Genomic DNA, 456,706 nt, shown 5'->3' with positions numbered 1-456,706 from the left:
GCGGTACCTCTCGGTGCGCTTCGGGAACGTGATCGGCAGCCGCGGATCGATGCTTCCGACATTCCGGAAGCTGATCGAGGCCGGTGGCCCCGTGACCGTGACGCATCCGAACGTGACCAGGTTCTTCATGACGATCCCTGAGGCGTGCCAGTTGGTCGTGCAGGCGGGCGGCATCGGTCGCCCCGGAGAAGTGCTGATCCTCGACATGGGGGAGCCGGTGAGCATTCTCGACGTGGCGAAGCGAATGATCGCGCAGTCCGGCCGCGACGTCGACATCGTCTTCACCGGACTCCGGCACGGCGAGAAGCTGCACGAGGAGCTTGTCGGGGAGGGAGAGGGCGATGAGCGCCCCTATCACCCGAAGATCTCCCACGCGAGGGTCGATTCCATTTCGCCTGCGGTGCTCGATCACGAGGGATGGGTCGCGCGAATGGACCTGACCGCGGCGGCTGAGGAGCGGGTGCAGTGACGCCGTTCGCGATCGCCCTGGTTGCGGGCGTTCTCGCACTCGTCCTGAGCATCCTGCTGCCGTACCTCGTGCGGCCCCTGCTCGTGCGGCTCGGCATCATGGACGTCCCCAACGAGCGCTCCTCTCACGAGCGCCCGGTGCTGCGCGGCCTCGGGTTGGCCGTGCTCATCGCGATGGGCGCGGCCGGCGGGTTCGCGGTGGTCGCGCAGCACACCGGAGCGGGGGACACGCGGCTCCTGCTGACGGTCGTCGTCGGTTCGTTCGCTGCAGGGCTGCTCGGATTCGCCGAAGATCTCTGGGGGCTGAGCGTGGGGGTCCGCAGCGTCCTGCTGCTGGTGATCGCACTCACTTCAGCGGTCGCGATCCTCGTTCTCGCCGGTCCCGGCCTCCCGCTCTGGGGAGCGCTGCTCCTGGCGATCTACGCGGTGCTCTTCATCTCGAGCTACATCAACGTCGCGAACTTCATGGACGGATTGAACGGCATCAGCGGGTTCCACGGCGTCATCGCAGGTCTGACGTTCGCGGCAGCAGGTTGGTTCCTCGGGCTTCCCTGGCTACTCGCGGCCGGCCTCGTTCTCGCCGCCGGATTCGGCGGCTTCCTCCCGTGGAACCTGACGAAACCCGGAGCGTTCCTGGGCGATGTCGGGAGCTATCTGCTCGGCGGTGCGACGGCGATCACGAGTTTCGCTGCGCTGGTGGCCGGGGTTCCGCTGCTGGCGACGATCGGGCCCATGGTGATCTACTTCGGCGACGTCGCGGTGACGCTCGTGAAGCGCGTGCGGGCCGGGCGCCGCTGGGATGAACCGCACAAGGAGCATACGTACCAGCGGATTCAGCAGCTGGGATATTCGCACGTGCAGGCCTCTGCGATGACGGCCGGCGCAACACTTGCCACCTCGCTGCTCGGACTCGGGTCCGTGTTCACCAGTACGGCGGGTGCGATCGCGCTGTTCGGTGCGGGTCTCGCCGTCCTGGTGCTCTACCTGCTGCTCCCGAGACTCCTGCCGCGTCGCGGCTGACGAGCGCGACACGCCCGGGTTGCACGGCGGCGTCCCCCGTGCGAGAATAGACAGGTTCAGTACTCCGCGCCTCGGTGCGGATCACTGCCAGGCAGTGCATAACCGCCCCGCTCGCTCGGGGTTCCGGTTAGGCCGCGGGTAGCGAACGAGACCTGCACGCCGTTCGGCGGCCAGACGTGAGTCCGGCCGCTTTCGTGCGCGCGGGGCCGCCTCGCCCGTCCATACGGGCCGGCCGGTTTTGACAGGTGAACAGAGACCCAGCACGAAGCGCGAAAGCGCTGCAGCCAGGGCGCTGGTACGTAAGACGTCCAATGCCACGACCTCCGGGTGGTGGTACGACGCAAGTAGAAAGTAGAGAGTCACATGGCGGGACAGAAGATCCGCATCCGACTGAAGTCGTATGACCACGAGGTCATCGACAGCTCCGCGCGCAAGATCGTCGACACGGTGACCCGCGCGGGTGCGACCGTGATCGGCCCCGTGCCGCTCCCGACGGAGAAGAACGTGATCGCAGTGATCCGTTCGCCCCACAAGTACAAGGACAGCCGCGAGCACTTCGAGAAGCGCACGCACAAGCGTCTCATCGACATCGTCGATCCCACCCCGAAGGCTGTCGATTCGCTCATGCGTCTTGACCTGCCTGCCGACGTCAACATCGAGATCAAGCTCTAAGGGGGGATCCGGACATGTCAGTAGTACGTAACGTGAAGGGTCTTCTGGGCACCAAGCTCGGTATGACGCAGGTATGGGACGAGAACGGGAACGTCGTTCCCGTGACCGTCATCGAGGTGGCACCGAACGTCGTCACCCAGATCCGCACCGCAGAGGTCGACGGCTACAGCGCCGTGCAGATCGCCGCCGGTCAGATCGACCCCCGCAAGGTGAACAAGCCGACCGCAGGTCACTTCGAGAAGGCCGGCGTCACGCCGCGCCGTCACCTCACCGAGGTCCGCACCTCCGATGCGTCGGAGTACGCGCTCGGTCAGGAGCTCACCGTCGACGGCACCTTCGAAGCCGGTCAGCTGATCGACGTCGTCGGCACCTCGAAGGGCAAGGGCTTCGCCGGCGCCATGAAGCGTCACAACTTCAAGGGCGTTGGCGCGTCGCACGGCGCGCACCGCAACCACCGCAAGCCCGGCTCGATCGGTGGCGCAGCCACTCCCGGTCGTGTCTTCAAGGGCCAGCGCATGCCCGGTCGCATGGGTGGCGAGCGCGTCACCGTGCAGAACCTCACCGTTCAGGCGGTCGACGCCGAGAAGGGTCTCATCCTGGTCAAGGGTGCGGTTCCCGGAGCGCGCGGTCGTCTCGTATTCGTTCGCAACGCAGTGAAGGGGGCGTAGTTCATGGCTACCGCTACCAAGCTCGAGGTGTTCGACGCTCAGGGCAAGAAGGCCGGGTCGGTTGACCTTCCCGAGACCATCTTCGGTGTCGACCCCAACATCCCGCTGATCCACCAGGTGGTCACCGCTCAGCTCGCAGCTGCGCGTCAGGGTACGCACAAGACCAAGAACCGCGGCGAGGTCTCCGGTTCGGGTGTCAAGCCGTTCAAGCAGAAGGGCACCGGCCGCGCTCGTCAGGGTTCGGTTCGCGCTCCTGAGCACCGCGGCGGCGGCGTCGTGCACGGCCCCGTGCCGCGCGACTACGCTCAGCGCACCCCAAAGAAGATGATCGCCGCTGCGCTTCGCGGCCTGCTGTCGGATCGCGCCCGCGCGAACCGTCTGCACGTCGTCGAGACGTTCGGCATCGCCGACAAGCCCAGCACGAAGGCTGCTCGCGAGTTCCTCGCGTCGGTCGCGCCGGGCAAGCGCGTGCTCGTGGTCATCACCCGTGAAGATGAGTTGACGGCGCTCAGCGTTCGCAACCTGGCGCACGTTCACGTGCTGTTCCAGGATCAGCTCAACGCCTACGACGTGGTCGTCAGCGACGATCTCGTCTTCACCAAGGCCGCCTTCGACGCATTCGTCGATGGCCGTGCCGCTCAGGAGGACACGAAGTGAGCTTGAACAAGTCCGCACACGACGTCATCATCCGCCCGATCGTCTCGGAGAAGAGCTACGGTCTCATCGACGCCAACGGCCAGTACACCTTCGAGGTGCAGCCCGAGTCGAACAAGACCGAGATCAAGCTCGCCGTCGAGGAGGTCTTCAATGTGAAGGTCGCCAAGGTCCGCACGCTGACCCGCAAGGGCAAGTCCCGTCGAACGAAGTTCGGTCTGGGCAAGCGCAAGGACACGAAGCGCGCCATCGTCACCCTGAAGTCGGGCTCCATCGACATCTTCACGGCTGCGCTGTAGAAGGGGCGAAGAGGAACACATCATGGCAATTCGCAAGTACAAGCCGACGACCCCGGGTCGTCGTGGCTCGAGCGTTGCTGATTTCGCTGAAATCACCCGCTCGACGCCTGAGAAGTCGCTGCTCCGTCCGCTCCCCAAGACCGGCGGCCGCAACAACCAGGGCCGGATCACCACCCGTCACATCGGTGGTGGCCACAAGCGCCAGTACCGCGTCATCGACTTCCGTCGTCATGACAAGGACGGCGTGGACGCCAAGGTCGCGCACATCGAGTACGACCCGAACCGCACGGCGCGCATCGCGCTGCTGCATTTCGTGGACGGCACGAAGCGCTACATCATCGCGCCGAACAAGCTCAAGCAGGGCGACGTCGTCGAGTCGGGTTCCGGTGCTGACATCAAGCCCGGCAACAACCTGCCGCTGCGCAACATCCCGACCGGTACGGTCATCCACGCGATCGAGCTGAAGCCGGGCGGGGGAGCGAAGCTCGCTCGTTCCGCAGGTGCGTCGGTTCGCCTCGTGGCGAAGGACGGCCCCTACGCCCAGCTGCGTCTGCCGTCGGGCGAGATCCGCAACGTCGACGCGCGCTGCCGCGCGACCGTCGGCGAGGTGGGCAACGCCGAGCAGTCGAACATCAACTGGGGCAAGGCCGGCCGCATGCGCTGGAAGGGCGTCCGCCCGACCGTGCGTGGTGTCGTCATGAACCCGGTGGATCACCCCCACGGTGGTGGCGAAGGCCGCACCTCCGGTGGTCGTCACCCGGTCAGCCCCTGGGGCCAGAAGGAAGGCCGTACGCGCCATCCGAACAAGGAAAGCGACAAGCTCATCGTGCGTCGCCGCAACGCTGGCAAGAAGCGTTAGTCGACAGGTAGGAGAGAGTAGAAGATGCCTCGTAGTCTCAAGAAGGGCCCCTTCGTCGATAACCACCTGTTGAACAAGGTGATTGTCCAGAACGAAGCTGGCTCCAAGAACGTGATCAAGACCTGGTCGCGCCGCTCGATGATCATCCCGGCAATGCTGGGACACACCATCGCGGTGCACGACGGTCGGAAGCACATCCCCGTGTTCGTAACGGAGACCATGGTCGGTCACAAGCTGGGCGAATTCGCGCCCACGCGTACCTTCCGCGGTCACGTGAAAGACGACAAGAAGGGCCGTCGCCGCTAAGCGGTGACGTGAAGGAGGAAGAGAAATGGTGGAGTCGACCGCACGTCTGCGTCACATCCGCATCACCCCCCAGAAGGCCCGTCGTGTCATTGACCTGGTCCGTGGGAAGAACGCTCAGGAGGCACTCGCCATCCTGAAGTTCGCCCCGCAGGCCGCAGCGGAGCCGATTTTCAAGCTCGTCGCTTCGGCGATCGCGAATGCGCGCGTCAAGGCCGACAAGGAGAACCTGCGTCTCAACGAGGACGAGCTCGTCGTAGCTCGTGCATTCGTGGACGAGGGCGCAACGCTCAAGCGTTTCCGCCCCCGTGCTCAGGGCCGCGCATTCCGTATCAACAAGCGCACCAGCCACATCACTGTCGTGCTGCAGACGGCTGATGAGCTCGCCGCCGTGAAGAAGGGAGCCTAGGTATGGGCCAGAAGATTCATCCCTATGGCTTCCGCCTCGGGATCACCACCGATCACGTGTCGCGTTGGTTCTCGGACTCGACGAAGGCCGGGCAGCGCTACGCTGACTACCTCGCCGAGGACATCAAGATCCGTCAGCACCTGACGAAGCAGCTCGACCGTGCGGGCGTGTCCCGCGTGGAGATCGAGCGCACCCGTGACCGTGTTCGCGTGGACATCCACTCGGCACGTCCCGGTATCGTCATCGGTCGTCGCGGCGCCGAGGCCGAGCGCATCCGCGCTGACCTCGAGAAGCTCACCGGCAAGCAGATCCAGCTCAACATCCTCGAGGTCAAGAACCCCGAGGCTGACGCTCAGCTCGTCGCACAGGGCATCGCCGAGCAGCTCGCTGCTCGCGTGGCGTTCCGCCGTGCGATGCGCAAGGGTCTGCAGGGCGCTCAGCGCGCCGGCGCCAAGGGCATCCGCATCCAGGTCTCCGGCCGCCTCGGCGGCGCCGAGATGAGCCGTTCGGAGTTCTACCGCGAAGGCCGTGTGCCGCTGCACACGCTCCGCGCGAACATCGACTACGGCTTCTACGAGGCGAAGACCACCTTCGGTCGTATCGGCGTGAAGGTCTGGATCTACAAGGGCGACCTGACCAACAAGGAACTCGCTCGTGAGCAGGCGGCCCAGAAGCCGTCGCGCGACCGCGGCGACCGCCGCCGTGCACCCCGTGGTGCACAGGCCGAGGCTGCACCCGCTGCAGCAGGAGCGGAGAAGTAAGCATGCTGATTCCCCGTCGAGTCAAGTACCGCAAGCAGCACCACCCGAGCCGCACCGGTCAGTCCAAGGGCGGTAACGAGATCGCCTTCGGCGAGTTCGGTATCCAGGCACTGACCCCCGCCTACGTGACCAACCGTCAGATCGAGTCCGCTCGTATCGCCATGACGCGTCACATCAAGCGTGGCGGCAAGGTGTGGATCAACATCTACCCCGATCGTCCCCTGACCAAGAAGCCTGCGGAAACCCGCATGGGTTCGGGTAAGGGCTCGCCCGAGTGGTGGGTTGCCAATGTCAAGCCGGGCCGCGTCCTCTTCGAGGTCGCCGGTGTCGATGAGGAGCTCGCACGCGAGGCGCTCACCCGCGCCATCCACAAGCTGCCCCTCAAGGCCCGCATTATCAAGCGCGAGGAGGGCGACGCGTAATGGCGATCGGTACCAAAGAACTGGCCATCACCGAGCTCGATAGTTTCGAGAACGAGCGGTTGGCCGAAGAGCTCAAGAAGGCGAAGGGCGAACTCTTCAACCTTCGCTTCCAGTCGGCTACCGGCCAGCTGGAAAGCCACGGCCGTGTTCGTCAGGTGAAGCGCGACATCGCTCGCATCTACACCGTGCTGCGCGAGCGTGAGCTCGGCATTCGTGCCACCCCTGCTGCTGCGCCCGCAAAGGCGAAGAAGAGCAGCAAGAAGACCGAGCAGGCGGATGCCGCCGCTGAGACGAAGGAGGCCTAGACATGGCTGAGGTCGAGAAGGAACAGCGCGGCTACCGTAAGGCCCGCCGCGGCTATGTCGTCAGCGACAAGATGGAGAAGACCATCGTTGTCGAGGTCGAGGACCGTGTGAAGCACCCGCTGTACGGCAAGGTGCTCCGCCGCTCGTCGAAGGTCAAGGCCCACGACGAGCAGAACACGGCCGGTATCGGCGATCTCGTGCTCATCCACGAGACCCGGCCGCTGAGCGCTTCTAAGCGCTGGCGTCTGGTCGAGGTCCTCGAGAAGGCGAAGTAAGCCCTCGGGCTTACTCAGTGAAGGAGTAGCAAGTGATTCAGCAGGAATCCCGACTCAAGGTGGCCGACAACAGCGGCGCCAAGGAGTTGCTCACGATCCGTGTCCTCGGTGGCTCGAAGCGTCGTTACGCCGGTCTCGGCGACACGATCGTCGCGACCGTCAAGGACGCGATCCCCGGTGGCAACGTCAAGAAGGGCGATGTGGTCAAGGCCGTCATCGTCCGGACGCGCAAGTCGACCCGTCGTGGTGACGGATCGTACATCGCGTTCGACGAGAACGCCGCCGTTATCCTCAAGGCCGACGGGGAGCCCCGCGGCACCCGCATCTTCGGGCCGGTCGGACGTGAACTCCGCGACAAGCGGTTCATGAAGATCGTCTCGCTCGCACCGGAGGTGATCTAGTCCTATGGGCGCAAAGATCAAGAAGGGTGACCTCGTCGAGGTCATCTCTGGCCCGTCGCAGGAACGCGGCGGCTACAAGGGCAAGCAGGGTCGAGTAATCGAGGTCCTGTCCGAAACCGATCGCATCGTGGTGGAGGGCGTCAACTTCGTCACCAAGCATGTGCGCGTCGGCCAGTCGGACCGTGGCACCCGCGAGGGTGGCATCGAGACCGTCGAGGCTCCGATCCACGTGTCCAACGTCGCAGTCGTCGACCCCGAGACGAAGAAGCCGACTCGCGTCGGGTTCCGCGTCGAGGAAGTCGAAAAGGACGGCAAGAAGAAGACTGTTCGCGTTCGTTTCGCGAAGAAGTCCGGGAAGGATCTCGCATGACCGAGACTGCAGCGACCACCGCTCAGCCCCGCCTGAAGCAGAAGTACCGCTCCGAGATCGTTCCGCAGCTGCGCGAAGAGTTCGGCTACGCCAACATCATGCAGGTTCCCGGCGTCGTCAAGGTCGTCGTGAACACCGGTGTCGGTGAAGCCGCTCGCGACAGCAAGGTGATCGAGGGCGCGATCGCCGATCTCGTGAAGATCACCGGTCAGAAGCCCATGGTCACCAAGGCTCGCAAGTCCATCGCGCAGTTCAAGCTGCGCGAGGGCCAGGCGATCGGTGCTCACGTCACGCTCCGTGGCGATCGGTCGTGGGAGTTCCTCGACCGCCTGGTGAACCTGGCTCTGCCCCGTATCCGCGATTTCCGTGGCCTTTCGCCGCGCCAGTTCGATGGAAACGGCAACTACACCTTCGGTTTGACCGAGCAGAGTGTGTTCCACGAGATCGATCAGGATAAGATTGATCGCGTGCGTGGGTTCGACATCACTGTCGTGACCACCGCGAAGACCGACGATGAGGGCCGTGCGCTGCTTCGCGCGCTCGGCTTCCCCTTCAAGTCGGAATAACTGAATAGTCCAAACGGCGAGGGTGCTCGGGAATCCCCGGGCACCCAATCCGTGTGTCACCCAGGTCATGCGTCGGTGTACCGGCGTATGAAACCAGGCGAGAAAGAAAGAGTCACTCATGACGATGACTGATCCGGTAGCAGATATGCTGACCCGGCTGCGCAACGCAAACTCTGCGCATCATGACGACGTTTCGCTCCCCGGCTCGAAGCTGAAGGAGCGGATCGCTGAGATCCTCAAGCGCGAAGGCTACATCCAGGACTGGAAGGTCGAGGCCGCACGCGTGGGCACGACCATCACCATGTCGCTGAAGTACGGCCCGAACCGCGAGCGTTCGATCGAGGGCATCAAGCGGGTCTCCAAGCCCGGCCTTCGCGTGTACGCGGGCTCGACCGAGATCCCGAGCGTGCTCGGCGGACTCGGCATCGCGATCCTGTCCACCTCCTCGGGTCTGTTGACTGACCGCGAGGCTGAGCAGAAGGGCGTTGGCGGGGAAGTCCTCGCTTACGTGTGGTAAGGCGTCATGTCACGTATTGGTAAGCTTCCCATCGCCGTTCCCGGCGGTGTAGATGTCAAGATCGACGGCCAGAAGGTCACGGTCAAGGGCGCGAAGGGCGAGCTCTCGCTCGTCGTCGCAGATCCCATCCGCGTCGCACTCGAGGACGGTCAGGTGCTCGTCACCCGCCCGAACGACGAGCGCGATTCCCGAGCGCTGCACGGCCTCAGCCGCACGCTCATCAACAACAACATCATCGGCGTCACCGAGGGCTACACCAAGCAGCTCGAGGTCGTCGGCACGGGATACCGTGTGCAGCAGAAGGGCACCGGCCTCGAGCTCGCGCTCGGCTTCTCGCACCCGGTCAACGTGGACGCCCCCGAGGGCATCACGCTCGCGGTCGAGGGCAACACCAAGATCACCGTCAGCGGGATCTCGAAGCAGGCTGTCGGCGAGGCCGCAGCCAACATCCGCAAGCTGAAGAAGCCGGAGCCCTACAAGGGCAAGGGCATTCGCTACGCGGGCGAGGTTGTCCGTCGCAAGGCAGGAAAGGCTGGTAAGTAACCCATGGCCGCTTCAGTATCCCGGGCTAAGGGTCGGTCGGCTGCGCGCGTTCGCCGCCACACCCGCCTGCGCAAGAAGATCGTCGGCACGGAGGTTCGCCCCCGTCTCGTCGTCAACCGCTCATCCCGCCACGTCTTCGTACAGGTCGTCGATGACTCGAAGGGTCTCACCCTCGCTTCGGCTTCGACCATGGAAGCCGATCTGCGTTCGTTCGACGGCGACAAGACCGCCAAGGCCCGCAAGGTCGGCGAACTCGTCGCTGAGCGCGCCAAGGGCGCCGGCATCGACGCTGTGGTATTCGACCGCGGCGGCAGCAAGTACGCCGGTCGCGTCGCAGCGATCGCCGATGGCGCTCGCGAAGGGGGGCTGACCCTGTGAGCAACGAAACGAAGGAGCAGCAAGTGTCTGCAGAGGCCCAGTCTGAGACGACGGCCGGGCAGGCCGCTCCGGCTCAGGATCACCGCAACGAGCCGCGCGAGCAGCGTCGCGGGAGCCGCGATCGCGGAACCCGCAACGAGCGCGGCGGCCGCGACCGCAACGAGAGCCAGTTCCTCGAGCGCGTCGTCACCATCAACCGCGTCTCGAAGGTCGTCAAGGGCGGCCGTCGCTTCAGCTTCACCGCGCTCGTCGTGGTGGGCGATGGCAACGGAACCGTCGGCGTCGGCTACGGCAAGGCGAAGGAGGTGCCTCTCGCCATCGCAAAGGGTGTCGAAGAGGCCAAGAAGAACTTCTTCCGCGTGCCCCGCGTCGGCAGCACCATCCCGCACCCCGTGCAGGGCGAGGCCGCAGCCGGTGTCGTACTTCTGCGTCCGGCAGCAGCAGGTACCGGTGTTATCGCCGGTGGCCCGGTGCGCGCCGTACTCGAGTGCGCCGGCATCCACGATGTGCTGAGCAAGTCGCTCGGTTCGTCGAACACCCTGAACATCGTGCATGCGACCGTTGAGGCACTGCAGCAGCTCGAGGAGCCCCGCTCCGTCGCAGCTCGCCGCGGCCTCGACTTCGACCGCGTCGCTCCGGCCCGCATCGTGCGCGCTGAGGCGAAGGCCGCGGCCGACGCTGCCGCGAAGGCAAAGGCAGGTGCGTAATGGCGAAGAGCCTGAAGGTTACGCAGACGAAGTCCGTCATCAGTGAAAAGCAGAACCAGCGCGACACGCTGCGGAGCTTGGGTCTCAAGAAGATCGGCCAGTCGGTCGTTCGTGAAGACACTCAGGCCAACCGAGGCTACATTCGCGCGGTCGCTCACCTGGTAGTGGTTGAGGAGATCGACGTATGAGCGAGAACAACGAGGAGCGTGAGTCGGTGCTGAAGGCGCACCACCTCCGTCCGGCTCCCGGTTCCAAGAAGGCCAAGACCCGCGTGGGTCGTGGCGAGGCATCGAAGGGCAAGACCGCAGGCCGCGGTACCAAGGGCACCAAGGCTCGGTACCAGGTCAAGGTCGGCTTCGAGGGTGGGCAGATGCCGCTGCATATGCGCACCCCGAAGCTCCGCGGGTTCAAGAACCCGTTCCGCACCGAGTACCAGGTGGTGAACGTCGCGAAGCTCGCTGAGCTCTACCCCCAGGGTGGCGACGTCACCGTCGAGGATCTCGTGGCCAAGGGCGCCGTTCGCAAGAACCAGCCCGTCAAGGTGCTGGGCAACGGCGACCTCCAGGTCAAGCTCAACGTGCAGGTCGACAAGGTCTCGAGCTCCGCTGAGCAGAAGATCGTCGCCGCAGGCGGAGCAGTGAAGTAACGGTCCATTCGGACCAGCAACACCCTCGGGGATCTCCCGAGTAGCGGGGGCTCGGCGGGGACGGCATTCATGCCGTTCCCGCCCACCCCCGCTGTCTTGTTTCATCCGCCAATCACGGCGATGGCTCGGTCACGCGGCACACGCCGTGTAGGCTGGAGCAATTGGTTCTCGTCGGTAGGCGAAGCCCCTTACGACGTTCCAGGAGGCAGATTTTGTTCAGCGCCATCGGACGGATCTTCCGGACACCCGATTTGCGGCGGAAGATCGTCTTCACGCTCGCCATCGTGTCGTTGTTCCGGCTCGGGTCATTCATCCCAGCACCGTTCGTAGACTTCAACAACGTTCAAGCGTGCCTGGTGGCGAACCAGAACCAGGGCAGCTCGGGCCTCTACGACATGATCAACCTCTTCAGCGGTGGAGCACTGCTGCAGCTGTCGATCTTCGCGCTCGGCATCATGCCGTACATCACGGCATCGATCATCACGCAGCTGCTCCGCGTCGTGATCCCGCACTTCGAGGCGCTCCACAAGGAAGGCCAGGCCGGCCAGGCGAAGCTGACGCAGTACACGCGCTACCTGACCATCGCGCTCGCAATCCTGCAGTCGACGACGCTCATCACCGTCGCGCGTTCGGGACAGCTCTTCGGCGCCGCCGCCAACCAGGCGTGCCAGAATCTCGTCTCCCAGGAATGGTGGGCGGTGCTGATCATGATCATCACGATGACGGCCGGTACCGGCCTCATCATGTGGTTCGGCGAACTGATCACCGAGCGAGGCGTCGGCAACGGCATGTCGCTCCTCATCTTCACCTCGATCGCGGCAACCTTCCCCGGCGCCATGTGGGTCATCAAGGAGTCGCGCGGCTGGGAAGTGTTCTTCATAGTTCTCGGGGTGGGCCTGCTGGTGGTAGCGGCTGTCGTCTTCGTCGAGCAGTCGCAGCGTCGCATTCCGGTGCAGTACGCCAAGCGCGTCGTCGGGCGCCGTACGTACGGCGGAAGCAGTACCTACATCCCGATCAAGGTCAACATGGCGGGCGTGATCCCCGTGATCTTCGCTTCGGCGATCCTGTACCTGCCGATGCTCATCACGCAGTTCAACCAACCGCAGATCGGCGAGGACCCGAAGCCGTGGGTGGTCTGGATCCAGAACAACCTGGTCTACGGCGACCAGCCGTTCTACATGCTCGTCTTCTTCCTCCTCGTCATCGGCTTCACCTTCTTCTACGTGCAGATCACGTTCAACCCGGAAGAAGTCTCCGACAACATGAAGCAGTACGGAGGGTTCATCCCGGGCATCCGCGCCGGTCGGCCGACCGCGGAGTACCTCAACTACGTGCTCACCCGCATCACCAGCGCAGGATCGCTCTACCTCGGTGTCATCGCACTGCTTCCGCTCGTCGCGCTCTCGTTCTTCGGGGCGAACCAGAACTTCCCGTTCGGCGGTGCATCGATCCTCATCATCGTGGGTGTCGGGCTCGAGACCGTGAAGCAGATCGACGCGCAGCTGCAGCAGCGCCACTACGAAGGGCTCCTCAAGTGACCGCAGAGACGACCGCGCGACTGCTCATCATCGGCCCGCCCGGAGCCGGCAAGGGCACGCAGGCCGGTCGCATCGCAGCGCGCTACCAGGTTCCGGCGATTTCCACCGGTGACATCTTCCGCGCCAACATCCAGGGCGGTACGGAACTGGGGCAGCAGGTGCAGGCCATCATCGAACAGGGCGAGCTGGTGCCAGACGAGCTCACGAACCGCATTGTCGCCGATCGCCTCTCGCAGGACGACGCGGCTTCGGGATTCCTGCTCGACGGGTACCCGCGAACAGTCGACCAGGTGCACGCCCTCGACGGGATGCTCAACGGCTCGTCGCTCGACGCCGTCGTGCTGCTCGAAGCGGACCCAGAGGAGGTCGTGGCACGTCTGCTCAAGCGGGCGGCGGTCGAGGGGCGCTCCGATGACACCGAAGAGGTCATTCGTCATCGCCAGGACGTGTACGCCGAGCAGACCGCACCGCTCATCGAGCTGTTCTCCAAGCGTGGCATCCTCGTCTCCGTCGACGGGCTCGGCTCCGTCGACGAGGTGTCGGAGCGGATCGCTGAGGGCCTCGCTGCGCAGCTGAACGCGCGAGTCGGGCAGTAGCCCTTGGCGCGTCGAGGCCTGCTGCGACGTTCGATCTACAAGACGCCGGCGCAGCTCCGCCAGATGATCGCTCCCGGTCGCGCCACGGCGGCCGCGCTCTCCGCGATGCGGGCAGAGGTCGCTCCCGGAATCACCCCGCTCGAGCTCGACGCGATCGCTGAGCGCGCCGTCCGGCAGCACGGCGGATCTCCGAACTTCATGCTGGAGCCCGGGTACCGCCACACGATCTGCGCGAACGTGAATGAGCACGTCGTTCATGCGATCCCGACAGATCGTCCGCTCGAAGCGGGCGACATCGTCGCTCTCGATGCCGGGGCAGTGGTAGACGGGTGGCACGGAGACGCTGCATTCACAGCGGTGCTGCCCGACCACGCCGACCCGGAGCGGACGTCGGCCAACCAGCATCTCAGCGATGTCACCGAGCAGGCGATGTGGCGGGGGATCGCGCGTCTCGCTTCGGCATCCCACCTCGGAGAGGTCGGAGAAGCCGTCGCCGCCTACGTCAGAGCCCACAGCAGTTTCGGGGTGCTCGAGGACTACATCGGTCACGGCATCGGTCGCAGCATGCACGAGGATCCTCCGGTGTTCAACGTGCCGACGCGCCGACGCGGACCGGAGGTGAAGCCGGGGCTCGTCGTCGCGATCGAACCCATCATCTCGGCCGGCGGGATCGACACCGTGGTCGAGAACGACGACTGGACGGTGACGATCGCCGACGGATCCATGAGCGCGCAGTGGGAGCACAGCGTCGCCGTGCACGAGCGCGGCATCTGGGTGCTCACCGCACCCGACGGGGGAGCGAGCGGTCTCGAGCCGCTCGGCGTCCGGCCCGTGCCGTTCGTCTAGGGACGCAGGAATCGCGTCCGCCACGACGCGACACTCGGCGAGCTTTACAAAAGGCGACACGCCGAGTACTCTTGATCTTTGGTGCTTTGCGCCTGCTTTTGCGTTCGCGCCGACCGTAGTCGGACCGCGGTCGGAGACGCAGAAGCTGAGCATTCGCATGACCAGTACACCTACGCAAGCGATAGTGAGGCTATGGCGAAGAAAGACGGCGTCATCGAGATCGAGGGACACATCGTCGAGGCTCTGCCCAACGCGATGTTCCGCGTCGAGTTGACCAATGGACACAAAGTGCTCGCTCATATCTCAGGCAAAATGCGTCAGCACTACATCCGCATCCTTCCCGAGGATCGCGTGATCGTTGAGCTGACGCCCTACGATCTGACCCGCGGCCGTATCGTCTACCGCTACAAGTAGGTCGCTGGGAAGTAACGACTCGCGGCACTCCGCGAGTACGAGGACAGCGATACACACGAAGGAACCATCATGAAGGTCAATCCCAGCGTCAAGCCGATCTGCGATCACTGCAAGGTCATTCGCCGCCACGGACGCGTCATGGTGATCTGCAAGAGCAACCCGCGCCACAAGCAGCGCCAGGGCTGAGTCCCTGCCGTCGCCGGCGGTTCTGCAGAACACACAACTGAATATCTGATCCAGCGCATCGAAGAACCTGCGCGGATCTCATGGAATCGGAACGCGCAGCGTCCGTGAGAGATCCGCGGTGAGCTCACCAGCCCGCCTCATTTCGAGCAGGGGACACCTCGGGCCGGAGGCCCGAACCCCCGATGCGCACCACACCTCCACGATCCGCAAGGAGAGCCAACATGGCACGTCTCGCAGGAGTCGACATCCCACGCGATAAGCGCGTTGAGATCGCACTCACTTACATCTACGGCGTCGGGCGCACGAGCGCGCTCAAGACGCTCGCCGACACCAGCATCGATGGCAACATCCGCGTCAAGGACCTGTCGGATGAGCAGCTGGTCGCGCTTCGCGATTACATCGAAGGCAACTTCAAGGTTGAGGGCGATCTTCGCCGCGAGGTCGCAGCCGATATCCGCCGCAAGGTGGAGACCGGCAGCTACCAGGGGCTCCGCCACCGGAAGGGCCTGCCTGTGCACGGTCAGCGCACCAAGACGAACGCTCGTACCCGCAAGGGCCCGAAGCGCACCGTCGCCGGCAAGAAGAAGTAACGCCGGTCCGTTAGACCTACACACAGAGCTTTTCAGGAGAACACTCAATGGCTGCACCAAAGACCGCGGCTCGCAAGCCGCGTCGCAAGGACAAGAAGAACGTCGCCGTGGGCCAGGCCCACATCAAGTCGACCTTCAACAACACGATCGTCTCGATCACCGACACCACCGGTGCCGTGATCAGCTGGGCCTCCTCAGGCGGCGTCGGCTTCAAAGGTTCGCGCAAGTCGACCCCGTTCGCCGCTCAGCTCGCCGCTGAGTCCGCTGCGCGCAAGGCGCAGGAGCACGGCATGAAGAAGGTCGACATCTTCGTCAAGGGTCCGGGCTCGGGCCGCGAGACCGCGATCCGCTCGCTGCAGGCCGCTGGCCTCGAGGTGGGTTCGATCAACGATGTGACGCCGCAGACGCACAACGGCTGCCGTCCGCCGAAGCGTCGCCGCGTCTGATCGGAAGGTCGCGCCGGCGCGAGCCGGCGCGACTGCCGCCCCAGTGGCGGCGATCCGTCGTATCCAGCACCGGCCCTCCCCGGTGCTTCAGCCCACTTCAATCCCGATACCGCATGAGTCATATAGCGGACTCCAGCGAAAGGATCACACACCGTGCTGATTGCACAGCGACCCACTCTGACTGAAGAATCGATTTCCGAGTTCCGTTCGCGTTTCGCCATCGAGCCGCTTGAGCCCGGCTTCGGCTACACGCTCGGCAACTCGCTGCGTCGTACCCTGCTGTCGTCCATCCCCGGCGCCGCGGTCACGAGCGTGCGTTTCGAGGGCGTCGCCCACGAGTTCACGACCATCCCGGGCGTGACCGAGGACGTCACCGAGATCATCCTCAACATCAAGGATCTCGTCGTCTCGAGCGAGCATGACGAGCCGATCACCGCGTACCTCCGGAAGACCGGCGCCGGCGAGGTCACCGCCGCCGACATCTCGGCTCCGGCGGGTGTCGAGGTGCACAACCCCGAGCTCGTCATCGCAACGCTCAGCGACTCGGCTCAGTTCGAACTCGAACTGACGATCGAGCGCGGCCGCGGATACGTCTCGGCCGCTCAGAACCGCAACGAGGACGCTGAGGTCGGCCGTATCCCGGTCGACTCCATCTACTCGCCGGTGCTGAAGGTCACGTACCGCGTCGAAGCGACCCGAGCCGGCGAGCGCACCGACTTCGACCGCCTGGTCGTCGATGTCGAGTCGAAGCCCGCCATCTCCCCGCGCGACGCGATCGCGTCTGCAGGTTCGACGCTCGTCGAGCTCTTCGGGCTCGCGCGCGAGCTGAACACCGCGGCCGAGGGCGTCGAGATCGGCCCCGCGCCGGTCGAGGTCGTCGCGGAGGGTGAGCTCTCGATCCCGATCGAGGATCTGGATCTCTCGGTGCGCAGCTACAACTGCCTCAAGCGCGAGGGCATTAACACGGTGAGCGAGCTGGTAGCGCTCTCCGAGGCGCAGCTGATGAACATTCGCAACTTCGGCCAGAAGTCGGTCTTCGAGGTGCGCGACAAGCTCACCGAGATGGGCCTCTCGCTCAAGGACGCGGTGCCCGGGTTCGACGGTGCGCAGTTCTACAGCTACGAAGACGACAACAACTAACGGTTCGGCACTGTCCGCCCGACCGCACACTTACTGGAGTAAATAATGCCCAAGCCCAACAAGGGCCCCCGCCTCGGAGGCGGCCCCGCACACGAGCGTCTGATGCTGAACCAGCTGGCTTCGCAGCTCTTCGAGCACAAGCGCATTCAGACGACGGAGACGAAGGCCAAGCGCCTGCAGCCCGTCGCCGAGCGCCTTGTCACCTTCGCGAAGCGGGGAGACCTGCACTCGCGTCGTCGCGTCATGCGTCAGATCCTCGACAAGTCGGTTGTCCACGAGCTCTTCACGGAGATCGCACCGCTCGTCGAGAACCGCGAGGGCGGGTACACCCGCATCGTCAAGACCGGATTCCGCAAGGGCGATCGTGCCCCGCTCGCCGTGATCGAGCTCGTGCTCGAGCCGGTCACGCCGAAGCCGAAGGCTGAGAAGCCCGCCGCTCCGGTTGCAGAAGAGCCCGCTGAGGAGACCACCACCGAGGCGCCCGCTGAGGAGACCACCGAGGCACCCTCCGAGGAGAAGGCCGAGTAGCCTCCTCGTTCGACTGTTCGAAAGCCCCCGTTGCCGTTCTGCGCACCGGGGGCTTTCGGGTTGCAGGGGCGCCGGTTGCCGTATCTCCCGCGACGGGGTTCGGTCAGCGGCGCGGCAACGCGTAGCCGATGCCCTCGCCGGGGCGCTGCAGCTCTTCGAGAGCGTTCTCCACGCAGTCGGCGTAGAGTTCGCCGCCGCTCGGGTTCGGGTGGATCCCGTCGCCCGCGAGCGCGGACGGCGGGGCGGCGGAGATCGTCCCCTCCCAATCGGCCACGACGACACCGCGATGGGTGTCGGCGTAGGCCGTGAGCGCGTCGTTGACGCCGGGAATCCACTCGCGATCCGCGTGCGCGTTGACGAGCACGATGAGCCGGTCGCCAGCCGACTGTCGCAGGCTGTCGAGTTCTTCGGGTCGCACGGGCCCGTTGGTCCCGAGGCCGACGAGGAGCACGGGGCGCAGGACGTCGGTACCCGCCTGCTCCGATGCGAGTGCGACGCCGGCTCCCATGCTGCGCGATACGGATGCGTCGATCGCTATGCCCGGAAAACGCTCCTCGAGCTCGGGGAGACTCGCCAGCATCACCGAGTCTCCGATGGCGCTCATGTCTGCACCGGCGGGAGCGATCGACTCGTCGGGCTTCGGCGAGCTCTCGCCCGCGGCGGCGGCACCTGAGCTCGCGTTCGGTCCGTCGTCGGCACCCGCTGCCTCAGACGCCTCCGACTGCGACGCATCGCGCGCGGCTGCGCCTCGTTCTACAGCATCTGCTGCTGAGGTCTGCGCGGGCGCCGTGGCGACGGCGAACACCGTGGCCGGCACGGTGAGGACCAGCACAGCAGCCACCACGGCCGGAACAATCCTTCGGCCTCGGACCGCTCGGTCGGGCCGCGCCAGGAGCATGAGTGAACGCCTGAGGCCGAACCGTCTCACGGGCTCCTCGATGTATCGGAACGAGAGCGCCGCCGTGATGAGCGTCAGCGCCAACGTCACGACGCCAACGATCCACGGCGATCCCGTTCCGAGGCGCGCTGCGACGAGCAGCAGCAACGGCCAGTGCCAGAGGTAGATGCCGTACGAGCGCTCTCCGATCCACCGCAAAGGCCGTGCGTCGAGCGCTGCACCGATCCATGCGCCCGGCCTCGTCACCGCCCACACGGTCAGGAGTGCGGCGAGGGAAGCCAGCTGGAAGCCCCAGGCGAAGCTCTGCTCGCCGCCCTCCTGCAGGGTCACCGCGAGCCAGCCCAGTACGCCGAGCCCGGCCAGGGCGATACCGGTCAACGCGAGCTGGGCGAACCGGCCAGGTCCCCGGTGCGGCAGCTCGGACGACCTTCCTGTCGTGAGGAGCGCGAGGGCCGCGCCGAACGCGAGCCCGAACGAGTGCGTATCGGAACCGAAGTACACCCGGGTCGGCTCAGCACCGCCAGCGGAGAGCGCGATCATGAGGAACGCGGAGGCCGTGCCGAGCGCGACGAGGGGGAGCGCGCGCAGCACGCGGCCCCGGATCCTGACGATGACGAGCAGCAGGAGCGGGAGAACGATGTAGTACTGCTCCTCGATCGCCAAGGACCAGGTGTTGCGGAAGAGCTCGGGAGCGTCTCGCGCGAAGTAGTCGGCGCCGGCCGCGATCGAGGTCCAGTTGCCGACGAAGAATGCGGCGCCCGCGATCTGACGTCCGATTCCGACGAGGAGGTCGCGGTCGACGAGCACCGCGACGGCTGTCGAGACCGCGAGCACCAGCCCGAGCGCTGGGAGCAGACGTCGAGCGCGACGTCGCCAGAAGTGACCGAGCCGGATTCGCCCCGTGCTCGCATGCTCTCGCAGCAGCAGCGTGGTGATCAGAAAGCCGCTGATGACGAAGAAGATGTCGACGCCCAGAAACCCGCCGGGCAGTGGGCCGGGGAAGAGGTGGTAGCAGAGCACGAGGCCGACCGCGATGGCGCGGAGACCGTCGAGCCCCCCGAGCCGGTCGGCGCGGGGGAGTGCACGTGTCGGAGGAGTCTGAGTCATAGTGTCGAGTGCGGCGCGGTCCCGGCCGGGGCGCCTCGGGCATCCAGTGTACGTTGCGCCCTGACCGGCACGCTGAGGCATCTGGCAGGATCGATGCATGCACCACTCTGCTTCGGTACGCCTGCGGCTCGATCTCTCGTACGACGGCACCGATTTCTCGGGTTGGGCCGCACAGCCGGGCCTGCGCACCGTGCAGGGGAGCCTGGAAGGCGCCCTCGCAATGCTGCTGCGGGTCGACGACCCCGCCTCCGTGCGCCTCACCGTCGGTGGGCGCACCGATGCAGGAGTGCACGCGCGTGGTCAAGTGGCGCATCTGGACGTCACCCCTGCGCAACTCGAGAAATGGACCGCGCGGCGCCGACCTGAGGAACCCGCCTGGGAAGCCCCCGAGCTCGCCCGCCTTCGCGCGCGGAAGCTGACCGGGATCGTCAGCCGTGGAGCCCCGGACGTCGTCGTGCACTCGGCGCACGTCGTCCCCGCGGCCTTCGATGCCCGCTTCTCCGCGCTCAGGCGCAGGTACGAGTATCGACTCATCGGGGCTGGAATGCGGAAGGATCCTCTGGTCGCGCGGTACACGGCCGAGGTTCCACGCCCCCTCGACTTCGACGCCGTGCAACGCGCGTCAGACGAGCTGCTCGGTCTCAACGACTTCACCACGTTCTGCAAAGCCCGCGAGGGGGCGACGGCCGTGCGCGACCTCCTGCGCTTCGAGTGGAGGCGCGCGGAAGACGGCGCGTACGCCGCTCGGATCGAGGCCGACGCATTCTGCCACTCGATGGTGCGTGCGCTCATCGGAGCGGTCGTCGCGGTCGGAAGCGGACGCATCGATCACGAGGAGCTCGTCGCGCTCCGCGATGCGCGCGCGCGGACGAGCCGCTTCACGGTGATGCCGGCACACGGGCTCTCGCTCGAGGAGATCGCGTATCCGCCGAACGATGCCCTCGAGGCGCGCGCCGCGGCGACACGAGCGCGCCGCAGCGCGATCGACTGAGCGGGCCCCGGCGTCCGTTCTGTGCTAGTGTTGATCTTTGGTGCGAAAGCACCCGATTTGTTGAGCCCTCCAGCCGCGCGCGCACCCCTCGGGGACCACGCACCGGAGTGGGATTCACGAACTCCTCCAATTCGACAGAAAGCAGCACACAAGTGACTCGCACGTATTCACCGAAGGCCGCCGAGCAGAAGCACGATTGGGTCGTCATCGACGCAGCCGACGTGGTGCTCGGTCGCCTCGCATCGCACGCAGCGGCTCTGCTCCGCGGCAAGCACAAGACCACCTTCGCGCCCCACATGGACATGGGCGACTACGTGGTCATCATCAATGCCGACAAGGTCGTGCTGACCGGGAACAAGGCGAAGAACAAGCGCGCCTACCGTCACTCGGGCTACCCGGGCGGTCTCCGTTCGGTCAGCTACACCGAGCTGCTCGAGAAGAACCCGGAGCGCGCGGTCGAGAAGGCCATCCGCGGCATGCTTCCGAAGAACTCGCTCGGCGCCGATCTGTTCCGCAAGCTGAAGGTGTACGCAGGTGCTGAGCACCCGCACGCTGCTCAGCAGCCCACCCCCTACACCTTCGGCCAGGTCGCGCAGTAATCGCGCCCCGAGACCTCAGAGAGAGAATTCACAGTGACTGAAGAGCAGACCGTGGCCACCGAGAGCTACACCACCGAGACGCCGGCCGGCCAGGCCGCCGTCGCGTCGCCCCGTCCCGCGCTCACCGTTCCCGGTGCAGCAGTGGGCCGCCGCAAGCAGGCCATCGCCCGCGTGCGCCTCATCCCCGGTTCGGGCACCTTCACGGTGAACGGACGCGAGTTCGCGGAGTACTTCCCGAACAAGCTGCACCAGCAGCTCATCACCGATCCGTTCACCGCTCTCGAGCTGAACGGCTCGTACGACATCATCGCTCGCATCGGCGGCGGCGGCCCCTCGGGCCAGGCTGGCGCGCTGCGTCTCGCGATCGCTCGTGCGCTGAATGAGATCGACGAAGAGCACAACCGCGCGACCCTGAAGAAGGCCGGCTTCCTGAGCCGCGATGCGCGCATCAAGGAGCGCAAGAAGGCCGGTCTCAAGAAGGCCCGCAAGGCGCCGCAGTACTCGAAGCGCTAAATCGAGGCTTCCAACACATGGGACGCCTATTTGGCACCGATGGGGTTCGAGGGCTGGCTGGCGTCGATGTGACTGCCGAGCTGGCCCTCAGCCTCGCTCGCGCTGCGGCTCTCGTTCTCGGGCGTTCTGCCCGGGGCGAGAGCCGTCGTGCTGTGGCCGTCGTTGCGCGCGATCCGCGCGTCTCCGGCGAGTTCATCTCCGCGGCAGTCTCTGCCGGTCTCGCTTCTGCGGGCGTCGACGTGCTCGACGCCGGCGTGATCCCGACTCCGGCGGCGGCCTATCTCGTGGCAGACACCGGCGCCGATTTCGGCGTCATGGTCTCGGCCTCGCACAATCCGGCAGCGGACAACGGGATCAAGTTCTTCGCCGAGGGCGGTCGCAAGCTCGCGGATGACGTCGAGGACGAGATCGAATCCGCGATGGACGGTCCGGTCGTGGCCGTCACCGGCCGGGAGGTCGGACGCATCCGCCGTTTCGCGGATGCGGAGGATCGGTACCTCGTGCATCTGCTCGGGACGCTCGAGGGTACGCGCCTCGACGGAGTTCACGTCGTGCTCGACTGCGCGCACGGCGCAGCGGCCGGCATCTCGCCCGACGTGTTCACCGATGCTGGGGCGCGCGTCACCGTCATCGGCAACGACCCCGATGGTTTCAACATCAACGACGGCGTGGGATCCACGCATCTCCAGCCGCTGGCCGCCGCGGTCATCGAGCACGGCGCCGATCTGGGGATCGCGCACGACGGCGATGCCGATCGCTGCCTGGCCGTGGACGCTGCCGGCGAGGTCGTCGACGGCGACATGATCATGGCGATCCTCGCACTGTCGATGGCGCGCCGCGGAAAGCTCGTCCGCAACACGCTCGTCGCCACAGTGATGTCGAACCTCGGCCTGAAGCTCGCGATGGCAGACAACGGCATCGACGTGGTCGAGACGGGCGTCGGCGACCGGTACGTGCTCGAGGCGATTAACGCCGAGGGGTATTCCCTCGGCGGGGAGCAGTCGGGTCACGTGATCATGAGCGATCACGCGACGACGGGCGACGGGATCCTGACCGGTCTTCACATCGCCGCAGAGGTCGTGCGCACCGGGAAGTCGCTTGCGGAGCTCGCCACCTGCATGACGGTGTACCCGCAGGTGCTCGTGAACGTTCGCGGAGTCGATCGCACCGGTGTGCACGGCGATGAGGTGCTGCAGCAGGCGGTGCGTCAGGCCGAGATCGCGCTCGCGGGCAACGGACGAGTGCTCCTTCGCCCCTCCGGCACCGAGCCGGTCGTCCGCGTGATGGTGGAAGCCGAGCATGCGGAGGATGCACAGCGACTCGCCGATGATCTCGCGGGCATCGTGCTCGAACGTCTCGCCGTCTGAAGCTTCGCACAACGCCGGCGCTCGACCCCTCCGGGGGTCGGGGCGCCGGCGTTTCTGCTGAGCGGGCCTCGGCGCTCCCGCGCAGCGCCGGTCGGAGCCGCGTCAGTACCAGTGCGGATCTCGCGCCTGCCAAGCGCCCCAGGCCGCGCACGGGCTCCCGTATGCCGCCTGGATGTAGGCGAGACCCCAGTCCACTTGCGTGTTGCCGTTCGTCCGCCAGTCGGGGCCAGCAGTGGCCATCTTCTCGGCAGGCAGAGACTGGGGGATGCCGTATGCGCCGCTGTAGGGGTTGAGCGCATCGGCGCGCCAGCCAGATTCCCCGTTCCAGAGCGGGACGAGGCAGGAGAACTGGTCGTCACCCCAACCGTAGGCGCCGAGCGACGAACGAGCGTGGGCCTGGGCGCCGGCCGGGTCGACGCCGACACCGCCGGCCGGATCGCCGCCGCCCGTGCCGGGATCGGTGCCCCCGGGTGACTCCGACCCGCCCGCAGGAGGCTCCGCCGGGGGATTCGCAGTGCGGTCGCGCTCTTCCTGCTGCCGCGCCGCCTCCTCGCGCTGCCGCTCCTGCTCTGCGGCCTGCTCGGCCACCTGCAGGCCGATCTGATACTGACGCTCCGCTTCAGCCGTCGTACCGCGCAGGGCGGCCAACTGGGCGTACATCGTCTCGCTCCGCTCACCCGCGCGTGCGACTGCGGCGTCCGAATCCTGCTGCGCCCGGTCCGCCGATGCAGCGGCAGCCTCGGCCTCGTCGGCCAGACGCTCCCGCTCGCGTTTCGCGTCCGCAGCCTGGTCGTGGAGGGATGCCGCCGAATTGACCTCCGTCTTCGCACGTTCCGCGATGCCGTTCCAGGTGCCTGATACCTGAGACGACATGCTGAACTTCGCCATGAACTCCTCGGGATCGGACGCGGTCGCGAGTGCGCTCGCACTCGCGAGCCCCGTGCCGTTGGTGTACATCCAGGAGACCATGCGGCCGACCGCCTCATCATTGTCACCGAACGACTGCTCGGCCTGCTCGATGCGCGATTGCAATGCCGCTTCACGGGCGACCGCTGCGTCGACCGCCTCGCGCGCCTCTCTCGCGCGGCCATGGGCACTCGCTGCAGCCGACGTCGCGGCCGTCGCTTCATCGCTGGACTGCTGCAGTGCACGCTGCAGACGCGCGTACTCGGCTTCGGCGGCGGCTTCGGAGTCCTGGGCCGCCCGCACCTCCGACCACGTGGGGTAGTCGCTCGCGCTGCCGTCGACGGCGATCGCCGGTATCGTTCCCGCGAGCACGAGCGAAGCGGCGAGCCCCGCGATCAGGGTGCCACGAATGGAACGATGATGACGCATAGCCTCCAGCGTAAACGATGCCGGGGCGCCGGAGCCTGCCGAGCCGCGAGGGGCTCCACCTACAATTTGCGCAGCAGCACCTTCTGCACGCGATGATCGGACTCCTTGCGGAGCACGAGACTCGCCCGCGCCCGCGTCGGCCTGATGTTCTCGACGAGGTTGGGCTCATTGATGTTGTTCCAGAACTCGTCGGCGATCGCGAGCGCCGCATCGTCATCGATGGTGGCGAAGCGCCGGAAGTGCGAGCTGGGGTCGGCGAAGGCGCTCTCCCGCAGTTTCAGGAACCGCTGCCGGTACCAGCGCTGAATATCGGAGGATCTGGCGTCCACGTACACGGAGAAGTCGAAGAGATCGCTGACGGCGAGCGGATGAGCCATCGATGCGGGCTGCAGCACGTTCAGTCCCTCGACGATCAGGATGTCGGGCCGGCGGACGACGGTGTACTCGCCGGGAACGATGTCGTAGACGATGTGGCTGTAGTGGGGCGCCCTGACCTCATCGACGCCGGCTTTCACCTGCGACACGAAGCGGAGCAGACTGCGCCGGTCGTAGGACTCCGGAAAACCCTTGCGGTGGGCGATGCCGCGTCGTTCGAGTTCTGCCGCGGGGTAGAGAAAGCCGTCGGTGGTGATGAGCTCCACCTGCGGCGTCTCAGGCCAGCGCGCCAGCAGATCCCGAAGGATCCTCGCCACAGTGGACTTGCCGACGGCGACCGACCCCGCGATGCCGATGACGAACGGGCTCTGGCGCTCCCCGCCGCGCTGCAAGAACCCCCGGGTGCGCTGATGCATCTCGCGCGCGGCGATCGCGTACTGGTTGATCAACCGGCTCAGCGGGCGGTACACCTGAGACACCTCCGCCATGTCGAGCGGTTCTCCGAGGCCGCGGAACGCTGCGATCTCGCCCTCGCTGAGCGGCATCGGAGTCTCCCCGGCCAACCGGGCCCACTCGTCGCGGCCGATCTCCGTGAACGGAGAAGTGAACTCGGGGCGGATGAGCGGGTGCGTGTCGGTCGTGACGGTTGCACCGGGAGGGGAGATGTTCTGGGTCATCGTGCATCAATGGTGCCACTAAACTAGGCCGCATGTGTGGAATCGTTGGATATGTCGGCCCGAACGACACGGTCGAGGTACTGCTGAACGGGCTTCGACGTCTGGAATACCGGGGCTATGACTCCGCCGGCGTGGCCGTCGTCGATACGAACGGATCGCTCTCCGTGCGGAAGCGCTCGGGCAAGCTCGCGCGCCTCGAGGACCTCCTCGAGGCGAGTCCCCTCGACGCCTCGGGCACCGGCATCGGCCACACTCGCTGGGCGACCCACGGCGGACCCACCGATGTGAATGCTCACCCGCATCTGGGCGACGAGGGGAAGCTCGCGGTGATCCACAACGGCATCGTCGAGAACTTCGCGCAGCTGCGCAGCGAAGTGGAGTCGGCGGGCGTTGAGCTGCTGAGCGAGACGGACACCGAGGTCGTGGCGGCGCTGCTCGGCCTCGAGGTCGCACGTCAGGGCGATCTGGAAACGGCTTTCCGCGCCGTGGTCGCACGCCTGCACGGCACGTTCACGCTGCTCGCGATGCACCGCGACGAGCCGGGCAAGGTCCTCGCGGCTCGCCATCACTCACCGCTCGTGATCGGCCTCGGCGATGGCGAGAACTTCCTCGGATCGGACGTCGCCGCCTTCGTGTCGTTCACCAAGCGCGCCGTCGCAGTCGAAGAAGACAGCATCGCGATCATCACGCCCGCCGAGGTGCGCGTGACCGACTTCTCCGGCAACACGGTCGAGTTCGAGGAGTTCGAGGTCGAGTGGGATGCTGACGCGTCCGACAAGGGCGGTTGGTCGTCGTTCATGGCCAAGGAGATCAACGAGCAGGCGGACGCCGTCGGCAACACGCTCCGGGGCCGCATCTCGAGCGCGGGGGTCGAGATTCCCGAGCTGACAGCGCTCGGCGACGACCGCCTGCGCGAGATCGACCGCATCATCATCATCGCCTGCGGCACCGCGTCGTACGCGGGGCACGTCGGTTCCTACGCCATCGAGCAGTGGGCGCGCGTTCCCGTCGAGGTGCAGCTCAGCCACGAGTTCCGGTACCGCGACCCGGTGCTCTCTGACCGCACGCTGGTCATCTCGGTCAGTCAGTCGGGCGAGACCATGGACACCCTGATGGCGGTCAAGTACGCCATCGAGCGCGGGGTCACGACGATCTCGGTCTGCAACACGCAGAGCGCGACCATTCCGCGCGAGTCGGACGCTGCGGTGTACACCCACGCCGGCCCCGAGGTCGCGGTCGCTTCGACCAAGGCGTTCGTCGCCCAGATCACTGCGATCTACCTCATCGGATTGCATCTCGCGCGTGTTCGCGGAACGTTCTCCGCTGAGGAGCAGACGCGAGCCGTCGAGCAGTTCGAGGCGCTGCCGGCGAAGGTGGCGGAGGCGATCGAGACACGCGACCAGATCGCACAGCTCGCGCACTGGATGGCGGACACGCGGTCCGTGCTCTTCCTCGGCCGTCACGTCGGGTATCCGATCGCACTCGAAGGCGCCTTGAAGCTCAAGGAGATCGCCTACATCCACGCGGAGGGCTTCGCCGCCGGGGAGCTCAAGCACGGCCCGATCGCGTTGATCGATCATGGTCAGCCGGTGTTCGTGCTGGTTCCCAGCCCGCGGACGTCGCCGATCATGCACTCGAAGGTCGTCTCGAACATCCAGGAGATCCGCGCCCGTGGCGCACGGGTCATCGCCGTGGTCGAGAAGGGCGATACCGCAGTGCTGCCCTACGCGGACGACGTCGTGCGGTTGCCGCTGGCCGACACCCTCTTCGAGCCGCTCCTGCAGGTCATTCCGCTGCAGTGGTTCGCTCTCGAGCTCTCGACCGCGAAGGGGCTCGACGTCGACCAGCCGCGCAACCTCGCCAAGTCGGTCACGGTCGAGTAGACGATCGGACGAGCAGGGCGAAGCAGGGGGCGCCGGGGCCGGAGAGCTTCGACGTGTGAGGAGCGTGATGATACTCGGAATCGGCGTCGACACCGTCGAAATCGCTCGGTTCGAGCGCACCATCGAACGTACGCCGCGGCTGCGTGCGCGCCTCTTCACCGGGGCTGAGCGCGACCGACCCGTGCGCTCGCTCGCGGCACGGTTCGCCGCGAAGGAGGCGCTCATCAAGGCGCTGGGCGGCTCCGATGGTCTGGGGTGGCACGACATGGAGATCGAGCGCGCGGACGACCGCGCGCCTGCATTCGTGCGAACGGGACCGCTGCTCGCCGTGCTCGAACGCAGGCGCGCCGCACTGCCGCACGTGTCGATGACGCACGACGGGGGATTCGCGACGGCGTTCGTCGTCGTCGAAGGGCGGACGGCGGGAGCGACGCGGTGACGGTTGAGAAGAGCGTCGAGGAACTGCATCACGTCTCCGATCCCGATGCCATGGGAGCGCTCGGCGCGCGACTCGGACGGGTGCTGCGCGCAGGCGATCTCGTGATCCTCACCGGCCCGCTCGGCGCGGGGAAGACGACGTTGACCCGTGGAATCGGCGAAGGGCTCGGAGTACGCGGTCCCGTGCAGAGCCCGACCTTCGTGCTCGCGAGAACGCACCCCTCGCTCGTCGGGGGTGCGCCGCTCGTGCACGTCGATGCGTATCGACTCGACGGTCCCGATGAGCTCGACGACCTCGACCTCGACTTCGAAGGATCCGTTGTGGTCGCGGAGTGGGGCGCCGGCATCGTCGACACCAGAACGGACTGGATCGAGATCGTGATCGAGCGCCCGGTCGGGGCCGACGATCCGGATCCCGTGTTCGAAGGCAACGCCCCGAACGCGGGGGCGCATGCTGAGATGGAAGACTGGTCGCAGACGCTGATCGAACCGCGTCGGATCACCGTCAGCGGGTACGGTCCGCGCTGGGCCGGAGGAGTGCTGGGATGAACGTGAACGCGCCGGAGCTCGGGGAGCACGTGCTGCTCGCGATCGATACGGCCATCGGTACGACCGTCGCACTCGGAGCGAGCGGTCGCATCCGCGTGGCGGTGAGCGATGACCCCAGGGGGCACGCCGAGGCCATCGGCCGACTGCTCGACGAGGTGTTCCGCGCGACCGGCACGCATCCTGCCCGGGTGACGGGAGTCGTCGCGGGAATCGGGCCGGGCCCGTTCACGGGACTCAGGGTGGGCATCGCGGCCGCCCACGCATTCGCGCTGGGGCGAGGCGTCCCGCTGCTCCCCGTGCAGGGCCACGCCGCAGTCGCGCTCGACGCGTTCGAACAGGGCGCTGCCGAGCACCTGCGCGTGGTGCAGGACGCGCGCAGGCGAGAGCTCTTCGTGACGGAGTTCTCCGCGCTCGACGAGGCCGGACTGCCCGTCGCCACCGCAGGTCCGTCTCTGCTGACCCGTGCCGAATACGTCGAGCGTCCGGGCGACATCTGGCCCGAGCGCATTCCAGCAGCCTCGCTCGTGCGGGTGGCGGCCCGCCGCCTCGCGTCGAACCGTCCGTTCGACGACGACCGTGCGCTCTACCTCCGGGCCCCCGATGTCGCGCAACCGTCTGCGCCGAAGCGGGTCTCGACATGAGCGCCCTCGGTACGAGCCCGGCGGACGCCGGCCCGGTGCTGCGCAGCGCGACTCTGGACGACCTCGACGCCGTCTGGTCGCTCGAGACATCCGTGTTCGGCGCCGAAGCCTGGAGCCGCTCGATGATGCGCGAAGAGCTCGTCGGCGACCACCGCGACTACCGTGTGCTCGTCGACGCGCGCGGTCGGGTGCTGGGGTACGCCGGCATGCTGGCGCTCGGAGCGGAAGCGGATATTCAGACCATTGCCGTGCATCCGGACGTGCGCGGGACCGGGCAGGGCCGTCGTCTCATCGATGCGCTGCTCGACGGGGCCGAAGCGCGCGGGGTGAACGAGGTGTTTCTGGAGGTGCGCGCCGACAACCCGGTGGCGCAGAAGCTCTACGAGAGCCTCGGATTCGAAGGGATCGGCACGCGACCGCGGTACTACCAACCCGAAGGCGTCGATGCCATTGTGATGCGGCTCGCGATGGGCGGGCGCACACGGAGCGGACGGGCGATGGAGGATCAGGCATGACGAGCACGGACCCGCTCGTTCTCGGCATCGAGACGAGTTGCGATGAGACCGGTGTGGGCATCGTGCGCGGGCGCACGCTGCTCGCCAATGCGATCGCCTCGTCCATGGACGAGCACGCGAGATACGGCGGCGTCGTTCCGGAGGTCGCTGCGCGAGCGCACCTCGAAGCGATGACCCCGACGATCGAGCGCGCCCTGACGGATGCCGGCGTTGCGCTCGAAGAGCTCGACGCCATCGCGGTCACCTCGGGCCCGGGGCTCGCGGGCGCCCTGATGGTGGGAGTCTCAGCTGCGAAAGCTCTGGCGGTGGCGCTCGACAAGCCGCTGTACGCGGTGAACCACCTGGTCGGCCACGTCGGCGCCGACCTGCTGCACGGCGACGGACTGCGCGGAGCCGTGGGCGCCGTCGGCGAGCTCGAGCTTCCGACGATCGCCCTGCTCGTCTCCGGGGGCCACACCTCGCTGCTGCTCGTGCGCGATCTCGTGTCCGACGTCGAGATGCTCGGCGAGACGATCGACGATGCCGCAGGTGAGGCGTTCGACAAGGTCGCACGCCTGCTCGGTCTGCCGTACCCGGGAGGCCCCGAGATCGACCGGGTCGCTGCGACGGGTGATCCCCACGCGATTCGCTTCCCGCGCGGCCTCACGCTGCCGAAGGATCTGGAGCGTCACCGCTACGATTTCTCGTTCTCGGGACTGAAGACATCGGTCGCGCGATGGGTCGAGAAGCGCGTGGCGGCCGGGGAATCGGTGCCGGTGGCGGACGTGGCGGCCAGTTTCCGGGAGGCCGTCGCCGACGTGCTGCTGACGAAGGCGGTCGCGGCCTGCCGCGACCTCGGGGTGCCGCGCCTCTTGCTCGGCGGGGGTGTCGTCGCCAACGCGCGCGTCCGCGAGCTGGCGACGGAGCGAGCTGCGACGGCCGGGATCGAACTGCGCGTTCCGCCGTTGTCGCTCTGCACCGACAACGGCGCGATGATCGCCTCCCTCGGCGCTCAGCTCGTAGCCGGCGGGCATGAGCCGTCCGGGCTCTCCTTCGGAGCCGACTCGACGCTCCCGGTGCAGCAGGTGCAGGTGCTCTGACGGAGAAGCCGCCTGTCAAGGCCGCTTCAGGTCCGGGAGAAAACTCGCCATTCGCTGAAGCTGAACGTTATCTTTGAAGGAAGAATGGGGGAATGCGCCTCATCGACGTTTGATCGAAGGAGAATCATGTCCGACAATCTGCCAGGCAACGACCGCAATTCGAACCCGGTTCCGCCCCCGCCCGCGCCGTCCGGCACCCCGAACGCGCACACTCCGAACGCGCACACCGCGCCGAGCGCTCCGGCGTACGAACCCGCAGCGACGAACCCCGGCGCTCCGGCATACTCGGGCGGTCCTGCTCAGCCGAAGGGGCTCGCGCTGACCGCGCTCATCCTTGGAATCGCGAGTCTCATCTTCTGCTGGGTACCCGTAGCCGGTGCAGTGGGCGGCATCATCGCACTCGTGCTGGGAATCCTGGCACTGCGAAAGGCACAGCCGAAGGGTCTCGCACTCACCGGCGTTATCACCGGCGCCGTGGCCGCAGTCGTCGGCATCATCGTGACGATCCTCTTCTTTGTTGGACTTAGCCTGCTCGGCGGCACGATGGATGATGCTCAGGAGGCCATCGAAGCCTGCCAGTCGGGCGCGGAGACCGTCGAGATCGCAGGGCAGACGGTTTCCTGCTCGAGCATCGACTACTGATCGACGACAGATCACCGAAGCCGGAGCGGTGGGCCGGGGAGTTACGACTCTCGGGCCCACTCTCGTTCATCGTCGGCGTCAGCAGCGCTCCGCGAGGAGCGCGCAGTGCTTTCCGGTCTCATCACGCGTGAGCAGCAGGGTGGCGTGCTCCGCTCCGCGCAGGCGCAGTCGCGCGCGCAAGGCCGCGGGATCGACGTCGGCGCCGCGCTTCTTGATCTCGAGCGTGCCGATGCCCCGCGCGGCGAGCGCCCTTCGCAGAGCCTTCTCCTTGACGGGCAGCCGTTCGAGCAGGCGGAAGGTCTGCGCGAACGGCGTTGCGACCAGTTCGTCTCCGGTGAGATACGCGATGCCGGCGCTCATCATGCCAGCACCCAGATGCTCTGCAAGCGCACCGATGAGACGCGCGCGAATCACGGCCCCATCGGGCTCGTAGAGATACTCGCCCATCGAACGGACGTCGACATCGGGAGCATCGCCAGACGCCGTCATCTCGTGAATCTCGCCGCCCCGGTGCACCAGTGCCGCGCGAGCGATCCCTGGTCTCGCGAGCGCGCCGAACCAGAGCGCGGTCTCGACGACATGCCCGTCGACGGAGACCCACTGGGCCTCTGCCTCTCCTGGAATGAGGTCTCGATCGAGGCCCGGACCCAGTTTGACGCCCGTCGGCATCCGAGATCCGATGCCGAAGGCGAAATCGAGCGACGGCGAATAGTCGTCGGGGGAGGAGAGGCGACGGGTCTCGCGGTGTCCAGCGGTGCGCCGCGCGGGATCGAGGAACGCTCCGTCGATTCCCGAGAGGTCGACATCGACGGCGTCGGCCGTGCGCACGCGAGGGGCGCGGCTCCCGCGCCGGGCGGCGACGGTCGCGAGGTTGTGCTCGGCGAGTCGAGCGGTGAACCCATCCAGTTCCACAGCCTCGGGAGCGATGCCATGCTCGAGCATCGCGATCGATTCCGTGCCGATGCCGCAGCCGAGGTCGGCCACCCGTTCGCATCCGGCGTCGCTGAACCGGGCCGCATGTCCGCGCGACACCGAGATCCTGCTCGCCTGCTCCAGCCCAGCCGGAGTGAACAGCAGTTCGCTCGCGAGGGGACCGAACTTCGCACGCGCCCGTTCGCGCAACTGCGCCTGCGTGAGGAGGGCAGCTGCTTCCTCGGGCGCTCGCCCGAGCGTCCTCAGGCGGCGATTGACCGCGTCCGGTGCGGCGCCGCTCTCGAGTTCGAGGGTCGCCTCGGCGAGAGCGGCGAGACCCTGATCGGTGAGGAGGAACTCCCAACCGGGCGGGGGCTCGACGAATGGGGGCGGCCCCGGAGCCATGCTCCGAGGCCGCCCCGATGCGCTCGGCGCATCAGTCATGTCAGTACGAGGAGTAGGAATCGAAACCTGACAGCGAGCTTCCCAGAGCCGCGAAGATGGTGAAGAGGAAGCCGATGTACACGACGATGAAGAGTGCGAGCAGCACGAAGTAGGCGTAGCTGATGATGAGCCCGGTCAGCGCGATGCCGCGGCCCGAATCACCCGTGCGCTTGATCTGGCTGAGCCCCATGTGCCCGAAGACGATTCCGGCGACGGGGCTCAGGAATGCGAAGATGATCGAGAGGAACGCGAACGTGTTCGTCTTGTCGAGGGTGGTCCCCGTCGGGATGGGCGCCGTCGACCGCGATCCGTACCCCTGCGAGCCGTACGCCTGCGAGCTGTAGCTCTGCGGCGGCTGGTACGCGGGGGGCTGCGGAGCGCTCGTCTGGGGCGGGGTCTGGCCCTGCTGGCCCGGGGTCGCGTCCTGGTCCAGGTGCGGCAGGGGAGTGGTGGGCTGCTCGGGGTACTGAGGCGTGGACATTGCTCCTCCATCGGTTGGCGTCGAATCAAGCGGGTGCGAGCCGCGGACCCGCTGGCGATGCCAGTCCAGGGCGTGATTCCATTCTAGGCACGGCGCACTGTTCGCTGTCGGCGATTCCGTGCCGCGACGCTGGCACTCCCCTTGCACGAGTGCCAACGGGAGCCATAGACTCTGGGTAGACGCGCTCGCATGGGGCGGGCGCGGAAACACTTCAGACATTGGAAAGAGGTCAACCGTGTCGGTCGCCATCAAGCCGCTCGAGGATCGTATCGTTATCAAGCAGGTCGAGGCAGAGCAGACCACCGCTTCCGGTCTCGTGATCCCCGATAGCGCCAAGGAAAAGCCCCAGGAGGGCGAAGTTGTCGCGGTGGGTCCCGGTCGAGTCTCCGACTCGGGCACCCGTATCCCGCTCGACGTCGCCACCGGCGACATCGTGATCTACTCGAAGTTCGGCGGCACCGAGGTCAAGGTCGGTGGTGAGGACTACCTCGTCCTCTCCGCTCGCGACATCCTCGCCGTCGTCACCCGCTAACAGCGGCGCTTCCGCAGCGGCCCCGCCGATCCTCCGGGATCGGCGGGGCCGCTGTCGTACCCGGGGGTGCGTCGGGAGTAGACTGCTTCGATGCAGCGGACACGTGCGGGACTCGGATTCGGTCTCGGCGCATATCTCTGGTGGGGCGCGTTCCCCTTCTACTTCGGACTCATCGCGATGGTCGGCCCCCTCGAGGTCGTGCCCTGGCGGGTCGCGACCACGCTGATCTTCTGCGTACTGCTCGTCACCGTCACACGGCGGTGGCAGCGAGTCGCGGTGATCCTGCGCACTCCCAGACTGCTCGGATGGTTCGCGCTCTCCGCGCTCTTCCTGTATGCGAACTGGCAGATCTTCATCATCGGCGTCATGACCGGCCATGTGCTCGAGACGTCGCTCGGCTACTTCATCAATCCGCTGTTCACCATTCTCATCGGAGTCGTGTTCCGCAAGGAACGCCTCAGCCGCCTGCAGTGGATCGCGGTGATGATCGCGGGCGTCAGCGTGCTGATCGCAGCAATCGCGTACGGCTCCTTCCCTTGGATCGCCCTCGGCATCGCGCTCTCCTTCGGTCTCTACGGGGCCGTGCACAAGCACGCGGGCGAAACGGTGGACGGCATCACCGGGCTCACGATCGAGACCTTCGCCACGCTTCCGGTCGCCGCGGTGCAGCTCGGCCTGATCGCGGCGACCTCCGGGTTGACGGCCTTCACGTTCGGCACCGGCATCACCACGCTGGTGCTGTTCAGCGGCATCGTGACCGCCATCCCGCTGATCCTGTTCGGCGAAGCCACCCGACGATTGCCGCTCGCGCACATCGGATTCCTGCAGTTCCTGACGCCGATCCTCGGATTCTTCTACGGTGCATTCGTCTCGCAGGAGGAGATCACGACGGGACGCTGGATCGGCTTCATCGGCGTCTGGATCGCGCTCGTGATCCTGATCGTCGACATGGTGCTGCAACTCCGGCGTTCGCCGACGGCGCAGGTCAACACGGCCCCGATTCCCCTAGACTGAGAGACGGTACGGGCGCCGCATCCCGGTCGCCCGCGAATCTCTGAGAGCCCCACCCACTACACAGATAGAGGTTCCATGGAACAGCGTGACCCCTTCGCGTTCACCGGTCTGACCTACGACGATGTGCTGCTGCTGCCCGCGCACACCGACGTCATCCCCAGCGAGGCGGACACCTCGACCCAGCTCACCCGGCGCATCCGGCTCCAGATCCCGCTGATCTCGGCGGCGATGGACACGGTGACGGAGACCCGCATGGCGGTCGCCATGGCGCGCAACGGCGGTCTCGGCATCCTGCACCGCAATCTGTCGATCCAGGATCAGGCCGAGATGGTCGACCGGGTGAAGCGCAGCGAAGCCGGCATGATCACGAACCCCGTGACGACCTCCGTCGACGCTTCCGTGGCAGAAGTCGATGCGATCTGCGGTGAGTATCGCGTGTCCGGTCTGCCCGTCGTCGACTCGAACGATGTGCTGCTCGGCATCATCACGAACCGCGACATGCGATTCATCGATCCGAAGGACCGCTCCCAGGTGCGGGTCGAGGACGCGATGACGCGCATGCCGCTCATCACCGGGCCTCGCGGGATCTCCCGAGAAGACGCGGCGGCGATCTTCCGCAAGCACAAGATCGAGAAGCTCCCGCTCGTCGACGAAGAGGGCCGTCTCACTGGCCTCATCACGGTGAAGGACTTCGACAAGGAAGAGCAGTACCCGCTCGCGACCAAAGACGAAGCAGGTCGGCTGCGCGTCGGAGCCGCCGTCGGGTTCTTCGGCGACGCATGGAAGCGCGCGAGCGCCCTCGTCGAGGCCGGCGTCGATGTGCTCGTCGTCGACACCGCGAACGGCGACAGCAAGGGCGTGCTCGACATCATCGCGAAGATCAAGGCCGACCCGGCATTCGCCGGCGTCGACGTCATCGGCGGCAACGTCGCGACGTACGCGGGCGCCAAAGCCATCGTCGATGCCGGCGCAGACGCGGTGAAGGTCGGCGTCGGCCCAGGGTCGATCTGCACGACGCGCGTCATCGCGGGTGTCGGTGTGCCCCAGGTCACGGCAGTGTACGAAGCGGCGAAAGCCGCGACCCCTGCGGGTGTGCCCGTGATCGCCGATGGCGGTCTGCAGCACTCGGGCGACATCGCCAAGGCGCTCGTCGCCGGTGCGTCCTCGGTCATGATGGGCTCCCTGCTCGCCGGTACCGATGAGAGCCCCGGGGATCTGGTCTTCGTCGGCGGCAAGCAGTTCAAGAACTACCGCGGCATGGGATCGCTCGGCGCTCTCCAGACGCGCGGCGAGCGCACGTCGTACTCGAAGGACCGCTACTTCCAGGCGGACGTGCCGAGCGATGAGAAGCTCATTCCTGAAGGCATCGAAGGGCAGGTGCCCTACCGCGGACCGGTCGGAGCCGTCAGCCACCAGATGATCGGCGGCCTGCGTCAGTCGATGTTCTATGTCGGCGCCCGTTCGATCACCGACCTCAAGGAGCGCGGCAACTTCGTGCGCATCACTTCGGCGGGGCTGAAGGAGTCGCACCCGCACGACGTGCAGATGGTCGTCGAAGCGCCGAATTACAAGCGCTGAGACGTGCACGGCGAAGGGCCCGGGTCGGTTTCGATCCGGGCCCTTCTGCGTGTGCAGGGCACGTCCCGGCCGCAGAATGCACCTCGCCCGGCTCCGGCAGCAGGCAGACGCGGCCCGCGCGCTCGGCATGCTCAGCCGCCGCCAGATAGACTGGGCGGGTGAGTAACGAGATCGAGATCGGCCGCGGTAAGCGTGCACGGCGCGTGTACACCTTCGACGAGATCGGCATCGTGCCGACGCGGCGCACCCGCGACCCGGAGCTCGTCTCGACCGCGTGGTCGATCGACGCCTTCCAATTCGACATCCCGGTGCTCGGCGCTCCGATGGACTCCGTCATGTCTCCCGCCGCGGCCATCGCGCTCGGCGAGCTCGGCGGTCTCGGCGTCCTCAACCTCGAGGGTCTGTGGACGCGTCACGAGGATCCCGAGCCGCTCCTCGCGGAACTCGCGACCATCGACGACGAACTCGCGGCGGTGGCGCGGATGCGCGAGCTGTACGCGGCTCCGATCCAAGCAGAGCTCATCACCGCGCGGCTCGGCGAGATCCGCGACGCCGGGGTCACGGTCGCCGGTGCGCTGTCACCGCACCGCACGGCTCAGTTCACGGAGACCGTCGTGAACGCTGGCGTCGACCTCTTCGTGATCCGCGGGAACACCGTCTCGGCGGAGCACGTCTCGCAGGAGGGCCGCGAACCCCTCAACCTGAAGCAGTTCATCTACGAGCTCGACGTTCCCGTCATCGTGGGAGGGGCCGCGACGTACCAGTCGGCGCTGCACCTCATGCGCACGGGTGCGGCCGGCGTGCTCGTCGGCTTCGGCGGGGGAGCGTCGTCGACGACGCGCGCCACACTGGGCATTCGCGCACCGATGGCGAGCGCGATCGCCGATGTCGCCGGTGCGCGCTCCGACTACCTCGACGAGTCGGGCGGCCGCTACGTGCACGTCATCGCCGACGGCGGCCTCGGCACCTCCGGAGACCTGATCAAGGCGATCGCCTGCGGCGCCGATGCGGTGATGCTGGGGAGCACGCTCGCGAAGGCGTCTGACGCACCCGGTCGCGGATGGCACTGGGGTCAGGAGGCGCACCACGAGGACCTCCCGCGCGGCAAGCGGGTGCAGGTCGGTTCGGTCGCGCCGCTCGCCCAGATCGTGAACGGCCCGGCGAACGTGGCCGACGGCAGTGCGAACCTGATCGGCGCACTGCGCCGCGCGATGGCGACGACCGGGTATTCGGAGCTCAAGGAGTTCCAGCGCGTCGGCGTCGTCTACGCCGAGCGCTAAGCCCCGCACCGTGTCTTCGCGCAAGCTGGAATACCTGGGTGAGCCGACGCTCGCCCAGGTGATGCGTCGGCCGAGCTGGATCCTCGCCCTCCTGCTGGCGCTCGGCGTCGCCGTCGCGTTCGCAGCGCTCGCGCAGTGGCAGGCGGGCATCGCCGTCCAGTCGCAGCAGCAGGACCAGGTGGACACCGAGTCGGAGCGGCCGCTCGTGAGCGTGACCTCCTTCGAGCAGGGGGTCACCGACGCCGCAGCAGGCGTCGTCGTGCATCTCGACGGGACGTTCGTCGCTGACGACTTCTCCGTCGTGTCACCGCGCGAGAACGGCGGTGCGAGCGGGGCGTGGGTCGTCGGCAACCTGGTGACGGACGGGCCCGACGCGGAGCCGGGCGCGCACCTCGCCGTCGCCGTGGGGTGGGCTCCTTCCATTGCAGAGGCCGAGCGGGCCGCCGATGCGCTCGCCGACGGCGACCAGACGGCAGAGACCCTCGAACTCACGGGCAGGTACATGCCACCCGAAGCGCCCCGAGTGCCCGACGCGAACGAAGACCCGATGACGATGCACGCCATGGTGCCCGCCGCGCTCGCGAACCTCTGGGGCTCCGTGGACGGGCCTGTCTACTCTGGCTACCTGGTGCTGCACGACGATGCAGGATCAGCCGCCGTCCTCGACGACGCGGCGATCGAGGCGATCGATTCCGTCGCTCCGCTGCCGGCCGACGCCGTGAACTGGCTGAACGTGTTCTACGCGATCGAATGGCTCGTGTTCGGCGGCTTCGCCGTCTTCTTCTGGTATCGCCTCGCGAGAGACGCGTGGGAGAAGGAGCACGAGATGCTCCTTCTCGAAGCGGAAACCACCCCCTGATCCTCCCACGGCACCTCGGTCATCGGTGTCGTTCGCCCGCCGTAGAATGGAAGCCATGCAGCTGCAGCCCAAGCCCGCCGACTACCCCCGTATTCGCAAAGCCCTGAGTTTCTACAAGGTGACCTCGGTGGTCACGGGCGTCATGCTGCTGATGCTCTGCGCCGTCATGGTGATGAAGTACGCGTTCAACGTGCAGCTGTACCTCTTCACCGAAGACGGCTTCGCGCACTTCTACGAGCTCGCGCCCGAAGGCCTCGAATCCGACTTCCAGGCGAGCGGATTCGACCTGTTCAAGGCGATCCTCATCGCGCACGGCTGGTTCTACGTGGTCTACCTCATCTCCGACTTCCTGCTGTGGAGCCCGATGCGCTGGGGCTTCATGCGGTTCCTCCTCATCGCGCTCGGCGGAGTCATCCCGTTCATGTCGTTCTTCCTCGAAGCCCGCATCGTTCGCGAGGTCGACGGCTTCCTCGATTCTCGCGAGAGCGCGCTCGCGCCCGACACTTCACACCCGACCGCTGCGGCATCGTCCGCCACCACCTCGAAAGGCTCACTGGAGCGATAATGGCGACACTGTCAGAACAGCCGGAGACGGATCACCGTCCGGTTCTCGTAGTCGATTTCGGCGCGCAGTACGCGCAGCTCATCGCGCGACGCGTGCGCGAAGCCGGCGTCTACTCCGAGCTCGTGCCCCACACCATCACTGCTGCGGACGTGCAGGCGCGCAACCCGCTCGGCATCGTGCTCTCGGGCGGTCCTTCGTCGGTGTACGAGGAAGGCGCCCCCGCATTCGACGCGAGCGTCTTCGATCTCGGCATTCCGGTGCTCGGGATCTGCTACGGCTTCCAGGTGATGGCCCGCGCTCTCGGCGGCACCGTCGGCAACACCGGCGACCGCGAGTACGGCGCGACTGATGCGCACGTCGTCGGTGACGGCGGGGCGCTTCTCGGCGGGCAGCCGAATGCTCAGAACGTCTGGATGAGTCACGGAGACGCGGTTCAGGCGGCGCCCGAAGGATTCGAGGTGCTCGCGAAGACCGCGGTGACGCCCGTCGCCGCGTTCGGTTCCGCCGAGCGCAAGCTGTACGGCGTGCAGTGGCACCCCGAGGTGAAGCACTCGGACCACGGGCAGCAGATCCTCGAGAACTTCCTGCACCACGTCGCCGGGATCGCGCCGGACTGGAACGCCGGCAATGTGATCGCCGAGCAGGTCGCGCGCATCCGCGAACAGGTCGGCAGCGCCCGCGTGATCTCCGCGCTGTCGGGCGGCGTCGACTCGGCTGTGTCGACGGCGTTGGTCCACGAGGCGATCGGCGACCAGCTCACGGCCGTGTTCGTCGATCACGGGCTGCTCCGCAAGGGTGAGCGCGAGCAGGTCGAGAAGGACTACGTCGAATCCACGGGCGTGCGTCTCGTCACCGTCGAAGCCGCTGACACCTTCCTCGGCCACCTCGCGGGCGTGACGGATCCGGAGCAGAAGCGAAAGATCATCGGCCGCGAGTTCATTCGCGCGTTCGAGCAGGTGCAGCTCGACCTCGTCGCTGAGGCCAAAGCGGAGGGCGAGCCCATCAAGTTCCTCGTGCAGGGAACGCTCTACCCCGACGTGGTCGAGTCGGGCGGAGGATCGGGCACCGCGAACATCAAGTCGCACCACAACGTCGGCGGCCTGCCCGAGGACCTGGACTTCGAGCTGATCGAACCCCTCCGTGCGCTGTTCAAGGACGAGGTGCGCGCGATCGGCCGCGAACTCGGCATCCCCGAAGCCATCGTCGGGCGCCAGCCGTTCCCGGGGCCCGGCCTCGGCATCCGGATCGTCGGCGAGGTGACGCGGGAGCGCCTCGAGGTGCTTCGCGAGGCTGACGCGATCGCGCGAGAAGAGCTCACGATCGCCGGCCTCGACAACACGATCTGGCAGTGCCCCGTGGTACTGCTCGCCGACGTGCGCTCCGTGGGGGTGCAGGGGGACGGCCGCACCTACGGGCATCCCATCGTGCTGCGCCCGGTCTCGTCAGAGGACGCAATGACCGCGGACTGGACGCGCGTGCCGTACGACGTGCTGGCGCGCATCTCGAACCGCATCACCAATCAGGTCCCAGAGGTCAACCGGGTGGTGCTCGACGTCACGTCGAAGCCGCCGGGAACCATCGAGTGGGAGTAACAGAACAGCCCGGCTTCGGCCGGGCTTTTCTGTTGCTCGCGCGAGTGGAAGTGCGCAGGGTGGCACTCGATCGCCGGCGATCGAGTGGGAGTAGCAGAACAGCCCGGCTTCGGCCGGGCTTTTCTGTTGCTCGCGGGAGTGGAAGTGCGCAGGGTTGCACTCGATCGCCGGCGATCGAGTGGCGGCGACCGATGCTCGGGGGCTGCGTGGGGTGAGCAGGGGTGCGACAGGGTCGCGAAAGCGCAGTTCGGCACCGCGCTCTGTCCGGCGTGCGCACGAACTGCGCTCTCGCTCGAGTGAGTACGGCCGGAATGCCGGAAGGGCCCATGCGCTGAAGGTCGAATGCCGGAGAGGCGCGAAGATGGGAAAGCCGGAGGCCCGAAAGGCCGAGCGCAGCCCCTCCCGGCTGCGGCGCCCCCAAGGCCAAGAACGACGAACGGGCCCGGCGCCGAAGCGCCGAGCCCGTTCGTGTGACGTGCGTATCGAAGAACCTGGTCAGTCGCCGCGCAGGATCGCGAGGATGCGCAGGATCTCCACGTAGAGCCAGATCAGCGTGACCATCAGACCGAATGCGGCCGACCATGCCCACTTCTCGGGGACGCGATTCTTGACGCCGTTCTGAATGAGCTCGAAGTCCATGACCAGCGAGTAGGAGGCGAGCAGCACGGCGAGCGCGCCGATCGCGACGCCCAGCGGGCCGCTGCGCATGCCCCAGGGGTCCTGATTCACGCCGGTGAGCATGAGCACGACGTTGACGAGGGAGAACGCGAGGTACCCGAAGATCGCGACCATGAAGATCTTGTTCATCTTCGGGCTGGTGCGCACCTTGCCGTTGCGGAACAGGATCAGGACCGTCGCGAAGACGGCCAGAGTGCCGATGATCGCCTGCGAGACGATACCCGACCACTGCGATTCGAAGATGCCCGAGATGCCCCCGAGGAAGACGCCCTGGAAGACCGCGTACAAGACGATGAGCGGCACGCTCGGCTGCTTCTTGAACGAGTTCACCAGACCGAGAACGAGGCCGATGATCGCGGCCGGGAGTGCGAGAGCCGGCATGAACCATCCGACGGCACCGAAGGCGAGCACGATGACGAAGAGCATGACGGTCTTCGAGATCGTGTTCTCGTACGTCATCGGCTTGTCGGATGGTGCGACCGGGGGATGCTGGATGCCCCCGTACGACGCCTCCGCCGCGGGAGTGTCGACACCCGGACGCTGGGTCTGCGCAGCGGGCTGTTCGTAGATACGGCGCAACTCATCGGCGGTAAGTGTCTTACCGTTGAGTGCCGGGTTGTTGCTGAGAGCCGGGTTGCTCATGCGTCAGGATCCTTTCCAGGCGTATGGGTCTGCTTCAGTGTATCGAGTCGGCGCTTCGGATCGGCTGTGACTCTTGGACGCCGTTCACCGAGAGCGCAACGGTCGCCTGCCCTAGGCTGAAGCCATGGTCAGCCTGGAACGCCGCCCGCTCATCATCGGCCATCGCGGAGCGTCGGGGTACCGCCCCGAGCACACGGCGTCGGCCTATCGTCTCGCGTGCGAGATGGGTGCGGATCTCGTGGAGCCCGACATCGTCGCGACGCGTGATGGCGTGCTCGTCGTGCGGCACGAGAACGAGATCTCTGGCACCACCGATGTCGCTGATCGCCTCGAGTTCGCCGACCGCCGCACGACCAAGACGGTCGACGGTGAACGGCTGACCGGGTGGTTCACCGAGGACTTCACCTGGGACGAGCTCGCCGTGCTCGGAAGTCGCGAACGCCTTCCGCAGGTGCGCCCGGACAACACGGTGTTCGACGGCGCCGAGGGGATCCTGCGCCTGCGCGACGTGCTCGCGATCGTCGATGCGCACAGTGCTGAGTCCGGCCGTGACATCGGCGTGGTGGTCGAGGTGAAGCACGCGCGCTTCTATGAGGATCGCGGGATCGATCTCGCAGAGATGCTGTGCGCGGAGCTCGCTGCGTGCGGCTGGGCGGATCGCGCAGACTTGCTGGTGATCGAGTCGTTCGAACTGGGCGTGCTCGACCGTTTGCGCGCTGCGGAGGTGCAGGCCGCCTTCGTGTTCCTCGCGGAGCGTTTCGGGTCTCCGGCCGACGAACCGGTCGGAGAGGCGCCGCCGCGCAGTTATGCGTGGTATCGGAGCGACGCGGGGCTCGACCTCCTCGCGGGGCGGGTCGACGGCATCAGCGTCGCGAAGGCGAATCTGCTGCGCGTCGGCGTGCTCGGCCAGGCTCTCGGGCCGACCAATCTGGTCGAGCGAGCGCACGCGAGGGGGCTCCGGGTGTTCACCTGGACGCTGCGTCCGGAGAACCGCTTCTTGAACCCGGCCTTCCGCAGTCATGCTCAGCGCACGGGGGAGGAACCGGAGGCCACGGCGCAGTGGGGCGACTGGCTCGCCGAGTTCTCGATGATTGCGAGCTCGGGCGTCGACGGCGTGTTCGTCGACCACCCCGATCTGGGCGTCGCCATGCGCGACGGCGCGGTGGCCTGAGACGTGCGCTGCGTGCTGGCCTGAGCCGCGCGTGGCGGTTCAGGCGGGCGTGCTCGTCCGCTCGCCCACGAGATTCTGCAGCATGAGGGCGCGCAGCTCGGCATCGCTGTGGCGGCGGTCGAGGAGGAAGCCGAGCTTTCCCGCAGCCGCTTCGAGCGTCATATCGCCGCCGTCGATGACGCCGGCCGCGGCGAGTTCACGGCCGACGGCGTAGCGGTTGAGGTCGACGCCGCCCGTCGTGCACTGCGTCACCGCGACGATGGGCATTGCGGCGCAGAGCTCTCGGAGGGTGCCGAGCATGCCGGGGCGAGCCATCGGGCCGTTGCCGCTGCCGTAGCACTCCAGCACGAGGCCCTGCGGGCGTCCGCCCACCGAAGCGCGCAGATCATCGGAGGTCACGGCGGGAACGAATCGAAACGCGAGTACGCGCGATGGCGCGCTCGGCACTGCGGATCCGGCGTCGACGGGCGGTGGCGCTGGCACGCCGGCGGCGCCCGCGGCGAGGGGAAGCTCTGCGCGGAACGCTGCGAGCGCGACGCTGTCGTGCTTGGTGGCCCGCACAGCCGGGAGCAGGTCGCCGCCGAACGCAATCGCGGCCGGTGAACCGGGCGCGGCCTTCACCGCAGCGCGGATGGCGAGCGTGAGATTGCCGATCGCATCGCTGCCCTCCTCGCCGTGGGCCAGCTGGCTGCCGGTGACGACCACCGGCACGCCGAGATCGCCGAGCTCGAACGCGAGCCGGGCCGCTGTGTACGCGAGGGTGTCGGTGCCGTGGGTGATGACCACGCCGCGGGGGCGCTGAGTGCGTACGCGGGCGCGCACCGCGCGTGCAATCTTCGGAGCGGTATCGGCGTCGGCGTTCGCGCTGTCGATCGCGGGTGAGAGATGGTTGACGCGGGCTTCGACGCCGAGCGGGAGGCAGATGCGCGCGACGAGGTCTTCGAGGATCTCGGGGAACTCGGGATCGGGCGCGAGGCCGCTGTCGGTGCGACGCATGCCGATCGTTCCACCGGTGGCGAAGACGAGCACGGACGGGCGCCGAGTGGCGGAGGATGACATAACTCCTATTCTGCGGGATCGGAGGGCGTTGGCCGTGCGCCGGGCCAGCGAGGCCGAATGTCGGAGGCGCCTCGTAGACTGGGGGCACGATGAGCGACTTCGAACTTCTCGACCCTTCAGGTCTCCCGGTCGGCGGCGGAACCGGCGCGAACGGCACGGCCGACGACCCCCTGGTCGACGGTCTCAACCCCGCGCAGGCGCGAGCGGTGACGACTCGTGGACCCGCGTTGCTGATCGTCGCGGGAGCAGGCTCGGGCAAGACCCGGGTGCTGACGCATCGCATCGCGCATCTCATTCGCGAGCGCGAGGCATGGCCGAGCCAGATCCTCGCCATCACGTTCACGAACAAGGCCGCGGCCGAGATGCGGGAGCGCATCGAGGGGCTGCTCGGAGACGCATCGCAGGGCATGTGGGTCTCGACCTTCCACTCGGCGTGCGTGCGCATCCTGCGTCGCGAGGCTGAGCGCTTCGGCTATGTGTCCGGCTTCACGATCTACGATTCCGCCGATTCCCGTGCGCTGCTGAAGCGCATCATCAAGGAGCTCGACGCCGACACGTACGGCTTCACTCCGGCGAACTCGGGTTCGAAGATCTCGAAACTCAAGAATGAGCTGGTCGACGCCGCGACGCACGCGGCGACGATGAACGAGAACGACCCTCGTGAGCGGCTGTTCGTCGAGATCTTCAGAATGTACGAGCAGGAGCTGAAGCGTGCGAACGCGTTCGACTTCGACGACCTCATCGGGCAGACCGTGCACCTGTTCCGTTCGCACCCCGATGTCGCGGCGATCTATCAGCGCCGCTTCCGTCACATTCTCGTCGACGAGTATCAGGACACGAATCACGCGCAGTATTCGCTGATCCGCGAGCTCACACGGCCCATCGAACCGGAAGAGGTCGAGCGCCTCGTGCCGCCGGCGCGCGAGCGCGAGCTCGACGCCTCCGGCCGCATCCCCGCCGCGAGCCTGACGGTCGTCGGCGACTCCGATCAGTCGATCTACGCGTTCCGCGGCGCCGACATTCGCAACATCGTCGAGTTCGAGCGCGATTTCTCCGGCGCCGAGGTCGTGAAACTCGAGCAGAACTACCGCTCGACGCAGAACATCCTGTCAGCGGCGAATGCCGTGATCGGCAACAACTTCGACCGCCAGGAGAAGCGGTTGTGGACGTCGGAGGGCGACGGCGAGCGCATCGTCGGCTTCACCGGGTACTCGCAGCACGATGAAGCACGCTTCGTCGCGGAGGAGATCGAGGACCTGCACCGCGCGGGCGTCGCCTACAGCGACATCGCCGTCTTCTACCGCACGAACTCCCAGACGCGCGCCCTCGAAGAGCTGCTGATCCGGTCCGCCATTCCCTACCGCGTGCTCGGCGGCACGAAGTTCTACGAGCGCGCCGAGGTGAAAGACGCGATGGCGTACCTCACGAGCATTGCGAACCCGTACGACCCCATCGCGTGGTCGCGCCTCCTCGGCGCTCCGAAGCGCGGGGTCGGCGCGATGGCGGAGGCCCATCTCGCGAACTTCCAGGAAGCCAACGGCCTGTCGTTCCACGAAGCAATGCTGCGCGCGGAGGAGGTCACGGCGATCGGCCCGAAGATCCGCGCGACCGTCCGCGGATTGGGCGAGATGCTCGTGCGGGCATCACGGATGGCCGCCGGTGGCGGTGCGACCGACGTCGCGGGTGAAGACGCCGTCCCAGCCCCCGTCGGCGACGTGATGAAGCTGGTGCTCGACGAGACCGACATGATCGAGAAGCTGCGGGCGAAGCGCGACCCGCAAGACGATGCCCGCGCTGAGAACCTCGAGGAACTCCTCGCCGTGGCGCGCGAGTTCGACGTGAAGCAGCCCGGCGCGGGTCTGCTCGCATTCCTGACCGAGGTGAGTCTCGTCGCCGCCGCCGACGACCTCGACGACTCGAGCGGCACCGTGTCGCTGATGACGATGCACACGGCAAAGGGCCTCGAGTTCGCAGCCGTCTTCATCACGGGAGTCGAAGAAGGACTCCTCCCGCACCAGATGTCTGTCGATGAGATCGGCGGCATCAACGAGGAACGCCGGTTGATGTACGTCGGCATCACGCGAGCGCGCGAGCGTCTGTACCTCACACTCGCCTCGACCCGTGCGACGTTCGGCGACGTCTCCGTCGCAATGCCGTCGCGGTTCCTGCAGGAGATCCCCGAAGGGCTCATCGACTGGCGGCAGTCGCCGGGCGAGGTGACCGGACGGGGCGGGACCGCTTCGCGCGCGCTGAACGCACCCCGCTCACCGGGATCGAACGGATCCTGGTCGCGCACCCGTACGGACTCCGCAGTGTCGTTCTCCGGAGGCGGAGGAGGGTCTGGATCGGCCGCAGTCAGCGAGCCCGCGAGCGGGAACATGCAATCCGCGCTCGACAAGTGGCGCGAACGGAAGCGACTTGCGAAGGAGGCTCAAGCGAGCGGGGGTGGCTTCCCGAACCTCGTCGACGGTTCGGTGAGAGACAACGGCGACCTCGAGCTCGCAACAGGAGACCGCATTCGGCACGACGAGTACGGCGACGGCAGGGTCACGGGAATCTCGGGCTCCGGAACGAAGCGCATCGCCCACGTGGTATTCGACACCGTCGGAGAGCGCAAGCTGCTCGTGAAGCTCGCACCGATCGAGAAGGTCGTCGAATAAGTAGGCGCCGCTCGTTGAATACCTGGGCGACGCAGGTTAGAACGCTGCGGCGCGAGGGAACGCGGCGCCTACGCCTACGCCGCGTTCGCGCCGAGCAGTCGGCGGAAGTCGGCCGCGATGCGCAAGAAGTCCGACTCGTCGGCGCTCACGTCGCCGCTCCCCGCCGTCCACTCGGCCATCTGCGCCGTCATCGCGCCATGCACGAGCGCGAGGGCCAGCGCCGACTCCCGCTGCGGCGAGTCCAGCTTCGCGTGCTCCGGGTGCGCCCGAAGCCACGCCACCGCGACCGCGTCGAGCTGGTAGCCCGATTCCAGAATCGAGATCATCATCAAACGCCCGGCCTCGTACTGCTCGGCGACGAGACGGCCTCGATCCCGCGCAATGTCGGCATTGACGCTGCGGTGGCCGATGGCCGCGAAGAGCAGACGGAAGAGACCCAGCGGAAGATCGTCTGGCGTGCTGTCGAGCACGGCGAACGCGGCTTCGCCGTCCGGGATGTCGATCGCTCGCCCGACGATCGCATCGTCTCGGGACGGGAAGTAGTTGAAGAAGGTGCTCCGAGAGATATCGGCGCGTTCGCAAATGGCATCGACCGTGACGTGCTCGACGCCGAGCTCTAGGGCGAGCTGCACCGCCGATGACTCGATGGCGTTCTCGGTGCGCCGGCGCTTGCGTGCTCGCAGGCCCTCGGGGCGGGCCTCCTCCGTAGTGCTCACGTGACTTCTCTCCTGCCGCGCCGACTCGAATACCCGCCCCGGAGCGGGGAGGCCGGCGGCCGCAGCGCGATCGAGTGTATTCTTCATCGCTGAGAGAACGGAAGATGTACGGCGAATGTTGCATCGAACCGAGAATCTCGCCATATGCCCCGATCGCGGAAGTGTGTACCCTATACCCGGACGGCTGGGGAAGACGGGGGATGCGCACGGCATCGAAGGGAGGGCGGAGTATGCCCTCGGCGACGGCATTCCTCCGCAGACACGACGCGCATTCGTGGTACATCACCTTCGCCGCCGTGCTCATGTCGCTCACGCTCGCGGTCGACCTGCTCTTCCCCGACTACATCGAGCATCGCGCGCTGAACTGGGCGCTGCTCGTCATCACCCTGACCAGTGCCGTGACGGCGCTCTTCCTGGGACGGCGCCTCCCGCGGTGGGTGGGCATCGTCGCCGTCTTCATCTTCCTGGTGGCCCAGGCCTACTTCCTGAGCCTCGCCGACGACCCGCAATCGGTGATCTCCGCGCTGCAGCAGCTGCCCATCGTCGCCTTCTACCTCGGCTGGTTCGTGCGGCCGCGTCTCGCCCTGCCGCTGATCGCGCTGTGCATGGCGGTGTTCGGGATCGTCATGGTCTCCAACCCGCTCTTCAACCCCGAGGGACGCATCGGCGCCCCCGTGGCGGTGCACGGCCTGCTGAGTCTGCTCTTCTGCTACATCGCAGGCAACTATCTCTGGCGTCGAGCGAAACGCGTCGACGCCACCGATGCGCTCACCGGAGCTCTCCACCGGGCCCCGTTCTTCGAGCGGGCAGCGGTCAGGCTGCGACGCCGCACCACTCCGATGTCGCTGCTGGCCATCGACTTCGACGGCTTCAAGCAGGTCAACGACGCGCACGGTCACGCCGCCGGCGACCGGGCCCTCGAAACGACCGTGAGCGCATGGAGAAGCGAACTGCGCAGCAGCGACGTCATCGGTCGGCTCGGCGGCGACGAGTTCGCGATCCTCCTCCCCGATACGGATCGCGCGGAAACGAGTGCCATCGTCGAGCGTTTGCAGGCCGCGTCCACGCACCCGTGGTCGTGGGGTGCGAGCGAGTACGCCGCCGGCGACGACCTCGCCGCACTCCTGCAGCGCGCCGACGCGGCGCTGTACGCGCAGAAGCGGCTGAAGCGGCAGGTGCCGCATGGATAGCCGCCGGCCCCGCGTGAGCGCGAGAGCTGTCGTGCGCGACGCGTGGGAGCGCTTCGACCGCAGGCAGACGCCGTTCTCGTACATGAGCGCAGCCGTCCCGCTGCTGCTCGCAACCGTCTTCGTCTTCGATCTCCTCCTGCCCCACCCGCACCTCAACCGATCTGCAGTCTCGCTGTGGCTCACCTTCTACATCGTGGCCACCGTGCTGCCGCTGGTGCTCGGGCGCCGGTACCCGCTCTGGGCCGGGCTCGTCATGTTCGCCGGCATCGAGTCGTTGTCGACCTACTTCCTCCTCGCCTCGATCCATGTGCACGCCGAGATCAACGCTCTCCTCGAGCTTCCGCTCATCGCGCTGTACATCGGGTGGTTCTACCCTGCGCTGCTCGGTCGCGCCCTCATCGGGCTCGGTGTCGTGCGCCTCCTGTTCATCCTGCACCTCAACCCCGACCTCGGAAACGGCGTATCCGACCCCAGGATGATGGTCGGCTACGCGATCCTCGTCGCGCTGTTCTGCTTCGAAGGGGCGAGAACCGTGCAGCGTCAATTGCGCAAGGAGGCGCGACTCGATTCCCTGACCGGGGCGCTGAATCGTCGCGGGCTGCAGCAACTCGCCGGGGTCGTGCGGCGCCGAGCGGCCCGCAGCGGCGAACCCGTCACCGTCGCCATGCTCGACTTCGACGATTTCAAGGGTGTGAACGATGCCGGTGGGCATCTGGCCGGCGATACCGCGCTCTCGGCGAGCGTGGATGCGTGGAACGAGCTGGTGGGCCGCCGCGGCACCACCGCGCGTCGAGGCGGGCTCGTCGCGCGGCTGGGCGGGGACGAGTTCGCGCTGGTCTTCCGCGGCGACGCAGCCGCAGTGGAGGAGCAGCTCGGGAGGCTCCGGACGGACTCCGATTTCTCATGGTCGTGGGGGATCGCGACGGCCCGCGCGGGCGAACCGCTCGACGCGGTGCTCGCGCGGGCGGACGCCGAGCTGTATCGCGCGAAGCCGGGAGGCGGTCGAGGGACGCCCATCACGCGATGATAGGCTGAGCACCGGTCGAGTTACCTCGACATCGAGACATTTTTCTGCCTCGGATCACCCCGACTCCCAAGCAAAGGACAGTACGTGGATCTGTACGAGTACCAGGCACGAGATCTATTCGAACGATACGAGGTGCCGGTACTGGCCGGCATCGTCGCCGACACCCCGGAAGAGGTGCGCGCGGCTGCCGAGAAGCTCGGCGGCGTCGTCGTCGTGAAGGCGCAGGTGAAGACCGGAGGCCGCGGCAAGGCCGGCGGCGTGAAGGTCGCGAAGACCCCCGATGAGGCGTTCGAGGCGGCGCAGTCGATTCTCGGACTCGACATCAAGGGACACGTCGTCGAGCGCGTCATGGTCGCCGCGGGCGCTGACATCGCGCAGGAGTTCTACTTCTCCGTGCTGCTCGATCGTGCCAACCGCTCGTACCTGTCGCTCGCCTCGGTCGAGGGCGGCGTCGAGATCGAACTGCTCGCGGTGGAGAAGCCCGAAGCGCTCGCGCGCATCGCCGTCGACCCGATCGTGGGCATCGACGCTGCGAAGGCGGAGGAGATCGCCCGGGCCGCGAAGTTCCCCGAGGAGCTCATCCCGAAGGTGGTTCCCGTCTTCCAGAAGCTCTACGAGGTGTACGTCGGCGAAGACGCCACGCTCGTCGAGGTGAACCCGCTCGTGCTCACCGGCGCCGGCGACGTCATCGCCCTCGACGGCAAGGTATCCCTCGACGAGAACGCCGACTTCCGTCAGCCGCAGCACGCTGAGCTCGCCGACAAGTCGACCGAGGATCCGCTCGAGGCGAAGGCCAAGGCGCAGGACCTGAACTATGTGAAGCTCGACGGCGAGGTCGGGGTCATCGGCAACGGCGCCGGGCTCGTCATGTCGACGCTCGACGTCGTCGCCTACGCGGGCGAGAACCACGGCGGCGTGAAGCCCGCCAACTTCCTCGACATCGGCGGCGGCGCGTCTGCAGAGGTCATGGCGGCGGGACTCGACGTGATCCTCGGCGATCCGCAGGTGAAGTCGGTGTTCGTCAACGTATTCGGCGGAATCACCGCCTGCGATGCGGTCGCCAACGGCATCGTCGGCGCGCTGAAGAAGCTCGGCGACGCCGCCAACAAGCCGCTCGTCGTGCGTCTCGACGGCAACAACGTCGAAGAGGGCCGCGCGATTCTCAACGAGGCTGCCCACCCGCTCGTGACGCAGGCCGCCACGATGGACGAGGGCGCCGACAAGGCCGCCGAACTCGCGAACGCCCGCTGAGCCGAGACGAAAGACTGTAGGAGAACCACCATGTCGATCTTCCTGAACAAGGATTCCAAGGTCATCGTCCAGGGCATCACCGGCGGCGAGGGCACCAAGCACACCGCGCGCATGCTCGCCGCCGGGACGAACGTCGTCGGGGGAGTGAATGCCCGCAAGGCCGGCACCACCGTCTCGCACGTCGACGCCGACGGGGCAACCGTCGAGCTTCCCGTCTTCGCCTCGGTCGCCGAGGCGATGGAGGCCACCGGGGCGAACGTATCGGTGGCGTTCGTGCCGCCGGCCTTCACCAAGGACGCCGCCATCGAGGCCATCGACGCCCGAATCGGCCTGCTCGTCATCATTACTGAGGGCGTGCCGGTGAAGGACTCGGCCGAGCTGTGGGCGCACGCCCAGGCGACCGGCAACGAGACGCGCATCATCGGCCCGAACTGCCCCGGCATCATCACCCCGGGCGAGGCGCTCGCAGGCATCACGCCGGCCACGATCACCGGCAAGGGCCCGATCGGCCTCGTCTCGAAGTCGGGAACACTGACGTACCAGATGATGTACGAGCTGCGCGACCTGGGCTTCTCGACGGCTATCGGTATCGGCGGGGACCCGGTGATCGGTACGACGCACATCGACGCGCTCGCCGCGTTCGAGGCCGACCCCGAAACCCGCGCCATCGTGATGATCGGCGAGATCGGCGGCGACGCCGAGGAGCGCGCCGCCGACTACATCAAGGCGAACGTGACGAAGCCCGTCGTCGGCTATGTCGCCGGGTTCACGGCTCCCGAGGGGAAGACGATGGGCCACGCAGGTGCGATCGTCTCCGGTTCGGCCGGAACGGCGCAGGCGAAGAAGGAGGCCCTCGAGGCTGCAGGCGTGAAGGTGGGCAAGACGCCGACTGAAACGGCGAACCTGCTGCGCGAGGCGTTCAACGCACTGTAAGCACCGGCGCATCTCTGCCAGAGCGGGGCGGTCTCCTTCGGGAGGCCGCCCCGCTCGCGTTCGGAAGGAGCACGGGACGAATCCGCGCAGTCTCCCGTAAACTGGAGAGGTTGTGCGCGAAGTCGCGCCTCCGCGCGCCCCCCGGCCGCGCCACTTCGAAAGGACCGCCGTGACCCGCCTCATCCGCACGCTCTCCCTCACCGCCGCCGCAACGGCAGCGATCGCCCTCGCACTCACGGGCTGCTCGACGCAGTCGGGCGGCTCGACCGACGAAGCGTCCGGCGAGGCGCTGCGCATGGGCACGCAGCCCTGGCTCGGATACGGGCAGTGGTACGTCGCCGAGGACCAGGGCTTCTTCGAGGACCGCGGAGTCGACGTGCAGCTGTCGAGCTTCAACGCCGACTCCGACGTGAACGCCGCGCTCGCCGCCGATCGCCTCGACATGGCGAACGTGGGCGCTCAGGCCGCACTGCAGTTCATCGAGGAGGGCGTGGACGTCTCGATCGTGCTCATGCTCGACTCGGCCACTGAAGCCGACGCGATCTTGAGCACTTCGGGCATCGATGATGTGGCGGGGCTCAAGGGCAAGACGGTGGCGTTCGAGAAGGGCGCCACGAGCGAGATCCTGATCGCCGAAGCGCTCGAGGAGGCCGGCCTCGACTTCGACGACATCGAGGTCGTCGAGTCGTCTGCTGACAAGGTGACGCCCATGCTGCTCGCCGGCCGCGTGGACGCCGGGGTGACGTACGAGCCTTACATCAGCGAGGCGCTCGGCTCGGAGGCCGGAGCCGAAGCCGTGGTGACCGCCGGAGAGTTCCCCGGGCTCATCACGGACGTGCTGGTCGTGCGCAACGACGTGCTCGACGAGCGTCCGGACGAGGTGCGCGACGTGCTCGCCGCGTGGGACGATTCCGTCGCGTACTACGAGAGCGACACCGAGGCCGCGCAGGGCATCATCGCCGCAGGGGTGGGCTCCGACCCTGCCGATCTTGAAACCGCCTTCGCCGGCGTGCACTACTACTCGCTCGCCGAGAACCGCGATCAGCTCTCGGGCGACTACGCCGACGAGACGCTGCCGGCTCTCGCCGAGGTGGCGCAGCGCATCGGGTTGATCTCGGGCGATGTCGACGCGACGAGCGCGATCCGCGCCGAGTTCCTCGGGGAGTAACCGGCAATCATGGCGGGACCCGTGAACACCGTTCCGGCGCTGCGGCGTCGGCGTGCGCGTATCGGACGACCGATCGGGCGCCCGGCGTACCTCGCGATCGCGAGCACGACGTTCGTGCTGCTCATCGCCGTGTGGTGGGCGGCCGGCGCGACGGGTCTCGCGGACCCGATGTTCCTTCCTGGCCCCGGCGCGGTGCTCGAGGCTCTCGGCCGGCAGGTTGCGAACGGCGAGCTGTGGAGCGACGTCGGGGTCAGCTCCTTCCGCATTCTCATGGGCTTCGTGATCGCGACCGTCATGGCGATCCCGGTCGGCACGCTCATGGGTGTGAACGCCCGGGTGGAAGCCGCGCTCGAGCCGCTCATGGATTTCATCCGGTACATGCCGGTCGTCGCATTCGTTCCACTCACGATCGTCTGGGTCGGCATCGACGAGAATCAGAAGTTCTTGATCATCTGGATGGGCACCTTCTTCCAGCAGGTGCTCATGGTGGCCGACGCGGTGCGGCGCACCCCGCGGACGCTGGTGAGTCTGGGGGAGACCCTCGGGCTGAGCTGGGGGCAACTGCTGGTGCGGATCGTCGTGCCGTCGGCGATGCCGCGCATCTGGGACGCGCTGAGAATCACGCTCGGGTGGGCCTGGACCTGGCTCGTCGTCGCAGAGCTCGTCGCCGCTTCAAGTGGCATGGGCTACCGCATCACGGTGGCGCAGCGATTCTTCGAGACCGACCTGATCATCGGGTACGTGTTCGTGCTCGGTGTGCTCGGGCTGATTCTCGATCAGGCCATGCGCGCGGCCGGTCGGCGCATGTTCGCGTATCAGGAGGGTCGCCCATGAGCGCTCAGCACCCCGCGTCGCCGAAACTGCGGGCGGCCGGCATCGTGAAGCGATTCGGGAGCGTCACGGCTCTGGAGGGCGTTGACCTCGAAGTCGGAACGAACGAATTCGTCTCGATCGTCGGCGCTTCCGGCTGCGGCAAGTCGACGCTGCTGTCGCTCATCGCCGGTCTGGAGGAACCGACGTCCGGCACACTCGAGGTGGACGGTGCTCCGATCACGGGGCCGGGCAGAGACCGCGGTGTGGTCTTCCAGCACGCGACGCTCATGCCGTGGCTGACGGTGCAGCAGAACGTCGAATTCGCGTTGCGCGGCGAGCGGGGCCTCTCCCGGGCGGATCGGGCGGATCGGGCTCGGGACTTCCTGGGCCTCGTCGGCCTCGACGGCTTCGAACGCGCACGGCCGGTCGAGCTCTCGGGCGGCATGCAGCAGCGCGTCGCACTTGCGCGCTCGCTGAGCTACGGACCGGAGATCCTGCTCATGGACGAGCCGTTCGGGGCGCTCGACGCTCTCACGCGCCGCACCATGCAAGAACTGCTGCTCGAGGTGTGGGAACGGCACCGCATCACCGTGCTCCTCGTGACCCACGACATCGGTGAAGCCGTAGTGACGAGCGATCGCGTCATCGTGATGAGTCCGCGTCCGGGCCGTGTGCAGCAGATCGTCGACGTGCCGATCGCGCGGCCGCGCACCCTGGCGTCCGAGCGCACCGTCGAGTTCCAGGAACTGCAAGACCGCATCCTCGGGCTGATCCACGGCGCCGAATAGCAGCGGTCACCTGCGATACGCCGCACGCAGCGCGGGCTCGAGCTCGGGGTACTGGAACGCGAACCCCGACCGGTCCAATCGTTCGGGCAGCACCCACCGGCTCTTGAGTACGAGTTCCGTCTCGGTGCGGATCGCGATCGCACCGACCTCCTGCGCCCAGCGGGGCAGCGGCGGGCCGATCGCGAGCCCGAGTACGCTGCGCGCCGTGCGCATGAAGGTGCGGTTGTCGACCGGGTTCGGTGCGCTCAGGTTCACGGCGCCGTCGAGCTCTGGATGCTGCTCCAGGAAATCGAGGGCCCGCGCGGCGTCTTCGATGTGGATCCAGCTGAACATCTGCGAACCGCCGCGCGCAGCGAACCGGTGCGCAGTGCCCGCGAGCCGACGAGCCCGGGTCACCGGCCAGCGGCCGTCGAGTTGCGATCCGCCCATACCGAGGCGAGCCAAAGCGCGAATCGTCGGAAGCACCCCACCGGAGCCGAGTACGATCGCGGTGCGCAGTGCGACGCGACGCGTGCGGGGCAGTGCATCGCGCATCAGCGCCGCTTCCCACGCCTGCGCGACGCCGACCGAGAAGCCCGAACCGATCTCGCCGCCGGCCTCGGTCATGGGGCGGTCATCGGCGTGCCGGTAGATGGTCGCCGTGGAGGCGTTCAACCAGACCGGCGGAGGGTCGGCGGCCGAAGCGATGGCCCGCGAGAGCCGTTGCGTGGTGACGACGCGGGATCGCATGATCTCGGCGCGGTTCGCAGCCGTGTAGCGGCAGTTCACGCTCTTGCCCGCCAGGCCGACGACGAGCGACGCGCCGTCCACTGCGTCGCGGAGTGCAGCGGCGTCGTTCCAGCTGACGTTCAATCCGGACCGACCCACCGTGATGACGTCGCGCCCGGCATCTCGGTACCGGTCCGCGAGATATCGGCCCATGAAGCCGCCCGCTCCGGTGATCACGACCCGCCCCTGCGGTGCGTCGGCGGAGCGTTGGAGCGGAGCGTGCGGCATGAGTGCCCGGCCTTCCCGTGCGCGATTCGAGAGCTGACCCCTCACCCTACGGCAGTGGGACCAGGGAATCCGGGGCACCGCTCGGAGTAAGATTCTGGCAATGAGATCTTTGGTGACCGCGGTGATCGCCGCAATCGAGGCGGTCGCCGTGGCGCTCGCCGGAATCGCCGTCGTCGCGGTTCCCGCAGTGCTGGTCTGGGTCATCACCTTCGGCCTCGCGGCCGAACCGGCGTCGGTCGCGGCCGACGTGACGGGCATCTGGCTGCTGGCGCACTTCGTGCCGCTGCACTTCTCGCTGTCAGCGGAGACGGCGCTCGGCCTGGGGCTCGCGCCGGAAGCGTTCAGCTTCACCCTGTCGCTCGTTCCTCTCGGCATCACGCTCATCTCGGTGCTGCTCGCACTGCGCGCGGGATGGCGGTTCGCCGGCCGTGGCGGGGTCGGCGCCATGGGCGTGCTCGGCGGCGCCGTCGGATTCGGGGCCGTCGCCCTCGCCGCAGCGGCACTCGCCGCGCCCCTGATCGAAGGCTCAGCGGTCCAGGCAGCGCTCAGCGCCGCCGCCGTGTACGGTGCCGCGTCGTGCGCGGCGTTCCTGGTGCGTGCCGGGCGCGACGGGCACCCGTGGTGGGAGTCGGGCGTGAGGATCGCGTTGCGCGGGCTCGAATACATGGGGGTCCGGTTCGGAGCAGCATTGCCGAGCCGTGCGGCCGAGATGTTTCGTCTCGCGGCGGCAGCGTTCGCGCTGATGCTCGGTATCGCCGCGCTGGGCTTCGCCGTCGCTGTGGCGGTCGGCTATGCCGATGTCACGGCGCTGGCGCAGAGTCTGCAGCTCGATCCCATCGGGTCGCTCACATTGTTCCTCGCGCAACTGGCGCTCGTGCCGCTGGCGATCGTGTGGAGCCTCGCGTGGATGTCGGGAGCCGGCTTCGAGATCGGCGCCGGAAGCTCGGTCACCCCATTCGAAACGCTGCTCGGCCCGCTCCCAGCCTTGCCCATGCTCGGCGTGCTTCCCGACGGTTGGGGTGAGCGCGGGGCGCTGGCCCCGGGAGTACTGGTCATCGCCGCGCTCGCTCTCGGCGTGCTCTTCGCGCGCCGACCCGGGATGCGCCGGGCCTCGTGGCCGGCCGCCGTGTCGATCACGGTGCTCGCCGCGGTGCTGTCAGGACTCTCCGTCGCCGGCCTGAGCGCCCTTGCGCGCGGGTCGATGGGGCCGGATCGCCTCGCGTCGAACGGCCCCGACCCCTGGCTCACAGGGGGGCTCATCGCGCTCGAGGTGGGCGGGGGCCTGCTCATCGGCGTCATCGCGGGACGCTTCGACGCGGCGAAGTTCCGCGCCGCGCTGCCATCCGTCGTTCCCGCAGCGGTTGCGTCGGGCGGTCTGCTGCCTGGCCGAGCAGCAGCCGCAGACCCTGCTCCCGGTGCCGGCGTCGGTGCCGGCGTCGGTGCCGGTGCCGACGCCGGTGGCGACAGCGACGACGTCGACTTCGAGACGGCGGTCGACGAGGCACTCGTCCTGGCCGCGGATCGAAATGCCGCCAGAGGACGGCGCGCTGTCGAAGACGCGACCGCCGACATGCACGAGATCGACGCGATGCGTACCGCAGGTGACGAAACCGACGCGTTCGACACTGCGGCCTTCGACGCCGAAGCATTCGGCACTGAGCCGACCCGTGCCGAGGCGAGCGACGGTCAAGAGTTCGGCACCGAGACGTTCGACACCGAGACGTTCGACACGGAGGCGTTCGATACCGAGGCGTTCGATACCGAGGCCTTCGTGCCGGCCGAACCGCTGCGTTCCGGCTCCGACGAGCCGACAGTCGATGATGCCTCGGACGAGGGCGAGGCGGAGTCACGACCCGACGCCCGTCGCGATTCCGACGAGCTGATCGACGAGGCGACACTCGTGCGGGCCTATTCGTGGGACGCGGAGGCGACGCCCAGCGACGACGCGGCGGAGGAGCCGAAGCCCGAACGTCGATCGGGTTGGCGGTGGCCGGGGCGAGGGCACTAGGGTAAGAGGGCAATCCACGGGAGTCCCGGCGCGCGGGGCTGAGAGGGAGCACGCGAGCTCCGACCGTTCACCTGATCTGGTTCATGCCAGCGGAGGAAGGACGCCTCAATGACGCCTACGCCCAATTCTCATCGTGTGCGGCACCGCGCACTGCCCGCGCTCGCGCTCGGGGCACTGCTCTGCCTCGGAGCGAGCGGATGCGCGAGCGGTGCGGAGCAAGCGCCGGATACGAAGACGGTGACGCTCGCCGTCCACGACTCGTTCCCGAACGATGATTTCGCTGCGGCCGCCAGCGCAGCGACCGGGTACGACGTACAGGTCGTCTCGGCCGGCGACGGGGGAGAGCTCACGAACAAGCTCGTACTCACCCAGGGTGCGCCCATCGCCGATGCGTTCTTCGGCGTCGACAACATCTTCGCCTCGCGTCTCATCGACAACGACGTGGTCGCCGACTACGCTCCAGCGCAGCTGCCCGAGGGCGCTGAGCAGTTCGCCGTCGACGGCGATCCGGCTTCCGGCCTCGTCGCAGTGGACCATGGCGCGACCTGCATCAATATCGACACCGCCTGGTTCGCGGATCAGGGGATCTCGGAGCCGCGAACCTACGACGACCTGGCGAAGCCGGAGTATCGCGATCTCACCGTGTTGCTCGACCCGACCGCTTCGTCGACGGGGGCCTCGTTCCTCGTCGGCACCGTCGCCGAATTCGGGGAGGACGGTTTCGCGGGCTACTGGCAGCGGCTCGTCGACAATGGAGCGCGCATCGAGCAGGGGTGGAGCGACGCGTATTACGGTCAGTTCACCCAGGGCGGCGAAGCGGGTACGCGGCCGATCGTGGTCTCCTACGCTTCGTCTCCGGCCTTCACGGTCGACGAGACTGGCACGGCGTCGAGCACTGCCGCGCTGCTCGACACGTGCACGCGGCAGGTCGAGTACGCAGGGGTGCTGAGGGGTGCTCAGAACGAGGCCGGCGCCGAGGCCGTGGTCGACTATCTCGTGTCGCAGGAGTTCCAGCAGACCATTCCGGACGCGATGTACATGAACCCCGTCGATGCGGCTGTGGAACTGCCCTCGGCATGGAGGGAATTCGCGCCGTCGCCCGCGCCGGGGCGGACGCACGACCTCAGCTCCCGCGAGATCGAGTCGGGTCGCGAGGAGTGGCTCAAAGCCCTGAGCGAGCAGATCGGCCTCTGATCATCCGCCCGACTGGCCGAGGCGCCCCACGTGCCGCTCTCGGCCCGTGGGGCGTTGCAGCGTGGACGCTGGCGGCGGCCCTGCCGCTCGCGTTCCTCGCCCTGTTCTTCGTTTGGCCGGTGTTCTCGCTCGTCGCGACAGGGTTCGTCGACGGGGGACGACTCGATCTGAGCGGTCTGCCAGAGGTGTTCGGCGCCGTACGCACCTGGCGGGTCATCGGCCAGACGTTCGCCCAAGCGGGGCTCGCGACTGCGCTCTCCCTCGCGCTCGGGGTACCAGCCGCCTACGCGCTCTACCGTCTCGATTTTCGCGGCAAGCGGGTGCTGCAAGGGGTGCTCACGGTGCCGTTCGTGCTGCCCTCGGTGGTCGTCGGCGTCGCATTCTCGGCGTTGCTCGGACCGGGAGGGCCGCTGGGATCGTGGGGGCTGGACCAGAGCTTCGCCGCGGTCGTACTCGCACTCGCATTTCCGAACGTCGGCGTCGTCGCGCGCATGGTCGGCGGGTTCTGGGCCCGCCTCGACGACACCTCCGAGCAGGCCGCGCGAGTGCTCGGCGCATCACGGGTGCGCGCCTGGTGCATCGTGACACTCCCCGCGCTCGGCCCCGCCATCGCGTCCGCCGCGGCGCTCGTGTTCCTCTTCTGCTCCACCTCGTTCGGCATCGTGCTCATTCTCGGCGGCACCGCCTTCGCGAACGTGGAGACGGAGATCTACCGGCTCACCGTTCAGTTCCTGGACCTCCGCGGCGCGGCGGTGCTGTCGATCGCCCAGTTCGCGATCGTGGCCGCCGCGCTCGCCGTGTCGGCGCAGTTGCGCCGCGCCGGAGAGCGCGCGGTCGTGCTGCGCGAGGAGCGGGGGCGCGGAACGCCTCCACGGCGAGTCGATGCTCCGGTGCTGACGCTGGTGGGGGCGACGCTGCTGCTGCTGCACGTGCTCCCGCTCACCGCTCTGGTGACGCGCTCGCTGAGGGACCGGGAAGGGAGGTGGACGCTGGCGAATTACGCCGCGCTCGCAGATCCGCCGGAAGCGCTGCCGATCGATGGCACGGTGCTCGAGGCCATCGGAGCCTCGCTCCGCATCGCCGCGGTGGCTGCCCTCATCGCTATCGTGCTCGGCATGCTGCTGGCCCTCGTCCTCTCCCGTCGCCCTCGCACCCGATCGCTCCGACGGGGCATCGAGGCCTTCGACGCGCTCGTGATGTTGCCGCTCGGCGTATCAGCAGTGACACTGGGCTTCGGTCTGCTCCTGACCATGAATCGGCCGCTCGGCATCGGGTTCGATCTGCGAACTTCGACCGTCTTGATCCCGATCGCTCAGGCCCTCGTCGCGCTGCCGCTCGTCGTGCGCACGCTGCTGCCCGTGCTCCGGGGAATCCCGACCGAGCTGCGCGACGCGGCGTCGTCGCTCGGCGCCGGCCCGCTCGCGATGCTGCGCACCATCGATCTGCCCCTGCTCGGACGTTCGGCGGGGCTCGCGCTCGGCTTCGCCTGTGCGACCTCGCTGGGGGAATTCGGAGCCACGTCCTTCCTCGTGCGACCCGGGGAGCAGACGCTCCCGGTCGTGGTCGCCGCGCTGATCGGCCATCAGGCACCCGAGAGCTACGGGGCCGGGCTCGCGGGGGCGGTCGTGCTCGGCGTGCTGACGGCCGGCATCATGCTGGCGGCCGAACGCTGGCGCACGGACGGGAACCGGGAGTTCTGATGGTGGATCTGGATCTCGAGGAGCTCGCCGACTGCGACGTGCTGCTCATCGACGGCCGCTCCGGCTCGGGGAAGACGCATCTCGCGGAGCATATGGTGCAGACGTTCGCGGCCCTGCGCCGGCCTGCGCAGGTGCTGCACGTGGAGGCGCTGTACCCGGGGTGGGATGGGCTCGCCGCCGGGTCGCTCGCGCTCGCGGCCGCGCTGCGAACGAGCAGCTACCGTGCGTACGACTGGATCGCGGCTGCATTCGGTCCCCGCGAGCGCATCGAACCGCGGGTTCCACTCGTGATCGAGGGATGCGGTGCGATTACCGCTGAGAACCTCGCAGCGGCCGAGAACTGGGCCGCCGCCGCAGGAGCGGCACTGCCTCGGGTGCGCAGCGTCTGGCTCGAGGTCGAGGCGGTGACGCGAAAGCGCCGCGCGCTCGCACGCGATGGTGAGGTCTACGCCCCGCACTGGGACCGCTGGGCCGCCCAGGAGGAGGAGCTGTACGCCTGGCACCGTCCGTGGGAGCTCGCCGATCGTACGATCACCATCTCCGCCTGCGACGACCCGATCGGGTGAACTCTACTCGCCGTCACGTATGACTTCGGTTGAATCGACGTCGACGCGGCGCCCATTGGCATTGGTCGGGCGCAGTCGGCCCAACGGGCTGCCACTCTCATCCACGAGAGTCGAATGCGCTTCGTCGTCGGCGAACGCGTGTCGCTCGCCCCACTGACGCATCGCCACGATGATCGTGAAGAGGTCGCGACCTGCCTCAGTGAGGACGTAGACCTGCCGGCGTCCGGAGATTGCCGTCTCTCGCTCCAGGATGCCGTGTTCGACGAGGCGGCGAAGCCGGTCGGTGAGGATGTTGCGCGCGACCCCGGTGCGCTGCTGGAAATCGGTGAATGATCGCGCATGGTCCATGGCGTCGCGAACGATCAGCAGGCTCCACCGGTCGCCGACGAGGTCGAGGGTCCGCGCGACCGGGCACGTGGAATCGGTCCACGTCATATTGCCGACGTGCCGTGCTGGGTTCATGATGCCTCCCGAAAGGTTGCAGATCGAAACCATTCTGACATACTCCAATCAGTTGCAAATTGAAACTGATTGGAGACGATGTGAAACGTGCGCATGGCCGAAGGCTGCTGCTCTCGATGGTGTGCTCGGTCGCTGTGTCGACGATCTACGTTGCCCAGCCAATGCTCGCGCAGATCGGGCAAGACTTCCGTGTGCCCGAGTCCGAGCTGGGATGGATCGTCGCGACCGGCCAGATCGGCTACCTCGCAGGCCTGGTTGTCCTCGTTCCCATGGGGGACATGCTCGACCGACGCAAGCTCATCGGAGGCCAACTCATCCTCGCCGCGACCGGCATGCTGATGGTCGCGATCTCAGCGACCCCGTGGATGTTGCTCATCGGCCTCGCCGTGACGGGGCTGTTCGCCGTCATCGTGCAGACCGCCGTCGCATTCGCCGCTGATCTGTCGACGCCGGCCGAGCGTGGTCGCACGCTCGGAATCGTCACCTCCGGGGTCATCATCGGAATCCTCGGGGCCCGAGTCTCGGCCGGGTTTCTCGCCGATCTGTGGGGGTGGCGAAGCGTGTACATCACGCTCATGCTGCTTCTCGTCGTGCTCTCGATCGCGGTAGTGAAGCGGCTTCCGGCAGACCACCGCTCGAATCGCAGGACCTACGGAGACGTGCTGGCCTCACTCGGGCACCTCTTTCGCGAGCCGCTGTTCATCTCGCACGGGTTGATCGCGTTCTTCCTGTTCGCTTCCTTCGGCACGCTCTGGAGCGCACTCGCGCTCCCACTGGCCGCCGCGCCGTGGCAACTCAGCACGGCCCAGATCGGCCTGTTCGGAATAGCCGGGCTCGCTGGTGCGCTGGGAGCTGCACGGGCCGGTCGTTGGGCCGACACCGGCCGAGCAGACCTCGTGACCGGTACCGCCCTCGCGTTGCTGGCGCTGTCGTGGATCGCATCCGGGCAGGCCACATGGTCGCTCTGGCTCGTCATCGTCGGTGTCATCGTCCTGGACTTCGCTGTCCAGGCCGTGCACGTCAGCAACCAGTCCCTGCTCGCCGCCGCCCACTCGGAGCAGACCAGCAGCACCATCGGCGGCTACATGATCTTCTACTCGCTCGGCTCCGCCCTCGGCGCCACCGCCACCACCACGATCTACTCCGCTGCGGGGTGGACAGGATGTGCTGTTCTCGGAGCGAGCTTCGCCCTCTGCGGACTGCTCACCTGGGCGATCGGTCGGCGCGCGGTGGCGAGAACGCTGCACGACACTGCGACTCGCGGATCAGGTCGCGCAGGCGCGACGCCGCAGGCGGGCTGAGGGAGGCTAGAAGGCCACCGGTACCTCTGCGTCCTCGAGCGCCTGACGCACCTCGTCGCTGTGGAACGCCTCTGCGAGTGCGGCGACCTCCGGCGAATCGGCGTTGTCCTCGCGGGATACGAGCGAAACGGCGAACTGAGGGTCCTGCTCCACGGCGATCGCATCCTCATCCGGTGTGAGGCCCAGCTGGCGGGCGAACGTGCCGTGCAGGAAGACGGCGTCGGCCTCAGGGTACGCCGCCGAGAGCTGCATGATGTCGACCTCCACGAAATCGAGGTTCTTGGGGTTCTTCGTGATGTCGTCGACCGTCACCGACCAGGTGTCGGCGTCTGCGTCGAGCTCGATCAGTCCGGCCTTCGCGACCATCTGCAGCGCCCGGGCGGCGTTCGAGGTGTCCTGCGGAATGACGATGCGGCCTCCTTCCGGCACTTCGTCCATGCTCGCGTGCGTGCTCGAGTACATCCCGACCACGGTCAGATACACGGGCTCGATGACCACGAGCGACGCGTCGTTGCCCGCGTTGAACTCTTCCATGAACGGCGGATGCTGCACGAAGTTGGCGTCGAGCTCCCCGTGCTGCAGCATCGAATTGGGCTGCACGTAATCGGCGACCTCGACGAGTTCGATCTCGTACGGTGCCGCAATCGCCTCGGCTGCGGCCTCCACGACGTCAGTCATCGGAGTGGTGGTCGCCGCGACCTTCAGCGTCCGCGTCTCCTGGCCTCCTCCCGCGCCCGAGCCATCGGCAGCGTCTGGGCCAGTGGCGCAGCCGGCGAGGGTCAGGAGAGCGGCGGTGGCGGCAGTGGCGGTGATGATCAGGCGATGGCGCATGGGGTGCTTTCTGTCAAGGATGGGGGATCGAGGGGGAGGGGCGTCCGCACCGCTCAGCGGTGATCGATCGCGCGGGAGACGCGTGTGCCGAGGCTCTGCAGCAGCATGACGCAGGCGACGATGAGCGCGATCGTGACGTACATGAGAGTGAAGTCGTACTGGTGGTAGCCGTACCGCATCGCGAAGTCGCCGATGCCGCCTCCGCCGACGACGCCGAGCACGGTCGAGTAGGAGACGAAGCTGATGGTCGCCGATGTGAGTGCGTAGACCAGACCGGATCGCCCCTCGACGAGGAGGAAGCGGAACACGGTCTGCGGAATGCTCGCGCCCATCGACTCCGCCGCGAGCAGCAATCCGCTCGGCAGTTCGAGCAGAATCTGCTCGGTGAGGCGGGCGTAGATGGCGACCGCGACGAAGCCGAGCGGGAAGGTCGCGGCCACGGTGCCGAAACTCGTGTCGAAGACGAGGCGCGTGAGGGGAATCATGAAGACGACGAAGAGCAGGAACGGGAAGGAGCGCACGATGGTGACGTACGCGTTGGCCGCGCTCCAGATCGCACGTCTCGGCATGACGCCGCCCGGTCGTGTGAGGGTGATCACGATGCCGAGCGGAGTGCCGAGGACGACCGCGACGATGATCGACGCGAGCACCATGTAGCCCGTCTCGCCCAGTGCTCGGGCGATCTCTCCGCCGTGCTCCCCGAAGACACGGTCGAGCTCGTTCCAGAAGTTCAAGATGCGAGCCTCGATTTCACGTGATCGAGGTATCGGGGCTCCCGGTGCTGTGCGACTCGGGGAACCTCGACGATGTCGAGCAGGCGTCCTCGCTCGAAGACCGCTGCGGCGTCGCACACGGCCTTCACCGCGTCGAGTTCGTGGGTGACCAGTGCGATCGTCGTTCCGAACTCCGCCCGGGTCGCCTGCAGCAGTTCGAGAATCTCCGCCGTCGTGTGCGTGTCGAGCGCGGACGTGGGTTCATCGCACAGCAGCAGTTCAGGGTCGGTGACGAGTGCGCGGGCGATCGCCACTCGCTGCTGCTGCCCCCCGGAGAGCTGAGCCGGATAGCGGTCGGAGAGCCCTGCGAGCCCGACGAACTCCATCATTGCGGTCACGCGCGCGGGGTCGCGGCGATGCTGCAGGCGCAGCGGGAGGGCGATGTTCGCGCGCACCGTGAGATTGCCGAGCAGGTTGAAGTGCTGGAAGACGACGCCGATCCGGTGCCGCATGGCGCGCAACTCTCGAGAGCCGAGCGCGGCGAGATCCGTACCGCTGACGATCACGCGTCCGCTGGTCGGCAGATCGAGACCGTTCATGAGTCTCAGCAGCGTGGATTTCCCCGCGCCGCTCTCGCCGAGCACTCCGAAGATCGAACCGCGAGGAATGTCGAGGCTGACATCGGAGAGCGCGTCGACCTCCGCCTCACCGTGAACGAAGCGACGACTCACGCGGTCGAAGACGACCGCCGTCGAAGTGGTCGTTGCGTCGCTCATCAGCTCTTCACCACGGTGCTTTCACGAATCGTATTAATTAGACTGGGTCTAACATAGAGTGCGCAGCCCGCAATCGCAAGTCACGTCAGGAGCACCATGCCGAGCAGCGAAACGACGCACCGAACACCCGAGCCACCGATCTACACCGCAGTGGCCCGCAACTCCGACGGCATCAGCGGGGAGAGCTTCGTCGACGGCGGCCTGCGCGTGCGCGTCGCGTCGGCGACCGCGGAGAACCGGGCGGGAGCCACGAACCCGGAGGAACTGCTCGCCCTGTCGTGGGCGACATGCCTGAACGCGGCAGCTCGCGTCGTCGCGGGGCCGGGCACCGACGTCGAAGCAACCGTGGAGATCTCGCTGCACCCGCTGGCCGACCAGGGGTTCGAATTCTCCGGAGCCGCCGAACTGCGCTTCGACGGCGTACCGCTCGACGAGGCGCACGCGCTCGCCGCAGCCGCGCACGAGCGCTGCCCGGTGTCCCGCATGCTCAGCGGTCGCTCGGCGGTACGGGTGACGGCCGTCGCGTAAACTGATGCGGTGCTGAAAATCGCGGTTCTCATCTCCGGTGGCGGCAGCAACCTCAAGGCGCTGATCGACGCGACCGCCGACCCCGATTTCCCGGCAGAGATCGCCTGCGTCGGATCGGACACCGACGCGCCCGGCCTGGAGCACGCGCGCGCCGCAGGGATCCCCGCATTCGTCGTGCGACCCCGCGACTCGGACTCTCGGGAGGCGTGGGGCGAGGTGCTCGCCGCGGCGATCCAAGAGCACCACGTCGGCACCGGCCCGCACCCCGGTCTCGTGGTGAGTGCCGGACTCATGCGTATTCTTCCCCCGGGCTTCGTGCGCGCTTTCAGTCCCCGCCTCATCAACACGCACCCGGCACTGCTTCCCGCATTCCCCGGGGCCCACGCGGTGCGCGACGCGCTCGCCGCCGGCGCCGAGCGCACCGGGGTCACCGTGCACGTCATCGATGAGGGCGTCGACACCGGCCCGGTGCTGCGACAAGCCGCCGTCGACGTCCGCCCCGGCGAGACCGAAGCCGAGCTCCACGAGCGGATCAAGCAGCTCGAACGCCCCCTGCTCGTGCAGACCGTGCGAGAGATCGCACTCGGAGAGCTCGCGCTGCCCGGCGCGCGGTGATCCTGCGCTCGATCAGCGCCTCAGCACCCGAATCGTATCCAGACTGCGAACACCGACCTAAGGAGTCCCGCCGCATGGCAGTTCAGAGCCACGACCCCAGCCTCTACGAGCACCGCGACGTCGTGCCCGTACGGCGCGCGCTGATCTCGGTCAGCGACAAGACGCGCTTGCTCGACCTTGCCGGCGCGCTCGCCGAGAACGGGGTCGAGATCGTCTCGACGGGTTCGACCGCTGCGACGATCCGCGAGGCGGGCCACGCCGTCACCGACGTCTCCGAGGTCACCGGATTCGCGGAGGCCCTCGACGGCCGCGTGAAGACACTGCACCCCGCCGTGCACTCCGGCCTGCTCGCCGACCTGCGCCTCGCCGACCATCGCGCGCAGCTCGACGCGCTCGGCTACGCGGCGTTCGAGCTCGTGGTCGTCAACCTGTACCCCTTCGAAGAGACGGTCGCATCGGGCAAGCCGGCAGCCGACGTCATCGAGAACGTCGACATCGGCGGCCCCGCGATGGTGCGGGCGAGCGCGAAGAACCACGCGAACGCGGCGATCGTCGTTTCGCCCGGACGCTACGACGAGATCATCGCCGCCGTGCGGGCCGGCGGAACGACGCTCGCCCAGCGCCGCTCGCTCGCCACTGAGGCGTTCGTGCACACGGCCCAGTACGATGCCGCCGTGGCGAACTGGTTCCTCGAGCAGGAGGACGCCGAGTGGGGAGAGGCGCCTGCCGCCGAAGCCGATTCGAGCGAGGCGTCGATCGACAGCATCTTCGAAACCACCGAGGGGTACGTCGGCTACGAGGTCTTCGGGCTCCGCGAATCGGTGCTGCGGTACGGCGAGAACAGCCATCAGCGGGCCGCACTCTTCACGGAGAACGAAGGATCGGGCATCGCACAGGCCGCGCAGCTCCACGGCAAGGAGATGTCGTACAACAACTACGTCGATGCCGACGCCGCGCTCCGCGCCGCGTTCGATCATGAGCGCCCCGCCGTCGCCATCATCAAGCACGCGAACCCCTGCGGCATCGCCGTCGCGCCAGAAGGTGCGGCCGACCCGATCGCCGCCGCTCACGAACTCGCGCACGCGTGCGACCCCGTCTCTGCGTTCGGCGGCGTGATCGCGGCGAACCGCATCGTCACGAAGGCGATGGCGGAGACCGTCGCCGGGATCTTCACCGAAGTCATCGTCGCTCCCGGCTTCGAGCCCGACGCCCTCGCCGTGCTCACGCAGAAGAAGAACGTGCGACTGCTGGTGCTGCCGGCCGACTACCAGCCGAACCCCGTGGAGCTGCGTCAGGTCTCAGGTGGGTTCCTGCTGCAGGATTCCGATCGCTCCTTCGCACCGGCATCCGAGTGGACGCTCGCTACGGGCGAGCCCGCTGATGCCGCGACGCTCGCCGATCTCGAGTTCGCGTGGCGTGCGAGCCGCGCCGTGAAGTCGAACGCCATCCTGCTCGCGCAGGGGGGTGCTTCGGTCGGTGTCGGCATGGGCCAGGTCAACCGCGTCGATTCCTGCCGCCTCGCGGTGGAGCGCGCGGGAGACCGCGCGCGAGGATCGGTCGCCGCCTCCGACGCGTTCTTCCCGTTCGCCGACGGCCTGCAGGTACTGCTCGACGCCGGCGTGCGCGCGGTCGTGCAGCCGGGCGGGTCGGTCCGAGACCCCGAGGTCGTCGATGCGGCCCAGGCAGCAGGCGTGACCATGTACTTCACGGGCGAGCGGCACTTCTTCCACTGATCCTCTGATCTGCGGTTTTTTCCTTCATTCATCTGGTGTGAGCAAGCCTCGCCTTCGTTGCGGCAGGGTGCTCGCCCCGGGGAGAATCGAGACGTGGAAATCGTCAAGGGAATACTCATCGTCTTGCACATCGTCGGATTCGGCGCGGTGTTCGGCAGCACGCTCGCACAGTTGTCGGCGGTGAAGGAAGCACGCGCTCGTATCACTCCTGGCATCTTGCACGGCGCGTGGTTGCTGCTGGCGACCGGCCTGCTGCTCGTCGGCATGGTCTACGCGACCGGAGGCCAGCCGAACAACGCGAAGATCGGCGTGAAGCTCGTCGTGCTGCTCGTACTGATCGCAGTCGTGCTCATCGGCCGGAAGAAGCAGCCCGTTCCGGGTGGATTCCTGGGCGCCATCGCCGGATTGTCGGTGGTGAACGTGGTGCTCGCCGTGCTCTGGCACTGATCGTCGATGAACGAAGACCCCCGGGAGGCTGAGCCTCTCGGGGGTCTTGCTGTGTGCCGGCGGGTCCGTTTGCGCCCGTCGCGCAGTGGATTCGGGTTCGTGCGGGTCGGTTGCGGTGGGGGTTAGTGCCAGCGTGTGCCCCAGTGGTGTGATTGGCCTGCTGGGCTGATGTGTTGGGGGATGCCTAGCGGGTTGGTGTCTTGGAGTGCTTCGGGGAGGAGTGCTTGGGGTGCGTTCTGGTAGGCGACGGGTCGTTGGAAGCGGGTGATGGCTGCGGTGCCGACGGAGGTGGAGGAGTCGTTCGTTGTCGCGGGCCAGGGGCCGCCGTGCTGTTGGGCGGGGGTGACGGCGACGCCGGTGGACCAGCCGTTGAACAGGACGCGGCCGACTTGGTTCGCGAGGGCGGCGATGAGGGCGCGTAGTTGGGGGGCGTTGTCGGTTTCTCCGGTGGCTTCGGCTTCGCTGATGTGGAGGGTGCCGGAGAGGTTGCCTTCGTAGAACTCGGGCATGAGGGCTGCGAGGTCGGTGCCGGTGGGGGTTTCGACGAGGATGGAGAGCGGGCCGAAGGATTCTTCGAGGAGGGTGTCGCGTCCGGTTCGGAAGTCGTCGAGGCTGATCGCGATGATGGTGGGGGTGGCCCAGCCCTGTCCGTCGTCGTCGAAGCGGATGCCGCCGGGGATCAGCGGGTTCGCTCCGGCGGTGCCCAGTACGGCGGTGCGGCGTTCGTCGTAGGATTTCGCGATGCGGGGGTCGAGGAGGCGATGCTCGGGGACGTCGGTCGTGTTGTGGGTGATGGCCTGGGGGAGTGCGCTGCCTGCGGGGATGAATGCGAAGCCGGGCTTGGTGCAGAGCTGGCCGGCGGAGCCTGCGACGCTGGCGAGGTAGCCGGTGGCGATCTCGTCGGCGCGTTCCGTGATGGCGTCGGCGGTGATGAAGATGGGGTTGACGCTGCCGAGTTCTCCGAAGAACGGGATGGGTGCTGGCCGGTTCGCGGCGATGTCGGCGAGGATGCGGCCGACGCGGATGGAGCCGGTGAAGGATCCGGCTTTGATGCGGGGGTCCTGCAAGACCTGCACTCCGGCTTCGCGGCCGTGGATGAGTTGGAAGGTGCCTTCGGGCATGCCTGCTTGGGTGAGTGCGCGTGTGGCGACTTCCGCGGTGGCGTCGGAGAGGTCTGGGTGGCTGGAGTGGGCTTTCACGATGAGTGGGCATCCTGCTGCGAGGATCGCTGCGGAGTCGCCGCCCATGACGGAGAACGCGAAGGGGAAGTTGGAGGCGGAGAAGTTGATGACTGGGCCGAGGGGGATGTGGGTGCGGCGGATATCGGGGCGTTGGCCGAGGGCGAAGTCGGGGTCTGCGGGGTCGATGCGGGCGTCGAGGTAGCCGCCGTCGACGATGGTGTCGGCGAAGAGGCGGAGTTGGACGGCGGTGCGGGTGACTTCGCCGGTGAGTCGGGCTTGGGTGAGGCCGGTCTCGCGGAGTGCGATGTGTACGAGGTCGGGTGTTGCGGTTTCGAGGGCGTCGGCGATGGCGACGAGGGCTCGTGCTCGTTGGGTGGCGGTGGTGGTGGCGAGGTGGGGTGCGGCGGTGGTGGCGCGTGCGATGACGGCCTCAAGATCAGGAGAAAGCGTGGGGGGTGCGGGGGTCATCGAGGGTTCCTCCGGGAATCGGGGTGGGTGGGAGAGGTGTCGGCCGGGGGCGTCGGCTGGATTGCCGCGCTGCCCCGGCCGGCGCTCAGCGGGAATGCGATCGGCCGTACAGGGCGACGACGAGCAGGATGATCGCCCCGTAGACCATGTCTTGCACGGCGACGCCGAGGTTGAAGACGACCACGAGCGTCGAGACCTGGCCGAGGACGAGGGCGCCTGCCAGCGTGCCGAGCACGGAACCGCGGCCGCCGAAGATCGAGGCGCCGCCGACGACGACCGCCGCGACCGAGCTCAGGAGATAGGGCGCACCCATCATCGTTTCGGCCTGGTTGTAGAAGCCGACGATCGCGATGCCGGCGAATCCGGCGAGCACGCTGCTCAGCATGTACCCGGTGATGCGGATGCGGGCGACGGGTTGCCCGGCGAGGTTCGCGGTGGCCTCGGACGAGCCGACGAGGAAGAGCGCGCGCCCCCATCCGGTCCAGCGCAGCAGCGCGTGCAGCACGAGCATGAGCACGAGCGCGAGCGGCACCACCGCCGCGATGGAGGAGCCGAGGAACGGGATCTTCTCGGCAGTGATCGACTTCAGGAATTCGGGAACGTTCGTGAGCTCCGAGAGGCTGAAGTTCAACAGCAGCACGCCGAAGAGCAGACCGTTCATCGCGATCGTGGTCACGATCGGCGTGAGGCCGATCCGTGCGATCACGAAGCCGTTGATGAATCCGATCACTGCGGACGCCGCGAGCGACGCGATGAGCGCGAGAACCGGGCCGAGGCTCGCATTCCAGGTGAGGAACGAGAGCGCGGCGAACGCGATCGTGTTGGGCACTGAGAGGTCGATGCCGCCCTGGATCACCGCGATCGTCTGCCCGAATGAGGCGATCGCGAGGATGGATGCGAAGGTGACCGTCGTGATCAGCCCGTCGAGCGTCAGCAGGCTCGGGCGGATCAGACCGCTGAGCAGGAACAGGGCGATGAACGCCGCGAAGACCCATGCGCTCGTCGGGACCCGCTTCAGCGCACTGGTCGCCTGCCCTCTGGCAGCCGTGGAGGATGCGTCGGTGAGCGTCTCAGTCATGGTGGCCTCCCTGCGCGAGCGACTTTCGCGTGCTGATGATGCGGACGAGTACGGGGATCGCCACGACCGCGAAGATGATGAGCGCGTTGATGATGTACTGCCAGTACGAGTTGATGCCGGCGAAGAAGAGCAGGTTTCCGACGAGGCCGAGGATGATCGCGGCGGCGATGGTGCCGAGCACGGAGCCCCGTCCGCCTGCGAAGCTGGCACCCGACAGCGCTACGGCTGCAATCGACGTGAGGAGGTACGGATCGCCGCTGCGCGGGTCACCGGTCACCGTCGACCCGGCGAGCAGCACTGCAGCGATCGAGGCGAGCACCCCCGACAGGACGAATGCGCCGAGGATCGCGAGCCGCGAGTTGATGCCGGCGGCCTGCACGGCGTCGCGGTTCGATCCGACGCCGTAGATCTGGCGGCCGAAGGCGGTCCGCTGCAGCACGAACCAGACGGCGACTCCGGCGATGACCAGCCAGACGATCGCCATCGGCAGGAATGGCAGCGCCTCTCCGCTCGTCACGTTGAAGATCGTCTCGCTGAGCGCCCCTCCCGGGCGATCGAGGATGGTGCGCGCGATCGCGCCGATGATGAAGGTGCTCGCGAGCGTCACCGCGATCGCCGGAAGTCCGCCGAACGCGACGAGGAGGCCGTTGAAGACGCCGCACGCGGCTCCGACGAGGACGGCGACGATCAGTGCCACGGGGCCGGGGAGCCCGGCGAGACTCGTCGCGAAGACCACGTTGCACAGGCTGATGACCGCTCCGATGGAGATGTCGATGCCGCCGATGAGTACGATCATGAGCTGCGCGAGCGCTGCGATCGCGAGCGGAACGACGAGGTTGGCCGCTGACTGCAGCTGGAATCGCGTGAGCAGGCTCGGGTTCACGGCGAGGTAGACGGCGATGAAGAGGACGAAGGCGACGACGGGCGGGGCCGCGCCCTCGTGGATCGATCGCTGGATCCAGATCGGGAGCGCGGTGCGCCGTGCGACCGGAGCGAAGATGGTGCCGGTGGTCATGAGTGTGCCGCCATTCCCACCGCGGCGCCGACGACAGCGTCAGCGGTGATGTCCGTTCCTACGAGTTCCTGCACCACGCCGCCGCGGTAGAGCACGGCGACGCGGTTGCACATGTGCACGAGCTCCTCGACCTCGCTGGAGAACCAGACGATGCCGACGCCCTGCTCGGCGAGCGCGACCATGGCGCGGTAGAGCTCCTGTTTCGCCCGCACGTCGATGCCGCGCGTGGGATCGTGCAGAATGAGCACGCGGCGTCCGCGATCCATCCATCTGCCGAAGACGAGTTTCTGCTGGTTGCCGCCCGAGAGCGCGCCGGCCGACTCCTGCGGTCCGCGGGTGCGCACGCTGAGCGCTGAGAGCACGCCGTCGATCCAGCCGCGCTCCTTGCGCAGCTGCGGTGCGCCGCCAGCGCCGAAGAGCCTGAGCCACGGAGCGAAGAGGTTCTCGCCGACACCGAGTTCGAGTGCGAGGCCCTCCGTTTTGCGGTCCTCGGGAACGTAGCCGATGCCCGCTTTGACCGCGCGTCGCGGGTTGAGGGCGCCGACCGGCGATCCCCCGATCTCCCAGGTATCGGCCGTGGCGGGCACGGCGCCGAACAGGGCCCGCAGGAGTTCGGTCTGGCCCTGGCCCTGCAAGCCGCCGATGCCGAGGATCTCACCGGCACGGACGCGGAGGGAGACGTCGGTGAGGCGCGGGGACTGCAGGTTGCGCACTTCGAGGGCTACGGGGGCGTCTGCGGCGACGACGGGTGCGGGAGGGAACTGCTTCTGAGTAGCGCGCCCGGCCATCATCGAGATGAGCTGATCCTCGTCCCACTCGCCGCGGGTGAACGTCCCGACCGGGGCGCCGTCGCGCAGCACCGTGCCGCGGTCCGCGATCACCTGGAGCTCCTGCAGGCGATGGGTCACGTAGATGACCGCGCTGCCGCCGGCTGTGACCTCGCGGATGCGGTCGAATAGCCACTCGACGCCGGGGGGCGTCAGGGCGCTCGACGCCTCGTCGAGGATCAGCAGCTTGGGTTGCGCCGCGATCGCCCGGGCGATCTCGACGAGTTGGCGATCGGCGAGGAGCAGGGTGCCGAGCCGGGCGTGCGGGTCGATGTGGGGGAGATGCAGCTGCTCCAGGATCTCTTTCGCCCGACGCAGAGCCTTCGCGGGGGAGTAGACGCGCGCCGTGCCCACTTCGGGGAGGGCGAGGTTCTCGGCCACGGTCCACTCCGGTACGAGCGCGATCTCCTGGTACGCGCACGCGATGCCCAGGCTCCGGGCGCGGGCGATGCTGCCGCCCTGCAGGGGGCGTCCGTCGATGGTGATGGAACCACTCGACGGGACGACCGCGCCGGAGAGCATCTTCGAGACCGTGCTCTTCCCTGCTCCGTTCTCCCCGACGAGTGCGTGCACCTCTCCGGCGTGGCAGGTGAAGTCGACGCCCACCACCGCCTGTACGGGGCCGTAGTTCTTATTGAGGTTCTGCGCCACGACGAGTGGCGCAGAACGGTCGGTCGGCGCCGCGTCTGCGGCGCCGACCGTACCCGTGTGCTGGGACATGCTGATGCTCCCGCCCTTTCGACCGATTACTGCTTCGCGAACTCGAGGTACTCTTCGAGCGTGATATCGAGACCGGGGAAGTCGTACCCGAGTTGGAAGTTGTCCGGCATATCCGGCTGGCAGAACTCCTCCGCGTTCTCGGTGGTGATCTCGGCCGGCGGGAAGTACTGCTCCTGCTCGATCTCCTCGCCTTCCAGCAGCAGCACGGCCTGTTCGAGTCCCTTCGCGTAGATCGCGGGGTGCCCGAACACCATGTTTCCGCTGAGCCCGGCTTCGGCGTTGTCGACGAGGGTGCAGGCCTCTCCGTTGTAGCCCGAGCCGCCCACGACGGGCACGAAATCGATATTGGCGTCGGCGAAGGCAGCGGGTACGCCCTGACCGCCGGTCAGGAACGAGTACACGCCCCCGACGTCCGGGTGGGACTGGAGGATCTGCGCCATCGTCTGCTGCGCGTCCGCCTCATTCCAGCCGTTCGCGCCCTCGGCGACGATGGTGGCGCCGCCCTCCTCGAGCACCTCCGTGACGGTGGGCATCGATGTGTCGTTGAGCGGCACGCCGGCGACGCCCTCGAGCACGACGACCTCCTTGTTGTCTCCGAGCTGCGAGACCAGCCATTCCGCACCGGTCTTACCGGCACTCGCCCAGTCGGTGGATACCGTGTAGACGTACTCGTTGTCGTAGGGGCCGCCGTTGGCGAAGACCGGAATGCCCGCGGCTTTCGCCTGGGAGATCGCTGCGTCGGCACCGGTGGCCGAGGCCGGATCGAAGAGGATCGCGTCGACGCCCTCGGCGATCAGGTTCTGGATCGCCGCGTTCTGCTGCGCGGCGTCGTTGTCGTTCGTGCGCACGATCTTGAGTTCGACCTTGTCGCCGTAGTCCCGAGCGGCGAGCGCTTGCATCGCTGCGAGCCCGGTTTCGCGCCAGGCCTGGCCGCCGAGTGGTTGCTGGAACCCGATGACGAACGTTCCGTCGTCGGACCCGTCCTCGGCGGCGCTGCCGCCGCCCTCGGCGGGTGCCGAGCTGCAGGCCGCGAGGCTGACCGAGAGTGCCGCAATCGCCGCGATGCCGATGCCGCGTGCGATGGTGCGTGAGTGCTGCATGCTTTCTCCTTTGAAATCAAACTGCGAGGTGCTGCGCCGCCTGGGGCTTCGATGCCGGGGACGTTTCCGCGTGGTTTCGAGAACGTGTTGACGAGCGCTGCGTGGTGACACTAACATCAAAATGGCAGCGCTGCCAAGAGCGCTAACATAACAAATGTGACATGATGGCCGCGGCGCCCAACGGCGCGAACTTCAAGGAGGAAGTGCAGATGACATCAGCGGTGACAGAGCAGACGGCGGAGTCGTTCGGCCTCGAACCCGACGCGCGGATCCGCTCGCGATCCCACGCGATCGGAGCAATCGGAGCAGGGGCGATCATGGCGGATCAGCATCTCGAGGCGTACCGGATCGCCGGGTTCCCCGTCGTCGCCATCGCGTCCCGCACCCGCGCGAACGCCACGGCCGTGGCCGAGCGATACGGCATCGAAACGGTGCACGACTCGCCGAGCGACCTGATTCTCGATCCTCGCATCGAAATCGTCGACATCGCCTTTCCGCCGGACACGCAACCCGAGCTCATCCGCCTCGCTCTCGCACAGCCGCACGTGCGCGCCATCCTCGCCCAGAAACCGCTCGCTCTCTCACTGGACGAAGCGATCGCGCTCCGCGACGAGGCCGCCGCAGCGGGGAAGATCCTCTCCGTGAATCAGAACATGCGCTACGACCAGTCGATCCGATCGCTGAAACAACTGCTCGATCGCGGTGCGCTCGGCGAACCGGTCTTCGCGGCCATCGACATGCACGCCGTGCCGCACTGGCAGACATTCCTCGCCGAGTACGACCGCCTGACGCTCGCCAATATGAGCGTGCACCATCTCGACGCACTGCGGTACCTCTTCGGCGAGCCGACCGAGATCTACACGGCCGGTCGACCCGACCCGCGCACCGAGTTCGCGCACACCGACGGAATCGTCGCCTCGACGCTGCGATTCGACAACGGAGTGCTCGCCGTCTCCCGCGAGGATGTCTGGGGCGGGCCGCGTCAAGCGGGTTACGACTCCGACTTCTTCATCTCCTGGCGGGTCGAAGGCACCGCCGGAGTCGCGCGCGGCACGATCGGCTGGCCCACCGGCGAGCCGTCCACGATCAGTTTCGCATCAGCGCACGAGACCGACGGGAAGTGGGTGTCGCCGGAGTGGGAGACGCACTGGTTCCCGCACGCCTTCATCGGCGTCATGGAGCAGGTGCAGCACGCGCTCGACAGCGGCGACGCCCCGGCGCTGACCGTCGCCGACAATGTTCGCACGATGGCGCTGATCGAAGCCGGCTACCGGTCGCTCGACGAGCGCCGGGCGGTGCGGCTCGACGAATTCACTCTCTGACACGCAACACACCCCACCAAGGAACGCAAAGGAGCACCTCCACCATGATTCAGATCGGCATCTTCTCGGGCTACTTCCCGTACGACCTCGAGACCACTGCGAAGAAGATCCAGGACCTGGGACTGAACGCCGTGCAGCTCGACCTCCACTTCAAAGACATCGACCTGTCATCCGGCCAGATCACGAAGGAGAAGGCGAAGCGCGTGCAGGACACGTTCCGCGACCATGACGCACCGATCTGCGCGATCTCCGGGTACACCAACATCGTGCACCCCGATCTCGACAAGCGCCGGTCGAACGTCGAGCGGCTCAAGGAGATCATCCGCAGCGCACGCGACTTCGGCACGCCGTACGTGATCAGCGAGTCCGGCACGTTCAACGCCGAGAGCGAGTGGGACCATGATCCGCACAATCGCAGTGAGGATGCCTACGAGCAGGTGCGCTCCGTGCTCACCGAACTCGCCCAGGAGGCGTGGGACCACGGCGCGACCTTCCTCCTCGAGACCTACGTGAACAACGTCGTCGGATCGGTGCGCGAAACGTCGCGGGTGTTCAACGACATCAATCATCCGGGGCTCGAGCTGCTGATGGACCCGACGAACTACTTCGACGCCACCAACATCGACGATCAAGCGGGGGTGCTCAACGAGGTCTTCGACACGCTCGGCGACCGTGTGCGCATCGCGCATGCCAAGGACGTGAAGCGCGCGGGCAGCGATAAGAGCGAGAAGCACGCGGACATCGGCGACGACGACGCGCTTGCGTCGCACACCTTCCGAGGCGTCGGGGAGATCGAGCTTCCGGCCGCCGGCCTCGGTTCGCTCGACTACGACCTGTACGTGCGCCGACTGTCGGAGCGCAACCCGAACATTCCGCTGATCATCGAGCACCTCGACGAATCCGACGTGCCCCGCGCGAAGGAGTTCCTGCGCGAGGTTCTGAAGCGGCAGGGCGTCTGAGCATGACGACCCCTGCAGCATCCGCCACCCGCTCCGCTCTGGTGACCGGAGCGGGTGGCGCCCTCGGGCGCGCGATCGCCCTCAGGCTCGGACAAGACGGCTTCGCGGTCGGCATCGTCGGCCGCGACGGAGAGACGCTCCGCGAAACGGCTTCCCTGCTCGACGAGCACGGGATCCGGAACCTCGTCGTCGACCTCGATCTGCGCGACACCCCGGCGATCGACGCAGCCGTGGAGCGCGTGGAGCGCGAGCTCGGGCCGCTCGAGGCGATGGTCAACAACGCCGCGATCTACCCGGCGACCCCGTTCCTCGACATTCCGCTCGCCGAGTACGAGGAGGTGCTGCGCGTCAACCAGATCGCCTACTTCGCAGGGTCTCAGGCCGCTGCACGGCGGATGGTGCCGCGCGGCACGGGCTCGATCGTGAGCATCGGTTCGATCACGTTCCACGGCGGTTGGGAGCACCTCGTCAGCTACGTGTCGACGAAGGGTGCGGCGGTCGGCCTCACCCGTTCCCTCGCGCGCGAGCTCGGGCCGACCGGCGTGCGGGTGAACGCGGTCTCGCCGGGCGCCTTCCCCACGAAGGCGGAGGAGATCAACGGCGACCCGGAGACCTACAACCGCACGGTGATCGAGAAGCAGTCGATCAAGCGACGCGGTCGCAACGAGGAACTGGCGTCCGTCGTCTCATTCCTGGTCGGCGACGACGCCTCGTTCGTGACGGGTCAGACGATCAACGTCGACGGCGGATGGGTGATGGAATGAGCGCGCGAGACTGGTACGGCGACGCCGTGCAGCAATCCACGAGCCACCTGCGGCGGCGCACCGGAGACCTCGCGGCGTTCGCCGAGATTCGCGAGGTGGTGCGGTCGAACGGGCAGGAGCGCGGTGTGCGCTCCCTGCAGATCCGCAATGCCGACGGACTCGAGATCGAAGTGCTCATCGACCGCGCCTTCGACATCGGCGACGTGCGGTACCGGGGCGTTCCGGTCTCGTGGCGCTCGGGCAACGGGTATCGTCACCCCTCGCTGCACGAGGTCGAGTCGGAGGACGGCCTCGCCTGGCTCCGCACACTCGACGGATTCCTCGTCAGCGGCGGGCTCGACCACGCCCTGTTCGGCGGTGAATACGACGCGACGCATTACCACTACCCGCCGAAGCAGACCGTGCGACACGGCCTGCATGGGCGCCTCAGCTCACTGCCTGCACGGCTCCTCTCCGTCGACGAGGAGTGGCAGGAGAACGGCGGAGTGCTGCGCGTTCGGGGAGAGGTCGTCCAGGCCACCTCGTTCGGCGAGCACCTGCGGCTGCGTCGCACCATCGAGGTCGATGTCTTCGGCAGCGGCTTCCGCATCGACGACGAGGTGGAGAACCTCGGGTTCGAGCGCACTCCGCACATGTTCCTGTACCACATCAACGTCGGATGGCCGGTGGTCGACGAGGGCTCCGAGTTCCACGGGGCCATCCAACGCCACGTCTGGAAATCAGACTCGGTCGACGAGCAGGGCGCCCCGCACGATCGGCTCATCGCGCCCGAGCGTCACTTCGTCGAGCAGGTCTGGGAGCATGAGCTCTCGGCCGGCCAGGACGGCAGGCATCGCGTCGCACTCCTCAGGAGCGACGGGAATTTCGGCGTCGAGATCGACTGGGACGCTTCGGCGATGCCGCACTTCTTCGAGTGGCAGAACCTGCGCGAGGGTCAGTACGGCGTCGGCCTCGAACCGTCGACGCATCACGTCAGCGGAGAGGCGGCCGCACGTGAAGACGGAACGATGATCTGGCTCGAGCACGGCGAATCCCGGACGTATCGCACATCGATCACCCTGCTCGACGGGCCAGAAGCCACTGCTGCCGCGCGATCGCGCGTGCAGTCCATCTCCAGAAAAGAGGCAACCGCATGACCACCCCATCAGGTGTGCTGAGCGGCTATCGCGTGCTCGACTGCTCGATCGCGATGGCAGGACCGTTCGCGGCCCAGCGCCTCGGCGATCTCGGGGCAGACGTCGTCAAGGTCGAACCGACGACGGGGGAGTGGCAGCGCCACACCCCGGCCGGCGGCGTCACGGGCAACAAGGTGAACGTGTCGTTCCTGTCGCTCAACCGCAACAAGCGCTCGCTCGCACTGAATCTGAAGAACGAGGAAGGGCGCGAGCTGCTGTACCGGCTGGTCGCAGAGGCCGACGTCTTCCTGCAGAACTATCGCCCGGGAGTCGCGAAGCGACTCGGAGTCGACTACGAGTCCCTGCGCGCCATCAACCCGTCGATCGTCTACGTCTCGATCTCGGGGTACGGCGAAGACGGCCCGTACCGGGACCGGCCGGGTCAGGATCTGCTGCTGCAGGCGATGTCGGGGGCCATGCTCTCGACGGGGGCCGTCGGTCAGCCTCCGCAGGCCGCCGGACAGTACCTCGCGGACGCCGTCACGGCTTCGACCGCGTTCGAGGGCGTGCTCGCGGCACTGCTGCATCGGGAGCGCACCGGCGAGGGGCAGCTCGTCACGGTCAACATGCTCGACGCGATCACGACGCTGCAGATGCAGGAGCTCTCGGTGTACACCGTCGGCAACGTGCCGCAGAAGCGCACCGCGCAGCCGCACGCGCACGTGTACATTCGCTCACCCTACGGCTCCTTCCGCACGCAGGATGGGTACATCGTGCTCGCGTTCCCATCGCTCGACGTGCTCGCCGATCTCTTCGACGACGACTCGCTGCGCGGCCTCGATGACGAGCACGCTGCGTGGAGCATGCGCGACGAACTCTTCGCCCGTACCGCCCAGGCGCTGGAGCGACGCACGAGCGCCGAGTGGTTGACCCTGTTCGCCGAGCGAGGCGTGTGGGCCGGCCCGGTCTACTCGTACGAAGACCTGGTGAACGATCCGCAGATCGCCCACAACGGCACCTTCGTGGAGTACGAGCACCCCACGGAAGGGCGCGTGAAGACCCCGGGTTTCCCGTACCGGTTCTCGCTCACCCCTCCCTCGGTCACCCGCGGTGCCCCGCAGACCGGTGAGCACAGCCGCGAGATCCTCGCTGGCATCGGGGTATCGAGCGCCGACGTCGACCGCCTCGTCTCATCCGGCGTCGTGGCACAGCTCGACGAGGCCCTGGAGACGCCGTGACCGGCTTTCGCGGACTCACGTGGGATCACCCCAGGGGCCGGGTCTGGCTCGAAGCGGCGTCCGTGCTCTGGCGCGAACGCGGTGTCGATGTCTCCTGGGATGCGCAGCCGCTCGAGGGGTTCGAAGCGCACCCGATCGATGAGCTCGCTGCGGAGTACGACCTCATCGTGCTCGACCATCCGCACATCGGCGACGCACTCCGCAACGGAGCACTGCAGTCGCTCGAGTCCGTGCTGGGCGATGACGATCCGCTGTTCTCCGAACGCTACGTCGGGCCCTCCCTGCGCTCCTATCGGGGCGATGGCGGCACCTGGGCGCTTCCGATCGATGCTGCGACACAGGTGAGCGCACGCGACAGCCGTCTCGTGGCCGCAGCTCCTGAGACCTGGGAAGACGTGGAGCGCCTCGCAGCCGACGTTCCCGTGGCCTTGAGCCTCTCCGGGCCGCACGCGCTGCTCACATTCTTCTCCGTGGTCGCGGCACTCGGAGCTGCACCCGTCGATGAGGCGGGCGAGGCCTGGGTGCCGGATCGCGAGGCGCTCGATGCGCTCGAGGTGCTCCGCGCGGTGCAGGCGCGGTCGGCTCCTGGCTACGACCGGATCAATCCGATCGGTCTGCTCGAGCGCGTCGGCTCCGATGATCCCCTCGCCTTCGTGCCCCTCGTCTACGGGTACGTCAATTACTCGCGCCGCGGGAACGAGGCGCCCGTCGCGTTCGGGGACGCTCCTCGCGCGGTGCGGGGCGGTCCCATCGGGTCGATGATCGGGGGCACGGGCGTCGCGGTCAGCCGACGTGCCGAGGTCACCGATGGCCTGCGCGAGTACCTCAGGTGGCTCGTCGCTCCGAGCACCCAGCGCCGAGTGATTCCGGAGTTCGAGGGTCAGCCGGCGCTCGCCGGGGCATGGGCGGATCGCGAGGTGGACGATCGCGCAGGGGCGTTCTATTCGAGCACTCGCGACACCATCGAGGCCGCGAGCGTGCGCCCGCGCTACGCAGGCTTCCCTGCCGCTCAACTCGCCGGATCCGAGCTGGTGCGCAGCGCCCTCTCGGGGGAACTCGCACCGCGCGAGGCTCTTGCGCGCCTCGGAAGACTGGCTCGTGATTCACGCGCCGCCGCACTGAAAGGGAACCGATGAACGCCATCACCGCCATCACCGACTTCGCCACCGATCAGGTCGGGGTCGCGCTCGACGACTTCGTGCTCACCGTCACCCTGCAGCGCCCCGAGAAGCTCAACGCCGTCACGCCCGACATGTCGCGCACCCTCGAGCAGATCGCGCACGCGGCGAACGACGATCCGAGCGTTCGCGTCGTGATCCTCACCGGCTCCGGCGACCGCGCCTTCTGCGCGGGCAGCGATATTCGCACGCTCGACGACTACGCGACCCCGTGGCAGTTTCGAAATCGCATGGACTACTGCGACGCGCTGCACGAACTGCGCAAGCCGATCATTGCGGCGATCAACGGGTACGCCCTGGGGGGCGGGCTCGAGACGTCGTTGATCTGCGATATCCGCATCGCGGCCGAGACGGCGCAGTTCGCAGCGCCGGAGGTGAAGCTCGGCTGGATCGGCGGGGGCGGCATGAGCGCATTCCTCTCGGCGGCCGCAGGCCCGAGTAACGCCGCCGTCATGACGATGACCGGGGACATGATCGATGCCGCGACCGCCTTGCGCTGGGGCATCGTGAGCGAGGTCGTGCCAGGGGAGCGTCTGATGGAGCGAGCTCGCGAACTCGCATCGACCATCGCCTCCCGGCCGCCGATCGCCGTCGAGACCGCGAAGGCGAACATCAGGGCGGCCTACAACCTGCCGCACGACCAGGCGATGGCATACGAGCGCGACCTCCAGGCCATCACGTTCGCCACGGAGGACGCGGCTGAGGGGCGCCGCGCCTTCGCCGAGCGCCGCGACGGCGTCTTCCGCGGACGCTGACCAAGACCCGAACGAACAGGATTGATCATGACCGCATCGACCGCACCGCTGACCCGCTCCTGGCCGGCGAGCCTCGCCGAGACCCTTCCGCGCGACCACGCCTCGGCGACCCTCATCGGCCGCGTCTGGGATCCCGCGGTCTCCGGCCCCAGCCCCGTGCTCGTGACCGCCGACGACGTGTACGACCTCTCGCATGCGTTCGCGACGGTGAGCGACCTCATGCTCGAAGCCGATCCAGCTGCGGCGGCGCGGCGCGCGGCGGGAGCGTCGCTCGGATCCGCCGACCGCATTCTCTCGGCGACGATGCAGAGCGAGATCGACGAGGTGACGTTCCTGTCGCCGATCGACCTGCAGTGCGTCAAAGCGGCCGGTGTGACCTTCGCCGTCTCGATGATCGAGCGGGTCATCGAAGAGCGTGCACGGGGAAACGCAGACGAGGCGGCACGCGTGCGAGCTCAGGTGCTCGACGTCATCGGCGGCGATCTCAGCGCGATCGAGCCGGGCTCCGACGAAGCCCTGAAATTGAAGGACTACCTCATCGAGCAGGGGTTGTGGAGCCAGTACCTCGAAGTCGGCATCGGCGCTGACGCCGAGATCTTCACCAAGTGCCCGGTGCTCGCCTCCGTCGGCACCGGCGGCGAGATCGGCGTGCTCTCGACGTCGAGCTGGAACAACCCCGAGCCCGAGATCGCGCTGATCATCGATCCCGCCGGCCGCATTCTGGGGGCGACGCTCGGCAACGACCTGAACCTCAGAGACGTCGAGGGGCGCAGCGCCCTCCTGCTCCCCAAAGCGAAAGACAACACCGCCTCCGGTTCGCTCGGCCCGTTCATCCGGCTCTTCGACGCCTCATTCTCACTCGACGATGTGCGCCGCGCCGAGGTGCAGCTCAGAGTGGACGGCGCAGATGGATTCGCGTTGGAAGCCCACTCCGATATGACGCAGATCAGCCGCGACCCAGCGGACCTGGTGCGCCAGCTGCTCGGCCCGCAGCACCAGTACCCCGATGGCGCAGCGCTGTACCTCGGCACCCTCTTCGCTCCCACGGCGGATCGGGGTGAAGCCGGTGCCGGTTTCACCCACCATGTCGGCGATGTGGTGCGCATCTCGTCGCCTACACTGGGGACACTGATCAATCGGGTCGCGCACAGCGAAGCGTGCGCTCCGTGGGAGTTCGGCGTGGGGGCACTCATGCGAAATCTGGCGAGGAGAGAACTGCTGAGGTAAGCGATGCACCCTGATGGCGAAAAGCGGTCGAGTCGGCGGTCCACCCGGAGCGTGACACTCGCCGAAGTGGCGGAGCACGCCGGCGTCTCGCCGCAGACCGTCTCGCGCGCGATCCGCCAGCCGGGGGTCGTCTCCGAAGACACGCTCGAACGCGTGCAGGCGTCGATCCGATCCACCGGTTACGTGCCGAACCTCGCAGCGAGCAACCTCGCCTCCAATCGCAGCCGAACGATCGCCGTGCTGATCCCCGCAGTGTCGGCCTCCGTCTTCGCGGAGACCGTGCAGGGGCTCGAGACCGTGCTCGCCCCGCACGGGTACCACCTCTTCATCGGCACGACGGAGTACAGCCTGCAGCAGGAGGAGGAGATGCTCCGAGCCTTCCTCGGACGCAGGCCGGACGGAATCGTGCTCGTCGGCACCGAGCATACGCCCGGCGCGCAGACGCTGTTGAGCGCGGCCCGCGTTCCCGTGGTCGAGTCGTGGGAGCTCACGCAGCACCCCGTCGACTCAGTCGTCGGCTTCTCGAACTACGCGGCGATGAGTGCGCTCGTCGAGCACGTCCACTCGCTCGGGTACCGCTTCCCCGTGCTCGCAGGTCAATTCAGCGGGGGCGACGTTCGCGCACTGCGACGTCGCGCGGCCTTCGAGGACGGGATGCGGCGCCTCTTTCCGCAAGTGCCGGTGCGGATTCTCGACTCTGGGACGGCCGGCGTCAGCATGGATGCCGGCCGCGACCTCTTCCGCCAGGCGCGCACTGAGTTGCCGCAAGCCGACGTCATCATGTTCTCGAGCGACGTCTTCGCCGCGGGAGCCCTGCTCGAGGCGCTGCGCTCCGGAACATCGGTTCCCACCGAAATCGGCATCACGGGCTTCGGCGGCTTCGACGTGGGGCGGCATCTCGTGCCCACGCTCACCACGATGCTCGTGCCGAGCCGCCGAATCGGAGAGGAGGCCGGGCGCGTGCTCCTCGAACGCATCGAGTCGGGCCAGAAGCCGTCATCCTCCACGATCGTCGATGTCGGTCATACCCTGGTGGCGGGGGAGAGCACCGCGCAGCAGTAGGGCGCGCCCGATGCTGGCTCGAGCGCTCGCCGGCGCGGGCGCGCAGGGGATCCGTGCTCGTGCGGGTCGGTCTTGGCAATGTGGTCCGCTCCTCGCGGGATTCCCTGCATGAAGCACGTGCATCCCGAGACGGAAGCCCCTCCTCGGCTTGACCTCAAGTGCACTTCAGGTTTTACGGTGGTCACGTGGCCCGATTTCGGGCCCAACGACCCGAACGAGGACCGAGTGACCCGAGCGAGGACCCAGCAATGACTTACGTGATCGCCCTGCCGTGCGTCGATGTGAAGGACAGGGCCTGTATCGACGAGTGCCCCGTCGACTGCATCTACGAGGGCGAACGATCGTTGTACATCCACCCCGACGAGTGCGTTGACTGCGGCGCTTGCGAACCGGTGTGCCCGGTCGAGGCCATCTACTACGAAGACGATCTGCCCGACGAATGGCAGGACTTCTACACGGCGAATGTCGAGTTCTTCGACGAGATCGGATCGCCGGGCGGCGCAGCCAAGACGGGGATGCTCGCCTTCGACCATCCGATCATCGCCGCACTCCCACCTGAGGGGGAGTTCGCATGACCGTCGCAGAGCCGCGCATCGCCGTCGTCGGGGCGGGACCGGCCGGGATCTACGCCGCCGACATCCTCCTCGACCTCGCGCCGACCGCCTCGATCGATCTATTCGAGAAGCTTCCGGCCCCCTACGGGCTGGTCCGGTACGGGGTCGCCCCGGATCATCCGCGCATCCGCAAGATCACCGATGCCCTGCACGACGTGCTGGTGAACCCGCGCATTCGCCTGCAGTGCAACGTCGAGATCGGCGTCGACGTCGAGATCGAGGAACTGCGGGCGGCCTACGACGGGGTCATCGTGGCGACCGGCGCCGACCTCGACGTCCAGCTCGACATCCCCGGGATCGACCTCCCGGGATCTTTCGGCGCCGCCGACTTCGTCTCCTGGTACGACGGGCACCCGGACGCCGCGCGCACCTGGCCGCTCGAGGCGGAGTCTGTCGCGGTGCTCGGGGCGGGCAACGTCGCGCTCGACGTCACCCGGATCCTCGCGAAGCACTCCCGCGCGCTGATGCACACGGACACCCCGGATACCGTGCTCGATCAGCTCGCAGCCAACCCGCTCCGCGATGTGCACCTGTTTGCTCGGCGGGGCCCGGCCGACGTGCGCTTCTCCGCGATGGAACTGCGCGAACTCGCCGAGCAGGACGATGTCGACGTGATCGTCGACCCGGAGGAGCTCGTCCTGGACGAGCACGCCGAGCGAATGGTGGCGCAGTTCTCACAGCGCCGCATCGTCGTGCGCACCATGACCGAATGGGCCGCGCTCGAGCCGGCGAGCCGAACGGCCTCCCGCCGCATCCATCTGCATGTGCGTCAGCGCCCCGTTCGTCTCCTGGGCACGGACCGCGTGACCGGTATCGAGATGGAGCGCACCGCGTCGGACGAGCTGGGTCGGATGGTCGGAACCGGCGAGCTGCTGCACTACGACGTGGGAGCGGTCTACCGGGCCGTGGGCTACCGCTCGACCGCGGTCCCCGGGATGCCGTTCGACGCGGATCTCGGAGTCGTTCCCCACGCCGAAGGGCGAGTCGTCGATGCGGCGGGAGAGCCGGTCCCGCGGTTGTATGCCACAGGCTGGATCAAGCGCGGGCCGGTCGGGCTCATCGGATCGACCAAGTCGGATGCTGCGCAGACCGTTCGTCACCTCGTCGCCGATCTCGCAGCGGCCGAGCCCGTCTCGCACGATGCGGAACCGATCGCCCGGCTCGGCCGCGCCGTGGACCTCGACGGCTGGTTGCGCATCGACTCCGCCGAGCGCGCCGCCGGAGCCGAGCGCGGACGCGAGCGGACGAAGATCGCGGATCGCGCGGAGATGCTCTCCCATGCCCAGCACCAGACATTGACGGAGGCCGTCCGATGACCACGACACCCGAGCCCGCACCGGTCGGCGAAGCACTCAAGGCCGCGTTCCGCACGCACCCGGCCGGTGTCGCGATCATCACGGGTTCCTCTCCCGACGGCCCCGTTGGGCTCACGGCGTCGAGCGTGGCCTCGGTCGCGGTCGACCCTGCTGCGATCATGTTCTCGGTCACGAGGGCCACCGGGTCGGCAGGAGCGATCCTCGGCGCACGCACCTTCGTCGTGCACCTCATCGACGACGAGCACTCCGACCTCGCGCAGAGCTTCGCGATCAGCGGCTCCGAGCGTTTCACCCCAGAGCAGGGGTGGTCGGCGCTGGAAACCGGGGAGCCGCACCTCGCCTCGGCGCGGGCCGCACTGCGCTGCCGAACCCTGCAAACGGTCGCCGTCGGCTCGTCGACCGTCGTGATCGCAGAGGTGCTCGAGGTGCTGGCCGGCCCGCAGGGGCGCCCGCTCGTCTATCTCGATCGCCGCTTCCACGCCCTCCCGCACGACCCCCACCACTGACCCATCGAAAGGAAGACGACATGCCCACTCACTACACACTTCCCGAGCTGCCCTACGACTACGCGGCGCTCGAACCGCACATCTCCGGCAAAATCATGGAGTTGCACCATTCCAAGCATCACCAGGCGTACGTGACGGGCGCGAACACCGCGCTCGAGCAGCTCGCCGCAGCGCGCAGCGCGGGCGACCTCGCGAACGTGAACAAGCTCGAGAAAGACCTCGCGTTCAACCTCGGCGGCCACATCAACCACTCGGTGTTCTGGCAGAACCTCTCGCCCGACGGCGGCGGGACGCCCGAGGGCGAGTTCGCCGCAGCACTGGTCGACGCGTTCGGGTCGATCGACGCCTTCCGTGCGCACTTCACTGCGACGGCGCTCGGCGTGCAGGGATCCGGATGGGCCGTGCTCGCCTGGGACAGCGTGGGCGCCCGCCTCGTGATCTTCCAGCTGTTCGACCAGCAGGGCAACGCCCCGCTCGGGGTCACCCCGCTACTGCAGCTCGACGTCTGGGAGCACGCCTACTACCTCGACTACCTCAACGTGCGCGCCGACTACGTCAAAGCCTTCTGGGAGCTCGTGAACTGGCCCGACGTGCATCGGCGCTTCGAGGCCGCCCGCGCCGCGACCCAGGGCCTCATCGTCGCGAGCTGACCCTGCTGCGTCGGAGCACCGATCCTCGATCGACGAAGACCCCCGGGAGGCTGAGCCTCTCGGGGGTCTTCGTCGTGCACGGATTCACGCTCGCGCAGGGAATCGGCGCCCGTGCGGTCTCCGGCTGGGGGTTAGTGCCAGCGTGTGCCCCAGTGGTGTGATTGGCCTGCTGGGCTGATGTGTTGGGGGATGCCTAGCGGGTTGGTGTCTTGGAGTGCTTCGGGGAGGAGTGCTTGGGGTGCGTTCTGGTAGGCGACGGGTCGTTGGAAGCGGGTGATGGCTGCGGTGCCGACGGAGGTGGAGGAGTCGTTCGTTGTCGCGGGCCAGGGGCCGCCGTGCTGTTGGGCGGGGGTGACGGCGACGCCGGTGGACCAGCCGTTGAACAGGACGCGGCCGACTTGGTTCGCGAGGGCGGCGATGAGGGCGCGTAGTTGGGGGGCGTTGTCGGTTTCTCCGGTGGCTTCGGCTTCGCTGATGTGGAGGGTGCCGGAGAGGTTGCCTTCGTAGAACTCGGGCATGAGGGCTGCGAGGTCGGTGCCGGTGGGGGTTTCGACGAGGATGGAGAGCGGGCCGAAGGATTCTTCGAGGAGGGTGTCGCGTCCGGTTCGGAAGTCGTCGAGGCTGATCGCGATGATGGTGGGGGTGGCCCAGCCCTGTCCGTCGTCGTCGAAGCGGATGCCGCCGGGGATCAGCGGGTTCGCTCCGGCGGTGCCCAGTACGGCGGTGCGGCGTTCGTCGTAGGATTTCGCGATGCGGGGGTCGAGGAGGCGATGCTCGGGGACGTCGGTCGTGTTGTGGGTGATGGCCTGGGGGAGTGCGCTGCCTGCGGGGATGAATGCGAAGCCGGGCTTGGTGCAGAGCTGGCCGGCGGAGCCTGCGACGCTGGCGAGGTAGCCGGTGGCGATCTCGTCGGCGCGTTCCGTGATGGCGTCGGCGGTGATGAAGACGGGGTTGACGCTGCCGAGTTCTCCGAAGAACGGGATGGGTGCTGGCCGGTTCGCGGCGATGTCGGCGAGGATGCGGCCGACGCGGATGGAGCCGGTGAAGGATCCGGCTTTGATGCGGGGGTCCTGCAAGACCTGCACTCCGGCTTCGCGGCCGTGGATGAGTTGGAAGGTGCCTTCGGGCATGCCTGCTTGGGTGAGTGCGCGTGTGGCGACTTCCGCGGTGGCGTCGGAGAGGTCTGGGTGGCTGGAGTGGGCTTTCACGATGAGTGGGCATCCTGCTGCGAGGATCGCTGCGGAGTCGCCGCCCATGACGGAGAACGCGAAGGGGAAGTTGGAGGCGGAGAAGTTGATGACTGGGCCGAGGGGGATGTGGGTGCGGCGGATATCGGGGCGTTGGCCGAGGGCGAAGTCGGGGTCTGCGGGGTCGATGCGGGCGTCGAGGTAGCCGCCGTCGACGATGGTGTCGGCGAAGAGGCGGAGTTGGACGGCGGTGCGGGTGACTTCGCCGGTGAGTCGGGCTTGGGTGAGGCCGGTCTCGCGGAGTGCGATGTGTACGAGGTCGGGTGTTGCGGTTTCGAGGGCGTCGGCGATGGCGACGAGGGCTCGTGCTCGTTGGGTGGCGGTGGTGGTGGCGAGGTGGGGTGCGGCGGTGGTGGCGCGTGCGATGACGGCCTCAAGATCAGGAGAAAGCGCTTCGTGAGTCATGCATCGATCCTTCGTTGTCGGGGCATCAGTGCTTGCGGGAACCGCTGCCATTCTTTCAGGCGCGACGTCGAGTCGTGCCGTCTCTCGTGCACAGTCGATGACCGGTCTACCGTGCGGGAGGGGCATCAGCGATCGTGTTCGAAACGTGATCTGTGCCGCATCGGCGCCGACTATACAATGTAAAATTGTACAGGACGTCGAAGGTGACGTCGTCTGCACTTTCAGCGATTCAATGACGTATCCACGAAAGGAAGTCTTGATGTCTTCACGACGTTCAGCATCAGCACGGCTCGCCGCCACCGGGGCTCTCACGCTCGCCTTCGGGCTCGCGCTCTCCGGCTGCTCGGGCGGTCTCGCCGGCAGCGGCGACGACGGCGGGAGCGAGGATGGTCCGATCAAGATCGGTATGCTCGCACCGTTCTCCGGTCAGGAGGCCGCATTCGGCGACTACATGAGATTCGGGGCTCAGCTCGCGATCGACGAGGTCAACGGGGATGGCGGCATCGATGGTCGTGATCTGGAGCTCGTCACCGAAGACGACGGCTGCGATCCGACAGCGGCTGTCGCAGCGGCCAACAAGCTGGTCACCGCGGGAGTGAAGGGCTCGGTCGGCGGATACTGCTCCGGTGCGACACTGCCCACGATCCCGGTCTTCACCGACGCGCAGGTGCCGATGGTGATCCCCGCCGCGAACTCGAACCAGCTCGTCGGACAGGGCGCCTTCATGATCAACGGGACCGGCGCGCAGCAGGCCGAAGCAGCCGTGGAGTACATCCAATCGGTCGGTGCCGCCCGTGTCGCAGTGATCGACGACAATACCGACTACTCGGTCGACCTCGCCGACTCCGTCGAGGAGCAGGCCGAAGGGTTCGAGATCGCGAAGCGGGAGTCGGTCAATCCTGACGAGAAGGACTTCTCGGCGAACGTGAACAGCGTGCTGGGTGCGGACCCCGATTTCATCGTGTGGAGCGGTTACTACCAGGCCGGCGGTCTGCTCGTGAATCAGCTCCGCGGCGCAGGCTACGACGGTCCGATCCTCGTCGGCGACGGCTCCGTCGACGCGCAGCTCGCCGCGATCGCCGGCGACGAGAGCATCAAGAACGTGGTGGGCACGTTCACGAAGACCCCCGACATGCTCGAGGGCGGCGACGCGTGGATCGCCGACTACGAGGAGGTGTCGGGCGGGGCCGCTCCGGGGCCGTACTCGATTCAAACCTATGAGGCGGTGAAGACGATGGCCGAGGCCTTCACCGAGGCCGGTGGTACCGAATTCGAAGCCGTGACGACCGCGCTCGATGAGCTCGAGGGATTCCCGTTGCTCACCGGCGACCTGACGTTCGCTGACGACGGCTCCCGAGAGGGAGGCGGCTTCGTCATCGTCGAGCCGACCGGTGACGGTGGCGCGTTCGTGCTGAAGGACGACCTGCAGGGCTAGCGATGAGCAGCCGGACGGACGGTGCGCCGTTCGTCCGGCTCATCACGCATCGGCAACCCAGGGAAGGCATTCATGTTCCAACTCATCTGGAACGGGCTCTTCGTCGGCTCGTTCTACGCGCTCGTCGCACTCGGCTACAGCATGGTCTACGGCATCATCAAACTCCTGAACTTCGCGCACGGCGATCTCTACATGCTCGGCTCGTTCCTCGCGTTCGTGGTGCTCGGCGGCTTCACGGGGCTGTTCGGCCTCGGCTCGATCCCCATCCTGCTGCTCGTGCTGCTCATCACGATGCTGCTCACCGGCGGAATCGGCGTGCTCATCGAGCGCATCGCCTACCGTCCGCTGCGGTCAAGTCCGCGCCTGGCCGCACTGATCACGGCGGTGGGCGTCTCGTTCACCCTCGAGTACGCCGTGCGTCAGATCTTCGGGGCGAGCCCGCTCGTCTTCCCGATCCGGCTCCAGGGCGCCCCCGTCGAAGTCCTCGGCGCGCGGATCACCATGCCGCAGCTCGTCTTGATGCTGGTCGCCGCGATCCTCATGTTCCTGCTGCAACGCTACGTCATGCATTCGCGGGAGGGCCGCGCGATGCGCGCGATCGCCCTCGATCAGAAGGCGTCCCTGCTCATGGGCGTCAACGTGAACCGAGTCATCTCCCGCACATTCTTCATCGGTTCGGCGCTCGCGGGAGCCGCGGGGGTGATGGCCGCCGCGTACTACGGCACCATCGACTTCCTGATGGGGTTCGTCATCGGCCTCAAAGCGTTCACCGCGGCGGTGATCGGCGGCATCGGGAACCTCTACGGCGCGATGCTCGGCGGCGTCGTGCTCGGGCTCCTCGAATCCTTCGGCACTCATTTTCTCGGAGGTCAGTGGCGCGATGTCTTCGCATTCGGCTTCCTCATCCTGTTCCTCGTATTCAAACCGACCGGCATTCTCGGCGAGCGCGTCGTGGAGAGGGTATGACCATGGCCCGACCGAAGACTCCGCGCCTGCAGGCGCCGAAACCCACGCTCGAACGCCCGCCGGCCATCCGCGGGCTTCTCGCTCCCGAACGCTTCATGAAGGTGCTCGGGATCGTGCTCTTCGCCGCGGCGGCGATCCTCCCGTTCGTCACCGCGACGCCGTACATCATCTCGATCCTCACCTCGGCCTTCATCTACATCGTCCTCGCGATGGGTTTGAACGTCGTCGTCGGCTACGCGGGACTCCTCGATCTCGGGTACATCGCGTTCATGGCCGTCGGCGCCTACACGAGCGGGATCCTCACGACGCAGTTCGGGCTCTCGATGCTCGAGACGATCCCGTTCGTGGTGATCGCCTGCATCCTCGCCGGCGTCATCATCGGGGGCCCGACCCTGCGCCTGCGGAGCGACTATCTCGCGATCGTGACGCTCGGGTTCGGTGAGATCATCCGGATCACGGCCAACAATCTGCAGATCACGGGCGGCCCGAGCGGCATCCACGGCATCCCGACGTGGTCGTTCTTCGGGTGGTCGTTCTCCGACGGCCTCGACATCCTCGGGATCCATTTCAATGCCAAGGTGCTGTTCTACTACTTCGTGCTCTTCGTCGGCATCGGGGTCGCCGTTGTGGCGGTGTCGCGCCTCGGCAGAGGGAAGCTCGGCCGCGCATGGAAGTCGGTGCGAGACGACGAAGACGTGAGCGAGGCGATGGGGATCAACGGGTATGCGACCAAGCTGCTCGCGTACATCATCGGCGCGGTGTGGGGCGGGTTCGCCGGAACGCTGATGGCCGGCCATCTCTCGGCGATCGCCCCGAACAGCTTCGAATTCCTGTACTCGGCGCTCGTGCTGATGGCTGTCGTGCTGGGCGGGATGGGCTCGACGCCCGGCGTCATCATCGGGGCGCTCTTCGTTTCGCTCGCCCCCGAGTTCCTCCGCGAGTTCAGCGAGTGGCGCTTCCTCCTGTTCGGCGTGCTGCTCGTCGTCGCGATGATCTTCCGCCCGCGGGGCATCTGGCCGGCGAACGCCATACTGCCGTTCTTGAAGAAGCGGCAGATTTCAGAGGTGCCGCCGACGGAGAGCGTCGGCGTGGTGGGCGTCGTCGAGAACGCGGGTGACACGACCGGCAGCCCCGCCAGCGACCCTGCAACAGCACCGAATGACGAGGAGGGACGACGATGAGCGACACCTCACAGCTGACCGAGCCAGGGGCTCGGCCGAGCGGAACCGCGCGGGTGCTGCTCGAAGTCGCCGACCTCGCGGTATCGTTCGGCGGGATCAAAGCCGTGGACGGTCTCTCGTTCTCCGTGCACGAGGGCGAGATCGTCTCCGTGATCGGGCCGAACGGAGCGGGGAAGACGAGCGCGTTCAACTGCATCTCGGGCTTCTACCGGCCCGACCGGGGCACGGTCGTCTTCGACGGAGAGTCGATCGCGCGGCGCAAGCCGTCGGCGGTCACGCAGCTCGGAATGGCTCGTACCTTCCAGAATGTGCGGCTCTTCAAGGAGATGAGCGTGCTCGACAACGTGAAGACCGCGATGCACGCGCATCTGCGTCAGAACGTCTTCGACGCGATGCTGCACACGCCGCGCTACACCCGCAGCGAAGCGCAGTGCGCGGAGGATGCGCGCGGCTGGCTCGACTTCGTGGGATTTCGTGCGGACGACGAGTTGCTGGTGACCCAGCTGCCGTACGGCGAGCAGCGGCGCGTCGAGATCGCGCGGGCGCTCGCGACCCAGCCGAAGCTGCTGCTGCTCGACGAGCCCGGCGCCGGCCTGAACCACAGCGAGAAGATCGAACTGATGCACCTGATCCGCAGGATTCGCGATCTCGGCGTGAGCATCGTGCTGATCGAGCACGACATGGGGCTCGTGATGCAGGTCTCTGAGCGGATCGTCGTGCTGAACTACGGCACCGAGATCGCCGATGGCACCCCGCAGCAGATCAAGCAAGACCCCGCGGTGATCGCCGCGTATCTCGGCGAAGAGGAGGACGCATGAGCGACTTGGTGCTCGAGAACATCGACCTGTACTACCACCGCGTGCACGCACTGCGCGACCTCAGTCTGACCGTGCGCGAGGGAGAGATCGTGTCGCTCCTCGGGAACAATGGAGCCGGAAAGACGTCGACCCTGTCGATGATCTCCGGTCTCGTGCGCGCCAAGACGGGCCGGGCGCGCTGGGGGGATCACGACCTCCTGCGCATGCAGCCTTGGGATGCGGTCGGAGCCGGGCTGCTCCACATTCCCGAGGGGCGGCGCATCTTCTCCACGATGACGGTGCACGAGAACCTGTTGCTCGGAGGCTACCTCGTGAAAGACCAGAAGGTCATCGCGCGGAGAGCGGAGGAGGCCTACGAGCTCATGCCGAGGCTCGCCGAGCGTCGCGGGCAGCAGGGCGGCACGCTCTCCGGCGGTGAGCAGCAGATGCTCGCGCTCGGGCGGGCACTCGTCGGCGGACCGAAGCTCCTCCTGCTCGACGAGCCCTCGATGGGATTGGCGCCGCTCATCGCGAAGCAGGTCATGGAGATCGTGCAGCGCGTGAACGCCCAGGGCACGACGGTGCTCCTGGTCGAGCAGAACGCGCGGGCGGCTCTGAAGATCGCGCATCGGGGCTACGTGCTCGAATCAGGGCGCGTGACGATGCAGGGGTCGGCGGCGGAACTCGCCGCGGACCCGAGAGTGATCGAGGCGTACCTGGGGGCCTAGGAGCGCTGGGCGCGGCCGATCCCGCTCACTCCTCGACGTCGAGGAGTGCGGAGAGCGGGATCGGTTGCGCGATCGGCCGGTGATTCGTCTGTGCAAGAGACGCGGCGGAATCCCGTGCGCCCGCCCGAGAGGGAGCGGGCGCTCCGGCGATGCAGGTGACTGCGTATCCGCAGACACGACCCTGGCACCAGCCCATCCCGGCGCGCGTCACACCCTTCTGCGTGCGGGAGTCCTCGCCCGAGAGCACTTCGCGGGCGTGGGAGAGGGCGCCGTAGCGCACTTCCTCGCATCGGCAGACGATCGTGTCGGTGTGGAGGCGCTGCTCCCAGCCCTCGGGTACCGGATGCGCGAGATGCATCGCCTCCGCGAACGAGCGTTGACGCCGCATCGCCCGAAGCTCCGCCGTCGTCGCGCTCCCGATCTCACCGGTTGCGTCTGCGGCGGCCGCCCGGCCGGCGACGGTGCCTTCGAGTACCGCGAGCACTGCGCCGCCGACCCCGGTCAGTTCACCCGCGAGGAAGAGCCCCGGCACGGAGGATCGCTGGTTCTGGTCGACGACCGCCACCAGTGAGCCGTCCGCGTCGAGCCTCGTCTGGGCCCCCAGTTGCACGGGAAGCTCGAGCTGCGGCGTGAAGCCCCATCCCAGTCCGACGGCGTCGACGTCCTCGATGATGCGGGAGCTCTTCGGCTCTACTTCCCCCGACCGCCCGATCCGCGCGGTGCGCACGGCCTCCACATGGGAGTCTCCGAGAATCTCGGTGATGACCGTGCGACGTCGATACGGAATGCGTCGACGCAGGAAGGTGGCGATGTACTCCGCCCCTTCGGCGCCCTTTGCGGGGACACCGAATGCGCGATGGGCTCGAGGGAGCCAGCCGACGAGCGACGATGATTCGAGGACGGACGTGACGCGGCCCCCCGAGTGCGCGATGTTCGAAGCGACGGGCAGGAGGAACGGGCCAGTGCCTGCGATGACGAAACGGGAACCCGGCAAGGCGCCGTTCTGCTTGATGAAGGCTTGTATGCCCCCGGCTGCCATGACGCCCGGGAGGTGCCAGCCGGGAAGCGGGATCTGCCGATCGTACCCTCCGGTCGCGAGCACGAGCGTGCGCGCCCGAACGGTGGTCGCGGCGCCCGCGCCCGGCCCGTACGAGGGAGCCAGCCGAAGCGTGAAGCAGGGCACCGCATCGGGCGAAGCCGGGGGCGTCCGCTGCACCATCCACACGCTCGTCGCGGGAATGTAGCGGATCGCCCCGGCACCCATTCCAGCGTCGAACCGCGCGCGCAGCGCGAGGTACTCCTGCCAGCCGTGATGCAGGGCGCCGTCGTCGTCACCGGCGGCCTCACTGCGGTGCCGCCAGTATTGGCCTCCAGGTTGCTCAGCACTGTCGATCACGATGACCGATGCCCCCGACTCGGACGCGGTGGCAGCCGCAGCGAGCCCGGCGGGTCCCGCTCCCACGACGATGACGTCGGCGTGCGGCTGCGATGCCGTGCGGCGCAGCGGTGGCGCGATCGGATCGCTTCCCGAGAGTCCGGTCTGGTCGCTCATGCGCGTCCTCCGCCGGCAGCGCGCGTGTCAGCGGGCGGAGCGGCGTCAAGCCCCGCGGGTGCCTCTCCGCCCGATTCGGGAGTCGATGCTCCGGTGGCCGAGCGGACGTCCATGCCAGCGCGCAGGGGGATCATGCAGGCGCGTTGTCCCGACTCCCCGTCGACCTCGACCAGGCAATCGAAGCACACGCCGATGCCGCAGAAGATGCCCCGGCGCTCGCCATCGCGCGTGCTGCGCCACGACGTCCGGCCGGAGGAGATGAGGGCAGCAGCGATACTCGCGCCGCGGGGCGCGAAGATCGGGGCACCGTCGAACGCGGCGACGACATCGCCGGCCGCTTCCTCGGGAGCGGGATCGGGGCGGGCTGCGGCGCGACGGGTTCGCCGTGTCATGCCGATACCTCCTCATCGAAGCGTTCGGGGCGGAAGGGGTGCAGGGGGAGTTCGGGAGCGTCGCCGGAGAGCGCCTGGGCGAGGAGCTTTCCGGTGCCAGCGGCGAGTCCGATGCCGGCGCCCTCATGGCCTGCGGCGTGCCAGAGGCCGGGCGCGCGAGGATCAGGGCCGATCACGGGCAGGTGATCGGGGCAGTAGGGCCGGAACCCGTGATAGTGCCGCAGCATGCGCGTACCTGCGAGGAAGGGGAACAGTTCGATCGCGTTCCGTGCGATGGAGCGCAGCGCCGGCACGCTGACGGTTCGGTCGAACCCGACGCGCTCCCGACTCGAACCGATCAGAATCGTGCCCGCCGGCGTGCCCTCGACGACGGGTGAGGCCTGCAGGCCGGCGTCCGCGCTTCCGACGTTGTCGACGTATTCGGCGGCGTACACCTTGTGGTGCACGCGGGGCGGCAGCGGTTCGGTGACCAGAACGAATCCCCGTCGTGGCAGCACGGGCACCCGCACTCCTGCGAGGTCGCCGATGCTGCCGGCCCAGGCGCCCGCCGTGTTCACGATGTGGGCCGCGCTGAAATCCCCCCTGGGGGTTCGAGCACCCACGACCCGGTCGCCATCGCGCAGCAGCGCGGTCACCGGCGCGCGGGTGACCAGCTCGGCGCCGAGGCCGCGGGCGAGCCGGAGGAAGGTGGAAGCCGCGAGGATCGGCTGCACTTGACAGTCGTCCGGGTAGTACGCGGCTCCGAGCGCACTCTCGGTCACGAGCGGCTCGTACTCGCGCAGTGCTCCGGGATCCAGACGCTCCGACCGGATCCCGAACGCGCGCTGACTGGCGGAGAAGCGCTCGAGCGAGGCCAGGCTGGACTCGCGAGAAGCGACGATGATGCCGCCTTTCGCCTCGAACTCCCAGAAGCGCCCGAATTCGGCGAGTTCGCCGCGCCAGATGTCGAGTGAGTAGTGGGTGAGCTCGAGCTCGGGGCCGAGCTCCTTGTCGCTCACGAGGATGTTGCCCTCGCACCGGGAAGTCGAACCGCTGACCGGGAGCTCCCGTTCGAGCACGGTCACCGAGAGGCCGGCTCGGGCTGCGAAATACGCCGTGGCGCACCCCATGATTCCCGCTCCGATGATGAGCACGTCGGATGGGCCCCGCGTCACGTGTCCCGCCTCCGCGTCAGTTCATCGGCGCTCGGGCCACTCTCCGTCCCCGTCGCCCACAGCGCCCGTGCATGACCGATGTGCTGACGGAGCAGATGCTCGGCTGCGTCCGCATCACCTCGGTGCAGCTGCTCGACGAGATCGTGATGCTCTTGCGCCGAGGCTGCGAGCTGTCCGTCCCGTGCAAGGGCGATGAGCCCGTACATGCGGGTGCGCAGACGCAGCTCGGTCGCGAGAACGACGAGCTGCTGATTCCCCGTCAGGGAGAGCAGTCGGGCATGGAATGCGCGATCGAGCTGCAGGTACTGCTGCAGATCTTCGCGTTCTGCCGCCGCTGCGCACGCTTCGGCGACCTCGCGGAGTGCCGTGCGCTCCACGTCGGTGACGCGACCGGCGATGAGGTGCATCGCGGGGGGCTCCAGCAGCAGTCTGACCTGGGCCAGGTCGTCCAGGTCGTCTTCCGACATGCGCGTGATGCGAAAGCCCTTGTTCTTCACGGTCTCCACGAGGCCTTCACGGGCGAGATCCATCATCGCCTCGCGCACGGGAGTGGCGGACACGCCGAGTGCCTGCCCGAGCATCGGCGCTGAGAAGAGCGCGCCTTCGGCGAGCTCTCCGGTGATGATCGCCGTGCGCAGCCGTTCGAGGACCGTCTCGCGGAGGTACCGGGGTCGCGCGACGCGCTCGACGGCGGGCGTCGAGCGAACGGCGACGGCGGGATCGGACGTCGGCATCACGACGCTCCCTCGGCCCGTGGAGGCGCCGCGTCCCTCCGGGCGGCGGATTCGAGCACCGCAGACGCGCAGATCAAGTCCTCCCAAGCCATGCCGACGCCGGTGAACACCGCGGGGCGGCCGGGGGTGCGCCGCATGTCGCCGGTGACGAGATCCCGCAGGTTGGCGGGCGCACTGGCGCTGCCCCACACCTCTGCGTCGAGGGCGGTGAGATTTCCGTTCTCCCGCTGCGCGGACGCGCGGCCTTCGACGACCAGATCGGAGCGTTCGATCAGCGCGTCATCGAGTTCGCGCTTGTCCGTGCCGTGGGTCCCGTTCGCGGCGACGACGGCGTGCTCGGCGACCAGAGCGCCGTCGAACAGGGGCGTGCTCGTCGATGTGGTGCACAGAATGATGTCGGCCTCGGGTACCGCGGCCTCCGCGCTGCCGGTGCGATTGCGAATGGAGACTCCGCGGGTCTCGCCGGCACCCGAGAGTGCTTCGATCATCGCATCCACTCGCGCCGGTCGGCGCCCGACCACGTCGAACGTCGCGTCGGGAAACGCGGTGGCGGCGGCCCGAATGTGCGCTGCCGCCTGCACCCCGGCGCCGAACACGAGGATGCGCGGATGAGGCGCGGGCTCACCTCCGGGCGGCGCGATCGCCACGAGATGCTGCACCGCGAGCAGCGCGACCGCGGGGGTGCGGATCGCCGTGAGGGAGGCTCCCTCGAGGATCGCGAGGGGCTCAGCGGTGTCTGACGAGTACACGATGTACACCCCCTGAATCTTCGCGAGACCGCGAGCGGGGTTCTCAGGCGCCACGGTCAGGGCTTTCAACCCGCTGAATCGGGTTCCCTGGGCGGGCATCAGCAAGAATTCGCCTCCGGGAAAGTCGCTGAACAGGCGCGGCGCGTCGCGCTCGGGATCGACGTCGTCGCGCAGCGCAGCGCGCAGTGCCGCGATGGCGTCGGGGATCGGCAGGAGCCGCGTGATGTCCGCAGCCGTGAAGTAGGGCAGCGCTGCCGATGCGCCGCTCACAGGAGGAAGCCGTTCGGGAACGGGTCGCTGGGGTCGAGGAAGTACTGGGCGGTGCCGGTCACCCAGGCGCGACCTCGAATCGTCGGGATGACCGCGGGGCGACCGCCGACCTCGGTCTCGGCGATGAGCGTGCCGTGGAAACGGGAACCGATGTAGGAGTCGTTGATGAACTCCGTGTCGAGCGGCAGCTCGCCGCGGGCGTGCAGCTGCGCCATGCGGGCGCTCGTTCCCGTGCCGCAGGGGGAGCGGTCGAACCAGCCCGGGTGGATCGCCATCGCGTGGCGGGAGTGCTGCGCCGTCGAACCGGGTGCCTGCAGATAGACGTGGTGCACCCCGCGGATGTCGGGGCGCTCGGGGTGCACGGGCTCGGCCGTCGCGTTGATGGCATCCATGATCGACAGGCCTGCGGCGAGCAGCTCGCTCTGGTTGCGGCGATCCTCATGCCACTCGATGCCGAGCCGTTCGAGCTCGACGATGGCGTAGAAGTTGCCGCCGAAGGCGAGGTCGTAGCCGACCGCGCCCAGGCCGGGCACCGCCACGATCGCGCCGAGGCGCTCGGCGAACGACGGCACGTTCGTGATCGTGACGTGGTCGGCGTGCCCGTCGGTGACGGCTACTTCAGCGACGACGAGACCAGCCGGGGTATCCAGCCGGATCGTCGTCGTGGGCTCCGTGACGTCGACCATTCCCGTCTCGACGAGCACGGTCGCGACACCGATGGTGCCGTGCCCGCACATCGGCAGACACCCGGAGACCTCGATGTAGAGCACTCCCCAATCGGCGTCGGGGCGCGTCGGCGGCTGCAGAATCGCGCCGCTCATGGACGCGTGCCCGCGCGGCTCGAACATGAGCAGCTGACGCACGTCGTCTCGATGCTCCATGAACCAGAGGCGCCGCTCGGCCATCGTGTCACCGGGCAGCACGCCGACGCCCCCGGTGATGACCCGTGTCGGCATGCCCTCGGTATGCGAATCGACGGCGTGATAGACGTGACTCGTACGCATGTGCGCCCTTTCAGTGAACGAGGCCGCGTTGCCCCTGGAACTGCGTGCCCGCCTCGCGCTACCTGTCGTAGCCCTTGGCGATGGCGGCCCGGGTATCGGCGACGATCCGGTCCGCGACATCCTGTGGAAGCGCGAGGCGCGGGGGGCGACTCGCGCCGCCCTTGCGACCCACGATGTCCATCGACAGCTTAATCGCCTCAACGAACTGCGTCTTCGAATCCCAGCGCAGCAGCGAGTGCAGGTCGCGGTAGATCTGCTGGCCGCGCTCGAGGTCTGCGTAGTCGCCCGACGTGCAGAGTCGGTAGAGCTCGACGCACGACTGCGGAATCGCGTTCGGGTACCCCGACACCCAGCCGACTGCGCCGGCGAGCCCCACTTCGAGCACGGTGTCGTCGGTGCCGATGATGATGTCGATCTCGGGGGCCAGCTCCTTGATCTCGTAGATGCGGCGGGGGTCGCCGGAGAACTCCTTGACGCCCACCATGTTGCCGGCGGCATGGATATCGGCGATGAGTTCGGGCACGAGGTCGACTTTGGTGTCGATCGGATTGTTGTACCCGACGATCGGCAGGCCGACCTTGCCGACCGTGGCGTAGTGGTGCTTCACCTGTTCGTGGTTGGCTCGGTAGGTGTTCGGCGGGAGCAGCATCACGCACTGAGCGCCCGCCTCGGCGGCCTGCTCGGCCCAGTGGGCCGATTGCAGGGCGCCGTAGGCGCCGACGCCGGCCATGACGGTGAAGCCCTCGGGTGCTGCTTCGACGGCGGTCTTGACGACTTGCGCGCGTTCGGCTTCGGTGAGGTTCTGATATTCCCCGAGGGAGCCGTTCGGGGCGACGCCGTCGCAGCCGTTCTCGGCGAGCCAGGCGACGTGCTCGGCATAGGCGTCGTAGTCGACCGAGAGGTCGTCCGTGAAGGGGAGTGCGGTGGCGACGATGACGCCGTGCCAGGGCTTCTGCTCGGTCATGGGGGTCCTTTCGGGCTGCGATCGAGTCACTGCAGTGTGACATTGCACACGGTACCACGCTCGGGGGCGGGTCCGTCAACTGCGATTTCCGCCGGGGGTGGAGCCGGTGGGCGGATCATCGGCCTGCATGCGGAAGCGGCTCAGTCCGCTGGGCGGCCCCGGGTGCGCTTCAGGGCCGCGAGGAGCAGGTGCATCGGCAGTACCGACTGCGGATCCGAAAGCGACACGCCCGTCTGCTGGGCGCGCGCCAACCGTGCCTGCAGTGTGTTGCGATGGACTCCGAGGCGTTCGGCCGCAGACGAGACCGAGCCGCGGTGATCCAAGTACGCCAGCACAGCATCGACGAGCTCATTCGTCGCGGGATCGGCGAGAAGGTCGGGGAGCAACGTGCTGGCGAGTTGCGCCGCGAGAGGACCCGGCAGCACCCGCGGGAGAATTTCCGCCGTGATCTCTGAGAACTCCACGATCGCAGGAACCGAGAGCGCCTCGTTCGTGGCCAGACGTGCCGCAAGCGACGCCTCGCGAAGCCCACGTGCCGCATGCTCGATGTCCGTCAGCACGTCCGACACGCCTGCGGCGAGGTCGAACGCCTGCAGGCGCAGCCTGTGCGATCGGAGCTCAGCGACGAAGCCACTGCGCGAATGCTCATCCGAGCTCGGAACGAAGCCGAACCAACCGTCCTCGATCCGTGCGAGCGGGAGTTGCCCGAACACGTCGTTCCACAATTGACGCACTGCAGCGCCCATCCGGCCCTGAGACGATGAGGCGAAGAACACCACGAAATAATCGCCGTCGATCGACCATCCCAACTCGGCCGCGACGTCACTCCCGACGGAGTCGATCGCGCCGCCGGGGGTGATGAGACCGGTCAGGGCCGCGACCGAGAGCGTCGGCAGCGAGGCCTCGGTTTCACTCAAGCGCTCTTCAGCCAGAAGCGCGCGAATCGTCGGCGAGGCCGCCGCGAGCACCTGCTCGGCTCGCATCCGCTCGGGGTCCTGCGTCTCCGCGACGAGGTGGTCGGGGCGGGGCCGAGATGAGAGCGGAACGCACACCCGGGTACTCCCGGGATGAGGGTGCGGCTCGGCCGGTGTGCTGAATCGGACTGCGCCCCCGTCCAGACGGACAGCGACGCGAGCGCCCTCCAGCTCCGCAGAGATCGTCGCCAGGGCTGCAGGAATGTCAGCTGAGAGGGAGACTCTCGTCGCGAAGCGGTGCAATCGAGCCAGAGAATCGGCTCGCGCGACCCCGACGTGGATCGCCGTTCTGATGGCCAGGGTGCGGATGTCGATGTCGGTGGTGAACAGTGAGACACCCAGACGCTCCGCCAGATCGATGACACTCCCGGTGAACGCCTGGTGCGGCACGATGAGGGCGCAGGCTCGGCGTTCCCAGGCGTAGCGGAGTGCCGCCGAGATCATCCATCCGCCGCGCGCCACCTCCTGAGTCAGCATGATCAGCGTGTCCGGTCCCACCGACGTCATCTCCTCGATGTCGGTGACCAGTGCGAGCTCGCGCACCGGGCTGCGCGGGTCGGCGAGGTGCAGGGTGACGAGATCTTCGAAGTCCGAAGACTCTGCGAGGTCGCGGAGCTCGACGAGCCCGTGCGAGTTCGGTCGCATCATCTTCCTCCTCGCGCCCGCAGCCACAGGTGCAGCGCGTCCGGTCCGACGAGGTCGATCCCGGCGGGCGTGTACCACTGCGGTGCGCCGGGGAGAACGACGATGTCGAGCGTGTTGCCGACCCAGAGGTCGTCCAATCCCGCGACACTCGCATCCTCGGGCCTGAGCATCGTGATGATGTCGGGCATCACCGCGACGACGGCGCCGTCGACCATGACCATGAGCAACTCGTTCTGAATCTCCATCTGCACGATGCGCCCGCTCGTCTCCTCGATGAAGACGACGCTCGACGGCATGTCGGGCTGGCCGGGCGGAGCCGGACGCGACAGGCCAGCGACATCTGCGACCCGTGCCCGGATGATGCGCCTCACCCCCTCGCTTCGTCTCAGCGCAGCGTGCTTCGCCGCCGTCGGCTGTGCAGCTTGCAGTACCGCTCCGATGCGTATCATCCGTGACACGCTTCCCAGAATGCCGGCCCTGGCGAGTGTTCCTGCCGTCATCGGGTACAGCGCGGTCGCCGCCCATCCGCCGAACTCTCCGGCCAGTGCACGCACGAGTCGCTCGGCCCGACGAGTGTCCGACACCTCGAGCAATGCCGAATCCCCGGCCGGACCCGTTGCACCGATCGGTCCAGCAGACAGGCCTTCCAATGTGAACACCGATTGGTAGAGCAACGGGAACACGCGACCCATCGGATCCGCGTCCACTACGGGTCGCCCGGTCTGCAGCGACGTCAGGACGGGAACGAGTGAGTTGATGTTCGCGGCCGCGAGCGGGATGAAGCCGGCGGCCTCTCGTCCGAACGCACGCTCGACGAGTGCGAGGCTCGTCAGGAATTCGTCCCCGACCGGTCTGAGATCAGAGAGCGGGAGCCCGCTGTTGACGAAGCCGAGTGCGATGATCAGATCGTCGTTCTCGAATGTCTCCACCGATCTGAGTTCCGCCTCGGTCTCGTGCGAGCGCATGTGCGCGATCGTGCGATCCATCTGCTCGGTGCACCAGTCGTGGTCGGCAGCGCAGCCGAGGAAGAGGGCGCCGGCACGCAGGTGGGAGACATCCTGCTCATCGAGGCGCACGCGCTGCACCTCCCGTCAGAATGGAGCCCGTGCTCTCGCCGGCGATGCCGCGCACCCGCACGGTCACCACGCGCGGATGCTGGTAGGCCGTCGCGATCACTCTGGATTCGGGAATGCGGATGCTCGCGGGAACTGCACCGAGGGATACGAGCCGCGCTTCCACACGGGCGCGGGCGTTCGCGAGCGCCTGCTCCATCTCGGTCGCGTTGCTGACATCGACCACGCGGTTGGCCCACTCGGAGAGCGGGGCGCACGCTGCTCCGAGTGCACGAAGACTGTGGTCCGCGTGGGAGTGGGCGGAGAGGCCGAGTGGGCTCGGTCCGCCGGCGCCGTGGGTCACGAGGAGTGGTCGGTCGGCGCCACCGTGCAACTCGATATCAGTGACACCTCTCACATTGGCGGCCTGGGTGGAGACCGCAGGACCGGAGGCGCGGTGCGTGGGGACGACGGTCGGAACTCCATCGATGATCTCGCCGAAGAATGGCGCAGTTCCGTCATCGACGATCAGAGCACCATCGTCGATGCCGCACAGTGCGGCGGCCCCGATGAGCTCCGTTGAGCGCCCGGCGTGCAGTGCATGGATGGGCGCCTCTGAGAGTTGCGCGATCGTCGTCGATCCGCCGTCGTTCGTGGTGACGTAGAGGCGTGACAACGGCGCCGCAGCTTCAACCGCGAGCACCAGTGAGGTGCCGAGAGCTGCCGCTCCGGGAGTGAGTGCACTGTTGAGCACGGCGGTTCGTTCGCGTACGGCGATGGCGCTGCTCGAGAAGCGATGAGAGAACTCAATGCTCGCCGGCTCGGAGTGCTCGAGGAGGATGCGTCCGGCGGTCTGTTCGTGGGACGGGTTCACGAGCGACCCGACGCCCGAGATGACGTAGTTGGGCGCCCGCCCGGCTGAACGAGCGATCCGTATCAGAGCGGCGGTATCGAGCGGGACGAGTTCGTCTCCGAGGATCGTATGTCCTCCTGAGACATGGACGATCCGCGTGCGATACCTGTTCTCGGCGGAGTCCGAGAGTTCATGGCCCGCATCGACCGGAGGCCGAGGGGCGATGCGGACGACGATGAATGACGCAGAGCGGTTCGGTGTGAGCGCGTCGCTCACATCGATGGTGATCGCCTGTGGAATCGGATTCGTGCCGGGACTCGCCGCCCGGCGTTTCAACCGCCGGAGAATGTCGGACACCATCTCGGAAAGTTCCGCTCCCCGCTGCTCGACGCGCTCCTCGTGGATCTTTCCCCGGTCGTCGATCAGGATTCCAGTCGTGCCACTGGCGGTGGCCGCCATGCCAATTCGCATTTCTGCATTCTACGCGCCGTCTGGATTGTGCATGATGCACAATCTCTGCGCGCGCCGCCGGAGTAGGTTATCGCTGGAAATCAGGAGCCCCCTCCTCCATGAACGACGACGACGGAGTACGAGTTCACCACATGATTCGAAGCATCCTCACTCTGCAACCCCGCACCGGCCGCTCGGAAGAGATCGTGCGCCTCTACCGAGCGCAGGAGATTCTGCAGCAGTCGCTGGACCTCACACGAGCGATCTGCTCGGAGATCTCCGTCGCGATCGACGGCAGTGGCGAGATCATCGTCAGCGCCCTCTGGCCAGATGCAGCGGCCTATCAGGAGTGGATCGATCACCCCGAGCGCGGCAAGCGCGTCCCGCAGCTCCCGGAACTCCTGGAAGGTGCCGAGGTCGGTGTCGCGAAGCTCTACCGCGTCGATCACGGCGTCGGGAGCGAGTCGTTCACGGACGAGTAGTTCCTCTTCCGCCCCCTACCACCCGACCCACTGAAGAAAGCAGATTGCAATGATGCACCTCTCCCGAATCGTGGCCGGCGCCGGAGTGCTCGCCCTCGGCGCGTCCCTCGTCGCCTGCAGCGCCGACTCCGGTGCGAGCAGCGACAGCTACTCGATCGTGTTCCTCGCCTCGTCCTCGCAGAACGGCTACAACCAGGCGGTGTACGAGGGCATCGAGCAACGCGCGGCCGAGCTGTCCGACGAACTCGGCATCACCATCGACACGAAGATACAAGACGGTCAGTTCGACGCGAATACGCAGCTCTCGCAGCTTCAGAATGCAGGGACGACCGGTCAGGCCGATGCGGTGGTCGTTGTGCCGCACGACGGGCCCGCCCTCAATGCGGCATTTCCCCTCGGCAGTGATCTTCCGGTCGTGAGCGTGCTCAATCCCATCGGTCCCGACATCAACGAGATGGAGCCCCAAGTCGAAGGCGTCGTGTCGACCGTCGCCTCCCCACCGGCGAACGGCGCTGAACTGCAGGCTGAGACCGTCGTCGACTACTGCGCCGACATCGATCCGTGCAAGATCGGCCTGCTCGCCGGCCTCTTGAACTCGCCGCTCGACATCGAGCGCGTCGACGCGTGGAAAGGCGTACTCGAGCAGCACGACAACATCGAGATCGTCGGCACCGTTGAGGGCGCGTACGATCGCGACCAGTCGCTCACCGCCGTCAGCAATCTGCTGCAGGCGAATTCGGACATCAATGGAATTCTGAGCAACGCCGATCAGCAGACGCTGGGCGCGCAGATCGCGCTGGAGAACGCGGGCATCGATCCGGCATCCGTGTTCCTGACGGGAGGCGGTGGCACCGTCGAAGCGGTGCAAGCGGTGCGCGATGGTATCTGGACGAACGACTTCCTCAATTTTCCGGTGTCAATGGGGTCGGCGGCCCTCGAGCAGGCCGTCAACGCCCTGCGCGGCGAGACGGTCGAGAGCGTCATCGACGCGGATTCGATCATCGACATGGGCCCGATCGTGACCCGCGAGGATCTCGAGGCAGCCCCCGATTACACGGGCGAGTGGAATGGCTGAAGCGACTCGCGACCGCGCGCAGGAGGTGCTCCTCGAGCTGCGGGGCGTCGATAAGCGGTTCGGCGCGACCCAGGCGCTCGACGACGTTTCGCTCGAGATCCGAGGCGGAGAGATCCACGCGTTCGTCGGGGAGAACGGCGCAGGGAAGTCGACGCTCGGCAAGATCATCGCCGGCGTGTACGCCGCTGACGCGGGCGCCGTCGTCGTGAACGGCTCAGTCATCGACAAGTGGAACCCAGCCATTGCGCAGAAGCAAGGCGTCGCCATGATCGCGCAGGAGCTCGCCCTCGTGCCCGACCTCACGGTCGCTCAGAACGTCTTTCTCGGAGCGGAGCAGCATCGCTTCGGAATCGAGCGTCGCAACCTGAACGAGCGATTCGCCTCGCTCGACGCCGAGACCGGCTTCGGGCTCGATCCGCGGATGCGAGTGCGGGATCTGCGGATCGCAGATCAGCAGAAGGTCGAGATTCTCCGCGCTCTCGCGCGCAACGCGCGGATCATCGTCATGGACGAGCCGACCTCCTCGCTCACCGCGCATGAGATGTCCCAGTTGGAGAATCTGATGCGCGCGCTCCGCGACCGCGGGTGCGGCGTGATCTACGTCTCCCACTTCCTCGATTCCGTGCTGGGAGTCGCCGACCGCATCACGGTCATGCGCGATGGCCGTCGCATCGAGAGCGTGCAAGCCAGTACCGTGGTCAAGCACGACATCGTCACCTCGATGCTCGGAAGGGAGCTCGAGCAGGCGTTCCCCGAGCGCGGTGCAGCGCCTCCCGCGTCGATCCCTCCAGTACTGCGCGTTCGGGACCTGCGCACCGAGACGGGAGGCGCGGCAATGAGCTTCGATGTGCGCCCCGGCGAGATCGTCGGCCTTCTCGGCCTGGTCGGCAGCGGTCGCACCGAATGCCTGCGCGCCGTGTTCGGCGTCGACAAGACGGCGGGCGGCAGCGTGGAGCTCGGCGGCCGGGATTGGACGGGGCGGTCACCCCGGGAATCGATCGAAGCGGGGCTCGTGCTCGTCTCGGAGGACCGACACAAAGACGGCCTGGTGCTGCAGCGCTCCGTGCGCGAGAACATCGCGCTGTCGAGCCTGAGCGCGCGCACGCGGTACGGGATCGTCACGCGGGGCGCCGAGAAGCGCGTCGCGAAGGACCTCGCCGAATCATTGCAGATGCGGCCACCCGACATCGAGCTCCCCGTTTCGTGGTTCTCGGGCGGCAACCAGCAGAAGGCCCTGCTCGGCAAGGCGCTCGCGGCGCAGCCCCGCGTCGTCATCCTGGATGAGCCAACGCGAGGCGTCGACGTCGGTGCGAAACGCACCATTTACGATCTCGTAGCCCGACTCGCCGCCGAGGGCATCGCGGTGCTGCTGATCTCCTCCGAGCACGAGGAGATCATGGAACTCGCCCATCGCGCCTACCTGGTGTCGGGAGGGCGCACGTTCGACGAGATCATCCCGGAGCACACGACTGTCGAGGATGTGCTCTACCGACTGTTCAATGTGACCCCCCGAGAGGAGACGGCAGCGTGAGCGAAGCCGCCAACACCACAGCGACGCGCACCCGCGCCCGAAAGCAGTTCTCGCTGAAGGAACTCGCGATCGAATACGCGGTGCTGCTGCTGCTGGCCGCAGTGCTGATCGCGCTCGCGATCCTCTCGCCGTCGTTCTTCACGTTCGGCAACATCGTCAACATCTTGAACCAGAATGCGCCGCTCGTCATCATCGCAGCCGCCGGCACGTTCGTCATCATCTCAGGGAATTTCGACCTCTCGACCGGCGCGATCTACAGCGTCGCGGGGGTGGTCGCCGCCTGGCTCGCGGTCTCGATCGGGAACGTGTGGATCGCGTTGCTCGCGGCGCCGCTCGTCGGGTTGGTGCTCGGAGCATTCAACGGGGTGGTCATCACCCGGCTCCGGGTGCACTCGTTCTTGGCGACGCTTGCGTCATCGATGATCTTCACGACGCTTGCGGTGCTGATCACCGGTGGAAGCCTCATCACGGTGACGACCCCGGGCTTCACGGCACTCGGTCGCGACCGTGTCGGCGGTATTTTCGTCGCCGTGTTCGTGATGATCGCGGTCGTTGCGGCGCTGTGGTTCCTCCTGTCGCGCACGGTCTTCGGTCGGCGGGTCTACGCGGTCGGCGGGAATGCTGAGGCCGCGGAACTCTCCGGCATCCACGTCGACCGCACCCGCATCATCGTCTTCGTGATCAGCGGCCTCGCGGCGGGAACCGCGGCCGCGATCGGGGTCTCCCGCATCGCCTCGGGTCAACCCCTCGCGGGCGCCGGTCTTGAATTGAGCGCCATCGCTGCCGTGATTCTCGGCGGTACGAGCATTTACGGCGGCGTCGGCGCGGTCTGGAGGTCGGTCGCAGGCGTGTTCCTCATCGCGATGATCGGCAACGGGTTCGACCTGCTCAACTTGAACCCGCAGCTCAAGGACATGGTCACCGGATTCATCATCCTCGCGGCAGTCGGCCTCGCCGCATCAGGCAGAGGAAAACGCTAGCCGAACCGATCCCCCCCCCCCCCCGCATTCGGCGTGCAGCGCGCCTCCTGATTTCCGGATCTCGCAGCATCAGGACGCATCGTTGCGCCCGAATGCCACCGGGTCACCCCGCACACCACCCTGGAAGGACTCAAGATGACAGCACATATCCGCATCGCAGTCGATGTCGGCGGCACCTTCACCGATGTCGTGAAACTCGACCCCGGCACCGGAGAGCTGAGGTTCGAGAAGGTTCCCACGACTCCGAGCGAACCCACCTCCGGAGTGCTCTCCGCATTCGACAAGGCCGGCGCCGATACCCGCGAGGTGTCGACGTTCAACCACGGCAGCACGCTGGGACTGAACTCGCTGCTCACCCGGACGGGAGCCCGCATCGCCACGGTCGCCACCGCTGGGTTCCGGGACGTCTATCTGCTCGGGCGCACCGACCGGCGAGTCATGTACGACATCGCCTACCGAAAGCCGGCTCCATTGCTGGAGCGGTACGACACGTTCGAGGTGGTGGAGCGCAGCATGTTCGACGGGTCCGTCGCGATACCGCTTGACGAAGAGGACGCCAGGCGAGTTGCGCGTGAAATCGGTGCGCGCGGATACGAAGCTGTGGCCGTCGCGTTCCTGCATGCGTACGCCAACCCGGACCACGAGCTTCGCATGCGCGAGATTCTGGCCGAGGAGGCCCCCGATGTCGAGGTCACCCTGTCGCACGATCTCTCTCGGGAGTACCGCGAGTACGAGCGCACGAGCACCGCGGTGCTCGATGCGTACATCAAGCCGATCATGCGCAGTTACCTCCGGGCTCTCGAATCAGAGCTCGATGAACGGGGTTTCGACGGCCGGTTCCTGATGTCTCGTTCCGGAGGAGGCGCTATGACGGCGTCGGCAGCGCGAGAGCAGCCGGTCAACCTCATTCTCTCGGGTCCTGCCGGCGGCGTCGTCGGCGCGGCCGCCTTCTCGAAGCTCATCGGGCGGCCCAATCTCATCACGATCGATATGGGTGGGACCAGTCTCGATGCTTCGCTCGTGCAGAACGGCGCTCCCGTGCTCTACCACGGTGCCGAGTTCGAGGGGCTGCCGATCAACACGCCGTCCCTGTACATCCATACCATCGGCGCGGGCGGGGGGTCGCTCGGATACCTCGACGAGGCGGGCGCACTGCAGGTCGGGCCGAAGAGCGCCGGTGCGATGCCGGGGCCTGCGGCGTACGGTCGGGGAGGTACCGAACCGACCTTCACCGATGCTGCCCTGGCGATCGGCTACCTGGGCGTCGACACCCCGCTCGGGGGCGAGCTCGCGCTCGATCGCGAGCGGGCGCTGGAGGCCCTGGCACCGATCGCGGCGGAACTCGAACTGACTCCGACCCAGCTCGCGCGCGGCATGGTGCAGATCTCGAACACGAAGATCATGGGCGCCGTGCGAGCGATCACCATCGAACTCGGTCACGACCCGCAGGATTTCGCGTTGCTGTCGTTCGGCGGCGGGGGCGGTCTCGTCGCGGTCGACGTGGCGCGTGAGCTCGGAATACCGGAGGTGATCGTGCCTCCCGGTCAGGGGGCGTTCTCGGCCCTCGGTATGCTCATGGCCGACGTGCAGCATGACTATTCGAGGACGAGCATTCAGGCGCTCGACGAGCTCGACGCCGAAGCAGCCGATGCGCTGTTCGCCGGAATGGAGGCGGAGGCGCGCGCCACCCTCGCCGCAGAAGGATTCGCCGAGGATCGCATGCGTTTCAACCGCGTCGTCGCCGTCCGCTACTCCGGGCAGGAGCACGCGGTGACCGTCGACTATCCCGTCGAGAGCGCCGATCCTCGAGTCGAGATTCGCGGTGAGTTCGATCGGCTGCATCTGCGGCAGTACGGGCACACGATGGACGACCCGGTGGAGACCACGACCCTGCGTCTCGGTGCCGTCGGCGTCGTCGACAAGCCTGAGATCCCGAAGATTGATCGGCGCAGCGGCGACGGGCCGCGAACGCGGGTACGTGAGGTCGTGCTCGAGGGGGACCGCACCCGCGACTACGCGCTCGTGGCTCGCGAGGAGCTCTTCGCGGGCGACGTCATCGACGGCCCGGCGGTCATCACCGAGCACACCGCGACGACCGTGCTCCATGCCGGAGACCGACTCGAGGTCGGCGCGTACGGCGAACTCGTCATCTCGATCCAGAACGAACTGAAGGAGGTCTGACATGGCCGATGCGATCACGACCGAGATCATCAGGCACGGACTGCTCGCGGCTGCGGAGGAGATCGCCCGCAATCTCTGCCGCACGGCGTACAACACCGTTGTGTACGAGATTCACGACTACGGCATCGGGCTGCACGACGTGCGCGGCGACGTCGTTGCCGATGCGCCGGGAATCGCTGTGTTCACGCGCGGCAACGACGCGGGCATCAAGCATTCGATCGAGTTCCTCGGGGAAGATGCGATGGAGCCGGGCGACGTCTTCATCATCAACTACCCGTACTGGTCGAGCGCGCACACGCTCGATCCGCTCGTCTTCGCGCCGATACACGCTGAGGGGAAGCTCATCGGGTACGCCTCGTGCCGGGTCCATGTGACCGATCTCAACCAGAAGGATCCGGGGTACGTGCTCGACTCCACGGACCGCTCGCAGGAGGGCCTGGTGCTCCCGTCCTCGAAGTTGTACCGCCGAGGGGTGCGCAATGACGACGTGTTCAACGTGATTCGGTTCAACAGCCGGATGCCCAAGCACACGATCGGCGATATCCAGGCGCAGGTCTCCGCAGTGGTCACTGGAGTGCGGCGCACGCAAGAGCTCGCGAGCAAGTACGGGGTGGCGGTGCTGACTCAGGCCATGGAGACCATCAACGCGCACGGGGAGCGTCTGGCGCGCCTCGCCCTCGCGAAGCTGCCGAAGGGAACGTGGAGCGCGGTCGACTACGTCGACGACGACGGGATCACGAAAGACGAACTCGTCAAGCTGCAGTGCACCGTTACCGTGACGGACGATGAGATGGTCGTCGATTGGACGGGGAGCGCTGAGAACGTGCGGGGCCCGATCAACCTCCCACCAGGACAGACGGAGGCGCTGTCGAGCTTGATCTTCAAGTCGCTCACTACGCCCGAGTCTCCCGTCGTCGCGGGCAACTTCGCCCCGTTGCGCGTCGTGACGGTGCCCGGCTCGGTGATGCACGCGGTGCCGCCGATGCCGACGTTCACCCTGTGGACGGGCCTGCTCGCCGGCGAAGTGATTCTCAAGGCGCTCGCGCAGGGCATGCCGGAACTGGTGCCGGCGTGCTCGGGCGGCGACGTCTGCTCGATGATGGGGCTCGGTGTGAATCCGCGAACCGGCGAACCATGGCAGGAGGCGACGAACGAGGCGGTCGGTTTCGGCGGAACGGCGACGCACGACGGGGAGGACGGCATCATGCACCTGTCGGAGCCGGGTTGCCGAAACAACCCTGTGGAAGTGCTCGAGGCGAAGTCCTCGATGATCATCGAGCACTACGGCTACCGCGCCGATACCGGGGGTGCCGGCCGCTTCCGCGGAGGTGTGGGCGTGAGTCGCTCGTATCGGTTTACGGCGCCCGCCACCGGTATCTGCCTGGTGTACAAGACCAAGACCGAGCCCTGGTCGATCGATGGGGGAGCCACCGGCAAACCGAACCAGGTCGTGCTGAACCCGGGCACCGATCGCGAAGTCGTGCAGGGCGGCAGTTACAACCACCTCGATGCCGATGACGTGCTCGTCAACGAGACCGGCGGGGGAGGAGGGTACGGCAACCCATTCGAACGCGACCCGGAGGCCGTCGCTCACGACGTACGCAATGGATTCGTGTCCCACGAATCCGCAACGCGCGATTACGGGGTAGCGGTCACCGAGCAGTTCAGGGTCGACGCCGTTGAAACGGCGTCGCTCCGGGCGGCCGTTTCCGCGTAGCAGTATCCGGGCCGCCGAGCCTCGGCGGCCCGGATACTGCTCCGATAGCGAGCACCAGGCAGTCGAACAAGCGAGTGGAAGGGGCGCGCATGCGCCAGGGAAATCTGACAATCATCGGTGCACGCGTGTGGAATGGTCGCGGCTTCGATGAACGGGACATCGATATCGTCGACGGGTTCGTGAGCGAAGAACGCGCAGCCGGTGGGCCGCGCGAAACGCTCGACGGCTCGGGCACCTGGGCTGTGCCGGGGCTCATCGATGCGCACTTCCACGCGTACGCCACGAGCATGGACGGATTTGAGAACGAGCGGGGACCGTTGAGTTTCGCAGCGATCAACGGCGCCCGTCGGCTGGAGAGCGCTCTGCGACGCGGGTTCACAACCGTCCGCGACGTCGCCGGGGGCGACATCGGACTCGCCAGAGCGATCGATCGCGGGCTCATCCCGTCTCCCCGGTATCACTTCACGGGTGCCGCGCTCAGTCAGACAGGTGGCCACGGCGACCCCCGAGCTGCGCACATCGACGTCTGTTTTTCCCACGGGCACATGTGCGAGGTGGTCGACGGGGTCGACGCACTCCGGGTTGCAGTCCGCGAGCGCCTCCGAACGGGTGCGCACGCGATCAAGATCATGACTTCGGGCGGCGTGTTCTCGCTGTCGGATCCGATCCGCGTGCCGCAGTACTCCGCGGAGGAGATCCGCGCGGTCGTCGAAGAGGCAACCCGCCGCGGGAGCTATGTCGCGGCTCACGCTTACTCTCCAGAGGCGGTGCGGCACTCGATCGAGAACGGCGTGCGATCGATCGAGCATGGAAATCTCATCGACCTTCAGACTGCGGAGCTCATGGCCACGTGCGGCGCGTTCCTCGTGCCGACGCTCGCCGCCTATGATGCTATGGACCGCCGCGGTGCAGAGATCGGCCTCAACGCGACCTCGCTCGAAAAGAACTCCGAGGTACTCTCGAAGGGGCAGGAAGCCGTGCGACTTGCGCTCGCCGCAGGAGTTCGAGTCGGGTTCGGGAGCGATCTGATGGGTGACCTCGAGGACGACCAGCTGCAGGGCGTGCGGCTCCAAGTATCGGCAAGCGGTGCTGCCGCCGCACTTCGGTCGATGACTCAGGTGAACGCAGAGCTGATCGGGGACCCGGCACTCGGGCACCTCCGGGCGGGAGCGTACGGCGACGCGGTCCTTCTCGCCGCCGATCCGTTGCATGAACCGGCGGCATTGTGGGAGGCGGACGCCCGGGCGGCGGTGGTGCAGGCGGGTCGCAGAGTCGCGTAGCTGCGATCAGCGCAGCACGAAGCCTCGGCCGAGGTCGTCGTCGAAGTCGAGGAAGAAACGGTGCTCACCGGTGCGGTGCGCCGTGCCCGATACGAGCGGGATGACGGCCTCGGGGTGATCCATCGCCGGTTCCCATCGCGCCTCGAACGCGGTGTCGATGATGGAGCGGTGCTCGAGTACTTCGTCCGCGGCGAGTTCGCCTGACGCCGCGAGTAAGGCGACTCGCGCGCCCGTCCCGGAACCGCACGGCGAACGATCCACCTCGCCGTCGGCGAACACCGTGACGTTTCGCTGTCGCGGCCCGGCATCGCCGTCGCCGAGATCGTCCCACAGGATCGTTCCGTAGACGCCCGACAGCCGATGATCGGCTGCGTGCTGGGCCTCCGGGGCATCGTTCAGCACCCATTTGACCTCTCGACCGAAATCGATCAGGGAGGAGTAGTGCTCGGGTGAGACCGACAGGCCGACGTCGTGCGCACGCACGGACGCGTAGATCGCCCCGCTGAAGCTGAGGTCGACTCGAACGCGCCCTCGCGAGGTCGAGATCTCGACGTCGCGTGCGATGACGTGCGACACGACGTTGCGGAATGTCGCACGGACGAGACGCCCCTCCGAACGCTCGACCGAGGTCACGACACGCCCCGACGGAACGTCGATCCGCACGTCGGTCACACCATCCGGATCGCTCTCCACGAGTCCGGTATCGGTCGCCCAGACCCCCAGCGCGATGGATCCATGACCGCACGCGGTCGAGAAGCCGTCCTGATGCCAGAAGAGAACACCGAAGTGCGCTGCATCCTGATCGGCCGGGTCTGGCGGGACGACGAATCCTCCGTACATGTCGGCATGGCCGCGGGGCTCCCGGCAGAGGAGCCCGCGCACGCTGTCGGCCCCCGCATCGTCTGCCATCGCGGCGATGCGACGGTCGGCGACCGTCACTCCGTCCGGCACCGGTGCATCGGCGTGAACGATGCGAAACGGTTCTCCGGCCGTGTGATAGTCGGTCGTCGCGATTCCGTTCGGCATCAGATGACCCCCTCGCTCAACCGGCTGGGCGTACCGAAACGGTGCGCGGTAATCGACACGGCCTGTTAGCGCAGGTGCGGCAGCATCTCGACTCGCCCGGCGCCCACGACGGGCCCCCCGTAGACCGCGATGTCGGGCTTGCCCTGAGCCGCGGCTGCGACCTCGCGGACGACGTCCGCTCGCGACTCCTCGGCGACGATGCGCACCCGCGCGCCGGAATGCGGGCCCCGGCGCGCCGCGAGCGCGGCCACGCGGGCCTTCCACGCGGCGGTGTCCTCGAAGGCGATGCGCACTCCCACTGCTTCGAGCGCAGCGACGATCGGGGCGGGGAGGGCGACCGGTGTGCTGAGCTGCGGCTTCGCCCCGGCTCCGATTCCCGCGGCGACCGCGCGCAGCACCCGCGCGGGCTGCGCATCGGCGGCCGCGCGGATCACGACGGAGGTCGGCAGATATCTCAGCACATTGCGCTCGACGCCGATGCCGGACGCGTCGCGGCGAGCGCCGAATTCCTGCTCCCACGCCACGGCGTCCGAACCGAGTGCGGCTCGCAGCCAGGCGAGGTCAGCGCCGCAGATTCCCGCCTGCTCGGCAGCGGTGACCAGGCGAGCCGCGGCCGGGAGCGGAGCGCGAAGCGGTGCCGTGCTCACAGCATCGACCCAGTCGCCGAGGCCGTAGAGGTAGCTCGGGCCGCCGGCCTTCGTGCCAGCACCGATCGCCGACTTCTTCCAGCCCCCGAAGGGCTGCCGCCGCACGATGGCCCCGGTGATGCCGCGATTGACATACAGGTTGCCCGCCTCGATGCGGGCGAGCCAGTGTTCGAGCTCGTCGCGGTCGAGCGAGTGGAGTCCACTCGTCAGCCCGTACTCGATGTCGTTGACGATGTCGATCGCTTCCTCCAGCGTCTCAGCGGTCATGATGCCGAGGATCGGGCCGAAGTACTCGGTGAGGTGGTATTCGCTGCCGCGCTGCACCCCGTCGCGCACTCCGGGCGACCAGAGCTTGGCGTCGCCGTGTCGATCCACGGCGAGCGGGTGATCCGAGAGGATCGGCTTCGGTTCGATGGCCCAGCGCTGGCCGGGTTCGAGTTCCGTGAGTCCGCGCAGCAGTTTGCCCGTCGGCGCGCCGATCAGCGGCCCCATCTGGCTGGTGAGCGCATCGGGGGTGCCGACCTTCAGCGATCGCACCGCATCGAGCAGCTGCCCGCGGAATCGCTGGGATCGCGCGACGGAGCCGACCAGTACGACGAGTGAGGCGGCCGAGCATTTCTGGCCGGCGTGCCCGAACGCCGACTGGGCGACGTCGCGGGCGGCGAGATCGAGGTCCGCGTTCGGCGTGACGATGATGGCGTTCTTGCCGCTCGTCTCGGCCAGGATCGGGAGGTCCTCGCGGAGGGCGCGGAAGGTTTCGGCGGTCTCGTACGCGCCGGTCAGGATCAGCCGATCGACGCGCGGGTCGGAGACGAAGCTGGATGCGAGTTCGCGGTCGCCGAACTGCAGGAGTTGCAGCACATCGCGCGGTACTCCGGCCTCCCAGAGCGCTTCGACCATCACCGCGCCCGAGCGCGCGGACTGCGCCGCAGGCTTGATGATGACGCTCGCACCCGACGCGAGCGCGGCGAGCACTCCTCCTGCGGGAATGGCCACCGGAAAATTCCACGGCGGAATCACCGCGACGAGTCGTTGCGGCACGAATCGGGCGCCGTCGACGTGTTCGAGGTCTTGACCGAGCGCCGCGTAGTAGTGCGCGAAGTCGATGGCCTCCGACACCTCGGGATCGCCCTGGTCGAGCGTCTTGCCGCACTCGGCGCCCATGACTTCGAGCAGTTCGCCGCGTCGCGCCTCGAGCGCCTCGCCGGCGCGGTGCAGGATCCGCGCCCGCTCGTCGGCGCCGAGCGCTTGCCACCCGGATGACGCCGCGCGCCCGCGTTCGACCGCGGCGTCGAGCGCACCGGCGTCGGTGATGCGCGCAGCCGCGACCGTCGCCGAGCCCAGGTCGGAGTCGATCATGCGTTCGGCGATCGACCGACCCCACGCGCGGTTGCCGGGGAGATCTGGGTCGGTGTCTGGTGTATTGCGGAATCCCTCGGCGCCCGCAGCCACTCGCTGCTCGATGCGTGCGGTGGTCGCTGGATCGGCGAGACGCTCAGGCACGGGTGCGTCCGACTCGGCGCCGCGATCCTGAGTGCGATTCGGCGACGGCACCCGGTAATGCTCCGGATCTCCGTCCGCGGTGATCGCCTCGAGATCTGCGAGTGAGGCCGAGAAGCGCTCTCGTTCGCGCTCGAACAGCTCCGCACGGTCGTGCAGCTCGAAGACGGCGGACATGAAGTTCTCGGTGCTCGCTCCCTCCTCGAGACGACGGATGAGATAGGCGATGGCAACGTCGAACTCCTCGGGGTGCACGACCGGCACGTAGAGCAGCAGATGCCCCACTTCGCGTCGCACGGCTTCGGCTTGTCCCGTGGCCATGCCCAGCAGCATCTCGAACTCGATGCCCTCCGTCGCGCCACGACGTTGCGCGAGAAGCCAGGCGAGTGCGACGTCGAAGAGGTTGTGGCCGGCGAAGCCGATGCGCACGTTGCGCACGCGGTCCGGGTGGAGCGCGTAGTCGAGCACCGCCTTGTATCCCGTATCCGAGGCCTGCTTCGTCGGCCAGGTCGCCGACGGCCAGCCGTGGATCGCGGCGTCGACGAGTTCCATCGGGAGGTTCGCACCCTTGACCACGCGCACCTTGATCGGAGCACCGCCGCGCGCTACGCGCTGGGCGGACCAGTGCTGCAGCCGCATCATCGCGCCCAGCGCATCGGGCAGGTACGCCTGCAGCACGATGCCGGCCTCCAGGTGCGCGAATTCGGGCCGGTCGAGCAAGCGGGTGAAGACCGCGAGGGTGAGATCGAGGTCCTTGTACTCCTCCATGTCGAGATTGATGAACTTCTGCGGGGAAGCCTGAACCGCGCGTTCGAAGAGCGGGAGCAGCTGCTGCTCGATGTGATCGACCGCTTCGTCGAACGCCCAGTGGTTGTGCGGCGAGACGGTCGCGGAGACCTTGATCGAGACGTAGTCGATGTCGTCGCGGGCGAGCAGTCGATGCGTGCCGGCCAGGCGACGTTCGGCCTCGCCCTGGCCGAGAATGGCCTCGCCGAGCAGATTCATGTTCAGTCGCACGCCGTCGCGGGTGATCTTGCTGATCGCGGGCCCCAGCTTCGCGTCGCTGGCATCGATGATCAGGTGGCTCACGAGTTGTCGCAGCACGCGCCGCGCGATCGGCACCACGACGCCAGGGAGCGGGACGGCGAGAGCGCCGCCGGCGCCGATCGCTCCTCGCATCGGCGCGGGCAGGAAGGAGGGGGTCATGGGCACGAGCTCGCGCAGTTTCTTCGCGGCGACGGCGAGATCTTCCGGGCGCACGACGCCGTCGACGAACCCGACCGTGAAGTCGAGCCCGTTCGGGTCGCGGAGCACGCCTGCGAGGCGCGCTGCCGCTGCGTCGGTCGGGATCTCCGCGGCCTCCGCCAGCCAGCGTCGCACGAGCGAGATCGCCTCATCCGCGAGTTCCTGGGGGCGAATGTCGTCGGCGGTGCTCATGGTCGGCCTCTCTGGACGGGGAATGGGACGCGGCGTCGCGTCGATGCGGCGCTCTGGACTCGTCCCGTCCAGTCTCCCGCGCAAAAAGCGTGCAGTACAGCAACGGTTTCTGTGGAATAGTGTGAAGCACAACTTCCGATTCCGAGGAGTGCCCGTGCTCGAGATGAAACGGCTGCGCCTGCTGTGGGAGCTCGACTCCCGGGGCACCGTCGCCGCGGTGGCCGAGGCGTTGAACTACAGCCCCTCTGCGATATCGCAGCAGCTGGCGCTGCTCGAGCGTGAAGCCGGCGTGCCGCTGCTGCGCAGGACGGGTCGGACGCTCGAGCTCACGCCGGCCGCTCAAGCGCTGGTCGGCGAGACGCACGAACTGCTCGCCGGGCTCGAGCGCGCGGAGGCCGCGCTGCACCGCGCGCACGCGGAGGTCGGCGGCACCGTGCGCGTCGCGGTGTTCCAGACCGCACTGCTCGCGCTCATGCCCCAGGTGCTCAGGCGGCTGCGCGACACGCACCCCAGTTTGCGGATCGAGATGGTGCAGCACGAACCCGAGGCCGGTCTCGAGGAGACCTGGACCCGCGGCTTCGACCTCGTGATCGCCGAGCAGTACCCGGGGCACGCCGCTCCGCGTTTCCCCGGGCTCGACCGGCAACCGCTGGTGACGGACCGCATTCGCCTGGGGCTGCCGCTGCCGGGCGCCGGCGTCGCCGCGTTCGACGACGTCGAGCGGTTGGCCGATGCCGCCGCACTGCCGTGGGTGCTCGAGCCCGAGGGAGCCGCATCGCGGCACTGGGCGCTGCAGGCCTGTCGCAGCGCCGGCTTCGAGCCCGACGTGCGATACGAGACGGCGGATATGCAGGCCCACGTGCGTCTCATCGAGACCGGAAACGCGGTGGCGCTGCTTCCCGGCCTGCTGCATGCCGGGGCCTCACGAGCCATGCGTCTGGTCGACCTGGCCGACGACCCCGAACGAACGGTGTTCACGGCGGCCCGCGCCTCGGCGCACGGGCACCCTGCGCTCACCGCCGTGCGCGATGCGCTTCGCGAGGAGGCGGTGCTGCTCGAATCGGGGGGAGGGCACTCGCGCACGGCTGCGCCGTGAGGCGTGCGGGAGGGGCATGCGTCGGACGCCCCATCCCGCACCGCCTTCGGAACTAGTTCGTCTTCGGCTGCTGCTGCGTGATGCAGTGGATGCCGCCGCCGCGAGCGAAGAGCGGGCGCGCGTCGAGACCGATCACCTCGCGTCCCGGGTAGGCTTCGCGCAGAATCGCCAGGGCGCGATCATCGGCCGGATCATCGAATGCGCAGGCGAGCACCGCGCCGTTGATGACGACGTGGTTGATGTAGCTGTAGTCGACGTAGCCTTCGTCGTCTTGCAGCATCTCCGGTGCGGGGAGATCGATGATGTCGAAGCCCGCCGACGTGTCGTCGCGATAGCGATCGGCCACGTCGCGGTTCGTGCGCGCGATGATGTGGTCGGGGTGCGACTCGGCATCCTGTCGGTGCATGAGCAGGAGATCGGGGCTCGTGAATGCGGCGAGAATGTCCGAGTGGCCGCGCGTGCCGAAGGTGTCGTGATCCCGGGTCAGACCTCGGGGGAGCCACAGCGCGCTGGTCGCGCCGATCGTGCGCTCCAGTTCGGCTTCGACCTGCTCCTGCGTCCAACCCGGGTTGCGACCGGGATCGAGCTGCACGGTTTTCGTGATGACCACGCGGCCGGTTCCGTCGACCTGAATGCCGCCGCCCTCGTTCGTCATCTCGGAGTCGATGAGTTCCGCGCCGGCTGCTTCCGCGACGATGCGGCCGATGTGCTGGTCGTGATCCCACTGCGCCCACTCCTGGCCGCCCCAGCCGTTGAAGACGAAGTTCACGGCGCCGAGCCGACCATCGTCTCCGATGACGAAGCTCGGCCCGATGTCGCGCATCCAAGCGTCGTTCAGGGGTGCGACGATGCGCTCGACCTGGGAGGAGAGGTAGCGGGCCGCAACGGCCTCATCGCCCGGGTTCACGACGACCGTCACCGCCTCATGCTCGCTCGCGGCGTTCGCGACGGCCGCCCAGGTCGTGCGAGCCTCTTCGGCTTCGGCCTCGGTGTCTCCGAGGGTGTACCCGCTGGTCGGCCAGGCCAACCAGAGTCGCTCCTGCTCGTGTCCCTCGATCGGCATGCGCCAGGTGGTCATCGATACTCCCTCGTGTGAAAAAATGACGTCGCCCCAGTCTAATGGGCACCTGACCAATAACGGGATCAGGGCTGATCGCGTCCCGTCGCCCACAGCGTGCGTGCGTGAGAGACGTGCCGGGCGAGCACGCGCTCGGCGCCGGCGCCATCGCCGGTGGCGAGGAGGTCGATGAGTTCGTGATGCTCTCTGGCGGAGTCGGCCAGCCGCCCCTCGCGCGAGAGCGTGCCGATGCCGTACAGGCGGGTTCTGCGCCGCAGGGAAGTGGCGAGTTCCACGAGTTGGGCATTGCCGGTATAGCTCAGCACGAGCGCGTGGAACTCCCGGTCGAAGCGAAGGTATTCTTCGAGGTCGCCGCGATCCGTCGCCTCCAAGCAGGCGTCGGCGAGACTCCGGAGCTTGGGGAGATCCGCCTCGGGAACGCGGCCGGCGATGAGTCGCATGGCGGGCGGCTCGAGCAGGAGTCGGATCTGCGCGAGGTCGTCGAGGTCGCTCTCACTCATCGTGGTGACGCGGAATCCCTTGTTCTTCAGGGTTTCGACCAGCCCCTCGCGGGCCAGGTCCATCATCGCCTCGCGGACCGGCGTCGCCGAGACGCCGAGGGTGACGCCGAGCGCCGGGGCCGAAACCACTTCGCCCTCTGCGAGGCGGCCGGTGATGATCGCGGTGCGCAACTGCTCCAGCACCGTCTCCCGAAGGCTCAGGGGTCGTTTGAGGGGGACGAGCGACGAATCGCGCTCGTGCTCGGCGTCAGGGGTGGGCATGCGGGCTCCTCGGAGTCCAGAGCGGCGCAGTGCGCACGCCGTTCATACGGTCGGACCCTCATCTTCCCACGAGGGCTCCGGAAGTACCGGTGAGCCGCTACGCCGCCGCCGCTGCTGGGGCGCGCGCACGCGTCGAGCGCGCCCGAATAATTCATTCATGAATGAATGAATACGTGGAATATTCGCGATTGCTCGAGAAACTTGCAAGTTCATACTTGATGAATAAAACATGTAGGAGTAGGTTCTTGTCACGCGTCTCGGGATGAGATGCGCGATTGCTGTCGACGTACGAAGGAGTACCAGCGACCATGTCAAAGCACCATTCCGTTGTCGAAGAAGATGCGGACGCCGCGCACCTCGCGTCGCTCGGCTACACCTACGACACCACCTTCAAACGGGAGATGAGTTTCTGGGGAAACGTCTCCCTCGGGTTCACCTACCTGTCGCCGATCGCCGGCGTCTACTCGATGTTCGCGATCTCGTTGAGCCAAGCCGGGCCGCCGATGGTCTGGGCGCTCGTCATCGCTCTCGTCGGACAGTTCTTCGTCGCCCTCATCTTCGGCGAAGTCGTCTCCAACTATCCGGTGGCCGGAGGCGTCTACCCCTGGTCCCGGCGACTCTGGGGGCGGAAGTGGGCGTGGATGAACGGCTGGATCTACGTCGTCGCCTTGATCGGCACCATCGCCGCGGTCGCTTACGGCGCGGCTCCGTTCGTCGCCTCGGTATTCGGCGCCACGCTCGATGCCGGCGGCACCGTGCTGGTCGCCCTCGGTACCCTCGTCGTGGCGACGTTCCTGAACTTCTCAGGCACGAAAGTGCTCAGTCTGGCGGCGACCGTCGGCCTCGTCGCCGAGATGCTCGGCGCCGTGGTCATCGGCGGGTACCTGCTGCTGTTCGGGCGTCAGCACGACTGGAGCGTGCTCTTCGACAACCAGGGCATCGGCGACACAGCCCCGGGCGGGTACTTCGGTGCATTCGCGGCGGCCGCACTCATCGGCATGTTCGCCTACTACGGCTTCGAAGCCAATGGCGACGTCGCCGAAGAGGTGAAGAACCCGGGCGTCCGCGTGCCGAAGGCGATGCGCCTCACCCTCTACATCGGGGGATTCGCGGCGAACCTGCTCGCCTTCTCGCTCGTGCTCGCGGTGCCGGACTTCGCCGCCGTGGCATCGGGTGCCGTCGCTGATCCCATCGGCGCGCTGCTGACCGAGGCCTTCGGCCCGATCTTCCCGCTCGTCATGCTCGTCATCGCGATCGCTTTCATCTCGTGCATCACGAGCCTGCAGGCGGCCGCCAGCCGCCTGATCTACTCGATGGCACGCGACCGATTCCTTCCCGCCTCTCGCTTCCTGGCGACGTTCAACGAACGCCGCCACGTGCCGAGCAATGCCCTGATCGCCGCGGCGCTCTTCCCGGCCATCGTGATCGTGCTCTCCCTCCTCCTCGAAGATGCGCTGACCGCAATGGTCGGATTCGGCACCGTCGGCATCTACATCGGCTTCCAGATGGTGGTGTTCGCGGCGCTGCGAGCTCGAGTGCTCGGGTGGAAGCCGGCCGGAAGATTCCGACTCGGCGCTTGGGCGTACCCGGTCAACCTCATCGCGCTCGTCTGGGGCGTCGCCGCCGTCGTGAACATCCTGTGGCCGCGACCGACGGGCGGCGGCTGGGCCGAGGACTACCTCCTCATCCTGACCACGGTCGGCGTCATCGGGGTCGGCTGGATCTACATGCTGGCCTCGCGCGCGTACCTGCGCGGCGACGCGCCCGCGGGCGACGCGAGCGGACCCATTCGCATCAGCACCGCCGTCTGAGTCCGCGCGAATACCATCATCGGCACACACGGATCCGGGCGCCCGCGAGAGCGGTCGCCCGGATCCGCGGCGAAACGAAGGAATCCGAATGCGCGACTTGCGAGTCGATCCGGGATCGTTCTCCGAGCTCCACCCGGATCCCGGCCCCGACAGCGCTGCTCCGCGTCCCGACATCAGAATGGTGGTGTCGCTCACGTTCCCCGGCATGGACTGCGCAGCTCATGACCTGCAGGAGTCGTTCACCAGAATCGCGTTCGATGCCGTGCGCGCGGCAGGCGGCGTTCCAGCGCTGGTGGACTCGGCCGCGGAAGAGCTGATCGATGTCGGCGCTGCGCTCGACGGTGCGGACGGGGTCGTGTTCCTCGGCGGCGGCGACGTGGACGTTCGCTGCTACGACTATCCTGGCCCGCCGCCCGCGAACGAGTACGGAGTCGACAGGCGCGCCGATCAGTACTGCGTGAATCTGATTCAGGAGTCGGTGCGTCAGGATCTCCCGGTGCTCGCGATCTGTCGCGGCTCTCAGCTATTCAACGTCGCGTTCGGTGGAACGCTCATCCCCGACATCCTGGACTACTCGCCGCATCACGGGGCTGAGGGCTCGCCGCTGTTCGTCGATGAGCCCGTGCGCCTCGATCCTGATTCGAGGATCGCCGGGATTCTCGGGCGCACGGAGATATCGGTGCGCAATGGGCATCATCAGGCCGTCGACCGTGTCGCATCGCAGCTGCGGGTGAGCGCGCGCGCCGTGGACGGCCTGGTCGAGGGCACGGAGCACCGCACGGCGTCTTGGGCGATCGGGGTGCAGTGGCACCCGGAGGAACCGCAGGCGGATGTGGAAGACCGCGCCGCGATCTTCGGCGAGCTGGTTGCTCGCGCGCGCGGCCGCGCGAACGGTGATCCCCGGGGCCGCGACTCGAGCGGAGCCGCGGCCCCGGACGGGGCGAGGATCTAGGCTGACACCGAAGCGGCCTCGAGCACCTGCGGCAGCCACTCGAGTGCCGCTTCGCTCGGAACCTCCCATGAAGAAGCGTCATGGCGACCGTACGGTCCGACGCGTTCAGCGCCCTGAGCCGTGAAGCGCCGATCCAGGTGCTCGCTGCCCTGCGAGTACGTCTCCTCGTAGAAGAGATCGCCGAGGCCGAACATCGCGTATCGCACGCCCGCGAGTGCCGGCGGATTCTCGTCGAACGCCTGGGCGAACGGAACCGCCGAGTTCGGCAGATCGCCGGAGCCGTGCGTCGAGCACACGACCAGGTAGAAGCGATCAGGCGTGATCTCCGCCGGGTCGGTGTGCTGCAGGTCCTGCACGACGACATCGTCGTGGTCGGTGCGCAGATGGTCGCCGAGGTCTTCCGCGATGAGTTCGGAGTTTCCGGATTCGGTGCCGTAGAGGATGGAGAACTTCACGGGGTGCCTTTCAATCAGGGTTGGTTCGCGGGGGCGGTGCGCCGCGCGATGTCGATCATCTGTTCGTGCGATACGACTTTGCGTCGCACGCGGCCCTCGGGCGCGGTTCGGCGTTCGTGGGCATCGAGTGCGAGCCACTGGGAGAAATCGACGGCCCGCTCGCGAAGCCCGGCATCGAGTGCCTGGTATCCGCCGCTTGCGCGATTGCGAGTGATCCGTGCGCCGTCCGCGAGATCGGCCACGATCTCCTCGGCGACGAGCTTCGCCGAAGAACGATTCTCCGGAATGGCACCGCGTGATCCGCGCTGCGCCCAGCCGGTGCGGTAGAGCGCTGGAGCGATCCGACCGGAGTCGAGGTCCGGTGGCAGCGAAGCGATGATTCCGGCCGCGGTCGTTTCGCTCGCTGCGCCGGGTGCCGCGTGAGGATCGAATCCGATGGCCGTGATGACCGCACTGGCTGGCACCGTCACGTTCTGCCCCGCGAGCGTGTACTCGACCGCGCTCACGTGCTCGTCGCCCAGGATGCGGGACGGCCGAGCTCCGAAGCAGAACGAGACCGCGGGGCCGGGGAATGCGCCCCGTTGGCGCTCGTCGAGGGAAGCGACGGAGGCGAGGCGCGCCGCGCGCGTCCGATCATCCGGCGACTGCGGCGCGGCACTCGTCGTCGTCGCCGAATCGGTCACGGTGTACGTGGCGCGCGGGAGTGCCGCGAGTTCGCGCAGCATCTGCGGGTCGCCCTTGGAATCGGCTGCCGCGGCGCGGCTCAGCACCGTGATCCGTTGCGCGGGCGCGGCGAGGTACTGCTCGAGCGCTGCGTCGTCCACATCGCTGCCGACGAATCCGGAGCGATCTTTGACCAGGAAGCGCACCACGTCGAGTGCGACGTTGCCCGCCCCGATCACGACGACATCGCTGCCGAGGCGGGGAAAGCCCTCGGGATCGACCTTCGGGTGCGCATTCAGCGACCGGATGATCTCTCCGGCCGCGACGACGCCTTGGAGCTGTGCCCCGGGTGCATCGAGCGCACGGTCTCGCTGAAGGCCGGTCGCGAGCACCACGACGTCGTACAGCTCGCGCAGTTCGGCGAGCGTGACGTCGACGTCGACGTCGACGCCGCCGACGAAGTGCACTTCGGGTGACTGGAACAGGCGATCGAACTGTCGCGTGATCGCCTTCGTGTGCTGATGATCGGGGGCTACGCCGTAGCGGATGAGCCCGTACGGCGCTGCGGTGCGGTCGAAGATGGTCAACTCGGCGGTGGGAAGGGCGCGGTGCAGCGCCTGCGCCAGGTAGCACCCGGCTGGCCCACTGCCGATGATCGCGACCTGGGGGTTCGGCTGCGGCGTCATTGCGGCTCCTTTCCACGCTTTCGGGATGGCGAGCTGCGGTGCTCGTCAGAACTGTTCGGCAAGTGTATCTGAAAAAAGATGACGAGAGAATGTTTTACGTCGAAGGATGCAGTATGGGCCAAGAGTTTCACGCGGTCGCTTGCGCATTAAAACATTTATAAGTAACTTATTAGCACTCGCTGCGTCGCACGTCAGCGAAGCGAATTCGACGAAGGAGTACGAATGACCGCACAGCTGGAAACCGAGCAGGCGCCCTACCTCGACATCGCCGCTCCCGATTTCGCGATGAACTCGGAAGCGGTTCGCGCGGCTCGAGAGCGCAGCTGGTACGCCCGGACGAACTACGGTTTCGGAGTGCTGCGGTATCAGGAGGTCACCGAGCTGCTGAAGCACCCGAGCCTGAATCAGGGCAGCGCCCAGTGGCCCGATCACCACGGCGTCCACTCCGGGGTGTTCTACGAGTGGTGGGAGAAGAACCTCCTCGTACTCGAGGGCACCGAGCACGACCGGATACGCCGATTGCTCAACCCTGCGTTCTCGCCAGGGGTGGCGCGACGACTCGAACCGGCGTTCGCCGCGATCGCCGAAGAACTCATCTCCGAGATGATCGCGCGAGACGAGCGCGGAGAGCAGGTCGATTTCGTCGCCCACTTCGCCGAGCCGTTCGCCACACGGGCCCTCTGCGCGATGATGGGGCTGCCGCACGAGCACTGGCCCTTCATCGCATCCCGTGCGAACACCGTGGGCTACGCGCTCAGCGTCACCATCAAGGAGGACATCGAGCGCGTCGATGTCGCGGTGCGGGAGCTCTACGACTTCGTCGAGCAACTCATCGAAGAGCGTCGTCGCGATCCCAGCGACGACATGGTGTCGAAACTGCTGCAGGTGAGCCAGGGCGACGGCGACAGCCTCAGTGACGCAGAACTGCGAAATGCGCTGGTCCTGATGCTGTTCGGCGGCATGGACACGACGCGCAACCAGCTCGGGCTCATCTTGCAGACGTTCATGCGAAACCCCGGTCAATGGGAGAAGCTCGCCGCACGGCCCAAGGAGCTGACGCGCCCCGCGCTCGAGGAGGCCCTGCGCGTCAATCCGACGACTCGCTGGGTGACGCGGGAGGCCAACGAGGACTTCGAATTCAAGGGCCTGAGCATCGCCGAGGGCACGACGGTGCACCTCTTCACGATGGCGAGCGGCACCGACCCAGAGGCGTTCCCCGATCCGGAGATCGATATCGAGGTGAGCGGGCGGAAGCAGCATCACACCTTCGGCGGCGGCGTGCACAAGTGCATCGGTCACTTCATCGCCCGCGCCGACATGAGCGTCGCGCTCCCGATGCTCGCAGAGGCGTTCACCGACGTCTCCTGCCCCGGCGGAGACTCGTGGCTGCCGGATTCCGGAAATCACGGCCCGATCGCTCTGCCGATCACCTTCACCGTGCGATGACACCATCCGCGGTCGCGCTTCACCCTTCCAATGTCGAAAGGACCACCATGACCCACCTGACAGCCGACCGGCTGCATCCCTCCGAACTCGACGAGCCAGTGAGCGCGAGTCGCCAGACCTCCGCGACCTCATGGGAGACCGGCGGTCGGTTCGGCGCCGCGCTGCGCGAACTGCTCGACGACACCAGCGCGTTCGAACGCCATCAGCAGGCGAACCTGCGCCCGGAGGTCGTGGAAGCGCTCGCCGAGCGCATTCGGGCGACGGGCGTCAAGTACATCTACTACATGATTCCGACGCTCGGCAGCCGCACGGTCGCGAAGGTCGTACCCGCGGAGCACTACGAGCGCATGCTGCGCAAGGGCATCGCGTTCCACCGCACGGCGCTCACCGATCTGCAGACGAGTCGCGAGGGCGAGCTCATCGGCGGGGGAGTCTCAGCGCACGAGTTCTGGGCGCTCCCCGAACCGGAGACCTTCCAGGCGCTTCCGTGGGACGGCGAGGTGGGACGCATCTTCTGCACCGCCTACGATCCACCGCACCTGGGACCATCGGGCGGGCGGCTCATCCCGCTCGACACGCGCGCGCTCTTCGCCGCGGCGCACCGCGGCTTCACGGAACGCACCGGTCTCGAACTCAGGAGCGGACTCGAACCCGAGATGACCTGGACCGGGCCTGGCCTCGAAGTGGTGTCGAAGGAGGATCAGAGCCCGGCGTACCAGGTGGAGAACCTCGAGAAGATGCGGCCCGTCTACAAGAAGATCATCTCCTACGCGCAGGCGCTCGGATTCACGATGATTCAGGGCGACTACGAAGACGCCGGCCAGATCGAGCTCAACTGGGAGTACGACCGCGCCGAGCTCACCGCAGAACGAATGACGACGTACCGGCAGATCTGCAAGCAGGTCGCACGGGAACTCGGCCTGCAGGCGAGCTTCATGGCGAAGCCGTACAACGGCAAGATGGGCAACGGGTGCCACCACAACCTGAGCTTGTGGCGAGCCGGCGCCGACGGCGAGGAGAACGTGGTGGAGGACGGCCGCGTCGAATTGCACGCGACTGAGACGGCGCGGCGCTCGATCGCGGGCATGCTGCTGCACACGCCGGGTTCGATGCTCGTCATGGGGTCGACCGTGAACTCCTACAAGCGCTACTGGGACGCCGGGCAGTTCGCGCCGTCGGGCGCCGACTGGGGCCTCGACACCCGTGGCGTCGCCATCCGAATCTCCGCGAACGGTCGCATGGAGTACCGCCTCCCGGACGCGAGCGTGAACCCGTACCTCTCGCACCTGTATCTTCTCGCAGCGATCGAGCACGGCATCGAAGCCGGGCTCGAACCGGGCGAGCCCGGAGCGCCGAGCGCCCTGCTGCAGGACGTGGTGGTTCCGAACACCCTGGGAAGCGCGATCGATGCCTTCGAAGCCGACTCCTATCTCATGGGCGCGATGCCGGAAGAACTCACGCGCATCTTCCTGCAGCTGAAGCGGGATGAGTGGGCGCGGTACTGCGGCCAGATCACCCAGTGGGAGTTCGATCAGTACTGGGAGGCGATCCCGTGAGCGCGCGAGTGCTTCGGCTCGCCTGCATCGACTCGGAAGCGCTGCCGCTCTTCGCCAAGAGCCCGGACGGGGTCGAGCGTTCGGGCTACGAACCCGACGTCGCGTCGGCGATCGCCGAGCGGATCGGCGCAAGCGTCGAGTGGGTGATGCTGCCCTGGGAGGAGATGATTCCGGCGGTGCGTCGCGGAGACGCCGACGCCGTGTGGTGCGGGCAAGGGGAGACGGCCGAACGAGCGGCTCTCGTGGACTTCACGCGGCCGTACGCCGTGTTCAACGAGACGCTCCTGGTGCGCGCCGATGATCCCGCTCGTTCGGCCGATGATCTCGACGGGTACCGCATCGGCGCAATCGCTCACTCGACGAACATGCGCTTGGCTGAGACCTTTGCTGGCGTCGAACTCGTGAGCTTCGGCGCGAGCGATGACGTGTTCGGCGACATGATCGAGGCGACGCGGAGCGGGCGCATCGACGGATTCGTCGATGACGACGTGGTGATGGTGCCCCTCGCGGAAGAGGATCCCGACTTCGTCGAGGCGTTCACCGTGCGCACCGGCAATCGCTGGGGGGTCGGCGTCGCACCCGGAAACGACGCGCTGCGCTCGGAGCTCGATGCGGCCCTCGAGTCGGCGATCGCCGACGGGCAGTTGGAGCGCATCTGGCAGCGGTGGATGCCGTTGCTGCCGTTCCCGCTCAGCAGTGGGGCGGGACGGTGAGGCCGCCGCGCATCGGCATCACCGGAATGTGGTCGAACCGCATTCACGGCCTGAGGTTCGATGGCAGCGCCGTGTCCACCGCCGTGCTTCGCTCGGTGGTGCGGGCCGGAGGGGAGCCGATGATGCTGTTCGCCGAGAGTGCGCTGTCGGCGGAGGAACGACTCGAGGGGTTGGGCGGCCTGCTCGTTCCGGGCGGCGCCGACGTCGATCCTGCCCGGTACGGCTGCGTATCTGACCCCGCGACGGTGCCCGCCGATTTCGCCGCGCAGGATCAGTTCGAAGCTGACATGATGGCTGCGGCGATGCGAAGCGGGGTGCCGGTGCTCGCGATCTGCCGGGGATTCCAGCTGCTGAACGTCGAGTACGGCGGATCGCTGGTGCAGGATCTCCCCATCGAGAGCCGGCACCGCAACGCCGCGCATCCCGTCGCGATCGCGCCGGAATCATCGCTCGCGGAGGTGCTCGGAATGACGACCATCTCAGTGTCGTCCTACCACCATCAAGCGATCGATCGGCTGGGCAGGGGCCTTCGTGCGGTGGGGAGCGCCGAGGACGGCATCGTCGAAGCGGTCGAAGTGCCGGGTGCTGACCTCATCGCGGTGCAGTGGCACCCCGAAGACACCGCTGCGGGCGACGCGCAGCAGCAGGCGCTCTTCGATTGGCTGATCCGTCGAGCCGCATTGCACGCGATTCCTCATGAGGGTTCCACCGCGTCGAGCGGGAGAGCGGCATGACGCCGAGGACGGCGATGAGCCAGTCCGCCCCAGTGTCGTCGGCCGAGAGCACGAGCCAGGGGCGCATCCTCGTCATTCAGCATCAGTCGAACGCGGGGTTGGGAGCGATCGCGAGCTCATTCGAGTCGGCAGCAGCGCGAGTCGACGTCCGGAGCGCCGAGAATCCGGGCGCGATACCGGAGACCCTCACCGGATTCGACGGCCTGGTGGTGCTCGGAGGCTCGATGGGGCCGGAGGACGACGCCGTGGCCCCGTGGCTCTCCCGCGTGCGCGAGTTGCTGCGCGAGGGCGTCGCCTCTGGCGTGCCCACCCTCGGCATCTGCCTCGGAGCGCAGCTGCTGGCCGTCGCGCACGGCGGTCGAGTCACCCCGATGGCGCACGGGCCGGAGATCGGCCTCGACACGGTCACGTTCGCGGGACGCGGCGCGACGCCCGGCGAGGAGGACCCGCTGTTCGGACCCTTCGCCGGTGCTTCCGTGCCGGTCGTGCAGTGGCATTACCTCGCGGTCGCGGCACTCCCGAGCGCCGCGAGACGCTTGGCCTCGAGTGATCGCTGCCCGAATCAGGTCTTCGCTCTCGGCGGAGCTGCCTGGGGCGTGCAGTTCCACCCCGAGGCCTCGTCGGTGTCGGCCGCCGACTGGGTCATCGAAGACGCCGAGAACCTCGAACAGCTCGCGCTCGATGCCGCATCGATCGTGTCGAGGGTCACCGCCGCCGAGCCAGAGCTGCTGCGCGTGTGGGGCGGAGTCGCGGGGCGATTCGCCGGGATCGTGGACGCCCGGGTGCGCGCACAGCGGACCGGATGAGGTGCGGTGCTGCGATCGCGTCAGGCGGACGGAACGACGATGCGTAGGCCCGCGCCCGATGGACCGACGGCGACGCTGCGGAACCCATCGAGCTCGGGCGCTACGTAGTCGCCTGACACGAACCGGGAAGACGTGCCGAAGAGCACGGTGCCGCGCGCGCCGATGAGGGCGATCTCCGCAGGCGCGCGAAGCAGCTCGGGGAGCAGCGCGGCTTCGAGATCTGCGACCTGGAGGTCGTTGCCGACGGCTCCGATGCGAGTGCCGTCGATCTCTGCGGGAACGGTGATCGTCACCACGTACGCCTCGATGCCGAGGTAGTCGATGTACGGCCCGACGATCGCCGTCTCGCCGTCGACGAATGCGCGAGTGAACCACTCGTGGTGCGAGTAGTCGTAATACCGATCGGCACCGGGGACGACGCCGAACGAGTACCGGGCGAAGCGCGATTCCTCCTCGCGCACCCACCACTCCAGATCCCCGATCTCTGTGCCCAATGCGGACTGCGCGATGATGAGTCCGCACCCGTCGACCGTTTCGTCTTCGGCGAGGTATCGGACGGCGACCGATTTGAGTCGTTTCCGGGCCGCCTCGGTGATCTCGATGTGGCCGTCAGCATCGAGTGCCGTCACGTCGATCAACTGCGTCGCGAGTCGGGCCAGCCGATCGAAGCGTCGTGAGAACCAGGCATCGACCCGCTGAATCACCTCGTCGACGATTTCTGTCTCGGGCATCACCGCGGGCTCGCCTCCTGATTCGCCCCGCTCGGATCGTTCGCCGCTGCAAGGCGATTGAGCGCGATCTTTCCGTCGATGATCAGCTTCATGTTGCCGCGCACATGAGCCACGGCGAGTTCTCGCGCTCGGTCCGGTGCGCGCTGTTCGATCGCCATCACGATGTCGAGGTGCTCGGTGAACGCGCCCTGCGCGGACGCTCGACAGATCTGCCCGCACCAGAGGAACGGGGAGAGCTCCGACTGGAGTCTCTGCTCAGAGGTGAGCAGGCGCTGCGACTGGCTGAGCACGGCGACCTCGAAATGGAACCGACTGTCAGCGAGCGACCGGTCGCGCACGGTCCGCGCCTCCCGCGCCAGAAACGCGAATTCGGCGAGGCGCGTCCGCGCATCCGGCGACGTGCGCTCAGCAGCAAGATACGCGGCCATGCCCGAGACTGCGGCGTGCTCGTCGAAGAAGTCGCGAAGCGCCGTCGTGCTCGTACGGATGAGCGACGCGGTCAGTGTTTCAGGCGAGGGAAACGGGGATTGCACGACGAACGTGCCGCCATTCCGCCCGCGCCGCGTCTCGACGATGCCCTCGGCGCGCAGCTCGGCGAGCGCCTTCCGGAGCGTCGCGACGGCGATGCCGAACTGCCCGGCGAGATCGGCCTCGGGGGGCAGCCGCTCTCCGACGCTGAGCATGCCGACAGAGATCGCGGACGCGATCTTCTGCGCGATACCGCTGATCTGGGGGCTCACCGAGGCGCCGCCCGCACTCGGTGAGTCCCCGATCAGCGATTGGTGCACTGGAACTCCTAGGCGTCGCCGTCGAAGCGCAGCGCGCGGGAGATGAGCTCCTCCTGCTCCACCGCGTGCACCTTGGCCGAGCCCGTCGAGGGCGCCGCCGACGCCGCACGCGAAACCACGCGGATGCGGTCGTTCGCGAGCTTCTTGGAGAGCTCGAGCGAGATGAACGGCCACGCGCCCTGGTTCTCGGGCTCGTCCTGCACCCAGACGATCTCGGCGCCCTGGTACTGCGCGAGCACGCGACCCAGCTGCGTCGCCGGAATCGGGTAGAACTGCTCGACGCGAACCACCGCGACGCGCGGGTCGGGGCGCTTTTCGAGAGCGGATCGCAGGTCGTAGTAGACCTTGCCGGACACGAGGAGCACGCGCTCCACGCTCGTGGGCTCGGTGATCGCCGGGTCGTCGATCACTGGCTGGAACGAGCCCTCGGTGAAGTCCTCCACCTTCGACGTCGCTCCGCGCAGGCGCAGCATCGACTTCGGCGTGAACACGATGAGCGGTTTGCGCGGACGGGCGTAGGCCTGTCGCCGGAGCAGATGGAAGTAGTTCGCCGGCGTCGACGGGCGGGCGACGATCATGTTGTCTTCAGCGCACAGCTGCAGGTACCGCTCGATGCGCGCGGAGGAGTGGTCGGGTCCCTGACCCTCGTAGCCGTGGGGGAGCAGCATCACGACGGAGGACTGCTGGCCCCACTTCTGCTCGGCAGCGGCGATGTACTCGTCGATCACGGCCTGCGCGGTGTTCGCGAAGTCTCCGAACTGCGCTTCCCAGAGTACGAGCGCATCCTCTCGCTGCAGCGAGTACCCGTACTCGTAGGCCAGCGCGGCGTACTCGGAGAGCAGCGAGTCGTAGATCCAGAACCGCGCCTGCTCCTCGGACAGGTTGAGCAGCGGAATCCACTCCTGTCCGTTCGCGCGATCGTGGAACACCGCGTGCCGCTGGGCGAAGGTGCCGCGCCGCGCATCCTGACCGGCGAAGCGCACCGCAGTGCCCTCCATGAGGAGCGAGCCGAGCGCCAGCAGCTCTCCGAAGCCCCAGTCGATGCCGCCCTCCCGGCTCATCTCCAGACGCTTGTTGAGGAGCTGCTGGAGCTTCTGATGCACGATGAAGCCTTCTGGCTTGTTGGCGTGCGCATCGCCGATCCGCTCGATGACCGTGCGATCCACCGCGGTTTCGAGCTGCTGCTCGGAGCGGCCGCCGGATTCCGAGACCTCCGCGATGCCGCTCGTGTCCATGACCGGGATCGATCCGGTCTGAGCGGCATGGGTCTCCTGGAACGCCCGTTCGAGCCGATCCTGGAAATCCTGCTTCGCCTTGTCGTACTCTTCCTCGGTGATGTCACCGCGTCCGACGAGGGCGCTCGTGTACAGGCGGCGCGTCGAGCGCTTCGCCTCGATGAGGTCGGTCATGAGCGGCTGGGTCATCGAGGGGTCGTCGCCCTCGTTGTGGCCGCGACGGCGGTAGCACACGAGGTCGATGACGACGTCGATGTGGAAGCGCTGACGGAACTCGTAGGCGAGTTTCGCGACGCGCACGACCGATTCCGGGTCGTCCCCGTTCACGTGGAAGATCGGCGCTTGCACGACCTTGCCGATATCCGAGGAGTAGGCCGTCGAACGGGAATCGAGTGGGAGCGTCGTGAAACCGACCTGATTGTTGATGATGATGTGAATGGTGCCGCCCGTGCGGTAGCCGCGCAGCTGCGACATCTGCATCGTCTCGTACACGATTCCCTGGCCGGCCATCGCCGCGTCGCCGTGGATCAGGATCGGCAGGGTGGTGAAGGAGCCGATCGGCTTCAAGTCCTGCTTCGCGCGGACGATGCCCTCGAGTACGCCGTCGACCGTTTCGAGGTGCGACGGATTCGCCGCAAGATGGATCGGCACCTGCGTGCCGTTGGGGGCGGTGAAGACGCCGGAAGTGCCGAGGTGGTACTTGACATCGCCCGAACCGGCCTTCTGCGCCTGCGCCCCCTCGAACTCGCGGAAGATCTGTCCGTACGTCTTGCCCGCGATGTTGGAGAGCACGTTCAGACGGCCGCGGTGGGCCATCCCGACGTCGACGCTGTCGACGCCGTCCTCCGCCGCATCGATGAGCATCGCGTCGAGCAGCGGAATGACGGTCTCGCCGCCCTCCAGGCTGAAGCGCTTCTGGCCGACGTACTTCGTCTGCAGGAAGGTCTCGAAGGCCTCGGCCTCGTTGAGCTTCTCGAGGATGCGCATCTGCTCGTCGTGGCTCGGCTTCGCGTAGGGCACTTCGAGCTGATCGCGCAACCACAGCCGCTGCGCGGGGTCCTGAATGTGCATGTACTCGATGCCGATCTTGCGGCAGTACGAGTCGCGCAGCACGCCGAGGATGTCGCGCAGCGGCATGGTGCGCTTGCCGCCGATGCCTCCGGTGGCGAACTCGCGGTCGAGATCCCAGAAGGTCAGTCCGTGGGACTCGATCTCGAGGTCGGGGTGGGTGCGCTGCACGTACTCGAGCGGATCCACATCGGCCATGAGGTGGCCGCGCACGCGGAAGGAGTTGATGAGCTCCTGCACGCGCGCCGACTTGTCGACCGCGCCGACGATGTCGACATGGATGTCGGAGGCCCACTGCACCGGCTTGTACGGGATGCGCAGCGCGGCGAAGATCTCTTCGTAGAAGTTGTGCTTGCCGATCAGGCGCTCGTGCACGAGCTTCAGGAACTGGCCGGAACCGGCGCCCTGGATGACCCGATGGTCGTAGGTGCTCGTGAGCGTGATGGTCTTGGAGATGCCGAGCCGGTTCAGCGTCTCCTGCGACGCGCCCTGGAACTCAGCGGGGTACTCGAGGGCGCCGGCGCCGATGATGCTGCCCTGGCCCTGCATGAGGCGGGGGACGGAGTGCACCGTGCCGATGCCGCCGGGATTGGTGAGCGAGATCGTGGTGCCCTGGAAGTCCCCGGCCGCGAGCTTGTTGTCGCGGGCTCGCTTCACGAGGTCCTCGTAGGCGGAGAGGAATTCGTTGAAGTTGAGCGATTCGGCTCGCTTCACCGACGGGACCAGCAGCGAGCGGGTGCCGTCGGGCTTCGGCACGTCGATCGCGATGCCGAGCCCGATGTGCGCTGGCGTGACGATCGAGGGCTTGCCGTCCACCTCCGCGTAGCTGACGTTCTGGCTCGGGAACTCCTTCAGCGTCTGGATCAGGGCCCAGCCGATGAGGTGGGTGAACGACACCTTGCCGCCGCGGCTGCGGCGCAGGTGGTTGTTGATGACGATGCGGTTGTCGATCAGCAGCTTCGCGGGGATCGTGCGCACGCTCGTCGCCGTCGGCACCGCCAGGCTCTGGTCCATGTTCTTGGAGAGCGTTCGCGCCATGCCCTTGAGCGGGGTCACCTGATCGGCTTCAGGCGCCTCCTGCTCGGCGTTCGTGTTGCGCGCCGTGCTCGGGGCGTCGGCCGGGATCGGAGCGACGCGCGGCGCTGCTTTCGTCGTCCTCGCGGGTTGCGTCGGAGTGGTGATCGGGCTCGTCGCGGGGGCCGCACCGCCGGAGGGAGCCGGCGTCGTCGCCTCACCCGCCTGAGCGGCGCCGTACTTCTCGAGAACGGGCCACCATGACCGGTCTACCGAGTTCTTGTCGACTTGGAACTGCTTCCAGAGTTCGTCCACCAGCCACGCATTCGCGCCGAAATCTCCTGCGGGACCAGCTTGATTGGTGGTCTCCGTGCGCTCCGCCAAAGCGACTTCCTCTCGTTCGTGCAATGCCTGCAAGATTGATGTAGTCGGAGGTAATGGCTCCTGAGCCGTACCGGCAACAAGCCTACGCCCATCTCGGCGCCGGTGCCCGAATACTCTCAGCGCAGATTCCGGGTTCTGGTGGTAATCTCGGAGGGCTATGGACGTTGACTCTCGAAGACCTTCCGACCCTCCGAGTACCGGCCGCGCTGAGGCGCGGCAGATCGTCTTCTCCCGGAGTCGTGGATGAACGACTGGCTCCTCCTGCTCATCGGCGTCGTGCTGACGCTCGGGACGGGTGTTTTCGTGGCGTCCGAGTTCTCCCTCGTGGCACTCGACCGGCACGACTTGGAGCGCCGTCGCGGCGCCGGGGAGCGCGGGCTCGACCGCGTGATCCGAGGTCTCTCTCGCACGTCGACGCATCTCTCGAGCGCCCAGCTGGGCATCACGCTGACGACGCTGCTCGCGGGGTACACGCTGGAACCGGCGCTGAGCACCTTCCTCGGCGGCCCGCTCGCTGCGGTCGGGGTGCCCGAGGATCTGCGACGCGCCATCAGCGCTCCCATCGCGGTGGCCATCGCCACGGTGTTCTCGATGATCGTGGGCGAGCTCGTGCCGAAGAACTTCGCGATCTCCAACCCGCTGGCCACCGCTCGGCTCGTGATGCCGGCCCAGGCCGCGTTCACGACCACGTTGAAGCCAGCGGTGATGGTGCTGAACGGGAGCGCGAACGGTATTCTGCGCACGCTCGGCATCGAACCGCAGGAGGAGCTGTCGGGCGCCCGGTCCGCGCAGGAGCTCTCGTCACTCGTCCGTCACTCGGCGAGCGCCGGACTGCTGGAGGCCGATACCGCGACCCTGCTCGATCGCACCCTGCGCTTCTCGGAGCTCTCCGCTGGCGACGTGATGACACCGCGCCTGAAAGTCGAGAGTCTGCAGCGACTCGAACCCGCGAAGGCCGTGCTCGAGTTGTCGGGTCGCACCGGCTTCTCCCGCTTCCCGGTGATCGATGAGGATCGCGACGACATCGTCGGTGTCGTGCACGTGAAGCAGGCGGTCGCCGTGCCCCGAGCGAAGCGCGAGGACGTCCCGGTGGCGGCGCTCATGGAGGATGCGGTGCGCGTGCCCGAGACGATGCACCTCGACCAGTTGCTCGAGGAATTGCGGGCGAGCGGGTTCCAGCTCGCGATCGTCGCCGATGAGTACGGCGGGACGGCGGGCATCGTCACCCTGGAAGACCTGGTCGAGGAGATCGTCGGCGAGGTCGCCGACGAGCACGACCGGGCGGCCGCCGGCGTGGTGGGAACTGCTGAGCAGATGAGTTTCCCCGCCGACCTGCGCCCGGACGAGGTGCGCGAGCAGACGGGAGTCGAGATCCCGGAAGACGACGCCTACGACACCGCGGCCGGGTACGTGCTGCACGAGCTCGGTCGCATTCCCGAGGCCGGCGACGCCGTCGAACTGCCCGATGGCGGTACGCTGCGCGTGATGCGCATGGACGGTCGGCGCATCGCCCGTCTGCAGTACACGAGCGCGCCAGCGGCGCCATCGGCGGCCGAGGGGGAGAGCGCATGAGCGACTGGGTCGGAATCCTGTGGTTGGTGGTGCTGCTCGCCGCCAACGCGTTCTTCGTCGGCGCCGAGTTCGCCGTGATCTCTGCTCGGCGGTCGCAGATCGAGCCGCGCGCGGAGGCAGGGTCGAAGCGCGCGCAGACAGCGCTCTACGCCATGGAGCATGCGACGCTCATGCTCGCGACGAGTCAGCTGGGCATCACCGTGTGCTCCTTGCTGATCCTGAACGTCTCCGAGCCGGCGATCCACCACCTGCTCGAGGGGCCGCTGCATTGGACGGGCATTCCCGAGCAGGCGGTGACCATCGCGGCGTTCGTGCTCACGCTCGTCGGCGTCTCGTATCTGCACGTGGTCTTCGGCGAGATGGTCCCGAAGAACGCCGCGTTCTCCATGCCGGATCGCGCCGTGCTGCTCCTCGCGCCGCCGCTCGTCGCGATCTCGCGCCTGCTCCGGCACATCATCGCGGCGCTCAACGCCGTCGCGAACGGCGTGCTGCGTCTCTTCGGCGTGGAGCCCAAATCGGAGACGAACAGCACGTTCACGCTGGAAGAAGTGGCGAGCATCGTGAGCCACTCGACGCGCGAGGGCGTGCTGGAAGACCGCAGCGGTGCGCTCACCGCCGCCTTCGAGTTCACGACGAAGCGAGCGGAGGACCTGCTCGTCGCATCCGACCGCCTCGTCGTGCTCCCTGAGGGGTCGACGCCGGAGGACGTGGAGGCCGCGGTCGCCCGGCACGGCTTCTCCAGGTATCCCATCGCCGACGCGAGCGGCGAGCTCGTCGGCTACGTGCACATCAAGGACCTGGTGCGACTGGGAGAGGATCGCATTGCGCAGCCGATCCCGGCGAAGCGCATCCGCGAGATGGAATCGGTGCATGCGAAGACGGAACTCGAGGACGTGCTCGCCCGGCTCCAGGGCAGGGGCATTCATCTCGCTCGCATTCACGACGACGCGGGATCCGTCCTCGGGGTCGTCTTCCTCGAAGACGTCATCGAAGAGCTCGTCGGCGAGATCCACGACGCGACGCGCCGACAGCGTTTCGCCTAAGGCGGGCGGGCGTCCACGGCGCGGGCCGAAGCGACGCGAGGCCCGGCGCTATTGCGCCGTGAGTACGAGGTGCGCCGAGATCTCGTCGAACGGGAGCCCGGCCGTCGAGACGAGCAGATTGTCGGGGATGGCGAAGGTCACGTCGAACTGCGCCTGATCCTCGCCGAGCTCGGTCGGCTTGAGCTCGACGCTCGTGTTGGGCTGCGTGAGGCCCCCGACCGAGAGAGTGCCGACGGACGTCACGGTCTCTTCGATGTCGTCGCGTACGAGCATCGTCGGCCGGGTCTGCACGAAGGAGGCCTCAGGCATGTCGTCGATGACCACCTGGAGGTCGGCCGACATGATCATGCCGTCGCGCACGACCATGGTGCCCGTGGACGAGATGCGCTCGCCGAGCGCTTCGTGGAGCGAGGAGGCGCCGAGGGGCGCGATGAGGTTGATCTCGGTGACGTCGTACGTGCGATCCACCGGAACCGTCATGAGGTTCGAATCCGGGGCGGCGCGGAGTTCGGCGGCGCTCGCGTCGCTCTCCACCGCCGGGGCGCAGCCCGCGAGGCAGAGCGGGATCACGGCGGTGACGGACGCGACCACACCCAGAGCGCGCCAAGAAGAACGCGCGTGCACGATAGTCAAGCTGATGCTCCTCTTCCGGTGACGCAGAGACTCGGGCGGACGCGCCGGTCAGGTTATGGGGAGAGACTACGGCGCAAAGGTGGGAGGCCCCCGAGTGGCTGCTGCGAGGCCGTTCAGGCAGCGAGCAGTCGTCGGAGTTGAGCGCCGACGCGCTCGAACTCGATCAGAAACGCGTCGTGGCCGAACGGCGAATCGATGCGCGTTGCGCGCGACCCGTCGAGACTGCCTGGCGTGTGCCGCGCGATCTCATCCTGGCCTTCGAGCGTGAAGAGCCGATCGCTCGGGATGCCGAGCACGAGCGTCGGCACGTCGATCGTGGAGAGTGCGGCGCGCACGCCGCCGCGGCCGCGGCCGACGTCGTGCGAGTTCATCGCCTGCACGAGCGTGACGTAGCTGTTCGCGTCGAACCGTCGGGTGAACTTGTTGCCGTGGAAGTCGAGGTACGACTCGACGGCGAAGCGACCGCCGCCGCCGAGCGGACTCACCGCGGATTGCCACGCGCGACCGAACCGTTCGTCGAGCTCGGTATTGCTCCGGTAGTTGAGCAGGGCGAGCCTGCGCGCGGTGGCGAGGCCGTGGTGGGGTCCGACCCCGTCGGGGGCGTCGTAGTAGTTGCCGCCGCGGTAGAAGGGGTCCGAGCGGATGGCTTCGAGCTGCACGAGATTGAGGCCGATCTGGTCGGCGGTGGTCACCGGGGGAGCGGCGATGACCGCGATCCGCGCCGCGCGATCCGGGTGCGAGACGCCCCACTCGAGGGCGTGCATTCCGCCCATGGAGCCCCCGATGACCGCCTCGAACCGCTCGATGCCGAGGGCGTCGGCGAAACGGCCGGCAGCGGTGACCTGATCGCGGATGGTGAGGTAGGGGAACCTCCCGCCCCACTCCAGGCCCGACGGGTCGAGGGAGCCGGGCCCGGTCGATCCCTGACACCCTCCGAGCACGTTGGGGGCGATGATGCAGAAGCGATCGGTGTCGAGGGGTTTGCCCGGGCCGACGATCTCAGACCACCAGCCGTCGGTCGGGTGCCCGGCCGCGGCCGGGCCCACGAGATGGCTGTCGCCCGTCAGGGCGTGAAAGACGAGGATCGCGTTGTCGCGCCGCTCATTGAGCGCGCCGAACGTCTCGTATGCGATGCGCACGTGGGGAATGACACTGCCGGCCTCGGTCTCGAGTTCTCCGACCGACACGAATGAGCGCTCGCCGACGGCATCGCCGTCCCGCCATCCGCCCGAGATCGGCGGCCGCCCCATCAGCGCGCGCAGTTGCGCATCGGTGATGAAATCGGTCGGGAACGAGTCCTCGGGAGTCTGCCAGTCCATGAGCACCCATTCTGTCGTGCGCAGCCGGTGCGAGGGCGAATATTACGCGCTGCGTCCGCCCCCGCACCGCACCGTCTAGGCGTTCGCGGCCGACTCGGCCACGACCTTGCGAGCCGCAGCGAATCCCTGCTCCAAATCGGCCTTGATGTCGTCGATGTGCTCGAGGCCCACCGACAGACGCACGAGCCCGGGCGTGACGCCCGCCGTCAGCTGCTGCTCGGGTGTCAGCTGCGAGTGCGTCGTCGAGGCCGGGTGGATGATCAGGCTGCGCACGTCGCCGATATTGGCGACGTGGCTGAAGAGCTCGACGTTCTCCACGACCGCGCGGCCTGCGTCGACCCCGCCCTTGAGCTCGAACGCGAGCACCGCTCCCACGCCCTTCGGTGCGTAGCGGTTCGCTGCGGCGTACCACGGGCTCGACGGCAGGCCCGAGTAGTAGACCGTCGCGACGTCATCGTGGGAATCGAGCCACTCAGCCACCTCCTGGGCGTTCTGCACGTGGCGCTCGACGCGGAGCGACAGCGTCTCGATGCCCTGCAGCAGGAGCCAGGCGCTGAGCGGGGCGATCGACGCCCCGAGGTCGCGCAGCAGCTGCACCCGCGCCTTGATGATGTACGCGATCGCGTCGCCGACGGCTCCCGTGTAGCTGACGCCGTTGTACGAGGGGTCGGGCTCCGTCAGCCCGGGGAACTTGTCGGCGTGCTGCGACCACTCGAAGACGCCTCCGTCGACGATCACGCCGCCGAGGGTCGTGCCGTGCCCGCCGAGGAACTTCGTGGCGGAGTGCAGCACGATGTCCGCGCCGTGCTCGAACGGGCGCACCAGGTACGGGCTCGCGACGGTGTTGTCGATGATGAGCGGCAGGCTGTTCTCGTGCGCGACATCGGCGACCGCACGGATGTCGAGCACGTTGGAGCGCGGGTTCGCGATCGACTCGGCGAAGAAGAGCTTGGTGTTGGGGCGGACGGCGCGCTGCCACGCTGCGGGGTCGTCCTGATCCTCGACGAAGGTGACTTCGATGCCGAGCTTCGCGAGCGAGTACTTGAATAGGTTGTACGTGCCGCCGTAGATCGACGCCGACGACACGATGTGATCACCCGAGTTCGCGATGTTCAGCACGGCGAACGTCGACGCCGCCTGCCCGCTCGCGAGCAGCAGCGCGCCGCTTCCCCCCTCGAGCGCGGCGATGCGCTCTTCGACGACGGCCTGGGTCGGGTTCGTGATGCGGGTGTAGATCGGGCCGAGCTCCGCGAGCGCGAATCGGTTCGCAGCCTGGGTCGTGTCGTCGAACACGAACGATGTGGTCTGGTGGATCGGAACGGCGCGAGCCCCGGTCTCGTCGGGCTGCTGGCCCGAGTGGATCTGCCGGGTTTCGAATCCCCAGGCGCTCTGGTCGGTCATGATGACTCCTCGGTGAGTAGATTGCGATGTGCGAGTGAAGCTGCGGTGCGAGATGAAGTTGCGGTGCGGTCCGAGCGTACGAGACGCGTGCCGCGGCGGCAACGGAGCGAGTCGTATTGCGTAACGTGATTCGCGCCTCGTCAGCGCGCGTCGACCCGTCTGTTGCGAGCCGCGACGCCTCGCTAGGCTCGGAGCACGTACTGCCGAGCGGAAGAGGAGCGCATGCAACGTCGGGTCGTGGTCACAGGGGCGAGTTCCGGAATCGGAGCGGCGACGGTGCGCAGGTTCGCGGAGCTCGGCTGGGAGACCGTCGCCGTTGCGCGGCGGCTCGACCGTCTCGAGGCGCTCGCCGCCGAAACCGGTGCGCGAGCGATCGCGTGCGACGTGACGGATGAAGCGCAGGTCGCCGGCCTCGCGGCCGAGGTGGCGGACAGCGGAGGGGCGACCGGGCTCGTGAACAACGCCGGGGGCGCCTGGGGCACCGAATCCGTCGAACACGCCTCGAACGCCGACTGGCGCCGTATGTTCGAGGTGAACGTGATCGGATTGCGCTCGGTGACGGCGGCACTCCTGCCGGTGCTGCGCGAGGGCGCGCGGCAGTCGGGATGGGCGTCGATCCTCAACCTGACGTCGACGGCCGGGCATGACGCGTACCCCGGCGGGGGCGGGTACAACGCCGCCAAATACGCGGCGCACGCCGTGACGCAGGTGCTGCGCCTGGAGCTCGGAGGCGAGCCGATCCGGGTCATGGAGCTGGCACCGGGACTCGTGCACACCGAGGAGTTCACGCTGAACCGGCTCCGAGGGGACGCGGAGGCGGCGCAGAAACCGTACGCGGACGTGATCCCGTTGCAAGCGGAGGACGTGGCGCGGGTGCTGGTCGGCGCCTTCGAGCAGCCTCCGCACGTGAATCAAGACCTCATCGTGCTCAGGCCGGTCGCGCAGACGAGCGTGTTCCACACGCACCGGGGCGAGCTCGCAGCGCGGGACGACTGACCGGTGCGCCCGCTTTCGACCGCCGGCATGGCGACCGACTGGGCAACGGCCCTCGGCCCCGTCGCGGAGCAGTTGGCCGCCGTCGAGCGCTTCGTGCAGTCGGAGCGCGCCGCCGGCGTCGAGGTGCTCCCGAGCCCCGATCGCGTGCTCGCGGCGTTCGAGCGGCCGATGGCGGACGTCCGGGTGCTCATCGTCGGGCAGGATCCGTACCCCACCCCGGGGCATCCGATCGGACTGTCGTTCGCGACGTCCGCCGATGTGCGCCCCATCCCGCGGAGCCTCAGGAACATCTACCGCGAGCTCGCAGACGACCTCGGCGTTCCGCCGGCCGAGCACGGGGATCTCACCGCGTGGGCCGATCGCGGCGTGCTGCTGCTCAACCGCGTGCTCACGGTGCGCGCCGGTGACGCCGGTTCCCACCAGCGGAAGGGCTGGGAACAGATCACCGCTCACGCGATCACGGCGCTCGCCGAGCGGGGCGGGCCGCTCGTCGCGATCCTGTGGGGGAAGCCAGCCCAGACGCTCGGGGCCCTGCTCGACGGAGTGCCCTGCATCGAGAGCGCGCATCCGTCCCCCCTCTCGGCGTCGCGCGGGTTCTTCGGCTCCCGCCCCTTCAGCCGTGCGAACGCTGCGCTCCGGATGCAGGGCGCCGAACCAGTCGACTGGTCCGTGCCCCCGGTCGAGCCAGCGCTCTTCTAGCGCTCGGCGGGGACCACTCCGATGGGCTCGGTCTGATCGACGAGGTGGTACGGCTGACGCCCGTCGCCGCGCACCCACGCGAAGTAGCACGCGGTCACACAGGCGACCCAGACGAGTCCCACCCACAGCGCCGGGCGCGAGTCGGGAACGATTCCGACGAGCACGATGACGCCCACGATGAACGCGACCGTGAGCCACGATGCGACCGGCCACAGGGGCACCGGGAACTCGCTGGGGAGCCGGTGCTCGCGCGCGATCTCCGCCTTCATGCGGATGTGGGCGACGAGAATCACGAGCCAAACCAGCACCGTCGCGAACGTGGCGAGCGCTCCGAGCAGGAAGAGCACTTGGTCGGGGTAGAAGAAGTTGAGCACGACACCGACGAGCAGGCCGATGATCATCGTGAGCACCGTCATGATGGGTACGCCGTTGCGCGTGGTGCGTGTGAATGATCGGGGAGCCTGGCCCTGTTCGGCGAGACCGTGCAGCATGCGACCCGCACCGAAGATGTCGGCGTTCATGGCTGAGAGCGCCGCGGTGATGAGGATCACGTTGAACACGGCTGCCGCGGCCTGGAACCCGATCGACTCGAAGATCGAGACGAACGGGCTCGTCTCGCCGGTGATGTCGACCCAGGGCTGGATGCACATGATGACCCCGAGGGTCAGCACGTAGAAGAGCAGGATCCGGATCGGCACCGAGTTGATCGCATTCGGGAGCACCTGCTTCGGGTTCTGGGCTTCGCCGGCGGTGACCCCGATGATCTCGATGCCGCCGAAGGCGAACATCACGATCGTGAACGAAGCGATCACACCCCAGAAGCCGTGCGGCATGAACCCGCCGTGCTCGACCAGGTTCTGCGGTCCCATCTGATCGTGTCCGGCGACGCCGAAGCCGAACAGGATGACGGCGACGCCCGCGACGATCAGCGCGACGATCGCGACGATCTTCACGAGCGCGAACCAGAACTCGAGTTCGCCGAAGACGCGGACGCCGAGCAGGTTGATGGCCGCGATGAAGCAGACGACGGCCAGCACCCACACCCACTGCGACACGTCGGGGAACCAGAACCGCATGTAGACGCCGATCGCGGTCGCGTCGAAGACCGCGACGAGGAACATCTCGAATGCGAAGGTCCAACCGACGAGGAAGCCGGCGAACGGGTGGATGTAGCGCGACGCGTACTGGCCGAACGATCCCGACACCGGGTGCCGCACGACCATCTCGCCGAGCGCCCGCATCACCATGAATACGGCGGCGCCGCCGATGATGTAGGCGATGAGCACCGCCGGGCCCGCGGTCTGGATCGCGCCGGAGGAGCCCATGAAGAGCCCCGTGCCGATCGCTGAGCCGAGGGCCATGAACCTGATGTGCCGAGCGGTGAGGCCGCGCCGGAGGCCGGAATCGGTCGTGGTCATGAAGAACATCCTTTCGTCGTCGAACGGATTCTGTGGAATCGGGCGCACTCGACGGACCCGTGTCGCGGGGAGTGCTGCCGTGCGGGAGGGCGGGGGGCTACCGACCGAGCCGTCGTGCGAGCCCGGCCGCGGCTTCGAGCACGAGCAGGGCGGCGAGTCGCACGGTGCGACCGTCGGGTGCGTCTGCGGCGGCGTCGACCTCCGCGATGTCGATGCCGCGCACGCGCGGATCGGCTGCGAGCAGTCGGGCTGCACGACGGATCTCGTGCGCCTGCAGGCCGCCGGGGATGGAGGCCGGGCAGCCGGGAGCGACGGAGCGATCGCACACGTCGACGTCGAGATCGACGTGCACCGGCCCGCCTCCTGCGCCTGCGATGTCGAGCGCCTCTGCGATGACGTCGGGCATGGGTCGGTCGTGGAGCTCATCGCGATGGATCACCGTCACGCCGAGCTCCTTCGCGCGTCGTCGGTACGCACGGGAGTTCGCGAAGTCGGCGATCCCCACCTGGACGATGCGCCGCGGGTCGAGACCCGCCTCGATGAGGCGACGCACCGGCGACCCGTTGCTGCGACCGTCTCTGAGGTCGTGATGCGCGTCGAAGGTGATGAGGCCGGCCTGGGGGAGGTCGGATCCCGCGATGCCGAGTGCGGCGGGCACGGTCAGCGCGTTGTCGCCGCCGAGTGCGACGACGAGTTCGGTGCGAGCGGCGAGAGCCGCGATCGCGGACGTCGCCGCGAGCTCTCCGTCTTCGGTGTCGGGATCGACGCAGTCGCCCGCGTCGACGATGCGCAGGGCCTCGTCGAGCACGATCTCGGACTCGTCGCCGCGATCGTCGGGCAGTGCGGATCCGACGATGTGGCTCGAGTACCGCTGCAGCGCTTCGCGCACCGCTGCGGGGGTCTCGTGCGCGTTCGACGGCGAGAGCGAGGTGCGCGAGGTCGGTACGCCGATGAGTGCGAGATCCGCCGGTCCATCGGGGTCGGGAGACGGCCATCCTCCCGTGCGCGGCCAGGACGGATCGTGCGGCAGACCGGGTGCCATGGGCGTCTCCTCGTGATCGTAGGGGTGCTGCGACGCACCGCGCGAGCAGCGGTGCTGCTTCCCAGTGTGGAGCGTCTCCCGGCTCTCGCGCAGCACGAGGAGCGAGCTGCGCGTCCGGGATCCCGGATCGAGACGACGTCCGGAATCCCGGACACCGATGGACTGCCCGAGCTGGCCGCGGTGCCGCTCGTGCGGTGGGATCGATGCATGACAGCTTTCCACCCAGCGACCGTCGTGCTCGGCGACGCTCCGCTCACCGTCGCCGACGTCGTATCGGTTGCCCGCCACGATGCACGGATCACCATCTCCGACTCCAGCCGCCAGCGCGTCGCGGCGAGCCGCAGGGTCATCGAGGATCTCGCGAACGACACTCGACCGCACTACGGGATCTCGACGGGGTTCGGTGCTCTCGCGAACGTCCAGATTCCCGTGGAGAAGCGTCAGCAACTGCAGCGGAGCCTGATCCGATCGCATGCCGCCGGAACCGGCTCGGAGGTCGAGCGCGAAGTCGTCCGAGCATTGATGCTCCTGCGTCTGAACACGCTCGCGAGCGGTCGGACCGGCGTGCGCCTCGAAGTCGTCGAGACGTACGCCGCGATCATCAACGCCGGCATCACCCCGGTGGTGCACGAGTACGGCTCGCTCGGGTGCTCAGGAGATCTGAGCCCGCTCGCGCACTGCGCGCTCACGCTGATGGGGGAGGGCCACGTGCGCACGGCGGCAGAGCCCGACGGGCCCACCGTGCCGGCCGCGACCGCGCTTGCAGCGGCGGGCATCGAGCCGCTGGTGCTCGCCGAGAAGGAGGGGCTCGCGCTGATCAACGGCACCGACGGCATGCTCGGCATGCTCTGCCTCGCCCTCACCGACCTCGCCAGCCTGCTGACGATCGCGGATGTCTCGGCCGCAGCCTCCATCGAGGGACTCACCGGGACCGACGCCGTCTTCGCGGCGGATCTCCACGCGCTCCGTCCGCACCCCGGTCAGGCGACCTCGGCCGCGAACATGCTGCGCGTGCTCGAGAACTCCCAGCTGGTGCAGCGGCCGCGCGAGGGCGAGTTCACGCGCGTGCAAGACGCGTACTCGCTCCGATGCGCCCCGCAGGTGCACGGCGCCGCCCGAGACACCGCAGCGCACGCCGCCAGGGTCGCGAGCGTCGAACTCGTCTCGGCGATCGACAACCCGGTCGTCCTGCCCGACGGCCGCGTCGAATCGAACGGCAACTTCCACGGCGCACCCATCGGCTACGTGCTTGACTTCCTCGCGATCGCCGTCGCCGACGTCGCGAGCATCTCGGAGCGCCGCACCGACCGCTTCCTCGACGTGACGCGCAATCACGGCCTCCCGCCGTTCCTCGCGGCGGACGCTGGCCTCGACTCCGGTCTCATGATCGCGCAGTACACCGCGGCGGGGATCGTCTCCGAGCTCAAGCGGCTCGCCGCGCCGGCCTCGGTCGACTCGATCCCGTCATCAGCGATGCAGGAGGACCACGTCTCCATGGGCTGGGCGGCGGGCCGCAAGCTCCGGCGCTCCATCGACGGGCTCGCGCGGGTGCTCGGCATCGAGCTGCTCGCGTCGACGCGCGCGCTCGACTTCCGTGCCGCCTCCGGTCTCGGCGAACCGGCGCCCGCGACGGCGGCGATCCATGCGCTCTTCCGCACCCGGATTCCCGCGCCGGAGACCGACATCTTCCTGTCTCCGACGATCACGGCCGCTCACGAGCTGATCGTGAGCGGAGCGGTGCACTCGGCGCTCACCGGGGCGCTCGGCGCGCCGCTCGACTGAGTCGCAGCGGACGCCGACCGGATAGGCTGCGGAGCGTGGGCACCCCGAAGGTTCCGGCCGCGGATCAGACGCTGCGGATCCTCAGCCTGCTCGCGGGCTCCCGCGGGCCGCTCGCGGCGAGCATGATCGCGAGCAAGCTCGATCTGCCTCGTTCCACGGTCTACCATCTGCTGGACGCGTTGCAGGAGCACGGGTTCGTGATGCACCTGCCGGAGGAGCGCCGTTTCGGTCTCGGTATCGCCGCAGTCGACCTCAGCTCGGCCTACGCGCGCCAGGAGCCGCTCGCGAGGATCGGGCGGCCCCTGCTCGCCGCGCTCGTCGATCGAGTGCGCCTGAGCGGCCACCTCGCGGTGCCCCATGGACGCGACGTGCTCTACGTGGTGGAGGAGCGCGCACCCGGCTCCCCGCCGCTCGTGACCGACGTCGATGTGCGGCTCCCCATGCAGCTCACGGCGAGCGGTCGGGCGATTCTCGCCGCGCTTCCGAAGGCGCAGGTGCGGGCGCTCTTCCCCGACCGCGAGTCCTTCGTCCACCGTCACGTCGACCCGGGCGGGATCGACCGGTACTCGAGGCTGCGGAGCGTGCTGGATGCGACGCGGACGCGCGGCTACGCGCTGGAGGAGGGCTCGGTGACGGCGGGGCTCTCCTCGATCGGGGTGCCGGTGCTGGATCACCGCGGGTGGCCCGTCGCGGCGATCGCGGTGACGTACCCGGAGGGCGCGGTCGAGCCGGAGGTCGCCGCGGCGCTCGCCTCAGAGGTGCACGCGGCGGCGGAGACGCTGTCGGCGAGGATCCACGGGCGCCGGGCTTCCTCGTGAATGGTGTAAACTCGGAGGCTGTACTTCGGCGAGGGGCCTGCGAGCCCGTGATCGACGCGGGACGGACTGCCTCAGCGGGCCATCTTGCTGCGTGATTTACGCAAGTGCGAGACACCAATCCGGCGGCCAGACCGCCCTCATTGGGCGAGAGCCCGCAAGGAGAAACCACTATGAGCGAGACCAGCCAGCTCGTCGGCCACGCACGCGAGAACTTCGGCAAGGGAGCGGCGCGCAAGCTTCGCGCCGCCGGTCAGACCCCGGCCGTCGTGTACGGTCACGGCACCGACCCGATCCACGTCGCGGTCGACACGCACCCGCTCAGCCTGATCATCCGTCAGGCGAACGCCCTGATCGAGCTCGACGTCGCCGGCGAGAAGCAGCTCGTGCTCGTCAAGGACGTGCAGAAGGATCCGGTGCGCCAGATCATCGAGCACGTCGACCTCATCGTGATCAAGCAGGGCGAGACCGTCGAGGTCGAGGTGCGCGTGCACGTCACCGGTGAGTCGTTCTCGGGTACGAACGCCCTGCAGGAGCTCAACAGCCTGCACCTGAGCGCTCCCGCGGCATCGATCCCCGACAGCGTCGAGGTCAGCGTCGAGGGTCTCGAGGAAGGCGCGCAGATCCACGCAGGCGACATCGAGCTCCCCGAGGGCGCGACGCTCCTCGGCGATCCCGAGCAGCTCGTCGTCAACATCGTCGTGCCGCGCGGCACCGCCGAGGACGAGGACGAGGCAGCAGAAGCAGCCGAGTAAGCTCCACACGATTACGGGCCCGTCGGCTCGGCGATGCGTCGCCGGCCGACGGGCCGTTCGTCTGTCGGGGCGAGTGTCGGCGGCGGCTGCGATGATGGACGCCGAAGGGGGAACGGATGTTGTGGAAGCGAAAGAAAGCGGAGGATCCCGTGTCGGATGACACTTGGCTCATCGTCGGTCTGGGCAACCCAGGGGCGAAATACGAGGCGACGCGGCACAACGTGGGGCAGCTGGCGCTCGATGTGCTCGCCGCTCGCATCGGAGGCCGCTTCTCGTCGCATCGAGCCGGCGCACGCGTCGCCGAGGGGCGACTCCGCGCCGGGGGGCCGAAGCTCATCCTGGCCAAGTCCAACGGTTTCATGAACACTTCGGGCGGGCCGACCTCTGCACTCGCGAAGTACTTCGCGATCCCGGCCGAGCGCGTCATCGTGCTCCACGACGAGCTCGACGTGCCGTTCGACACCGTCAAGCTCAAGCAGGGTGGCGGGCACGGCGGTCATAACGGCCTGCGCGACATCGCGAAGGCGCTCGACACCCCTGGCTTCCTGCGCGTGCGCATCGGCATCGGACGTCCGCCGGGTCAGCAGGACCCCGCCGATTTCGTGCTGAAGCCGTTCGCGACGTCGGAGCGCAGCGCGCTCCCCGTCCTGCTCGAGGATGCCGCCGACGCGGCCGAGTCCCTCGTCGACGAGGGGCTGCTCGCCGCTCAGCAGCGCTTCCACGGTCGGAGCGCCCAGTGACGCTGCGGGGGCTCGACCGTCTGCTCGAGTCGTCAGAGTCGTTCGCGGCCGCACTGGAAGCCAGCTCGACCGACGCGGAGTTCTCGATCGCCGAAGGATTGCGCGCACCGCTCATCGCCGGGTTGCTCCGCAGACGCCGCGCCGCCGGCGACCGCGGCGCGCTGCTCGTAATCGCAGCGACCAGCCGCGAGGCCGACGCGATCCGCTCGGCCCTGGCATCGCTCCTCCCCGAAGCGATCACGACCGAGTTCCCCGCGTGGGAGACGCTCCCGCATGAGCGACTCAGCCCGAGCGCGGAGACGGTCGGCCGCCGAGCTGAGTCTCTGCGGCTGCTCCGCGAGTACGACGGCGAGGTGCCGCTCGTGATCGTCGCATCGGTCCGCGCCGCGCTGCAGCCGGTGTCGCCGCACGCCGCCACCGCCGAGCCCATCGAGCTGACCTCGGGGCGCACCACGAAGGGTCTCGATCCCATCGCGCGGGGCCTCGTCGAGTACGCCTACACGCGTGTCGACATGGTGACGCGACGCGGCGAATTCGCGGTCCGCGGTGGGATTCTCGACGTCTTCCCGCCGACCGCGGATCAGGCGGTGCGCGTCGATTTCTTCGGCGACGAGATCGATCAGATCAAGCGCTTCGCGGTCTCCGATCAGCGCAGCGCAGGCGATCCGCTCGATGCGATCGAGCTCTGGCCGGCGCGCGAGCTGCTGCTCACCGACGACGTGCGCGAGCGCGCTGCGGCGCTGCTGCCACGCTTCCCGGCACTCGGATCGCTGCTCGAGAAGATGAGCGAGGGCATCGCCGTCGAGGGCATGGAGAGCCTTCTGCCACAACTCGTTCCAGGCCTTGCGCCCATCACCTCCCTGCTTCCGGAGGGCGGTGCCGTCCTCGTCGTCTCACCGGAGCGCGTTGCCAGCCGCTCCGTCAGCCTCGCCGATACGAATCGAGAGTTCCTCGAAGCCGCATGGCAGGCGGCGACCGCTGGAGCCGATGCGCCGGTGCCCGTCGAAGACAGCGGCATGCTGGCCCTCGGAGAGCTGCGCGCAGCCTCGCAGGGGAGGCCGTGGTGGTCGGTCTCCAACTTCGTGCGTGACGAAGCGGGCGCTGGCGGCGTCGATGCCGCCGTGCCCGGCGACCCAGCGGTGATCGCCGTGCAGGGCGGTGCTTTCCCCAAGCCATCGCAGGCGGGCGACGCGACGGGCGCGGCGATACGACTGATCGGCGAGCGGCTGCGAGACGGATGGCACGCGGTCGTCTCCGCTCAGGGTGTCGGCCTCGTGGAGCGCGCGCGCGACGTCCTCGCCGACGCCGGAGCTGCCGCGCGCATCGTCGACGAACTGCCGGAGGCTTGGGAGGACGGCATCGTCTACCTCGTCACAGGCACCGCCTGGTCGGGCTTCGAAAGCGCCGAAGCCCGCCTGCTGCTGGCGACCGAGGCCGAGTTCTTCGGGCGATCGGCAGGATCGCAGGCCGGTTCCTCGCAGAAGCTCGCGAAGCGCCGCGGCAAGAACGTCGTGGATCCGCTGAAGCTCGTCGCCGGCGACTACGTCGTGCACGAGACGCACGGCATCGGGCAGTTCGTCGAGCTGACGCAGCGCATGGTTCCCACTGGCATCGGGCGCGACGCGACGAAGGCGCTGCGCGAGTATCTCGTGCTCGAGTACTCATCGACGAAGCGGGGAATGCCCCGCGACAAGCTCTACGTGCCCACCGACCAGCTGGACCAGCTCTCTCGATACGTCGGGGGCGAGGCGCCGACCCTCTCGAAGATGGGCGGCAGCGACTGGGCGACCGCCAAGAAGAAGGCGCGCAAGGCGGTGCGCGACATCGCGGTGGAGCTGGTGAAGCTCTATTCGGCGCGCGTCGCATCGAAGGGCTTCGCGTTCTCCTCCGATACGCCGTGGCAGCACGAGCTCGAAGAAGCCTTCCCCTACGCCGAGACCCTCGATCAGCTGACCACGATCGACGAGGTCAAACGGGACATGGAGCGCACGATCCCGATGGATCGCCTCATCGCGGGCGATGTCGGCTTCGGCAAGACCGAGGTGGCCGTGCGGGCAGCCTTCAAGGCTGTGCAGGACGGCAAGCAGGTCGCGATCCTCGTGCCGACCACGTTGCTCGTGACGCAGCACCTGGAGACCTTTCAGAATCGCTTCGCCGGCTTCCCCGTGCGCCTGCGTCCGCTCAGCCGATTCCAGTCCGACAAGGAATCGCGAGACACGATCGAGGGTCTCGCGGCCGGAACGGTGGATGTGGTCATCGGCACGCACCGGCTCCTCTCTGAGAACGTGCACTACAAAGACCTCGGGCTCGTCGTGATCGACGAGGAGCAGCGGTTCGGCGTCGAGCACAAGGACTCCCTGAAGAAGCTCAAGACGAACGTCGACATTCTCGCGATGAGCGCCACCCCGATCCCGCGCACGCTCGAGATGGCGGTGACCGGCATCCGCGAGATGTCGACGCTGGCGACCGCCCCTGAAGACCGCCATCCGATTCTCACGTTCGTCGGACCGCGGAGCGATAAGCAGATCACCGCCGCGATCCGGCGCGAACTGCTGCGCGAGGGGCAGGTCTTCTTCGTGCACAACCGCGTGCAATCGATCACGAGGGTCGCGAATCAGATCGCGGAGCTCGTGCCGGAGGCGCGCGTCGCGGTGGCGCACGGCAAGCTGGGCGAGCATCAGCTCGAGCAAGTGGTGCAAGACTTCTGGGAGCGCAAGTTCGACGTGCTCGTGTCGACGACGATCATCGAGACCGGCCTCGACATCGCGAACGCGAACACGATCATCATCGACAACGCCGACAAGTACGGCTTGAGCCAGTTGCACCAGCTGCGCGGGCGCGTCGGGCGCAGTCGTGAGCGCGCATACGCGTACTTCCTCTACGACCCGGACAAGCCGCTCACCGAGCACGCGCACGAGCGCCTCGACACCCTGGCGACGAACAACGAGCTCGGCTCGGGCATGCAAGTGGCTCTGAAAGACCTCGAGCTGCGCGGAGCCGGAAACCTGCTCGGCGGAGAGCAATCGGGTCACATCGCGGGCGTCGGGTTCGACCTGTACCTGCGCATGATCGGCGAGGCCGTGAGCTCGTTCAAGGGCGAGGAGATCTCGGGGACCACCGAACTGGTGCTCGAATTGCCCGTGGACGCGCACATCCCCGAGGAGTACGTGGAGAGCGAGCGGCTCCGACTCGAGGCGTATCAGAAGTTCTCCGCCGCTGCTCACCCGCAGGCGCCGGCCGAGCACGTATCACTCGTGCTCGAGGAGCTCACCGACCGCTACGGAGCGCCGCCGGTCGAGGTCGAACGCCTCGCCGCAGTATCGGCGCTGCGCCGTCGGGCGTCGCGCCTCGGTCTCGCGAAGGTCGTCGCCGCGGGCCCAGCGCTGCGCATCGAACCGGTCGAGCTGCTCGATTCCCGGCGCATGCGCATGAACCGGATGTACCCGGGCTCTCGCTACGTCGAGGCGTCGAAGAGCCTGCAGATCCCGCTTCCGGGCGGCACCGCGTCATCGCGCAGTCCGCTCTCCGGAGTGGGGCAGAAGCACGTGGGCGACGAAGACGACATCGTGGCCTGGACGGGGCGCGTGCTGGCGACCCTCCTCGAGGAGGAATCGCCCGCGGCTGGCTGAGAAGAACTCGCTGCGCGTGGTGCTGGCCGGGTGCCGGCCGCACACGCGCAGCGAGTGGACAAGACCGTGGTCTTGCGTTGATCGCGCGGTGGGTCAGCCCGCGGAGCAGACGTCGTTGAGCTCGGAGCTCGCGTCCATGAGCGTCGACTGGCTGTCCTGCAGCTTCGTCTGCAGCTCCTGCGACTGCTGCTGCAGCTCTTCGGACTTCGTCTGCAGCTCTTCGAGCTTCGCCTGGTTGGCGGGGTCGGTCATGTCGAGCTGCGACATCTCCTGAATCTCCTGCATCGCGGAGAGGTCGATGCCATCGAACGTCTCGACGAACGACTTGTACTCCGTCACGAAGTTGTCGAGCGGCCCCTTGACGTCCTCGTTGGTGACCTTGCCCTGAGTGTCCTCAAGCGCATCGACCACCGGGGTGAAGATCGCGGCGAAATCTGTCTCTTCACCCGACATCGCACTCTGCAGCGCCGACTGCGCGTCGGTCTGGGACTGCGCGACGACATCCGTCATCGAATCCTGAGCGATCTTGCAGGCGTCTGCAACGCTCTGTCCGCCCGAGCAGGAAGCAAGGCTGAGTGTCAGCGCGGCCGCGCCGAAAATGCCGGCGATCTTGAACAGCGACTTCGTATCCGTCATGAGATTCCCCCTCGTAAGCGTGGTTGCCCCGCCGATGTCCCCGGGGCCGCACCAGGCTATCAGGCGCTTTTCAGGGTCGCGGTGCCCGATAGGGTGGGTGAGTATGAGTACCGACGCAGCCGGTGATCCACGTCCGTTCGAAGCTCTGATCGCCACGGTGCGCCGCCTCGTCGCGCCGGGCGGCTGCGCGTGGCACGAGGTGCAGACGCACGAGTCGCTCACCCAGTTCCTCGTCGAGGAGACGGCGGAGTTCATCGATGCGGTCGAGCGCGAGCTGCCGCCTGCAGAGGTGCAGTCGGAGCTCGGCGACGTGCTGTACCAGGTCCTGTTTCACGCCGCGATCGCGGAGCGCGATTCTGAGGGATACGACTTCGACAGCATCGCTGCGGCGCTGAACGAGAAACTCGTGCGCCGGCATCCCCATGTCTTCGGAGATCGCGGCTACATGACGGTGGAAGAACTGCACGCCGAGTGGGAGCGACTCAAAGAGGATGCTGCTGGCGAGGAGCGGGGGTCGCGCGGCCCGCTCGAGGGCATCCCCGCTGGCATGCCGACTCTTGCCCGCGCCGCCAAGGTCATCGAGCGCCTGAAGCGGGCCGGTCTGATCGATCCGGGTGCGGGGGACGCGTACCCCGAGGATCCGCTCGCCGCGCTGATCGGTCCAGATGAGCAGCGACTGGCCGAATTCGGCATCGGTGATGCGATGCTCGCGATGCTGATGCGGGCGAATCGCGCTGGAGTGGATCCCGACCGCGCGCTCAGACTCGCGATCGATCGTCTCACGGCGCGCGTGCTGCACGACGACCGGTGACGCGCCGCCTTCAGACGAGGAAGCCCAGCGACCGTGCACGCGACACGGCAGCGTGCCGGGTCGACGCATCGAGCTTCGTCATGGCCGCATTGAGATAGCTCTTGATGGTGTTCTCGGTGAGACCCAGCATCTCGCCGATCTCCGCGTTCGTCGCGCCGAGCGCGACCTGCGTGAGCGTATCGATCTCCCGCGGAGAGAGCTGGACCGGCACCCGGACTCGGGCGTGATGCCCTGGAGCCAGGGGAGCCGCCGAAAGCCCCGTGAGCTGCCGCTCGACGTCGAGGAGTCGTTCGCGCAGCCTCGGGGTGGGAGCCTCAGCGATCGCTCCGCGAAGTCCGGCGTGGACGGTGCGCAGCGTCTCGACCGTCGCGGGCGGGAGGTGCGGGAAGTGCGGCAGGTGCGGGGGGAGCGGGAGGAGCTGAGATCGGTCGGAGGTCCAGTCACTCGCACGGGCGCCGCCTCGCGCCTTGATGCGTCGAGCGACCTCATCCTCGATGCTCAACTCGCGCGAGAGATCCCGCGCAACACCGGCGGCGATGCGCGCGAAGTTCGTTCCCGGCATCATCGACCCGCGCGTTCCCCCGTACAGCACGGCACGCGCCTCGCCGTCGACCAGCACGGGCATCGCGAACAGTCCGACGATGCGCTCGCCGCGGATGTGCGCATCGTACTCGTGCGTGATCTGCCGGCTCGCCACGTAGTCCGCGGCGATCCGCGGTCGACGCTCGCGCAGCGCCCGCCCGCCGAGGCCCTGGTCCGTGCGCACGAGCACGCCCTCATTCGCGTCGTTCGCGGCACCGGAGATCGCGGTGAGCATCGTCACTCCGGCTCGCTCCAACCCGCCGAAGGCGACGTCGAACCGGGTCTCTCGAGCGAACACGTCCACTGCTTCGCGCAAGATGCGCTGCACGTGATCCTCATCCATTCGTTGCACGAGTTCTACCCACTTTCGGAGGTAGCTCACGCTAACACTCGTTTTCTAGGATCAGCATGAGTCGTCGCAGCGCTGCGACGAGGAAACTTGAGTTCAAGGGAGAAACGAGTGACCGAATCAGCATCTACGCATGAAAATCAGTGGGAGCCCGTCGATTACGTCGCATTTCAGGCCAGACCCGACTTCCGCGAGCTGAAGCATCGGTTCCGCAGCTTCGTCTTCCCGCTCGCGGTCGCCTTCATGCTCTGGTTCCTGCTGTACGTGGTGCTCGCCGCATTCGCGCACGATTTCATGGCGGCACCCCTGCTCGGGATGAACGTGGGGCTCTGGTTCGGGCTCGCACAATTCGTCACGACGTTCGCGATCACGATGGCGTACGTGCGGTTCGCGAACCGCAGGCTCGACCCGCGCACCACGGCGCTCCGGTCCGAACTCGAGGCGCTCGAGAGGCTCGAGGGGGACGCCCGATGATCGCGACGATCCTCCCCGCTCAGGCGACCGGCGCCGAGGAGAACCCGGTGCTCAACATCGCCATCTTCCTCGCCTTCGTCGCGGTGACGATGGTGATCGTCATCCGCGCGAGCCGCGACAACAAGAGCGCCGCCGACTTCTACGCGGGAGGGCGCTCGTTCTCGGGTCGCCAGAACGGTGTGGCCATCGCCGGCGACTACCTCTCCGCGGCGTCGTTCCTCGGCATCGTCGGAGCGATCGCGATCAACGGGTACGACGGATTTCTCTACTCGATCGGGTTCCTGGTCGCCTGGTTGGTCGCGTTGCTGCTCGTCGCGGAGCTCATGCGCAACACCGCGAAGTTCACGATGGCCGACGTGCTCTCGTTCAGGCTGCAGCAACGCCCCGTGCGCATGGCGGCGGCGCTGACCACGCTGGCCGTGTCGTTCTTCTACCTCCTCGCCCAGATGGCGGGAGCCGGCGGCCTCGTCTCGCTGCTCCTCGGAGTCAGCGACGCACTGGGCCAATCACTGGTGATCGCCGTCGTCGGCGTCGTCATGATCTGCTACGTGCTCATCGGGGGGATGAAGGGGACGACCTGGGTGCAGATCATCAAGGCAGTGCTGCTCATCGCCGGAGCGGCCGCTATGACGATCTGGGTCCTCGCGCTCAAGGGCTTCAACTTCGCCGCCGTGCTCGATGCGGCCGTGCAGCACCCCGAGAACGCGAACGGTGCCGCGATTCTCGCGCCCGGGCTGCAGTACGGCGCCAACCCGATCGACTTCGTCTCGCTCGCGCTCGCCCTGGTGCTCGGCACTGCTGGCCTCCCGCACGTCCTCATGCGCTTCTACACGGTGCCGACGGCCAAGGATGCGCGGAAATCAGTCGTCTGGGCGATCTGGCTGATCGGCATCTTCTACCTGTTCACGCTGGTGCTCGGCTACGGTGCGGCCGCGCTGGTCGGCCCCGAGACCATCGCCAATGCGCCCGGAGGCCAGAACTCCGCCGCACCGCTGCTCGCAGCAGAACTCGGCGGGCCCCTGCTGCTCGGGTTCATCTCGGCGGTGGCCTTCGCGACGATCCTCGCCGTGGTCGCCGGCCTCACGATCACCGCATCGGCTTCATTTGCGCACGACATCTACAACAGCGTGCTGAAGAAGGGTCGCGCGTCGGCGAAGCAGGAGGTGAAGGTCGCCCGCATCACGACGCTCGTGATCGGCGCTGCGGCGATCCTCGGCGGGATCGGGGTGCAGGGGCAGAACGTCGCCTTCCTCGTCGCGCTCGCGTTCGCGGTCGCAGCTTCCGCGAACCTGCCGACCATTCTGTACTCGCTCTTCTGGTCGAAGTTCACCACCCGCGGCGCCGTCTGGTCGATGGTCGGCGGCCTGCTCTCGGCGGTCGTGCTCATCGCGTTCTCTCCGGTCGTCTCGGGGTCGGAGACCGCCATGCTCGGGGCCGACGTGAACTTCGCGATCTTCCCGCTGCAGAACCCCGGCATCGTGTCGATTCCTCTCGGCTTCGTGCTCGGCTGGCTCGGCTCTGTGACGAGTTCGCGGAAGGAGTCGAAGAAGCTGGCTGCCGAGATGGAGGTGCGCGCGCTGACCGGATACGGCGCCGAGCCGCCCGTGCAGCACTGAGCGCCTCGCCAGGCGGCGGGCGAGCGGGTGCGAGCCGTGGAAGAATGGTGAACCATGGCCCAACCCGTGAACCCGCCGCGCGGCATGCGCGATTTCCTTCCCGCCGACAAGGCGCGTCGCGAGCACGCGCTCGGGATCATCAGGGGCGTCTACCGCTCCCACGGCTTCGACGAGATCGAGACGCCCGTGGTCGAGGACTACGCGCGGCTGCACGCCGGGCTCGGAGGCGACAACGAGAAGTTGAGCTTCTCGATCCTGAAGCGCGGCATCCGCCCTGAGGCGCTCGCCGCAGCCGCTGAGGCCGGCGACGCGGAGCAGCTCGCCGATCTCGGCCTGCGTTTCGATCTCACGGTGCCGCTCACCCGGTTCTTCGCAACGCACCGCGCCGAGCTGCCGCCCGTGTTCCGCTCCATCCAGATCGCTCCGGTCTGGCGGGCCGAACGCCCGCAGAAAGGGCGCTACCGTCAGTTCGTGCAGGCCGATATCGACATCATCGGCGAATCCGGGCTGCTCGCGGAGATCGAGCTCATCACGGCGACCTCGCAGGCGCTCGCAGCACTCGGCCTCGCCGACTGCGTCATCCGCGTGAACGACCGGCGGATCCTCTTCGGTCTGCTCGCGCACTGCGGCTTCGCTGCCGAGACGCACGACCGGGCGCTGATCACCATCGACAAGCTCGACAAGATCGGTGCGAGTGGCGTCGTCGAGGAACTGCGCGAGATCGATCCGGATGCGGCCGACCGCATCGGTGCGGTGCTCGCGGGCGTCGAGCCGGCACTGAACGCGGATGGAGCGGGCTTCGGCATCCCGCTCACGCGTGAAGCCATCGCAGGCGTGCTGCCCGATGGGGCTGCTGAGGACGGTGTCGCGAGCCTCGCCGCGCTGGGGGAGGCGCTCGAGGGCGGGCTGCCGGAGGGCGTCGCCGTGCGCTTCGACCCGACGCTCGTGCGAGGCATGGGGTACTACACGGGGACCATCTTCGAGGTGGCGCACCCCGGGTCGGGCAGCTCGGTCGGCGGCGGGGGACGGTACGACGGCATGGTCGGCCGTTTCCTGGGGCAGGACGTGCCGGCCGTCGGATTCTCCATCGGGTTCGAACGCGTCGTCGACCTGCTCGCACTGCCGGAGCCGACCGGACCCGACGCCGTGGCGCTCATCGCCGATGTCGACGTGGTCCCGGCGGATCTCCTGGCGTTGAAGCGCGCGCTCGTCGAGCGCGGGCACCGGGTGCGCCTCGAGAAGCGCCAGAAGAACATGAAGACGCTGCTCGCGCGGATCGCTGAAGACGGCTTCAGCCGCGTCGCCAACGTGCGGCCAGGGATGTCGGATCTCGGCGAACTGGAGTTCAGGCAGCTCGCCGACTGAGTCCGGACGGCGCCGAACTGCGGTGCTCGGTGAGAGATTCAGCGTCGGTGAGGTCGGATCGGGCCTGAACGTCTCACGGACGCCGCCTCTCGCACGCTCCCGGAGCCTGCATCCGGCTGACGCCTCGGCGGTGCTTCGCCTGCCGCCCCGCCGCGCCATGCAGCGCCCCGGCTCAGGCCCGCCTGCACGCTGACGGCCGTTTTGAGCCCCGGATCGCTAAGCCGCCGTGCCCTAGACTGGGGTGCGGCGGGCACGGCCCGCCGCACCCTTTGCTTGACCCGGCATCCGACCCCTTCAAGGAGCGCATAGTGGCATTTATCGACGCAGTGATCGCCCGAGAGATTCTCGATTCGCGTGGCAACCCGACCGTCGAGGTCGAGGTCGGCCTGACCGACGATTCTGTGGGCCGCGCCGCCGTTCCCTCGGGCGCTTCGACCGGAGCATTCGAAGCGTACGAGCTCCGCGACGGCGAAGATCGCTACCTCGGCAAGGGCGTCACCCGCGCCGTCGACGCCGTCTTCGACGAGCTCGCGCCCGCGATCGAGGGCCTCGCCGCCGACGATCAGCGCATCATCGACGCGACGCTGAAGGAGATCGACGGCACACCCAACAAGGAGCGCGTCGGGGCGAATGCCATCCTCGGCGTGAGTCTCGCCGTGGCGCACGCCGCCGCCTCCGCGGCTGAGCTGCCGCTCTACCGCTACCTGGGCGGCCCGAACGCGAGCACTCTCCCCGTGCCGCTCATGAACATCATCAACGGCGGCGCTCACGCCGACACGGGCGTCGATATCCAGGAATTCATGGCGGTGCCCCTCGGCGCCGAGACGTTCTCGGAGGGCCTCCGCTGGGGCGTCGAGGTCTACCACGCGCTGAAGGCGCTGCTCAAGGAGCAGGGCCTCGCAACCGCGCTCGGCGATGAGGGCGGATTCGCGCCCGACCTGCCGCACAACGCCGCCGCGCTCGACCTCATCGTCGAAGCCATCAAGCGCGCCGGGCTCGAACCGGGCCGTGACGTGGCGGTAGCGCTCGACGTGGCATCGACCGAGTTCTTCGAGAACGGCGTCTACACCTTCGAGGGGCAGCAGCGCAGCGCCGCTGAGATGTCGGCCTACTACGCCGACCTGCTCGAGCGGTACCCGCTCGTGTCGATCGAGGATCCGCTGGCCGAAGACGACTGGGAGGGGTGGAAGCACCTCACCGACGAACTCGGCGATCGCGTGCAGCTCGTGGGCGACGATCTCTTCGTCACGAACCCCGAGCGCCTCGCCGACGGGATCGCCCAGGGCGCGGCCAACTCGCTGCTCGTCAAGGTGAACCAGATCGGTACGCTCACCGAAACGCTCGACGCCGTGCAGCTCGCGCAGCGCTCCGGGTACACGGCGATCCTGTCGCACCGCTCGGGTGAGACCGAGGACGTGACGATCGCAGACCTCGCCGTCGCGACCGACTGCGGTCAGATCAAGACCGGTGCGCCGGCCCGCTCCGAGCGCGTGGCGAAGTACAACCAGCTGCTGCGCATCGAGGAAGAGCTCGGCGGTGCGGCGAAGTACGCGGGTCGCGGTGCCTTCCCGCGCTTCACCGCGTAACCCGACCACCACTGAAAGACGACGACACGGTGAAGCGCTGGATCGATGATGTCGGAACGTGGGCCTCGAGCCTGCGGTTCAGCGGCTTCACCGTGGTCGTCGTCGTGCTCGTGCTCGCCGGAATCGTCATCGTGAGCCCGAGCCTCTCCACGTTCGTTCAGCAGCGGCGCGAGATCGCCGAACTCCGCGAGAGCGTGCGGCAGAGCCAGGAGGCGGTCAACGAGATCGACGCCGAGCGCGCGAAGTGGAAAGACCCGGTCTACGTCCGATCTCAAGCGCGAGACCGCTTGTTCTACGTCATGCCGGGGGAGACCCAGCTGAACGTCATCGATGACATCGTGATGCCCATCGAGTCGGACGAAGAGCCGGATCCCGAGCTGTCCCGCATGCCGAGCAACTGGGCCCGGAGCCTGTCAGCATCGTTCTTGAGCGCTGGCACGACGGATGCTCCTCCAGTGGAAGCGCCCGCTGACGCCCAGAACGAACCCAAACCCGACGGCGCCGACTCGACGACTGAATCCGTCGATCCCGCATCGCCCGAATCCCCTGCCGAGGAGACACCGCAATGACCCGCCCGCCCTATCCTGAACCGACCGCAGCAGACATCGCCGCAGTCACCGAGCAACTCGGGCGCGAAGCGCGCGGAGTCGTGGGCATTGCGGCGCGCGCGTCGGACGGCAGCCCGGCGGTCGTCGCCACCGCGCCCCGGCTTCCCGACGGGTCTCCGTTCCCGACCTTCTACTACCTGTGCCACCCGGAAGCGGTCGCGGCCGCATCCCGCCTGGAAGCGGCGGGGGTGATGAACGAGTTCAACGAGCTGCTGGCCAGCGACGAGGCGGTGCGCGAGCAGTATCAGCGCGCGCACGAGCAGTTCATCGCGGATCGCGACAGCGTCGGAGAGGTACCGGAAGTCGCGGGCGTGAGCTCCGGCGGCATGCCGACACGGGTGAAGTGCCTGCACGCGCTCATGGGCCACGCCCTCGCTGCCGGGCCGGGGGTCAATCCCATCGGTGACCTCGCGCTCGAGCGCAGCGGATGGACAGGCTGACGAGCACATCGGCGTTCTCGGGAGCTGAGAAAACGCGGTAAGCTTTCGATGCGGGTGTTTCGCCCGCTATTTTCTGTGCCCGCGGTGCGGGTCCGACCCTGATTGCTGCAAGGAGATCGCTTCGTGGCGAAGAAGATTCTGATCGTTGGTGGCGGCTATGCCGGCTTCTACACCGCATGGAAGCTCGAGAAGCTGCTTCGTGCGGGCGAGGCCGAGGTCACGATCGTCGATCCGCTGCCGTACATGGCGTACCTGCCGTTCCTTCCCGAGGTCGCCTCGGGATCGATCGAGCCGCGTCACGCGGTCGTGGCGCGCCGTCGCCACCTGGAGAGCACCGCGAACATCGCCGGTAAGGTGACCGCGATCTCGCACGCGACGAAGAGCGTGACCATCACGCCGAACGTGGGCGTGCCGTTCGAGTTCGCCTACGACCACATCGTCGTAACGACCGGTTCGGTTTCGCGCACCTTCCCGATCGCCGGCATCGCCGACAACGCGATCGGCATGAAGACCATCGAAGAAGCGGTCGCCGTGCGCGATCGTCTCGTGGGCAACTTCGAGCGCGCCGCGACCCTGCCGAAGGGTTCCCCCGAGCGTGCTCGTCTGCTGACGGTCACCGTCGTCGGCGGCGGATTCGCGGGCATCGAGACGATCTCCGAGCTCCGTTCGTTCGCGACCGCATTGCTGCGCCGCTACCCCGAGATCTCGTTCGACGAGACGGTGTTCCACCTGGTCGAGGCCATGGGGCGGATCATGCCTGAGGTGTCGCAGGAGACCGCCGACTGGGTCGTCAAGGATCAGACGCGTCGCGGGGTGCAGATCCACCTCGATACGCAGCTCGCCTCAGCTCTGGACGGCAAGATCGAGCTGTCGACCGGTGAGAACTACGAGTCCGACCTCATCGTCTGGACCGCCGGCGTCATGCCTCGCCCGTTCCTGCGCGGAACGGATCTGCCGATCGGCCCCCGCGGGCACGTCATCGGCAGCCCCTCGCTGCGCATCACCACGGAAGACGGCGTCGCGCTCGAAGGCGCCTGGACCGCTGGCGACACGTCGCAGACCCCCGACATCTCAGCGACTCCCGGCCCCGGCGGCTTCTGCGTGCCCAACGCGCAGCACGCCGTTCGCCAGGGCAAGCTGCTCGCGAAGAACATCGTCGCCGACCTCCGTGGCGAGGGCATCGCAGAGTACAACCACAAGAACATGGGAGCCGTCGCCGGCCTCGGCGTCAACACCGGCGTGTTCCAGTCGGGCAAGTTCGCGATGAAGGGCTACTTCGCGTGGCTCGCTCACCGCTTCTACCACGGCCTCGCGATCCCCTCGTGGGAGCGCAAGTGGCGCGTGTTCGGCGGATGGGTCGGCCATTTCTTCCTCGGACGCGACACGGTCAACATCGAGGCCGTGCAGCAGCCGCGGGCGGTCTTCGAAGAGTTCGCCTCGCGACCCAAGGCCTGATCGAGCGCTCCACAAGGAGAACCCCTGCAGCACGCGCTGCGGGGGTTCTCGCGTTCCGAGGGCCAGGCGCTGTGCGCCCGCGCGGGACGGGAGTACCGGAGAACCGGAGAACCGGACGAACCGGACGAACCGCCAAAAAAGTGCGCTTACGAGGCGATAACTGCACTGAATGGGAGGTTCATCAAACCTCCGGGCCCCGTCGTGCCCGCGCCGGAGAGGACGAAAGCTCAGCTTTCGTCTTAACTCTCCGGGCCCTGTAGGGCCCGCGCCGGAGAAGACGAAAGCTCAGCTTTCGTCTTAATTCTCCGGTCCCTGTAGGGCCCGCGCCGGAGGCAGCGAAAGCGTCGCTTTCGCCTCAAGCCTCCGGGCCCTGTAGGGCCCGCGCCGGAGAAGACGAAAGCTCAGCTTTCGTCCTAATTCTCCGGGCCCTGTAGGGCCCGCGCCGGAGAAGACGAAAGCTCAGCTTTCGTCCTAATTCTCCGGCGCATGCTTCGCCAGGAACTGGTACATCTCCGTGTCGTCGACGCCCGGGAACGTTCCCGTCGGCAGCGGAGACAGCACGTGAGCGTGCATGCGGGCGCTCGGCCACGCCTTGCCCTCCCAGCGCGCCAACAGCTCGGGTTTCGGCGTGCGGCAGCACGCCGGATCCGGACACGTCGACACCTGGCGCTCCGTCGTATCCCGCCCACGGAACCACTTCGCATCATCGAAGGCGACTCCACACGCGATCGCGAACGGGCCCTGCTCGGCATCCCCGGTCTGCACGCTCGACCAGAACGTGCCGGCAGGCGTGTCGGTGTACTGGTAGAACTCGCTCGTACGGTTCGTGCGATTGAACGACGTGCGGCCACCCCACTTGTGACAGAGCACTTCGCCCTCGATCGACCCGGTGTCGTCCGCTGGGTACGGCAGACCATCGTTCTGGTAGCCCCGCACAATCGCCCCGGCTCCATCCGCACGATAGTGGTGCGCTCGCAGGCCGAGATGCTGCGTGGCAAGGTTGGTGAATCGGTGCGAAGCGGCCTCGTGCGTGACGCCGAATGCGTCTCTGAAATCTTCGATCGCAAGGTTGCGATTGCGCTTGGCCTGCTGCAGAAACTCCACTGCCCCGGCCTCGGGGATCAGGCAGGCCGCCGCGAAGTAGTTGATCTGGAGCCGTTGCTCGAGAAACTCCGCGTAGCTCGCCGGTTCGGAGTGGCCGAGCACGCGGTGCGCCATCGCCTGCAGTGCCAGCGACCTCAGGCCGTGACCGCCCGGAATCGAGGCCGGCGGCAGATAGATGCGCCCGTTCTCGAGGTCGGTGATGCTGCGAGTGTTCGAGGGCAGGTCATCGACGAAGATGAGGTCGAAGCCCAGCAGCTCGGCGAGCATGGCGACCTCGCGGTGCGTGACGGCGCCGAGCGAATGACCGATGCGTCGCATCAGATCGGACGCCACGAGCTCGATGTCCTGAATGTAATTGTCGCGCGCCTGCATCTGCATGCGGATCGCAGTGTTCGCGCGCCGGGCCTCCTCTGACGTGGTCGCAGCCGCTCGGGATCGCCGGGCCAGTTCGCGGTGCAGTCCGACAAGGGCCTCCAACGTGTCGTCCGGCAAGGCGCGGGGTGTGCGCACGTGGGGGAGCCCGAGGCGGGTATACGTGGGAGCGGCCTGCGCGCGTTCGAGCTCGACCTCCCACGTGCTGCGGCGATCCGGAGCCTCGCGTTTGAGGAGCTCTGCAACTTCGATGCCCAGTTCGCGGGAGACGCTCTGCAAGAGCCCGAGCCGGGGTTCCCGCCGGCCGTTCTCGATGAGGGAGAGCTGGCTCGCGACGACGCCCACGCGCTCACCGAGCTGCTCGAGAGTGAGGCCCGCCTGGGTGCGGAAGTGTCTGATCCGCTTTCCAAGAATCAGGCGATCGAGTTCGGCCTCGTCGAATCCGGCGGTCACTGGGACTGGCTCAGCGTTCATCTCTTGACTATACGTCAAAAATGGCCAAATTTTCCAGCTGAAAGAGTGAATGCGACGTGAACACCCCATTCACAATGGAGATGTCGCCGCTTCTTCACCCGGCGGCGGGAACTCCGAGGAGAACGACATGGCACTCACGCAGACCATTGAGACCGAGCTGACCTTCGCTGAGATCGTTCGCGACGGCGCGACCACGAGCAATGAAGAAGTGCTCGCATGGGTGACCGAGGTCGCTGAGCTCACGGAACCCGACGAGGTCGTCTGGTGCGATGGTTCGCAGGCCGAGTGGAACCGCATCACCACTGAAATGGTGGAAGCCGGAACGCTGATCCCGCTCAACAAGAATCTGCGGCCCGGGAGCTTCCTCGCCCGTTCGCACCCCGATGACGTCGCCCGTGTGGAAGACCGCACCTTCATCTGCTCCGTCGACGAAGCGGACGCCGGGCCGACGAACAACTGGATGGCTCCGGATGAGATGAAGGCCGAGCTCATGCCCCGCTTCAAGGGATCCATGCGGGGCCGTACCATGTACGTCGTTCCGTTCTCGATGGGTCCGGTGGGCGGCGCCATCACGCAGCTCGGCATCGAGATCACCGATTCGCCGTACGCGGTGCTAAACATGCGGATCATGACCCGCATGGGGCAGTCGGCTCTCGACGGCATTCTGCCCGGGAGCGAATGGGTGCGCACGGTGCACTCCGTTGGTGCTCCGCTCGAGCCCGGCCAGAGCGATGATGCTTGGCCCTGCAACGAGACCAAGTACATCACCCACTTCCCCGAGACCCTCGAGGTCTGGTCGTACGGGTCGGGATACGGCGGAAACGCCCTGCTCTCCAAGAAGTGCTTCGCCCTGCGCATCGCCAGCGTGATGGGTCGCAACGAGGGCTGGCTGGCCGAGCACATGCTCCTGCTGAAGCTCACGAACACCGAGAGCGGCAAGTCGTACCACCTCTCCGCAGCGTTCCCCTCGGCCTGCGGCAAGACGAACCTCGCGATGCTCCAGCCGACCATTCCGGGGTGGAAGGTCGAGACCATCGGCGACGACATCGCCTGGCTGCGCCCCGGCACCGACGGGCGCCTCTACGCCATCAACCCGGAAGCCGGCTTCTTCGGTGTCGCCCCGGGCACGGGGGAATCGACGAACCCGGTCGCGGTCGAGACCCTGTGGGGAAACACGATCTTCACGAACGTCGCGCTCACCGACGACGGCGACGTCTGGTGGGAGGGCAAGACGGACGAGGTTCCCGCTCACCTGATCGACTGGCAGGGCAACGAGTGGACCCCCGAGAGCGGTCGCGTTGCAGCGCACCCGAACTCGCGCTTCACCGTGCCGATCCAGCAGACCCCGACGCTGGCTCAGGAATGGTACGAGCAGAACGGCGTTCCTCTCGACGCGATCCTCTTCGGCGGGCGTCGCGCGACGAACGTGCCCCTCGTGGCTCGGTCGCTCTCCTGGGAGCACGGCGTCTTCGTCGGGGCCACGATCTCGTCCGAGAAGACCGCAGCCCAGGAGGGAACGGTCGGCGAACTGCGACGCGATCCCTTCGCGATGCTGCCGTTCTGCGGATACAACATGGCTGACTACTGGGGACACTGGCTCGACATGGGCCGCACCCTCGGTGACCAGGCGCCCAAGATCTTCCAGGTCAACTGGTTCCGCAAGGGCGCCGACGGTCGGTTCCTGTGGCCCGGCTTCGGAGAGAACTCGCGCGTGATCGACTGGATCATCCGCAGTGTCGAAGGCTCCGTCGAAGGGCGCGAGACCGCGGTCGGCACCATTCCCGCCGACGGTGAGCTCAACCTCGACGGCATCGAGGTGCCCGAGAACGATCTCGCCGAACTGTTCTCGATCGATCCGGCATCGTGGCTCGCGGAAGCCGATCTGACGGAGGAGTTCTTCGCTCGGTTCGGCGATCGTCTGCCGGCTGCGCTGAGCGGACAGCTCGAAGGTTTGCGCCAGCGCCTCGGCGCCGCGTGATCGCGCCGCGTCGGTGACCGCTGACGCCCCATAGACCGTAGGCCCCGCCGTTCTGCCCAATGGCGGGGCTTACTCTTTTCTGTTCGTGTTCGAGTTCGTGTTCGTGTGCTCGTCGCCCTGCGCGGCCATCGCTGCGCGTCAAGCGCTCAGTGACAGCCTGGCTCACCACACGCCCGCGATCTGGGAGAATTGAACGGCCCCCTATAGCCCAACTGGCAGAGGCAGCCGACTTAAAATCGGCACAGTCAGGGTTCGAATCCCTGTGGGGGGACTGTACATAATCGGCGTCATTTCAACGACTACCGCGGTTAATCAGCCTTTGGTCGCAACATTCCCGCAACAACTTGCGAACTAATGGCCTGATCTAGGTCTCCCGCAACGTCCTCAAGGTCACTGTCGAACAGATCCGCGTACACATCGAGCGTCATCGCCGCACTCGCGTGCCCCAGCATCCGCTGCAACGCTTTCACGTTCGCACCAGCAGACACGGCCAACGACGCTGCGGTGTGGCGGAGATCATGAATTGTCATCTTCTCGGCACCCGCTCGATTCAGCGCGTTCGCCCACCATGTAGATTTCTTCGAATCGAAGTACGTCTTGCGCTCGAAATTGCCATACAAATTCGGGAACACGAGCGCGTCTTTGGCCTTCCCCTCACAATGCGACTCAAGCAGCTCAGAGATCGTCGCGGGGACGTACACGTGCCTTGCCTCGTGTGTCTTCGGTGTTCCCTCGTGAATCGTCCCGCCTACTTCGACCGCGTTGCGCGTGATGCTGATGCGTCGACGGTTGAAGTCAAGATCAGAGACGCGGAGCCCAATGGCCTCTCCCCAGCGGAGACCGCAGTAACCCAGCACGAGCACGAGCACACGACGACGGCCAGCGTTGTTCGCCACCGCCCACAACTGAGAGTGGGTCAAGTATCGACGTTCTCTGCTCGACTGCTTGCGGGGAAGGTCAACGCCTCGAGCCGCGTTCGCGCTGACGCGCCGATCACGACCGGCGACATCGAGAATGCCAGCCAGAACGCCATGCGCGCGAATGACGACTGTCGGGCTCTTCTTGATGCCAGACACCCAGGCCTGCACATCTGAATGCCGAATGCTCGACACTGGGTAGTCGCCCCAGACGGGCTCGACGTATAAGCGCCACGCGGTTTCCAGCGGAGCATAGCTCGACGCCTTCAGACTCGACTCTTTGCCCGAAAGCCACTTCCGGCCAAGCTCGCCGATCGTTGCTTTGCCGTCTGCCGGCGCGATGTACTCCCCACGATGTTTCGATACCTCGACTTCAGCGAGACGCCGTTCTGCGTCACCCTTGCGCGTGAAGCCAGACTCCGAGGTTTGCTTGTGGTCAGGGCGTCGGTAAACGATGCGGTAAAGAGGCTTTGCTCGTCCCTTTACGTTGTAGGGATAGACGCTACCCATGGGGGTCACTCATCCGGTACCAGCGCTCATCCAGGTACTTCTGGAACACCGGACCGGGATCGAACCACGAGTCGTCGTACGAAACTTCCAGGGAGTCGAGCATCTTTTCGCTGGCATCCACATCCTTTTGCACCGACTCAAGCTGAGCGGAGAACTCGGCGATTAGCGCTTCAACCTCTTCGTCGGGAAGTCGTTTCTTTCCCCGATCCAGTTTGTCCATCCAAAGCTTGCCCGTCTCTCGCAGCGCCGAAATGTCGGCGATCAACTTCTTCGCCGACCGCTGACTGCGTTCGTAGCTGTCGCGCATGTTAATGGCTGTTCGGTATTCGTCAAAGTCAGAAGTAGATAGGTAGCTATTAATAATGTTGGTTCGCAGCGCCGCCCATTTGTATGCCTCCCATTGCGGCACCTCGAGATCAGGAACGATTTCATAAGGTTCGTCCTGCTCGTGCATGTCGAAGAGTAAATACATCGGATTGACCCCGAAGCAATGGGCCAATATGAACAACTCGGCTACGCCGATCGAGGCTTTGCGGCCACTCTCGATGTTTGCAATCACCTGCCTGGAAATGGGGTGTCCCAAAGCTTCCGTGGCGTTTGCAAGATCCTGCGCGGACATCCCTTCGTTCTCACGCAGTGCCCTGAGTCGCTGCGCAATGCGCAACGAGATCTTATTGCCCCACGAGCTGTCTTCGATTTGCTTGGCCATAGACACCACTCTACGCGCTGTTCCTTCAGGGAACAGTGTGCTACGGTTATATTGTTCCCTCAAGGAACAGGACGGAGGAGAAGATGTCTCAACGAACAGAGCTGATCGAATTGCAGGCTGCTGCCTACCTCAGCCCGAAAGAAGTCGCCGCGAAGATTCCTGGAATGACAACGGGAAATCTTGCGCAGCTTCGCTTCAAGGGCGAAGGCCCCAGGTACATGAAGCCGAGCGCCAAGGTCGTTATCTACGAATGGGCTGATGTCGTTGCGTGGCTCGAATCGAAGAAGCGCGACAGCACGGTGAAGGTGGCCTAGTGAATGATGCCCCTCACGGGCATCGCGATTTTACCCAGAACCTGGTGCAGCACCGGGAGGGTAGTGAGCAAGAAGCAGAACTTGTCGACCGTCTTCGACGACGACACGTCGCCGAGAAAGGTCAGCTTCCCTCGACTCAGACTTATCGCGACCCCACACAAGAAGAAGTCCTCCGTCGCATGATGCGAGGAATTAAGAAGCTAAAGATCGTCAGCACCGATGAAGACAACGTCAACACGACAGTGTTCTTCACCGCAGACGCTGCTTCAGAACTGATCAACCACCTCGCAAGAAGCGGCGTGATCAGGCCCACGAAGAGTCGTCAGGGATGGCGAGTGTTCACACAAGAAGAAAAGAACCCCACTGCGTATGTCGCCAAACAGTCGCGCAGTGAGGGTTCCTGAATCCCTTGGAAGGGGAATCGTTGTGTCTATTTTGTCAGCAATACCAGCAGTATACAACTCCGGAACCTGCGCGATCGCAGGCTGTCAGCTCGATAAGCATGACGAGGCAGCGCCAACGCTTCACCAGGGGGTCACGAAGTACACCGACACCTGGTCCGTGACCGCAATGCTCGACGAGGCGGACGGTCGATGGGAGATCGACACCGTCTCAACTCACCGCCGTGACCTCACCCTTGATGAGGCGCGAGCGTTCGCGGAGGCCATCATCATGGTCACCTCCTGGTGCGAGATCGTCAGCTCGAAGGCGGTCGCGGCATGACTAACGCGATCGATCTCGCTGTGAAGCTGAGCTCGGAACACCTCGTACAGGGGCTTCAGGAAGCAATCAAAGCGTGGGGACACGAGCTTGGAACGCTTGCCGTGATGAGCAACATGAACGTCGACACCTTGCGACGGAAATTGGCCGGCAACAGCGCATTCACGATCGACGAGCTCTCGATGATCTGCGACGTGCTTGAGGTGCAGGTTTTCGAACTGTGCGGTGGAGTCGACGCAGCCACGGCGGTTTGCGACACTACGGAGCGTGCGCCGCAACGTTGCCCGGCCTACGACTGGTGCACGGTAGACGACGGTCCAAGCCATGTCGAGGACGGGTTTCATCAGGAGGAAGGCGTGGCAGGTAGCGCGCCGGGTCGTCTTCGGACTGACCACGTGATCTTCGATGGCAAAGTACTTCTCGATATCACCGAATCGTTCTCCTGGCAGGTAGAAGCTGAGGAATCGCGTGAGTTCTTCCGAACCCTTCGCGCTGCGATCGACACCGCCGAAGCAAAGTTCGAAGCCTTCAAGTCTCGTGTAGCGGGGGAGGTCACCGATCATGCCTGACCTGAACCACTACATCCGGAAGACGGACATCTTGCGCGGCGTCGTCGACGGTTCCCCGGCGAAGGCGCTCTGCGGAGAGATGGTGGTACCTGATCACCAGGGGGCGCAGGCGATCCCGGGCCACGAGGTCGCACATCGCGAGCTCAAGACGTGCCCCGTCTGCGAGAACATCTTCGACTCGCTTCGGAGAGACAAGTCCGAGCAGATCCCAGAACCCGTGCGGGAACGAGAGGAGGCATTCGCATGACGATCACGACATTTAGCACGAATCTCCGCGAGCAGCGCGAGATTGCCGACCTTGATATTCAGGAGGTGGCAGAGCTCACCGGACTCCCGGCCGCATTCATTGAGTTGCTCGAATCCGGGAAACACAGCGCCCCGAGCTACATGTACCGCGTGAGTAAAGCGATCGCTGAACACCGGGGGTCGCATGCCCCGACTGAAAATTAGCGAAGTCGCCGAGAAGCACCTAACTCGATGGCTGGAAGGGCTCGTGTCTGGAGAGATCCAAGCAGGGGCCCTTCCGCCATCTGTAGTCGACTTCTACTACTTCGGCTACTTCGAGGGGCGCGAGTCTCGGCAGCACGAGATCGACGAAATAAGACAGACGTCCCATCAAGGCGAAATCGACCGCCTGACGCGCCTTGTGGACGTGTACTGGGCAGAAGCTCACCTCACGAAGGACCAACGGCGAGAGCGCATTCTGAAGCGCCTCGACGCGGGTCTACAGCAAGCCGATGCGGCGACGTGGGACCGGATCGAAGCAGAGCTCTACGCAGCCCTCTCCGATCGACAACTGAATACCAAGCACTTACTCGTGGCCGACAATACGTCGGCGTCTGGAGGAACATCACGTGACAGCAATGTTGAAAGCGGTGGAGAGCGAGCCGCATGAACGAACCGATCCGAACCTAATCAGTGTCGAGGAAGCGGAGAAGAAGTCCGCGGCGGCGATCCTCGTGGACCTCGCTATGGAACGGTACGACTTTGCAAGCACTCCTGAAGGAGAAGCGTTCGCTATTCCAAGACCAGGCGGGCATGTGGTTCGGATGCTGCGAGGAGGCCGAGCTTCACTGCGTGCTGAACTCAGCTCCACCTACCGGAAGAAGACGGGAAGGATCGCCCCGCAACAAGCTCTCGCGGACGCCATGCTCGTACTCGAGGGCGAAGCTCAAGAGAGTGACCCGCAAGAGGTACATCTGCGGGTTGCTGAAAGCAAGGGTGTTATCTGGATCGATCTGGGAACGGTGGCCGAAGAGGCCATCCGGATCGACGCGACGGGGTGGGCGATTGTCGGCCGTGACGTACCCGTCCTGTTCCGGCGAACCGCACTCACTGGCCCGATGCCGACACCTGAGCGTGGCGGGAGCTTGGACGATCTCTGGTCAGTCTTGAACGTTGCCGCCGTTGATCGGCCGCTGGTGTTGGCATGGCTTGTTGCCGCTCTGGGTGCCCCTGCTATCCCGCACCCGGTCATGGCGCTTTTCGGTGAGCAGGGAACGGGTAAGTCGTCTGCGTCGAAAGCTCTTGTGACGCTTGCCGACCCATCACCAGTGCCGCTTCGCAAACCGCCTCGTGATGCAGACGGATGGGTTACAGCAGCGTCGGGATCGTGGGTCGTAGGGCTCGACAATTTGAGCACTGTACCTGACTGGCTTAGCGACACACTTTGCCGAGCTGTGACGGGTGACGGAGATGTTCGCCGTCAGTTGTACACCGACTCCGGCTTGAGCGTCTTCTCGTTCCGACGAGCGATTCTGCTGAATGGTATCGACCTCGCAGGAATGCGCGGCGACCTTGCTGAGCGCCTCGTCACCGTGTCTCTCGCGACGATTCCCGAGCATCAGCGAATCAGTGAGCGGGAACTATCCGAGCGCTGGGAGCGGGTGTATCCGCGGCTCGTCGGTGTCCTTCTGGATCAGGTGGCGGGTATGGCGGGGCAGCTTTCATATGTCCGTCTTGACAGTGCACCTCGCATGGCTGACTTCGCGCACATTCTCGCTGCTCTGGACAAGCTCAACGCGACCGATGGCCTGAGCCGCTACATGTCGCAGGCCGCGACCCTAGCTGGTGATTCGCTTGCGAGTGATCCGTTCATCGTGGCGCTCATGAGCAGCGTGAACGAGTTCGAGGGAAGCGCCGCCGAACTTCTCGACACCGTGCTCAGTGACATGCAGGACGGATGGCGCCCACCCCGGGACTGGCCCAAGAACGCTCGAGCAATCACCGGGATTCTGAAGCGCAACGCTCCAGCTCTCCGCAAGTCGGGGTGGGTAGCCGAAGACCTCGGCTCAGCGAACAAGGAAAAGGTGACGATCTGGAAGCTTGCTCGTCCTGAGATTGCCCGCAACGACACCCCGCCATACCCGCCTAACCCGCCAAAGCCCCAATACGGCGGGGAAGCGGGGAACGCGTGGAACAAAAACGGGCAACCTCAGGACGAAAGCGATCTGTTCGTCGGCTGGGACGACCCCGGTTACTGCGAACACGGAACCACTATCGGATCCCGCTGCTCAAGCTGCGGCGGCACAGCTCGAGAGGGGAGCTAGTCGATGAAGTTCGCGCCAGTAACCACAAGAGCATCCCAGTGGGTTAGCGGAGAGCAAGAACCGGTGCCCATCGTCCGCATCAGCGCAGGCAAGAGCAGCCTCGCGATCGCCTACAGCGACCTTCCACGACTCATCTCGGAACTCGCACAACTCGCATACGACCATCCAGCCACAGAGGAGGCGACCGGTGAATGACCCGGAACACATCGTGCAGATCATCCCAGGAGGCGCATGGAACGTCTTCTACTCGAACAAGGAAGGTGGCACTTTCTCAAGCCCAGTAGTCGCATGGGCGCTGCTCGCGAACGGGGACGTGCGAGCAATGGACGTGGATAGGAACGGACTCGTCGACTTCGCCACCAGCATCAATAACTTCCACCGGATTGAAGCGGCTGAGAAGGACGGAACGCGCGCATGACCAACAGATTCGGCAAGCCCTCCGTGCGCCACGTCGAATGGGTCGAAGACGACGGTACAACGCCCATGATCCGGCTCTACAGCGGCCCCGTGTTCCTGCTGCTCCACTACCGCGACGCTCGAAACATCGTCGACCAGGTCCACGACCTCTGCGACGCATACGAGGCGCAACAACGCGACAAGACCTGACGCCACCTAGCGTCACAACCCAAGCCCCAGGCAAACACTGCCGGGGCTTTTCTCATCCCAGAAAGGGGAAACGCATGACCACGACGACCACACCCGAACAGGCCCTCGCAGACCTCCGAAAGCGCATCGCAGACGGCGACGCCACCGTTACCGCGGCAGAGTTGCAACAGGCTGAGAGTGCGGTACAGATCGCAGAACTCCAGACCGAAGGACGCGAACGTAGAGAGGCCGAAGCAGAGCACCAAGCCAAGCTCGACGAGCTCACAGAGATCCGCAAAGCCGTTGAGAACGACCTGCCGAACATCTCCGACGATCTCAGCAAGAAGCTTCTGAAGATCGACAGCCTCATCGCGGAAGCCGTGAAGCTCGCCAACGGGCACGACACCCGCGTCGCGGCCTACAGCACCCGCATCCGCGACCTCGCAAAACAGGGAGCCACAATCGAAGGACTCGACGCGAACGTGAGCGGCATCATCGCCGGAGACCGCATCGTCGGCCTGGTCGACTTGAACGCGCACATTACACGGGCAGCCAAACGACGCAGCGACTACCCCAGCAAGGAGCTGACCCTAGCTGATGGCTACAAGCCCTCCGACCGGAAGCACGTCGACAACAGCGTCACCGTCACCTTCCTCAAGGACGTAGGCGGACATCGCAAAGACGACACCGCGCGCCTCACCCCATCACAAGCCGAACGCATGATCGATGGTGGGTACGCCATCCAGGCGTGACCTGACAGTGGAGGGGTGGGTCACCGCTCACCCCTCCACCCCTTGCTTAGCGGCGTCCGAGCAAGGAACGACGACGCACCGGTAGCACGTCCGGTCGTGCGGTCTTGGCTCTGAGCCTCGCATCTTTCGCGGCTTTGTCTGTCTTAATCGCGAGGTATATGACCTGGAAAACAGCAAGAGCACCGAGCAGAATTCCTAGAATTCCCGTCAACATCGCGCCAAGGATAATCATGTCGTTCCCGGTCCATCTATCCCATCCAATATCTACAAACCACTGGGTTGCGGTGGGTGTCGACACGCTTAGAACTATCGACACGAGACTCAGGACGCCACTCAGTGTCGCTGGCAGCACATAGCTACCGTACTTCTGCACTGCATAGATTCTGGCCGCGTGCTCGAGAGCGACATCGCTCAGGAGAACTTGCACAGGATCGTTCGCGCCCAGCTCTTTCCCCATTTCTAGAGCATCCTTCAGGCGACGAGCCCGAGCACGTGAGGTAAGCAGGTTTGCAACGAGCGCGGTGACAGCGGTGACAGCGGTAAGAAGCGCGGCAAGTCCGGCGAAGTCCATGTGAGGAACTTACTTAGAAATCGCTCCAGATGGCAATAGCGCTTCTCACCAGTAACTACGGTGCCAAGGTGGAGGCGGGACAACTAGGACTGGCTTTCTCCCATCCAGCCATTCCGCCTCGCTTGATCTTCGATGCGGCCGGCGTCCCACTCGAGCTTCGCCGCACCATCGGCCATCTTCTTAATGTCCGAGAGCGAAGTATCCCCACGCAACCAGATCACGACGAGATTCATCGTGAAGTTCACCCAACTTCGGAACGGGTGCATGATCTGCTCCACAGCAGCATCCATATCGTCGGGATGAAGATTCTCATGTGCACTGCCATACTGCTCCATTGCCCAGGCCGCTTGCTTCAGTCCACGGTGTACCTCATCAGCGAACCAGACAGCGAAGTCCTGAGCCTCCGACGCCGGCACTGCCTGCGCCACCTTCGCCTGACCACGCAGAAGACGCATCTGCGGTTGCCACTCCTCCCACCCTGGATGAGCAGAGATGAACCATGCGAGCGTGCCAACGATCTTCTCGAACGTCGCCTCCGTCTTCAGGCGCACACGTTCCTTCTCGACACGCGCACGTTCCTGCTCACGCTCAAGCTCAGCTCGCGCACGCTCATCATCACGATCACGAGCCGCGGACTTCCGCTCAAGACGCGCGAGTACAATCGCCACAAGAGACGACACGAGCACCGCTGACGCTGGCACAACGACATCAGCAACAAGAGGCCACACGCTCGGGTCACACATGCCCCAACCATACTCAGCCCAAGGCACCCTCCCGACCTGGTACAAACCCTGGTACAAATAGGGGGTGGGGGTGCCTCCCCACGGCGATCCAGCTCAAACCGCCGGATAGCAACTCTTGTCGAGCGAGCGCTTCTTTGGTGTTTTTCAACAACCAGGAGCGTCTTTCTTGCGCTCTTCTTGTCTGCCTTCTACAAGGGCGTGGATGTTGCAGGCCAGCGCCGCCTCTTATGCGTCTAACTTCCGCGTAATCATGCGGAGAAAGTGTTGCAGGTGGTAGAATTGGGGTATGGAACGGCGCATGTGTGAGGGGTGTGGGGCACCCATCAATTTGCAGCGCTCGCACTCTCGGACGTGCTCGAATCGGTGCCGATCGAGGGTTCATAGGGCGCAGAAACGTGCTCAAATGGCATTGAAACAGGCCGTTTCGGCTATCAAATCGAGTGGTTTCCCGGTCGAACTGACAAGTGGAACTCGGTTCGTGCGGTGGAAGTTCGTGCGACGGACGAGCGGCAACGGAAACGTTCGCATGACGAAAGTGCCGCTGACGGCTGATGGCCGGTATGCGTCGTCCACTGATCCGTCGACGTGGAACACCCTCGAAGAGGTCACCGCTTCGAAGCATGGTGCAGGTATCGGTTTCGTTCTGGGAGACGGTATCGGCTGCGTCGACCTCGATGACGCAATCGTAGACGGTGCCGTGTTGCCGTGGGCACAGGAGATCATCGACGCGAACCGGGGAACGTTCGTCGAGGTGTCCCAGTCGGGCAACGGTGTACACATCTGGGGTTACCTGGATGAGCAGCCGGGGCGTGTGATCCGTGACGGTCGCAGTATCGAGGTTTACTCGGCTGGCCGGTATATCGCTCTGGGTACTCCGATGCCTGACGCCTCGCCTGTTCTGCGGCCGCTCGTCGTTCCGCGCTGACCTAAATATCTAGCGTCGCGAGCCCGCGCAATATCCCAAAGGGAGTCTCATTCGAGGCTCCCTTTTTGTACCCAAAACAGAGAGGAGCCGACATGGCTCAAGAAGAGTTCGATCGGATCGTGGATGCGGTCCCCGAGTTGAAGGGCCTTGGGGCGACTGCCCCTGACGGGTTCATGGTGCTTGTGGGTGTGGGCGGTGAGCAAGTGCGGATCTCGCGCTTGAACTTCATGGAGCATACGAACGCGATCGCGGATGCGCTGCGCGATCCTGGGGCCGATCTGAAGGGGGTTCTGGGGCCTGTTGCGGGATTGCCGCCACTCGCTCGACGCGTGGTGCTGTCTACGGCGTATCAGAGCTTCAAGGATTGGCTGCTGGAGCGTTGCCCGGATGCGGGTCTTCCGTTAGCGCTGGTCCATGTTGTGCCGTTCGTGCTGATTTATCGCGGGCTCCTGGACGGTGCGCCTGAGTATTCGGGGGAGTTCTTCTATGAGGGGGAGGTGCGCAATGGCTGATCGGGTAGTGAGTATCAAGCTCCAAGCCGATGCGACTGGCCTGGTTCAGGGGATGGGCCGTGCGCGTGATGCGATCGGGGAGACGAAGGCGCGGGTCGTGGATTCGGCGAAATCGTCCCGTGAGGCATGGTCGACGGTGGGCAGCGGGCTAACGGCAGTCGGTGTTGCCGTCACTGGAATTGGTGCTGCTGCTCTGAGCACAGGGATTCAGTACAACACCCTTCAGCAGACGACTCGCGCTGCGTTGTCGACGCTGTTGGGGTCGGCATCGGCTGCGAATGCGCAGATGGACAAGCTGGACGCTTTCGCCAGGAATAGTCCCTTCTCGAAGGCGACATTTATCAACGCGCAGCAGCAGATGTTGGCGTTCGGGATTGAGGCGAAGAAGGTTGTGCCGTATCTCGATGCGGTGCAGAACGCGGTGGCTGCTGCTGGTGGCAGGAACGCTGACATTGAGGGCATCGTCGCAACGATGTCGAAGATCCAGTCGTCGGCAAAGATCACGGCTGAGGATCTGAATGAGTTCGGTGGGCGTGGCGTGAATGCTGCTGAGCTAATCGGCTCCCAGATGGGTAAGACAGGTGCACAGATTCGAGAGGACATCACGAAGGGCACCATCGACGCAGGCCAGGCGCTCGATGCCCTGGCGGCAGGCATGAGCGACACTTACGCGGGTGCCGCGGAGAACGTCAAGAACACCTTCGAGGGATCGATGGACCGCGTGAAAGCGGCCTGGCGTGACTTCTCCGCAGAGTTGGCTACACCGCTCGTTGACCCGAACGGTGGCGGCGCTCTCGTAGAGCTTCTCAATTGGGCGGCGGACGCGATGCGCGCATTCGAGGATCTCCCCGGCCCGGTAAAAACGACCGTCTCGGTTCTAACAGGGCTGGGCGGCGCTGCATCCCTGGGGGCTGGCGCTGCAATGCTGGCCCTTCCCAAGTGGCTCGAGTTTAAGAGCGCACTCGTCGATGTCGGATATTCCGGGAGCCGACTCGATGCGGTTATGCGCGGCATCGGTAAAGGAATCGCGATCGGTGGGGTCGTGCTCGCTGCGTCTGCCGCACTTGATCAGTTCCGGCAGAGCGTGGAGGATGCGACCCTGACCACGACAGAGCTTCAGAATGCTCTCGTCACGTCGGGCAAAGCGAAGGACATCGTCGCGGAGGCCTTCAAGGGCACTGACAACATCTTCGATGGCTTCGACATCAACACGGAGAAGGCGACGGAGAAGTTCGGGGACTTCATCGATCAGGTTTCGGGGGCACCGGACATGCGTTGGATGGGCTCACTCGGTACATATCTGTTGGCGCTCGACCCGCAGGCGGATAAGGCACGTGATCGGTTTGCGAAGATGGGCGACGCGCTGAGCTCGATGAACGCCGCGGACGCTGCCGCGTCGCTTGCGATGTTGCGTGATGAGTATCAGCTGACGGATGAGCGCATGTCGCAGATGCTCGACATGATGCCAGCGTTCAAGGATCAGCTGGTGTCGCAGGCCACAGAGATGGGGAAGTCAAGTGATAACGCGACGCTTCTCGATCTTGCACTGTCTGGTGTCGCATCGTCGCAGGATGCGGCGGCGGGTTCGACCACTGGGGCGACCCAAACCCTTGAAGAGCTTGCTGGTGTCGCGGCGACGGTGACGGAGGGCATCTCGAAGGTAGCTGATGAGATTCGCAACTTCGGGTCGGCACAGATCGATGCTGACCGTGCTGCGATCGACTTGCAGGACAAGATCCGTGCGCTCAACGATATCTTCGCGAGCGGTACTGCCTCACTGGATATCTACACCGAAGCGGGAAGTAAGACGCAGTCAGCGATGCTCGATATCGCGGATGGCGCCCGTGAACAAGCAGCGTCGATTATGAACGCTGGTGGGGCGCAGTCTGAGGCGAATGCGATCTTGGACTCTGCGCGGCAGGGACTGATCGATCAGCGGATCGCGCTCGGTGAGAATGCTGCTGATGCTGAGGCATGGGCCGCTCGCCGTGTTCCGACTGCGGCTCAGGTGCAGCAAGGTCTCGACAATGTGAAGGCATCAGCTGAGGCCATCCCGGGGAACACGAACGCAAACGTTTCGACGAATGCGGATGCGGCTTCGGCGCAGATCGATAACTTCATTGCGAAGTTGCGGTCTATCCCGTCGCCGGTGTCGGTCGATATCCGTACTCGTGATGCACTGATTCTCAGCCCGCAAGGTATCGAGGAGAAGTACGCGTCCGGGGGCACGGTCGGGTATGCGTCTGGCTACGCGGTTGGCGGTACGATCGGGCTCGCTGCGGGCGGCATGGTGCCCGGTATCGGTGGTGGCATCGCCTCAGGGACGGTGTTTGGCCAGGGGACGACGACTTCTGATTCGGTGCTGGTGCGCCTGTCGAAGGGTGAGGAAGTGATTCGCGCTTCCGAAGCGTCGAAGCATCGTGCGCTGTTGAAGCAGATCAATGCGGGGCAGTTCTCTGAGGGAATGACACGAGGCAGCTTCGCGCCTTCGATCGCCGCTCAGACGACAGTCATCGAGCGCGTCCATACGGAGACGCCGACGGAGCTCACCCTTGTTGACACCAAGGGTGCCCTGATCGGCACGATGCAAGTAGTAGCGAATCGGGAGATCGACGAATACTCGAACCAGATGGCAAGGGAACGGCGACGAGCCGGTTTCTAACGATGAGTGCCCCTCTCTGGCTACGGCCGGGGAGGGGCACTATTCGTGTTTCAGGAGGCTATTCTTACTCTTGCGCGGCGAGCTGCTCGTTTCGCTCCAGCATCTCTGCATGAATCTCGTCGAGGGCAGTCTCATATCCCACACATGAGCTTGTGGTGTCGGCGTCGATGCCCAGCTGATATCTGATCTCCTGCGGTGCTGCTTGCTGTTCAGCGGTGGCCTCGTTATAAGTGACGCGCAGCGCCTCTTCATAAGTCTGAGCATTCATCACAGCCTGATCCGCCGCAAGGTCTGTCATCGTTTCTGCCCGAATGTGGAGAAGTTGATCACCGACGATTTCCGGCCATACGTAGTAGTCATCGTCGATGGTTTCGATCTGCATGCGGTTCACCCGGACCAGTTCCGCAGCAGCAGCTTTCACCGTCTCAACTTCCGGTGTGCCACCTGCATTGAACTCGTCAAGGTGGGCGTTGAAAGCGTTGATAACCGCGTCACTCGCTGTGTTGCCTTGGCACACGAGCTGGAGATACCGTTCTCCTGCTTCTTCTTTCGTGAGCTCGATAGGGCCGGGGTCGATGGTAGGTTCGGCCGAATTCTCCGAGTTCTGTGCGGCTTCTGACGATGTCTCCGCTTGAGCGGTGCAACCAGTGAGAGCAAGGAGGAGCACGGCGGCGCTGACGGCAAGTTTCTTCACACGAGAATCATCGCAGTCCTTGGGGAAACTAAACAGGTGATGCCAAGGGTGAAAACACGGGTGAACCTGATGGGGCATGTAAATCGTGTGGCAGTCTTATTTAGTTTGGTGCAGCTCCGCACTGTTCGTGAGATCGGGAATTCAGATGTCAAACGCTCCTGCAGGTTGGTACGACGATGGTTCTGGTCGTCAGCGATGGTGGGACGGAAATGCTTGGACGGATGCTTACGCGGCACCGCAGGCTGCCCCCGGCGCTCCGGCCGCTCCGAAAACCGCGCCGATCGTCAACTCTTTGAAGGGTCTCGGCATAGCCGCGCTAGTTGCCGGCATTGTCGCCTTCCTGCTGGGCTTGGTTCCAGTGTTGGGGATTCTGCTTGGACTTGGTGCCGCGGCAGTTGCCGGGTTCGCTCTGCTGAAGCGTGCGCCAAAGGGATTAGCCGTGACTGGCCTTGTGCTTGCCGGGTTGGCGACAATTGCTTCAATCAGCACGACTTCTTCGCTCATAACAGGTATCAAGCCCATCACTTCGGAATCGGTGTCCGTCCCGGATAAGCCGGAGGAGACACCTGCTGCGAAGCCGACGACGACACCTGAGCCCAAGGAATCGCCGAGAGTTTCTGAGGAGCCAGAGGAAGCGGAGAAGCCTGAAAAAACTCAGACGCCGGAGCCCACGAAGGAGGCAGAGATCCAGCCTGGGCTTACTGACGACGAGAAGTCAGCAATGCTCGATGAAGACTTGAAATACGCGCTGTTCGTGGAGAGCAGTTATCAGGAGCTGTTGGCTGTCGATCCGTCACTGTGGGGCGGCTATCTCGTCGGCGTCCGTGTAGAAGGCTCTGATGCGTACTTCACGTTGCAGGTTGACCGGAGTACCCCTGAAGGTAAGGATCTGGGGCAACGAGCTGCGCAGGCGCTCTCGACACTCCTCACGCAGGAAACGGTCGACGAACTTGGTATCTCGTGGGTAATCGTCGAGGACGGTGCTGGGGTCGTGATTGACCAGAAGATGTCGTCGCCACTGATATGAGTTTCGCCCCCTGTGGTGTCCTTCGGGATGCCGCAGGGGGCTTTTCGTCGTTTCGGATGCGCCGCCGCCGCTGTCAAGGGCTTGTTGGGTGAACCAAAGCTCCATGTACTTGATGGACGAGTGGTCGAGGAACGTCCGTGGCCGTGCAAGTAGAACAGGACAGTGACCCAATGGGATCGATTCAGTATGACGGCCTGATCACGCGCTTCGAGGATCGCCTGCTCTCGCATCTCCAGATCATCATCGTGCAAAAGCTCATGCGCGAGGAAGCGTTCTTGATGTCGTGGAAGGACAGCGTGAGCGTCGGTGACGGGCGGACATCGATCTGGATTTCTCCGCAAACCACGATCACGTTCAAGTTCCTGGGGAGCCGAGTGCCGGCGATCAATAAGGAGTGGTTGCAGCGACTCGGAGAGTCGGCCAACTCCACAACGGGACTCATTGTCACGACGGAAGACGGCGACCTGGCTGTGGCCGAAGCGACTGGCCCCCACTATCCCGGTAATCTCAGGCCGAACTGAGATCTGACTACCCCTATTGCATCCGGACCCCACACTTCACCAGATATGGCAACCCCGCGCGGTGAACCGGTGTAGCTGACAGACTGCGCAGATGGGGAACTTAATACACGGTGGTCGGCACTACGAGTTCGAGGATCGACTGCTCGCACACCTGCAGTTCGTAATCGGGCAGAAGCTAAAGAAGAAGGAGAGCTTCTTTCTCAGTTGGCAGAAGTCGCATGATCAAGGAGACGGACGCATGTCCGTCTGGCTATCGCCATTCGCGGCCCTGGCGTTTCATTTCTCCGGAAGTCGAGAGCCGGAAATGAGCAAGGCGTGGGTGCGCGCATTGAACGCGCTCGCACACACACCGCGTGGGCTCATTGCGATCAGCGAGGACGAGGCTGAACGGTACGTCAAGAACAATCCCGACATAGCCTGAGCCGAAAGAGAACCGCCCCTCCCTGAAGTCTCAGGAGGGGCGGTTCTGTCGTTCCCAGTCAAAGGTATGGGGTACACGGAGAGCCGAGACGACATCAATATTTTGAAACACTGGATACGGTCCACGAAGGGGCTTGACCTCGCCCCAAGGACTCAGCTATTTACACGTGGATGCGCCCGCCTCCGTTTGGCGGTCCGGAGTTCTTCGCAACGGCCGCGTTTACTTTCGAGAGGTCGTAGAGCACTGAGTTGTCGGCTTGCTCGAGTGTGGGGTAGATGCCGGTCATTCTCTGGTTGGCGGGGTTCAGATGCCACTTCATCACCAGGAACCGTGCGGTGCCGTGCATGTCGGTAACGCGGTGAATGATCGCAGTGGGATGCTCCGTCGCTTCCCGCATGACCGCCCAAGTATCGGCGTCCAGGCGTATCGGTGCCGGCCTTCCCATCGCTCCTCCATTCGAAAGTATGTTCGAATAGGATAGCGCGGGATTGAGTTTATTCTGATCGCATGACTACTTACCCAATGACCCCCGTCGAGCTCGCGCAAGAACTTGGGCATGGGGGTGAGTCTCGTCCAGGTAGGCGCGTGCGAGCCTTCCTTCGCGCGCGTTACCCCGAGCACGTCAAGAACGAACGATGGGAATTGAACGAGGATCAGGCGAACGATGCTCGCGCGTTCTTCGCGGGAGACACGAAGGACGTGTCCTTGGAAGAGAAGCTCCGTTACCTGGATGAAGCACTCGATCCGCGCATGGTTGTGACGCGTGAACTTCTTAACGCTCTAGGTGGGACCATGAGCGCCGAAAACGGGGATGGGGAAGCGAGTGTCGAGGACGTGGTTGGGGCAATTGTTAAAGCAGTCGCGCAGCTGGAAACCAGGTTGATCGGCGAGCCCGAGATGGAACTTCCGAAGGTGCCCATCAACGTATTCGGCAAGACCCACTTGTTCAGTCCGAGCGGCAGCTAAGTGAAGCACTAGAGCTCGCGGGATCGGGGGCGCTACCGTTCTTTAGTTCAGTGTCAAGGAACTCGATACTGGACTGATGACTGAATGGATGACACCTGAAAAGCTCTCGGAACTGACCGGGCTGTCGGAGAAGAGCCTCGCGAACCTCCGCTCCGAGTACCGCAGGTTCCCTTTCTACCGACTCAACGGTTCACGAGCACCGCTCTATAAGCGTGAAGAGATCGACGCGATCATCGAAGCATCGCGAATCGAGGTGCGCCCGTAAGGGGGCGCGGTGCTTGCACTCTCATCTCGCGTTTGAAACGCGGTCGTTTGTCGCTGGTGTCACGGAACGCGGGACGCGGTAACCCTCTAATGCCAGTGGTGTATGGGCGAAACTCCGACAAAATGCCCGCTTACCCCGAATCGGGGGTAAGCGGGCATCGGCTCGAGTTTTCGCCAGTTGCGTAGTGACTGATCCCCGTTACCCGTAATACGGGTAAGCAGTCACGTCCGAGCGAGATGTGAAATGGGCCGATGGGTCCGGAGTGCCGAGCAGTCCGCAACTTTCCCGCAACAACTTGTAAAAACCAAAGGCAGTCTGGGTGATCGTAGCGCTTCGAAAAACCGCGTAAAAACAATGGTCTAGAAGGCAAGGACCGCATCCGCTAGGTAATGCACCGGTTTCGAATCCCTGTGGGGGGACCATCACATCCCGGGACCTCGGGTTAGAGATCGAAGCTTCGAAACTCCACGGGCGGCGTCTCCCCGCTCAGATGCATCGCGATCCGGCTCAGATGGGCCTCGATCTTCTCCGGCCCCGCGCCCTCACCCTGACGGAGGCCGCTCAATTCCTGCGAGATCGAGAGCAGCGCGGCGACCTTCGCGACCTCAATTCTCTGGTCGATCGTGAGATGTGCGACGTCTGCAATGGTCCCTGATGACTCGTTCTTCGCTGCACCGATTGCGTCGGCGAGCAAATCCCAAGCGTTCGCGTAATCAGTCATCGCGCAGTTCCTTTCAACGGGGATATTGCCAGCACTCTACCCACGACGGATGACACCGCGCCAGAGTCGCGAGCGTTCCCTTGCGGCACCCGCCGCCCACCTACAGGTGAAAGCGCTTCGCGAGTTCGAGGCGCATTTCGCGCCCGCGCAGAATCTGCACGTCGCCCAGCGCGACGAGGCTGACGACGATGCAGCTCCACGACGCCCAGGGATTGTTCACCCAGCCGAAGACCAGGAAGACGAACGGCGCGAGGCCGAGGAGCACGGTGAGTCCGCTGTAGACGAGGTGCTCGGCGACGTCGATGCGGAGGAGCTGCACGGTGATCAGCAGGGCGATGATGGCCGACGCGCAGACGATCGGAACGGCGTAGGTGAGCGACCAGCGCTGCCAGCCCCCGAGGTAGTCCCAGTAGACGCAGACGAGTCCGATGAGCGCCACCAGGTAGACGGTGCCTTTCGCCACGTTGCGGCGTTTGCGCACCGCCATGAGCACGACGAGCCACATGGCGGTGACGCCGAGCCAGATGGATCGCCAGACGCCGATGCCGTCGAGGTCGCGGGCGAAGAAGAGCTGCACGACGAATGAGACGAGGATCACCGCGAGCGACGCGAAGAAGAGCGCCTTCAGGATGCGCCGCTTCGAGAAGGTGAGGGGAACGCTGGGCAGCGGATCGGGGGAGGCGTCGCCGATGAGCGCGGTCCGGCAGAGCGGGCACGTGGCCCAGGTGCCCTCGATGGTGACCGCGCACTCCTCGCAGCGTCTCATGCGCCGGGCTCCTGCGGTGCGAGTTCGTCCTCCGTCACGCGGGCCGCTGCCACTGAGACGTCGACGCCGCTGTCGGTGAGCATTCGCACGAATGCGCGCACGTGATTGGTTTCGACGAAGGGGGAGGTGAAGCTGATCGTCAGGAGTCCTGCGTGCGACATCGCGCAGAACTGCGGTCGCACCGCGGAGACGTGGAACAGCATGCGGCCCACCCGCGACCCCGCCGGCTCTGGGAGTACGACGCGACCGAGGTTGGACACTGCGACGCTGAGCCCGCGGTTGTTGCCCCAGTTGATCAGGCGGAGGATCGCGTCCTTCAGTACTCTGGGCAGGATGCGCAGGAGCGGTGTGCGTTCGAAGCGGATCAGTCGCCGGAGCTTCCGCTCGAGCGCCTGCGGTGTCGCCTTCGGCTTGAACTGGGCTTCGAGCTCGCGGCAGATCGATCCGAGGTCGTCGCCGGCGCCGTCGGCGTCGAACGCGTGCTCCACGCGCACCGTGGCGAAGAAGTTGCGCGCCGAGGTTGATGGGAAGAACTGTCTGAGGTTGATGGGGATGGACGCCGCGAGCGTGTTGGCATGCCCGAGCGGCCCGATCGATTCGCGCAGCGCTCGGAAGAAGAGCGCCGTCAGGTAGATGGTCAGCGACGTCTGCTGCGCGCGTGCGAGCGCGAGTACGGCCGGGGCTGGCATGGTGAGTTCGACGACGCGCGTGCGGTTGTCCGGGGTGCGGGTGCCGCGAATTCGGTGGACCCGGGTGCGGGGCGCTCGGAGCCACCGAGGGATCCGCAGCGCAGCCGTCGCAGCAGTGCGCAGCGGCGCGGTGCGGGGTGCTTCCGATTCAGCATCGGCCGGGGCGAAGGGTTCCCGGGTGCGGTGGAAGTAGTGGGAGAAGCTGTCGGCGATCAGTTCGTGGGCGGGGTGCGGTTCGTCTTCGACCGGTTGCGATGCAGGATCGGCCGGCAGCGCCGTATCACCGCCGTCCGCTCCGGCGGCACCGGCACCCTGCGCTCGGAGGTATGCCGTGACGAGGTCCGTGAGGAACCAGAGCGCGCCCGTGCCGTCGGAGAGCGCGTGGAAGATCTCGAGGATGATCCGTTGCCGCCGATACGCGACGCGGAAGAGCAGGTTTCTGCGATCCTCCCGATAGATCGGGGCGCACGTCGGAAGGTGCTCGGGGGAGACGGTGGGACGTAGGTCGCTCGTCTGCAGGTAGTACCAGAACATGCCGCCCCGCAGCACTGCATGATAGAGGCGGTACCGCTCGTACGTCGCCTCGAGCGCCTGCTGCAGCAGGCGCGGCTCCACGGCGTGGTCGACCTCGGCGCTGATGCGGAACACTTTGGGATCCGCGTCGCTTCTCGCAGCGAGGAAGATGTTCGAGGCGTTGTCGAGTCGCACCCACGACGCCGGCATCACGTCGTCTCCGCCGCCGTCGCGCTCGCCGCATGCTCCTCGCGTCCGTCGAGGAACGCATTGATGTGCTCGTACGCCTCGCGCAGCGACCGCGAGAACCGGGGGAGCGCGATGAAACCGTGGAGCGCGCCGCTCACGCGGTGCACGCGCACGACGTTGCCCGCCGCTTCGAGCGCGTTGCCGTAGGCCTCGCCCTCGTCGCACAGCAGGTCGAGCTCCGCGGTGATGATCAATGTGTCCGGCTGCCCCGACAGATCCTCCGCCATGAGCGGAGCGACGAGCGGCTGCGCGCGTTCGGCTCGATCCGGGACGTACAGGTCGAAGTAGTCCTGCACCTCCGTGTTGGTGAGGCGGTAGTCGTCGCCGTGGTTGCGCACGGACGCGAATGGCGAGGTGCTCGGATCGTGATCCCAGTGGGTGACGGGGTAGAGCATGATCTGCCGTTTGGCCCCCGGCTCTCCTCGCTCGCGCAGCGCGAGCGAGACGGCGGCGGTCAGATTGCCCCCGGCCGAGTCTCCGATCAGAATCACCTCGTCGTCGGGTTCGGCTCCGGCGCGCGTCGGGTCGGCGAGGAAGAGTTGGGCGACGCGCAGGCAGTCTTCAAGGCCGGCCGGGAACGGGTGCTCGGGGGCGAGCCGGTAGTCGACCGATGCGACGACGCACCCGGTGAGATCCGCCATGGTCGCGCACGCCGGCGTGTAGCTCTCGATATCCCCGGTCACCCAGCCGCCTCCGTGGAAGAAGAGCAGGACCTCATCGCGCTGGCGCTCTCGCGGGTGGAACACGCGGACCGGGATCGGGTGGTCGCCGTCGGCCGACATGATCTCCACATCGAGCGCGTGATAGCTCGGGTGGGGCAGCACGGCGAGCTGGCGCTGCCGGCGGCGCACCTTCTCGTAGTCCTCGCGCATGTTGAGTCGGGGCGCGGCGAAGTAGCTCAGCACCTTCCGAACCACCCAGTTGAGTTGTGAGCGTTGTCGGTCGGCGAAGGGCATGGGCTCAGCGTAACGCGCGGAGACCTGGCTCGACCTGATGCCGGCGAACTCGGAGCGGTTACAGTGGTGCCGTGGTCTTCGCCAAATTCGTGCTCGTGATGACGATCCTCGTCGTGATCGTGCTGGCGGTACTCATGCGGTTGCGAGCTGCTCGGTTGCGCCGGGAGCGAGCGCGTGCTGCGCGCAGAGCCGCATCCGCTCGGGTGGCGCGGTTCGACGGCGCTGCCGCCCTCCCAGCATCGGCCGACAAACGGCGCGATCCCAGCTGATTCCGTGTCTCCGACGCTAGGATGCAGAGCATGTCTGGTGGATTGATTGCCGCGCTCGTCGTGGTCGGAGTGCTCGTCCTGCTGATCGGCTACGTGTGGGTGACGTACAACTCGCTCGTCACGCTGCGCGTGCGCGTCGATGAGGCGTGGAGCGACATCACCGTCCAGCTCAAGCGACGGGCCGACCTGATCCCCACGATCGTCGACACCGTGAAGGGGTACGCGGCACATGAGAAGAGCGTCTTCGAAGACGTGACGCGGGCGCGCGCTGAAACGATCTCCGCCGAGGGTCCGGTCGAGGCGTCTGAGGCTGAGAACCACATGCAGCAGGCGTTGAAGAGCATCTTCGCTGTGGCGGAGGCCTACCCGCAGCTGCAGGCGAGTCAGAACTTCTTGCAGTTGCAGAGCGAGCTCGTCGACACCGAGAACAAGATTCAGGCGTCGCGCCGGTTCTACAACGGGGGAGTGCGCGAGTACAACACGAAGATCCAGGTGTTCCCGAACACCCTCTTCGCTCGCCCCATGGGCTTCACCGAGCGCGTCTTCTTCGAGGTCGAGGACATCGCGTCGATCTCGGAGCCGCCGCGCATCCAGTTCTAACCGGGGAGGGCCGTGTACCGGGCAATTCGCCGCAACAAGGTCAACAGCTTCTTCATCATCCTGCTGTTTCTCGGCATCGTTGGAGGCCTCGGCTACCTGGCCGCCTACATCTACCGCTCTCCCGGCATCGTCATCACGGTGGTCGCGGTGGCGGCGATCTACGCGGTGATCCAGTACTTCATGGCCGGGCGCCAGGCGATCTCGATGAGTGGCGCGCGCCGCATCACTCAGGCCGATCATCCGCGGTTGTACCGCATCGTCGAGAACCTCGCCATCACGACGGGTACGCCGATGCCAGAGGTGTACATCATCGACGATCCAGCGCCGAACGCCTTCGCGACGGGCCGCGATCCCGAGCACGCCATGGTCGCGGCCACGACCGGGCTGCTCGACCTCATGACCGATCCCGAGCTCGAAGGGGTCATGGCGCACGAGCTCGGCCACGTGCGCAACTACGACATCCGCGTCTCCATGATCGTGTACGGTCTCGTCGTCGCGGTCGGGATGATCGCGGATGTGCTCGTGCGCATGGCCTTCTTCGGGAGGAGCAACAACAACGGAAACCCGATCGTTCTCGTGTTCGGGCTCGTCGCAATGCTCATCGCTCCGCTCGTCGCGAGTGTCGTGCAGCTCGCGGTGTCCCGCCAGCGGGAGTACCTCGCCGACGCCACGGGTGCGCTCACCACGCGTCATCCGGAGGCGCTGGCGAGTGCGCTGCACAAGCTGTCCACCCACGGCCAGCCGCTGCAGCGGCAGCAGTCGAGCATGGCGCACCTCTGGATCGCGGATCCGCTGAAGCCGGGAGTGGTGCAGCGACTCTTCGCGACCCATCCGCCGATCCCGGAGCGCATCCGTCGTCTCCTCGACATGGGCGGCAAGTTCTAGCTGAGGGCCGCTGGGAGGCGTCCGGGGCGTCGGCACCGCTCCGGTCCGCGCATGACGGGCGCGCAGAGGCGTAGGGTAAGAGGGTAGCCAAGGAGGTCGCCCCAACCGTGTCCAATACGTTCCGCTCGCTCTCCGTTCGTGACTACCGCATCTGGTTCTTCGGGGCGCTGGTATCGAACATCGGTGCGTGGATGCAGGCGACCACGCAGAGCTGGGTGGTGCTCACGGAGCTCACCGAGACGAACGCCGCCGCGGTGGGAACGACCATGGCGCTGCAATTCGGTCCGCAGCTGCTGCTCGTGCCGTTCAGCGGCGCGGTGGCGGATCGCTTCGACCGGCGCCGGGTGCTCCTCGTCACCCAGTCACTGCTCATGCTCCTCGCCGCGGGGCTCGGCGTGCTGCTCATCACCGGGCAGGCGGAACTGTGGCATCTCTATGGCTTCGCTCTGGCGCTCGGAGTGGTCAACGCGTTCGATACGACCGCACGGCAGGCCTTCGTCTCCGATCTCGTCGGCCTCGGACAGACCTCGAACGCCGTGGCTCTGAACTCGGCCTCCTTCAACTCGGCGCGTCTCATCGGGCCGGCTGTGGCGGGCGTACTCATCGCGGTGATCGGCTCCGGCTGGGTGTTCATCATCAACGCGGTGTCGTTCGTTGCGGTGCTCGGGGCCCTGCTGATGATTCGCACGCGTCGAAGCGCACCCCCGGAGTCCGCGCGGGAGTCGCAGTGGAGACAGCTCTCCGCGGGGTTCCGTTACGTGCGCGGCAGACACGACCTGCTGGTCATCTTCGTCATGGTGTTCCTCGTCGGCGCCTTCAGCATGAACTTCCCGGTGATCTCGTCGACCATGTCGCTCGAGTTCGGCCGTGGGGCGAGCGACTACGGCCTGCTGTCATCGGTGCTCGCCATCGGGTCGTTGGCCGGGGCCCTGCTCTCGGCTCGCCGACCATCGGCGCGCATGCGCATCGTGATCGCCTCCGTCGGGGGCATCGGCGTCATGAGCCTGATCGCTGCGGTCATGCCGACGTTCTGGAGCTTCGCGGTCACCCTCGTCTTCTTCGGGTTCGCGATCTCGACGATGCTCACGACCGCGAACGGGTTCGTGCAGACGACCGCGGAACCTGCGGTGAGAGGGCGAGTGCTCGCGCTGTACATGGCGATCCTGATGGGCGGGACGCCGATCGGTGCACCGCTGGTCGGAGCGGCAGCCGACGTGCTCGGACCGCGGTCGACCCTCTTCATCAGCGCCGCAGCCGGTCTGCTCGCGTTCGCGGTCGGGCTCACCTGGCTGTTCTCCGAACGCCGCTTGCGCTTCCACCGCGACGGGCTGCAGCTCCGGGTGACGCACCGCGGTCGACCGGGCCTCGACGACGATCCCGGTGCGCAGCTCGAAACCCTCACCGCGCCGATCTCGGTGTTGCGACGCAGCTCGACGCCCGTGATGGGGGCGGGGGAGTCGGCGCCTCAGGAGGGGTCGAGCACGTCGGCGACGGGAGCGATCTCGATCAACGATCTGACCGAGGACTCCGAGGGCGGAGACGGACCGACGCCGCGCGGGCGGAACTCGCCGGAGGACGACGCAGACGGTAACGGCCGGGCTTCTGGCCGGCGACCGAGCGTCTGATCAGTCGCGTCGCGCGGCTACCGCTGCGGCGATCTCAGCACCGATCTCAGTGAGATACACGCCTGCGTTCCGGATGCTCGTCGCGCGATCCGGCGCGCGATCGATCGTGGCGTAGCACGCACTGAAGCCGGCCGCGCGCCACTCGGACTCTTCGAGCGACGACTGCCCGCAGACGGCGACCGTCGGGATGCCGAGCGATGCGGCGGCGTGAAGCACTCCGACGGGTGTTTTGCCACCGAGGCTCTGGGCGTCCAACGAGCCCTCTCCGGTGATGACGAGGTCGGCTCCCGCGAGATGCGCGCGGAGTCGCGTGAGCTCGCACACCACATCGACCCCGGGCCGCTGCAATGCGCGGAGCACGGCGAGGGCGGCGAAACCGACACCCCCGGCGGCTCCTGCGCCGGCGTGCTGCGCGAAGTCCTTGACCCGGTCGCGGGGAGCGCGGCGTTCGAGCTCGGCGCGGAGGATGCGGGCGAAACGGGTCAAACCGAGCTCGAGCTGTGCGACGTGCGCGACGCTCGCCCCCTTCTGCGGCGCGAAGACGCTCGCGGCACCCTGGGGTCCGAGGAGCACATGATCGACATCGCTCGCGAGGACGAACCGGGTATCGGCGAGACGCGGGTCGAGGGTGTCGAGCTCGATGCGCTCGAGGTCGCGCAGCGCGCCGCCGCCGTCGGGCAGCGGCTCGCCCTGAGCGTCGAGCAGCCGTGCGCCGAGCGCCGCGAGCATGCCGGCTCCGCCGTCGCTCGATGCGCTCCCGCCGACTGCGAGAATGATCGAGGTCGCACCGTGCGCGAGCGCCGCAGCGATCAGCTCGCCGGTGCCGCGCGACGACGCTCCGAGCGCATCGCGATGCCCGGGCGCTACGAGGGACAGGCCCGACGCCCGGGCGAGCTCGATGACCGCCATCGTGGCGTGCTGGGCGAACTCGGCGTCGACCGGAGCGCCGAGCGGTCCGGTCACGGTCACCCTCGACACGGCGAACCCTGCGGCGATGGCCGCGTCGAGGGTGCCCTCGCCGCCATCCGCCATGGGCACCACACTGATGTCGGCATCCGCTTCCACGGAGCGGATGCCGTCGGCCAGGGCATCGCCCACGCTCCGGGCGTCAAGAGCGTCCTTGAACTTATCCGGAGCCACGACGATTCGCATACACTCACGCTACCGGTTCACGGTCGCGCAGAGCAGAGCGGGCGGTCATCGATGATTGTTCGGCGGCCACGCGATCCTTCGTCGCCGTGCACGTTTGAGCGGTAGGCTGAGACCGTCCTGGCGGCAGGCCCGCCTTTCCACGAGTATGGAGCCATGATTCCCGGTGAGCGACTTCTTGTCAGCACAGACACGCACTGAAACGGACTCTCTCGGCAGTGTCGAGATTCCCGCGTCTGCCTACTGGGGGGTGCACACGGCACGAGCCCACGAGAACTTCCCGATCGCGCGCCGCCCGGTATCGGTCTACCCCGATTTCATCCGCGCGTTCGCGTGCGTCAAGCAGGCGGCGGCGCGCGCGAACCTCGAGATCGGGGCGCTCGACGAGCAGCGCGCCACCCTCATCGATCGCGCCTGCGAAGAGATCAAGACGGGCATGCTGCACGATCAGTTCGTGGTCGGCGTGATCCAGGGCGGCGCAGGCACGTCGACGAACATGAATGCCAACGAGGTGATCACGAACCGAGCGCTCGAGCTCGCGGGCCACGCCAAGGGCGACTACGGGTTCATCAACCCGAACGACCACACGAACCACAGCCAGTCGACGAACGACACCTACCCGACCGCGATCAAGATCGCGCTCGCGTTCTCGCTCGGGAGCCTGCTCGACGAGCTGGGCCTGCTCGCGGAGTCGTTCGCCGCGAAGGGCCGTGAGTTCTCGCACATCATCAAGGTCGGCCGTACGCAGCTGCAGGACGCGGTGCCGATGACGCTCGGCCAGGAGTTCAACGCCTTCGCCGTGACGCTTCGGGAGGACATCGATCGGCTGCGCGAGGCCGTGGCGCTGCTGCGCGAGGTCAACATGGGCGCGACCGCCATCGGCACGGGCATCAATGCGCCGAAGGGGTACAAGGAGACGGTGATCAAACACCTCCGCGACATCACCGAGCTCGAGCTGGAGACCGCGGGCGATCTCGTGGAGTCCACGAGCGATACGGGCGTGTTCGTGACCTTCTCCGGAGCACTCAAGCGCAGCGCTCTGAAGCTCTCGAAGATCTCGAACGATCTCCGACTGCTCTCCTCCGGTCCGCAGGCCGGGTTCGGTGAGATCAACCTTCCCGCCCGCCAGGCCGGTTCGTCGATCATGCCGGGCAAGGTGAACCCGGTGATCCCCGAAGCGGTCACGCAGGTCGCCTACTCCGTCGCCGGCGCCGACGTCACCGTTTCGATGGCGGTCGAGGCCGGGCAGCTGCAGTTGAACGCATTCGAGCCGGTCATCGCGCACTCTCTCTTCCAGTCGATCACGTGGCTCGAGCGCGCCTGTCAGACGCTGCGCGTCAACTGCGTCGACGGCATCACGGCGAACGAGGAGCGCCTCGAAGACATGGTGTCGCGCTCGGTGACCGTTATCACCGCGCTTGCGCCGGTCATCGGATACGCTGCCGCCGCGAAGCTCGCGAAGGAGGCGCTCGCGACGAACGAGAAGGTATCGGAGCTCGTCACGTCGCGCGGTCTGCTCGATCAGGCGCAGCTCGACGAGATTCTGCAGCCGTCGAAGCTCGCGGGGCTCGCGCCCGAGACCGACGTGATCGATGTGATCAGCGATGCGGCGATCCCCGCACCGGAGAAGATCGAGGACGGCGAGGGCACCCAGATGTCGAAGAAGCCCGCGAAGTAGACGGGAGACGCAGAACGGCCGGTGGGATCCTCGGATTCCACCGGCCGTTCTGCGTGTGTCACCCAGGCGGTCCGTCGCGGTGCTCGCCGAAGAGAGCCCTGAACGCCTGCGCGCCGACCGAGCGCTTACGCCTCGACGCAGTGCGACGTCAGCGAACCGATGCCCTCGATCGTCACGGTGACTTCCGTGCCGGGGCGCAGGTAGAGCGGCGGCTTGCGCGAGCGACCGGCACCACCCGGGGAACCGGTCGAGATGACGGTGCCGGGCAGCAGCGTCGACTCCTGAGAGATCGAGGAGATGAGCTGCGCAACGGTGCGGATCATGAAGCCGGTCGTGGAGTCCTGCACGCGCAGTCCATCGACATCGGTCGTCAGATGCAGCGCCTGGGGGTCGGGGATCTGGTCCGCGGTTACGACGACCGGGCCGATCGGTGTGAAGCCGTCGAATGACTTGCAGCGCGACCACTGCGGTTCCTGGAACTGGATATCGCGCGCCGTTACGTCGTTGATCGCCGTATAGCCGAACACGTGCTCCAGAGCGTCTTCCGGCGAGACGTTCTTCGCCGCCTTGCCGATGATCACCCCGAGCTCGCCCTCGTAATCGACCTCGGTGCTCACGTCGCTCGACAGCGGCACCTGACCGAGGTGCGCACCGAGCGAGTTCGGGAAGAGGGAGAAGAGCACGGGGCCGGAGTCGTTGTCGAGGCTGAGCTCGCTCGCGTGCTCGTCGTAGTTCAGGCCGACCGCGAGAACGATCGGAGCGCCGATGACGGCCGGAGCGTACGTGGCCCCCTCGAGTCGCGCCCAGGCGTCGTCGTCGGCCGCTGCGACGGCGCTCTGCACCTGGGCGAGGGCATCGTCGCCGCCCTCGATCAGCTGCTGCAGCGTCTGGTACGGCTGGCCGATTGCGCGCAGCGAGAGGTAGCGGCTGTCGTCGACGACGACCAGCTCTGGGGCAGCGGCCGGAGCAGGGATCAAGTGTGCGAATCTCACAGTGAAAGGTTACCGGAAGCCTGGCCCGTTGTTCGCGTCGTCCATATTCGACGACCGCACGCAGTTCCCCTGTGGGCGAACTCGGAGGCGGCGGCGGCGGAGAATCCGCGAGAATGAGGGCATGACTGAAACACCGCAGACGAAGCCCGAGATCGAGTTCCCCGAGGGACCGGCGCCGACTGAACTGCAGATCGTCGACATCGTGGAGGGCACCGGCGAGGAGGCCTTCGCGAGCTCGACCGTCGACGTGCACTACCTCGGCGTCGAGTACGACTCGGGTGAGGAATTCGATTCGTCGTGGGGCCGAGGTGAATCGATCAACTTCCCGCTGCGCGCGCTCATCCAGGGGTGGCAGGTCGGGATCCCGGGCATGAAGGTGGGCGGGCGTCGCAAGCTCATCGTTCCCGCCGCTCAGGCGTACGGCACGTCGGGCGGGCATCCCCTGTCGGGCAAGACCCTGATCTTCGTGATCGATCTGCTCGGTGTGAGCTGATCGTTCGACGCACCGTCGGCTGAGCAGCTGAAGAACTGAGCAGCTGACAGCACGCCGATCCTTCGACCGAGGATCGCTCCTTCTCGCGAGCGATCCTCGGTCGTTGTCGTTTCGGGACGACCTGGCGCGCATGCGGTGGTAGCGTTTCCGTGTTCAGCGAACACCCAGTGTGACGGAGAGGAGCTGCCCGTGACGGAGGCGCAGCAGGTGACGGACGAGCGGAAACCCACCGGTGCGTGGGGAGGTGTCGACCGCTATTTCAAGATCACCGAGCGCGGCTCATCCTTCGGAACCGAGATACGCGGCGGGCTCGTCACCTTCGTGACGATGGCCTACATCGTCATCTTGAACCCGATCATCCTGACGAGCGGCGTTGACGTCGAGGGGAACACGCTCTCGTTCCCGGCGGTCAGTGCCGTCACCGCTCTGACGGCCGGGGTCATGACGATCCTGTTCGGCATCGTCTCGCGGCTTCCGTTCGGCTTCGCAGCGGGGTTGGGCATCAACGCGTTCCTCGCCTTCTCCGTCGTCGGCCAGGTCACCTGGCCGGAGGCGATGGCGCTCGTCGTCATCAACGGCGTGCTCATCGTTCTGCTCGCCGCGACGGGCCTCCGCCGCATGATCTTCGATGCCGTGCCGGTCGAGCTGAAGCTCGCCATCACGGTCGGCATCGGTCTCTTCATCGCCTTCATCGGCTTCGTCAACTCCGGGTTCGTCACGGCGACGGGAAGCGCGTCTCCGCCCGTCGGGCTCGGCATCGGGGGCTCGGTCGTCACCGTCCCGACGCTGATCTTCGTGGTCACGCTGATCCTGACCGGAGTGCTGGTCGCGGCGAAGGTCAAGGGCGGCCTGCTGATCGGTCTCGTCTCCGGCACGGTCATCGCGGTCGTCGTGGAAGCCATCTGGAATCTCGGTGCCGCAACGGAGAACCCGGGCGGCTGGGGGCTCACAGTGCCGGCGCTCGACGGAGCGCCGTTCGGCATCCCGGACCTCGGGCTCGTCGGAGCGGTCAGCTTCGATCTGGGGCGCGTCGGCATCGTCACCATCGTGATGCTCGTCTTCACGCTGCTCTTCACGAACTTCTTCGATGCCATGGGCACGATGACGGGCCTGTCGCGCGAGGCGGGACTCGCCGATGCGCAGGGCAACTTCCCGCGTCTGAAGTCGGCGCTCGTCGTCGAGGGCGTCGGCGCCATCGCGGGCGGTTTGACGTCGTCATCGTCGAACACGGTCTTCATCGAGTCGGGGGCCGGCATCGGCGAAGGGGCGCGCACCGGGTTCGCGAACATCGTCACGGGCCTCATGTTCCTGCTCGCGATGTTCTTCACCCCGCTCACGCAGATCGTGCCGACCGAGGTGGCCGCAGCAGCGCTGGTGATCGTGGGCGCGCTGATGATGGCGCAGATCAAGCACATCGACCTCACCGACTTCCGCGTGCTGCTCCCGGTATTCCTGACGGTCGCCGTCATGCCGATGACCTACTCGATCGCGAATGGCATCGGCGCCGGCTTCGTGGCCTGGGTGCTGGTGCACGCCTTCTCCGGGCGCGCGAAGCAGGTGCACTGGCTGCTGTGGGTCGTCGGGGCCGGCTTCGTGCTGTTCTTCGCCCGCGGGCCGATCGAGGCGGCGCTCGGCGTCTAGTCCTCGCTCGGGCGCGGAATGCGGCGGTCAGCGTCGCGGCGCGTGCCCGTCGTGGGATCGCGTTCCGCCGGAGCGCTGCGCGAGCACGTGCTCGAGGGTCGTCTCGAGCACGGCGAGACCGTCGCGCACGCCGCCGGCCGAGCCGGGGAGTGTGATGATGAACGAGGATCCGGCGAACCCTGCCACACCCCGGGTGAGCACCGCGGCGGGGAGCGTCGCGACTCCTCGTCTCCGCAGCTCCTCGATGAGCCCGGGCACCTGCACCTCGAGCAACGGCTCGACGGCCTCCGGGGTGCGATCGCTGGGGGACACCCCGGTGCCGCCGGTCGTCACGATCACCGCTGGCGCTTCGGCCAGCGCGGATCGCACGGCGCGCGCCACGTCGTCACCGTCGGCGACGACGGAGGGGTCACCGGTGGTGAAGCCGTGTTCGCGCAGCCATTCGGCGATGAGGGGACCGGTGGTGTCCGATGCTTTCCCGGCGGCCGCACTCGTCGACGCGACGATCACGCGCGCCGCACGCGGAGCTTCGCTCACGAGATCTCCCAGTCGCCGCTCTTGCCGCCAGCTTTGGCCAGCACACGAGTGCTCGTGATGACCGCGTGGTGGTCGACCGCCTTGATCATGTCGTAGAGGGTCAGGGCGGCGACGCTCACCGCGGTCAGCGCCTCCATCTCGACGCCCGTCACACCGCGCGTCGTCACAGCGGCGGTGATGCGGACCCGATCGGACTCGCACTCGAAGTCGATCGCGACCTTCGAGAGCGGCAGCGGGTGGCAGAGCGGGATGAGGTCGGGGGTGCGCTTGGCCGCCATGATGCCGGCGATGCGCGCCGTACCGAGTGCCTCTCCCTTCGGCAGGTCACCCGTCGCGAGACGCTCCACCACATCGGCGCGCGTCTCGAGGTACGCCTCCGCGGTCGCTGTGCGCTTCGTCACGGCCTTATCGCTGACGTCGACCATGTGCGCGCTGCCGTCCGGGCGCAGGTGAGTGAGCTCTCCTGCATCTGCAGCGGTCGGTCGGGGAGCGTTCTCAGACATCGAACCTCTGTATCTCGATCGGGGAGCCGGCCTCGAGATGGGCGACTCCGATGGGGATGTGGGCGAGCAGCTCGGCGCGGGCGAGGTCCGCAAGCAGGTGCGAGCTCGGCGGCGTCAGGGCTACCGTGCCATCGTCGAGGAAGCGACCGCGACGCACTTGATGCTTGTGCTCGGGCGAATCCGCGTCGTGCGCGAGCACGGCCGTCGAGCGCTCGCCGTGCGCCGGCGCTCCGGCGTACGCGCGAAGCAGCGGCAGGAGGAAGAGCTCTGCGGAGATGGCGGAGCTCACAGGGTTTCCGGGGAAGCAGAGGGTGACGAGTCGCCGCCCGTCGACGACGATGGAACCGGCGCCTTGCGGACCTCCTGGCTGCATCGCGATCCCGGTGAAGCTGATATCGCCCGTCGAGCGCGCAGCATCGGAATCGCCGCCGAAGGCATCCCGCACCACCTCGAAGGCCCCGGCGCTGATGCCGCCAGAGGTGACCAGCAGATCGTGGGTCCCCGCGGCTTCGATGCATGCGCGAAGCGCTTCGGGGTGATCGGCGACCCGTCGCGTGGTGACGTCGGCTCCCGCCTCGCGCAGGGCAGCCGCCAGCATCGGCGCGTTCGCGTCGTAGATGCGCCCGGGCCCGAGCGGCTCACCCGGGGCGGTGACCTCGTCGCCCGTCGAGAGCAGCAGGACGCGCGGACGCAGACGCACTGGGACCGTCGAGACCCCTGCGCTCGCGAGGAGACCGATCGATGTCGGGCGCAGCCGGGTCCCGGCGCGCAGCAGTGGTGCGCCGGGCCGGTGATCGGATCCCTGCTCCCGCACGAACGCGCCGGCGGACGGAGCCCCGGCGAAGGCGACGGTCTCCTCGGGCGGCGCGAGAGGCAGCGGCGTGCCGGTCGGGCGGTGCAACCGCCCGAATTGCGGCGGATCCGCCTGCTCGATCGGGATCACGGCGTCGGCTCCGAACGGAACAGCGGCACCCGTCATGACGGGACAGGCGGCGCCCGGCGGGCACATGAACGGCGGGTCGCCCGCCGCGGCTGTGGGGCCGACGGTCAGCACGAACGGCGGAGCACCGGTGAAATCTGCGGTGCGCACCGCATAGCCGTCCATCTGCGAGTTGTCGAAGGGCGGCAGCGCGAGAGCGGCGGCGATGTCGTGGGCGGCCACTCGGCCCGAGAGCGCACCGTCGTCGATGGGAATCAGCTCGGGCGCGCGCAGCGCCAGATCTTCGAGCAGCGGAAGCATGAGCTCGGCGACGACCGCTGCGTGCTCGGCGTGGCTGCGCATCGTCATCCTCCCGCGAAGGCGGGGAGCACGTCGACGACGTCGCCGACGATCTTCCCGTCATCGCATCGCACCGTGCCGTCCACGAGGAAGGAACCCGAGCGGATCACCCGTTGCATGTCGTCGCCGTAGCGCTCGACCAACTCGGTGCGAAGTGCGGCGAGCGTCGCATCACCCGTCGTCTCCCACAGCTCTTCCTCGCGGCCCGTGGCTTCCGCCGCGGCTGCGAAGTATCTCAGAGTGATGCGAGGCATACCGCCATGCTAGCGAACCCTCGTGCGTGCGCCGGCGTGCATGGCTCGTAGAATGAGTGCCATGCCTGGGGTCGGTGATTCTCGTGCGACGCGACCGGAACCGGAACGCGGCGCTGGCCGGCGCCCGCCGCTCGTGGCTCCGGTCGAGGCGCTCCCCGCAGAAGCCGCGATTCGCGCGCAGCGGCAGATCGTGCTGCCGGGGTTCGGCGACGAAGCGCAGCGGCGACTCGCGAATGCGAAGGTGCTCGTCATCGGCGCGGGCGGCTTGGGGTGCGCGAGCGTCCCGTTTCTCGCCGGAGCCGGCGTGGGCCGCATCGGGCTGCTCGATGACGACGTCGTCGAGATGTCGAACCTCCACCGGCAGACCACGCATCGTACCTCCGACATCGGGCGCGCGAAGGTCGATGCGCTCGCGGAGACCGTGCTCGCCCTGGATCCGAGTATCACGGTGGATCGCCATCGTGTGCGGCTGAGCGCGACGAACGCGCTCGACCTGTTCGAGGCGTACGATCTCGTGCTCGACGGCAGCGACAACTTTCCCACCCGCTATCTCACGAACGACGCGGCGGAGCTCACCGGAACTCCGCTCGTGTGGGGAGCGATTCTGCAGTTCTCCGGGCAGGTGGGCGTCGCTTGGCACCGCTTCGGTCCCGGGTACCGCGATCTGTTCCCCGCCCCGCCGGCGCCGGAGAGCGTGCTGAACTGCGCGGTCGGGGGAGTGCTTCCGGGCCTCTGCGGCACCATCGGCACGCTCATGGCGACCGAGGCGCTGAAGCTCATCGCGGGCATCGGGGAGCCGCTGATCGGGCGGGTGCTGCTCTACGACGCACTCGCGGCCCGTACGCGTGAGATCGCGGTGAACCGGGATCCGCTCGCGGCGCCGATCACCGGTCTGGTGGACTACGAGATGTTCTGCGGAACGACTCCGTCATCGATGCTGCCGGAGTCACGGGGGGTCAGTGCCGAAGCCTTCGCGGAGACGCTGCGCATGGGTGAGCCGTCGCGCGTGCTCGATGTGAGGTCCGCCGAGGAGTTCGCTGAACGTCGCGTGCGCGGCGCGGTTCGGCTCTCGGTGGACGATATCGAGACTGGTGATATCCAGAGCCTGGAGGGCATGCTCGAGAACGGTGCCGATGGGCCCATCTGGGTGTACTGCGAGCGCGATCCCCGTTCCGTTCGCGCGGCAGCAGCGCTCGTGTCGCAGGGGATCGACGAGGTTCGCTTCGTGCGCGGCGGGATCTCGCGACTCGCGAGCGCCGCACCCGATCTGATCGTCAGAGGGGAAGCAGGCGCGCGTGCATCCGACGCGCGGGCCGAGGAGGACGCATGACTGAGATATTCGCCCGTATCACCGACACGTCGATCGACGCCGAGCAGGTGGTCGCCGCGGTCGACGATCCGACGTGCGGCGCGCTGGTGACCTTCCACGGGATCGTGCGCGATCACGATGGGGGCCGAGATGTGGCGGCGCTCGACTATCGGGCGCACCCGGAGGCCGAGCGCTTCATCGCCGCGTGCGTCGCGTCGGAGCAGGAGCGCTCGGGGCTGCGACTGGCCGCCGTGCACCGCGTCGGTGAACTGAGCATCGGTGACGCCGCGCTCGTCGCAGCGGCCTCTGCGCCGCACCGGGCCGAAGCCTTCGCGGCCATCGAGCGACTCGTCGAGCGCGTCAAGCACGAGGTGCCGATCTGGAAGCGCCAGCACTTCGCCGACGGGATCAGCGAGTGGGTCGGGCTCTAGCTCGATCACCCTCCGATATACGACATCTCGATCCGCTCGCGATCCGCAGCCGCATCGCCCAGCTGCGCGCGCTGCTCCGAGTATCGATCGTCTCGCACCGACCACACGTCTGCGAGGGCACCTCGCAGCTGGTCGTCGTCGGCCCCTGAGCGCAGCAACTCGCGCAGATCGAAGCCGCGCGACGCGAACAGGCAGGTGTAGAGCTTGCCGTCGGCCGACACGCGCGCACGGGTGCAGGTTCCGCAGAAGGCGCCCGTGACACTCGAGATGACGCCGATCTCTCCTGACCCGTCGAGGTATCGCCAGCGCTTGGCGGTCTCGCCCGGTCGGGTCTCCGCGACCGGTACGAGGGGGTGCACCGCATCGATGCGCTCGATGATCTCCGCCGACGGCACGACGTCGTCGAGCACCCAGCCGTTGCTCGCGCCGACGTCCATGTACTCGATGAAGCGCAGGATCTGGCCCTCCGCCCGGAAATGCTCCGCGAGCGGAACGATCTCGTCATCGTTCACGCCGCGCTTGACGACGGCGTTCACCTTCACGGGGCCGAGCCCGGCCGCGTTGGCCGCGGCGATGCCGTCGAAGACTCTGGCGAGCGGGAACCGCACGTCGTTGATCGCTTGGAATCGCGTCTCATCGAGCGAGTCGACTGAGACCGTCACCCGGTCGAGTCCGGCCTCGCGCAGGGCGGCGGCTTTGACGCGCAGCGCGGAGCCGTTCGTCGTGAGCGCCAGATCCGGCTTTCTTCCGTCTGGGGTGCGCAGCGCTGCGAGTCTGGAGATGAGCTCCTCGATGCCCCGCCGCAGCAGCGGCTCGCCGCCGGTGAGGCGCAGCTTGTCGACGCCGAGGTCGACGGCGCTGCCTGCGACGCGCACGATCTCATCGAAACTCAGCAGTTCGTCGCGCTCCATGAATTGGTGGTCGCTGCCGAAGAGCTCCTTCGGCATGCAGTACACGCAGCGGAAATTGCAGCGATCCGTGATCGAGATGCGCAGGTCGCGGAGCGCGCGCCCCCGAGCGTCGGGGAGACCGACGGAGGGCAATCGCTGCGCACGCCCGGTGGCCCGCGAAACGGGCCTCAGCTTCAGCATCGCGGCACCTCCTGCGCGCCACCCTAGCAGCTGCTCCCCGGCCCCCGCCGGGGAGCCCTACATCGCGCGTGCGGCCGTTCGCCCCTGCACGAGCGCGAGTGAGACGAGCGCGATCGCGATGAGGATCAGCGACAGCGTCAGCGCCGTGTCCTGCGTGACGCCGGCACCGTTGAACGCCGTGTAGATCGCGAGGGGCACCGTCCGAGTCGTACCGCCGGCGTTCCCGGCGAAGAGAGCTGTAGCGCCGAACTCCCCGAGCGCACGGGTGAAGCAGAGAATGATCCCGGCGGTCAGGCCGGGGCGGATGATGGGCAGTGTGACGCGGAAGAGCGCTGTCGCGGGCGTGGCGCCGAGTGTGGCCGCGGCGTCGCCGAACGCCGGGGTGAGCGCGCGCAGCGCCCCCTCAACGGAGATGACGAGGAACGGGAGCGACACGAACGTCTGCGCGATGACGACGGCGCCTGTGGTGAACGGGATGCGGATTCCCGCCTCCGCGAGCACATCGCCGAGCGCTCCGCCGCGGCCGAGCAGTGAGAGGAGTGCCAGACCGCCCACGAGCGGTGGCAGTACGAGCGGGAGCGTGACGATGCCGCGCAGGGCGACGGACCACCAGCCGCTCGCTCGGGAGAGGACCACGGCGAGTGGCACGCCGAGCGCGATGCAGCAGAGCGTGGCGGAGGCCGCGGTGATGAGTGAGAGCGCCAGTGCACTGCCGGTCGCCGGATCGGCGAGCGTCGCGGGGAGAGCCGACCAGTTCATACGGACGAGCAGTGCGACGAGCGGCAGCACGAGGAGCGCGCCGCCGAGGAGCGCGGGGGCGATCACCACGCCGGGAACCTCCCGGCGGCGTCGCTGCGATGCGCGGGCGGGCGCGTGTCGCGTGCGCGATCCGCCGTTCACGGGGAGTCCACCGTGCCGAAACTGAGTTCGGCCAGCCGGGACTGGACGCCGGCGGCGAGGAGGGAGTCGGCGAACGCACGCGCAGCCGCCTCGGAACGCGACCCGGCGATCGGGGCGATGAGATAGCTCCCAGCGGCGTCGCCCGCACCCGGGATCTCGACGCCCTCGACCCTGCCCGCTGAGCGCAGCACATCGGAGCGATAGACCAACCCGGCGTCGGCCTCCCCGGAAGCCACTTTGGTCATGACCGCCGTGACGTTCTGCTCCTCGCTCGCGGGCTGCAGCGATACTCCGTCGCGCTCGAGCAACTGCTGAGCGGCAGCGCCGCAGGGAACCTCAGCGGCGCACACCACGACCGTCGGCCTTCGCTCGTCGGCTCCGCTCCGGGCGAGGTCTTCGAGTGAGTCGATCGCGAGGGGGTTTCCCGGAGCCACCGCGATCTCGAGAACACTGGTCGCGAACCGCACGGGTTCGGCGGCGAGCAACCCGGCATCGCCGACACTCGACATGGTGCGCTCGTCGGCAGATGCGAAGACGTCGACGGGGGCGCCGCCGATGATCTGCGTGGCGAGCACCGAGGAACCGTCGAAGGTCAGCGCGTCGAAGGCGACATCTGGATGGTCGGCGGTGAAGGCTTCTGCGGCCTCGGTGATGACATCTTGCAGCGAAGCCGCTGCGGCGACGGTGAGCCGGCCGGAGAGCCCAGGGTCGTCGGCATCAGCTGCCGGTGCATTCCCGGGCGCGCCGGGGGCGCCGCAGCCGGCGAGGGCGAGGATCACGGTGCAGACGGCGACGGCTGCGGTCGTTCTGGCGCGCGCCTGCTGGCGCGTGGGGGAGATGCGGCGGGGCACGGAGATTCCTCGAATCAGGGGCGCTGCGTCAGCAGCGCTCGGTTTCGATCATGACGGTCGTGGCTTTGACGATGGCGGTCGCTCTCGACCCCACCTCGATGTCGAGATCGTCGAGCGCCTCGGCGGTCATGAGCGACACGATGCGATTCGGACCGCACTGCAACTCGACTTGCGCCACCAGACCCTCGCACTGCACGCCGGTGACGATTCCGGTGAAGCGATTGCGTGCGCTCTGCCGGGTCGTGCCCGGTGCGGCGGAGCCCGGCGCGAGATCGAGGGCGCGTCGGGCGAGCGAGGCGCCGCTGACGGTGCGCCGACCCGCTGCATCGACGCCGGCTTCGAGGAGGCCCTCCGCGCTCCACCTGCGGACCGTGTCGTCGCTGACACCCAGCAGCACCGCCGCTTCACTGATCCTGAAATGCGTCATGGCTGAGAGTCTATCCCCGCAGGTGCGGGAAGGGTCAGCCCTGACCTCCGCATGTGCCGTCGGCGACCGCGGCTTCCGGCGCCGGTGGACTCCGTGCGCTGTTGACTTGTTTTGGAACTCGCACTAGCTTCTGGAGCAGAGCGGTCGTCCACATTCGTGCGCAGCCGCCGAGCCTGACCGAGGTACGTTCCCGGTCGCTCTTCACGCAGTGCAGCGAGAGGAGAACGCAATGAGCAGTGTCGGATTGCTCTACGTCGGAGCCGTGCTGTTCATCAACGGTCTGATGCTGCTCGACGTCGTTCCCGCACGTGCGGCAGCGGCCATGAACCTGTTCGTCGGGGGCATGCAGGTGGTGTTCCCGACGATCATCATCGCGCAGGCCGATGGTGACGCATCGGTGATTCTCGGTGCATCGGGCCTGTATCTCTTCGGGTTCACCTACCTCTACGTCGCGTGGAACACGTTGACCGGCGCGAGCGGAGAGGGGCTCGGCTGGTTCTCCATCTTCGTCGCGGCCTGCGCCGTCGTCTACGGCATCGTGCAGTTCACGCACCTGGGCGACCCCGTCTTCGGCGTGATCTGGTGGTCCTGGGCGGTGCTCTGGCTGCTCTTCTTCCTCGTGCTCGCCCGCGGACGCGATCGGCTGACGCGCGTCACGGGGTGGTTCACCCTGCTGCTCGGCATCGGCACGGGCGCCGTGCCCGCCCTCATGCTCCTGACCGGAACCTACGTCACGGGCGCAGCTCCGGCGCTCGTAGCGGCCGCGGTGTTCGCAGCGTGCTTCGCCGCGGCGTGGGTGCTCGGTCGCCCCCGCCAGCAGAGATCCGGCCGTGTCGCGGCCGGCACCATGACCGGAGGTCGAACCGATGCCGAACTATAGCTTTCGCTGCGTCGAGGGGTGCGCCTTCGACGCGATGTACTCGATGAGCGAGGTGCCTCGGCAGACGGCGTGCACGAAGTGCGGTGCGACCGCCACTCGTGCGATCACCGCACCGCACCTTTCGGCTGCGGGCAGCAGCGCCTACGGCCTGCTCGAACGAAGCTCTCGCAGCGCGCACGATCCGCAGACGGTGGATCGTCTCCCCGCTCGCGGCGCTGCGTCGCGGCAGCCGGTCACCCGAAACCCGCTCCACGCAAAACTTCCGAAGCCATAGCTGAGAGATCCGTACCACCCGCTACAGGAAAAGAGGACGAGCTGATGCCCGAACATGTATTCCAACTGGATTCGTCGAAGAAGTTCACCGAGCAGGAAAAGGTCGGCCACAACCGCTGGCACCCTGAGATCCCTCCGGTCGCCACCGTGAAGCCCGGAGATGCGTTCCGCGTCGACTGCCGGGAGTGGTTCGACGGCGCGATCGTCAACGATGACTCCGCGCAAGACATCCTCGATGCACCGCTCCTGACCGTCCACACCCTGAGCGGGCCGTTCCGCGTCGAAGGGGCTCAGCCGGGCGACCTGCTCATCGTCGACATCCTCGACGTCGGCCCGATCCCGCAAGAGGATTCGGGGCCGCTCGCCGGCCAGGGCTGGGGGTACACCGGCATCTTCGCGAAGCGCAACGGCGGCAGTTTTCTGACGGATCAGTTCCCGGATGCGTACAAGGCGGTGTGGGATTTCTCGGGGCAGACGGCCACATCCCGGCACATCCCGGGCGTCTCGTTCACCGGCATCATTCATCCCGGGTTGATGGGCACGGCGCCATCGGCCGGGCTGCTCTCGAAATGGAACGCCCGCGAGGCGGCGCTCATCGCCACCGACCCGGATCGCGTTCCGCCGCTCGCGCTTCCGCCGGAGGCCGATCACGCGGTGCTGGGGGGCTTGGGGAGTGAGGACTGGACGCGCGTCGCAGGCGAAGCGGCGAGAACCGCGCCGCCGCGCGAGAACGGGGGCAACCAGGACATCAAGAACTTCACCAAGGGCTCTCGCGTGTTCTACCCCGTGTTCGTCGACGGCGCCAACCTCTCGGTCGGCGACCTGCACTTCTCGCAGGGTGACGGGGAGATCACCTTCTGCGGTGCGATCGAGATGGGCGGGTTCATCGATCTGCGCGTCGATCTCATCAAGGGCGGCATGGAGACCTACGGCGTGCACGAGAACGCGATCTTCATGCCGGGCAACGTCGAACCGCAGTACAGCCACTGGCTGGCGTTCTCTGGCACGTCGGTGACTCTCGACGGCGAGCAGCGCTATCTCGACTCGCACCTTTCGTACCAGCGAGCCTGTCTGCACGCCATCGACTACCTCATGAAGTTCGGCTACAGCCCGGAGCAGGCCTATCTGCTGCTCGGAGCCGCTCCGATCGAGGGGCGCCTCTCAGGAGTCGTCGACATTCCGAACTCCTGCTCCACCGTGTACCTGCCGACCGAGATCTTCGACTTCGACCCGCGCCCGTCGCAGGCGGGGCCCACGCAGATCGACCCGGGAATCGGTGCGCCGCGCGCCGCAGCCTGACCCGGCCGGGCCAGCGCCCGCTCCCGTCTCACGAGGCGGAAGCGGGCGCTGGCCGCGTGTCACACGGTGACCGGGCGCCCGACGCCCACCGGGGTGTTCGAGGGTTCGAGCCGGACGACGACCGCCTTCGACACCGGTGTGTTGCTCTCGAGTGCGGTGCTGTCGAGCGGCACGAGCACATTGGCCTCCGGGAAGTACGCTGCCGCGCACCCGCGTGCCGTGGGGAACGCGACCGTGCGGAACCCGCGGAGCACGCGGTCCGGCTGATCCTTCCACTCACTGAAGATGTCGACGGTCTGCCCGTCGGCCAACCCGAGCTCAGCGAGATCGTCGGGGTGCACGAAGATGACCGAGCGCCCCTTCTTGATGCCGCGGTAGCGGTCGTTCAGGCTGTAGATCGTCGTGTTGAACTGGTCGTGCGAACGAATGGTCTGCAGGATCAGGCGTCCGGGCGGGCACTCCACGTGCTCGAGCTCATTCACCGTGATGCGCGCCTTGCCGGTTGCGGTATCGAACCGGCGCTCGTCGCGGGGTCCGTTCGGCAGCAGGAAGCCGTCCTTCCGTCGCGTCTTCGCGTTGTAATCCGCGCACCCGGGGACGACGCGGGAGATGTGATCGCGAATCACGTCGTAATCGTCGATCATGGCGAGCCAGTCGATCCCGTGACGAGTGCCCAGCGTCGCGTGCGCGATCCCGGCGACGATCGCGATCTCCGAGCGCACCTGCTCGGAGATCGGCGGCACCTGCCCGTGCGAGGCGTGCACCGCGCACACCGTGTCCTCGACGGTGACGTATTGGGGCCCGCTGAGCTGCACGTCGACCTCGGTGCGCCCGAGGACCGGCAGAATCAGCGCCTCTTCGCCGGTGATCACATGCGAGCGGTTGAGCTTGGTCGAGAGCTGCACGCTGAGCCGCGTGCGACGCATCGCCGATTCGGCGAGATTCGTGTCGGAGATCGCGCCGAGCAGATTGCCGCCGAGTCCGAACCACACTTTGATCTTGCCCTCGTCGAGCGCTCGGATCCCCTGCACGGCGTCCACCCCGTGCGCGCGCGGAGGCTCGAAGGAGAACTCCGCGCCGAGCGCATCGAGGAAGGAATCGGGCATCTGCTCCCAGACGCCCATCGTGCGGTCGCCCTGCACGTTCGAGTGGCCGCGGATGGGAGACGCGCCGGCTCCCGGCCTGCCGATGTTGCCGCGGAGCAGCAGCAGATTGATGATCTCCTTGATGGTGTCGACGCTCCGACGGTGCTGCGTGATGCCCATCGCCCAGCAGATGATCACGCGACCGGCGCGCACGTACCGCTCGGCGAATTCGTCGATCTCCGCCGAGGAGAGCCCGGTCGCGCGCTCCACCGCCGCGTCGTCCACGTGCACGATGTGCTCCGCGAACTCCTCGAAGCCGTCGCAGTACCCGGAGATGAACTCGTGGTCGAGCACGGTGCCGGGGGCGCGTCGCTCGGCCTCCATGACGCGCTTGGACACGGCCTGCAGCAGTGCGGCGTCGCCGCCGGAGCGGATCTTGAGGAACTGGTCGGCGATCTGCAGCGGTTTTCCGACGTACCCCCGCACCTTCTGCGGGTCCTTGTACCCGAGCAGGCCGGCCTCGGGCAGCGGGTTCACCGCGACGACGCTCGCCCCGTTCTCCTTCGCCTCCTCGAGAGCGGTGAGCATGCGGGGATGATTCGTGCCCGGGTTCTGACCCATGATGATGATCAGGTCGGATTTAAGGAAGTCGTTGTAGGCGATCGTGGACTTGCCGATGCCGACCGTGTACGTCATCGCGGTGCCCGTCGACTCGTGGCACATGTTGGAGCAGTCGGGCAGGTTGTTCGTGCCGAGGACGCGAGCGAACAGCTGGTAGATGAACGCCGCCTCGTTCGACGCGCGGCCGCTCGTGTAGAACGACGCCTCATCCGCGTGATCCAGCGCGTTCAGGTGCCCCGCGGCGATGTCGAAGGCCCGGTCCCAGCTGACCGGCTCGTAATGATCGGAGCCCGCCGGCTTGTAGACCGGCTCGGTGATCCGCCCCTGCATGCCCAGCCAGTACTCGGTCTTGTCCTCGAGCGACGTGAGCGAGTGCTCCTTCCAGAACGAGCGGGGGACGGTCACGGGCGTCGCCTCCCAGGTCACCGCCTTGCCGCCGTTCTCGCAGAACTCCGCGATCTTGCGGTGCTCGGGGTCGGGCCAGGCGCAGCTCATGCAGTCGAAGCCGTCTTTGTGGTTGATCTTCGTCATGAGCTTCGCGGTTTTCGCGAGGCCCAGTGTTTTGACCGCCGGCTCCATCGAGTGGAAGACGCCGCCGAGCCCCGCGGCATAGTCCTTCGGCTCGGTGACTTCGATGTCGGCGTCGGAGAAGTCGTCGCGGGGGGCCTTGGGGCTCATGGGTGCACTGCTTTCTCGAGGGTGCCGACGGCACTGCCGGCTGGATCTGGTGATTCGTGCGCGACGTCGGTGATGCGGTCGTCGCGGTTGTAGACGACCATTGATTCCCCGCGCAGAAAGCCGACGAGGGTGATTCCCGACGACTCGGCGAGCTCGACCGCGAGCGACGAGGGTGCCGAGACGGCGGTCAGCATGGGAACCCCCGCCATGAGAGCCTTCTGCGTGAGCTCGAAGCTCGCGCGAGCCGAGACCATCAGCACCACGGATCGCAGGGGCAGCAGCCCCTGCAGGAGGGCCCAGCCGATGACCTTGTCGACCGCGTTGTGGCGACCGACGTCTTCGCGCAGCACGAGCATCTCGCCCGTCCGCCCGTCGAAGAGGGCGGCGGCGTGGAGGCCGCCCGTTCGCTCGAAGACGGCCTGCTGGGCGCGCAGCTGATCGGGGAACGTGATGATCATGGCGGCGTCGATGCGGAGCGGATCCTCTGCGACGTCGAAGCGGGAGCGCGTGTGCACGGCGTCGATCGTCGCCTTGCCGCACAGACCGCACGAACTCGTCGTGGTGAAATTCCGCTGGAGACTCGGATCGGGCGGTGCGACTCCCGGCCCGAGGGCGACGTCGAGCACGTTGTACGTGTTCGGCTCTCCGTCACTCGCGCAGTGAATCGCCGCGGAGAAGTCGTGCTGCTGGTGGATCACACCCTCGGAGACGAGGAACCCAGCGGCCAGCTCGACATCGTGTCCAGGGGTGCGCATGGTCACCGCGAGTGGCGTTCCACCGACGCGGATCTCGAGCGGTTCTTCGACGGCGAGGAAATCGGCTCGTCGGACTCGGGATCCGCCCACGGTGAGGCGGGTCACTCTTCGACGCGCTGCGATACGTGACACACCTCTTGGATATCATCGAAGGTGATCGGGAGCAAGGCGCCGTACCGGCGCACACCGAATTCGGGAGCGTGGTGGCATGGGTGCGGCAAGCCGGAGCACCGTCGCAGCGCCTGCGAGCACACCGGTCCCGGTGGACGAGCACCGACGCGCCGTGCTCGGCGCCGCGTCCGAGCTTCCCGTCATGGCCGTGCCGCTCCGGAAGGCGACGGGCCTGTACCTCGCCGACGACGTGGCCGCTGCCGTCGCCCTTCCGCTCTGGCACAACTCGGCGATGGACGGTTACGCGGTGCGAGCGGCTGACACGGCTGGGGCTGCGCCCGGCTCGGCCGTGGAGCTGCGCATCATCGGAGAAGTCGCGGCCGGCGACGGCGTCGATCCGCGACTGGAGCGCGGCACCGCGGTGCGCATCATGACGGGTGCGCCCGTGCCGAGCTCGGCCGATGCTGTGATTCCCGTCGAGCAGACGGTTGCCGACGTCGTCGGAGCTGCGTGGGCCGAACACCGTGTGCTGGTGCAGCGGGAGGTCGTGCCGGGAGCCCACGTGCGCCGCCGCGGCGAGGACGCAGCGGTCGGAAGTCTCCTCGCGCACTCCGGCGAACGGCTCGGCGCGCGCCGAATCGCGGCGCTCGCCGCCGCGGGGGTCTCAGAGGTGAGCGTGCGACGCCGACCGCGCGTCGCGGTGATCGCGACCGGAGCCGAGCTGCACACCGGAAGCGGGCCGTTCGAGCGCGGTCAGATCCCCGAGTCGAACTCCGTGCTCATCGCCGGGCTCCTCGCGGAGGAAGGAATCGGGCCGGTGTCGGTCTCCGTGTGCGACGACGATGCCGAGGGGTTCGCCGCGAGACTCGCCGAACTCGCGGGAGAAGTCGACGCGGTGATCACCACGGGAGGCGTCGGCCCGGGGCTGCACGACATCGTGAGGATCGCGCTCGCGATCGAACCCGACGTGCGTGCCGTGCGGGTCGCCGTGAAGCCCGGGCAACCGCAGTGCTTCGGGCGCCTCCGAGGCGGGGCGATGATCTTCGCGCTTCCCGGCAACCCCGTCAGCGCCGCCGTCAGCTACGAGCTCTTCGTGCGTCCGGCGCTCCTCCGCATGCAGGGCGCCGGACGCCTGCACCGTCCGAGCGTTCCTGCCGTCGCCGACCACGGGTGGCGGGGCAGCGCGGAACGGACGCAGGTGCTCCCCGTCCGCATCCGCAGCACGCCGCACGGGCTCCGCTGCTCGCCCGCCGTCGACGCGCGCGGATACTCGCACGCCGTCGGCGGCCACGGGGCGGCCGATGGCTACGCGATCGTCGAGCCCGGTCGTGGCGACGTGAGCGCGGGGGAGACGGTGGAGACGGTGATCGTCGCATGGTGAACGACTCAGGCGGCCTCGGCGCGATCGTCTTCGCCGGAGGTCGTGGATCCCGGCTCGGCGGAGTCGACAAAGCGGCGATCGAACTCGGGGGAGTGCGCCTGATCGATCGGGTCGTCGCCGCCGTGCGGGGTGTCGGAGTGATGCGCCCCATCGTGGTCGGCGCGACTGACGCGACGCCGCGCGGTTGCGTCGCAGTGCGCGAGCATCCCCCGTACTCCGGGCCGCTCGCCGCGCTCGCCGCCGGCCTCGCGGCGATCGACCGCTCGGTCGACGAGGTGCTGCTGCTCGCCTGCGATCTCGTGCGACCGGACCGCGTGGTCGCACGGTTGCGCGACCACGCGCCCGCGGGGGGTGAAGACGCGACACTGCTGCGGGATCCCGACGGCCGTGCGCAGTGGCTCGCGGGCCGCTATCGCGTAGCGGCGTTGACTCGCGCCATCGCGGCGCTCGACGGTGCCGTCGCCGACGAGCCGCTCCGACGCGTCACGGCCGCGCTCGAAATCCGCTGGCTGGACGCAGACGCCTCGACCGTCGCCGACATCGACACACCCGCAGACCTCGCACGGGCGCGGTCGTCGCCGGGGTCGCTCGCTGAAGCCGGCTCGGCCGCACCCACCGGATCAGCATCCAACACCCATGGAGGAACCATGCCGCAGTCGAACCATCTCCCGCCGGAGGCCCTGGACGCCTGGCTCGCCGCCGCCGCCGCCGAGCTCGATGTCGATCCTGAGACCGTGCGCATCGGAACCGTGCTCGACGTCGCCCGCGACGTCGCCCATGACGTCGCCCGGCCAGCGGCACCGCTCTCGACGTTTCTGCTGGGCGTCGCGTACGGTCGGTCGGGGGAGGCCGATCCGGCACGACTGCAGTCGCTCGCCGATCAGCTCACCGATCGCGCAGCCGCGTGGAAAGCCGACCGAACCGACTCGGAGTGACTCGGCCGCCGGCGGTGCGCCGGGTCGGCGCGCGAGCCGCCGCCGAACGGTGCTATTCGCCGAGCGCGAGCGAGCGGAGCTCCTCGACGAGGCCGGCCGCCCCGACGACCATGAACGATTCTCCCGGCGGCGTCGCGGCGTCGCGGCCGATCAGCGTCGCACCGGCCTCGCTCGCGATCAAGACTCCGGCCGCATAATCCCAGGGCTGTAGCCCCTGTTCGTAGTAGGCGTCGAGCCGACCGGCGGCGAGCATGCAGAGATCGTAGGCTGCCGATCCGTAGCGCCGGATGTCGCGGGCTCGGGGGATCACTCGCGCCACCATCTCCGCCTGCTCGGTGCGGCGCTCCGCGGTGTAACCGAAACCGGTGGCGACGAGGGATAGTGAGAGGTCGTCCTGGCCCGTGATGCGGATGGGCTCGCCGTTGCGAGTCGCTCCGCCCCCCTCCCAGGCGACGAAGAGTTCGTCCGTTCGCGGGTTGCACACGGCGCCCGCAATGGCGCGGCGGCCGTCTCCGTATGCGGTCTCATCGGCGACGGTGGCGGCGATGCTCACCGAGTAGGCCGGGAGGTCGTACAGGTAGTTGACCGTGCCGTCGATCGGATCGATGACCCAGGTGATGCCGCTCGTGCCGGCAATGCCGGTTCCTTCCTCGCCGAGGATGCCGTCATCGGGCCGTACGTCTTGGATCGCCGCGACGATGAGCCGCTCCGACTCCTGATCAGCGGCGGTCACCACATCGGTGGCGCTCGACTTGCTCGCAGCCACGTCGACGCCCTGGGCGCGAAGCTCGAGGATGCGCGCGGCAGCTCGTTCGGCGATCCTCGCAGCGATCGCGGCGAGACCCTTCGGGTCGTGGGCGGTCGGTGCAGCTGCGGGGGAGTCGATCATGCTCCCGAGCCTAGTCGAGGCCGGTGCAGCAGCGGGGAGCGCCGGCCGGGCAATGGGGCCGGATCCGGACAGCAGAACGGGGCCCGAGCGTCATCGACCGGGCCCCGCGTTCTGGGGAGGGGGAATCAGCGCGTCGGCGCTGAGACCACCTCGGGGGAGGCGTACGCGTACGCCTCTTCGCCGTGCGCGGCGAAGTCGATGCCGGCCTCCTCGACCTGCGGCGGAACGCGGAGCCCGGTGACGAGCTTCACGCCGAGTGCGATGACCAGGGAGACGACGAAGGAGTACACCATCACCGAGACTACCGAGATCGACTGCACGAGCAGCAGTCCGGCGTCGCCTCCGGTGAAGAGGCCGTCGGAGAAGGCGAAGAACCCCAGGTAGAGCGAGCCGATCACGCCCGCGACGAGGTGCAGCCCAACGACGTCGAGCGAATCGTCGTATCCGAGCCGGTACTTCCACTCGATGGCGAGAGCGCACGCCATTCCCGCGATCACGCCGAGCAGCAGCGCCCACACCGGAGAGAGGCTTGCGGCTGCCGGAGTGATCGCGACGAGACCGCCGACCGCACCCGATGCCGCGCCGATCACGCCGGGCTTCTTGCCGCGCATCACATCGACGAGGATCCAACCGACGATACCTGCGGCAGGAGCCGCGAGCGTGTTGACCAGGATCAGGCCGGCCTCACCGGTCTCCGTCGCGAGACCGCCGTTGAAGCCGATCCAGCCGAACCAGAGCAGTGCTGCGCCGATGGTGACGAGCGGGATGCTGTGGGGCTGATGCGAACCCTTCCCGAAGCCGATGCGCTTGCCCGCGACGAGCGCCAATGCCAGCGCCGCAGCGCCGGCATTGATGTGGATCACGGTGCCGCCGGCGAGATCGATGACGTCTGGCAGGCCCAGCGCACTGCCGAGATTCTGGATCCAGCCGCCGCCCCACACCCAGGCTGCGACCGGGAAGTACACGAACGTCGCCCACACGCCGGAGAAGAGCACCCACGAACCGAGCCCGACGCGGTCGGCGATCGCACCCGAGATCAGCGCGGTCGTGATCATCGCGAACACTGCGCCGAAGCCCACGCCGATGAAGCTCGCCGGGTCGGTGTTGATCAAGCCGAAATCTTTGAAGGGGCTCCCGGCGAATCCGCTCTCTCCCTCCGCGAAGTAGTTCATGCTGTAACCGAAGAGGATCCACAGGACCCCGACGACGCCCATCGCGCTGACGCTGAAGAGCATCATGTTGACGACCGATCGCACGCGAACGAGACCGCCGTAGAACAGGGCGAGCCCCGGTGTCATGATCAGAACGAGGGCTGCGCTCGTAAGCGTCCACACGTCAGAAGGAGTGAGTTCCATGCTGGTGCCTTTCTCTCGAGCGGGCCGTGGCCGCCACAGTGGAACCAGTGTGCGCCGCGGCTGTTTCGCGACCGTCTCGCTGCGATTTCGGTCGCGTGCCGTGTGTGTTTCGTTCCGGTGACGCAGGCGCCGAGACGCCGGGACGGAGCGCTCGCGGTGCGCGTGCGCGGGTGCTGCGCGTGCGCCGATCCCGGCGAACGGGCGTGGGCGTCGGATCGGTGCTAAGCTGTACAGGTTGCCGTTCGAACGGCCGCGGATAAAGAGAGCCCCAGCATCCCGCTGAAGGCGCCGCGCAGCAAGAGGAAGGGGATCCCTATGGCACTTGAAGCAGATGTCAAGAAGGCGATCATCGAAGAATACGCGACAAAGCCTGGCGATACCGGTTCCCCTGAGGTTCAGGTCGCGATGCTCAGCCGTCGTATCAAGGATCTGACCGAGCACCTCAAGGAGCACAAGCACGACCACCACTCGCGTCGTGGCCTCCTGCTGCTCGTCGGCCAGCGCCGTCGTCTTCTGGGGTACCTCCAGAACGTCGACATCGCGCGTTACCGTTCGCTCATCGAGCGCATCGGTCTGCGCCGCTAATCTGCAGGTCCTCCGGCGATCGCCGGAAGCACCATCTGCGAAGCGCCCGTCACCTCACGGTGGCGGGCGCTTCTGCGTTTCCGTGAAGGCTCGGCCGGGCGTCTCAGATCGGGGAGCGGTTCTCAGTACATGCCGGGAATGCTGAGCAGCAGACCACCGAACCACGAGAGCACGAACGAGACGAGGCCAAGCGCCGCCGATACTGCCGCGCCGATGGCCGCCCAGCGCCAGCGCGAGAGATGCTTCGCGAGCAGGCCCATGACGGCGAGCGCCCCCGCGATGAGCAGCAGCAGCACGTGCACGATCGAAATGACTGTCGACACCGCCGAGAACGAGCCCGAACTGGACGCGGTGCTGTAGATCACCGGCGTGAACAGCGGAATCAACGAGGTCAGAAGCAGGACCGCCAGGGCGATGATGCCCGGCGCATTCAGCCCGCCCGGCGCGCGCTGCGCCTGATGAGGCGCCGCGTACGGCGGCGACTGAGCGTATTGGGGTTGCTGCGGCTGCGGCTGCGCGTATTGCTGTCGGGGCTGCGGCGGTTGCGGCGCCTGCGGCTGTTGTGGTTGGGCGTACTGCGGCTGCGCGTATTGCTGGTGCGGCTGCGCGGACTGGTCCGGCTGCGCGGGCTGGTGCGGATCGAAGCTGCTCATAGCGTGAAGCCTAACCCGGTCGCTTCGATCTCGCCGACCTCGAGGGTGAGGGCCGAAGGTGAGCGAAGATTGCCCGGAGAATCGCTCGCGTTTGGCACACACCCTCGGAGTCGGGTGCTCGATGTCGAGCGATGTGAACGCCTGCGCCGACGGGCCGGGCCGATTGATCGCTCTCAGCGGGCGCGTGCACACCCGCAGGAGCGCCGTCTCCCAGTGCTTGTGGACAACGCGCAATGCTCGAGCTCGGCAGAAACCCTCGCGATCGGCCGGCGGGCCGGAGGGCCGGAGCGGGCAGAGGGCTGGAGCGGTGCGGGAGGCCCCGGATACGGGTGTGGCCCCCTCGCTTGCGCGAGAGGGCCACACCCGTATCCGGGGAATGCGTCTTAGATCTTCGAAGACGCGTCCTTGAGGACGCTGCGGAGGATGCCGCCGATCTCCGCGAACTCCGACGGACCGATGGTCAGCGGCGGAGCGAGCTGGATGACGGGATCTCCACGATCGTCGGCGCGGCAGTAGAGGCCGGCCTCCCACAGTGCGGGGGAGAGGTAATCGCGAAGCAGTCGATCCGACTCCTCCTCGGTGAACGTCTCCTTGGTCGCCTTGTCCTTCACCAGCTCGATGCCGAAGAAGTAGCCCTCACCGCGCACGTCGCCGACGATGTCGATGTCGAGCAGCTTCTCGAGCTCGGCGCGGAACAGCGGGCTGTTCTCGCGAACGCGCCCGTTGAGGTCCTCTTCCTCGAAGATGTCGAGGTTCTCGAGCGCGGCAGCCGCCGCGGCCGGGTGACCGGCGAACGTGAAGCCGTGGTAGAAGGTGTTGTCGGTCGAGTTGAACGGCTCCGACACCTTGTCGGAGACGATCATCGCGCCGAGCGGGACGTAGCCCGAGGTGAGCGCCTTCGCCGAGGTGATGATGTCGGGCTCGTACCCGAGAGCGGTCGAGGCGAAGAACTCACCGATGCGGCCGTAGGCGCAGATGACCTCGTCCGAGACGAGCAGCACGTCGTACTGATCGCAGATCTCGCGCACGCGCTTGAAGTATCCGGGGGGCGGGGGGAAGCAGCCGCCCGAGTTCTGCACCGGCTCGAGGAAGACGGCCGCGACGGTGTCGGGGCCCTCGAACAGGATCGCCTCTTCGATGCGGTTCGCCGCCCACTGGCCGAAGGCCTCGAGGTCGTCGGAGGGGGCGCCCATCTCGTCGGCGCGGTAGAAGTTCGTGTTGGGCACGCGGTGACCACCGGGGGTGAGCGGCTCGTAGAACTTCTTCATGTCGGGGATGCCGGTGATGGCCAGCGCGCCCTGCGGGGTGCCGTGGTAGGCGACCGAGCGCGAGATGACCTTGTGCTTCATCGGCTGGCCCTTGATCTTCCAGAAGTGCTTCGCCAGCTTGAACGCCGACTCCACAGCTTCGCCACCACCGGTGGTGAAGAAGACCTTGTTCATGTCGCCGGGCGCGTAGCTCGAGAGACGCTCGGAGAGCTCGATCGCTGCCGGGTGGCCGTACGACCAGATCGGCATGAAGTCGAGCTGCTGCATCTGCTTGGCCGCAGCCTGCACGATGCGCTCGCGACCGTGGCCGGCATTGACCACGAAGAGCCCTGCGAGGCCGTCGATGTACTGCTTGCCGGCGGAGTCGTAGATGTGGTGGCCCTCGGCGCGCGTGATGACGGGGATGCCGTCATTGAGCACCTTGCGGTTGGTGAAGTGCGGCCACATGTGCTTCTTGGCCGAGGCCTGGAGCGCGGCAGTGTCTACCGCTGCAGTGGGATCGTAAGACATGGTTATCGTGTTCCCCAGTCGTATTTCTGTTTGGTGAGTTGGAGGTAGACGAAGGATTCGGTCGATGCAACGCCTTCGATCTTTCGGATCTGTTCGTTGAGCAATTCGATCAACCCATCGTCGTCCTCGCAGACGACCTCGGCGAGGATGTCGTAGGAGCCCGCGCTGAGCACGACGTAACTGATCTCCGACATTTCAGCGAGGCGATCGGCGACGACCCTGGTGTCGCCGGAAACGCGGATGCCGAGCATGGCCTGGCGAGTGAAGCCCAAGCGCATCGGGTCGGTCACGGCAACGATCTGCATGACCCCGGCATCCGTGAGCTTCTGCACGCGCTGGCGCACGGCGGCCTCGCTGAGGCCGACCGCCTTCCCGATCTCGGCGTACGATCGGCGGCCATCGCGCTGGAGTTGCTCGATGATCGCTTTCGACGTGGAATCGAGCGCTGGCGCATTGCGTTTGCTGCTCACGCTTCTGATTCTTGCAGTCAAACCATAAAAACGCAAAGGAATCCGAAGAAGACCGATCATGATTCAGCGTATTTCCACGTTCTCGCATGAGTGCAGCGGCGGCAGCTCGCTCCTCCGGTCGCCCGGTGGATGCGGGCGTCCGATGCCAGGTCGCGCGACGGTAACCGTTCGATGACGAATGCGAATCACTCGGAGCGGTTCCTTGGCAGGGAACTCGGGTCTATGACATATTCGAGGCACCCCTGGCACTGTCGCCCGATTGGTGGCGTGCCGTCGTTATGAGAATCAAAGGAGATATCTCATGGTCTTTCGTCAACCAGAAGATCCGATCGTCCGCAGCATCGTCGGGATGATCAGAGGAAAGCAGCTCGACCGCCGTCAGCTCCTCCGGGGCGTCGCGGTGGGAGCGGCGGGCCTCGGGGCACTCGGCTTGAGCGCGTGCTCGGGCGGCGGCGGTGGTGGTGGCGGTGACGGTGTGATCTGGGGGAACTGGACGTACTACCTCGATTTCGACGACGCGACCGGCTCGTATCCGACGCTCGACGCCTTCGTCGAACAGGCCGGCTACGACGTCCAGTACGTCGAGGACATCGACGACAACAATACGTTCTACGGCAAGATCAAGGATCAGCTGCAGCTCGGCGACCACACCGGCTACGACACGATCACGATGACCGACTGGATGAACGGGCGTCTCATCACGGCGAATCAGGTGCAGGAATTCGATTACGAGAACCTCCCGAACGTCACGGCGAACCTCGTCGATGCGCAGTGGGATGCGCTCGACGTCGATCCCGGGCGCAAGTTCTCGGTTCCGTGGCAGCTCCCCGCATCGGGCTGGGTGTGGAATACGGAGGCCGTGCCGAAGGGCATCAAGACGCTCGACGATTTCCTCGCTCCCGACCTGAAGGGGAAGGTCGTCGTGCTGAGCGAGATGCGCGACACCGTCGGCATGATCCTCGCCGGTCTGGGGCACGATCCTGCTGGCGACTGGGGCGACACCGAGTTCGACGCCGCGATGGCGTGGCTCGACGATGCGCTGCAGAGCGGGCAGATCGGCAACGTGAAGGGCAACAGCTACACGCAGGATCTGATCACTGGCGACGCCTGGGCCGCGATGGCGTGGTCGGGCGACGTCATCATGTTGAACGCCGAGAACGACAACCAGTGGACGCTCGAGATCCCCGAGTCGGGCGGCATGATCGCGTCGGACTCCTTCACAGTTCCCAACGGCACGACGCCAGAGGCGAAGGCGCGTGTCGAGGAGATGATCGACTACTACTACGACCCTGAAGTCATGGCGCAGGTCGCCGACTATGTGACGTTCGTGCCGCCCGTGAAGGGGACGCAGGAAGCCATGCAGCAGGTGAATCCTGAGAACGCCGACAATCCCCTCATCTTCCCGACGGAGCAGGACTGGGAGCACCTTCGCCCGTTCCGCACGCTCACGGCCGAGGAGGACAAGCAGTACTCCACCCAGTTCCAGAACGTGCTGGGGCTGTGAGCGTGGGGGACCACAGGAAATTCGCTGAGTCGGGGGCGGATCTCCAACTCGTCGGCATTCAGAAGCGCTTTCCGGGATTCACCGCGATCGAACATCTCGACCTGACGATTCCGGCGGGCTCCTTCTTCGCACTGCTCGGTCCGTCGGGTTGCGGCAAGACGACGACGCTGCGCCTCGTCGCGGGTCTCGAGGAGGCCACGGCCGGGCGCATCCTCATCGGCGGACAGGACGTGACCGCTCTGACCCCTCACCGGCGACCGGTGAACACGGTGTTCCAGTCCTACGCCCTCTTCCCGCACATGTCGGTGCTCGAGAACGTCGCGTTCGGCTTGCGCCGACGTCGCATCTCCGACCCCGCCGCCAAGGCGCACGAAGCGCTGCGCCTGGTCGAACTCGACCACGTCGCGGATCGGAAGCCCGCCCAGCTTTCGGGCGGGCAGCAGCAGCGCGTAGCGCTGGCGCGAGCGGTGGTGAACCGGCCGGCGCTCCTCCTGCTCGATGAGCCGCTCGGCGCGCTGGACTTGAAACTCCGGCGTCAGATGCAGCAGGAGCTCAAGCAGATTCAGCAGGAGGTCGGGCTGACGTTCTTGCATGTCACCCACGATCAGGAGGAGGCCATGACGATGGCCGATACGGTCGCGGTGATGCACCAGGGGAGAATCGAGCAGATGGGGGCGCCGGAAGAGCTGTACGAGTTGCCGCGGACCGTCTTCGTCGCGAACTTCCTCGGTCAGTCGAATCTCTTCCCGGTGGAGGTCGCAGGAACGACGGACCAGGTGCTGCACGCCGAGTTCCGCGGCATGAGGCTCTCGGTGCCCCGTAACCGGAGCGAGCGCGACAGCGGTCGGATCACGATCGGCGTGCGGCCGGAGAAGCTGACGCTTGCGCATGCGGAGCCCGAACCCGACGCGCTGACCAACGCAGTCGGCCCGGGGAGGGTCACCGATGTGTCGTTCATCGGCGTGAGCACCCAGTACACCGTAGCGGTGCCAGGAGCCGGCGACGTGCAGGTCTTCGCTCAGAATCTGCAGGCCGGCCCGACCGCCGCGCTGGGCGACGAGGTCTGGCTGAGCTGGCGCGTCGAGCACACGTTCGGACTGCTGGATGATCCGCTCGACGCCGGCATCGTCGATGCGGGCCTGTCGACGCGAGCCATCGCGTCCCGAGCCGCTCTCGCAGAGTAGGGGACCGATCGTGGCTCTCACCGCATTCTCGACGAGCGCGAAGCAGGCCGATCAGGCCCCCCGGAAGCGCGGCTGGGTCGCGCTGGTGCTGCTCGCACCGGGCGTCGCCTACATGCTGCTCTTCTTCGTGGCCCCGTTCTTCCAGCTCGCGCTGACGTCGCTCCAAGCTCCCGCCGACGCCGGCGGGATCGGGCAGTACGTCGCTGCCGCCCAGTTCTCGAATTATTGGACCGCGCTGCAGGAGTACGGGCCGCACCTCGCGCGATCGTTCGTCTACGCGATCTCTGCGACGATCATCGGCCTCCTGATCAGCTATCCGCTCGCGTACCTGATCGGCGTGAAGGTGCGCTCGCGGCCGATGCTCCAGGGGATCCTGCTGATCCTCGTCGTCGCGCCGTTCTTCATCAGCTTCCTGCTTCGCACGCTCGCGTGGAAGGCGATCCTGCCGAGCGAGCTGGTGGGAACCCATTTCTCCGTCATCTTCGGGCTCGTGTACAACTTCATCCCGTTCATGGTGCTGCCGATGTACGCCTCGCTCCAAGCGCTCGATCTCAGGCTGCTCGAAGCCGGGTCCGACCTCTACGCGTCGCCTCTCACCACGTTCCGCCGGGTCACGCTCCCGCTCTCCATGCCGGGGATCGTCTCGGGGACGCTGCTCAGCTTCATCCCGATGTCGGGCGACTACGTCAACGCATCGCGCGAGTTCTTGGGCGGCACCTCCACGACCATGATCGGCAACGTCATCGAGTCGAACTTCCTGCAAACGCAGAACTATCCGATGGCAGCAGCGCTCTCGATCATCCTGATGGTGATCATCCTGGTGTTCGTCGCCACGTACGTGCGCAAGAGCGGGGCGGAGGATCTGCTGTGAAGCACTTCAGTCTGGGGAGGGCGTTCGTGCCCGTCATGAGCGCGATCGTCCTCATCTACCTCCTGCTCCCGATCCTGCACGTCATCGTGTTCTCCTTCAACGACTCCGGCCGCAACAACATCCTCTGGCGCGGCTTCACGCTCCGCAACTGGGAGAACCCGTGCGGTGCGCCGCAGGTGTGCACCGCCTTCGGGAACAGCATTCTCATCGGAGTCGTCGCCACCGTCGCGGCCACAGCACTGGGCACGATGATCGCCATCGCGCTCGTGCGCTACCGCTTCCGGGCACGATCGACGGTGAGTCTGCTGCTCTTCACCCCGATGGCGACGCCCGAGGTGGTGCTGGGGGCCGGGCTCGCAGCGCAGTTCCTCCTCGCCGGAGTGGAGAAGGGCGTCGGCACGATCATCCTGGCTCACACGATGTTCTGCATCTCGTACGTCGTCGTCGCGGTGAAGGCCAGAGTGGCGAGCCTCGACCCGGCGATCGAGGAGGCCGGGCGCGATCTCTACGCGTCGCCCGGGCAGGTGTTCTGGCGCGTGACACTGCCGATGCTGGCGCCCGGCATCATCGGCGCCGCGCTGCTGAGCTTCGCGCTCTCCTTCGACGACTTCATCATCACGAACTTCAATTCGGGCACGGCGACGACGTTCCCGAAGTTCATCTACGTGTCGGCGCTCAAGGGGGTGCCCGCCCAGGCGAACGTGCTGGCGTCGATCGTGTTCGTGTCGGCGCTGCTGCTCGTGGTCGTCGTCCAGATGGTGAACATCTCCAAGCGGAAGCGACTCGCTCGGGTGTAGCCGTCGGGCCGGGCGTGCAATTCGCACGTCCGGCTTGCGCGACAGCACCGCGCGGGTGCAGGATGTGTGCTTGGCGAATTCCTCGTCGCCGCAATAGGGCTGCCGAGCGGATTCTGGTCGTGCGACGCAGCTGCGTTCTTGAAGGAGAGAACATGACCGCTTTGTCTGCACCGGCCTCGTCGAACGGTGCTCGCCTCAAGCGGAGCCTCGGGCTCTGGGCGATCGTCGGCCTCGGCCTCGGCTATATGACCCCGACGGTGGTATTCGACACGTTCGGTCTCGTGGCGCGCGACACGAACAACGTCGTGCCCCTCGCGTACACCGTGGCTCTCATCGTCATGATCTTCACCGCGGTCAGCTACGGGAAGATGGCGGGAGCGATCCCCAGCGCCGGGTCCGCCTACACGTATGCGCGGGAGTCGATGCACCCGAACGTCGGCTTCCTGGTCGGCTGGACGGCGCTGATCGACTACATGCTGCTGCCGATGGTGAACTGCCTCATCGTGCGCAGCTATCTCGAGGCGTTCTTCCCGAGCATCCCCGGCGCCGTCTGGGTCATCGTCTACGTGCTGTTCGTCACGACGGTCATCTACCTCACGATGCGCGGCACGTCGAACGTCAACATGCTGCTGCTCATCTTCTCGATCGTCGTGATGGCCATCTTCGTCTTCATGGTGATCGTGCAGCTCGCCGGCGGCGCCGGCGAGAACGGCGTCGTGACCGTGAAGCCCTTCTTCCACAACGGCGTCGAGTTCGGAGCGGTGCTCGCCGGAGCGACCATCGTCTGCTTCTCCTTCATCGGCTTCGACGCCGTCACGATGTACGCGGAGGAGGCGAAGACGCCGAAGATCATGCCGAAGGCGATTCTGCTCACCGTGGTCATCGGCGGCGCGATCTTCCTCATCGCCGGGTATTTCACCCAGCAGCGCTTCCCGGACTGGAACGAGTTCGCCCCGGGCGGCGACATGCAGTACGTGGAGGACAGCACGCTCCCGATCATCGGCGACCTCGTCGGCGGCACGGTGCTCTCCGCGGTGCTCACCGCGGCCGGGTTCGCAGCGACGCTCGCATCGGGTCTCGCGTCGCACGCATCGGTGTCGCGCATGCTGCTCGTGATGGGCCGCAACAACGTACTGCCGCAGAAGTTCTTCGGATACGTGAACCCGCGCACGCACACGCCGACCTTCAACATCGTGCTCACCGGTGCCATCTCCCTGCTCGCGATCGCCTTCACGCTCGAGATGATCGCCGCGTACATCAACTACGGCGCGCTGATCGCCTTCACCTTCGTCAACCTGTCGGTGATCGCCTGGTTCGCGATTCGCAAGGGGCGTCGCCGCACCCCGAAGGACATCTTCAACTACATCGTGATGCCGGTGATCGGTACGTTGCTCACCGGCCTCCTGTGGGTGAACCTCGACGGGCACGCGCTGCTCGGCGGCCTGATCTGGACGGGCCTCGGTTTCGTCTACTTGCTCGTCATCACGCGCGGATTCCAGAAGAAGGTGGCATCGTTCGACGAGAGCCAGCCCGTCACCGGCTTCAACAAGGTGTCGGTCGACGACTGACTCCGGTGCGGGCGGAGCCCGTCGTGTCAGGCCGAGAGGGATTCCTCCTCGGTCGACGCGGCGGGCTTCGTCGTGCGGGGGCTCGTGTCGCGACGCCGGATCGCGCGGCCGCCGAAGAGGGGGAGCGTGATCGAGCAGAGCGGGCCGATCAGCGCGGCGAAGACGATGGTTCCGACGCCGACGTTTCCGCCGAGCGACCAGCCGATGAGCAGAACGGTGACTTCGACGGCGGTGCGGCCGATCCAGATCGGCGTGCCGAAGCGCAGGTGGATGCCCGTCATGAGGCCGTCTCGCGGGCCCGGCCCGAGGTTCGCGCCGATGTAGATGCCGCTCGCGACGGCGAGCAGGAGCAGCCCGATGGAGAAGTAGGCGACGCGCAGCCAGAATGATCCGGGTGTCGGGAGCAGCCACAGGCCGAGCTCGATGCCGGGCCCGACGAGCATGATGTTGAGCAGCGTGCCGATGCCGGGCTTCTGGCGCAGCGGCCACCAGAGCAGCAGCACGAGCAGCCCGATGATGTTGGTGAGAATGCCGATTCCGAGACCGGTCTGCATCGAGAGCCCCTGCGCGAAGACCGTCCACGGGTCGACGCCGAGTGCTGCGCGGATCATGAATGCGTCGGCGACGCCGTAGAGCAGGAGGCCGGGGATGAGGCGCGCGAATCGTCGGAGCATGCGAGCAGTCCACCTCATATTGGCATTGCCAGCAAGAGGCCAATTCGCATAGCGTGGCCTCATGAACGAGACGTGGACCGGGCAGCGCCTCAGCGCGCGCCGACTGACCGAGTTGCTCGGACGCTGGCGCGGGGCGGGGCACGGCTACCTCGAGCTGGCGGACAGCGTGACGCTGCTCGTGCGCGACGGCCGCATCGTGCCGGGCACCACGCTGCCGGCCGAACGCCCGCTCGCGGAGTCGCTCGGGGTGAGCCGCACCACGGTGGCTGCGGCGTACCAGCGCTTGCGCGAGACCGCGGTCGTGCGCTCGCGGCGCGGCTCCGGCACCGTCGTGCGCGGCAGCGGAACGACGCGGGAGGGACTCTGGGCTGGCACGATCGGCGGAATCGACCTGTCGAGCGCGTGCCCCGAGCCGTGGAGCGGGCTCGCGGAACTCAATGCGCGCGCCGCGACGGAGCACGCTGCCGCGTTTCGGCTCATCGGCTACGACACACTCGGGCTCCCGGAGCTGCGCGCCTCGCTGGCGGAACGGTACACCGCGCGCGGCCTCCCCACGACGCCGGAGCAGATCATGGTGACACTGGGTGCGCAGCACGCCATCTTCCTGATCGCCCGCACCCTGCTGCGACGCGGGGATCGCAGCCTCGTCGAATCGCCCAGCTATCCGCACGCCAGAGAGGCGATCGCGGCGACGGGTGCGCTGCTCGCCGAGCTGCCGGTCGGTGGAGGCGGCATCGGCTCGCACGACGGGTACGACGCGTCGAGCATGCTGGAGATCGCAGAGCGCACGTCGCCGAAACTCGCCTATCTCATTCCGGATCACCACAACCCGACCGGCCTCCGCATGCCGGTCGGGTTGAAGTCGCGCCTGATCACCGCGCTCGCCGGTCAGGGTGCGTACATCATCGCCGACGAGACCACCGCTGAACTCTCGCTGGGGGAGCCGGTGCCCATCGTCCCGTTCGCGGCGCATGCCGAGCAGGAGCATCATCACGATGCGATTCTCACGGTGGGGTCGGTCGGAAAGACGGTCTGGGGCGGCATGCGCGTGGGCTGGATTCGGGCTGCTCCCGATCTGATCGGACGCCTGGAGGCGGCGCGCCGCATCGGGGACCTCGGCACCGGAACGTGGGAGCAGGTGCTCGCACTCCACGCGCTCGAGCAGTACGACGACATCCTCGTCGAACGGTCTCACCAGCTCACAGCCCGCCATCGGTTCCTCGTCGAACGGCTGGCGGAGCGCGTTCCGGAGTGGACGCCCTCGCCGGCGGTGGGCGGAGTCTGCGTCTGGGTCGACATCGGCGAGCGCGCGAGCTCCCGGTTGAGTCGAGCCGCGGCCGAGCTCGACCTGCATCTGCCGCCAGGCCCGCGTTTCGGGAGCCCGGGCACATTCGAACGGTTCGTGCGCCTGCCGTTCTCGGCGCCGGAGGCGACGCTCGATGAGGCGGTGGATCGTCTCGCGCGCGCGTGGCGCAGCGGGGCGGGCGGTGCGGCGGCGCGGCCGTTCACGGAGGCCGTGATCTGACTCGAGCCCGAATACCGGCCCCCGGATCCTCAGCCGCGCAGAACTGCGACCACCAGCGTTGGCGATCCGGCGAGTAAGCTTGAGCACCATGCTCGATCTCGACTTCTCCGCCCGCATCCGCGCACTCCGCTCGACGTACGCAGACATCGCTGCGGTGCTGGATCTGCCCAAGCTCGATCGGGAGATCGCTGAGCTCGAGGAGCAGGCCGCGGCCCCCGACCTCTGGGACGATCCCGCAGCCGCTCAGAAGGTGACGAGCGGCCTCTCCCATCGCCAGGCGCGGGTGAAGCGCGTGCGGAGCGTCGAGCAGCGCCTCGACGACCTCGAGGTGCTCATCGAACTCGCCGAGGAGGCCGACGATGCCGATTCGGCGGCGGAGGCCGCGGCGGAGCTCGTCGCGCTCGAGAAGGTCATTCAGGATCTCGAGGTGCAGACGATGCTCTCGGGCGAATACGACGAGCGCGCCGCAGTCGTCACGATCCGCTCCGGCGCAGGCGGCGACGACGCCACTGATTTCGCCGAGATGCTGCTGCGCATGTACCTGCGCTGGGCCGAGCAGCACGACTACCCGACGAAGGTGCTCGACACCTCGTACGCGGAGGGCGCCGGCATCAAGTCCGCGACCTTCGAGATCGACGCGCCGTACGCCTTCGGCACGATCTCGGTCGAGGCCGGCACCCATCGCCTCGCCCGCATCAGCCCGTTCGGCTCGGCCGACAAGCGCCAGACGAGCTTCGCGGGCGTCGAGGTCATTCCGCTGCTCGAGGAGGCGACGGAGGTCGAGGTGCCCGAGAGCGACATCCGCGTCGACGTCTACCGATCCTCGGGCCCGGGGGGCCAGTCGGTCAACACCACGGACTCCGCCGTGCGCATCACGCACATCCCCTCCGGCATCGTCGTCTCGATGCAGAACGAGAAGTCACAGATCCAGAACCGCGCAGCCGCGATGCGCGTGCTCCAGACGCGACTGCTCCTGCTGCAGCGCGAGCAGGAGGCCGCGAAGAAGAAAGAACTCGCGGGCAGCATCACGGCGAGCTGGGGCGACCAGATCCGCTCCTACTTCCTGTACGGGCAGCAGCTCGTCAAAGATCTGCGCACGGGGCACGAGGCCTCGCAGCCGGAGGCCGTCTTCAACGGCGATCTCGACGGATTCATCGCTGCGGGAATCCGGTGGCGCTCGCTCTCCAAGAACGACTGAGACCGCGACTGGGAGTTCACCCGAAGCGAGGCCGCACCAGCGCGCCTCAGCATCGCCCCGGGCGTCAGGGCGTACAGTCGTCTCGTCATGATCCTCTTCGAGAACGTCACCAAGAAATACCGGGGCACCGCGAAACCCGCGCTCGACGGTATCGACCTCAGGGTCGACCGCGGCGAGTTCGTCTTCATCGTCGGCGCCTCCGGTTCTGGGAAATCCAGCTGCTTGCGGTTGATCCTGCGCGAGGATCAGCCGAGTGCCGGGAAGATCCACGTGCTGGGGCAGGACCTCAGCAAGATCTCCTCGCGCAAAGTCCCGTACTTCCGCCGCAATCTCGGCACCGTCTTCCAAGACTTCCGTCTGCTCACGAACAAGACCGTCTACGACAACGTCGCCTTCACGCTGCAGGTCATCGGCAAGTCGCGCGGCTTCATTCAGGAGGCGGTACCCGACACGCTCGAGATGGTCGGTCTCGCCAATAAGGCGAAGCGGTTCCCGCACGAACTCTCCGGCGGCGAGCAGCAACGCGTCGCCATCGCCCGCGCCATCGTCAACAAGCCGGCGATCCTGATGGCGGACGAGCCGACGGGCAACCTCGACCCCGCGACCAGCCTCGGGATCATGCAGCTCCTGCGCGCGATCAACGCCGCTGGCACCACGGTGGTCATGGCGACGCACGAAGCGACCTTCGTCGACATCATGCAGCAGCGCGTCGTCGAGCTCTCGCAGGGCGTCGTCGTGCGCGACGAAGTGGGCGGCGGTTACGGCGAGACCGCTTCCATCCCCATCGCAGATCTTTCAGACGCGAGCGTGCAGGTGCTGCGCACCTCCGAGGCCGTGGTGCGTGCAGCACTCGCGCCCGAAATGCTCGACGAGGCCGCGCGGTCGGCAGCGGTGCAGGGCAGCGCGGAACGCGATCCGGCACTCGTCGACGCCGCCGCAGAGGTCGTCGCGGCGGCAGCCCCCGATCCGGAGATCGAGGAGCGGCACGATCCCGTCGCTCCGCCCGCAGAGCGCCCGAAGGAGGCCTCGGTATTCGAGGAGCCCCACCCGTTCGGCGACGATGACGCGGATGACGACGACATCGATGAGACGGTGCACGCGGACGGCCCGCACGGTCGCGCCATCCCGAGCTTCCTCGAGCCGGCCCAGCCCCTCGACCCCGTGCAGATGGCGGAGACCGGGAGCCTCGCCGAACGCCTCGGGTTGAAACGACCAGACGACGACCAGACAGATGTGGGGCCCGTGCGATGAGGGTGGGACTGGTACTGGGAGAGGTCTGGAGCGGCTTCCGTCGCAACCTCTCCGTGGTGATCTCGGTAGTGCTCGTCACCTTCGTATCGCTCACGTTCGTGGGCGCAGCGATTCTGATGCAGCTGCAGATCCAGCAGATGAAGACGTTCTGGTTCGACCGCGCTCAGGTCGCGGTCTACCTGTGCACCGACTACGACCAGAGTGCGACGTGCTCGGGGACGGATGCCGGGGAGGAGGAGATCGCCGCCGTGCAGGCCGCGCTCGATTCCGACACGCTCGCTCCCTACATCGACGATTCGTTCTTCGTCGATCACGATCAGGCGTACGAGGAGTTCACGAAGCAGTTCGAGGGCAACCCGATCGTCGAGATCACGAGACCGGAGCAGCTGAACCAGACGTTCTGGATCAAACTGAAGGACCCGTCGCGCTCGGACATCATCCAGGAGACCTTCGCCGGCATCCCCGGCGTGCAGAGCGTCTCGGATCAGCGCAGTCTACTGGATCGCATCTTCCTGTTCCTCGGCGTCGCGAGCTACACCGCCATCGCCATCGCCGGTCTCATGCTCATCGCCGCGATGCTCCTCATCTCGACCACGATCCGGCTGTCGGCGTATTCACGCCGTCGGGAGATCGGCATCATGCGCCTCGTCGGCGCCTCGAACCGGTTCATACAAACGCCCTTCATATTGGAGGGGATCATCGCCGCGCTCATCGGCGCGGTGCTCGCGAGCGCCGCATCCGTCGCGATCGTGAAGTTCTTCGTCCAGGGATTCCTGGCGACCGAGGTGCCGTTCACGAGCTACATCACGGTCGAGCAATCGCTCGTGGTGCCGCCGATACTCATACTCGTCGGCGTGGTGCTCTCTGCCATCGCCGCGAAGATTGCGATCACCCGCTACTTGCGGGTGTAGGCAAGCCGGAGATCGGCGCAGCGATCCGCGTTCCGCACCCTGCCGCGCCCGCGTGCGGCCTCGCAGAACGCGGATCGCCTGCGTACTGCCGGTGCGCATCGCGCTATGCTGGGAGGTCCGGCCGCGCGAGAGAGAGGATGTGCCATGCCCAAGGAGACCGGCGAGAAGCTGATCGCCTCGAACAAGAAGGCTCGGCACGAATACCAGATCCTCGACACCTACGAGGCTGGAATGGTGCTCACCGGCAGTGAGGTGAAGTCCCTCCGCATGGGGCGCGCCTCGCTCGTCGACGGATACGTCTTCATCGAGAACGGTGAGGCGTGGCTCGATGCCGCGTACATTCCCGAGTATCTGAACGGTTCGTGGACGAATCACGCGCCGCGCCGCAAGCGGAAGCTGCTGCTGCACCGGCAGGAGATCGACAAGCTGTGGCAGAAGACGCGTGAGGGCGGCATGACGATCGTCCCCCTGAAGATGTACTTCCTGGACGGCCGCGCGAAGGTCGAGGTCGCGCTCGCTCGCGGTAAGCGCGAGTACGACAAGCGGCAGACGCTGCGCGAGCAGCAGGACAAGCGCGAAGCCGAGCGCGCCATGCGCCAGCGCAACCGCATGGGCGAGTGACGCGCGTGGGAGGCGATGCTTCCCCGTCGCGGGTGCGCAAGTCGGCCGAGGTGCGTCGGGCCGAGATTCTCGCGGAGGCCGCCGCCATCGCCCGCCGTGACGGCCTCGAGCGCGTGACGCTCCGCGCGGTAGCCGAGCCGCTCGGGGTTCGTCCCGGCTTGATCAGCCACTACTTCTCCGCCGTCGAGGTGCTCGTCATCGAAGCGTTCGTGCTCGCAGTGACGGCCGAGCGCGATTGGCTGTTCGGCGAGGAGGATGCGCCGCTGGCGCAGATGTCAGGGTTCGTTCGGCGAGCCGAGAGCCCGGAGGCCGTCGAGCTGTGCCGTCTCTGGCTCAATGCGAGGCACCTCGCGCGGGCGGTACCGAACCTCGCCGTCGCCATCGACGAGCAGGAATCCCTCGACCGGGCGCGGATGGTCGCGCTGATCGAGGCGGGAGTCGCGTCCGGTGCATTCCAGACGACCGACCCGGTCGGGGCGAGCACCCGCATCTACATGGCGGTCGACGCGATCGGCGTCTATGCGAACAACGCGTCACCCTTCGAGCATCCCGCGTTCCGGCACTTCGTGGCCGACGTCGCGGGGTGGAGCCTCGGTGTCGACCCGCGTGCGCTGCGAGCGGAATGAGCGAAGGGGGAGAGACTCGCCCCGCGTCGCCCGAGCTGGTAGACTGGACGTTCCGGTGATTCACCGGTGGAACCGGCCTTCGCGCCGGAACTGACAAGTCCACAGTGCATGATGCGAACGTCCCGACCGCACCGGTTAATCCGGTGCACCTACGGGGCCGATCGGTTTCGACACGTCGATTTTGAGACTGTGAGAAGCGGGCCGAGGACGCGGAGTTATCTCGTAAACGCCCTTCGCAAACCATAGGTGCCAACGTTAAGCGCACCGACTTCGCTCTCGCTGCCTAAGCACGAGACCGAGTCCGTCAGATCGGGTGAGCTTCCGCCCCGTTTTTCTGGCGTCATCTAGGAAGCTTGCTGGTACGTCGAGTCTCAGGGCGTATCGGGACTTTTTCTGAGGCTGGGTCTGTCGCACTAGGTGTTCGTGGCAAAGTGCGGGGCCGAGTAGAACGTTTTCACGAACTACGCTCGTAGAAGGCACGGAATCGTCGAAGTGGACCGGGGTTCAATTCCCCGCGGCTCCACCGATACGTTCGCATCATGCACTGGGGTGTCGAGTTCGATGCTCGACGCAGCACGAGTGGCTCGTCCGCCCCGATCCTCGGAGCGCGCTCGGGTCGACGACTGCATCGCCTGCGCCGGGTCGCACCGGGCGCACGCGCCCGCCGCATCCCGCTCAGCGGGCGCGGTGCGCTCATGCGCGGAAGACGCGATACGGTGGATCGGGGGCTCTGAGCCCGATGCCGCATCGAGGCGGCGCAGGAAAGGAATGCAGCGGGACATGTTGAAATCTGGGGCGCAGCTCCCTCGCGAACACGGGCTCGAGCGGGCCCTCAGCAACCGGCACATCCAGCTCATCGCCATCGGCGGTGCGATCGGCACCGGGCTGTTCATGGGTTCCGGGAAGACGATCTCGGTGGCCGGTCCGTCCGTCGTGCTCGTATACATGATCATCGGCTTCATGCTGTACTTCGTGATGCGGGCGATGGGCGAGCTCCTCCTGAGCCGCACCGACTACCGCAACTTCGCCGATTTCGCCGGAGACATCCTCGGGCCGGCAGCGGCCTTCTTCCTCGGCTGGACGTATTGGTTCTGCTGGGTCGTGACGGGTGTCGCCGATGTCATCGTCATCGCCTCCGTCTACGTGAAGTACTGGTTGCCCGTATTGCCGACCTGGATTCCGGCGGTCGCCGTCATCGTGCTGCTGATGCTCCTCAATCTGCCGTCGGTGCGCGGATTCGGCGAGACGGAGTTCTGGTTCGCGATGGTCAAGATTGTGGCGATCGTCGCACTCATCATCGCCGGCATCGTGCTCATCGCGACGGGCTTCACGAACCAGTACACGGACACCCACACGGGCGAGACGATCGAGGGGACCGCGTCGCTCATGAACCTCTTCACCATCGGCGGCGGCTTCTTCGGCGGCGGGTTCATGGGGTTCATCATGGGGTTCCAGATCGCGGTCTTCGCTTTCGTCGGCGTCGAGCTCGTCGGCACCGCCGCGGCCGAGACGCGCAATCCGGAGCAGAACCTGCCCAAGGCGGTCAAGGCGATCCCGATCCGCATCCTGCTCTTCTACGTCGGATCGCTCGTCGTGCTCATCTCGGTCGTGCCCTGGGTCGCGTTCAGCAAAGACGAATCACCCTTCGTCATGCTCTTCTCGCTGGCAGGCATCGGTGCGGCGGCGCATCTCGTGAACCTCGTCGTGCTCACGTCGGCGGCCTCGTCGGCGAACTCCGGCATCTACTCGACCTCGCGCATGGTGTACACCCTTGCGACGAGCGGCGATGCGCCGCGGCTGTTCGCCGAGCTGACGCGCGCGAAGGTGCCGCGCAACGCGCTGTTCTTGACCGGCGTGCTGCTGCTGAGCTCGTTGGTGCTGCTGCTCACCGGGCTCGACAAATCGGCCGGGTTCTCAGTGGTCACGACCATTTCGTCGCTCTGCTTCATGTTCGTGTGGACGATGATCCTCATCAGTTATCTGGTCTATCGCCGTCGTCGTCCGCACGAGCACGCGGCGAGCGCGTTCAGGATGCCCCTCGGCCGATCGATGCCGTACGTGGTGATGGCGTTCTTCGTCTTCCTGCTGTGGGCGTTCACGCAGGATCCCGAGACGCTGATCGGGCTCATCGCCACGCCGGTGTGGTTCATCGTCGTGGGGATCGGATATCTCCTGTTGCGCAAGAACCCGGAGCATGCGCGGCTGCGTGCGGATCACATCGCGAAGGCGGCTCAGGAGCGGCGGTCGGCAGAGGAGTGGCGGGCCGGGCGTCCGTGATACCCCGCGCCCGCCTCGTTCCTCCGCTGCGGTGACGCCGAGGTAGGATCAGAGTGTGACGTCATCGCGAGCCGAACGGACGAGCCGGGGGCTCGTCGTCGCGGCGATTGCGTCGTTCATCGCGGTCTTCTCGCACGCGGTGGCTGATGGCGGCTCCGTTCCGGTGCTCGGGTTGCTGCTCGCCCTGGTCTTCTCGGCGCCCGTCTGCATCGCGCTCGCCGGCCGCAGGCTCTCGTGGACGCGGCTCGCGCTCGCAGTCGGAGCGAGCCAGTTCGCCTTCCACGGTCTGTTGAGCCTCGGGCTCGGCGGGGGATCCTTCGCACTCGGAGCTGGTGGGCATCAGCACGAGCTCGCCCAGTCTGCCCAGGTCCTGCCGTTCGGCGGTGCGGAAGCCGCAGTGCACCTCGAGCACGGAGGCCACGCGATGTGGATCGCCCACGCGTGCGCCGCAGTGCTGACCGTGCTGGCGATCGGCGTCGGCGAACGCGCGCTCGTCGCGATTCTCGGCCTTGCGAGGCTGCAGCGCGTCGCCGCGCTGTTCGACTGGTCCCCCAGGCCCGAGGGCGATCCTCGGCCCGTGCTGGCGGCGTGGCGCTTCATCGCCCCGCGCCTGACCAGCCTGACTGAGATGCGACGGAGGGGTCCGCCGCGCGCGGCCTGACCCCACCCACCTTCATCGCGGGCGCGACGTCGTCACGCCCGCACGCAGTCAAACGGAGATCATCTCATGCAGCACACCCGTACCCAGAAATTCACGCGCGCGGCCGTCGGCATCGGCGCAGGAGCGCTTCTCGCGATCGCGGCGCCCCTCGCGGCCTCCGCCCACGTCACGGTCACCCCCGATCAGGTCGAAGCGGGAGGATGGTCGTACCTCACCTTCCGGGCTCCGACCGAATCGGATACGGCGAGCACCACGAAGCTCGAATTCCACCTGCCGAAGGACACGCCGTTCACGCACGTCTCGTATCAGCCCGTCGCAGGATGGACGGCCGAGGTCACGGAAGAGACGCTGCCAGAGCCCGTCGATGTGCTCGGAAACGAGGTGAGCGAGGCGCCGACCGAGGTCGTGTACACGGCGGAAGGCGGAGGGATCGCGCCCGGGCAGGTGCAGATGTTCACGCTCTCGGTCGGCCCCGTAGCCGACACGGGGAGCATCGCGATCCCCGTCACCCAGACGTACAGCGATGGCACAGTGGTTGAATGGGCCGCGACTCCGGAGCAGATCGAGGAAGACGATACCCTCGACCCAGCGCCCGTGCTCTGGGTCAACGACGCACCTCCGGCCGACGATCATCATGCCGGCTCGGGCGACCAGGACGCTGCCGCCGGTGCCGCCGCGGAAGCCCCGGAAGCCTCAGCTGACGCGGGCGGGGTCACCCTCGGACTGAGCATCGCTGCGCTCGTGATCGCCGCCGGTGGCGTGCTGCTCGGGGCGGTCGCGCTCTCACGGACGCGGAAGGCATCGGCGTGACCCTCACGCGCAAGGCTCTGGTAGGAACGGCGGGCGCCCTGCTGGCGCTCGCCGCCCTCCCGCTGGTCTCGACTGCGGCGAACGCGCATGATCAGCTGGTGAGCGCCGACCCGGTCGACGGGGCATCGGTCGATGCGCTCGAGGAGATCGCGCTGCAGTTCAACAATGCGCCGCTCGGACTCGAGAACAGCAACCTGGTGCGGGTCATCGGCCCGGATGGGCGCTATTACGAGACCGGTTGCCCCACGCTCGCCGGTCCCGTCGTATCGGCGCCGGTCGAGCTCGGCGCCCCGGGCGAGTACGAGGTGCAGTGGCGTGTGGTGTCGTCCGACGGCCACCCGATCGCCGAGAACTACTCGTTCACGTTTGCGCCCGGGGGCGATGTCGCTGAGGGGGCGGGATCGGAGACCCCGCTCTGCGGCGGAGCCGTTGCCGCGAGCCCCGGTGTCGAGCCCGGCCCCGATGGAGCGGGCGCCGGGGATGCCGCCGAGGAGTCCCGGTCAGACGAGACCCGCAGCCCGGTGAGCGGACTCTGGATCGGAGTCGGAGTCGGCGGATTCGCCGTGATCGCCGTAGCCGCTGCGGCCTTCATCATTCTGCGACGACCGCGGTCGGAACCCTGACGCTACCCCGGTGACTCCTCCGCGGTGGCCCACTCGGGAAAGGGGTCCGGAAGTCGAAGCCAGGCTTCCGGCCCCGCCGAGAATTCGACATCCGTCAGGGCGACCGCGTCGAGCGCCGCGGTGATCCCAGCGATGTCGAGGTCGAGTCCGATGAACGCCAGGTCTTGGCCGATCGCGAGGAGTTCGGCGGCAGGACTGATCCCGCCGGCTCCGATCGGTTCGAACGAGATCACTCGGCCGACGTGGTCCCAGCTCGCGATGGTTCGGGGTCGACTGGCCAGGCGGCAGAATCCGGCTGAGCGCACGACGAAGCCGAATTCGCCGGGCTCGATGCGATGGTCGAGCAGCGCCTGCAGGCGGCCGGCGTGCAGCGGCCGTTCGTGCGTGTACCGGAATGCCGTGACCCGCGCGTCCGTCATGTACGGGTCGAGTTCATCGTTCAGCACCGCGATCCAGCCGGCGGGATCTTGCGATCGTGACAGCCCGGTGGGCGGGGCGATCGGGTCGGAACCGTCTTGCTGCAGTCGCAGGCGAGCCCGGGGGGCGAGGTGGTGGACGAGTGCCATGAGGGCGGCCAGCTGCGCTGTCGCCTGCGACTCCCAGTTCACGAGCACGATCTGCGACGCGTGCTCCATCTGAGTGATGAGCAGTTCCGCCCGCGCGACGAAGAGTGCGTCGCCCCGTTGCGGCAGGTAGTCGTCGCGCATCACGTCGGTGAGGAGGTGGGCTGCGTCGACGACGCAGATGAGATGTGTCAGACGGATTCGTTCGGAGTCCTCGGAGAACGCGCGGATCACGTCGGTCGCGCGCACGTCGGCCGGCAGTTCGATCACCACGGCTCCCGACGACCCGAACCACGGTGCGACGGTGACGGCCTCGAGCACGGGATCCGCGCTCGCGGAGAGCCGCGCCGCGGTGAGCAGGGGTGCGCCGATCTGCGTCGCGCGTCGTTGCGCGAAGGCGCGGCGCTCCGGTGCGCACGCGCCGACGACGGCCGTGATTTCGATGGTCTCCATGGGTTCCTCTCGTGAAGGCGCCGAGCGCCCACGACCAACTATAGTGATAATCCTTATCGTTAACATCTGAGGAGCATCCGATGAAGGTTCGAGCATCACTCAAGTCACTGCAGTGGCAACCCGGAGCTCAGGTCGTACGCCGACGCGGCCGCGTGTACGTCATCAACACACTCAATCCGCGCTCCAAGGGGCGCCAGGGCTGACTGCCTGGGCGGCGACGCCCCCGAGGTTCAATCGCACCAATCGCTGAGGCCGCCGATCGCGGAGCGCACCGTTTCGCCGGAGTCGATGCGCACGTAGTTCGTGGTCGTCTGGGTGAAGCCGAGCGACACCGGCGTACCGTCCGAGGTGCCGCCCGCCGAGACCGTCTCGATCGCCGCGAACTCTGCGTTGGGGGAGAGGCATACGCGCCCGATCCGGGTCGACTGGGCAGCGGGGGTGAAGATCGTGCGCGCCTTCCCGTCCTCCTGCACCTCCACGCTGCCGCCGACGGCGAGCGAGCCGTCGCCGAGCGGAGAGCCCGCCGAGCGGTGGTCGACATTCTCCGAGGTCGCGTGAGTCTCGGCCCCCGACGGGGCGAGTCGAGCGAGCGTCGAGTCGGAGCTGACGGCGAGCACAGCGGAGGGGTCCGAGCCCGCGGATTCCTCCGGGGGCTCGATAGGGGTGGGCGAGAGGGGCGCATCGAGCGTGCCCGTCACCGCTCCCGAGAGGTCGACGAGTGCCGCGCCGGAGTCGCGTGCGACGGCGAGCGTCGTGGTGCCGGGGATGAAGTCGAGCAGATCTGCCGAGAGCCCGAGATCGAAGACGCGGGGTTCGGGTACCGCTTCCCAGCCGAACAGTCGTCCATCCGGGCTCTGGAACACGAGCGACGTCGTGCCGGGGATGAACCGCCAGTCGCGGACGGGTATCGCTGCTCCATCGACGTCGGTCACAGTCGAGACGATGACGGTGGCCGGGTCGATCACGAGCAGGGTGCGGTCGTATTCGGTGCTGTCGTCGCCGACGCCCGAGGCGACGACTCCGATCACTCCGCTGTTCGATTCGCTGCGGAGCTGACCGAGATGCCCCGCAGACATGATGCGGAACGGATCGGGATCCGTGAAGCTCCCCGTCTCGGCACCACCGCCGGTCTCCGAATGGATCGAGAGAGCGGCCCGCCCGGTCTCGTCGCGGGAGACCACGGCGAGCCCTGCTGCGGTGCGTGCATACTCCTGGATCCGCGGCGCGGTGAAGACGGCGCGCGTCGCGCCCGGGTTCTGCAGGCGGTGCTCGAGCAGCCGATCGCCTGCATCCGATCGGTTCACCGTGTACGTCGCAGGATCAGGGGTGCGCACCGGTGCCGTGATCACGCCGTCGCTGCCGGTCGCCGCGCCCCGTACCCGGGCTTCGATGCGGTACTCCGTTCCCGTGTCGAGCATCTCGAGAAATCGGATCGTGAGCGAACTGCCATCCGAGGTGACGTCGACAGGGGTCGCCGGGGTGACGGAGACCGCATCTGGGGCGACGGCGTCGATCGGCTGGCTCAGATGCAGTTGCACGCGCTGGTCCGTTCGGGAGACGAGCAGCGCCGTGTTCGCATCGAGTGCTTTGAGGCGCGGAGGCTGCACCAGATTCGCTCCGGCGAGACCGGCGGCGAGCAGGCCGAGGATCGCGAAGACGGTGATCCTCGATATCCGCATGCGCCGGTTCGCCCGGCGCTCAGTAGACATACGGATCTTCCGGTTCATCGATCGGCGTCACGCTGAACGGGCGCAGGACGACGGGTTGGTCGCTCGCCACATCCGGGTTCGCGACGAAGACGCCCTCGACCTGCACCCAGGTTCCCTCGCGGTGATCCCGCTCCCAGCCGGGCATGAGCACGGGTACGCCGAGCGGCTGCGCGTCGACGGCGCAGCACGACACCACGAAGCGCGCTGCGAAGAACACGTCGCCCGACTCTTCGGTGCCGGGAAGCACGAATCCGATGAAGTTCGCCGTGCGTCCCTGGGCCTCTGCTCCACCGCCTTGGCGCAGCAGCATCGCCCAGTCTCGCGCGTCGCGATCCGCGTCCTCTCCGGTGACCGGGGAGCCGTCGGCCGGGCCGCTCCCGGAGTTGACCTGGCGTTGCTGGGCAGCCGCGACGGAGAGCGTCGTCGGGGGAGCGATGAGCAGCGCCGCTGCGGTCGACGCGATGAGCAGTGCGGCACCGATCGACGGGAGCGCACGCTGCACGGGAGAGCGACGCGCTCGGGCTCGGGGCGCATCGGGTCCGTGGTCGTGCTCGTGGTCGTGATCTTCCGCGCGCGCCGCACGAGAGGCGCGATGCAGCACGGGCACGGCTGCGCACAGTGCGATCGCCGCGATCCCGCAGATGGTGACGGTGAACCAGAAGTACCGTGGATGCACGTACCAGCCCAGGCGTCCGGTTGATGCGAGCCACATGATCGCCGCGATTCCCAGGCCGCTGAGCACGAGACCCCGCCAGTACCGATCGAACTGCTCACGCGACAAGGTTCAGACCCCAACCGATGACCAGGCAGCAGAGTGCCACGAGGCTCGTGAGCAGTGCGAGCGCGCGGACGGTGAACGTGGTGCGCAGCAGCGCGAGCATCTTCACATCCATCATCGCTCCGAAGAGGAGGAAGGCGACGATACTGCCGGGGAGGAACGTGGCGCTGAGCGACAGGATGAAGAACGCATCGACACTCGAGCAGATCGAGATGATGAATGCGAGCAGCACCAGGGCGAGTACCGACCAGAGCGGGTGGGCCCCGAGCGCCACCAGCAGATCGCGAGGGGCGCCGACCTGGATCGCTCCCGCCAGCGCCGATCCGATGATGAGAGCGGGCATCAGGGCACTCGTCTCCTCAGCGACGCCGACGAGGCTGCGCTGCACCCGGTCGCCGGGTCGGCGTTCGTGCGCGTGCTCGCAGTGCGTGCGAAAATCGTCGGTGAGCAGCGCTGCTTGACTCGCCGAGCGGCTGAGCAGCCATCCGGCGAGGTTCGCGATCGCGAACCCGCCGATCACGCGTGCCGCCAGAATGCCGTCGCTCCACCCGAAGGCGTGGTAGGTCGTGATGATGGTGACCGGGTTCAGGATCGGAGCAGCGAGCAAGAAGGTCGCCGCCTCCGACACCGTGAAGCCGCGCATCATGAGCCCGCGTGCGAGGGGAACATTGCCGCATTCGCAGACCGGGAGGAGCACCCCGGTGACCGAGAGCACCGCGCGTCTCAGGGCCGGGCGCCGCGGGAGCACCCGGTCGATGACCGATTGGGGCACCCACACCTGCACGACGGTGGAGAGCAGGATTCCGAGGAAGACGAACGGGAGGGACTCGATGAAGACGCTGAGCGACAGCGCGACGAAATCGGCGAGGGCGGTGGGCAGGGCGAGGGCCTCGCCCGCGTGATGCGTGGTTGCGCGCAGTGCGACGGCTGCGAGCAGTGTGAGTGCTGCGAGACCGGCGAGTGCGAAGGCGCGCGAGCGGTGCCTCACCGCCTCCATGCTGTCTCCGATCCGATCCGAGCCGATGCGGCCGCAGGGGACGAGGGGGGAATCTCGAAGCTCCGGGCCGATAATCGTTCTCAGTATAGAAGCGGGGCTCTGCGCGGTCCTGACCGTTGCTCGCGTGTCGGGGCAGCTCCATCCCCTGCGGGGTCAGCGTCAGACACCGACCCGATCCGGTCTCACTGCGAGGACGCGGCGCGGCATGCAGCGCAGATGCCGAACACCTCGAGCGTGTGGGAGTGGATCTCGAAATCGTGGGTGCGGGCCACGGAGGTGAACCATGCTTCGTCAGGCGGCTCGATCTCGATCGTCGTGCCGCAGCTCGTGCAGACCATGTGGTGATGGTGCGTCTGCGGATCCTCGCAGGCCCGATACAACTGCCCATCGGGGGTCGAGATCGCGTCGGCCTCCTGATTCTCGACCAGGGTGTTGAGCTGCCGGTACACGGTCGCGATGCCGATCTTCGAGCCCCCGTCGGCGAGCCGCCGGTGCAGCTCCTGCGCCGAGATGAACCCGGCCATGGATTCGAGCGCCGTACGCACCGCGGTGCCCTGCGCGGTACGCCGAGTGCGGATGGTGGTCACGATGCGGCTCCAGAGTTCGATGGACGCTCCCGATGGTAGCAGCGGCGCCCTGACCGGGGTTCTCCCGCGAGCGAACGCGTGCGTCGGAGAAGAAACAGGATCGCGTGCTCGGCGTTGCGCTTTCGGGAGCCGCTCGCGCCGGATAATCTGGACGAACGACCGGAAAGGAGCGCTCGAGATGGAGTACTCCGGTGAGGGGACCGCTGCAGTCGCAGGTGACGACGCGGTGCTGGCACGGCTGACGAAGGAGCGGGTCGCAGCAGTCCTCGAATCCATCGGGTGGCGGTACACCGCCGACGACGAGGGCGACATCCGCGGGGGCTGGGAGTACGGGTCCTTCTTCTTCCTCGTCGACGATGAAGCCGACGCACTGCTCTGCGTGCGAGGCTACTGGCGCGGACGCCTCGGAGCGTCGGAGTACTCCCGCGCGCTCGAGCTCTGCAACCTGTGGAATGCCGACAGGCTCTGGCCGAAGACGTTCGTCGGGCGCGACGACGACGGGTCGCTCCGGCTGAACGCCGAGCACACGGTCGATTACGATCCCGGCGTCACCGACGAGCAACTCGCACAGCACCTCCGTTGCGCAGTCGGTACGAGCATGGCGTTCTTCTCGACCCTCAACGACGCGTTTCCGGAAGCGTGGGCGCGTCACCTGGCCCAGCACTGACCGTGCCAGAGGCTATTGCTGCCGGCCGTGCGCCGTCTCGGAGTGAGGGCGGCGCGATGCGAGCCTCCCGGTAGGCTGGCACCCATGAAGCGGGTCGCGGTCGTCGTGCTCGAGGGCGCCAAGCCGATGGACGTCGGAATCCCCGCGCAGGTCTTCACGCACCGTGCCAGCATGCCGTTCACGGTTGATGTATGCGGCGTCAGGCCGGGGTTGATCACCGGGGGAGACGGTCTCTCCTATCACGTCGAGCACGGCTTGGAGTCGCTTGCGACTGCCGATCTGATCTTCGTGCCGGGATACCGGTTTCCCGACCGTGAGCCGCCGCCGGCGGCGCTCATCACGGCGCTCGGCGCCGCACATGATCGCGGCGCCATTCTCGCAGCGATCTCCACCGGAGCGTTCGCGCTCGCCGCCACGGGGTTGCTCGACGGTCGGCGGGCGACGACGCACTGGCACTACGCGCGGCGCCTCGCCGAGCAGTTCCCGAATGTGCGCGTCGATGACCGGGTGCTGTTCGTCGACGAGGGCTCGGTGCTGACCTCAGCGGGGGCCGCTTCTGGAATCGATCTCTGTCTCCACCTGCTGCGCCGCGAATCCGGCATGGCGGTCGCGAATCATGCGGCTCGGCGACTCGTCGCCGCTCCCTACCGCAGCGGTGGTCAGGCGCAGTACCTCCCGCACAGCGTGCCGGAGTCGATCGGCGAGCGGTTCACGCAGACGCGGGAGTGGGCGCTCCGCCACCTCGACGAGCCGTTGACGATCGCCCGTCTCTCCCAGCACGCACGCGTGTCGGAGCGCACCTTCTCCCGACGGTTCCTCGATGAGACCGGCTATACGCCGATGCAGTGGGTGATGCGCGCCCGGGTGGATCGCGCGCGGGAGCTCCTCGAGGAGACGGAACTCGGCGTCGACGCGATCTCGGCCGCCGTCGGACTGGGCTCCGCGACGAACCTGCGCCGGCACTTCCGACAGGTGCTCGGCACGGCTCCGACCGCGTATCGGCGCACGTTCTCGCAGTCGGGATGATGCGGCTCGCACCCGTGTTCCGCGGCTGCGAGATCCTGGCAGGATTCGTTCGAATGATGGCAATGCGGCCACTGGCGTGAGTGCCTCTCACGTACCAGTCTGGAATCAGACCACCATGCACATCATTGCGAAGGAGATCGAAGAACCCATGACCCGTCGGGTAGCCATCAACGGATTCGGACGAATCGGCCGGGGCGTCCTGCGCGCTCTGCTGCAGCAGCAGAACGACCTCGAGGTCGTCGCCATCAACGACCTCACAGACGCGCCGACCCTGGCGCATCTGCTCTCCCGCGATTCGCTCTACGGCAAGCTCGAGCAGCCGGTGTCGGTCGACGGCACGACGCTCGTAGTCGGCGACCGCCGCATCGAGATTCTGGGCGAGCGCGACCCCGCGAAACTGCCGTGGGCCGAGCTGCAGGTCGACGTCGTGCTCGAATCGACCGGTTTCTTCACGAAGGCGGCCGATGCGAGGAAGCACATCGAGGCCGGAGCGAAGCGCGTGCTCGTGAGCGCTCCCGCGAAGGGCGCCGACCTGACACTCGTCGTCGGCGTCAACGACGACCTCTACGATCCCGAGCAGCACCACATCGTCTCGAACGCATCGTGCACCACGAACGCGCTCGCACCGCTCGCGAAGGTGCTCGACGAGCTCGCCGGCATCGAGTGGGGCACGATGATGACCGTGCACGCCTACACCGCCGACCAGCGTCTGCAGGATGCGCCGCACTCCGATCTGCGCCGCGCCCGCGCCGCCGCCCTGAACATTGTGCCGACCTCGACCGGGGCCGCGACCGCGATCGGCCAGGTGCTGCCCCAGCTCGACGGCAAGCTCGTCGGAGGGTCGCTCCGCGTACCGGTTCCGGTCGGCTCGATCGTCGAGCTCACCGCGGTGGTGTCTCGGGAGGTGACGCGGGATGAAGTTCTCGCCGCATACCGCGCCGCGGCCGACGGACCACTGGCCGGGGTGCTCGAATACTCGGAAGAGCCGCTGGTCTCCTCCGACATCGTCGGGAACCCGCACAGCTCCATCTTCGATTCCGAGCTCACGTACGCCGACGGGAAGCACGTCAAGGTGACCGCTTGGTACGACAACGAGTGGGGATTCTCGAACCGCGCCGCTCAGGTGCTCGCGACGCTCGCCGACTGAGTCGAAGAGCACTCGCACTGGCCCCTCCCGTTCGTTCGAGAGGGGCCAGTGCCGTGCTCACGCCGCTGTGCGAGTGCGGAGGCGCATCACGAGCGCTGCGATCGCGCGCCAGCCGATGAGGAAGACGCCGAGAGTGATGGTGGCGACGATGACGAACGGGATGGCGGTGCCCGCACCGGTGGCCGCTCGCACCAGCATGCCGATGACGACGGAGCCGACCCAGATCGGAAGGCCGGCCCTGATGATCGCCATCGGGTGCCGAGCGACTCGTGCGGCGAGCCACGAGACGCCGAGACCGATGATGAAGGGCCACGCCGTATCGAGGAGTCCGAGCACGGTCGCCGCCCGCTCGTGACTGCTCCGGCCGATTCCGGCGAAGAGCAGAACGAGCGCGAGATCGATTCCGAGCGCCAGGGCGGCTGAGCGGAGTGGCTTCGAAGCGGAGCGCTCGGCTGGCTCTCGGGCCGACGAGCTCATGACTGCGACTCCGCTCGCGAGCGCTCGAGGAGATCCAGCACCGCGCCGTGCAGGCGACCGTTCGTGGCGAGCGAGCTGCCGTTCCAGGCGCTCTCAGCGCCCTCGATGTCGGTGAATCGCCCACCGGCCTCGCGCACGATGGGCACGAGCGCAGCAAGATCATAGGGCTTCACGTCGAACTCGGCGACGATGTCGACGAGGCCTTCGGCCAGCAGCATGTACGACCACATATCGCCGTACGCCCGGTCCCGCCAGACCGCTCGACTGAGCGCGATGAGTGGATCCAGGTACCCGGCGAGATCCCACTGCTCGATGCTCTGAAAGCTGAGGGACGCGTGCTCGAGCTCTGCGACGGCTGACACCTGCAGTCGACGGGGATCGGCACCCTGCTGCCGGCCCCAGGCTCCGTGCCCGGTCTCCGCCCACCATCGAGCGCCGAATGCGGGCGCCGAGACCACGCCGACGGAGGGCGAACCGTCGATCTCGAGTGCGATGAGGGTGGCCCAGTTGGGCACGCCGCGGAGGAAGTTGGATGTGCCGTCGATGGGGTCGATGATCCATCGCCGCTCGCCCCGATCCTCCCGCCCGGATTCCTCGCCGAGAAATCCGTCACCCGGACGTTCGGCGGAGATACGGGCGCGCAGCGCCCGCTCGACCGCCGTGTCCGCATCCGTCACGAATGTGCGATCGGGCTTCGTGTCGACCGCGAGGTCAGCGGCACGGAAGCGGGGGAGCGATATCCCGTCCGCGATGTCCGCCAGATCGAGGGCGAACGCGAGGTCGGGAGAGGGGAGCGCTCGGGTCATTGACACACCTTCCATGAGCGGGAACCACCGGGCAGATACGCGAAAAGCCCGGTATGAGATACCGGGCTTTCCATCTGTGCGCCCTCACGGGCTCGAACCGTGGACCCGCTGATTAAGAGTCAGCTGCTCTACCAACTGAGCTAAAGGCGCATATCGCTGTTCCGAGGTCTTGCCTCGCTGAGCAACGGATGAAACTCTAGCACGATCGAGAGAGGCCGTTCAAATCGACGGCGGGATCCCGCGCGCGTCGCGGCCCGATCGCGCCGGTTCGGCTCAGCGACGCTTGCGGCCGGCCTGCTCCTCCGCATCCTGCTCCTGCATGGAAACGGTGGCGATGGCGAGCGCGAGGCCCGCGAGCCAGGCGCCCCACACGAGATAGCGGCGCCAGTCCTTGCGCATGGAGCCGGTGCGGCGTGCGGTGCTCATGGCGCCGAACGCGGCGCCGATCACTCCGGGATTGGTGACGTACTTGCCGATAGACACGGTGCCTCCCTGCGGTCGGTGATGATGACGGTTTCAGCCTAGTGGGAGGGTGCGCGGAGCGGAGGGGGTTGCGGTAGCCTGGCTGAGACAGGCTTCGCGCGTGCGGGGCCACCACTGATCGATGAAGGAGAAGCCGGTATGGCGAAGCAGGAGACGGGCGCGCTGTTCGAGGAGAGCTCGCAGGGAGCCGTGAGCGCTGTGACGGCGATCGTATTCGTCATCTCGATCGTGCTGGTGCTGGGCGGGTTCGTCATCATGAGCTACGGCGTGAACCCGGAACTCGGCGCGGCCGAGCTGTGGACGTTCGCGGGCGGCCTCGCTGCGGCCAGCCTGGGCTTCGCGCTCCCGTTTTCGCTGCTGCCCATCAGCGGCAAGTAGCGCGCTCCGCGGGCGGGGTCGGAGGGCGCTCCTCCGGCCCCGCTTTCGCGTTCCCGCGGAGCCCGCCCGCCAACGCGCCGGTTCGCGCATGCGTCAGCCCTTAGAATGGCGTTATGGCAGAGATTGACATGAAGCCGCGGAGCCGCGACGTCACCGATGGAATCGAGAAGGCCGCGGCCCGGGGAATGCTCCGTGCGGTGGGCATGGGTGATGCGGACTGGGACAAGCCCCAGATCGGCATTGCGAGCTCGTGGAACGAGATCACCCCCTGCAATCTGAGCCTCGATCGCCTCGCTCAGGGCGCCAAAGAGGGCGTCCACTCGGGTGGTGGGTACCCGCTGCAGTTCGGCACGATCTCGGTCTCGGACGGGATCTCGATGGGCCACGAAGGCATGCATTTCTCGCTCGTCTCGCGCGAGGTCATCGCCGACTCGGTCGAGACCGTGATGATGGCGGAGCGGCTCGACGGATCCGTGCTGCTCGCGGGGTGCGATAAGTCGCTGCCCGGCATGCTGATGGCGGCGGCCCGTCTCGACCTGGCCTCGGTGTTCCTCTACGCCGGATCGATCGCTCCCGGTTGGGTGAAGCTCACCGACGGCACGGAGAAGGAAGTCACGATCATCGACGCCTTCGAAGCGGTCGGCGCTTGCAAGGCCGGCACGATGAGCGAAGAGGATCTGAAGCGCATCGAGTGCGCCATCGCTCCGGGCGAGGGCGCGTGCGGCGGTATGTACACGGCCAACACGATGGCGTCGATCGCGGAGGCGCTCGGCATGAGCCTTCCCGGCTCTGCGGCTCCGCCCAGCGCGGATCGACGACGGGACTACTTCGCCCACCGGTCGGGTGAGGCGGTCGTCAACATGCTGCGCTTGGGGATCACCGCGCGAGACATTCTGACGAAGCACGCGTTCGAGAACGCCATCACGCTGCTCATGGCGTACGGGGGATCGACGAACGCGGTGCTCCACCTCCTCGCGATCGCGCGCGAAGCCGAAGTCGACCTGACGCTCGAGGACTTCGACCGCATCGGCTCGAAGGTCCCGCACCTCGCCGACATGAAGCCGTTCGGCAAGTTCGTCATGGCGGACATCGACCGTCAGGGCGGCGTGCCCGTCGTGCTGAAGGCGCTGCTCGACGCTGGGCTGCTGCACGGTGACGCGCTCACCGTCACCGGAAAGACGATGGCGGAGAACCTCGCCGAATTGAATCCGGACCCGGTCGACGGCACCGTGATTCATCACCTCGACGATCCGATCCACGCGACGGGCGGCCTGTCGATCCTCCACGGCACCTTGGCCCCGGAAGGCGCCGTCGTCAAGACGGCCGGTTTCGACGCCGAGCTCTTCGAGGGGCCGGCGCGGGTCTTCGATCGCGAGCGCGCCGCGATGGATGCCCTCACCGAGGGGCGTATCGGCAAGGGCGACATCGTCGTCATCCGATACGAGGGCCCGAAGGGCGGGCCGGGCATGCGCGAGATGCTCGCGATCACCGCCGCCATCAAGGGCGCGGGCCTCGGCAAAGATGTACTACTATTGACGGACGGACGATTCTCAGGCGGCACAACCGGCCTGTGCATCGGCCATATTGCACCAGAAGCAACGGACGGCGGTCCGGTCGCTCTGGTCCGCGACGGAGACCTGATTCGGGTCGATATCGCCGCACGAACGCTCGATCTGCTGGTAGATCCCTCAGAGCTTGAGGCCCGACGAGAAAACTGGGCCCCGCTTCCCCCGCGGTATACGCGCGGTGTGCTGGCGAAGTACGCGAAGCTCGTCAAGTCGGCGTCCCACGGCGCCGTCACCGGTTGATCCGGTAGACGAGTTCGGCACGCCGTCGGCCATACCGGCCGCGTCCCGCGATATCACCTCCGATCACGAAAGCTGGACATGAACTCGGAATCGAGTGCACTCCCATCACCCCATGCGGCTCAACGCGGCGAACGGATGACCGGCGCACAGGCCGTCGTCCGCAGCCTGGAAGCGCTCGGCGTCTCCGACGTCTTCGGCCTTCCGGGTGGCGCGGTGCTTCCGCTGTACGACGCCCTGATGGACGCGGAGAAGCTTCGCCACATCCTGGTGCGGCACGAGCAGGGCGGCGGCCACGCGGCCGAGGGCTACGCCACGGCGAGCAACACCGTCGGAGTCTGCATCGCCACCTCGGGCCCCGGTGCGACGAACCTCGTCACGGCGATCGCCGATGCCTACATGGACTCGGTGCCGCTCCTCGCGATCACCGGGCAGGTCTACTCGCACCTCATGGGAACCGACGCGTTCCAGGAGGCCGACATCGTGGGGATCACGATGCCGATCACGAAGCACTCGTTCCTCGTGAAGCGCGCCGAAGACGTACCCGAGGCGATTGCGGCCGCCTATTACCTGGCATCCACTGGTCGCCCCGGCCCGGTGCTCGTCGACATCACGAAGGACGCGCAGGAGGGCGAGCTCGACTTCGCCTGGGGCGAGCGCGCGGACCTCCCCGGGTACCGTCCGATCACCAAGGCCAACAGCAAGCAGATTCAGGCCGCCGCCGACCTCATCGCAGACGCGAAGCGACCGGTGTTCTACGTCGGCGGCGGAGTCGTGCGCGCAGGAGCCTCAGAGGAGCTGCTGCAACTCGTCGAGCTCGTGGGCGCTCCGGTGGTCACGACGCTGACCGCTCGCGGAGCCTTCCCCGACTCGCACACGCAGCACCTCGGCATGCCCGGCATGCACGGCACGGTCCCGGCCGTGCTCGCACTGCAGGAAGCCGATCTGCTCATCACGCTCGGCGCGCGCTTCGATGACCGGGTCACCGGCAAGGCGGCGCTCTTCGCGCCAGACGCGAAGGTGATCCACGCGGATATCGATCCCGCGGAGATCGGCAAGATCCGCGCGGCGGATGTGCCGATCGTCGGTGATGCCGCCGACGTGATCGCGGATCTCATCGCCGCGATGTCGACCGCCCAGGTGAGCCGCGAGTGCGAGAACATCAGCCCGTGGTGGGAGCGTCTCCGCGGGCTGCAGCAGAAGTTCCCGTTGGGGCACCACCCGACGAGCGACGGGCTGCTGTCGCCGCAGCTGGTGATCGAGCGTATCGGAGAGCTCACCGGACCCGAGGCGGTCTACGCCGCGGGCGTCGGCCAGCACCAGATGTGGGCCGCGCAGTTCATCAAGTACGAACGACCCGGCGCATGGCTCAACTCCGGCGGCGCCGGCACGATGGGGTACGCAGTTCCGGCCGCCATGGGTGCCAAGGTGGCGGAGCCCGACCGCATCGTATGGGCGATCGACGGCGACGGCTGCTTCCAGATGACCAACCAGGAGCTCGCGACCTGCGTCGTCAACAACATTCCGATCAAGGTCGCCGTCATCAACAACTCCTCGCTGGGCATGGTGCGTCAGTGGCAGACGCTGATCTACGACGGCCGGTACTCGAACACGGAACTGAACACGGGTCACGGCTCCCAGCGCGTGCCCGACTTCGTCAAGCTCGGCGAGGCCTACGGCTGCCTGGCGATCCGCGTTGAGCGCGAGGACCAGATCGACGAGGCGATCCAGCTCGCCCTCGCGACGAACGACCGCCCCGTACTCATCGATTTCGTCGTCAGTGCGGATGCGATGGTGTGGCCGATGGTGCGTCAAGGCACCTCGAACAGCGATATCCAATACGCCCTCGAACACAGTCCCGAGTGGGAGGTGGAGTAACCATGAGCCGTCACGTGCTGAGCCTCCTCGTCGAGGACAAGCCGGGTCTGCTGACCCGAGTCGCCGGGCTGTTCGCCCGTCGCAGCTTCAACATCGAATCCCTCGCGGTCGGACCGACCGAGATGCAGGGCCTGTCGCGCATCACCGTGGTCGTCGACCAGGACGAGGTGCTGCTCGAACAGGTGACGAAGCAGCTCAACAAGCTGGTCAACGTCATCAAGATCGTCGAACTGGAGAGCGCCACCTCGGTGCAGCGCGAGCACGTGCTCATCAAAGTGCGCGCCGACAACCAGTCGCGATCCCACGTACTCGAAGCAGTCACGCTGTTCCGGGCGCGAGTCGTGGACGTCGTGCCCGACGCCCTCACGATTGAGGTGACCGGAGACCGGGGAAAGATCGACGCCTTCCTGAAGGTGCTCGAGCCCTACGGCATCAAGGAGATCGCTCAGTCGGGGTTGATCGCAATGGGTCGCGGATCGAAATCGATCACCGAGCGCGTCTTCAAGAACTAGCGGAACACCCGATTTCCGCACGAGCTGTAACGAACCATCACAACTAAGGAGAGTCCCAAGTGGCAGAGATGTACTACGACGCCGACGCCGATCTGTCGATCATCCAGGGCAAGAAGGTAGCCGTCGTCGGCTACGGCTCGCAGGGCCACGCCCACGCGATGAACCTTCGCGACTCGGGTGTCGAGGTCGTCATCGCCCTCAAGGAGGGCTCGAAGTCGATTCAGAAGGCTGAAGAGGCGGGGTTCACGGTCAAGACCGTGGCCGACGCAGCGGCGTGGGCTGATGTCATCATGATTCTCGCTCCCGATCAGCACCAGCGCACCATCTTCAACGAATCCATCAAGGATCAGCTCACCGAGGGCAAGACGCTCGCGTTCGCCCACGGCTTCAACATCCGCTTCGGTTACATCGAGGCCCCCGCCGGCGTCGACGTGATCCTCGTCGCTCCGAAGGCTCCCGGCCACACGGTGCGCCGCGAATTCGAGGCGGGACGCGGTATCCCCGACATCATCGCCGTCGAGGTCGACGCGTCGGGCACCGCGTGGGACACCGCGAAGTCGTACGCGAAAGCGATCGGCGGCACCCGCGCCGGCGTCATCAAGACGACGTTCACCGAAGAGACCGAGACCGATCTCTTCGGCGAGCAGTCGGTGCTCTGCGGTGGCACGAGCCACCTCGTGCAGTACGGCTTCGAGGTGCTGACCGAGGCCGGGTACCAGCCCGAGATCGCGTACTTCGAGGTGCTCCACGAGTTGAAGCTCATCGTCGACCTCATGTGGGAGGGCGGCATCGCCAAGCAGCGCTGGTCGATCTCCGACACGGCAGAGTTCGGCGACTACGTCTCGGGCCCGCGCGTCATCGGCCCGGAGGTCAAGGAGCACATGCAGGAGGTGCTCGCCGACATCCAGTCGGGTGCCTTCGCGAAGCGCTTCATCGAGGACCAGGACAAGGGCGGCCCCGAGTTCCAGGAGCTGCGCAAGAAGGAGGAATCGCACCCGATCGAGAAGACCGGTGGCGAACTGCGCAAGCTGTTTGCATGGCAGCAGCAGGATTCGGACTACGTCGACGGCTCAGCGGCTCGCTGATCCGACGCAGTTCTGAACGCCCACCGGGATCCGCTCCCGGTGGGCGTTCTGCTGTTTCGGCGGCCGTGCCGGCGCCGAACCGGAGGAGTGAACGTGAACCCGAGGCTTTGATCGCCGAAATGCGCTCAGGTTCAGGGGGAGCCCTCGTGCTCGCGGCGCCGGCGTCGGCACCGGCATCGGCATCGGCATCGGCATCGGCATCGGCGCCGGCGGGTGCGGTTCAGGGGCGGGCGAAAGCGCGCTTCGTGCGCGCCGTCGCGGGCGCCGTCCACGGATCCTCCGGCCACGGGTGCTTCGGGTACCGCCCGCGCATCTCCTTGCGCACCTGCTGGTAGGGCCCGTTCCAGAACGACTCGAGATCGTCGGTCACCGCGAGCGGCTTGCGGGCAGGGGAGAGCAGGTGGAAGAGCACCGGAACCCGCCCGTCGACGAGCCGGGGCGTGACGGCGAGGCCGAATAGCTCTTGAAGTTTCACTGCGACGACCGGCCGGCCCTCTTCGTCGCTGACATCGGGGTATGCAATGCGCGCGCTGCCGCCCGACGGCACGGGGAGTCGCTCGGGGGCGAGCTCGTCGAGGCGGGCGGCCTCGAGCCAGGGCAGGAGGCGACGCAGTGCGGCGGCGAGGTCGAGGGAGCGGAGGCCCGCGCGACCTGAGAGCCGCGCGAGGTCGGGGCCGAGCCAGTCATCGATCGAGGCGAGCAGCGCGGCGTCGTGCATGGCGGGCCAGGGCGCCCCGAGCTGCGCATGCACCAGCGCCATCCGTCCGCGCAGCGCCTTCGCCACGTCCGACCAGGTCAGAGCTCCGAGCCCGTCGTCGCGCACGAGGCGCGCGATCGCGGGCGCGGTGTCGGCCGGTGTTGCGGCGACGGGAGTCGAAGCGAGCAGGATCGCGCCGAGGCGCCGCTCCTCCCGCACCTGGACGCGGCCGTCGACGATCTGCGCCGATCGCTGCTCGGCGAGCAGGGACGCGCCGAAGTGCCGTGCATCGGCATCCGTGAGGGGAGCGGCGAGGCGGATCACCGCGCCGGTGCCGTCGGCAGCGCGACCGTCGGCGCGTTGCACCTCTCGCACGGCGATCCATTCCGAGCCGAGGAGGGGGCTCCCCTCGGGCAGTGCCGCGCGCGTCCCGCTCGCCAGCACGTACGCTCGGGAGCCGGATGCGACTCGCCGCGCGATCCACTCGGGCCGGGCGAGCGCCACGACGGGCCCTGGCGAGGCGCCGGCGTTGGAATGCTGCGTCGCCGTCGCCGTCGCCGTCGTGCCGGGCGCACGGGTGTCGGCTGCGGCCTCGGAGGTCGTCTCGAACTCGGCATCGACGATCCTGCGCAGCCGGTGGGACTCTCGGCGCCACGTCGCCGCACCGGGGGAGCGCCCGGCGCGGAGCTCGCGCAGCACCCGTGCGAGGTCGGCCCCCGCATCGCGGTGATCTCCCGTCATGGCGGCGACGATCTCCGCCACTCGAGTCCGGTCTTCGAGGGCGGTGCTCCCGGAGAGCAGGGCTCGCGCTTCGCGGGCGCCGATCGGGAGTTGAGCGACGCGCGCTCCGAGTGTCGTGATGCTGCCCGTGTCGTTGACGAGCTCAAGCGTGCGCAGTACGTGCTCCGCCTCGCGCATCGCCGCAGCGGGCGGGCGCGTCGGCAGGGCCAGGCCCTCACCGCGAGGCGTGCCCCAGGTGGCGAGCACGAGTGCGGCGTCCGTGAGGTCGGCCGCCGCGATCTCAGGAGCGGCGTCGGCCGGCATGCGCGCGAAGTCGGCCTCGGAGTAAGCGCGCACCGCGCGACCGGGTCCGAGGCGCGCCGCGCGACCGGCGCGCTGCACGACGCTCGAGCGGGAGGCGCTCACCGTGACGAGCCCCGTCATGCTCCGAGCTCGATCCCGTCGAACCTCCCGCGAGAGACCGGCGTCCACGATGAGGCGCACCCCCGGCACGGTGAGCGAGCTCTCGGCGAGCGAGGTGCTCACGACGATGCGGGGCGGATCGCCGTGAAGCCGCCCGCGCACCGCGCGATCCTGCGCCCGAGGCTCCAATCGACCGTGCAGCGGCAGCACATCGACCGCCGAGGTCCCGTGTCCTGGCACTCGGGAGCGCAGCAGGCTGACGAGCTCATCGACCTCGCGGGCGCCGGGAACGAAGACGAGTGCATCGCACCCCTCTGAGCGCTGCGCTTCCGCTGCTACTCCCGCGAGATGCGCGAGGAACTCCCGGCTGACCCCTCGATCGTCGAGCCTGGGGCGGTCGAACGGGGCGTAGTCGACGCGCAGCGGGTGCAGCGCCGAGGGCACGTCCACGATCGGAGCCGGTGCCTCGTCGGAGCCGAGGAGGTCGGCGACACGACGCGCATCGAGCGTCGCCGACATCGCGACCACGATGAGATCATCGCGAAGCACGCGGACCTCGGCCAGCATGCCGAGCAGCAGGTCGCCGTCGAGTGAGCGCTCATGCACCTCGTCGAGGATCACCGCGCCGACACCGGGGAGGTCCGGGTCCCGGAGCAGGCGGCGCAGCAGCACCCCGGGGGTGAGCGCCTCGATGCGGTGCGCGGGATCGAGCACGCGTTCACCGCGAACGGTGAACCCGATCGCGCGGCCGAGCGGGGAGCCGTCGAGCTGGGCGATCCGGGCCGCTGCCGCGCGCACTGCGACCCGTCGCGGTTGCGTGAGCAAGACCGTCGGGGCCCGGCCGCTCGACCGCGATGGGGCATCGCCGCCCGGAGACGTCTCGCTCAGCAGGTCTGCGACGAGCGGAGGCACGAAGGTGGTCTTCCCGGTGCCAGGGGGAGCCGTCACGACCGCGACGCCGCCGGCGAGAGCCGCCACGAGCGCTTCAGCCTCGTTCGCGACGACGAGCCCGGCGCCGATGGCGGCGAGATCGAAGCGATGGGGCATCCCTCCAGTGTAGAAGTGCGGTGCCCGGGTCTGCGCCGCGGCCGGTGCCGGCGCAGTGCGTGCTCGCGGTCGGCCGCCTCGGGTGCCGCGCGATGCCGCTCCCGGCAGACGTGGAGTCGTCGAGCGATACCCTGGAGGGATGAAGCAGAAGCCGGGCCGCGCGTCGCGGGAACCTCGGGAGAGCTCGCTCGCGAGCGGATGGACCGTCGCCGGGGAGCCGGCCGCAGCCGGTGATCCGGATGCAGTGCGCGCCGATCCGCCTCCTGGTGTCGGGGCGGATGCGACGGATGTGCAACGTGCGCCGTCGCGCGTCGGCGACGAGGGAGCGCGACCGCAGGCGCAGTCCGAGAGCGACGCGATCGACGCCGTCGTCGACGCCGATGCACCTGAGCGATCCCAGATCTCGAACGGCGCACTCGTCGTGCTGGGAGTCTTCGGCGGACTCTACCTGCTCTACACCTGGGGCTGGTTCATCGTGGCGCAGGCCTACTCCGAGAACAATTCGGTCACCGCTGCGGGGAGCGGCATCATCGGCGGCGTGCTGCAGCAGGTCGTCTTCTGGGCTGCGCCGTTCGCCGCGCCCCTCTGGTTCTTCACGGCGCTCGTCTCCGGGCGCGGAGGCCGCACCAAGCTCCTGACGATCCTGCTGCTCATCGGCGCCGTGGTGCTCGTACCGCTGCCGATGCTCATTGAGAGAGGCGTCTGAGGCATGGCGAAACTCATTTCCGCATGGTCGGCCGGGGTGCTGCTCGGGCTGCTCTACCTGTACGCGATCGTCGCGGGCATCGGCAACCTCGTCGGGGTCATGGGCATGAGCGCGGCGCTCGGCACGGGCCTCACCGGGTCGGGTCGCTTCTGGCTCGTCGTCGGCGTGGTGATGCCGGCGGTCGTCTTCGCGCTCGCGCTCCTGCTCGGAAGACGACGGCGAGCGGGCGCCAGGATCCTGCTGCTCGCCGCTGGCGTGGCGCTGGTCGCCGCCTGGCAGATCGACATCATGCACGTCGTGCCCGACTCGTCATATTTCGCGTAGCCGGGAGCAGCCGACCCCTGCGGGGCTAGACTGGTGCCCTGCGTGCGCTGCGCGTATTGTCCTCGTTTTCAACCCGAAGGATCTGCTTGATGTCTGCGCCGGTCGTGCTGATCGCCGAACAACTTTCGCCCGCAACCATCGCCGCTCTCGGCCCCGACTTCGAGGTGGTGCACGTCGACGGAACGGATCGCGATGCGCTGCGCTCGGCGCTCGGTTCCGCTGACGCGGTATTGGTCCGCTCCGCCACGCAGATCGATGCGGAGGCGCTCGGCTGGGCGCCGAAGCTCAAGGTCGTGGCCCGCGCCGGCGTCGGTCTCGACAACGTCGACATCAAGGCGGCCACCCAGGCCGGTGTGATGGTCGTCAACGCGCCGACGTCCAACATCATCAGCGCCGCCGAGTTGACGGTCGCGCACATCCTGGGTCTCGCGCGACACCTGCCCCGCGCGCACGCGTCGCTGTCAGCAGGCGAATGGAAGCGCTCGTCGTTCACCGGGATCGAGCTGTTCGAGAAGACCGTCGGCATCATCGGACTGGGACGCATCGGTGCGCTCATCGCCGACCGCCTGCGCGGTTTCGGCGTCGAGCTCATCGCATACGACCCGTACATCACCGCGGCGCGCGCGCAGCAGCTGGGCGTGCAGCTCGTCTCGCTCGACGAGCTCGTCGGCCGCGCGGACTTCCTGACGATCCACATGCCCCGCACGCCGGAGACGCTCGGCATGATCGGCGCCGAGCAGTTGCGGGCCATGAAGCCCACCGCGTTCGTCATCAACGTCGCTCGCGGCGGCCTGATCGACGAGGACGCGCTCGCCGAGGCGCTCGCGTCGGGCGAGATCGCCGGCGCGGCGCTCGACGTCTTCGTGCAGGAGCCGCCCGCAGACACGCGTCTCACCGGGCTTCCGAACGTCAACGTGACGCCGCACCTCGGTGCGTCGACCGATGAGGCCCAGGAGAAGGCGGGCGTCTCGGTCGCGAAGTCGGTGCGCCTCGCCCTCGCCGGCGATCTCGTTCCCGACGCGGTGAACGTCGCGGGCGGCGCCATCGACGAGTACGTGCGACCCGGCCTGCCGCTGACGGAGAAGCTCGGCCAGGTCTTCGCCGGTCTCGCGGACGGCGCGATCGCCTCGGTCGACATCGAGGTGCACGGCGAGCTCGCCGAGCACAACGTGCAGGCTCTGCGACTCGCCGGCCTGAAGGGGTTGTTCTCGAAGGTGGTCAGCGAGCCCGTCTCGTACGTCAACGCGCCACTGCTCGCTGAGCAGCGCAACATCGACGTTCGGTTCACCGTCGACTCGCTCTCGGAGAGCTACCGCAACGTGATCACCATCCGCGGCGCGCTCACCGACGGCACCCCCATCTCGGTTTCGGGCACACTGACGGGCCCGAAGCAGGTCGAGAAGATCGTCGAGATCAACGGATACGAGGTCGAGCTGCCGATCCCGGAGCACCTCATCGTCTTCAGCTACGTCGACCGTCCCGGCATCGTCGCGACCTACGGCGGCGTGCTCGGCGAGGCCGGCGTGAACATCGCCGGTCTCCAGATCGCTCGCGATGAGAAGCGGGGCACCGCCTTGTCGGTGCTCTCGGTCGACGCGCCGGTCGAGGAGACGCTCATCGGCGCACTGCGCGGCGCGATCGGCGCCGAGCACATGCACACGATCGACATCGACGCCCTCTAGGCGCCGAACCACGAAGCCCCTTCCGCGATCTCGGCGGAGGGGGCTTCGTGCGTGCAGGATCCGCCCCGCCGTTACCGCCCGGCTCGGATAGCCGAGGCGACGGCGTCGATGTGCTGCAGCGCGGCTTCTTCAGCCGCAACCCGGTCGCCGGCCTCGATGGCGGCGAAGATCGTCGCATGCTCGACGTCGGAATCGAGCTGACGCGCCTGCGTGATGTTCAAGAACTCGGATTGCAGATCGAGCGAGCGCCGCATCGACGCGGTGATGCTGAGGAGCACCGAATTGTGGCTCGCCTCAGCGATGAGGGTGTGGAAGTCGCGGTCGAGGCGCACCCATTCGTGCAGCGCCGTCGTCTCGAGCATGCGGTTGAGGAGTCTGCGCATCGCTTCGAGCTCGAGCTCAGTGCGCCGCTGCGCCGCGTGGCCCGCGGTGGGCACCTCGACGTGGATACGCGCCTCCATGAGGTGGTCTGGGTCGAACCCGCCGAACTCGGACACGCCGGACGGAGTCTTCGAGACGACGTAGGTGCCGCTGCCGCTGCGGGTCTCGGTGAGCCCCAGCGTCGAGCACGCGTGGAGCGCCTCCCGCACGACGGATCGGCTCACGCCGAACTGCTTGGCGAGGGTCAGCTCTCCGGGCAGACGATCGCCGGGAACGACCGCATCGTTGTCGATGAGATCCCGGATCGCGCGGAACGCGGCCTCGGTCGCGCTGACGCGCTTGACGGGGGAATCCATGGGCGGGACCTTTCGGGAGCGCAACGCGGGCTCGCAGGTCGAGTGTCGGCGTCGGTGCGGATCTACTCGCACCAGAATATTGAGTTTTCGTCCGCTTCGGTAATCTGTCTGACAGCTCATCTGAGCGCGCGCCGCAGACCCGGATACCCTGCGTGCTGCCAGGCCCTCGGTGCTATCCTGTGAGAGCGGGCGTCTGCCCGTGTCAAAACGAAGAACCGAGCACGCCGATTGGCGGGCTGGTCTTCGGTGGTGGATCCCTCTGGTTCCGCGCGGAGCGGTGCGCAGGGTGGTCGTCTACTGAACATCAGCATCCGCGATCGACCGCAGCATACGCCGGCGCGATCCGGACTGTCCGTCGCGTGCTCTCGTGAGTAAGGAGAACCCGTGGAGGGTCCTGAAATCAAGTTCGCCGAAGCTGTGCTCGACAACGGCACATTCGGCAAGCGCACCATCCGATTCGAAACAGGCCGGCTCGCGCAGCAGGCCCAGGGCGCGGTCGCCGCGTACCTCGACGAGGAGACGATGCTCCTCTCGGCGACCAGCGCATCGAAGCAGCCGAAGGATCACTTCGACTTCTTCCCGCTGACCATCGACGTCGAAGAGCGCTCGTACGCCGCCGGCAAGATTCCCGGTTCGTTCTTTCGTCGCGAAGGCCGTCCCTCGACCGAGGCGATCCTCGTCTGCCGTCTCATCGACCGGCCCCTGCGCCCCTCCTTCGTGAGCGGTCTGCGCAACGAGGTCCAGGTCGTCATCACCGTGCTCTCGATCGCGCCCGGCGAGTTCTACGACGCGCTCGCGATCAACGCAGCTTCCGCGTCGACGCAGATCTCCGGTCTGCCGTTCTCCGGTCCCATCGCGGGCGTGCGTCTCGCACTCATCGGCGATCAGTGGGTCGCGTTCCCGACTGCCGAGCAGCTGAAGGACGCCGTCTTCGATCTCGTCGTGGCCGGCCGTGTCGTGACCGATGCCAACGGCAACGATGATGTCGCGATCATGATGGTCGAAGCAGAGGCCACCGAGCACAGCTGGGAGCTCATCCGCAGCGGCGCGAAGAAGCCGAACGAGGCAGTCGTCGCCGAGGGCCTCGATGCCGCGAAGCCGTTCATCGCGCAGCTCTGCAAGGCGCAGTCCGAGCTCGCCGCGCAGTCGGCGAAGGAGATCGCCGACTACCCGGTCTTCCTGCCGTACACCGATGAGGTGCTCGCGGCCGTCGACGCGCTCGCGCGCACCGAGCTCGCGCCGATCTACCAGATCGCCGACAAGCAGGAGCGCCAGGCCGCAGACGACGCGCTGAAGGCGCGCGTCAAGGAGGGCATCGCAGCGCAGGTTGAGGCCGGGACCCTTCCCGATTCGGCCAACGCGCAGGTCTCCGCCGCGTACAAGTCGGTCACGAAGGACATCGTGCGCAGCCGCGTGCTCACCGAGGGCGTCCGCATGGACGGCCGCGGAACGAGCGACATCCGTGCGCTCGACGCCGAGGTCCAGGTCATTCCTCGCGTGCACGGCTCCGCCATCTTCCAGCGCGGCGAGACCCAGATCCTGGGTGTCACCACGCTGAACATGCTCAAGATGGAGCAGCAGATCGACTCGCTGTCGCCGATCACGAGCAAGCGCTACCTGCACCATTACAACTTCCCGCCGTACTCGACCGGTGAGACCGGCCGCGTCGGTTCGCCGAAGCGTCGCGAGATCGGGCACGGCTTCCTCGCCGAGCGCGCGCTCGTACCGGTGCTGCCGAGCCGCGAGGAGTTCCCCTACGCGATTCGCCAGGTCTCAGAGGCGCTGAGCTCGAACGGTTCGACGTCGATGGGCTCGGTCTGCGCGTCGACCCTGTCGCTGCTGAACGCCGGCGTGCCGCTGCGCGCGCCCGTCGCCGGCATCGCGATGGGTCTCGTCTCCGACGAGGTCGACGGCGAGACGCGGTACGCAGCCCTCACCGACATCCTGGGCGCTGAGGATGCGCTCGGCGATATGGACTTCAAGGTCGCCGGTACCTCTGAGTTCATCACCGCTATTCAGCTCGACACCAAGCTCGACGGCCTGCCGGCATCGGTGCTGAAGGGCGCGCTGACTCAGGCTCATGAGGCCCGCCTCACGATCCTCGGCGTGCTGAACCAGGCGATCGACGTGCCCGACGAGATGGCGCCGACCGCGCCTCGCGTGATCACGGTGAACATTCCCGTCGACAAGATCGGCGAACTGATCGGCCCGAAGGGCAAGACGATCAACGGGATCCAGGATCAGACCGGCGCCGACATCTCGATCGATGACGACGGCACCGTCTACATCGGCGCGACCGACGGTCCGGCGGCGGAGGCTGCGCGCGCGCAGGTCAACGCCATCGCGAACCCGCAGAACCCCGAGGTCGGCGAGCAGTACCTCGGTACGGTCGTGAAGAACGCGGCGTTCGGCGCGTTCATCTCGCTGCTCCCGGGCAAGGACGGCCTGCTGCACATCTCCGAGGTGCGCAAGCTCGCCGGTGGGAAGCGCATCGAGAGCGTGGACGACGTGCTCTCGGTCGGTCAGAAGATCCTCGTGAAGATCACGAAGACCGACGATCGCGGCAAGCTCTCACTCGAGCCCGTGCTCGAGGAGCAGGCAGCTGAGGCTCCGGCCGAAGCCGCTGCCGAGGCTCCCGCAGCCGAGTAGTTCCGGCAGTGCGGCGGTCCGCCGCATTCAACGCCCGTCGTCCCGCATCGCGCGGGGCGGCGGGCGTTCTGCGTTGCGCGGCGCGGGGAACGCGGGCCGGCGGAGGAGGGCGGCCCACCGCGCGGGAAGCTCGGAGCGGCGAGGCCCTAGGCTGAGGGCATGCGCGAACCGATCCAACTGCCCCTCGATCAAGCCGAACTGACCGCGGATCTGGGAGGCGGGCTGGTTCGCCGCACCGTGCATCCGAGCGGGCTCCGCGTGCTGACGGAGCGCATGCCAGGGGCGCGAAGCGCTTCGATCGGGTTCTGGGTCGGCGTCGGCTCCCGCGACGAGCAGGCTGAACGCGCGGATGCGCCCGGCAGCCTGGGATCCACCCACTTCCTCGAGCATCTGCTCTTCAAAGGCACGCCGACTCGCGACGCGTTCTCCATCGCGACCGAGTTCGACCGCATCGGAGCCGAGCACAACGCGCTCACCGCGAAGGAGTACACGTGCTACTACGCGAAGGTGCGCGACGCCGACCTCGATGTCGCGGTCGACATGCTGAGCGACATGGTGGCGAATTCGACGCTCGATGCCGATGAGTTCGAGATCGAGCGCGGCGTGATCCTCGAAGAGCTCGCGATGGCGGCCGATGATCTCGCCGATGTCGCCAACGAGCGCTTCTTCGAAGCGGTGCTCGGCGAGCATCCGCTGGGCCGCCCCATCGGGGGCTGGCCCGACACGATCAAGGAGGCGCGACGCGTCGACGTCGACCGCCACTACCGCGATCGGTACGATCCATCGACCCTCGTCGTGACGGCGGCGGGCGCCGTCGATCACGACAGGCTCGTCGCTCAGGTGGTCGCGGCGCTGAATGCGTCACCGGAAGGGCGCTGGCACACCGACGGGAGCGCGACGCCCGTGCGCCGACGCCAGGTGATCGAGGCGGCCCAGCCCGATCTCCCGACGCTGGAAGCGCCGACCCTCGACTCGGCGATGGCCCGCGAACCTCGCGTGCAGATCACCGAGCGCCCGTCCGAGCAGCTGAACCTGCTCATCGGCACGCACGGTTTCAGCGCCAACGACCCGCGTCGCTTCGCCTACGGGATCATGAACTCGGTGCTCGGCGGGGGCATGTCGAGTCGGTTGTTCCAAGAGATCCGCGAGAAGCGCGGGCTCGCGTACACGGCGTACTCCTTCGGTGCGAGCTACTCGGATTCAGGCCTCTTCGCGATGTACGCCGGTACCGCTCCGGAGAAGGCGGCCGACGTCGTCGAGCTCAGCCGGGTGGAGCTGCGCAAGCTCGCCGACGCCGAGATCTCGGGGGAGGAGCTCGAGCGGGCCCTCGGTCAGATCGCAGGATCGACGGCGCTCGCGCTCGAGGATTCCGACACCCGGATGGGTCGCCTGGCGCGCGCCGAGCTCGGCAGCGGGGAGCTCTTCGACCTCGACGCCTCGCTCGAGCGCTTCGCCGCAGTGACTCCGGAGGACATCCAGGAGGTCGCCGCCACGCTCGCCGCGCGCCCGCTCACCGTGGTCGCCGTCGGCGACGCATCGCGATCCTCGCTCGAATCCCGCGAGTGATCGGTACCTCCGGCGAACGCTACCCTGGAGGAATGAAGAATCGTGTAGCGGTCTCCGGCGCGACCGGGCGGCTGGGACGACTCGTGTGCGAGGTCGTCGAGCAGCATCCGGACTTCGAGCTGGTCGCCCGGTTGCGCAGTACTTCCCGTCCCGAAGACGGGGCAGACGCGGATATCCTCGTCGACGTCAGCCGACCGGACGTCTCGCCGGCGATCGTCGATGCTGCGATCTCGCGAGGCCAGCAGGTGATCGTCGGCACCAGCGGCTGGTCCGCCGATCTGCTCGAAGCGCTCGGGTCGAGGCTCGCGGGGACGCCGGAGCGCGGCGTCATCGTCGTGCCGAATTTCTCGCTGGGATCCGTATTGGGCACCGCGCTCGCTCGTATCGCCGCGCCCTATTTCGACGCGGTGGAGGTGGTCGAAGCGCACCATCCCGGCAAAGTCGACTCGCCGAGCGGCACGGCCGTGCGCACCGCTGAGCTGATGGCGGAAGCGCGTCGCGGACGACCGGTCGATGCGCCGTTCGCGGAGCAGCCGGCCCGCGGGGAGCTCATTGCGGGCATCCCCGTGCACAGCCTGAGACTCGCCGGAGTGGTGGCCAAGCAGGAGGTGCGCTTCGGCGGGCCCGGAGAAGTGCTCACGGTGACGCACGACACCCACTCCAACGAGGCGTATCGCGCAGGGGTGCAGGCCGCCCTCGAAGCCATCGCCGATGCTCGCGGCCTCACGGTCGGGCTCGACGCCCTGCTCGGTCTGAGCGGTGCGGCAGCAGCCGGTGATGCGCGGTGAGTGCGCGCACGCGGGCCATCATCGGCGTCTCGATCATGAGCGCCGTGCTCGTGCTCTACTTCGTGTTCGTCGGCATTCGAGCGGTCGCGCTGCTCGGTTCTGGCGACGCGATCGCGATCATCATGGGTGTCGCGATGCTCGTGCTGCCGCTCATCGGTGCCTGGGCGCTGCTGCGCGAGATCCTCTTCGGCAGTCAGGCGACTCGCCTGGCCGATCGTCTCGAGGCGGAGGATGCGCTGCCGGAGGAGCCGGTCTCGGAGACGCCTTCGGGCAGACCGGATCGGGCGGACGCCGACGCGGCGTTCCCGAAGTACCGCGACGCGGTCCAGGCGGAGCCAGACTCGTGGCGGGCGTGGATGCGACTCGGAATCGTCTACGACGCGTGCGGAGACCGAAAGCGCGCTCGCGGTGCAATTCGACGAGCGATCGCCTGCGAACGGCAGGATCTTCGGGCATAGCCCCCATCGATTCGTGGTTTCCTCGCCGCGTGCATAGAATCAATGCCCGGGCCGCCACGACCGGAACTTTCTGGGTCGCTTCGACGCCCCAGTCTGGAAAGGTGACATGGCGAAGTACGACCTCAACGCTCCGGAGCCCGCGACACGGACACTCGACTCCGTCAGCGGCATCAGCAAGAAGGGTCTGCCGTCGGGCACGGTGGGCGTGCTCGGCGCTCTCGTAATCGGCTTGTCGGTGTGCGCCCCCGCATACACGCTCACCGCAGCGGTGGGCCCGGCGGCGAGCGAGGTCGGGTATCAGACGCCCGCCATCTTCTTGATGGGCTTCATCCCCATGCTGCTCGTCGCTCTCGGATACCGCGCACTGAATTCGGCGATGCCCGATTCGGGAACCTCGTTCACGTGGGCGACGCGCGCATTCGGCCCGTGGATCGGATGGATGGCGGGATGGGGACTCATCGCGGCCACCGTGCTGGTGCTGTCGAACCTCGCGGGAATCGCGGTCGAATTCCTGTTCCAGTCGATCAGCATCGCGATGGATGATCCGTCGATCGCCGACATCGCCGACAACAAGTTCATCAATATCGCGGTCTGCCTCGGGTTCATGGCCCTGGCGACGCTGATCTCCTACCGCGGGATGACCTCGACGAAGGTGTTCCAGTACATCACCGTGGTCTTCCAGATGGCGGTCATGGTGTGGTTCATCGTCGCCATGTTCGTCGGAGCGGGCGACCCCGCGAACCCCGAGGGCACGGTACCTCAGCTCTCCTGGTTCAACCCCTTCGAGGTCAGCAGCTTCAGTGCGTTCGCCGCGGGCATCGCGGTATCGATCTTCGTCTACTGGGGCTGGGACACGGTGCTCACGATGGGCGAGGAGACGAAGCCGTCGAAGGGCCGACTGTCCACTGAGAGCAAGGCGGCGATGATCCTGGTCGGGATCCTGGTCGTGCTCTACGTCGGCACCGCCACCGCCACCGTCGCATTCGCCGGCATCGGCGACGGACCCACAGGCCTCGGCAACTCGGCCATCGTGGAGAACGTCTTCGCCGCGCTCGCGCACCCGGTGATGGGTCCTGCCGCGATCCTGCTCTCGCTCGCCATTCTCGTGAGCGCGATGGCGTCGATCAACTCGACCGCTATCTCACCCGCCCGCACACTGCTCGCCATGGCGCATTACCGGGCACTGCCCGCCGCGATCAAGCGGGTGCACCCGAAGTACAAGTCGCCGCACGTCGCGCTCATGCTCTCGTCGATCGTGGCGTCCGTCTTCTACGCGGTGATGCGCTTCATCAGCGAGGACGTGTTGTGGGACACGATCACCGCACTCGGCATGATGGTGTGCTTCTACTACGGCATCACTGCGCTCGCGAGTCCCTGGTACTTCCGCAAGACTGCTGTGCGCGAGGGCGTCGGCTCGATCATCTCGAAGATCGTGCTCCCGGGGCTCGGCGGCGTGCTGCTGCTGATCGTGTTCGTCAAGACCACGATCGATGCGATGAGCCCGGACGCTGGATCGGGCAGCAACATCGCCGGCGTCGGCCTCGTCGGCATCATCGGCGTCGCGGTGCTCGGCATCGGCGTCGTGCTCATGCTCCTGCAGGCGAAGGCGTCACCCGAGTTCTTCCGCGGCCGCGTGCTCGCGCGCGTGGACGCATCGGAGGACACTTCGGCGATGCCGGTGTTCGACGACGGGCTCGGCTCGTAGCTCACGGTTCGTGACGGTCGGCGAAGGGAGCCCAGCATTGTGCTGCGCTCCCGCTGACCGTCGCGTATGCTCAAGTCTCTGAGATCGGGTGGAGATGCGGGCGAGAATCGGGGAGCTGTTCGAGCGGCAGAACGACCGCTCGCTCGCCACTGCGGCGTTCTTCGTCGCCGGCATGCTCTTCGCGCTCGCCAACTCGACCGTGTTCCTGCCTCCGGGGGACGAGCGACCCGATCTCGTCGCGGTCGCGATCGCCTGCCTCGTCGCCGCCGGCGGCGTGTTCGCGGCCGGCAGCCGGTTCTCCACGCGAGCAGCCGGGGTCCTCATGGCCCTCGTCTTCATCGTCGTGGTTCCCTCGGTGCTCCTCGCTCCCGATGCGATCCGGTCGATCAATACCGGGCTGCTCTTCCTCCCGTTCTTCCTGTACCTCGTCTGGTTCCTGCCGATGTGGTTCGCGCGGCTGCTCGGGTACCCGTGGATCCTCCTGGTGGATGCGTTCATCCTGATGAGGTTCGGGCCGTCGATGCTCTCGGTGCTCGTCACGTTGACCGTGACGGGTCTGGTGCTCGGCGAGTTGATCGGACTGTTCAAACGACGACTCGAACGGGCGTCGGTGACCGATCCGCTCTGCGGCGTGTGGAACGCGACCGGGTTCCGCGCGCTGCTCGATCGCGCGGTCGCAGCCTCCTACCGCGGGGGGCGGCCCCTCGCGATGCTGTACCTCGATCTCGACGACTTCAAGCAGGTGAACGATCGCTACGGCCATTTCGAGGGCGATCGCGTGCTCCGGCAGTTCTCGCAGCACATGCGTGAGAACTGCCGCCCGCAAGACGTGTTCGCGCGGTTCGGCGGCGACGAGTTCGCACTGCTCCTCATCGATGCCGACGCGTCGCTCGCGCGGTCGATTGCCGAGCGGCTGCATCGCGAGCTCGACGCGGTCAAGTGGTCCTACGGCATCGCCGAGTGGGTGCCGGGGGAGTCGCCCGATGCCTTCATCTCGCGAGCCGACCTCGAAATGCTGGGGGCGAAACGGAATCGGAAAGGCGATGCCGAGCCGCACGGGAGCTCCGAGCACGAGCCGCGGTAGACTCTCGCGTGTGAGTGCGAACGCGATCCCGACCCCGTACGAAGACCTGCTGCGAGAGGTGTACGAGCACGGCACCGCCAAATCTGATCGCACCGGCACCGGTACGCGCAGCCTCTTCGGGCGGCAGATCCGTTTCGACCTCGCCGAGTCCTTCCCGCTCATCACGACGAAGCGGGTGCACTTCAAATCGGTGGCAGTCGAACTGCTGTGGTTCCTGCGCGGCGAGGGCAACACGGCCTTCCTGAAGGAGCACGACGTCAGCATCTGGGACGAATGGGCAGACGCGAACGGAGACCTCGGCCCCGTGTACGGTGTGCAGTGGCGCTCCTGGCCGACGCCGAGCGGCGAGCACATCGATCAGATCGCGAACGTCATCGATCAGCTGCGCACGAACCCCGACTCGCGGCGCATCATCGTCTCGGCATGGAATGTCGCCGACCTGGGCGACATGGCGCTGGCGCCCTGCCATGCGTTCTTCCAGTTCTACGTCGCGGATGGCAAGCTCTCGTGCCAGCTCTACCAGCGCTCGGCTGACATGTTCCTCGGGGTGCCGTTCAACATCGCCTCGTACGCGCTGCTCACGCTCATGGTGGCGCAGCAGACCGGTCTCGAACCGGGCGAGTTCGTCTGGACGGGCGGGGATTGCCATATCTACGACAATCACGTCGAGCAGGTCGAGCGCCAGCTCGCGCGCGATCCGTTCCCGTACCCGAGCATCGAGATCGGCAAGGCCGACTCGATCTTCGCGTACACGCTCGACGATTTCGAGGTCGTCGGCTACGAGCATCACCCGGGCATCAAAGCACCGGTCGCGGTCTGACATGATTCTCGGCATGATCTGGGCGGAGGCCCGTGGAGGGGCGATCGGCCGCGACGGCGAGATGCCCTGGCGCCTGCCGGAGGACGCGGCGTTCTTCAAGGAGCAGACCCTCGGCGCTCCTGTCATCATGGGGCGCGGCACCTGGGAGTCCCTTCCCGCTCGCTTCAGACCGCTCCCCGGCCGTGAGAACTTCGTGGTGACCAGCACGGCATCGTACGACGCGCCCGGAGCGACGGTGGTGCCGTCGCTCGAGAGCGTGCTCGACGAGCTCGCCCGCGACAGCGGGCCGCACGATCGCGTGTGGATCATGGGCGGAGGCCAGCTCTACCGGGCGGGCATGCCGTTCGCCGACGAACTCGTCGTGACGAGGATCGGACTCGATGTGCCGGACGCCGATACCTTCGCTCCCGAGATCGGTCCTGAATGGACGCTGGTCGACCCGGGGACGCCGGAAACGTCGCGGACCGGGCTCGAGTATCGGTTCGAGCGGTGGCGCATGGGGGCTTCGCAGGGAGAACGTCCGGTAGCCTAGTCTCGTGGCACACCCAGAGAATCCTTTCGGTCAGGTCCTCGTCGCACTCATCACGCCGTTCCACGCTGATGGTGAAGTCGATTGGGCTGCGACCGAGAAGCACATCGACGACTGCATCTCGAGCGGCGCGGATGGCATCGTCGTCACCGGTACGACCGGCGAGACGAGCACGCTGACCGACCCTGAGAAGCTGAAGCTCGTCGAGGTCGCGAAGTCGGTTTCCGGTGGCCGCGCCAAGATCATCACCGGCGGCGGATCGAACGAGACCGCGCACGCGATCGAGCTCTACCGCGCCAGCGAGAAGGCCGGAGCCGACGGTGTGATGATCGTCACCCCGTACTACAACAAGCCGACGCAGGCCGGCCTCCTCACCCACTTCCGCATGGTCGCCGATGCGACGGATCTCCCCGTCATCCTGTACGACATCCCGGGCCGGACCGGGGTGCCGATCAAGTACGAGACGCTGCTGCGGCTCGCCAAGCACCCGAACATCCTCGCCGTGAAAGACGCCAAGGGCGATTTCAGCGAGGTCAGCCGGGTGCTGAACCAGACCGACCTGATGTACTTCTCGGGAGACGACGCGAATGCGCTGCCGCACCTCTCGATCGGCGCCACCGGCCTGATCGGCGTCACAGCGAACATCGCCGCCGCGCCGTACCGCGCCATCGTCGACGCCGTCAACGCGGGCGACCTGCATACGGCGCGCGCGGTCCATCAGCAGCTCGAGCCGCTCGTTCGCGCGGTCATGACCCACGTTCCCGGCACCGTCGCCGCGAAGTACATTCTGCACGGCCTCGGCCGTATCAGCAGCCCGCGCGTGCGATTGCCGCTCGTCGGTCCCGAAGAGTGGGAGGCCGCCCTCATCGAGGACGAGCTCGCTCTCATCACCGATGCCCCAGGCATCGACCTTTCGAACTTCAGGCCGGACCGCAATGCGGCTGCCGGCGGTGCCCTGCCCCAGATCGCAGGCACCACCCGCTAATAACAGGAGGCTCAGTGCCCAACCCCGTAATCACACCGCCCGCTCTCGAAGCGGGCACCCTTCGCATCACGCCGCTCGGCGGCCTGGGCGAGGTGGGCCGCAACATGACGGTCTACGAAATCAACGGCAAGCTGCTCGTCGTCGACTGCGGCGTGCTCTTCCCAGAGGAGCACCAGCCGGGCGTGGACCTGATCCTGCCCGACATCTCGAAGATCGAGCACCGCCTCGGCGACATCGTCGCAGTGGTGCTCACGCACGGCCACGAAGACCACATCGGCGCGGTTCCGTATCTGCTGAAGCGGCGGGAGAACATCCCCCTCATCGGCTCGAAACTGACCCTGGCCTTCGTCGAGGCCAAGCTCAAGGAGCACCGCATCCGCCCGGAGACGCGCGTCGTCGCCGAGGGCGATCGCATCACGACGGGTCCGTTCGACCTCGAGTTCATCGCGGTCAACCACTCGATCCCCGACGCGCTCGCAGTCGCGATCCGCACCGATGCCGGGCTCGTCATCGGCACGGGCGATTTCAAGATGGATCAGCTGCCCCTCGACGGCCGCATCACGGACCTGCGCGCGTTCGCCCGTCTCGGGGAAGAGGGCGTCGACCTCTTCATGACCGACTCGACCAACGCCGAGGTGCCGGGCTTCACCGCGCTCGAGAAGGACATCGGTCCGGTGCTCGAACGCGTCATCGAGAAGGCGCCGGGCAAGGTCGTGGTCGCCAGCTTCTCGAGCCACGTCCACCGTGTGCAGCAGGTGCTCGACGCCGCTCAGAAGAACGGCCGCCGCGTGGTGCTCCTTGGCCGGTCGATGGTGCGCAACATGAAGATCGCCTCCGATCTCGGATACCTCACGGTTCCGGAGGGCGTGCTCGTCGACCTCAAGAAGAGCGGCGATATTCCCGACGAGCGCATCGTGTACATGTCGACCGGCTCCCAGGGTGAGCCGATGGCGGTGCTCGCGCGCATGGTGAATCAGGAGCACCAGGTGGAGATCGGTGCGAACGACACGGTGATCCTCGCCTCGAGCCTGATCCCCGGCAACGAGAACTCCGTCTACCGCATCATCAACGGGCTCATGAAGCTCGGTGCGAACGTCGTGCACAAGGGCAACGCCAAGGTGCACGTCTCGGGTCACGCCTCCGCGGGCGAGCTCATGTACTGCTACAACATCGTCCGCCCGAAGAACGTGATGCCGATTCACGGGGAGTACCGCCACCTCATCGCGAACGCGGGCGTCGCGATCCAGACAGGCGTGCCGCAGAATCGCACCATCATCGGAGAGAACGGCACGGTCGTCGACCTGGTCGACGGCGTCGCCCGCAAGGTGGGCCAGCTCGAGATCGACTTCATCTACGTCGACGGCAAGAGCGTCGGCCGTGTCACCGACGAAGACCTCCGAGACCGCCGCACGCTCGCGGAGGAGGGGTTCATCTCCGTCATCACCGTCGTGGAGACGAGTCTCGGGCAGATCGTCTCGGGGCCGGAGGTCCACGCCAAGGGCGTGGCCGAGGACGACAGCGTGTTCGACAAGATCAAGCCGCAGATCGCCGACGCGCTCGAGCAGGCGATGAAGGACGGCGTGACCGACCCGCATGCGCTGCAGCAGATCACGCGTCGCACCGTCGGCAGGTGGGTGGGCACCAAGCTCCGTCGCAAGTCGATGATCGTTCCTGTCGTGGTCGTGGTGTAGCTCATGGCGACCGCTTCGGCTTCGGCCGTCGCCCGGTTCGCCACGGACGCGGAGCGCTCCGAGTGGGATGCGCGCATCGCCGCGAACCCCGGGGGCGGCGAGGTATGGGCCGGCGAGGAGTACCTGCAGGTCAAGCGCACGCAGAACGGCTACCGCGATCTTCGGGTGATCGTCGAGCGCGCCGGGCGGGCGACGATCGCCGTCGGCGTGCTCGCGAAGCGGGTGCCGCTCCTCGGTTCGTGGTGGCATCTCCCCGCAGGTCCCGCGGGCGAGAGCGCCGCTGACGTGCTCGAGGTGGCGGTTGCCGTCTCGAGACTCGCCCGGTCATCGGGAGCGTTTCTCCTCAAGATCGAGCCGCGTCTCGGTCGAGACGCGATTCCCGAGATCCGCGCCGCGGGGTATCGGGATGCCGTTCGCATCATCCCGAATCCGTCGACGATTCTCGTGGACGTCTCCGGAACGGAAGAGGAGGTGTTCGCGCGTCTCGGCAAGAAGGCGCGCAACGCCGTCAATCGTGCGGGGCGAGACGGGATCGTCGTGACGCGCGTCGATCCGACGGCGGAGCACAGCGCTGCGCTGTACCGGCTGCTCCAGGAGACCGCAGAGGGGCGGTTCGTGCTGCGATCCGAGCAGTACTACCGCGAGTTCTGGCAGAGCTTCGCGCGTGCCGGAGCGGGGCAGATGTTCCTCGCCCACCGCGACGGCGCGCTCGTCGCGGGAGCGTACGCGATGGCGCTCGGTGAGAAGACCACCTACAAGGACGGCGCCTCCGTGCGCGCGAAGACCGCGTACGGGGCGTCTCACGCGCTGCAGTGGGAGGTGATCCGCTGGGCCAACGAGCGCGGCGCGACCGTCCACGACCTCTGCGGTGCGCCCCCCTCCGACCGGGTGGACGATCGGGAGCACCCGTTGTTCGGCGTTGGACAGTTCAAGCGATCGTTCTCGCCCCAGATCATCGACTACGCGGGAGCGTTCGATCTCCCGCTGCGGCCGCTCGCGTATCGCGTCTGGGGCGTGCTCGGCGACCGGCTCGCGCGGCGCGCCTCGCTCGCCATTCGGAAGGATCCCTACTACTGATGGCTGCCGGACTCATACGCGCGAGCGCGGTCATGGCCTCGGGCACGATCGTCTCGCGCGTGCTCGGCCTGGTCAAGGCCATGCTCCTCGCATACGCGATCGGCTCGGTCGGGGCCCGTTCCGCCGACGCGTTCGCCAACGGCAACCTGCTGCCGAACACGGTCTACATGATCCTGATCGGCGGCGTCCTGAACGCGGTGCTGGTGCCGCAGATCGTCAGGGCGGCGCAGAACAGCGACGGCGGCGCCGGGTACATCAACAAGATCTTGACGCTCGTCACGACCGCGCTCGTCATCATCACGGGTCTCGCGATGGCGGCCGCTCCGTGGATCGTGCGGATCACGGTCGAAGGCTGGGGCGAGGACCAGCTGGCTCTCGCAACCGCCTTCGCGTACTGGTGCATGCCGCAGGTCGTCTTCTACGGCATCTACACCGTGATGGGCGAGGTGCTGAACGCGCGAAGCCGGTTCGGCCCGTTCACCTGGGCGCCCGTGCTCAACAACCTCATCGCGATCACGGGCATCCTCGTCTTCATCGCCATGTTCGGAGCGGATCCGGAGGGCCGTCTCGCGGTCACCGGATGGAGTGCCGATATGATCGCGGTGCTCGGCGGCAGCGCGACCCTCGGCATCGTCGCGCAGGCATTGATCCTGTTCGTCTCATGGCGCAATGCCGGTATCCGATTCCGTCCCGACTTCGCCTGGCGGGGCGTCGGACTCGGCCACACCGCGAGACTCGCGACCTGGACGCTCGCCATGGTCGTCGTGATGCAGGTCGGCGGCATCGTGACGAACCGCATCGTGGCGATCGGGTCGGGGGAGGGGCCGTCGACGAGCGCGATGCAGAACGTGTGGCTCATCTTCATGATGCCGCACTCGGTGATCGCCGTATCCCTCGCGACCGCCTACTTCACGCGGTTGGCCGAATGGGGGCAGTCGGGTCGGATGGCGGAGTTCAAGAGCGACTTCTCGGCCTCGGTGCGCCAGATCGCGCTCGTCATGGTCTACGCGGCCGTCATTCTCGTAACGGCAGCTCCGTTCATCGGCCGCGTCATCAACTTCGGGGCGCTGCCAGAGCAGGTGGAGATGTTCGGCGAGGCTCTGATGGCCTACTCCGTCAGCCTCGCTGCGTACAGCTTCCTCTTCGTGGTGCAGCGGGCGTTCTACGCCCTCTCCGACACGCGCACGCCCTTCGTGTTCACGACGATCCAGATGGTGATCGTGATCGCGCTCTCCCTGCTGCTCCCCGTGCTCGTCGCGCCCCGCCACATCGGATTCTCGTTCGCATTGATCTGGTCGTTCGCCACCATCGTCGAAACCGTGATCGCGACCTGGTTGCTCCGGCGGAAGATCGGCTCGATCGACGGGCGCAGGATCGCGCAGAGCTTGACCAAGTACGCCATCGCGGCGGTGCCGGCGATTGCCGTCGGGCTCGTCGCGACGCACATCGGGCGCATCATCGCCCCGGAGTTCAGCGTCTGGCAGGCCCTGCCGTTCGCGGCCGTCGAAGCAGTGATCGTCGGCATCGTGTATTTCCTGGTGCTCCGACTCCTCAGATCGTCCGAAGTTTCGGATATCGTCGGCACCGTTTCTCGTATTCTCGGAAGGAATCGTTCGTGACCTCCCTCTTCGTGACCCCGTGCACCGATCGTGCCGAGTGGGACGCCACCGTCAGGGAACTCGGCGGCCACCCGCTGCAGCTCTGGGGCTGGGGCGACGTGAAATCCGCCCACCGGTGGAAGGCGGAGCGCGTGCTGGTGCGCTCCGGGCGTCAGGAAGGGGCCGTGGTCGTCGGCGCCTGCCAGCTCCTGACGCGAACCCTGCCAGGTCCGCTCGGAGATTTCGTCTACGCGCCCCGCGGGCCGGTGCTGGCGCGAGACCCCGCGGACGGCGAGCGCCCCGCGAAGGCGCCGGCGCCATCGGCCGTGGCAGACGCGATCGCCGACTACGTGCACGGATCACGGCGGGCGGTGGCGCTCTCGATCGAGCCGGACGAGAACGCGGGGGAATTCCCGCTCTCGAAATCGTGGCGTGCAGCCGAGACGCCCGTGCTCCCGGCCCGTACGTTGATTCTCGATCTCCGGCGGTCGGAAGACGAGCTTCTGGCCGACATGTCGAAGAAGCATCGTCAGTACATTCGGAAATCGGGCAGGGAGGACGCGATCCACATCCGCCCCGTCGAATCGCTCGAGCAGCTCGACGTCTGCCTGGAGGTCTACCGGGAGACGAGCGAGCGCGCGGACTTCGGCCTGCATGAAGACTCGTACTACCATGACGTGTTCACGATGCTGGGCGACGACGCACCCGTCTGGGCTGCTTACGTCGAGGATCGGCCGGTCGCATTCCTGTTCATGGCGAAATCGGGCCGCACCGCCTTCGAGCTCTACGGCGGGATGGACGAGACGGGTCAGCGCCTGCGGGCGAACTACGCGCTCAAATGGCACGTCATCAGGCACATGAAGTCGCTCGGCATCGAGCGCTACGACTTCGGCGGGCTCATCAACGACGGAGTGACGACGTTCAAGACCGGGTTCGCGTCGCACGAGAACCTGCTCGCGGGCAGCTGGGATCGCCCGGGCGCTGGCTATGCGCTGTGGACCAAGGGGCTGCCGCTCGCGAAGCGAGCGGTGCGGGCGCTCAAGCGCCGCTGAGGTCCGGCGCAGCCGGGGAGCGCGGGCTTCGCTCTCCGGGTGATTCGGGTGGGCCCGGAGCGTCAACTCGCCAATGTCGGCGGTCGAACGTACCCTCGTACCATGGCCAGTAAAGCTTCGTCGCGCCAGAACGCGGGCAAGACCGCGACACGGGGTGCCCGTACCGCGGAGACCCGGGCGACCGCGAAAACGAAGGTGCTCGCCGAGCCTGAGCCGACCGACGGCGTGATCGTCCGCGCCTGGAACGGCTTGGCGCACGCCTTCGGGGCCGCTGCGCGCGCCTTCCGAGTCGAACCGCTCGCTCCTGAGGACCGCCGAGATGGGGTCCCCTTCCTGCTCGTGCTGCTCGCGATCGTCGGGGCGGTGATCGAGTGGTTCTTCATCGGTCAGTCCTTCGCGGTCGCACTCGACGCGTGGTCGTTCGGAGGCCTGTTCGGTCGAGTCGCCTTCGGCCTGCCGATCATCATGGCGGGGTTCGCGCTCTGGCTCTTCAACCATCCCTCGAGCGTGCACGACAACCGCCGCATCGCCACCGGGCTCACGCTCGCGGTGCTCTCCATCGCCGGCATCTGCCACCTGTACGGCGGCATGCCCAACCCGTGGGAGAACCCGGAGCGCCTCAGCGCCGCAGGCGGTGTCTTCGGCTGGCTCGTCGGGGGAACACTCGGCTATCTGACGATGTGGGTCGCCGTCCCGGTGCTGTCGATCCTGATTCTGATGTCTCTGCTCATCGTTCTCAAGACGCCGCCATCCCGCATTGCGCAGCGCATGCGGGAGGCCTACGTGTTCCTGTTCGGCGTCAGCGGCGACCCCGAAGCGCCCGCGGAGCCGACGGCCCCCAAGCGCAGTCGCAAGCAGGCGCGCGCCGATGAGCAGGCGCTGTTCGATCTCGAGGCGCAGGAAGGCGACGGAGACGCGATGCCCTGGTGGCGTCGCAACGCGTCGGGCCGTGAGGAGGACCCGGAGTACGTAGCCGATCGTTCGGCGCTCGACTCCGCCCTCGGCGGGCCCGCTCCCGAGCCCGAACGGAGCGGCGCCTTCGAGTCCGCGCTGGCACCCGAACCGGAGACCGGCGTCTTCCCCTCCGACCTCTTCGACGACCTCGAGCAGGCAGAAGCAGCGGTGCAGGCTGCCGCGCCGACTCCGGCCTCGGGTCTCGGAGATGATTCCTGGGACGACTTCGCGCCGTCAGCGCCGGAGACGGCCGCTGATCAGCCCGCAGCCGCGCCCGCATCCGAGCCGTTCGTCGTCGCGCCCCCGCACAGTCCCGCCGATCAGGCGGCCTACCAGCTTCCGGATCAGCATGCGCTCGCGACTGGCGACGCGCCCAAGACCCACACGGAAGCCAACGACTTGATCACCTCGGCCATCGCGCGGGTCTTCGAGGAGTTCAAGGTCGATGCGCGGGTCTCCGGCTTCTCGCGCGGGCCGACGGTCACGCAGTACGAGGTCGAGCTCGGCCCCGGTGTGAAAGTCGAGAAGGTCACAGCGCTCTCGAAGAATCTGTCGTACGCGGTCGCGTCGAACGAGGTGCGCATTCTGTCTCCGATCCCCGGCCGCAGCGCGATCGGCATCGAGATCCCGAATCAGGACCGCGAGAACGTCGCACTCGGCGACGTGCTGCGATCGAGCAAGGCGCAGCGCAGCGTGCACCCGATGACGATCGGCGTCGGCAAGGACGTCAAGGGAGGCTTCGTCGTCGCCAACCTCGCGAAGATGCCCCACCTGCTCGTCGCCGGAGCCACCGGCTCCGGCAAGTCGAGCTTCATCAACTCGATGATCACCAGCATTCTGATGCGCGCTACGCCGTCCGACGTCCGCATGGTGCTCGTGGACCCGAAGCGCGTCGAGCTCACCGTGTACCAGGGCGTGCCGCACCTCATCACGCCCATCATCACGAACCCCAAGAAAGCTGCGGAAGCGCTGCAGTGGGTCGTGAAGGAGATGGACATGCGGTACGACGATCTGGCGAGCTTCGGCTTCCGCCACATCGACGACTTCAACGAAGCCGTGCGCTCGGGCGGCATCGTGCTTCCCGAGGGAAGCCAGCGCGTGCTCAAGCCGTACCCGTACCTGCTCGTCGTCGTCGACGAGCTCGCCGACCTCATGCTCGTCGCCCCGCGCGACGTCGAGGACTCGATCCAGCGCATCACGCAACTGGCGCGCGCCGCCGGGATCCACCTGGTGCTGGCGACGCAGCGTCCCTCCGTGAACGTCGTCACCGGCGTCATCAAGTCGAACGTGCCGAGCCGGTACGCATTCGCCGTCGCCTCCGGCACCGATTCGCGCGTCATCCTCGACGAGGTCGGCGCTGAGCGACTCATCGGACAGGGAGACGGCCTCCTCCTGCTCAACGGCGAATCGTCGCCGGTCCGCGTGCAGGGCGCGTGGGTCGGCGAAGCAGAGATCGCGCAGGTCGTCGCTCACGTGAAGGCGCAGGCGCAGCCCGAATACCGCGCTGACGTCGCTCAGGTGGTCGAGAAGAAGGAGATCGACGAGGACATCGGCGACGACCTCGAAGTGCTCGTCGCCGCGATCGAGCTGGTCGTCTCCTCGCAGTTCGGTTCGACGTCGATGCTGCAGCGCAAGCTTCGCGTCGGGTTCGCGAAAGCCGGGCGACTGATGGACCTCATGGAGTCGCGCGACATCGTCGGCCCCTCCGAGGGGTCGAAAGCACGTGACGTGCTGGTCAGCCCGGAGCAGCTCGCGGAGGTGCTGGCGCGTGTGACCGGGGGCCCGTCGGCCCCGGCTCCAGCGTTCGAACCGCCGCGGCCCCCGGCTGCTGCGACACCGGGCGCCGCCGCTGCGGCGGTCGGCGCCTCCGCAGTGAGCGCCGCCCCGTCCGCCTCCGCTCGCGAGGATGCCGTGACGGATGTCATCGACCCGCTCGACCCGGCACTGGGGTTCGGCGACTCGCGATACGACGATCCGATCGCGCAGCATCAGTCGACGCTCGAAGAAGTCGAAGACGACGGCGACGAAGACGCGTGGCAGCTCACGGGGCGCGACTGAGCTGCGAAAGCCCTCCAGGTGCCGCGCGTGCGCACCACACGATGTGAACCCTGAGACGTACGACAGAGGAGACGAGCATGACGCACCCGGACGGAACCTCTCCGTATGACGCGAACGGGCAGACGGCAGGCCGTCGTCCGCAGCGCCAGACCTGGATCTGGGGAATGACCGGTGCTCTCGCGGTGGTCGTGCTCGGGGCCGCTGGAGCAGTGGTCGCCGTCGACGCCCAATCGAACAACAGCGCAGCAGTTCGCGCCGTCGCAGCGGAGTACGTGGAGGCCGTCGCCGCTGGCGACGCGAACGGCGCGGAGCGGCTTTCCAGCGACACCGAATCGGCGCGTCCGAACGCAGCCCCGGATCCGGCTGCGTTCGCGTCAGCTGAGCACATCAGCGACAGTGAGCTCGGGCGCATCCGCGTCGACTTCGAGGCCGGCCGCGCCTCCGGGCAAGTCTCATACGAACTCGGCGGCTCCTCGTACTCCGATCAGCTCGAGCTGCGCCGCACCGCTGACGACGAGTGGCGCGTCACATCCGGCCTGAAGTACGAAGTCGCGATCGACGCGTCGGGCGGCGGTGCGCTCGGACTCCGGGGCGCGGACGATCCGCTCCCGTCCGACGCCCCGTCGATCACTGTGTACGCGGGCGAGTACGCGCTCATCTCGCACAACCCGTTCTTCGAAACCACGGATGACGCGCGCGTCGCCGTGACATCGAACGCTGACGCGCTCTTCGCGTCCGACTGGATCGTTCCCGGTGCCGACTACGCGGCGGAGGTGCGACGGCAGGTCGGTATCGCCTACGAGGAGTGCGCCGAGCAGACGGATGTGTGGGAATTGCAGTCCTGCGGCATCGCCGCCGAGGAGCCGAGCTCCAAATTCTCTTCGAGCCCCGCGGTAGACGTATCCGTCGAGATGACGGAAGCTCCGACGGTCAGCGCCCGTGATGAGCTGTCCACGTGGATGGAGATCGAAGATCGAGGCTCGTTCCGGGCCACCTACACCGGACGAGACGCCAGTGGTGATGAGATCACCGAGAAGATCGATCTCCGGGCATCCTCGGCCGACGTCGAGGTGACCCCCACGGCAGATGGGCTCGACGTGGCGATCTACCCGTACTAGAACCCCGCTGCGGCCACTCAAGTAGGCTGCTGGCATGACCGGCAACGCACCCGCCTCCGCGGCGCCCAGCAACTGGAACGCTCCGAACATCATCACGGGCGCGCGCATCATTGCCACCCCCTTCTTCCTCTGGATGCTGCTGGCCGACGGCGGCGCAGACGGGCCATGGCGCTGGGCGTCGGCGGTGTTCTTTGTGCTCGCGATCGCGACCGATGCCTGGGATGGCCACATCGCGCGATCGCGAGGCCTCATCACGGACCTCGGAAAACTGCTCGACCCGATCGCGGACAAGTTCCTCACCGGTGCCGCACTGGTCGGTCTCTCGATCCTCGCGGAGCTGCCGTGGTGGGTCACGATCCTGATTCTGGTCAGGGAGATCGGGATCACCGTGCACCGGCTGCTCGTGGCGCACGATGTGGTGCTCGCGGCCGCATGGGCCGGCAAACTGAAGACCGTCGCGCAGTCCGTCGCCATCACGCTCGCCCTGCTCCCGCTCGCCGCCGTCGTCGGACCGGCAGCGCCCGTCGTCGTCTGGGTGAACATCATCACGATGGCGATCGCCTTCGTGCTCACGATGTACAGCGGCATCGATTACGTGGTCGGGTACCTCCGCGCGCGGAGGTCGGCGCGGTGAAGTCCGGTGCTGACCGCGACCTCGTCGCCCGCATCATCGAGCGCGCAGTGTCGCGCGGGCTCAGGCTCGCCGTGGCGGAGTCCTTGACCGGCGGGCTCCTCGCCGATGCCGTGGTCTCGGTGCCAGGAGCCTCCCGCGTGTTCAGCGGCGGCGTGGTGGCCTATGACACCGCGCTCAAGCATGCACTGCTCGGCGTGGACGCCGAGCTCCTGCGCGAACGGGGCCCGGTCGATGACGAGGTGGTGCGCCAGATGGCGGAGGGCGTCCGGCGGGCCTGTGCGACGCCGAGGGGGAGCGGACCCGTTGTCCCGGCTGATGTCGGCGTCGCGACCACGGGGGTCGCTGGGCCGGACCCCGATGCGCAGACCGGTCAGCCGGCCGGAACGGTCTGGATCGCCGTGAGCTCTGGCGAACGCACGCAGTCGCGGCTGCTCTCCCTCGACGGCGACCGCTCGAGCATTCGTGCGGATGCCGTCGCCGCGGCGATCCAGCTGCTGTGGGAGTGCCTCGAAAGCGAGCGTGCGTCGGAGCCTCGCTGACCTCGGTACGCTGGAGGGCGATCGATCATCGCAGATCGCGGCGATCTTGCTCCGCAAAGGGGAATAGAGAGTGCAGAAGAACAGACGTTGGACCCGCGTGCGCGCGGGTCTCGCGGCAGGGATCGCAGCGACGTTGCTGCTGGGAACTGCTGCGGCGGCGGCCGTCGTGCCCGCCCAGGCCGAGGGAGAGTCATTCGTCATCGCGACCGACACGACGTTCGCCCCGTTCGAGTTCCGTGATCCTTCCACGGGCGACCTCGTCGGCATCGACATGGACCTGATGAATACGATCGCGGAGGAGGAGGGCTTCAGCGTCGACATTCGGTCGCTCGGCTTCCAGGCCGCGCTCTCCGCGGTGCAGTCGGGTCAGGCCGACGGGGTCATCGCCGGTATGTCGATCACCGACGAGCGCAAGGAGATCTTCGACTTCTCAGAACCGTACTTCGAGTCCGGCGTGCAGATGGCGGTCGCCGCGAACGACGATTCGATCACCGGATACGAGGACCTCGCGGGCGAGACGGTCGTCGCGAAGTCGGGTTCGGAGGGACTCGCGGAGGCCGAGAAGCTCGCAGAGGAGTACGGGTTCACGGTCAAGGCGCTCGACCAGTCCGCGACCATGTACGAGTCGGTGAAGAACCAATCCGCGGTGGCGGTCTTCGACGACTACCCCGTGCTCGCCTACGGCATCGATCAGGGCAACGGATTGAAGGTCGTCACGGAGAAGATTCCGGGCGGCGAATACGGCTTCGCGGTGGCGAAGGGGCAGAACTCCGAGCTCCTCGCCGCCTTCAACGATGGGCTGGCAAAGCTCAAGGCCGACGGCACCTACGACGAGATTCTCAACACCTATCTCGGAGACTCGGAAGCGAAGAGCGCCAACGGCAACATCTTCGAGCTGGTCGGCCAGAGCTGGCCGGCTCTCTCGAAGGGGTTGTGGAACACCGTATCGATCACCGTGGTCTCGTTCGTGATCGCCTTGGTGCTCGGGTTCGTATTCGGGTTCATGAAGATCTCCTCGTCCCGCATCGTGCGCGGAATCGCGACGGTGTACGTCTCCATCTTCCGGGGCACTCCGATCCTGGTGTGGGCATTCCTCTTCTACTTCGGTCTGCCGCAGCTCACCGGCGCTCCCGGCAATGTCTTCCTCGCGGGCGTCGCGACGCTCGCGCTGAACGCCGGGGCGTATCTCACCGAGATCGTCCGCGGCGGTCTCCAGTCGGTCGATCCGGGGCAGATGGAAGCCGCTCGATCATTGGGTCTCGGGTGGGGCCGGTCGATGCAGCGCGTCGTGATGCCGCAGGCGGTCAAGATCTCGATGCCGTCCATCATCAACCAGCTCGTCATCACGTTGAAGGACTCCTCGTTGCTGCTGACCATCGGCTTCGCCGAGCTCCTCTACCAGGCGCAGCAGATCTACGCGGCCAACTTCCGTACGACCGAGATGCTCATCATCGTCGGTGTGATGTACTTCATCGTCATCACGCTGCTGACCTGGCTCGCGAACATCGTTGATAAGAAGGTGAACAAGTGACCGAGAACACGGCATCGCAGACGGCCACTCCCGCGATCGAGGTCGCGGGCCTGCGCAAGTCTTTCGGCAGCAACGAGGTGCTCAACGGCATCGACCTGGTGGTCGCGGAGGGCGAGGTCGTCTCCGTGATCGGCCCGTCGGGATCGGGCAAGTCGACGCTCCTGCGCTGCCTCAATCGCCTGGAAGAGCCGAGCGGGGGATCCGTCATCGTCAGCGGCATGGAGCTGACGTCTGCGCAGGCCGATATCAATGTCGTCCGGCAGAACATCGGCATGGTGTTCCAGCACTTCAATCTGTTCCCCAACATGACGGTGCTCGAGAACATCATGCTCGCGCCGGTGGACCTCAAGAAGAAGTCGAAGAGCGAGGCTCGGGCGGCCGCCCTCGCGCTGCTGGAGCGCGTGGGTCTGTCCGAGAAAGCGGACGCGCGGCCCGCGTCGCTGTCGGGCGGGCAGAAGCAGCGCGTTGCGATCGCTCGTGCGCTCGCCATGGAGCCCAAGATCATGCTGTTCGACGAGGCGACGTCGGCGCTCGACCCTGAGATGGTGGGGGAGGTGCTCCAGGTGATCCGCGATCTCGCCGCGTCGGGGATGACCATGGTGCTCGTCACCCACGAAATGGGTTTCGCTCGCGAGGTCTGCGATCGCGTGGTCTTCATGGACGAGGGCACCGTCATCGAAGAGGGTGCTCCGGATCAGGTCTTCGGAAGCCCCAGTCATGCCCGTACGCAGGAGTTCCTGTCGAAGGTCTTGTGACGGTGTTTCGGCGCACATCCTGAAACTTCGCTGAACTTGAGTCAGCCCGGCTCAAGTTCAGTGAGATTTCAGGAATACAGCGGCTATGCTCTCAGTTGTTCCCAGTACGACGATCGGAAAACGGTCGGCGTTCCCGCAGCGACACCCTGTCGACGAGCGGGTATGGTGGAAAGCACGACTCGGGTTGTGCACGTGGAGGAGGGTTCACATGGTGCTCATGCGTCAAGAGATCGGCGATGTACTGCGTGACTTCCGGTTGCAGAAGGGTCGCACGCTGCGGCAGGTCGCCGGGGAGGCGAGCGTTGCGCTCGGGTACCTGAGCGAGGTCGAGCGCGGCCAGAAGGAAGCATCGAGTGAGATCCTCGCAGCAGTCGCTGACGCACTGGACACTCCGCTCTCGGTCATCATGGGCGAAGTGAGCGAGCGTCTGTCGGTCGTCGAAGGCCTGTCGCTTCCGATGGCTCATCGGGTTCCGGACACGGTCCCGGCGGAACTGGTGTCGGGGTTCACGCCCGAGCTGGTCTCGTAAGCGTCTCCCGACTTGCGCCGTTTGATCGGCATGACAGCGCCCGACCGGTTCCGGTTCGGGCGCTTCGCCGTTCTGTCGGCGATGATACGAAATGAGTATGAGCGATGCGGTTGAGTGAGTTTCGGCGCGCATGCGTCTCGGAGTTCGGTGAGGATTACGCGCCTGTGCTCCTGCGCGATCACTGGCTCGCGCCTCTGGCCGGTACGGCGAATGACGCCATCGAGCGCGGTGTGGCGCCGCGCCAGGTCTGGGAGGCGCTCTGCGTCGATCTCGGGGTGCCGGTCGCTCGGCGTCACGGCCGCGGTCTTCCCGACCCGCGCGACTGACGGGAGCAGGCCCCTCGGCCGCGCCGCGCACGAGGGGATCTGCGCGAACACGCCGCGACGATATTCGAAACTGTGTTCGAATGGTGTTATCTTCGTCTACAGGTGGTGCAGCGATCGATCCATCCACAGTTCAGTACCTCCGGCCATGAATGTCGGAGGCTGATTCTAGGGTGAACAGTGCACGACCACCGATGCCTTGTCTGCCCCGGCCGGGGTCGAGACAGTATGCAGGCAGCACACCCAGCGGCACGCCGCGCACGTGATGAGGAGCAAGACCATGGCAGCACCGAAAGACCGCGAAAAGGCACTCGAAGCCGCACTCGCGCAGATCGACCGGAACTTCGGCAAGGGCGCGATCATGCGCATGGGCAGCCAGGAGCGCGCTCCCGTCGAAGTGATTCCGACCGGCTCCGTCGCGTTGGACGTCGCGCTGGGCATCGGTGGCCTTCCCCGTGGTCGCATCATCGAGATCTACGGCCCGGAATCCTCGGGGAAGACGACGCTCACGCTGCACGCGATCGCGAATGCGCAGCGCGCCGGCGGTATCGCCGCCTTCGTCGACGCCGAGCACGCGCTCGATCCCGATTATGCGCAGAAGCTGGGTGTCGACATCGACGCGTTGCTCGTCGCCCAGCCCGACACGGGTGAGCAGGCTCTGGAGATCGCCGACATGCTGATTCGTTCCGGCTCCGTCGATCTCGTCGTCATCGATTCCGTTGCGGCGCTGGTGCCGAAGGCGGAGATCGAAGGAGAGATGGGCGACAGCCACGTCGGACTCCAGGCGCGCCTCATGTCTCAGGCGTTGCGCAAGATCACGGGGAGCCTGAACTCCACCAAGACGACCGCCATCTTCATCAACCAGCTGCGTGAGAAGATCGGGGTCTTCTTCGGGAGCCCGGAGACGACCTCCGGTGGAAAGGCGTTGAAGTTCTACGCGTCAGTGCGACTCGACATCCGTCGCATTCAGACGTTGAAGGACGGCACCGACGCGGTCGGAAACCGGACCCGTGTGAAGGTCGTCAAGAACAAGATGGCGCCGCCCTTCAAGCAGGCGGAGTTCGACATCCTCTACGGCATCGGCATCTCGCGCGAGGGGTCGCTCATCGATTACGGCGTGGAGCAGGGACTGATCAAGAAGAGCGGCGCCTGGTTCACCTACGACGGCGACCAGCTCGGCCAGGGCATGGAGAATGCCCGCCGATTCCTGATCAATCATCCGGATGTGGCGCTCGAGATCGAAGAGAAGATTCTGACGAAGCTCGGCGTCAACGGTCGGAAGGAAGCGGAGCCCGAAGGGGCCGCCGAGACTGCACCGGCGAAATCTGGTGCGGCAGCGAAGGCTGCGGTGCCTGCGACCAAGACAGCGACTGCGGTCGAGCCCGAGAAGCGCGCGAGCGCCTGATATGGCCGTCCGGTTCCTCCCTCCGCCCGAAGAAGGTTCTGCGTCGCGGTCGGAGGACCGGGGCGACCTGGCCGAGGTCATCCAGCTCCGCTCTCAATTGGGTCGCCGCGGTCCGGGCGCCGATTCAGGGAGTGACGAACGCACTGAAGCGAACGATCGCGATGGCGTGAACCCTGTCGAAGGCGAACCGCGTGAAGCGACGCGCGAGGAGTTGGCGAGGCTCATCGACTCCGGCATCGCCTCAGTGATCGATAGCCGTGTGCGTCCGGTCGTGCATGCGAACTTCGCCGACCACGCTTCCGGCTCCCGCGCTGGGAGCGACGTCGTCGAGCAGGCCGAGACCCGAGCACCGGATGCTGCAGCGGAGGACGCTGCTGCGACCGAAGACGATGCGGCGGCGGCTGAGCGCTCGGTGCACGAAGACGGTGTGCGTCTGCTCGCGCGTCGAGCCCGCTCGAGCGGTGAACTCCGAGAGGAGCTCGCGCGGCTCGACCACGGAGCCGACGACATCGAAGGGGTCATCGAGGAGTTCACCGCCGGGCTGTACCTCGACGACCTCGGTCTCGCGCGTGCACTGACGGAGAAGCTCCGCGAGTCGAAACGGGCGAGTCGGTCGCAGATCCGAGTGAAGCTGAGGTCGCGCAAGCTCCCCGACGACGTGATCGAAGCCGCCCTCGGCGAACTCGACTCCGATGAAGAGTTCGAGCTGCTGCGGCAGACCGCGCGGGAGCGCGCGGCGAAGCTCGGCGGGCTCGAACGCCATGTGGCGGAACGCCGGCTGCTCGGCTTCCTCGCCCGCCGCGGTTGGTCGGGCGAGCCCGCCACTCGTGCAGTGAAAGACGCCCTCGACGGGGCGGCCAAGGGTCCCCGAGGGCCCCGCGGCGGTTCCGGCGTGCGATTCCAGTAGTGGAAGCGTTGCAGCGCGAGGGCCGCCGCGGCGCGTGACGCGCAAACGCGGTGGCGCCGCGCACCATCGCGCGTTGCTCACGGCGCTCATCGATAGACTGAATTCATGAGTCTCACTGCTGTCGAACCCACTGAGATCGCGCTCTCGCCCGCTGCGATGCGGCACGACGGGACGCCGCGCAGCTACTCCATCCGCACACTCGGATGTCAGATGAACGTGCACGATTCGGAACGGCTCTCCGGCTCATTGGAAGCCGCCGGCTACATCGCAGCGGAGGCGCCGGAGTCTGCTGACGTCATCGTCATCAACACGTGCGCCGTGCGCGAGAACGCCGCGAACAAGCTCTACGGCAACCTCGGATACCTCGCCGGTGTGAAACGAGAGCGAGACGGAATGCAGATCGCCGTCGGCGGCTGCCTCGCGCAGAAGGACCAGGGCGCCATCGTCGAGAAGGCGCCCTGGGTCGACGTCGTATTCGGCACGCACAACATGGGGTCGCTCCCGGCCCTCCTCGAACGGGCCAGACACAACGCTGAAGCTCAGATCGAGATCCTCGAATCGCTCGAAGTCTTCCCGTCGACCCTGCCCACGAAACGCGATTCCGCTTCCAGCGGCTGGGTCTCCATTTCGGTCGGCTGCAACAACACCTGCACCTTCTGCATCGTGCCGTCCCTCCGCGGCAAGGAGAAGGACCGTCGCCCGGGCGACATCCTCGCCGAAGTGCAGGCGCTCGTCGACGACGGCGCGATCGAAGTCACGCTCCTCGGGCAGAACGTCAACACATACGGCGTCGAGTTCGGCGACCGTCAGGCGTTCGGCAAACTGCTGCGCGCCATGGGAGGAGTGGAGGGGCTCGAGCGCGTGCGCTTCACGAGCCCGCACCCGGCGGCGTTCACCGAAGACGTCATCGCTGCAATGGCAGAGACGACGAACGTCATGCCCGTGCTGCACATGCCGCTGCAGTCCGGTTCCGACGCCGTGCTGAAGGCGATGCGCCGTTCGTACCGGTCGAAGAAGTTCCTCGGCATCCTCGACGCCGTGCGCGAGCGCATCCCGAACGCCGCGATCACGACCGACATCATCGTCGGGTTCCCGGGTGAGACCGACGCAGACTTCGAAGACACGCTTCGCGTCGTCGAGGAGTCGAGATTCGCGAGCGCATTCACATTCCAGTACTCCATCCGGCCCGGCACGCCGGCGGCCGAGATGGATGGTCAGCTGCCGAAGGCAGTCGTGCAAGAGCGCTACGAGCGCCTCCAAGCGCTGCAGGAGCGCATCTCACTGGAAGAGAACCAGGCGCAGATCGGGCGTACGGTCGAAGTGCTCGTCTCAGCGGGCGAGGGGAAGAAGGATGCCGCCACGCGGCGGTTCTCCGGACGCAGCGAGGACAATCGGCTGGTGCACTTCGCCGTGCCAGAAGGCGGTGCCGAGCCTCGGCCCGGCGACGTCGTCACGGTCGCCGTCACCGCTGCCGCCCCGCACTTCCTCATCGCCGACTCGGCGCTCGCCCTCGACCGTGCGCCCCTCTTCGCAGTGCGACGCACGAGAGCCGGTGACGCATGGGACCGAAGGCAGGCCGAGAGCTGCGGCGTGCCGGCAACCCCAGCAGCAGCGGACACCGCGCCGCGCGTCGTGAGTCTCGGACTCCCGGCGATCCGGCCCCGATGACCGCTGACCGCGGAACCCCGGCCCAGCGCGAGCGCGCGACCGCCCGCGCACGCACGTCAACGCTCGAGCAGCGCCCCCCGAGGCTCTGGGCCGTCGTCGGAGCGACGGGCACCGGCAAATCAGAGCTGTCGCTCGATCTCGCGCAGCGGTTGGCCGAAAGCGGACGCGCGGCTGAGATCGTGAACGCCGACGCCATGCAGGTGTACCGGGGCATGGACATCGGCACGGCCAAAGTGCCGGAGCGCGAGCGCCGAGGAGTACCGCACCACCTCTTCGACGTGCTCGCACCGAGGGAGGAGGCCACCGTCGCGTGGTACCAGGCCGAGGCGCGAGCCGCGATCCGGCGGATTCACGCGCGAGACGCCGACGCGATCCTGGTCGGGGGATCCGGTCTCTACGTATCGAGCGTGCTGTTCGACTTCCAATTCCCCCCGCGCGACGACGCGCTCCGCGCAGAGCTCGAAGCAGCAGCGGAACGCGACGGCGTCGACGCGCTGCTCGAACGGTTGCGCGCCCTGGACGCCCAGACCGCCGTGGCCGTCGACGCACGCAATCCCCGGCGGGTCGTGCGTGCACTCGAGGTGGCGCTTCTGGGGGGCGACGCGCAGGTGACGCTGCCGACGGAGCCCCGGCTCTGGCAGGGCGATGAGACCGGCGGAACCCGCATCCTCGGCGTGCAGGTCGACCGCACCACTCTGGTGCAGCGACTCGATCGACGTGTCGAGCAGATGTGGAGCGCCGGTCTCCTCGACGAGGTGCGCGCCCTGATACCGGAGGGGATCGGCGACGGCCCGACAGCGTCCCGCGCGATCGGCTACGCGCAGGCGCTCGGGCATCTCGACGGTCGCCTCACGCAGGTCGAGGCGATTGAGGAGACGCGGGTGCTGACCCGTCGATACGCTCGGCGACAGGTGAGCTGGTTCAAACGGTACGCCGAGGTCGAATGGCTGAATCCCGGGGAGATGCCCGCGTAAACTGGGCGTATGACGACGCTCGCGTTCTCCAAGGGCCATGGCACCGGCAACGACTTCGTGCTGTTCTCCGACCCCGACGGTGAGCGCACCCTGACTCCCGAGCAGATCCGCTTCCTCTGCGACCGCCGGTTCGGCGTCGGCGCCGACGGCGTGATCCGTGCGGTGCGTTCGCGATCCATCCCAGAGGGGGCCGCGTGCCTCGCGGAGGAGCCCGACGCCGAGTGGTTCATGGACTACTGGAACGCCGACGGAACCCCCGCCGAGATGTGCGGCAACGGCGCGCGCGTATACGCGCACTACCTGATCACCCAGGGGCTCGTCTCGCCCGAGCGGCGCGACACGCTGCCGATCGGCACGCGCGCCGGGGTGAAGGATGTGCTCGCGGGCGTCGCCGGCTACACGGTCGACCTGGGGCGCTGGCGACTCGCCGGCGAGCGCCTCGTCGCAGCGCAGGGTCTCGACGTCGCGCGCCCGGGGCTCGGGATCGACCTCGGCAATCCGCACGTCGTGGCGGCTCTGGCGGATCCGGCGGAGCTCGACGGGCTCGACCTGCATCGGGAGCCCGCCCTCGAACCGGTCGCCGAGGGCGGGGCGAACGTCGAGTTCGTCGTTCCGGAGGACCCGCTCATCAAAGACGGAGTCGCTCGCATCCGCATGCGCGTGCACGAGCGCGGTTCGGGGGAGACGCTGTCGTGCGGCACGGGCACGGCTGCTGCCGCGCTCGCCTTCCGCCACTGGGGCGGCGAGGGGATGCCGAACCATTGGAGAGTCGATGTTCCCGGCGGGCGCCTCGCGGTGCGCATGTTCCCGACGGAGGAGGGCGAGCACGTTTCGCTCAACGGACCCGCTGAGCTCGTGTACTCGGGCGAGATCGAACTCCCCGGCGCCTGATCCGGCGCAGGATCGCCTACGCGCGCCGCGCGCGGATGATGTGGAACCCCTTGTCGCGCGCAGGGCGATCGACGTCGAGGTCGGTGAACTCCGACGCGATCCAGCGTTGCAGGGAGTCGGCGCCGAGGTGCTTCGCCACCACCAGGTGCGCGACGCCCCCGTCGGCCAACCGCGGGAGCCATTGGCGCAGGATCCCGTGCAGCGACTCTTTCCCGACGCGGATCGGGGGGTTCGAGCGGATCTCCCCGAAACGCACGTCCTCGGGCACCTCATCGGGGGAGGCAACCCGAAGATGGCGGAGGCCGAGGCGATCCGCATTCATGCGCGTCAGCTCGCGCGAGCGCTCGTTCACATCGATGGCCCAGACCTCGCGCTCCGGCTGGTCGAGAGCGGCGTCGAGCGCGATCGCGCCCCAGCCGCACCCCAGGTCGAGGAGCGGACCGGAAGAAACGGCGCCGAGCGCGTCGCGTTCGGGGAGCTCTCGCAGCAGGATCGCAGTGCCGCGGTCCAGCTGCTCCGGGCTGAAGACCCCTCCGGCCGTCACGACCGTGCGAGGTGCGCCCCCGAGCGCGACCTCGATCTCGCGGGGTCGCAGTTCGCCGTCGGGGGATTCGGAGAAGTAGTGCTGGGTCACGCCTCCCAGTATCCCAGGCCGACGCCGACGGCGATTCCGAGCGCGCACTGCGCCCAGGGCGAACGGCCGACGCGCCCGGGCGCACCCCACGTACACTGGAAGCCAGATGATGAAACGTAACGCAGATGATGCAGTGCTCGCAGACGAGAACGCCGTCGTGAGCGACGCCCCGGCGACCGGAGCCGCTGCGCACGCTGATCCCCTCGACCGCGTGCTCGCGCGCGCGGCCGGAGCCGGATCGGCCACCGTGATCCGCGACCTCACCAGCGGAGCGCAGGCGCTCGGCGACGCCGACCACGATCGTCTCGAGGGGGGCTTCGACGCGATCCGGATGGAGCGCGAGGACCGCGCGTCCCTCAAGCGCGTCGTCGGGCTCTCCACGGAGCTCGAGGACGTGACCGAAGTCGAGTACCGTCAGCTGCGGCTCGAGAACGTCGTGCTGATCGGCGTGTACTCCCAGCGGACTGCGGAAGACGCGGAGAACTCGCTCCGCGAACTCTCGGCGCTCGCCGAGACGGCGGGCGCCCGCGTGCTCGACGGGCTGCTCCAGCGCCGCGCGCACCCCGACCCTGCGACATACCTCGGCAAGGGCAAAGCGCAAGAGCTCGCCGAGCTGGTGGCGGCCGTGGGGGCCGATACCGTGATCGCCGACACCGAACTGGCCCCGAGTCAGCGCCGCGCGCTCGAGGACGTCGTGAAGGTGAAGGTGATCGACCGCACGGCCGTCATCCTCGACATCTTCAGCCAGCACGCGAAGAGCCGCGAGGGCAAGGCCCAGGTCGAGCTCGCCCAGCTCCAGTACCTGCTGCCGCGATTGCGCGGGTGGGGCGAGTCGATGTCGCGCCAGGCGGGCGGCCAGGTGGGATCCGCAGGGGCTGGGATGGGGTCGCGAGGCCCCGGCGAGACCAAGATGGAGCTCGATCGACGCAAGATCCACACCCGCATGTCGAAGCTGCGCAAGCAGATCGCCGGCTTCGCTCCGGCGCGAGAGGCGAAGCGCGCGAATCGCAAGCGCGGCGAGGTGCCGTCGGTCGCGATCGCCGGGTACACGAACGCGGGCAAATCGAGTCTGCTGAACCGGTTGACCGGCACGCAGGAACTCGTGCAGAATCAGCTGTTCGCGACGCTCGACACCGCCATCAGGCATGGCGAGACGGATGACGGCCGCCGCTTCACGTACGCCGACACGGTCGGCTTCGTGCGCAACCTGCCGCACCAGCTCGTCGAGGCGTTCCGCTCCACGTTCGAGGAGGTCGGCGAGGCCTCGGTGATCCTGCACGTCGTCGACGGTTCGCACCCCGACCCTGAGGCGCAGCTGCGCACCGTGCGAGACGTGATCTCCGAGGTCGACGCGCAAGACATCACCGAACTCGTCGCCTTCAACAAGGCCGACTTGCTCGACGAATCGCAGCGGCTCGTGCTGCACGGCCTCGTTCCCGATGCGGTATTCGTGTCTGCGCGCACCGGCGAGGGCATCGAAGAGCTCAAGCGGCGCATCGATGCTGCGCTGCCGGTGCCGGAACGCGAGATCACCGTCGTGGTTCCCTACGATCGCGGGGAGCTCGTGGCCGAATTGCACGAGCGCAATCGGGTGCTCGAGACGGAGTACGTCGAGACGGGCACGCGAGTGCGCGCGTACGTGACCGCGGAAATGGCGTCGAAGCTGGAGCAATACGTTCCATAAGCCCACCTTGGGTTCGGGTAACAGGGAGCAACATCGCTCGTCGTTCGGGCGTCAGCTGGATACCTTGGGGGAGTTCCACGGGGAGCAGCAGCAGCTGTGATCCTTGAGTTCCCACGAAAAGGACGGCTATGACCGCAACGACGCACCTGCCCACCGCGACGATCCTCGGATACCCCCGGCTCGGACGCCGCCGCGAGCTGAAGCGGGCGATCGAGTCCTTCTGGAAGGGGCACACCGACGAAGCGGCGCTCCAGGAGACGGCAGGCGAACTGCGCGCCGCGACGCGCGCACGCCTCGTCGAGCTGGGGCTCCCGGCCGAGGGCGGCGCAGTACCGGAGAGCTTCAGCTTCTACGATCAGGTGCTCGACGCGACCCTCGCCCTCGGCGCGATTCCTCAGCGATTCGCCGATATCGCGGGCAGCGACCTCATCACGTACTTCGCGCTCGCGCGGGGTGACCGAGACCATCAGCCGCTCGAGATGACGAAGTGGTTCGACACGAACTACCACTACAGCGTTCCCGAGATCGATGAGACCACCCCTCTCGCGGCGAACCCGGCGCAGCTCGTCGCGCAGCTGGCGGAGGCTGCGGAGCAGGGCATCGAGTCGCGCCCGGTGATCGTCGGCCCCGTCACCTATCTGCTGCTCGCGAAGGCTTCTGACGGCGCCGGCGAAGGCTTCCGCCCGATCGATCGTCTCGACGAGGTCGTCGGGGTCTATGCCGAACTGCTCGCGGCGCTGAACGAGGCGGGCGCCGGCTGGGTGCAGCTCGACGAACCCGCGCTCGTGTCGGATTCTCTTCCGGTGCCCCGATCCGAGACGATCGCGCTCGTGGAGCGGGCGTACTCGATCCTGGGCGGCGCCGCCGCACGACCGAGCATCCTGCTCACGGCGCCCTACGGCGACGCGGCGGACGCGCTCGCGCGACTCGGGTCGCTCCCGGTCGAGGCCGTGCACGCAGACCTCGTGCGCGGCAGCCTGCCAGAAGCCGACCTCGCATCGGGTGCGCTCACGTCCGCGTTCGCCGAGACGCAGCTCGTCGCGGGTGTCGTCGATGGGCGCAACATCTGGAAGACGGATCTACGCGCAGCATTCGGCGCACTGGAGCGGCTCCAGCGAGCCGGCATCGACGTCGTCGCCGGCACGTCGAACAGCCTGCAGCACGTGCCGCACGACGTGCGCGATGAGACCCGGCTCGACGCCGGACTCGCCTCCTGGCTCGCCTTCGCAGACCAGAAGATCGAGCAGGTCGTCATTCTCGCTCGGGGGCTCGCCGACGGGGGCGCGGCGATCGAAGCGGAGCTCGCATCGGTCGACGCGATCCTCGCTGCGCGAGCGCAGGCCTCAGGTGTACGGGTCGATGGGGTACGGGGCCGCGTCGATGCCGTCACCGTCGCGGATCGCGAGCGCGATCACGAGGGTGAGCGCCGCGCTGCGCAGCAGGGGCTCGGCATTCCCGAGCTCGCGACCACCACCATCGGGTCGTTCCCGCAGACGGTCGAGATCCGCAAGGCTCGAGCCGCGTTCGGCAGGGGGGAGATCGGCCAGGAGGAGTACGACGGCTTCTTGCGCGATGAGATCGCACGCGTGATCCGCTTGCAGGAGGAGATCGGTCTCGACGTTCTCGTGCACGGCGAGGCCGAGCGCAATGACATGGTGCAGTACTTCGCGGAGCTGCTCGACGGGTTCGCAGTCACGGAGCACGGCTGGGTGCAGTCGTACGGCACGCGCGCCACGCGCCCGTCCATCCTGTGGGGCGATGTATCCCGGCCGGCGCCGATGACGGTCTCCTGGTCGGCGTACGCGCAGTCGCTCACCGACCGACCGGTCAAGGGCATGCTCACGGGTCCCGTCACGATCCTCGCATGGTCCTTCGTGCGCGATGATCAGCCCCTCGCGGACACGGCGTCGCAGGTGGCGCTCGCGCTGCGCGACGAGATCGACGATCTAGTCGATGCCGGGATCCGCATCGTGCAGGTCGATGAGCCGGCACTGCGCGAGCTGCTGCCGCTCGATGCGGACCGTCAGGCGGCGTATCTCGACTGGTCGGTGGGAGCGTTCCGTCTCGCGACGAGTGGAGCCGCGGCCGATGTGCAGATCCACACTCACCTCTGCTATTCGGAGTTCGGGGAGATCATCGACGCGGTCGACGGGCTCGACGCCGACGTCACGAGCATCGAGGCGGCTCGCAGCCGGATGGACGTCGTGGAGCCGCTGGGGGAGCACGGGTACTCTCGCGGGATCGGGCCCGGCGTCTACGACATCCACTCGCCGCGGGTGCCGAGCGTCGCTGAGCAGCAGGAGCTGATCCGTATCGCGGCCGCGCGCATTCCCGGCGAGCAGCTCTGGGTGAACCCGGACTGCGGGCTGAAGACGCGCGGTTACGAAGAGACCGTGGCGAGCCTGACGAACCTGGTTCACGCGGCTCGCGCGGTGCGCGCGGGCGCGTGAGCGCGTCGGGCGGGATCGAGGCGGAGGCAGCGCGGCACGTCGCTCCCACCTCTGGCTGGATCGCCGACGAGCTTCCGACGGAAGCGGTGGGAAGCCTGCCGCGACCGGCGAGCCTGCAGCGGGCGGTGCTCGACGCCGAAACCGGGCTGATCGATTCCGAGGAACTGCTGCGCGAACAGGACCGCGCGGTGCGCGATACCCTCGACCGCTTCGCGGAGACCGGTTCGCCCCTCGTGGGCGACGGCGAGCAGCGCCGTCAGAGTTTCGCCAGTTACCCGCTCGGCACGTCGTTCGACGACGGCGACGTGAGGGCAGGCCCGGTGTTCGCGGTGTTCGCCGACGGGCATCATCGCGTGATCCCCAGTCTCGCGCGCGGCCCGTTCCGGTTCCGATCCTGGGCCGCGGACGACGTCGCCGCGGCGCGGCCCCTGACGCACCTGCCGCTGAAGCAAGCGGTGATCTCACCGTCGATGCTGTCGTTGATGGTGCCGCCCGACGGTCTCGGCGAGTACTCGCGGGAACAGTTCCTCGAAGACGTGGTCAGCGGCTGCGTCGAAGACATCCGTCGGAGCTTCGCCGCGGGCGCGTCGCGCATCACCATCGACTTCACGGAGGGGAGACTCGCCCTGCGACGGGATCTGCGTGCCCCGTGGGCGGGACCGGAAGCGCTCGGAGGCTTCATCGATCTCATCAACCGAGTGCTCGCCGACCTCACTCCCGAACAGCGCGGGGCCGTGGGCGTGCACACCTGCCCGGGCAACGATCACGATTCCGCCCATAGCGCCGACGTCGACTACGCCGCTCTCATCCCCGAACTGTTCCAGATCGAAGCGGGGTACTTCCTCATCCAGGCTGCGAGCGAGAAGGATCCTGATCGCGTGGCGCGCCTGGTCGGCCGTCAGCTGCGGCAGCGCTCGCGCGCGGCGGGGACGGCGCCGCGGGTTCTCATCGGCGTCACCGATCCGATGAATCCGAAACTCGAGACGGCAGCCGAGGTGCGCGACCAGCTGGTGCGGGCGTCCCGCTTCATTCCCGCCGAGTTGCTCGGCTCGACCGATGACTGCGGGTTCTCGCCGTATCTCATCGATGAGAAGCCCAAGCACGGCACGCCTGACTTCGCCCGTGAGGTCGCGTTCGCCAAGATCGCGGCGCGAGTGCGCGGCACCGAGCTCGCGCAGCAGGAGTTCTCCGGCGCCGAATCTGCTCCGGCGTCGTATGCCGGATTCGGTCGCACCGGCGTTGCGGCCGCGCGTCCCGTGCACCGTTCCGCAGACGCCGGACCTGGCGTGGAGCGGCAGGAGGGGCGCCGGTGAACTCGTTCCTGCTTCCGAGTCGTGGCGCAGCTCGCGCGCGATTCTCGTTCGAAGTGTTTCCCGCGCGTTCAGGAGCGGCTGCGCTCGCGCTCGGTCACGCCGTGCAGCACCTCTCCGCCGCGGATCCCGATTTCATCTCGGTGACGTACGGGGCGAACGGGTCGAACCGTGATGCGTCGCTCGACCTCGTGACCTACTTGCGCGATCACACGAGTGCGCTGCCGCTCGCCCACCTCACGACGGTGGGGGAGCAGCGCGAGGCGGTGAGCGCTGCGATACACGCGATCATGGATGCGGGAGTGCACGACTTCCTGGCGCTGCGCGGGGATCCACCGCGCGGGTTGACGGAGAGCGACGCGGAGGTCTCGGAGTCGTTGAGCTCGCTCGAACTCGTGCGGTTGATCTCAGAGGCCCGAGCGGAGCGACCGGCGCTGACCAGCGTCGGTCGTACCGCGGTCGCGGCCTACCCGAACGGCCACCCGCTCTCCCGCTCACGGGCAGAGGATATCGATTGGCTCGTCGCGAAGCAGGAGAGCGGTGCTGATCTCGCGATCACGCAACTCTTCTTCCGCGCAGACGATTACCTGTCGTTCGTCGAGGACGCACGCGCGGCTGGACTTCGCATTCCCGTGCTTCCCGGCCTCATGCCCGTCGCGACGAGTGCGCAGCTGCGCAAGGTCGCATCGCTCGCCGGGCAGCCGGCCCCGATCGAACTCGCGCGTGAACTGGACGCAGAGGGCGGCTACGCACCCGAACTCGGCGTCGAGCACACCGTCGCCTTGGCGCGAGAGCTGCTCGCGGGAGGGGCCCCGTCCGTGCATCTCTACACGTTCAATCGGCACGAGCAGGTGCTCGCCGTGCTCCGAGAGCTGGGTCTGCTGACTCCGAACCCGGTCGACTAGGCCCTCACCGTCACGCGGATCGAGCGCCGCCCGGTCCAGTCCCTGTCTCGGTGGGCGGCAGGCCCGCAAGTGCTTGAGGATACGAGCCCGCGGTGCGCTCCGCGAGGTGCAGCAGTGCCGCGGGCACGGTTCTGCCGGACGCCACCATCGTTCGCGCCCAGAGGCGACCAGCGCGGTACGAGGACCTCACGAGCGGGCCGGCAAGCACGCCGGAGAAGCCGAGCGACTCCGCTTCGTCGTGCAGGTCGACGAATTCCTCTGGCGGCACCCAACGAGCGATCGGGTGATGCCGTGCCGAGGGGCGGAGGTACTGGGTCAGGGTGAGGATCTCGCACCCTGCGGCTCTGAGTTCGGTCATCGTCTCGGAGATCTCCGCACGCGTTTCGCCCATTCCGAGGATGAGGTTCGATTTGGTCACCATTCCCGCATGGTGCGCCCTCGTGATGACCCCCAGTGAGCGTTCGTATCGGAAGCCGGGCCGAATGCGGCGGAAGATGCGGGGCACGGTTTCGAGATTGTGGGCGAACACCTGCGGAGCCGCCTCGAACACCTGCTCGAGATCCTCAGGCCGGCCGCCGAGATCGTCGACGAGCACCTCGACGCCGGCGCCGGGATTCATGGCGCGCACCTGCCGAATGGTCTCAGCGAAGAGCCAAGCGCCGGTGTCGGGCAGGTCATCGCGTGTCACGCCGGTGATGGTGGCGTACCTCAGGCCCATGGTGCGCACCGATTCTGCGACCCGGCGCGGCTCGTCGCGGTCGAGCGGGAGCGGCTTTCCGCTTGTGATCATGCAGAAGTCGCACCTCCGGGTGCAGATCGAACCCCCGATGAGAAACGTTGCTTCGCGATCCTCCCAACACTCGAAGACGTTGGGGCAGCCGGCCTCCTGGCAGACCGTGTGGAGCCCTTCGCCTGCGACCAGGTCGCGCACCTGGCGGTACTCCGGGCCGAGCCGGGCGCGCGTCTTGATCCACTCCGGTTTCCGCTCGATCGGAGTCTCGGCGTTGCGGGCCTCGACGCGGAGGAGCGGTCGGCCCTCAGGCTCGGGGCGTGTGCCGGTCGAAGGCAGGCGACGCGCGCTCATGCGGTGAACTCCGCGATCACATGGGCGAGGTGCACCTGGAGGTCGGGTGCCACGATCTCGGGCGGGATTCTCCGACCGGCGAGTGCGCTCAGCGTGGTCACGCCGGCGTCTGGAATCCCGCATGGCACGATCCGGGAGAACGGCTCGAGGTCGTTGCAGCAGTTGATCGCAATTCCATGGGTGATGATGCCGGCGCGGGCGCGCAAGCCGATCTGTGCGAGTTTCGTCGGCGGACGATCAGGATGGGTCACCCATACTCCCGAGCGGCCTTCCACGCGTGTGCCCGATACGCCGAATGCGGCCACGGTGTCGATGATCGCCGTCTCGAGGGCGCGTACGAAGTCGACGACGCCGGCGCCGGACCGCAGCCGGACGACCGGATAGCACACCAGTTGGCCCGGACCGTGCCAGGTGACTCGTCCGCCCCGGTCGACGACGACGACGGGACTGCCGTCCGACGGGTACTCATCCGGCTCGGCGCGGCGACCGGCGGTGTACACCGGCGGGTGCTCGAGCAAGAGGACCGTGCCGCGGTCGACGCCCTGCTCGATGCGGTCGACCGCCTCGGCCTGGAGCTCGAGTGCGCGCTCGTACGGCACGCAATCAGGGTGGAATCCGAGCGAGAGCATCGGCGTTCGAGAACGGGCGGATGGAATCGGCATCGACGCAGTGGCCATGCGATCACTGTAGATGGACTCGGTTCAACAAAGCAACCGGCGCAGCGAGCGAAGGGCTGCGGGTGGGGTGCCAGCACTCGCGCGTCGGTGTCCAGCGGTGCTGCGCCGCGGCGACGCCGCGCCCTGCGATCAGACCGAGCGGAAGACCGCGACCACGCGCCCGAGTACTTCCGCGTGATCGCCCAGGATCGGCTCGAACGCGCTGTTGCGAGGCAGGAGCCAGGTGTGCCCGTCTCGGCGGCGGAACACCTTCACCGTTGCCTCTCCATCGAGCATCGCTGCGACGATGTCTCCGTTCTCGGCTTCGCGCTGCTGCCGGATCACCACGAAATCCCCATCGCAGATCGCTGCGTCGATCATCGAATCGCCGACGACGCGCAGCATGAAGAGCTGTCCGTCGCCGACGAGAGCGCGGGGGAGCGGCACGATCTCCTCGACCTGCTGCTCCGCAGTGATCGGTACGCCGGCCGCGATCTGACCGACGAGCGGAACGTACGCCGCTTCTTCGGGGCGCTGCGCGGGTGCGTCGTCGATCGCCGACGAGGTCGAGGCGAGCTCGACCAGGATCTCCAGGGCTCTCGGCCGGTTGGGGTCGCGGCGGATGTAGCCGCCCAGCTCGAGCCTGCTGAGCTGATGCGTGACGCTCGAGAGCGAGGAGAGCCCCACCGCGTCGCCGATCTCTCGCATGCTCGGCGGATACCCCCGGCTCTCCACTGAGCGCGCGATGCACTCGAGGATCGCCTGCTGCTTCTCGCTCAGCGGCTTCGTGGATCGGGGCGCGGCTGCGTCGCTCATCGCTGTCCTTTCTGGCCCCAGGGGGCGATGCGGATGGGGCGCGATCCATGAATGTCGGTGGGTGCTGATTCAGTGATCCCGTTGACCGAAACCCTAGCCGCAGCATTCGAAGACCGACAAACATATGTTCGAGTGTCGCGGAAAAAGAGCGAAACGTATCTTCGAAAAGACGCTTGCGGTTTCGATTCATCGAATATATATTCGAAACAGATGTTCGCATGGGCTCCACGCCCGCGTCATCGCAAGACTAAGGAGAAGTCATCATGAGCGCATCTGCTGTTCTGGGCCGGGAATCACGAGAGTCGACCGAAGCTTCGGGCTCGCTCCGCCTGACCCGGCGCGGGCGCATCGTGTTCGGTGGATTCGCCACGGTGCTCGTCGCCGGTCTTCTCGCTCTCATGGCGGCACTCGCGGCTCCGGAGGCGATGGCCGCGGCTGAGGGGCCGAACGGCGAGCAGTTCGATTACGTCGTGGTGCAGCCGGGCAGCTCGCTCTGGTCGCTGGCGACTGATCTCGACCCGACGGCCGACCCTCGCGATGTCATCACTGAGATTGTGCAGTTGAACCAGCTGGACGGTTCATCGCTGCAGGCGGGTGATGCGATCGCCGTTCCGCTGCGGTACTCAGATCATCCGCGCGTGGTGTCGGGCGACGAACTCGGGGCCTGACCGACTGATCGTCGAGGGGCTCACCGGCTTTAGACTGGTCGGGTGACTAGCTTGAGCGACCTCCCTCTTCGTGACAATCTCGTCGGCCAGGAGCCCTACGGCGCCCCGCAAGACGCGGTAGCGGTGAGCCTGAACGTCAACGAGAACACGCATCCCATTCCCGAGCACGTCGCCATCGACATCGTTCAGTCACTCGCTCGAGCGGTAACCGGTGTGAACCGATACCCTGACCGCGAGTTCACGGAGCTTCGGAGCTCCCTCGCGGGGTACCTCGGCCACGGCCTCAGCGTGGAACAGCTCTGGGCGGCGAACGGATCGAACGAGGTGCTGCAGCAGGTGCTGCAGGCATTCGCCGGTCCGGGGCGGTCACTGCTGAGCTTCACGCCGACGTATTCGATGTACCCGCTGCTCGCCTCCGGAACCGATACCGAATGGATCGCTGTCGAGCGTCCCGCAGATTACGCGCTCACGCCGGAGGGCGTCGCCGAAGCGCTGCGCGAGCACCAGCCGGACGTCGCGATCCTCTGCGGTCCGAACAATCCGACGGGCACGTCGCTCGATCGTGAGGTGATCCTCGCCGCTTACGATGCGTTCGACGGCATGCTCGTCGTCGACGAGGCGTATCACGAGTTCGACACCGAGCGTGAGAGCGCGGTGTCACTGCTCCCCGGACGCCACAGGCTCCTCGTATCGCGGACCATGAGCAAAGCGTTCGCGTTCGCGGGCGTGCGTCTCGGATACCTCGCCGCCGACGCGGCAGTGGTCGACGCCCTGCGGCTCGTGCGCCTGCCGTATCACCTGTCAGCGCTCACCCAGGCGGCCGCGACCGCTGCGATTCGTCACGCCGACGCGATGCTCGCCACGGTGGCCGACATCAGTGCGCAACGCGATCGTCTCGCGGACGCCCTCACCGCCCTCGGATACGTCGTGCACCCGTCGGGAGCCAACTTTCTGCTCGTCGGCGGGTTCACCGACCCGTCGGCCACGTTCGAAGCGCTGCGCGCACGTGGCATCCTCATCCGCAATCTCAGCATTCCAGGCCACCTGCGCATCACCGCAGGCACGAAGGCCGAGACGAGTGCGGTGATCGAGGCGATCACGGCACTCGGGCCGGGCGGCGCCTGATCGATCCCGGCGTACCGTCGGTTCCTGGGGAACGCAGATAGACTGACAACCATGACTGCAGCACCGCGCACCGCCTCGCTCGAGCGATCCACGAGCGAGTCGCAGATCAGTGTCAGCGTCGATCTCGAAGGCTCGGGGTCTTCGCAGATCGAGACCGGGGTTCCGTTCTTCGATCACATGCTCACGGCGTTCGCCCGCCACTCGCTCACAGATCTGACGGTGAACGCGGTCGGCGATGTGCACATCGATGTCCACCACACCGTCGAAGACACCGGGATTCTGCTGGGCCAGGCCATTCTCGAAGCGCTCGGCGATAAAGCCGGGATCTCGCGTTACGGCGACGCACTGGTGCCACTGGATGAGGCGCTCGCACAGGCGGTCGTCGACATCTCCGGTCGGCCGTACCTCGTGCACTCGGGAGAGCCTGCCGGGTTCGAGTTCCATCTCATCGGCGGTCACTTCACGGGTTCGATGGTGCGGCACTTCTTCGAGGCCCTGACGCTGAACGCACGGCTGACCGTGCATCTCGAGTTGCGTGCCGGCCGTGACCCGCACCACATCGCAGAGGCCGAGTTCAAGGCATTCGCCCGAGCTTTCCGCGAGGCGAAGTCGCTCGATCCGCTCGTCTCGGGTGTGCCCTCGACGAAGGGCGCGCTGTGAGCGCTCCCTCCGACGCGCCGCGCAAGACGGTGGCGGTGCTCGACTACGGGTCTGGCAATGTGCACTCGGCGGTGAAGGCGCTCGTCCACGCGGGAGCCGACGTCGAGCTGACGCGCGACCCGGGCGCCGTCATGGCAGCAGACGGACTCCTGGTCCCCGGGGTCGGTGCGTTCGACGCCGTGATGCGACAGCTGCGCGCCGTCCGCGGAGACGAGCTCATCGACCGTCGGCTCGCAGGAGGCCTCCCGGTACTCGGAATCTGCGTCGGGGAGCAGGTCATGTTCTCGCACGGCATCGAGCGCGGAATCGAAACCGAGGGACTCGGTCAGTGGCCGGGAACCGTGCGTCAGATCAACGCGCCAGTGCTCCCGCACATGGGGTGGAACACCGTCGACGTGCCTCAGGGATCGAGACTCTTCGCCGGTCTCGAAGCCGAGCGCTTCTACTTCGTGCACAGCAATGCCGCGACTGAATGGTCCATCGAAGGGCGCACCCCGGCCACCCGCCCCCTGGTCACCTGGGCCGAGCACGGCGAGCGGTTCATCGCAGCGGTGGAGAACGGTCCGCTGAGTGCGACGCAGTTCCACCCGGAGAAGTCGGGGGACGCTGGCATCCGGCTGCTGCGCAACTGGATCGACACTCTGTAAGTCCATCGAGACCGGCCTCACGCGGCCGGATCCCCACTCGCTCGGGCCGCAGCTGGTGCGGCCCGACCGCGCACACCCGAGAAGGAGAAGCCCCCCATGACTGAACTCGCCGAACGCCCGAAGCTGGAACTGCTTCCGGCGATCGACATGGTCGACGGCAAGGCGGTGCGGCTCACCCAGGGTGAGGCCGGAACCGAGACGAACTACGGCGATCCCGTGGACGCCGCACTCGACTGGATCGATCAGGGCGCGGAATGGATCCACCTCGTCGACCTCGACGCGGCCTTCGGCCGGGGGAGCAACGTGGCGGTCGCGCGCAAGATCATCAAGCGCTCAGGCGATGTGAAGATCGAATTCTCAGGGGGCATACGAGACGACGAGTCGCTCGAAGCCGCCCTTGAGATGGGAGCCACGCGCGTCAATCTCGGCACTGCGGCGCTCGAGAACCCGGAGTGGACTGAGGCGGTGATCGCGCGTTTCGGCGAGCGAGTCGCCGTGGGGTTGGACGTGCGCGGAGAGACGCTCGCTGCGCGCGGCTGGACGGAAGAGGGCGGCAACCTGTGGGAGGTGCTCGACCGTCTCGAGGAGGCGGGCTGCTCCCGGTACGTCGTGACGGATGTCACCAAGGACGGGACCCTGCGCGGACCGAACATCGAGTTGCTCGCGCGGGTGTGCGCCAGGACGAACCGCCCGGTCGTCGCCTCGGGCGGCGTGTCGAGCCTCGACGACCTCGCCGCGCTCCGAGAGCTCGTCGACGACGGTCTGGAAGGCGCGATCGTCGGGAAGGCGCTCTACGACGGAGCCTTCTCCTTGCCCGCTGCTCTCGACGTCGCAGGGCGCTAGAGCGGACATCCCGCGACTCATGGCGATCAAGAAGCTTCCCTCTACCGGCGATTCGCCCCGCAGCACCGGAGTTCCGGACAGTCTCGTCGGCGGCGGCGCCTCCGACTCGGCGGGATTCCCCTGGGCAGGGCGCACGTTCGACCATCACGACACGGCTTTCTCCGGCGATGACGGAAGCGCATCGCCCACGCACATCGCCCTCGTGACCGCTGTGCGCGACGCTGCCGCTGCGGCGCGGAGCGCTGCAGCTTCGGCCGATTACTGGGACGCCGTGCGCGTGGTCGCTGACGCGCAGGCGGATGTGATCGCGGGGTTCGCGACCGAACGGTTTCTCGTGCCGATGCTCGCAGAGGCGGGCGATGTCGGACAGACTCCAGATGGGCGAACGGTCGAGAAATCGCAGGAACTGTCGATCGTCGCGGTCGCCGCTCCAGACGGCAGGAAGGCACTGCCGATCTTCAGTTCCGTTGCAACGCTGAACCGCTGGAACCCGGAGGCGCGACCGATTCCTGTCCCCGGCGCGCAGACCGCCTTGGCCGCGGCTCAAGACGGGACAGAGCTCATCATCATCGATCCGGGGACCCCTGAGCGTGAATTCGGAGTGCGTCGCACCGCGCTCGAGGCCCTCGCCCTGGGAAGGCGCGTGATCCCGGCGTGGGCGGACGCCGCAGTGCAGGAGGAGTTCAGAGGACTCGGTGCCGCCGACCCGCGCATCGCAGAGCTCTGGCTCGTTCCCGGAGAACTCGAGAGTCGCCTGCTCCAGCCGGAGGTCACGGTGCTCGTGCGGGTCGCGGAAGGCGCCGCCGGCGCGCGACGCGAGGTGCTCGAAGCGCTGCAGGCCCGAATCGCAGCATCGGAGGTCGTGGCGGATCGCGTCGACTCCTTGACGCTGAGACCCGTCGCGGGCGAGTAGCCGCGGGGAGCGCCCGCAGCGCCCGTCGTCACACGAGATTGAGAAGCACGATGTAGCAAGCGGTGCCGGCGGCGACGCTGAGTACGGCCCGCCGCCGCCCGACGAGATGCACCACGATCGTCACCGCCGTGGCGACGAGCACGGCCCACCAGTGGCTCGGGCGCGCCGCCAGTTCATCGCGCAGGATGACGACCGCGAGAATGAAGAGGATGCCGGCGGGCATCCATCGGCCGAGAGCGGTCACGAACTTCGAGCGGCGCAGCGGTTTCAGGATCGCGAACGGCAGGGCGCGCAGGGCGATGGTGATGACGGCGCCGACGGCGACCGCTGCGATCAAGTACCCGAGATCAGGCATGTTCCTCCGCCGTTCCCGTCGGGTCGTCCGTGCCGGGGAGCCCGTCCCCATCGCTCCCGACGGACTTCCTCCGGGCTCTCGTGACCGCATACCGGCCCGCGAGCAGCGCAGTGAAGACGAGGAGCGCGGCGAGCAGCGCACTCTCGGGAACGGTCACGATCGCGATCGCCGCTGCGAGGGCTGCGAGCAACGCTGACGGCACCTCCCGGCGGGTGCGCACGGCGTCGAGCGTCATCACGACGAAGAGGGCGACGAGCGCGAACTCGAATCCCTCGATCGGCTCTGGAAGCGCCGTGGCGAGGGCGACGCCGATGAGCCCGCCGACGACCCAGTAGGTCTGCATCGCGAGCTGCCCGGCGACCATGCGCGCGGAGGTCAGCCGGTTCTCGTCCATGAGCACGTATGTTGCGTAAGCCTCATCGATCATCGCGTACACCGAGTACGCGCGAGGCAGACCGCGCCTCACTCGCGACACCGGAAATGAGAACGCGTAGAAGACGTGTCTGAAGTTCACCGCGAACACGGTGATCGCGATGGTGACCAGCGGTGTCGCTGCAGCGATGAGGCTGACGAGCAGCAGCTCTACGGAACCGGCGAAGATGCCGATCGACAGCGCCGGTGCGAGCCACCACGGGAGTCCCGCCTGGACCACGAGGACGCCGAGAGCGACCCCGAGCGGCAGTATTCCGATGCCGACGCCCAAGGAGTCGCCGAGGCCGGCAGCGATCTCGGCGCGCCTGGGCGGCCGGGGAGCTCGCGCTGCGGCGGCGTCCGAGGGAGGGCGGGGCACTGCGGATCCTCTCAGTTCACGGGACCCGTGTACTTCTCGCCCGGTCCCTTGCCGATCGGATCAGGAATCACCGAAGCCTCGCGGAACGCGAGCTGCACGGAGCGCAGCCCGTCACGCAGACTGCGCGCATGCATGTCGCTCACCTCCGGAGCGCCCGCCGTGATGAGGCCGGCGAGGGCGTTGATCAGCTTGCGCGCCTCGTCGAGGTCGATCTGCGTCTCGGGGTCGTCGGCGAGTCCGACCTTGACCGCGGCAGCGCTCAGCAGGTGCACGGCGGCGGTGGTGATGACCTCGACGGCGGCGACGTCGGCGATGTCCCGCGTCGCCTGCGAGATGTCGTCTCCGCTGGAATCCGCTGCTGCGGCGGGGGTGGTGGGCTGGTCGGCGGTGTGCTCGCTCATGACGTCCTGTCTGCTGCTGCGGTAGGTGTGCTACGATTGATCCGGTTCTCGGTGTTCTGCCGAGATCACGGAAGTGGAGATTCTCCCACCCGGCACCGTTTCAAGGTTACCGGGTAGTTGACACCCCGCCGATCACTCGGCAGCTGCACAAGGGTGTGGGATGGCGCGTGCGCGGTCCTGATCTCGATGCTCCGTGGCTCCGTTCCGGAGCGCCCACCCATGAGATCAGAGGAGCCGGCGATCAGCGATCCCCGTACGAATGACAGAATCCGCGTCCCCGAGGTGCGACTGGTAGGACCCAGTGGCGAGCAGGTCGGCGTCGTGCCGATCGAGACTGCGCTCCGCATGGCTGTGGACGCCGATCTCGATCTCGTCGAGGTTGCCCCGAACTCGAAGCCTCCCGTTGCCAAGATCATGGACTTCGGGAAGTACAAGTACGAGGCAGCTCAGAAGCAGAAGGAAGCACGCCGTAATCAGGCGAACACCGTGCTCAAAGAGGTGCGCTTCCGCCTGAAGATCGACACGCATGACTACGAGACGAAGATGAAGCGCGCTGTCGGCTTCCTGTCGCAGGGAGACAAGGTCAAGGCGATGATCCTGTTCCGCGGCCGCGAGCAGTCGCGGCCGGAGATGGGTGTGCGCCTGCTGCAGCAGTTCTCCGAGGACATCGCCGAATACGGTGTCGTCGAGTCGAACCCGCGCATCGACGGTCGCAACATGGTCATGGTCGTCGCTCCGCTCAAGAACAAGTCCGAAGCGAAAGCCGAGCTGAATGCTCGTCGCGCTGAGGAGAAGGCCACTCGTCGGGCCGACAAGACCGCAGGTACGGACTCGGACGACGAATGAACTGCGGTGCGCTGCCGAGCGCAGCGCCACCCCGCAATCCGCGGCCGTGAGGCTCGCACACAACAAGGAGAAATCGATGCCCAAGCAGAAGACCCACTCGGGGGCCAAGAAGCGCTTCAAGCTCACCGGCTCCGGCAAGCTGATGAAGCAGCAGGCCGGCATGCGCCACAACCTCGAGGTGAAGGCCTCGAAGCGCAAGCGCCGTCTGAACGCCGAGCAGGTGCTCGCCAAGGGCGACGCCAAGCAGGCCATGAAGCTCCTCGGTCACTGACCGGCGCGAGCGCATAGCTTTCATCTGAGAATTTTCTAAGGAAGAACTGAAATGGCAAGAGTCAAAAGGGCCGTCAACGCCCACAAGAAGCGTCGCGTCATCCTCGAGCGTGCCGAGGGATACCGCGGTCAGCGTTCGCGCCTGTACCGGAAGGCCAAAGAGCAGGTCATCCACTCGCTGGTCTACTCGTACAACGACCGCCGCAAGAAGAAGGGCGACTTCCGCCGCCTGTGGATCCAGCGCATCAACGCCGGTGCACGTGCGAACGGCCTGACCTACAACCGCTTCATCCAGGGTCTCGGCCTTGCAGGCGTCGAGGTCGACCGTCGTATGCTCTCCGAGCTGGCCACGAACGAGCCCGCAGCCTTCGCCGCGCTCGTCGAGGTCGCGAAGTCGGCGCTGCCCGAGGACACCTCGGCTCCGAAGGCCGCGTAAGCAGTTCTTCCTGTCGAAGACCCTCGCTCCCCTGGGGAGCGGGGGTCTTCTGCGTTCTGCTGGCGCGGGGGAGTGAGCCGCTGCGCCAGTAGGCTGAACTCATGACCGACGAGATGCTGAGCAACACGAAGTCCGAACGCGTGCGACGAATCGCATCCCTCGCCCGGAAGAAGGAGCGCCAAGCGCACGGCCGCTTCCTCGTGGAGGGCCCGCAGGCGGTGCGCGAGCTGCTCGTGCATCGTCCGGAGCTCACCGAAACCGTCTACGCGACGCTCGGCGCGGAGAACTGGCAGGTCGAGATCGCCCGCCTCGCCTCGGATGCGGGCGTGCGGTTGGAGCGAGCGACCACCGAAGTCATCTCGGCGATGTCGGAGACGGTCAACCCGCAGGGCGTCGTCGCCGTCGCGCGTACGTGGGGCGAGCCGACCGAGGGTGCACTCGCGGAAGCACGGCTCGTCGCGATCCTGCACGAGATCCGCGATCCGGGCAACGCCGGTACCGTGCTGCGAGCGGCGGACGCCGCCGGGGCGGACGCCGTGATCTTCGCGGGGGAGAGCATCGATCCGTTCCACCCGAAGGTGGTGCGCTCCACGACGGGATCGCTCTTCCACATCCCCGTGCTCGTGATGTCGACGCTGGAGGCGGCGGTGGAAGCCGCGCGAGCCTCGGATCTCTCGGTACTCGCGGCAGACGTGCGCGGCTCCGACGTGCTCGAAGCTCGCGCGGAGGGGGCGCTCGGCGGTCCGATCGCGTGGGTGTTCGGCAATGAGGCCCGAGGGTTGAGCGAGGCTGACCGTGCGCTCGCCGATCGCTCAGTGCGACTTCCCATCTACGGCGCGGCGGAATCGCTGAATCTCGCCACGGCGGCGAGCGTGCTGCTCTACGAGACGGCGTTCGCGCAGCGCAGCCGCTAGGCGCCGCGGTCCAGGTCTGCGCTCCCGCCGTACTCGGCCTGCGAGAATGGGCGAATGCCCCGTATCGATCTCAACAGCGACCTCGGTGAATCGTTCGGCAGTTACGCTTTCGGCGACGACACCGCGGTGCTCTCATCCGTGTCGAGTGCCAATGTGGCCTGCGGGTTCCACGGCGGTGATCCGCGCGGCATACGTGCGACCTGCGCGGCGGCGCACGCTGCCGGAGTGGCGATCGGCGCGCATCCGGGCTACCGCGATCTCGCCGGGTTCGGTCGTCGATTCATCGAGTACGAACCGGGCGAATTGACCGACGAGATCATCTACCAGCTCGGCGCCGTGCAGGCGCTTGCGCGGAGCGTCGGCTCCGCTGTGCGGTACGTGAAACCGCACGGTGCGCTGTACAACGCCATCGCGCATCACGAGGGACAGGCCCGTGCGGTCGTGCGCGCCCTGCGCGAATCCGGCACGGGGCTCCCGCTCCTGGTGCCGCCCGACTCGGTGATCGAACGGGTGGCCGAGGAGTCGGGAGTGCGCACCTTCTCCGAAGCCTTCGCCGATCGTGCGTACGCACCAGACGGCTCCCTCGTGCCGCGCGCCGTCTCCGGGGCGGTGCTGACCGGGGATGCCGCAACGGCGCAAGCGATGAGAATCGCGACGACGGGTCGGGTGCTCGCCGTCGACGGCACGGAGATCGCCGTGCGTGCTGACAGCATCTGCCTGCACGGCGATCATCCCGCAGCGGTGCGGTTGGCCGGCGACATTCGCACGGCGCTCGAGGGCTGCGGCGTCGAGATCGGGAGCTTCGTCTAGATGGGCGGTTCGAAGCGGATGCGCTCGGCGGGGGCTGGAGGTTCGTCGCCGTTCACGGTGCGCGCGGTCGGCGATCGAGCTTGCATCGTCGACCTGCCGGATCTTGACACGGTACTCGGGCTCGCCGCGATCCTCAGAGAACGAGGCTTTCCCGGCGTCATCGATATCGTGCCGGCGGCGCGCACGGTCCTGGTGACGTGCGTCGACCGCGCCAGTGCGCGTCGAATCGCCGATGAGATCGCCGGGCTCCCCTCTGGCATCGCGGGCTTCGCGCGCTCGATGCTGGGGGAGTCGGCGCGTGTGGCGATCGTCGACGTCGTGTACGACGGCGAGGACCTCGAGGCGGTCGGAGCGCTGACCGGGCTCAGCGCGGCCGGCGTGGTCGCGGCGCACAGCGGCTCTCGATGGACGGCGGCGTTCGGCGGCTTCGCTCCCGGGTTCGTGTACCTCACCGGCGGTGATGCCGCGCTGCGCGTGCCGCGACTCGAGTCACCCCGCGAGCGCGTCGCCCCCGGGTCGGTGGGGCTCGCCGGGGCGTTCTCCGCGGTCTACCCCGGGGCCTCTCCCGGAGGATGGCGGCTGATCGGGCGCACGACCGCTCAACTGTGGGATGCGACGCGTGAACGCGCGTCGCTGATCGCACCTGGCGACACGGTGACATTCCGCGCCGTGCGCGAGCAGGTCGCGCTCGCAGCGCCCGTGCCCGATGCGCCGGACGCGCCGGACGCGCCTTCGGCGGTACCGGACGCGTCGCCGGTCCCGCCCGAGGCGGCGTCGAGCTCCGCCATCACGGTGATCGACCCGGGGATGCAGACACTCGTGCAAGACGCGGGGCGGGCTGGACACTCGGCGATCGGTGTGAGCCCTTCCGGCGCCGCCGACCGCGTTGCGCTGCGCCGCGCCAACCGGGCGGTGGGCAACGCTGACGGGGCCGCTGCGCTGGAAACGCTGAACGCGGCACTCGTCGTGCGCGCCGACGTCGATGTCTCTATCGCGTTGGCCGGAACGGACGCCACGGCTGAGATCGTCGGCGCTGGCGACGAGCGGCGGACGCCGCCCTCGAGTCAGGAAGCGTTCACCGTGCGCCGAGGGGAGGTGCTGCGCGTCGGGCGGGCCACGCGCGGAATGCGCGGGGTGTTCGCGATACGGGGAGGCTTCGCGGTGCCGCGCGTACTCGGAAGCGCGAGTCACGACAGCCTGTCGGGCATCGGCCCGGCTCCGCTCGCGGCGGGCGATGCCCTCGCGATCGACGATCCTCGACAGGCAGATCGGGCGGCGCACTCGCCCGAGTCGGATGGTCATCCCATCGGTGACGAGGTGCAGCTCCGCTTCGTACCGGGTCCGAGGAGCGACTGGTTCGACGCGAAGGCTCGTGCCGCCTTGGCGTCGCAGAGCTGGCGCCTGAGCGCGTCGTCGAATCGCGTCGGCGCGCGATTCGACGGGACGCCGCTCCGGCGCGCGCGGCACGACGAGCTGCCGAGCGAGGGCACCGTCCGCGGATCCATCCAGGTGCCTCCGAATGGCCTTCCCGTGCTCTTCCTCGCCGACCACCCCGTGACGGGCGGCTACCCCGTCATCGGGACTGTGATCGATGCCGATACCGATATCGCCGCGCAACTGCGCCCCGGTTCGCACGTGCGGTTCGTCCCCGTCGATCCCGACGACCCGCACCTCGGCTCCCGTCCCGACGCGCGCTCGGAGATTCCCGAGGCCGTCCGTCTCTCGTTCGAAGTCGATGGGAAGCGGGTCGCCGTCACGCTACCCGGTGCGCTCGCCGTCGCGCTCGACCGGCTCTCGGCGACGGACATCGGAGACGACGGGCGGCTCCTCATGGAAGATACGGTGGCGACCCTGCTGCGCGACATCCTGTCGGCCTCGGCCGCCGCCGCTGCCGGTAAGATAGGGACTCGTGTCAGACAGCGCCCCGAAATCGAATCCGATCACCGCTGAAGCGGCAGAAGCAGCGGTCACGGCCGCGCTCGCCGCCTTCGCAGCGGCAGACTCCGTCGCAGAGCTGAAAGCCGCGCGCACCGCGCACGCGGGCGACGGCTCAACGATCGCTCAGCTCAACGCGCAGATGCGCGCGGTGCCGAAGGACGAGAAGGCCGCGACGGGCAAGCTCATGGGGCAGGCGCGCGGACGCATCGAGGGCGCCTATCACGGGCGTGAGTCGGAGCTCGCGGCGCAGGAGGCCGCGGCACGGCTCGTCGCCGAGACCGTCGACGTGACTGCGGCACCGGTGCGTCGCACTGCCGGGAGCCGGCACCCGCTCGCCCAGTTGCAGGACGAGGTCTCCGACGTGTTCATCGGAATGGGGTGGGAGATCGCCGAGGGCCCAGAGGTCGAGCACGAATGGTTCAACTTCGACGCGCTCGGGTTCGACCCTGATCACCCGGCGCGCGCGATGCAGGACACGTTCTTCATCGAACCGGCCGATCGGCACCTGGTGCTGCGCACCCACACCTCGCCCGTGCAGATCCGCTCGCTGCTCGACCGCGAGCTTCCGGTCTACGTGGTCGCGCCCGGGCGTACGTACCGCACCGATGAGCTCGACGCCACGCACACCCCGGTCTTCAGTCAGATCGAGGGCATCGCCATCGATCGCGGCCTGACGATGGCGCATCTGCGCGGCACGCTCGAGCACTTCGCTCGCCAGATGTTCGGCGCAGAGGCGGAGATCCGGTTGCGACCGAACTTCTTCCCGTTCACCGAGCCGTCGGCCGAGATGGATGTCTGGCAGCCGCATGCGAAGGGCGGTGCGCGCTGGGTCGAATGGGGCGGATGCGGCATGGTCGATCCGAAACTGCTCGCCGCTGCCGGCATCGATCCCGATGAGTACCAGGGCTTCGCCTTCGGCATGGGCATCGAGCGCACCCTGCAGTTCCGCCACGACATCAACGACATGCGCGACATGGTCGAAGGCGATGTCAGATTCAATCGTCAGTTCGGAGGACTGGTCTAATGCGCATTCCGCTCAGCTGGCTCGGCGAGATCGTCTCGCTGCCCGAAGACGTCACCCCAGAAGCGGTGCACGCCGACCTCGTACGCGTCGGCTTCGAAGAGGAGTCGATTCGACGCTTCGATGTGACCGGCCCCGTCGTCGTCGGCGAGGTGCTCTCCCGCGAACCCGAGGAGCACTCGAACGGCAAGACGGTGAACTGGTGCCAGGTGCGCGTCGCCCCCGAGGGTCAGCAGGCCGCCGACGGCGGAGCCGACGTGCGCGGTATCGTCTGCGGCGCCCACAACTTCGACGCGGGCGACAAAGTCGTCGTGTCACTGCCAGGGGCGGTGCTGCCCGGAGGGTTCGCGATCTCTGCGCGCAAGACGTACGGGCACGTCTCCGACGGCATGATCGCCTCGGCCCGCGAACTGTCGCTCGGTGAGGATCACGAGGGCATCATCGTGCTCTCCCGTCTGGGTCTCGATCCCGTCGTCGGCGCGGACGCCCGAGCACTGCTCGGCCTCTCGGATACCGCGGTCGAGATCAACGTGACTCCCGATCGCGGCTACGCGTTCTCCGTGCGGGGCGTTGGGCGCGAGTACGCCCACGCGACCGGTGCGAGCTTCACCGATCCGGCCCTCGCCGTGTCGCCCGCGATCGGCACCGGGTTCTCGGTCACGCTCGACGACCGGGCTCCGATTCGCGGGCGCGCCGGTGCCACCGGCTTCGTGACTCGCGTGGTGCGGGGAATCGATCCGTCGCGCCCCACGCCCGCCTGGATGGTCGCGCGGCTCCAGCTCGCCGGCATCCGCTCGCTCTCGCTCGAGGTCGACATCTCGAACTACGTGATGCTCGAGCTCGGTCAGCCGCTGCACGCCTATGATCTGCGCAAGCTCGCCGGCGGTATCACGGTGCGCCGCGCAGCTCCGGGGGAGACTCTGGTCACGCTGGACGGTCAGGAGCGCCAGCTGCACGTCGAGGATCTCGTGATCGCCGACGAATCGGGCGCGATCGGCCTCGCCGGAGTCATGGGCGGTGCCTCGACCAAGGCTGACGACACGACCGTCGACGTGCTGATCGAAGCGGCGACGTTCGATCCGGTCTCCGTCGCTCGCACCGCGCGCAGGCACAAGCTGCCGAGCGAGGCTTCCAAGCGTTTCGAGCGAGGCGTCGACCCGTTGGTGTCGCGCGCCGCGGCGCAGCGCATGGTCGACCTGCTCGTCGAGCTCGCAGGCGGCACGGCGGACGAGCTCGGCTCGGACCTCGTGGCGGGCTGGGAGCCGATCGAGGTGCGGCTGCCGATCGCGCGAGTCAACGGGCTTCTGGGCACGGACTACAGCGAAGGCGAGATCCGCGGCGCGATCGAGACGATCGGCTGCACCATCGTCGCCGACGGCGGCGACGAGCTCGGAGTGACCGCGCCCAGCTGGCGTTCCGATCTCACCCGCAGTGCCGATCTGATCGAGGAGGTCGCGCGCATCGTCGGATACGATCGCATCCCTTCGACGCTGCCGGTGGCTCCCGCCGGTCGCGGACTCACGCGGAGCCAGCGCCTGCGCCGTCGCGTCGCCGACATCATCACGGCAGCCGGGCTCGACGAGGTGCAGAGCTACCCGTTCGTCTCCCGGTCGCAGCTGCAGGCGTTCGGAGCGGGTGCCGAGGGGGCCGGTTCCGGCGCCGCCGCAGAGGCTGACAGCGAGGCGACTCGTGCTGCGGCGCCGCCCGTGGCGGCGATCGCGCTCGCGAATGCGCTCGACGCGCAGTCCCCGTACCTGCGCCGGTCGCTGCTGCCGGGGCTCGTCACCGCCGCTCAGCGCAACGCGTCACGCGGATTGACCGACCTCGCGCTCGTCGAACTGGGACTCGTGTTCGCGCCCGGTGCAGGTGACGCGCCGCTCGGCACCGATACGGTGCCGCCACTCGCGGAGCGGCCGTCTGACGCCGTTCTCGCAGAACTCAACGCATCGATCCCCGACCAACCGCGCCGCATCGCCGGTCTGCTGCTCGGCGATGCCGTGCCGAAGCAGGCGGGTGAGCCGGCCCGCGCCTACGACTGGGCCGACGCCCTCGACGCGGCGCGTACGGTCGCGGGTGCGGTCTCGGCGGAGCTCGTCGTCTCGCAGGGCGCTCACCGTGCCTTCCACCCTGGCCGCACGGCGGAGCTCGCCATCCGCGTCGCCGGCGACGGAGCGGATGCCGACGGCGACGAGGGCGGTCTCGTGGTGATCGGTGTCGCGGGCGAACTGCTGCCCGAGCTGGTCGCCGAGCATCATCTGCCCGGCCGAGTCGCAGCGTTCGAGCTCGATCTCGACCGCTTGATCGAGCTCGCACCGCGCCTGCCGGAGACCGCTCAGCTCTCGACCTATCCCGCCGCGACGCAGGATCTCACCCTCGTCGTCGCCGACGAGGTTCCGGCGGGCGATCTGCTCGCCGTGGTCGTAGCGGGCGCGGGCGACCTGCTCGAAGGTGCGCGAATCGTCGATGACTATCGCGGCGCCGGGATCGAGGCGGGCTCGAAGGCGCTCACGTTCGCATTGCGTTTCCGCGCTGAAGACCGAACGCTCACCGCGGAGGAGGCCAGCGCGGCGAAACTCGCCGGTGTCGAAGCCGCGGCGCTCGCATTCGACGCCAAGCTGCGCGACTGATGACCTGGGGAGACAGGAGGACCGATGACTGGAATCACGCCGTACCTCCTGTTTCCCGGTAACGCTGGCGAAGCGCTCGAGTTCTACCGCTCCGTGTTCGGGGGTGCGCTGGAGATACGAACCTTCGCCGACTTCGGGCGCGTCGACGGACCGGACGACGCCGTCGCGCGCGGCACGCTCGTCGGGCCGGTGGCGATCTACGGGGCTGACGCTGGTGCTGACGAAGACGCGGTGCACATCGGAGGAATGTTCTTCTCCCTGCTCGGAGCAGCGGCGCCATCGACACTCCACCGGTGGTTCGAGGCGCTCGCCGATTCCGGCCGCATCCTGCTTCCGCTGGAGCGCCGCGCCTGGGGCGCGAGCGACGGACAGCTGGTCGATCAGTACGGAGTACGGTGGCTGATCGGCTACGAGGGGGCGTAGACGAGCTCGTCTCGCAGTGGATCGGGCGCGTCACCCCCGGCTCGAGGGCGCGAGGCTGAACATCCAGGGAACACCGAATCGATCGGCGAGCATGCCGAAGGTGTCTCCCCAGGGCGCGGTCTCGAACGGCTCACGGATCTGGGCGCCGTTCGACATGCCCTCCCAGAGCGCCCGGATGCGTTCGGCGTCGTCGCCGGAGACGCACACGGAGTGCCCGAGCGATGCAGCGTCCGGCGCCTCGGCCATGGAGGCCGGGTAGTCGGCGGCCATGATCGTGAGACCGTCTTCCGTGTCGATCTGCCCGTGCATGATCTTCTCCGATTCGGCGGGGTCGCCCATCATGCCGGGTACGGAGTCGTACTGCATGAGGCGGATCTCACCGCCGAGCACCGAGTGGTAGAACTCGAGCGCTTGCCGGGCGTTGCCGTGGAAGTTGAGGTAGGGGTTCAAGCTGATCGACATGAGGACTCCTCGGAGCTCGCGGGGCTGCGACCGGCCCCTCTGCTGACATTGTGCACCGGCAGGAGTGAAAAGTCATCGACCTGACTCTTGTCGCGAGAGTGAGGGCGACGGATACTGAGAGCGGGCGCGCCGTGCCGGCGCCCGAGCGACCACTGGACCCGGCAGTGCTGCCGAGCTCACCGGCGAGAGGAGCAGTCATGACCGACCAGTACATCGTGCCCAACATCTGGTGCCAGCGGAACGCAGAGGAGGTCGGTCGGTTCTATGCGGACGTCTTCCCCGACACGACCACCGAGGTCGAGTCGCGGTACCCGCAGACGGGCCTGCTCGACTTCCAAGCGCCGTTCGCCGGCGAGCCGTTGACCGTGGCGGTGAACCTCGCGGGGTATCGGCTCACGCTGATCAACGCGGGCGAGGAGTTCTTCCCGAATCCATCGATCTCGATGTTCCTGATGTTCGGCGATGCGCGGTTCGGCGGCCCGAAGCTCGCGCGCGCGGCGCTCGATCGGGTGTGGAACGGTCTGCTGCAGGGAGGGACGGTGCTCATGCCTCTGGACGAGTATCCCTTCAGCCCCTACTACGGGTGGGTGCAGGATCGGTACGGCATGAGCTGGCAGCTCAGCGTCAACGACGAGATCGATGCTGAGGCAGCATTCGTCATGCCCTCCCTCATGTTCGGGGGAGCCGCCCAGAATCGGGCGGCAGAAGCACGCGACCGCTACATCGAGGTGTTCGATGACGCGGCGCTGATCGGATCGTTCCCCTACGGCGAGCCCACCGGGCCCGCAACCGCCGAGGCCCTGATGTACAGCGATTTCCGCATCCGGGATCAGCTCTTCGCGGTGATGGACTCAGGTGTGGAGCAGGATTTCTCCTTCACGTGCGGCGTATCGCTCGAGGTGCACTGCGCCGACCAGGTCGAGATCGATCGCCTGTGGGAGGCCCTGTCGGCGGTGCCGGAAGCCGAGCAGTGCGGATGGTTGGCCGACGAGTTCGGCGTGAGCTGGCAGATCGTCCCGGCCAACATGGGTGAGCTCATGGAGCGGCCGAACGCGTTCGAGCACATGCTCGGCATGCACAAAATCGTCATCGACGACCTGTGATCCCGAACGCCCGTTCACCGGCCCCGGCGTTCAGTGAGAGGAGGACTACACTCGCAGGGTTGGATCGAGTAGGGCGGGGACGAACTCATGCGGGTGCGGGCGACGGCGGTCAGTAAAGGACCGGGCGGGCGGGCGCTCCCGCCGATCGATGTGTCGATGAGCTCTGGCACTGCGGTGTTCGTCGAAGCCGAGACGGCGCAGCGACCGACCGTGCTCGGCCTCATCGTGTCTGGCCGGATGAAGCCCGACTCCGGGGAGGTCTCGATCGACGGCACTCCCGACGCCAAAGCACTCCGGCGCAGACTCGCTCTCGTCGATGCCCCCGATGTGAGCGAACCGCACGGCGACGTGCTGCTCTCCGACGTCGTCGCAGAAGAGCTGATGTTCGCGGGGAGATTCGGCGGGCCGATCGCGGTGCGGCACGAACTCGAGCGCTTGGGCCTGCGCGAGCATGCACGGTTGCCGATCGGCGATCTCGCCCCTGATGCCCGGGTGCGCGCGCTCTGCGAATTGGCGCTGCAGCGCCCGGAGGTCGAAGGGCTCGTGCTCGTCTCGCCGGATCGCCACGGCGGCGCGCCGGAGGACTGGTGGCGCATCGCGTGCGAGCTGGCGGAGGACGGAGCCGCGGTGCTGGTCATCGCGGGTCGCGCGGCGCGCGCGGCGATCTCGGCGCATCCGGCAGGGTGGGGAACCGGCGAAGTCATGCCGCTGCATGACCATGCGGACGCGGCCGACGCCGCAGCAGCAGTGGAGGAACAGGCATGAAGATCCCGCAGATGATTCGGGCCGAGTTCGCTCGCCTCTGGGCGACCAAGATGGCGCGCCTCGCCTTCGCTGCCCTGATGTGCGTGCCGCTGCTCTACGGCGGACTCTATCTCTGGGCGAACCAGGATCCGTACGCCAGGCTCGACCAGGTTCCCGTAGCGCTCGTGGTGTCCGATGCAGGCGTCGCAGAGGGCGAGAGCACGCGGGTCATCGGGGACGAAGTCGCGCAGAATCTCATCGATGACGGCAGTTTCGACTGGCATCGTGTCAGTGCGAAGGATGCGGAGCGCGGCGTCGCGAACGGGGTCTACGACTTCACCGTGACGTTGCCGAAGGACTTCTCCGAGGCGTTGCAATCGTCGCAGACGGACGACCCGCATCGGGCCGACGTGGTGCTCACCACGAACGACGCGAACAGTTACCTCGCGACGACCATCGGCGAGCAGGCGGTGCAGCGCATCCAGAAGCAGATCGTGCAGTCGGTGAACCGTGAAGCGGCGCGTTCGCTTCTCGACGGCATCGCTCAGGTGCGCGGATCGCTCATCGAGGCGACCGATGGTGCGAGCGAGCTGACCGACGGGGCTGCGACCGCCCGCGATGGTGCGGGGGAGCTGCACGCTGGTACGCAGACGGCGGCGGAAGGGTCGGGTCGGCTGGCGAGCGGCCTCTCGCAGCTGCGCGATGCGACCGCGTCGCTTCCGCAGAGCACGGAGACGCTCGCCGGCGGAGCCGCGCAGGTCGCCGCTGGCAATGCGACCGTCGCCCAGTACGGCAGAGAAGCCGCGGACGTCAGTCAGCGCGCGATCGATGCGCTGGCCGCAGACCGAGCCGCGGTGCTGCAGGATCTCGCGAACGCGAACGTCGATCCGGCCGTGATCGACCGAGTGAGCGGCGCGATGGATCGCGTCGGCGGTGACCTCACCAGCGTCAACGCGCAGGTGCAGGGGGCCAGTGCCCAACTCGACACGCTCGCCGGTGGTGCGCAGCAGGTCGCGGACGGTTCACGGCAGCTCGCCGACGCGACGCCCCAACTCACGAACGGCATCGCGACAGCGGCGGACGGCTCGGTCGCGCTCGATGACGGGCTCGCGCAGCTCGTCGAGGGCTCGGGAGAGCTGCAGAGCGGGCTCGGAGACCTGACGAACGGTGCGGGGCAGCTGCGCGACGCGCTCGCGGAGGGCGTCGATGCGCTGCCCGACAGCTCCGATGACTTGCGAGCGGATCAGGCCTCGAACATCGCGAGCCCGGTCGACGTGCAGACGAGCAGGGTCACCTCGGCTGGCAGCTACGGAGCCGGCCTCGCACCGTTCTTCATGAGCCTGGCAGCGTGGATCGGCATCTACGCGCTCTTCCTCATTCTGAAGCCGGTGTCGCGCCGTGCGGTGACCGCGCTGCACACGCCACTGAGGGTCACCCTCGCCGGTTGGGCGACACCCGCACTGCTGGGAGCCACGCAGATGCTCGCGCTCTTCGCGATCGTCGCCTTCGCACTCCGGTTCGACTTCTCGCACCCGGTCGCCGCCTACGGGACGATCGCGCTCGCGTCGGCGACCTTCGCAGCCATCATCCTGGCGTTGAACGTCTGGCTGGGGAGCGTCGGCCAGTTCCTGGGGCTCGTGCTCATGGTGGTGCAACTCGTCACCGCCGGCGGCACCTTCCCCTGGCAGACGCTCCCACCGTCGCTCGCGACCCTGCATCATTACCTGCCGATGTCGTTCGCGGTCGACGGGTTGCGACAGCTGATGTACGGGGGCGACCTCGCCGATGCCGCGAGCGAGGCGGTGAAGCTCGCGCTCGTGCTGGTGATCGCGGTGCTCGTCGCGGCGCTGGGCGTTGCGAAGACGATGCGATCGCGCACTCTGAAGGATCTGCAGCCGAGCCTCATCGGGTAGGCCAGCGTATACACACGGGGCTGGATCGCGGGTGAACCTTGCGCTCACCGGCTCTGGTGTATACGTTGGGGCTATGGTCACGGGAAAGAGCGGGGAGCGCACGAGCGATCGCGTCTACCGCGCGCTGCTCGAGCAGATCCAGACCGGTGCGCTGCGGCCGGGCACCGTCATCGGCGAAGTGGAGCAGTCGCAGCGGTGGGGCGTCAGTCGGACTCCCATGCGAGAAGCCATCGGGCGCTTGATCGCAGACGGTCTCCTCACGCAGCAGTCGGCCCGCGTGATCACGGTGTCGGGCTTCGACGCAGCCGATGTGCGCGCCCTCTTCGAGACGCGCCGCGCGCTCGAAGAGACAGCAGCCCGCCTCGCGGCCGTCCGCGGAGACCCGACCGTGTTCGCGGAGATCGCGGCCGCATTCGAAGCAGCGCACCCCGACGCCGGCACCTCGAGCGCCGATGACTACTACGCCCTCATCGCCCGGTTCGATGCGGCCATCGATGCCGCAGTGGCCAATGCCTACCTGGTTCAGGCGCTCCGCCCCGTGCGCACGCACCTCGCCCGCGCCCGCGGGCTGGCGAGAGACCACCACGCCCGCCTCCGCGCCTCGGTCGCCGAACACGCCCTCATCGCCAGGGCGATCGCAGACGGCGACCCCGAGCTCGCGGCGCACGCCACGCACGTCCACCTGCATCGCGCGCTCGCGTCGATCCTGACCTCCATCGCAGACTCGGAAGAGAGAGCCACAGCATGACCGTCACCCACCACGTCCGTGTGCACCGCAGTGAAGAATCGCTGCCCCGCGAGCAGCAGCTCGCCTGGAAGATCGCCGAAGTCGCCGCAGACGCGGTCGAGGTCGAAGCCGACGTGGTCGACATGATCATCAACCGCATCATCGACAACGCATCAGTGGCCGCGGCGTCGCTCACGCGCGCGCCGATAGTCGCGGCACGGGCGCAGGCGCTCGCGCACCCGGTCTCGCACGGCGGTGCGGGCAGCACGATCTTCGGGCTGCCGTCAAGATCGCCGTTCGACATCCTGTCGAGCCCCGAGTGGGCCGCCTGGGCGAACGGCGTCGCCGTGCGCGAGCTCGACTACCACGACACGTTCCTGGCGGCAGAGTACTCGCACCCGGGAGACAACATTCCGCCGATCCTCGCGGTCGCGCAGCACGTGCGTGCCGACGGGCGGGCGCTCGTGCGCGGTATCGCGACGGGGTACGAGATCCAGATGGATCTCGTTCGCGCGATCTGCCTGCACCGGCACAAGATCGATCACGTCGCGCACCTCGGCCCGTCGGCCGCAGCGGGCATCGGCACGCTGCTCGGGCTCGACGTCGCCACGATCTCGCAGGCCGTGGCGCAGGCTCTGCACACCACGACCGCTACGCGTCAGAGCCGGAAGGGCGAGATCTCGACCTGGAAGGCGCACGCACCGGCGTTCGCGGGCAAGATGGCCGTCGAGGCGGTCGACCGGGCGATGCGCGGGCAGACATCGCCAGCCCCCATCTACGAGGGGGAGGACGGCGTCATCGCTTGGATGCTCGACGGGCAGACCGCGGCGTACGAGGTGCCGCTGCCCGCCGCAGGAGAAGCGAAGCGCGCGATCCTCGACAGCTACACGAAGGAGCACTCGGCCGAGTACCAGGCGCAGGCGTGGATCGACCTCGCCCGCCGGCTGCACGGCGCGCATCCCGAGCTCGGGGACCCGGAGAACATCGCTCGCGTGGTGCTCCACTCGAGCCATCACACGCATCACGTGATCGGGTCGGGCGCGAACGATCCGCAGAAGTACGATCCCACGGCGTCGCGCGAGACCCTCGACCACTCGATCCCGTACATCTTCACGGTCGCCCTGCAAGACGGCGGCTGGCACCACGTCGACTCCTACACTCCCGAGCGCGCGGGCCGCGCCGACACCGTCGCGCTGTGGCAGAAGGTCATCACCGCCGAAGACGCGGAGTGGACGCGCCGGTACCACTCCGAGGATCCCGATGAGAAGGCCTTCGGCGGACGCGTCGAGATCGAGCTCGTCGACGGCCGCACCATCGTCGAGGAGATCGCCGTTGCCGACGCGCACCCGCTCGGTGCTCGCCCCTTCGCGCGCGAACACTACATCGCGAAATTCCGGTTGCTCGCGGCGCCGGTGCTCGAACCTGCCGAGATCGAGCGGTTCCTCGAACTCGTGCAGCGGCTGCCCGAGCTCACGGCCGACGAGGTGCGTGAGATCAATATCACCGCGCGACGCGGCCTCATCGAACTCGACGCCGCACCGGAGGGACTCTTCTGATGCTGTACGCCCAGACCCCGGCCCACGAGAAGCGGCGCCTCTTTCGCGAGCGCCTCGCCAGCGGCGAGCTGCTGCGCTTTCCCGGAGCGTTCAACCCCCTCTCGGCCCGCCTCATCGAACGCAAGGGCTTCGACGGCGTGTACATCTCGGGCGCGGTGCTCTCCGCCGACCTCGGCCTTCCCGACATCGGGCTCACGACGCTCACCGAGGTGGCGGGGCGCGCGCAGCAGATCGCGCGCATGACCGAGCTTCCGGCGATCGTCGACGCAGACACCGGGTTCGGCGAGCCGATGAACGTGGCGCGCACCATTCAGACGCTCGAGGACGCGGGCCTCGCGGGTGCGCACATCGAGGATCAGATCAACCCGAAGCGCTGCGGGCACCTCGATGGCAAAGCCGTGGTCGATGAGGGAACGGCGGTCAAGCGCATCAGGGCAGCGGCCGATGCGCGGCGCGATCCGAACTTCCTCATCATGGCGCGCACCGACATCCGAGCCGTCGACGGGCTCGATGCCGCGCTCGATCGTGCGAGGGCCCTCGTCGACGCGGGAGCCGACGCGATCTTTCCCGAGGCGATGCGCACGCTCGAGGAGTTCGCCGCGATGCGCGCGGCCCTCGACGTGCCGATTCTCGCGAACATGACCGAGTTCGGCAAGAGCGACCTCTTCTCCTCGCAGCAGCTCGCCGATGTCGGGGTGAACATCGTGATCTGGCCGGTGTCGATGCTGCGGATCGCGATGGGTGCGACCGAGCGAGCGCTCGATGAGCTGAACGACGTCGGGCACCTCACCGGCAAGCTCGACGAGATGCAGCACCGTGCCGACCTCTACGAGCTCGTCGACTACGAGGACTACAACCGCTTCGACACGAGCGTGTTCAACTTCTCGGTCGAGCGGTAACGCGGCCGGAGCCCACCACCACCGCAGGCGGCACGCCGTCGCCGCAGCCAGTACACCACCGCAGTTCATCGCAAAGGAGCGCAGCACATGGAGCAGGAGATCAAGAAGGGCCTCGCGGGAGTCGTCGTCGACACGACGGCGATCTCGAAGGTCAACCCCGAGACGAACAGCCTGCTCTACCGGGGATACCCCGTGCAGGAGCTCGCCGAGACGCAGCCCTTCGAGGCCGTCGCATACCTGCTCTGGCACGGAGAGCTGCCCACCTCCGACGATCTGGAGCACCTGCGACGCACCGAGCGCGAGCACCGAGCGCTCGCTGACTCCGTGCGTGCCGCGATCGATCTCCTCCCGCACGATGCCCACCCGATGGACGAGGTGCGCACCGCGGTGAGCGCCCTGGGCGCGATCGATCTCGCTGGGTCAGGATCGGTGCTCGACGCGACGGGCAGCGCCGAGGAGAATCTGGCGCGATCCGTGCGCCTGTTCGCGGCGCTCCCCGCGATCGTCGCCTACGGGCAGCGGCGCCGACGCGGCGAAGAGCTCGTGGAACCGCGCGATGATCTCGATTACGCGGCGAACTTCCTCTGGATGACGTTCGGCGAGGATCCCGACGAGATTGTCATCGACGCGTTCAACCGCTCGATGGTCCTCTACGCCGAGCACTCGTTCAACGCCTCGACCTTCACCGCTCGCGTGATCACCTCGACGCTCTCCGACCTGTACTCGGCGGTCGTCGGGGCCATCGGAGCGCTCAAGGGCCCGCTGCACGGTGGCGCCAACGAGGCGGTGATGCATGTGTTCGACGAGATCGGCTCGGCGGAGCGCGTGGTGCCGTGGCTCGATGCGGCGCTCGCCGAGAAGCGCAAGATCATGGGCTTCGGGCACCGCGTCTACAAGAACGGCGACTCTCGCGTGCCCACGATGCGCGACGCGCTCGACGCGCTCGTGGCCCACTACGACCGTCGCGATCTCGCCGATCTCTCCGACGCCCTCGAGCGAGAGTTCATGGAGCGCAAGGGAATTCATCCCAATCTCGACTATCCCTCCGGACCGGCCTATCACCTCATCGGCTTCGACACCCCGATGTTCACACCGCTCTTCATCGCGTCCCGTGTCACGGGATGGACGGCGCACGTCATGGAACAGGCCGCGTCGAACGCCCTGATCCGGCCGCTGTCGGCGTACGACGGCCCTGATGAGCGCCACGTGGCAGACTTGACGCCATGAGCGACTACACGACGATCATCGCCGAGACGCAGGGACGCGTCGCGACCATCACTCTCAACCGCCCGGAGGCGCTCAACGCGTTGAACGGGACGCTCGTGCGCGAGCTCATCGATGCCGTCCAGGGGTTCGATGACGACCCGGGGATCGGAGCGATCGTGCTCACCGGGTCGGCGAAGGCGTTCGCCGCCGGAGCCGACATCAAGGAGATGGCGGAGCTCGGCTACGCCGACATGTACCTCGACGGGCCGTTCCCGGGCTGGGGCGGTTTCGAACGCACGCGCACGCCGTTGATCGCTGCGGTGGGCGGCTTCGCGCTCGGCGGGGGATGCGAACTCGCGATGATGTGCGACATCATCCTGGCCGCCGACACCGCGAAATTCGGCCAGCCCGAGATCACGCTCGGGATCCTGCCGGGCTTCGGCGGATCCCAGCGACTGCCGCGGGCCATCGGCAAGGCCAAGGCGGCGGACCTCGTGCTCACCGGACGCATGATGGATGCCGAGGAGGCGGAGCGCTCCGGCCTCGTCTCGCGTGTCGTGCCGGCGGACGAGCTGCTCGCTGAAGCCGCCAAGGTCGCCGAAGCCATCGCGTCGAAGTCGCTTCCAGCGGTGTACGCCGCGAAGGACGCACTGCAGGCCGCCCAGGAGATGCCGCTCGCCGAAGGGCTGCGCTTCGAGCGGCAGGCCTTCGCCGCGGCGTTCGCGACCGCCGACCAGAAGGAGGGCATGCGCGCCTTCGCCGAGAAGCGCACGCCCGATTTCCGGCACCGGTAGGCCGGGCGAGGCGCGCTCGGCCTGGGGGAGCGCGATTCCTGGCGAGGCGGTGGCCGCGGTCAGCGCACGCGGCCCCCGAGCCAGACGCCGCCGCTCGCACGCGTGCGAATCGAGATCTCGGACGGCCTGCCCATCGCGCGCCCCTGCCGCACCCGGATCGCGCGCGCAGCCGTCGGGTCCACCAATCCATCTGCTACGAGACCGGTGACGAGCGCAGCGGCGGCGACGCCGGTCGCCGCGTCCTCCGGGTAGCCGGAGGAGCGCGGGAACTGCCGGGCGTCGAAGACGAGGCCGGTGGTATCGGTCACGGCGTATGGGTAGAGACCGGTCGACTCGGCGAGCGCGCATACGGCCTCGATGCGCTCCAGGTCAGGCGTCAGTCCGTCGAGGACGTCGGTCGAGACGAGGGGGACGAGCGTCTTGGTCCGACTCGTCGTCGCATTGCGGATCGGCAGTGGCGCGAGCTGGTCCTCCGCAATGCCGAGCACATCGATGATCGAGGTCGCCACGTCGGGCGAGACCGCCTCGATGGTTCCCGCCGGCTGGGCGACTTCGACCGCACCGGTGGCATCTACGCGCGCTTCGACGACGCCGCTCGCCGTGCCGATGCGCACAGTCGGAGCATCGAGCTGTCCGAGACGGTGCAGCAGCCACACGGCTCCCACGGTGACGTGCCCGCACATCGACATCTCGTGAAGGGGCGTCCAGAAGGTGACGTGATAATCGACGTCTTCGTGCTCCCGCGCGGCGACGACGAACCCGCTCTCATGGCCGTACTGCTGGGCGATCCGCTGCATCTCGAGCGGCGACATCCCGCTCGCATCGAGCACGATCGGCGCCGGATTCCCGCCGCCGGGTCCGTCGGAGAACACATGCACCACCTGCACCGCGTGCTTCGACGCGTGCGTCATCGCGTGTTCTCCTTCGCAGTCCGCTCGCTCACAGTCGATCCTAACTCGCCGCAATCCCCAGGTTGTGACGTTTGATGCTGCCCTGGCGAACGCGTGCCCGTGCCGAGTGGTTGAATAGGAGGACGCGTGCGGAGCGCCCGCGGGAGAGGGAGACGATGACATTCAGCGTCGCTGTTGCGGGAGCCAGCGGGTACGCGGGGGGCGAGCTGCTCCGTCTGCTCAGCGAGCACCCCGAATTCGAGATCCGCACCGTCACCGGGCACTCGACCGCGGGTCAACCGCTCGTGCAGTCGCAACCGCACCTGCGCTCCCTCGCCCACCTCACGTTGCAGCCGACGACGCCCGAGGCGCTCGACGGCCACGACATCGTGTTCTTCGCCCTGCCCCACGGCGCATCGGGAGCACTCACCGAGCAGCTCGAGCACGTGCGGCTCGTCGTCGACTGCGGTGCCGACCATCGCCTCACGAGTGCCGCCGACTGGGAGGCGTTCTACGGCGGCGACCATCACGAAGCCTGGACGTACGGCGTTCCCGAGCTCATCGTGGCGGGGGAGGGCGGCGCAGTCGAACGCCAGCGCGATGCGTTGGTCGGAGCGACGAGGATCGCGGCGCCCGGGTGCAACGCCTCGACCGTCGCGCTGTCGCTCGCTCCTGGCATCGCCTCCGGTGTGATCGAGGCGCGCGACATCGTGTCGGTCCTCGCGGTCGGCCCCTCTGGTGCGGGGAAGGCCGCGAAGACCCATCTGCTCGGAGCCGAGCTCATGGGAACGGCGAATCCCTACGCCGTCGGCGGTTCGCACCGGCACATCCCCGAGATCCGGCAGGCGCTGCGGGCTGCTGGCGCGCGCGATGAGCCGACCATCAGCTTCACGCCGGTTCTCGTACCGATGAGCCGCGGCATCCTCGCCACCACGACCGCACGCCTCGCTCCCGGAGTCTCGACGGCCGAGGTGCGGACGGCATGGGAGCGCGCGTACGCGGATGAGACCTTCGTGCAGCTGCTCCCCGACGGGGCGCTGCCGCGCACCGCTGACACCCTCGGCGCCAACACGTGCCTGATGAGCGTGGTCGTCGACGAGGCCGCCGGTCGCGTCGTCATCGTCGCCGCGCTCGACAACCTCGCGAAGGGCACGGCCGGAGCGGCGATCCAGTCGGCGAACATCGCGCTCGGCCTCCCCGAGCGCACCGGACTTTCCGTGAATGGAGTCGCACCGTGACCGTGACCGCACCCCGAGGATTCCGCTCAGCAGGCATCGCCGTCGGACTCAAGAGCACGGGAAAACCTGATCTCGCTCTGGTCGTCAATGATGGACCGGTGCGCGCGAGCGCTGCCGTGTTCACGTCCAACCGCGCCCAGGCGAACCCCATCATCTGGAGTCGCACGGCGATCGCCGGAGGCCCGGCGCGCGCCGTCGTGCTGAACTCGGGCGGCGCCAACTGCTTCACGGGCGACTTCGGGTACGACACGACGCGCCTGACCGCCGAGGCCGTCGCGCACGAGATCGGGGAGCACGAGGCCGAGCGAATCCTCGTCTGCTCCACCGGCCTCATCGGCACGGGCGACCAGGCGTTCCGCGACAAGATCGTGGAGAACGTGCCGGCGCTCGCCGCCGCGCTCACCGATGACGATGCGACTGCGGCGAGCGCGATCCTCACGACCGACTCCGTCGAGAAGACCGCCGTGCATCGCGCCGACGGGTGGACGATCGGAGCGATGGCGAAGGGTGCAGGCATGCTGGCGCCCGGGCTCGCGACCATGCTCGTCGTCATCACGACCGACGCGCGACTGGATGACGGCGCTCTGGATCGCGCGCTGCGGGACGCGACCGCTGCCAGTTTCGACCGGCTCGACTCCGACGGGTGCATGTCGACGAATGATCAGGTGACGCTGCTCGCGAGCGGCGCCTCGGGCGTCTCACCCGACGAGGCGGAGTTCGCGTCGGCGCTCGCGGCGGTGTGCGACAGCCTTGCGGCTCAGCTGCAGGCCGATGCCGAGGGCTCGAGCCATGACATCGACATCGAGGTGCGAGGCGCGGTTACGGTCGCCGAGGCCGTCGAAGTGGGGCGATCCGTCGCCCGCAACAACCTGTTCAAGGCTGCGATTTTCGGCAACGACCCGAATTGGGGTCGAGTGCTGGCAGCGATCGGCACGACTCGAGCGACGTTCGACCCGTATGAGGTCGATGTCGCGTTCAACGGGGTACGGCTGTGCCACGCCGGCGCCCCCGACCGACCGGTGGAGGAGTGCGATCTCACACCGCGTCGTACGCACGTCGAGATCGACCTGTTCTCCGGCGACCACACCGCTACCATCCGCACCAACGATCTCACGCACGAGTACGTGCACGAGAACAGCGCCTACTCGAGCTAGGGGATCGATGTCCACGACTGACAAGACGCTCGATCATGAGCACGCAGCCGTTCGCGCCGAAGCGCTCATCGACTCGCTGCCGTGGTTGAAGAAGTTCCGCGACGCGATCATGGTGATCAAGTTCGGGGGAAACGCGATGATCGACGACCGGCTGATGGAGGCGTTCGCCGAAGACGTCGTCTATCTCAGGCACACCGGCATTCGCCCGGTGGTCGTGCACGGCGGAGGCCCGCAGATCAACGCGATGCTCGCTCGCCTCGGCATCGAGAGCGAATTCCGCGGTGGATACCGGGTGACAACGCCGGAGACGATGGACGTCGTGCGCATGGTGCTCACGGGCAAAGTGAACCCGGAACTCGTCGACCAGATCAACGCGCACGGTCCGTTGGCGGCCGGGACGACGGGGGAGGACGCGGGGCTGTTCGTCGGCCGCCGACGCCCGCCCATCGAGGTGGACGGCGAACTCGTCGATCTCGGACTCGTCGGCGACGTGATCGATGTGCGTGTGGCACCGGTGCTCGCCCTGCTCGACGCCGGGCTGATCCCGGTGGTCTCTTCGATCGCGCCCGACGTCGACCGGCCGGGCGACTCGCTCAACGTGAATGCGGACGCGGCCGCGAGCGCCCTCGCCAGCGCGCTCGGCGCGGAGAAACTGGTCATCCTCACGGATGTCGCCGGGCTGTACGCGGACTGGCCGGACCGCGATTCCCTCGTCTCCTCCATCACGGCCGGTGAACTCGAAGAGCTGCTGCCGAGCCTGGAGTCGGGCATGATCCCGAAGATGCACGCGTGCCTCGACGCCGTGCGGGGCGGCGTCTCGAAGGCCGCGATCATCGATGGTCGAGAACCGCATTCGGTGCTGCTCGAGATCTTCACGGAACGCGGAATCGGAACGGAAGTCACGCCCTAGCCGGCCGCGCGTGGCGAAGCGGGAGCCGTGGTGCCGATGAGCGGGGCAGCAACGCACTCAGTTCTCGCCTCCGCCTCAGTCGTCGCCTCCGCCTCCGCCTCCGCCATCGCTGGGCTCGCGCTGTTCGCGGCGTGGTCGATCCTGCTGTCGGTGATCGACATCCGGGAGCGACGGCTGCCGAATCGGCTTCTGGTGCTGGCCTCCGGCACGACGATCCCGCTGCTCCTGGCGAGCGCGGTCGTCCACGGGTTCCACAGGGGCGGACCCTCCGCCATCGCGAGCGACGCAGCGGACCGGCTGATCTGGGACACCGTACTGGTGGCGGCCGCCTTCGGGGCGGTGTTCGCGGCTCTCTGGCGCTGGTCGCCACAGGGGATCGGCGGAGGCGACGTCAAGTTGAGCCCCCTGGTCGGGGCCGCGGTCGGGTTCACCGGCGGTTGGACGGCGGCGACCCTCACGGTCGTCGGCGCGTTCGCGGCCGCGGCGATCTGGAGCATCGTCCGCAGACCTCGGCGTCGCCCCGGAGCGCTCGAGAAAGCGTCGGCCGTGCCGTTCGCGCCATGCCTGTTCGCCTCGGCGTGGGCGACGATCGCGTGCATCTAGTCCCTGGGGGGACGACGGCGCAAGGCCTTTCGAACGGTGTCCAGAATCGATAGATTCACACTGGAGGCATCGACGCGCTTCGCGCCGCTGCGTTCCTCGGATCGGGAGGTGCCCGCTCCGGCTTCGGATCGGTTGGATGGAGTACTCATGCACACCACACGATTCGCGCGGTCTCGGATCACCCGCGCGACGACCGGAATCGCCGCCGCAGCGCTGCTGCTGACGGCGTGCGCTGGCGGAGGCTCAGGCGACGGCGGCGACGGCGGCAGCGACGCCCCGGCCGGCGACGAGTTCGCCGGAGAATCCCTCACCGTCGCGGCGGCCTGGTCGGGCGCCGAGCAGAAGAACTTCGAAGCGGTGCTCGACGAGTTCGAACGCCAGACCGGCGCTTCCGTCTCGTACACCAGTTTCGGGGACAACGGCCCCACATACATCAGCGGCCAGTTGGAAGGCGGCTCCCCGCCCAACGTCGCTGTGCTGGGCCAGCCCGCGCTCATGGAGTCGCTCGCCCAAGACGGCGACATCATGCCCGTCGACGAAGACGTGCAGCAGGCCGTGAGCGACAACTACTCGCAGGACTGGGTGGATCTCGGCACGGTCGACGACCAGCTCTACGGCGTCTGGTTCAAAGCCGCCAACAAGTCGACGGTCTGGTACAACGCCGACATCTACGATGAGGCGGGTGCTGAGGCGCCGGAGGACTGGGACGGCTTCATGGAGCAGCTCGAGCTCATCACCGACTCGGGATACGCCGGGATCTCGGTGGGGGCCGACGTCGGATGGCCGCTGACCGACTGGTTCGAGAACGTGTACCTGCGCACCGCGGGAGCCGAGAAGTACGACCAGCTCACCAACCACGAGATCCCCTGGACCGACGACTCGGTCAAGGAAGCGCTCACCGTGCTGGGCGAGCTGTGGGGCAGTGACCTCGTACAGCCCGGCGGAGATCAGCGGGACTTCCCGACCAGCGTGACCGAGGTGTTCGGCACCGACCCCCAAGCCGGCACGGTCTTCGAGGGAGACTTCGTCGCCGGAAACATCACGGCAGACGGCACCTCGACCGTCGGTGAGAACGCACTGTTCTACGATTTCCCGGCGATCAACGACTCCGCTCCTGCGGTGGTCGGAGGCGGCGACGTCGCCGTGCAGTTCGACGAGGATCCCGCCACCTCGGCGCTCATGGCCTACCTCGCATCACCCGAGGCCGCCGAGGTCTGGGTGCCGAACGGCGGACTCACCTCGCCCAACACCGGCGTCGACACGTCGCTGTACCCGGATGACATCTCGCGTCAGATCGCAGAGGCCCTGACCGGAGCCGAGACGCTCCGCTTCGATCTCTCCGATCTCGCGCCCAGCGAGTTCGGCGGCACCCCAGGTCAGGGGTTCTGGCAGGAGATGATCTCGTTCTACCAGAATCCGGATGACGTCGACGGAGCCGCGCAGCGACTCGAAGATGCGGCTGCCGCCGCGTACGACGGGTAGCGGGCAGTGAGCCGCACGCAGACGGTCCCCATCGCGCTTCGCAGTGGGAGCGTGCGCCACCGGGGCCGTCTGCGCCAGTGGTTGCTGGTGGGGTCGTTCCTCGGCCCCGCCCTGCTCGCCCTCGGCGCTCTCGTGGTGTACCCGATCGTCTACACGGTCATCAGATCGTTGTTCGACCGCTCCGGCACCGCCTTCGTGGGGTGGGAGAACTACGTCACGATGTTCACGAACGACACGACGTTCACGGCTATCCGCAACAACCTCGTGTGGGTAATCGTTGCTCCCGTCACGGTGACCATCATCGGTCTGCTGCTGGCGGTGCTCGTCGACAAGATCGGGTGGAAGACCGCCTTCCGGCTCATCGTGTTCATGCCGATGGCGATCTCGATGCTCGCCGCGGGCGTCATCTTCCGCGGCATGTTCCAGGAGAGCCCCCAGCTCGGAGTCGTGAACGCCGCGATCACCGGGGTGCAGAGCATCTTCACCGACCAGGCGAGCTATCCGGGCGCGAAGCCTCGCGAGGGCGTCGGGATCGAAGCCGACCAGGGCATCATCGCCTCGACCCAGGAGGTCACGGCGGGGGAGACCGTCGATTTCCCGCTCATCGGAGTCAAACGCAGCGCGCTCCCGGAAGGCTCGAGCGAGGCTCGGGCCGCGAGCGCTCCCGGTGACACGCAGATCTCCGGCACGGTCTTTCTCGACGTCGTGCACGGAGGCGGAGGCACGGACGGCGAGCTCGAAGCGGGAAAGACGGGGCTCGAGGGCGTGCGCGTCGACGCCGTCGACGTCGATGGATCGATCCGCGGGTACGCCACGACGGGTGCCGGGGGAACGTACACGATCGACGGGCTGGATGCGGGCAGTTCGTACCGCATCGCGTTGCCCGCGTCGAACTTCGGCGAGGGCGCGGCCGGTGTCTCCTGGCTCAGCGCCTCGTGGATCAACGTCGTCGTGATCCTGGCCTACATCTGGATCTGGGCCGGCTTCGCGATGGTGATGATCGCCTCGGGTCTGTCGGCGATGGACCGCTCCTTGCAGGATGCGGCGCGCACGGACGGTGCCAACGAGTGGCAGGTCTTCTCGAAGATCACCGCTCCACTGCTCGCCCCGGTACTCCTCGTGGTCTTCGTGACGCTGATCATCAACGTGCTGAAGATCTTCGATCTCGTCTACGTGATACCGCCCGGCGCGTCGAAACCGGCGGCGAACGTCATCGCGGTCGAGATGTGGACGGTCTCCTTCGGCGGCGGCAACAACCAGGGTCTGGGTTCAGCGCTCGCGATCCTGCTCCTGATCCTCGTGCTGCCCTCGATGATCGTGAACGTACGCAGATTCAGAGCGGAGCGTGGCTGATGACGTCGCAGGTGCACAATGAGGCCCCGGTCCGGCCCGAGGGGCGCACGGGCGCGAAGCCGGATGGTCCGGTGAAGCGGCGCAAGCAGAGCCTCGGGTCGCGGATCGCGCGCGTCGCCAGCAGCGGTATCGTGCATGCCGTTCTGGTGATCGTCGCGGTGTTCTGGCTCGTCCCGACGATCGGCCTGCTGCTGACGTCGTTCCGCACCGCCGGCGACAACGCGTCGAGCGGGTGGTGGACGGTGCTGACGAAGCCGGCTGAGCTGACACTCGAGAACTACGGGAATCTCCTCACGAATCCGACGATCACCGGCTCGTTCGTCAACACGATCATCATCGCCGTGCCGACGACGCTGCTCGTCGTGATCATCGGCGCGCTCGCGGCGTACGCGTTCGCGTGGATGCGGTTCCCCGGCAGGGACTGGCTCTTCATCGCGGTGATCGTGCTGCTCGCCGTGCCGTTGCAGGTCGCGCTGATCCCACTGGCGCGCCTCTTCGGGGCGATGGGCATCTTCGGAAGCGTCGTCGGAGTGATTCTCTTCCACACCGCATTCGGTCTCCCGTTCGCGATCTTCCTCCTGCGGAACTTCTTCTCGCAGGTGCCGGAGGAGTTGTTGGAGGCGGCGCGGATCGACGGCGCGCGCGACTGGTTGATCTTCTTCAAGATCATGTTGCCGCTCGGACTGCCGGCGATCGCGTCGCTCGCCATCTTCCAGTTTCTGTGGACGTGGAACGACATGCTCGTGGCGTTGATCTTCACGAATACCGATTCGCAGCCGCTCACCGTGGCGATCCAATCGCAACTCAGGCAATTCGGAGCGAATATCGACGTACTTTCGGCGGGAGCCTTCCTCTCGATGATCGTTCCGCTGATAGTGTTTTTCGCGTTCCAGCGGTATTTCGTGCAGGCGCTCCTGGCCGGCTCGCAAAAGTAGCAACGGGAAGGAAACTACCGGGTGATCGATCGGTACGACGCGTATCTCTTCGACCTCGACGGGGTGATCACGCCTACCGTCGAACTTCACAAACGGGCCTGGCAGGAGACGTTCGACGCGTTCTTCGCGTCGCGCGGGGAGGCGCCGTACGAGGGGCGCGAGTACTTCGCGTTCCTCGACGGGCGCCCCCGGTTCGCGGGAGTCGAAGCGCTGCTCACCGGACGCGGGGTCGCACTGCCTCAGGGCGCCGACCTCGACGAGGGCTTCACCTCGGTGCGCGGCGTTGGCAATCGCAAGAACGCCGCATTCGTCGAGGTGCTCGAGCGCGACGGGATCGCGGCCTATCCGGGGTCGGTGCGCTTGCTCGATCACCTGGCGGAGCGCGGGGCCCCGCTCGCGGTGGTCTCGAGCTCCCGGAACGCCGAACCGGTGCTGCGCGCGGCCGGTTTGACCGACCGCTTCCGTGCGGTGGTCGACGGCGTCGTCGCTGCGCGCGAGGGGCTGCCGGGGAAGCCGGCGCCCGATACCTTCCTGCGCGGCGCCGAGCTGCTCGGAGCCGACCCGGCGCGCACCGTCGTATTCGAAGACGCAGCGTCGGGAGTCGCAGCTGGCCGCGCAGGCGGATTCGGTCTCGTCGTCGGCGTCGACCGCGGCGCCGGTCGCGAGGCGCTGCTCGCCGCAGGAGCGGACATCGTCGTTTCCGATCTTGAGGAGTTGCTGGGATGAGCCCCGAGTCGTTCGACGGACCGTTGAAAGAACTGCGCCGTGACTTCGGCGACGACCCGTGGCGCATCGTCGTGCGCGAGATCGACGCGGCGCGCGCGGGGGAGGACGAGACGATTTTCTCCCTCGGCAACGGGTACCTCGGCATGCGAGGCAACCATGAGGAGGGGCTGCCGCTCGGCAGCCACGGCACGTTCCTCAACGGACTGCACGAGACCTGGCAGATCAGGCATGCTGAGAACGCGTACGGTTTCGCGGAGCACGGTCAGACGATCGTGAATGTGCCCGACGCGAAGACGATCCGGATCTACGTCGATGACGAGCGGCTCAACCTGGAGTCCTCCGACATCCTCGACATGCGGCGGATCCTCGACCTCAGAGCCGGAACGCTGACGCGGTCACTGCTGTGGCTCACTCCGACGGGCAAGCGGGTCCGGGTCGATACCCGCCGCATGGTCTCGTTCGCGGATCGTCACCTCGCAACGATCGAGATGCGCATCACTGTGCTGGATGCCGACGCCGATCTCACCGTCAGCAGCCTCATCGTGAACCGCCAGGATCTGGGCCGGGTCAACACGGAGACGCCGACGCCCGCGAAGGGCACCTCGGACCCTCGCCAGGCTGAGCAGTTCACCGAGCGCATCCTCGATCCGGGCCAGGTGCTCCACGACGGCGGGCGGTCGGTGCTCAGCTACCGCGTGCACGACTCGCGGATGACGCTCGGCGTCGGGGTCGAGCACCACTTCGACGGCGGCGACAGCGAAGACGGTGACGGCAACTGGCGGCACCGCATCGACAAGTCGCAGGATCGCGTGCGCCACGTCTACCAGGGCACCGCGCAGCAGGGGCGCACCGTGCACCTCGTCAAGACGGTCGCCTACCACTACTCTTCGACGGCGGTGGTCTCCGAGATGATCGACCGCTGCATCCACTCGCTGAACAGCTCGAATGCCGAGCCGCGCGACGCGAGGTGGGAGAAGCAGCGCGCGTACCTCGAAGCGTTCTGGGATCGAAGCGACGTGCGCGTCGATGCGGATCCCGGGGTGCAGCAGGCCATCCGGTGGAACCTCTTCCAGGTCGCCCAGGCATCCGCGCGAGCCGACGGACGAGGCATCGCGGCGAAGGGTCTGACGGGTTCGGGATACGGTGGTCACTACTTCTGGGATACCGAGATCTACGTCCTGCCGTTCCTGACCTACACGTCGCCGCTCTGGGCGCGCAACGCTCTCCGCGCCCGCCAGCGGATGCTGCCCCAGGCGCGGATGCGGGCCGCGATGCTGAACGAGGACGGCGCCCTGTTCCCGTGGCGCACGATCAACGGCGAGGAGGCGAGCGCGTACTACGCGGCCGGCACTGCCGGGTACCACATCAACGCCGACATCACCTACGCGCTCGCGCGTTACGTCGCGGCGACGGGCGATCTCGAATACGTGCTCTCCGGGGCCTCCGATATCGCCGTGGAGACGGCCCGCCTGTGGGCGAGTCTCGGGTTCTGGCGGCGCGATGCCGAGGGGGCGGATCGCTTCCACATCCACGGCGTCACCGGCCCCGACGAGTACACGACCGTCGTCAACGACAACCTCTTCACGAACGTCATGGCGCGATTCAATCTGCGCTTCGCGGTCGAGGTGACGCGGAGGCTCGCCGCCGAGGCGCCGAACGACTACGGCGTGCTCGTCGACCGCCTGGGGCTGACCAATGACGAGATCGATGCCTGGGAGCGTGCGGCTGAGGGCATGACCGTTCCGTACTCGCCAGAGCTCGGGATTCACCCGCAGGACGCGCACTTCCTGGATCGCGAGGTCTGGGATCTCGCGGCCACGCCGCCCGAGCAGAAGCCGCTGCTGCTGCACTTCCACCCGCTCGTCATCTACCGCTTCCAGGTGCTCAAGCAGGCGGATGTCGTGCTGGCGCTGCTGCTCGCGAGCAATGAGTTCGGGCTCGATGAGAAGCGTCGCGACTTCGACTACTACGACGCCCTCACCACGGGCGACTCGACGCTCTCGGCGGTCGTGCAGTCGATCATCGCGGCTGAGGTCGGGTACCGGGATCTCGCGTACCAGTACTTCGATCATGCGCTGCGCGTCGATCTCGACAACCTCCACGGCAATGCGGCGGACGGCGTGCACATCGCGTCGACCGGCGGGGTGTGGATGATGCTCGTCCAGGGCTTCGCCGGCATGCGCGACGTCGGGCGCCAGCTGACCTTCGACCCGCGGCTCCCGGATCACTGGGGCTCTCTCGAGTTCCGGCTCGAGTGGAGGGGGGAGCGCTTCGAGGTGCGCCTGGAGCGCGATCGGATCCGTTTCGAACTCCTCGAGGGCGAAGGCCCGGTGGTGGTGCGGGTGCGCGAGCAGGATGTGCGCATCGTCGCGGGCGCGCCCGTCGAGGTCGCACTGCCGGACCAGGGGCCGAATCTGGGATCGTTCGCGGGTCTGTCGGCCGGCATGCTGCCCCGCGAGGGCGACACCGGCGTGGTGCCAGAGCTCTCCTTCGAGGTCCCGGTGGTCACCACGTCGATTCCCACGCGACCGTTCGAGGAGTGATCGCGGGGTGCCGACGAGGCGCCCCGCGCCCGAGAGTAGGATGGAAGCAGCCGGGTCTTCCCGGCGCCTCCCGAGCGAAAGGCGGTTCCCGTGACGTACGTGATCGCTCTTCCGTGCGTCGACGTGAAAGATCGCGCGTGCGTGGACGAGTGCCCAGTCGACTGCATCTACGAGGGCGAACGGTCGCTCTACATCCACCCGGATGAGTGCGTCGACTGCGGAGCCTGCGAACCGGTGTGCCCGGTCGAGGCGATCTACTACGAGGACGATCTGCCGGAGGAGTGGGCCGACTACTACAAGGCCAACGTCGAGTTCTTCGACGAGATCGGTTCGCCGGGCGGAGCCGCGAAGACCGGGGCGTACGATTTCGATCACCCGATCATCGCAGCGCTGCCGCCGCAGGGCGAGTAGACCCCATATGCGTCAGGCACTGCCCGAGTACCCGTGGGACGCGATGCAGCCGTACGCTGCGCGGGCCGCTGAGCACCCCGAGGGGGCGTTGAATCTCTCGATCGGCTCTCCGGTCGATCCGACGCCGCGCGCCGTGCGCGAGGCGCTCGCCTCCGCGACCGACGCTCACGCGTATCCGGCGACCGCCGGCTCGTCCGCACTGCGCGAGGCGATCGCGGAGTGGTTCGGGCGGAGGCGCGGGGTGGCCGTCGATGCCGATGCGGTGCTGCCGACGGTGGGTTCCAAGGAGCTCGTCGCTCTGCTGCCGTTCCTGCTCGGGATCGGCGCGGGCGAGGCGGTCGTCTTCCCGTCCGTCGCCTACCCGAGCTATGCAATGGGTGCCGCGCTGGTGGGCGCCGATGCGATCGCTTCCGATGATCCCGGCTCCTGGCCCGAGCACACGAAGCTGATCTGGATCAACTCGCCGTCGAACCCCGATGGCCGTGTGCTCGACATCGATGCACTGCGTGCCGCGGTGGAGCGGGCACGCGAGCTGGGCGCGGTGATCGCCGGAGACGAGTGCTACGCCGAGTTCGGGTGGGACGCGCCGTGGGATCAGCACCCGATCCCGTCCATCCTCGATCCGCGCGTCGTCGGCAATGACCACCGGGGCGTGCTCAGCGTGTACTCCTTGAGCAAGCAGTCGAACCTCGCCGGGTATCGCGCCGCATTCCTCGCGGGTGACTCGGAGCTCGTCGCCCGATTGCTCACCGTGCGCAAGCATGCGGGTCTGATGCTTCCGGCGCCCGTGCAGGCAGCGATGCTCGCGGCTCTCGCCGACGAGTCGCACGTCGAGGAGCAGCGTGCGCGGTACCGAGAGCGGCGTGACATGCTGCGTCCGGCACTCGAAGCGGCCGGCTTCGCGATCGACGGCAGCGAGGCGGGCCTCTACTTGTGGGCGACGCGCGGGACCGACGCCTGGGACGCCGTCGCGCAGTTCGCGGAACTCGGCATCGTCGTCGGCCCTGGCCACTTCTACGGCGATCGGTCGCCGCAGCACGTGCGGTTGGCGCTGACGGCCCCTGACGCCGATATCGCCGCCGCCGCCGCGCGCATTCGCGCTTCGGCGCCGACCGCGGGATGACGTCGTCCGAATCGACATTTCGCTTCACATCAAGATATTCTGAGCCGAGTGCGGCACCCCCGTGCCGCAGCCCCCGGTTCCCCTCGGAGCCGATAGGGTGATAGGAATGGCCGTGTCATACCCGACGCAGCGCCAGCATTGAGACCTCACGAGGAGACGACGTGACCGAATCGACGCAGGGCCCGGCCACCGCCAAGCTGACCTTCCCCGGCGGATCCGCCGAGTTCCCGATCGTCGACGCGGTCGATGGGCACTCGGCGATCGACGTCAGCACGTTCACCAAGCAGAGCGGGCACACGGCGCTCGACTACGGGTTCGTGAACACGGCGTCGACGAAGTCGAAGATCACGTACATCGACGGCGAAGAGGGGATTCTGCGCTACCGCGGGTACCCGATCGAAGAGCTCGCGAGGCACTCCACCTTCCTCGAGGTCTCCTACCTCCTGATCTACGGCGAGCTGCCCACGGCCGATCAGCTGGGTGCGTTCGATGAGGAGATCCGCCGGCACACCCTGCTGCACGAAGACATGCGGTACTACTTCGAGGGCGTGCCGCACACGGCGCACCCGATGGCGGTGCTCTCGGGTGGTCTGCAGACGATGTCGACGTACTACGAGTCGTCACTCGACACGGCGGTGCCGGAGTTCGTCGAGGTGAATACGATCCGGCTGCTCGCCAAGCTTCCCGTGCTCGCCGCCTACGCGCACAAGAAGTCGATCGGCCAGGCGTTCCTCTACCCCGACAACAACCTCAACTTCGTCGAGAACTTCCTGCGGCTCAACTTCGGCAACAAGGCCGAGAAGTACGACATGAACCCGGTGCTCGTCGACGCGCTCGACAAGCTGCTCATCCTCCACGCCGACCACGAGCAGAACGCGTCGACATCGACGGTGCGCCTCGTCGGCTCGACCGGTGCGAATATGTTCTCCTCCGTCTCCGCGGGCATCAACGCGCTTTCGGGCCCGTTGCACGGCGGAGCCAACGAGGCCGTGCTCGACATGCTCGCCCGCATCCGGGACTCGGGCCAGAGCGTCGAGACATTCGTCGAGAAGGTCAAGAACAAGGAAGACGGCGTGAAGCTCATGGGCTTCGGGCACCGGGTCTACAAGAACTACGATCCGCGTGCGCGCATCGTCAAGGAGAGCGCCGCCCGCGTGCTCGAGGAGCTCGGCGTGAACGACCCGCTGCTCGGCCTCGCGCAGGAGCTCGAGCAGATCGCGCTCGAAGACGACTACTTCAAGGAGCGCAAGCTCTACCCGAACGTCGACTTCTACACCGGCGTGATCTACAAGGCGATGGGGTTCCCCACCCGCATGTTCACGGTGCTATTCGCGATCGGGCGTCTGCCCGGCTGGATCGCGCAGTGGCGCGAGGCTCGCGAAGACGGGCAGACGAAGATCGGTCGCCCCCAGCAGCTGTACGTCGGCTCGGGAGAGCGCCACCTCGATCGGTAATCCGCGACCCCGTGGGGCCGCGTCATTTCGATAGGCTGAAGGCATGGAAGCGACCGTGACCGCGCCCGCCCTTGAGATCCGCGAACTCGCCAAGCGCTTCGGGGAGAAGATCGCCGTCAACGGGATCTCCCTCGACGTACCGACCGGATCGTGCTTCGGCCTCGTCGGGCCGAATGGCGCCGGCAAGACGACGACGCTGTCGATGGCGACCGGTCTACTCAGGCCGGATGCCGGGCATGTGCGCATCACCGGCGTCGATGTGTGGCAGCACCCGACCGAGGCCAAGCAGCTCGTGGGCGTGCTCGCCGACGGAGTGAAGCTGTTCGATCGTCTGACGGGCGAGCAACTCATCACGTACACCGGGCTGCTCGGCGGCCTCGACCGGGAGACCGTCGCGCGGCGGTGCGCGGACCTCCTCGCGATGCTCGACCTCAACGCCGCCGCGCAGACGCTCGTCGTCGACTACTCGGCCGGGATGACGAAGAAGATCGCGCTCGCGTGCGCGCTGGTGCACGCGCCGCGGCTGCTCGTGCTCGACGAGCCGTTCGAATCGGTGGATCCGGTCTCGGCCGCGAACATTCGCGACATCCTGCAGAGCTTCGTGCGAGGCGGCGGCACGGTGATCGTCTCGAGTCACTCCATGGACCTGGTTGAGCGCATGTGCGACCACGTGGCGGTGATCGCGGCCGGGCGCGTGCTCGCCGCAGGCAGCGTGAGCGAGGTGCGCGGTTCCTCGACCTTGGAGGAGCGCTTCGTGGAACTCGTCGGGGGTCGCGCGCACGTGGAGGGCCCGTCGTGGCTGAGCCGCTCCTGAGCCCCGCGGCGCCCGCTGCACGCACCGGGGCCGCCGCCCGCATCCGCACCCTCGTACGACTGCGCTTCGTCGTCATGTGGAACACGTTGCGCCGTCACCCCTGGCAGCTGGTCGGCGCGATCATCGGCGCCCTCTACGGGCTCGGCGTGCTCGGGCTCGTGCTCTTCGGACTCGTCGCTCTTGCCATCGGAGCGGCCGACCTCGCGAGAACGGTGCTCATCCTCGCCGGAGCCGGTCTCATCCTGGGGTGGGCGCTCGCACCGATACTCTCCACGGGCATGGACCGCACCCTCGATCCCGCACGCCTCGCCTCGATGCCGATGCCTCCCGCGGTGCAGCTGACGGGAATCGCGGTCGCGAGCCTGCTGGGCATCCCCGGGATCGTCACCCTGCTCCTCTCCGCGGGCACCGCGATCGCCTGGTTCCGCTCGCCCGGTGCGATGATCGCGGCTGTCGTGCTCGCTCCGGTCGCCGCGGCGACCTGTGTGCTCGCATGTCAGTTCACGGTGACCGCGTTCTCGCGGGCGGCCGGGCATCGACGCTTTCGAGAGATCATCGGTGCGCTGGTGCTCCTGCTGCTCGTGCTGGTCGGGCCGCTGCTCTCAGTTGCGAGCCAGGGCGTCGCGGCGATCGCCGACCGTCTGCCGGTCATCGCCGATGCGCTCTCGTGGTCGCCGCTCGGAGCCGTCTGGGCGGTGCCAGCGGAGATCGCGGCCGGCGCGTTCCCGGCGGCGATCATGAAGCTGCTCATCGCGCTGCTGACGCCGGTCGCCCTGTGCTTCGCCTGGGCCGGACTGTACCGCGCGAACCTCGGCTCGGTCGCGGGCGGCTCGCGCACGAGCGCACGGTCGGGCCTGGGGTGGCTCGGGCGCTTCCCGGCCTCCCCGCGCGGTGCCGTCGCTGCTCGCGCGCTCACGTACTGGCTGCGCGATCCGCGCTACCTGCAGAGCCTGATCGTGGTTCTCGTCATGCCGATCGTCTTCGGGTTCATGGCGGCTTCGACGAGCCTCCCGATCATGCTTCCGGGCTCCACGGTGCTCGTCGCGGCGCTGCTCGCCCTCAGCACCTTCACGGACATCTCCTATGACGGCACCGCCTTCAGCGTGCACGTGCTGCGCGGAGTGCGAGGGATCGACGATCGGCTGGGCCGGGTATGGGCCAACGCAATCGTAGCCGTGCCGCTCATCGCGGTCGTCGCGGTCGTCACCACAGCACTCGTCGACCGATTCGATCAGCTGCCCACGCTCGCCGGGTTGACCGCCGTGATCACGCTCGGCGGCTTCGGTGTCGCGAGCGTCGCATCCGCTGTTTTCGTGATGCCGGTGCCGCAGGCGGGTGAGAACCCCTTCACCTCGAAGCCGGGCGCCGGGATGCTGAGCCTGGTCGGCATGGCGGGTTCGTACGGCGCATTGACGGTGCTCGCGCTGCCGACGATCGCCTGCACGATCGCCGCTGGAGTGACGGGGCGACCGCTCTGGGCGTGGGTGACACTCGCCGTCGGCGTGGTGACGGGCATCGCGGCCTGCTGGGGCGGCGTGCGATGGGGTGCGGCGATATTCGATCGGAAGGCCGCCGACCTGTTCGCCCGAGTGAAGTCGCAGGGGTGAGAAGCATCGCATCAGCGGCGTTCTGATCGCAGATCGCCTTCGATGCCGCGGGCGGCGCGCACGAGCACTTCGAGCGCGGCTTCGGGAGGGTGCTCACGCGGAAGGACGACGGACAGCGCTGCGACGACAGCACCGGCGCGGCGGAGCGGCACGGCCACGCCGGTGGAGACCTCCTCGATCGACCCCGGTGCGATCGCCCGCCCGAAGCGGCGGATCTCGATCAGGGTGCGTCGAAGGTGCGCCGGGTCGGTGATCGTCTCGGGTCCGACCCGGCGCAGTGGGGCCGCGAGCAGGCGCTCGCGCAGCCTCGGGTCGGCGTGCGCCAAGAGCACGAGTCCGGACGACGAGGCGTGCAAGGGCAGCCGGCCCGCGACGCGCGCGATGTTCGCGCCAGCACGCGGATGCGAGAGTTTTTCGAGGCACAGCGCCTCGTCTCGCTCGAGCACGGCGAGCTGGGTGTGTTCCCGAATCGCCGACTGCACCCGCTCCATGTGCGGGAGGGCGACCTCGCGGAGCCGGTGCGCGGTGGAGCCGCGAAGCGCCAGTTCCCAGAGGCGCAGCCCCAGCCGGACTCGATGCTCGTCATCCAGTTCGAGCATGCCGTTCGCGACGAGTTCGCCGACCAGTCGGTGCGCGGTCGAGGGCGGTAGCCCTGCGCGTCGTCCGATATCGCTGACCGTCTGCGAGGTGCGATCCTCCGAGAACGTCTCGATGACGCGCACGATCCGCGTGATCATCGACTCACCGCTCGCCGAGTTCGCCACGGCGTCGGCCTCCCTCCGGTGCTGCGGTGCGCGGGGTTCCACCCGAAGCGCAGGGGCGTTCCACGTCGCTCAGACCTCCGCCGCTGCGAGCGATCGAGAGCGACGGTCGGCCGCCGGGCGCGGTGCCGGTCTCGGGATCACCACCACCGCCAGCATCCCCAAGATCGCAACGCCGGCGAAGAAGTAGAATCCCCCTGGGTACGCGAGTCCTGCTGAAACCAGCGCACCGGTGATCCACGGACCCGCGATCGCGCCGAGCCGCCCCACGCCCGCGGTGAAGCCCATGCCGGTCGCGAGGAGCGCTCGGGGGTAGATGTACCCGACGAACGCGTAGACGAGTACTTGCGCGCAGAAGACGAAGACACCGGTCACGAGGATCACGAGATTCAGGGCGACGACGTTCGACATCTGCACGCTGAGCAGTGCGAGCAATGCGGCCGCCGCCGCGAACCAGGCGAGCGTCGTTCCCTTGATCCCGAACGCGTCGCCGGTTCGCCCGCCGATGAGCAGACCCATCACGGCGCCCACGTTGAGGACGAGGAGCATGATGAGCGAACTCGAGAGCGGGTAGCCGGCGAGTTCCATGATCTTCGGCATCCAGGTGTTCAGCCCGTAGACCAGCAGCAGACCCATGAAGGCGGCGATCCACAGTGCCACCGTGGCGCGTGCGCGCCGCTCGGTGAACAGATCGCGGATTCCGTGCACCCGCTCGTGCGTTCCGGCGTCGTGCTCCGCCGGCGCGTGTGTCTCGGGGAGCTTGAACCACATGACCGGCAGTGTCGCCAGCCCGAGGAGACCTCCGAAGATGAAGAGCCGGCTCCAGTGCTCATGCGCCCAGAATGCTGCCAAGGAGGCGAGCACTGCGCCGACGTGGTACCCGGTCATCGTGAACGTCGAGGCTCCGGCACGCCGGCCGTCGGGAGCTGATTCCTGCATCATCGTGAGGGCGATCGGCATGCAGCCGCCGAGTCCGACACCCGCGATCAGTCGGGAGAGGCCCATGCATGCGACGTTCGGCATCACCGGGAAGACCAGCGTGAAGATGGAGAACACGAAGATGCAGGCCATCAACGCTGAGCGTCGCCCGAAGCGGTCGGAGATGGTGCCGATGATCACGGCGCCGATGCCGACGCCGACGAGGGAGATCGTGGAGACGAAGGTCATGTCGGCGACCGTCACGCCGAGGTGACCGTGACTCTCGCTGGTCATGATCGGGATCGTGGCGCCGAGAGCCACGATGTCGAAGCCGTCGAACATGACGGTGAGCCAGCACAGGCCGATGACCCATCTGCGGGTTGACGTACTCAAGGTGCACTCCATTGTGTGGTGAGGTGACTACAGCGATAAACGCAGCCCCCTGCGACATGGATCACACCGATTCAGTGTTGCGCGGCCATGACTGCCTCGTCCAGAACTTCCCATTGAACGGGCGACTCCGACGCGTCGCGATCGCCGATGTCTCCGAGCGCAGCGCAACGGCCGCGCCCCTCCGATGCGGAGGAGCGCGGCCGTGATGCGCCGAATCCGGTTAGGCGTGCAGAGCCTGGTTGAGCTCGATGCCAGCGCCTGCTCGGGGCAGTGCCTCCACGGCGCCCGTACGCGAATTGCGACGGAAGAGCAGCTTCGGGATCCCGGAGAGCTCGATCGCCTTCACCTCGACTGCGGTGCCGGGCGACTCGGCTGTGCCGTGGGGCAGCACGACCTTCGTGCCAGCCGTGACGTAGAGGCCGGCTTCGACGACGCTGTCGTCGCCGACGGAGATGCCGATACCGGAGTTCGCGCCCAGGAGGGCGCGCTCTCCGACGGAGATGCGCTCAGTGCCGCCGCCCGAGAGCGTGCCCATGATGGATGCACCGCCGCCGATATCCGAGCCGTCGCCAACGACGACGCCCTGCGAGATGCGGCCCTCGACCATGGATGCCCCGAGCGTGCCGGCGTTGAAGTTGACGAACCCCTCGTGCATCACCGTCGTTCCCGGCGCGAGGTGGGCGCCGAGGCGTACTCGGGAGGCATCGGCGATGCGCACGCCCTTCGGCACGACGTAGTCGGTGAGCCTCGGGAACTTATCGACTCCCACCGCGGTGATGCCGGCGCGCTTGAGCTGCGGCAGCCGAGCGGCGTAGTGCTCGGGAAGCATCGGTCCGGCGGTGGTCCAGGCGATATTGGGGAGCCGCCCGAAGATGCCGTCGAGGTTGAGTGCATTGGGGCGCACGAGGCAGTGCGAGAGCACGTGGAGCCTGAGGTAGGCGTCCTCCGTCGATGCAGGAGCGGCGTCGAGATCGATCTCCACGTCCACGAAACGCAGTTCGACACCGCGCAACTCGTCGGTTCCCGTGAGCCCGGCGAGCTCGGCGGGGGCGATCCACGGTTCGCGATCGTCGGGGCGCGCGCCGAGCGCGGGTGATGGGAACCAGGCGTCGAGAACGGTGCCGTCGGCGGCGATCGTGGCGATGCCGGCGGCCCAGGCGGAACGAGAAGCAGTCATGGGTTCCATCGTATCGTCGCGATCGGGTGCGTGGGCGCGGACGCCCGGAGAGGCAATAGGCTGGTTCGGGTGAGCAGTGATTCGAACTCGACGCCCCCCATCGCCCCCGACCCCGTACTCGATCCGACGCTCGGTCCCGTGGAGCTCACGCGGCAGCTCTGCAACATTCCGTCGGTCTCGGGCGATGAGCGCGAGATCGCCGACGCCGTCGAAGCGGCACTCAGGTCGCACGCCCCCCATCTCGCCGTGACGCGCGACGGCGATACGCTGGTCGCCCGAACCGAGCTCGGCCGCGAGCGTCGCGTTGCGATCGCGGGCCACCTCGACACCGTCCCCATCAATGACAACCTGCCGGTGCGGGACGAGGTCGACGACGCGTCGGGGGAGCCGATGATCTGGGGGCGCGGCACCGTTGACATGAAAGCCGGTGTCGCGGTGCAACTCGCGCTCGCGGTCGAGCTCGTCGAGCCGTCGGTCGACCTGACGTGGATCTGGTACGACCACGAGGAGGTCGCCTCTGATCTGAGCGGTCTCGGTCGCGCCATGCGCAATCATCCAGGGCTCTTCGAGGCCGACTTCGCGATTCTGGGCGAACCATCGAATGGGACCATCGAGGGGGGATGCAACGGAACGCTCCGAGCTCGAGTGAGCGTGCACGGCAAGCGCGCGCACTCCGCTCGCAGCTGGATGGGGGTGAACGCCATTCACCGGGCCGGCGCGTTGCTCGAACGTCTCTCCGCGTTCGAGCCAGCACGCATCGTGGTCGACGGCCTCGAGTACCGCGAGGGGCTGAACGCGGTCCGCATCGATGGCGGGGTCGCGGGGAATGTGATCCCGGACGAGTGCTCCTTCGAGGTGAACTACCGCTTCGCGCCGAGCCGGAGTGGTGCAGAGGCCGCGGACTACGTGCGCGAGTTCTTCGCCGATGCCGATCGTGTCGAGATCGTCGATCTCGCGCCCGGCGCGCGCCCGGGTCTCGACGCACCGCTCGCACAGCGCTTCGTGGCCGCGGTCGGCGAGGCGCCGAACGCGAAATTCGGGTGGACCGATGTCTCGAGATTCTCGGCGCTCGGCATCCCCGCGGTGAACTTCGGACCGGGCGATCCGCTGCTCGCGCACGCGGACGATGAGCGGGTGCCGGTCGCGCAGATCGAATCGACTGCCACTGCGCTTCGCGAATGGTTGACGCACGACATTTCGCGCTGAACTGTATCGCGACGCGGGGCGGAAATTAGCCCTGCCTGGGCGGAAACCGATAAAATGGAATCCGTGCATCAAACCTGCAAGGAGGCGTCATGGCTGCAATGAAACCGAGGACCGGGGACGGACCCATGGAAGCGGTGCGTGAAAGCCGCTTGATCGTGGTTCGTGTACCGCTCGAGGGCGGCGGACGTCTGGTGGTGTCTGTGAACGATCAGGAAGCCGCACAGCTGCGCGATGTGCTCGCCGGCGTGCTCGACGGCTAAGACGCCGTTCTCGCTTCACCGTTCAGCGGTACCGGATCGAACCCCCTGCGGCTAGCGCCGCGGGGGGTTCGGCGTGCCGGGGGCATCGCCGTCGAGGCGCACGAGGGTGAGGAGGCCGTCGCCCGCCGGAGACAGGATCGGAGCGATCGCAGGGGACTCGGCGACGAGCGCGAGGAGATCCCGCATCGCCTGAACGTCTTCGTCCCGTGCAGCGGGATCCGGAACTCGGCCGTGCGCGAACGCGCCTGGAACGATGATGCATCCGCCGGGCCGCACGATTCCGAGTGCGTTCTCGAAGTGCTCCAGCAGCTGGGCCGGCTCTGCGTCGATGAGCACGAGGTCGTACGCCGCCAGATTCATACGCGGCATCACGTGCCGAGCGTCGCCCTCGATGAGGCGCAGACGGGCAGCGGCGATCCCCGCATCGGAGAACACGCCGCGAGCCTCCCGCAGGTGCTCGGGTTCGATCTCGATCGAGGTGAGCGTCGCTTCCGAGGCGTACCGGAGCAGAGAGAGCCCGCTGACGCCGACCCCCGTGCCGACCTCGCAGATGGCCTGCGCGCGGGCGAGCACAGTCGATCCTGAGAGCTGCGCGCCGACGGAGCGGCTCACCGGTTCGATGCCCAGCTCGAGGGACAGGCGGCGGGCGCGGACGAGCGCCTCCGTCTCGCCGGGGTACTGCTCGGCGTACTGCCAGTTGCGTTCGAGCTTGCTCACGATTTCCTCCGGTGATGCTCCGCCCCGGCGTGCCGCATGACGGCGAGGCGGAGCGATCCTGAATCACCAGCGTAGGGCCGCCGTGCGATCCCTCTCGCAGCACACGCGGGTCAGCGGGAAAGCGGGCGCGAGACGCCGCTCAGAATTCGGCTCGGCGATCAGTGGTGACCGCTACGATAGCGGTTGTGGGCCTGACGATCGACAAGATTCTGGTGATCCTCGTGATCGCCATGTTCGTGCTGGGCCCGCAGCGACTCCCGATCTATGCGCAGAAGCTCGGCGAACTGGTGCGCAACGTGAAACGCATGGCGGACGGCGCGAAAGATCGCTTGCGCGACGAGATGGGTCCCGAGTTCGACGACGTCGACTGGCGTCAGCTCGATCCCCGCCAGTACGACCCGCGCCGCATCATCAGGGATGCGCTGCTCGAAGACGAGCGCGAGGCCAGGGACGCGGCTCGGCGGTCGAACATGGCCGACGCTGAAGCCCGGCGCGGAATCAGGCCGGACTCGGGGAGCGGCGCCGCAGGAGTGCTGCATTTCGACGAAGAAGCGACGTGATGGACGGGAACATCGGGTGACCGCGAACGAGATCGACGGCAATGGTGCCGTCGGGGGGATCTCGAATGAACAGCGCAGCACGCATGAGCGGGTCGCGCGTCCGCAGCACGACACCGACAAGATCCTGATCGCACTCAACGAGCGGTCGATCGTCGCCGTGACGGATGCCACGGGCCGCATCACGCACGTCAACGATCGCTTCTGCGAGCTCTCGCAGTTTCGGCGCGACGAGCTGATCGGACGTACGCACCGGGTCGTGAACTCCGGGCACCATCCGGCCGCCTTCTTCGCCGACCTCTGGAGCACGATCTCCGAAGGCCGCATCTGGCAGGGCGAGATCTGCAACCGCGCTCGCGACGGGTCCAAGTACTGGCTCAATACGACCATCATCCCCCTCATGGGAGACGGTGACCTGCCGGTCAGCTACGTGGCTCTGCGCACGGAGGCGAAGCCGCGGCGGGACGCCGAAGTCGCCGTGCGACGTCTCGCCTACGTGGATCCGGTGACCGGGCTCGAGAATCGGGCGGCCATGCTCCGCGCGATCGAACGCATTACGTCGAGTCGGACGCCGAGCGATGAGTTCTCTGCCTTCGTGACCGTGAGCCTCGACCAACTCCCATCGGTGAATGATGCGTTCGGGTTCGAAGCGGGGGACCGCCTGCTCCTCGACGCCGGGCTGCGGCTGAAGGGCCTGGCCGACGGCGTCACCCGCGTCGGCCGAATCGGCTCCCACACCTACGGAGTGCTGCGGCAGGATCTGGGCGTCGAGCTCGGCGCCGCCGAAGACGCCGTGCGGACCACCATCGGGCGCATGTTCGAAGCGCTCTCAGCAGCCAGTGAGACGTTCTCCGGCATCGTCATCGGCGCCGGGGTCAGCGTGGGGCACGTGCTCTGGACATCGCCCGGCGCCCGTGGCGACCCGGCTCGCGTCGACGCGGAGCGCGGGGCCGACGCGTTCATCGCGTCGGACGATGCCAATGAAGTGATGAAATGCTCCGAGATCGCGCGGAAGCGGGCGAAGCGGATGAGCGGGCAACGGCGCGCGCAGCGATTCGAGCAGCGGATGCTCGACGAGGTGCACGACCGCATGGTGCTCGTCTCCGAACTGCGAGCGGGCGTGGAACGCGGCGAACTCCGCCTCTACGCGCAGTCGATCGTCGATCGGAAGCGCCGCGTGATCGGCAAGGAAGCCCTGATTCGGTGGCAGCACAGCTCCCGCGGATTGATCCCACCCGATGAGTTCATCCCGATCGCCGAGCAGACGGGCCTGATCACGCAGATCGGGGACTGGGCGCTCGAACGCGCATGCCAGGTGCTCGCGCACTGGGCCGCTTCGGAGGCAACCGACGAGCTGACCCTCGCCGTGAATCTCAGCGAGCGCCAGCTGCACGCCGACGGATTCGAGGATCGCGTGCGCGAGATGATCTCGCGATACGGCATCGCACGCGCACGCCTCAAGTTCGAGCTCACTGAGAGTGTGCTCCACAGCGACCTCGCGCGCACGATCTCGCTGCTCGAGCACCTCCGCGCCGACGGCGTGCACGCCTCGCTCGACGACTTCGGCACGGGCTACTCCTCGCTCAACTATCTGCGTCGGCTCCCGGTGCAGCAGTTGAAGATCGACCGGTCGTTCGTCTCGTCGATCGTCGAAGACGATCGCACGGCCGCGATCGCGGAGACGATCGTGCGCCTCGCCCGGATATTCGGCCTGCAGGTCGTCGGCGAGGGCGTTGAGACGGAGGAGCAGTTCGCCCTCCTGCACGCCCTCGGCGTGGACGCGTTCCAGGGGTACCTCTTCGGCGGGCCCGAGCCCATCGAGGCGCCGGCTATCGCGGGCTGATACCGAGCGAGCGCCCGGCGAGGCCGCGCCCGCTGCGGGCGAGCTCCGCGGCGATACGAATCACCTCGGCCGCGGCCGGGTCCGCCTGGTCGGTGAGAACGGTCGGCGCCCCCGCATCGCCGCCCTCGCGGAAGACGGGGCTCAGCGGCACGCTTCCGAGGAGCGCAACGGTGCCGTGCTCCGGGTCGCTCAGTCGTTCGGCGACCAACCGGCCCCCGCCCGCCCCGAACAGGTCGAGCACGCTCCCGTCCGGCTGGGTGAACCCAGCCATGTTCTCGATGACGCCGATGACCTTCTGACCGGTCTGCCGGGCTACGAGCGCACTGCGAACGGCGACATCCGCCGCCGCTTCCTGAGGAGTGGTGACGACCAGCACCTCGGCCTGCGGCAGCAGCTGGCCGATGCTGATCGCGATGTCGCCCGTACCGGGCGGCAGATCGAGGAGCAGGACGTCGAGGTCGCCGAACCACACATCGCGCAGGAACTGCTCGATCGTGCGGTGCAGCATCGGCCCCCGCCAGGATACGGCCGTGCTTCTCGGATCGGCGTCACCGAGGAACATGCCGATGGAGATCACCTTCACACCGTGCGCGACGGGTGGCAGGATCATCTCGCCGACCCGCGTTGGCTGCTCGGTGCGCCCGTCGCGGCTCAGTCCGAGCAACCCGGGAATGGAGAACCCGAACACGTCGGCATCGACGAGTCCGACCGCCAAGCCGTGCTGGGCGAGCGCGACGGCGAGCCCCGTCGTCAACGACGACTTGCCCACGCCGCCCTTGCCGCTCGTCACGGCGATGACGCGGGTGAGCGAGTCCGGGCCGAACTGCTGCGGCCGGGCACCGCGATCCCCCCGTACGCGTTCGATGAACGCCTGGCGCTCCCGCGTCGACATCACGCCGACGATGACTTCCGCCGCCGTGACTCCCGGCGCCGCCTCCGTCGCCGCTCGCACATCCGCCTCGATGCGCCGAGCCGCCGGGCACCCTGCGATGGTGAGCAGGATCGAGACCTCGGCGCCCCCGGCCGCATCGACCGTCACGTCGCGCACCATGCCGAGCTCCGTGATCGGGCGGAGGATCTCGGGGTCCTTGACGCGATCGAGCGCATCCCAGACGGCCCGCGCCGTTCCGGCGGCGGGCCGTTCAGTCATCCTGCGAGCTCGCAGACCGCTCCGGCGAGGCGTCGCGCCGAGCGCGACTCCTCGTGCCGCGATCTCGCGGTTCGTCGCTCGATGCCTCGTCGTCGGCGAGCTCGGCGAGCAATGACCGGAGTTCTGCACGCAGGAAGTCGCGGTCGGGAAGATCTTTGAGCGCGAGACGCAGAGCGACGACCTCGCGCGCGAGGAACTCCGTGTCGGCGAGATTGCGCTCGGCGCGCTGGCGATCCTGCTCGATCTGCACACGGTCGCGGTCATCCTGGCGATTCTGCGCGAGCAGGAGCAGCGGCGCCGCGTACGAGGCCTGCAGGGAGAGAATCAGCGTGAGCGCAGTGAATCCGAGCGCCGCAGAGTCGAACCGGAAGGACTCGGGCCCGTAGGTGTTCCACAGCAGCCAGGCGACGCAGACGATGGTGAGTGCGAAGAGGAACCACGGGGTACCCATGCCGCGCGCAATGCTCTCGGTCCACCGGCCGAAGCGCTCGCTGTTGCCCGAGCGGCCCTCACCGCGCGCCGAGACCCGCGCGCTCGCAGCACGTGGGGCGTCGAGCCCGCCGCCCCGCTTGAACGCGCTCATCCGGCGGCTCCGGTGCTGACCGGGGCGTCGTCATCGGCGTGCCGCCAATCGTCGGGCAGCAGATGATCGAGCACGTCATCGACGGTCACGACTCCGACGAGCCGGTTCTGATCGTCGACCACGGGCAGCGCGACCAGATTGTAGCTGGCGAGGCGGCGGGATACTTCGGCCGCGCTCGCGTGCACCGTCACCGGCTCGATCTCGGCGTCCAGCAGCGAAGCCATGCGCTCGTGCGGCGGGAACCGCAGCATGCGCTGGAAGTGCGCGAGGCCGATGTACTCGCCGGTCGGCGTCTCGTAGGGCGGGTGCGTCACGTACACCGCAGACGCCATCGCCGGAGAGATCTCCGCCCTGCGGATCATCGCGAGACCCTCGGCAACGCTCGACTCCCCGGCCAGCACGATCGGCGCAGGGCTCATCAGCCCGCCCGCCGTGTCCGCATCGTACTCGAGCAGCCGACGCACGTCTTCGGCTTCCTCCGGCTCCATGAGGTCGAGCAGCTCGGCGCCCTGCGCGGCCGGCAGCGCTGAGATGAGGTCGGCGGCGTCGTCCGCCTCCATGCGGTCGAGAACATCGGCGGTGCGGCCGGAGGGCAGTTGCGCGAGCAGGGCGAGCTGATCCTGTTCGCTCATCTCTTCGAGCGCGTCGGCGACGCGCTCGTCGGGCAGCTCCTCGATCACCTCGATCATGCGCGGCTGAGGCAGTTCGAGCAGCGCCTCCGCGAGGTCGGCCGGTTTCAGATCGACCAGTGTCTGGATGAGCAGCTCGGCGGTGCGCGTGCCCTCGGCAGAACTCGGAAGTCGCAGCTCGCCCCAGCGCACGATGCGGGCGTCGCCTCGGCTGAACGGGGCCGCGGGCTTCGGCAGGCGCACGAACACTTCGGTGACGAGCCACTCGCCCGTGCGGCTCCGCTCGATCGCGGCGTCTTCGATCCGCGCGGTCGTCGTGGGACCCGCGTTCGTCTGAGCCAACTGCACATCGCGCCCGATGAGTTCCGCGATCATGCGGGTCTCGCCCCCGCGCTGCTCGAATCGGCGCACGTTGATGAGCCCGGTGGTGATGACCTGACCGGAACCGATCGACGTGACGCGGCCGATCGGCACGAACACGCGGCGCTTCCCGGGAATCTCGACGATGAGGCCGACGACGCGCGGGGCGCTGGTCGCCCGGAAGACGATCAGTACGTCGCGCACTTTGCCGATGCGGTCGCCGACCGGATCGAACACGCCGCGACCGGCGAGCCGACCGACGAAGATCCTCGAAGTACTCACCCCACTACGGTACCGCTCAGCGACGTGCGGCGATACTGAGGGCATGCACCCAGCGTCTTCGCTCTCCGGCCCGTCAGCGCCGTGGGAGCCAGCCGATGCCCCAACTCGGAGGGACACCGAGCATCGCGTGTCGCGCAGAGACGCGGTGCGCCTCACCGCCTGGGGCGCGCTCGCGGCGGCCGGGGCGCTGCTCGTCGGGTGCGCCCCGGAACCGCGAGCAGACACCTCGCCAGGCGACCGTGCGCCCGACCCGGCCCCCGCCCCCGCCCCGGAGAGTGACGCCCCGTCTGCGCCGCAGGAGGCCCCGATGCTGCTGCTCGCCTCCCTCGCGCAGTCCGACGCCGTCGCCATCATCGACCCCTCCGTCTCGGATGCGGAGGCGGTGCAGCTCGTCACCGTGGGAGCCGCGCCCTGGGGCGTCGGCGTCGCGGGTGACGGACGCACCGGGTACGCGGCGACCGCCGAAGGTCTGGCGGTGATCGATCTCGGTGCGGCCTCCCGCACCGCCCTGGTGCCCTTCCTGCACCCGGCGAATCGCGTCGAGTTCGGCGAGTACCGGCCGGGCGGCCTCGGTCTCGCGGTCTCGCCCGACGGCAATCGGGTCTATGTCGCAGTGACCCCTGGTGATGGCGCGTACGCCCTCGAGGTCTTCGACACGCGCGTCGGCGAGTTCGTCGGTTCGGTTCCCGTCGGGCTCCGCCCCTTCGACGTCGTCGTCGCGCCGGACGGCACGTGGGCGGCGACGATCGATCACGATGGGTTCACTGTGACCGTCGTCGATGCGGCCGCACTCGTGCCGACGAGTCACACCGTCGCGCCGTTCGGCACCGAGGGCGGGCTCGCCTCGTGGGAGAAGCCGCACTACGGCGCGGTCGATGCCGCAGGCGCGATCCTGCTCCCGTACCAGGGGCGGGTCGTCGTCAAGCTCGACCCTCGCACCGGGGAGACTGCCGCGCTCACGAGCACGGCGGACTCCCACGCCCACGGCACGGCGCTCGCTGGCGACGTGCTCATGACGGTCGGCACCGGCGCGTTCGGCAACGCGCAGAGCGGCCCCAATCTGTCGCTGCTCCGCGTGACCGGCGCGGGTGCGGGGGAGGAGCGCGTCGTGCCGCTCGACGTCCCCCACGAGACGGTCGCGGTGTGGAGAGACGCCGAGGGCGCCGAGTTCGCGGCTGTCGCGGGCGGGAACACGCGGAACGAGGGGTGGGACGGCATCACCCTGGTATCACTCGATTCGCTCGAAACGCGCGCGCTCCCCGTCGCTGGCTACCCGCAGGCCCTCGTTTCGTACGCTCGGAGCTGAATCCGGGTGAGATTCCCCGACTCCTCCGTCGCGTTCGTCGCCGAAAATGGGAGAATCGCACTATGAGCACTCCTGATGGACCCATGCGGTCGTCGCGTCTCCCGCTGGTCCCCGAGATTCCGAAGGGCGAGATCGTCTCGACGTACGACCGGTACGAGGACGCGAAGCACGCCGTCGACGTGCTCGCTCGCGCGAGCTTCCCCGTGCGGCAGATCAGCATCGTGGGCAACGACGTGCGCAGCGTCGAGCGGGTCACCGGCCGACTCACCTACGGCCGTGTCGCGCTCATGGGCGCGCTCTCCGGCGCCTACCTCGGGCTCTTCCTCGGCTTGCTCCTCTTCATCTTCCAGCCGGATAACGGCGCGATCCTCGGCGTCTTCGCCGCGGCCATCGCCATCGGTGCGGGCTTCGGAATGCTCTTCGGCGTGCTGTCGTACGCGATGAACCGCAACCGCCGCGACTTCTCGTCGGTGATGCAGATGGTCGCGACGCGATACGACCTGATCACCGAACCCGAGCTGCTGCACGAAGCGCGGCGCGTGCTCACGGAGGCCGTGGAGAAGTAGCGCGCGTGCGCGGACCGGGGCCCGGCCCGCGCGATCCCGAACTACTTCTCGAGACCGTTCAGCGCCCGGATGCCGGCGTTCTCGAGAGCGCCGAGCGGCGTTCCATCCGCGAGTTCAGTCTCGACGCGGACCGTCGACATGCGCATGCGCGTCGACTCCGGCGTCGCTTGGGCGAGCGGGGTGCAGGCGTACTCGGCGAGGTTCTCGATCGAGTGCTCGGAGAGCCAGGCGCGGGTGTCGGGATGCGAGAGCGACGCGTCGTAGACCACCTTCACGATGCCTTCGTCGGCCGAGACCGATGAGAGCGCCTGTGCCGCCAGGTCACCGGACTCGGCGCGTGCTTCGTGGAACTGGCGGATCGCGTCGGCGATCTCCTGGTCTGAGGCTGGGGTCTCGTTCACGGGGCACTCTCCAATGCTCGATCGGTGGTCGGGATGACGCAGGCCGCATCCGACGGCGCGGAGCGCACGGGAGGTCGGCCAGCGCCAGTTTACGAGCTGGCCGCCGCCGCGTCGCGGGGTTGACGCGGCCCTGGCTGCTCCTGAAGGCGCGCGGGAGAGCGGGCGCCGCTAGGATCCGAGCATGGGCGCGATCGAGAACAGTCACTGGGTGGTCACGGGAGCAGCGGGCACCATCGGGTCGACGCTGCGGCGAGCGCTGCACGATCGGGGGGTCGCACTGACCTCGACCGATGCGCGTCGGGCCGAGGTCGTCGGTGATCGAGACCGCTTCGCGGTGGCTGATCTCGCAGACCTGACCGCGCTGACGGAGGTGCTGCGAGGCGCCGACGGTGTGATCCATCTCGGCGGTATCGCGGACGAGGCGGACTTCCACGACCTCGCCGAGGTCAATATCGTCGGGACGTACCACGTGCTCGAGGCTGCGCGACGGGCAGGCACTCCACGGGTCGTCTTCGCGAGCAGCAATCGGCTGACCGGGATGTACCCGGCGAATACGATGGTGTCGCCCGATATGCCGCCGCGCCCCGACGGCTTCTACGGGGTGTCCAAAGTCGCCGGCGAGGCCCTGTGCCGGCTCTACGCCGACAAGTTCGGCTTGTGCACGGCTTCCGTGCGCATCGGAAGTTACGAGGATCAGCCGACGTCGGCCCGCGAGCAGCGCACCTGGCTGAGCCCAGCCGACGCGGTGCTGGCCTTCATCGCGGCGATGACGACGACCGAACCCGGGGTCGTGTTCTATGCGGTTTCGGCGAATGAGGCGCGCTGGTGGGATCTGGCGGCGGGGGAGGCGATCGGGTTCGCGCCGAAAGACAACGCAACGGCGTCGGGAGACCCGCTCCCGTTCGACCCGCTCGCACCCCAGGGCGGGCCCTACGCCGAGGCCCCCTACTCGCTCGACCGGATGCGGGATCTGCCCTGACCGTCGGCCCGAGCGTCACTCGTCGCGCAGCGCCTTCTGAATGCGCTGCAGCGAGACGGGCTCCGCGGTGCGCAGCTGCTGCGCGAACAGGCTGACGCGCAGCTCCTCGATCAGCCACCGGGCGCGCACGAGCCGCTTCGGTGCGTCGACCGGCAGCGGGACGACCCCGCCGGCCTCGGTGTAGAGAGCGGCCGCTCGGTCGATCTCGTTCTGCCAGGCGCGATCCCGGCCCGGCTGCTCGGTGAGGGCGCGCATGCGCATCTGCACCGCTTCGAGGTACACCGGCACGCGTTCCAGCTGTGCGAGACCGGTTCGCGAGACGAAGCCTTCGAACACCAGGCCGTCGACCTGCCGGGCGGCATCGGCCACCTGGCCGAGCACCTGCATCGACTTCGCCGAGTCGATCGCCTTGCGGGCCAGGCGGGCGCCGTCGAGCACGCGCGCGGTGAGCGAGATCGCACCGTAGATCTCGTCGATGAGCGACCGGGCGTAGTCGTCGGCCAGGGCCTCGAACTCGGCTTCCCTCCAGATGAGCCCGTCCGCCGCGTGTCGGCGGATCACACGGTCGGCGACCGCGAGCGACACGTCGGCGATCGCCTGGTCGAGCGTGCGGTAGGGTCCAGCGCCGAGCAGCAGCTTCTCCTGGTTCGAGAGGTGGTCGCGCACGTACGAAGCCGGCGAAGGAGAGCTCAGCACGAGGAGACGGCGGATGCCGCGCCGGGAGATGCGCTCCTGCTCGCCCTGATCGGCGACGAGCACCAGATCGACAGCGGTGCGACGGTCGAGGATCGCCGGGTACGCGCGCACCACGCCGGCGCCAGCGGATCCGCGTCCCTTGGCGTACGTCGAATCGACGTGCTGGGGCAGATCTCCGAAGGTCCAGGAGGTCGCACCGGTGCGTTCGAGATCGCTCTTCGGCAGTGCGGCAGCGGCGACCTTCGCGACGCCCTCGGTCGCGCGCTCGCGGTGCGCCGTCTGGAGCTCTGCGAGGTTCTTGCCGGTTCCCACGGTGCGGCCGCGTCCGTCGACGACCCGGAACGTGGGTGTGAGATGCGCCGGAAGCCGGTCGGGGTCGAAGTCCGCGGGCGCTACGCGCACGCTCGTGCGGCGGCGGATCTCGGTGGCGAGCAGCTGCGTCAGCGCCGGCGGCGTCGAGCCAGGCGCCACCGGGGCGTCGAGCTGCGGGCCCACCGTCGCGAGCAGCGTCCGGGCCCAATCCGCGGCCGGGACGACGTGCTTGCGGATGGCCTTCGGCAGCGTCTTGATGAGGGCCGTGACCAGCTCGTGCCGCAACCCGGGCACGAGCTTCTCGAAGTCCGATCCGTCGAGGCGGGGGAGCAGGGGAAGCGGCACGTTCACCGTGACGCCGTCGTCTTCAGCGGTCGGATCGAAGCGATACTTCAGGCGGAGCGTCTGATCGCCGTGCGACCACTGCCTCGGAAACTCCTGCTCGTCGACCGAGTCGGCGTCGTCCTCCACGAGGTCTTCGCGCCGGAGATGCAAGAACTGCGGGTCGGTCGCGCGCTTCTGCTTCCACCACCCCTCGAAGCTGCGCGTCGAAACGACGTCAGCTGGGATGCGCGCATCGTAGAACTCGAAAATGGCCTCGTCGTCGCCCACGATGTCGCGGCGTCGCGTGCGCTCCTCGAGCTGTTCGAGCTCGCGCCGCAGCTGGCGGTTCGCGCGATCGAACGCCTGCGGCGAATCCCACTCCCCGTCGACGAGCGCGTGCCTGATGAAGAGCTCGCGCGCGTGCTCCTGGTCGTACCGGGCGAGCTGCACGCGCCGGCGGTCGACGATCGGAACGCCGTAGAGCGTCACCCGCTCGTAGGCGACTGCCGCCCCCTGGTTCTTCTCCCATCGCGGCTCCGAGATCTGCCGCTTCGCGAGCGGACCCGCGAGTTCCTCGGCCCACGCGGGATCCACCACCGCGTTGGAGCGGGCGAACAGGCGCGAGGTCTCGACGAGCTCGACGCTCATGACCACCTCAGGCGGTTTCTTCGCGAGCACGGAACCCGGGTAGAGCACGAAGCGCGCGCCGCGCGAACCGAGGTACTCCTGCGCCGGCTTGCGCCTCGTCGCGCCCGCTGCAGAGCGGCCGCGCGCCGGCGCGGCGCGATCCTGCCGGTCGTCCCGGACGCCGAGCTGCGACAGGAGCCCGGCGAGCACCGATCGATGGATCGCCTCACCCGAACCGCCGGTCGCACCCCGGTCGGCGCCATCGCGCGGGGCTTTCGCGATCCTCGCGAGCTGCCGGTACAGGTCCATCCACTCGCGCACTCGCAGAAAATTGAGGTACTCGGCCTTGCAGAGTCTGCGGAAGGCGCTCGACGACAGCTCGCGCTGCTGCTCCTGCAGGTAGTTCCAGAGATTCAGGAGCGTCGCGAGGTCGCCCTGCGGGTCGGAGAACCGACCGTGCAGCTCATCGGCGCGACCGCGCTCGGCCTGGGGGCGCTCCCGCACATCCTGCACCGTGAGACCGGCGACGATCGCGAGCACCTCGGGCACCACGTCGTGCGCCCTGGCTTCGACGACCATACGGGCGAACCGGGGCTCGATGGGGAGGCGGGAGAGCTCGCGGCCGATCCTCGTGATCCGATGGCTCGCGCCGCGCTCGCCGCCGCGCTGCCCGCCCCGGCCCCGGTTCCGCCCCTTCGCGGGAGCGGCTTCCACGGCGCCGAGCTCGGCGAGCAGGCCGAGACCGTCGGCGATGCCGCGCTGGTCGGGCGGAGTGAGGAACGGGAAGCGGGCGATGTCGCCGAGTCCGAGCGCGAGCATCTGGAGGATCACCGACGCGAGCCCCGTGCGCCGGATCTCCGGTTCCGTGAACTCGGGGCGCGAGGCGAAGTCCTCCTCCGAGTAGAGCCGGATCGCGATGCCCGGGCTGGTGCGACCGGAACGGCCGGACCGCTGGTTCGCGCTCGCCTGCGAGACGGCTTCGATGGGGAGACGCTGCACCTTGCTGCGGGCGCTGTACCGGGAGATGCGCGCCGTGCCGGCGTCGATGACGTAGCGGATACCGGGCACCGTCAGCGACGTCTCGGCAACGTTCGTGGCCAGCACGATGCGACGAGCGCCGCCCGTGCGCCGCTCGAACACGCGATGCTGCTCGGCGCTGCTCAACCGCCCGTACAGCGGCAGGATCTCGGTGCGGGCGCTCCGAGCCGAGCTCCGCAGGCGCCCCTGCAGCGCATCGGTGGCGTCTCGGATCTCGGCCTCGCCGGAGAGGAACACGAGCACGTCGCCCGGCGCCTCCTTCGCGAGCTCGTCGACGGCGTCGCCGATGCCCTCGAACAGGTCGCGCTCGATCGTCGTGACCTTCGGAGCGCCGGTCTTCGCATCGGGCTTCTCGATCTGCTCGACCAGCGGGCGGTACCGCACCTCGACGGGGTAGGTGCGGCCCGACACCTCGATGACCGGAGCGGGCTCGCCCGTCTTCGCGTCTGCGAAGTGCTTCGCGAAGGATTCGGGGTCGATGGTCGCCGACGTGATGATGACCTTCAGGTCGGGGCGGCGGGGGAGCAGCGTCTGCAGGTACCCGAGCAGGAAGTCGATGTTCAGACTGCGCTCGTGCGCCTCATCGATGATGATCGTGTCGTAGGCGGAGAGCTCGCGGTCGCGGTGGATCGCGTTGAGCAGAATGCCGTCGGTCATGAGGCGGACGCGCGTCTCGGCCGACACCTGATCGGTGAACCGCACCTGGTAGCCGACGAGACCGCCGAGCTCAGATCCCAGCTCCTCGGCGACGCGCTCGGCGATGGTGCGAGCCGCGATGCGCCGCGGCTGCGTATGGGCGATCCGTTCCCGCCCGAGCGCGAGCGCGATCTTCGGCAGCTGGGTCGTCTTGCCGGAGCCGGTCTCGCCCGCGACGATGACGACCTGGTGCGTACGGATCGCCTCCGAGATCTCCTCGCGCATCTGCGAGACGGGAAGCTCCTCTGGGAACGTGATCTGGAGCGGGGGCGACGTCATGATGCTCCTATTATCCCGCGCCCAGTCGCCCGAGCGTAGACTGACGCCGACCGCGCCGATCGCTGGGTCGGCGGCTGTTCCGCGAGACCACTTGAAAGGGCACGATGTCTGCACTCCCGATCCCGAATGTTCCCCTCAACAACGGCACGTCGATCCCGCAGCTCGGCTCCGGCGTCTACCTCGTGAAACCCGGCGAGGCCGAGGACGTCGTCACCACGGCGCTCGAGGTCGGATACCGGCACATCGACACCGCCAGCCTCTACGGCAACGAGGCGGAGGTCGGCCGGGCGGTCGCGCGCAGCGGCCTCCCGCGCGACGAGGTCTTCGTCACCACCAAGCTCTGGAACACCGACCAGACACGCGCGGCCGACGCCTTCGCCGAGAGCCTGGACCGCCTCGCGCTCGATCGGGTCGACCTCTACCTCATCCACTGGCCCCAGCCGATGTTCGGAGAGGCGCTGGGCGCGTGGAGGGCGCTCATCGAGATCGCGGAGTCGGGCCGGGCTTCGGCGATCGGCGTCTCGAACTTCGAGATCTCCGATCTGCAGCAGCTCATCGATGAGACCGGCGTGGTGCCGGCGGTCAACCAGATCGAACTGCACCCCCTGCATCAGCGTCGCGAACTCGTCGAGTTCTGCAGGGAGCACGGCATCGCGATCGAGGCGTGGGCGCCGCTCGCGCAGGGCAAGTCGGACCTCTTCGAGCGGCCCGAACTGCTCGAGATCGCTCGAGCCCACGGCAAGAGCCCGGCGCAGGTGGTGCTCCGCTGGCATGTGCAGCAGGGGCGCATCATCTTCCCGAAGACCGTGCGCCGGGAGCGCCTCATCGAGAACGCCGACCTGTTCGATTTCGAGCTCGATCCGTCGCAGATGGCGGCCATCGACGCCTACGAGGCCGGAACGAACTTCGGACCGGATCCGCGCACGTTCGACGGACGATAGGAGCACGACGTGACCCACGCACCCATCACCATCACGCTGACCGGCGCCGGCGGACAGATCGGTTACGCAGCCCTGTTCCGGATCGCGGCCGGCGACCTCCTCGGCCCGGATCAGCCCGTTGCGCTTCGACTGCTCGAGATTCCCCAGGGCATGCGCGCTGCAGAAGGCGCTGCGCTCGAGCTCGCCGACTGCGCGTTCCCGACGCTTGCGAGCGTCGAGATCACCGACGATGCGAATGTCGCGTTCGATGGCGCGAACGTCGCACTGCTCGTCGGGTCGCGCCCGCGTTCCGCCGGGATGGAGCGCGGAGATCTGCTCGCGGCGAACGGAGCGATCTTCGGGCCGCAGGGTCGGGCGATCAACGACCGCGCTGCCGACGACGTGCGCGTCGTCGTCGTTGGCAACCCGGCGAACACCAATGCGCTGATCGCCCAGCAGCACGCGCCCGATGTGCCGTCGGAGCGCTTCACCGCGCTCACCCGACTCGACCACAACCGCGCCGTTGGGCTGCTCGCCGCCGAGGCAGGCACCCCGGTCGCCGACATCTCGGGGGTCACCATCTGGGGCAACCACTCGGCCACCCAGTATCCCGACCTCAGCCACGCGACGGTTCGGGGGCGGCCGGCCCTCGACATCGTCGACGCCTCCTGGGCGCGCGGGCCCTACATCGAGCGCGTCGCGCAGCGCGGCGCCGAGATCATCGAGGTGCGCGGGGGATCCTCGGTCGCCTCGGCCGCCAATGCGGCCATCGAGCACACCCGCGACTGGCTTCTCGGCACCGGGGAGCGCTCGGCGGGGCACTGGACCAGCGCCGCAATCGTGTCGCGCGGTGAATACGGAGTTCCCGCGGGCCTGATCTCGTCATTCCCGGTGACATCCGCAGGCGGAAACTGGAGCGTGGTCGAGGGGCTCGATATCGATGCGTTCTCGCGGGAGCGGATCGACGCATCGGTCGCGGAGCTCGCCGCCGAACGCGACGCGGTGCAGGAGCTCGGGCTGTTCCCGTAGCCGCCCGCGGTCGCGGTCGCCGCCCGCGGCTGCAACGGCGCCCGTGATGCGTCGACCGGCGCGCCGCGCGCTCACCCGCGGAATTCGGAGGCTCGGAGGAGCCCTAGGATAGAGGGCATGTCCAAGGTTCTATCTTCCCTCCCCGTGGGCGAGCGCGTCGGCATCGCCTTCTCCGGAGGTCTCGACACCTCCTGCGCAGTCGCCTGGATGCGTGAAAAGGGCGCAGTGCCCTGCACGTACACCGCAGATATCGGTCAGTACGACGAACCCGATATCGATGGCGTCGCTGATCGAGCGAAAGAGTACGGCGCAGAGATCGCCCGTCACGTCGATGCGAAGCGCCCGCTCGTCGAAGAAGGATTCGTCGCACTGCAGACGGGCGCGTTCAACGTGCGCTCGGGCGGAAAGACCTACTTCAATACGACACCGCTCGGTCGTGCCGTTACCGGCACCCTGCTCGTTCGCGCCATGAAGGAAGACGGCGTCGACATCTGGGGCGATGGTTCGACGTACAAGGGCAACGACATCGAGCGGTTCTACCGCTACGGGCTCATGGCGAACCCGGCGCTGCGCATCTACAAGCCGTGGCTCGATCACCAGTTCGTCGAAGAGCTCGGCGGGCGCCACGAGATGAGCGAGTGGCTCGTCGCCAACGGGTACCCCTACCGCGATGCGACCGAGAAGGCGTACTCGACCGATGCCAACATCTGGGGCGCGACCCACGAGGCGAAGAAGCTCGAGTTCCTCGACGCCGGCCTCGACATCGTCGAGCCGATCATGGGCGTCGCCGCCTGGCGCGACGACGTCGAGGTGGCGACCGAAGAGGTCTCCGTGCGCTTCGAGGCCGGTCGCCCGGTCGCGATCAACGGCGTCGTGTACGACGATCCGGTGGCCCTCGTGCTGGAGGCGAACGCGATCGGCGGTCGCCACGGTCTCGGCGTCTCCGACCAGATCGAGAACCGTATCATCGAGGCCAAGTCGCGCGGCATCTACGAGGCGCCCGGTATGGCGTTGCTGCACATCACGTACGAGCGGCTCGTCAACGCGATCCACAACGAGAACACGCTCGCCAGTTACCACACGGACGGTCGCAAGCTCGGACGTCTGATGTACGAGGGCCGCTGGCTCGACCCCGAGTCACTCATGCTCCGCGAGGCGCTGCAGCGATGGGTCGGTTCTGCGATCACGGGCGAGGTCACGCTGCGGCTGCGCCGCGGCGACGACTACACGATCCTCAACACCGAGGGCGACAACCTGAGCTACCACCCCGAGAAGCTGTCGATGGAGCGCACGGTCGGTGCCGCGTTCGGCCCGGTCGACCGCATCGGGCAGCTCACGATGCGCAACCTCGACATCGCCGACTCGCGTCAGCGCCTCGAGCAGTACGCGCAGCTCGGGCTCGTCGGAGGCTCCATCGCGGAGCTCGTCGGTCAGCTCGAGCAGGGCGGCGCGGCTGAGATCGCGAACGCCGTCGGCGGCATCGATGAGGACGCGGACGAGCTCGGCCTGTCTGCGGCGTTCGACACCGGCACCGACTGAGTTCGCGCACTGCTGAGCTCCGAAGGGCCCATCCGTTCGGATGGGCCCTTCGTGCGTGGGTCGCGTTGCTCCTGCAGGGGATCCGGTGTGGAGCGGGTGCGTGCACGCCGCGTGCACCGCGTCACGCCGGATCGCGTGCGCGAGCGAGAGTGAGCTGCCGGGTGGCCGGGGGAGTCGAGCTGCCCGACCGGCGGCCACGATACGACACACAGAAACGGCCCGTCTCCTCCGAGGAGGGGACGGGCCGTTCGGCTCTGTGAGCTGCTCAGGAAGCGCGACGCGCGCGAGCCGCACGGCGCTTGAGCGCGCGGCGCTCGTCCTCGCTGAGGCCGCCCCACACGCCCGAATCCTGACCGGTGTCCATCGCGTACTGCAGGCACATCTCCGTCACGGTGCACCGAGCGCACACCGACTTCGCCCGTTCGATCTGCTCGACCGCAGGCCCCGTGTTGCCGACCGGGAAGAAAAGCTCCGGGTCTACGGTGAGGCAAGCTGCCTGTTCACGCCAATCCATGTGTCCTCCTCTGTAACGCACGCGCGCGAACAATCCGGAGACCGGATAGCCTAGAATTCGCGCCGTAACTACCTAATACGTGGCTGAGAATGCTCACGTCGGCGTGCGCGAAACTCGACGGGTTATATAGTTCCACGGAAATAGATGCAAATCAATAGGTAACCCGCAATTGACTGGAAAGCGAGCCGCAATGCCCCCGACATCTCCCGATCACCCTCGTTCACGTGCGGGGTGGGCGGTGCTCCGCGTGCTCCTGGTGCTCGAGAGCGCGCTGCTCGTCGGGGTGCTGATCTTCTCCGTCGCAGCGGCATTCGGCTCGGTCGGACCCGTGGCGCAGAACGCCAGCATCGTCGCCATGGCAGTCCTCGCCCTGGCCTGGGTGGCGATCACGGCTGTAGCGGCCCTGCGCGGGCGTCCGAGCTGGGTGCGCGGGTCGGCCCTCACCATCCACGTCCTGCTCTTCGCAGGGGGCACCGGCTGCTTGCAGCTCGGCATCGGCACCTGGCAGTTCGGCTTCGCCCTCGTCGCGTGCGCTCTCCTGGGGTTCATCGCGGCGGTGCTCGCGCGCCCTGACGAGCGCCCCGTCATCGACGAGGGCGCCTCCGGGGCGTAACAGGAGCCGCGTGCGGGTCAGACGTCGAGCAGCTTGCGCAGACGCGCGACGTGCCCGGTGGCCTTCACGTTGGTGAGCGCGTGGGCGATCCTGCCCTGCTCATCGATCACGAAGGTGGACCGGATGACGCCCTCGACGATGCGCCCGTAGTTGTTCTTCTCCCCGAACGCGCCGTATGCGCGGTGCACTGCGGCGTCCGGGTCGCTGAGGAGCGGGTATTCGAGTGCGTCGCGGTCGGCGAACCGGCGCAGTTTCTCCACCGAGTCGCGCGACACGCCGAGCACGTGATAGCCGGCGGCCTCGAGCGGCAGCGTCGAGTCGCGGAAGTCGCAGGCCTCAGTGGTGCACCCGGGGGTCATGGCCTCTGGGTAGAAGAAGAGGATGACCCGCTTGCCCTGGTACTGCGCCAGCGCACGGGTGTTGCCATCCTGGTCGAGGAGGGTGAAGTCGGGGGCCTCTTGGCCGGGCTCGAGCACTACGCGATCAGTCATACGGCCAGCCTATCGCTGCGCTCCCTCGGCGTGCCCGGAGGGTGCGCAGCAGCGCACGCCGGCTACTTGAGCAGTCGGCGGAGCGATTCGACGCGTGCCGCTCCGGCGGCGTCGAGGCGGCCGTCCGCAATCGCGGCGTCCAGTTCGCAGTCGGGCGCATCGTCTTGGTGCGTGCACCCTCTCGGGCAGCCCTCGATGATCTCCGCCAGGTCCGTGAACCCGCGCAGCATCCCTTCGGTCGTGACGTGGCCGAGACCGAAGGAGCGCACTCCCGGGGTGTCGATCACCCACCCGGCGGCGCCGTTCGCGGCACCGGGGGTCGCAGCGCGCAGCGCGACGGAGGATGAGGACGTGTGGCGACCGCGGCCGGTGACCTCGTTGACGTGCCCGATGGCGCGCTCGGCCTCGGGTACGAGCGCGTTGATGAGGGTCGATTTGCCGACGCCGGAGTGCCCGACGAAGACCGTCGTGCGACCGGCGAGGGATTCCCGGATCTCCGCGAGCGGCCAGGCATCCGGTTCTGAGCGGAACACCGGCACTTCGAGTGCCGCGAAGTGCGAGAGGAACGGCTCCGGGTCTGCGAGATCGACCTTGGTGATGCAGATGAGCGGCGAGATGCCGGCGTCGTATGCGGCCACCAGGTAGCGATCGACGAGGCGCACCCTCGGCTCGGGGTTCGCTGCGGCGACGACGATGAGCATCTGGTCGGCGTTCGCGACCATCACCCGTTCGATCCGGTCGCTGTCGTCTGCGCTGCGTCGCAGCAGCGTGCGGCGATCCTCCACGGCGACGATGCGCGACAGCGTGCCCGTATCGCCGCTCGTGTCGCCGACGAGGTGCACGCGGTCTCCGATGACGATCGGCGTGCGGCGCAGTTCCCGGGCGCGCGAGGCGAGAACCGTTCGCTCGCGCGGATCCTGCGGATCGGCGCCGGTCTCCACGAGCGCGGTGTAGCGCCCCCGGTCGACGGCCGTGATCATGCCCGTCACCGCGTCCGCGTGCTCCGGGCGCCGCTTCGTGCGCGGCCGGTTCGCCTTCGGATTGGGGCGCTGACGCACCTGGAGGTCGGCATACTCGGCGTACGGGTCGTCGGCGTCCTCGTCGGGGGTGAGCCAGCTCACGCGTTCACAGCCCCGCGATGAAGCCGCGAGCGGCCTGGCCGAGTGACGTGTCGTGCGCCGCGGCGTCGCCGCCCGGGGCGCCGAGCTCGAACGCAACGTCCACGCCGTCGCGCGAGGATTCGGCGAGCGCCTCGCGGGGTGCGACGGCGCGCGCCCAGAGCTCGGTGAATCGGGGCAGCGTCTTCGATGTGGACGCGATGTCTTCGATCTCGACTCCTGGGACGCGCAATCCGATGAGCGCTCCGGTCGTCGCCATGCGATGGTCGGCGTAACTGTGCCACACGCCGCCGTGCAACGGGGCGGGTCGTACCTCGATGCCGTCATCGAGCTCGACCGCGTCACCGCCGAGCGCATTGATCTCGGCGACGAGCGCCGCGATGCGATCGGTCTCGTGATGGCGGATGTGCCCGATGCCCGTGATGGTGCTCGCGGCACCGTCGGTGCCGTCGGTGCCGTGAGCGGCGAGCGCGGCGAGCCCGACGAGGGTCGGCGCGAGCTCGCCGGCCTCTGGCACGTGCAGCGAGACGCCCGAGATCGCCCCGGTCGCAGTGATGGTGAGATCTCCCGCGTGATCGAGGTGCGTCGCAGCGCCGAACTCGGGGAGCAATGTGCGGAGCGAATCTCCCACCTGCGTGGTGGAGCTCGGCCAGTTCGGCACCGTGATGCGACCACCGGTGACGAGCGCTGCGGCGAGGAAGGGGGCGGCGTTCGAGAGGTCCGGCTCGATGGTCACGTCGATGGCGCGAATCGCGCCCGGAGCGACGATCCACTCGCCGTCGGCGGGGGAGTCGACCCGCACGCCGCGCGCACGGAGGGTGGCGATCGTCATCTCGATGTGCGGGAGGCTCGGCAGGCGTTCGCCCGTGTGCACCACGTGCACGCCGTTCTCGAAGCGCGCTCCCGCCAGGAGCAGGGCGGAGACGAACTGGCTCGACAGCGAGGCGTCGAGCTCGACCCGCCCGCCCTGCAGCGACCCCGTGCCGTGCACCGTGAACGGCAGGGCGCCGCGGCCCTCGTCAGCGATGTCGGCCCCGAGCGTGCGCAGGGCGTCGAGCACGGGGCGCATGGGGCGCTTGCGCGCATACGGGTCGCCGTCGAATGCGACCGGTCCGAGCGCGAGCGCGGCGACCGCCGGCACGAACCGCATCACGGTACCCGCGAGACCGCATTCGATGGTCGTCGACCCGGTCAGCTCGGGCGCCGGGGTGACGCGAAGGTCGGGATCCGCCGACTCGCCGCGCGGGAGCTCCTCGATATCCGTGCCGAGCGCGCGCAGCGCGTCGATCATGAGCGCCGCGTCTCGCGACTGGAGCGGAGCATGGAGCGTGCTCGGTCCGTCGGCGAGCGCGGCGAGTACGAGCTCGCGCCCGGTGAGTGATTTCGAGCCGGGCAGGGGAACGGTCGCGTCGATCGCGCGCTCCGCCTGCGGCGCAGGCCACAGCGCCGCAGCCTCGCCGACGCCCTCGCCGGTGCCGGTCTCGTCGCCGTCTTTGCCCTGGTTCATCTTCGCGATCAGCATCGGGATCGAGTCTACCCGCAGCACTCGACAGTAGGATCGAGGGCGTGAGTGATACCGCAGCACAGGCGAAGCTGGAACAGCGCTTCACGTCGGAGGCGCTTCCGATGCTCGATCAGCTGTACGGCGCAGCGATGAAGATGACCCGGAATCCGCAGGACGCGCAGGATCTGGTGCAGGAGACGTTCCTCAAAGCGTTCTCGGCATTCGCCTCGTTCCAGGAGGGCACGAACCTCAAGGCGTGGTTGTACCGGATCATGACCAACAGCTACATCAACACGTACCGGAAGCGGCAGCGCGAGCCCTTCCTCGGCGCCGTGGACGAGCTCGAGGACTGGCAGCTCGGAGGCGCCGAATCGACGACGGCGATGTCGTCGCAATCGGCCGAGGCCGAGGCGATCGACCGCACGCCCGATTCGGTGGTCACCTCGGCGCTGAATGCGCTTCCCGAGGACTTCCGCATCGCGGTGTACCTGGCGGACGTCGAGGGGTTCAGCTATCAGGAGATCGCCGATATCGCCGAGGTGCCGATCGGAACGGTGATGAGCCGCCTGCATCGCGGCCGGGCCCGATTGCGCAAAGCGCTCGGGGAATACGCGAACGAGCAGGGCGTTGGACTCAATGCGGGAAAGAAACCGACCAAGAAGGGAGCAGCGCGATGAATGAGTGCGAGCAGGCCAAGGCGAATGTCTACGAGCTGCTCCGAGGCGAGCTCTGCGCCGAGGAATCAGCGCCGATCCGGGCGCACATCGCGGCGTGCCCGTCGTGCCAGGATGAGCGGAACGCGTGCGAGAAGCTCACGAATGTCGTGAAGCGGGCGTGCGAGGAGGAGCGGGACAGTAACTGCCCGCCGGTCGACCTGCGAGAGGCCATTCTCCGCAGTCTGCGCGCAGAGGATCGCGGACTCGTCGGCTGACCGTCAGGTCGCTGCATCGCTCCGCTTCGCATGCAGGCCGTCGAGCACCTCGGCGAGCCGCAGCGGTGCGGCCTCGTGCAGGTTGTGCGATCCGTGGATGGTGACGACCGCGCTGCTCGGGAGTCGATCCTCCCACTCCGTGATGTGCTGCCGCGACAGGATGCCCGCGTCCGCCGCGATGAGCGCCACCGGAACATCGAGCGACCGGAGTCGTTCGAGGGCGCCCCAGATGGGCGCATACGGTTGCGCTTCCTCGCCGTCGGCCGTGCGCGGCGCCGGCTCCAGGTGCGCCAGGTGGTGCGCCCACTCGAGACGTCCGTCGGGGCGGAGCCGGGTGTTGAGCGCGATGCCGCGCTCAAGCGCAGCGCGCTCGTGGCCGATGCCGAATCGCTGGGCGCGCTGCACGATCTCGTCGATGCTGCTGAAATCGCGCTGACCCTGAATGAACTCGCGCACCGATCCGGTGTCTCGCGCGGGTGAGACGCCAGGGGTGATGTCGACGAGAATGACGCGTCGCACGAGGTCGGGCCGCATCGCAGCGACGAGCGCGGCGGTCAACCCGCCGAGGGAGTGGCCGAGCAGGGTGACGGGCCGCCGGGCTACGCGCTCGAGCACCTCGACGACGTCTGCGGCCAGCGCATCGGGCCGATAGTCGCCGTCGCTGCGCCAATCGCTTCGCCCGTGCCCGGGAAGGTCGAGGGCGAGCGCCGGTCGCCCGAGGGCGAGGAGCGTCGGATCGAAGCTGTGCGCGTTCAGGCCCGCGCCGTGCAGTGCGACGATCTCCGGCGGAAGCCCACCGTCGAAGGCCAAGCCGCTGACGGCGCGGTGATCCGCGACGTCGACCGCGATCCGCGCGACCGCGGGAAGCGGCCCTGCGCGTCCGACCCGCCGAGCGTCGAAGTCAAGGAAGCGGAACTCGTCGTCGGACGCCGGAGGCGCTGCCGCTGCAGTCATCCGGCCAGTCTACGGAGTGCGAACGTACCCTCCGTCGCGCAGACCCGCCTCGATCTCGAACCGATTGCGCAGAGGATCACGGCCGGCGAGCGCGTACAGCACTGGCAGCGCCATCCCGTAGTGCCGCCACTGCGCGCGGTGCACGCGCTCATGGCGCAGCACGCGCGTCGAGACGTTCTGGTTCGTCAGGTAGCACGCTCCGACGCAGCTCCCACCGCGTCCGAAGGTCCAGCGGGGCATGCCGCGAAACACCCACAGGTCGTCGTGGCGCTCGATGCGGCCGCGACTCCAGATCGCGCCCCACACGAATCCGACGCAGGTCGCATATGCGTATCCCAGGCGAGCGAACGGCCAGGGGCGACCCGCCGGCATCACGCCGCGCCCGCCTGTGCCGGTCGTGATCCGGTGCCAGAGGTGAGCGCGGCGAGCGTGCGCAGCACCGTCGGCAGGTCCTCGGCCGCTCGATGACTGTCCGCCGGCGCGAATTCGCAGATCGCGGCGCCGGCGAGCGGCACCTCGGCGACGGCCGCGCGAATGGCGTCCGTGAGTTGCGCGACGGAGAGCCCGAATGGGACCGGGGAGTGCACCGAACCGAACTCGGCAGGGTCGAGCACGTCGAGATCCACGTGGATGTACACTCCGTCGGCTCCCGCGATGCGCTCGAGGATCGCGGAGCGCAGCGAGTCGGCACCCGTCTCAGCGGCGTCTGCGTGCAGCACCGCGATCCCGAGACGCTCCAGCTCGTCCGCCTCCTCCGGGTCGAGCGCCCGCGCTCCGATGAGGGTGACGTCGTCGGCAGCGATCGTGGGCGCTGCGACCAGATCGGGGGAGCCGTCGCCGAGCGCGTGCCGCAGGGTCATTCCCGATGCGCTTCCCGACGGCGACGTACTGGGATGCTGCAGATCGGCGTGAGCGTCGAACCACAGCACTGCGAGCCGGTCGACGGAGCGCGCCGCCGCTTCGAGCCCCGGCAGAGAGGTCGCGCAGTCGCCGCCCACAATGATCGGAGCTCGCCCATCGGCGAGTGCCGGCTCGATGGCCGTGCGAGCCGCCTCGCGGGCTCGCACGAGGCTGCTGAGCCTGGCCACGGGCGTGCCCATCGCATCACCGGCTTCGAGAGGCACGGGCACCTCGCGCAGCGCGGAAGCCGGCAGATCCTCACGGAGGAGATCGGCGCCCTCCGCGAGCTGCATCGCCCGAGCAGAGGGCGATCCCTGCCACTGAGGCATCAGAAAGAACATTGGGTGTGCCACGGCGCCCTCCTCGCAGGTTCACTGCTTCGACTGCTGCTCAGGATACGCCCGCGGCTCGGAGGGGTGCCCGAGTTCCGCGGTGCGAGAACATCGTGCAGCGGTGACCGAGAGGCGATCAGTCGACCGTCACGAAGTCGATCAGGTGCTCGACGCGCCCGACGAGCTCGGGTTCGAGGTCGCGGAAATCGCGCACGCGCGATCTGATGCGCGACCAGGCGTCAGCGATGTCCGCCTGCTCCTCGCTCGGCCAGCCGAGAGCGCGGCAGATGCCGGTTTTCCACTCGATGCTGCGTGGAATTGTCGGCCATTCCTGCAGGCCGACCCGGGCGGGCTTCACCGCCTGCCAGATATCCACGAAGGGGTGCCCAACGATGAGGACATGGTTGCCGTGGGGCCCGCGTGCGATGGTGTCGGCGATTCTGGTTTCTTTGCTGCCGCGAACGAGATGGTCGAGGAGCACCCCGGCGCGGCGATCGGGGCCGGGAGCGAAGTCCGCGAGCACCTGCTCGAGATTGTCAGCGCCCTGCAGCAGTTCGACGACGACGCCTTCGACGCGCAAGTCGTCGCCCCACACCTGCTCGACGAGCTCGGCATCGTGCTTGCCTTCGACGAAGATGCGACTGGGCATCGCCACCCGCGCTCGCTGCTGAGGCGCCGCGAAGGAGCCCGACGCTGTACGCTTGCGCGTGCCGGGCGGCGCCGTCGGCCGCACCAGGCGCACCGGCTTGCCGTCGACCAGGAACCCGTCGGCGAGGGGGAAGGCTCGAACCTTGCCCCGGAAGTCTTCGAGCTGCACGAGCCCTTCGCGCGCACCGACGACGGCTCCGCACCACTCGGACTCGGTGTGCTCGAGCACGAGTCCTTTCGCGAGCGGCACGTCGCGCCGCTCAACGGGACCGCGCCGCGGCTTCATGCGCGCCACGGGGTCGAGATCGTATCGGTCGTCGAACATGCGATCGAGCTTATCGCTGTCGACCGAGGCCACGCGTGTGAGAGGACCGTCGAATCGCAGCGCTCTGCACCCTGCCCCGTCAGTCGAGCGAGCAGTCCGTGCGGAAGCCCGCGTCCGTGAGGACGGACGCGCTCTGCTCATTCATCTGCAGCGCTCGACCGTCACCGATCTTCTCCGCCGGCAATTCGCGGATGTCGAGTTCCGCGCGCGCCAGACGTCCGAGCTCGAAGGGATGCAGGCCGCCGCCGAGACTCAGGGATGCGCTGCCCGACCACACGGCGCGCGTCAACGAGGCGACGTCGGCGTCGCTGAGGGCAGAGCGCACGCCGTCGAGCACACGGGCCGACCAGAGCGCGCGCTGCCGCGCCCCCTCGCTCTCGGAGACGCTCACCCACGCTCCGTCGACGAACTGCTCGCCGTGACGCGAACGCACGAGCCCGAGCGCGGTCGCCCCGTCGACCCGCTGGGTGCCGGCGGTGTCGATGCTGAGTTCGGCTGCGGGATCGCGCAGCGGGTACTCGATGTCCACCTCGATGCCGCGGAGCGCGTCGATCGCGTCGACGAAACCCGATCCGTCGATCGAGACGTACCGGTCGACTGCGACACCGGTCGTGCTGCATACGCTCTCCATCAGCACATCCGGACCGTCGAGGAGCGCGAGTGCGATGGAGCCGAAGTACCCGTCCGTCGAGAGCAGGTCTCTCGGAAGCGATACCGCTGATGCGGTGCCGTCGGCGCCGAGTCGCACGAGCACGAGGGCGTCGGCGCGCGCCTGGCCGTCCGGCGTATCGCGCTGGATGTCAGTCGCAGCCCGCTCGATGCCCGAGTCGGCGCCGACGAAGAGATACACCGTGTCGCCCGAACTCTTCCGTTGCGCCTGGTGCTCGCTGTCGAGTTGCGGCATCGTGACCGCATCGATGCGCGTCGCGATCACCGCGGCTGCAGCGCCCAGCGCCAGCACCACGACGAGCGCGATGACTGCGGCGATGCGCGCGGCGCGGCGAAACGCCCCCGATCGCGGACGGGGATGTCCGTCCGGATCGGGGGCGTTTCGCGATGCAGTGCTCTTCAGCTGTTACTCCGCAGCGCGTGCCTTGCGGCGACCCAGTGCGACAGCGCCGGCGCCGAGTGCGAGGGCTGCGACGCCACCGGCGATCGCGAACGGTGCGAGGTTCTCGCCACCGGTGTTCGCGAGCTTCGCGCCCGGGGTGTAGCCGACCGGCTGGGCGGGAGGCGTCACGCCGCCGCCGACGTTCCCCGGATCGGCGGGTGCGCCGGGAGCCACGGTGCCGTCGGTCACGGCCAGCGGGGCCGCGAACTCGGTGCCACTGGTCTCGCCGACGAAGACGACGTCGTACGCGCCGTATGCGAGCGTGTTTCCGAGGGTGATGTCTCCGACGATCTCGCCGACCTCGTTCGCCGCGACGGTGCCGAGCGACTCGATGACCGCGCCGTTCTGGCGGAACTCGACGCGCACGTTCTCAGAGGGCGCGAAACCGGCGCCGCTGAACCCGAACGACTCGAAGTGCTGAGCCTCTGCGACGTCGAGCGTCACGCCGGCTTCGGCGCTGACGAGCAGATCGGAGGAGGCGTAGGCGAACTGGTCGACGTAGAGGTTGCAGTACGCCGCAACTTCGTAGACGCCGCTCTCGGCGGGTGAGGCGATCGTCGCGCTCCAGGTGCCGTCGGCGTTCGCGATCCCGGTCTGCACGACGGGGTTCTCGACATCGTCGGTCGCGAGCACTGCCGCGAACTCGCCCGGGGTGCCGCCGGGGTTGATGCAGTCGGCGCCGGTGACGGTGAACGACTCTGCACCGAGCGTGATCTGCGGCGTCAGGGTGATGGGGTCGCCTTCGGCAGCGCTTGCAGCGCTTCCGCCGAACGTCAGCGCGGCGATTGCGCCGATCGCCGCTGCGCCGGCGAGCTTCTTCGAGAACTTCATGTTGCCTCCGAGGTAATGGGGTGATGATGTTTCGCGACTACGGCAATACGAGGGTGTTGCTCCCGGCACCGCTCCCGTGCATATCCGGCAAACATGTCACCGTTGATGCGCAGTTGTTCGCCACAGCAGGTGCACTGGAGCGTCAGCCTAGGTCAACGGTAGACGGCGGCTACATATTGAGCAAGCACTCAGGCTCACTTTCTGTCGCGTCGGCACATCTCTTCGGAGGCCGGGCGAGCGCCCCGGACAGAACGGGTGGTCTGCCCGGGGCGACCGCGCCGCGGGCGCTGCGCTGCGTGCGCAGTGCCCGCAGTCGGTCAGGCGGAAGCGCGCGCCTTGCGGCGGCCGAGCGCGACTGCGCCAGCACCGAGCGCCAGCGCAGCGGCGCCACCCGCGATCGCGAGTGGAGCGAGGTTCTCGCCACCGGTCGTGGCGAGCGAGCCCTTCGCACCGGTGGCGGCCGGGTCGATGTTCGCGGCGGGGTGGCGTAGTTCGTATCGGCCGTCGAAGCAACGGGGTCATCGCTGCTCGTGCCGTCGCTCGTGATGGTCAGCGGAGCCGAGTACTCGGCTCCGCTCGTCTCGCCGACGAAGACGACGTCGTACGCGCCAGCCGCGAGGGTGTTGCCGAGCCTCACCCATCCCTCGAACTCGCCGACCGCGTTCACAGCTCCGAGGCTCGAGGAATCCATGACCACACCGTTCTGGCGGAACTCGATACGCACGTTCTCCTTCGGCGTGTAACCGGCACCCGAGAAGTCGATGGACTGGAAGTGCTTCGCTTCGGCCACCTCGAGCTGTACGCCCGCTGCCTTGCTCACGAGTGCCTCGTTCGCCGCGTAGTAGAACTTCTCGGCGTACTGATCGCACTCCGCGTAGACGGGGTACACGCCGCTCTCCGCGGGTGAAGCGATGGTCGTCGACCAGGTGCCGTCAGCGTTCGCCGTACCGGCCTCAGCGATCTGAGTCGAGCCGACCGTGACGCGCACGGCGAACTCACCGGGAGTGCCGTCGGGGCTGACGCAGTCGGCGCCCGATACCGTGAACGACTCCGCGCCCAGCGTGATCTGCGGCGTCAGGGTGACCGGGTCGCCCTGAGCGGCATTCGCGGCCGTGCCGCCGAACGTGAGGACGGCGACGGCGCCGATCGCCGCAGCACCGGCGAGCTTCTTGCTGAACTTCATAGTTACTCCAGGGGGTTCGTTTGCAATCAATGCGACATCCGCACGCGCGTGCTGATCGCACCACCCGATGCCCTCCCGCAGGTTCTCGTGTCGCAACACGTCGCCCGCGAGAAGGAACTCCCCCTAGAAGATCGGCAGCTCAAAGCTTCTGCCACGATGGACTTTGGACCACGTAAGAAAATTCGGCAAACCGTCGACCGGCGGCGGGCGCGCGGTCGTGGCCGGGCGCTCGCGATAGATTGGTGCGGTGACACCCGAGGCCGGCGACCGACGCACCCGATTGCGCTCGCTGCTCGTCGATACCACGCCGCTCCGCGCGAGCCCCGCGTTCGCGAAGCTCTGGACGGGCACGTCGATCGCGCAGATCGGTGCGCAGGTGACGATCGTCGCGGTGGGGCTGCACATCTTCGAGCTCACGCAGTCCACGCTCGCCGTATCCCTCGTCGCGCTGTGGGCCCTCGGGCCCATGATCGTGGCCGGATTCGTGGGCGGTGCGCTCGCCGATGCGTTCGATCGACGGCTCGTCGCCCTGGTCACCGCCATCGCGGCTTGGGTCAGTATCTGCGCGATGACCGTGATCGCGTTCCTCGACGTGCAGGCCACGTGGCCCTACTACGCGCTCGCCGCGGTCAACGCGGCTTCTGCCACCATCATGGGGGCGACACGCGGTGCGATCCTGCCGCGCCTGCTGCCTCCGCAGCTCCTGCCTGCCGCCGCCGCGTTGAGCGGAATCACGATGGGCCTCGCCATCACCGTCGGCCCGGCAGTCGCCGGCGTGCTCGTCGCGAGCGTCGGGGTGCCGTGGACGTATCTGCTCGACGCCGTGCTGTTCACCGGCGCCTTCGTCGGTATTCTCAGCCTGCCCCGCATGGCGCCGGACGGCGCTCGCAGCGCTCCGGGCCTCGGCGGGGTGCTCGAGAGCCTGAAGTTCCTGACGCGAGCGCCCAATGTGCGTGCGACCTTCATCTGGGATCTCGTCGCGATGATCTTCGGCACCCCGCGCGTCGTCTTCCCCGCAGCCGGGGCCCTCGTGCTCGGCGGCGGTCCGGTGACCGTGGGGGCGCTCACCGCGTCGTTCGCCGCGGGAGCGCTCCTGAGCGGTCTCCTCTCCGGGCCGCTCGGCGCCGTGAGGCGGCAGGGACGCGCGGTGACGCTCGCCATCGCGGCCTTCGGGGCGTGCACCGCGTGCTTCGGTCTCGTGCTGCTCATCACGGCGTCGACCTCGGGCATCTCCGAGCGCAGCGATGACCCGATCATCCCTGCCATCGTGCTCGCCGGCGTGGCCCTCGCGGGTACCGGTGCCGCCGACAACGTCAGCGCCGTGTTCCGCACCACCATCCTCCAGACGGCAGCCCCCGATGACGTTCGCGGGCGCATGCAGGGCATCTTCTACGTCGTGGTCGCCGGCGGCCCGAGAGTCGGCGATCTGCTCGCGGGCGCCGTCGCAACGCTCGTCGCACTCTGGGCGCCCGCCCTCCTCGGAGGCATCGTGATCCTCGGCGTCATGCTGGTGCTGCTCCGCACGGCGTCCGGATTCCAGCGATACGACGCGCGCCATCCCACCCCCTGAGCCGGTGGCCGGGGGTGGGGCGGTGATACGGTGCTGGAATGAGTGCCGCACCGCAGTCGCATCCGTTCGATTCCGATGAAACACCGCTCGTGCTCGTGCGTCGTGACGGCGCGATCACGCATCTCACGCTGAATCGGCCGCGAGCGATCAACGCCCTGAACAGCGACATGTTCGCGCGGCTCGCGGCGGCGGTCTCAGCGGCGCAGCACGACGGCTCGCAGGCGATCCTGCTCGACGGGGCCGGTGATCGCGGGTTCTGCGGTGGAGGAGACGTCAAGGAACTGTCGCAGGGCTCGGCTCGGACGATCCTCGCGAACGAGTACCGGCTCGACTACGCGATCAGCACCTCAGCAACCCCGGTCGTGGGAATCATGGACGGCATCACCATGGGCGGCGGGATCGGACTGACCGGGCACTCTGCGATCCGCGTCGTGACCGAGCGCAGCCGCCTGGCGATGCCGGAGGCGCGGATCGGCATCGTGCCGGATGTCGGAGGCCACCTCCTGCTCGCCGCGGCCCCGGAGCGGCTCGGCGAGATGCTCGCCGTCTCGGCAGGAGACATGGCGGCGGGCGACGCGATCGCCCTCGGGTTCGCGGACGTCTTCGTACCTGCGGAGCGGCTGCCGCCGCTGCAGGCGGCGCTCGCCGCAGGGGCCGATCCGCAGGCCGCCGTGGACGGCGTGGCGGAGCCAGCACCGGCCTCGGCGATCCTCGACGCCCGCGACTGGTGGTCACCCATCGCGGCGTCAGTGTTCGGAGCCCAAGAACCGCCGGCCTCCGAGGATCCGGCAGGAGCCGCGCTCCGCCTGATCCGGGCACTCGAAGCGAGCGACGACGCCGATGCGGGACGCCTCGCCGCTGTCGTTCGCACGATGAGTCCCACATCGGTCGCGGTCACGCTCGCTCAGCTCGACCGGACCAGGCGGCGCGCGCTCTCGCTCGCTGACGTGCTGGCCGACGACCTGCGAACCCTCGGAAGGCTCGCCGCGCTGCCCGATTTCGCGGAGGGCGTGCGTGCGCAGGTCATCGACAAGGATCGCAGCCCGCAATGGTCGCCGGCCCGGATCGAGGATCTCGACGACGCTGTGCTCGCTCGGATCCTCGACCCGGAGGCGCACGCAGACGAGCAACCGCTCGACCTGGAGGTGAGCCGGCCTCGTTCAGCTGACGCGGGACGCGGCTGACCGGATCGCCACGGCAAGATCCCGCGGCCGGCTCCACATCGGCCAGTGCCCGGTCGGAAGGTCGACGACGTCGCAGTGCTCCAGGGCCGCGACCTCCGCGAACATGGCGTTGCCCCCGCGGGCAAGTTCGAGCACCTGCGCGCCCGAGATCGAGCAGCAGATCAGCGTCGTCGGGATCTTGCGACGGTCGTCGTTCACGAGGGCGACGGGTTGGCGGAGCACGGGGCCGGGTTGTGGGACAGCACGGTCGCGGAACCGCGCGAGCACGTCAGCGCTCAAGCCGGCGATACTCGCCTGCTCTGCAAGAACGTCGAAGGGCGGGAGCGGAAGCTCCTGCACCTCCGCGGGGAGTCCGGGAGCGAAGATGCTCCCCGGTGCCACCGGCCCCGAATCGACCCAGACGACCCGGCGAATCAACTCGGGATCGTGGTCGAGAACGAGACTCACGGGAGCATTCGCGCCGCTGTGAGCGACGATCACCACCGGATGCTCCCGGGAACCTCCGAGCTCTGCGATCACCCTTCGGATCGCCTCGGCCTGATCGTCGAGCGTCGCCTCTGTCCGTGCGGGGTCACCGGCTTCGAGGCCTGGGAGCGTGATCGCGGCGACGAGCGAATCGTCGGTGCCGAGGTGCGCGCGGACGTCGTCCCAGGCCCAGGCGCCGAGCCAGTGGCCGGCGATGAGAATGATGGTCGGGGTGCTTGCATGAGATGTCATGCGATCAGTCTCGACCCCGCGCTGGGCAGCAGTGTGTCACTATTTGTGTCATGAATCTGAACCGAGCGCAATCGTGAAGCGAGCAGAGCGACTGCACGCCCTCTCCGAATCATTGCGGCGCGGCGGATCCCGAGGGTGCACGGCCGAGCGGCTGGCGCGGGAGTTCCAGATCTCCGTGCGCACCGTGAAGCGAGATCTCGCAGCACTCGAGCGCAGCGGCGCCCCGATCTGGTCCCGGCCAGGCCCGGGCGGAGGCTACGGGTGGGCTGCGGCGACCTCCCTTCCGCCGGTCATGCTCTCCCCGGCGCAGGCCGTGGCGCTCCACGCCGCGGTGTCGGCGGCACCCGACGCGCCCTACGCCGATCTCGCGGCCGCCGGGATGCAGAAGATCCTCGACGTCCTCGATCCGCGGACCCGGGTGAGGGTCGACGAACTCGCACACCGGGTGTGGGTCGACACGCCGACGACGGGGTCCCGTGCCGTCACCTCAGCACTCGAGGCGGCGATGACCGATCAGCGCGTGCTCAGGATCACGTACGTGTCAGGCGACGGCGTCACCACGACCCGCGACGTCGAACCAGTGCTCTTCGCGTCGACGAACGGACGCTGGTACCTGGTGGGATGGTGTCGTCTGCGCGACGCCGTGCGCTGGTTCGCCGTGACGCGCATCGAGCGCGCCAGCGTGACCGGAGAGAACTGCACGGGGCACTCGGTAGCGGAGGTCGGCACCCCTCCGGCGACCGCGAGGCCGGTGCACCGGCCTCGCGGATGAACCCCGCACGCCTCCCCGCCTCGGCAGGGCTAGTGGGGGTCGCCGATGCAGAACTCGTTGCCGTCGGGATCCGAGAACGTATCCCATGCGAGCCCGGCCTCGCCGCGGCGCCCGAGGTGCGTCGCTCCCGCCTCCACCCACTCATCGACGAGGGAAGCACGGTCGACCGAAGAGTCGATGTCGAAATCCAGGTGCAAGCGGTTCTTCCCCGCGCCCGGGTCGTCGACCTTCTGGAAGCCGAGTGCGGCGGGCAGCTGCGGCGCCCGCACGATGCAGAACCACCCGTCGGCCTCGTGCACGATCTCGCCGCCGAGGCGCTCCGCCCACCAGCCCGCGAGCGTGCGCGGATCCGTCGTATCCATCGTGATCATGCTCAAACCGATCATGCCCGCCCCGTTCGTCGTCGTACGCCGCCTCCCACGCTACGGCGTTCCGCCGAAGGCCGGTAGCCTGAGACGGTGAGTGACCCCTGGAACGCGACCGGGCCGAGTCGAGTGATGCAGGGCGACAATCTGCCGATCCTGCGCTCACTGCCGACCGCGGCCTTCGCCGTCGCCTACCTCGATCCGCCGTTCAACACGGGGCGATCCCGACAGGCCGAGCGCGTCCGGGGCACCCGTGTCGCGGGTCCGCTCGAGGCCGCTGCGGGCGACCGGCTGGGGTTCCGCGGGCAGGGGTACCGCGTGACGCGCGAGACGACGCTCAGCTACGACGATCGATTCGCCGACTACTGGGACTTCCTCGAACCGCGTCTCGAGGAGGCCTGGCGCCTGCTCTCGCCCGACGGCCTGCTCTATCTGCATCTCGACTACCGAGAAGTGCACTATGCGAAGGTGCTGCTCGACGCGCTCTTCGGGCCGGAGTGCTTCATCAACGAGATCATCTGGGCCTACGATTACGGAGCGCGATCGAAACGGCGGTGGCCGGCCAAGCACGACAACATCCTCGTCTACGCGAAGCATCCGGACTGGTACTACTTCGACGCCGATGCGGTGGATCGCGAACCGTACATGGCTCCGGGCCTCGTGACAGCGGAGAAGGCCGCTCTCGGCAAGCTGCCGACCGACACCTGGTGGCACACCATCGTGTCGCCGACCGGGGGAGAGCGCACGGGATACCCGACCCAGAAGCCCGTCGGGATCCTGCGCCGAATCATCCAGGCGTCCACGCGGCCAGGCGACTGGGTGCTCGACCCCTTCGCGGGCAGCGGCACCACCGGGGATGCGGCGGCGCGACTCGAGCGCAAGTTCCTCCTCATCGACGAGAACCCGGAGGCCCTCGACGTCATGCGCGGGCGACTCAGCGCCACGGGGGCGGTGTTCGCGTGAGCGCGAAGACACCCGCCACCGCCCAGGGGGAGCCGAACGGCTTCGCTCGGAACCGGGCCGCGAGCGGTCTGCCGGTGCAGATCGACCGCGCCTCCAACCTCCCACTGCCGGTGCAGATCGCCAGCGCACTCCGCGAGGCGATCGACGCCGCACTGGTGCGCCCGGGGGAGGCCGTGCCAGCGACGCGAGAACTGAGCCGGCGTCTCGGCGTCGCGCGAGGCGTGGTCGTCGCGGCGTACGAGCAGCTCATCGCGGAGGGCTACCTGTCGCCGTCCCAGGGGCGGGGCACGCTCGTGCATCCGGACCTGGCGCGTACCCAGACCGAGACCGAGGATCGCGCGAGTCGCGGCGACCGCGACGCGGCACGGCAGGCAGAGGCCGGCACGCGGATGATTCCGGCGGATGCGCCCGTCGGCGCTGAACGCCCCGCCCCACTCGCCCCGGGCGCCCCGATCACCGACGGCGTCGTCGGCTCGGCGTGGCGGGCCGCATGGCGCACCGCCGCAGCCGACGTGGCGGTGGTTGAAGTGGTCGCACCGCCGCTCGGGGACCCGGCTCTGCGCGGCGAGATCGCAGAGCACCTGCGACGCATGCGCGGTACCTCCCGCTCGGCGGCGGACGTGCTCGTCACCGCCGGAACGCGCGACGGACTCTGGCTGCTGCTCGCGGCCCTCGGCGCGACACGGGGGCGAACCCTCGTCGTGGGCGTCGAGGATCCGGGGCTGCCGTCTCTGCGCGGGGCCGCTTCCCGGGCGGGCGCGACCATCGTCGCACTCCCCGCCGACGGTCTCGGGCTCGACACGGGTCGGCTTCCCGACGGGATGCTCGACGCGGTCATCGTGACGCCGAGCCATCAATACCCTCTGGGAGGTTCGCTGCCGCTCGCCCGCCGACGCGCCCTTCTCGCCTGGGCCAGGCGCAACGGGGTCGTGATCATCGAGGACGACTTCGATTCGGAGCTGCGATACACCGGCACACCGCTGCCCACGCTCGCGGCCCTCGACGACCCGGAGAACGGCGTCGTCGTGCTGCTCGGAACCTTCTCGCGCACGATCACGCCCGCGCTCTCCGCCGGATACCTCCTCGCCCCGGCGGGGTTGCGGGCGCTCATCGAGCCGGTGCGGCGCGACCTCGGCGGAACGGTGTCGACCGTCGTGCAGTCGGCGCTCACCGCCTATCTCGCGAGCGGTGAGCTTCGACGCCATACCGCTCGGATGCTGCGTCGGTACGCTGCTCGCCGCGATCTCGTCTCCGAGCGGCTTGCAGGAGCACGCGCCGCGCGCGTACGGCCCATGGACGGGGGACTGCATGCGGTGATCGAGTTCGCGGGCGAGCCCGAGCGCGCTCGCCGCCGGGAGGCCGCCGTGGTCGCGCACCCCGCGGTGGACGCACTCGGTGTTCAGGCCCTCGGGCGGTACTGGCAGCGGGCAGGTTCCGGCACCGGCACGGCGGGCCTCGTGATCGGTGTCGGCGGTGACGATGATGCCGCATTCGATGCGGCACTCGTGCAGCTCCGGGCGATCCTCGACGAGGTGTGACGAGCGGGCATCACGACGGTGCCCCGCCCCGACAGGCGCTCTCGCGTTGCGACCCGCGCTCATGCGCTGAGACGCACTCGCGCGCTGAGACGAGCTGCCGCGGATGTCTGGACATCGGTGCGATGCAGCGGGTACGATTGCCGAAGCGTTTCGGCAGCGTAGTCGTTATTACCAGGCCGCTTCCTAAACGTTTCGACACTATGACGCGCGGTCCGCCGCGGGAGGGAAGTAGAGATCATGACTGAAACGGCGACGGGATCCTTCGACGAGACCATGTGGAACGGCCTGCTGCACGGCGGGCTCGGCGGAACGTTCATGGGGGTGCCGAAGGTGGAGCTCGACCGGGAGGCGATCCGTGCATCCGGCGCGAAAGCGGTCGTCTACGGCTTCCCCTTCGACGCGACGACGATCAGCCGCAGCGGTGCCAATTACGGCCCGCGCGCCATTCGCGAGACGTCGGTGCAGTTCACCAACTTCCAAGCGACGTTCGACTTCGACCTGTTCGCGCACCTGCCGCTCGTCGACGGGGGCGATTGCCACGTCGCACTCGGGAACACGCCGAAGACGTTCGAGCGCGTCGAAGCCGACATCGCAGAGATCGTGGCGGCGGGCGCGATCCCGGTCGTCTTCGGCGGAGATCATTCCGTGAGCATCCCCGTCGGGAAGGCCGCCAAGCGGGAGGGGACGAACCCCGGGTGGGTGCAGTTCGACACCCATCTCGATGCCGCACCGAATGTGGGAGGGGAGGAGCTCAATCACTGCTGCACCATCACGAGGGCCGTCGACAACGGCTACGACCCGGCAAAGATGGTGCTCGTCGGCATCAGCGGCTGGATGAACCCGAAGACCGAGCTCAAGTACTGCCGGGACCACGGCATTCGCGTCATCTGGCTCGAGGACATCTGGGAGCGCGGCACGGCATGGGCCGTTGAGCAGATCCTCGAACGCGTCGGCGAGGAGGGGTTCTACCTCACGTTCGACGTCGACGCACTCGACGCGGCATTCGCGCCGGGCACGTGCGCTCCCACCCCGGGCGGAATGACCATGCGCGAGGCGATCGAGATCGTGCGAGGCATCTCGCCCGCCGGCCTCATCGGGGTGGACATCGCGGAGCCCGCACCGTCGCTCGACCACTCGACGCGGACACAGCTCGTCGCGGGCCGCATCGCACTGGAGGCCCTCGCGTCGCACGCCGGAGCGCCTCGCACACCGGTCTACGTGGGCTGAACCAACGGTTCGATCTCGCTCGCCCGGGTCGCCGCCGATCCGGGCGGGCGGGCGACGCACGGTGCAGGCGCACGACTCGGATGCCGTTCTCGCCGTTCGCGCCGAGCAGGGCAGGGGCACCGGCGGGTGGCCCGCAGCACTTCCCAGACGGTTCGCGCCAATGACGGCGCGAACCGCCGCCGTACACGAAGCAAAGGAGTTTCCATGACCACGGCGCCACCGGTGATGAAGAGAGAATTCACCATGTTTTCCGCGCTCTCAGTCGCGTTCGCGTTCGTTTCGCCGATCGTCGCGCTGTACAGCGTTCTCGGCGTCGGCCTCGCCAGTTCTGGCCCCGCCTTCATCTGGGGCGGACTCATCCTCTACATCGGTCAGCTGATCGTCGTCCTCGCGCTGGGGGTGCTGGCATCGAAGTGGGCCGACTCCGGCGGCATCTATCAGTGGTCGCGTCGACTGCTCGGCCATCGATACGGCTGGTTCGCCTCCTGGACGTACATCTGCACGTTGCTCATCACCCTGCCAGCGGTGGCGTACGCGGGAGCCGTGCTCATCCCGCCGATCTTCGACATCCCGGCCGCAGGCCACCAGGTGGTCACCTGGCTCGCGATCGGCATCCTCGCCTTCTCGACGATGGTGAATCTGGCGGGGCGGGTGTTCATCAAGATTCTCATGATCGCGGTCATCGCCGCCGAGGCCGTCGGCTCCGTCGGCGTGGCGATCTGGCTCCTGTTCTTCGAGCGCCATCAGACGCTCGAGTACCTCTCCCCGGCATCGCTCGCCGATTACAGCGGCGTGTTCTTCTCAGCGCCGCTGGTGATGGCGATCGCCTTCTCCAGCTACTTCGCGATCGGCTTCGAGAGCGCGAGCTCGATCGCCGAGGAGGTGCAGCGCCCCAAGCGCGCCGTGCCGCGCGCGATGGTCGCCTCGTTCTTCGCCATCATGATCATCGTGCTCCTCAGCACGCTCGCGTTCACGCTCGCCGTTCCGAGCGACGCGTTCCTGCAGGACCCGGAGAACGCTGCGGATCCGGCCGTGGCGATCATCGCAGCATCATTCCCCGCACCGATATTCCGCGGAATCCTGGCGCTGTTCGTGATCGCCTTCGCGGCGAGCCTCATGACGATCCAGATCACCGTCTCGCGCATCGTCTGGGCGACGGCGCGCAACGGGGAGCTCCCGTTCGCGCGCACCCTGACGAGGCTGTCGGGAGAGACGGGCCTGCCGCGCACCGCCGTTCTCATCACCGCCGTGATCGCAGCGCTGCTGTTCCTGCCGTTCCAGAGCGAGGGCATTCAGATGGCGCTCATCTCGTTCTCGTCGGTCGGCTTCTTCATCTCCTTCCTCTTCCCGATACTGGGGTGGGCGATCGCACGCGCTCGCGGCACCTGGAGGGACGAACCCGGTCTCTTCCTCGGCCGGGCCGGCCGCGTCGTCGGGTGGCTCGCACTCGTGTGGCTGCTGTTCCAGATCGTGAACGTCGCGTGGCCCCGGGAATCGGGAGCCGGGTGGGCGACCGACTGGTCGACGGTGATCGGCGTCGCCGTGGTCGGTGTGCTCGGCGTGGCGATCGAGGCCTGGGTGCACCGCAAGCGTCTGCACGCGGCCAGCACCGGATCCACGATCGTCGTGTTCGAGCGCGATGAATCCGAGGACGATCGCGAGGACTTCGCTCCCGCGCGAACCGCACGCAGGTGAACCGGCGCGGGTGCTGGCGCCGCACGCGCCGCACCCGCGTCGCCCGTGTCAGTCGGCGAGGGTCGATTCCCGCACATTCAGGGAGATCGGCACGACCTCGCGGCGCCGCTCGCCGTGACCATCGAGTGCGCCGATGAGCAGTTCGACCGCGATCTCTCCGAGCTGCACGGGATGCAGATCGAGCGCGGTGATCGACTTCTGCAGCCCGTAGTCGAGATACCGGCTGTCGGCGAGGCTGACGATCTGCAGATCGCCCGGCACATCGAGGTCGAGCGCCAGCGCCGCCCGCTCCGTCGCGTGCGCGAGGGTGTCGAGCGTGGTCAGCACGGCGTCGAACTCGCGGTCGGTGCGAGCGAGCGCCGCGTGGATCACCGGCTCCGCCTCGTCGACGCGCGGGCCGGGGGAGCGCAAGATGATGGGTGCGGCGCCGGTGGCGCTGCACCAGTCGAGGTACGAGGAGAGCTCATCGCGCACGTATGAAGAAGCGGTCTCGCTGAGAAAGAGCGCGACCCGGGCCGGCCGGTCGTTGCCGATGTGCGCGAGCGCCGATGTCGTGCCGGTGAAGAAATCATTGTCGACCCAGCTGAGATCGCCCGAGTTGCGGCCGACGGTCACGCAGGGCAGGCCGCTGCGCACCGCCTCGGCGATGAGCGGATCGTCATCGCTCGGGTCGACCACGATGAGGCCGTCTGCCGCAGAGAGGAAATCCCGGGACGACGTCTGCGTCGGGAGCATCGACAGCAGGAAGCCACGCTGGAAGGCCTGCAGGCTCGCACCGTTCAGTACTCGGAAGTAGTACTCGATGTCCCATTCCGGCTGGAGACCGGAGCCCTCCTCCGTGAGCGGCTGGGGCGACACCGCGAGCACGAGGGAACCCGTGCGACCCGCATTGAGGTTCTTGGCGAGCCGGTTGGCGGTGTATCCCACACGCGCAGCGACATCGATGACGTTCTGCCTCGTCGCTGCCGCGACGCGGCCCTTGCCGTTCAACGCCTCGGAGGCGGTCGCCACCGATACGCCGGCTTCTCTCGCGACGTCCTTGATGGTGATGCGGCGGGGTTTCATCTGGCCTCGGTCTCGGGTGCGGTGCATCGCTCCGGTTGCTGGTGTCTCGTGCACGTCCAGCGTATGGTTCGCGCCGGACACGCGCCAAATCGATTCGGCACGTGCTCGCCGCAGTGTCGTTGACCGGCGAGACACCTGCACGCTCCGCGGCGAGCGCTGGCAACGAGGTGCGGGCGGTTATCCTGGGCTGGTGAGTGTCGATGATCTGTCTCCGAGCGTGCAGAATTACCTCAAGGTGATCTGGGGGCTGCAGGAGTGGTCCGACGCCCCCGTGTCGAACTCCGCGATCGCCGAGTCCGCTGGAGTGCGGCTCTCCACCGTCTCCGATGCCCTTCGCAAGCTCTCAGACCTCGAACTCATCGGCCACGTGCGCTACGGCACCGTCACGCTCACCGATCTCGGTCGAGGCCATGCCGTCGCGATGATTCGGCGGCATCGCCTCCTCGAGACGTTTCTCGTGCGTCACCTCGAATACGAGTGGGACGAGGTGCACGACGAAGCCGACCGCCTCGAGCACGCCGTTTCGGACGAGTTCATCGATCGCATGGATCGCGTGCTCGGGTATCCGACGCGCGACCCCCATGGCGATCCGATACCGAGCGCGACCGGTGCCGTGCATCGGCCCGACGCGATGCAGTTGCTTGCGGCCCCCGCGCCGAGTCGTGCGCGCGTCGAGCGCATCTCCGACGCCGACAACGGCATGCTGCAGTTCTTCGCAGCTCGGGGCGTCGTCGTCGATGCGGTGCTGCACGTGCTGCCGGGCGAGCCCTACTCCGAGACGGTCACGGTGCGCGTCGGCGACGACGCTACGGCCGCGGGTGGTTCCGTGAGTCTGGGACCATCCGCGGCGGCAGCGGTCTGGGTGTCGCTCGAAGCTACGCCGGATCCTTCACGAACTTGAGCCCGATGACGCACCCGATGATCCCGGCGAGGAACACCAGCTTGAGCACGGAGGGCGCCTCGGTGCCGAGCAGCAGGGACGCGCCGACGGTGAGCGCCGCCCCGAGCCCCGTCCAGATGGCGTAGGCGGTACTCACGGGGATGCCGCGCATCGCGTAGCCCAAGCCGACCATGCTCAGCGGGTTGGCGACGAAGAACACGATCGTCGGTACGACCTCGGTGAACCCGCGGGAATCGTGCAGTGCGAGCGCCCAGACGGATTCGAGGATCGCGCTCGCCAGCAGCACGATCCAGTGCGCTCGTCGAGCGACCTTCGGGGCGCGCGCAGGGGCCTCGCGACGTGAAGCGGCGCGGATCGCGCGTACCATCTCAGCTCACCGCCTTCAGGCCGACGACGCAGGCGATGAGCCCGGCGAGCAGCACGACGCGGATGAGGCTCGCCCGGTCGGCGCCGGTGAGCATCGCCCAGGCCGCGGTGAGTACCGCGCCGATTCCCACCCACACCGCGTACGCGGTGCCGACCGGGATCTCGAGCATGCCGTAGGCCAGGCCCGCCATGCTGGCGACGTAGCTCACCACGAACAGCGCGGTCGGCCAGAAGCGGCGGAATCCTCTCGAAGCGTCGAGTGCGGTCGCCCACACGGCTTCGAGCATTCCACTCAGAATCAGCAGTATCCATGCCAGTGACATGAGTTCGGTCTTTCTGGCAGTCGTCGATATGCGGGTACTGCTCCCTCGTCCGCACCCCTGCTCTCGGGGTCGTCTTCAGTGTCGCACGATCCGAGCGCAGAGGTGCCCAGGCGCTGCTCAGGTCGCCCGATGGGCCAGCGGGGGCGATTCACCACGCGTTGCGGAGAAGCCCGATCGGTGCGAAGCCCCGTCATAGGCGATAATGGTGGGGTGCCCGTCAGGGCCCGAGAGGAGTGCGGTGTTCGGCTGGCTGAAGAAGCGCAAGCGGGGATCAGCGCGCCCACCACGGCGACTGCCTCGACGCGTGCTCGCGCCGGTCGAGGAGATCACGGAGCAGGGACTGCTCGTCGCCGACGTCGCGGTGCGCATGACGGTGAAGAACGCGATCATCATGAATGCGCTGAAACGGCATGTCGACTACGACGCTGATCAGATCATCGACATGGTCCGTGAGACGACGATCGATCTCGCCGAGGAGCGGGAGCGCGACGCGAAGCACATCTCTCGGATGCGCGGAGAGATCCGCGACACGGGCCGGAGCTCGTGGAGCGAATCCGATTACGGCAACGATGACAACCGCACGCTGCGCCACCGCCAGGAAGTCTACGAGAAGGTCGCCGAAGAGCTGCGCAATCGCGCCGCAGATGACGCGTACCTGACCGCTGCTGCTGAGCGCGCACGCGAGATGGCCTGGGACGAGATCGGCACCTCGCTCGCCGATCGGGCCGAGCACCCGTACTACAGCGGCGGCAACAACGACGAGTACCGCGAGGAGCGCGAGGCGCGGATCCAGCAGCTCATCGAGAAGGACCTGACTGCTCTGGTGCAGCAGCGCACCGAGGCGCCGGCCAAGGTGCGCAAGTTCAAGCGCAAGGACAAGGGCCGGGACGCGCCGGAGTCCTGACTCCGGCCTCGGATCCTCGCACCGATGCCGGTTCTCTGACGGTTGCGTCGGCTCGGCTCGTTCGGGTCATGAATGTCGGTGGGTGCGAGTTGACTGGGGGCATGGTCTCCTTCTCGTTCGGATCCGGCCCGGCGCCTGAGCCGGCGCAGGTGCGTGCGCCTGAGCAGGCGCCTACGTCGGAGGCTTCTGCGTCGGAGGCTCTGCCGGCTCAGGTGCCGGTGCCGGTGCCGGAGGAGGTTCCCGATTCGCTCACCCTCGATCAGGTCGTGAACTTGATCGAGCAGTTGGAGTACCGGCAGCGCGGGCTCGACGCCATCCGCACCGATCTGCTCTCGGCCGCGGTCCAGATGGCGACTGCCGATGCCGGGTCGGGTGAGCGGGAGCTCGCGTACCGGTCGCTGCGGGCAGAGCTCGCAACGGTGCTGGGCGCGAGCGAGCGTGTCGCGGAGTCCCAGTTGGATGTGGCGTGGTCGTTGCGCACGAGGTTCGCGATCACGCACGAGGTGCTCTCGGTGGGGGAGATCTCGGCCGCGCACGCCCGGGTCATCGTCGACGCGGGGCAGCGCATCGGGGCGGGGTCGTCTCCGGAGTGCGTGGCCCGGCGGGAGGCGTATCAGCGCGAGGTGCTCTCGTTCGCGCGCCAAGAGTCCGTGAACCGTTTGCGGCCGATCGCGCGCAGGATCGCCGAGCAGTACTCTGTGGAGTCTCTCGATGAGCGGCACCGTGAAGAGGTGCGAAGGCGTCGGGTGGTGGTGCAGGAGCGCGAGGACGGGATGTCGGATTTGTGGGCGTATCTGCCCACCGTGGAGGCGTACGCGATTCACGACCGGTTGACGCGGATCGCGCGCGAGGTCGAACGCGCCGAAACCGCTGCGGGCGACGGAAGCGCTGCGGGCGACGAAACCGCCGCTGGTGATGAAAATGCCGCGGGTGACGGAAGCGCCGCGGGCGGGGTGGAGGGTTCCGGGGCGCGGCGTGCACGGGATGAGATCCGGGCGGATGTGTTCACAGAGCTGCTGCTCGGTGCCGAGCCGAGCGCGGTGGCATGCTCGAGGGATGAGGCGGTGCGTGCCCGGGTGCAGGTGGTCGTCCCGGTCACCGCCCTGGAACCCGAGGCGGGTGGTGTCACCGCCGAGCGCAGTGCTGCCGGGGGCCGCGCTGACATGGATCGCGCTGACATGGGTCGCGCTGACATGGGTCGCGCTGATGGGCGCCTGGTTCCGGTGGCGGAGCTTTCCGGGGCGGGCCCGATCGCGGTGAGTGCCGCGCGGAGCATCGCCGCAGCGACTGCGCTGTGGGAGCGGGTCGTGGTCGATGCGGAGTCGGGGGCGGTGCTGCAGGTCGACCGGTATCGTCCGAGCGAGCAGATGCGGCGCCTGCTCGCGGCCCGGGATCAGCATTGCCGGTTCCCGGGGTGCCGCGTGCCGCTCTCGCGGTGCGATCTCGACCACACCATCGATGCCGCACGCGGCGGTGCGACCTCGACGGTGAATCTCGCGCACTTGTGTCGGGGGCATCACGTGCTCAAGCACCACACGGAGTGGAAGGTGCGGCAGAAGGGTGGCGGGGATCTGCTCTGGACGAGTCCGACGGGCCGCACCCATGTGGACCGGCCACCGAGCCGGGTGAGGTTCGCGGAGACCGGGCCACCGGGCCCGGGCCGCGTCGCCGCGCGCAGCAGTCCTGACGGTGGGTGGCACCCCTTCTGACCACCGCACCGAGACACGCACTGCCGTGCGTGTTGCGGCTGTGGGGCCGGAGCCGCGGAATCGCAGCGTATCGTCGCAGGATTCGCGCCTCCTCGGCGCCGCTCACGCTGAGACGCGCAGAGACGCGAAGAGGAGCGCAGAGGCTCCAGCTACGACTCCTCTGACGTCCCGAGCAGCTCGGGGTGCCGCTGCAGGTAGCCGTCGATGAACGAGCAGGACGCCTCCACCCGGCGCTGGCCGACCGCCTCACCCGTGACGGCGCGGTTCGCCAGGAGACCGGAGAGGCCCGTGCCGCGGAGCTCAGGGACCACGACGGTGTGGTCGAAATCGATGACGTCGTCGCCCCGCAGGGTGTAGTGGGCTTCGCCGACGACGCGCCCGCCGTCTGGTCCGCTCGCTGTGATCGCGTAGCGACTGCGCTCGGGCTCGTGCGTGATGGTGAATCCGTCGGCAGCCGCCTGCGCTTCATTCAGATATCTGGCCATGCCGCCACCCTATCCCGCAACGGGCGGAACCTGGAGGGGGCGCCGGTATTCTCAGAGGATGCGTACCGCCCGCCGTTCCCTGACCCTGCTCGGCCTCGCCGCGCTCGTGCTCGGAGTGAGCGGGTGCGCTCCGGAGCCGCCGCCAGAGCCGGAAACCCTCACCCCGACGCGCGCCGCCACCGTCTACCTCGAGGCCGTATGCCCGGTGAATGAGGCCTGGGACGAGGCCGACGTCGAGCTCGACCGGCTCAGGCTCGCCGAAGCGCGCGGAGAATCGGCCAGCACCTCCGCCTTCGCCGCATCGATGACGGAAGTGGCGAAGCGGAGCGGCACCGCGGCGACGTCGCTCACCTCAGAGGAGCGGACCTGGCCCGACGCGGCGCGCGATCCGGTGGCCGCGGTCGCGGAAACGCTTGCGGCGGATCAGGCGCAGGCGAAACGCGTCGCCGCGCTCCCGGCCGCGCAGGCGGTCGACTACCGCTGGGAGGGCGTGGACGACATCGGGGCCGCCGCGTCGGAGGCCCGCGCGGCGCTCGAGCTGCCGGCCGACGCCGATGCCGCGTGCGCGGCATGGCGGGAGAGCGACGATGATGCCGGCACCGCGGAAGACGGAGGAGAAACCCGATGACACCCGACGATCTGCCGAACGCATCCGAGGTGACTCTGGCGGTCGAACGCGCGATCCGGCTGGCCGCGCGATCCGGAAACCGCCTCATCGCGGCGTCGACGGCGTCCGTCGACCTGGATCCAGGTCCGGTTCGGACCGCCCTCGTGACGGCGCTGCGCGCGATGGGAGCCCGGCTGCGGCCCATCGGAGACGAGGTGGAGTTCAGCTTCGTCGAGAGCGTCACGGGCGACCTCGACAGTGCTCTCCGCAGTCCTCTCGGCACGGTGCACCAGCCGGGAGCCGGGTTGCCGACACTCGTCGTGGGCTTGGACGGTTCGGTGCGATCACCGAGGGGCGGAAGCGCGGCGTCTCGCATCGCCTGGGCCGCGGCGGGAATGCCGACCACCGCCCGGCTTGCGGAGCACCTCGTCGCCGGTGGATCGCACGCGGGCGTGCGCGTCGCTGTGAGCCTCGTGCTCGAACCGAAAACCGCGGCCTTCGCCAGAGTGCTGGCCGACGCCGGCTGCGCCGTGGCGGTGTTCAGCGCGGTCTCAGAGACGGATCCGACCGTTGCGGAGGAGCTCGCCCGCGACGAGCGCATCTCGGTATTCGCACCCCGCACCGCCGACCGGGAGCAATCCGCGGAATCGTTGGACGCCGAGCACGCGGCCGGGATCCTCGACTGGGGGCCGGAGTTCCTGATCGACGACGGTGCCCATCTCATCCGTCTCGCGCACAGCGAGCGCACGGCGGCTCTGGCGCGGCTGCGAGGCGCGGCGGAAGAGACCACGAGCGGCGTGCGTCCCGTGCGTGAGATGGAGGCGCTCGGCGACTTGCGCATTCCGGTGATCGCCGTCAACGACGCCCGCACGAAGACAGGTTTCGACAATCTCGTGGGCACCGGGCAATCGTGCGTGTTCGCGATCGCGGACGTGCTCGACGACGCCCGCGATCGGCGTCCGTACGGGGGAATCGCCGGAACCCGCTGGGCCGTGCTCGGTTATGGTCCCGTAGGCCAGGGGGTCGCCCGATTCGCCGCTGCGCTGGGAGCCGACGTCGTCGTCGTGGAGCGGGATCCGGTGCGCGCGCTCGCCGCCCTGCACGACGGCTACGAAGCGGCGACGCGCGCGACCGCACTTCCCGAGGCCGACGTCGTGGTGAGTGCGACGGGCGTCTGGCACACCCTGGATGCGGCAGCGATCTCGACGCTGCGCGACGGCGCAGTGGTCGCGGTCGCCGGCGGTATCGATGACGAGATCGCGCTCGACGAGATGCGCGACGCCGGCTGGCGTGAGCGACTCATCGCGCCGAGCGCAACGGCATGGACCGCTCCGGCAGCCCCCGGCGCCACGACGGTGCTCGTGCTCGCCGGCGGCGGCGGCATCAACTACACGGCGGGGGAGGGCAACCCCATAGAAGTGATGGATCTCTCATTCGCCACGCAGCTCGCAGCGCTGGCCAGGCTGATCGAGACCCCCCAGGAGCCGGGAGTGCACCGCCTCTCCGAGACCGACGAGCGTCGTGTCGCCGCTGCAGCTCTCGCGGCGCTGCAGGGCGAGGTCGACCCGTCGCCCGGAACGACGCGTGCAGGGGGAGCCGCCCAGCCCTGGACCGTGCACCGGTACCGCGCACGGGGCCCGGAGCCGGGCGCGGCGAGCGCTGAGGCGCCGACGCCCTAGACTCTTGCGAGTGAACCCCGAAGCCCCCGTCGTCGTCTACAGCGCCGCACTCGTGTTCCCCGTCACCAGCCCGCGCATCGTCGACGGCGCGGTCGCGGTGCAGGGCGAGCACATTCTGCACGTCGGCGACCGCCGGTGGGTGCTCGACGTGCTGGGCGAACGCGGCGCGGAGTTCCGCGAGGAGCACTGGGACGGGGTGCTCGTGCCCGGACTCGTCAACGCGCACACGCACTTGCAGTACACCGGCATGCGCGAGGTCGCAGCGCGCAACTACACCGGGTTCGATCACTGGGGCGACGCGTTCGACGCGGTCTACGCGCGCGAGTCCCACGACTGGAAGGCCGCCGCCGCCGAGGGCACGCAGCTGTCGCTGGAGGCCGGCGTCACCGCGGCGGCGGACGTGGTGACCGATCGGGAGGCGCTCAGCGCGCTGCACGATGCCGGGATGCACGGCATCGCCTATTGGGAGGTGTACGGCGCCAGCAATACCGACTGGACCCCGGAGGCGAAGGCGGCGGTGCGCGAGCAGATCCGGCAGATCCCGACGCCGCCCGGCGCCGGCGTATCTCCGCATGCTCCCTACTCCCTCGAGGTCCAGCCGCTGCTCGAGCTCCCCGACATCGTGCGGGAAGAGGGGCTGCGCCTGCACATCCACCTTGCGGAAGCGCACATGGAGCGCGAGTTCGACGGCATCGACGGCTACGTCGGAGCCGGCCCGGGGGGCCACGGAGCCTGGCCGGAGCTCGGCGCCGACAGTTTCCGCGCGCTCCGCTCGCACGGAATCGGCGTCTCGTCGACGCAGTTCGTCGATCACCTGGGGGTGCTCGGACCGGATTGCCATATCGCTCACGGCGTCTACGTGAGCGCTGAGGATCGCGCCCTGCTCCGCGCCCGCGGCACGAGCGTCGCGCTCTGCCCTCGATCGAATGAGGTTATCGGGCTCGACATGCCTCCTGTCGCCGCCTACCTCCGGGAGGGCAACGCGATCGCGGTGGGCACGGACTCGCTGTCATCGTCTCCCTCGCTCGACCTGCTCGCAGATGTGGCCAAGCTCTATCGCGTCGCGCGAGACCAGGGATACCGCGGCGACGACCTGCACCAGCGTCTTCTGGGGGCCGCGACGCTCGGCGGAGCGACAGCGCTGGGATTGCACGTCGGCAAGCGGCGGATCGGTCAACTCGGAGTCGGCGCGATGGCCGATCTCGCGTTCTTCGATCTGCCGGTGCACGATCCGGATGCGTCTCTGGCAGAGCTCGTCGAGGCTGGAGCCGGTCGTGCCCGGCGCACGGTGGTCGGCGGCGTCGAGAAGTTCCGGCGCTGACATCGAGCCATCCGCTCGCAGCACGCGGATGTCGCCCGATGACGTGCGGCGAATCGGCACTCGCAATGTCTCATATAATGAACGTCGTTCGACGGTGCACGACCCTGCGCCCTCGCCTCGAAGCCAAGGAGTCTCATGTCCCGTTCATCTCGTCTTGCCGCGGCGGTCGCCATTGGTGCCGCAGCGGTCTTCGCGCTCTCGGCGTGCACGAGCGGCGGGAGCGGCGCTGGCGACGACGCCGGAGCCGCCCCGGTCTCCGAGGGCAAGCTCACCATTGCGACCGGCGAACCGGCTTACGCCCCGTGGGTCATCGACGACGCACCGGAGAGCGGTGACGGTTTCGAGGCTGCAGTCGCCTACGCCGTCGCTGAGGAGCTGGGCTTCGCGAAGGACGACGTGGAATGGGTGCGCACCAGCTTCGACGCCGCGATCGCCCCGGGGCCGAAGGACTTCGACCTCAACATCCAGCAGTTCTCGGTGAGCGAGGAGCGCGAGCGCGCGGTCGACTTCTCGACTCCGTACTACGAGACGACGCAGGCGGTCGTCGCCGCCGGCGGCACCGACGCGGCGAAGGCCACGAGCGTAGCCGACCTGAAGGATGCCCGGTTGGGCGTCGCGTCGGGTACGACCTCGCTCACCGTCGCCGAAGACGTGATCGCGCCGAATGAAGATCTGCAGGTCTTCAACAGTGTCGACGACGCGGTCGCCGCGTTGCAGAACGGCACCATCGACGCCCTCGTCACGGATCTGCCCGGCGCCTTCTACGTGCGCGACGCCCAGCTCGACGACGGAGTGATCGTGGGTCAGCTCGACTCGGCCGAGGGAGGCGACGAATTCGCGTTCGTGCTGCCGAAGGACTCGTCGATGACCGAAGACGTCTCCGCCGCGGTCGGCACCCTTCGTGAGAACGGCACGCTCGACGATCTCGCCGCCGAGTGGATCGCCGATCAGGGCGCACCGGTCCTGAAGTAGCCCCGACGTGACCCACGCCCCGCTTCCCGCGAAGACGCAACGCTCCGAACCGGAATTCGCCCCCAGCGCCATCGAGCTCGAGCGGCGCGGGTACCGGCACGCCCGGAAGCGCCGGTCGGTCCTGGTCAGCATCGCGAGCACCCTGGTGTTCGCGGGCGTCTTCGCTCTGGTGCTCGTCAACAGCCCGGGCTGGGACGCGGTGCGGGAGACGTTCTTCGACCCGGCTATCGCGGTCGAGGCGTTCCCTCGCGTCATCAAGGGCCTCTGGCTCAACATCCAGGTGCTCTTCGTCGCCGCGATCGGGGTCGCGATTCTCGGCACCCTGCTCGCCATCGCCCGGACGCTCAAGGGGCCGGTCTTCACCCCGCTGCGCCTGGTCGCGGCCGGGTACACGGACCTGTTCCGAGGCATCCCGGTACTGCTCGTGCTCTACCTCGTCGGGTTCGGCATCCCGGGTCTCGAACTCACGGGGCGCCTCCCTGCGCAGTTCTGGGGCACGGTCGCGCTGATCCTCTGCTACTCGGCCTACGTCTCGGAAGTGCTGCGCGCCGGGATCGACGCCGTGCACCCGTCGCAGCGGCTCGCAGCGCGTTCGCTCGGGCTCAGCCACGCGAAGACGCTCCGGCTCGTCGTGATGCCGCAGGCGGTGCGCAAGGTGACCCCCGCGCTCATGAATGACTTCGTGTCGATGCAGAAGGATGTCGGCCTGATCTCGGTGCTCGGCGCAGTCGATGCGATCCGCGCCGCTCAGATCGAGGTCGCGTCGAGTTACAACTTCACGCCCTACGTGCTCGCCGGCCTGCTCTTCGTGCTGCTCTCGCTGCCCTTCATCCGGTTGACGGACTGGCTGACCGCTCGGGCGCAGCGGCGCGAGCAGATCGGGGGAGTCGTATGAGCGCGCAGGATCGCGGGAACCGTGCCGTGCTCGAGGTGCAGGGCGTGCACAAGCGCTTCGGTGATCAGCATGTGCTGCGGGGCATCGACCTCACCGTGCATCAGCACGAGGCGGTGGTGCTGATCGGAGCCTCCGGTTCCGGGAAATCGACCCTGCTGAAGACCGTCAACCTGCTGGAGCAGGTCGACGACGGACGCATCGTGCTCGCCGGCGACGACATCACGGACCCACGGGCGGACGTCGACGCGGTGCGCGCCAGAATCGGCGTCGTCTTCCAGCACTACAACCTCTTCCCGCACATGACGGTGCTCGCGAACGTCGTCCTCGCCATGCGCAAAGTCTTCGGCACGTCGCGAGCCGAAGCCGAGCGGCGCGGCCTCGAGCTGCTCGCGCGCATCGGGCTCGGAGACAAGGCAGGGGAGTACCCGGACCGGCTCTCCGGCGGCCAGCAGCAGCGCGTCGCGATCGTGCGCGCGATCGCGACGAACCCCGAGCTGCTGCTGCTCGACGAGATCACGAGCGCGCTCGATCCGCAGCTCGTGGGAGAGGTGCTCGACCTCGTCAGCGAGTTGAAGGCCGCCGGCTCCACCATCGTGATGGCGACGCACGAGATGTCGTTCGCGCGTCGAGTGGCCGACCGGGTCGTGTATCTCAAGGACGGCGTGATCATCGAATCGGGCACGCCCGAGCAGATCTTCGAGCACCCGCAGCGGCCGGAGACGCGTGAATTCCTCGCGCGCCTGAGTGATCCGTTCACGGCGTAGACCTGCCGGCCGCGCTCGCCACGGGTCAGGCGTGCTCAGCGGAACGAGAGAACACTGCTCGAACCGGGAATGGATCGGGGGAGATCTTCGTTAGACTGTGAGGTCTGCCTACGAGGAGCTGCGCGAGCTCCTGGCCCGGGGCAGCGTCCGTCTTCTCGAGGAGTCTTCACTCTTGACATCCGATACCGCATCCATTCGGCTGCCGAAATCCGCCGATGAGCCGATCGATCCCGCAGGCATGCGGGTGATCTGGCTGCTGCTCGTCGCCGCATTCGTCGCCATTCTCAACGAGACGACGATGGCGATCGCCATTCCCGAACTCAATCAGACGCTGGGCATTCCGCCCGAGCTCGGCCAGTGGCTGACCAGCGCCTTCATGCTCACGATGGCTGTCGTGATTCCCACGACCGGGTTCTTGCTCCAGCGCTTCACCACCCGTCAGGTCTTCCTCGCGGCCATCGGAACGTTCGTGCTCGGCACGGCGATCTGCCTCGTAGCGCCCGGATTCCCCGCGTTGCTCGCCGGTCGAGTGGTGCAGGCAGCCGGTACTGGCATCATGATGCCGCTCCTCATGACCACGGTCATGAACGTTGTTCCGGCACGCTCGCGCGGACGCATGATGGGGCGCGTCGGCCTCGTCATCAGCCTCGCGCCCGCGCTCGGCCCGACCCTGTCGGGCGTTGTGCTCGACACCCTCGGCTGGCGGTGGCTCTTCGGCATCATCCTGCCGATCGCGGTCGTCGCGCTGCTGCTGGGAGCGAAGTGGATGACGAACCTCGGCGAAACGATGCACGCGCCGATCGACGTGCTCTCCATCGTGCTCTCCGCGCTGGCATTCGGAGGGATCGTGTTCGGCCTCAGTCAACTCGGTGGCCATGGCGCGACGGGCGGGCTGCCGCCTGCGCTGGTCATCGGGCTCGGCGTGCTCTTCCTGGCGATCTTCGTGTGGCGTCAGCTGATGCTGCAGAAGAAGAACGACGCGCTGCTCGACCTGCGCGTGTTCGCGTCGCGCAACTACGTCATCGCGGTCGTCATCATGGCGATCATCTCGCTGGCGATGTTCGGCACCTTCTCGCTGCTGCCGCTGTATCTGCAGAACGTCGCAGGGCTCGACCCGACCGCCGCCGGCCTCGTGCTGCTGCCGGGATCCGTGCTCATGGGAGTGCTCGGCCCGATCATGGGCCGGGTCTACGACGCCCGCGGCCCGCGTACCCTGCTGATTCCCGGCACCATTCTGATTGCGGGAGCGATGTTCGTGTACTCGACCGTCGGCACCCACACTCCGATGTGGTTCCTCATGCTCGTGCAGATCGCGATGTCGCTCGGACTCGCCGGGTCGTTCACGCCGCTGTTCTCAGCGTCGCTCGGCTCCCTGGACCGGTCGCTCTACTCCCACGGCTCTGCGGTGCTGAACACGCTCCAGCAGGTCGGCGGCGCCGCGGGCACCGCCGTACTGATCTCGATCTACTCGAGCGCGCTGCACACGGGCGAGGCCCAGGGCCTCTCAGTCGCAGATGCGGGAGCGCCGGGGGCGAACGTGGCGTTCTTCACGGCAGCGTGCATCGCACTCGTGCCGGTCGCGCTGTCGTTCTTCATCAACAAACCGGTCGAAGACGACGCTCCGGCGCACGTCGGGCACTGAGGCGGCGGCAAGCCACCCGTCCCCGGGGAGGAGCGTGCGGCGGTCGTGCGGAGCGAGAGCTCCGGCGGCCGCCGCACGTCGGTTCACCCGAGCGCGCTGATCGATCGGCGAACCGCCTCAGCGAGTTGACGCACGGCCGCTGAGGGGCCGCCGGGCCCGGCCGGCGCGGCGAGCAGGAGCTCGCGCGCGAACATCGGGTCGTCGATCGGCCGCAGTACGACGCCCTCCGGCGGGTTGAAGCTCACGAGGCTGGGAACGAGGGCGACCGCCATGCCAGCAGCGATGAGGCCGAGCACCACCGAGTAGTCATCGGTGCGGATGGCGACGTTCATCTGGATCCCCTCCGACTCGAACACCTCGCGCACCAGGTCGTCGAGCGTGTCGCCCGGCGTGGAGCCCATGACCCAGCTGTCACCCGAGAGCGCGAGCAGGCTGCGGCGGTCGAACGATGATCGGTCGGACGCGGGATGCGACGCCGGCAGTGCGAGCAGCATGGGGTCGGTGAACAGGTGCGTGGTGTGCACTTCCGCCCTGAACGGCAGCCGGTATCCGCCCGCCGCATAGACGAGCGCCGCATCGAGTGTGTGCTGGTTCACCCGTGTGATGAGCGGTGCCAGCTCCTCGAGCGTTGCGTCGAGCTCGATGCCGAGCTCGGCGACGCGAGATGCGATGCCGGGCAGCAGCCGAGACGCGGCAGTGGGAAACGTACCGAAGCGCAGGCGGATCTTCCCGAGCTGCGCGAGGTCGCGCACGTCGGTGAGTGCGCGGTCTGCCAGACTTAGCATCTCGTCCCCGCGCTCGAGCATGAGGTGGCCGGCCGTCGTGAGCTTGCTGCCCCGTGTGCTCCGCGTCGTGAGGTCGGTGCCGACGAGCCGGTCGAGGTTGCGCAGGTGATAGTCGACGGTGGGCTGACTCCACCCGAGCCGTTTGGCGGCACGCGCCACCGAACCCTCCGATGCGACCGCGCTGAGCGCTTGCAGTTGACGGAAGTCGATCACCCGGCACCTCGAATCCTCTGGAACGCACCGGGTGTCGTGCCCGGCCTCGATCCATACAGTCTATGACTCCCGGGAGTCGAATGCGGGTTTCTCGCCGCGGACGCGAGCGGCCAGTCTGGAGGAATGCTGGATCAGGATTCGCGAGTCGACCCCCGTCATTCTCCGCTGGGCAACGAGTCGCCGAGCGCGATCGTGTCGGGCGGCGCCGCTGCAGCGCTCGGCGCCACGAATCGCGGGCGGGATATTCCCGACGTGCAGCGGACTGCACCCTACGCGGACGCGTTGCGCCGGTTCGCGGATGAGCGGCCGATGTCGCTCATGGTGCCGGGACACGGCACGGGCGCGGAGCGGGGATCGGAACACCTCTCTGCACTCCTGGGCGAACGCGCAGCGGCCGTCGACATCCCGCTCATGCTGGACGGGATCGACCTCGGAGAGAACTCCCCGCTCGCTCAGGCGCAGCAGCTGGCGGCGGGCGCGTGGGGCGCGCGTCGCACCTGGTTCCTGACGAACGGGGCCTCGCAGGCGAACCGTACAGCGGCGATCGCCGTACGCGGACTCGGAGATCGCGTGCTCGTGCAGCGCAGCATGCATTCGAGTTTCACCGATGGCGTGCTGCTCTCCGGCCTCGTCCCGGCGTTCGTGCAACCCGGGATCGACGCGCACCACGGTATTGCGCACGGCTTGACTCCGTCCGCACTCGACGCTGCCCTGACGCGCGAAGCGGAGGCTGGTCGCAGGGTCTCGAGCGTCTACGTGGTGTCACCCAGCTACTTCGGCTCCACGGCCGATGTGGCCGGGCTCGCGGACGTCGCCCACGCCCACGACGCAGCACTCATCGTCGATGGTGCCTGGGGCTCGCACTTCGGGTTCCACCCCGGCCTCCCCGAGTCGCCGGCCCGTCTCGGTGCCGATCTCGTGGTCTCGAGCACCCACAAGCTCGCCGGTTCGCTCACGCAGTCGGCGATGCTCCATCTCGGCCACGGTCCGTTCGCGGATCGGCTCGAATCGCTCGTCGAGCGGGCGTATTCCATGACCGCCTCCACGTCGATGAGCAGCATCCTCATGGGGTCTCTCGACGAGGCGAGACGAGCGCTCGTGCTCGGGGAAGCCCGAATCGGCGACGCCCTCGCGGCCGCGGACGAGATGCGCGAGCGTCTGCGCGGCGACCACCGGTTCGGCATCATCAGCGACGGGTTCGGAGCCTACCCGGACATCATCGCGACGGACCGACTGCGCGTGCCGATCGATGTCTCCGCGCTCGGCCGGAGCGGGCACTGGGTTCGGGCGCGCCTGAGCGAGCAGCATGGGATCTTCGTCGAGATGTCGACCGCGACGAGCATCGTCGCGGTGATCGGAGCGCTGACCACTCCAGACGTCGATCGCGTGCTCATCGCTCTCGATGAGGTCGCCGGCGCGGCGCTCGCGGATCCCGACCCGATGGGGGTCGCCGAGCCGTTCCCCGAGCTTCCCGCCCCGGGTGCGCTCCGCGCGCTGCCGAGAGACGCCTATTTCGGCGACAGCGAAGTCGTCGCTGCAGCTGCAGCAGTCGGACGCGTCTCCGCGGACACCCTCGCCGCCTACCCTCCCGGCATTCCGAACCTGCTGCCGGGAGAGGAGGTCACGGCGGAGACCGTCGCGTTCCTGCGCGCCGTCGCCGCGTCCCCGACGGGGTACGTGCGCGGAGCCGTCGACGCGGAGGTGTCCGGCATCCGCGTCGTGCGGTCGTGAACGTGGCGCGTCGCGCAAGCTGAGACGCCGAAGGGCGGCGATCCCGCTGAGGACCGCCGCCCTTCGGCGACTATGGCTGGGTCGCCGCTTACTTCTTCTCGAAGAGATCGCCCACGAGCTTCGAGCTGACCAGCACGATGAGCAGCAGGACGATGCCAACGGCTGCGATCCCCGCGATGTTCACGGGATCTCCGGCACTCGACAGCATCGAGTCGGTGCTGTCGCCGCCGCCGCTCGCGAACGCGGGAGCAGCGAAGAAGACCGAAGCGAGCGCGACAGTCACGGCGGTGGCGATGCGGGTGCGGATCTTCACGAATACTCCTCAAGCGTGCGGGCGCGCGGCTGCGCGGCGAATGCAACCAGTCTAGCGTGAGGGCCGGACGGGTTCGCGCCCGGCCGCCGCGTCGTACGGAATACGCGGAGGGTGACGCTCTAGCGTAGAAGCATGACTGAACAACGCGAGCAGACCGCGATCGATCGCATCGCCGAGGGGTGGGTCGACACCCTCGTCGAGCACGACCCGACGGTCGGCACGTACATCGGCCGGCCGGGCGATGGTCTGCCCGATCTCTCCCCGGCCGGGCACGACGCCCTGGCGGCCGACCAGCGCCGCACACTGGCAGAACTCGTCGCCGTCGCCCCTGCCGATGCCGTCGACGCCGTGACCCGCGCCGACCTCGAGGCCGAGCTGCGGTTGGCGCTGACGCAGCACGACGCCGGCGAGCACCTCCGCGACCTCAACGTCATCGCGTCGCCGTCGCAGAACATTCGAGACGTCTTCGATCTCATGCCGACCGAGTCCGAGGCCGACTGGTCGCACGTCGCCAGCCGCCTGCGCGAGGTGCCAGCGGCGCTCGCGGGATACCGCGAAACGCTCGCGGACGGCGTGCGTCAGGGTCTCGTGCCGGCGGTTCGCCAGGTCGAGGAGGTCGCTGCGCAGGCACGACGCACGGCGGGGACTCCTGAGGACCTCGGCTTCTTCGGCCGACTCGCAGGGTCGTCGACCACGCCCGCGGAATCGGCGATCGAACTCGCAGCGGCGGCGGCGGGCGCAGCGAGCGCGTATGCGGAACTCGCAGACTTCCTCGAGCGGGAGGTCGCACCGCACGCACCCGAGAACGACGCATTCGGTCGTGACCGGTACGAGCTCGCCTCGGAGGCGTTCCTCGGGGCGAAGATCGACCTCGATGAGACGTATGCGTGGGGTCTCGATGAACTCGCTCGAATGGTCTCCGAGCAGGAGCGAGCCGCCGCCGAGATCGTCGGCGGGGTGCCGAGGCCTGGCATCGTTGCCGAAGCCATTGCGAAACTGGATCGAGACGCGTCTCGCAAGCTCCACGGAACGGCCGCTCTGCAGCGGTGGATGCAGGAGACCAGCGACCGCGCCGTTGCCGAACTCGCCGGTACGCAATTCGAGGTTCCCGACGAGATCCGCACCCTCGAATGCCGCATCGCGCCCACGCAGGAGGGCGGCATCTACTACACGGGGCCGAGCGACGATTTCTCGCGCCCGGGCCGCATGTGGTGGTCTGTGCCGGTGGGGGTCACCGAATTCGACACCTGGCGAGAATTGACGACGGTCTACCACGAGGGCGTCCCCGGCCATCATCTGCAGATCGGCCAGGCGGTCGTCAACCGCGGCTCCCTCAACGAGTGGCGCCGCCAACTCGCCGGAACCTCCGGGCACGCCGAGGGATGGGCGCTGTACGCCGAGCGGCTCATGGAGCAGCTGGGCTACCTCGATGACCCCGCGGATCGCCTCGGCATGCTGGACGGTCAGCGCCTGCGTGCGGCGCGCGTCGTGCTCGACATCGGGGTGCATCTCGGCAAGCGGCGCCCGGATGGGGGCACATGGGATGGCGAGTACGCCTTCGGGTTCCTCGCCGACAACGTGAACATGAACGACGGTTTCGTGCGCTTCGAAGTGCTGCGCTACCTCGGATGGGCCGGTCAGGCACCGTCGTACAAGGTGGGGCAACGGATCTGGGAGCGCCTGCGCGACGAAGCCGCCGCTCGCGCGTCGACCGCTGGTGAGACCTTCGACATCCGCGCCTTCCACCGCGACGCCCTCGCGCTCGGCGGCGTACGGCTGGACACGCTCGAGCGGGCGCTGCGGGGCGGGCTCGGCGGGTGACGGCGCAGCCCTGCCCGTGCGGCCGAGGGGTCGACTTCGCCGAATGCTGCGCACCGCTGCACGCGGGCGACCGCGCGCCGACCGCGGAACGGCTGATGCGTTCGCGATACAGCGCGTTCGCGGTCGGAGACGCGCAGTACCTGCTCACGACGTGGGACCCGTCGACCCGACCGGCGTCGCTGGATCTCGATGACGGTACTGCCTGGCAACGGCTGTTCGTCGAGCACACGACGGGCGGCGGACCCTTCGACGACACCGGTCTGGTGACGTACACGGCGGTCGCGCGCGGGCCGGAGGGGCGGATCGAACTGCGGGAACGCAGCCGGTTCCGCCGATCCGGCCCGGATCACCGCTGGGTCTACGTGGATGGCGACATGCTGTAACGCATCAGGACGCCGTGGTTCGTGCGCCGTGTCGGGGGTGCGGCATCACTCGATGTAGACGTCCAGATGGTTGCCGACCGTACCGCGGTCGTAGATCTTGCCCTGGTACCCGAACGGCGTTTCGAACACGGTCCCCTTGGGGGCGTCGCCGGCGAGCACGATGTAGCCGTCGGCGTCGCTCACGTATCCGCCCTCGTTGACGTGACGACCGGGAATCGCGAGACCCGACCCCGGGAGCACCTTCTGGCTGTAGAAGGTGAAGCGGTACCCGCCCCAGTTGATCACTCCGCTGAAGAGGAACTGCTCCAGGGTGAACAGCGCCGATCGCTCGGCCTTCTCGGCCGTTCCGCGCTTCTCCTGAGCTGCCGGCGCGGTCTCCGACACCGGTACGTCCACGCCGACGGCCGGGGTCTCGCTCACCCCGACTGTCGAATCGAGCGACTGCCCGTGCTCCTGGGCGGCCGAGCCGGGCGCCCCGGCGTCGGCGAACGCCGCCGTCATCGAGAACGGGGCGAGGGCGGTCGTGCCCAGCAGCAGCGCCGCGGTCATCGTCGCGCCTGCGGAGCGAGTGAGGGTGCGCCGCGCATCGCCCGAGTGCGCCGAACCGGAAGCCATGGGCACAGAGTCTAGCTGCCCGATCCGCGGTATCCCTGCACCCAGGCTTCGACCTCCCGCGCCGTGCGGGGAATCTCAGCGGAGAGGTTGATGCAGCCGCTCTCGGTGACGACGATGTCGTCCTCGATGCGCACGCCGATACCGCGGTACTCCTCGGGCACGGTGAGATCGTCGGGCTGGAAGTAGAGCCCCGGCTCGATCGTGAAGACCATGCCGGGCTCCAGGATGCCGTCCATGTACATGTCGCGGCGGGCCTGCGCGCAGTCGTGCACGTCCATGCCGAGGTGATGGCTCGTTCCGTGCACCATGTATCGACGGTAGTAGGCGGTGCCGTCCTCCTCGGGAAGGAATCCCCACTCGCGGGTGCGGCGCTCGACGACCTCCATCGCGGCGGCGTGCACATCGCGGAATCGGATGCCGGGCCGTACGATGGCGCGCGCAGCATCGGCAGCCTCGAGCACCGCGTCGTACACGCGGCGCTGCACGTCGGTGAAGGCTCCCGAGATCGGAACCGTGCGCGTGATGTCGGCGGTGTACAGACTGTCGAGCTCGACGCCGGCATCGAGCAGCAGCAGGTCGCCCTCGCGCACGGCGCCGTCGTTCTGAATCCAGTGGAGCGTGCACGCATGAGGGCCGGAGGCCGCGATCGTCTCGTATCCGACCGTGTTGCCCTCGAGGCGGGCTCGCTGGTTGAACACGCCTTCAACGACGCGCTCGCCGCGCGGATGCGCGCTCGCCCTCGGCAGTGCGGCGAGCACGTCGTCGAAGCCCTGCGCGGTCGCGTCGACGGCGGACTGCATCTGCGCCAATTCGTACGCGTCTTTGACCAGGCGCAGCTCGGAGGCGACGCGAGCCACCTCGTGGTCGTCCAGCGTGCGGTCGTCGCGCCCCGCCAGGAAGGCGTCGAGCGGTGCGGTGGTGACGCCGAGAGCGGCTGCAACCTGTTCCAATGACGGACGCGGGCCGATCCAGAACTCGCCGATCTCGGGGTTCGCGAAGAACTCGTCGCTGTCGCGTCCCGCTCGCTCGCGGAAGTACACCGTGGCGTCGTGCCCGCCGTCGCGCGGTTCGAACACGAGCACGGCGCCCGGCTCGCTCGCCGAGCCCCAGCCGGTGAGGTGCGCGAACGCACTGTGCGCACGGTACTGGTAGAAGGTGTCGTTTGAACGCTGTTTCATGGCGCCGGCGGCGACGACGACGCGCTCACCGGGGAAGTGCGCTGAGAACGCCCGCCGCCGAGCCGCAGCGTGGACGGCGACCGGCCAAGCCTCCGGGAGGGTCTCCGGGCGATCCGCCCACTGCGTCGAGAGGTACTCCACGAACGCGTCGCTCTGCGGCGTGGTGCTCCGGTTGCTGTTGTCGATCTCCACCTCGTGAGTGGACTGCGCGCTGTCGGTCATGCGTCCATCCTCTCATCCTCCGGCCGAGCCGTAAGATGACAGGATGACGGAATCCGTGGTGGCGCAGGCCGGCTTCGATCTGCACACGCACTCGGTCTTCTCCGACGGCACGACCAGGCCGGGCGAGATCGCGCGGGAAGCCGCCGACCTCGGGCTCGCGGGGTTCGCCCTCACGGACCACGACACGATCGACGGCTGGGACGAGGCGCGCGACGCCGCGGAAGCGGCCGGAATCGACTTTCTCCCCGGCATCGAGATCACCACCAAGCACAACGGCAAGTCGCGGCACCTCCTCGGCTACGGCATCGCTCCGCTCGCCGGCGAACTGTTCGACGCGCTCGCGCAGGTGCGCCGCTCCCGGTTGACTCGGGCGCGGGAGATGGTGCGCCTCGTCTCAGCCGACTACGCCATCACCTGGGAAGCCGTGATGGGGGAGGAGGACGCGCGCACGGTGGGACGCCCCCACATCGCAGACGCCCTCGTGGCCGCTGGCTACTTCCCGGATCGCAGCACCGTGTTCTCCGAGCTGCTGCACCCGCGTTCGCCCTACTACCTCGGCACGGACGCCATCGAGACCGTCGATGCGATACGCATGGTGCGGGCGGCGGGCGGTGCGGCGGTGCTCGCGCATCCCGCAGCGTTCCGGCAGCGCACTCCGGTCGCGCCGCGCGAGCTCGCGGAGCTGGCGAACGCCGGTCTGTTCGGAGTCGAGCTGCGGCACCCCGAGCACCGCGAGGACTGGCTCCCGCCCATCATCGCAGCTGCATCGAAGCTCGGCCTCGTCGCGACGGGCTCGAGCGATTACCACGGAGCCGGGAAACCGAACCTCCTCGGACAGCAGGTGACGGAGCTCGATACGGTGGCCCGTCTGCGCGAGGGGCTCGCCGTACCGCGGTAGCGCTTCGCGGGCGCGATGCGGGCGGCGACCGGTGGTCACCGACCGCATCGAGGTCGCTCGCGCGGGCAGCGGGCGAAGCTCGAAAGCCCTCCCGCAGCCCGGCGGGGTTACTCGGCCGAGACGCTCGCCTGCACGGGGGCGTCGTCGCCGGGCTTCGCCTCGGCGGCGGTCGCGTCCGCAGTCGTCACCGAAGCTGTGCTCTCACCAGAGCCCGAGCCGCCACGACGGCGACGGCGGCGGCGCTTCGGCGGCGCGGTCTCGCCCGACGCTGCCAGCGCGTCGGCCGGGGTCAGCGGGGCGCCGGGCTCGCCGCCGCCCTCGGCGTCGTGGCCGTGCTGCTCGTGTCCGTGCGCCTCGTGGCGGCCCTGCCCGAGGGGATTCGCGCTGCGCGTGCGTCGACGAGTGCGCTTGCGGGCGCCGTCTCCGGCGCCTTCACCGCTCGCTCCCGAACCGCTCGCTCCCGAACCGCTCGCTCCCGAACTGCTTGCGCGATCGGCGCCACCCGTACGGCCGCCGCGCGACTCGGAGCGCTCGCGAGGGGCGCGATCCTTCACCGGGGTCGCCTTGAGTCGGCCCTTGGTGCCCTCCGGGATCTTGAGGTCGGCGAACAGGTGCGGCGACGAGGAGTACGTCTCGAGGGGTTCGGGAATCCCGAATTCGAGCGCCTTGTTGATCAGCGCCCACTTGTGCATGTCGTCCCAGTCGACGAACGTCACGGCGATACCGGTGCGTCCGGCTCGGCCCGTCCGCCCCACGCGGTGCAGGTAGGTCTTCTCGTCATCGGGAACCGTGTGGTTGATCACGTGGGTGACGTCGTCGACGTCGATGCCGCGGGCGGCGACGTCGGTCGCGATGAGGATGTCCTTCTTGCCGGCCTTGAACGTCGCCATGGCTCGTTCGCGCTGCTCCTGGTTCAGGTCGCCGTGCACCGACACGGCGGAGAAGCCGCGATCGACGAGCTCTTCCTGCAGCTTCGCCGCAGCGCGTTTCGTGCGCATGAAGACGACGGTCTTTCCACGGCCCTCGGCCTGCAGGATGCGCCCGATCACCTCGTCCTTGTCGAGGGAGTGCGCGCGATAGACGATGTGCTCGATGTTCGCCTGCGCCGCGCCCTCGTCGGGGTCGGTCGCTCGGATGTGGATCGGGTTCGACATGAAGCGACGCGCGAGCGTCACGATCGTTCCCGGCATCGTCGCGGAGAAGAGCATCGTGTGGCGCACTGGCGGCGTGAGGGAGAAGAGCTTCTCGATATCGGCGAGGAAGCCGAGGTCGAGCATCTTGTCGGCCTCGTCGAGCACCATCTCGCGGACCTTGCTCAGATCGAGCAGCCGCTGGTTCGCGAGGTCGAGGAGACGGCCGGGGGTACCGACGACGACCTGAGCACCCGCCTTGAGCTGCTCGATCTGGCCCTCGTACGCCTTGCCGCCGTAGATCGGAACCACGGTCGCGGCCCGGTTCTTGGCGGCGAGCTCCAGATCCTCGTACACCTGGACGGCGAGCTCGCGAGTCGGTACGACGATGAGCGCCTGCACCCCGTCGACGGGGTCGGCCCCGACGCGCTGCAGGAGCGGCAATCCGAAGCCGAAGGTCTTCCCGGTGCCGGTCTTCGCCTGGCCGATGATGTCCTGACCCGACAAGGCGAGGGGGATCGTCTGCTCCTGGATCGGGAAGGCGTCGATGATGCCCTGATCCGTCAGAGAGTCGACCATGTCCTGGTCGACGCCGAGTTCGAGGAATGTGGTCATGGTGCGTCCTATTCGATGGGTGCGGTGCTGCGCGCGCGTATCGAAGTAGGCGCAGCGGCCGGCGCTCCGATGGCTCCGGCGGTGATGTACGTTCGGCGCCAGTCTATTCCAAGGCGGACGCGCGACGACGGTAAGCTGGCAGGGTGTTCGAGTGGATCAAGGGCCTGCGCCGGAAGAACGCGCCCGCGCGCAAGATGCGCTCGCGCGGAGACGCCGCTGAGGCCGAGCGGGTCGAGCTCGCCGAATTCGCTCCGGGGATCATGCCGTTCCTCGGCTTGACCGCCTACCTGCAGCTCGAGCTGTACGAAGCCGCAACGCGCGCGGTCTCGGGAGCGCCGTCGCTCGAGGCGAAAGACGTGCTGGCTCGCGTGGCCGGGCAGACGCTCGCGAAGCACCAGCAGCTCACCGGCGAGATCCGCTCACGCGGGCACGAGCCGCACATCGTCATGGAGCCCTTCTCGCCCGTCATCGATTCCTACGTCGAACGCATCGACACGGGCGACTGGCATCAGCACGTGCTCTCCCTGTACCTGGTGGGCGGGCTCTTCGACGACTTCTTCGCCAGCCTCGCCGGCGGGCTGAAGGACGGCTACCGCAGTGAGGCGACGGCGATCCTGCGCAACGATACGGGCCGACCCGAGCTCAAGACGCTGCTCGAGGATGCGCTCGCAGCCGACGAACTCCTCTCGAGCTGGCTCGCCGTCTGGGGCAGACGCCTGGTCGGAGACACCCTGCTCGTCTCCCGCGCCGTCCTCTCGCTGAGCGAGCATCGCGAGTTCGACGCGAGCGAGGTCGAACCGGTGTTCACCGAGCTGATCGCCGACCACATCCGCCGCATGGACGGGTTGGGGCTGACCGCCTGAGGCCGCCGATGTCGACTCTTCCGCACTGCGCGTACTTCGAGGCGGGGCGCTGCCGGTCGTGCGTGCTCATCGAGACCCCGTATCCCGCGCAGCTCACCGACAAGGAGCGGCGCTGCCGGCAGCTGCTGCCCCAGGTGCCGGAGGCGCTGTGGTTGCCGAGTGTGCGCGGCGGCACCGCCGACTTCCGGAACAAGGCGAAGCTCGTGGTCGGCGGGCGACCCGGTTCGGTGACGCTCGGCATCCTCGGACGGGACGGCGATGGGATCGACCTGCGCGACTGCCTGATACAGGAGCCGGGCATTCGACACGCCATCCCGCAGCTCGCCGCGTTCATCGAGGCGACGGGGCTGGCGCCGTACGATGTGCCGCGCCGTCGCGGTGAGCTGAAATTCGTGCACCTGACCCTCGCGCCCTCGGGCGACCTGATGCTGCGGTTCGTGACGCGCACCGAGCAAGCGCTGCACGTGCTGCGGAAGGCGCTCCCCGACCTGCTGGAACGCGTGCCGCGCGCCGCCGTCGTATCGGTGAACCTCCTGCCAGAGCACAAGGCGGTGCTGGAAGGGGAACGAGAGGAGCTGCTGCTCGGGTCATCTCTCGAGATGGGGCTGGGAGACGTCTCGCTGCACCTGCGACCGCAGAGCTTCTTCCAGACGAACACCGCCGTCGCGCGGGCGCTGTACGCGCAGGCCGCCGACTGGGTCGCCTCGGAAGGCCCCGATTCGATCTGGGACCTGTACTGCGGAGTCGGGGGGTTCGCACTGCACTGCGCCGCCGCCGCGCGCACTGGAGCGGCCGCGATGCCGCGCGTGCTCGGGGTGGAGATCAGCGAAAGCGCGGTCGAATCGGCCAGGCGCAGCGCGGCAGACGCCGGGATCGCGGCGGAGTTCGTCGCCGCCGACGCGACGGCCTACGCGCTCGGGGCTCCCGCGGAGGAGACGCCGCACACCGTCATCGTCAACCCGCCGCGACGCGGCATCGGTGCCGAGCTGGCTGCCTGGATCGAGCGCGCACCGGCGCACCGCGTCATCTACTCGAGCTGCAACCCGGAGAGTCTCGCCGCCGACCTCGCGGCGATGCCGTCCTGGCGCGTGCGCGGCGCTCGGGTGTTCGACATGTTCCCGCACACCCGCCATCTGGAGGTCATGGTGCTGCTGGAGCGCCGAGTCTGATCGAGGTCGCGGAGCGGCGCGCGCATTCGCCGCGGTGATGGGAAGATGTCCCCATGAATATCGTGCTCGGAGTGACCGGCGGCATCGCCGCATACAAAGTCGTGCAGCTCGCTCGCACCCTGGTCGAGGACGGGCACGACGTGCATGTCGTTCCGACTGCAGAGGCGCTGCGCTTCGTCGGCAAGCCGACTTGGGAGGCGATCAGCCGGAACCCCGTCACCACGTCGGTGCACGACGACGTGCCGGAGGTGCGCCACGTCGGGCTCGGTCAGCGAGCCGACCTGATCGTCGTGGCTCCGGCGACGGCCAATACTCTCGCGCGGATGAGCGCCGGCCTCGCCGACGACCTGCTGGGCACCACCCTGCTCGCCACCCGTGCGCCGGTGCTGGTCGCCCCGGCGATGCACACCGAGATGTGGCAGCACCCAGCGACCCAGGACAACGTGGCGATCCTGCGATCGCGCGGCGTGCATTTCGTCGGCCCCGAATCGGGGCGGCTCACCGGCGCCGACACCGGTCCGGGGCGCATGAGCGAGCCGGAGACCATTGCCGAACGGGTGCGCGCGCTGCTCGAGAGCGAGGAACCGGAGACCGCGCAAGGCCACCCGGGCCAGGAGGTGCGGCCTGTCGACGAGACACGGCAGGCTGAGGACGCTGCAGCCGGCGACGTGCCGTTGGAGACCGCTGCTGCTGAGGCTCTCGACTCCGTTCGCGCGGACACGGGAGGCGCAGCGCGCGAGCCCGATCTCGCCGGGCTTCGCATCCTCGTGACGGCAGGCGGCACACGCGAACCGATCGATCCGGTGCGCTATCTCGGCAATCGATCGAGCGGGCGACAGGGGGTGGCGATCGCAGCTGCGGCGGCCGACCGCGGGGCGAAAGTGGTGCTCTTCGCGGCGAACATCGACTCCGCGGTGCTCTCCGAGGTGCAGGATCGCGCCGCCGTGCGCGTGGTACCCGTCGGCACGGCGGCCGAACTCGAACGCGCCGCACGAGCTGCCGCCGCCGGAGCCGAGGTCATCATCATGGCTGCAGCCGTCGCCGACTACCGCGTGGAGGACGTGGCGGAGCAGAAGATTCGCAAGGAGGACTCGGCCGGAGCGGCGCCGGTACTGCAACTCGTCGAGAATCCCGACATCCTGGTCGGGCTGGTGCACCAGCGACGGCCGGGCCAGGTGATCGTTGGATTCGCGGCTGAGACGGTGGAGCACGAGGACGAGCTGGTCGAACGCGGGCGGCGAAAGCTCGCGCGCAAGGGCGCGGACCTGCTCGCGGTGAACGCGGTGAGCTGGTCGGAGGGCTTCGAAGCGGGGGAGAACACGTTGCACGTGCTCTCGAGCGACGGTCGCCCGGCGACGGTGGCGAGCGGCACGAAGCGGGTCGTCGCGGATGCGCTGCTCGACGTGGTGCGCGAGACCTTGGACTCCTGAGCCGTTCTCAGGTTCGTGCTGCCCGAGAACGACGCAGCCCCGAGATCCTGATCGGATCGCGGGGCTGCGTGGAGGAGCGGTGGATCAGCTGATGAAGCCGACCTTCCGACCGCCTTCGCCGCCGAGTTCGATGTACGTGATGGACTCGGTGTTGACGAGGTACTGATGACCCTTCACGTCGGAGAGGGTGACGAGGGCGGCGTCGTTCGCGATCGCTTCCTCGATCACGCCGCGCACGTCTGCCGCGCTCGAGTCCGTGTCGAACGCGAGTTCGCGGGGCGAATGCTTGATACCGATGCGGATTTCCACGGGGCCTCCTGAGTTCAGTGGCGCACGGCCACGGGTCGAATCGCTGTCGAGTCTACGGCCGCCGCGGGGCCCGGGGTCGTGCGGAGCCGTCGCGTTCGCCAGCAGCGCACGCGGGGCGGGGAGGGGGCGCGCGAGGCCCGCAGTGTCTGCGGCCGTCAGTAGGCTGACGATATGACCTCATTCGACTCGTCGCAGCTGCGTGCGCTCGCGCTCGACGTCGACGCGCACGCTCGGGTGATCGGTGCTCCGGGCAGTGGGAAAACGCTGGTGCTGGTCGAGACGTATCGGCGCGCACTCGACCTGCCCGGCTGGGGGGAGCAGGATGTGATCGCACTCGCACCCAATCGCCTCGCCGCCACCGACCTCCGCGGGCACATCGAGCGCGCCGTCGGACGCGCGATCGGCGGAACTCCCGTGCGCACGGCGGCGTCGCTCGGCTTCGCTGTGCTCTCGCGGGAACACGCGCTCGCGGGTGCCGACGCCCCGCGTCTGCTCACAGGTACGGTGCAAGACGAGCTCCTCGCAGATGTCATCTCCGAGGGGAGTGCCGCGGCTCTCGCGCGTTCGGTTGGCATCAGCGCTGACGTGCTCGGGACACCGGCCTTCCGCGCCGAGCTGCGTGACCTGTGGCGCGTGCTGGACGACTTCGACCGCTCGCCGACCGCGCTCGCCGCCGAGGTCGACGCGGCTCGTGCAGCTGCGGCGTCGCGCGCCGTGTCCGAGGGGCCGGGCGACGATCTCGCCGGGCTTTGGCGGGCGGCGCTCGCGCTGCTCGGCGCGGCCATGCGGCGAGCAGCGGCAGAGCGGCCGGGGGAGCTCAGCCCGAGTGCGATCCTTCGCGCGGCAAGTGCAGCGGTGCGCGATCACGGGGTGCGGTCGGACGCGGAGCCAGGCGACGGGTTCTCCGTGCCGCGACTCATCCTGGTGGACGACGCGCAAGAGCTCGGCGAGGGGGCTCTCGCGCTGCTCGCGGCGTGCGCCGCACGAGGCAGCCGCATCCGCGCGTTCGGCGATCCCGACATCGCGACGGGGGCCTTTCACGGTGAACGCACGGGCATACTCGCCGGAATCGTCCGAGAACTGGCCCGCCGCGAGCCCTCCGCTGCCGTCGGCGGCGCCGGTCGATTCGGCGGAGCACGTGAGACGCTCGTGACTCTGGAGACCGTGCACCGGCACGGCGCTCGGGTGCGTCAGCTCGTGCAGGGGCTGACGCGGCGCATCGGTGCGTCGGCGGCGGGTGCGCAACGGGAGGCAGCGGCAGCGCCGGGAACGCGAGGGGGCGGTGCAGACGACGACGCCGTGCAGTTCGCCCGCGTCGAGTCAGCGGCGGAGCAGCTCGGCGTCATCGCGCATCGCTTCCGCGCGCGGCATCTGGGCCTGGGCGGCCGCGAGCCGGCGGCCTGGAGTCAGATGGCCGTGATCTGCCGCAGTCGCGGTGAAGCCACGCGCGTGGCCCGCGCACTCGCCGTCCATCAGGTTCCCACGGGCGTCGCAGCCGGGGGAATCGTGCTGCGCGAGCACCGGATCGTGCGTGAACTGGTGCGGCTGCTCCAGCATGCCCTCGGCATCGAGCCCCTATCCGCGCAAGAGCTCCTGCACCTCGTCGGCGGCGCTGTCGGCGGCCTCGACCCGGTGGCCGTTCGCCGACTGCGCGGAGCCCTCGTCCTGCACGAGCGGCGAGAAGCCGCAGCTGCCGGGCGCGACCCGGTGAGCATCGACGAGCTCGTGGTCGAGGCGGTCGCGTTCCCTGGAACCTCTCCGATGATCGACAGCGCAGGTGGACGGGCGCTCCGCAAGATCGGCCTGATGCTGCAGGCGGCGCAGCGGGTGCGCGAGGGAGGCGGCACGCCGCGCGAGACGCTCTGGGCGATCTGGGACGGCGCGCGGCTCGCCTCGAGCTGGCAGGACGAGGCACTGTCGGGGCGCGGCGCGCGGGCCGACGAGGCGAGTCGCTCGCTCGACGCGGTGATGGGACTGTTCTTCGCGCTGCAGCGCCATGAAGAGCAGGACAGCGCGCAGCCGATCGCGGAGCTGCTCGAAGATCTCCTCGAAAGCGCCGTGCCCGAGGACTCGCTGGCCCGCAGGAGCCAACGATCGACGGTGACGGTGACGACGCCGCAGGGCGCGATCGGCCGGGAGTTCGACCTGGTCGCTGTGATCGGCGTGCAAGACGGTGCATGGCCCAATCTGCGTTCGCGCGGCTCGCTGGTCGGTGCGACGGCGCTCGAACGCTGGCTGCGCGGCGGTGCGCCGGAGCCGCCGGCGCGGCGCGACACGATGCACGACGAACTGCGGCTCTTCGCCCACAGCTGCGCGCGCGTTCGTCGGGAGTTGCTGGTCGTCGCGGTCGCCGATGAGCATCAGCACCCCAGCGCCTTCTTCGGCCTCGGCCGAGAATACGCCGTCGACTCGTTGCCGAGTGCCAGACTGACGCTGCGCGGTCAAGTCGCCGCGATGCGCCGCCGGGTGGTTCGCGACCCCGATGACACCGAGGCGGTGCGGGCACTCGTCGCACTCGCTGGCGCGCAGGTGCCCGGGGCCGACCCCGACGACTGGTACGGGGTCTTGCCGCCGAGCACGTCGGATCCGCTCGTCGATCTCGACGCTGACCCAGAGGCCCGGGTCAGCGTGAGCCCATCGCAACTCGAGCGCGCTGAGAACTGCCCGCTCGACTGGGTGGTGTCGAGCCTCGGAGGCGGCTCGGGCAGCGTCCAGGCGAGTCTCGGGACCCTGCTGCACCACGCGTTCGAAACGGCGACCGACTCCGATCCCGAGCAGCTCTTCGCGATCGTGAGCGAAGAATGGAGCAAGTTGCCCTTCGCCGCAGAGTGGGAAGCGGAGCGGACCCGGAAGCTCGCGCGCGCGATGAGCGCAGGCCTCGCCGAGTACCTGCGAGAGTTCGAAGGTTCTGACCGGACGCTCATCGGCCGGGAAGCGATGTTCACAGCGACGATCGACCGCGCTGTTCTTCGAGGCGTCGCCGATCGGCTCGAACAGCGAACGAATCGCGACGGCGACCGTGAGATCACCGTGCTCGATTTGAAGACAGGGCGTGTCCCCCCGAGCCAGGCCGCCGCCGAAGAGCACGCGCAGCTGCAGGCGTATCAGGTGGGCGTCGCGCTCGGCGCATTCGAGGGTCCGGCCCTCAACGCTGACGCGCCGGCTTCGAGCGATCAGGAGTCGGAGGCGTCCGCGCCCGGGCAGATCAGCGGAGGTGCGCGCCTGCTCTACGTGCATCCCGACGCCGTGAAAGGAGCGGGATTCATCGAACGAGTGCAGCAGCCCCTGTCAGACGAAGCGCGCGAAGCATTCGCCCAACGAGTCTCGGACGTGGCCCGCGTCATGGCGGCCGGAGCATTTACCGCTCGGGTGGAGCACCACTGCTCCGACCCGCATCAGCCGGGCAATTGCCGGTTGCACGTGATTCCTGCGGTGAGCCGCGCATGAGCGAGTCGAACCGCGATCCGCGGATGACGCGCGCGCTCTTCTCAGCCGCTCGCATCGCGGAGATTCTCGCCGTCCCACCGGCGGTGCCGCTCACTCCCACGCCGGAGCAGCGTTCGGTGATCGAGCACCCGCTCGGGGGCACGACGCTCGTCGTCGCCGGCGCCGGAAGCGGGAAGACCGAGACGATGGCGAACCGAGTGGTGTGGCTCGTCGCCAACGGACTCGCGGCGCCCGATGAGGTGCTGGGACTCACCTTCACCCGGAAAGCGGCCGGTGAGCTGCGAGAGCGCATCTCCGGGCGCCTGTTCACTTTCGCCGAGCGGCTCGGCGACGCCGCAGAGCGCGGCGTGCTCACTGCGGAGGAGCGCGAGCGCTCACGAGAGCTCCACGAGCTGCTCGCCGACGGTCTCGAGATCCCCGACGTCAGCACCTACAACGCGTTCGCCGCCGGCGTGCTGCAGGAATTCGGCATCGCCGCCGGGGTCGCTCCCGGAGCCGCCGTGATTGACACGGCGACCGCCTGGCGCATCGCCCGAGAGGTCCTCCTGTCGAGCAGCGACCCCGGTCTTGTCGAGAGCGAACTGCGCGTTCCCGAGCTGATCCGGCATATGCTCGCACTCGACCACGCCGTTTCCGACAACCTGACCTCACTCGACCGCGTCGATCGCATCGTGGAGGAATTCTCGCGGGTCCAGCATCTGCCCTACAACGAGAAGGAGATCGGCCGAGCGCCGAGCGGCAAGCAGTACGCGCCGGTGCGCGACGCCGTGGCGAGTCTCGCCGAGACGCCGCTCATCACCCGACTCGCGCGCGAATACGCGCAGGAGAAGCAGCGGCGCGGGGTGATCGAGTTCCCCGACCAGCTTGCGCTCGCAACAGCCGCGCTCGACGCGTCGCCCGCAGCGCGCCGGGTGCTCCGCCAACGCCACCGAGTCGTGCTGCTCGACGAGGTCCAAGACACCTCGGTGGGGCAAACCCGATTCCTCTCCCGCATCTTCGCGGGCGGTTCGGTGATGGCCGTGGGCGACCCGCATCAATCGATCTACGGCTGGAGGGGTGCTTCGGCCGAGGGCCTGCAGTCGTTCCACTCGGATTTCTCGGGTCGGCGCGAACCCTCGGACGGGTCCGCGGCGCCAGACCCGGCCGCCGCCGATGCAGGCGCAGCCTGGACGCAGCCAGCCACACTGACGCTCTCGACGAGCTGGCGCAATCCGGTCAGCGTGCTGGGCGCGGCGAATGCCATCGCCGCACCCCTCGCCGCCGAGTCGGCCGTCGATGTACCGCGGCTCGCCCCCCGGCCAGGCGCCCGCACCGGAAGCGTCGAGTGGTGTTACCCGGAGACCGTGCATGAAGAACGCCTCGCTGTCGCAGCGTGGGTGCGATCCGCCCGAGAGCAGCATCTCGAGGAGCACGGCGAGCTGCCGACAGCAGCGGTGATCTTCCGCACGCGAAGCCAGATGGCCGCGTTCGGGGCCGCCCTCGCCGACGCTGGGGTTCCGGCCCGCATCATCGGTCTGGGCGGGCTCCTCACCACTCCTGAGGTGACCGACGTCGTCAGCGCGCTCCGGTGCCTCTGGTACGCGGATGCCGGCGGAGACCTGATCCGGCTGCTCACCGGACCGCGGTTTCGCATCGGCGTCGCCGATGTCTCGGGTCTGCGAGATGCCGCGCGATGGTTCGGCGAGCGCGACATCGCCCAGCGCCCGCTCTCGCCGGAGGACCGGGCGCCCGACCGGGTGCTGCCTGATCCAGACCGGCAGTACACGTTGATCGATGCGCTCGATCAGATCGCCGGAATGCGCGACCTCCAGCATCGTGCGCTGGCGAACATCTCAGATGTCGGCCGGGAACGACTTCGCGAGGCCGGGCGCATGCTGGCCGGCCTGCGACAAGGGGTGGGCGGGAGCATTCCCGAGCTCATCGGCGCCGTCGTGCAGTCGCTGCGCATCGATATCGAACTCGACGCCAACGAGGCGAGGGACCTCGCCGGAAGCTCAGCCGCCCACGCGAACCTCGACGCCTTCACCGATCTCGTCGAAGGCTATCTCGCCGTGGATACAGAGGGGTCGCTGCCATCGCTCCTCGAATGGATCGAGCGTGCTCTCGAGGCCGATGAAGCCGCAGAGCACGTCGCCGAGCCCGCGCCGGGGACCGTGCAGCTGATCACGGCCCATGGTTCGAAGGGTCTCGAGTGGGACCTGGTGGTCGTCCCACGTCTCGTGGCAGGAGAATTCCCGGGGCAGGCGCGGGCGGGAGCCGGATGGTTGCGCACGGGCCAGCTGCCGGACGAGCTCCGCGGCGATGCGGCGTCGCGTCCAGCCCTGAACTGGCGGATCGCGGCCACGCAGCAGGAGCTCCGCGGCCGCATCGCCGAGTATCGCTCAGCACTGCAAGCCCGCCATCAGGAGGAGGAACGGCGCCTGGCGTACGTGGCCGTCACGCGAGCGGCCGGTCGCGTACTGCTGAGCGGCTCGTTCTGGGGCGGTCAGCGTCGTCCCCGCTCACCTTCGGCCTATCTCGTGGAGCTGCAGGATGCGGGCGTCATCGGGGGGCTCCCCGAAGCGAGCGCCTTCGACGCCGACCCATCGGAGCGGGACGAACTGACGCTCGACTGGCCCCTCGACCCGCTGGGGGCGCGATCGAGCACCGTGCTGCACGCGGCAGAGGTCGTGCGGAGGGCGGTCACCGATGCGGCCGATCGCGGCGTGGCCGAGGGAGACGCTGAGGAGCCGCTGGACGAAGCCGTGCGCCTGCTGCTCGCAGAGCGCAGCGCGCTCGCGAACGGCACGGCGGGAACGGATGCGGTGATCGCGTCAGACGCTGACCTGCCCGAACGGCTCACCGCGTCGACGTTTCATGAGTTCGTCGAAGATCCCGTCGCCGCCGAACGGTCTCGGCTCCGGCCCGTGCCGCAGCGCCCGTACCGCCGCACGCGCGTCGGCAACCGGTTCCACGAATGGGTGGAACGGCGCGCGACCACCGCTCGCGGTACCGAGCTGCCGCTCGCAGGGCTTGCCGACATCGACTGGGTGGGAGATCCAGCACCGGCTGAAGCCGGGTACGAAGCCGAGCCGACCGCGGAGGCGGCCGAATTGGCGCCGCTGATCGAGCGCTTCGAGCGGTCGCGGTGGGCGGATCTGCAGCCGATCGCCGTCGAGCAGGAGGTGACGCTCCCGTTCGCCGGACGAACGCTGGTGTGCAAACTCGACGCCGTATACCGACTCGATGACGACCGATTCGAGATCGTCGACTGGAAATCGGGGCGAGCGCCGAAGAACGATGCGGAACGCGAATCGCGCTTCTTCCAACTCGACCTGTACCGGCATGCATACGCGCAGTGGGCGGGCATCGATGCCGATCGCGTCGACGTATCGCTGTTCTACGTGGCGGAGGGAGTGGAACTCACCGGACGCGAGCCGCGAAGCCTGCGTGCACTCGAGGAGATCTGGCAGGAGGCGGCAGGGAGACTCAGCGGGCAGAGCCGCGAGGCAGATCGTCGTCCGAGAGGGGCTCCGTGAGCTGCTCTCCTCCGTCCGACGCCGGTCGCGCACTCGGCCGGTCTGCCAAATCCGGCCGAGGAGCATCGCCTGAGACATCGAGCGGATCGATCACATCGGTTTCCTCCGCATCGGGGGTCTCCGACGCGTCCGCCTCCGACGAACCGTCCTGGGCTCCATCCGAATCCGCGTCGAGCGGCTCGATGAAATCGGTGTCGACGCCGAACATGCGATCCTCGTCGAGCCCCTCGAACGCGGCGGTGTCCGACTGGGCGTCGGTGATCTCCGGAGTCTGATCGAGCAGCGCGATCACTTCCTCCGAGCTGAGCGGGGCCGCAGCGACTGCGGCCGTGAAGGCTGCGCCGAGCGCGCCGCCGCTGCCGACCATGCGATCGAGCATCGTGACCGCGTCGTCGATGATGGTCTGGTCGTGCGTCTCGGTGCCGTGGAGCAGCCACCGCGCCACCTCCAGCTCGTGATAGAGAGCGGCACGAGCCCGCAGATGCGAGAGCGACTCGCTGTTGCGCGCCCGAGCGTAACGAGCGATCATCCCGTCCAGCACGTCAGGGCCCGCGGCGAGGAGCCAGGCGAGATCTGCTGCCGGGTCACCGACCGAGCATTCCGACCACCCCAGAATGGCGGTGATCGCGCCCTCGTCGACTCTGATCAGCTCGGCGTCGAGCGAGCCGTGCACCATCGTGGGGGAGAAATCCCACAGGTCCGACGTCTCGAGCACGTGCGTCCACCGCCGCCGCACCGTCTCGGGGAGGAGGCGGGTCGCATCTGCCCGGTCGACGAGACGAGTCGCCAGCACGCGCAGATCCTGCGCAGAACGAACCGGGAGGCCGCCGTGCTGTGCGACGGTGAGCGGGAGTTCGTGGATGGCGGCGATCGCCTCGGCCAGCGGCTGGAGCAGGATCGCGTCGTGCGTCAGATCGTCCGCCTCGAAACGCGCCCCGTCCAGGAACGACGTCACGACCGCGCGAGTCTCTCCGGCGCGAGTCATCCCGAGAGCCGTCGGCACGGCGAAGGGGAGACGGCTCCTCGGACCCTCCGTGAGCGCGGCGAGCCCCAGCAGTTCCGCTGATTGCTGCACCTCGGCCTGATGGGTGCGCGGCACGCGCACGAGCAGTTCGTCATCCTCCGTGGCGATGATCGCGGAGACGAATGCATCGTCGCTCTCGTGTTCGCGCACTCCGAACACGACGAGGCCCGGCACCGCGGAGGTCGAGAGCGCGGCTAAGGTGAAAGGGATGCTGGCCATGTACTCAGGGTATGCATGCGCGTCGACTCGGTCGATTCGCCACGCGCACTGAGCGACAGCCCGCCGGCAACTCCAAGCAGCGACGCGTCCGGGCGTCAGCCTCGGTGCGATTGAACAGGGGAACACATGACCTCGAACCCGGCCAGGCCACCACTCGCGGGCGGCGCGCTCGATCGCGACGCGGCGACCCGCATGAGCCAGGAACTCCTGGGCGAAGCGTGGCGAGACCCCTCGGCCAAGATGCTCCGCATCCGTGGCGTGGAGATCCCCGTGCGCGTCGAGGGCGGTGCGACCCGGCTCGCGTGGCAGCCGACGACCGGCGAGCCGCGCGCGGCGGTGGTCGAAGATCCGGAAGGCGCGAGCGCCGCAGATCCGTCGCAGTCGAGCCTCGATGCGCGCGGGGTGACGGACGTGTTCCTGGGGCGCATCGACGGCGCCCCCGTGTTCGCGAGGGCGATACCAGTCGCAGGCGCGGATCCCGGCACCGATGCGCGCACCGTGGAGAACGAGGGAGCCGGCGCAGAGGCCGAGCCGGGCGATGAGCTCTGGGTCCACCCCTTCCAAGTCGGTGCTCGCCTCACCGAGGCCGAACGAGAAGCGGTCGGCGTCGCCTCGGCACTGCTGAGGTGGCACGAGAGCGCAAGCTACTCGCCGCGAGACGGCGATCGCACTGCAGCGACTCAGGGCGGGTGGGCCCGTCTCGACGCGCGAGGCGGAGAGCACTTCCCTCGAACCGATCCGGCGGTGATCGTGCTGATCGAGCACGAGAACCGCGTGCTCCTCGGTTCGAATGCGCTCTGGGAACCGGGTCGCTTCTCGCTGCTCGCGGGTTTCGTCGAAGCCGGTGAATCGCTCGAGCAGGCCGTCCAGCGCGAGGTCTTCGAGGAGTCCGGCGTGCGGCTGGGCGACATCGCGTACGTGACGTCTCAGCCGTGGCCGTTCCCGCGTTCGCTGATGCTCGGGTTCCGGGCGCGGCTGGCGGCGGGGGTCGATCCGGAAGCGCTGGTTCCCGATCCGACGGAGATATCGGAACTGCGGTGGTTCACGCGCGACGAGCTCCGCGAGCCCGCCGAGGATCTCACGCTGCCGATGCCGCTTTCGATCGCACGGTGGATGATCGACCGATGGGTCGCGGAGGACGCCGCCGAGGGCGCGGTCGAACCGGTCGATTCAGCCACGGCATCGTGAGCTCAGACGCCGAGGCGATTCTGTCGGCTCTCGATCCCGAGCAGCGCGAGATCGCGGAGAGCCTGCGCGGTCCCGTGGCCGTGCTCGCCGGTGCGGGAACGGGGAAGACGCGCGCCATCACCCACCGCATCGCGTACGGGGTGCGCACCGGGGTGTACGACCCGGAACGGGTACTCGCCGTGACGTTCACGCGGAAGGCCGCGGGAGAACTGCAGGGTCGCCTGCGGGCGCTGGGTGCTGACGGCGTGCGCGCGCAGACGTTCCACGGGGCCGCGCTCGCGCAGTTGAACCACTTCTGGCCGCAGCTCGTCGGCGGTGCCGCGCCGAAGATGCTCCCTGGCAAGGTGGCGGCGATCTCGCAGGCGGTCGAGTCGCTCGGGCTCAGGCTCGGAGGCGAGGCGCTGCGCGACGCCGCAGCGGAGATCGAATGGCGCAAGACCCGCATGCTGAGCATCGACGCCTACGCGGATCAGGTCGAGCGTCGACCCATCCCGCAGGGGCTCACGCCGGAGCGCCTCGTGGACCTGCAGCGGGCGTACACCGCGCTGCTCGAGGAGCGGAGGCAGATCGACTTCGAAGACGTCCTCGTGCTGATGACCGGCATGCTCGAGACCGAGCCCCTCGCGGCCCTCCAAGTGCGGGAACGCTATCGGTTCTTCACCGTCGACGAGTACCAGGATGTCTCGCCGCTGCAGCACTCGCTGTTGCGCATGTGGCTCGGGGATCGCGACGATCTCTGCGTCGTCGGTGATGCGAGCCAGACCATCTACTCCTTCGCGGGGGCCTCGAGCTCGTACCTGCTGCGATTCGGTGCGGAGTATCCGCGGGCGCGCGAGATCCGACTCGAGCGCAACTACCGCTCCACCGAACCCGTCGTCCGCATCTCCAACAGGCTGATGCGGGATCGGCCCGGCGCCCTCACGCTCCGGGCAGCACGCGCGGACGCGACTGCCGCCTCGGCGGCAGCGCCCACGTTCGAGTGGTTCGCCTCGGATCACGACGAAGCCGCGGCCGTTGCGGACTCCATCGCGGCGGCGGTGCGCGCGGGAACCCCGGCGTCCGAGGTCGCGATCCTGTACCGCACCAACGCGCAGTCGGCGCGCTTCGAGGAAGCGCTCAGGCAGCGCGGGCTGAGCGCTCGCGTGCACGGCGCGCAGCGGTTCTTCGAGCGCGCCGATGTGCGGCAAGCCGTGATGCTCATCCGCGGCGAGGCGAAGGTCGCGGACACGCGCCCCCTGTTTCAGATCGTCAGCGACGTGCTGCGTGCCGGGGGATGGTCGGCGAAGGCGCCGGAGGGCGCGGCGCAGCGCGAGAAGTGGGAAGCGCTCGGCGCGCTCCTCGGCCTCGTCGACGAGATGCCGCCCGGAACCGGCATCCGTGAGTTCAGCGAGGAGCTGCTCGCGCGGCAGCGCACGCAGCACGAGCCGACCCTCGACGCGGTGACCCTCAGCGCGATCCACGCCGCGAAGGGGCTCGAATGGTCGATGGTGCACGTCGTCGGGCTCAGTGAGGGGCTGCTGCCGATCACGCACGCCACCGACGAGGCTGCGATCGACGAGGAGCGCCGGCTCTGCTACGTGGCGTTCACCCGCGCGAGAGACACGCTCCGGCTCTCCGGGGTCGCGGGCGGGGGGCGTACCGCGCGGCAGCCCTCACGCTTCATCAGCGAGGCGGGGATGATCGCCGCCGGCACGTGAGCCGTCGTCATCGAGTGACGGCGGCCCGCAGGCGCAGTCGAGGTGCGGTTCGACCTGCTCCACTCGCGGCACGGGGATCGAGAGCGCTCGTGAAACCGGCAGGACGATGCGGGTGCGATGCGCGGCCGCGTCGCCGGCGCTCCAGGCGCGGATGAGGCCGGCGGCGTACGCTCCGGCGAGCACGGCGGCGTCGCGTCGTTCGCTTGCGACTGCTGCTCCGGCGAGCTGTGCCGCCAGGGCCGCGGTCGCGGCATCGCGTTCGACTCGCGCGAGCGATATGCAGGTGTGGCAGGGCCGGCCGTCGGCATCGATGATCGGTCCGACGTGCACCGCCCCATCGGTGAACCTGATGAGCAGGTGCGGAACCCCCTCCATCAGCCAGCGCTGCGCGCGCTCGAGCGGCTCCCAGTAGCGCTCCACGAACACGACGAGATCGATGTCTCCGGATGCAGACGACTCATCGCGAGCTGGGAACCGACACACCCCGCTCTCGAGGAGGGCTTCGCGCAGCGCCGCCACCGGGCGTCCGCCGTCGCACATCTGCGCGGTCAACGGCACCGCGGCCTCAGTCGCATTCGCGGCGCGCTGCGCGAGCAATGCGGGCCCGAGCTGTGCGACGGCGGCTCGCGCCTCACCGAGTGTCACTCCGGCTCGGCGCGCCTCGTCTGGCAGGCGGTCCGCATCCACTCCACGACGCAGTACGCCGATGAAGCGCTGCACTCCAGCCGTCGGGCGTCGCACGCGTGCGATGGCGTGCTCGAAACCCACCCTGAGGGTGTCCGGGTCCTCCCAGCAGACCGGGAGCGAGGGGTCGAGTCGTGTCAGCAGGGGATCCATGGGAGCAGTGTGCGCGCTCGAATCCCCGTTCGTGCGTTATCCACAGGCTCATCCGCTCGAGCGCGCCGATGCCGTTTCACTCACACCTGTGAGCGGCGTTGCATCGTGGTTGCCCGTTCAGTCCTGACGATCTCCCGCGTCGCCCTCGTGCGGGGGCAACTCGCCGTCGAGCAGCTGAGCGAGCGCTGCGTCGAATTCATCGGCTTCGGCGTCGGGCGTCGCACCGGCCAGGCCGAGGCGTTCGAGCAGCCGAGCGGGATGGTCCAGTTCTTCTGACGAGGGCAGCAGATCGGGATGCGCCCAGAGCCCGTCGCGGGTCGCGACATCGCTCCGCTCGCCGACGAGCCGCCACAGCGCCGCTGCCTCGCGCAACCGACGCGGGCGGAGCTCGAGCCCGGCGAGCGCAGCGAACGCGTGCTCCGCCGGTCCGCCCGTGGCGCGGCGGCGGCGCACCATCTCCGCCACCGCGTCGGCCCCTGGGATCCGCTTGGCGGCGTCCGCCGTCACCACGTCCACCCAGCCCTCGATCAACGCGAGCATCGTCTCGAGCCGTGCGTGCGCGGCCTCCTGCGCCTCCGTCTTCGGCGGTATCAGCGCGCCGTTCGAGATGATCTCCTGGATCTGCTCGGGGTGCTGCGGGTCGATATCCCGGGCGAGCTCCTCGATGCGTCCGGTATCGATGCTGATGCCGCGAGCGTAATCGCCGATCGCGGTGAGGAGATGCAGCCTCAGCCACTTCGAGTGGCGGAAGAGCCGGGCGTGGGCGAGCTCCCTGATCGCGAGGTAGAGCGTCACCGTCTCGGGATCCTGATCGAGGCCCTCGGCGAACGCAGCAACCCCTGCCGGGAGCAGCGCCCCGCCCTCGCGCCCCGCACCGGACAGCAGCGGGATCCCGATGTCTCCAGCCGACACGACCTCGCCGGAGAGACGACCGACGATCGTTCCGAGCTGCACGGCGAAGAGCGCGCCGCCCACGCTGCGCAGCATCGGGGTGGCTCCCTGCAGTGCCGTCCCGAGCTCTTCCGGCATCTGGCTCTCGAGCGCGCTCATCAGGGCGCGCGTGATCGACTCGGCCACCGGCTCGGCCAGCCCGACCCAGGTGTCGATCGACTGCTGCACCCACTCGATGCGAGACAACGTCTTCGGCGCGTCGGGAGTCGGCCCCAGCTCGGTCGCCTCGTCCAGCCAGAGTGCCGCGACGGGAAACGCCCTGAGGGCAGCTGCAGGATCAGCCGAACCGCTGTCGCCAGAGGCGACCTCGATCGCGGTCTTCCGCGCGACCGACCAGTCGATCTCGGCCGAGGGATTCTGCATGGCGCCCTGAAGCGTGCCGAACAGGCCCTGGAGGGCCTGGGGGTCGACGTTGATGCCCGCCGCCTTCGCGAACTGCTCGGGATCGAACCCGTTCGCTGGCGCACCGCCGGTGCCCGACAGCATGTCGCGCAGAATGCGTTGCAGCTCTTCGAAATCGCCACCGGAATCGGGGCGCTCAGCGCCGTCGTGGTCGTTCGCGCTCATTGCCGCTCCTTCGTCGTTGCTTCACGAATAACGCTACGGCACGGTGCTCAGATGCGCCTGCTAGATTGACCGACGCTCGGCGATTCCCATTGCGCCGACTGCGAACAGGCGCGGGGTGCACGAGGAGAGCATTGGGTCAGCACATCGGCAGGACACGTTCGGACGTCGAGTACGAGGCGGACACGGGCCGAGGGCGGCGTCGCGGCCTCTGGATCGTCGGCGCACTCGCGATCCCGGTGCTGCTCGCAGGAGCGATCCCCTCGCCGTACGTCATCGAGCGACCCGGCCCCGTGGTCGACACGCTCGGCGATGTCACCGTGGACGATGCCACGGAGCCCGTCGTCTCGTTCCCCGACGCTCAGACGTATCCGACGAGCGGCACGCTGAACCTGCTCACCGTGCAGATCCTCGGAGACCCTGACCGGCGACGCAGCTGGCTCTCGCTCCTGCCCGCGGTCGTCGACCCGTCGCAGCGCATCGCGCCGCTCAGCGACTTCTTCCGCGACGGAGAGACCTCCGATGATCGCGATGCGCAGAACACGGCGCTCATGGCGAGCTCGCAGACGCTCGCCGCCGCGGCGGCTTTCCGCGAGGCCGGCGACGACGTCGATGTCGTGCTCAGCGTCGCAGAGGTCGCGGGCGGCAGCGCGGCGGACGGCGTGCTCGAGCCGGGAGACCGTCTCGTCGCGCTCGACGGCGAGCCCATCGAGAGTTTCGCGATGCTTCGGGAACGAACCATCGCAACCGGAGGCGACGAGCCGCTGCGGGTCGGCATCGAGCGCGACGGGGAACCGGTCGATGTCGAGCTCACCCCGACCATCCCGGACGGGGCGACGGAACCGCTGATCGGGGCCACCGTCGCGACGGATTTCGACCTCCCGAGCGAGGTGGAGATCAAGCTCGAGGACATCGGCGGCCCGAGCGCCGGCATGGCCTTCTCGCTCGCCATGTACGATCGGCTGACTCCGGGGGAGATGCTCGACGGGATGACCGTCAGCGGCACGGGGACGATGGCCGATACCGGAGAGGTCGGGCCCATCGGCGGGCTCGAGCAGAAGATGTGGGCGGCGGCTCGAGCGGAGAGCGACCTCTTTCTCATGCCCCTCGGCAACTGCGCCGATGTTCCCGAGCGGATACCCGACGGATTGCGGGTCGCGCCGGTCGCAACCCTCACCGAGGCGATCGACGCAATCGAAACCGCCGCTTCAGGCGACACCCCCGCCGGGTTGGAGCGCTGCGGAGCCGAGATTTCAGCTCGGTCTCAATCGTCGTAGATGCCGATACCGCCCCCGGGTTTTACCAGCGCAGCCCGGTAGGGTGAAGTGACCCACCCCGCCCAGCACCATCGCGTGCGCACTGGACAGGAAAGTGAACGAAGACGTGACCGACCCGAACCCCCCGGCTCAGGCCACCCGTCAGCGCCGGCTCTCGCCGCTTGCGATCACCGTCGTGCTGGTGGTGATCCTGATTCTCGGCTTCCTCGCGGTGGCCGCGGTGCTCGCTGAAGTGATGTGGTATCGACAGACCGGCTACCTGCCGGTGCTCACCACGCAATGGCTCGCCGCCGGAGCGATGTTCCTGATCGGGTTCCTCGGCATCGCGGTGCCCGTGTTCTTCGCGATCGACATCGCGTACCGCAAGCGCCCCGTCTACGCGCGACTGACTGCACAGCTCGACCGGTACCAGGAGCTCTTCGAACCGCTCCGTCGCCTCGTCAAGTGGGGTCTGCCCGCCGTCGTCGGCCTGTTCGGGGGATTCAGCACCGCCGCGCAGTGGCAGAGCGTGCTGCTCTGGTTCAACGGCGAGAACACGGGGGAGACCGATGCTCAGTTCGGTCTCGACATCTCGTTCTTCCTCTTCGATCTGCCCATGCTGCAGGGGATCGTCGCGTTCGCCTCGGCCGCAACGCTGCTGGCGCTGATCGCCGGCGTCGCCACCAGTTACCTCTACGGCGGCATCGCGTTCTCCGGTCGTGACGTTCGCGTCTCGAAGTCGACGCGCATTCAGGCCGCGGTGCTCGCGACGCTGTACCTCGTGCTGCAGGCCGCGAGCCTCTGGCTCGATCAGTACCGCACGCTGACGGGGAGCTCCGGCATCCGCACGGGTGCGATGTTCTCGGACGTCAACGCGGTGATCCCGGGGAAGCAGATCCTCGCGGGAATCGCCATCATCGTCGCGATCCTGTTCATCGTGACGGCCTTCACCGGCAAGTGGCGTCTGCCGGTCATCGGCACGGCGCTGCTCATCGCGTCCAGCCTCGTGCTGGGCGTCGGCTACCCCTGGGCCGTGCAGCAGTTCCAGGTCGGGCCCGACGAGAAGAGCCTCGAGTCCGAGTACATCGAGCGCAATATCGCGGCCACCCGTGCCGCGTACGGCATCGAGGACGTCGAGAAGGAACGGTACGACGCGGTCACCGACGCCGAGCCTGGCGCGCTGCGCAACGACGCGACGACGACCGCGAACATTCGCATCATCGACCCCGAGATCGTCTCTCCCACCTTCGCTCAGCTCGAGCAGATCCGTCAGTACTACCAGTTCCCCGGATCGCTGAACGTCGATCGCTACGAGATCGACGGCCAGGTGGAGGACACCGTATCGGCGGTACGCGACATCAACATCGAAGAGCAGACCGGTTGGTACAACCGGACGCTCGTCTACACCCACGGGTACGGGCTCGTGGCGGCATTCGGCAACCAGCGATCGCCCGGGGGCGAGCCGGTCTTCCTGGAGAACGGTATTCCGACGAGCGGCAAGCTGGGCACCTTCGAACCGCGCATCTACTTCGGCATGGATTCCCCGGAGTACTCCATCGTGGGCGGAGAGCGCTCGAAGGCGATCGAGCTCGACTTCCCCGCCGATGCCGAGAGCAACGCCGAAGCCTCCGCCGAGGAGGCCGCAGACGCCGAGCCGGCCGAGCCGGGCGCTGAAGATCCTGCGACCGAGCAGAACGTCGAAGCGGAGGAGGCCGGTGAAGACGGTGGACGTCAGAACATGACGACCTTCTCGGGTGACGGCGGCCCCGTGCTCGACAACATCTTCACGAAGCTCATCTACGCCCTCAAGTTCCAGGATATGGAGGTGCTCCTCTCCGGCGCGGTCGTCGACGGCTCGCAGATCCTGTACGATCGCAACCCGGTCGACCGCGTGCAGAAGGTGGCCCCGTACCTGACCGTCGACAAGGCGCCCTACGCCTCGGTGGTCGACGGGCGCGTCGTCTGGATCGTCGACGGCTACACCACCTCCGACGATTACCCCTACTCCGAATCCTCGGACATGAACGAGCTCACAGTGGACGCTGACGCCGCCGAGCGCGATCCGCTCGGCAAGCCGATCAACTACATCCGCAACTCCGTGAAGGCGACCGTGGATGCGTATGACGGCTCCGTGTCCCTCTACGCGTGGGATACCGAGGATCCGCTGCTGAAGTCGTGGGGCAAGATCTTCCCCGGCACGCTGAAAGACGTCTCGGAGATGAGCGGCGACCTGCTCAGCCACGTTCGCTACCCCAGCGACCTGTTCAAGGTGCAGCGCGCGATGCTCGGCGAGTACCACGTCACGAACGCGGACGCCTTCTACTCGGCAGAGGACAAGTGGCGCACGCCCGATGATCCGGTGTCGACCGCGACCGCGGGTGCGGCGAAGCTCGCTCAGCCTCCGTATTATCTGACGCTCGCGGCCGGAGCCGATGCCGATCCCAACTACTCGATCTATTCGACGTACATTCCGGATCAATCGGGTGAGGGCTCCCGAGACATCCTCACCGGGTATCTCGCAGCGAATTCGAACGCCGGCTCTGAAGACGGGACGGTCTCGGAGGACTACGGAAAGCTGAAGTTGCTGACGCTGCCGAAGGGCGACCCGATTCCCGGGCCGGGGCAGGTGCAGAACAGCTTCACCACCGACTCGAACGTCTCCAACCTGCTCAACATCCTCCGCCAGGGCGAGAGCCAGGTCATCAGCGGCAACCTGCTGACGCTGCCGGTCGGCGGCGGATTGCTCTACGTGCAGCCCGTCTACGTGCAGGCGAAGTCCGGCACGAGCTTCCCGATCCTGCAGAAGGTGCTCGTCGCCTTCGGCGACCAGATCGCCTTCGAGGACACGCTGGACGAGGCACTGGATGCACTCTTCGGAGGCAACTCCGGCGCCGATGCCGGTGATACGGGCACGACCCCCACGACGGGGGACCCGGCGGCGGAGGATCCCGACTCGGGTGACACCGGTGCCGGTGACGCGGGTTCGGGTGCGACCGGCACCCTCCGAGAGACCCTGACGGAAATGCAGGACGCTCTCGAGGCACGCGATGCTGCCATGCAGAAGGGCGATTGGGCCGCCTACGGCGAAGCCGACGAGCGTCTGCAGCAGGCGATCGAGGCGGCGCTCGAAGCGGAGTAGCGCTCAGCCTCAGGGGCCGACCGGACCGGGACGACGCGAGTCGATCTGGTCCGGTCTGCGTTTCAGCGTGCGGGCCGCCGCGCGCACCTCGATCGCCCACAACGCGTGCGCGTTTCGGTTCATTGTCGTCGCTCACATGGCTGAGGCGCGCGCGACCGAACAGTCGATCTCGGGCGCAGCGTTCGCTCACATGCGCGGAAGTGAGGCGGTGCGCACTCCAGCAGTGCACTCCTGAAGCACAGCAAAAAGCCCTTGATCGGGAGAGAACTCCAGATCAAGGGCTTTTCTTCGTTGCGGGGGCGGGATTTGAACCCACGACCTCCGGGTTATGAGCCCGGCGAGCTACCGAACTGCTCCACCCCGCGGCACGAGACCCAACTCTAGCACGTCGCGGAATCAGGCGCAATTCTCGCGAGCCCGGTGGGTGTGGAGAGCTCCCGAGCCGTACCTGCTCTCCAGGCCACGATCGCTGCAGGACGCTCCGTTTCACGAGTCGTCCGCACGTGATCGCGGTGTCGAAAGGAGTTGGGCATGACCAAGGTGAACTGGCTGAACGGAGGGTGGCGAAGGAGACGCGCTCGGGATTCGCACACCGTGCGAAAGATGCAGACGGTACGAGTGGCGCGATCGGTGCCCGGGATGGCGCTCGCAGGTCTCGTCGTCGCCGCCCTCGCGCTCAGCGCCGCCCTTTTCGCGCCGCCGACTCCCGCTCAGGCGCTATCACGAGGAGAAGAAGTCTCGTTCGCCGGTGGATTGACGATCTCGAACTTCGTCATGCCGAACGGTACTCGCGCGTACTGCATCGAGGTCGGTCGCCACGAACCGTCGGGGTACATCGCCTCACTCGGGCGACTCCCGTATCTGCCGGGTATCGCCGGGATGTTCCCGGCGTGGGATGACGAACACGGCATGAGGCAGATGAACTACCTCATGGACCGTCACGGTCAGACTGGGGATGCGTGGACCGCTGCTGCGGTGCAGCTGACGATCTGGCGCATGCGCGAGAACTTCGCCGCGGGCAATCCGGCCCTCGACCAGAAGATCGGTGTGCTGCTGAGCTCAGCCCGTGGCCGGGACCTCATCGCGGAATCCGACCGGCTCTATGCCGACGCGAAGGCGAATGCGAAACCGCCGGTGGCTGCGAAGCCCGTCACGGGGGAGTTGCAGGTGACTCCTGACCCCGGCGGAAAGCAGGGCCGCTACCGGGTCGCGTACCCGAAGGGCACCACGACGCTCAGCGTCACTGGCGGCACGTTCGTGCGCAATGATGCTGCGACGCTCCAAGTTCCGAGTACCGAGGCTTCGGCTCGCTACGTCCAGGCAGACCCTGGTGCGCGTCGCATCACGCTCGGGGGCTCCTGGGAGGCCAGAGGCACGGCCGGGTGGGATGCGGTGCTCGACGTCCACGACACCGCGACCGCCTCGGGAGCCAGTGGGCAGCGAATCGCAGTCGCCACGGGCAGTTCGAAATCGGCGGACTTGGGAGGTCGCTTTCCCAGCGTGCATCAGGACGTTCCTGCGCCCCCGGCCCCACCGATCGCGTCCTCTCAGGCGCAGCCGGACGCCACGGTAGGGGGCACCATGCTGGATCGACTGATCGTTCGAGAGACGCCGGACAGCACCCTGGAGATGTGGCCGGACGCGGTCGCCGACTTCACGGCGTACCTGGAGCCGAGCGCCGGGGCGCAGAAGTTCGACGAGCACTGGGAGCCGGTACTGGGCGATCCGTATGAGGCGCAAGCGGAAGACCTTGCAACCGGAGCGCTGCTCTGGGAGGAGTGGTGGGCGGATGCCGCAGGAGAACCGCTGCTCGATGAAGCGGGGAACCGCATTCCCGTGGCCGACGAGAATGGTGCGCCGACGGCGGGTGTTGCCGCAGACGGCACTCCATACCCCGTGCTCGAGCTGGCGGAGGACGGCACTCCGGTGCTCGACAGCTCGGGGGCGCCCGTGCCTCTGCGCGGTCGCGACCCCGTGCTGGAGCAACGGCGCGATCCGCAGACCTGGAGCGAAGCCGAACTCGAATCGCTCTCCGCGGAGGAACGCTGTCTCGCACAACCCGTCCACCGCGCATCCGGCATTGACGTTCCGGGGCCGGGAGCGTACGCGTCGCCCGAGACGCAGGTGCGATCCGGAGGCACGATCCACTGGGTCGAGCGCGTCGTGTCGCACGGCAAGACCGTGCACGAGGGCGAGTGCGGGCTGAGCAACGAGACGACCAGGATCGATCAGCCGGCCGTCGTCACGCAGGCGCTCTCGGAAGCGGCGCTCGGCGACGAGCTCTACGACGTGGCCACGGTGTCCGGCGCTCTTGCGGAACGCGCGACGTACTCGATGCGCTTCGAGGCCTACCGCGCTCCGGAAGGCGCGATCGAGGACACCCCGGAGGTGCGCACGGCAGTCGAACCGAGCTGCAGCGCCGAGAACATCATCTTTCGTTCCGAGAAGATTCCCGTCACCGGGACCGGCGACCTGCGTTCGCCCGGCTTCACCGCGCGACCTGAGCATGGCACGACGGTCTGGTGGATCGAGACGCTGTACCTCGAGACCCCGGATGGGCCCCGCACGCTGCACCGCGGCGAATGCGGTCTTGCCAATGAGACCACGACGATCGGGCGCCCGTCGGTCGAGACCCTGGCGACGGAAACCGCTCCCGTCGGCGCCGAGATCTCCGACACCGCGGTGGTATCGGGGGCGCTCGCGGAGAACGCCGGCGCTCGGTGGGAACTGACGTTCGCCGGATACGGCGCGGGGACCGCACCGCGAGACGCGGGTGACGGGGTAGCGAAGGAGCCGGCTCCGGACGAAGGGGGCGGGCGAGCCGTGTGCACACGAGAGAATCTCCTGTTCGAGACATCGGCCGTGCCGGTGACGGGCCCGGGCGAGATCGTCTCCCCGAGCGTCGTCGCACAGTCGGACTGGGTCGGCGCGGTCTGGTGGGTCGAAACGCTGTGGCTCATCCAGGGCGACGCTCGAGTGGCAATGCACACGGGCGAGTGCGGCATCGCCAGCGAGACGACGAACATCACGACACCGGAGGTGACCACGAACGCGGCGGCGTTCTCCGCGATCGGCGACCTCATCAGCGATGAGGCGACGATCACCGGTGTCCTCGCAGAGCGTGCAGGCTTGGAGCACCGCGTCGTCTTCCGCGGGTATCGGGGCGAGGCGTCGGCCACGGGAACGGACGCGGCGCACTGCACGGACGACAACCTCCTCTTCACGCTCGATCCAGTCAGCGTCACCGAGCCCGGCACGGTTCGTTCGCCGGAGATCACGGCGCTCCCCGAATATGGCGACACCATCTGGTGGGTGGAGACGCTGTCGCAGTGGGAGAACGGGGCGGAGCGAGAGCTGCACCGCGGAGCATGCGGGATGCCAGAGGAGACGACCACGGTGCAGGCGCCGACCGTGCGCACGGTTTCGGCCGGCTCGGTGGAGGTCGGGCAGCCGATGTTCGACCGGGCGTTCGTCGGCGGCCCCATCGTGCAGCGCGATGGCATCGAATTACGGGTGCGTTTCAGCGCGTACGGGCGAGATGCGCACGGCGCGCTCGTATGCTCGCCGGAGCACGAACTCGCCGAACTCGGCGACGCTGCGGGCGTCGTGGTCGACGGCCCGGGAACGTACCGATCGAGGAGTGTGCTCACCCGTCCCGAGCATGTCGGACTCGGCGGCTACGTCGAGACCCTCGTCATGATCGAGGCCGGGAAGGAGCACGTGGTGGCGAAGGGCGCCTGCGGTGCTCCGAGCGAGGACTTCGAGGTCCGCCCGGTGGGTGCGGCGCCCGCTCTCGCTACGACGGGAGAGGGAGCCGCGGCCGCGTGGATCGCCGGGGGAGGCGCGCTCCTGCTCCTCGGCGGGGCCGCGCTGGCCTGGGGCGTACGCCGACACCGGCGCGGCCCGATCGTCTTCCGAGAGTGCCGCGATATGGCGTCCTCGGGAGAGTGAGGGAAGGCCGGCAATCGTGCCGGCGGTCGGCCCTTCCAGCGAGGTGAATGCTCGGAAGGGCCGGGCGTCGGCACGACTCGTGCCAACCGGAGCGTACGAAGTGCACGCGGGACCGCGGCGTGCAGATGCTCTGCAGGTACTCCAAGCGAAATTCATAGGAAGGGAGGTCAAGCTAGACCTACACGAAGGGAGCCCCCATGAGCACCACACCCGAGTACGGCCCAGACGGTCGCCTCATCTCCTCCTCCGCGCAGAACGCGAGCACCGGCGAGCCATCGTCGACTCCAGTGCCCCAGTCGGATGCCCCGACGCAGCAGCTCCCGGGCGACCGGTTCCTGCCCGAGAGCGCCGCTTCGCAGCCGCACGCTCCGCACGGATCGCCGAACCTCGGCGCACCGACCGCGCACGCACCGACGCATCCGACGGCTCCGGCAGATCAGCACGCGAGCGCGTTCGGATACGGGGCGATGCCGGTCGGATCCCACGCTCCGGGCGACCTCGGCGGAGGCGCACCCGGCGGGCCGAACGACCACCGCGGTGCTGACGATTCGGGAAAGTCGAAGGACGCGAAGAACCGCTCGGGCATGCTCCTCGCCGGACTCGCGGTCGGCGCACTCCTCGGCGGCGTCGTGGGGGGCGGCGTCGCTGCGGTCGTGTCGGCGAACGCGCCGCAGTCGGCTACGACCGGTGCGTCGGGGAGCAGCGCGATCACGTTGAACAACGCGGAGAACGCGACCGCGATCTCCGGAGTCGCAGCGGTCGCCACTCCCAGCGTCGTCACACTCGAGGTCGCGGGAGGCAACTCGAGCGGTTCGGGCTCCGGTGTGATCTACTCCGATGACGGCTACATCATCACCAACGCGCATGTGGTGACGCTCGACGGCGCGGCCATGAGCGACGCCGCGATTCGCGTGAAGCTGAGCGATGGGCGCATCTTCGATGGAAGCCTCGTCGGCGTGGACCCGTATGCGGATCTCGCAGTGGTCAAGGTCGATGCCACCGATCTTCCCGCCGTAGCAGTCGCAGACTCCGACAAGCTCGATGTGGGGGATCTCACCGTCGCGATCGGCGCACCCTTGAATCTGGCGAACACGGTCACGAGCGGCGTCGTGAGCGCCCTGAATCGCGGGATCTCAGTGGGAAGCCCCTTGATCGAGGAGCAGCCGACGCCGGATGACGGCAGCGGCGACGATGGCTCCGGCGGCGGAGGACTGCCCTGGGACTTCCGCTTCGGCCTCCCCGACGAGGAGGGCCAGCAACAGGAGCAGCAGCCGTCGACGTCTTCGGGAAGCGTGACGCTCCCCGTGATTCAGACCGATGCGTCGATCAACCCGGGGAACTCGGGCGGCGCGCTGCTGAACGGCAAGGGCGAGCTCATCGGCATCAACGTCGCGATCGCGTCGACGTCGACGACCGGAGGCACCGCAGGAAGCGTGGGTCTCGGATTCGCGATCCCGTCGAATCTCGCCTCCCGCGTCGCCGACTCGATCATCGCGGGGGAGCAGCCGTCGCACGGACTCCTCGGAGCGTCAGTCGCCGATTCATCGCAGGACACCGATGCGGACGCGGACTTCGCGGGCGGACTGCTCGTCGAGGTCGTTCCGGACGGGGCGGCAGCGAAAGCGGGTCTCAAGCCCGGCGATGTGATCACCGCAGTCGACGGCGTCTCAGCGGTCGACGGGACCTCGGTCTCCGCGCTGATCCGGATGCACGCCGGCGACAGCTCGGTGCGGATCGAGTACATGCGCAATGGCAAGGCAGCCGAGACCGAGGTGACGCTCGGCACCCTCGAATGGTGATCGTCCGACACCCGACCTGCGTCGCACGATGAGTGCCGCGAACGTTCCCCGCAGAACGTTCGCGGCACTTCGACGTGCATGCGGAGCCGCTGCAGATGCCGGTTCGCCCAGCGGGAATGCCCTACAGTAATACCGATGAGTACCGCCGGATTCGACTTCGCGAGCGGCAACCTCTCGAAGCTCCTCGCCCTCCCGAAGTACCTGCTGTCGTTGGTCCTCTCGTGGTTCGTCCCTCGCGTCCGTTCCCGCTGGGCATTCGGCAGCGGAGCGGGAGTCGGGGAGGGTGCGCTCGCCGTCGCGCGTCGGCTGCGCATCGAGCAGCCGGAAGCCGAGATCGCCTGGCTCGTCGCCGACGCGGATGAAGCGGACCGTGCGCGCGCCGAGGGGTTCACGGCGGTGGAGCGGCGCGGCCGGGCTGGCTTCTGGACGACGCTGCGGGCCGGTCACATCGTCGTCACCCACGGGTTGGGCGATGTGAACCGCTTCGGTGTCGCCGGAGGCTTCATCGTGCAGCTGTGGCACGGCGCCCCGCTCAAGCGCCTCCACTTCGATTCGCCCGTCACCACGAAGGTGGCAGGTCCGCCGCTGATCCGCGCGCTGCTGCGACGGATGTACCGCGCCGGATCCCGGCAGGTGGACCTCTACGTCGCGGGATCGCCCCTCGCGGCCGAACGCCTTCGCTCGGCCTTTCGAGTGGCTCCCGGCAAGGTGCGCGTGCTGGGGGATCCGCGCGACGACGCGCTCGCACGGCAAGCCTCAGAGACCGATGGCGGGGCCCAGGCTCGCGCAGCCGTGCGGTCGATTCTTGAACAGGCGGGCGCTCGCATCGCCGAGTCGGATGCGCTGGTGCTCTACGCGCCGACCTGGCGGGACGGCGATCCTGACCCCGCTATTCCGAATGACGCGGAGGCGCGGGCCATCCGCGAGGCGTGCGCGCGCACCGGGGCGCATCTCGTCGTGCGCTCGCACCCGCTCGGCGGAGGAGCGTACGACGCGCTCCTCGGCGACCGCGTGCACGCCCTCGGTGCAGAACTGCTGCGCGACATCACGCCGATGCTCGGAGCGTTCGATGCCGTGATCACCGACTACTCGTCGCTCGCGCTGGATTTCGCCCTGCTCGAGCGCCCCATCATCTGGTTCGCTCCGGATCTTGAGCGCTACGGCAGCACCCGTGGCCTGTATGAACCGCTCGAGGTGACCGCGTCGGGACGCGTCGCGCGGGATTGGGCGGAGGTGCTGCGCACCTGGGACGCCCTCGCGGCCCCAGGAGAGCGCCGAGCGCTCATCGGCGAAGCGCGTGCGCTCGCCGAACGCTTCCACACGTACCGCGATGGATGCTCGGCACAGCGGGTGCTCGGCGAGATCACCCGACTTCGCGCTCCGGCGGTGGAACTCATCGATCCCGAGGGCGTGTTCTTCGAGAGCTTCTACGGACGCCAGATCGGTTGCAACCCGCTCGCGCTCGATCGCGAGATCGCTCGACGGTTTCCGGATCGGCCTCGCTACTGGAGCGTGGTCAGCGAGCGTCAGCATGTGCCGGAGGGTGCGGTGCCCGTGCTGGTCGGCGGCAGGGAATGGTTCGCGGCTCGCCGGTACGCGCGGCTCCTGATCGTCAACGACTGGTTGCGCTACGGCTTCCGCCGCCGGCGCGGGCAGACCGTGCTGCAGACCTGGCACGGCACCATGCTCAAGCATCTGGCGCTCGGGCGTCCGGACGTGGGACTGCGCACACGCATCGCCGTGCTCCGTGAGAGCCGCAGATGGAGTCTGATGCTCTCCCAGAACCCGCACTCCACCGAGCAGTTCCGCACGAGCTACGCCTTCCGGGGCGACATTCTCGAGACCGGGTACCCGCGGGACGACAGTCTCGCGCAGGCGCTCGCCGGCCACACGGTGAATCCGGTGGCGGTTCGTCTCGCCCGTGCCGAGCTCGGCGTACCGCCCGACGCTCGCGTGCTCGTGTACGCGCCCACCTGGCGCGACCGAGGCGTCACCCTCGTCGATGAACTCGACGTACGAAGCCTCGCCGAAGAACTCGGCGATGAGTGGGTGGTCATTGCCAGAGGGCACACGCGAACCCACGACTTCGGGAGGTACGGGGGAGCGGACGCGCGCGTGATCGATGCCTCCCGGCATCCCGACGCCGCCACCGTCATCCTCGCTGCCGACGTGCTCGTCACCGATTACTCGTCCATCATGTTCGATGCCGCCGTGTCGCGAACGCCGATGCTCTTCTTCGTGCCCGATCTCGCCGCGTACCGCGACCGCGAGCGAGGCTTCACCTTCGACTTCGAGCGCGATGCTCCGGGGCCGCTCCTCGCCGCCCGCGAAGAGATCGTCTCGCATGCGCGCGCCCTCGCGGAAGACGGACCGGACGCCGAATGGCTGCGGCAGTACGAGCCGGCTGCCGCAGCATGGCGGGAGCGCTTCACTCCGTACGACGACGGCCGAGCCGCATCTCGAGTGGTGGACGCTCTCGTCGCGCGATCCTCGCTCTAGACGCGCGACCGGTCCACGACGCGGCCACGACCGAAGATGCGTCCGCCGCCGAAGACGATGCCGCGCAGGAAGCCCGCGCCCCAGCTGAGATGCATCGTGACGAGCGTCGTCGCGGTGAGCAGCCGATCGCGGATGCCGCGCTGATCGGGGATGCGGAAGACGGCGACGCCGATCCCGGCCAGGTAGGCGGCCATGGGCACCAGCAGCACCGTCCAGGCGGATGCCCACGGCAGGACGCCGATGGTCAGCAGGACGAGGGCGCCCGTACTTGCAGTCAGTCCGAGTACGAGAGCGCCCGGGGCGAAGAATCGCCACGGGTTCGCGCGACCGTACTTGCGCACGAGCACCGCGCGCCATGTTCCAGTGGCGAAGAACTGCCTCGCCAGGTCGGCGAAGCTCGCGCGCGGCCAGTAGGTCACACCGAGCGCGGGGGAGAACCAGACCAGACCGCCGGCCCTGCGGATCCTGAGATTCAGCTCCCAGTCCTCTCCTCTCAGTATCTCGCGGTCATACCCGCCCACTGCATCGATGGCCTCGCGGCGGAAGATTCCGAGATACGCCGACTCCGCCTCCCCGGCCGCCCCATCGCCGTGGTACGCGCCGCCTCCGAGCCCGTAGGGGCTGTTGTAGCCGCGAGCAATGGCGCGCTGCACGTCGCTCGCGCCGGCCGCGCGCATGATGCCGCCCACATTCGCGGCGTGCCGGCTGCCGAGTATCTCGACCCCGAGGCGCGTGTAATCGGGGGTGAGTTCCGAGTGGGCGTCGACGCGGACGATGATCGGGTACCGGCTCGCCGCGATCGCACGATTGAGCCCCGCTGGAATGTCGCGCTCCGGATTCTCCACCAGGCGGACTCGCCCGTCCTCCGCCGCGAGCGACAGCGCGATCGCGTTGCTCCGGTCGGTCGACGGGCCCAGCGCGAGCACGATCTCCTTCTCGCCCGCGTAGTCCTGATCGAGGATCGTGCGGACCGCCCGTTCCAGGAATCCCTCCTCGTTCAGCACGGGCATGACGTAGCTCACGGCCGGGAGAGGGGGGAGGGCGGGGAGATGCACCCGTCGATCCTCCCATATTCCACGCCTGCGCCCACTGGTTCAGGCGCTTCGGCGCCGCACCCGGTTAGGCTTGCAGGATGCAGTTGGCGAAAGATGTGAAGCGCGCGCTTCGGCTCGGCAAGCGCGTGCTCAAAGGGCGTCAGGCGTACTTTCAGTTGCGTCAGCTGATCGAGGAGCGAGGGCCCATACCCGAGCAGCACTTCACCATCGGCGTGTACTTCGCCGATAGCGATGTGAACATCTACCAGATGCGGCAGTGGTATGCGCCGCTCCAGAAACTGTCGGAGCGTTGGCCGGTGCTCGTGCTCGCGCGGAACGCGTCGGGCGCGCGTCAACTGATGCGCGAGAGCGGACTCGCGGTCGAGTTCGTGCAGCGCGTGACCGAGATCGAGCGAGTGCTCGAGGAGCAGCGCCTCGACGTGATCCTGTACGTCAACCAGAACACGCGCAATTTCCAGATGATGCGGTACGGGCAGCGCTGGCATGTCTTCGTCAATCACGGTGAGAGCGACAAGATGTACATGACGAGCAACCAGTACCAGACCTACGATTTCGCGTTCGTAGCCGGAGACGCCGCGCGCGAACGACTCAGCCGGGCGCTCTGGAATTACGATGTCGAGGCGCGAACGATGTCGATCGGGCGGCCGCAGACGGATCACCTGGAGGGGGCCCCGCCCTTCACTCCAGACGAGCGAACCGTCGTGCTGTACGCGCCGACGTGGGAGGGCGACAGGCCGGCCGCGAGCTACGGATCGGTGGCCTCGCACGGCGAAGCACTCGTCCGGGCCCTGATCGCGACAGGACGGCACCGCGTCGTGTACCGCCCTCATCCGAGGAGCGGGGTCGTCGACAGCGAATTCGGCGCCGCGAATGCGCGGATCATCGCCATGATCGATGCTGCGAACCGCGCAGACCCCACCGCTCACCACGTCTACGACACGAGCTCGCGTCTCGGATGGCAGCTCAGCCTGCCCGATGTCGCGATCTGCGACATCTCGGCCATGGTCTACGACCGCCTCGCGACCGGGCGGCCGCTCATGGTGACGCGGCCGGTCTCTCCGGAGGCGGCAGTCGACGCAACCGGGTATCTGAGCGTGTGCGAGTGGCTCTCGGCCGCTGATACGCCTGATATCGCTGCGGTGCTCGACCGGGTGATCGGCGACGAGGCCGCGCGTGAGCGGCTGGGAACCTGGTCAGCGCATTACTTCGGCGATACGACGCCGGGCGCCCCCACGCAGAGGTTCCACGCCGCGATCGCCGAGCTGCTCACGCGCGCCGATGCCGAACGGGCGCAGCGCGGACTCGGCTGAGCGGTTTCCCGCCCGTGCTCGGCACGGGGCGCGGAGGGGACCACGGGGCGCGGAGCGGGATCAGACCGGGTGGTCGGCGTTGTAGCGGTCGAGCACGGCTTCGATGTCGCCGTCGAGCACGAGCCGACCGCGATCGAGGTACAACCCGCGCGAGCAGAAGCGCCTGAGGTCGCGCTCATTGTGCGAGACGAGGAAGAGCGTCTTCCCCTCGGCGAGGATCTGCTCGATGCGGGCATAGCACTTCGCCCGGAATGACTTATCGCCGACGGCGAGCACCTCGTCGACGAGGAGCACTGGTTCATCGAGCTGCGAGATGACCGAGAACGCCACGCGCACCTTCATGCCGCTCGACAGGTGCTTGAAGGGCGTGTCGATCACATCCTCCGCACCGGCGAACTCGATGATGGAGTCGAAGCGCTCGGAGATGGTGCGCTTGCTCAGGCCGTGCAGACCGGCCGTGAGCCAGACGTTGTCGCGCACGGTCAGATCGCCGACGAAGCCGCCGGTGATCTCGATGAGCGGCGCGACGCCGGCACTCACGTCGACGCGGCCCTCATCCGGGAAGAGCACGCCGGCGACCAGCTTCAGAAGCGTCGACTTACCTTGACCGTTGCGCCCGACCACGCCGATGGCTTCGCCCGCGCGCACGTCGAACGAGACATTGCGCAGCGCCCAGAAGTCACCCGGCCGCCCGCGCCGCGCACGACCGGAGAACAGATCTTTGAAGCTTCGTCGCGAGCCGCGATTGCGGCGGAACCGCACTCCCAGATCGTCGACGGCGATGATTCGATCGGCCGCCGGAGCGGCTGCCGGGGCGCCCAGATGCGATGCGGTCACGTTACAGCTCCTTCAACACGCCGCCGATGGCGCGGCGGAAAACGAGGATCCCGATTCCCAGGAAGAGAACCGTCATGGCGGTGGATGCGGCGATGAGCGGCCAGTCGAGCTGATCGGGGAAGAATCCGGCACGGAACAGCGCGAAGATGCCGGAGAGCGGGTTGAGCCAAGCCAGCGGCCGGGCGAACTCGGGCAGATCAGCGGCACCGTAGATGATGGGCGAAGCGTAGAACAGGACTCGGAGGATGAGTTTCGTGGCTCGCTCCAGGTCGCGGAAGAAGACGACGAGGGGCGCCACGATCAAACCGACGCCGAGCGTGAGCGCTGCGAGCAGGAGCACGGCCACCGGCATCAGCAGGATGCCCCAGCCGACCGGCGCTCCGCTGAGGATCGCGAACGCGATGAGCACCGGCAGGCTCAACAGGAACTCGATGCCCTTCGAGCAGACGATTCGGCCGACCCAGATCCAATGCGGCAATGCGACTGAGCGCACGAGCTTCACATCGCGCAGGAATGCCCGGGTGGAGTCTGAGATCGCGCCGTTGACCCAGACCCACGGCAGCAGCGCGGTGAGAAGGAAGACGATGTACGGCTGCTCACCGACCGTTCGCTGGAAGACCTGGGTGAAGACGAACCAGTAGATGAGGCTCATCAGCAGCGGATCGAGGATGGACCAGAGATACCCGAGCAGTGACGTCGCGTAGCGGACCTTGAGATCGCGCCGCGTCAGCAGCCACAGCGACGACCACGCGCTGGTGCGCCGGGTCCGAGAACGAGGTGAAAGAGTCACATTGCTATTCTGCCGTCTTCCGGCGGTCGGCGAGGCCACACGAACCGACCCCGAACCTTTGCTAAATTAGAACCCGTGCCGCCCGTAACCCCGTCTGCCCTGCCCGAGCCCGAACCCCAGAGGGGGTCGATGCCAAGTGAAGAGACGGTGATCGGCGAGATGTCGAGTGGGACGAGCGGGGGATCGCGATTGCGCCCCAGTCGAACGGCCGGTGGCGCACCGGCGTCCGCACCGTTGGAGGGGGCCGGCGAATCCGCACCCGAACCGACTCCGGAACCGTCCTCCGCCGATGCGCAAGCGCCGGAGAACGAGCCCGCCGCTGAGACGGCACCGCGTTCCTCGGCCAGGGCTCCCCGGACCGGCCGCATCGAGGTGCCGGTTCCCTCGGTCGTGCGCGCACGGGAGCGCGGCCGCATCGCCGAGCAGAATCCCGTCGTTCTGCGCACCGAAATGCTGACGAAGACCTATGGGTCGCTGGTCGCAGCTGGCGACGTATCGATCGATGTGCACGCCGGATCCTTCACCGGGTTCGTCGGGCCGAACGGCGCCGGCAAGACGACCACGTTGTCGATGATCAGCGGTCTGCTCCGTCCCACCTCGGGTCGCGTCACCGTGAGCGGAGTCGACGTCTGGACGGACGGGCCCGCAGCAAAACGCCTTATCGGCACCCTGCCCGACCGCTTGCGGTTGTTCGACCGGTTGACCGGCGCGCAGCTGCTCTACTACAGCGGGGTGCTGCACGGCGTTCCGGAGGCGGCCGTTGCGACGCGCTCGGCGGAGCTCGCCGAGGCGTTCGGGCTCGAGTCGGCGCTCGGTCGCCTGGTCTCGGACTACTCCGCCGGGATGCAGAAGAAGATCGCTCTGGCCTGCTCCATGATTCACGCGCCGGAGGTGCTGGTGCTCGACGAGCCCTTCGAGGCCATCGATCCCGTGTCAGCGGCGAATGTGACGGACATCCTCGAGAAGTACGTCGCGGGCGGCGGCAGCGTGGTGATGTCGAGCCACAGCCTCGATCTCATTCAGCGCGTCTGCGATCATGTCTCGATCATCGTCGACGGCAGCGTCATCGCTCAGGGAACCGTCGACGCCGTACGCGATGGACTGAGCCTCGAAGAACGCTTCGTGCAGCTCACCGGAGCGAGCGACGCGAGGAAGGGGCTCGAGTGGCTTTCCGGTTCTTCCGACTCCGAGTAGCGCTGCTCGGCGGCGGCTTCCGCGGTTCGTTCGGAAAGGCACTGCGCACCACGCTGCTCTACGCGATACTCGCCGCAGCCGCGGTACTCCTGGCGATCGCACCGACGGTGCTCATCGACGACGCTCAGCAACGATCCGCGGTCGATCTTCTCATCGGCGGCGCGGTGCTGCTCGGCGTGTTCCTCGTGCCGTTCTTCGAGAACCGCAGAATGCTGGAACCGAGACAGTTCGTCCAGTATCCGGCCGGACCAGGCGCGATCGCTGGCGGACTGCTCCTCTCGTCGGTGATCACCTGGCCGTTCTTCCTGCTGGTCGTCTGGCTCGTGGCGCTCACTGCCACGCGTCCCGCCTGGCAGGAGCCAGCCTGGGCGGCTCCCGTGGCCTTCATTCTTGCCGCGCTCTTCGCGGTGGCGAGCGCACGGGTCATGTCGCTCCTGTCCCGTCTGATCGCCGGGCAGCGGTTCGCCGGGGCGCTGCGCACGACAGGTGTCGTGCTCATCGTCGCGCTCCTGCCGCTCGCGGTCTTCGCGGGTGCGACCGTGTTCGCTCCCGGCGGGTTCGACGCCGTCGACCAGGTCGCGGAGAAGCTCGCCTGGACCCCGTTCGGCGCACCCTTCGCTGCCGTCGAAGCGGCTGGTGCCGGCGATCTCGACGCTGCAGGCATGTATCTGGCGATCGTCGCTGCAGCGATCGTCGTGCTGCTTACCCTCTGGTTCGCGCTCGTCGCCGCCTCGAACCGGCGCGTTGAACGCCCGCTCTCACCCGGTGTCGCCCGCAGTGGTCTCGGCTGGTTCGAACGGTTCTCGGCACGGCCGGCACAGGTGATCGCTGCCCGTCAGCTGACCTACTGGGCGCGTGATCCGCGCTATCGAGTCGCACTGTTCGCGATCCCTCTGGCGCCTGTGTTCATGATGCTCGCGTTCTGGGTGGCGGGAGCCCCGCTCACGACGCTCGCGCTCGTGCCGCTTCCGGTCATGCTGCTTCTGCTCGGGTGGTCGCAGCACAATGACATCGCCATGGACTCGACGGCGATCTGGGAGCACGTCGCAAGCGGCACGCGCGGACGAGCGGATCGTGCCGGCCGCCTCGCACCCGTGCTGATGATCGGCCTACCGCTCGCGGTCATCGGCTCGAGCATCACCGTGACGATCGTCGGCGATTGGCGCATCCTTCCGGCCGTCGTCGGAATGAACATCGGGGTGCTGCTCGTCGCGTGCGCCGTCTCGTGCGTGTTCTCCGTGCTGACGCCCTACCCGGCGACGCGTCCCGGCGACAGCCCCTTCGTGCAGCCGCAAGGGGCTGGTACCGGTTCGGGCCTGGCTCAGACGATCGCGATGATCCTCGCGCTGGTACTCGCGGTGCCTCCGGTCTGGTTCGCCGTCAACGCGCTGGTCGACGTCGAGTTCACGGAGAACATGTGGGCACTCGCCTTCGGAATCGGGTACGGCCTCGTGGTGCTGGTGCTCGGCGTTCTGATCGGCGGATGGCTGTTCGATCGCAGCGGACCAGAGCTGATCGCCGTCACCCAGATCTTCGATTGAGCTCGCCCACGGCGGAGTAGACTGAGCGCATGGGTATCTTCACACGCGACGATTCCGACACCGGCGGTGGCACAGATGTGCTCGACCGCGAACTCGAGAAGCTGCTCGAGGATTCGCAGATCGAGGACGGAGACCACGAGCGCTTCTCGCACTACGTCCCGAAAGAGAAGATCATGGAGTCGGCGGTGACCGGGAAGCCGGTCCGCGCGCTCTGCGGTAAGAAGTGGACGCCGTCGCGCGATCCGGAGAAGTTTCCGGTCTGCCCCGACTGCAAGCGGGTCTACGAGCGGATGCGCAAGTAGCGCGTCTCCGCTCAGCGGTACTCGGTGGGGATCGCGGGGTCGCCCCGCGTCAGGCTCATCGCGACCGGGGGGAGCTCCGCCACGCTGGTGCGATGCCGTTCGCGCGCCGCAGCGATGCCGTCTCGCCCCGTGAATCCCGGCTGGACGGTTCCGCCGACGATGAGTGGTTCGAGCACGGTTCGCCCGTCCGATTCCTGCCCCTCGCTCGTTCCTCCGGGCCCGTCGCCGAGCAGAATGAGCTCCTTCGTGGCAACGCCTGCAGCCGTACGTGCACGGCGCACGCTCTTGCGGCCGCCGACTGACGCCTTCTCCGCCGACTTCTTCGCAACCGACACCCACGCACCCGATGCATCCTCGTGGGCGACCAGCTTGTAGACCATGCCCATCGTCGGGGTGCCGGAGCCCACGACGACCGAGGTGCCGACGCCGAAGCTGTCGACCGGGGCGGCAGCGAGGGCTGCGACGGTGTGCTCGTCGAGGTCGTTCGTCACGGTGATGCGCGTGCGAGTGGCGCCGAGTTCGTCGAGGAGGTGTCGCACGCGCCGGACGACGACGGGAAGGTCTCCGGAATCGATGCGCACGGCGCCGAGCTCGGTACCCGCGACCTCGATCGCCGTGCGGACGCCCTGTTCGATGTCGTACGTATCGACCAGCAGTGTCGTCCCGGTGCCGAGCGCCGCGATCTGGGCAGCGAATGCGTCGCGCTCGGTCTCGTGCAGCAGAGTGAAGCTGTGAGCCGCGGTGCCCATCGTGGGAATGCCGTAGCTGCGTCCGGCTTCGAGATTCGACGTCGCCGTGAACCCGGCGATGTAGGCGGCGCGCGCAGCGGCGATGGCGCTGTACTCGCCGGTTCGTCGCGACCCCATCTCGGCAAGCGGTTTTCCGGCAGCGGCGTGCACCATGCGGGAGGCGGCGGTCGCCACGGCGGAGTCAGCGTTCAGGATGCTCAGCGAGAGCGTCTCGAGGAGCACGCCCTCGGCGAAGCTGGACTCGACGGTGAGCAGCGGGGAGCCGGGGAAGAAGACCTCCCCCTCGGGATACCCCCAGATGTTGCCGGTGAACCGGAAATCGGCGAGCCAGTCGAGCGTTCGTGCGCTGACGACCTGCTGCTCGTTCAGGAACGAGAGCTCCTGGTCGGTGAATCGGAAGCGCTCGATGGCTTCGAGGAGGCGCCCGGTGCCGGCGACGACTCCGTAGCGTCGCGCTCCGGAGAGCCGTCTCGCGAAGAGTTCGAACACGCTGCGCCGGTGAGCGGTGCCGGCTTGCAGCGCCGCATCGACCATGGTCAGCTCGTAGTGATCGGTGAGCAGCGCCGTCGAGGTATGCACGCAGTCAGCTTAGCCGGTCGGCCATCGGCGACGCGGGCGATCGTGGATCACCGGAAGTCGCGGGAGTTCACGCCGATCGGAGCGGCGAGCGGTTCGAATGTCTGCGCGATCACATTGACCACGCCCTCGGGTGACCGTTCGAGCACCCCGCGGATGATGAGCGCGGGTGACGCGCGGGCGACGAGCCGATTGCGCGCCCAGACCTGCGCCCAGGTGACGATGTTGACCGTACCCGACTCGTCTTCGAGCGTCAGGAAGGTGATGCCGCTCGCGGTGCCAGGTCGCTGCCGGTGCGTGACGAGGCCCGCGACCTCGATGACGGACCCGGGCGGGGTGTGCCTGGTGCGATCCGACCGGATGATTCCGCGCGCATCGAGCCCGTCGCGCAGCAGGGCGAGCGGATGCGTTCCGGTGGCGACACCGGTCGTCCACAGGTCGAGCGCAGTCTGCTCGGCGGTGTTGAGCACGGGCAGCAGTGGGGGTTGCACGTGCACCGCGATGCCCGGAAGAAATCGTTCGCGGTTGTCTGAGGCGGGAGCTGCCGCCCACAGCGCCTCGCGGCGGTCGAGGCCGAGGCTCTCGCACGCCCCGGATGCTGCGAGCGCCTCCAGCCGGGTGCGATCGAGGTCCGCCCGGCGGGCGAGATCGGCGAGGTCCTGGAACGGCGCTTCGGCGCGGGCGCGCGCGATGCGCTCCGCGGTCTCGCGCTCGATGCCGCGGATCTCGGTGAGCCCGAGCCGTACCGCGAACGCGCCGTCCCTGCGGTGCAGGGCGCTCGTGTCTGGAGCGTCGCGGACGAACGGGCCAGGTTCCGGGTGATGCGGCGCCAGGCAGTCGTCGGAGCCGGTCGGCGGGCGACGATCATGTGCGGCGTCGGCCTCCGATGCGGACGGTTCGGGTGATCGGCCTGGGTCGAGCGGCTCGAGGCTCGAGAGCGCTTCGGAACGCTGCACGTCAGGTGGGCGCACCTCGACGCCGTGCCTGCGGGCGTCCTCGGTGAGGGAGCGCGCATTGTAGAAACCCATGGGCTGCGCGCGCAGCAGACCTGCGAGGAACGCGGCCGGGTAGTGCAGCTTGCACCAGGAGCTGACGTAGACGATCAGTGCGAAGCTGATCGAGTGACTTTCGGCGAATCCGAATCCGGCGAACGCCTCGATCTGCTCGTACATCCGCGTCGCCTCGTCGCCCGTAATGCCGTTGTCGGCCATGCCGTCGAAGAGCTTGGCTTTGAGGCTGTCGATGCGTTCCTGGCCGCGTTTCGAGCCCATGGATCGGCGCAGCAGATCCGCGTCTTCGCCGCTGCACCCGCCCACGGTCATCGCCATCTGCATGAGCTGCTCCTGGAAGAGCGGCACGCCGAGCGTGCGTTCGAGTACCGGCACCAGTTTCGGGTGCGGGTAGACGACATCCTCCTGGCCGTTCTTGCGTCGGAGATACGGATGCACTGCGCCGCCCTGAATGGGGCCGGGCCTGATCAGAGCGATTTCGATGACGAGGTCGTAGAACTTGCGCGGAAGCAGCCGGGGGAGCGTGTTCAGCTGCGCACGGCTCTCGACTTGGAAGACGCCGATAGCGTCGGCCCGGCAGAGCATGTCGTACACCCCGGCCTCCTCTTTCGGCACGGTGTCGAAGGTCCACTGCTCGCCGGTCGACTGCGCGATGATGTCGAAGGTGTGCCGCAGTGCGCTGAGGATGCCGAGTCCGAGCATGTCGAACTTCACGAGACCCATGGTTTCGCACCCCTCTTTGTCCCACTGCAGCACGGTGCGGTGCTCCATGCGTGCGTGCTCGATGGGGCACACCTCACCGACCGGCCGTTCCGTGAGGACCATGCCTCCTGAGTGAATGCCGAGATGCCGCGGCGCTTTCTGGAACGCCTGGGCGAGTCGTTGCACGGAGAGCGGGATCGGGCTCTCCGGATCCTCCTCGATGGTGCGATGGCGGTCGAGACCGCGCGTCCACGCGCGTTGCTGGCCAGCGCTGTATCCGAGGGCTTTCGCGGCGTCGCGGATCGCCGCCTTCGGCTGATAGGTGATCACGTTCGCGACCTGCGCAGCATTGCGCCGCCCGTAGCGCTCGTAGACGTACTGGATGATCTCCTCGCGTCGTTCTGAATCGAAGTCCACATCGATATCGGGTTCCTCGTCGCGCAGACTCGAGAGGAAGCGCTCGAACGGGAGTCCGTAGAAGATCGAATCGACCGACGTGATGCCGAGCACGAAGCAGACTGCGGAGTTCGCCGCCGATCCGCGCCCCTGGCACAGAATTTCCCTGCTGCGTGCTTCGCGAACGAGATCGTGCACGATCAGGAAATAGCCGGGAAAGTCCTTCTGCTCGATGACTTCGAGCTCCCGCTCGATGCGAGACCGATGGCTCTCGGGCAGTGCGATGCCGTAGCGTCGTTCGGCGCCGGCCCAGACGAGGGATCGCAACCAGCTCATCTGCGTGTGACCGTCCGGCACGTCGAGCTTCGGGAGGCGCGGTCGAGCCGCGCGCAGCGGAAAGGCGAGTTCCTCGGCGAGCGGGACCGTGCGCGCGATGGCATCGGGGTGCCTGGCGAAGCGTCGCAGCATCGCGGCGCCGCTGCGCAGATGGGCGGCACCGGAGGCGGGGAGGTGCGGGTCGAGTTCTGCGAGGCTCCGCCGTGCGCGCACCGCAGCCATCGACTCGGCGAGCGGCGCATCGGCAGCGGTGGCGTAGTGCACGTTTCCGGTCACGAGAGTGGGAAGGCCGCGAGCGGCTGCGAGTTCGGCGAGACGGTCGTTTCGTGAATCGTCATCCGGATGCCCGTGGTGGCTGAGTTCGACGTGCACATTGTCGTGCCCGAAGAGCGAGGTCAGCCGGTCGAGCTCGATGAGCGCTTGGGCATCGCCAGCGGCGCGGGTGGCTGCGCCGTCGAGCGCGCGGCGCACCGATCCCTTGCGGCACCCCGTCAGGATCGCCCATTCGTTCCCGCCCGCAGCAGCGAGGGCCTCGAGATCGTAGACCGGTCGCCCCTTCTCGCCGCCGCCGAGCTGGGCCTCGGTGATGGCGGCGGCGAGCCGGTGATAGCCGCTCGCGCCGCGGGCGAGCACGAGCAGATGAGAGCCCATGGGATCGGCGACCCCGAGCTGGGGGGTGTCGAGGCCGAGCGAGAGCTCGGCGCCGTAGACCGTGAGCGGGGCCGTCTCCCCGGACTGCCGAGCACGAGCGTCGGCGGCGTCGGCGGCGTCGGCGAACGACGCGGCACCGTAGAAGCCGTCATGGTCGGTGAGCGCGATGCCCGATAACCGCAGGCGCGCTGCCTCGGCGATGAGCTGCTCGGGGGAGGACGCTCCATCGAGAAAGCTGAAATGGGAGTGAGCGTGGAGTTCGGCGTAGGGCACGACCGAATCAGTGCTCGGCGCAGCAGGGGCAGTCGGTTCGGCGGAGTCCGCTCCCGCATCCTCGTCGCCTCCGACCGAGTCAGGGGCGCGGCCCGAGAGCCGCCGCTCGAACTCGTTCCATGAGAGCGAGGAATTGCTCCAGCGCATGAGACCTCCGGACGCGGATGGATCGGACAGTGTTTCGGGATGCCGCACTCATCGGCGGATCAGTCGTAGCGGCCCTCGGCCGCCCACGTTCCAGTGCTGAAGACCAGCAACCAGGCGTCGCCATCGGCGAGCTGCACTTGCACGCGGAAGCGCGCGGGAGCCCCCTCCCACCACCGCTCCCGTACAGCCCAGGGCGGCGACCAGGCCGCTACGGGAGCGTCGAACTCGGTTGCGGCAACCCGCAGGTGGACGGGGTCCGCCGTCAGCAGATCGTCCGCATCGATCCCGACCGCCGTGCCTGACGAATCGAGGAGTGCTGCCGGCACCAATTCGGGAAACACGCGGCTGGGCGCGGGGCCGGTGAGTGCTCCGGGCCAGGGCCCGGATGCCGAGGCTCGTGCATGAGGGCGTTCGACGCGCGTGGTGCTCCAGGGGACGAAGCGCTGCCGATCCGCCAGGAGGCGCCCGCCCGCGAGCGCGATCGTTCCGACGCCGGTGTGCCCGAGACGGCTCTGTGCGCGACTGAGATGGTGATGCACCCGCTCGTCGGGCTCCGTGCTCCACAGACCGGGTTCGTGGGCGGCGACGTGATCGGTGTGCACCGGTGTGATGCGCACCCTGGTCACTCCGGCACCACCGCGCTCAGTCTGCTTGGCCGCTGACGCAGCCTGCCAACGGATGCGGCCGATGGTATCGGCCGGCGTGAAATGCCTGGGGTGAGCCCATTCGCGCTCGTGCTGCGCCCCGACATCATCGGTGAGCTCGACGCGCAGCGCAGTGCACACCAGACGATCCTCCGTCAGCCCGCCGATGAACCGTTCTGCCAGAGCGCTGCACGCGAATGCCAGTTGATCGGCAGCGTCGATCGGAGTGTCGAACGACAGCTCCACCGAGAGCTCGCGAACCGGTTGCCGCGGGCGCACCTCGGCGCCGTGGCCGGCGCCGGAGGCCGACGCGCGCCGGTGCGCAGCCAGACCCTGCGGCCCGAAGCGCTGGCGGACCGCATCCTCGGGGAGTGCGGCCAACGCGCCGAGCGTGCGGATGCCGAGCCCCTGCAGCGTCTCGGCAAGACCGGCCTCCGCAGCTCTGGAGACCGGGAGCGGGGAGAGGAATGCGGGTGAGGCGCCCGGCGCGACGATGCGGAGTCCCGCGGCCGGGGCAGAGATGCCCGGGTCGGTCGACGCCGAGCGCGCGACCTGCTCGGCGGTGAATCGACCGTCCGCGATCCCGACGCGAGCATCGGGAAGCCCCAGCTGTTCGGCGAGCCGCAGCACTGCGACTCCGGCGGGGGTCTCCCCGCCGTAATAGCGAGACGGCCCTCGTGACCGCATGGCGCAGAGACCGGGCCGCACCACCTCGACGCCCGGTACGAGCTGTTCGAGCGCCGCTGCGATGGGGGCGAACCGTCGCTCATCGGTCTCGGGGTCGTGCGGATACACGGCGAGTTCGGGGCAGCGCGTCTGCGCTTCGCGTTCTCGGAGACCGGTGCGGACGCCGTCCCTGCGGGCGGCTGCGGAGCAGGCGACCACGAGGCGGTTGGCGATGAGTGCGAGCGGAGCATCCAGGGACAGCCCATCGGCCCCGTCGTCGCGGAGGAGAGCGTGCACGGGCCAGTCGGGAACCCAGAAGACGAGGGTGCGATCCGCGATCATGGTGCGCCCAGACGCCTGACGGGAGCGGTGCCGGGAGCAACGACGGCCCCGTGCTGGAATCGGACGGTGTGCCGCCGCGCACCGAGGCGATCCTGCGATTGCACCACCAGCTCGCGATTCGCGAGCATCCCGTGACCGTGACCCAGTCCGTTCCATCGCGAAGCGGTGACGTGCAGCGTGGATTCCGGGCGCGGCCACTCGCCCGAGACCACCAGTGCCGCATCGTGCTCGCGCAACCGTGCTGAGATGCGCTCGGCTTCGCCGGGACTCGGCCGGGAGGGCGGGGTCAGGAGCAAGACGGTGAGCACTTCGGCGAGCGCGCCGGTGAGTCCCAGCGCATCCTCGCCGGGATGCGGGATGACGACGCACCGATCGAGTGCGATGCCGAGTGCAGCGGCGGCTTCCGCTCCGAACGATGCGTCGCCGATCACGCCGCACCATGCCCCAGAAGCCGACGCCTCTGCGAGCATCGCGAGCGCCAGTTGCCGTGACCCCCGCACGGCGTAGCTCGCCCCCATCCGCAATGATCCACCTGGAAGCAGCGGACGCAAGCCCTCCAGTGTGGGGAGTACGCGCGCGTCGAGTCGCACCGGCTGCATCTCGGAGATGCGCTGCTGCAACGAGCGGACGGTCGCGGGGGAGTTCATGGAGGTATATTCGAACATATGTTCGAATAAGTCAATCTCGTGACCGCTGGCGCGTCGCGCTGAAACGACGGCTCGAATCCTGCGTTGCGGACGGCGTAGGATGGACGGGATGAACGAGGACGAGCTAGACGATTACGAGCGCGAAGCCGAACTGTCGCTGTTTCGCGAGTACCGCGACATCGCGAGCCAGTTTCGCTACGTCGTCGAGACCGAACGGCGGTTCTATCTTGCGAACGATGTCGACCTGAAGCGACAGGATGCGGGAAGCGACTTCTACTTCGAGCTCTCCATGACCGATGTCTGGGTGTGGGATGTGTACCGCGCCGATCGTTTCGTGAAGTCGGTGCGCGTGCTCACGTTCAAAGACGTCAATGTCGAAGAGCTGTCTGCTCGCGAGTTCTCCTTGCCGCAGGAGCTCGCGCTCGACGAATAGCCTCGTCTGCCGGCGGTCTCCGCTCACATCGCACTGATTGCGTGCGAACCTCTCACTTCTCCACAAGCCGTGGCGCACTCGCTCCGCGCCCTCCTCATCGCGCCCATGCTGAGATGCCAGGAGGTGCATCATGGAGCGCACAACAGCACGCACGCACGGCACGCAGAGAGGTGTTCCCGGAGGGGAGACGCCTCTCCGAAACCGCACGCTCGGTGCTCGCGGCGAGGCGATCGCCGGCGAGTACCTCGAAGGGCTCGGCTGCCGGATCGTCGACCGCAACTGGCGAAACCGCCACGGGGAGCTCGACCTCGTCGTCACTGATCACGGCGTCGTCGTCGCGGTGGAGGTGAAGACCCGCAGCGGCGACGGCTACGGCACCCCGCTGGAGGCCATCACCGCGCGCAAGGCGGCGCGGTTGCGCCGGTTGCTCCTGGATTGGGTTCGGGTGCATCAGCAACCCGCCTCCGGACTTCGCATCGACGCGGTCGGCATCATTCTGCGCGCCGGCACCGCACCCCACATCGACCATCTGCGCGGGATCTCATGAGCGGGATCGTGTGCCGAGCAGCGTCCATCGCACTCACTGGGCTCCAGGGCACCACCGTGATGGTCGAATCCGCCATCTCGCAGCAGCTCCCTGGGATCGCCATCATCGGGCTCCCCGACGCATCGCTGGCGGAAGCGAAACTGCGCGTGCGCACCGCGACCTCGCAGGCGGGTATGCCGCTTTCCGATCGGTTCATCACGGTGAATCTCGCCCCGGCATCGCTCCCCAAGCACGGCTCCGGATTCGACCTCGCAATCGCGCTCGCCGCGCTCGCCGCATCACGCCACCTCCCGGCGACCGGTCTCGCCGACGTCGCCCATCTGGGCGAACTGGCGCTCGACGGTGCACTCCGCAGGCCGGCCGGGCTGCTCTCCTCGGTGGCCGCTGCTCGGAATCTCGGATTCCTCCGAGCCATGGTTCCCGAGTCGTGCGCCGCTGAGGCCGCACTCGTGCCCGGCATCGAAGTCATTGCGGTGCCTGACCTCGCCAGTGCCGTCGCGTGGTATCGCGGGGAGCGAGGCCGCGGGCGTGCCGTGCGCCCGGAAACGCCGACGACGGCATCAGCGGAGGCCGGGACTCATGACGCCCGCGCGGATATCGCCGACGTCGTTGGGCAGCCGGAAGCGGTCGAAGCGATGGTGATCGCCGCGGCCGGACGGCATCACGTGTCACTGCTCGGGCCGCCGGGAGCGGGGAAGACGCTGCTCGCCACCCGTCTGCCGACGCTGCTCCCCGAACTCGGCGATGATGCGGCGCTCGAAGCCAGCAGCATCGCGTCACTCGGAGGCTCGCCGTTGCTCCAACTCGTGCGCCGACCGCCGTTCGAGAGCCCGCACCATACGGCGTCGGCTGCGTCGATCATCGGAGGCGGGCAGGGCATCGAGATACGCCCCGGGGCGATCACTCGCGCATGCCATGGCGTCCTGTTCCTCGACGAGGCTCCCGAGTTTCCTCGCACGGTGCTCGACGCATTGCGGCAGCCCCTCGAGACCGGGCGGATCGAGATCCACCGCTCCCGCATCCGGACGGTGCTCCCCGCGCGCGTGCAACTCGTGCTGGCCGCGAACCCGTGTCCCTGCGGCAATGCCGGATCGCCGGACACCGCGGTGAGCTGTGCATGCACGCCACGGACTCGTATGAGCTACCGGCAGCGCATTTCAGGGCCGTTGGCAGATCGGATCGACCTGCGCCTGACGCTGCACCGCGTGTCGAAGGTGCTCCTCGACGACCCACATGAGCAGCGGGTGACGAGTTCGCAGCTGCGGGAGCGCGTCGTCAGAGCTCGGGCGATCGCCGCGGAGCGCTGGTCGGGTACCGGGTGGACGGTGAACGCCGAGGTGCCGGGAAGCTGGCTGCGGAGCCAGCGGCTGCGACTCCCTCGGGCTGACACCGCGGTGCTGGATCACGCGCTGGCGCGCGGAGCGTTGACGCTGCGAGGCTACGACCGAGTGCTGCGCGTCGCATGGACCGTGAGTGATCTTGCCGGTGCTGATCGGCCGCGTCGAATGGAAGTCGCTCAGGCGCTCGTGCTGCGCGGAGGTGACCTCGCGTGAACGCGTCGAAGTCGTGCGTACGTGCCGGGGTGGAGGAGCGCTCGGCGCTCGCCGGGCTCGCTCCGGATCAGGACCTGAACGGTGACCGACCGTCCGAGACCGACGGAGGAACGGTAGCGATCTCCGATGTGCTGTTCGCACGGGTCGTGTGGTCCAGGCTCATCGAACCCGGTGACGCGGTAGCCGGCGCACTCATCGGGGCGCTGGGAGCGCCGTCGGCCCTGGACATGCTCGCTGCGACGGATGCGCAGCAACAGCTCGGACGGGCGATGCGCGAGTCAGGGGTCGTCCTGCCTCCCCGAACGCTCTCGGCGGCTGTCGCGCGCTGGCGTCCGCGACTCGACCGCGGCGCGACGCTCACCGACCTCGACCGGGCGCTGGCCGCGGGATTGCGTCTTGTCGCTCCCGAGTCGCCGCTGTGGCCCTCCGCTCTGAACGATCTGGGAGCGCATGCGCCGCAGCTGCTCTGGATGCGCGGCGACGCGACAGTGCTCGCCCACCCCTCGCTCGCCGTCGTCGGGGCACGCGCATGCACCGGGTACGGGACGAGCGTGACCGCTGAGCTCGCTGATGCGGCAGGAACGGCCGGCCTGGCGATCGTGTCCGGTGCGGCGTACGGGATCGATGCCGTCGCTCATCGCGCCGCGCTCGCAACGGGCTCTGCCACCATTGCGATCCTCGCGGGCGGTGCCGATCGAGCCTACCCCGCGGCGCACGCGTCGCTGCTCGACCGCATCGCGGATGGCGGAGCGGTGTGCTCTGAGATGGTGCCGGGCGCCGCCCCCACGCGATGGCGCTTTCTCCAGCGCAACCGATCGATCGCCGCACTCGCCGGGGCCACGCTCGTGACGGAGGCGGGCATGCGCTCAGGGTCGCTCAACACGGCCGGGCACGCGGCCGAACTCGGTCGGAGCCTCGGGGCGGTGCCCGGGCCGGTCACCAGTGCGACGTCAGCCGGCTGTCACCGGCTCATTCGCGAATACGGCGCGACACTCGTGTCGAACGCGCATGAGCTCCGAGAGTTCCTCGGTCTCGGTGACGCGGCGAGTGAACTTCTCAGCGCCCTCGCCGGTCGTCAATCGGCAGTGCATCGCCGAGTGCTCGACGCGCTGCCGCTACGCGGAAGCCGGAGCGCGGAAGACGTGGCGCTCGCCGCCGGGCTGACCGTCGAGGAAGTCCGCGGAGTCATCGCCGAGCTCGAGATGCTCGAATGCGTTGCTCGCGCTGAGGATGCTCCAGGCGGGCAGCGCTGGCGCCTGCTGCGTCGTGAATGACGTCGAGGGGACCTCACCTGGCCACCCGCGACGGTAGTGGAGCCCGCGCCGTGCGTTCGCAGCGGGCTCAGGCGGCGAGGAGCGGGTTGCGTTGCGCCCACTTGGTGGCATCGTTCTCCTGAAGGGCGACGAGGCCGCGCGGGGTGTACGAGATCGCCATGAGTGCCTTGATCCAAGCGGGATTCAGCTGGGGCGTCTTGCCCCCGCTGAAGCGGAAGGCGATCGGGGAGTGCTCCGAGATCCACACCTCGTGTCGCCCGCTTCCCCGGCTCGCATCAACCGCCCAGCTGAGGAAGAATCCCTCCCGTTTCGCGAGCTTCATCCCGATCACCGTTTTCAGGTGAGCGAGCGTGCGGTCTTCGAACTCGTATTCCCGGCCACCGTGCAGTATGTATCCCATACAAGAAGTATGACATAATTTAAGCAACTGAGAAAGTAACTATTTGAGCGTTTGAGAATGAGTGAGGTTGGGCGCGTACAGCCCGTCGGGAACTGGCGCCGCAACCCGGTTCCGACCGCGAAGCATCATCGGCGAGAATCCGCATATGGAGAGGCCATACAATCGCTGGAGATTCATCGGTCGCCGTCGCGCGTGGTCGAAATGAAGTTGAACGGTCGCGAGAGCGACCGCATGATCGATGGAGAGGCCGCAATGGATGGCGAAGCCGAGATGTTCCGCTACCTCGTGGACGCGGTGCAGGACTACTCGATCTATCTCCTCTCGCCTGGCGGGCTCGTGACGACCTGGAATTCCGGCGCAGAGCGCATCAAGGGGTACCGGAGAGACGAGATCGTTGGAAAGTCCTTCGAGACGTTCTTCACCGGGGAAGACCGGGCCGATGGCTTACCCGCCCGCATCCTCGCATCTGCGAACCGTGACGGCCGGATCGAGACGGAGGGCTGGCGGGTGCGCAAGGACGGGTCGCAGTTCTGGGCCCACGTCACGGTGAACGCAGTGCGGAACGATCGCGACGTCGTGATCGGTTTCGCGAAGATCACGCGAGACGTCACCGTTGCCCGCGAGGCTTCGAATGCGCTCCGCCGCGCAGCCTCCACGGACCCGCTCACCGGGATGTGGAATCGATCTGCGTTCCTCTCGGAACTCGCCCAGTGGTCCGCCGATGCGGCTCCGTTCGCGGTCGCGATCATCGACCTCAACGATTTCAAACGAATCAACGACACGCTCGGGCATGCGGCGGGCGACGAGCTGCTGCGCGCCACCGCCGAGAACCTGCATCGCAGGGAAGAACTCGGCATCGTGACCGCCAGACTGGGCGGGGACGAATTCGCCGCAGCCGCGTTGACGCCCGACCCGCAATCGGTCGAAGAC

Annotated in this window: 438 protein-coding genes, 3 tRNA genes, 1 other RNA gene, 1 pseudogene and 1 riboswitch (2 of these 444 running past the window's edge); of the genes and pseudogenes, 305 read left to right on the top strand and 138 right to left on the bottom strand. The window is 67.7% G+C overall.

From position 1 onward, the window contains the following. The 31 genes from JE033_RS04875 to rplQ all read left to right on the top strand — a co-directional run. Positions 1–469 carry the end of a nucleoside-diphosphate sugar epimerase/dehydratase gene (locus JE033_RS04875; protein ID WP_090147476.1) on the top strand. 1,331 nt of this gene lie to the left of the window's left edge, so only the last 469 of its 1,800 coding nucleotides appear in the window; the start codon falls outside the window, past its left edge; the stop codon is at positions 467–469. Beyond that, positions 466–1,488 carry a UDP-phosphate alpha-N-acetyl-D-fucosaminephosphotransferase gene (locus JE033_RS04870; protein WP_200329811.1) on the top strand — a complete coding sequence of 341 codons (1,023 nt, stop codon included), beginning with the start codon at positions 466–468 and terminating at the stop codon, positions 1,486–1,488. Before JE033_RS04875 ends, JE033_RS04870 begins: the two co-directional genes overlap by 4 nt. Before the next feature lie 363 nt (positions 1,489–1,851). Beyond that, complete coding sequence (gene rpsJ, locus JE033_RS04865) at positions 1,852–2,160, top strand: 30S ribosomal protein S10 (RefSeq protein ID WP_010156393.1); 309 nt, start codon at positions 1,852–1,854, stop codon at positions 2,158–2,160. Between the two features lie 14 nt (positions 2,161–2,174). Continuing rightward, positions 2,175–2,828 (top strand): 50S ribosomal protein L3, encoded by a 654-nt coding sequence (rplC, locus tag JE033_RS04860; protein WP_090147108.1) that lies wholly within the window; start codon positions 2,175–2,177, stop codon positions 2,826–2,828. Positions 2,829–2,831: 3 nt separating this feature from the next. Further along, positions 2,832–3,485 carry a 50S ribosomal protein L4 gene (gene rplD / locus JE033_RS04855; RefSeq protein WP_010156395.1) on the top strand — a complete coding sequence of 218 codons (654 nt, stop codon included), beginning with the start codon at positions 2,832–2,834 and terminating at the stop codon, positions 3,483–3,485. After that, positions 3,482–3,781: a 50S ribosomal protein L23 gene (gene rplW / locus JE033_RS04850; RefSeq protein ID WP_010156396.1), complete on the top strand. Its 300-nt coding sequence runs from the start codon at positions 3,482–3,484 to the stop codon at positions 3,779–3,781. The genes rplD and rplW overlap by 4 nt, the downstream gene beginning before the upstream one ends. A 22-nt stretch (positions 3,782–3,803) precedes the next feature. Further along, positions 3,804–4,640: a 50S ribosomal protein L2 gene (gene rplB / locus JE033_RS04845; RefSeq protein ID WP_090147110.1), complete on the top strand. Its 837-nt coding sequence runs from the start codon at positions 3,804–3,806 to the stop codon at positions 4,638–4,640. Between the two features lie 24 nt (positions 4,641–4,664). Continuing rightward, on the top strand, positions 4,665–4,946 hold the full coding sequence (gene rpsS / locus JE033_RS04840; protein WP_010156398.1) for a 30S ribosomal protein S19: 282 nt from the start codon (positions 4,665–4,667) through the stop codon (positions 4,944–4,946). Between the two features lie 25 nt (positions 4,947–4,971). Then, positions 4,972–5,352: a 50S ribosomal protein L22 gene (gene rplV, locus JE033_RS04835; RefSeq protein ID WP_090147112.1), complete on the top strand. Its 381-nt coding sequence runs from the start codon at positions 4,972–4,974 to the stop codon at positions 5,350–5,352. Between the two features lie 2 nt (positions 5,353–5,354). Next, complete coding sequence (gene rpsC / locus JE033_RS04830; RefSeq protein WP_053352794.1) at positions 5,355–6,113, top strand: 30S ribosomal protein S3; 759 nt, start codon at positions 5,355–5,357, stop codon at positions 6,111–6,113. A 2-nt stretch (positions 6,114–6,115) separates the two neighbouring features. After that, a complete protein-coding gene (gene rplP, locus JE033_RS04825; protein ID WP_090147114.1) occupies positions 6,116–6,535 on the top strand; it encodes a 50S ribosomal protein L16 in 420 nt (139 codons plus the stop codon). After that, on the top strand, positions 6,535–6,840 hold the full coding sequence (rpmC, locus tag JE033_RS04820; protein WP_010156404.1) for a 50S ribosomal protein L29: 306 nt from the start codon (positions 6,535–6,537) through the stop codon (positions 6,838–6,840). The genes rplP and rpmC overlap by 1 nt, the downstream gene beginning before the upstream one ends. A 2-nt stretch (positions 6,841–6,842) precedes the next feature. After that, entirely contained in the window at positions 6,843–7,115 is a 273-nt protein-coding gene (rpsQ, locus tag JE033_RS04815) for a 30S ribosomal protein S17 (protein WP_010156405.1), read from the top strand. Between the two features lie 32 nt (positions 7,116–7,147). After that, on the top strand, positions 7,148–7,516 hold the full coding sequence (gene rplN, locus JE033_RS04810; RefSeq protein ID WP_058594067.1) for a 50S ribosomal protein L14: 369 nt from the start codon (positions 7,148–7,150) through the stop codon (positions 7,514–7,516). Between the two features lie 4 nt (positions 7,517–7,520). Then, complete coding sequence (rplX, locus tag JE033_RS04805; protein ID WP_090147116.1) at positions 7,521–7,886, top strand: 50S ribosomal protein L24; 366 nt, start codon at positions 7,521–7,523, stop codon at positions 7,884–7,886. Continuing rightward, on the top strand, positions 7,883–8,452 hold the full coding sequence (rplE, locus tag JE033_RS04800; RefSeq protein WP_010156408.1) for a 50S ribosomal protein L5: 570 nt from the start codon (positions 7,883–7,885) through the stop codon (positions 8,450–8,452). Before rplX ends, rplE begins: the two co-directional genes overlap by 4 nt. 118 nt (positions 8,453–8,570) lie before the next feature. Continuing rightward, positions 8,571–8,969, top strand: a complete 399-nt coding sequence (rpsH, locus tag JE033_RS04795) for a 30S ribosomal protein S8 (protein ID WP_010156409.1) — start codon at positions 8,571–8,573, stop codon at positions 8,967–8,969. Positions 8,970–8,975: 6 nt separating this feature from the next. Beyond that, positions 8,976–9,512, top strand: a complete 537-nt coding sequence (gene rplF, locus JE033_RS04790) for a 50S ribosomal protein L6 (protein WP_090147118.1) — start codon at positions 8,976–8,978, stop codon at positions 9,510–9,512. A gap of 3 nt (positions 9,513–9,515) precedes the next feature. Next, positions 9,516–9,890 carry a 50S ribosomal protein L18 gene (rplR, locus tag JE033_RS04785; RefSeq protein WP_010156412.1) on the top strand — a complete coding sequence of 125 codons (375 nt, stop codon included), beginning with the start codon at positions 9,516–9,518 and terminating at the stop codon, positions 9,888–9,890. Further along, positions 9,887–10,597, top strand: coding sequence for a 30S ribosomal protein S5 (gene rpsE, locus JE033_RS14625; protein WP_090147120.1), 711 nt, complete (start codon positions 9,887–9,889; stop codon positions 10,595–10,597). Before rplR ends, rpsE begins: the two co-directional genes overlap by 4 nt. Continuing rightward, positions 10,597–10,785, top strand: a complete 189-nt coding sequence (gene rpmD, locus JE033_RS04775) for a 50S ribosomal protein L30 (protein WP_090147122.1) — start codon at positions 10,597–10,599, stop codon at positions 10,783–10,785. Before rpsE ends, rpmD begins: the two co-directional genes overlap by 1 nt. Continuing rightward, on the top strand, positions 10,782–11,243 hold the full coding sequence (rplO, locus tag JE033_RS04770) for a 50S ribosomal protein L15 (RefSeq protein ID WP_090147125.1): 462 nt from the start codon (positions 10,782–10,784) through the stop codon (positions 11,241–11,243). Before rpmD ends, rplO begins: the two co-directional genes overlap by 4 nt. A 212-nt stretch (positions 11,244–11,455) precedes the next feature. Next, positions 11,456–12,781: a preprotein translocase subunit SecY gene (gene secY, locus JE033_RS04765; protein WP_090147129.1), complete on the top strand. Its 1,326-nt coding sequence runs from the start codon at positions 11,456–11,458 to the stop codon at positions 12,779–12,781. Next, on the top strand, positions 12,778–13,377 hold the full coding sequence (locus tag JE033_RS04760; protein ID WP_200329809.1) for an adenylate kinase: 600 nt from the start codon (positions 12,778–12,780) through the stop codon (positions 13,375–13,377). Before secY ends, JE033_RS04760 begins: the two co-directional genes overlap by 4 nt. A gap of 3 nt (positions 13,378–13,380) precedes the next feature. Continuing rightward, positions 13,381–14,223 carry a type I methionyl aminopeptidase gene (gene map / locus JE033_RS04755; RefSeq protein ID WP_200329808.1) on the top strand — a complete coding sequence of 281 codons (843 nt, stop codon included), beginning with the start codon at positions 13,381–13,383 and terminating at the stop codon, positions 14,221–14,223. A gap of 192 nt (positions 14,224–14,415) precedes the next feature. After that, positions 14,416–14,637, top strand: a complete 222-nt coding sequence (gene infA / locus JE033_RS04750) for a translation initiation factor IF-1 (RefSeq protein ID WP_010156420.1) — start codon at positions 14,416–14,418, stop codon at positions 14,635–14,637. A gap of 69 nt (positions 14,638–14,706) precedes the next feature. Beyond that, entirely contained in the window at positions 14,707–14,823 is a 117-nt protein-coding gene (gene rpmJ / locus JE033_RS04745; protein ID WP_005050492.1) for a 50S ribosomal protein L36, read from the top strand. A gap of 221 nt (positions 14,824–15,044) precedes the next feature. Further along, positions 15,045–15,413, top strand: coding sequence for a 30S ribosomal protein S13 (gene rpsM, locus JE033_RS04740; protein WP_090147134.1), 369 nt, complete (start codon positions 15,045–15,047; stop codon positions 15,411–15,413). Positions 15,414–15,460: 47 nt separating this feature from the next. Continuing rightward, on the top strand, positions 15,461–15,859 hold the full coding sequence (gene rpsK / locus JE033_RS04735; RefSeq protein ID WP_010156423.1) for a 30S ribosomal protein S11: 399 nt from the start codon (positions 15,461–15,463) through the stop codon (positions 15,857–15,859). Positions 15,860–16,012: 153 nt separating this feature from the next. After that, positions 16,013–16,999: a DNA-directed RNA polymerase subunit alpha gene (locus JE033_RS04730; RefSeq protein ID WP_058594071.1), complete on the top strand. Its 987-nt coding sequence runs from the start codon at positions 16,013–16,015 to the stop codon at positions 16,997–16,999. A gap of 45 nt (positions 17,000–17,044) precedes the next feature. Further along, positions 17,045–17,527 (top strand): 50S ribosomal protein L17, encoded by a 483-nt coding sequence (gene rplQ, locus JE033_RS04725; RefSeq protein WP_200329806.1) that lies wholly within the window; start codon positions 17,045–17,047, stop codon positions 17,525–17,527. Positions 17,528–17,630: 103 nt separating this feature from the next. Here the strand turns inward: rplQ and JE033_RS04720 are convergent, their stop codons facing one another. After that, a complete protein-coding gene (locus JE033_RS04720) occupies positions 17,631–19,532 on the bottom strand; it encodes an acyltransferase family protein (protein ID WP_200329804.1) in 1,902 nt (633 codons plus the stop codon). A 97-nt stretch (positions 19,533–19,629) separates the two neighbouring features. Here JE033_RS04720 and JE033_RS04715 point away from each other — a divergent pair, with 97 nt between their 5' ends. From JE033_RS04715 to glmM, 4 genes are all read left to right on the top strand, one after another. Then, the gene (locus JE033_RS04715; protein WP_200329802.1) at positions 19,630–20,523 is read left to right on the top strand and encodes a tRNA pseudouridine(38-40) synthase TruA; all 894 of its coding nucleotides are present in this window, start codon (positions 19,630–19,632) and stop codon (positions 20,521–20,523) included. 152 nt (positions 20,524–20,675) lie between these two features. Then, complete coding sequence (rplM, locus tag JE033_RS04710; protein ID WP_010156429.1) at positions 20,676–21,122, top strand: 50S ribosomal protein L13; 447 nt, start codon at positions 20,676–20,678, stop codon at positions 21,120–21,122. Positions 21,123–21,155: 33 nt separating this feature from the next. Then, entirely contained in the window at positions 21,156–21,635 is a 480-nt protein-coding gene (rpsI, locus tag JE033_RS04705; RefSeq protein ID WP_090147138.1) for a 30S ribosomal protein S9, read from the top strand. A 17-nt stretch (positions 21,636–21,652) separates the two neighbouring features. Beyond that, entirely contained in the window at positions 21,653–23,002 is a 1,350-nt protein-coding gene (gene glmM / locus JE033_RS04700; RefSeq protein ID WP_090147139.1) for a phosphoglucosamine mutase, read from the top strand. Between the two features lie 102 nt (positions 23,003–23,104). Here the strand turns inward: glmM and JE033_RS04695 are convergent, their stop codons facing one another. Both JE033_RS04695 and coaA read right to left on the bottom strand, forming a co-directional pair. Beyond that, positions 23,105–24,337, bottom strand: a complete 1,233-nt coding sequence (locus JE033_RS04695; protein WP_090147141.1) for a hypothetical protein — start codon at positions 24,335–24,337, stop codon at positions 23,105–23,107. 59 nt (positions 24,338–24,396) lie between these two features. Next, positions 24,397–25,389 carry a type I pantothenate kinase gene (gene coaA / locus JE033_RS04690; RefSeq protein ID WP_200329800.1) on the bottom strand — a complete coding sequence of 331 codons (993 nt, stop codon included), beginning with the start codon at positions 25,387–25,389 and terminating at the stop codon, positions 24,397–24,399. Between the two features lie 32 nt (positions 25,390–25,421). On the opposite strand from coaA, the gene glmS reads away from it, so the two are divergent. The 7 genes from glmS (at position 25,422) to JE033_RS04655 (ending at position 31,136) form a co-directional block, all read left to right on the top strand. After that, positions 25,422–27,272, top strand: coding sequence for a glutamine--fructose-6-phosphate transaminase (isomerizing) (gene glmS, locus JE033_RS04685; protein ID WP_090147143.1), 1,851 nt, complete (start codon positions 25,422–25,424; stop codon positions 27,270–27,272). Between the two features lie 67 nt (positions 27,273–27,339). Next, positions 27,340–27,711 (top strand): holo-ACP synthase, encoded by a 372-nt coding sequence (locus JE033_RS04680; protein ID WP_200329798.1) that lies wholly within the window; start codon positions 27,340–27,342, stop codon positions 27,709–27,711. Continuing rightward, positions 27,708–28,259, top strand: coding sequence for a tRNA (adenosine(37)-N6)-threonylcarbamoyltransferase complex ATPase subunit type 1 TsaE (tsaE, locus tag JE033_RS04675; RefSeq protein ID WP_336661360.1), 552 nt, complete (start codon positions 27,708–27,710; stop codon positions 28,257–28,259). Before JE033_RS04680 ends, tsaE begins: the two co-directional genes overlap by 4 nt. Then, positions 28,256–28,900, top strand: a complete 645-nt coding sequence (gene tsaB, locus JE033_RS04670; protein ID WP_200329796.1) for a tRNA (adenosine(37)-N6)-threonylcarbamoyltransferase complex dimerization subunit type 1 TsaB — start codon at positions 28,256–28,258, stop codon at positions 28,898–28,900. The genes tsaE and tsaB overlap by 4 nt, the downstream gene beginning before the upstream one ends. Beyond that, positions 28,897–29,415 carry a ribosomal protein S18-alanine N-acetyltransferase gene (rimI, locus tag JE033_RS04665; RefSeq protein ID WP_200329794.1) on the top strand — a complete coding sequence of 173 codons (519 nt, stop codon included), beginning with the start codon at positions 28,897–28,899 and terminating at the stop codon, positions 29,413–29,415. The genes tsaB and rimI overlap by 4 nt, the downstream gene beginning before the upstream one ends. Further along, complete coding sequence (gene tsaD / locus JE033_RS04660) at positions 29,412–30,494, top strand: tRNA (adenosine(37)-N6)-threonylcarbamoyltransferase complex transferase subunit TsaD (RefSeq protein ID WP_200329792.1); 1,083 nt, start codon at positions 29,412–29,414, stop codon at positions 30,492–30,494. Before rimI ends, tsaD begins: the two co-directional genes overlap by 4 nt. Before the next feature lie 126 nt (positions 30,495–30,620). Then, entirely contained in the window at positions 30,621–31,136 is a 516-nt protein-coding gene (locus JE033_RS04655; protein WP_200329790.1) for a DUF4190 domain-containing protein, read from the top strand. A 78-nt stretch (positions 31,137–31,214) separates the two neighbouring features. Here the strand turns inward: JE033_RS04655 and JE033_RS04650 are convergent, their stop codons facing one another. After that, complete coding sequence (locus JE033_RS04650; RefSeq protein WP_200331048.1) at positions 31,215–32,453, bottom strand: SAM-dependent methyltransferase; 1,239 nt, start codon at positions 32,451–32,453, stop codon at positions 31,215–31,217. Positions 32,454–32,493: 40 nt separating this feature from the next. Continuing rightward, positions 32,494–32,973 carry a DUF4190 domain-containing protein gene (locus JE033_RS04645; protein ID WP_090147152.1) on the bottom strand — a complete coding sequence of 160 codons (480 nt, stop codon included), beginning with the start codon at positions 32,971–32,973 and terminating at the stop codon, positions 32,494–32,496. Between the two features lie 235 nt (positions 32,974–33,208). Here JE033_RS04645 and groES point away from each other — a divergent pair, with 235 nt between their 5' ends. The 7 genes from groES to guaA all read left to right on the top strand — a co-directional run bounded on the left by groES (position 33,209) and on the right by guaA (position 40,393). Beyond that, positions 33,209–33,505 carry a co-chaperone GroES gene (gene groES, locus JE033_RS04640; protein WP_090147154.1) on the top strand — a complete coding sequence of 99 codons (297 nt, stop codon included), beginning with the start codon at positions 33,209–33,211 and terminating at the stop codon, positions 33,503–33,505. A gap of 90 nt (positions 33,506–33,595) precedes the next feature. Then, positions 33,596–34,519, top strand: a complete 924-nt coding sequence (rarD, locus tag JE033_RS04635) for an EamA family transporter RarD (RefSeq protein WP_090147157.1) — start codon at positions 33,596–33,598, stop codon at positions 34,517–34,519. Positions 34,520–34,594: 75 nt separating this feature from the next. Then, positions 34,595–36,097, top strand: a complete 1,503-nt coding sequence (gene guaB, locus JE033_RS04630; protein ID WP_090147159.1) for an IMP dehydrogenase — start codon at positions 34,595–34,597, stop codon at positions 36,095–36,097. A gap of 158 nt (positions 36,098–36,255) precedes the next feature. Beyond that, positions 36,256–37,377: a GuaB3 family IMP dehydrogenase-related protein gene (locus JE033_RS04625; RefSeq protein ID WP_090147161.1), complete on the top strand. Its 1,122-nt coding sequence runs from the start codon at positions 36,256–36,258 to the stop codon at positions 37,375–37,377. Between the two features lie 10 nt (positions 37,378–37,387). After that, positions 37,388–38,236, top strand: a complete 849-nt coding sequence (locus JE033_RS04620) for an SURF1 family cytochrome oxidase biogenesis protein (protein ID WP_370567901.1) — start codon at positions 37,388–37,390, stop codon at positions 38,234–38,236. A gap of 55 nt (positions 38,237–38,291) precedes the next feature. Continuing rightward, entirely contained in the window at positions 38,292–38,801 is a 510-nt protein-coding gene (locus tag JE033_RS04615) for a DUF3817 domain-containing protein (RefSeq protein ID WP_200329788.1), read from the top strand. Positions 38,802–38,809: 8 nt separating this feature from the next. Further along, entirely contained in the window at positions 38,810–40,393 is a 1,584-nt protein-coding gene (gene guaA / locus JE033_RS04610) for a glutamine-hydrolyzing GMP synthase (protein WP_090147490.1), read from the top strand. A 495-nt stretch (positions 40,394–40,888) separates the two neighbouring features. On the opposite strand, the gene JE033_RS04605 is transcribed toward guaA, so the two are convergent. After that, entirely contained in the window at positions 40,889–41,713 is an 825-nt protein-coding gene (locus JE033_RS04605; protein WP_090147165.1) for a Bax inhibitor-1/YccA family protein, read from the bottom strand. Positions 41,714–41,837: 124 nt separating this feature from the next. On the opposite strand from JE033_RS04605, the gene JE033_RS04600 reads away from it, so the two are divergent. Then, the gene (locus JE033_RS04600) at positions 41,838–42,884 is read left to right on the top strand and encodes a glycerophosphodiester phosphodiesterase family protein (protein ID WP_200329786.1); all 1,047 of its coding nucleotides are present in this window, start codon (positions 41,838–41,840) and stop codon (positions 42,882–42,884) included. Between the two features lie 39 nt (positions 42,885–42,923). Here the strand turns inward: JE033_RS04600 and JE033_RS04595 are convergent, their stop codons facing one another. Beyond that, entirely contained in the window at positions 42,924–43,943 is a 1,020-nt protein-coding gene (locus JE033_RS04595; protein WP_234037095.1) for an asparaginase domain-containing protein, read from the bottom strand. Between the two features lie 89 nt (positions 43,944–44,032). Between JE033_RS04595 and JE033_RS04590 the strand changes: the two genes are divergently transcribed. Next, a complete protein-coding gene (locus JE033_RS04590; protein WP_200329784.1) occupies positions 44,033–46,603 on the top strand; it encodes an ATP-dependent helicase in 2,571 nt (856 codons plus the stop codon). Positions 46,604–46,677: 74 nt separating this feature from the next. On the opposite strand, the gene JE033_RS04585 is transcribed toward JE033_RS04590, so the two are convergent. Then, a complete protein-coding gene (locus tag JE033_RS04585) occupies positions 46,678–47,319 on the bottom strand; it encodes a TetR/AcrR family transcriptional regulator (RefSeq protein ID WP_200329782.1) in 642 nt (213 codons plus the stop codon). 230 nt (positions 47,320–47,549) lie between these two features. Here JE033_RS04585 and JE033_RS04580 point away from each other — a divergent pair, with 230 nt between their 5' ends. The 7 genes from JE033_RS04580 (at position 47,550) to JE033_RS04550 (ending at position 54,489) form a co-directional block, all read left to right on the top strand. Beyond that, positions 47,550–48,509, top strand: a complete 960-nt coding sequence (locus tag JE033_RS04580) for a diguanylate cyclase (RefSeq protein ID WP_200329780.1) — start codon at positions 47,550–47,552, stop codon at positions 48,507–48,509. A gap of 13 nt (positions 48,510–48,522) precedes the next feature. After that, positions 48,523–49,536 carry a GGDEF domain-containing protein gene (locus JE033_RS04575; protein ID WP_370567900.1) on the top strand — a complete coding sequence of 338 codons (1,014 nt, stop codon included), beginning with the start codon at positions 48,523–48,525 and terminating at the stop codon, positions 49,534–49,536. 84 nt (positions 49,537–49,620) lie between these two features. Then, positions 49,621–50,787 carry an ADP-forming succinate--CoA ligase subunit beta gene (gene sucC, locus JE033_RS04570; RefSeq protein ID WP_200329776.1) on the top strand — a complete coding sequence of 389 codons (1,167 nt, stop codon included), beginning with the start codon at positions 49,621–49,623 and terminating at the stop codon, positions 50,785–50,787. Positions 50,788–50,817: 30 nt separating this feature from the next. Next, the gene (gene sucD, locus JE033_RS04565) at positions 50,818–51,720 is read left to right on the top strand and encodes a succinate--CoA ligase subunit alpha (RefSeq protein ID WP_090147185.1); all 903 of its coding nucleotides are present in this window, start codon (positions 50,818–50,820) and stop codon (positions 51,718–51,720) included. Positions 51,721–51,889: 169 nt separating this feature from the next. Continuing rightward, complete coding sequence (locus JE033_RS04560; RefSeq protein ID WP_200329774.1) at positions 51,890–52,888, top strand: aliphatic sulfonate ABC transporter substrate-binding protein; 999 nt, start codon at positions 51,890–51,892, stop codon at positions 52,886–52,888. Between the two features lie 9 nt (positions 52,889–52,897). Next, positions 52,898–53,722 carry an ABC transporter permease gene (locus JE033_RS04555; RefSeq protein ID WP_200329772.1) on the top strand — a complete coding sequence of 275 codons (825 nt, stop codon included), beginning with the start codon at positions 52,898–52,900 and terminating at the stop codon, positions 53,720–53,722. Further along, positions 53,719–54,489, top strand: a complete 771-nt coding sequence (locus JE033_RS04550; protein WP_200329770.1) for an ABC transporter ATP-binding protein — start codon at positions 53,719–53,721, stop codon at positions 54,487–54,489. Before JE033_RS04555 ends, JE033_RS04550 begins: the two co-directional genes overlap by 4 nt. Before the next feature lie 6 nt (positions 54,490–54,495). Here the strand turns inward: JE033_RS04550 and JE033_RS04545 are convergent, their stop codons facing one another. Continuing rightward, a complete protein-coding gene (locus JE033_RS04545; RefSeq protein ID WP_200329768.1) occupies positions 54,496–55,485 on the bottom strand; it encodes an epimerase in 990 nt (329 codons plus the stop codon). 100 nt (positions 55,486–55,585) lie between these two features. Here JE033_RS04545 and JE033_RS04540 point away from each other — a divergent pair, with 100 nt between their 5' ends. The 4 genes from JE033_RS04540 (at position 55,586) to JE033_RS04525 (ending at position 60,953) form a co-directional block, all read left to right on the top strand. Next, on the top strand, positions 55,586–57,493 hold the full coding sequence (locus JE033_RS04540) for a DUF6350 family protein (protein ID WP_200329766.1): 1,908 nt from the start codon (positions 55,586–55,588) through the stop codon (positions 57,491–57,493). 6 nt (positions 57,494–57,499) lie between these two features. Continuing rightward, a riboswitch (TPP riboswitch) is annotated at positions 57,500–57,608 on the top strand. Continuing rightward, a complete protein-coding gene (locus JE033_RS04535; RefSeq protein WP_200329764.1) occupies positions 57,602–58,687 on the top strand; it encodes a thiamine ABC transporter substrate binding subunit in 1,086 nt (361 codons plus the stop codon). (Overlaps the previous riboswitch by 7 nt.) Before the next feature lie 119 nt (positions 58,688–58,806). Then, entirely contained in the window at positions 58,807–60,387 is a 1,581-nt protein-coding gene (locus JE033_RS04530) for an iron ABC transporter permease (protein ID WP_200331042.1), read from the top strand. Next, entirely contained in the window at positions 60,387–60,953 is a 567-nt protein-coding gene (locus JE033_RS04525; protein ID WP_200329762.1) for a hypothetical protein, read from the top strand. The genes JE033_RS04530 and JE033_RS04525 overlap by 1 nt, the downstream gene beginning before the upstream one ends. Before the next feature lie 3 nt (positions 60,954–60,956). Here JE033_RS04525 and JE033_RS04520 read toward each other — a convergent pair whose 3' ends face one another. Continuing rightward, the gene (locus JE033_RS04520) at positions 60,957–61,415 is read right to left on the bottom strand and encodes a helix-turn-helix domain-containing protein (protein ID WP_200329760.1); all 459 of its coding nucleotides are present in this window, start codon (positions 61,413–61,415) and stop codon (positions 60,957–60,959) included. A gap of 80 nt (positions 61,416–61,495) precedes the next feature. Between JE033_RS04520 and JE033_RS04515 the strand changes: the two genes are divergently transcribed. Beyond that, positions 61,496–62,716, top strand: coding sequence for an MFS transporter (locus tag JE033_RS04515; protein ID WP_370567899.1), 1,221 nt, complete (start codon positions 61,496–61,498; stop codon positions 62,714–62,716). Between the two features lie 6 nt (positions 62,717–62,722). Here JE033_RS04515 and JE033_RS04510 read toward each other — a convergent pair whose 3' ends face one another. From JE033_RS04510 to JE033_RS04500, 3 genes are read right to left on the bottom strand one after another with little or no spacing between them, the layout of a single operon-like run. Continuing rightward, entirely contained in the window at positions 62,723–63,547 is an 825-nt protein-coding gene (locus tag JE033_RS04510; protein WP_090147207.1) for a MetQ/NlpA family ABC transporter substrate-binding protein, read from the bottom strand. Positions 63,548–63,600: 53 nt separating this feature from the next. Continuing rightward, positions 63,601–64,281: a methionine ABC transporter permease gene (locus JE033_RS04505; protein ID WP_200329759.1), complete on the bottom strand. Its 681-nt coding sequence runs from the start codon at positions 64,279–64,281 to the stop codon at positions 63,601–63,603. Beyond that, positions 64,278–65,036 (bottom strand): methionine ABC transporter ATP-binding protein, encoded by a 759-nt coding sequence (locus tag JE033_RS04500; RefSeq protein ID WP_200329757.1) that lies wholly within the window; start codon positions 65,034–65,036, stop codon positions 64,278–64,280. Before JE033_RS04500 ends, JE033_RS04505 begins: the two co-directional genes overlap by 4 nt. Positions 65,037–65,132: 96 nt before the next feature. Here JE033_RS04500 and JE033_RS04495 point away from each other — a divergent pair, with 96 nt between their 5' ends. The 4 genes from JE033_RS04495 (at position 65,133) to JE033_RS04480 (ending at position 68,359) form a co-directional block, all read left to right on the top strand. Beyond that, positions 65,133–65,564: an OsmC family protein gene (locus JE033_RS04495; RefSeq protein WP_200329755.1), complete on the top strand. Its 432-nt coding sequence runs from the start codon at positions 65,133–65,135 to the stop codon at positions 65,562–65,564. Between the two features lie 9 nt (positions 65,565–65,573). Further along, positions 65,574–66,179: a phosphoribosylglycinamide formyltransferase gene (gene purN / locus JE033_RS04490; RefSeq protein WP_090147218.1), complete on the top strand. Its 606-nt coding sequence runs from the start codon at positions 65,574–65,576 to the stop codon at positions 66,177–66,179. A gap of 74 nt (positions 66,180–66,253) precedes the next feature. Continuing rightward, the gene (purH, locus tag JE033_RS04485) at positions 66,254–67,912 is read left to right on the top strand and encodes a bifunctional phosphoribosylaminoimidazolecarboxamide formyltransferase/IMP cyclohydrolase (protein WP_090147221.1); all 1,659 of its coding nucleotides are present in this window, start codon (positions 66,254–66,256) and stop codon (positions 67,910–67,912) included. Positions 67,913–68,005: 93 nt separating this feature from the next. Next, a complete protein-coding gene (locus tag JE033_RS04480) occupies positions 68,006–68,359 on the top strand; it encodes a hypothetical protein (protein ID WP_090147223.1) in 354 nt (117 codons plus the stop codon). A 122-nt stretch (positions 68,360–68,481) separates the two neighbouring features. Here the strand turns inward: JE033_RS04480 and JE033_RS04475 are convergent, their stop codons facing one another. From JE033_RS04475 to JE033_RS04455, 5 genes are all read right to left on the bottom strand, one after another. Continuing rightward, a complete protein-coding gene (locus JE033_RS04475; RefSeq protein ID WP_200329753.1) occupies positions 68,482–70,008 on the bottom strand; it encodes an aldehyde dehydrogenase (NADP(+)) in 1,527 nt (508 codons plus the stop codon). An 85-nt stretch (positions 70,009–70,093) separates the two neighbouring features. Further along, positions 70,094–71,086, bottom strand: a complete 993-nt coding sequence (locus JE033_RS04470; RefSeq protein ID WP_200329751.1) for an ABC transporter permease — start codon at positions 71,084–71,086, stop codon at positions 70,094–70,096. Next, positions 71,079–72,101, bottom strand: coding sequence for an ABC transporter permease (locus JE033_RS04465; RefSeq protein WP_200329749.1), 1,023 nt, complete (start codon positions 72,099–72,101; stop codon positions 71,079–71,081). Before JE033_RS04465 ends, JE033_RS04470 begins: the two co-directional genes overlap by 8 nt. Continuing rightward, the gene (locus JE033_RS04460; RefSeq protein WP_200329747.1) at positions 72,098–73,648 is read right to left on the bottom strand and encodes a sugar ABC transporter ATP-binding protein; all 1,551 of its coding nucleotides are present in this window, start codon (positions 73,646–73,648) and stop codon (positions 72,098–72,100) included. Before JE033_RS04460 ends, JE033_RS04465 begins: the two co-directional genes overlap by 4 nt. 26 nt (positions 73,649–73,674) lie before the next feature. Next, a complete protein-coding gene (locus tag JE033_RS04455; RefSeq protein WP_200329745.1) occupies positions 73,675–74,748 on the bottom strand; it encodes a substrate-binding domain-containing protein in 1,074 nt (357 codons plus the stop codon). A gap of 161 nt (positions 74,749–74,909) precedes the next feature. On the opposite strand from JE033_RS04455, the gene JE033_RS04450 reads away from it, so the two are divergent. From JE033_RS04450 to JE033_RS04390, 13 genes are all read left to right on the top strand, one after another. After that, a complete protein-coding gene (locus tag JE033_RS04450; RefSeq protein WP_200329743.1) occupies positions 74,910–76,070 on the top strand; it encodes a Gfo/Idh/MocA family protein in 1,161 nt (386 codons plus the stop codon). A 44-nt stretch (positions 76,071–76,114) separates the two neighbouring features. After that, the gene (locus tag JE033_RS04445) at positions 76,115–77,029 is read left to right on the top strand and encodes a sugar phosphate isomerase/epimerase (RefSeq protein WP_200329741.1); all 915 of its coding nucleotides are present in this window, start codon (positions 76,115–76,117) and stop codon (positions 77,027–77,029) included. A 2-nt stretch (positions 77,030–77,031) separates the two neighbouring features. Further along, complete coding sequence (locus JE033_RS04440; protein WP_090147512.1) at positions 77,032–77,793, top strand: SDR family NAD(P)-dependent oxidoreductase; 762 nt, start codon at positions 77,032–77,034, stop codon at positions 77,791–77,793. Further along, on the top strand, positions 77,790–78,929 hold the full coding sequence (locus JE033_RS04435) for an aldose 1-epimerase family protein (protein ID WP_200329740.1): 1,140 nt from the start codon (positions 77,790–77,792) through the stop codon (positions 78,927–78,929). The genes JE033_RS04440 and JE033_RS04435 overlap by 4 nt, the downstream gene beginning before the upstream one ends. After that, positions 78,926–80,146 (top strand): CaiB/BaiF CoA-transferase family protein, encoded by a 1,221-nt coding sequence (locus JE033_RS04430; protein ID WP_090147517.1) that lies wholly within the window; start codon positions 78,926–78,928, stop codon positions 80,144–80,146. The genes JE033_RS04435 and JE033_RS04430 overlap by 4 nt, the downstream gene beginning before the upstream one ends. Then, entirely contained in the window at positions 80,143–81,282 is a 1,140-nt protein-coding gene (locus JE033_RS04425; protein ID WP_200329738.1) for an extracellular solute-binding protein, read from the top strand. The genes JE033_RS04430 and JE033_RS04425 overlap by 4 nt, the downstream gene beginning before the upstream one ends. Then, a complete protein-coding gene (locus tag JE033_RS04420; RefSeq protein ID WP_200329736.1) occupies positions 81,279–82,079 on the top strand; it encodes an enoyl-CoA hydratase/isomerase family protein in 801 nt (266 codons plus the stop codon). Before JE033_RS04425 ends, JE033_RS04420 begins: the two co-directional genes overlap by 4 nt. Before the next feature lie 27 nt (positions 82,080–82,106). Then, positions 82,107–83,306 carry a fumarylacetoacetate hydrolase family protein gene (locus JE033_RS04415; RefSeq protein WP_200329734.1) on the top strand — a complete coding sequence of 400 codons (1,200 nt, stop codon included), beginning with the start codon at positions 82,107–82,109 and terminating at the stop codon, positions 83,304–83,306. A gap of 51 nt (positions 83,307–83,357) precedes the next feature. Then, positions 83,358–84,368 (top strand): LacI family DNA-binding transcriptional regulator, encoded by a 1,011-nt coding sequence (locus JE033_RS04410; protein ID WP_200329732.1) that lies wholly within the window; start codon positions 83,358–83,360, stop codon positions 84,366–84,368. 248 nt (positions 84,369–84,616) lie between these two features. Further along, entirely contained in the window at positions 84,617–84,943 is a 327-nt protein-coding gene (gene fdxA, locus JE033_RS04405) for a ferredoxin (RefSeq protein WP_200329730.1), read from the top strand. Beyond that, entirely contained in the window at positions 84,940–86,298 is a 1,359-nt protein-coding gene (locus JE033_RS04400; RefSeq protein WP_200329728.1) for an FAD-dependent oxidoreductase, read from the top strand. The genes fdxA (JE033_RS04405) and JE033_RS04400 overlap by 4 nt, the downstream gene beginning before the upstream one ends. Further along, positions 86,295–86,804 (top strand): flavin reductase family protein, encoded by a 510-nt coding sequence (locus tag JE033_RS04395; RefSeq protein ID WP_200329726.1) that lies wholly within the window; start codon positions 86,295–86,297, stop codon positions 86,802–86,804. Before JE033_RS04400 ends, JE033_RS04395 begins: the two co-directional genes overlap by 4 nt. A gap of 20 nt (positions 86,805–86,824) precedes the next feature. Further along, a complete protein-coding gene (locus tag JE033_RS04390; RefSeq protein WP_090147537.1) occupies positions 86,825–87,454 on the top strand; it encodes a superoxide dismutase in 630 nt (209 codons plus the stop codon). 131 nt (positions 87,455–87,585) lie between these two features. Here JE033_RS04390 and JE033_RS04385 read toward each other — a convergent pair whose 3' ends face one another. Beyond that, a complete protein-coding gene (locus JE033_RS04385) occupies positions 87,586–89,106 on the bottom strand; it encodes an aldehyde dehydrogenase (NADP(+)) (protein WP_200329724.1) in 1,521 nt (506 codons plus the stop codon). A gap of 259 nt (positions 89,107–89,365) precedes the next feature. Here JE033_RS04385 and JE033_RS04380 point away from each other — a divergent pair, with 259 nt between their 5' ends. From JE033_RS04380 to JE033_RS04360, 5 genes are all read left to right on the top strand, one after another. Then, positions 89,366–90,541 carry a branched-chain amino acid ABC transporter substrate-binding protein gene (locus JE033_RS04380; protein ID WP_200329722.1) on the top strand — a complete coding sequence of 392 codons (1,176 nt, stop codon included), beginning with the start codon at positions 89,366–89,368 and terminating at the stop codon, positions 90,539–90,541. A 72-nt stretch (positions 90,542–90,613) separates the two neighbouring features. Continuing rightward, a complete protein-coding gene (locus tag JE033_RS04375) occupies positions 90,614–91,507 on the top strand; it encodes a branched-chain amino acid ABC transporter permease (protein ID WP_090147548.1) in 894 nt (297 codons plus the stop codon). Further along, the gene (locus tag JE033_RS04370; protein ID WP_200329720.1) at positions 91,504–92,688 is read left to right on the top strand and encodes a branched-chain amino acid ABC transporter permease; all 1,185 of its coding nucleotides are present in this window, start codon (positions 91,504–91,506) and stop codon (positions 92,686–92,688) included. Before JE033_RS04375 ends, JE033_RS04370 begins: the two co-directional genes overlap by 4 nt. Further along, positions 92,685–93,506, top strand: coding sequence for an ABC transporter ATP-binding protein (locus tag JE033_RS04365; protein WP_090147551.1), 822 nt, complete (start codon positions 92,685–92,687; stop codon positions 93,504–93,506). The genes JE033_RS04370 and JE033_RS04365 overlap by 4 nt, the downstream gene beginning before the upstream one ends. Continuing rightward, complete coding sequence (locus JE033_RS04360; protein WP_090147553.1) at positions 93,503–94,213, top strand: ABC transporter ATP-binding protein; 711 nt, start codon at positions 93,503–93,505, stop codon at positions 94,211–94,213. Before JE033_RS04365 ends, JE033_RS04360 begins: the two co-directional genes overlap by 4 nt. Positions 94,214–94,238: 25 nt before the next feature. Here the strand turns inward: JE033_RS04360 and JE033_RS04355 are convergent, their stop codons facing one another. The 10 genes from JE033_RS04355 to JE033_RS04310 form a co-directional block, all read right to left on the bottom strand. Then, positions 94,239–95,765 carry an NAD(P)/FAD-dependent oxidoreductase gene (locus JE033_RS04355; RefSeq protein ID WP_200329718.1) on the bottom strand — a complete coding sequence of 509 codons (1,527 nt, stop codon included), beginning with the start codon at positions 95,763–95,765 and terminating at the stop codon, positions 94,239–94,241. Beyond that, positions 95,762–96,157, bottom strand: coding sequence for a (2Fe-2S)-binding protein (locus tag JE033_RS04350; RefSeq protein ID WP_200329716.1), 396 nt, complete (start codon positions 96,155–96,157; stop codon positions 95,762–95,764). The genes JE033_RS04355 and JE033_RS04350 overlap by 4 nt, the downstream gene beginning before the upstream one ends. Continuing rightward, positions 96,154–97,311, bottom strand: a complete 1,158-nt coding sequence (locus JE033_RS04345; RefSeq protein WP_200329714.1) for an FAD-dependent oxidoreductase — start codon at positions 97,309–97,311, stop codon at positions 96,154–96,156. The genes JE033_RS04350 and JE033_RS04345 overlap by 4 nt, the downstream gene beginning before the upstream one ends. Further along, entirely contained in the window at positions 97,308–98,045 is a 738-nt protein-coding gene (locus tag JE033_RS04340; RefSeq protein ID WP_200329712.1) for a GntR family transcriptional regulator, read from the bottom strand. The genes JE033_RS04345 and JE033_RS04340 overlap by 4 nt, the downstream gene beginning before the upstream one ends. Then, on the bottom strand, positions 98,045–99,064 hold the full coding sequence (locus JE033_RS04335; RefSeq protein WP_200329710.1) for an ornithine cyclodeaminase family protein: 1,020 nt from the start codon (positions 99,062–99,064) through the stop codon (positions 98,045–98,047). The genes JE033_RS04340 and JE033_RS04335 overlap by 1 nt, the downstream gene beginning before the upstream one ends. Next, positions 99,061–100,068, bottom strand: coding sequence for a proline racemase family protein (locus tag JE033_RS04330; protein WP_200329708.1), 1,008 nt, complete (start codon positions 100,066–100,068; stop codon positions 99,061–99,063). Before JE033_RS04330 ends, JE033_RS04335 begins: the two co-directional genes overlap by 4 nt. Positions 100,069–100,126: 58 nt before the next feature. Further along, entirely contained in the window at positions 100,127–101,032 is a 906-nt protein-coding gene (locus JE033_RS04325; protein ID WP_090147568.1) for a dihydrodipicolinate synthase family protein, read from the bottom strand. Between the two features lie 140 nt (positions 101,033–101,172). Continuing rightward, on the bottom strand, positions 101,173–102,654 hold the full coding sequence (locus JE033_RS04320; protein WP_200329706.1) for a CdaR family transcriptional regulator: 1,482 nt from the start codon (positions 102,652–102,654) through the stop codon (positions 101,173–101,175). Beyond that, positions 102,651–103,727 carry a DUF917 domain-containing protein gene (locus JE033_RS04315; protein ID WP_200329704.1) on the bottom strand — a complete coding sequence of 359 codons (1,077 nt, stop codon included), beginning with the start codon at positions 103,725–103,727 and terminating at the stop codon, positions 102,651–102,653. The genes JE033_RS04320 and JE033_RS04315 overlap by 4 nt, the downstream gene beginning before the upstream one ends. Further along, positions 103,714–105,027 carry a hypothetical protein gene (locus JE033_RS04310; RefSeq protein WP_200329702.1) on the bottom strand — a complete coding sequence of 438 codons (1,314 nt, stop codon included), beginning with the start codon at positions 105,025–105,027 and terminating at the stop codon, positions 103,714–103,716. The genes JE033_RS04315 and JE033_RS04310 overlap by 14 nt, the downstream gene beginning before the upstream one ends. A gap of 131 nt (positions 105,028–105,158) precedes the next feature. Between JE033_RS04310 and JE033_RS04305 the strand changes: the two genes are divergently transcribed. From JE033_RS04305 to JE033_RS04275, 7 genes are all read left to right on the top strand, one after another. Then, the gene (locus JE033_RS04305) at positions 105,159–105,488 is read left to right on the top strand and encodes a hypothetical protein (protein WP_200329700.1); all 330 of its coding nucleotides are present in this window, start codon (positions 105,159–105,161) and stop codon (positions 105,486–105,488) included. Positions 105,489–105,537: 49 nt separating this feature from the next. Then, positions 105,538–106,563: a sugar ABC transporter substrate-binding protein gene (locus tag JE033_RS04300; RefSeq protein ID WP_200329698.1), complete on the top strand. Its 1,026-nt coding sequence runs from the start codon at positions 105,538–105,540 to the stop codon at positions 106,561–106,563. After that, on the top strand, positions 106,556–108,094 hold the full coding sequence (locus JE033_RS04295) for a sugar ABC transporter ATP-binding protein (protein WP_200329696.1): 1,539 nt from the start codon (positions 106,556–106,558) through the stop codon (positions 108,092–108,094). The genes JE033_RS04300 and JE033_RS04295 overlap by 8 nt, the downstream gene beginning before the upstream one ends. Then, the gene (locus JE033_RS04290) at positions 108,091–109,074 is read left to right on the top strand and encodes an ABC transporter permease (protein ID WP_200329694.1); all 984 of its coding nucleotides are present in this window, start codon (positions 108,091–108,093) and stop codon (positions 109,072–109,074) included. Before JE033_RS04295 ends, JE033_RS04290 begins: the two co-directional genes overlap by 4 nt. Positions 109,075–109,209: 135 nt before the next feature. Continuing rightward, the gene (locus tag JE033_RS04285) at positions 109,210–111,255 is read left to right on the top strand and encodes a hydantoinase/oxoprolinase family protein (protein WP_200329692.1); all 2,046 of its coding nucleotides are present in this window, start codon (positions 109,210–109,212) and stop codon (positions 111,253–111,255) included. Position 111,256: 1 nt separating this feature from the next. Further along, positions 111,257–112,972, top strand: a complete 1,716-nt coding sequence (locus tag JE033_RS04280) for a hydantoinase B/oxoprolinase family protein (protein WP_200329690.1) — start codon at positions 111,257–111,259, stop codon at positions 112,970–112,972. An 89-nt stretch (positions 112,973–113,061) separates the two neighbouring features. Then, entirely contained in the window at positions 113,062–114,252 is a 1,191-nt protein-coding gene (locus tag JE033_RS04275) for an amidohydrolase family protein (protein ID WP_200329688.1), read from the top strand. Positions 114,253–114,258: 6 nt separating this feature from the next. Here JE033_RS04275 and JE033_RS04270 read toward each other — a convergent pair whose 3' ends face one another. Both JE033_RS04270 and JE033_RS04265 read right to left on the bottom strand, forming a co-directional pair. Further along, positions 114,259–115,278, bottom strand: coding sequence for a proline racemase family protein (locus JE033_RS04270; protein WP_200329686.1), 1,020 nt, complete (start codon positions 115,276–115,278; stop codon positions 114,259–114,261). Further along, positions 115,278–118,862, bottom strand: a pseudogene (locus tag JE033_RS04265) (proline dehydrogenase family protein). Before JE033_RS04265 ends, JE033_RS04270 begins: the two are co-directional and overlap by 1 nt. A gap of 154 nt (positions 118,863–119,016) precedes the next feature. On the opposite strand from JE033_RS04265, the gene JE033_RS04260 reads away from it, so the two are divergent. Next, complete coding sequence (locus JE033_RS04260; RefSeq protein ID WP_200329684.1) at positions 119,017–119,958, top strand: LysR family transcriptional regulator; 942 nt, start codon at positions 119,017–119,019, stop codon at positions 119,956–119,958. A gap of 52 nt (positions 119,959–120,010) precedes the next feature. Here the strand turns inward: JE033_RS04260 and JE033_RS04255 are convergent, their stop codons facing one another. Next, positions 120,011–121,036 (bottom strand): agmatine/peptidylarginine deiminase, encoded by a 1,026-nt coding sequence (locus JE033_RS04255; RefSeq protein WP_200329682.1) that lies wholly within the window; start codon positions 121,034–121,036, stop codon positions 120,011–120,013. Positions 121,037–121,101: 65 nt separating this feature from the next. Next, positions 121,102–121,797, bottom strand: coding sequence for a GntR family transcriptional regulator (locus JE033_RS04250; RefSeq protein ID WP_090147577.1), 696 nt, complete (start codon positions 121,795–121,797; stop codon positions 121,102–121,104). 308 nt (positions 121,798–122,105) lie between these two features. Here JE033_RS04250 and JE033_RS04245 point away from each other — a divergent pair, with 308 nt between their 5' ends. Both JE033_RS04245 and JE033_RS04240 read left to right on the top strand, forming a co-directional pair. After that, positions 122,106–123,608: an APC family permease gene (locus tag JE033_RS04245; RefSeq protein ID WP_200329680.1), complete on the top strand. Its 1,503-nt coding sequence runs from the start codon at positions 122,106–122,108 to the stop codon at positions 123,606–123,608. An 88-nt stretch (positions 123,609–123,696) separates the two neighbouring features. After that, positions 123,697–124,560: a gamma-glutamyl-gamma-aminobutyrate hydrolase family protein gene (locus JE033_RS04240; protein ID WP_200329678.1), complete on the top strand. Its 864-nt coding sequence runs from the start codon at positions 123,697–123,699 to the stop codon at positions 124,558–124,560. On the opposite strand, the gene JE033_RS04235 is transcribed toward JE033_RS04240, so the two are convergent. Continuing rightward, entirely contained in the window at positions 124,557–125,015 is a 459-nt protein-coding gene (locus JE033_RS04235) for a flavodoxin domain-containing protein (protein WP_200329676.1), read from the bottom strand. The two genes, JE033_RS04240 and JE033_RS04235, sit on opposite strands and share 4 nt — an antisense overlap. A 14-nt stretch (positions 125,016–125,029) precedes the next feature. Next, positions 125,030–126,364 (bottom strand): FAD-dependent oxidoreductase, encoded by a 1,335-nt coding sequence (locus tag JE033_RS04230; RefSeq protein WP_200329674.1) that lies wholly within the window; start codon positions 126,362–126,364, stop codon positions 125,030–125,032. Between the two features lie 222 nt (positions 126,365–126,586). Here JE033_RS04230 and JE033_RS04225 point away from each other — a divergent pair, with 222 nt between their 5' ends. Genes JE033_RS04225 through JE033_RS04205 form a run of 5 tightly spaced genes read left to right on the top strand, consistent with a single transcriptional unit; the run spans position 126,587 to position 131,619 of the window. Further along, the gene (locus JE033_RS04225) at positions 126,587–127,810 is read left to right on the top strand and encodes a cytochrome P450 (protein WP_200329672.1); all 1,224 of its coding nucleotides are present in this window, start codon (positions 126,587–126,589) and stop codon (positions 127,808–127,810) included. Between the two features lie 47 nt (positions 127,811–127,857). Next, the gene (locus tag JE033_RS04220) at positions 127,858–129,366 is read left to right on the top strand and encodes a glutamine synthetase family protein (protein ID WP_090147592.1); all 1,509 of its coding nucleotides are present in this window, start codon (positions 127,858–127,860) and stop codon (positions 129,364–129,366) included. Further along, complete coding sequence (locus JE033_RS04215; protein WP_370567898.1) at positions 129,363–130,079, top strand: substrate-binding periplasmic protein; 717 nt, start codon at positions 129,363–129,365, stop codon at positions 130,077–130,079. Before JE033_RS04220 ends, JE033_RS04215 begins: the two co-directional genes overlap by 4 nt. After that, entirely contained in the window at positions 130,076–130,813 is a 738-nt protein-coding gene (locus tag JE033_RS04210; protein WP_370567897.1) for a gamma-glutamyl-gamma-aminobutyrate hydrolase family protein, read from the top strand. The genes JE033_RS04215 and JE033_RS04210 overlap by 4 nt, the downstream gene beginning before the upstream one ends. After that, positions 130,810–131,619 carry a type 1 glutamine amidotransferase gene (locus tag JE033_RS04205; RefSeq protein ID WP_234037093.1) on the top strand — a complete coding sequence of 270 codons (810 nt, stop codon included), beginning with the start codon at positions 130,810–130,812 and terminating at the stop codon, positions 131,617–131,619. Before JE033_RS04210 ends, JE033_RS04205 begins: the two co-directional genes overlap by 4 nt. 20 nt (positions 131,620–131,639) lie before the next feature. On the opposite strand, the gene JE033_RS04200 is transcribed toward JE033_RS04205, so the two are convergent. From JE033_RS04200 to JE033_RS04190, 3 genes are read right to left on the bottom strand one after another with little or no spacing between them, the layout of a single operon-like run. Then, positions 131,640–132,350, bottom strand: coding sequence for a cache domain-containing protein (locus tag JE033_RS04200; protein ID WP_200329668.1), 711 nt, complete (start codon positions 132,348–132,350; stop codon positions 131,640–131,642). Next, positions 132,350–133,138 (bottom strand): GntR family transcriptional regulator, encoded by a 789-nt coding sequence (locus JE033_RS04195; protein WP_200329666.1) that lies wholly within the window; start codon positions 133,136–133,138, stop codon positions 132,350–132,352. Before JE033_RS04195 ends, JE033_RS04200 begins: the two co-directional genes overlap by 1 nt. 8 nt (positions 133,139–133,146) lie before the next feature. Next, positions 133,147–136,839, bottom strand: coding sequence for a multifunctional oxoglutarate decarboxylase/oxoglutarate dehydrogenase thiamine pyrophosphate-binding subunit/dihydrolipoyllysine-residue succinyltransferase subunit (locus JE033_RS04190; protein WP_200329664.1), 3,693 nt, complete (start codon positions 136,837–136,839; stop codon positions 133,147–133,149). A gap of 243 nt (positions 136,840–137,082) precedes the next feature. On the opposite strand from JE033_RS04190, the gene JE033_RS04185 reads away from it, so the two are divergent. Together JE033_RS04185 and JE033_RS04180 are read left to right on the top strand one after the other, a co-directional pair. Beyond that, positions 137,083–138,411, top strand: coding sequence for a hemolysin family protein (locus JE033_RS04185; RefSeq protein ID WP_090147601.1), 1,329 nt, complete (start codon positions 137,083–137,085; stop codon positions 138,409–138,411). Then, positions 138,408–139,454 carry a hemolysin family protein gene (locus JE033_RS04180; RefSeq protein WP_090147604.1) on the top strand — a complete coding sequence of 349 codons (1,047 nt, stop codon included), beginning with the start codon at positions 138,408–138,410 and terminating at the stop codon, positions 139,452–139,454. The genes JE033_RS04185 and JE033_RS04180 overlap by 4 nt, the downstream gene beginning before the upstream one ends. A gap of 48 nt (positions 139,455–139,502) precedes the next feature. Here the strand turns inward: JE033_RS04180 and JE033_RS04175 are convergent, their stop codons facing one another. The 3 genes from JE033_RS04175 to JE033_RS04165 all read right to left on the bottom strand — a co-directional run bounded on the left by JE033_RS04175 (position 139,503) and on the right by JE033_RS04165 (position 142,807). Further along, positions 139,503–140,087, bottom strand: a complete 585-nt coding sequence (locus JE033_RS04175; protein WP_141653214.1) for a hypothetical protein — start codon at positions 140,085–140,087, stop codon at positions 139,503–139,505. A 113-nt stretch (positions 140,088–140,200) separates the two neighbouring features. Further along, a complete protein-coding gene (locus JE033_RS04170; protein WP_200329662.1) occupies positions 140,201–141,406 on the bottom strand; it encodes a homoserine O-acetyltransferase in 1,206 nt (401 codons plus the stop codon). 75 nt (positions 141,407–141,481) lie between these two features. Continuing rightward, complete coding sequence (locus JE033_RS04165) at positions 141,482–142,807, bottom strand: bifunctional o-acetylhomoserine/o-acetylserine sulfhydrylase (RefSeq protein ID WP_090147615.1); 1,326 nt, start codon at positions 142,805–142,807, stop codon at positions 141,482–141,484. A gap of 222 nt (positions 142,808–143,029) precedes the next feature. Here JE033_RS04165 and JE033_RS04160 point away from each other — a divergent pair, with 222 nt between their 5' ends. Further along, positions 143,030–143,803, top strand: coding sequence for an SDR family oxidoreductase (locus tag JE033_RS04160; RefSeq protein ID WP_200329660.1), 774 nt, complete (start codon positions 143,030–143,032; stop codon positions 143,801–143,803). A 27-nt stretch (positions 143,804–143,830) separates the two neighbouring features. Continuing rightward, the gene (locus tag JE033_RS04155; RefSeq protein WP_090149508.1) at positions 143,831–144,502 is read left to right on the top strand and encodes a uracil-DNA glycosylase; all 672 of its coding nucleotides are present in this window, start codon (positions 143,831–143,833) and stop codon (positions 144,500–144,502) included. Here the strand turns inward: JE033_RS04155 and JE033_RS04150 are convergent. Both JE033_RS04150 and JE033_RS04145 read right to left on the bottom strand, forming a co-directional pair. Continuing rightward, the gene (locus tag JE033_RS04150) at positions 144,499–145,920 is read right to left on the bottom strand and encodes an amino acid permease (RefSeq protein ID WP_200329658.1); all 1,422 of its coding nucleotides are present in this window, start codon (positions 145,918–145,920) and stop codon (positions 144,499–144,501) included. The genes JE033_RS04155 and JE033_RS04150 overlap by 4 nt on opposite strands. 97 nt (positions 145,921–146,017) lie before the next feature. Then, complete coding sequence (locus tag JE033_RS04145) at positions 146,018–146,962, bottom strand: arginase family protein (protein ID WP_200329656.1); 945 nt, start codon at positions 146,960–146,962, stop codon at positions 146,018–146,020. Positions 146,963–147,169: 207 nt separating this feature from the next. Between JE033_RS04145 and hutH the strand changes: the two genes are divergently transcribed. The 5 genes from hutH (at position 147,170) to mfd (ending at position 154,683) form a co-directional block, all read left to right on the top strand. After that, the gene (hutH, locus tag JE033_RS04140) at positions 147,170–148,744 is read left to right on the top strand and encodes a histidine ammonia-lyase (protein WP_200331034.1); all 1,575 of its coding nucleotides are present in this window, start codon (positions 147,170–147,172) and stop codon (positions 148,742–148,744) included. Between the two features lie 35 nt (positions 148,745–148,779). Next, positions 148,780–149,562 (top strand): IclR family transcriptional regulator, encoded by a 783-nt coding sequence (locus JE033_RS04135; protein WP_200329654.1) that lies wholly within the window; start codon positions 148,780–148,782, stop codon positions 149,560–149,562. Between the two features lie 170 nt (positions 149,563–149,732). After that, positions 149,733–150,314 carry a 50S ribosomal protein L25/general stress protein Ctc gene (locus JE033_RS04130; protein ID WP_090147625.1) on the top strand — a complete coding sequence of 194 codons (582 nt, stop codon included), beginning with the start codon at positions 149,733–149,735 and terminating at the stop codon, positions 150,312–150,314. Between the two features lie 116 nt (positions 150,315–150,430). Beyond that, complete coding sequence (gene pth, locus JE033_RS04125; RefSeq protein ID WP_200329652.1) at positions 150,431–151,054, top strand: aminoacyl-tRNA hydrolase; 624 nt, start codon at positions 150,431–150,433, stop codon at positions 151,052–151,054. After that, positions 151,051–154,683, top strand: a complete 3,633-nt coding sequence (mfd, locus tag JE033_RS04120) for a transcription-repair coupling factor (protein WP_200329650.1) — start codon at positions 151,051–151,053, stop codon at positions 154,681–154,683. Before pth ends, mfd begins: the two co-directional genes overlap by 4 nt. A gap of 93 nt (positions 154,684–154,776) precedes the next feature. Here mfd and JE033_RS04115 read toward each other — a convergent pair whose 3' ends face one another. Continuing rightward, positions 154,777–155,319 (bottom strand): hypothetical protein, encoded by a 543-nt coding sequence (locus tag JE033_RS04115; RefSeq protein ID WP_200329648.1) that lies wholly within the window; start codon positions 155,317–155,319, stop codon positions 154,777–154,779. Positions 155,320–155,422: 103 nt separating this feature from the next. Here JE033_RS04115 and JE033_RS04110 point away from each other — a divergent pair, with 103 nt between their 5' ends. Further along, positions 155,423–156,130 carry a MazG nucleotide pyrophosphohydrolase domain-containing protein gene (locus JE033_RS04110; RefSeq protein ID WP_234037092.1) on the top strand — a complete coding sequence of 236 codons (708 nt, stop codon included), beginning with the start codon at positions 155,423–155,425 and terminating at the stop codon, positions 156,128–156,130. A gap of 10 nt (positions 156,131–156,140) precedes the next feature. Here JE033_RS04110 and JE033_RS04105 read toward each other — a convergent pair whose 3' ends face one another. Next, on the bottom strand, positions 156,141–157,094 hold the full coding sequence (locus tag JE033_RS04105; protein WP_370567896.1) for a LuxR C-terminal-related transcriptional regulator: 954 nt from the start codon (positions 157,092–157,094) through the stop codon (positions 156,141–156,143). Positions 157,095–157,172: 78 nt separating this feature from the next. On the opposite strand from JE033_RS04105, the gene JE033_RS04100 reads away from it, so the two are divergent. The 7 genes from JE033_RS04100 (at position 157,173) to JE033_RS04070 (ending at position 164,605) form a co-directional block, all read left to right on the top strand. Next, complete coding sequence (locus tag JE033_RS04100) at positions 157,173–157,535, top strand: DUF485 domain-containing protein (RefSeq protein ID WP_200329646.1); 363 nt, start codon at positions 157,173–157,175, stop codon at positions 157,533–157,535. Next, positions 157,532–159,151 (top strand): cation acetate symporter, encoded by a 1,620-nt coding sequence (locus JE033_RS04095; protein ID WP_200329644.1) that lies wholly within the window; start codon positions 157,532–157,534, stop codon positions 159,149–159,151. Before JE033_RS04100 ends, JE033_RS04095 begins: the two co-directional genes overlap by 4 nt. A 54-nt stretch (positions 159,152–159,205) precedes the next feature. Beyond that, positions 159,206–160,516 (top strand): histidine--tRNA ligase, encoded by a 1,311-nt coding sequence (gene hisS / locus JE033_RS04090; protein WP_090147644.1) that lies wholly within the window; start codon positions 159,206–159,208, stop codon positions 160,514–160,516. A gap of 308 nt (positions 160,517–160,824) precedes the next feature. Further along, positions 160,825–162,102, top strand: a complete 1,278-nt coding sequence (gene eno / locus JE033_RS04085) for a phosphopyruvate hydratase (RefSeq protein WP_090147645.1) — start codon at positions 160,825–160,827, stop codon at positions 162,100–162,102. A 29-nt stretch (positions 162,103–162,131) separates the two neighbouring features. Beyond that, the gene (locus JE033_RS04080) at positions 162,132–162,671 is read left to right on the top strand and encodes a septum formation initiator family protein (RefSeq protein ID WP_200329642.1); all 540 of its coding nucleotides are present in this window, start codon (positions 162,132–162,134) and stop codon (positions 162,669–162,671) included. Then, complete coding sequence (locus JE033_RS04075) at positions 162,668–163,150, top strand: DUF501 domain-containing protein (protein ID WP_200329640.1); 483 nt, start codon at positions 162,668–162,670, stop codon at positions 163,148–163,150. Before JE033_RS04080 ends, JE033_RS04075 begins: the two co-directional genes overlap by 4 nt. A gap of 123 nt (positions 163,151–163,273) precedes the next feature. Next, positions 163,274–164,605 carry an FAD-dependent oxidoreductase gene (locus tag JE033_RS04070; RefSeq protein WP_200329638.1) on the top strand — a complete coding sequence of 444 codons (1,332 nt, stop codon included), beginning with the start codon at positions 163,274–163,276 and terminating at the stop codon, positions 164,603–164,605. Between the two features lie 471 nt (positions 164,606–165,076). Here JE033_RS04070 and JE033_RS04065 read toward each other — a convergent pair whose 3' ends face one another. Next, positions 165,077–166,555, bottom strand: coding sequence for a helix-turn-helix domain-containing protein (locus tag JE033_RS04065; RefSeq protein ID WP_200329636.1), 1,479 nt, complete (start codon positions 166,553–166,555; stop codon positions 165,077–165,079). Between the two features lie 127 nt (positions 166,556–166,682). Here JE033_RS04065 and JE033_RS04060 point away from each other — a divergent pair, with 127 nt between their 5' ends. Together JE033_RS04060 and JE033_RS04055 are read left to right on the top strand one after the other, a co-directional pair. Then, entirely contained in the window at positions 166,683–168,533 is a 1,851-nt protein-coding gene (locus tag JE033_RS04060; protein WP_200329634.1) for a phosphoenolpyruvate carboxykinase (GTP), read from the top strand. Between the two features lie 197 nt (positions 168,534–168,730). Beyond that, positions 168,731–168,804, top strand: a tRNA-Leu gene (locus JE033_RS04055). Positions 168,805–168,841: 37 nt separating this feature from the next. Here the strand turns inward: JE033_RS04055 and JE033_RS04050 are convergent. Then, positions 168,842–169,960, bottom strand: a complete 1,119-nt coding sequence (locus JE033_RS04050) for a site-specific integrase (protein WP_200329632.1) — start codon at positions 169,958–169,960, stop codon at positions 168,842–168,844. Then, entirely contained in the window at positions 169,953–170,669 is a 717-nt protein-coding gene (locus JE033_RS04045) for a helix-turn-helix domain-containing protein (protein WP_200329630.1), read from the bottom strand. Before JE033_RS04045 ends, JE033_RS04050 begins: the two co-directional genes overlap by 8 nt. A gap of 83 nt (positions 170,670–170,752) precedes the next feature. Between JE033_RS04045 and JE033_RS04040 the strand changes: the two genes are divergently transcribed. The 12 genes from JE033_RS04040 to JE033_RS03990 all read left to right on the top strand — a co-directional run bounded on the left by JE033_RS04040 (position 170,753) and on the right by JE033_RS03990 (position 176,158). Further along, positions 170,753–170,983, top strand: a complete 231-nt coding sequence (locus tag JE033_RS04040; RefSeq protein ID WP_200329628.1) for an AlpA family transcriptional regulator — start codon at positions 170,753–170,755, stop codon at positions 170,981–170,983. Continuing rightward, the gene (locus JE033_RS04035; protein WP_200329627.1) at positions 170,983–171,387 is read left to right on the top strand and encodes a hypothetical protein; all 405 of its coding nucleotides are present in this window, start codon (positions 170,983–170,985) and stop codon (positions 171,385–171,387) included. The genes JE033_RS04040 and JE033_RS04035 overlap by 1 nt, the downstream gene beginning before the upstream one ends. Before the next feature lie 157 nt (positions 171,388–171,544). After that, positions 171,545–171,706, top strand: a complete 162-nt coding sequence (locus JE033_RS04030; RefSeq protein ID WP_200329625.1) for a hypothetical protein — start codon at positions 171,545–171,547, stop codon at positions 171,704–171,706. Next, positions 171,703–172,272, top strand: a complete 570-nt coding sequence (locus JE033_RS04025) for a hypothetical protein (RefSeq protein ID WP_200329623.1) — start codon at positions 171,703–171,705, stop codon at positions 172,270–172,272. The genes JE033_RS04030 and JE033_RS04025 overlap by 4 nt, the downstream gene beginning before the upstream one ends. Next, a complete protein-coding gene (locus JE033_RS04020) occupies positions 172,265–172,519 on the top strand; it encodes a DUF3039 domain-containing protein (RefSeq protein WP_200329621.1) in 255 nt (84 codons plus the stop codon). Before JE033_RS04025 ends, JE033_RS04020 begins: the two co-directional genes overlap by 8 nt. Then, positions 172,516–172,722, top strand: a complete 207-nt coding sequence (locus JE033_RS04015) for a RodZ family helix-turn-helix domain-containing protein (protein WP_200329619.1) — start codon at positions 172,516–172,518, stop codon at positions 172,720–172,722. Before JE033_RS04020 ends, JE033_RS04015 begins: the two co-directional genes overlap by 4 nt. A 43-nt stretch (positions 172,723–172,765) precedes the next feature. Further along, entirely contained in the window at positions 172,766–173,167 is a 402-nt protein-coding gene (locus JE033_RS04010; protein WP_200329617.1) for a hypothetical protein, read from the top strand. Further along, positions 173,127–174,821, top strand: a complete 1,695-nt coding sequence (locus JE033_RS04005) for a hypothetical protein (RefSeq protein WP_200329615.1) — start codon at positions 173,127–173,129, stop codon at positions 174,819–174,821. The genes JE033_RS04010 and JE033_RS04005 overlap by 41 nt, the downstream gene beginning before the upstream one ends. 63 nt (positions 174,822–174,884) lie before the next feature. Then, positions 174,885–175,016, top strand: a complete 132-nt coding sequence (locus JE033_RS14755) for a hypothetical protein (protein WP_255536963.1) — start codon at positions 174,885–174,887, stop codon at positions 175,014–175,016. Next, positions 175,009–175,239 (top strand): hypothetical protein, encoded by a 231-nt coding sequence (locus JE033_RS04000; RefSeq protein WP_200329613.1) that lies wholly within the window; start codon positions 175,009–175,011, stop codon positions 175,237–175,239. Before JE033_RS14755 ends, JE033_RS04000 begins: the two co-directional genes overlap by 8 nt. After that, entirely contained in the window at positions 175,236–175,427 is a 192-nt protein-coding gene (locus tag JE033_RS03995; RefSeq protein WP_200329611.1) for a hypothetical protein, read from the top strand. Before JE033_RS04000 ends, JE033_RS03995 begins: the two co-directional genes overlap by 4 nt. A gap of 74 nt (positions 175,428–175,501) precedes the next feature. Continuing rightward, on the top strand, positions 175,502–176,158 hold the full coding sequence (locus tag JE033_RS03990) for a hypothetical protein (protein ID WP_200329609.1): 657 nt from the start codon (positions 175,502–175,504) through the stop codon (positions 176,156–176,158). 46 nt (positions 176,159–176,204) lie between these two features. On the opposite strand, the gene JE033_RS03985 is transcribed toward JE033_RS03990, so the two are convergent. Both JE033_RS03985 and JE033_RS03980 read right to left on the bottom strand, forming a co-directional pair. Then, positions 176,205–176,729 carry a hypothetical protein gene (locus JE033_RS03985; protein ID WP_200329607.1) on the bottom strand — a complete coding sequence of 175 codons (525 nt, stop codon included), beginning with the start codon at positions 176,727–176,729 and terminating at the stop codon, positions 176,205–176,207. An 83-nt stretch (positions 176,730–176,812) separates the two neighbouring features. Further along, complete coding sequence (locus JE033_RS03980; protein ID WP_200329605.1) at positions 176,813–177,472, bottom strand: hypothetical protein; 660 nt, start codon at positions 177,470–177,472, stop codon at positions 176,813–176,815. Between the two features lie 403 nt (positions 177,473–177,875). Between JE033_RS03980 and JE033_RS03975 the strand changes: the two genes are divergently transcribed. The 3 genes from JE033_RS03975 to JE033_RS03965 all read left to right on the top strand — a co-directional run bounded on the left by JE033_RS03975 (position 177,876) and on the right by JE033_RS03965 (position 181,571). Continuing rightward, the gene (locus tag JE033_RS03975) at positions 177,876–178,397 is read left to right on the top strand and encodes a hypothetical protein (RefSeq protein ID WP_200329603.1); all 522 of its coding nucleotides are present in this window, start codon (positions 177,876–177,878) and stop codon (positions 178,395–178,397) included. A gap of 92 nt (positions 178,398–178,489) precedes the next feature. After that, positions 178,490–178,909, top strand: coding sequence for a hypothetical protein (locus JE033_RS03970; RefSeq protein WP_200329601.1), 420 nt, complete (start codon positions 178,490–178,492; stop codon positions 178,907–178,909). Beyond that, positions 178,902–181,571 carry a tape measure protein gene (locus tag JE033_RS03965; protein WP_200329599.1) on the top strand — a complete coding sequence of 890 codons (2,670 nt, stop codon included), beginning with the start codon at positions 178,902–178,904 and terminating at the stop codon, positions 181,569–181,571. The genes JE033_RS03970 and JE033_RS03965 overlap by 8 nt, the downstream gene beginning before the upstream one ends. 64 nt (positions 181,572–181,635) lie before the next feature. Here JE033_RS03965 and JE033_RS03960 read toward each other — a convergent pair whose 3' ends face one another. Then, positions 181,636–182,343 carry a hypothetical protein gene (locus JE033_RS03960; RefSeq protein WP_200329597.1) on the bottom strand — a complete coding sequence of 236 codons (708 nt, stop codon included), beginning with the start codon at positions 182,341–182,343 and terminating at the stop codon, positions 181,636–181,638. 67 nt (positions 182,344–182,410) lie between these two features. Here JE033_RS03960 and JE033_RS03955 point away from each other — a divergent pair, with 67 nt between their 5' ends. The 3 genes from JE033_RS03955 to JE033_RS03945 all read left to right on the top strand — a co-directional run bounded on the left by JE033_RS03955 (position 182,411) and on the right by JE033_RS03945 (position 184,234). Then, positions 182,411–183,292: a DUF2510 domain-containing protein gene (locus JE033_RS03955; RefSeq protein ID WP_200329595.1), complete on the top strand. Its 882-nt coding sequence runs from the start codon at positions 182,411–182,413 to the stop codon at positions 183,290–183,292. A gap of 170 nt (positions 183,293–183,462) precedes the next feature. Next, positions 183,463–183,813, top strand: a complete 351-nt coding sequence (locus tag JE033_RS03950) for an ATP-dependent DNA ligase (protein WP_200329593.1) — start codon at positions 183,463–183,465, stop codon at positions 183,811–183,813. 91 nt (positions 183,814–183,904) lie between these two features. Next, positions 183,905–184,234 carry a hypothetical protein gene (locus tag JE033_RS03945; protein ID WP_200329591.1) on the top strand — a complete coding sequence of 110 codons (330 nt, stop codon included), beginning with the start codon at positions 183,905–183,907 and terminating at the stop codon, positions 184,232–184,234. Positions 184,235–184,394: 160 nt separating this feature from the next. Here JE033_RS03945 and JE033_RS03940 read toward each other — a convergent pair whose 3' ends face one another. Then, positions 184,395–184,679: a hypothetical protein gene (locus JE033_RS03940; protein WP_200329589.1), complete on the bottom strand. Its 285-nt coding sequence runs from the start codon at positions 184,677–184,679 to the stop codon at positions 184,395–184,397. 62 nt (positions 184,680–184,741) lie between these two features. Between JE033_RS03940 and JE033_RS03935 the strand changes: the two genes are divergently transcribed. Both JE033_RS03935 and JE033_RS03930 read left to right on the top strand, forming a co-directional pair. Beyond that, complete coding sequence (locus JE033_RS03935) at positions 184,742–185,200, top strand: hypothetical protein (RefSeq protein ID WP_200329587.1); 459 nt, start codon at positions 184,742–184,744, stop codon at positions 185,198–185,200. 76 nt (positions 185,201–185,276) lie between these two features. Further along, positions 185,277–185,465, top strand: coding sequence for a helix-turn-helix domain-containing protein (locus JE033_RS03930; RefSeq protein WP_200329585.1), 189 nt, complete (start codon positions 185,277–185,279; stop codon positions 185,463–185,465). Between the two features lie 442 nt (positions 185,466–185,907). On the opposite strand, the gene JE033_RS03925 is transcribed toward JE033_RS03930, so the two are convergent. The 4 genes from JE033_RS03925 to JE033_RS03910 form a co-directional block, all read right to left on the bottom strand. Further along, positions 185,908–186,186: a hypothetical protein gene (locus JE033_RS03925; RefSeq protein ID WP_200329583.1), complete on the bottom strand. Its 279-nt coding sequence runs from the start codon at positions 186,184–186,186 to the stop codon at positions 185,908–185,910. Positions 186,187–186,286: 100 nt separating this feature from the next. Beyond that, entirely contained in the window at positions 186,287–186,952 is a 666-nt protein-coding gene (locus JE033_RS03920; RefSeq protein WP_200329581.1) for a DUF6320 domain-containing protein, read from the bottom strand. Beyond that, positions 186,949–188,364, bottom strand: a complete 1,416-nt coding sequence (locus JE033_RS03915; protein ID WP_200331030.1) for an alcohol acetyltransferase — start codon at positions 188,362–188,364, stop codon at positions 186,949–186,951. Before JE033_RS03915 ends, JE033_RS03920 begins: the two co-directional genes overlap by 4 nt. After that, on the bottom strand, positions 188,364–189,359 hold the full coding sequence (locus JE033_RS03910; protein WP_090147658.1) for an alpha/beta hydrolase: 996 nt from the start codon (positions 189,357–189,359) through the stop codon (positions 188,364–188,366). The genes JE033_RS03915 and JE033_RS03910 overlap by 1 nt, the downstream gene beginning before the upstream one ends. Positions 189,360–189,430: 71 nt before the next feature. Here JE033_RS03910 and JE033_RS03905 point away from each other — a divergent pair, with 71 nt between their 5' ends. From JE033_RS03905 to JE033_RS03890, 4 genes are all read left to right on the top strand, one after another. Then, entirely contained in the window at positions 189,431–189,628 is a 198-nt protein-coding gene (locus JE033_RS03905) for a hypothetical protein (protein ID WP_200329579.1), read from the top strand. Between the two features lie 30 nt (positions 189,629–189,658). Further along, positions 189,659–190,228: a LemA family protein gene (locus tag JE033_RS03900; protein WP_200329577.1), complete on the top strand. Its 570-nt coding sequence runs from the start codon at positions 189,659–189,661 to the stop codon at positions 190,226–190,228. A 12-nt stretch (positions 190,229–190,240) separates the two neighbouring features. Then, positions 190,241–191,113, top strand: coding sequence for a M48 family metallopeptidase (locus JE033_RS03895; protein ID WP_090147666.1), 873 nt, complete (start codon positions 190,241–190,243; stop codon positions 191,111–191,113). A gap of 107 nt (positions 191,114–191,220) precedes the next feature. Further along, the gene (locus tag JE033_RS03890) at positions 191,221–192,738 is read left to right on the top strand and encodes an MFS transporter (RefSeq protein WP_370567895.1); all 1,518 of its coding nucleotides are present in this window, start codon (positions 191,221–191,223) and stop codon (positions 192,736–192,738) included. Here the strand turns inward: JE033_RS03890 and JE033_RS03885 are convergent, their stop codons facing one another. After that, positions 192,739–193,890, bottom strand: a complete 1,152-nt coding sequence (locus JE033_RS03885) for a glycerate kinase (protein WP_200329575.1) — start codon at positions 193,888–193,890, stop codon at positions 192,739–192,741. It abuts the gene before it with no gap. A 163-nt stretch (positions 193,891–194,053) separates the two neighbouring features. Between JE033_RS03885 and JE033_RS03880 the strand changes: the two genes are divergently transcribed. Further along, on the top strand, positions 194,054–195,565 hold the full coding sequence (locus tag JE033_RS03880; RefSeq protein ID WP_200329574.1) for an aspartate ammonia-lyase: 1,512 nt from the start codon (positions 194,054–194,056) through the stop codon (positions 195,563–195,565). Between the two features lie 125 nt (positions 195,566–195,690). Here the strand turns inward: JE033_RS03880 and JE033_RS03875 are convergent, their stop codons facing one another. Then, positions 195,691–196,557 (bottom strand): fumarylacetoacetate hydrolase family protein, encoded by an 867-nt coding sequence (locus JE033_RS03875; protein WP_090147675.1) that lies wholly within the window; start codon positions 196,555–196,557, stop codon positions 195,691–195,693. Between the two features lie 121 nt (positions 196,558–196,678). On the opposite strand from JE033_RS03875, the gene JE033_RS03870 reads away from it, so the two are divergent. Both JE033_RS03870 and JE033_RS03865 read left to right on the top strand, forming a co-directional pair. Further along, positions 196,679–197,050 (top strand): FKBP-type peptidyl-prolyl cis-trans isomerase, encoded by a 372-nt coding sequence (locus JE033_RS03870; RefSeq protein WP_090147678.1) that lies wholly within the window; start codon positions 196,679–196,681, stop codon positions 197,048–197,050. Between the two features lie 189 nt (positions 197,051–197,239). Further along, entirely contained in the window at positions 197,240–198,691 is a 1,452-nt protein-coding gene (locus JE033_RS03865; RefSeq protein ID WP_176698300.1) for an NCS2 family permease, read from the top strand. A 27-nt stretch (positions 198,692–198,718) separates the two neighbouring features. On the opposite strand, the gene JE033_RS03860 is transcribed toward JE033_RS03865, so the two are convergent. The 4 genes from JE033_RS03860 to JE033_RS03845 are packed head-to-tail and all read right to left on the bottom strand — an operon-like array spanning position 198,719 to position 201,264. Next, positions 198,719–199,228, bottom strand: coding sequence for a molybdopterin-binding protein (locus JE033_RS03860; RefSeq protein ID WP_200329571.1), 510 nt, complete (start codon positions 199,226–199,228; stop codon positions 198,719–198,721). Further along, complete coding sequence (gene moaC / locus JE033_RS03855) at positions 199,225–199,731, bottom strand: cyclic pyranopterin monophosphate synthase MoaC (RefSeq protein WP_090147685.1); 507 nt, start codon at positions 199,729–199,731, stop codon at positions 199,225–199,227. The genes JE033_RS03860 and moaC overlap by 4 nt, the downstream gene beginning before the upstream one ends. After that, entirely contained in the window at positions 199,724–201,013 is a 1,290-nt protein-coding gene (gene glp, locus JE033_RS03850; protein WP_200329569.1) for a gephyrin-like molybdotransferase Glp, read from the bottom strand. The genes moaC and glp (JE033_RS03850) overlap by 8 nt, the downstream gene beginning before the upstream one ends. Positions 201,014–201,015: 2 nt before the next feature. After that, the gene (locus tag JE033_RS03845; protein WP_090147690.1) at positions 201,016–201,264 is read right to left on the bottom strand and encodes a MoaD/ThiS family protein; all 249 of its coding nucleotides are present in this window, start codon (positions 201,262–201,264) and stop codon (positions 201,016–201,018) included. Positions 201,265–201,325: 61 nt separating this feature from the next. Here JE033_RS03845 and JE033_RS03840 point away from each other — a divergent pair, with 61 nt between their 5' ends. Both JE033_RS03840 and JE033_RS03835 read left to right on the top strand, forming a co-directional pair. Further along, positions 201,326–202,594, top strand: a complete 1,269-nt coding sequence (locus JE033_RS03840) for a ThiF family adenylyltransferase (protein ID WP_200329567.1) — start codon at positions 201,326–201,328, stop codon at positions 202,592–202,594. Next, a complete protein-coding gene (locus JE033_RS03835; RefSeq protein ID WP_200329564.1) occupies positions 202,591–203,004 on the top strand; it encodes a molybdenum cofactor biosynthesis protein MoaE in 414 nt (137 codons plus the stop codon). The genes JE033_RS03840 and JE033_RS03835 overlap by 4 nt, the downstream gene beginning before the upstream one ends. A 5-nt stretch (positions 203,005–203,009) precedes the next feature. On the opposite strand, the gene moaA is transcribed toward JE033_RS03835, so the two are convergent. The 4 genes from moaA to JE033_RS03815 form a co-directional block, all read right to left on the bottom strand. After that, on the bottom strand, positions 203,010–204,095 hold the full coding sequence (gene moaA, locus JE033_RS03830) for a GTP 3',8-cyclase MoaA (RefSeq protein ID WP_200329562.1): 1,086 nt from the start codon (positions 204,093–204,095) through the stop codon (positions 203,010–203,012). 57 nt (positions 204,096–204,152) lie between these two features. Continuing rightward, a complete protein-coding gene (locus JE033_RS03825; RefSeq protein ID WP_336661444.1) occupies positions 204,153–204,923 on the bottom strand; it encodes an ABC transporter permease in 771 nt (256 codons plus the stop codon). A 68-nt stretch (positions 204,924–204,991) separates the two neighbouring features. Continuing rightward, positions 204,992–205,846, bottom strand: coding sequence for a molybdate ABC transporter substrate-binding protein (modA, locus tag JE033_RS03820; protein WP_370567894.1), 855 nt, complete (start codon positions 205,844–205,846; stop codon positions 204,992–204,994). 28 nt (positions 205,847–205,874) lie between these two features. After that, positions 205,875–206,273 carry a molybdopterin-binding protein gene (locus JE033_RS03815; RefSeq protein ID WP_200329560.1) on the bottom strand — a complete coding sequence of 133 codons (399 nt, stop codon included), beginning with the start codon at positions 206,271–206,273 and terminating at the stop codon, positions 205,875–205,877. A 229-nt stretch (positions 206,274–206,502) separates the two neighbouring features. On the opposite strand from JE033_RS03815, the gene JE033_RS03810 reads away from it, so the two are divergent. The 3 genes from JE033_RS03810 to fmdA are packed head-to-tail and all read left to right on the top strand — an operon-like array spanning position 206,503 to position 208,725. After that, entirely contained in the window at positions 206,503–207,153 is a 651-nt protein-coding gene (locus JE033_RS03810) for an AmiS/UreI family transporter (protein ID WP_200329558.1), read from the top strand. Next, positions 207,140–207,427, top strand: a complete 288-nt coding sequence (locus JE033_RS03805; RefSeq protein WP_200329556.1) for an FmdB family zinc ribbon protein — start codon at positions 207,140–207,142, stop codon at positions 207,425–207,427. The genes JE033_RS03810 and JE033_RS03805 overlap by 14 nt, the downstream gene beginning before the upstream one ends. A gap of 44 nt (positions 207,428–207,471) precedes the next feature. Next, a complete protein-coding gene (fmdA, locus tag JE033_RS03800) occupies positions 207,472–208,725 on the top strand; it encodes a formamidase (RefSeq protein WP_200329554.1) in 1,254 nt (417 codons plus the stop codon). A gap of 59 nt (positions 208,726–208,784) precedes the next feature. Here fmdA and JE033_RS03795 read toward each other — a convergent pair whose 3' ends face one another. After that, the gene (locus JE033_RS03795) at positions 208,785–211,109 is read right to left on the bottom strand and encodes an FdhF/YdeP family oxidoreductase (RefSeq protein ID WP_200329552.1); all 2,325 of its coding nucleotides are present in this window, start codon (positions 211,107–211,109) and stop codon (positions 208,785–208,787) included. Further along, positions 211,106–211,996, bottom strand: coding sequence for a formate dehydrogenase accessory sulfurtransferase FdhD (gene fdhD / locus JE033_RS03790; RefSeq protein WP_200329550.1), 891 nt, complete (start codon positions 211,994–211,996; stop codon positions 211,106–211,108). The genes JE033_RS03795 and fdhD overlap by 4 nt, the downstream gene beginning before the upstream one ends. 76 nt (positions 211,997–212,072) lie before the next feature. On the opposite strand from fdhD, the gene glp (JE033_RS03785) reads away from it, so the two are divergent. Together glp (JE033_RS03785) and JE033_RS03780 are read left to right on the top strand one after the other, a co-directional pair. Further along, positions 212,073–213,356, top strand: a complete 1,284-nt coding sequence (gene glp / locus JE033_RS03785) for a gephyrin-like molybdotransferase Glp (protein ID WP_200329548.1) — start codon at positions 212,073–212,075, stop codon at positions 213,354–213,356. After that, positions 213,350–214,291 (top strand): NTP transferase domain-containing protein, encoded by a 942-nt coding sequence (locus tag JE033_RS03780; RefSeq protein ID WP_200329546.1) that lies wholly within the window; start codon positions 213,350–213,352, stop codon positions 214,289–214,291. Before glp (JE033_RS03785) ends, JE033_RS03780 begins: the two co-directional genes overlap by 7 nt. 52 nt (positions 214,292–214,343) lie before the next feature. Here JE033_RS03780 and JE033_RS03775 read toward each other — a convergent pair whose 3' ends face one another. Both JE033_RS03775 and JE033_RS03770 read right to left on the bottom strand, forming a co-directional pair. Continuing rightward, on the bottom strand, positions 214,344–215,180 hold the full coding sequence (locus tag JE033_RS03775) for an inositol monophosphatase family protein (RefSeq protein ID WP_200329544.1): 837 nt from the start codon (positions 215,178–215,180) through the stop codon (positions 214,344–214,346). Positions 215,181–215,305: 125 nt separating this feature from the next. Further along, positions 215,306–216,535, bottom strand: coding sequence for an ammonium transporter (locus JE033_RS03770; protein WP_090147725.1), 1,230 nt, complete (start codon positions 216,533–216,535; stop codon positions 215,306–215,308). A gap of 315 nt (positions 216,536–216,850) precedes the next feature. Here JE033_RS03770 and rpsO point away from each other — a divergent pair, with 315 nt between their 5' ends. Then, a complete protein-coding gene (rpsO, locus tag JE033_RS03765; protein WP_090147728.1) occupies positions 216,851–217,120 on the top strand; it encodes a 30S ribosomal protein S15 in 270 nt (89 codons plus the stop codon). 122 nt (positions 217,121–217,242) lie between these two features. Here rpsO and JE033_RS03760 read toward each other — a convergent pair whose 3' ends face one another. From JE033_RS03760 to JE033_RS03750, 3 genes are all read right to left on the bottom strand, one after another. Beyond that, entirely contained in the window at positions 217,243–217,773 is a 531-nt protein-coding gene (locus JE033_RS03760) for a hypothetical protein (protein ID WP_200329542.1), read from the bottom strand. A 383-nt stretch (positions 217,774–218,156) separates the two neighbouring features. Then, positions 218,157–219,551 carry an aspartate aminotransferase family protein gene (locus JE033_RS03755; protein ID WP_090147733.1) on the bottom strand — a complete coding sequence of 465 codons (1,395 nt, stop codon included), beginning with the start codon at positions 219,549–219,551 and terminating at the stop codon, positions 218,157–218,159. A gap of 2 nt (positions 219,552–219,553) precedes the next feature. Then, on the bottom strand, positions 219,554–220,021 hold the full coding sequence (locus JE033_RS03750) for an Lrp/AsnC family transcriptional regulator (protein ID WP_090147736.1): 468 nt from the start codon (positions 220,019–220,021) through the stop codon (positions 219,554–219,556). Between the two features lie 301 nt (positions 220,022–220,322). Between JE033_RS03750 and JE033_RS03745 the strand changes: the two genes are divergently transcribed. The 5 genes from JE033_RS03745 to JE033_RS03725 all read left to right on the top strand — a co-directional run bounded on the left by JE033_RS03745 (position 220,323) and on the right by JE033_RS03725 (position 225,945). Further along, complete coding sequence (locus tag JE033_RS03745) at positions 220,323–221,525, top strand: PotD/PotF family extracellular solute-binding protein (RefSeq protein ID WP_200329540.1); 1,203 nt, start codon at positions 220,323–220,325, stop codon at positions 221,523–221,525. After that, entirely contained in the window at positions 221,522–222,709 is a 1,188-nt protein-coding gene (locus JE033_RS03740; RefSeq protein ID WP_090147740.1) for an ABC transporter ATP-binding protein, read from the top strand. The genes JE033_RS03745 and JE033_RS03740 overlap by 4 nt, the downstream gene beginning before the upstream one ends. A 10-nt stretch (positions 222,710–222,719) precedes the next feature. Then, the gene (locus tag JE033_RS03735; protein WP_090147742.1) at positions 222,720–223,580 is read left to right on the top strand and encodes an ABC transporter permease; all 861 of its coding nucleotides are present in this window, start codon (positions 222,720–222,722) and stop codon (positions 223,578–223,580) included. After that, on the top strand, positions 223,577–224,377 hold the full coding sequence (locus JE033_RS03730; protein WP_090147744.1) for an ABC transporter permease: 801 nt from the start codon (positions 223,577–223,579) through the stop codon (positions 224,375–224,377). Before JE033_RS03735 ends, JE033_RS03730 begins: the two co-directional genes overlap by 4 nt. 152 nt (positions 224,378–224,529) lie before the next feature. Beyond that, positions 224,530–225,945, top strand: a complete 1,416-nt coding sequence (locus JE033_RS03725; protein ID WP_090147747.1) for an APC family permease — start codon at positions 224,530–224,532, stop codon at positions 225,943–225,945. Positions 225,946–225,971: 26 nt separating this feature from the next. Here JE033_RS03725 and JE033_RS03720 read toward each other — a convergent pair whose 3' ends face one another. Next, entirely contained in the window at positions 225,972–226,619 is a 648-nt protein-coding gene (locus JE033_RS03720; protein ID WP_090147748.1) for a YitT family protein, read from the bottom strand. 61 nt (positions 226,620–226,680) lie between these two features. On the opposite strand from JE033_RS03720, the gene JE033_RS03715 reads away from it, so the two are divergent. From JE033_RS03715 to JE033_RS03660, 12 genes are all read left to right on the top strand, one after another. Then, the gene (locus JE033_RS03715) at positions 226,681–228,144 is read left to right on the top strand and encodes a PLP-dependent aminotransferase family protein (RefSeq protein ID WP_090147753.1); all 1,464 of its coding nucleotides are present in this window, start codon (positions 226,681–226,683) and stop codon (positions 228,142–228,144) included. Positions 228,145–228,232: 88 nt separating this feature from the next. Beyond that, positions 228,233–229,342 carry a peptide chain release factor 2 gene (prfB, locus tag JE033_RS03710; RefSeq protein ID WP_090147755.1) on the top strand — a complete coding sequence of 370 codons (1,110 nt, stop codon included), beginning with the start codon at positions 228,233–228,235 and terminating at the stop codon, positions 229,340–229,342. Between the two features lie 87 nt (positions 229,343–229,429). Continuing rightward, entirely contained in the window at positions 229,430–230,593 is a 1,164-nt protein-coding gene (ftsE, locus tag JE033_RS03705) for a cell division ATP-binding protein FtsE (RefSeq protein ID WP_090147758.1), read from the top strand. Next, a complete protein-coding gene (gene ftsX / locus JE033_RS03700) occupies positions 230,590–231,504 on the top strand; it encodes a permease-like cell division protein FtsX (RefSeq protein WP_090147760.1) in 915 nt (304 codons plus the stop codon). Before ftsE ends, ftsX begins: the two co-directional genes overlap by 4 nt. Before the next feature lie 144 nt (positions 231,505–231,648). Further along, the gene (gene smpB, locus JE033_RS03695; protein ID WP_090147763.1) at positions 231,649–232,125 is read left to right on the top strand and encodes an SsrA-binding protein SmpB; all 477 of its coding nucleotides are present in this window, start codon (positions 231,649–231,651) and stop codon (positions 232,123–232,125) included. Next, a complete protein-coding gene (locus JE033_RS03690; RefSeq protein WP_336661457.1) occupies positions 232,122–232,751 on the top strand; it encodes a TetR family transcriptional regulator in 630 nt (209 codons plus the stop codon). Before smpB ends, JE033_RS03690 begins: the two co-directional genes overlap by 4 nt. 153 nt (positions 232,752–232,904) lie before the next feature. Continuing rightward, positions 232,905–233,277, top strand: a transfer-messenger RNA (tmRNA) gene (gene ssrA, locus JE033_RS03685). Positions 233,278–233,290: 13 nt separating this feature from the next. After that, positions 233,291–233,485, top strand: a complete 195-nt coding sequence (locus tag JE033_RS03680; protein ID WP_200329538.1) for a hypothetical protein — start codon at positions 233,291–233,293, stop codon at positions 233,483–233,485. A gap of 46 nt (positions 233,486–233,531) precedes the next feature. Next, positions 233,532–235,028, top strand: a complete 1,497-nt coding sequence (locus tag JE033_RS03675) for an amino acid permease (RefSeq protein WP_200329536.1) — start codon at positions 233,532–233,534, stop codon at positions 235,026–235,028. A gap of 55 nt (positions 235,029–235,083) precedes the next feature. Further along, complete coding sequence (locus tag JE033_RS03670) at positions 235,084–235,689, top strand: hypothetical protein (protein WP_090147771.1); 606 nt, start codon at positions 235,084–235,086, stop codon at positions 235,687–235,689. 66 nt (positions 235,690–235,755) lie between these two features. Then, complete coding sequence (locus JE033_RS03665) at positions 235,756–236,499, top strand: YcnI family protein (RefSeq protein WP_200329534.1); 744 nt, start codon at positions 235,756–235,758, stop codon at positions 236,497–236,499. Continuing rightward, positions 236,496–237,122: a copper resistance CopC family protein gene (locus JE033_RS03660; protein WP_200329532.1), complete on the top strand. Its 627-nt coding sequence runs from the start codon at positions 236,496–236,498 to the stop codon at positions 237,120–237,122. The genes JE033_RS03665 and JE033_RS03660 overlap by 4 nt, the downstream gene beginning before the upstream one ends. Positions 237,123–237,124: 2 nt before the next feature. Here JE033_RS03660 and JE033_RS03655 read toward each other — a convergent pair whose 3' ends face one another. Next, on the bottom strand, positions 237,125–238,138 hold the full coding sequence (locus JE033_RS03655) for a GTP-binding protein (protein ID WP_200329530.1): 1,014 nt from the start codon (positions 238,136–238,138) through the stop codon (positions 237,125–237,127). Positions 238,139–238,218: 80 nt separating this feature from the next. Between JE033_RS03655 and ykgO the strand changes: the two genes are divergently transcribed. Further along, positions 238,219–238,341, top strand: a complete 123-nt coding sequence (gene ykgO, locus JE033_RS03650) for a type B 50S ribosomal protein L36 (protein WP_200329528.1) — start codon at positions 238,219–238,221, stop codon at positions 238,339–238,341. Positions 238,342–238,368: 27 nt separating this feature from the next. Here ykgO and JE033_RS03645 read toward each other — a convergent pair whose 3' ends face one another. From JE033_RS03645 to JE033_RS14880, 4 genes are all read right to left on the bottom strand, one after another. Next, the gene (locus JE033_RS03645; protein ID WP_200329526.1) at positions 238,369–239,847 is read right to left on the bottom strand and encodes a hypothetical protein; all 1,479 of its coding nucleotides are present in this window, start codon (positions 239,845–239,847) and stop codon (positions 238,369–238,371) included. Further along, the gene (locus JE033_RS03640) at positions 239,837–240,628 is read right to left on the bottom strand and encodes a TIGR03943 family protein (protein WP_200329523.1); all 792 of its coding nucleotides are present in this window, start codon (positions 240,626–240,628) and stop codon (positions 239,837–239,839) included. Before JE033_RS03640 ends, JE033_RS03645 begins: the two co-directional genes overlap by 11 nt. After that, on the bottom strand, positions 240,618–241,622 hold the full coding sequence (locus JE033_RS03635; protein ID WP_200329521.1) for a permease: 1,005 nt from the start codon (positions 241,620–241,622) through the stop codon (positions 240,618–240,620). The genes JE033_RS03640 and JE033_RS03635 overlap by 11 nt, the downstream gene beginning before the upstream one ends. Before the next feature lie 182 nt (positions 241,623–241,804). Next, positions 241,805–242,209, bottom strand: coding sequence for a transcriptional repressor (locus tag JE033_RS14880; protein ID WP_090147790.1), 405 nt, complete (start codon positions 242,207–242,209; stop codon positions 241,805–241,807). A 178-nt stretch (positions 242,210–242,387) separates the two neighbouring features. Between JE033_RS14880 and JE033_RS03625 the strand changes: the two genes are divergently transcribed. The 3 genes from JE033_RS03625 to gap all read left to right on the top strand — a co-directional run bounded on the left by JE033_RS03625 (position 242,388) and on the right by gap (position 245,049). Next, positions 242,388–242,876, top strand: coding sequence for a YbjN domain-containing protein (locus JE033_RS03625; protein ID WP_200329519.1), 489 nt, complete (start codon positions 242,388–242,390; stop codon positions 242,874–242,876). 84 nt (positions 242,877–242,960) lie between these two features. Next, positions 242,961–243,902, top strand: coding sequence for a GlxA family transcriptional regulator (locus JE033_RS03620; protein ID WP_200329517.1), 942 nt, complete (start codon positions 242,961–242,963; stop codon positions 243,900–243,902). Between the two features lie 148 nt (positions 243,903–244,050). Beyond that, complete coding sequence (gap, locus tag JE033_RS03615; protein WP_200329515.1) at positions 244,051–245,049, top strand: type I glyceraldehyde-3-phosphate dehydrogenase; 999 nt, start codon at positions 244,051–244,053, stop codon at positions 245,047–245,049. Between the two features lie 57 nt (positions 245,050–245,106). Here the strand turns inward: gap and JE033_RS03610 are convergent, their stop codons facing one another. From JE033_RS03610 to JE033_RS03595, 4 genes are all read right to left on the bottom strand, one after another. Continuing rightward, positions 245,107–245,526, bottom strand: coding sequence for a DUF3054 domain-containing protein (locus JE033_RS03610; RefSeq protein WP_200329513.1), 420 nt, complete (start codon positions 245,524–245,526; stop codon positions 245,107–245,109). Further along, positions 245,523–246,332 (bottom strand): inositol monophosphatase family protein, encoded by an 810-nt coding sequence (locus tag JE033_RS03605; protein WP_200329511.1) that lies wholly within the window; start codon positions 246,330–246,332, stop codon positions 245,523–245,525. The genes JE033_RS03610 and JE033_RS03605 overlap by 4 nt, the downstream gene beginning before the upstream one ends. A gap of 77 nt (positions 246,333–246,409) precedes the next feature. Continuing rightward, positions 246,410–246,482, bottom strand: a tRNA-Lys gene (locus tag JE033_RS03600). Between the two features lie 123 nt (positions 246,483–246,605). Next, positions 246,606–246,815 carry a hypothetical protein gene (locus JE033_RS03595; protein ID WP_090147803.1) on the bottom strand — a complete coding sequence of 70 codons (210 nt, stop codon included), beginning with the start codon at positions 246,813–246,815 and terminating at the stop codon, positions 246,606–246,608. A 138-nt stretch (positions 246,816–246,953) separates the two neighbouring features. On the opposite strand from JE033_RS03595, the gene JE033_RS03590 reads away from it, so the two are divergent. The 5 genes from JE033_RS03590 to ilvC all read left to right on the top strand — a co-directional run bounded on the left by JE033_RS03590 (position 246,954) and on the right by ilvC (position 252,473). Next, the gene (locus JE033_RS03590) at positions 246,954–247,193 is read left to right on the top strand and encodes a hypothetical protein (protein ID WP_090147806.1); all 240 of its coding nucleotides are present in this window, start codon (positions 246,954–246,956) and stop codon (positions 247,191–247,193) included. Between the two features lie 113 nt (positions 247,194–247,306). After that, the gene (ilvD, locus tag JE033_RS03585) at positions 247,307–249,001 is read left to right on the top strand and encodes a dihydroxy-acid dehydratase (RefSeq protein ID WP_090147809.1); all 1,695 of its coding nucleotides are present in this window, start codon (positions 247,307–247,309) and stop codon (positions 248,999–249,001) included. A gap of 78 nt (positions 249,002–249,079) precedes the next feature. Further along, complete coding sequence (locus JE033_RS03580) at positions 249,080–250,876, top strand: acetolactate synthase large subunit (protein ID WP_200329509.1); 1,797 nt, start codon at positions 249,080–249,082, stop codon at positions 250,874–250,876. Positions 250,877–250,878: 2 nt separating this feature from the next. Beyond that, a complete protein-coding gene (gene ilvN, locus JE033_RS03575) occupies positions 250,879–251,388 on the top strand; it encodes an acetolactate synthase small subunit (RefSeq protein WP_090147814.1) in 510 nt (169 codons plus the stop codon). A gap of 68 nt (positions 251,389–251,456) precedes the next feature. Next, a complete protein-coding gene (ilvC, locus tag JE033_RS03570; RefSeq protein WP_234037261.1) occupies positions 251,457–252,473 on the top strand; it encodes a ketol-acid reductoisomerase in 1,017 nt (338 codons plus the stop codon). 220 nt (positions 252,474–252,693) lie between these two features. Here ilvC and hrpB read toward each other — a convergent pair whose 3' ends face one another. After that, positions 252,694–255,360 carry an ATP-dependent helicase HrpB gene (hrpB, locus tag JE033_RS03565; protein WP_200329507.1) on the bottom strand — a complete coding sequence of 889 codons (2,667 nt, stop codon included), beginning with the start codon at positions 255,358–255,360 and terminating at the stop codon, positions 252,694–252,696. Between the two features lie 139 nt (positions 255,361–255,499). On the opposite strand from hrpB, the gene JE033_RS03560 reads away from it, so the two are divergent. The 3 genes from JE033_RS03560 (at position 255,500) to serA (ending at position 258,072) form a co-directional block, all read left to right on the top strand. Beyond that, complete coding sequence (locus tag JE033_RS03560; RefSeq protein WP_200329505.1) at positions 255,500–256,066, top strand: hypothetical protein; 567 nt, start codon at positions 255,500–255,502, stop codon at positions 256,064–256,066. 3 nt (positions 256,067–256,069) lie between these two features. Then, positions 256,070–256,390, top strand: a complete 321-nt coding sequence (locus JE033_RS03555; protein ID WP_200329503.1) for a hypothetical protein — start codon at positions 256,070–256,072, stop codon at positions 256,388–256,390. An 89-nt stretch (positions 256,391–256,479) separates the two neighbouring features. After that, on the top strand, positions 256,480–258,072 hold the full coding sequence (gene serA, locus JE033_RS03550; RefSeq protein WP_200329501.1) for a phosphoglycerate dehydrogenase: 1,593 nt from the start codon (positions 256,480–256,482) through the stop codon (positions 258,070–258,072). A 71-nt stretch (positions 258,073–258,143) separates the two neighbouring features. On the opposite strand, the gene JE033_RS03545 is transcribed toward serA, so the two are convergent. Beyond that, the gene (locus JE033_RS03545) at positions 258,144–258,809 is read right to left on the bottom strand and encodes a FadR/GntR family transcriptional regulator (protein ID WP_200329499.1); all 666 of its coding nucleotides are present in this window, start codon (positions 258,807–258,809) and stop codon (positions 258,144–258,146) included. Between the two features lie 384 nt (positions 258,810–259,193). On the opposite strand from JE033_RS03545, the gene JE033_RS03540 reads away from it, so the two are divergent. From JE033_RS03540 to dapF, 26 genes are all read left to right on the top strand, one after another. After that, a complete protein-coding gene (locus JE033_RS03540; RefSeq protein WP_090147825.1) occupies positions 259,194–261,458 on the top strand; it encodes a polyribonucleotide nucleotidyltransferase in 2,265 nt (754 codons plus the stop codon). A gap of 159 nt (positions 261,459–261,617) precedes the next feature. Further along, positions 261,618–263,024, top strand: coding sequence for a pitrilysin family protein (locus tag JE033_RS03535; RefSeq protein ID WP_090147828.1), 1,407 nt, complete (start codon positions 261,618–261,620; stop codon positions 263,022–263,024). 32 nt (positions 263,025–263,056) lie between these two features. Next, positions 263,057–263,812, top strand: a complete 756-nt coding sequence (gene dapB, locus JE033_RS03530) for a 4-hydroxy-tetrahydrodipicolinate reductase (RefSeq protein WP_200329497.1) — start codon at positions 263,057–263,059, stop codon at positions 263,810–263,812. Continuing rightward, positions 263,809–264,270 (top strand): tetratricopeptide repeat protein, encoded by a 462-nt coding sequence (locus tag JE033_RS03525; protein WP_176698303.1) that lies wholly within the window; start codon positions 263,809–263,811, stop codon positions 264,268–264,270. The genes dapB and JE033_RS03525 overlap by 4 nt, the downstream gene beginning before the upstream one ends. 106 nt (positions 264,271–264,376) lie before the next feature. Continuing rightward, the gene (locus JE033_RS03520; protein ID WP_090147831.1) at positions 264,377–265,975 is read left to right on the top strand and encodes an APC family permease; all 1,599 of its coding nucleotides are present in this window, start codon (positions 264,377–264,379) and stop codon (positions 265,973–265,975) included. Positions 265,976–266,069: 94 nt separating this feature from the next. Next, complete coding sequence (locus tag JE033_RS03515; protein WP_200329495.1) at positions 266,070–267,059, top strand: diguanylate cyclase; 990 nt, start codon at positions 266,070–266,072, stop codon at positions 267,057–267,059. 10 nt (positions 267,060–267,069) lie between these two features. Beyond that, complete coding sequence (locus JE033_RS03510; protein ID WP_200329493.1) at positions 267,070–267,879, top strand: thymidylate synthase; 810 nt, start codon at positions 267,070–267,072, stop codon at positions 267,877–267,879. A 1-nt stretch (position 267,880) separates the two neighbouring features. Continuing rightward, entirely contained in the window at positions 267,881–268,411 is a 531-nt protein-coding gene (locus tag JE033_RS03505; RefSeq protein ID WP_234037086.1) for a dihydrofolate reductase, read from the top strand. Positions 268,412–268,415: 4 nt separating this feature from the next. Next, the gene (gene dapA, locus JE033_RS03500; protein ID WP_090147837.1) at positions 268,416–269,393 is read left to right on the top strand and encodes a 4-hydroxy-tetrahydrodipicolinate synthase; all 978 of its coding nucleotides are present in this window, start codon (positions 268,416–268,418) and stop codon (positions 269,391–269,393) included. A 14-nt stretch (positions 269,394–269,407) separates the two neighbouring features. Then, on the top strand, positions 269,408–271,084 hold the full coding sequence (locus JE033_RS03495) for a ribonuclease J (RefSeq protein ID WP_090147838.1): 1,677 nt from the start codon (positions 269,408–269,410) through the stop codon (positions 271,082–271,084). A gap of 3 nt (positions 271,085–271,087) precedes the next feature. Then, the gene (locus JE033_RS03490; protein WP_200329491.1) at positions 271,088–272,161 is read left to right on the top strand and encodes a peptidoglycan bridge formation glycyltransferase FemA/FemB family protein; all 1,074 of its coding nucleotides are present in this window, start codon (positions 271,088–271,090) and stop codon (positions 272,159–272,161) included. Continuing rightward, positions 272,161–273,780 (top strand): murein biosynthesis integral membrane protein MurJ, encoded by a 1,620-nt coding sequence (murJ, locus tag JE033_RS03485; RefSeq protein WP_200329489.1) that lies wholly within the window; start codon positions 272,161–272,163, stop codon positions 273,778–273,780. Before JE033_RS03490 ends, murJ begins: the two co-directional genes overlap by 1 nt. Next, positions 273,777–274,811 carry a peptidoglycan bridge formation glycyltransferase FemA/FemB family protein gene (locus tag JE033_RS14745; RefSeq protein WP_200329487.1) on the top strand — a complete coding sequence of 345 codons (1,035 nt, stop codon included), beginning with the start codon at positions 273,777–273,779 and terminating at the stop codon, positions 274,809–274,811. The genes murJ and JE033_RS14745 overlap by 4 nt, the downstream gene beginning before the upstream one ends. Positions 274,812–274,913: 102 nt before the next feature. After that, a complete protein-coding gene (locus JE033_RS03475) occupies positions 274,914–277,823 on the top strand; it encodes a DNA translocase FtsK (RefSeq protein ID WP_200329485.1) in 2,910 nt (969 codons plus the stop codon). Positions 277,824–277,900: 77 nt separating this feature from the next. Next, complete coding sequence (locus JE033_RS03470; RefSeq protein ID WP_200329483.1) at positions 277,901–278,941, top strand: hypothetical protein; 1,041 nt, start codon at positions 277,901–277,903, stop codon at positions 278,939–278,941. A gap of 34 nt (positions 278,942–278,975) precedes the next feature. Then, on the top strand, positions 278,976–279,575 hold the full coding sequence (gene pgsA, locus JE033_RS03465; protein WP_200329481.1) for a CDP-diacylglycerol--glycerol-3-phosphate 3-phosphatidyltransferase: 600 nt from the start codon (positions 278,976–278,978) through the stop codon (positions 279,573–279,575). After that, positions 279,572–280,114, top strand: a complete 543-nt coding sequence (locus JE033_RS03460; protein WP_200329479.1) for a CinA family protein — start codon at positions 279,572–279,574, stop codon at positions 280,112–280,114. The genes pgsA and JE033_RS03460 overlap by 4 nt, the downstream gene beginning before the upstream one ends. A gap of 70 nt (positions 280,115–280,184) precedes the next feature. Continuing rightward, positions 280,185–281,645: an amino acid ABC transporter substrate-binding protein/permease gene (locus JE033_RS03455; protein ID WP_370567893.1), complete on the top strand. Its 1,461-nt coding sequence runs from the start codon at positions 280,185–280,187 to the stop codon at positions 281,643–281,645. Beyond that, positions 281,642–282,400, top strand: a complete 759-nt coding sequence (locus JE033_RS03450) for an amino acid ABC transporter ATP-binding protein (protein WP_090147856.1) — start codon at positions 281,642–281,644, stop codon at positions 282,398–282,400. The genes JE033_RS03455 and JE033_RS03450 overlap by 4 nt, the downstream gene beginning before the upstream one ends. Positions 282,401–282,608: 208 nt before the next feature. Further along, a complete protein-coding gene (locus JE033_RS03445) occupies positions 282,609–282,929 on the top strand; it encodes a helix-turn-helix domain-containing protein (protein WP_010156636.1) in 321 nt (106 codons plus the stop codon). Positions 282,930–283,033: 104 nt separating this feature from the next. After that, positions 283,034–283,255: a DUF3046 domain-containing protein gene (locus JE033_RS03440; protein WP_090147858.1), complete on the top strand. Its 222-nt coding sequence runs from the start codon at positions 283,034–283,036 to the stop codon at positions 283,253–283,255. A 277-nt stretch (positions 283,256–283,532) separates the two neighbouring features. Continuing rightward, on the top strand, positions 283,533–284,657 hold the full coding sequence (recA, locus tag JE033_RS03435; RefSeq protein ID WP_200329476.1) for a recombinase RecA: 1,125 nt from the start codon (positions 283,533–283,535) through the stop codon (positions 284,655–284,657). 166 nt (positions 284,658–284,823) lie between these two features. Next, entirely contained in the window at positions 284,824–285,564 is a 741-nt protein-coding gene (locus JE033_RS03430) for a regulatory protein RecX (RefSeq protein WP_200329474.1), read from the top strand. A gap of 105 nt (positions 285,565–285,669) precedes the next feature. Further along, positions 285,670–287,232, top strand: coding sequence for a tRNA (N6-isopentenyl adenosine(37)-C2)-methylthiotransferase MiaB (miaB, locus tag JE033_RS03425; protein WP_200329472.1), 1,563 nt, complete (start codon positions 285,670–285,672; stop codon positions 287,230–287,232). Next, positions 287,229–288,206 (top strand): tRNA (adenosine(37)-N6)-dimethylallyltransferase MiaA, encoded by a 978-nt coding sequence (miaA, locus tag JE033_RS03420; RefSeq protein WP_200329470.1) that lies wholly within the window; start codon positions 287,229–287,231, stop codon positions 288,204–288,206. The genes miaB and miaA overlap by 4 nt, the downstream gene beginning before the upstream one ends. Positions 288,207–288,215: 9 nt before the next feature. Next, positions 288,216–289,097, top strand: a complete 882-nt coding sequence (gene dapF / locus JE033_RS03415; RefSeq protein ID WP_200329468.1) for a diaminopimelate epimerase — start codon at positions 288,216–288,218, stop codon at positions 289,095–289,097. A gap of 16 nt (positions 289,098–289,113) precedes the next feature. Here dapF and JE033_RS03410 read toward each other — a convergent pair whose 3' ends face one another. Continuing rightward, complete coding sequence (locus JE033_RS03410; protein WP_200329467.1) at positions 289,114–289,731, bottom strand: methyltransferase; 618 nt, start codon at positions 289,729–289,731, stop codon at positions 289,114–289,116. A gap of 106 nt (positions 289,732–289,837) precedes the next feature. On the opposite strand from JE033_RS03410, the gene hflX reads away from it, so the two are divergent. The 4 genes from hflX to JE033_RS03390 all read left to right on the top strand — a co-directional run bounded on the left by hflX (position 289,838) and on the right by JE033_RS03390 (position 296,080). Next, positions 289,838–291,415: a GTPase HflX gene (gene hflX, locus JE033_RS03405; RefSeq protein WP_176698305.1), complete on the top strand. Its 1,578-nt coding sequence runs from the start codon at positions 289,838–289,840 to the stop codon at positions 291,413–291,415. A 128-nt stretch (positions 291,416–291,543) separates the two neighbouring features. After that, positions 291,544–293,865: a 5-methyltetrahydropteroyltriglutamate--homocysteine S-methyltransferase gene (metE, locus tag JE033_RS03400; RefSeq protein ID WP_200329466.1), complete on the top strand. Its 2,322-nt coding sequence runs from the start codon at positions 291,544–291,546 to the stop codon at positions 293,863–293,865. Continuing rightward, the gene (locus tag JE033_RS03395) at positions 293,862–295,178 is read left to right on the top strand and encodes a hypothetical protein (protein WP_234037084.1); all 1,317 of its coding nucleotides are present in this window, start codon (positions 293,862–293,864) and stop codon (positions 295,176–295,178) included. The genes metE and JE033_RS03395 overlap by 4 nt, the downstream gene beginning before the upstream one ends. After that, positions 295,175–296,080 (top strand): methylenetetrahydrofolate reductase, encoded by a 906-nt coding sequence (locus tag JE033_RS03390; protein WP_200329465.1) that lies wholly within the window; start codon positions 295,175–295,177, stop codon positions 296,078–296,080. The genes JE033_RS03395 and JE033_RS03390 overlap by 4 nt, the downstream gene beginning before the upstream one ends. Positions 296,081–296,090: 10 nt before the next feature. On the opposite strand, the gene lipA is transcribed toward JE033_RS03390, so the two are convergent. From lipA to lexA, 3 genes are all read right to left on the bottom strand, one after another. Continuing rightward, entirely contained in the window at positions 296,091–297,164 is a 1,074-nt protein-coding gene (gene lipA / locus JE033_RS03385) for a lipoyl synthase (protein ID WP_200329464.1), read from the bottom strand. After that, positions 297,161–297,841, bottom strand: coding sequence for a lipoyl(octanoyl) transferase LipB (gene lipB / locus JE033_RS03380; RefSeq protein ID WP_234037083.1), 681 nt, complete (start codon positions 297,839–297,841; stop codon positions 297,161–297,163). Before lipB ends, lipA begins: the two co-directional genes overlap by 4 nt. A gap of 129 nt (positions 297,842–297,970) precedes the next feature. Next, on the bottom strand, positions 297,971–298,657 hold the full coding sequence (lexA, locus tag JE033_RS03375; protein ID WP_370567934.1) for a transcriptional repressor LexA: 687 nt from the start codon (positions 298,655–298,657) through the stop codon (positions 297,971–297,973). Positions 298,658–298,899: 242 nt separating this feature from the next. Here lexA and JE033_RS03370 point away from each other — a divergent pair, with 242 nt between their 5' ends. From JE033_RS03370 to JE033_RS03345, 6 genes are all read left to right on the top strand, one after another. Next, complete coding sequence (locus JE033_RS03370) at positions 298,900–299,304, top strand: LysM peptidoglycan-binding domain-containing protein (protein WP_090147888.1); 405 nt, start codon at positions 298,900–298,902, stop codon at positions 299,302–299,304. Positions 299,305–299,346: 42 nt separating this feature from the next. After that, a complete protein-coding gene (locus tag JE033_RS03365) occupies positions 299,347–300,429 on the top strand; it encodes a histidinol-phosphate transaminase (protein ID WP_200329463.1) in 1,083 nt (360 codons plus the stop codon). A 51-nt stretch (positions 300,430–300,480) separates the two neighbouring features. Continuing rightward, positions 300,481–301,089: an imidazoleglycerol-phosphate dehydratase HisB gene (gene hisB, locus JE033_RS03360; protein WP_200329462.1), complete on the top strand. Its 609-nt coding sequence runs from the start codon at positions 300,481–300,483 to the stop codon at positions 301,087–301,089. Continuing rightward, positions 301,086–301,736, top strand: coding sequence for an imidazole glycerol phosphate synthase subunit HisH (gene hisH, locus JE033_RS03355; RefSeq protein ID WP_090147896.1), 651 nt, complete (start codon positions 301,086–301,088; stop codon positions 301,734–301,736). The genes hisB and hisH overlap by 4 nt, the downstream gene beginning before the upstream one ends. A 96-nt stretch (positions 301,737–301,832) precedes the next feature. Continuing rightward, positions 301,833–302,579 (top strand): bifunctional 1-(5-phosphoribosyl)-5-((5-phosphoribosylamino)methylideneamino)imidazole-4-carboxamide isomerase/phosphoribosylanthranilate isomerase PriA, encoded by a 747-nt coding sequence (priA, locus tag JE033_RS03350; RefSeq protein ID WP_090147899.1) that lies wholly within the window; start codon positions 301,833–301,835, stop codon positions 302,577–302,579. A 19-nt stretch (positions 302,580–302,598) separates the two neighbouring features. After that, positions 302,599–303,492, top strand: coding sequence for an SseB family protein (locus tag JE033_RS03345; protein WP_200329460.1), 894 nt, complete (start codon positions 302,599–302,601; stop codon positions 303,490–303,492). Between the two features lie 28 nt (positions 303,493–303,520). Here the strand turns inward: JE033_RS03345 and JE033_RS03340 are convergent, their stop codons facing one another. From JE033_RS03340 to JE033_RS03330, 3 genes are read right to left on the bottom strand one after another with little or no spacing between them, the layout of a single operon-like run. Further along, on the bottom strand, positions 303,521–303,847 hold the full coding sequence (locus JE033_RS03340) for a branched-chain amino acid transporter permease (protein WP_090147905.1): 327 nt from the start codon (positions 303,845–303,847) through the stop codon (positions 303,521–303,523). Next, a complete protein-coding gene (locus tag JE033_RS03335; protein WP_200329458.1) occupies positions 303,840–304,637 on the bottom strand; it encodes an AzlC family ABC transporter permease in 798 nt (265 codons plus the stop codon). Before JE033_RS03335 ends, JE033_RS03340 begins: the two co-directional genes overlap by 8 nt. Before the next feature lie 11 nt (positions 304,638–304,648). Then, positions 304,649–305,038 (bottom strand): DUF1844 domain-containing protein, encoded by a 390-nt coding sequence (locus JE033_RS03330; RefSeq protein WP_200329456.1) that lies wholly within the window; start codon positions 305,036–305,038, stop codon positions 304,649–304,651. 219 nt (positions 305,039–305,257) lie between these two features. Between JE033_RS03330 and infC the strand changes: the two genes are divergently transcribed. The 9 genes from infC to JE033_RS03285 all read left to right on the top strand — a co-directional run bounded on the left by infC (position 305,258) and on the right by JE033_RS03285 (position 314,323). Further along, on the top strand, positions 305,258–305,884 hold the full coding sequence (gene infC / locus JE033_RS03325) for a translation initiation factor IF-3 (protein WP_090147910.1): 627 nt from the start codon (positions 305,258–305,260) through the stop codon (positions 305,882–305,884). Between the two features lie 76 nt (positions 305,885–305,960). Further along, a complete protein-coding gene (rpmI, locus tag JE033_RS03320; protein ID WP_010156662.1) occupies positions 305,961–306,155 on the top strand; it encodes a 50S ribosomal protein L35 in 195 nt (64 codons plus the stop codon). Between the two features lie 51 nt (positions 306,156–306,206). Then, a complete protein-coding gene (rplT, locus tag JE033_RS03315; RefSeq protein WP_010156663.1) occupies positions 306,207–306,590 on the top strand; it encodes a 50S ribosomal protein L20 in 384 nt (127 codons plus the stop codon). A 101-nt stretch (positions 306,591–306,691) separates the two neighbouring features. After that, the gene (locus tag JE033_RS03310) at positions 306,692–307,504 is read left to right on the top strand and encodes an RNA methyltransferase (RefSeq protein ID WP_234037082.1); all 813 of its coding nucleotides are present in this window, start codon (positions 306,692–306,694) and stop codon (positions 307,502–307,504) included. Between the two features lie 54 nt (positions 307,505–307,558). Beyond that, positions 307,559–308,314, top strand: a complete 756-nt coding sequence (locus JE033_RS03305; RefSeq protein ID WP_200329454.1) for a LamB/YcsF family protein — start codon at positions 307,559–307,561, stop codon at positions 308,312–308,314. Further along, positions 308,315–310,264, top strand: a complete 1,950-nt coding sequence (locus JE033_RS03300) for an urea amidolyase family protein (protein WP_234037081.1) — start codon at positions 308,315–308,317, stop codon at positions 310,262–310,264. It begins immediately after the preceding gene. Further along, entirely contained in the window at positions 310,224–311,276 is a 1,053-nt protein-coding gene (gene pheS / locus JE033_RS03295) for a phenylalanine--tRNA ligase subunit alpha (RefSeq protein ID WP_200329452.1), read from the top strand. Before JE033_RS03300 ends, pheS begins: the two co-directional genes overlap by 41 nt. Next, complete coding sequence (pheT, locus tag JE033_RS03290; protein WP_200329450.1) at positions 311,276–313,900, top strand: phenylalanine--tRNA ligase subunit beta; 2,625 nt, start codon at positions 311,276–311,278, stop codon at positions 313,898–313,900. The genes pheS and pheT overlap by 1 nt, the downstream gene beginning before the upstream one ends. 24 nt (positions 313,901–313,924) lie before the next feature. Further along, on the top strand, positions 313,925–314,323 hold the full coding sequence (locus JE033_RS03285) for a VOC family protein (protein ID WP_200329448.1): 399 nt from the start codon (positions 313,925–313,927) through the stop codon (positions 314,321–314,323). 30 nt (positions 314,324–314,353) lie between these two features. Here JE033_RS03285 and JE033_RS03280 read toward each other — a convergent pair whose 3' ends face one another. Next, positions 314,354–314,785 (bottom strand): VOC family protein, encoded by a 432-nt coding sequence (locus tag JE033_RS03280; protein WP_090147924.1) that lies wholly within the window; start codon positions 314,783–314,785, stop codon positions 314,354–314,356. Positions 314,786–314,982: 197 nt separating this feature from the next. Between JE033_RS03280 and JE033_RS03275 the strand changes: the two genes are divergently transcribed. From JE033_RS03275 to JE033_RS03240, 8 genes are all read left to right on the top strand, one after another. Further along, positions 314,983–315,888 (top strand): VOC family protein, encoded by a 906-nt coding sequence (locus JE033_RS03275; RefSeq protein ID WP_090147927.1) that lies wholly within the window; start codon positions 314,983–314,985, stop codon positions 315,886–315,888. A 156-nt stretch (positions 315,889–316,044) separates the two neighbouring features. Then, on the top strand, positions 316,045–316,653 hold the full coding sequence (locus JE033_RS03270) for a hypothetical protein (protein ID WP_234037080.1): 609 nt from the start codon (positions 316,045–316,047) through the stop codon (positions 316,651–316,653). After that, positions 316,650–318,545, top strand: coding sequence for a YhgE/Pip family protein (locus tag JE033_RS03265; protein ID WP_090147930.1), 1,896 nt, complete (start codon positions 316,650–316,652; stop codon positions 318,543–318,545). Before JE033_RS03270 ends, JE033_RS03265 begins: the two co-directional genes overlap by 4 nt. Before the next feature lie 73 nt (positions 318,546–318,618). Beyond that, positions 318,619–319,293: a GntR family transcriptional regulator gene (locus tag JE033_RS03260; protein ID WP_200329445.1), complete on the top strand. Its 675-nt coding sequence runs from the start codon at positions 318,619–318,621 to the stop codon at positions 319,291–319,293. After that, entirely contained in the window at positions 319,290–320,828 is a 1,539-nt protein-coding gene (locus tag JE033_RS03255) for an MmgE/PrpD family protein (protein ID WP_200329443.1), read from the top strand. The genes JE033_RS03260 and JE033_RS03255 overlap by 4 nt, the downstream gene beginning before the upstream one ends. Beyond that, complete coding sequence (prpB, locus tag JE033_RS03250; protein ID WP_200329441.1) at positions 320,828–321,727, top strand: methylisocitrate lyase; 900 nt, start codon at positions 320,828–320,830, stop codon at positions 321,725–321,727. Before JE033_RS03255 ends, prpB begins: the two co-directional genes overlap by 1 nt. 87 nt (positions 321,728–321,814) lie before the next feature. Beyond that, a complete protein-coding gene (locus tag JE033_RS03245) occupies positions 321,815–322,954 on the top strand; it encodes a bifunctional 2-methylcitrate synthase/citrate synthase (protein ID WP_200329439.1) in 1,140 nt (379 codons plus the stop codon). After that, a complete protein-coding gene (locus JE033_RS03240; RefSeq protein WP_200329437.1) occupies positions 322,951–323,727 on the top strand; it encodes an enoyl-CoA hydratase in 777 nt (258 codons plus the stop codon). The genes JE033_RS03245 and JE033_RS03240 overlap by 4 nt, the downstream gene beginning before the upstream one ends. Positions 323,728–323,786: 59 nt before the next feature. Here the strand turns inward: JE033_RS03240 and JE033_RS03235 are convergent, their stop codons facing one another. Next, positions 323,787–324,638 carry a PhzF family phenazine biosynthesis protein gene (locus JE033_RS03235; protein ID WP_200329435.1) on the bottom strand — a complete coding sequence of 284 codons (852 nt, stop codon included), beginning with the start codon at positions 324,636–324,638 and terminating at the stop codon, positions 323,787–323,789. Between the two features lie 155 nt (positions 324,639–324,793). Between JE033_RS03235 and argC the strand changes: the two genes are divergently transcribed. The 14 genes from argC to JE033_RS03165 all read left to right on the top strand — a co-directional run bounded on the left by argC (position 324,794) and on the right by JE033_RS03165 (position 340,970). Further along, the gene (argC, locus tag JE033_RS03230; RefSeq protein WP_200329433.1) at positions 324,794–325,855 is read left to right on the top strand and encodes an N-acetyl-gamma-glutamyl-phosphate reductase; all 1,062 of its coding nucleotides are present in this window, start codon (positions 324,794–324,796) and stop codon (positions 325,853–325,855) included. Further along, complete coding sequence (gene argJ / locus JE033_RS03225) at positions 325,852–327,009, top strand: bifunctional glutamate N-acetyltransferase/amino-acid acetyltransferase ArgJ (RefSeq protein WP_200329431.1); 1,158 nt, start codon at positions 325,852–325,854, stop codon at positions 327,007–327,009. Before argC ends, argJ begins: the two co-directional genes overlap by 4 nt. 7 nt (positions 327,010–327,016) lie before the next feature. After that, a complete protein-coding gene (argB, locus tag JE033_RS03220; protein ID WP_090147958.1) occupies positions 327,017–327,919 on the top strand; it encodes an acetylglutamate kinase in 903 nt (300 codons plus the stop codon). A gap of 36 nt (positions 327,920–327,955) precedes the next feature. Beyond that, positions 327,956–328,522, top strand: a complete 567-nt coding sequence (locus JE033_RS03215) for an A24 family peptidase (protein ID WP_200329429.1) — start codon at positions 327,956–327,958, stop codon at positions 328,520–328,522. 147 nt (positions 328,523–328,669) lie between these two features. Continuing rightward, positions 328,670–330,004, top strand: a complete 1,335-nt coding sequence (locus tag JE033_RS03210; protein ID WP_200329427.1) for an ABC transporter substrate-binding protein — start codon at positions 328,670–328,672, stop codon at positions 330,002–330,004. Between the two features lie 6 nt (positions 330,005–330,010). Then, entirely contained in the window at positions 330,011–331,357 is a 1,347-nt protein-coding gene (locus tag JE033_RS03205; RefSeq protein WP_200329425.1) for a carbohydrate ABC transporter permease, read from the top strand. Then, entirely contained in the window at positions 331,357–332,292 is a 936-nt protein-coding gene (locus JE033_RS03200; RefSeq protein ID WP_234037079.1) for a carbohydrate ABC transporter permease, read from the top strand. Before JE033_RS03205 ends, JE033_RS03200 begins: the two co-directional genes overlap by 1 nt. Before the next feature lie 21 nt (positions 332,293–332,313). Then, a complete protein-coding gene (locus JE033_RS03195) occupies positions 332,314–333,018 on the top strand; it encodes a beta-phosphoglucomutase family hydrolase (RefSeq protein ID WP_200329423.1) in 705 nt (234 codons plus the stop codon). Beyond that, a complete protein-coding gene (locus tag JE033_RS03190; protein ID WP_200329421.1) occupies positions 333,015–335,561 on the top strand; it encodes a glycoside hydrolase family 65 protein in 2,547 nt (848 codons plus the stop codon). Before JE033_RS03195 ends, JE033_RS03190 begins: the two co-directional genes overlap by 4 nt. Before the next feature lie 90 nt (positions 335,562–335,651). Then, complete coding sequence (gene fdxA / locus JE033_RS03185; protein ID WP_053353380.1) at positions 335,652–335,972, top strand: ferredoxin; 321 nt, start codon at positions 335,652–335,654, stop codon at positions 335,970–335,972. Between the two features lie 7 nt (positions 335,973–335,979). Next, on the top strand, positions 335,980–337,095 hold the full coding sequence (gene dapC, locus JE033_RS03180; RefSeq protein WP_200329419.1) for a succinyldiaminopimelate transaminase: 1,116 nt from the start codon (positions 335,980–335,982) through the stop codon (positions 337,093–337,095). A gap of 161 nt (positions 337,096–337,256) precedes the next feature. Then, positions 337,257–338,549 carry a citrate synthase gene (locus tag JE033_RS03175; protein WP_200329417.1) on the top strand — a complete coding sequence of 431 codons (1,293 nt, stop codon included), beginning with the start codon at positions 337,257–337,259 and terminating at the stop codon, positions 338,547–338,549. A 43-nt stretch (positions 338,550–338,592) separates the two neighbouring features. Then, positions 338,593–339,363 (top strand): ABC transporter ATP-binding protein, encoded by a 771-nt coding sequence (locus JE033_RS03170; RefSeq protein WP_200329415.1) that lies wholly within the window; start codon positions 338,593–338,595, stop codon positions 339,361–339,363. Continuing rightward, on the top strand, positions 339,345–340,970 hold the full coding sequence (locus tag JE033_RS03165) for a transporter (RefSeq protein WP_200329413.1): 1,626 nt from the start codon (positions 339,345–339,347) through the stop codon (positions 340,968–340,970). The genes JE033_RS03170 and JE033_RS03165 overlap by 19 nt, the downstream gene beginning before the upstream one ends. 11 nt (positions 340,971–340,981) lie before the next feature. Here JE033_RS03165 and JE033_RS03160 read toward each other — a convergent pair whose 3' ends face one another. From JE033_RS03160 to dapD, 3 genes are all read right to left on the bottom strand, one after another. Continuing rightward, the gene (locus JE033_RS03160; RefSeq protein ID WP_200329410.1) at positions 340,982–341,734 is read right to left on the bottom strand and encodes an IclR family transcriptional regulator; all 753 of its coding nucleotides are present in this window, start codon (positions 341,732–341,734) and stop codon (positions 340,982–340,984) included. A gap of 69 nt (positions 341,735–341,803) precedes the next feature. After that, positions 341,804–343,042: an aromatic acid/H+ symport family MFS transporter gene (locus JE033_RS03155; protein WP_234037078.1), complete on the bottom strand. Its 1,239-nt coding sequence runs from the start codon at positions 343,040–343,042 to the stop codon at positions 341,804–341,806. A 220-nt stretch (positions 343,043–343,262) separates the two neighbouring features. Continuing rightward, positions 343,263–344,219, bottom strand: coding sequence for a 2,3,4,5-tetrahydropyridine-2,6-dicarboxylate N-succinyltransferase (gene dapD / locus JE033_RS03150; protein WP_200329408.1), 957 nt, complete (start codon positions 344,217–344,219; stop codon positions 343,263–343,265). Positions 344,220–344,288: 69 nt separating this feature from the next. Here dapD and dapE point away from each other — a divergent pair, with 69 nt between their 5' ends. Together dapE and JE033_RS03140 are read left to right on the top strand one after the other, a co-directional pair. Next, positions 344,289–345,425 carry a succinyl-diaminopimelate desuccinylase gene (gene dapE, locus JE033_RS03145; RefSeq protein ID WP_370567892.1) on the top strand — a complete coding sequence of 379 codons (1,137 nt, stop codon included), beginning with the start codon at positions 344,289–344,291 and terminating at the stop codon, positions 345,423–345,425. Between the two features lie 89 nt (positions 345,426–345,514). Beyond that, positions 345,515–345,685: a DUF3117 domain-containing protein gene (locus tag JE033_RS03140; protein ID WP_090147993.1), complete on the top strand. Its 171-nt coding sequence runs from the start codon at positions 345,515–345,517 to the stop codon at positions 345,683–345,685. Between the two features lie 51 nt (positions 345,686–345,736). Here JE033_RS03140 and JE033_RS03135 read toward each other — a convergent pair whose 3' ends face one another. Further along, positions 345,737–346,402 (bottom strand): class I SAM-dependent methyltransferase, encoded by a 666-nt coding sequence (locus JE033_RS03135; RefSeq protein ID WP_090147996.1) that lies wholly within the window; start codon positions 346,400–346,402, stop codon positions 345,737–345,739. Between the two features lie 185 nt (positions 346,403–346,587). On the opposite strand from JE033_RS03135, the gene JE033_RS03130 reads away from it, so the two are divergent. Next, entirely contained in the window at positions 346,588–346,962 is a 375-nt protein-coding gene (locus JE033_RS03130; protein ID WP_090147998.1) for a twin-arginine translocase TatA/TatE family subunit, read from the top strand. Positions 346,963–346,978: 16 nt separating this feature from the next. Next, positions 346,979–348,802, top strand: a complete 1,824-nt coding sequence (locus tag JE033_RS03125) for a GGDEF domain-containing phosphodiesterase (protein WP_200329406.1) — start codon at positions 346,979–346,981, stop codon at positions 348,800–348,802. Here the strand turns inward: JE033_RS03125 and JE033_RS03120 are convergent. Genes JE033_RS03120 through JE033_RS03110 form a run of 3 tightly spaced genes read right to left on the bottom strand, consistent with a single transcriptional unit; the run spans position 348,789 to position 351,806 of the window. After that, positions 348,789–349,952: an Mrp/NBP35 family ATP-binding protein gene (locus JE033_RS03120; protein WP_200329404.1), complete on the bottom strand. Its 1,164-nt coding sequence runs from the start codon at positions 349,950–349,952 to the stop codon at positions 348,789–348,791. The genes JE033_RS03125 and JE033_RS03120 overlap by 14 nt on opposite strands. Beyond that, entirely contained in the window at positions 349,945–350,535 is a 591-nt protein-coding gene (locus JE033_RS03115; RefSeq protein ID WP_234037077.1) for a DUF1003 domain-containing protein, read from the bottom strand. The genes JE033_RS03120 and JE033_RS03115 overlap by 8 nt, the downstream gene beginning before the upstream one ends. Then, positions 350,532–351,806 carry a magnesium transporter MgtE N-terminal domain-containing protein gene (locus JE033_RS03110; protein ID WP_200329402.1) on the bottom strand — a complete coding sequence of 425 codons (1,275 nt, stop codon included), beginning with the start codon at positions 351,804–351,806 and terminating at the stop codon, positions 350,532–350,534. Before JE033_RS03110 ends, JE033_RS03115 begins: the two co-directional genes overlap by 4 nt. A 43-nt stretch (positions 351,807–351,849) precedes the next feature. On the opposite strand from JE033_RS03110, the gene JE033_RS03105 reads away from it, so the two are divergent. Both JE033_RS03105 and JE033_RS03100 read left to right on the top strand, forming a co-directional pair. Further along, a complete protein-coding gene (locus JE033_RS03105; RefSeq protein ID WP_234037076.1) occupies positions 351,850–353,112 on the top strand; it encodes a YncE family protein in 1,263 nt (420 codons plus the stop codon). 62 nt (positions 353,113–353,174) lie between these two features. After that, positions 353,175–353,678 carry a general stress protein gene (locus JE033_RS03100; protein WP_234037075.1) on the top strand — a complete coding sequence of 168 codons (504 nt, stop codon included), beginning with the start codon at positions 353,175–353,177 and terminating at the stop codon, positions 353,676–353,678. A gap of 41 nt (positions 353,679–353,719) precedes the next feature. On the opposite strand, the gene JE033_RS03095 is transcribed toward JE033_RS03100, so the two are convergent. After that, the gene (locus tag JE033_RS03095) at positions 353,720–354,079 is read right to left on the bottom strand and encodes a hypothetical protein (protein ID WP_090148013.1); all 360 of its coding nucleotides are present in this window, start codon (positions 354,077–354,079) and stop codon (positions 353,720–353,722) included. Between the two features lie 181 nt (positions 354,080–354,260). Here JE033_RS03095 and JE033_RS03090 point away from each other — a divergent pair, with 181 nt between their 5' ends. Further along, positions 354,261–355,058, top strand: coding sequence for an NAD(P)-dependent oxidoreductase (locus tag JE033_RS03090; protein ID WP_090148015.1), 798 nt, complete (start codon positions 354,261–354,263; stop codon positions 355,056–355,058). 15 nt (positions 355,059–355,073) lie between these two features. Here the strand turns inward: JE033_RS03090 and hrpA are convergent, their stop codons facing one another. Continuing rightward, the gene (gene hrpA / locus JE033_RS03085; RefSeq protein WP_200329399.1) at positions 355,074–359,030 is read right to left on the bottom strand and encodes an ATP-dependent RNA helicase HrpA; all 3,957 of its coding nucleotides are present in this window, start codon (positions 359,028–359,030) and stop codon (positions 355,074–355,076) included. A 104-nt stretch (positions 359,031–359,134) separates the two neighbouring features. Between hrpA and JE033_RS03080 the strand changes: the two genes are divergently transcribed. The 3 genes from JE033_RS03080 to argG all read left to right on the top strand — a co-directional run bounded on the left by JE033_RS03080 (position 359,135) and on the right by argG (position 362,518). Beyond that, entirely contained in the window at positions 359,135–359,971 is an 837-nt protein-coding gene (locus JE033_RS03080; protein ID WP_090148021.1) for an aldo/keto reductase, read from the top strand. A 9-nt stretch (positions 359,972–359,980) separates the two neighbouring features. Then, on the top strand, positions 359,981–360,979 hold the full coding sequence (locus JE033_RS03075) for a malate dehydrogenase (RefSeq protein ID WP_200329397.1): 999 nt from the start codon (positions 359,981–359,983) through the stop codon (positions 360,977–360,979). Positions 360,980–361,096: 117 nt separating this feature from the next. Next, complete coding sequence (argG, locus tag JE033_RS03070) at positions 361,097–362,518, top strand: argininosuccinate synthase (protein WP_090148024.1); 1,422 nt, start codon at positions 361,097–361,099, stop codon at positions 362,516–362,518. Positions 362,519–362,783: 265 nt separating this feature from the next. Here argG and JE033_RS03065 read toward each other — a convergent pair whose 3' ends face one another. Further along, positions 362,784–363,032 carry a WhiB family transcriptional regulator gene (locus JE033_RS03065; protein WP_010156721.1) on the bottom strand — a complete coding sequence of 83 codons (249 nt, stop codon included), beginning with the start codon at positions 363,030–363,032 and terminating at the stop codon, positions 362,784–362,786. 190 nt (positions 363,033–363,222) lie between these two features. Here JE033_RS03065 and JE033_RS03060 point away from each other — a divergent pair, with 190 nt between their 5' ends. After that, positions 363,223–363,645 carry a hypothetical protein gene (locus JE033_RS03060; protein ID WP_234037074.1) on the top strand — a complete coding sequence of 141 codons (423 nt, stop codon included), beginning with the start codon at positions 363,223–363,225 and terminating at the stop codon, positions 363,643–363,645. 17 nt (positions 363,646–363,662) lie between these two features. On the opposite strand, the gene bcp is transcribed toward JE033_RS03060, so the two are convergent. From bcp to aroA, 3 genes are all read right to left on the bottom strand, one after another. Further along, a complete protein-coding gene (gene bcp / locus JE033_RS03055) occupies positions 363,663–364,136 on the bottom strand; it encodes a thioredoxin-dependent thiol peroxidase (protein WP_090148026.1) in 474 nt (157 codons plus the stop codon). A 62-nt stretch (positions 364,137–364,198) separates the two neighbouring features. Then, complete coding sequence (gene rsgA / locus JE033_RS03050; protein WP_090148029.1) at positions 364,199–365,257, bottom strand: ribosome small subunit-dependent GTPase A; 1,059 nt, start codon at positions 365,255–365,257, stop codon at positions 364,199–364,201. Positions 365,258–365,261: 4 nt separating this feature from the next. Next, positions 365,262–366,776, bottom strand: coding sequence for a 3-phosphoshikimate 1-carboxyvinyltransferase (aroA, locus tag JE033_RS03045; RefSeq protein ID WP_200329395.1), 1,515 nt, complete (start codon positions 366,774–366,776; stop codon positions 365,262–365,264). Positions 366,777–366,820: 44 nt separating this feature from the next. Here aroA and JE033_RS03040 point away from each other — a divergent pair, with 44 nt between their 5' ends. Beyond that, a complete protein-coding gene (locus JE033_RS03040) occupies positions 366,821–367,435 on the top strand; it encodes a sigma-70 family RNA polymerase sigma factor (protein WP_090148034.1) in 615 nt (204 codons plus the stop codon). After that, entirely contained in the window at positions 367,432–367,689 is a 258-nt protein-coding gene (locus tag JE033_RS03035) for a zf-HC2 domain-containing protein (protein ID WP_090148037.1), read from the top strand. Before JE033_RS03040 ends, JE033_RS03035 begins: the two co-directional genes overlap by 4 nt. Before the next feature lie 3 nt (positions 367,690–367,692). Here the strand turns inward: JE033_RS03035 and JE033_RS03030 are convergent, their stop codons facing one another. The 7 genes from JE033_RS03030 to JE033_RS03000 all read right to left on the bottom strand — a co-directional run bounded on the left by JE033_RS03030 (position 367,693) and on the right by JE033_RS03000 (position 373,973). Then, a complete protein-coding gene (locus tag JE033_RS03030; protein ID WP_200329393.1) occupies positions 367,693–368,643 on the bottom strand; it encodes an alpha/beta fold hydrolase in 951 nt (316 codons plus the stop codon). A gap of 9 nt (positions 368,644–368,652) precedes the next feature. After that, positions 368,653–369,015 (bottom strand): Fe-S oxidoreductase, encoded by a 363-nt coding sequence (locus tag JE033_RS03025; RefSeq protein ID WP_200329391.1) that lies wholly within the window; start codon positions 369,013–369,015, stop codon positions 368,653–368,655. After that, positions 369,015–369,896 (bottom strand): arginase family protein, encoded by an 882-nt coding sequence (locus tag JE033_RS03020; protein WP_370567891.1) that lies wholly within the window; start codon positions 369,894–369,896, stop codon positions 369,015–369,017. The genes JE033_RS03025 and JE033_RS03020 overlap by 1 nt, the downstream gene beginning before the upstream one ends. Positions 369,897–370,011: 115 nt before the next feature. After that, the gene (locus tag JE033_RS03015) at positions 370,012–370,848 is read right to left on the bottom strand and encodes a DUF3097 family protein (RefSeq protein ID WP_200329389.1); all 837 of its coding nucleotides are present in this window, start codon (positions 370,846–370,848) and stop codon (positions 370,012–370,014) included. Between the two features lie 79 nt (positions 370,849–370,927). Then, positions 370,928–371,812 (bottom strand): LCP family protein, encoded by an 885-nt coding sequence (locus JE033_RS03010; protein WP_200329387.1) that lies wholly within the window; start codon positions 371,810–371,812, stop codon positions 370,928–370,930. 111 nt (positions 371,813–371,923) lie between these two features. Next, entirely contained in the window at positions 371,924–372,790 is an 867-nt protein-coding gene (locus JE033_RS03005; protein WP_200329385.1) for an LPXTG cell wall anchor domain-containing protein, read from the bottom strand. A gap of 169 nt (positions 372,791–372,959) precedes the next feature. Then, positions 372,960–373,973, bottom strand: a complete 1,014-nt coding sequence (locus tag JE033_RS03000) for a hypothetical protein (protein WP_200329383.1) — start codon at positions 373,971–373,973, stop codon at positions 372,960–372,962. A 247-nt stretch (positions 373,974–374,220) separates the two neighbouring features. On the opposite strand from JE033_RS03000, the gene JE033_RS02995 reads away from it, so the two are divergent. Beyond that, positions 374,221–375,543, top strand: a complete 1,323-nt coding sequence (locus JE033_RS02995; protein WP_200329381.1) for an MFS transporter — start codon at positions 374,221–374,223, stop codon at positions 375,541–375,543. Between the two features lie 38 nt (positions 375,544–375,581). Further along, complete coding sequence (locus tag JE033_RS02990; protein ID WP_200329379.1) at positions 375,582–376,727, top strand: enoyl-CoA hydratase/isomerase family protein; 1,146 nt, start codon at positions 375,582–375,584, stop codon at positions 376,725–376,727. Here the strand turns inward: JE033_RS02990 and JE033_RS02985 are convergent. Further along, positions 376,704–377,444 (bottom strand): alpha/beta fold hydrolase, encoded by a 741-nt coding sequence (locus JE033_RS02985; RefSeq protein WP_200329377.1) that lies wholly within the window; start codon positions 377,442–377,444, stop codon positions 376,704–376,706. The two genes, JE033_RS02990 and JE033_RS02985, sit on opposite strands and share 24 nt — an antisense overlap. A 73-nt stretch (positions 377,445–377,517) precedes the next feature. On the opposite strand from JE033_RS02985, the gene JE033_RS02980 reads away from it, so the two are divergent. Beyond that, complete coding sequence (locus JE033_RS02980) at positions 377,518–378,216, top strand: YafY family protein (protein WP_200329375.1); 699 nt, start codon at positions 377,518–377,520, stop codon at positions 378,214–378,216. A gap of 29 nt (positions 378,217–378,245) precedes the next feature. Here the strand turns inward: JE033_RS02980 and JE033_RS02975 are convergent, their stop codons facing one another. After that, positions 378,246–378,602, bottom strand: coding sequence for a VOC family protein (locus JE033_RS02975; protein ID WP_090148082.1), 357 nt, complete (start codon positions 378,600–378,602; stop codon positions 378,246–378,248). A 111-nt stretch (positions 378,603–378,713) separates the two neighbouring features. Between JE033_RS02975 and JE033_RS02970 the strand changes: the two genes are divergently transcribed. From JE033_RS02970 to JE033_RS02955, 4 genes are all read left to right on the top strand, one after another. Further along, positions 378,714–379,544: a site-specific DNA-methyltransferase gene (locus JE033_RS02970; RefSeq protein WP_200331004.1), complete on the top strand. Its 831-nt coding sequence runs from the start codon at positions 378,714–378,716 to the stop codon at positions 379,542–379,544. Then, on the top strand, positions 379,541–381,082 hold the full coding sequence (locus JE033_RS02965) for a PLP-dependent aminotransferase family protein (protein ID WP_370567890.1): 1,542 nt from the start codon (positions 379,541–379,543) through the stop codon (positions 381,080–381,082). Before JE033_RS02970 ends, JE033_RS02965 begins: the two co-directional genes overlap by 4 nt. Positions 381,083–381,319: 237 nt before the next feature. Continuing rightward, positions 381,320–382,309, top strand: coding sequence for an agmatinase (gene speB, locus JE033_RS02960; protein WP_234037072.1), 990 nt, complete (start codon positions 381,320–381,322; stop codon positions 382,307–382,309). A 204-nt stretch (positions 382,310–382,513) separates the two neighbouring features. Continuing rightward, complete coding sequence (locus JE033_RS02955; RefSeq protein ID WP_200329373.1) at positions 382,514–384,004, top strand: APC family permease; 1,491 nt, start codon at positions 382,514–382,516, stop codon at positions 384,002–384,004. Between the two features lie 48 nt (positions 384,005–384,052). Here the strand turns inward: JE033_RS02955 and JE033_RS02950 are convergent, their stop codons facing one another. Next, positions 384,053–385,123, bottom strand: coding sequence for a LacI family DNA-binding transcriptional regulator (locus JE033_RS02950; protein WP_200329371.1), 1,071 nt, complete (start codon positions 385,121–385,123; stop codon positions 384,053–384,055). A gap of 136 nt (positions 385,124–385,259) precedes the next feature. On the opposite strand from JE033_RS02950, the gene JE033_RS02945 reads away from it, so the two are divergent. Further along, a complete protein-coding gene (locus tag JE033_RS02945) occupies positions 385,260–385,970 on the top strand; it encodes a metal-dependent transcriptional regulator (protein ID WP_200329369.1) in 711 nt (236 codons plus the stop codon). Here the strand turns inward: JE033_RS02945 and JE033_RS02940 are convergent. Both JE033_RS02940 and JE033_RS02935 read right to left on the bottom strand, forming a co-directional pair. Continuing rightward, entirely contained in the window at positions 385,945–386,337 is a 393-nt protein-coding gene (locus JE033_RS02940; protein ID WP_200329367.1) for a multidrug efflux SMR transporter, read from the bottom strand. The genes JE033_RS02945 and JE033_RS02940 overlap by 26 nt on opposite strands. Before the next feature lies 1 nt (position 386,338). After that, positions 386,339–386,659, bottom strand: a complete 321-nt coding sequence (locus tag JE033_RS02935) for a multidrug efflux SMR transporter (protein ID WP_090148089.1) — start codon at positions 386,657–386,659, stop codon at positions 386,339–386,341. A 238-nt stretch (positions 386,660–386,897) separates the two neighbouring features. Between JE033_RS02935 and JE033_RS02930 the strand changes: the two genes are divergently transcribed. Then, the gene (locus JE033_RS02930; RefSeq protein WP_200329365.1) at positions 386,898–387,563 is read left to right on the top strand and encodes an asparagine synthase; all 666 of its coding nucleotides are present in this window, start codon (positions 386,898–386,900) and stop codon (positions 387,561–387,563) included. Positions 387,564–387,664: 101 nt separating this feature from the next. After that, complete coding sequence (locus tag JE033_RS02925) at positions 387,665–389,272, top strand: HNH endonuclease signature motif containing protein (protein ID WP_200329363.1); 1,608 nt, start codon at positions 387,665–387,667, stop codon at positions 389,270–389,272. 149 nt (positions 389,273–389,421) lie between these two features. Here the strand turns inward: JE033_RS02925 and JE033_RS02920 are convergent, their stop codons facing one another. Next, positions 389,422–389,757: a GNAT family N-acetyltransferase gene (locus JE033_RS02920; RefSeq protein ID WP_200329361.1), complete on the bottom strand. Its 336-nt coding sequence runs from the start codon at positions 389,755–389,757 to the stop codon at positions 389,422–389,424. A 58-nt stretch (positions 389,758–389,815) separates the two neighbouring features. Between JE033_RS02920 and JE033_RS02915 the strand changes: the two genes are divergently transcribed. From JE033_RS02915 to JE033_RS02885, 7 genes are all read left to right on the top strand, one after another. After that, positions 389,816–390,385: a hypothetical protein gene (locus JE033_RS02915; protein ID WP_200329359.1), complete on the top strand. Its 570-nt coding sequence runs from the start codon at positions 389,816–389,818 to the stop codon at positions 390,383–390,385. Beyond that, the gene (locus tag JE033_RS02910) at positions 390,382–392,043 is read left to right on the top strand and encodes an adenosylhomocysteinase (protein WP_200329357.1); all 1,662 of its coding nucleotides are present in this window, start codon (positions 390,382–390,384) and stop codon (positions 392,041–392,043) included. Before JE033_RS02915 ends, JE033_RS02910 begins: the two co-directional genes overlap by 4 nt. Positions 392,044–392,053: 10 nt before the next feature. Beyond that, positions 392,054–393,364 carry an amidohydrolase family protein gene (locus JE033_RS02905; protein WP_090148101.1) on the top strand — a complete coding sequence of 437 codons (1,311 nt, stop codon included), beginning with the start codon at positions 392,054–392,056 and terminating at the stop codon, positions 393,362–393,364. Positions 393,365–393,499: 135 nt separating this feature from the next. Beyond that, positions 393,500–394,336, top strand: coding sequence for an ABC transporter substrate-binding protein (locus JE033_RS02900; protein WP_200329355.1), 837 nt, complete (start codon positions 393,500–393,502; stop codon positions 394,334–394,336). Positions 394,337–394,343: 7 nt separating this feature from the next. After that, positions 394,344–395,231, top strand: coding sequence for an amino acid ABC transporter permease (locus JE033_RS02895; RefSeq protein ID WP_200329353.1), 888 nt, complete (start codon positions 394,344–394,346; stop codon positions 395,229–395,231). Beyond that, on the top strand, positions 395,228–395,995 hold the full coding sequence (locus JE033_RS02890) for an amino acid ABC transporter ATP-binding protein (protein WP_090148109.1): 768 nt from the start codon (positions 395,228–395,230) through the stop codon (positions 395,993–395,995). The genes JE033_RS02895 and JE033_RS02890 overlap by 4 nt, the downstream gene beginning before the upstream one ends. 172 nt (positions 395,996–396,167) lie before the next feature. Beyond that, entirely contained in the window at positions 396,168–397,637 is a 1,470-nt protein-coding gene (locus JE033_RS02885) for an MDR family MFS transporter (RefSeq protein ID WP_090149626.1), read from the top strand. A gap of 83 nt (positions 397,638–397,720) precedes the next feature. On the opposite strand, the gene JE033_RS02880 is transcribed toward JE033_RS02885, so the two are convergent. Further along, the gene (locus JE033_RS02880; protein ID WP_090148111.1) at positions 397,721–398,635 is read right to left on the bottom strand and encodes a LysR family transcriptional regulator; all 915 of its coding nucleotides are present in this window, start codon (positions 398,633–398,635) and stop codon (positions 397,721–397,723) included. A 123-nt stretch (positions 398,636–398,758) separates the two neighbouring features. On the opposite strand from JE033_RS02880, the gene JE033_RS02875 reads away from it, so the two are divergent. Then, on the top strand, positions 398,759–400,366 hold the full coding sequence (locus tag JE033_RS02875) for an aminotransferase class I/II-fold pyridoxal phosphate-dependent enzyme (protein ID WP_200329351.1): 1,608 nt from the start codon (positions 398,759–398,761) through the stop codon (positions 400,364–400,366). An 88-nt stretch (positions 400,367–400,454) separates the two neighbouring features. On the opposite strand, the gene JE033_RS02870 is transcribed toward JE033_RS02875, so the two are convergent. Continuing rightward, entirely contained in the window at positions 400,455–400,679 is a 225-nt protein-coding gene (locus JE033_RS02870; RefSeq protein WP_090148117.1) for a hypothetical protein, read from the bottom strand. A 132-nt stretch (positions 400,680–400,811) separates the two neighbouring features. On the opposite strand from JE033_RS02870, the gene JE033_RS02865 reads away from it, so the two are divergent. Together JE033_RS02865 and JE033_RS02860 are read left to right on the top strand one after the other, a co-directional pair. After that, positions 400,812–402,500, top strand: a complete 1,689-nt coding sequence (locus tag JE033_RS02865) for a DUF885 domain-containing protein (RefSeq protein ID WP_200329349.1) — start codon at positions 400,812–400,814, stop codon at positions 402,498–402,500. Then, positions 402,497–402,883, top strand: a complete 387-nt coding sequence (locus tag JE033_RS02860; protein WP_200329347.1) for a YchJ family metal-binding protein — start codon at positions 402,497–402,499, stop codon at positions 402,881–402,883. The genes JE033_RS02865 and JE033_RS02860 overlap by 4 nt, the downstream gene beginning before the upstream one ends. 45 nt (positions 402,884–402,928) lie before the next feature. On the opposite strand, the gene JE033_RS02855 is transcribed toward JE033_RS02860, so the two are convergent. Continuing rightward, the gene (locus JE033_RS02855; RefSeq protein WP_200329345.1) at positions 402,929–403,498 is read right to left on the bottom strand and encodes a hypothetical protein; all 570 of its coding nucleotides are present in this window, start codon (positions 403,496–403,498) and stop codon (positions 402,929–402,931) included. Positions 403,499–403,509: 11 nt separating this feature from the next. Continuing rightward, a complete protein-coding gene (locus tag JE033_RS02850; RefSeq protein WP_200329343.1) occupies positions 403,510–404,898 on the bottom strand; it encodes an aminopeptidase P family protein in 1,389 nt (462 codons plus the stop codon). A gap of 43 nt (positions 404,899–404,941) precedes the next feature. On the opposite strand from JE033_RS02850, the gene JE033_RS02845 reads away from it, so the two are divergent. Next, complete coding sequence (locus JE033_RS02845) at positions 404,942–405,796, top strand: PHP domain-containing protein (RefSeq protein WP_200329341.1); 855 nt, start codon at positions 404,942–404,944, stop codon at positions 405,794–405,796. 107 nt (positions 405,797–405,903) lie between these two features. Here JE033_RS02845 and JE033_RS02840 read toward each other — a convergent pair whose 3' ends face one another. Then, entirely contained in the window at positions 405,904–407,541 is a 1,638-nt protein-coding gene (locus tag JE033_RS02840; protein WP_200329339.1) for a DEAD/DEAH box helicase, read from the bottom strand. A gap of 143 nt (positions 407,542–407,684) precedes the next feature. On the opposite strand from JE033_RS02840, the gene JE033_RS02835 reads away from it, so the two are divergent. The 3 genes from JE033_RS02835 to JE033_RS02825 are packed head-to-tail and all read left to right on the top strand — an operon-like array spanning position 407,685 to position 411,003. Beyond that, positions 407,685–408,404 (top strand): ferritin-like fold-containing protein, encoded by a 720-nt coding sequence (locus tag JE033_RS02835; protein ID WP_090148137.1) that lies wholly within the window; start codon positions 407,685–407,687, stop codon positions 408,402–408,404. Between the two features lie 8 nt (positions 408,405–408,412). Next, positions 408,413–409,573, top strand: a complete 1,161-nt coding sequence (locus JE033_RS02830; protein ID WP_200329337.1) for a methyltransferase domain-containing protein — start codon at positions 408,413–408,415, stop codon at positions 409,571–409,573. A gap of 53 nt (positions 409,574–409,626) precedes the next feature. Beyond that, positions 409,627–411,003, top strand: a complete 1,377-nt coding sequence (locus tag JE033_RS02825) for a phosphopantothenate--cysteine ligase family flavoprotein (RefSeq protein WP_200329335.1) — start codon at positions 409,627–409,629, stop codon at positions 411,001–411,003. Positions 411,004–411,087: 84 nt separating this feature from the next. Here the strand turns inward: JE033_RS02825 and JE033_RS02820 are convergent, their stop codons facing one another. Then, the gene (locus JE033_RS02820; protein WP_090148145.1) at positions 411,088–411,312 is read right to left on the bottom strand and encodes a DUF3107 domain-containing protein; all 225 of its coding nucleotides are present in this window, start codon (positions 411,310–411,312) and stop codon (positions 411,088–411,090) included. A gap of 171 nt (positions 411,313–411,483) precedes the next feature. Here JE033_RS02820 and JE033_RS02815 point away from each other — a divergent pair, with 171 nt between their 5' ends. Then, the gene (locus JE033_RS02815; RefSeq protein ID WP_200329333.1) at positions 411,484–414,759 is read left to right on the top strand and encodes a PD-(D/E)XK nuclease family protein; all 3,276 of its coding nucleotides are present in this window, start codon (positions 411,484–411,486) and stop codon (positions 414,757–414,759) included. Further along, on the top strand, positions 414,756–418,277 hold the full coding sequence (locus JE033_RS02810) for an ATP-dependent DNA helicase (RefSeq protein WP_234037071.1): 3,522 nt from the start codon (positions 414,756–414,758) through the stop codon (positions 418,275–418,277). Before JE033_RS02815 ends, JE033_RS02810 begins: the two co-directional genes overlap by 4 nt. Here the strand turns inward: JE033_RS02810 and JE033_RS02805 are convergent. Further along, complete coding sequence (locus JE033_RS02805) at positions 418,228–419,520, bottom strand: phosphotransferase (RefSeq protein ID WP_234037070.1); 1,293 nt, start codon at positions 419,518–419,520, stop codon at positions 418,228–418,230. The genes JE033_RS02810 and JE033_RS02805 overlap by 50 nt on opposite strands. A gap of 126 nt (positions 419,521–419,646) precedes the next feature. Between JE033_RS02805 and nudC the strand changes: the two genes are divergently transcribed. Together nudC and JE033_RS02795 are read left to right on the top strand one after the other, a co-directional pair. Then, positions 419,647–420,708 (top strand): NAD(+) diphosphatase, encoded by a 1,062-nt coding sequence (nudC, locus tag JE033_RS02800; RefSeq protein ID WP_200329331.1) that lies wholly within the window; start codon positions 419,647–419,649, stop codon positions 420,706–420,708. After that, entirely contained in the window at positions 420,705–422,405 is a 1,701-nt protein-coding gene (locus JE033_RS02795; RefSeq protein WP_200329329.1) for an ATP-dependent helicase, read from the top strand. Before nudC ends, JE033_RS02795 begins: the two co-directional genes overlap by 4 nt. Here JE033_RS02795 and JE033_RS02790 read toward each other — a convergent pair. Continuing rightward, on the bottom strand, positions 422,361–423,242 hold the full coding sequence (locus JE033_RS02790; RefSeq protein ID WP_200329327.1) for a hypothetical protein: 882 nt from the start codon (positions 423,240–423,242) through the stop codon (positions 422,361–422,363). The two genes, JE033_RS02795 and JE033_RS02790, sit on opposite strands and share 45 nt — an antisense overlap. Before the next feature lie 117 nt (positions 423,243–423,359). Continuing rightward, entirely contained in the window at positions 423,360–424,760 is a 1,401-nt protein-coding gene (locus tag JE033_RS02785; RefSeq protein ID WP_200329325.1) for a zinc-dependent metalloprotease, read from the bottom strand. Positions 424,761–424,891: 131 nt separating this feature from the next. On the opposite strand from JE033_RS02785, the gene JE033_RS02780 reads away from it, so the two are divergent. Both JE033_RS02780 and JE033_RS02775 read left to right on the top strand, forming a co-directional pair. Further along, complete coding sequence (locus JE033_RS02780) at positions 424,892–426,034, top strand: PDZ domain-containing protein (protein WP_234037069.1); 1,143 nt, start codon at positions 424,892–424,894, stop codon at positions 426,032–426,034. A gap of 106 nt (positions 426,035–426,140) precedes the next feature. Then, positions 426,141–429,152: a UPF0182 family protein gene (locus JE033_RS02775; protein ID WP_200329323.1), complete on the top strand. Its 3,012-nt coding sequence runs from the start codon at positions 426,141–426,143 to the stop codon at positions 429,150–429,152. 291 nt (positions 429,153–429,443) lie between these two features. Here JE033_RS02775 and JE033_RS02770 read toward each other — a convergent pair. After that, positions 429,444–429,517 (bottom strand) — tRNA-Met (locus JE033_RS02770). A gap of 166 nt (positions 429,518–429,683) precedes the next feature. Here JE033_RS02770 and JE033_RS02765 point away from each other — a divergent pair. The 3 genes from JE033_RS02765 to JE033_RS02755 all read left to right on the top strand — a co-directional run bounded on the left by JE033_RS02765 (position 429,684) and on the right by JE033_RS02755 (position 437,401). Continuing rightward, complete coding sequence (locus tag JE033_RS02765; protein WP_234037068.1) at positions 429,684–433,103, top strand: hypothetical protein; 3,420 nt, start codon at positions 429,684–429,686, stop codon at positions 433,101–433,103. A gap of 197 nt (positions 433,104–433,300) precedes the next feature. Next, on the top strand, positions 433,301–434,902 hold the full coding sequence (locus JE033_RS02760; protein ID WP_200329321.1) for a S1C family serine protease: 1,602 nt from the start codon (positions 433,301–433,303) through the stop codon (positions 434,900–434,902). Positions 434,903–435,037: 135 nt separating this feature from the next. After that, positions 435,038–437,401 (top strand): CDP-glycerol glycerophosphotransferase family protein, encoded by a 2,364-nt coding sequence (locus JE033_RS02755; RefSeq protein WP_200329319.1) that lies wholly within the window; start codon positions 435,038–435,040, stop codon positions 437,399–437,401. Here the strand turns inward: JE033_RS02755 and JE033_RS02750 are convergent. After that, positions 437,398–438,456, bottom strand: a complete 1,059-nt coding sequence (locus JE033_RS02750) for a glycosyltransferase family 2 protein (protein WP_090148171.1) — start codon at positions 438,454–438,456, stop codon at positions 437,398–437,400. The genes JE033_RS02755 and JE033_RS02750 overlap by 4 nt on opposite strands. A gap of 77 nt (positions 438,457–438,533) precedes the next feature. Between JE033_RS02750 and JE033_RS02745 the strand changes: the two genes are divergently transcribed. After that, positions 438,534–439,766 carry a CDP-glycerol glycerophosphotransferase family protein gene (locus JE033_RS02745; protein WP_200329317.1) on the top strand — a complete coding sequence of 411 codons (1,233 nt, stop codon included), beginning with the start codon at positions 438,534–438,536 and terminating at the stop codon, positions 439,764–439,766. Between the two features lie 60 nt (positions 439,767–439,826). On the opposite strand, the gene JE033_RS02740 is transcribed toward JE033_RS02745, so the two are convergent. Then, a complete protein-coding gene (locus tag JE033_RS02740; protein WP_336661567.1) occupies positions 439,827–440,603 on the bottom strand; it encodes an ABC transporter ATP-binding protein in 777 nt (258 codons plus the stop codon). Between the two features lies 1 nt (position 440,604). Further along, positions 440,605–441,393, bottom strand: coding sequence for an ABC transporter permease (locus JE033_RS02735; protein WP_090148177.1), 789 nt, complete (start codon positions 441,391–441,393; stop codon positions 440,605–440,607). A 129-nt stretch (positions 441,394–441,522) separates the two neighbouring features. Between JE033_RS02735 and JE033_RS02730 the strand changes: the two genes are divergently transcribed. From JE033_RS02730 to JE033_RS02720, 3 genes are read left to right on the top strand one after another with little or no spacing between them, the layout of a single operon-like run. Then, positions 441,523–442,587 carry an ABC transporter ATP-binding protein gene (locus JE033_RS02730; protein ID WP_200329315.1) on the top strand — a complete coding sequence of 355 codons (1,065 nt, stop codon included), beginning with the start codon at positions 441,523–441,525 and terminating at the stop codon, positions 442,585–442,587. Next, entirely contained in the window at positions 442,557–444,128 is a 1,572-nt protein-coding gene (locus JE033_RS02725) for a hypothetical protein (protein WP_200329313.1), read from the top strand. Before JE033_RS02730 ends, JE033_RS02725 begins: the two co-directional genes overlap by 31 nt. A gap of 29 nt (positions 444,129–444,157) precedes the next feature. Further along, positions 444,158–444,430 carry a DUF3039 domain-containing protein gene (locus JE033_RS02720; protein WP_090148186.1) on the top strand — a complete coding sequence of 91 codons (273 nt, stop codon included), beginning with the start codon at positions 444,158–444,160 and terminating at the stop codon, positions 444,428–444,430. 11 nt (positions 444,431–444,441) lie between these two features. On the opposite strand, the gene JE033_RS02715 is transcribed toward JE033_RS02720, so the two are convergent. The 4 genes from JE033_RS02715 to JE033_RS02700 are packed head-to-tail and all read right to left on the bottom strand — an operon-like array spanning position 444,442 to position 451,569. Next, complete coding sequence (locus JE033_RS02715; protein WP_200329311.1) at positions 444,442–445,758, bottom strand: nicotinate phosphoribosyltransferase; 1,317 nt, start codon at positions 445,756–445,758, stop codon at positions 444,442–444,444. A gap of 47 nt (positions 445,759–445,805) precedes the next feature. Beyond that, positions 445,806–449,270, bottom strand: coding sequence for an error-prone DNA polymerase (locus tag JE033_RS02710; protein WP_200329309.1), 3,465 nt, complete (start codon positions 449,268–449,270; stop codon positions 445,806–445,808). A 59-nt stretch (positions 449,271–449,329) separates the two neighbouring features. Further along, positions 449,330–450,922 (bottom strand): DNA polymerase Y family protein, encoded by a 1,593-nt coding sequence (locus tag JE033_RS02705; protein ID WP_200329307.1) that lies wholly within the window; start codon positions 450,920–450,922, stop codon positions 449,330–449,332. Further along, on the bottom strand, positions 450,919–451,569 hold the full coding sequence (locus JE033_RS02700; RefSeq protein WP_090149651.1) for a hypothetical protein: 651 nt from the start codon (positions 451,567–451,569) through the stop codon (positions 450,919–450,921). The genes JE033_RS02705 and JE033_RS02700 overlap by 4 nt, the downstream gene beginning before the upstream one ends. Before the next feature lie 109 nt (positions 451,570–451,678). Here JE033_RS02700 and JE033_RS02695 point away from each other — a divergent pair, with 109 nt between their 5' ends. The 4 genes from JE033_RS02695 (at position 451,679) to dprA (ending at position 455,376) form a co-directional block, all read left to right on the top strand. Then, positions 451,679–452,002: a DUF2469 domain-containing protein gene (locus JE033_RS02695; protein WP_090148195.1), complete on the top strand. Its 324-nt coding sequence runs from the start codon at positions 451,679–451,681 to the stop codon at positions 452,000–452,002. Positions 452,003–452,132: 130 nt separating this feature from the next. Next, on the top strand, positions 452,133–452,549 hold the full coding sequence (locus JE033_RS02690) for a YraN family protein (protein ID WP_200329305.1): 417 nt from the start codon (positions 452,133–452,135) through the stop codon (positions 452,547–452,549). After that, positions 452,546–454,102, top strand: a complete 1,557-nt coding sequence (locus tag JE033_RS02685; protein WP_200329303.1) for a YifB family Mg chelatase-like AAA ATPase — start codon at positions 452,546–452,548, stop codon at positions 454,100–454,102. Before JE033_RS02690 ends, JE033_RS02685 begins: the two co-directional genes overlap by 4 nt. Continuing rightward, a complete protein-coding gene (gene dprA / locus JE033_RS02680) occupies positions 454,099–455,376 on the top strand; it encodes a DNA-processing protein DprA (protein WP_200329301.1) in 1,278 nt (425 codons plus the stop codon). The genes JE033_RS02685 and dprA overlap by 4 nt, the downstream gene beginning before the upstream one ends. Positions 455,377–455,443: 67 nt before the next feature. Here dprA and JE033_RS02675 read toward each other — a convergent pair whose 3' ends face one another. Then, on the bottom strand, positions 455,444–455,776 hold the full coding sequence (locus tag JE033_RS02675; protein ID WP_090148237.1) for a hypothetical protein: 333 nt from the start codon (positions 455,774–455,776) through the stop codon (positions 455,444–455,446). Between the two features lie 201 nt (positions 455,777–455,977). Here JE033_RS02675 and JE033_RS02670 point away from each other — a divergent pair, with 201 nt between their 5' ends. After that, positions 455,978–456,706, top strand: the 5' end (the start) of a protein-coding gene (locus JE033_RS02670; RefSeq protein ID WP_234037224.1) for a bifunctional diguanylate cyclase/phosphodiesterase. It continues 1,044 nt past the right edge of the window; the window shows 729 of its 1,773 coding nt (coding positions 1–729); it begins with the start codon at positions 455,978–455,980; its stop codon lies off the right edge, out of view.

Origin of the sequence: Leucobacter sp. L43 (assembly GCF_016597785.1) — a bacterium.
Lineage (GTDB): Bacteria > Actinomycetota > Actinomycetes > Actinomycetales > Microbacteriaceae > Leucobacter > Leucobacter alluvii.
This window is presented reverse-complemented; position numbering and strand designations above follow the sequence as displayed.

Excerpts from the sequence above, each read along its gene's own strand:
- JE033_RS03445 (WP_010156636.1), top strand. The coding sequence starts at position 282,609 with ATGGTGCTCATGCGTCAAGAGATCGGCGATGTACTGCGTGACTTCCGG.
- JE033_RS02755 (WP_200329319.1), top strand. The coding sequence starts at position 435,038 with ATGAGTACCGCCGGATTCGACTTCGCGAGCGGCAACCTCTCGAAGCTC.
- rpmJ (WP_005050492.1), top strand. The coding sequence starts at position 14,707 with ATGAAGGTCAATCCCAGCGTCAAGCCGATCTGCGATCACTGCAAGGTC.
- recA (WP_200329476.1), top strand. The coding sequence starts at position 283,533 with ATGGCAGCACCGAAAGACCGCGAAAAGGCACTCGAAGCCGCACTCGCG.
- JE033_RS03980 (WP_200329605.1), bottom strand. The coding sequence starts at position 177,472 with ATGTGTGACCCGAGCGTGTGGCCTCTTGTTGCTGATGTCGTTGTGCCA.
- ilvN (WP_090147814.1), top strand. The coding sequence starts at position 250,879 with ATGAGCCGTCACGTGCTGAGCCTCCTCGTCGAGGACAAGCCGGGTCTG.
- rpsQ (WP_010156405.1), top strand. The coding sequence starts at position 6,843 with ATGGCTGAGGTCGAGAAGGAACAGCGCGGCTACCGTAAGGCCCGCCGC.
- dapD (WP_200329408.1), bottom strand. The coding sequence starts at position 344,219 with ATGACTGCTTCTCGTTCCGCCTGGGCCGCCGGCATCGCCACGATCGCC.
- JE033_RS02790 (WP_200329327.1), bottom strand. The coding sequence starts at position 423,242 with ATGGATCCCCTGCTGACACGACTCGACCCCTCGCTCCCGGTCTGCTGG.
- JE033_RS04400 (WP_200329728.1), top strand. The coding sequence starts at position 84,940 with ATGACCGTCGCAGAGCCGCGCATCGCCGTCGTCGGGGCGGGACCGGCC.
- rpsH (WP_010156409.1), top strand. The coding sequence starts at position 8,571 with ATGACGATGACTGATCCGGTAGCAGATATGCTGACCCGGCTGCGCAAC.
- JE033_RS02825 (WP_200329335.1), top strand. The coding sequence starts at position 409,627 with ATGAATATCGTGCTCGGAGTGACCGGCGGCATCGCCGCATACAAAGTC.
- JE033_RS03940 (WP_200329589.1), bottom strand. The coding sequence starts at position 184,679 with ATGGGAAGGCCGGCACCGATACGCCTGGACGCCGATACTTGGGCGGTC.
- JE033_RS04160 (WP_200329660.1), top strand. The coding sequence starts at position 143,030 with ATGCAACGTCGGGTCGTGGTCACAGGGGCGAGTTCCGGAATCGGAGCG.
- JE033_RS04225 (WP_200329672.1), top strand. The coding sequence starts at position 126,587 with ATGACCGCACAGCTGGAAACCGAGCAGGCGCCCTACCTCGACATCGCC.
- JE033_RS04365 (WP_090147551.1), top strand. The coding sequence starts at position 92,685 with ATGAGCGACACCTCACAGCTGACCGAGCCAGGGGCTCGGCCGAGCGGA.
- JE033_RS03245 (WP_200329439.1), top strand. The coding sequence starts at position 321,815 with ATGGAGCAGGAGATCAAGAAGGGCCTCGCGGGAGTCGTCGTCGACACG.
- serA (WP_200329501.1), top strand. The coding sequence starts at position 256,480 with ATGTCTGCGCCGGTCGTGCTGATCGCCGAACAACTTTCGCCCGCAACC.
- JE033_RS02990 (WP_200329379.1), top strand. The coding sequence starts at position 375,582 with ATGAGTGCCGCACCGCAGTCGCATCCGTTCGATTCCGATGAAACACCG.
- JE033_RS04220 (WP_090147592.1), top strand. The coding sequence starts at position 127,858 with ATGACCCACCTGACAGCCGACCGGCTGCATCCCTCCGAACTCGACGAG.
- guaB (WP_090147159.1), top strand. The coding sequence starts at position 34,595 with ATGGAACAGCGTGACCCCTTCGCGTTCACCGGTCTGACCTACGACGAT.
- JE033_RS04165 (WP_090147615.1), bottom strand. The coding sequence starts at position 142,807 with ATGACCGACCAGAGCGCCTGGGGATTCGAAACCCGGCAGATCCACTCG.
- hisS (WP_090147644.1), top strand. The coding sequence starts at position 159,206 with ATGGCCCAACCCGTGAACCCGCCGCGCGGCATGCGCGATTTCCTTCCC.
- JE033_RS03605 (WP_200329511.1), bottom strand. The coding sequence starts at position 246,332 with ATGACCCGAGCGCTCCCCTCTCCCGACCTCGCGTTCGCCCTCGATCTG.
- coaA (WP_200329800.1), bottom strand. The coding sequence starts at position 25,389 with ATGACCCAGAACATCTCCCCTCCCGGTGCAACCGTCACGACCGACACG.
- JE033_RS03870 (WP_090147678.1), top strand. The coding sequence starts at position 196,679 with ATGACTGAAACACCGCAGACGAAGCCCGAGATCGAGTTCCCCGAGGGA.
- JE033_RS04605 (WP_090147165.1), bottom strand. The coding sequence starts at position 41,713 with ATGAGCAACCCGGCTCTCAGCAACAACCCGGCACTCAACGGTAAGACA.
- JE033_RS03060 (WP_234037074.1), top strand. The coding sequence starts at position 363,223 with ATGCCCCCGACATCTCCCGATCACCCTCGTTCACGTGCGGGGTGGGCG.
- JE033_RS02915 (WP_200329359.1), top strand. The coding sequence starts at position 389,816 with ATGCGTACCGCCCGCCGTTCCCTGACCCTGCTCGGCCTCGCCGCGCTC.
- purH (WP_090147221.1), top strand. The coding sequence starts at position 66,254 with ATGGCAGTTCAGAGCCACGACCCCAGCCTCTACGAGCACCGCGACGTC.
- JE033_RS03910 (WP_090147658.1), bottom strand. The coding sequence starts at position 189,359 with ATGCCCTTCGCCGACCGACAACGCTCACAACTCAACTGGGTGGTTCGG.
- hrpA (WP_200329399.1), bottom strand. The coding sequence starts at position 359,030 with ATGACGTCGCCCCCGCTCCAGATCACGTTCCCAGAGGAGCTTCCCGTC.
- rpsK (WP_010156423.1), top strand. The coding sequence starts at position 15,461 with ATGGCTGCACCAAAGACCGCGGCTCGCAAGCCGCGTCGCAAGGACAAG.
- JE033_RS04325 (WP_090147568.1), bottom strand. The coding sequence starts at position 101,032 with ATGACCGAGCAGAAGCCCTGGCACGGCGTCATCGTCGCCACCGCACTC.
- JE033_RS03285 (WP_200329448.1), top strand. The coding sequence starts at position 313,925 with ATGACTGGAATCACGCCGTACCTCCTGTTTCCCGGTAACGCTGGCGAA.
- JE033_RS03965 (WP_200329599.1), top strand. The coding sequence starts at position 178,902 with ATGGCTGATCGGGTAGTGAGTATCAAGCTCCAAGCCGATGCGACTGGC.
- JE033_RS03025 (WP_200329391.1), bottom strand. The coding sequence starts at position 369,015 with ATGCCGGCGGGTCGCCCCTGGCCGTTCGCTCGCCTGGGATACGCATAT.
- JE033_RS04525 (WP_200329762.1), top strand. The coding sequence starts at position 60,387 with ATGGTGGATCTGGATCTCGAGGAGCTCGCCGACTGCGACGTGCTGCTC.
- nudC (WP_200329331.1), top strand. The coding sequence starts at position 419,647 with ATGACCTCGAACCCGGCCAGGCCACCACTCGCGGGCGGCGCGCTCGAT.
- rplP (WP_090147114.1), top strand. The coding sequence starts at position 6,116 with ATGCTGATTCCCCGTCGAGTCAAGTACCGCAAGCAGCACCACCCGAGC.
- hrpB (WP_200329507.1), bottom strand. The coding sequence starts at position 255,360 with ATGCCCCATCGCTTCGATCTCGCCGCCATCGGCGCCGGGCTCGTCGTC.
- JE033_RS03305 (WP_200329454.1), top strand. The coding sequence starts at position 307,559 with ATGCCCCGTATCGATCTCAACAGCGACCTCGGTGAATCGTTCGGCAGT.
- rplD (WP_010156395.1), top strand. The coding sequence starts at position 2,832 with ATGGCTACCGCTACCAAGCTCGAGGTGTTCGACGCTCAGGGCAAGAAG.
- JE033_RS04590 (WP_200329784.1), top strand. The coding sequence starts at position 44,033 with ATGAGCGACTTCGAACTTCTCGACCCTTCAGGTCTCCCGGTCGGCGGC.
- JE033_RS03745 (WP_200329540.1), top strand. The coding sequence starts at position 220,323 with ATGGTCTTTCGTCAACCAGAAGATCCGATCGTCCGCAGCATCGTCGGG.
- JE033_RS02805 (WP_234037070.1), bottom strand. The coding sequence starts at position 419,520 with ATGGCCAGCATCCCTTTCACCTTAGCCGCGCTCTCGACCTCCGCGGTG.
- JE033_RS03635 (WP_200329521.1), bottom strand. The coding sequence starts at position 241,622 with ATGGAGGCGGTGAGGCACCGCTCGCGCGCCTTCGCACTCGCCGGTCTC.
- JE033_RS03925 (WP_200329583.1), bottom strand. The coding sequence starts at position 186,186 with ATGACTGATTACGCGAACGCTTGGGATTTGCTCGCCGACGCAATCGGT.
- JE033_RS04360 (WP_090147553.1), top strand. The coding sequence starts at position 93,503 with ATGAGCGACTTGGTGCTCGAGAACATCGACCTGTACTACCACCGCGTG.
- JE033_RS04615 (WP_200329788.1), top strand. The coding sequence starts at position 38,292 with ATGCAGCTGCAGCCCAAGCCCGCCGACTACCCCCGTATTCGCAAAGCC.
- JE033_RS04075 (WP_200329640.1), top strand. The coding sequence starts at position 162,668 with ATGACCCGCCCGCCCTATCCTGAACCGACCGCAGCAGACATCGCCGCA.
- JE033_RS03960 (WP_200329597.1), bottom strand. The coding sequence starts at position 182,343 with ATGCCCCATCAGGTTCACCCGTGTTTTCACCCTTGGCATCACCTGTTT.
- rplT (WP_010156663.1), top strand. The coding sequence starts at position 306,207 with ATGGCAAGAGTCAAAAGGGCCGTCAACGCCCACAAGAAGCGTCGCGTC.
- JE033_RS03835 (WP_200329564.1), top strand. The coding sequence starts at position 202,591 with ATGACTGAGATATTCGCCCGTATCACCGACACGTCGATCGACGCCGAG.
- JE033_RS02865 (WP_200329349.1), top strand. The coding sequence starts at position 400,812 with ATGACTGAACAACGCGAGCAGACCGCGATCGATCGCATCGCCGAGGGG.
- JE033_RS03505 (WP_234037086.1), top strand. The coding sequence starts at position 267,881 with ATGATTCTCGGCATGATCTGGGCGGAGGCCCGTGGAGGGGCGATCGGC.
- JE033_RS04695 (WP_090147141.1), bottom strand. The coding sequence starts at position 24,337 with ATGCGTCATCATCGTTCCATTCGTGGCACCCTGATCGCGGGGCTCGCC.
- JE033_RS03955 (WP_200329595.1), top strand. The coding sequence starts at position 182,411 with ATGTCAAACGCTCCTGCAGGTTGGTACGACGATGGTTCTGGTCGTCAG.
- JE033_RS04230 (WP_200329674.1), bottom strand. The coding sequence starts at position 126,364 with ATGACGCCGCAGCCGAACCCCCAGGTCGCGATCATCGGCAGTGGGCCA.
- JE033_RS03725 (WP_090147747.1), top strand. The coding sequence starts at position 224,530 with ATGACCGCTTTGTCTGCACCGGCCTCGTCGAACGGTGCTCGCCTCAAG.
- infA (WP_010156420.1), top strand. The coding sequence starts at position 14,416 with ATGGCGAAGAAAGACGGCGTCATCGAGATCGAGGGACACATCGTCGAG.
- JE033_RS03780 (WP_200329546.1), top strand. The coding sequence starts at position 213,350 with ATGGTGAACGACTCAGGCGGCCTCGGCGCGATCGTCTTCGCCGGAGGT.
- JE033_RS02875 (WP_200329351.1), top strand. The coding sequence starts at position 398,759 with ATGCTGGATCAGGATTCGCGAGTCGACCCCCGTCATTCTCCGCTGGGC.
- JE033_RS02935 (WP_090148089.1), bottom strand. The coding sequence starts at position 386,659 with ATGTCACTGGCATGGATACTGCTGATTCTGAGTGGAATGCTCGAAGCC.
- JE033_RS02745 (WP_200329317.1), top strand. The coding sequence starts at position 438,534 with ATGCAGTTGGCGAAAGATGTGAAGCGCGCGCTTCGGCTCGGCAAGCGC.
- JE033_RS03535 (WP_090147828.1), top strand. The coding sequence starts at position 261,618 with ATGCGCGAACCGATCCAACTGCCCCTCGATCAAGCCGAACTGACCGCG.
- JE033_RS04280 (WP_200329690.1), top strand. The coding sequence starts at position 111,257 with ATGGCCGATGCGATCACGACCGAGATCATCAGGCACGGACTGCTCGCG.
- JE033_RS04580 (WP_200329780.1), top strand. The coding sequence starts at position 47,550 with ATGCCCTCGGCGACGGCATTCCTCCGCAGACACGACGCGCATTCGTGG.
- JE033_RS04455 (WP_200329745.1), bottom strand. The coding sequence starts at position 74,748 with ATGCAGCACTCACGCACCATCGCACGCGGCATCGGCATCGCGGCGATT.
- JE033_RS03370 (WP_090147888.1), top strand. The coding sequence starts at position 298,900 with ATGAGCGCATCTGCTGTTCTGGGCCGGGAATCACGAGAGTCGACCGAA.
- rpmD (WP_090147122.1), top strand. The coding sequence starts at position 10,597 with ATGGCGAAGAGCCTGAAGGTTACGCAGACGAAGTCCGTCATCAGTGAA.
- JE033_RS02685 (WP_200329303.1), top strand. The coding sequence starts at position 452,546 with ATGAGCGGGATCGTGTGCCGAGCAGCGTCCATCGCACTCACTGGGCTC.
- JE033_RS04255 (WP_200329682.1), bottom strand. The coding sequence starts at position 121,036 with ATGACCACCTGGCGCATGCCGATCGAGGGACACGAGCAGGAGCGACTC.
- JE033_RS04150 (WP_200329658.1), bottom strand. The coding sequence starts at position 145,920 with ATGACCACGACCGATTCCGGCCTCCGGCGCGGCCTCACCGCTCGGCAC.
- JE033_RS03775 (WP_200329544.1), bottom strand. The coding sequence starts at position 215,180 with ATGATCGACTCCCCCGCAGCTGCACCGACCGCCCACGACCCGAAGGGT.
- JE033_RS04300 (WP_200329698.1), top strand. The coding sequence starts at position 105,538 with ATGATGCACCTCTCCCGAATCGTGGCCGGCGCCGGAGTGCTCGCCCTC.
- JE033_RS02970 (WP_200331004.1), top strand. The coding sequence starts at position 378,714 with ATGCAGGGCGACAATCTGCCGATCCTGCGCTCACTGCCGACCGCGGCC.
- JE033_RS04545 (WP_200329768.1), bottom strand. The coding sequence starts at position 55,485 with ATGCCGCACGCTCCGCTCCAACGCTCCGCCGACGCACCGCAGGGGCGG.
- JE033_RS03995 (WP_200329611.1), top strand. The coding sequence starts at position 175,236 with ATGACCAACAGATTCGGCAAGCCCTCCGTGCGCCACGTCGAATGGGTC.
- JE033_RS04045 (WP_200329630.1), bottom strand. The coding sequence starts at position 170,669 with ATGGCCAAGCAAATCGAAGACAGCTCGTGGGGCAATAAGATCTCGTTG.
- JE033_RS04250 (WP_090147577.1), bottom strand. The coding sequence starts at position 121,797 with ATGCCCACCCCTGACGCCGAGCACGAGCGCGATTCGTCGCTCGTCCCC.
- JE033_RS03080 (WP_090148021.1), top strand. The coding sequence starts at position 359,135 with ATGTCTGCACTCCCGATCCCGAATGTTCCCCTCAACAACGGCACGTCG.
- JE033_RS04065 (WP_200329636.1), bottom strand. The coding sequence starts at position 166,555 with ATGAACGCTGAGCCAGTCCCAGTGACCGCCGGATTCGACGAGGCCGAA.
- JE033_RS04050 (WP_200329632.1), bottom strand. The coding sequence starts at position 169,960 with ATGGGTAGCGTCTATCCCTACAACGTAAAGGGACGAGCAAAGCCTCTT.
- JE033_RS04435 (WP_200329740.1), top strand. The coding sequence starts at position 77,790 with ATGAGCGCGCGAGACTGGTACGGCGACGCCGTGCAGCAATCCACGAGC.
- JE033_RS04370 (WP_200329720.1), top strand. The coding sequence starts at position 91,504 with ATGACCATGGCCCGACCGAAGACTCCGCGCCTGCAGGCGCCGAAACCC.
- JE033_RS03755 (WP_090147733.1), bottom strand. The coding sequence starts at position 219,551 with ATGTCTTACGATCCCACTGCAGCGGTAGACACTGCCGCGCTCCAGGCC.
- JE033_RS03115 (WP_234037077.1), bottom strand. The coding sequence starts at position 350,535 with ATGAGCGCGTTCAAGCGGGGCGGCGGGCTCGACGCCCCACGTGCTGCG.
- JE033_RS03270 (WP_234037080.1), top strand. The coding sequence starts at position 316,045 with ATGAGCTCTGGCACTGCGGTGTTCGTCGAAGCCGAGACGGCGCAGCGA.
- dapC (WP_200329419.1), top strand. The coding sequence starts at position 335,980 with ATGCGTCAGGCACTGCCCGAGTACCCGTGGGACGCGATGCAGCCGTAC.
- JE033_RS03760 (WP_200329542.1), bottom strand. The coding sequence starts at position 217,773 with ATGAGCAGCTTCGATCCGCACCAGCCCGCGCAGCCGGACCAGTCCGCG.
- JE033_RS03105 (WP_234037076.1), top strand. The coding sequence starts at position 351,850 with ATGCACCCAGCGTCTTCGCTCTCCGGCCCGTCAGCGCCGTGGGAGCCA.
- hutH (WP_200331034.1), top strand. The coding sequence starts at position 147,170 with ATGACAGCTTTCCACCCAGCGACCGTCGTGCTCGGCGACGCTCCGCTC.
- JE033_RS03795 (WP_200329552.1), bottom strand. The coding sequence starts at position 211,109 with ATGAGCCCCAAGGCCCCCCGCGACGACTTCTCCGACGCCGACATCGAA.
- JE033_RS03975 (WP_200329603.1), top strand. The coding sequence starts at position 177,876 with ATGGCATTGAAACAGGCCGTTTCGGCTATCAAATCGAGTGGTTTCCCG.
- JE033_RS02900 (WP_200329355.1), top strand. The coding sequence starts at position 393,500 with ATGTCCCGTTCATCTCGTCTTGCCGCGGCGGTCGCCATTGGTGCCGCA.
- JE033_RS03345 (WP_200329460.1), top strand. The coding sequence starts at position 302,599 with ATGGCGATCAAGAAGCTTCCCTCTACCGGCGATTCGCCCCGCAGCACC.
- JE033_RS04420 (WP_200329736.1), top strand. The coding sequence starts at position 81,279 with ATGAACGCCATCACCGCCATCACCGACTTCGCCACCGATCAGGTCGGG.
- JE033_RS03815 (WP_200329560.1), bottom strand. The coding sequence starts at position 206,273 with ATGACGCATTTCAGGATCAGTGAAGCGGCGGTGCTGCTGGGTGTCAGC.
- smpB (WP_090147763.1), top strand. The coding sequence starts at position 231,649 with ATGCCCAAGGAGACCGGCGAGAAGCTGATCGCCTCGAACAAGAAGGCT.
- JE033_RS03840 (WP_200329567.1), top strand. The coding sequence starts at position 201,326 with ATGCCTGGGGTCGGTGATTCTCGTGCGACGCGACCGGAACCGGAACGC.
- murJ (WP_200329489.1), top strand. The coding sequence starts at position 272,161 with ATGGCTGCCGGACTCATACGCGCGAGCGCGGTCATGGCCTCGGGCACG.
- JE033_RS02985 (WP_200329377.1), bottom strand. The coding sequence starts at position 377,444 with ATGACATCTCATGCAAGCACCCCGACCATCATTCTCATCGCCGGCCAC.
- JE033_RS04535 (WP_200329764.1), top strand. The coding sequence starts at position 57,602 with ATGACGCCTACGCCCAATTCTCATCGTGTGCGGCACCGCGCACTGCCC.
- JE033_RS02675 (WP_090148237.1), bottom strand. The coding sequence starts at position 455,776 with ATGGGATACATACTGCACGGTGGCCGGGAATACGAGTTCGAAGACCGC.
- JE033_RS03560 (WP_200329505.1), top strand. The coding sequence starts at position 255,500 with ATGAAGCAGAAGCCGGGCCGCGCGTCGCGGGAACCTCGGGAGAGCTCG.
- JE033_RS04680 (WP_200329798.1), top strand. The coding sequence starts at position 27,340 with ATGATACTCGGAATCGGCGTCGACACCGTCGAAATCGCTCGGTTCGAG.
- JE033_RS04385 (WP_200329724.1), bottom strand. The coding sequence starts at position 89,106 with ATGACTCACGAAGCGCTTTCTCCTGATCTTGAGGCCGTCATCGCACGC.
- JE033_RS04040 (WP_200329628.1), top strand. The coding sequence starts at position 170,753 with ATGTCTCAACGAACAGAGCTGATCGAATTGCAGGCTGCTGCCTACCTC.
- JE033_RS03340 (WP_090147905.1), bottom strand. The coding sequence starts at position 303,847 with ATGCCTGATCTCGGGTACTTGATCGCAGCGGTCGCCGTCGGCGCCGTC.
- dapB (WP_200329497.1), top strand. The coding sequence starts at position 263,057 with ATGAAGAATCGTGTAGCGGTCTCCGGCGCGACCGGGCGGCTGGGACGA.
- argC (WP_200329433.1), top strand. The coding sequence starts at position 324,794 with ATGACATTCAGCGTCGCTGTTGCGGGAGCCAGCGGGTACGCGGGGGGC.
- JE033_RS04390 (WP_090147537.1), top strand. The coding sequence starts at position 86,825 with ATGCCCACTCACTACACACTTCCCGAGCTGCCCTACGACTACGCGGCG.
- JE033_RS02925 (WP_200329363.1), top strand. The coding sequence starts at position 387,665 with ATGGTCTCCTTCTCGTTCGGATCCGGCCCGGCGCCTGAGCCGGCGCAG.
- JE033_RS04295 (WP_200329696.1), top strand. The coding sequence starts at position 106,556 with ATGGCTGAAGCGACTCGCGACCGCGCGCAGGAGGTGCTCCTCGAGCTG.
- JE033_RS03655 (WP_200329530.1), bottom strand. The coding sequence starts at position 238,138 with ATGGAGACCATCGAAATCACGGCCGTCGTCGGCGCGTGCGCACCGGAG.
- JE033_RS04015 (WP_200329619.1), top strand. The coding sequence starts at position 172,516 with ATGACGATCACGACATTTAGCACGAATCTCCGCGAGCAGCGCGAGATT.
- JE033_RS04115 (WP_200329648.1), bottom strand. The coding sequence starts at position 155,319 with ATGACGGATACGAAGTCGCTGTTCAAGATCGCCGGCATTTTCGGCGCG.
- moaA (WP_200329562.1), bottom strand. The coding sequence starts at position 204,095 with ATGCTGAAGCTGAGGCCCGTTTCGCGGGCCACCGGGCGTGCGCAGCGA.
- JE033_RS04245 (WP_200329680.1), top strand. The coding sequence starts at position 122,106 with ATGTCAAAGCACCATTCCGTTGTCGAAGAAGATGCGGACGCCGCGCAC.
- JE033_RS03935 (WP_200329587.1), top strand. The coding sequence starts at position 184,742 with ATGACTACTTACCCAATGACCCCCGTCGAGCTCGCGCAAGAACTTGGG.
- JE033_RS03265 (WP_090147930.1), top strand. The coding sequence starts at position 316,650 with ATGAAGATCCCGCAGATGATTCGGGCCGAGTTCGCTCGCCTCTGGGCG.
- lipB (WP_234037083.1), bottom strand. The coding sequence starts at position 297,841 with ATGGCCACTGCGTCGATGCCGATTCCATCCGCCCGTTCTCGAACGCCG.
- JE033_RS03545 (WP_200329499.1), bottom strand. The coding sequence starts at position 258,809 with ATGGATTCCCCCGTCAAGCGCGTCAGCGCGACCGAGGCCGCGTTCCGC.
- JE033_RS04145 (WP_200329656.1), bottom strand. The coding sequence starts at position 146,962 with ATGGCACCCGGTCTGCCGCACGATCCGTCCTGGCCGCGCACGGGAGGA.
- JE033_RS04305 (WP_200329700.1), top strand. The coding sequence starts at position 105,159 with ATGATTCGAAGCATCCTCACTCTGCAACCCCGCACCGGCCGCTCGGAA.
- argB (WP_090147958.1), top strand. The coding sequence starts at position 327,017 with ATGTCCACGACTGACAAGACGCTCGATCATGAGCACGCAGCCGTTCGC.
- JE033_RS03310 (WP_234037082.1), top strand. The coding sequence starts at position 306,692 with ATGACCGACGAGATGCTGAGCAACACGAAGTCCGAACGCGTGCGACGA.
- rplR (WP_010156412.1), top strand. The coding sequence starts at position 9,516 with ATGGCCGCTTCAGTATCCCGGGCTAAGGGTCGGTCGGCTGCGCGCGTT.
- JE033_RS02810 (WP_234037071.1), top strand. The coding sequence starts at position 414,756 with ATGAGCGAGTCGAACCGCGATCCGCGGATGACGCGCGCGCTCTTCTCA.
- JE033_RS03490 (WP_200329491.1), top strand. The coding sequence starts at position 271,088 with ATGGCGACCGCTTCGGCTTCGGCCGTCGCCCGGTTCGCCACGGACGCG.
- prpB (WP_200329441.1), top strand. The coding sequence starts at position 320,828 with ATGCTGTACGCCCAGACCCCGGCCCACGAGAAGCGGCGCCTCTTTCGC.
- JE033_RS03475 (WP_200329485.1), top strand. The coding sequence starts at position 274,914 with ATGGCCAGTAAAGCTTCGTCGCGCCAGAACGCGGGCAAGACCGCGACA.
- hflX (WP_176698305.1), top strand. The coding sequence starts at position 289,838 with ATGATGAAACGTAACGCAGATGATGCAGTGCTCGCAGACGAGAACGCC.
- JE033_RS04395 (WP_200329726.1), top strand. The coding sequence starts at position 86,295 with ATGACCACGACACCCGAGCCCGCACCGGTCGGCGAAGCACTCAAGGCC.
- JE033_RS04600 (WP_200329786.1), top strand. The coding sequence starts at position 41,838 with ATGGTCAGCCTGGAACGCCGCCCGCTCATCATCGGCCATCGCGGAGCG.
- JE033_RS04060 (WP_200329634.1), top strand. The coding sequence starts at position 166,683 with ATGGCACTCACGCAGACCATTGAGACCGAGCTGACCTTCGCTGAGATC.
- ilvC (WP_234037261.1), top strand. The coding sequence starts at position 251,457 with ATGTACTACGACGCCGACGCCGATCTGTCGATCATCCAGGGCAAGAAG.
- JE033_RS03985 (WP_200329607.1), bottom strand. The coding sequence starts at position 176,729 with ATGGACTTCGCCGGACTTGCCGCGCTTCTTACCGCTGTCACCGCTGTC.
- JE033_RS03610 (WP_200329513.1), bottom strand. The coding sequence starts at position 245,526 with ATGAGCTCGTCGGCCCGAGAGCCAGCCGAGCGCTCCGCTTCGAAGCCA.
- JE033_RS04200 (WP_200329668.1), bottom strand. The coding sequence starts at position 132,350 with ATGCCCGAGACAGAAATCGTCGACGAGGTGATTCAGCGGGTCGATGCC.
- JE033_RS04460 (WP_200329747.1), bottom strand. The coding sequence starts at position 73,648 with ATGTCCCAGCACACGGGTACGGTCGGCGCCGCAGACGCGGCGCCGACC.
- rarD (WP_090147157.1), top strand. The coding sequence starts at position 33,596 with ATGCAGCGGACACGTGCGGGACTCGGATTCGGTCTCGGCGCATATCTC.
- lipA (WP_200329464.1), bottom strand. The coding sequence starts at position 297,164 with ATGAGCGCGCGTCGCCTGCCTTCGACCGGCACACGCCCCGAGCCTGAG.
- JE033_RS03930 (WP_200329585.1), top strand. The coding sequence starts at position 185,277 with ATGACTGAATGGATGACACCTGAAAAGCTCTCGGAACTGACCGGGCTG.
- rplQ (WP_200329806.1), top strand. The coding sequence starts at position 17,045 with ATGCCCAAGCCCAACAAGGGCCCCCGCCTCGGAGGCGGCCCCGCACAC.
- JE033_RS04275 (WP_200329688.1), top strand. The coding sequence starts at position 113,062 with ATGCGCCAGGGAAATCTGACAATCATCGGTGCACGCGTGTGGAATGGT.
- rimI (WP_200329794.1), top strand. The coding sequence starts at position 28,897 with ATGAGCGCCCTCGGTACGAGCCCGGCGGACGCCGGCCCGGTGCTGCGC.
- JE033_RS02730 (WP_200329315.1), top strand. The coding sequence starts at position 441,523 with ATGCCAAGTGAAGAGACGGTGATCGGCGAGATGTCGAGTGGGACGAGC.
- JE033_RS04180 (WP_090147604.1), top strand. The coding sequence starts at position 138,408 with ATGAGCGACTGGGTCGGAATCCTGTGGTTGGTGGTGCTGCTCGCCGCC.
- JE033_RS03810 (WP_200329558.1), top strand. The coding sequence starts at position 206,503 with ATGAGCAGTGTCGGATTGCTCTACGTCGGAGCCGTGCTGTTCATCAAC.
- JE033_RS02815 (WP_200329333.1), top strand. The coding sequence starts at position 411,484 with ATGACCTCATTCGACTCGTCGCAGCTGCGTGCGCTCGCGCTCGACGTC.
- speB (WP_234037072.1), top strand. The coding sequence starts at position 381,320 with ATGACTGAAACGGCGACGGGATCCTTCGACGAGACCATGTGGAACGGC.
- pth (WP_200329652.1), top strand. The coding sequence starts at position 150,431 with ATGTTGTGGAAGCGAAAGAAAGCGGAGGATCCCGTGTCGGATGACACT.
- JE033_RS04170 (WP_200329662.1), bottom strand. The coding sequence starts at position 141,406 with ATGGACTGGCAGACTCCCGAGGACTCGTTCCCGACCGATTTCATCACC.
- JE033_RS02920 (WP_200329361.1), bottom strand. The coding sequence starts at position 389,757 with ATGGCCAGATATCTGAATGAAGCGCAGGCGGCTGCCGACGGATTCACC.
- JE033_RS02855 (WP_200329345.1), bottom strand. The coding sequence starts at position 403,498 with ATGGCTTCCGGTTCGGCGCACTCGGGCGATGCGCGGCGCACCCTCACT.
- JE033_RS03900 (WP_200329577.1), top strand. The coding sequence starts at position 189,659 with ATGTCTGGTGGATTGATTGCCGCGCTCGTCGTGGTCGGAGTGCTCGTC.
- rplB (WP_090147110.1), top strand. The coding sequence starts at position 3,804 with ATGGCAATTCGCAAGTACAAGCCGACGACCCCGGGTCGTCGTGGCTCG.
- JE033_RS03950 (WP_200329593.1), top strand. The coding sequence starts at position 183,463 with ATGGGATCGATTCAGTATGACGGCCTGATCACGCGCTTCGAGGATCGC.
- tsaD (WP_200329792.1), top strand. The coding sequence starts at position 29,412 with ATGACGAGCACGGACCCGCTCGTTCTCGGCATCGAGACGAGTTGCGAT.
- JE033_RS04025 (WP_200329623.1), top strand. The coding sequence starts at position 171,703 with ATGACTAACGCGATCGATCTCGCTGTGAAGCTGAGCTCGGAACACCTC.
- JE033_RS02720 (WP_090148186.1), top strand. The coding sequence starts at position 444,158 with ATGGGTATCTTCACACGCGACGATTCCGACACCGGCGGTGGCACAGAT.
- glmM (WP_090147139.1), top strand. The coding sequence starts at position 21,653 with ATGGGACGCCTATTTGGCACCGATGGGGTTCGAGGGCTGGCTGGCGTC.
- JE033_RS03210 (WP_200329427.1), top strand. The coding sequence starts at position 328,670 with ATGCACACCACACGATTCGCGCGGTCTCGGATCACCCGCGCGACGACC.
- JE033_RS02890 (WP_090148109.1), top strand. The coding sequence starts at position 395,228 with ATGAGCGCGCAGGATCGCGGGAACCGTGCCGTGCTCGAGGTGCAGGGC.
- JE033_RS03065 (WP_010156721.1), bottom strand. The coding sequence starts at position 363,032 with ATGGATTGGCGTGAACAGGCAGCTTGCCTCACCGTAGACCCGGAGCTT.
- fmdA (WP_200329554.1), top strand. The coding sequence starts at position 207,472 with ATGCCCGAACATGTATTCCAACTGGATTCGTCGAAGAAGTTCACCGAG.
- JE033_RS03970 (WP_200329601.1), top strand. The coding sequence starts at position 178,490 with ATGGCTCAAGAAGAGTTCGATCGGATCGTGGATGCGGTCCCCGAGTTG.
- JE033_RS04510 (WP_090147207.1), bottom strand. The coding sequence starts at position 63,547 with ATGCGCCATCGCCTGATCATCACCGCCACTGCCGCCACCGCCGCTCTC.
- JE033_RS02695 (WP_090148195.1), top strand. The coding sequence starts at position 451,679 with ATGAACGAGGACGAGCTAGACGATTACGAGCGCGAAGCCGAACTGTCG.
- JE033_RS02690 (WP_200329305.1), top strand. The coding sequence starts at position 452,133 with ATGGAGCGCACAACAGCACGCACGCACGGCACGCAGAGAGGTGTTCCC.
- JE033_RS03625 (WP_200329519.1), top strand. The coding sequence starts at position 242,388 with ATGGAGTACTCCGGTGAGGGGACCGCTGCAGTCGCAGGTGACGACGCG.
- JE033_RS03030 (WP_200329393.1), bottom strand. The coding sequence starts at position 368,643 with ATGACTGCAGCGGCAGCGCCTCCGGCGTCCGACGACGAGTTCCGCTTC.
- JE033_RS04355 (WP_200329718.1), bottom strand. The coding sequence starts at position 95,765 with ATGAGCGACCAGACCGGACTCTCGGGAAGCGATCCGATCGCGCCACCG.
- JE033_RS04465 (WP_200329749.1), bottom strand. The coding sequence starts at position 72,101 with ATGACCACCGGCACCATCTTCGCTCCGGTCGCACGGCGCACCGCGCTC.
- JE033_RS03990 (WP_200329609.1), top strand. The coding sequence starts at position 175,502 with ATGACCACGACGACCACACCCGAACAGGCCCTCGCAGACCTCCGAAAG.
- JE033_RS04540 (WP_200329766.1), top strand. The coding sequence starts at position 55,586 with ATGAGATCTTTGGTGACCGCGGTGATCGCCGCAATCGAGGCGGTCGCC.
- JE033_RS02705 (WP_200329307.1), bottom strand. The coding sequence starts at position 450,922 with ATGATCGCGGATCGCACCCTCGTCTTCTGGGTTCCCGACTGGCCCGTG.
- JE033_RS04415 (WP_200329734.1), top strand. The coding sequence starts at position 82,107 with ATGACCGCATCGACCGCACCGCTGACCCGCTCCTGGCCGGCGAGCCTC.
- JE033_RS03470 (WP_200329483.1), top strand. The coding sequence starts at position 277,901 with ATGACGCACCCGGACGGAACCTCTCCGTATGACGCGAACGGGCAGACG.
- JE033_RS02975 (WP_090148082.1), bottom strand. The coding sequence starts at position 378,602 with ATGATCGGTTTGAGCATGATCACGATGGATACGACGGATCCGCGCACG.
- JE033_RS04130 (WP_090147625.1), top strand. The coding sequence starts at position 149,733 with ATGAGCGAGACCAGCCAGCTCGTCGGCCACGCACGCGAGAACTTCGGC.
- JE033_RS03915 (WP_200331030.1), bottom strand. The coding sequence starts at position 188,364 with ATGCCGGCGTCGTGGGTGCGACTCGACAACGCCTCGAACATCTTCCTC.
- ykgO (WP_200329528.1), top strand. The coding sequence starts at position 238,219 with ATGAAGGTTCGAGCATCACTCAAGTCACTGCAGTGGCAACCCGGAGCT.
- JE033_RS03000 (WP_200329383.1), bottom strand. The coding sequence starts at position 373,973 with ATGAAGTTCAGCAAGAAGCTCGCCGGTGCTGCGGCGATCGGCGCCGTC.
- JE033_RS02765 (WP_234037068.1), top strand. The coding sequence starts at position 429,684 with ATGACCAAGGTGAACTGGCTGAACGGAGGGTGGCGAAGGAGACGCGCT.
- bcp (WP_090148026.1), bottom strand. The coding sequence starts at position 364,136 with ATGACTGATCGCGTAGTGCTCGAGCCCGGCCAAGAGGCCCCCGACTTC.
- miaB (WP_200329472.1), top strand. The coding sequence starts at position 285,670 with ATGAGTCTCACTGCTGTCGAACCCACTGAGATCGCGCTCTCGCCCGCT.
- JE033_RS02840 (WP_200329339.1), bottom strand. The coding sequence starts at position 407,541 with ATGACCACATTCCTCGAACTCGGCGTCGACCAGGACATGGTCGACTCT.
- JE033_RS02830 (WP_200329337.1), top strand. The coding sequence starts at position 408,413 with ATGTCGACTCTTCCGCACTGCGCGTACTTCGAGGCGGGGCGCTGCCGG.
- JE033_RS04095 (WP_200329644.1), top strand. The coding sequence starts at position 157,532 with ATGATCGCGACGATCCTCCCCGCTCAGGCGACCGGCGCCGAGGAGAAC.
- JE033_RS04430 (WP_090147517.1), top strand. The coding sequence starts at position 78,926 with ATGACCACCCCATCAGGTGTGCTGAGCGGCTATCGCGTGCTCGACTGC.
- JE033_RS03520 (WP_090147831.1), top strand. The coding sequence starts at position 264,377 with ATGGCGAAGTACGACCTCAACGCTCCGGAGCCCGCGACACGGACACTC.
- JE033_RS02850 (WP_200329343.1), bottom strand. The coding sequence starts at position 404,898 with ATGACCGACAGCGCGCAGTCCACTCACGAGGTGGAGATCGACAACAGC.
- rplV (WP_090147112.1), top strand. The coding sequence starts at position 4,972 with ATGGTGGAGTCGACCGCACGTCTGCGTCACATCCGCATCACCCCCCAG.
- JE033_RS03120 (WP_200329404.1), bottom strand. The coding sequence starts at position 349,952 with ATGACTGAACGGCCCGCCGCCGGAACGGCGCGGGCCGTCTGGGATGCG.
- glp (WP_200329548.1), top strand. The coding sequence starts at position 212,073 with ATGGGTGCGGCAAGCCGGAGCACCGTCGCAGCGCCTGCGAGCACACCG.
- rpmC (WP_010156404.1), top strand. The coding sequence starts at position 6,535 with ATGGCGATCGGTACCAAAGAACTGGCCATCACCGAGCTCGATAGTTTC.
- JE033_RS03260 (WP_200329445.1), top strand. The coding sequence starts at position 318,619 with ATGGTCACGGGAAAGAGCGGGGAGCGCACGAGCGATCGCGTCTACCGC.
- rpsO (WP_090147728.1), top strand. The coding sequence starts at position 216,851 with ATGGCACTTGAAGCAGATGTCAAGAAGGCGATCATCGAAGAATACGCG.
- JE033_RS03580 (WP_200329509.1), top strand. The coding sequence starts at position 249,080 with ATGAACTCGGAATCGAGTGCACTCCCATCACCCCATGCGGCTCAACGC.
- JE033_RS03805 (WP_200329556.1), top strand. The coding sequence starts at position 207,140 with ATGCCGAACTATAGCTTTCGCTGCGTCGAGGGGTGCGCCTTCGACGCG.
- JE033_RS03215 (WP_200329429.1), top strand. The coding sequence starts at position 327,956 with ATGAGCGGGGCAGCAACGCACTCAGTTCTCGCCTCCGCCTCAGTCGTC.
- argG (WP_090148024.1), top strand. The coding sequence starts at position 361,097 with ATGTCCAAGGTTCTATCTTCCCTCCCCGTGGGCGAGCGCGTCGGCATC.
- JE033_RS03005 (WP_200329385.1), bottom strand. The coding sequence starts at position 372,790 with ATGAAGTTCTCGAAGAAGCTCGCCGGCGCAGCGGCGATCGGCGCAATC.
- rpsJ (WP_010156393.1), top strand. The coding sequence starts at position 1,852 with ATGGCGGGACAGAAGATCCGCATCCGACTGAAGTCGTATGACCACGAG.
- JE033_RS03845 (WP_090147690.1), bottom strand. The coding sequence starts at position 201,264 with ATGCCTCGCATCACTCTGAGATACTTCGCAGCCGCGGCGGAAGCCACG.
- glmS (WP_090147143.1), top strand. The coding sequence starts at position 25,422 with ATGTGTGGAATCGTTGGATATGTCGGCCCGAACGACACGGTCGAGGTA.
- JE033_RS04350 (WP_200329716.1), bottom strand. The coding sequence starts at position 96,157 with ATGACACGGCGAACCCGTCGCGCCGCAGCCCGCCCCGATCCCGCTCCC.
- JE033_RS04240 (WP_200329678.1), top strand. The coding sequence starts at position 123,697 with ATGCGCGACTTGCGAGTCGATCCGGGATCGTTCTCCGAGCTCCACCCG.
- JE033_RS02940 (WP_200329367.1), bottom strand. The coding sequence starts at position 386,337 with ATGGTACGCGCGATCCGCGCCGCTTCACGTCGCGAGGCCCCTGCGCGC.
- JE033_RS03100 (WP_234037075.1), top strand. The coding sequence starts at position 353,175 with ATGAGCACTCCTGATGGACCCATGCGGTCGTCGCGTCTCCCGCTGGTC.
- JE033_RS04655 (WP_200329790.1), top strand. The coding sequence starts at position 30,621 with ATGTCCGACAATCTGCCAGGCAACGACCGCAATTCGAACCCGGTTCCG.
- rplX (WP_090147116.1), top strand. The coding sequence starts at position 7,521 with ATGGGCGCAAAGATCAAGAAGGGTGACCTCGTCGAGGTCATCTCTGGC.
- JE033_RS03035 (WP_090148037.1), top strand. The coding sequence starts at position 367,432 with ATGAATGAGTGCGAGCAGGCCAAGGCGAATGTCTACGAGCTGCTCCGA.
- JE033_RS04185 (WP_090147601.1), top strand. The coding sequence starts at position 137,083 with ATGAACGACTGGCTCCTCCTGCTCATCGGCGTCGTGCTGACGCTCGGG.
- JE033_RS04205 (WP_234037093.1), top strand. The coding sequence starts at position 130,810 with ATGACGCCGAGGACGGCGATGAGCCAGTCCGCCCCAGTGTCGTCGGCC.
- JE033_RS03590 (WP_090147806.1), top strand. The coding sequence starts at position 246,954 with ATGGCGAAGCAGGAGACGGGCGCGCTGTTCGAGGAGAGCTCGCAGGGA.
- infC (WP_090147910.1), top strand. The coding sequence starts at position 305,258 with ATGAGATCAGAGGAGCCGGCGATCAGCGATCCCCGTACGAATGACAGA.
- JE033_RS03280 (WP_090147924.1), bottom strand. The coding sequence starts at position 314,785 with ATGTCGATCAGCTTGAACCCCTACCTCAACTTCCACGGCAACGCCCGG.
- rplF (WP_090147118.1), top strand. The coding sequence starts at position 8,976 with ATGTCACGTATTGGTAAGCTTCCCATCGCCGTTCCCGGCGGTGTAGAT.
- JE033_RS03440 (WP_090147858.1), top strand. The coding sequence starts at position 283,034 with ATGCGGTTGAGTGAGTTTCGGCGCGCATGCGTCTCGGAGTTCGGTGAG.
- JE033_RS02760 (WP_200329321.1), top strand. The coding sequence starts at position 433,301 with ATGAGCACCACACCCGAGTACGGCCCAGACGGTCGCCTCATCTCCTCC.
- moaC (WP_090147685.1), bottom strand. The coding sequence starts at position 199,731 with ATGTCTGAGAACGCTCCCCGACCGACCGCTGCAGATGCAGGAGAGCTC.
- JE033_RS04555 (WP_200329772.1), top strand. The coding sequence starts at position 52,898 with ATGGCGGGACCCGTGAACACCGTTCCGGCGCTGCGGCGTCGGCGTGCG.
- JE033_RS04650 (WP_200331048.1), bottom strand. The coding sequence starts at position 32,453 with ATGGCTCCGGGGCCGCCCCCATTCGTCGAGCCCCCGCCCGGTTGGGAG.
- JE033_RS04270 (WP_200329686.1), bottom strand. The coding sequence starts at position 115,278 with ATGCCGAACGGAATCGCGACGACCGACTATCACACGGCCGGAGAACCG.
- rplC (WP_090147108.1), top strand. The coding sequence starts at position 2,175 with ATGTCAGTAGTACGTAACGTGAAGGGTCTTCTGGGCACCAAGCTCGGT.
- ilvD (WP_090147809.1), top strand. The coding sequence starts at position 247,307 with ATGGCAGAGATTGACATGAAGCCGCGGAGCCGCGACGTCACCGATGGA.
- JE033_RS03255 (WP_200329443.1), top strand. The coding sequence starts at position 319,290 with ATGACCGTCACCCACCACGTCCGTGTGCACCGCAGTGAAGAATCGCTG.
- JE033_RS02845 (WP_200329341.1), top strand. The coding sequence starts at position 404,942 with ATGACGGAATCCGTGGTGGCGCAGGCCGGCTTCGATCTGCACACGCAC.
- JE033_RS04500 (WP_200329757.1), bottom strand. The coding sequence starts at position 65,036 with ATGAGCGACGCAACGACCACTTCGACGGCGGTCGTCTTCGACCGCGTG.
- miaA (WP_200329470.1), top strand. The coding sequence starts at position 287,229 with ATGACCGCTGACCGCGGAACCCCGGCCCAGCGCGAGCGCGCGACCGCC.
- JE033_RS04285 (WP_200329692.1), top strand. The coding sequence starts at position 109,210 with ATGACAGCACATATCCGCATCGCAGTCGATGTCGGCGGCACCTTCACC.
- JE033_RS03770 (WP_090147725.1), bottom strand. The coding sequence starts at position 216,535 with ATGGAACTCACTCCTTCTGACGTGTGGACGCTTACGAGCGCAGCCCTC.
- JE033_RS04715 (WP_200329802.1), top strand. The coding sequence starts at position 19,630 with ATGCACCACTCTGCTTCGGTACGCCTGCGGCTCGATCTCTCGTACGAC.
- JE033_RS04440 (WP_090147512.1), top strand. The coding sequence starts at position 77,032 with ATGACGACCCCTGCAGCATCCGCCACCCGCTCCGCTCTGGTGACCGGA.
- JE033_RS04310 (WP_200329702.1), bottom strand. The coding sequence starts at position 105,027 with ATGCGAATTGGCATGGCGGCCACCGCCAGTGGCACGACTGGAATCCTG.
- JE033_RS03235 (WP_200329435.1), bottom strand. The coding sequence starts at position 324,638 with ATGACGCACGCGTCGAAGCACGCGGTGCAGGTGGTGCATGTGTTCTCC.
- JE033_RS03190 (WP_200329421.1), top strand. The coding sequence starts at position 333,015 with ATGAGCCCCGAGTCGTTCGACGGACCGTTGAAAGAACTGCGCCGTGAC.
- rpsS (WP_010156398.1), top strand. The coding sequence starts at position 4,665 with ATGCCTCGTAGTCTCAAGAAGGGCCCCTTCGTCGATAACCACCTGTTG.
- rpsM (WP_090147134.1), top strand. The coding sequence starts at position 15,045 with ATGGCACGTCTCGCAGGAGTCGACATCCCACGCGATAAGCGCGTTGAG.
- pgsA (WP_200329481.1), top strand. The coding sequence starts at position 278,976 with ATGACCGGCAACGCACCCGCCTCCGCGGCGCCCAGCAACTGGAACGCT.
- ftsE (WP_090147758.1), top strand. The coding sequence starts at position 229,430 with ATGATCCTCTTCGAGAACGTCACCAAGAAATACCGGGGCACCGCGAAA.
- JE033_RS03555 (WP_200329503.1), top strand. The coding sequence starts at position 256,070 with ATGGCGAAACTCATTTCCGCATGGTCGGCCGGGGTGCTGCTCGGGCTG.
- JE033_RS03885 (WP_200329575.1), bottom strand. The coding sequence starts at position 193,890 with ATGCGAATCGTCGTGGCTCCGGATAAGTTCAAGGACGCTCTTGACGCC.
- JE033_RS03945 (WP_200329591.1), top strand. The coding sequence starts at position 183,905 with ATGGGGAACTTAATACACGGTGGTCGGCACTACGAGTTCGAGGATCGA.
- JE033_RS02700 (WP_090149651.1), bottom strand. The coding sequence starts at position 451,569 with ATGAACTCCCCCGCGACCGTCCGCTCGTTGCAGCAGCGCATCTCCGAG.
- JE033_RS03620 (WP_200329517.1), top strand. The coding sequence starts at position 242,961 with ATGAAGCGGGTCGCGGTCGTCGTGCTCGAGGGCGCCAAGCCGATGGAC.
- JE033_RS04340 (WP_200329712.1), bottom strand. The coding sequence starts at position 98,045 with ATGCCGACGTCCGATCCCGCCGTCGCCGTTCGCTCGACGCCCGCCGTC.
- JE033_RS04495 (WP_200329755.1), top strand. The coding sequence starts at position 65,133 with ATGCCGAGCAGCGAAACGACGCACCGAACACCCGAGCCACCGATCTAC.
- JE033_RS04720 (WP_200329804.1), bottom strand. The coding sequence starts at position 19,532 with ATGACTCAGACTCCTCCGACACGTGCACTCCCCCGCGCCGACCGGCTC.
- JE033_RS02785 (WP_200329325.1), bottom strand. The coding sequence starts at position 424,760 with ATGAGCGCGAACGACCACGACGGCGCTGAGCGCCCCGATTCCGGTGGC.
- JE033_RS04645 (WP_090147152.1), bottom strand. The coding sequence starts at position 32,973 with ATGTCCACGCCTCAGTACCCCGAGCAGCCCACCACTCCCCTGCCGCAC.
- JE033_RS04595 (WP_234037095.1), bottom strand. The coding sequence starts at position 43,943 with ATGTCATCCTCCGCCACTCGGCGCCCGTCCGTGCTCGTCTTCGCCACC.
- gap (WP_200329515.1), top strand. The coding sequence starts at position 244,051 with ATGACCCGTCGGGTAGCCATCAACGGATTCGGACGAATCGGCCGGGGC.
- JE033_RS03330 (WP_200329456.1), bottom strand. The coding sequence starts at position 305,038 with ATGAGCGAGCACACCGCCGACCAGCCCACCACCCCCGCCGCAGCAGCG.
- fdxA (WP_200329730.1), top strand. The coding sequence starts at position 84,617 with ATGACTTACGTGATCGCCCTGCCGTGCGTCGATGTGAAGGACAGGGCC.
- JE033_RS03715 (WP_090147753.1), top strand. The coding sequence starts at position 226,681 with ATGAACGAGACGTGGACCGGGCAGCGCCTCAGCGCGCGCCGACTGACC.
- JE033_RS03275 (WP_090147927.1), top strand. The coding sequence starts at position 314,983 with ATGACCGACCAGTACATCGTGCCCAACATCTGGTGCCAGCGGAACGCA.
- sucD (WP_090147185.1), top strand. The coding sequence starts at position 50,818 with ATGTCGATCTTCCTGAACAAGGATTCCAAGGTCATCGTCCAGGGCATC.
- JE033_RS03200 (WP_234037079.1), top strand. The coding sequence starts at position 331,357 with ATGACGTCGCAGGTGCACAATGAGGCCCCGGTCCGGCCCGAGGGGCGC.
- JE033_RS03645 (WP_200329526.1), bottom strand. The coding sequence starts at position 239,847 with ATGTCTACTGAGCGCCGGGCGAACCGGCGCATGCGGATATCGAGGATC.
- JE033_RS03665 (WP_200329534.1), top strand. The coding sequence starts at position 235,756 with ATGCAGCACACCCGTACCCAGAAATTCACGCGCGCGGCCGTCGGCATC.
- JE033_RS03515 (WP_200329495.1), top strand. The coding sequence starts at position 266,070 with ATGCGGGCGAGAATCGGGGAGCTGTTCGAGCGGCAGAACGACCGCTCG.
- JE033_RS02710 (WP_200329309.1), bottom strand. The coding sequence starts at position 449,270 with ATGCGCTGGAGCAATTCCTCGCTCTCATGGAACGAGTTCGAGCGGCGG.
- rplO (WP_090147125.1), top strand. The coding sequence starts at position 10,782 with ATGAGCGAGAACAACGAGGAGCGTGAGTCGGTGCTGAAGGCGCACCAC.
- JE033_RS04375 (WP_090147548.1), top strand. The coding sequence starts at position 90,614 with ATGTTCCAACTCATCTGGAACGGGCTCTTCGTCGGCTCGTTCTACGCG.
- JE033_RS03720 (WP_090147748.1), bottom strand. The coding sequence starts at position 226,619 with ATGCTCCGACGATTCGCGCGCCTCATCCCCGGCCTCCTGCTCTACGGC.
- JE033_RS04475 (WP_200329753.1), bottom strand. The coding sequence starts at position 70,008 with ATGACCCCCGCACCCCCCACGCTTTCTCCTGATCTTGAGGCCGTCATC.
- rpmI (WP_010156662.1), top strand. The coding sequence starts at position 305,961 with ATGCCCAAGCAGAAGACCCACTCGGGGGCCAAGAAGCGCTTCAAGCTC.
- JE033_RS03675 (WP_200329536.1), top strand. The coding sequence starts at position 233,532 with ATGTTGAAATCTGGGGCGCAGCTCCCTCGCGAACACGGGCTCGAGCGG.
- hisB (WP_200329462.1), top strand. The coding sequence starts at position 300,481 with ATGACTGCAGCACCGCGCACCGCCTCGCTCGAGCGATCCACGAGCGAG.
- JE033_RS03015 (WP_200329389.1), bottom strand. The coding sequence starts at position 370,848 with ATGTTCGACGACCGATACGATCTCGACCCCGTGGCGCGCATGAAGCCG.
- JE033_RS02910 (WP_200329357.1), top strand. The coding sequence starts at position 390,382 with ATGACACCCGACGATCTGCCGAACGCATCCGAGGTGACTCTGGCGGTC.
- JE033_RS04445 (WP_200329741.1), top strand. The coding sequence starts at position 76,115 with ATGATTCAGATCGGCATCTTCTCGGGCTACTTCCCGTACGACCTCGAG.
- JE033_RS02955 (WP_200329373.1), top strand. The coding sequence starts at position 382,514 with ATGACCACGGCGCCACCGGTGATGAAGAGAGAATTCACCATGTTTTCC.
- JE033_RS04520 (WP_200329760.1), bottom strand. The coding sequence starts at position 61,415 with ATGAACCCAGCACGGCACGTCGGCAATATGACGTGGACCGATTCCACG.
- pheT (WP_200329450.1), top strand. The coding sequence starts at position 311,276 with ATGCGCATTCCGCTCAGCTGGCTCGGCGAGATCGTCTCGCTGCCCGAA.
- JE033_RS04330 (WP_200329708.1), bottom strand. The coding sequence starts at position 100,068 with ATGCGTACGAGTCACGTCTATCACGCCGTCGATTCGCATACCGAGGGC.
- JE033_RS03170 (WP_200329415.1), top strand. The coding sequence starts at position 338,593 with ATGGAAGCGACCGTGACCGCGCCCGCCCTTGAGATCCGCGAACTCGCC.
- JE033_RS04155 (WP_090149508.1), top strand. The coding sequence starts at position 143,831 with ATGGCGACCGACTGGGCAACGGCCCTCGGCCCCGTCGCGGAGCAGTTG.
- priA (WP_090147899.1), top strand. The coding sequence starts at position 301,833 with ATGACTGAACTCGCCGAACGCCCGAAGCTGGAACTGCTTCCGGCGATC.
- JE033_RS04380 (WP_200329722.1), top strand. The coding sequence starts at position 89,366 with ATGTCTTCACGACGTTCAGCATCAGCACGGCTCGCCGCCACCGGGGCT.
- glp (WP_200329569.1), bottom strand. The coding sequence starts at position 201,013 with ATGCGCAGCCACGCCGAGCACGCAGCGGTCGTCGCCGAGCTCATGCTT.
- JE033_RS04550 (WP_200329770.1), top strand. The coding sequence starts at position 53,719 with ATGAGCGCTCAGCACCCCGCGTCGCCGAAACTGCGGGCGGCCGGCATC.
- rplE (WP_010156408.1), top strand. The coding sequence starts at position 7,883 with ATGACCGAGACTGCAGCGACCACCGCTCAGCCCCGCCTGAAGCAGAAG.
- JE033_RS04470 (WP_200329751.1), bottom strand. The coding sequence starts at position 71,086 with ATGACTGAGACGCTCACCGACGCATCCTCCACGGCTGCCAGAGGGCAG.
- JE033_RS04320 (WP_200329706.1), bottom strand. The coding sequence starts at position 102,654 with ATGATGCGACCGAACTCGCACGGGCTCGTCGAGCTCCGCGACCTCGCA.
- tsaB (WP_200329796.1), top strand. The coding sequence starts at position 28,256 with ATGAACGTGAACGCGCCGGAGCTCGGGGAGCACGTGCTGCTCGCGATC.
- JE033_RS04450 (WP_200329743.1), top strand. The coding sequence starts at position 74,910 with ATGATGGCCGCGGCGCCCAACGGCGCGAACTTCAAGGAGGAAGTGCAG.
- JE033_RS04020 (WP_200329621.1), top strand. The coding sequence starts at position 172,265 with ATGCCTGACCTGAACCACTACATCCGGAAGACGGACATCTTGCGCGGC.
- JE033_RS03090 (WP_090148015.1), top strand. The coding sequence starts at position 354,261 with ATGGGCGCGATCGAGAACAGTCACTGGGTGGTCACGGGAGCAGCGGGC.
- JE033_RS03920 (WP_200329581.1), bottom strand. The coding sequence starts at position 186,952 with ATGAGACGCTGCGAGGAGTGCGCGGTCACCATCGAGGGCACCTGGGCC.
- ftsX (WP_090147760.1), top strand. The coding sequence starts at position 230,590 with ATGAGGGTGGGACTGGTACTGGGAGAGGTCTGGAGCGGCTTCCGTCGC.
- JE033_RS03240 (WP_200329437.1), top strand. The coding sequence starts at position 322,951 with ATGAGCGACTACACGACGATCATCGCCGAGACGCAGGGACGCGTCGCG.
- JE033_RS03300 (WP_234037081.1), top strand. The coding sequence starts at position 308,315 with ATGGGCGGTTCGAAGCGGATGCGCTCGGCGGGGGCTGGAGGTTCGTCG.
- aroA (WP_200329395.1), bottom strand. The coding sequence starts at position 366,776 with ATGCTGATCGCGAAGATGAACCAGGGCAAAGACGGCGACGAGACCGGC.
- JE033_RS03140 (WP_090147993.1), top strand. The coding sequence starts at position 345,515 with ATGGCTGCAATGAAACCGAGGACCGGGGACGGACCCATGGAAGCGGTG.
- JE033_RS04110 (WP_234037092.1), top strand. The coding sequence starts at position 155,423 with ATGAGTACCGACGCAGCCGGTGATCCACGTCCGTTCGAAGCTCTGATC.
- dapF (WP_200329468.1), top strand. The coding sequence starts at position 288,216 with ATGACGACGCTCGCGTTCTCCAAGGGCCATGGCACCGGCAACGACTTC.
- JE033_RS03680 (WP_200329538.1), top strand. The coding sequence starts at position 233,291 with ATGCACTGGGGTGTCGAGTTCGATGCTCGACGCAGCACGAGTGGCTCG.
- metE (WP_200329466.1), top strand. The coding sequence starts at position 291,544 with ATGACCGCAACGACGCACCTGCCCACCGCGACGATCCTCGGATACCCC.
- rpsC (WP_053352794.1), top strand. The coding sequence starts at position 5,355 with ATGGGCCAGAAGATTCATCCCTATGGCTTCCGCCTCGGGATCACCACC.
- prfB (WP_090147755.1), top strand. The coding sequence starts at position 228,233 with ATGCTCGATCTCGACTTCTCCGCCCGCATCCGCGCACTCCGCTCGACG.